We start from the raw sequence: 455,431 nt of genomic DNA, 5'->3' as shown, positions 1-455,431 counted from the left end.
CGATCCCCAGCGCGCCAGATATCGAGCCCACTCGAACCCGTCAGGATTACAAAACCGTTTAAAGATCCAGCGTCCCCGCCCCGTTTTGTTGACGTAATAACTTACAGCACGCCTTGCCAGCCCTATCATCCTGTCAGCCTCACAAATCCTGCGATTTTCATCCGTGCCAGAGCCAGATACACCCCGGTTTTTTTGATTGTAGTATCAGGAATACTTGTCCGCCGGGCCCGCTTGATGATTAAGGTGATCTGCCAGCCTCAGGGCAAGCTGCAAAAGTGGCATGGTCGGATTACACGCACCGGCTGTAGCAAAAACACTGCTGCCCGCTATGTAAAGATTGTCGACGCCAAACACTTTGCAGTTCTCGTCGACCACGCCGGACTCAGGCGCCGAGGCCATCCGCGTAGTCCCCATATGATGAGCATGGGGCGCCACTTTCAATGGCACGGAGACGTCATACACGCACTCTTCCAGCTTGACGAAGCCCAGCCCCGTCTCGGCAAAACACTTCGCCACCTCCATCCCAATGCACTTGATGGTACGTCTGTCTTCGGGTACCACTTCCCAATTGATGCTGACCTTGCGCATCCCCAATGCATCCCGTTCATTGAGCAACGTGAGGCGACTATTTCGATTGGGAAATTGTTCGATAAGGGTGGTGATCACCCCATCCCCGGGGCAATTGAAGTGGGAAATGAAATCGAACTTGTGCGCAAACCCTGCATCGCAGGCGAGGGTCTCCAAAAAGTCCTTGATGGCTGCCGTTCGTCCGTAAGCTTTCACTTCCGCCAGCAGCGCAGCAGAGACATTCCCTTTACCTGACTGAAACTGCGCGACAAACGCATCGGTGGTGAAGTACTGCCGAGGCTCGGTACTTTGCCCTTCCCCCAGAATGAATGTACCCAGGTCGAGGTTCAGGTGTTCCATGAAACATCTGCCGGTGAAACCGTCCTTGCTGACAATGCCGGCGGATGCCAGGGACTCACTGTTCATCAGTTGCCGGGCATTCTCAATAGCGCCCGTCGCCAGAATAAATTGCTTTGCCTTCACTCGCTCCCGGTGCTTCTCGTAATCGGAAACAACGATGCAAGCTATCCGACCGGTCTTGTCATCGAACTCCAGATCGACACAGTTGCAATTGATGAAGACATCAAGCCCTTCGGTCTCTTGAAGATCCTTGGCGTACTTTTGTGCAAATCTCGTCGGTGGGCTCAGCAGGAAACGATCCGCGTCAAAGTCGTCGCCTTCCATGGACGCATTGATGGCCTTGAACCCCGAGTCCGCCGGAAGATCCACAATGGCCATGGCCGCTGGCAGATAACGCTCCATCTCGGAAAACGCTATGGGCCAACCGGGCAGATTGATGGGAGGGGGCACGTCAAAGTCTGACTTCTCGAAGGGTCGGCAACGCCCCGCCCAATGGTTGGATGTGCCGCCAAGAAAGCGCAGGCGGGTTTCTTCGGCGTAGACATTCATGCCTGTCGAAGTGCAGCTGTAGAGGGTTTGCGAGGGCTGCGAATACTCGCGCCCCCCACCCTCCAGAAGCAGCACGCGCCGACCATTCCCGGCCAGACGCAACGCCAGCGTGATGCCCGCCGGCCCGGCGCCGATGATGCAGAAGTCGTAGCCGTCACGCAGTTCTTTCTGCGATTGGTAATCTTTGATCATGTTCGCGTTTGCCGAAAATACTGGGCAGGCAACACCCAGCCGTTGATTACGACAAACCCGTTTTTCTCAGAGGAAGGCGGAGCAAGGAGCGAGGACAATCCAAATGTCACCCCTCCAAGACTCAATACCGCAAACGCCTGGAGGAATTCTCTGCGCCCCATCACAGAGGTATTCAAATCAAGTTCACTCACGATTCAAAGCCCCACGACATTAAGATTGCGTTTGTATTCTCAGCTACACATCAAACCCCATCACTCCCCCGAAGAGTGACGTCGCGCCAAGGCGTTGAACGCAACAAGTGACCACGTTCAAATCAAAACCATTCGGCAATGCCCAGCACCAACTCCCCGCACAACACCCCGACCAGCAACATTGGCAGCACAACAAGCTCACGCTTGAGATCGAACAGCCCCACACGACAGTTCACATAAACAATTAGCACAAGTGTAGGAAACGTATGCAGCGCGACCCCCCAAATTGCATATTTCACTCCGCCAATAGCCAACAGCACAGGCAGCAACACCCATAACGAGACGGCGCGGATGATGTTATCCATGGCCTGGTACTTCGTGAGCCCCAAGGCCAGCCAGGCTTGATGCGCCACGCCGTAGCGCAAGGTGAAGAAAGACAGTGAAAGCACGGCCATCATGCTGCCGGCCTCGGCATAACGCTCGTCGTATAGCCAGTGGATGATCAGTGGGCTGATGGTCCACAACAGTCCGGTGATAAACAGCAAGGCGATGTCGACAATCAGTCTGAAGCGGTCATACAAAGCGCGGAGCCGCACGGTGTCATTGCTTCTTGCCGCTTCGCCGAAGGCTGGCAACGCCACGGCGCCAACCAGCCTCTGCACACCGAGCGTAATCGCCCCCAGAATCAGCACGGCAATGGAGTAGACACCCAGTTCGGCGGCCGACATGCTGCCGCCGAACCAGATCCGATCGCCATTCATGGCCAGAACGCCCACTGCCGAAGACAGCAATATCCATCGGCCGAAGACGACCAGCTCCTGGAGCGCACTACGATCCCACAGCAGACGGTTAGGCGGGCCCGGAAACCAGAAATGCCCCAGAAGCAGGCTGACCAGAGCGGAGACCAGGCCCGCCCCTACCAGCGACCAGATAGACCGGGTGAAGTAACCGATCACCAGCATCACCAGCAGGCCGGCAATCTGGGACGCAAACTCGGCGAGCACGACTTTCTTTTGCTGGAATGAGCGAACGGCCACGTCGACTTTTGTCGACTGAAAACCGTAGATGATCGCGGACAAACCGGTAATGGCCAACACCAGCGGCAACTCGGGTGCACCATAGGTGGATTCGGGCGACCACAGTTGGATGGCCTGCGCAAACCAGGCGAAGCCTGCGATCAGAAGTGTCGTGGCAAACAGGATAAAACCGCGCACGATCTGCACGGTCCACACGGTGTTGAGAAATACCGGGTCGTCACCACGCGGGCTCTGGATGATGTTTTGGCGCAAGCCTACATCGGAAAGCAAATGGATGATCACCGAAACGGTGGTGGCGATGATCATGATGCCGAACATCTCCGGCATCAGCAGGCGAGCCATGATCAGGTTGCCACCCAGGCGCATGGCCTGAGACGTGACAAGTGCCCCGAGATTCCAGGCTCCGGCGAATATCGCTCGCTTGCGCAGGCTCAACGATGGCGATATATCAACTGAAGGCATAACATCAATCCCGGACGCTGTTGCACGAACGTTACTATAGCCGCAATCAGGCAATCCACTATGCTTCGCTCACCAATCAATAAGTGCATTCATTCATGCCTGAGCACATACGCGCGCTAATCGTCATTCTGGTCCTCGCCGGCACCGTTTTTACCCTTGCCCGTCGACCCGCAAAGGACCTGATTCCGTACAACGACTTCACACGGCGCCGCAATCTGTGGTTCGTTTTGACCCTGCTGGTTTTTTTCGCGCACAGTTTCTGGGTGTATGCCGCCGTTGCCGCTGTGGTGCTGACGATCGCACGAAAACGCGAGCGCAATCCCGTGGCGCTGTTCTTCATGCTGCTGTTTCTCGCCCCGCCGGCGTCGGCGCAGATTCCCGGCATGGGCGTCATCAACTATTTCTTTGATCTCAACCATATCCGGCTGCTGTCCCTGTGCGTCTTGCTTCCCGCGTTCTTCGCGCTGCGCAGGCGAGCAGACACGTTGCCTTTCGGACGCACCTGGCCTGACAAACTGCTGGCCGGCGGCCTGGTACTGACGAGCCTGCTGTTGCTGCGCGAAACCACGCCCACCGACACGTTGCGCCAAACGGCCTACATGTTCATCGAAGTTTTCCTGCCCTACTACGTTGCCAGCCGGGCCCTGAAAGACCTCAGCGACTTCAAGGACGCCCTGTTGGCCTTCGTCCTCGCCGCCATGGTGCTGTCCATTATCGGGCTCTTCGAATTTGCCCGCAGCTGGCTGCTCTACAGCGCGCTGACGGACGCCCTGGGCATGCAATGGGAAATGTCCGGCTACTTGAGCCGTGGTGGTTCATTGCGCGCCAGCGCCACCACTGGCCAGGCCATTGCGCTGGGGTTTGTCATCAGCGTAGCCCTCGGCCTCTACCTGTTTTTGCAAGAAGGCGTGCGCAGCAAATTTCAGCGCCGGCTTGGCGCTCTCCTGCTGGCTGGCGGACTGTTCGCGCCGCTGTCGCGCGGCCCCTGGATCGGCGCCGTCGTGATGATCACAGCGTTCATCGCCACGGGTCGCGGCGCTGCCAAAAAATTGATGTTGCTGGCGCTCGCCGCTGTACTCGCTCTTCCGTTGCTGGCCATCGTGCCGGGCGGGCAAAAAATCCTGGACCTGCTACCGTTCATCGGCACCCTCGAAGTTGAGAACATCACGTACCGGCAACGTTTGTTCGATAACGCAATGATCGTTATTCAGCGCAATCCCTTGTTTGGCGCTTTCGATTTCCGCAACACCCCGGAAATGCAATCCATGATTCAGGGCCAGGGCATCATCGATATCGTGAACACCTACATCAACGTGGCGCTGCAGGTCGGGTTGGTCGGGCTGACGCTGTTCGTGGCTTTTTTTGTCACTGTTCTGCTGGGTATCCGCAAGGCGATGCGTTCGTTCCCCGATAAGGATGATGAAAGGCGCCGGCTCGGACGCGCGCTCCTGGCGACACTGGCCGGGATCATGGTGACCATTGTGACGGTCAGCAGTATCACGTTCATCCCCATTGTGTATTGGTCGGTGGCCGGGCTGGGTGTTGCCTATGTCCAGATGGCTCGCAAGCTCAAACACACGTCGACCGCAGTCACTGCGAGTGCCCACCTCCAACTCCGGTAATGCCAATGACCACTTCATTTCGCCGCACTCCGATGCTGGTTCTGGCGCTCCTGTGCGTTGCCATTTGGCCGTTCAGGACCTGGGCCTCGGAGTGGGTCGCCAGCGTCGATGAACTCAGCGGTCTGCCAGTGCTGACGCGCGGCGGCAGCCCTGTCGCGGCCTCAAAATTCACCTTCTGGGGGAGTAATTGGGACTGGACGTCTTTCGGCACCCGGTTCAAGGTCGACGGCCCCTACAAATACACCCTGGAAGGCCAGAACAAGGACCTGGACTTCGACCTGGCGACGCAGATCCAGAAAGAAAACGAGCAGACGCTGACCTGGGACTTTGACCTGGAAGCACACAGCGTGAAGTCGGGCGTGATGGGTGGGGGTATCGTCTTCAATTTCGACCCGGCCCTTTTCGCCGGTGAAATGGGCAAGCCGGATTTGCTGCCCGGCAACCGCGGCTGGTCGTGGGGCAATGCACAAGGTCGACGCATCGAGATGCGTTTCGAGCCGGCACTGGCAAGTGTTTACTTTGAACCCGGCAATCCATCCGAGGTGCGTGCATTCTTCTACAAAAACACGATCAAGCCCGGCCGCCAACACGTCAAAGCTACCCTGAGCATTTCTGGCGACGTCGTTCTCGGCCCTACCACGACAGAGCGTTTTGGCCTGGCTGACCCGAAGACCTGGCCAGATGACAAGGTCGACATCAAAACCTCTCCCGTCGATCTGTCCTTCCTCAACGCGGATGAAAAACCTGCGGGCAAACGCGGCTTCGTCAAAGCGTCCGGCGAACAACTGCTGTTCGCGGACAACACTCCGGCGCGTTTCTGGGGCACCAACATCACCTCCTATGCGCTGTTTCGCACCTCTGACGAAGGGATAAAGCAGCAAGCCAAACGCCTGTCGGCACTGGGTTTCAACCTCGTGCGACTGCACCACCATGACTCGCCTTGGGTCAGCCCCAATATCTTTGGTGACCGCGACCTCACGCACGACACTCAGCAACTCAGCGCAGAATCGCTGAAAAAAATCGACTGGTGGATCAAGTGCCTGAAGGATGAAGGCATTTATGTCTGGCTCGATATGCACGTCGAGCGAGCCCTTATGGCCAGGGACAACATTTTCGGCTTCGATGAGCTGCCAAAAGACCAGCAGAACAACGCCAGCCTCAAGGGCTTCGCGTATGTAAACATCACCATTCAGCAGGCAATGAAACGCTTCGCCGAAGCCTACGTGACCCATGTAAATCCCTTTACCGGCCTCGCCTATAAAGATGATCCGGCAATCGCCGCCGTGCTGATCACCAACGAAAATGACGTCACTCAACACTTCGGCAACGCCCTGTTGCGAGACAAGGGAGTCCCCAGGCACTGGGAGCTCTACAAGCGTCGGGCCGATGCCTTTGCCAGCCAGCACAATCTCTCGGCAGGGCTCACCTGGCGTTCGTGGGAGCACGGCCCCGCCAAGCTGTTCCTTAACGACCTGGAACAGAGTTTCAACGTAGAGATGATTCAGCATCTGCGCGAATCAGGCGTGAAGGTGCCCATTGTCACCACCAGCAGTTGGGGAGGCGATGGCCTGAGTTCCTTGCCGGCCCTGACTGCGGGCGACGTCATCGACGTTCACAGCTATGGCGGCGCGGGCCAACTGGAGAAAAACCCGCTCACCAGTGCCGGCATTGTCGACTGGATCGCCGCCGGCCAAGTGACAGGCAAACCCCTGACCGTCACCGAGTGGAACAACGAACCGTTCCCGACACCCGACCGCCACTCGTTGCCCCTCTATGTCGCCGGCACCGCGAGCCACCAGGGCTGGGACGCGCTGATGCAATATGCCTACAGCCAGCAGCCGCTCGACGGTGGCTGGGTAACGGCTGACAACTGGCACGCCTATAACGATCCCGCCATGCTGGCCACCCTGCCCGCCGCCGCCCTGCTCTATCGTCGCGCCGACGTCAGCGAAGCCAACACGACGTACGTCTTTGCGCCGACGCCCGACACCCTGTTCAACAAGCCCGTCTCACCGGCCAACTCGGTTCTGCTGCGTACCGCCATGGAGAAAGGCAAGCTGCAAATCGCCATGCCAAAAACGCCGGAACTACCCTGGTTGCAACCGGGCGTTATCCCGAGCAATGCGCAGGTGTTTCATGACCCTGACCAGTCGTTGCTGGACGCCAATGCCAGCGAGTCCACGACCGACACGGGTGAACTCAAGCGCAACTGGAAACAAGGCATCTACACCATTAATACGCCGCGCACCCAGGCCATTACGGGCTGGATCGGTGGCGACTCGATCAGCCTCGGCAACATCCAGGTCCACGTGAAGACCGCCAATGCCAGCGTGGTGGTGCAAAGCCTGGACGCCGCGCCTGTCGGTCGATCGCAGAATCTGCTGATTTCTCTGGGCACTCGCGCCATCCCCAAAGACGATGACAAAACACCTTTTTATGTCGAGCCGCTTGAAGGCACGCTCAGCATTCAGGGACCGCCAGGCCTGACGCTGTACACACAAGGCACGTCGGCACAAATGAAGAAATTGCCCGCGACTTACCTTGATGGGCGCTACACGATCACGTTCGACGGCGTGCAGGCTTTCAATTGGTTGTTTTTGAAAAAAAGCGCGGCGCACTGACGGTACAATCTGCGTATGCACAGCAACAGTTTCCAGGAGGACAGGATGAATTTTTTGGTGGTCGGCGGCGCAGGTTACATCGGCTCGCACATGGTCAAGCATCTATTGCGCGCAGGCCACGAGCTGGTGGTGGCCGACAATTTTTCCACGGGGTATCGCGACGCCTTGACGGGCGGAACGCTGGTTGAGCTGGACATCGCCGATGCGCAGGCCCTGGACGCCTTGTTTGCCGCACACCACTTCGATGCCGTGTTCCACTTCGCCTCGTTCATACAGGTCGGCGAATCCGTCACTGAACCGGCCAAGTACTACCAGAACAACCTCGCCGCCACGCTGACGCTGCTACAAGCCATGGTTCGCGCGAACGTCAAGCAGTTCATCTTCTCCTCGACTGCCGCCGTCTATGGCGACCCGGTGTACGTGCCCATCGACGAAGAACACCCCAAGGCGGCGATCAACCCGTATGGTCGCAGCAAGTGGATGGTGGAACAGATGCTTGAGGATTTCGACCGCGCCTACGGTCTCAAATCGGTCTGCCTGCGCTACTTCAACGCCGCCGGCGCCGACCCTGAAGGACAGCTGGGTGAACGCCATGAACCGGAAACCCACCTGCTGCCACTGATCCTGCAAGCGGCCTCCGGTCGACGCGCGTCCATCACCGTTTATGGTCGCGATTACGACACGCCGGATGGCACGTGCATTCGCGACTATGTCCACGTTGCCGATCTGACGGCCGCTCACGCACTGGCCGTGGATTACCTGTTGGCCGGCGGTGCAAGCACGGCGTTCAACCTCGGTAACGGCCAAGGGTTCTCGGTACAGGAAGTCATAGACACCGCGCGCCGCGTGACCGGTCAGGACATCTCCGTCAGCGATGCGCCGCGCCGTGCGGGTGATCCACCACGACTCGTGGCAGACCCCCAACGTGCCTGTACGCTACTTGGCTGGCAGCCACAATTTGCTTCACTGGAACAGATCGTGACGCACGCCTGGAGCTGGGAAAAGAAGCATCCCTGGCACTGAAGTCGGCGCTCGCCAATAGCGCCGACCGTGTGAGGGTAATGGACTAGTAGTACGAGCGGTTTTGCGGCTCGGCTTTGTTCAGCACGGTGCCAATCAGATTGGCGGTCCCCAGATGGTGAAGGCTTTCCTCGATTTCTTTCCTGCTGTTCATGCCATTGGCAACCACGAGCAGGACGCAGTCGAACTTGGGCAGGACGGTAATGACATCGTCCGAACTCAAGATGGGCGGCAAATCGAAAATCACGACTCGTGAGTTGTAGCGTTCGCGTAAATCACCGATCAAGTGGCTCACCTTGGGCGATGACAGCACCTCGGTGGAGAGAGGAATCGGCTTACGGGTCGGCAGGACTACAAAGCGCGGCAAGGTCGGGTTAACCAGAACCTCTTGCAGTTCCGCTTCATCGGCCAGGTATTCATTAAGCGATTTCTCCATCGACAGCCCCAGGCAGGTACCCACCGTCGGACGGCGCAAGTCGAAATCCACCAGCAATGCCGTCTTGGTGGTGTGATGAGCGATGCTCATTGCCAGGTTGATCGCCAATACCGTCTTGCCGGCCTCCGGTGTCGGCGAGGTGATAGCGAGCGTGCGCCAGCCATTTTCTTCCATGACTTTCAGCACTTGCGTACGCAGCAGATCGAACGCCCCGCCCATATGTGAATTCTTGTTGTACGCCACAATGCGATTGCGCTCGAGGTGATCCGGCCGCAAAGGGACAACTTTGGTTTGCACATAACTGAGCGCATTCAGACCTGTAGATTGCGCAGTGGGTGTCATGGCTTTTGACGAGTTCTTGGGCTCGGTGTTTTCGGTATCGGGCTTGATAATTTCCATATCTATATTCCTTATGCAAACCGGCCCAGCGTTTTATACGCCAGCTGATCCAGAGGCATGTAGAGCAAGTGCACGAGCACCAGAAGGATCGCGAACAACACGACTCCACACAGGATCAGGCGCGTTCGCCATTTTTTGCGGCGCTCCAGTTCGGCCATGGTGTGAATGTAGGGAATGGAAACCAGTACGCGTCTGCCGAGCACACTGGCCAGGGCTTCAGCACCGCGTACGCGCGAACTCATCATCTCGAGCAGCATCACCAGCGCGCCAGCGCCCACCGGGGCAAGCACAAAGCCCATCGCGACCACTTTCTTGCGGTTCGGCCGAACCGGCTTTTCAGGCATCAGCGGCGACTCCAGGAGAACAAAGCGTTCCGCCTTGTTTTCCTGTTCCAGGCTTTCGGAAATTCTCGCGTTCATCTCTTTGGCGCGCATCTCCTCATATTTCTTTTTCGCGTTGTCATGGTCGCGCATCAGTGTGATCAGGCCGCGCTCGACTTGAGGCATTTCAATAATCCGCGCCTGGTATTCGGATATTTTCTGGACCGTCTGCTGCTTCTGATCGGCCAGTGACTTGATACGTACCTCGGTGGCGGCGATCCGCGCCTGAGCCTTGGCTACATCCATATTGACGGGCACTGCCGCACTACCGGCCACCGCCTTGTTCGCCTCAAGTGCCGCAATCTTGCGTTTCACGGCACGCACATCGGGGTGGGCGTCGGTATACAGCGTCTGCAAACGGGCATACTCCACCTTGAGACTGCCCAGGTCCTGCGGCTTGTCAGCCGCTGCACCCGTTGCTCCTGGCTTGGTCGCTACGCCGGTGTTGGCGGCAACAAGCTCCAACTCGTTGAAGCGCAATTCCTCACGGGCAGCCTTGTAGTCACGGTCGACTTCTTTGAGGTCGCTTTCGGCGCGCGTCAACATGTTCGTGAGCAACTCCCGATTCTCGGGCAGCGCGTCGCTGAACTTCTCCTTGAATTCAGCCACGCGACTGTCCTGGGCATTCAGGGCAACCTCGAGCTTGTCTGCCTCCTGCTTTGCGAACTCTGTGTTCTCATTGGCGCGCTCGGTGCGCTGCCTGATGTTTTCATTCAGGAACAGCGTCACCAGTTCGTTGGCCACCTGGGTGGCAATCTCTGGCCGGCGGTGCTCAAAGGAAAGGCGAAACGCAATCGTCACTTCCCCGCGCCCCTTGATCGCGGCGCTGACCAGAGTGACGCCAATCGCATTGCGCATTTCATCGATTTTCTCGGAAACGCTCAAGTTCCGGCCTTGAGAAGAGAACAAATTGTATTTATCGATGATCGCTGTCAGATTTTCCCGGGTCATCACGCGCTGGCGAATGACTTCGATGCGCTCATCGGCAAAGGTGCTGTTGTTCGCCGCGACCAGCTCAGGCGAGATCTGTTGCGACTCGATCAGAATCGTGCCGGAGGACTCAAAGGTGGGCGGGAGTGACATCGCGACCGCGATGCTCACGCCGAATATCACCACGCAACTGACGATCAACAGCACAGCGTGGTGCTTGATGATTGCAATGTAGTCGTTGACCGACATTTCATATTCAGTAGTCATAGATCATCACAAAGCTGAATTTCAGAGACCGGGGTAACTATAAGTCAAGGTCAACCCGACGACATTTGCGCTGGCATCCGGCAAGCTGTCCTGCTTGCGTTCTTTGTATGTGAAGAATAGGCGGGCATTCCAAAAAGGCGAGAGTTCTTGACTGACCCATGCGCTGTAATTGATCAGGGTATTCGGCGTCTGCCCCTTGGTGTCTTGCCAGGAGGCGTCAAAACCGGTGCGTCGGACCTCATCGATGGCGTAACTGAATGTTCCCCTCAGAGTGTCCGCCTCGACGAATCCGCCGTCCCCGCTAGCGACCGTACTTCGACCGGCGTCGACGAGCGCATCAAACCGCTCGCCGGCGTATTGCAAGGAAAAACCGCCTTGCCCCTTGGGGCCGTCCCCCGAACCGGAGACTTGATTGACGCCCGCGTACACCGTGCCCTTTAACTGCTCGGAGACCTGGAAATTCACGCCAACCGTGGGTGTGTAGCTGTTTGAGGAGGAGGCCGTTGCCGAGCCCTTCTCAGGCTCATAGCGTCTGACGCCTAAACGGGTGAACACCTCGGTCCTCTCGCTCCACGCGTAGTTCCACGTCAAGCGGGTGGCCAGTTCGTCGTAGTTGATCAGGGTGGGAATGTCGTAAGTGACATGAGTGTAGTCAGTCTCGTTGAGCAAGGTACTTCGCTCGCTGAGAGCCCTGCGCCAGTTGCCGCCCAGGGTATAAAGTTTCTGCGTGCCGTCGGCCGCTACCACGCCGGTTTCCTGAACGGCAGTTGAGAGCGTCGAGCTCTCTTCATACCTGGCAGTGAATCCGAAACCGCCCGTTTCCGTCTCACGCTGCCACCCCAATTTCAATCGGGGGTCTTCACGGTCCGTCACGATGTCGGTATCCGAAGAACGCACGACGTATACGCCGAGACCGAACTGAAACTCATCCGGGCCGGAAGTGCCGACGAGGCTGAGATCGGGGGCGATAATGGTGCGGGTCACGCCCTTCTCACCACTTGTGAGCAACAGTGGATTGCTGTCGTACTCAACAGTCGAAGGCACCGTTATTGCCGGCTGCCAGGTCGCCGCAGAGGCCACACCGGAACACGAAAGGATCAGGGTTGCCGTGGCAACCCCGGCAGATCGAAGAGCAAGCAAGGTAATCCCTAGTGCATCGCGCAAGGCTAAGGCACGACCAGCGTATCGCCGGCCTTAAGAATAAAATTGGTGGTCATGTCATCGCCGGACATCAACTCGTTGTAATCGACACGCAGGATCTGTTGTTTTGATCCATCGAGTCGCACGACCTTGATGTCATTCTTGGCGGCGAATTTGTCGAGTCCACCCGCCATGCTCAAAACCTGCAGCACTGACGTTTGACCTGATAAGTGGACACTGCCGGGCTTCAACACTTTGCCCTGCACGTACACGAGATTGCCGGCGGTGCCCGTGACAACCACGCTCACCTGCGGATCGGGTATGAATTTTACAAGCTTGGCCGCTATTTTCTCTTCGACTGCGGTGGTATCGAGACCCGCCACCTCAACCTGCCCTGCCAGCGGGAAAGTGATGCTTCCATTGGGAAGAACGATCACATCCTGCTTGAGCTTTTCTTCGCCCCAAACTGAGACATTGAGCGTATCGCCCGGACTCAATGTGTAAGCCGTTTCTTTTTCTACAGCATTGGAAATGCTGGGCAAAATTGCCAGCGCACAGACCACGGGTAACCAGAAACGCGACATCGGGATCCCTCCGCCTAAGTAGCCTTGCCAAGAGTTTCACACAAAAGCCGGGGTAAATCACTCTTGCTCATTTATAGGTCAAGGAAACGATCAAGGGGCAGATTTTCGTGATCGGTGCCGGCCCATTTTCCTCGGCCCGACGCTTCTATTGCCTGCCGAAAAACGGCTGGCGAAGGATGTTTTTTATTTAACAGTAAGTTGCCGTTAAACATGTCGCCCTCGATGTCTGCCTGCCAAATTAATAGCACTCTGCTTAATAGAATCCGTCATTCAACGGATACATCGCCATCCCTCTAGCACATCAAACTGATATCAATTACTAGTATCAATGCGCCATATAATCGCCAGCAAAAACAAGAAGCTAGCTATACCTTCCGCCGGTTGGCGACCATAACAAAACCGAATAACGCTGATGAAAACAGCCAGGCGGCAGCAGATAACGAAACTGCATTCGGTTGATGGGTGAGGACATCATTCTCGCCACTCAAAACTTTACTTTGCGCACCTGAATTTGCCATTAACTTGTCAATTGCAACTTGCGCCATTAATCCGTCGCAGGAAGAACTATTGACGGTAGCGCCCACCTTGGCGGCAGACTCAATCAGATGGTTGAGTTGACTTTTTGCTGTATCAGCGAAGCTGATATCACCGGCCCCAGCTGTATCGCCCGGAGCATTCGCAACGGTGGAAGGGGCGCTACCCTGATCGGCGGCAGTCATGCCCACTTTTGGACCATGCGCTTCGCAAGTATTACCTATGCGGTTAATTTCACGAGCCAAATGTGCCGCCTGGGCGGTGGCAATGGCCGCACCATTAAAGAGCACGCAGAACAAAACGGATTTGAGAATCAGTGATGAACGCATAAAGACCGCCTCCCTGCACACAGGGTTTTCCTGATACCGAATGAAGGATTCGTTACCCAGCTGATTTGAGCCTATAAGCACATCGCCATTACGTCAATGGTCCGTCACAACAATAAATAAAAATAAAAATCAAGGGAGTATGGCGTCAAAAAAACGGCAAAAAGCCCTCGTCGCTCCAAGGATCTCTATGCCCTTGAAACGCCTCAAATGTGGGCCTCCGCCCCTCTGAAACCGGCTTTGAAACTGAGTTCTTCCGCTGCCGAAAGACCGGCGACAAAAAACTATCGACGCTTGCTGCTGTGCAACCACTCTCGCGGACTGACGCCTGTCTTGCGCCGAAACGCACGAGCGAGCGCCGAAGGGCTTTCATACCCCACTTCATCGGCAATCAGGGCAATGGACTTGCCTTCACGCAAGCGTTTCTGGGCGAGGCTGATGCGCCAACTCACCAGATAATCAACCGGGGTTTGCCCCACCACCTGCCGAAAGTGTTCGGCAAAACTGGCTCGGGACATGTTGGCTGCCGCCGACAACTCAGCCACGGTCCAGGACTGGCCGGGCGTGTCGTGCATCAGACTTAACGAGCGTGCCAGGCGTGGGTCGGCCAGACCGGCCATCATGCCGGGGCTTTGTTCGCGGTTAGTCAGAATGTGCCGCAGCAACTGGATCACCAGCACCTCGAACAGACGGTCCATCATCGCTTCGCGACCGCAAATGCCGCCGAAGGCTTCGTTGAACAGCCAGTCCAGCGTACCGGCCATGCTCGGCACCTCTTCGAGATCAAGCACCAGGTAATCGGGCAAGGCCGCCGCCAGGGCATTCCCCCCACCGCCATCGAACGTCAGCGAGGCGCACACCAGTTGCGTGTCGGACGCGTCAGAGGCAATCAATCGATGGCGGTAAGGTCGAGGGAAGAAAATCAAGGTGGGTGTGTTGAGCTGAATCGCGCGCTCATCGGCCAGTTTCAGGGTCAACTCGCCCGATTGCAGCAGATGAAGATGCCCACAGGCCTGATCACCGTCAAAACCGGTGGTGCCGCAGAACGTGCCGCTGTGGAAGGTGCCGGCGCTGACGCCGAAATGGCTGAGCAAAGTGGACAGGCGATCCATGGACAGGCTCCTGATGGCATATCTGGACGATCTGTCGCATATCCTCGACGATTTGCAGCCAATAGGCCAGCGCTCGTCACTAACATGGACCCCGTACCCAGCGCACACCGCGCAGTCCTCTACGGAGATTCACCATGAGCCGCATCAACACCCTGAGCCTCGAACACGCCACCGACACCACCCGCCCGCTGCTGGAAGGCGTGCAGAAAAAAATCGGTTTTTTGCCCAATGTCTTCAAGACGCTGGCGCAGGCACCCGCCGTGCTGTCCTCTTATCTGCAACAGTCTGCGGCCCTCGGTAAAACGTCGCTGAGCGCCACCGAGAAAGAAGCGATCTTTCTCGCCACGTCCCAGGTAAATGGATGCGACTACTGCCTCGCAGCCCACACAGTGTTTGCCGGCAAGGCCGGGTTGTCTGCGCAGGATATCCTCAGCGCCCGCAACGGCCAGCTCAATGCCTTTGCCACCCTCGCCCGACAGATCACCGAAAGCCGCGGCCACCTGAGCAACGAGCAGATCGCAGCGGCACGGGCAGCCGGCATCAACGACAGCAAGATCATCGAAGTGATCGCCCACGTGGCCTCGCAGACCCTGACCAATTACCTCAACAACGTCGCCCTGACCGAGATCGATTTCCCGGCCATCGATGCTTGAACGACTTTCAATTTGGGAGCACCACTTATGAACACCGTGACGCTCTACACCACTGACACCTGCCCTTACTGCCGTAACGCGAAAATGCTGCTGGCCAGCCGAGGCATTGCGGCACAGGAAATAAACGTTCAATCGGAACCGGGGAAATTCCAGGAGATGCTCAGCCGTAGCGGTCGGCGCAGCGTGCCGCAGATTTTTATCGGTGACACGCATGTCGGAGGGTTTGACGATCTGGCCAAACTCGATCGTCAGGGTGCTTTGCTGTCGATGCTGGCCTGAGGTTGACGAGTTTACGGGGTGCTCAAATCGGGTCAGACGTTTGACCCGAATCTTGCACTTGCTCGGTGAGGGGTAAGACGGTATCTACAGGGGATCGGTGTAATCCGAGAGGCCGAGTGCAGGTTCTGCACAGTGGGCAAACACGCGCAGAGCGCTCTATGATTGAGTCCTATGACCACTTCGCTGCCGATCCGCCAACCCTGCCCGCCCGGTGCCTGCAACTGCGAGCGTGAACCGCTGCTGGAACAAGCGGGGGCGGACTTGCGCATCCTGTTTCTGACCCGCACCGAGGAAAAACGCTTGATCGAGCGCCTGGAAAACCTCCAGAGCCTGGGCGACCTCGAACGGCTGCAGCAGCGGATGTTCGAGCAACTGGGCATCCGGGTGGAAATCGCCCCCGGTTTCAACGAAGTCCGCACCATGCGCGGCATCGCCATCTCCATCGGCGAGTTACCGGGGCTGTGCCGCAAAACCCGCCAGGCGATCCCGGCCGCGATCCGTCGCGGGTTGGAGAAACGCCCCGAAATCGCCTACGAACTGCTCAACGCCAACGACCTGTTGCGTGACGCTTGACGGTTGAATGCCCCGCCGCCCCCGAATGCCACGAAAGAGGATCAGCGGTCGTACGTGAATCCCGGCGCGCTGCTATGCCTTCTCAAGGGAGAAAAGCTTTCAAACCCGTCAGGATGAAGCGGGAAACAGGCGCGACCGTGGCCCCGGCGCCAGCCAGGTGCGCGAAGAGCAACAGGTGCCAATCCATAGCAGGAGGTGGCAGATGTTATTCATGGTCAGTTGGTCGATCAGTCCGCAAAACCGTAACAGCGTGATCAAGCGCTTTCTCGAGACCCAAGGTGCCCCGCCACCCGGCGTCAAAATGCTTGGGCGCTGGCATGCCGTCGGTGGCTCGCGCGGTGTTGGCATCGCCGAAACCGACGATGTCGTACAGATTCAAACGTGGGTGCTGCAATGGAATGACCTGATGGACATGGAAGTCCATGCAGCGTTGACCGATGTACAGGCCGCGCCGCTGCTGGCAGCGGCAGTCGGCAAGCAATAGTCGTCGCGGCGGCGAGTTCTGCTCGCCGCCCGATGTCGGTTCCAGCGCCCGGAAGAATGCGCGCGCAGTTGTATCGCGCAGGCTACTTCTTCATCCCTACGCGCCGCCGCATCTCGGCGGTAATGGTCTGTTTCGTTTTCTTCAGATCAGCCCACGGTTCGTTCCCGACGTCGGCCAGTCGTTCATGCACAGTGCGCACGTTCCACTGATTGCCGCCCCTGAGCCCGGCCACCTCCTCGCGGAAAATCGGCACCGACACCGGCAGCCCTTCGCGGGTGCGCGCCGCGTAGGCGCAAATGGTGGTGGCGCCGAGGCCGTTGCGCAGGTAATCGATGAAGATCCGCCCGACCCGGTTCTTCGGCCCCGACACGGCGGAAAACCGCTCCGGCAACAGCTTGGCCATGTGACTGACGATGGCGTGGCTGAATTCCTTGACCTCATCCCAGCCGAGCTTGCGGGTCAGCGGCACCACAAGGTGAATGCCCTTGCCGCCGCTGGTCTTGAGAAAGGCCTTGAGCCCCAGCTCATCGAGCACCGACAGCGTCAGTTGGGTGGCCTCGACCATGCTTTTCCACGGCAGCGCCGGGTCCGGGTCGAGGTCGAGGACAAAGCGGTCGGGCTTGTCCAGTTTGTCGCGAGTCGCGTTCCAGGTGTGCAGCTCCACGGTGCTCATCTGCACCGCGCCGATCAGCGCTTCAGCACTGTTGATGATCATGATCGGCTGGCCGGTGAGAGCCTTGTCCAATGTGGTGATCCCCGGAATCGCCAAGTGTTCGGCGTTCTTCTGGAAGAACAGTTCACCGGCAATCCCGTCGGGCGCACGGACCAGCGCCACCGGCCGGTCTTTAAGTTCGGGCAGAATCCATTCGGCGACGCTGGCGTAATACTCCGCCAGTTGCACTTTGGTGGTGCCGCTGCTGGCGTCGATCACCCGGTCCGGATGAGTGATGCGCACCTTGCCCTCACCCAGGCCAAGCTGAGAAGGCGCGGGGGCGGCTTTTTCCGAGGCTTTGTTTTTGCGGGCGGCGGCAGGTTTTTCGGCTGTGCTTTTCTTCACCACGGCAGGACGCTCCTCGGTGATGTCTTGGGCCGGTTTGTCATCACGCAGGCCATGGAACACCGCGTGGCGCACCGAACCCTCCTTGGTCATTTCGGCGAAGGCGATTTCCGCCAGCAACGTGGGTTTGAGCCAATGCACACCCTTGGCATCAAAACCGGTCGGTGGATTGACCACCGACGGCTTCTTCGTCTGCAACGGTTTCAGTTGTTCGTGGATGCGCTTCAGCGTGGTCTCGTTGAATCCGGTGCCGACCTTGCCCGCGTAATGCAACTGACCGCTGTCACGGTCATGCAACCCCAGCAGCAACGCCCCAAACGCATTGCGCGAACCTTTCGGATCGGTGAAACCGACCACCACAAATTCCTGCCGATGCGTGCACTTTAGCTTGATCCAGTCACTGCTGCGCCGGGACACGTAAGGCGAACCCAGGCGTTTGCCGATCAGCCCTTCCATCTGCATAGCGCAAGCGCTTTTCAACAAGGCATCGGGCTGCTCTTCGAAATCGTTCGAAAATCTGAGAATCGGATCGGCGTTGTGTATGAGCAGTTGCTTCAGCGCATCACGTCGCGCCTCAACTGGAACCTCTGTGAGATCGAAACCATTTAGGTATGGGAGATCAAACAGGTAGAAGACGATGCCGGCGCTTTGTCCTGAATCGAAGGCATTTTGCAGCCTCTGAAAATTGGGCACGCCTTCCTTATCCAGGACAACTATCTCTCCATCCAGCCAAGCGGTATCCAATGACAGCTTCGCGAGCGCCTTTGCCTGATGGGGAAGCTTTGCAGTCCAGTCGTTGCCGTTCCGAGTAAAGAGTTTGACCTCTCCATTTTTTATCCGAACAAGCATCCGAAAACCATCAAGCTTTAGTTCGTACCGCCAATCATTGCCTTCAGGGGGATTCTTCACCAGCGTCGCCAACTCCGGGGCCAGTTTCTCTGGAAGCTCGGCCCGACGTGCCTGGGGAGCGTCTGCGTGTGCACTCTTCGCCCGTTTTGAAGCCTTTTGAGGCACGCGCTGAGACGTAGAGCGCCGCAGCCGTGGGATGATGGTTCGGTCGCTCAGGACACTATCAGGCCTATCTTCGACGATGCTGTAATCCGACTCTGACTGTGCAGCGGAGTCTTGATGCTTGATCAAAAACCATTGTTCTTGTTTGCCCGCAATACGCGTCCGAACGAGATTCCAGATACCGGCCAGCTTTTCACCCTGGAGCACAAATTTAAGTCGCCCCTTGCGATAGTTTTCCAGCGGATCGCCAATGGGCACCCAGACGCCTCGATCCCATACGATGACATGCCCTGCCCCGTAGTGCCCTTCAGGAATAACGCCTTCAAACGTCGCATACTCCAGAGGATGGTCCTCGACGTGAATGCACAGCCTTTTGACTTTTGGATCGAGGCAAGGCCCTTTTGGAATCGCCCAGCTTTTGAGTGTACCTTCGAGCTCTAATCTGAAGTCGTAATGAAGCCTGGTAGCATCGTGCTTCTGAATGCAGAACTGTAGGGCGCGCGCTTTACCCTTGCGCTTTTCTTTTGCAGATTCAGCGACGCCTGCGGGTTCGGGGCTCTCTTCAAAGTGCCGCATGTTGTTGTACTTTTCGAGTGGTTTTTCCATGGTGCCCTCCACGGGAGTGAAGACAAGATCGACCTTCCGTTGTCTTGAGACTCCTGCCATGCATGGGAAGGTTCAACCGGTAAGCCGCCGCGCCCACAGAAAAGCCTTCGCCCTTGACCGGTCCTGCGTCAGCACGGGAATGCGAAATCATGTGCAACTCATAAACTTGCACAGCCGAGTGGAAAACAGAGTGTGGCGCTGACATTGTCGAGTCGTGGTGCACTCAGTAAAGTCGGTTTGATAACAAGAGCCCTGCATCGGCCTTTTTTTGTTGGAAAATGCAGAGCTTTGGTTTGAAGGTCATTGCGGGGAGTTCCGCTGCCAAACAGACGGTCTGGGTATGCCTGCGGCAGGTTTCCAAGGCTTGCAGGCCTACCTTGGTAATACTGCGTCATCTCTTGTCGCCAGTCCTCAATGTAGAAACTTTACCCAGCCAGCAACTGCAAGCGTCGCAAAACAGGTCCAGCCTGAGAAAAGCCAACGCCACACGAGCATCCGCGGGACAAAACCCACACCTCTCACAAAAGCCACACTCATGGCTGCGAACAATGCAGTAGCCAGGACATGGTCAGGCTTCCCGTCAGGAGCGGCCATCATGGGAGGATAGAGTGTACAAGCAAGCATGATCGCTATAGCGATAACCAGACTCAGCACATGAATGTGTGAGATCGGTTGAGGGTTAGCAACACGCGGCGTCATGACAGTGTCTCGTCGTTGTCGCTCAAGGCTCGGCCAACTTCGTTCTCGCCCCACATCGCATTTAAAATAGCCAGTAGCAATGCAAAACCGACCCCCAGCATCCAGGCGAAATACCACATGTTCGTTACTCCTTTGCCGGTATTAATAGGCGGAATGTTCGTTGGCTTTGATGTGTGCGACGGTGACCTTGCCCCGCATAACGCGATAGGCCCACGAGGTGTAAATCACGATAAGTGGCATGAAGATCAACGTGGCCCAGAACATGATGGCCAGGCTTAAATGACTGGAGACGCTGTCCCATACGGTAAGGCTTGCCGCAGGCACTGTTGATGACGGCATGATGAATGGAAACATCGACACACCCGCCGTGCTGATGACTGCGATCACCGCAAGCGATGAGGCAACAAACGCCGAAAGTGTGCGACGCATCATCAGCAACATGGCGGCACCTGCTGCGCCAACCAGTCCCAGTACGGGCAACAGCCACAACACCGGATAATGACCATAGTTAGCCATCCAGGCGCCCGCTTCGCGCACCACGGACTTGTTAAGAATATCGGGCAGTCCGGCGGTATCAACCAACGATGTAATGCGATAACCGTCGATCCATTGCAGCCAGATGCCGGCCGCTATAAACGAGCACGCCAATACGATTGCCGCCCCCACCGCACCTTTGATTGCCCTGGCCTGGATAACACCTTCAGTGCGATGTGCCAGATAAGCGCCGCCCTGCAAGGTGATCATTGCACTACTCACAACGCCGGTCAGAAGCGCAAAGGGATTTAGCAGTTGCCAGAAACTGCCGGTATAAGTCGACACCAGAAGATCGTTGAAGTGGAACGGTACACCTTGCAACAGGTTGCCGAACGCAATCCCGAACACCAGAGGTGGCACTGCCCCACCCACAAAGAGTCCCCAATCCCAGGTGCTACGCCAGGTGGAGTTGTGGATCTTGCTGCGATAGTCAAAACCCACGGGGCGGAAGAACAATGCCCAGAGGACCAGGATCATCGCCCAATAGAAACCGCTAAACGCTGTGGCATACACCACTGGCCATGCCGCGAACAATGCGCCGCCCGCAGTGATGAACCAAACCTGATTGCCATCCCAATGCGGACCGACGGTATTGATCACGACGCGCCGCTCCATGTCATTGCGGCCAACAAAAGGCAGCAGCGTGCCAACCCCCATATCGTGGCCGTCCATGATGGCGAAGCCGATCAGCAGCACGCCGACCAGCGCCCACCAGATAATTTTCAGGGTGAAGTAATCAAGCATGATGGAGTTCCTTCAAATGGGCGTCGTGAACATAACGGCCGGTACCGAGGCTGCCAGGACCTTGACGGGCAAACTTGACCATCAGGAACATTTCAACCACCAGCAGCACGGTGTAGAAAACGATGAATCCCGCCAGCGAGCCATAGAGGTTGTTGACGCTGAGGGTGGAAACACTCATGTGGGTCGGCAGGACGCCGTAGATGGTCCATGGCTGACGGCCATATTCAGCGACGAACCAGCCCAGCTCGCAGGCAATCCATGGCGCAGGCAGCATGCAAAGTGCCCAACGCAGTAACCAGCGGCTTCGCGTGCAGGTCGACTTCAAGGTGCTCCAGAAGGCAAGCCCGAATAGCATAAGCATGGCAAAACCAAGGCCTATCATTATCCGGAACGCCCAGAACATAGGAGTCACGCGCGGTACGGTATCGTTTACGGCCTTTTCGATAATGTCCGGCGTAGCCTGGTTAACGTCTTCGACATACTTTTTAAGCAGCAGGCCAAAGCCCAGATCGGCTTTGTAGTCTTCGAATGTCTGGAAAGCCACCGAATCGCTGCGATTGGCCCTGAGGGCCTCAAGCGCATTGACGGCAGTAATGCCGCGGAGAATTCGAGCACGGTTTTTTTCTTTAATGTCATGTATGCCTGGAATTTGCTTGCTGACTGACCGGGTGCCAATCAAGCCCATCACCCAGGGCACTTCAACTTCCCAGTTATTTTTGGACTCGGCTTCGTTGATGCTGGCCACCAATGTCAGGCCCGCTGGTGCGGGTTTTGTTTCCCACATGGCCTCCATGGCTGCCATTTTGGTTTGCTGTGCTTCACCCACCGTGTAACCCGACTCATCACCCAATACGATCACACTCAGCACTGATGCCAGGCCAAAGGCTGCCGCCACCCGGAAGCTGCGTTTGGCAAACTCGACATCACGATTCTTGAGCAAATACCAACTGGAAATCGACAACACAAACATCGAGCCGGTGACGTAACCGGCTGAGACGGTGTGCACAAACTTGGCCTGCGCAACCGGGTTGAAAACCACCGCCCAAAAATCAACCATCTCCATGCGCATGGTGATGTAACTGAACTCTGAACCCACCGGATTCTGCATCCAGCCATTGGCGATCAAAATCCACAATGCTGAAAGGTTTGTACCAATCGCCATCAGCAGCGTGACCAGCAAGTGGTGCTCTTTCTTCAGACGATCCCAACCAAAGAAAAACAGGCCGATCATGGTTGATTCAAGAAAGAACGCCATCAAGCCTTCAATGGCCAGCGGGGCACCGAAGATGTCGCCGACGTAGTGTGAGTAATACGCCCAGTTGGTACCGAACTGAAATTCCAGGGTGATGCCCGTAGTCACCCCGAGGGCGAAGTTGATGCCGAACAGCTTGCCCCAGAAGCGCGTCATGTCTTTCCAGATGACATTACCGGTCATCACATAGACGCTTTCCATGATGACCAGCAGCCACACCATGCCAACCGTGAGCGGTACAAAAAGAAAGTGGTAAAGCGCAGTGGCTGCAAACTGCAGCCGAGACAAATCCACCAGTTGTTCTGAAATCACTTGCTTGCCCCTTGAGTCGAGGTGGGTACGCCGAACCTGTCGCCGATGGTGTTCGAGTCGACGCTGACGCGCGAATCCCGGATGAACAGCCACCAAAACACTGTCAGCACCAGTAGTTTGATCACTACTGCCGTGAGCAGATGGCGTCGAAGTCGTTTGTCGGAAATGGTCATGGCTATGCAGTTAGCACAGGGCATGCCAAGGGCGAGCAATTTGATTTTATCGTATTAAAACAGTCACTTAGTCAGAAGCTCGGTGATCCGCGGGAGGCGTCGACAGGCCAGTTCGCTGCCAATCTGCCAGGGCTGGCAGTCATTGGCAGTCTTGCGAATTGAGCACTTACTACTAGGCCAGACCTTGTTCTTTCAATCGTCGGTACAAAGTCCGTTCGCTAACCCCCAGGTGCTTGGCCAGCTCACTGCGGGTACCTTTGAAAGTCGCCAGTTCCTGTGCCAGCGAGCTGCCGTCGAATGCAGTTGAAGCAGCGGCCTGAGCAGACGCCACCACGGATACCTGGGGCAAATGTATGGAGCGGATCACCCCATCGTCAGCGAACAGACTGGCTCTTTCCAGAACATTGCGTAATTCACGGATATTGCCGGGCCAGGAAAATCGCTGCAATTGCATCAGAGCATCTGCATCTATCGTCAGTCGGCGTTTGCCTGTACCGGCACGTTGCAGAAATGAATTCACCAGCAAACCAATGTCTTCAATCCGGTTGCGCAAGGGCGGCAACTGAATGGGAAAGGCGCTGATGCGGTAGTACAGGTCCTGCCTGAACTCACCTTTCTCCATCATTTTTTCCAATGGTTTGTGGGTCGCAGCAATTAACCGGAAGTTAGCGTGAAGGGTCTCGACACTGCCGACACGGCGATAGGTGCCCGATTCGATCAGGCGCAGCAGTTTCACCTGCATGGCCAGCGGAACATCGCCAATCTCATCAAGGAACAACGTGCCGCCCTGGGCCGTTTCGACCAAACCGGGCTTGCGCGTGGTAGCACCGGTGAATGCTCCTTTTTCATGGCCGAACAGTTCGCTCTCAAATAACGTTTCGGTCAATCCAGAGCAATCAACGACGACAAAGGGTCCAGTGGCCCGCTCGCTGGTTTCATGTACGGCGCGGGCGAACAGCTCTTTGCCCGTACCGGACTCGCCTAGCAGCAGCACCGGCAGCATTGAGGGTGCCACCCGCTGCAGCTCCGACAGGGCACGGTTAAAGGCAGGTGAGCAGCCGACCAACCCTTCGTTGCTGGGTCGCGCAGATGCACTGCGGACCAGGGTGAGACGCTCCACGTAGGCAGTAATAACACCGTGCTCGTCTAGAATCGGGCGCAATTCGACGTCGACATGCTCTGGACCACGAGGCGTGTGGTGAATGTGCAAAACACGATCCGGTCCGCGCATTTCCTGCGCCTTTTTCATCGGGCAGTTCTCACCCGCCTGATCACAAGGAACGTCGTAATGGTGTGAGATTTGATAACACTTATGGCCGATAAAGGGTTTGTCAGCGCTACCAAACTGCCGTTGATAGGCAGTGTTGGCAGCCAGGATGTTGTAGTCCGGATCGAGCACGATCATCGGCTGGGGTTCGTGCTCAAGAAACGAAACAAGTGACTGCACTTGATCCGAGTGCGGAAGCGAAGGGGTTGGGGTGGGCAGGATAGTTTTCATCGTGACTCCTGAGAATCCATCCATCCTGTAATGGCACTGCCACCTCTGTCAACATGGACTGCCAATGGCAGTAAATCCAGGTGAATGTAGAGAAGGTCAAACGACTTCAATAAAGATAAAACACAATAAAATCAAATAGATAACATCATATTTTTGTGCGATCCCGGCCTGGCAGACTTATTGCTATGTCAGTCCTTAGTGTGAGCGGCTTGGTAAAAGGCCCCCTAAGGAGACACTTCATGAGCGTAAAACTTCACGTCGAAGGATTCTTCGATTCTGCCACCAATACCGTCAGCTATCTTGTGCTGGATGAAGCCACCCACCACTGCGCTTTAATCGACAGCGTACTTGATTACGACCCTAAATCCGGCCACACCGCCACAACGTCTGCCGACAAGTTGATTGCGAGAGTGAACGAACTCAATGCGAAGGTCGACTGGATTCTCGAGACTCACGTCCACGCAGACCACCTGACGGCAGCGCCCTACCTGAAGGAAAAGCTTGGTGGAAAAATAGGGATCGGTAGCCAGATTTCGACGGTGCAAGAGGTGTTCGGCACGCTGTTCAATACAGGTCGCGATATGGCCCGCGATGGAAGCCAGTTCGATCACCTGTTCGTTAATGACGAGCCGTTTGCCATTGGCACGCTGCAATGCCACGCGCTCCATACACCCGGTCATACGCCAGCCTGTATGACTTATGTGATCAGCGATGGGACCGAAACGGCTGCATTCGTCGGCGATACCTTGTTTATGCCGGACTACGGTACTGCACGCTGTGACTTTCCCGGCGGCAATGCGCGTACGCTGTTCCAGTCAATCAACAAGGTGTTGAGTCTGCCGGCCAATACCTTGCTGTACATGTGCCACGACTACCAGCCTGGTGGCCGCGAGGTGCAGTTCGTCAGCACCGTTGCGGACCAACGCGCGCACAACGTTCATGTGCGTAATGGCATCAGTGAGGAGGAGTTCGTGGCGATGCGCACCAAGCGTGATGCGTCGATGGACATGCCGACACTGATCCTGCCATCCGTTCAGGTCAACATGCGCGCCGGGCACTTGCCTGAACCTGAAGCCAACGGGACGCGCTACCTGAAAATCCCGCTCAACGTCGCCTGACGTTGCCCTCCCCCCAAAAAAACTCAGAAGAAAAATACCCATAACGGAGACCCTTATGGACATTCGTTGCCTTGCGCCTGGACTGTCGGTATCAGAACAGATTTTCCCCAATCAATTGGCAGAACTGAAAGACGCCGGTTTTCGCGCCATTGTGTGTAACCGTCCCGATGGTGAAGGCGGCGATCAACCCTTGTTTGCCGAAATCAAACGAGCCGCCCAAGCGCTCGGCATCGAGGCGCACTACCTTCCCGCGGAATCAGGCAAAGTCACCGACGAGCAAGGTATTGCCTTCGGCAAGCTCCTTGAAACACTGCCAAAACCGGTGTTGGCCTATTGCCGTTCCGGTATGCGCTCGACAACGATGTGGGCGCTGTCACAAGCGGGCCAACAATCCCTGCCACACATCGTCGAGACCGCCAAAAAAGCCGGGTTCGATATGAAAGGCGTCATTCGCCGGATTGTGAATCAGGGGCGCACGCCGGTCGAAGTTGCTGAGGCGCAACATACAGTGGTCATCATCGGGGGCGGTGCGGCAGGTATCGCGACTGCATCCAGTTTGCTGGCACGAGACCCAGGACTCGACGTTGCCATCATCGACCCGGCAGATGTGCACTACTATCAGCCAGGCTGGACACTTGTCGGCTGTGGAGTCTTCGATGCGCCCCAAACTGCCCGCACGATGGGTACGACCATCCCCCGCGGTGTGCATTGGATCAAGTCGGCGGTCGCTGCTTTCGAACCCGAGAGAAATGCCGTCATTCTTGATGGATGCAGAGTCGTCAAATACGAGCAACTGATCGTGTGCCCTGGCCTGAAGCTCAATTGGCATGCCATCGAGGGTTTGTCGGACACCCTGGGCCGCAACGGCGTGACTTCAAACTACCTGTATCACCTTGCGCCTTATACGTGGGAACTGGTGCAGCAACTGCGTGGTGGCCGAGCCATTTTCACGCAACCGCCCATGCCCATCAAATGTGCCGGGGCGCCGCAAAAAGCAATGTACCTATCTGCCGATCATTGGAAACGTACCTGCGTATTGGACAACGTCGAGATCGAGTTTTGCAGCGCCGGCGCGGTGCTGTTCGGAGTTCCCGATTATGTGCCAGCACTGATGAAATACGTCACGGCCTATGGTATCGATCTGAATTTCGGCAACACGCTCACCAGTGTGAATGGACCCGCACGGACTGCAACGTTCAACTGCGTTAATCCGGATGGCAGCGCCCATCTTGTTACACGCGACTTTGATCTCCTTCATGTGGTTCCACCGCAGATTGCGCCGGATTTCATTCGGGTCAGCCCTCTCGCTGACGCGGCTGGCTGGATTGATGTCGACCCAGTCACTCTGCGTCATAAAACCTGGGCAAATATTCACGCACTGGGAGACGCCGCCAACTCCAGCAACGCCAAAACCGCGGCAGCAGCGCGCAAGCAGGCGCCAGTCGTTGCCCACAATGTGTTGGCTGCCATGGGTAAAGCGAAAGGCAGCGCCCATTACGACGGTTACGGCTCCTGCCCGCTGACGGTTGAACGCGGCAAGATCGTACTGGCTGAATTCACCTATGGCGGCAAGGTTGCCCCCAGTTTTCCATCCTGGCTGATTGACGGTACCCGGCCATCGAGGCTGGCATGGCTGCTCAAAGAGCGGATTCTTCCACCGCTGTATTGGAAGGGAATGCTCAAGGGCCATGAGTGGATGGCGAAACCTGAGATGGCCGACCTATGAAATCAGACTTGAAGGCAAGGAGACTGGGATGATCGTGGTCTTGCTGCTCGGGCTTACTGTAGGAGTCATTCTGGCGCTGACCGGCGCCGGCGGAGGAATACTGGCTGTTCCCTTGCTGGTGTTTGGAGTGGGCTTGAGCATGGCTGAAGCAGGGCCAATTGGTTTATTGGCTGTCGGTTTAGCCGCGACCCTGGGTGCCGTAATGGGACTCAAAAACGGCACCGTCCGCTATAAAGCGGCGCTTTTAGTTGCAGGCGCAGGGATCGTCTGTTCTCCACTCGGCCTTTGGCTGGCGCAGCGCACACCTAACCGCCCGTTGACGATCCTGTTTGCCTTCGTGCTGATGTACGTTGCGTTTCGGGTCTATCAACGATCACTCGCGCCCTCCACGGAGTCGAAGCCCCCCGTCACATCCAAACCACCACCTTGCCTATTGGACGTCAACCGAGGAAAGCTTAACTGGACGGGTCCGTGTGCATGGGCACTCACCGTCTCTGGCATTGTCGCGGGAGGGCTTTCTGGTTTGCTCGGCGTGGGCGGTGGCTTTGTGATGGTGCCAGCGCTCCAGCGATACACCAATTTGACAGCGCAGTCGGTGCTCGCGACGTCTCTGGCCGTTATTGCGCTGGTATCAATTTCCGGCGTTGCCGCAAGCTCGGCAGCCGGGCACTTGCAGTGGGCAGTTGCCATTCCGTTTTCCATCGGAGCATTGGTCGGAATGGTCGGCGGGCGTCTGATCGCGGCACGGCTGGCGGGTCCACACTTACAAAAAGGCTTCGCCGCAGTTTCCATGGTGGTTGCGGTGGCCTTGCTGGTGAAAGCGATTTAGTCATGTGCATGAGCCGCCATCACGGAAAGCAGGTGTTCTATCGCATCAGCAGCCCCGCAGCATTGGCAGTCATCCACCCCCTCTATCAACAATTTCGCGCCGGAGAATCCACATGAATGTCGACTGGCTCAACTTCACGCCCTGGTCATCCCTTGCCGGAGGCGCATTGATTGGCCTGGCGGCCAGTCTATTTGTCGTTGCCAACGGACGTATCGCAGGCATCAGCGGTCTGATCGGCAGTCTTTTACAGCGCGGGAGCGAGGGGGTGAGTGAGAAAGTACTTTTTCTCCTGGGCCTGCTCATCGCGCCGCTGCTATGGGGCTTGTTCGCCACGCTGCCACAGATTGAGTTCAAAAGTGGCTGGTTCGGACTGATCGTCGCCGGTGTATTGGTGGGCATCGGCACACGATACGGCTCAGGTTGCACCAGTGGCCATGGAGTGTGCGGCCTATCGCGCCTTTCGCCGCGATCGATGGTCGCCACTGTGTGTTTCATGCTCAGCGGTTTCTCCACAGTGTTTGTCCTGCGTCATCTTCTGGGGGGTTGGACATGATCAAACTGACCGCATTCATTGCTGGCCTGCTGTTCGGCTTGGGTCTGCTTCTGGCAGGCATGGCCAACCCGAGCAAAGTACTCGCTTTCCTGGACTTAACCGGTGCCTGGGACCCTTCCTTGGCGTTGGTCATGGTCGGGGCCATTGGCATAGCCGTTGGCCCGCTGACCTGGGCACGCCGACAATCCAGTTCGCTGCTGGGAAGGCCAATGCAGCTACCGATCAAACGTGAGTTGGACCCGCGCTTGATTGGCGGGAGCCTGTTGTTCGGCATCGGCTGGGGAATAGCCGGCATCTGTCCTGGCCCCGCCGTGGCAATTCTGCTGACAGGACACTGGCAAGTGATCGTATTCATGTTGGCCATGCTGGCCGGCATGTTGTTGTTTACTGCGCTGGAGACCCGGCGCAACCATTGATCGGGAGATCGCCATGAAAACGAACATTGGAACCATTGACCGAGGCTTGCGCGTCGTCGCCGGTCTGCTTCTCATTGGCCTCAGTTTGTCCGGTGTGATCGGCATGTGGGGTTGGATAGGTTTAGTGCCACTGGCCACTGGCATTTTCCGTTTCTGCCCCGTCTATACATTGCTAGGCATCAAAACCTGTAACCGTTGCTGAGCGACAACCGTTGCACGCTTGCGGGTGCTTGAAGATGCCCGTGGTGGTTTAGGTACGCAGCGCTGATCACGGTTCCTTACCAAAACCCTTTGGTAGATCAGCACTCCACTTCGTATATCGAAAAGAAAGCGAGTTCCATCATGAACCCCATGTGGAAGCTTTTTTTGACTCCGCTACGCACCAGGAAAAGAGGATGTCTTCCAGCAATCCTTGGTTGTAGGTTGGGCAAACACGATAACCCTCGCGGTGTTGCCGTTGAGCGAAGATTAGTACCTCCAAAAAACCGGTGTAATAAGTACCAGCACAGTGAGTATCTCCAATCGCCCCAGTAGCATGCCAATGGTGAGCAACCATTTTGCGGCATCAGGTAATGATGAGAAGTTACCGGCAGGCCCGATGATCGTACCCAGACCTGGTCCAACGTTGCATACCGCAGTAGCCGCGCCACTCAAAGCTGTCGTCCAATCCAGTCCGATTAATGCGAGTCCCAGGGCGATTACCGCAATGGTGATGGTAAAGAAAAATGAGAAGGTCAAAAGCGAGCGCAAGATTTCCTCATCAATGGGGTGACCATTGTACTTTTTCTGAATCACTGCTCGCGGATGGATCAATTGCTTCAAACTACTTACCAGTAAAGCGGCAGCAACCTGGAATCGGAAAATTTTAAGGCCGCCAGCCGTCGAGCCTGAGCATCCGCCGACAAAGGTCAGGTAGAAAAAAAGCAAAACTGCGAAGCTACCCCATAGGGTGTAATCGCCAACCGCAATTCCGGTGGTGGTGACGACCGAGGTCACATTGACCGCCACGATACGAAACGCGTCCCACCATCCGTAATCGCTGTGAAAACACAGCCAAGTCCCCACAACCAGCCAGGTGACGATCAAGAATCCTAGAAACCCGCGTACCTGATGATCCTTGATGAGCGCACGCCGATGGCCGCGCAATGTCGCGACGTATAAGGTAAAGGGCAGGCTACCCATAATCATGATGACCACCGCTACCCAGTGAATCGATGGTTGCGCCCAATGCCCAAGTGAGGCATCCGAAGTTGAGAATCCACCGGTCGAAATCAACGACATTGCGTGGTTGACCGCTTCAAACGGCGTCATCCCAGCGATCCAGAGCGCCAGTGCTCCGACACCAGTAAGCCCCAGATAGAGCGAAAGGATGTACTTGGCTGCCACATGGGAGCGCGGCGTCACTTTTTCCGACCAGTCAGAGGACTCTGTCTGAAAAAGACGCATGCCACCTACTCGCAACAGTGGAAGGATCGCCACAGCCATGCCGATGAAGCCGATACCACCCAACCAGTGAAGCATCGAGCGCCATATCAACAAGCCAGGAGATGAGGTATCCAGACCGGTGAGGACAGTCGAGCCCGTGGTCGTGATGCCAGACATTGTTTCGAAGAACGCGTCGGTGTAGCTGATATCGCTGATAAACACCATTGGCAACGCTGCGAAGGAGCACACCACCACCCAACTAGCCGTAGTCAGCAGGTACATGTCCCTCGGGCGAAGCTGGGCAATGTCTGGGCGCCCCCGCACGATCAATAGGAGGCCACAGATGATCGTAATCAAACTCGACCAAAGAAAGGCCGACAGATCGTCGTTACGATCGAAAGCCAGCAGCGTGATCATTGGAATAGCCATGCTTATGGCTAGAGTGATCAGAAAAATGCCTAAGATGAAGCCGATAAGCCGCATTGCTGCGAGGGACATAAAATAACCTGCCAAATTAGCGCCGCGCAGTATCGAATGCCCAACTTATAGGCCCCGTAAATTTTTCGTAAAATTTTTTACAGGCAATCAGTCAACCAGCGGGAGTACCCGCACAGATCATAGTCCTGCTTTCAGGCGCTCAGGAAGGGTTCGGGGGATTGGCCTTTTGAAAACCTTTCATTTCCATCTCCTTAGCGCATGCCAATCATCTGACAGGACACAAGCCCGACAGTGGTCATCGCCAGATTCTTCACGGCTCACCCCCCGCGGCAGATTCAACGCTTGCGTCGATCCCCGGACTGAGCCGCGTCACGATCAGCGCAACCACCGCAATCCGCTCCACGCGCTGGTAGCCGGGGTTCAACAACTCTTCGCCGAACACGTCAGGATCGATTTCGCGATAGGTCCAGCCGCAGCGCGCCGTCTCCAGATACGGGGTGACCGCGTCCAGAAAAGGATCGCGGCCCTCGACCATCGCGACGCCGGTGTACAGCACCAGCGAGCCGCCGGGGGCCAGGCGATTCAACGCTTGCTCGACAATGCGCAACGACAATTGCGCGCCGAACGCACCGCCGCCATGGCGATAGGCGCGCTCGGCCGGGTCAGCCATATAGGGTGGATTGGCAACGATCAGGTCGAAGGTGCCGTCGACATCCTGCAGTACATCGCTGGTCTCGATGCGGACGTTGGTCACTTCCGCGAGTGCGGCGTTGATGGTTGTCAGACGTAACGCCGCCGGATTGATATCGACCGCCAGCACCTCGGCTTCGCGGCGCGCGCGGGCGATCACAATGGCGCCGACGCCGGCCCCGCAGCCGATGTCCACGGCGCGCCTGATCGGTGCGAAGCTCTGCTGCAGATGGGCGTGGATCAGTTGAGCAAACCGGTAAGTGTCGGGGCCGAAGAACACCGAGTCTGCCGCGTCGGTGGGGAAACTCGAATGCACGAACAACAGCTCATCCAGGCTTGACCAGCGCACCCGGCTTGCCAGCCGACCGCTGCGCTCTTCGAGGATGCCGGCCTGTAGCAACTGACGCTGTTCATCCGCCGACAACAGCCCTGGCGCAAACGCCCTGGACCAGCCGTAGACATCGCGAAGGTTCGCGGCGAGCTGTCCGGCGCGGGCATTGACCCGTTCATGCGTCAGCGGCGTCGGCGTGATAAAGCGGTAACCGTCAGCCTGCAAACGGCGCCCCAGTTGCAGCAAAGCCAGATCGTCGGCGCTCAGGTGCGCTTCCTGATTCATAAAACGCTCCCTATCGCAGGCTGGATTTGAGTTCGATGAATCGTCGCGTGGCCATCAGACCGGCGGGATGAGCGTGGCGGTGGGCAGACAGCCACGGGATCAACACGTGCATCTGCTGGTGCGCAGACAACCCTTGCAGCGCCGCTTGCAGGCTTTGGATGTCCGGGTCATTGGCTGGCACGGGAGGTTCTGCCGGGACGCCACTGTTGCGTCGAACGGCGGCCGCTGAGCGCTCAGGCGTCCAGTCACCGGCGATCCAATCGTGCAGCAGCTGTTTTTCATACGGACTGAACACCCCGAACATGGCGGCGCCGTCGCCCTCGATCAACTGCCAGAAGCGGCTGTCCTGCGGAGCCTGGTGGCGTTTGATCCAACCCTTGTTTTCCATGGCGGCGAGAAAACCCGGCAACTGCTCCGGCGCGCTCAGCCACTGATTGACGGTCTTGCCGTCAAACCGGCAGTAATCGGAATGCATGTGCTGGCCGAACGGGCGTTTGCGTTCCAGCATGTTCAGCACTTCGCCGTAAAGGTCGAATGATTCGATGATCGCGCGACTGCCCTGCCCCAAATCATTGAGTCGGTAACCGCGGGCGACGCGGCGTAGAAAGTCCTCGCGATCACCCTCGACCGGCAACAACTGCAACACCGACTGCACGGCTTTTTGCGCGTGCCCGGTGCTGGCGTTGTCGATGGTCACGTGCAGGGTGAAGTAATACGGATCGATGCCCAATTCGCTGAGCTCGTAGGCGCTGATCAGCAAGTGCAGGGGCAGTTGTTCATAGCCGAGGTTGTAGCCGATCACCTCGGGCAAAAACCCGTCGCTGCACTCACCCAATGCCAGTTGTATTGCACCTTGCAGATAATGCTCGTCAGCGATCACGCCGCTGTCGTGCAAGCCATGGTCGGCGAGGAGTTTTCGGTAGATGACCACGTGATTCTGCGCCGGATTGCCCTCACCCAACTCTTCCAGATAGGTGCACACCAGTCCTTCGAAACGCGGGTCGCGCCAGTGCTGCAGCAAGCCATACAACCAGGCGCCGTCGACAAGTTTGGTCGGGGCAACGGCTTGCAGAAAAAACAGCGCGTGCGCCTTGTTGCTGAAGAACTGCCGCGGCCCGCCGTCCTTGCGGGCTTTCAGGTAGTCGGCGTATTGGCGAGCCACGTCCGCACTGTGCTGTTCGACGAAGGATTGCAGGGCCGATACGTCGTGCGGCAGGTCGTCGGGCAGGTCGGCGGTCTGTTGCAGCTGCGCTTCAAGCAAGGCCTGGCCCAGCGCCCGGCGTTGCTCGCTATCGCTGTTCATCAGCAGTTGCTCATAGCATTGCTTCAGGCTGCCGGCGGTCGGGATTGCGTGCTCATGGGCAGGCTGGGATTCCAGTCGTGTCAGGGCAGTCATGGTGCTCATCTCTCGGTCTGAGGCCAGTGGCAGGACGCTGAATCAGCACGTCTCTACATCAGCAGAGCAATTCGCCTGGAAAAAAATTCAATCGGGGTTGAAATTGCCCTGACAGACGGACAGATGGCCGGGCACCGGGCACATCTGCAAGTGAATATACTCAGCGGGGTGTGGACGCATCCTTCGGAGAGCAATCATGCGAACGGTTCACGTCATCGTGCCCGAAAAAACCCCGGGGCCGGTCAATGTGGTGGGCGAGGCAATCACGGTTCTCGCCGGCGGCGATCTGAGCAAACCCTTTGAAATGCACATTCAGGAAGGCGTGCAAGGAGGCGGGCCGCCGCCGCATTTCCATCCGTGGGACGAGGCTTTTTACGTCACTGACGGGCAGGTCGAAGTGACCGTCGAGGGCAAGTCCAGCACCGTTTCTGCCGGCGGCTATGTGCATATCCCCGGGGGGTCGATCCATGCCTACAAGAACATCAGCGCGACCGCGAGGATGATTGGTGTGGTGTCCGATCCGCGCGGCGGGCAGTTTTTTACAGCCGTTGATCGGCTCAGGGTGCCGGAGGATTTGCCGCGAATTCTGGAGATTGCCGAAGCGCACGGGGTTACGTTTCTGATTCCGAAGGCGCCTGTCTGAAGTTCGGTGCAAGATTCCAGGGCGCTTCGCCAGCAAGCCGGCTCCTACAGGTCACGGGTGTACCCATTGCAGGAGCTGGCTTGCCAGCGATGGCGATTCAAGCCGCGCCACCCTTGGCCTGCTGCTCCAGATGCACCTGCAACTGCGGATCAATCTTCAGCGCCGCCGCCAATTCATCCAGATAGCTGCGCTCGGCGTCTTGTTGATCGTCCACCAGCATCACGCTGGCCAGGTACATTTCCGCGGCCATCGCCGGGTCCGTCGCCGATTGCGCCACATCCGCGGCATCCAGCGGCCGGGCGACTTCATCATCCAGCCATTGCTGCAGTTGCGGGTCATCGGTGTGGCGGCCGATTTCAGTGCTGATCATGTGTTTCTCGGCGTCGTCGATCCGGCCATCGGCCTTCGCCGCCGCTATCAACGCGCGAAGGACCGCGTGGCTGTGGTCCTCGACTTCCGGGCCGGAGAGCAGATCCACGGTGCGTGGTGCCTGTTGCGGCGCGGTCGCCTGGCTGCGTTGCCAGGCCTGATACGCCTGAAAAGCCATCATCCCCAGGGACGCCAACGCCGCGTAGTTGGTGCCTCCGCCCGAGCGATGCTGGGTCGAGCCGCCCACGGCAGATCCGCCGCCGAGCAAGCCACCGAGCAAGCCGCCCAAACCGGCGTTTGCACCGGCACCGCCGCCCAGCAGACCACCGAGCAACCCACCGAGTCCGCCGCCCATACCGCCTTGAGGTGTGCCGCCACTTTGCCGAGTCATCGAGCCCTGGCCGGCACGCAAGAGTTGTTCGAGCAAATCGCTGGTGTTCATGACGGCGTCCTCATCGGTGGGAGTTATCCAGTCAGGCAACAATAGTCCTCGTAGGCCATTGCGCCATTACCGTTTGGCTGACTTCGTTGCCCATTCTGTCTCACACTCGTTCCCCCTGTAGACGCTGGTTGCAGGCTCCTACGGGGGGATGTGGCTATCAGATACATTGGTCGCCTGAACAAGAATTTCCTCAAGCGAACAGGACCCGCATTAATCCAGAGTATTTTTCGGTGGCCCAGCTAAGATTCACGAGTGGTGAACCTTATTCCCGGATTTCCGGTCGATACCTGCAACCCGACCCGGTTCGCCGCCGCTCTCGATCAACGAGGGTGATGACTGGCTTGCTTCACTTTCTGGAGAACGCCCCCGTGATATCCACCCTACACATCGCCAGGCTCAAAGCATGGGGCGCCCATGGTTTTACCGCCACTGGCGTGGTCACAGCCTTCCTCGCCACCCTCGCGCTGCTGGAAAACCAGCCCACCAATTGCCTGCTGTGGCTGGGCGTCGCACTGATCGTCGACGGGCTCGACGGCGCACTGGCGCGCAAGGTCAATGTGCAATCGGTGCTGCCGAGCTTCGACGGTTCGATCCTTGACCTGGTCATTGATTACCTGACGTATGTGTTCATCCCGGCACTGTTTATCTATCGTTACATCCCGTTGCCGGACTACACGCTACTGCTGACCGTGTCGCTGATCCTGGTCTCGTCGCTGTTTTGCTTCTGCAACGTCAACATGAAAAGCAAAGACAACTACTTCCAGGGCTTCCCCGCCGCGTGGAACGTGGTTGCGCTGTGCCTGTACATCATCGCCCCGTCGCCGTGGATCACCCTGCTCACCGTCATCGGCCTGGCGGTGCTGACCGTGACCCGGATGAAATTCCTGCACCCGTTTCGCGTACGCAAGTTCATGCCGATCAACATCGCCGTGACGGCTATCTGGCTGCTGTGCAGCTTGTCGCTGGTGATCAACCATCCGGTGATCAACCCGATGGTGATGGGGCTCTGGTTGCTGATGTCGGCCTATTTCCTGGGGATTTGCATCTGGCGCACGGCAATGGAGTGGTTTGACGGCTCGCGACACCCGTAAGTCGCCATGCCCATTCATATCGTGCGACTCGGCTCACCGCGCCTGCCCGATGAAGGCCTTCGGATAGGCACGGTACGCCGCCCGCCCAGGGGCGTGCCAAAGGCTGACTTTGCCCGTCGGGATTTTTATGATGTGTGGCAGCCGCTGTTGTCGCCCAGTGCCGAATTAGTGACCGAGGCCAAGGCAGCGGCAGACGAAAAAGCCTGGGAAGGTTTCAAGCGCAAGTTCAAGGCTGAAATGAATCAGCCGGCGCCCAGCCATTTGCTGGATCTGCTGGCGGCTCTCTCCCATCAAACCTCACTGTCCGTCGGCTGCTATTGCGAGGATGAAGCGCACTGCCATCGCTCCGTGCTGCGTGAGCTGCTGGAAGCACGCGGTGCCAAGGTTGTTTAAACAAGACAAACACAACAAATCCCCTAGTAGAAGCTGGCTTGCCGGGCGCCTACAAGGGGGCCGCGTTGTGATCGGGATTTCGTTTCAGAGCGTGCTCGCCACGTTCATCACGCCATCTCGCCCCGCCTGGCCGGACGGCAGGTTGATCATGGTCAATACTTAAAGGATTGAATGCCTGTCGAATGAGCCTAAGCTCGTTTACCCACGGGAGGTTTGTCATGTCTGAGCAATCACGTTTCATGCTGGTCGCCTCACCCCTGATGGAACACAGCCCCGCCTTCGACAGGGCCGCAGCGCTGGCCAAGGCTGAAGACGCGGCGCTGCACATCGTTGCGTTTGATTACCTGGAAGGCCTGGCGACCGCCAGTCTGGTCAACGAAAAGGCGCTGGAGCAGATGCGCCTGGGCTATGTCGATCGACACCGCCAATGGCTTGAGGATCAGGCGCGGCCCTTGCGCAAGATCGGGGTGCACGTCACCACCGAAGTGGCGTGGGTCGATCGGCCGCTGGAGGAAATCCTGATTCATCTGAAAGAGCAGCCGATGGACGTGCTGATCAAAGCGCTGGAGCCGCATTCGATGCTCTCGCGGCTGATGTTCACGCCACTCGACGTGCATTTGCTGCGTGAATGCCCGGTGCCGTTGCATTTCGTCAGCCATGCCGTGCATGCGTTGCCGCGCAAGATCGTCGCGGCGGTCGACCCGTTCCATCGTGATGATCACTACAAAAGCTTCAACGACCGCATTCTTCACGAAGCGGCGAAACTGGCGAGCGCCTGTAATGCCGAGCTGGATGTGGTCTACGCCTATGACCTGTCATCCATCAGCGCCGATGAATTCGGCTTCGACAACGGTTCGGCGTTTTTCTCGTCGAGCACCGCCAGGACCCTGTTCGACTACCAGGAAGCCGCCTTCAACGAACTGGCCGAACGCAACGGCATCGCGCCGGAGCAACGGCACATGATCATGGGCAACCCGGCGAAGGTCCTGACCCGCTACGCCGACGCCTACGACGTCGACGTGATCGTCATGGGCCGGATCGGCCATCGCGGCCTGGGCAGGTTGATCGGCAGCACGGTGGAGCACTTGCTGTACAAAATGCCCTGCAGTGTCTGGGTGGTGTACACCGAGCGGCTGGATGAGTAACGAGGCCAGTTGAAAACGCACGAAAACTGTGGGAGCGAGACCGGCTTGCCGGCGATGACTGAGTCATAGCCAACATTGATGTCGATTGACTCACCGCCATCGCGAGCAAGCCGGTCTCGCTCCCACAGGGTTTTGTGTGGGAAAGTCAGCGCCTTGTGATCACCACTTCCAGGTATTCACTCGGCACCACCAGCGACTTTTCACCCGCCCGGTTCAAGCGGTTGATCAGCTCGGTCAAATCACTTTCAAGGGCCTGGGCGCCTTCGGGAGGCAGCGCCGCGAACGCCTTGTGGACCGGGCCGTACCAGGTGCGGAACGTGTCGATGAAATGTGCGGCCGAGCGGTAGCGGAAGTTAAAAAGCCGCCGTGTCACCTGAAGCAGAAAGTCGCGCTCATCAAAGTGCGTATGCAGCCACGCTTCGGAACCCCAGTTCGACGGGGGTTGTGCCCCCGGCGGAGGCGGCAAGTGCCGGCCCAGGGTCTTGAACATCTGGCCGACAAAGCCTTCGGGCGTCCAGTTGGCGAGACCGATCCGGCCCCCAGGACGGCAGACCCGCGCCAGCTCGGCGGCGGCTTTGGACTGGTCCGGTGCGAACATCACGCCGAAGGTCGACAGCACGGCATCGAAACTGCCGTCCTCGAACGGCAGCGCCTCGGCGTCCGCCACTTGGAAGGTCACCTCCAGGCGTTCCGCCCTGGCCCGGTCTTCACCGCGCTCAAGCAGCGCGGCGACATAGTCGGTGGACGTGACGTGGCTACCGCGGCGCGCGGCCGCCAGTGTCGCGTTGCCGTTGCCGGCGGCGACGTCCAGCACACGCTCATCGCATAGCAGGTCGCAGGCTTCGGCAAGCTGCTCGCCGACAATCTGCAACGTGGTGCCGATCACGGCATAGTCGCCACTGGCCCAGGCGGCCATCTGACGGTTTTTCAAGGCAGTGAGATCAATGGGAGTACTCATTCGATCGCTCCGTTACGAGTTCAAACGCCCCCGGCTTATTCTGCCGTAGTGGGGTCGATGACGGTCATGACCTGGGAAATGCGGTTGGCCGGAAAACCGCTCTGCCTGGCGTGTTCCCTGATCAACTCTTCGTTGGGCGAGATGTACACGCAGTAGAGCTTGTCACCGGTGACATAACTCTGCTGCCACTGCACCTCCGGCAAGTCGCGCAACGCCCTGCAGGACTTTTGCGAAGCCGCTTTCAAATCCCTTTCTGACAGTGTTCCAGCACCCGGAATCTCGCGTTCAATGACGAACTTCGGCATGGCAACCTCTCATTCTTGTTATTGATGACAGGGTCGGCAGACCCTGTGTGACCACTATCGCGCTGCTGGCCGGGGGCGTCCTGCCCGATCGTCGGCCAACACTGTCCGATCGTCCGGAGGTTTTGCGTTGCGCCGCGACAGGCTCACAATCAAAAGCTGCCCGCCCACAGGGGAAAACCACCATGGACGCCCTGTCCCAGACCCTGCGCGTCGTCCGCCTGGTCGGCGCGATTTTCATCAACGCCAGGTTCTCCGCGCCCTGGTGCTACCAGTCGCCGAGCGCCGATACGGCAGCACCGTTCCTGGAGCCCGGCGCCGAACGCGTGGTGATCTTTCATTTGATCACCGAAGGCGAGTGTTACGTCGAACTCGGCGATGATCCGCCCCTTCTTCTAACGGCCGGTGATGTAGTGGTGTTCCCTCAGGGAGACGCGCACCGCATGGCCTCGGCACCCGGCCTCAAACCGGCAACAGGTGCGCGGCTGGACGTGGTGCTGTCACGGCGTCCGCGACAGTTGAGCTACGGCGGTGGCGGCACAGTCACGCGGCTGGTGTGCGGCTATCTGGCGTGCGACACGCGATTGGCGGGCATGTTGCTGACCGGGTTGCCGGCCGTGGTGCGGGTCAATGTGCGCGGCTCGAATGCCGGCATGTGGCTGGAATCGTCGGTTCGTTACGCACTGACTGAAGCACGCTCGCCGAGGCCCGGCGGCGAAGGGGTTCTGGCCAAACTGGCCGAGGTGCTGTTCATCGAGGTGCTGCGCCTGTACATGCATGAACAGGGCGAAGGACGAACGGGATGGCTGGCGGGCGTGGGTGACCGGATCGTTGGCGCCGCCCTCAACGCGTTGCACAAAAAACCCTGTCATGCCTGGACACTGGATGAACTGGCGCGCACCGCCGGCACGTCAAGATCGGTGTTGGCCGAACGCTTTCAACAATTGGTGGGCATTTCGCCGATGCAGTACCTGACGCAATGGCGGATGCTGCTGGCGGCGAACCTGTTACGCAGCAGTAACAGCTCACTGTTGCGCATCGCCGAAGAGGTCGGCTACCAGACCGACACGGCCTTCAGCCGAGCATTTCGTCGTGAGTTCGGCGCGCCGCCCGCGGCATGGCGACGAGGTCAGACGGCTTCGCGGAGCCACCTCGGGATTGCCGGGACGTCGTGAATCGGCTCTTATGGGCCACCGACTTTTGAAAGGATTCAACCATGACACCCCAACTGGACTGGCTCGCCGCCCACCCGCAGCACAGCGACACTTTCGCCGCCTGGCTCCATCGGCAATTTCACTACGAATACGTCGACCAACCCCTGCCCGACTGGCAACAGGAGTTTGCAGAGGGCCAACTGAACGGCCACTGGAAATGCCTGATTGCGCTGGAGGGGGATCAATTGAAAGGTGGCGCAGCGTTGGCCAAAGCGGATCTGGCCCATCGCCCGGATCTGGGTCCGTGGCTGGCCTGCGTCTTCATCACACCTGAAGCGCGCGGGAAGGGTCTGGCGGAGCGATTGATCGAGGGTATCTGCGAGGAAGCGAGGGCCAGCGGTGTGAAGAGGATTTATCTGCACACCCAGGATAAACGCGACTACTACGCCAAGCGTGGCTGGACGGTGCTGGACTCATTTCGGGCCTGGGACAAAGAACAATGGCTCATGGTGCGAGACCTGTGAGCCATTGATGTTCAGGTTTACACCGCGGGTGCGGTGGCGGCCTTGGCGTCTGCCTTGGCCTCTTCCAGCAGTTGCTGAATCACCTTCTCCTGCGTGTCATAGCTGCCTTCACCGAAGTGGGTGTAACGCACCTGACCCTTGGCGTCGATCAGGTAGTGAGCGGGCCAGTACTGGTTTTCAAAGTTGCGCCAGATCGTGTAGTTGTTGTCGATGGCCACCGGGTAGGTGATGCCGAGCTTCTTCACCTGATCCTTGACGTTGCCAATGATGCGTTCGAAGCCGTACTCAGGGGTGTGGACGCCGATCACCACCAAGCCATCCTTCTCGTATTTCTTCGCCCAGTCCTTCACGTAAGGCAGGGTGTGCTGGCAGTTGATGCAGTCGTAGGTCCAGAAGTCCACCAGCACCACTTTGCCTTTGAGCGAGTCATTGGTCAGTGCTGGCGAGTTGATCCATTCGACGGCGCCGGACAGCGATGGCATCGGACCTTGAGCATTGTCCAGGCTCGAATCGGCCTTGACTTTGCTGACCAGGAAATCGACCACTTTCGGGACGCTTTCCAACACGCCTTTCTCGAGGCTGCTGACACCTTCCGAAGAAGTACCGGCCAGCAGGGTCTTGTCGGCGCCGGTGGAAATCACCGCAGCAGCCGCCAGCACCGCAACACCGGCCCCACGACGCAACCAGCCCGTGACAGGGATCGACGCTTTCAAGCGATTGACCAGGCCGCGACCAGCGAAGATCAAGGTGCCCAGGGACAATGCGCTGCCCAGGCCGTAGGCCACCAGCAACAGACTGGTTTGGGCGTTGGCACCTTGCAGCATGGCGCCAGTGAGGATCACCCCGAGGATCGGCCCGGCGCACGGCGCCCAGAGCAGACCGGTAGCGACGCCGATCATCACTGAACCCAGCGGGCCGGACATTTTGCGGGTGTCGGGGTCGAGGCGATTGCCCAACAGAACGAACGGGCGTGCCAGCCAGCCGCCGACCCGCGCGGAAATCAGCGACAGGGCGAACAGCGCCATGACGATCAGGGCCACGTGACGACCGGTGTTGTTGGCTTGCACCACCCATTCACTGCTGACCACGGCCAGACTGGAAACCAGGGCGAAGGTCAGGACCATGCCGCCGAGGGTGAGCAGGATCGACGAGCGAGTACGGTCAACGCCGGCGAACAGAAATGGCACGACCGGGAGGATGCAAGGGCTGAGGACGGTCAATATGCCGCCCAGGAAAGCGATGAGAAACATGGGGATCACCTTGGAAATAATAGAGGGCGGCGCACCACACATAACCTGTGGGAGCGGGCTTGCCCGCGATGAGGCCGGTACATTCAACGTTGATGTCGACTGACAGTCCGTCATCGCGGGCAAGTCCGCTCCCACATTGGATCAGGGGGTGACTACTGAAATACTGTCCGGCTTCAGGCCGTCTGCTCATCCAGCAACTGACCCTGTGGTGTGCGGCTGCTACCGTTCTCGGCAACCATCTGACCTTGCGGCGTGCGACTGGAACCGTCCTGTACCAGCAAGTCATTGACGCCCTGCTCGTTCACCGGGGTCAGCTGGAAACAGGTGCTGCTGCCGCAGGTGCTTTGTTCAACGGCGGCGTTGGCGTGGGCGGCAGCGCCGGCAAGGGCGAAGGCAGTGGCGGTCAAAAAGCGGGTTACGTTGTTCATGGTGTTTTTCCTGTTGCGAAGGGGATTGGCAATCGGTCAGCGAAGGACTCAGTTGTCTGAGTCGCAGTCAGCAAATTTGCGGTAGTCCAGGACCTGGGTTTTGTTCTGGGAATCCAGGTAAGTCAGCTGGGCATCGACAATCCCGCAGGAATTCGAGGCGTCCTGTTTCAGCGACACCACTTTCTTGATGTCCAGGTGCGTGCCGTAGGAGTAGGTTTTAGCGGTGACGTCTGCTTCGGCACGAGCCGACAAGGTGCAGATATTCAGTGCGGCAAACAGACAAGCGGCGTAGATGGCTTTAGTGTTCATGGCGGTTTCCTCAAGGCTTCAATGGGTAGATCGTTCAATGGAGCCGAGGCGGTTGGGTGTGCCTCGATGGAACCTATTAGAAGGCCCTGAGGTATCTCGTCTGTGTCGAGAAGCGGCGCGTGTAAATCGGTACGTATCAAAGGGGCCTGCCGATACACAGCGATACAAAACCCCTGAAATCCCGGGTTTTTAAGTCCATGTGTATCCCTCGACACAGCAGATACACTGCAATACAAAGGGTGGCGGGCGAGCGGGCAAAGGCTCGATAGACTGTGTGTCATTCCCTATTTGAAGAGGCTTGGCCCCATGGAACACGTCGATCACATCCTCATCGTGGACGATGACCGCGAGATTCGAGAGCTGGTAGGCAACTACCTGAAGAAGAACGGCCTGCGCACCACCGTCGTGGCGGATGGCCGACAGATGCGCGCGTTCCTGGAAACCACGCCGGTGGACCTGATTGTGCTCGACATCATGATGCCGGGCGACGATGGCCTGATGCTGTGCCGCGAGATCCGCGCCGGCAAACACAAGACCACGCCGGTGCTGATGCTCACCGCCCGCAACGATGAAACCGACCGCATCATCGGTCTGGAAATGGGCGCCGACGATTACCTCGTCAAGCCGTTCGCCGCCCGTGAACTGCTCGCGCGAATCAACGCGGTGCTGCGGCGCACGCGGATGCTGCCGCCCAACCTGGTGGTCACCGAAAGCGGACGTCTGCTGGCCTTCGGTCGCTGGCGCCTGGACACTTCGGCCCGCCATCTGCTCGATGACGACGGCACCATGGTCGCGCTCAGCGGCGCGGAATATCGCCTGCTGCGGGTGTTCCTCGATCATCCGCAACGGGTGCTCAACCGCGACCAGTTGCTGAACCTGACCCAGGGCCGCGACGCCGATCTGTTCGACCGCTCCATCGATTTGCTGGTCAGCCGCCTGCGTCAGCGCTTGCTCGACGACGCGCGGGAACCGGCCTACATCAAAACCGTGCGCAGCGAAGGCTATGTGTTTTCGCTACCGGTGGAAGTCCTCGGGGCGCCCTCATGAACCTTTCTCTGCGATGGCCCCGCACCCTCGCCTCGCGGCTGTCGCTGATCTTCCTGATCGGCTTGATTCTGGCGCAGGCGCTGTCGTTCGGCGCGCAGTACTACGAGCGTTACGAAAGCGCAAAAAACACCATGCTGGGCAATCTGGAAACCGACGTTTCGACGTCCATCGCCATCCTCGACCGCTTGCCGGCCGGAGAGCGCATGAGCTGGCTGAAACAGCTGGATCGCCGCAACTACCGCTACTTGCTGGATGAAGGCTCGCCGGGCACGGCGATGAGCGATACGCCTATCGCGGTGACCTCGATCAAGGACGCCATCGGCAAGGATTACCCCATGACCGTGACCGACATTCCCGGTCCGATCAAACATTTCCAGGTCCATCTGAAACTGGCCGATGGCAGCCCCGTCACCATCGACGTGCGTCCGGCGATGGTTCCGTTGTCTCCCTGGTTGCCGATTGTTTTGCTCGGCCAACTGTTGCTGATGATTCTCTGCACCTGGCTGGCCGTGAGAATCGCCATTCGCCCCCTCACCCGTCTCGCACAGGCGGTCGAAACACTGGACCCCAACACCCACCCGGTGCACCTGGATGAAAAAGGCCCGACCGAAGTCGCCCATGCGGCCATGGCCTTCAATGCCATGCAGGCGCGCATTGCTGCCTATCTGAAAGAGCGCATGCAATTGCTGGCGGCGATTTCCCACGACCTGCAAACCCCGATCACCCGGATGAAACTGCGCGCCGAGCTCATGGACGACTGCAGCGAAAAAGACAAACTGTGGAACGACCTTGGCGAGATGGAACACCTGGTGCGCGAAGGCGTGGCCTATGCCCGCAGCGTCCATGGCGCCACCGAAGAGAGCCGGCGCACCGATCTGGATTCATTCCTCGACAGCCTGGTGTTCGACTATCAGGACGTGGGCAAGGACGTCCAGCTCAGCGGAAAAAGTGAGACCGTCATCGACACCCGGCCGCACGCCTTGCGTCGCGTGCTGGTGAACCTGACGGACAATGCGCTCAAATTTGCCGGCGCTGCGGAACTGCGGGTGGAATCGAAGCCTGGCGGCAGCTTGTCGGTGAAGGTCATGGACCGCGGCCCCGGGATTGCCGAAGAGGAACTGGCCCATGTCATGGAGCCGTTCTACCGCGTGGAGAACTCACGCAACCGCAGCACCGGCGGGACCGGCCTCGGCCTGGCGATTGCCCAGCAACTGGCGCTGGCGCTAGGCGGCTCGTTGACCCTGAGCAATCGCGAGGGCGGCGGTTTATGCGCGGAGTTGAAATTACCGACTCGCCCTGCGTAGGAGCCGGCTTGCCGGCGATGGACGTTAACGATAACGCGTGTTTTCTGGATAAACGCGTTATCGTTAACACCCTTCGCGAGCAAGCTCGCTCCTACAAAAGTGATATGGACATTGCCAATGGATGAAAACAGAAGACCCATCAAGACGCGCTCTGCGGGCTGGGCCAAATACGTCACCGACAGGTTGGTGAAAAGGGACATCTCCCCCAATCAGATCTCCGTCGCCAGCATCGCCTTCGCGCTCGCGGGCATCATCGCGCTCAATATCGACACTGGCGTCATCGGCTCGATCCTCTGTGCGCTCGGCATTCAGTTGCGCCTGTTGTGCAACCTCTTCGACGGGATGGTCGCGATTGAGGGCGGCAAGAAATCCGACATCGGCAGCCTCTACAACGAATTCCCCGACCGGATTGCCGACAGCCTGCTGATTGTCGGCCTGGGCTACGCCATCGGCTACTCTGACCTTGGCTGGTTCGCCGCTCTGGCCGCAGCATTGACGGCTTACGTCAGGGTATTTGGCGGTTCGATCGGTCTCAAGCAGAGCTTCATCGGCCCGATGGCCAAGCAACACCGGATGGCGGTGATGACGGCGGGCCTTGTGTTGAACGCTGTCGAAGCGAGCGTTTATGCCAGTCACTATGTGCTGTTGATTGCGCTGGTCATCATCGCTGTCGGCGCCGTCGCGACGTGCGTCACGCGAACGCTGGACATTTCCAAACAGCTAAAAGGTGCCGTCCATGTGGATCAGTAATGCGCTGATTTCAGTCCTGCGATTCCTCATCGGCGTCACGGCGAGATGGGAGAGCCCCCCGGACCTCACGCGCCAGCGCATCTATTTCGCTAACCACACCAGCCACATGGACACCCTGGCAATCATCGCCGCCCTGCCCCCCGAGGCCCGGGTCAATGTGAAACCGGTGGCCGCCGCCGATTACTGGGGCAAGAACCGGTTCCTGTCGTACATCTCCCAGAAAGGCCTGAATGCAGTCCTGATCGAACGTAACCCGGCGCCCGGCGTGAACGTGCTGGAGCCGATTTTCGATGTGGTGCGCGCTGGCCATTCGATCATCATTTTTCCGGAAGGTACGCGGTCCAGCCAGGCATTGCCCGGTGAATTCAAATCGGGGCTTTACCGCTTGAGCGAAACCTTCCCCGATGTCGACCTGGTGCCCATCTACCTGGAAAACCTGCATCGTTCCATGCCCAAAGGCAAACACGTGCCGCTGCCGATTATCTGCACGATCCGCATCGGCAACCCGATGCAACGGGTTGCCGGTGAGGAAAAACAAGTGTTCCTGGAGCGGGCGCGTGACGCCATTGTGAGGCTGTCCAAATGAGTCTTGAATCAAAGTTCCTGTGGTTCTTTTTTGGCATAGCCTGCTTGCTGGCGGTGGCGTCGCTCACCGGTCGACTGCTGGCCAAACGGGCAAAATCGGAAAGCTCGGCCGCGACCATCGACAACCTCAACCAGCGCGTGAATGCCTGGTGGGGAATGGTGGTCATCTTCTTCGTGTCCTACCAGTTGGGCGGCAATGCCACCGTCGTGCTCTTTGGCTTCATTTCGCTGTTCGCACTCAGGGAGTTCATCACCCTGACACCGACCACCCGGGGCGACCATAACGCGTTGTTTTCGGCGTTTTTCATCCTGATTCCACTGCAGTATGTGCTGATCGGAACCCATTGGTATTCGATGTTCACATTGCTCATTCCGGTGTATGCGTTCCTGCTGCTACCGGCGATTGCGGTGCTGAGCCAGGACACCGAAGGCTTTTTGGAGAGAACGGCGAAGATCCAGTGGGGCGTGATGATTTGCATCTATTGCATCAGCCACGCACCGGCGCTGTTATTGCTGGATCTGGAAGGCTTCCAGGGCCAGAACGCGCTGCTGCTGTTCTACCTGGTGTTCGTCGTGCAGTTGAGTGACGTGTTGCAGTACGTGTTCGGCAAGCTCTTCGGCAAGCACAAGGTTGCGCCGCTGGTGAGCCCGTCGAAAACCGTGGAAGGCCTGGTCGGCGGCGGTTTGTCGGCCACGCTGATTGGCGGCTGCATGTTCTGGATGACGCCGTTCAGTTTCTGGCAATCGCTGATGATGTCGTTTGTGATTGTGGTGATGGGTTTCCTGGGCGGCCTGGTGATGTCGGCGATCAAGCGCAGCCTCAGCGCCAAGGACTGGGGCACCATGATCAAGGGCCACGGCGGCATGCTCGACCGGATGGACTCGATCTGCTTCGCGGCACCGATCTTCTTTCACCTGACGCGGTATTTCTTTTCGGCCCAGTAATTTCAGACACCACCCGTCCCCTGTGGAAGCGAGCATGCTCGCGATGACTGAGTGTCAGCCAACATCGATGCAGGATGTGTTGGCCTCATCGCGAGCAAGCTCGCTTCCACAGGGTTATTGGGTGTTTGGAGGATGGTGTTTGGTCAGGCAATTACGCCAACCACCCCTTCCCCCTGCATCTGCCGCAACAACGTCGTCCCGCTATCGATGAAGTCCTGCGATCCGGTTGTTCCTGCCTCGACAGCCAAACCCTCCAACTGCTCGCGCCCGTTCAGCTCGGGAAACTCGCCAATTCGCTGCAACAAGCGCCACGCCAACGGGCTCAACGCGGAAAACTTCACACTCCAGTCCTCAACCCGGCGCACCAGCAGCAACGTCGGCTCGGCCGGTACAGCGTCCGGTTGATAATCCGGTCCGACCAGATGCACCGGCCAGGCATACGCCAACGGCCAGGCCAGCGACGAAAGCTGCAGCGGTCGATCCAGCAACAGCCCGGCATCGCCGGGTGGCAAAGGCTCGGCCTCGGCTTGTTGCAACACCATCTCGACCCACTCGTAATGCGCCAGCTCCACCATGAACGGCGGCCACGGCCCCTCGCGCAACGCTGACGGCTCTGACGCGAGAAAGTCGACAAACTCCCTGGCGATCTCCCCGAATTTGGGTGTGTACGCTCGGTAGTCCCGCAGGAAAATTCGCAACAGCGAACGCCAGTGCTCATCGCCAAGAATCTTGATCAGCACCGGAAAGGTGCCGCTGAGCAATATCGAGAGGTTGTTGAAAATCAGGTCGCGGTAAACCTGCGCCCGCGCCACGTCCATTCCGGCCGGCGGCGCGCAATGATCGGGGTCACGCAGGTAAAGCCCCAAGGTGTTTTGCTGCTCAAACAGGCCTGAGTTAGCCACGGGTCACCCCCTCGGTTTGCAAGCGGCGGATGGTCTGCAATTCGGCGACCAATTCAGAGAACGCAGGGAAATTGAAATCACGCTCAAGCAACGTCGGTTGCGCGCCGAACCGGGCATAGGCCTGGGCCAGCAACGACCACACCACCGGTTTCACCGATGCACCGTGGGTGTCGATTTTCAACGTGTCGGATTCATCGAAATGCCCGGCCACGTGCATCGCCACCACCCGGCCCGAATCGATGCCGGCCAGAAACGCCTGCGGATCGAAACCGTGGTTGATCGAGTTGACGTACACATTGTTGACGTCCAGCAACAGGTCGCAATCGGCTTCACGCAGCACCGCGTTGGTGAACGTCAGCTCATCCATGTCCTGCTGCGGCGCGGCGTAATAGGAGACGTTTTCCACCGCCAGGCGCCGACCGAGAATGTCCTGGGACTGACGAATGCGCGCGGCGACGTGGTGCACCGCTTCTTCGGTAAAGGGCAGCGGCAACAGGTCGTAAAGGTGACCGTCATCGCTGCAGTAGCTCAGGTGCTCGCTGTACAGCGGCACGTTGTACTGATCGAGAAAACCCCGCACTTCCTGCAAAAACCCGACGTCCAGCGGCGCCGGCCCGCCCAGTGACAGCGACAGACCATGACAGGACAACGGATAACGTTCGGCCAGGGCCAGCAACGCCGCGCCATGGGCGCCGCCGATGCCGATCCAGTTCTCCGGCGCGACTTCCAGAAAGTCGAAATCGCCCACACGGGCGGCTTGAAGGTCTTTCATTAAACCGCGACGCAGGCCCAGTCCGACGGTGGCCTTCGTTGATGGAATGGAAGTCTGCATGATGGCGATCTCAGAGGTTGTCAGAACGTAATCACAGTTAACCGAAACGGTGTATCGGGCCTGTGTTGCGTTCCGGCAGAAATTCGCAACGGTTGTATCGCCGGCGGCTCTGTACACACTTCGGTACAGAGCCGCCGGTGGGCGTTACGCCAGGTCGTATTTTTCGCGCACCAGATGGCCGATGCCGATGCGATCGAGTACGTCCATCGGGCACAGGAAGGTCACGCGCACGGTGCCGGGCAAGCGGCTGATGTCAATCGAGCCGGTGATGGTCGCGCGGTTGAGCACTTCGTCATACGGCAGGCCAGTGACCGAAGCGGCACGTTGCAAGCCGTTCTCCACGGCCACGTTAAGGTTCTCGCCGCTGCCGATAAAGGTGATCGGGCCGCTCTGCTCGATCTCGGTCTGGCCCCAGCGCTCGCCCAGTTCGCGGACTTTCTGCCGTTGCAGGGCATTCATCGGCCGTGCCATCGGCGGCAGATCGTCGAGGTTTTGCAGGAGGATTGGCCCTTCCAGTGTCAGGTTCTTGATCACTTCGACCTGCACTTCGGTTTCCCCGGAGCAGTCGGTGGCATGCCCGGCGATCTCGCCGTTGCCCTGCTGGGCATGCATGTCGCCCATGTACACACCGGCGCCCGGGACTTTCACCGGGCAGATCAATACGCAGCCTTCGCGGATCGAGTTGGTGTCCATGTGACCGTCGGTTTTGGCCGCATGCAATTCCTCACGCGTCATGCCGAAACGGTGCGGTGCGCCGATCAGGTATTGGCCGAAGTCGGCGCAATTGTGCGAGTCCGGCAAGTCCCGCGATGGCGTGGTGCCGATGTTGCCGAGGAACGGCCGCATGTGCGCGGCGACGCCGGGGATGTCGGCGCGGGCCAGGGACAGGATCGAATGCTGGGCGGCGAATTCCGGCAGCGCCGACATTTCGGAGGCATTCCCGGCCAGTTGGTTGGCCGCGTCCTGATTGACGGTCAGGCTGACCTGATTCTGCGCATCGAACACGATCACGTACCCGTGGCTGAAGCGGAAGGCGCTGACCTCGGCGCCGCAGTTGCTGCAACGAATCGAATCTTCACCGATGCCTTCGACGTAGCTGGCCGGGTGTTCGGTGCCGCATTTGCTACAGAATTTCGCGACGAACGGATCACCGTTGTAGCGGCCTTCAACGAAGCTCATCACGCCGGACGACGTGGCCAGCGAGGTGACGCGCATGCTTTTGATCTTGATCGCCACGGCGTCGCCGATTTCGGCACCGGCGATGGCCACCGGCTGGGTCACTTCATGGCCGCCCTCGAAGGCCGGCGTAATCATCGGCCCCCAGCAGCCCGGCGGTGTGCCGGTGATCAGGGTGCCGCCATCGGCCAACGGGCCGAGCATTGGCTGGCTTGGGCCGATGAGGCCGTTGGTGTACTGGTCGACGCGCAGGCGCTCGACGGGGGCAGATGTCAGGTCGGTTTCAGGCAGGAGTGTGGTCATTGTTGTCCCCTTCACGGTGTATAGGGTGCCAAACGGCCTATGCAGTTCATCGCAGGTTTGTATCTGGGCTGTGTTCGGCAGTGGCCCGGTATTAAGGGGAAATGTATCGATCAGGAGTCGGGATACATTGGGATACATGCAATCTCAGATCACTAATGGACTCTGTGGGAGCGGGCTTGCCCGCGATGGCAGTGTGTCAGGCGACAGGTAGGTTGGATGTACCGACCTCATCGCGGGCAAGCCCGCTCCCACAGGGTTCAGCGCGAACCAAAACGTGCAGCCTCAGGCGCTTTCGTCGCTCCAGCCAGCAGCCCACAGCCCCCGAACTAAACTTAGTGCACTCAGGACGCGGTTATTGTCCTGTTCATTCCCACGACCACCGCCCAGAGCTGGATGCCTCGAAAAACAACGCCTCTGGACCGTGATCCTGCAAAAGGAGCACACGTGATGGACGAGGCCAGACTCAACGATTTCATGGGCAAACTGGTGAACGACATGGGTGGGGCGGCGATGCTCGCCAACGTCATCCTCGGCGAAGAGCTCGGGCTGTACCGGGCGATGGCTGACAGTCAGTTGATCAGCCCCGAAACCCTCGCCGACAAAACCGGCTGCAACCCCCGCCTGCTGCGCGAATGGCTCAGCGCCCACGCCGCGTCCGGTTACATGGAACACCGCGACGGCCAGTTCCGTCTGCCCGAAGAGCAAGCCCTGGCACTGGCGATCGAAGACTCACCGGTCTACGTCGCGGGCGGTATCGGCGTGGTCGCGTCGTTTTTCCACGACAAGGACAAGCTGGTCAAAGCCATGCGCGGCAATGGCGCCCTGCCCTGGGGCGACCACCATCCGTGCATGTTCAGCGGCACGGAACGGTTCTTCCGGCCCGGCTACAAAGCGCACCTGGTCGCCGAATGGCTACCGGCCCTCGACGGCGTCGTCGCCAAACTGGAGGCTGGCGCCAAGGTCGCGGACATCGGCTGCGGGCATGGCGCATCGACGGTGATCATGGCCCAGGCGTTCCCGGACTCGCGGTTCGTCGGCTTCGACTACCACGCGCCGTCCGTCACCGTCGCCACCCAACGTGCCGAGGAAGGCGGTGTGTCCGGGCGGGCGCGGTTCTTCCAGGGCACGGCAAAAAGCTATCCCGGTGACGACTACGACCTGATCTGCTATTTCGACTGCCTGCATGACATGGGCGACCCGGTGGGCGCGGCACGGCACGCCTATGAATCGCTGAAACCGGACGGCACGGTGCTGCTGGTGGAACCGTTCGCCAACGACAAGCTCGATGACAACGTTACCCCGGTTGGACGGTTGTTCTACGCCGCCTCGACGTTCATTTGCACCCCGAACTCGCTGTCTCAGGAAGTCGGCCTCGGGCTCGGCGCCCAGGCAGGCGAGGCGCGGCTGCGCAAGGTGTTTACGGAGGCGGGATTCAGCACATTCCGGCGGGCGACGGAAACACCGTTCAACCTGATACTCGAAGCTCGCAAGTAAACACCACACCTGTAGGAGCCGGCTTGCCGGCGATGGCGTCCGAATGATCGCCATCGCCGGCAAGCCGGCTTCTACAGGGTTCAGTGCTACCCTGCACACACTCAAGGTTTACCGGAGTGTTAAACATGCTCGACAGCCGTACCCGCGAAGAACTCGACCGGCTCCAGCAACTCATGGCCGACCAGCCGTTCGTGGTCCTGACCGGTGCCGGCATCAGCACCCCGTCGGGCATTCCGGACTACCGCGACCACCAGGGCGTGCGCCGTGGCCGGCAACCGATGATGTATCAGGAGTTTCTCGGCGCCCCCGAATCCCGGCGCCGCTATTGGGCGCGGGCGATGCTGGGCTGGCCACGGGTGCGTCAGGCTCAGCCGAATGTGGCGCACGAGGCGCTGGCCAGTCTGCAAAGTACGCAGCAAATCAGTGGATTGATCACCCAGAACGTCGACACCTTGCACGACCAGGCCGGCAGCCACGACGTGATCGAACTGCATGGCAGCCTGCATCGGGTGCTGTGCCTGGATTGCGGGCAGCGCAGTGAGAGGGATTCCATCCAGCAGTTGATGGAAGCGCAGAATCCGTACCTGGCCGGCGTGGATGCGGTGCAGGCGCCGGACGGCGACACGCTGCTCGACCCGGGGTTCGAAGCGCGGTTTCAGGTACCGCATTGCCCGCATTGCGCGGGCGAGCGAATGAAACCGGACGTGGTGTTTTTTGGCGAGAACGTGGCGCAGCAGACAGCGGCGAAAGCGATGGCTGCGGTGGAAAAAGCGGCGGGATTACTGGTGGTGGGCTCTTCGTTGATGGCGTATTCGGCGTTTCGCTTGTGCCGGGTGGTGGCGGATCAAGGCAAGCCGCTGATTGCAATCAATCTGGGCAAGACGCGAGCGGATGACCTCCTCGACCTGAAAATAGAGGCCTCCTGCGAGCAACTATTACCGTTACTCGCCCAGCGCCTGACACCGTAACAACTGACACTGCAGGCGGGAGGTCTTCACTGCACATCAGGCGATACCACGCTTTACCTGCCGCGCCGTTGCTGGATAATGGCAACCTGCCACAACGGGCGACCGCTCCTCGGCCTCCCGCGGTATTTTTTTGCAACAGCCCGACATTTGCCATCAAGCACGGACGGCTACAAAACAAGGAGTTGGCAGCGTTGATACCACAGCAAGATTCACTCACAGCACCTACCCGCACTCAGAAAGTTGCCTCGATGATCACCCGAGGCATGGCAGGCCTCGGGGTCTTGCTCGGCGCCATGTGGGCATTGATCACCTATGCCGTGCCGGATCCCAGCGTGTTCGGCTTCAGTTTCATCAGCTGGAAAAACGTGGTGTTGCTGGTCAGCACCTTCCTGTTCCTGGGCGTGGTTTCCATCGGTTGGCAGATCCGCAACCTCACGCCGATGCTCAGGGGTGTGTTGCAGTTCTTCATGGTCGCAGGCCTGTCTTTCGGCTTTTTCATTTTGGGCACGGAGTACGCCAAGCCCTCGTTCGAATTCGCCAAACTGCAGTCCAAGGTCGTAGAAAACGAAGGCAGCAACCTGCTCGGCAAACGCATGGAAGTGCTGGATAACGTACGTATTGAATTGGAAGGTTGCGAAAACATCGGTCGTTTGCCGACCTGCACCTTTGAACTGACCAACCTGAACGTCGACCGCAGCTTCCGCTTCAACGATGACACCGTGCTGTTCGACGAATCTGGCGGTCCACTCAAAGGCCAATCAGCCCGGGTGGGCCAGGTCGAGGACAACATCTGGCTGCAGTTTCAGCTGATCCGCAACGTACCGACCCGGGTCACGCTGACGTTCCAGCAGAGCAACAGCAAGTTGAGTAAAACGCCAGCGATCAAGCTCGCGTTTCGTGACGGGAACAATGACCCGCTGCTGCTCAAGTTCAGTGAGGTTGCACTGCACTAAACGTCTGACTCAGTCGTTCATTTCCGCAGCGAGCAGATTCACCAGCGCAGCGGCCGGCATCTCACGAACCAGGGGCGCACCCTGCCCCGCCCATTGCACGGCAAACTCCGTGTTGGCCTTGGCGCTGGCCACGGCGTTGAGCGCTTTGTTGGCGTCATAGGCGCGCGGATAATCTGGCAGGGCCGTTCCAGCCGCCTCGAGGTCGGTGAAGTTGCGATTGACCATGCCCCGGGCAGGACGCCCGGAAATGACGCTGGTGACCTGGGTCTGGTGGGCTCGCGGCCCTTTCAAGGCCTCGCGATAGGCGTTGTTGGCGGAGGATTCCGGGCAGAGGATAAACGCCGTTCCCAACTGTGCGGCACTGGCGCCCAGCTGCATGGCCGCCTTGATCCCCGCGCCGTCCATGATGCCGCCCGCCGCGATCACCGGCAGTCGGCAAGTCGCCGCCAGTACACGCACCAACGCCAACGTCCCCATCTGCGAATCCTGCTGCGGATCGAATACCCCGCGATGCCCCCCGGCTTCGTAACCTTGAGCGACCAGCGCATGCACGCCGGCGTGTTCCGCGCTTTGCGCCTCGGCGAGGTTGGTCACGGAGCACAACAGGATGATGCCGGCGGCCTTGAGCGCATCGATTGCCGGTTGCGGCGGCAGCCCGAAATGAAAGCTGACCACCGCCGGACGTTCTTCCAGCAGCATCTGCAGCATGTCCGGGTCTTCGACGAACGAGGTATAAATCTCACGCAGCGCTGTTGGTGCAGCCGCCCCGAACTCCGCAAAAAACGGCGCCAGAAATGTCAGCCACTGCGTCTCGCGAGCGCTGTCGTGGACAGCAGGCTGGTGGCAAAAAACATTCACATTGAACGGTTTGTCCGTCAACGCGGCCGTCTCGCGAATCATGTTCCGCGCCTGCTCGACGTTGCTCGCCCCGATGCCAATCGCGCCGAGGCCGCCGGCGTTGGACACCGCTGCCGCCAGTCGGGGCGTGGAAATACCTGCCATCGGCGATTGAAGGACGGGCAGTCGAATGTTCAATAGGGACAGCAGCGGAGTGGACATGGCAGCACCTGAAAGAGAATTGCACGGAGGTAAAAACGGACCCCTAGGCCCACACGGCGAAGCCTAAAGTTCACCGGTCATAAATTGCGCCTTTCCACGGCCGAAGGACCAGTCCGCATCGGCGTTCTCCACCAGCGAAACAATCAGGTCATCGGGCGACAGGCCACACGCGGCTTGCAGCTTCTCGGCCAGCAAGCGGTAGAACACGGTTTTCTGCACCTCTGAACGCGGTCGCGAAATCACCGTCAGCAACACCACGTTGGTCGTGCGTGTGTAACCCAATCCCGTGTCGTGCAGCACCAACTCCCCCGGACGATGTTGCGTAACGCATTGGTAGCGGTCACTGTCGGGCACTTCAAAGGCCTCGACCATCGCTTGATGGGTCACGTCCAGAAGGGTCCTGAGCTGTTCGTCATTGCGCCCCTGGATGATGTCGAACTTGAGCAACGGCATAGTGGTTCACCTGTGCGGAAAAAACCGGGAGCGAGGTGTTCGCTCCCCCTGGGAAAAAGGATGCCGTGCCAGCCCGTGCCAACACGTCATCTACCCCCAAACCTGTGGAGCAGAAAGCCGTGTTTACTTGGAGGTCGGCATGGCAAATTCCGCGCCCTTGGCGATGCTGTTCGGCCAGCGCTGCATGATCGACTTCTGCTTGGTGTAGAAACGCACGCCCTCTTCGCCATAGGCGTGTGTGTCACCGAACAGCGAGCGCTTCCAGCCACCAAAACCGTGCCATGCCATCGGCACCGGAATCGGCACGTTGATGCCCACCATCCCCACCTGAATGCGGCTGGCGAATTCACGGGCGATGTGACCGTCGCGGGTATAGCAAGCGGTGCCGTTGCCGAACTCATGCGAGTTGACCAGATCGACCGCCTCGGCAAAGTCCTTGACGCGCATGCACGCCAATACCGGACCGAAAATTTCCTCTTGGTAGATTTTCATCTCGGGGGTGACATGGTCGAACACCGTGCCGCCGAGCCAGAACCCGTCGGCGCAATTTGCGCCCGCCTGAACGCCGTCAAAACCACGACCGTCGACCAGCAGCTCGGCGCCTTCCTCAATACCTTGTTCGATGTAGCCAGTGATGCGTTGCAACGCAACTTGCGACACGATCGGGCCCATCTCGGCGGCCAGGTTCATGCCTTCGAGGACTTTGAGCGTGCGGGTGCGTTCCACCAGTTTCGGCATCACCTTGTCGGCGACGTCACCGACAAACACCGCCACCGAGATCGCCATGCAGCGCTCGCCAGCAGAACCGAACGCCGCGCCGATCAGCGCGTCGACCACCTGGTCGATGTCGGCGTCGGGCATCACCACCATATGATTCTTTGCGCCGCCCAGGGCTTGGACACGCTTGCCGTGGCGGGCACCGGTCTCGTAGATGTAATTGGCAATCGGCGTCGATCCGACAAAGCTCACGGCTTTGACGTCCGGATGATCGATCAGCGCGTCCACCGCTTCTTTATCACCCTGCACCACGTTAAACACGCCATCCGGCAACCCCGCTTCCTTGAACAATTCGGCGATCAGCAACGACGGCGACGGGTCGATGGGGCTCGGCTTGAGCACGAAGGTGTTGCCGCAGGCGATGGCCACCGGGAACATCCACATCGGCACCATCACCGGGAAGTTGAACGGCGTAATGCCCGCCACTACGCCCAGCGGCTGGCGCATGGTCCAGTTGTCGATGTTGGTGGAAACCTGCTCGGTGTAGTCACCCTTGAGCAGTTGCGGGATGCCGCAGGCGAACTCGACGACCTCGATGCCGCGCGTCACTTCGCCTTGGGCATCGGTGAAAACTTTGCCGTGCTCGGCGGTGATCATTCGCGCCAGTGTGTCGCGGTGTTCATTGAGCAACGCCAGGAACTTGAACAGGATGCGGGCGCGACGCAGCGGCGGCAGCGCCGACCAGGCGGGAAACGCGGCCGCCGCCGATTTCACTGCCGCGTCGACTTCAGCGGCATTGGCGAGCGCCACTTTGCCGATGACGGAACCGATGGCAGGGTTGGTGACGTTCTGCGCGCGACCTGAAGTACCGTGCGTCACGCGGCCGTGAATGTAGTGTGCGATGTCTACTGGCTGGTTGCTCATGGCGGGTGTCCCCTGGTGGTGGATAAGAGCCATCTCTTGTTGTTGTCGGGAGAGCGTCAGGCGGCCGATGGCGCGCCTGCCAGAGTCAAAGTAGGCCAGGCAAAGGATCATGTAAAATGATGATTAATGATCTTATGGATCATAAATGGTGAAGGTGTTTGAGGTATTAAACAGCGCGGGTGAATGCTTGTTTAAGCGCGCTCGTGGTTACGTGATGAAAGCTACAAAACCTTGCGTCGTTGCCTACGGGTACGCCAGAATCCGCCGGCTTGTGCGCTTTGGGGGTGCCCGGTAACTTGATTCGTGCCACTGCTCATCAGTGGTCGGGTTTAGTCGCCCGGGGGTGATTCAAAGCGTATTTGCATCCAGACAATCAGGTCATTTCATGCCTGAACTTCATGGTAGCTGTACGCAGGGCGCCTTCGGGTGCGCCGGTTTTGAGTCTCCCCCGGTCGACTAACCTGCGTACAGCTGCCACCCCTTGTTTAGTCGCAAGTCGGTGACGGCTCCACGTTTTTGGAGACAGAACCATGATCAAACCCTCACCCAATCCGCCAGACACCGATCCAGCCTCCCCGTACGAACCCGACTCAAACAAACTCAACGAGGCCGCCGAGCGTGCCCTCGACTACCACTTCCCGTCGACTGCCGACATCAAAGCCACGCCGCGCACACCCAGCACCCTGTTTACCGTGGACCCAGCGCTCACGACCGAAACCCTGATGGTTTATCTGGTCGAGACGCTGGCCTCGGTGGATGTGATGGTCCATCACTTGGTGGACCTTCTCGACGGCGGGTCGCGTAACGCGCTGCTGGGCATTTCCAACAGCATCATGCTGGCGGAAATAACAGCGAACCGGGTGCTGGATCAGATTGATCCGCGTGAGTAAACACCGCTAAGCAGAGCTTGTGTGGCGAGGGGGCTTGCTCCCTCTCCACACGTGCACATGCGTGTACAGCTATTGGCCCTGAACCGCTTTTTGCAGCCACTTCGCCCGTTCCGACAGGCGCCGCTTCCAGTCTTCGGCCAATCCACGGCTTGCCGCCAACGCCAGCAGATCGTCGATCACCGGGCGGTGAGAAAGCTGCACCTGCCAGAATTCATCGATGGAAAAGCGCTCTGTCTGCCTGTCCAGCAGCTCGATCCTGTCGCCCGCTTCGATGCAGCCCGGTTGAAGCACCCGGTAATACCAACCGGTGATTCGCTCTTTGGCGACATGCATCGACATGTGTTCGGCGTCGAAACGATGATTGATTTTCCAGCACGGGCTGCGCGGCTGAGACACCTGCAACACTGCACTGCCCATCAGGAATACATCGCCGATGTGCACGTTGCGCTCCGAGAGTTCGAGCGCGGAAATGTTCTCCCCCAGGCTGCCCGGAAGCAGCTCATGGGCGCAGTGCGCAAAGGCCTGCGCCAGACGCAGATAGTTTTCTGCCGCATAGTGATGAACCGCCTTTTCCGGACCGCCGTGAACCCTGGTGTCGCCGTGCTGGTCACCGACAATCCCGTGCAGCTCGACGCGAACGGGGCTCGAACGTCGCTGTTTGAAGATGCCCGTACGCTGCCCTTCGGGTTTCAATATCCCCAGGCCGCCGGCGAAGACGTGATCAATTTTCGAAGTCAATGTCATGGGTCCGATCGCACGTGTTAGCGGGTTTCGGCCACTTTACTAACCGGCGACAAAGGCCGTAAAGTGATCGTTAAATATGTCCATAATCACTTTTTATGATGGATGGTGACGATCATGGAAATGCGCCAACTGAAAATTTTCTGCGCGGTTGCCGAGCTTGGCAGTTTTACCGCAGCCGCCGTCAACGTGAATACGGTGCAGTCCAACGTCACCATGCGGGTGAAGGAGCTTGAAGCCGAACTGAATCGGGAGCTGTTCATCCGCAAGAAATCCGGGGTGGTGCTGACGTCGGCGGGCGAGACCTTCCTCGGTTATGCGCGGCGCATCCTGCAACTGACAGAAGAGAGTCGCAGCGCCTTGACGGACACCGGTGTTCCGACCGGACTGCTGCGGCTGGGCTCAATGGAAACCACCGCCGCCATTCGCTTGCCACAGGTGCTGACGAAGTACCGCGAGCAATACCCCGAGGTGCAACTGTCGCTGCTGACCGGGACGACCGTCGAGCTGATCAAGGCGATTGAAGCCCATCGACTCGACGGCGCGTTCGTCGGCGGATTTCACCAGAACTCGACCTTGGCGCAGGAAGAGGTTTTTCAAGAGGAACTGGTGCTGGTCAGTAGCAGCCAGTTCGAGACACTGGCTGCGCTCATCGAGAAGATCCCCCAGCAAACCGTGCTGGTCTTCCGCACCGGATGTTTCTATCGCTCTACCCTGGAAAACTGGTTCTACCAGGTCGGGCTGGTGCCCAACCAGATCATGGAACTGGGCACCCTCGACGGCATCCTGTCATGCGTCGCAGCGGGCATGGGCGTGACCTTGTTGCCCAAGGCCATCGCAGAGAATTGCAGCGTGCGGCATGCGATTCGCTGCCACACGCTACCGGCCGAATTCGCCAACGTTTCGACCGTGTTCATCCGCCGAAACGATTCGATGATCACCTCGGCCATGAGCGCGTTCATCCGCCTGGCGCAGAATCAGATTGCCCGGCCGGCAGCCTTGTAAACCATTGCGGCCGGCGCCGCGCACCCACGCAAAACGGCTCGGTCAATCACCCCGAGCCGTTGCTTTCTTCACGCGATCAATCAACGTTCACTGCCAGCCAAGCGGCCTTCTCTGCTCCAGCAAAAAGCTGCCAGCGGCGGCATAAGCGTCGCCGCGTTCAAACAGGCTTGTGGTCATCGGCAGTCCTGTCACCAGTTCCGCCACACGCTCTGCCGCAGGGACGACACTGTGGATTTTGCCAACCCCCTGCCCCGCGTACAGCGACAGCTTCTTGGCCATGCGTGGTTTGTCGATTGCGCGGGCGCCACCGCCGATAAAGCGCAGCAGGTTCCACTTGTCGCGATTGGGAATCACCCGGTGCGGCGTGCCATAAGTCCAACCGAACGAATACCCGGTCCGGTACTCGGTGTCATCCGTCGTCGCCTCGACAATCTTTTGCTTGTAGAGCGGGTGCGCATTCGACTCGTCGGTGGCAATAAACGCCGTGCCCACCACCACCCCTGACGCGCCCAGCGACATCAGCGCGCGGACATCGTCGCCGTTGGTGATGCCACCGGCCGCCAGAACCGGTCGTCCCTCGGCAATGGACAGGATCGACGTCAGCAACGGCATGATGCCGATGGTGCCTCGATTCAAATGACCGCCACTTTCGCTGCCTTGCGCCACGATGATGTCAGCGCCTTGCGCGATGGCGATTTTCGCCAGTTCCACCGAGCCTGTTTGCACCATGACCACCAGCCCCGCGTCCTTCGCCCGGGGAATCATGTCGGCGGAATAGGCCTCGGCGTAAAACAAGGAAAGCAGCCGCGGCTTTTCTTTGAGGACCACCTGGAATTGCGCTTCAAACACGTCAGGGCCGCCGAACTGCGGAACAAGGTTTACACCAAAGGGTTGGTCGGTCAGCGCTCGGGTTTCCTGGATCCATCGGCGTAAGGTCAATGGCGGCAAGCGCAACCCACCCACCACGCCCAGCCCCCCGGCGTTGGCGACTGCCGCCACGAGTGGCGGGCCGGAAATCGCCGCCATCCCGCCGAGGAAAATCGGGTATTTCACGCCGCACAGTTGAGTGATGGCGTTACCCGCAAAATCGAATCTGGCTTCGTTCATGACTCACAGCTCCACATGTTTTCCAAGCATCCGCTTGAGCGTGTTGTTCTTCAGGAGAAAGTGATTCTTGAGCGCACCGAAGACATGCAAGGCCAGGCCGGCCAGGAACGCCCACGCTCCGATATCGAAGAGCACATCGACGACCTGCTTCAGTGCGGCATTGGTGGGCAAGAGCGCCGGAATCGAAAAACCTCCGGGCAGCCCCACTCCCTCGCCGGCTGCCGAGCGTGAGGCCCACACCGCGACCGGCAGCAGCACCATCGCCAGGGCGAGCGCTGCCGCCACGGAACGGCTGATGATCACTTCAATGGGGTTGGGCGTGCCCACCGGCAGCGGGTGGTAAGAGGTGATCCGGGCCCAGAACCGATAGATCGATACGAGAAACAGGATCAGCCCCATCAGGTTTTGCAGGTGTTCCAACGACGTCCGCCCGGCCTCACTGGACGCCTGGCCGATCACTACTTGCAAGCAGAGGATTGCGAGCAGCGACAACGCCACGACCCAGTGCAGCACGATCGTAATGGGTGAAAACCTTAAGCCATTGTCTCGAAGTTGCATGGCTGACTCCTTTTGCAAAAAGCGCACATCAGGGTGGGGAAGTGACGGGCACACCTTCATCGCGATGACGGTGTGCCGCGTCTTAGTGGCTGACCGCTTGCGATGCGCCAAGGCCCGTTCGGGCGCGAATGAGCTGATCATCGAAACGCTCGCGTTCAAGCTCTGCGCTGCGACTGCGGTCGGTGACCGAGCCAAGCCAGGTAAACAGGAACGCCACGTTCATCGAGATGATTGCCGGATAGTCGAAGGGGAAGATCGCGTCGGTATTGCCCAGCACTTTGACCCACACCGCCGGCGAGAGAATCACCAGGCTGACCGAGCTCACCAGCCCCGCGATGCCACCGATCAACGCCCCCCGCGTGGTCAGCCCTTTCCAGTACATCGAAAGCACGAGGATCGGAAAGTTGACCGAGGCTGCCACGCCAAAGGTCAGCGCGACCAAGAAGGCGATGTTCTGATCCTTGAACAAAATGCCCAGCACCACCGCAACGATGCCGATGCCGACCGAGGCGATCTTCGACACACGCCGTTCGTCTTTCGCATCTGCGCGGTTTTTGCGGAAGACCCGAACATAGAGGTCATGTGAAATCGCCGAGGTCCCCGCCATGGTGAGCCCGGAAACCACGGCCAGGATCGTGGCAAACGCGACGGCCGAAATGAAGCCCAACAGCAGGTCGCCGCCGACGGCTTTTGCCAGATGCATCACCGGCATGTTCCCGCCGCCGATGAGCTTTCCACCGACAATGCCGGACTCATAGAAGGCCGGGTCTTGCCCGACGATCACGATGGCTGCCAAGCCCAACACCGCAACGATCAGGTAGAAGAAGCCGATGAAGCCCGTCGCGACGAATACCGATTTACGCGCTTGCTTGGCGTCCGGCACGGTAAAAAAGCGCATGAGGATATGGGGCAATCCTGCGGTACCGAAGACCAGGCCCAGTGACAGCGAGATCAGCGCCAAGGGGTCGGCCACCAGTTTGCTGGGCAGCAGGATCCGCTCGCCATCGTGATGTGCGGCAACCGCTTTCTCGAACAGCAGCTCGAAAGAAAAACCGAACTTGCTCAACGCCAACACAGCCAGCAATGTTCCGCCCACCAGCAGCAATCCTGCCTTGATGATCTGCACCCACGTGGTGGCGACCATCCCGCCAAACGTGACGTAGATCGCCATCAACAGACCGACAGCGATCACCGCGTAGTTGTAGGGAAGACCGAACAGCAGCTGAATCAACTGCCCTGCCCCGACCATCTGCACCACCAGATAAAAGCAGACCACGGTCAACGAACCGAACGCGGTCATGGTGCGAATCCGGTTTTGATCGAGCCGGAACGACGCGATGTCCGAGATGGTGATGCGCCCCAGATTGCGAATGCGCTCGGCAAACAGGAACAACAGCAACGGCCAGGCGACAAAGAAGCTGATCGAGTAGAGCACCCCATCGAAGCCGTTGAAGAAAATCATGCTGGTGACGCCCAGTAAGGCCGCCGCCGACATGTAGTCCCCCGCCAGCGCCAAACCGTTCTGGAAACCGGTGATGCCGCCGCCGGCGTTGTAGAAATCGTCCATCGATTTGGTCTTGGAAGCGGCCCAATAAGTGATGCCCAGGGTCGTCAGCACGAAGACCAGAAACATCGCGATAGCCGTGATGTTCAGCGGCTGTTTTTCTACCGCCTGCAAGACGTCGGCAGCCGAGGCGCACGTGGTGACCGCGCCCAGCAGAGCAGGAGCAATGAGGTAGCGAAGAATGGGTTTCATACGATGGCCCCCTCGCGAATTTCTGCGGTGAGGTCATCGAACTCGCCATTGGCGCGCACGATGTACAGGCCGGTAAACAACCAGGCCCCGACGATGAAGGCGACGCCCAGCGGCCAACCGATATTGATGATGCTGGTCGCGGAGAGTTTCTGGGCTAGAACGTGGGGCGCGAACGCCGCGACGAGGATGAACGTGAAGTACGGGACAAGGGTGGCGGCAGTAAGACAAGCGACGAATCTTCGCTGCCGTGATACCAAATCCTGGTACCGGGGATGGTTGCGAATTCTGGCTGACTCGGATGCATGATTCACGTTGACTCCGTGTTGCAGTGGACAGTTATTGTTGTTCCACAGCCTCAAATTCGAAGACTCGATTTGCCACTGGCTGCGGTGTATTTGCACCTTCAACCTATGCCCGGCTTAAGATCATGTAAAACGATCATTAATGATGCGTATGATCTTTTTTGATGAATTCATTCGTCCCCAATGTCGACCGTTGCTTGCCTTTGCCGCGCGTGAAACCTAATCTCTTGAACGCAGATGACTTGCGGTTAGTTATTGGTTTTCGAGATAGGTGAATTCGATGGATGTCACGGATCTGAAGGTGGTCGATGCGGTCGCGCGCCACGGCAGCATGAACAAGGCTGCGAGTGAGCTGAATACCGTGCAGTCCAATGTTTCCGCGAGGATTCGATCGCTGGAAGACGAGCTTGGGGTGGCGCTGTTTCAACGCAGCGCCAGAGGCGTTCAGGTCACGCCGGCAGGGCGGCGGATTTTGCCCTTCGCCGCCCGACTGTCCAGGCTATTGTCCGATGCGTCCTGCGCTGCGCGCGACGATGGGCATCCAAAAGGTGTGTTTGAGATCGGTACGCTCGAGACGACACTGGCACTGCGTCTTCCACGGCTGATCGCCAAGTTTGCCAAGGCTTACCCTGAGGTTCGCCCGGTGATTCGCACCGGCACCACGTGCAGCCTGATTCAGGGCGTCATCGACTGTAAGCTCGAAGGGGCGTTTGTCGTGGGCCCGGTCAATCATCCGGAATTGCTCAGTGAACAAGCCTTCCGCGAAGAGCTCGTGCTGGTCACGTCCTGCGCCATTGACACGCTGGACGCGCTCGCCACCGTCGATAATCTGAAGACGGTGGTCTTTCGCATCGGCTGCTCCTACCGCCAGCGCCTCGATTCCCTGCTGGCCAACCTGGGCATCCTGGCGCCTGAGCCCCTTGAGTTTGGCTCGATCGAGGCGATCATTGCCTGTGTGTCCGCCGGCGTCGGGGTCACGCTGTTGCCCAAGGGCGTTGTGGCGAGCGCGTTGCGCGAAGGGTTGGTCAACGCGCATGAGCTCGCGCCAGAAATCGCCGACGTAGAGACGGTGTTTGTCAGGCGCCTTGATGGCTATTTTTCCAGCGCGTTATCCACCTTTCTGGACAGCGTTCGTCTGGATGGCGTCACCCAGGTAGCGATGCTTCACCCAGCTGTTCATTCCAGCGCATAACACCAGCAACGCCGCCGTCACCAGGAACACATGATGTAAACCGAGATGGGCACCAATCTGGCCGCCAATCAATGGACCGATCACCTGCCCGGAGAACTGCGCCGATTGCAGGTAACCGAGGATTTTGCCGGTGTTGTGCTCTTCGACCGAATGCCGGATCAGCTTGGCAATCGCCGGCAGGAGCCCGGCAATGGTCATGCCCATGACGCCGCGCAATACCGCCAGTTGCCACCATTGCGTGACGAACGCTTGGGGCACCATGACCACGGCGGTCAACAACAGACAACCGACAATCACGCGCCAGCCTCCAACCCGGTCGGCCAATGCCCCCAGTCTGGCGGCCGTCAGGATGCTGCCCAACGCGGAACAGGCCATGACCACGCCGGCAATCCGCGCCTGATGATCAACCGGCACACCGAGGTCGCCGATGTAAACGGTGATGATCGGCTCGATCGACATATTGGCGAGCAGCACCATCATCGCGGTCATGAGCAGTGCAGCGATGACCGGCCATTTCGAACCGGCACCCTCAGGCCGGTTTTTCCGGTCGCGTTGTCTGGCGTCCGATGCCCGGTCGAAATCCTCACGAACGAACAGGAGGGTGGTCAGGGCGGCGACCGCAATCATTCCTCCCCCGACGAAAAAGGTGCCGCGAATACCGACAAACTCCGGTAAAAACCCACCGACCAGCGGCCCGATCAGGTTGCCGGACAAGGCCCCCGTGGACAAAACGCCGAGTGCCCACCCCGCTCTTTCACGCGGGACCTGCGACCCGATCATGACGATGGACGCCGAGGCGTAACCCCCGATGAGGCCGGCGAGCAGGCGCAGTGCAACCAGGTCGGTAACGTTCCGCGCCAGCCCGATCAACGACATGACAATGGCCATCCCGATGGCCGCTCTGACCAGCATGGGTTTTCGGCCATAACGGTCGGCCAGGCGTCCCCACAACGGCGCGGTAATCGCCGTGCCGAAAAAAGTCGCGCCGAATGCCACGGCCGACCATTGCACCACGTCCGCCTGCGACGTCACGCCCAGTTGTTGAACGTACAGCGGTAAAAAGGGCAACAACATGCTCAGGCTGACCAGTGTGGTGAACGAGCCGAACACACAAACGGTCAGGTTCCGCCGCCAATACATCACGTTTCGATCGGAGTAATTCACGTTGTCAAAGGCTCCGGGAATCGCTGGAATTTTTTGCACCCGCCGCCACGTCAATCACGAACGCAAGCAGCATGGCCGCAGTCCCCATCATGAATAGCAAGCTGTAGTTGCCGTCGCTGTAGGAGAACAGGAACGACAAGCCATAGGCGGCGACCGCTTGAAACAAGGCAAATCCCACTGTGGCTGTTTGCCAGGCCGGACGCTGTTGGGCGGGATGGTGGGCGAGAATTTCATGGAGTCGACCCAATACCAGCGGCACGGTCCCGGTCACAAACGCCCCGACGATGACGCTGGATGCCATCAACCAGCCGGCGTCGAGCCCAAGGACGGGGACAATCACCGCGAATGCCTCGACGATGAACGACAGCCGTAACGCGCGCCCGAAACCGATCCGGTCCGCCAGTGCACCGGCCAACAGTGGTCCGACAGTCGCGCCGATGCCGAAAAGAACCCAGTACTGCGCCCCCACCTGAAGACCTTCGCCCCTGCCCCGGGCAACGAAATCAACCAGGAAAATCATGTGCGGTACCCAACCGGCAGCGTTGAGGGCGTATTCAACGTACAACGCCTTGAGCGTTCCGCTGCGTGCCGGGCGCGGGTGGTGGGTGGTTTCGGTGGCTGGCGCCTGCTCCTTCGGCCAGCCCCGCCAGGCAAGGGCGGTGAGCAGCAGGGAGATCACACCAAGGCCGAGCCACGTTTCGCCAAGACCCTGTTGCAGCAACAGCGGCACCAGCGTTCCGGACAGGGCAATGCCAACACCCACACCCATGAAAATCACCCCGGCAACCAAACCGCGCCGGGACGGCGGCACATGGGCCAAAACCGTTGGAGCGGCCAACACCATCAGCGCGCCACCGGCGGTTCCGGAGAGGAATCGCCACGCGAAGAACCACGCGAACGACACGGGATAGGCGCACGCGAAAAACGCCACACTGGCCAGCAGCATCATGGCTCTGAGCATGAATGTCGTTGAGGTTTTAGCCGCCAGGGAACGGCCGAAAATAGCGCCGCCCAGATACCCGGCAAGGTTGGCGGCGCCCAGGTAAGCGGCCTTGGACGGATCAAACCAGTGGGCGCCAATAATCGCCGGAAGCAGCGGCGTATAAGCGAACCGCGCAAGGCCGATGCCCACCAGGCTCGCAGCAAAGCCTGCCACCGTTGCCCAGCCTGCGCTGGCCGGGTGCATCGCGGGCTGCGCATTGGCGATCGTTGTGTTCAACCTGTTCATCATCCGCCCTTCTCTATTTCAGATAGGGCAAACACTACGCGCGCGGGAAGTATCTCAAGAAGCGAATTAATCTGATCAGGGTTATCTCTAATTGAGATACCAGGCACCACGGCCAATCGGGATATCAACCGGGGCCTTGATCCTCGACGAACAACTTCGCGTCGCAGATAATGCACGACCGATGCCCCTGGCAGCTTGCCCACCGGGTAACTTATCTCGTGTGCAGCAAATCGAGTCTGACGACGCCCCTGTCATTTGACCTTGCATCAAGGAGATGCGATTACATGATCACGTGCTATCTGAAATACGTGCTGGACCCGTACCAGATCCCCGCATTCGAACACTATGCAAAGTTGTGGATTCCATTGGTGGAAAAATTCGGCGGCCAGCACCACGGCTATTTCCTGCCATCCGAGGGTGCCAATAACATTGCGTTGGCGATGTTCACCTTTGCGAGCTTTGCCGAGTACGAGCGCTATCGGCAGGACTCCATGAACGATCCGGACTGCCTCGCGGCGTTCAAGTACGCCGAAGAGAAAAAATTCATCCTCAGCTACGAGCGAAGTTTCTTCCGCCCGGTGTTCGGGGATCAGGTATAGACCCGTCAGGAAAGTCTTTGCAGACGTTCCCTCATGCCGTCATGACGGGAACAGGTCCAGGGTGCGCTCCACCTCTTGAACGTCGATCTTGAAGCCGTCGCCCTCTGGCGTTCCGACCACAAAGCCGAAATTCTGCCCGTCGCGATCCGTCAGGTACTTGTAGTAACTGACGAAACGGTTCGGTGGCTGCAGTGTCAGCAACGAACCACCCGGCTGGAGCACATTGACACCGTGCACCAGCTGACTGCCTTCGACCCCCACCACCGTCCGCGCCCCGGCGCACATCGCCACGATGGTCGGGACATCGGTTTTCAAAGGATCGAGAATGCGAAACCCCCTGCTCTTGCGCAGATGTTCAGCGATCTCGAGTTCATTGCGCAAAAAGCGCAAGTCGCCGTCGCCACCGCGCAGAATGAACACGCCGGGGTGAGCGTCATACTTGACGTGCGACAGCAGTTTTTCTCCCATGGCCCGGTACCGCAGATGCCTGTTTCGATTGTTGCTCATGTCGTCGAACAGCACGACCTCACGCAAAAACGCACTGCGCAAGCGCACCGGTTTCATGCCAAACCAGTCTTCGTAAGCGGGAGCCTGGGTGAATAACGGAAACTTCGCGGAGGGCGCGGTAGTTACCGGCACGCCCTCATCGCAGGCCAGGGAATAGGTCGGGCAGTCTTCCATCAACCAGGTGCCAAACCAGGTATTGCCATTTTGCGTGCAATAGACGGCTGCGCGATCGATCTCGGTGTCCACGACAATGCGCGGAAACATCCCCGGCTTGAGCGACAGCCACAGACTGGCGTTGTCCTTGTAGAGCGCGCCATCGATCAGCCAGACATCCTTGAGCAAGTAGCCACGGGTCGGGCCCTGTTCTACGTTGCCTAACCCTTGCATCGTGCGGGAAGGATGTTCGAAAGGATAAAAGCGCTTCGCCTCCCACCCTGTCACACGGTCCATTTGACCGGGCAGGAAGAAGGCCGGCGGAGAATACGAGGTCTCACCGGGAGCAATGTCCCAACTTTTCAGCGCGACGCTTTTCAAGTTGATGTCCGCTTGGCGCGCGAGTCTTTTTCTCGCCATATTTTTGTAGGCGGCCAGGGTCCATTTTTTCCGGTTGCCAGCGGTCGACGTGCTGATTGGTGAAACATCGCTTTCCATCATGAGTCCTCCCTGCTGGGCAGGGTCAATAGTCAGGTGCGAGCACTGTGAGTATTCAGTCCCGGAAATGGCTCAGTTGGATGAAATCCGTTCCATGACGGGTGGGGTTTGCAAATTGGCATAGCGACTGCGCAAGGTGTCTAGAAACTGTTCGCCCGAGCTCTTGGCGCAATAGAGATAAATCTTGTGCAGCCCGCCAAAGACCATTTCGTGATAACGACTGGCGACCTCCTCATCGCTGGGCCCGTCCGGCAGGCCAAGGTGCAGGGTTATTTCCTTGCCTTCGACAGCAAACAGCGGTGTGTCCCAGAGGAATTTGGCTTTCCCGGTCTTGGGCAGACGGACGAACATGTACGCGTGGTTTCCCAGGGAATCGATATCGCCACCGCGCCGTCTTTTCCATTTCAAGAGTCCATCATCCGGGCGGGCCACGCAAAGACCGATGTCGTAATAATCGAAGCCATTTTCGATGGCCCATTCAAGTGCCATGAAGGTGGTAATCGAGTTCACCTCGCGCAGTTTTTTCGCATCCGAAAAAATCGCCTCGATGTATCCGAAACGTAGCGTGCTCCAATAGCGTTTTCCGCCCCGAGTGATGACGCAACCCAGGTGGCAGGCAACCACCTCGTCTTCCAGCATGATCAGGTCGAGCCGGCCGACAGTCTTGGCGATCCTCAAGACCTCCTGAGCGGGGAATTGCGCAGCATGGATGCCTTGCCTTGCTTCGGCATAAGGTCGAAGCATTTCCCTGTCGGCCTTTTCTATGTCCTCATCCAGCAGCGTCTGGACCATCCGGTAGCGCGGGCGGTTCTTGCGGATGTTTCGACGCAACTCGCTATCGTACTTTGCAGTGATATCGTCGATGGAGCGCCCCAGCGGTACGACGGCACTCAGGTAGAGGGGCACATTCAAAGCCCCCGGGGACGGGGCTTCACTGACCACCACCACGTGATTCGACGCGGCCGGCCCGGGTTCGCCGTCGGTCGCATCGGACGGCCCCTGGGACTTCCCGCCGATGAGCAGCCTGGCCATTTCCCGCTGCTTTTTCCTGCCGATGTAGAGGAATTCGTATGGACTGTCCTTCTGCAGCCTGAACCGGGCAATCTCCCAACGCCAGAAACACGCACGCCCCAGGATGTCCTGCAACCAGGTTGCCGCGTTCCTGATCTCATAGCGTAATGAAGGAGAAATCAGTTTTCGGATAACGGCCGACAGCTTCTCTTTCATTTCTTTGTCATCCTTTGAGTTATCTGTCATGAGATCAGGACAAGATCCAGGCGGGGCTTGAAAAATATTCTTAACCTTTGAAATTAAAGAAATTTCTTATCAAGTTACACTTCCCCGTCAGTACTATTAAAGTTCAAGGCAGGGACTTTGCAAGCGACGTTCGGGTAGCGTCAACCGTATATTTCATGACGCCAGAATTTCTGCTCTTTTGGACAAAAGAGCAGACCCGGCAAATACCCCAAAAATACGCCAAACCGAGCCAAGAGCAGGCGTCATGCCGTCTAGACTGCAGGATACAAACACGCCTCTGGCCAATTGATTCTGGGGACGAGTGCAGAAATGAATGCGGGCGTCACTGACAGTGTCCGCTCAACGCGCACTTGCCCTATTCTTCTCTCCAACCCACAACTCCGGACATCGACATGCCCGCCCCCGAATCGACCCTCCTCGAAAGCTGGCACCACAACGCCCAATCCTGGGTCGACGCAGTCCGCACCGGGTCCATCGAAAGCCGCCTCAAGGTCACCGACCAGGCCATCCTGTTGGCGGTGGCAGGCCGTCAGCCCGAGCGCGTCCTCGATCTGGGCTGCGGCGAGGGCTGGCTGTTGCGCGCGCTCGCTGAACGGGCGATCAACGTGGTCGGTGTGGATGGCGATGCGACGCTGGTCGAGGCGGCGCGGGCGGCGGGCTCTTCGCCGGTGCATCTGGCGACTTATGAAGAGTTGGCGGAAGCGAAAGTGGAGATCGGCAGCGACTACGACCTGATCTGCGCCAACTTCGCCTTGCTGCACCAGGACATCATCCCTCTACTCGCCGCCATGAACGCCCTGCTCGCCCCCGGCGGCGCACTGGTGATCCAGACGCTGCATCCGTGGAGTGTAGCGGCGGGCGACTATCAGGATGGTTGGCGGCAAGAGACTTTCACCGGGTTCAAGGGGCAGTGGCAGCCCATGCCGTGGTACTTCCGCACCTTGTCCAGTTGGCTCAACGCGTTGGACATGGCTGGCTTTCAGCTGACCAGCCTGCAAGAGCCACAGCACCCGCAAAGTCCTGTGCCGCAGTCGTTGTTGTTGGTGGCTGAAGTGCGGCGGTGAGTCTGTTTGATGGATGTCGGCGGGGTGTTGTTTGGTTGAAGACTCACTAGCGGATCTCGGGCGATTGCTGCGCTTCACTAAAGGCGGCAATCGGCCCAGAGTGTGTAAAAACGCGTCGCCAAAATTGAAGTGTGCGCATCTACGTTGAATCTGAAATTTATCGGCACATCAGCAGATGTGGATTTTGCGTAGAAGCGCGATTTCCAGTCTGGTTTTGAGTACCTGTCGCGCTGAAAAACGTTTTTACACAGCCTCGGCCAAAAGCGGACGGTCGGATCAGGTCCAGTTTGGCAGTAAAAAAGGCGGTCGATCGACAAACCTCACCTGGAGTCTTAGGCTCAACTACAACACAAATCTTAAAACAAGCAGCGACTGTCGCCGGTAAAAGAAAAGTCGCTTGCCCCAAGGTATTCCAAGGAGTGGTATGGGCATTTTGGATCGGTTGTTTGGTGGGCGCTTTACCATGCCTCCACCCGAGGAAACTAACCTCAGCGCTTCAGCGATCATGAAAGAATTACGGCCCGGCCCACCCGATCCCGCACAGAAAAAGGCACTCGAGACTTTTGCCCTGGCGCTGTTGGCGGTGGTTCCAGAAAAAGAAGGCGCCAGACTTGTCAGGCGCGTCATGCGTAGATACGCGATGGGAGATGACGCATGCAGTGCTTTCACAGATGGATTGTTGGATGGTTCAAAGGCGCAAAAACTTGAACACCTCGTTTTAATGAGCCTGGATTGGAAAGGTTTTGATGTGTTTGAATATCAGGTTCCTTATCTGGTTAGCGCCAACCAATTGAAAGAGCCCTACGTCTACGTGCGAAACGGTGCCTCATCAATGCCAGAGGTGCTTGATGAATTCGACCGATGGTTGGTTCGGTTTGGTAAACGTTATCTTCACTTGGACTCCGGTGGTGAAAATTACGATGGTTTTATTGTTGACGCTGACCGAGTGGAAGAGACCATTGAGTTGGCCAGCCGTGCGGGCATTAAAGTCAGTCTCGAGAACTTCTGACGTTGAGCAGTGCATAAGCGAAAATGGGCGGTGTGACGACCGTGGTGTCAGTGTTTACGAAAGGCCGCTGTGGGTCGAATAGCGACGGTCTAGTATCGACCGTCACTAGGGGGTGGTTAGACTTCTGTCTGCTCCGCCATTTCCAGGGCATCATCGACCTCGATTCCCAGGTATCTGACGGTGCTTTCAAGCTTCGTATGACCTAGCAGGAGTTGGACAGCTCTTAGGTTCTTCGTCCTGCGATAGATCAGCGAGGCCTTGGTTCGCCGGAGCGTGTGAGTGCCGTACATGCTTGGATCAAGGCCAATGGCGGTCACCCATGCTTTTACTATTCGAGCATATTGTCTGGTGGAGAGATGATCTGAGCTGTGCAGCCGGGTCGGAAACAAAAAATCCTCGCTGCGGAGGTAGGCCTGTCGCATCCAAGCTTCCAGAACCGTTCGGGTTTGCTCAGTGATTTCAAATTGCACTGGGTGCTGGGTTTTCTGCTGCATCACGATGGCCCGTGACGACACATGTTCTCCATGGGCTATATCCCTTACTCGCAGCTTGGTTAAATCACAGGCACGCAGTTTGCTGTCAATAGCCAAGTTGAAGAGCGCCAGATCCCGTGTCTTCTCCGCGAGCTGGAGTCTGACCCGAATGGCCCAGATATCTCTGACTCGAAGCGGGGCTTTCTGCCCGACAAGCTTTCCCTTGTTCCAAGGCTGATGTCTGTTTTTAGCAATAATGTTCATGGCTCGTCCTCCACGTTGAGGGAGGACAAGGGTGGATCAATCACAATGAGTGGAGGTCGCTAACCGACCCAATGCTGACGATGGCGAAGGGCTGCAATGCGTGAATGATCAGTTAGCTTGGCTGCTTTGTGGAGGAAAATCGAAATCAGTATTAGTCTAATATTTGTATCTGGCTCTGTTCGAATCTGTATCTATGCAGAAACACAACTGCAACGCGTAAACCAAATGATACAGATCTAAGCCTTTATTGGTTAAAAATATTGATGGCGCAGGTCAATATAAAGCAATCTACTTTATGTCAGGTGTCTGCCTTTTAATTAATAATAATGATTTTTCAGCACTGTGTTTTTGTAGGCGTCCCCTTGGATCTCCTTCATCAACCCAATAAGGAGTCACTACAGCTTTAATTTGAGCCTTTTCAATTCTGGTAGGAAAAATTTTCACTACGTTTTTTTGCGTTCCTAATAGAGTTTTTTCATTTATAGTGAATGTAAAATTCATCACCTCAAGAAGCTGCCATATTGCGTACGTTTTTCCGCCATGAAAAACCTGCGTAACCTTTTCCGCGTTTTGGATTCTCCAGACTTCCTTACTGCTATTCGTAATTTTTAGTTGATCTTCGTAGTTTGAGGCTAGCTTAATCAAGTCGATATATCCAACACCTGCTCCATATGTGCTTTTAATTGTTTTTTCCATCACCTCCATGTCCTCTTTCTCATATCCTTGGGATAATGAAAGCTCGATAGTTGTGTCTTGGGGGAAGTGATCTTCTCGTTTTCTTCGCCATTGGAAACGACGCTCTACAAAAACATCTATATCAGTCCGCTTCCACTCATAAAAACCTGTGCTGGTTCTGACTTCCTTTCTTTCAAACCAAGAGGCTGTTCCGACAGTTTTTCCAAGTTGCTTTTCGCTTAATTCCAGCGTGTTATGTTCATCAATGAAAAGAGGTGGATTTTGATAAGTAAAAATGTAGCTAGAGCCATCAGATGATGCTGCTCGTTTATTAATACGTTCCTGGGCGTCGCTGTAGTTTGTTTTACATTCTGACTCGCAAAATTTATTTTGAGTCGTGCATTTCCCAATGCATGCGAGATCACCATCACACTTAACATTACAAGAAGTTGGCCCGTCGGCACAATTACCGAGACAAGCTTCGCCCGAACCTGCTGCCAGTACTAACTGTGGTTGAATTAAAATAAAAGCTAGCACCATCCTCAATTTCATAATAATCCACCCTCAGTTTGATTTTCATTTTTTTTGCACGTGTACGATGAAAGCTTAGGAGGCCGTTCAGAAAAAGCTAGCCTAATTTAAAAGGCACACAAATTTTGGCTAGTGCTATTAAATTCAGCCATACCGCGTCATCAGCCGGATTATTACGATTAAAGTTGGTGCTTATATCATAGCCATTACGCTGGTCCGAGTGTGGATTGTGCGATTTGAAGAGAGTTTTTTGGGAACGCTCTTTTCAGGTTTGAGATAATTTTTGGCCCGCTTTTAACCGTCTATCATTAAATTACGGATTGAAGAATAATTAGAGTGCGCACTCTGATTGGTTTTTTTTTACTTTTCGCCCTCTTGTTACATCTTGGTAATAGTGAAGTCTTATTGTCGCATTGGTCTGTGTAATATTCTCAATGCTTTATCAATTTGAAATCGTCACCACTAATACTCAAGGGGAGGTTATGCAAGTGGCTTCATAAACTGTATATCCGCATTTGTTTCCTCCTGAGGTGGAAATTACTTCGATTCGATGGTCTAAAATTTTCTCGCCAGTGGCTGTATTAATCGTGCAGATTGATTTGGCTACAGCTTTATCGCCTGGCCCGCCATCCTGTGGACAGGGGTAAACCGGTTTTGCGGGACACTTGTTCGCATCTTCGCCTACGCACCACTGTTTTTTATAATCAGCAGTAGCAGCACTTGAAAATATAATTGCAAGCGCTGAGAGCATAATGAATTTGTTCATAATGTATCTCCAGTTTTTATCGCTGTGATAAGTGTTATTGGTTGCAGGTGCTATCTTTAACATTGGTGACCTCCAAGCTAAAGACACCAGGGCCATCTACCATGTAACGGCCAGTTCTTTTTTCTCCATCAGGTACCTGCTCCCAAGTCATACCTAAATCTGTGTAAGATCCATTTTTCTTAGGTGCAGTAGTCAGATCTATACATTTCCCACAGTTATTTATGAAGTCAATCAAATGTGAATTAGGAGGGAGTGGGCGTGTAGAATCCATTAACCTAGGGTTTTCTCGTTTTACACACGAAATTGGCAAATCGCCTGAGCAGGCGAAGTTTGTAAATATTAATAGTAATACAAGTGTAATTGCCTCTCCAATTTGCGGCTCGGAAAATTTATGATTACCCAATATAATATGTCTGTCTTTCATGCCTGAGCCCATTGAAATGGAGTCCCTACAAAAAATACTTCAGTTTGTAGTACCAGATACAGTGCTTAAACATTAATTGTACCACTTGAGTTGATAGGTTTAGCTTGTACCTATGTTCTTTGCAAGTATGCTTAGAAATTTTTTGGCGCTTGGCTTGAGTTTTTAATTCCATTTGATAATAGACGGTTTCAGTTTTTATAGGGGCTCTTGTGACTCGCTTCGATGCGCTCACTATCAGTCTATAGAGCTCGTAGGACGTTTTTTAACTAGCTCATAAACGTTACACTTTTGTTCAATATCTGATGTTATAAAAATACAGGTGGTGATTAAGGGGGGTTGATGCGTTAGCAGAGTTTCGCCTCGGATTGCTTAGCAGCACATAGGCCCGAATGATCATTTTATGACCTTATGCTCGCCCGGGGTCAACCGACAGCGCTCTACTAAGGTGCATTTTACAATCAACCAAGTGAAGCTACGGGCGTTGTGCTATAGCTAAAGTGAATTTTTATGGAGTATTACTTATCTTCCGCCTGCTGGAAAAATTCCCAGCAGGCGGTTTTGTGAGCCTATAGAGGCTTATTTACATTCGCACGTCGGGGCTCCGGCCCCCGCCGCATTTGTACATTGTTCCGCCTTCCCAACTGGACAGGTTATGGAGCACTGTCCGCCGGCATCATTTGTTGCAGTACAAGCTAGGGCGCTCATTGGTACGCTTAGGCCGATTAGTAATAACAAAAACGCTGATCTAACCATTTTTATGATTTTCAATTTGATAGCTCCAACTTCAATGATCCGCCGCGAGTGTGACGAACGATTAAAATATAGTAGACATTGGCGATATTTGCGTTACTAGAGATAAATTTTTGTCGCGCAATTATTCAGCGATCTGAAGGCGTTCATCGTTATGAGTTGTTTAAATCAATAGTTATGAGTTCCGGCGGGCGACAATCTTAACTACCTCGAAATATTTAATTTAGCTTCATGCGGCCATCGTTTGGAGAGTTCCGGTTTTGGCCTAAAAGCAGGACTCGTGTCTAACAGTGACGTCCTTTCTCCGCGCTATTAGATCGCAATTTAAGAATTTTATGAACGACTGCTCTTGGCCGATTGTTGCCTGTCGGAAGGGCAGTAGTCGACCGGTTGTTGCCTGTCACGAAGGCTGATATCGACCCAAAACTGTGTTTCGCGAGAGACAGCGTATGGTTGAATCCATAGACAAATGCAGACACTCCATACCGAAGCCGTCATGTGTGGACACTTAAACAACCACAACTCAGACGGTAGGTCTTTGTTGGCGCCGCATCATTTTTATCAGAACGGCAGTGGATGCATCAACTGCGTCTTCATTGCCAAGCGTTGACAAAAGCAACGGATAAGCATGTTTTGGGCGCTGAACCATCAAACGCCCCAAAAAAGCTGCGGCTCTGAGATTATCTTTAAACCCCTTCCGTAAACACCTTCGCAAACCTGCGCTCAGCAGATCCGCCAGCTGGATCCCGAAACTGTCTTTGGAGTTGACGAACTGAATATCCTCCCTAAAGATCTTTCCAATATTCAACGCACCCGTAAGATCCAGCTCGATCCCATAGCTTTCTTTTAGATAGCTAGGGGCTTCTCCTTGGGCATACACGTATGCGCCCATGTAGCTGTAATCAAATTCAGTCACCGTGATAATGGGGTCGGCCAAAGACATCGTTTGAAGGTACACGGGAGATAACTGCTCAAAGGCCTCTTCGTATTCGGTTTTTTTTTCGAGAGCCTTACGATCGACTCGCCAAACAAACGCAGACAGAGTCTTCGGCTCGTGCTTACCGTAGTAAAGGACAGACTGCCAGACCACCAGTTGCATGAGTTTCATCTGACAAATGAGCTGTATGTGAAGCTGGGCAGGCATATTACGAATCTGATCTGCCGCATATTGGACAGATTCACGCCCCTCCTGATGAACCATTTTGTCTTTGTTCACCAGCATGCCCCTAGCGGTAGCCTCCTTGTGAGCCGTTACCGCTTCGGTGGTGTTCAAATGAGCGTCGGTGACTACGCCATACAAAGCGCAATTAGTCCGGGCGAGACGTATGAGAAGTCGGAAGTAGCTCATCTCGTTGTCTAGCGCGCCGAGTTTCAGCTCGTCCGATAGCGCGAAACCACTTTCTATTTTGAAATCTGCAAGCGCACTCTCTGCTTCGTCTAAAAAGCGTTCCGGAATAACGAGCGCGCAAATAGAACTCCATGCAGCCTTCTCCGGCGTGTATACAAAACTCCCTGACTCGTCGATAAAAATATGCATATCCTTCCCACTTCTGGATCCATGATGGACTGGTTATTTTTGCGTTACCCCGTTCTCCAACTCCAGCGTCCTCAAACCGGTAATAAGCTGACTCATAGGCTTGCACATAACAGAAGCCAGCTTCATCGCGCTCCTACTTGTGCTTAACGCTCAATGAATCACTAGCTGTGGGAGGTTACGCAATGCGTTGCAATCAAACTCACATGACTTTGCGCGATCGCCCATGCGGTCCATATGTACGGGACGTCGAGTTGAAACGATGGAGTATAGAGACCGTTCGGCTAGGTCGGTCAGACGATGACATGGCCATCAGGAATTCGCTTGTAGCGCTGCCCGATGTGCTTTTTGAACGGGCTAATTGCTCTCTCGGAATCACCGATTATGTGCACCATGGCTTGGGCCGCCACTTTGGTATTGAGTTCTGCGACGGTGGCCTCATTAACCTCATTCTTACCCGGCGTGAATCGGTCTGAGTCGCAGATAATGTATGCGACTCGCGGCGAGATCGGATAGTAGAAATCGGCATGCTTTGGTGCGGCGAACTCTGTCTCTGAGATGCACGAGTGCACATTAACGACGGGCTGGTCGGACGTGATAAAAGGCACCTGCGTGTCATTTATCAGCAACGCGTGCTTATCATTGTGGCGCGTCATGTACAGACTGAGGCCGATACTCATTCCGAACATGTAGCTTAGGAACCACCAGGCATGCGTAATCGCGTCAGCCATTTCAATCTCAAGGGCGTTACGCCTGGGTTGAACCCGGAAAACACCGTCTCGAAAAGTCTTTGTGCGGGCGATCTGGTGGCCGAAGAACATCATGAACTCAATCATGTACCGTTCATCCTGCAGTACATCGAGTTGCTCCTCTGCGAGTGCCGCCAACACCGGCAGTGCCTTTTTTTCGTGGGATGCGTGGAGATTTTCCATTAGGTTGCACTTCATCGAATGTAGAAGTAGCTCGGCTTCATGATTCTGAACGCCAGACTTTCGGTAGGCAGTTTCAACCTGCTGCATCTTCAGAAAGTCATTAAGGTATGACATGTGTTGTTGGTGAAGATGGTCGGGGCTGTGTCGGGAGAAGCTTTTAATTACCTCGACATGCTTGCTAGTAAGTGCGGTGGTTTTGTAGAAATAGTCATCAGCAACTAAGGCTCGCACGCTGTCATGGGCAATTTTCCCCGTCTTCGTGGTGTAGAAAACATTCTTCGTACCACTGCCCCAGCGGGTCAGGTAATGCGCCCAGACGTAATGGTGACGCTTTTTGGCTTCAAGATCTTTGCGCGACATCGGCTTCCGTTCCGTTGGGTGTTGCCTCGCAAGCTCTCAGCCTACGAGTCTCTCGTCAAGCTATCGTTCTACCTGCTTGGGGAGCTGCTCGCCTGAGAACCGTCTCACTGAACGTCCGCTGATGGCCGAATCCTGCCCTCCACGACCGGCTGAAACCGACCCGAAGCGGACGTTTTGAGTACGGAAAATGCGTCGGTCGCCTTTTCTCAGGGCGTCAGTTCTCAAGCAGATCATCAACAATGGAGAAGGCTTCGGCTAACTGCTGGGGTGTCTTGCCGACACGGGTTGCCGATGAGATCCGGAACTGCAGGCTGCGATGGGTCTTGTTTATGTCTGCTGGATTCTTGCCCAGCCAGTGCGAGCGATCTGGACGCATCCGCAGGGCTTTATGGCAAGCATCGATAAAGGCCTTTTGGTTAGCGTAGGTTTTTGTGCGTACGCCCTTGCTGATCGTCCAGTCGCTACAATGTTTTTTGCGAGAAGTCGGCTGAACGGAAATGGCCTTATTGCGATTAACTGGCTTGTTGGCTAAGCCGATGGCGATTAGCAAGTCATTGTTGTAGGGGTTGGCGCCGAGTTCGAGCAACCTAGCCTTGATATTTGAAAAGCTGTGGCCCGGTCGGGCATAGAGGTTGGCCAAGGCATTCACACCGTGGCTAATGCGTTGGCCATTGGGCAGATCCACCGTTATTGGTTTGCTACGGTCCTGAGGCTTACGCAAGTGGTCATGGATTTCCCGTGGGGTCATGAAGTCCAGTCGCGCCGCGATCTGTGCTAAACGAAAACGCCCGGTCGAGGCGCTAATGCCGAGGGTCTCAAACAACGCTTTCTGTGATACCAACTGGCTAGGGTCGTCAAGGGAAGGTAGCTTTCCGGTGTTCACGCCGTCCGCTAGTCGCTTGTCCCGCAGTTTTTGCCGCTGATAGCGTGACCGCTCTGTATCCACCGACCGCCCAGAGGCTTTCGCCGCTCGACTCAAATCCGTCCTGCGCCCATCTTCGCGGGGTTCTATGCCCAAGGCTTCAGCCAAGCTGTACTTGGACTCTGGCTTGCCCTTGCTTCCGCGCATTTTCATACTGGCACGGGCTATGAAACGCCTTATTTCATTCGGGTCGACAATCCCTTCGGAGCTGGCGACAGCCTTGGCGGCGGCGGTAAAACTGCTGAAGGTTTGCAATCGGTCGCCAAGGAATATCTCGCAAGGCTTGGCGTTTGATGGTCCTCCGACGCTGCTGCCACCGCGCATGAGATTGAACCCGTCTGGTGCCATGGTCTTCAAGGTATCGATCCAGAAACCTTCGCCATCACGCATCTCGTCCAAGGAGGCATAGTCTTTAAGCAACTCGATCACGAACGCCTCCGTAGGGGGCACATCCGGGAACTTTTGCAGGTGATCGCGTATGGCGTAGCCCAGATGGAAGGGCGAAATCCCTCTGGGCTTTTCACGGGTGCTCTCGTTGAAGTGAGCGTTAAGTCGATCCTTCAAGGTGCGTTGAGTCAAACCGACATAACGTTTGCCGGTTCCGAATGGCAGCCGATAGGTGATCTGGTAAATCGAGAAACTCACTGAGCGTCCTTGGTGTCAGTTACATGGGTGCTTAGTCTAGAGCACCCGAGGCCGCATCAATAGCGTCGCAGCCGTGTGCGGGGATCAGGTATCGAGAAAGCAAGGGAGTGGATGTCTGCTTTTGGCCGACTGCTGCCCTTTCTTACAGGCAGAAATTGGCCGATTCTTGCCTGTCATGAGGGGCAAAAAACGACCCTAAGCTGACGGTGAAGCAGAGCCAACTACTGGTACGTACTTGGACGCAAGCGTATTGTTCGATGCGCTTTCCCTCCCTTGGAAATCTTCAAAAAAGGACGACTTACATGGATGTTGAACTGGCACATCAGATTGAGGCCGCAGAAAGCGAGTATTTGCGTTCGCGTGTTCAGAACTTGGCAGGGATAAGTGGAAATCCTTATGGCGCACGTGTTTTTTCCAACGGAGACTTTTCGTGCTTTCAGGTGAACGCATCACCTAGCCCAATGTTCAACCGCATCTACGGCGACAGCGCCCGTGATCCCCAGGCACTGTTGAAGTTGCTCAAAGATTCAGCGGAACATTCGGTCGTAACTCCCCTTATCGGGAAACTTTCCGCGTTGGGGCGGTACTCACTTGTGGGCGAAGCGCAGCTTGAGCGTTTGAGGGGCTGGACTCACTTGCAATTCGCGTGTGCCATCGAGAAGGTGGTCTTGAGTCGCCACTCATTCGAAATCGAGGAAGTCACGTCAAAAACTCTTGCTCAGTTCGCAGATGTGCATGCGGGTGGTTTTCATACCAAACCAGAGTACCAATTGCTGAATCAAGCATCCTTCGCAGAGCAGACGTCGAGCGGACGTCTGAAAATCTGCGTCCTGAAGGCTGATGGGAAAGTCGTGGCAGGAGCCTCAATGTATTTGGCCAGTAATGGCATTGCCTACCTTGGAACGGCTGCCACCCGAAAGGATGCCCGGGGCCTTGGCTACCATGGAGCACTGATATCTCATCGAATTGAGCAAGCGAAGAAGCATGGCTGCCACTTGATCGCCGCGACCGCGCTGGCCAGCTCCCAAAGTCGCCGAAATCTGCAACGTGCCGGGTTGACGACATCTCATGCCCAAGCACTGTACCGCCTCGCAGATAACTAAGATAAACGGCTGAACACGACCGTCCGCTCTTGGCCCAGAGTGTGTAAAAACGCTTCGCAAAAATTGAAGTGTGCGCGTCTACGTTAAATCTGAAATTTATTGGCCCGTCAGCAGATGTGGATTTCGCATAGAAGCGCGATTTCCAGTCCGATTATGAGTACCTGTCACGCTGAAAAACGTTTTTACACAGCCTCGGCCGATTTCTGCCGGCTGCTACCCTCCGTAACTGGTCGTTATCGACCGAACGTAAAGAGGCACGAACTTTTAACCCCCCTCTCCCACAACTCAGCAGCCACCTGCGAGCATTGCTACGTCCAGTAATCGACCTGATGATGCCAACCGCTCGACAGAAGTCGCAATCAATCCCGAGCAATCTTGTCATTTGCCAAAGCTTAGGGCAGGGTCGATACCACTGACATCTCTGCCAAAGGAGTCACCCATGTCAAAGCTATATCCCAGCATCGATCCTGAGGGGTTGGTCGAGTACTCAGTGGTCTACACCGACCGCTCGCTCAACCACATGTCGCAGTCATTTCAAGGGGTGATGAAGAACATTTCCAGGACCCTGAAACAGGTCTACAACGCCCAGGGTGTTGCGGTGGTCCCGGGCAGCGGCACCTTCGGCATGGAAGCGGTGGCGCGACAGTTTGCCACCGAACAGCAATGCCTGGTGATACGCAACGGCTGGTTCAGTTATCGCTGGAGCCAGATCCTTGAGATGGGCAACATCCCGGCGGCCACCACGGTGCTGAAAGCCCGACCGGTCGACACCGGTCGCCAGGCTGCCTACGCCCCACCCCCTCTGGACGAAGTGCTGGCAGCCATTGCGGCGCAGAAGCCGCAGATTGTCTTCGCCCCCCACGTTGAAACCTCATCAGGGATTATCCTGCCCGACGACTACCTGCGAGCCGTCGGTGACGCCGTGCATGCGGTAGGTGGCCTGTTCGTGCTGGACTGCATCGCCTCAGGCACGCTTTGGGTGGATATGCACAAATGCGCAGTCGACCTGCTGATCAGCGCACCGCAGAAAGGCTGGAGCGCCTCCCCTTGCTGCGCCCTGGTGATGCTCAGTGCTTTGGCCCTGGAGCGCATCGAGCAGACGCAGAGCAGCAGCTTCGCCTGCGACCTGAAAAAGTGGCTTCAGATCATGCAGGCCTACGAACAGGGCGGACATGCCTACCATGCGACCATGCCCAGCGATTCCCTCGCGCGCTTCAACGAAGTGATGAAAGAGACGCAAGCCTACGGTTTCGACAAGGTCCGCGGCGACCAACAGGCTCTGGGTGATCGGGTGCGCGCAATGTTGACCGGCAAAGGCATCAAAAGCGTGGCCGCAGCCGGCTTTCAGGCCCCTGGCGTCGTGGTGAGCTACACCGATGATGCCGACATCAAGAGCGGCAAGAAATTTGCCAGCCACGGCCTGCAGATCGCCGCCGGAGTGCCGTTGCAATGCGACGAACCGGCCGACTTCCAGACCTTCCGCATCGGCCTGTTCGGACTCGAAAAGCTGCAAAATATCGAGCGCACGGTGAGCACCCTCGAACAGGCACTGGACGAGGTGATGGGAAACTAAGCCCTCATCTTGCCTGCCGCACATACCGAACGTGTGAATTCCAGGAAGTCATCCTGCCCTGGGCACTGCCGGCCCAGGGCGCTGATCTTCGACGAATATGACGCTGGTTGTCCGGACGTCATGTTAGAACCACAAGGGAAAGCCCGTGCACGCGTCTTGCTGACACGTGCGCCCTTCAGCGCTATGAAAAAAGGGTTCCAACGAAGCCTTTCACGGAGCGGATGATTGGCGGCTGTATGACTTGGATCGACCCATTCGGTGTAGGAATTGAGTGCTGCCGAGAATTTAGCGACGCGCGAACTCTATTTATTCAGTTATCCAATTTAGCTCAGGACTTAGGCCCGCCACGGTGGAAGAGCCCCTTCGAAAAGTGAAAAGGCTCGACTCAGGAAACTGTTGAAGCGAGCGGCATCACGCCGCAGCCCTGCCTGTTGACCACCAATCAGGCACAGATGGGCCACCCGACCAATCACTTCAGCTTCGCCTGGCATAGGGACCAAGCGGCGGCACGTCCGTATCGCGAAGTCCAGTCGTCTTGTGTCAACACGCTGCTGAAACTCGCCTACCAACGGATCGTGCAGCGACCAGGCTCGGATGGAAACTTCCCGCCCAGGCTGTTTTTCAGCAGCAATACTCAAGTAGCGTTTCAAGATTTCGCCCGCGCTACGACCCTGCGCGGCATAGGCGAGCATGCGCCCCGTGTAATCTTCTTCCCAAGCGGCCAGCAAGGTGCGGACAAAGTCTTCGCGATTGCGGAAATGGTGATAGAACGATCCGCGGGTCACATTCAATCGGCGCGATAAACTCTCGGCCGAAACGCCAATATGCCCTATTTGGTCGAGGGCCTCAAAGCCAGCCGCGACCCAATGGTTACGAGTTAGTTTTCTCACGAGTTACTCGCTCCATATTTAGCGCCATACAGACTGTGTATGGTGCGCAACCGATTGATACGCTGCGAACACCAGCAAAGACGGCCGTTGCGTTTTGCACGCCAGCACTTTTCATGGAGCTCGCCTTGAAGAAAATCGTTCTGGTTGCTTTCGACCAATTCACTGATATTGACCTATTCCTGATGTGGGACATTTTAGGCCGCAACACCGAGGACTGGCACGTCCGAATATTGGGCTCTGGCTCTATCGTGCGATCGGCCCACGGCCTGCCTGTTTCAGTGCACGGTCCGCTTTCCGAGGCCAATAGCGCCGACGCGGTACTGTTCGTCAGCGGCAAGGAAGGGATACCCGCTGCACTTGCCGCGGCAGACTTCCTGCCGTCGTTTGAACTTGACTCCAGACGCCAGCGAATCGGCTCCATATGCGCCGGAGCTTTCATTCTCGAACGGCTCGGGCTGCTCGGCGGCCAAGCAACTACACACCCGGATGCACGATCGAGCTTGCAAGCGCTGGGACTTGAGACCGTGGACCAGCCTCTTGTATGCCAAGGGAACGTTGCAACCGCTGGCGGATGTCTTTCGGCGCTCTATCTGGTGGGATGGTTGGTTGAATCCTGGTTCGATGTCGACAAGCGTCGTGCGACGTTGCTCCCTGTTCTGCCAGCTGGGCAGCAAGAGGTCTATGATGCCTTGATCGGGCTCAGTATCCGACAAGGAGCGTTATACGACAAACCATCGCAACAAGAAACGCGACATGGCATGTCGTCTAATTGGTAGTTAGAACTCAGGAGAGATCCCCGATGCCCCGAGAATTTGAGCTCATTATGTCCGTGCCAGTACCCTCGAGGTCCGGCATCACTCACCTTTACAAGTCGATGAACCTGGCGGACGCTTTTGCGATTCGGCTCCCGGCGGGCACCTCCAGCAATCCAGATTTGCTAGCTCGATTCATCCTTTCCCACCAGCCATCCTGGATCGGATGGCTCATGAAAGTCCGAGACACTATCGTTGCCTGCTTTGGTCTCAAGACAGCCAAACATTTGGCATCACTTGCTCATCGGATTCAAATCTTCAAGGTCTACAGCTCGAACCAGACTGAAATCGTGTTGGGAGAGGACGACAAGCACCTCGACTTCCGGATATCGATCCTGTGTTCGGGAGAGGCAGAGCCAGAAGGCAGTCGCCAACTGGTTTTTTCAACCGTGGTCCAGTGCCACAACCGTCTAGGCCGGGCCTACATATTCGTTATTGCCCCATTTCACCGCTGGGTTGTTAAGGCCAGCCTCCGACGCGCAGCGCGCATCGGTTGGCCTCTGGCTACCTGCCCCTAAGGCTGGGAGCGCTGGTGATCAAGTTGCTGGACCGGATGGACCGATGTCGTGGAAGGGGTTTGCCTTGAAATAGCCCGGGGAGAGACTTTTGGTCTCGTCGGGGAATCGGGTTGCGGAAAATCCACGGTGGCCTACCGGCTGCTCGGTTACGGCGCCGCCAACAGCCGCGTGCAGACCGGTGAAGTGTTATTCGAAGGGGTCGACCTGCTCAAGCTCGACGCCCGTTCACTGGCAAAGCTTCGCGGCAACCGCATTGCGCTGGTCCCGCAGAATCCGACAACCGCGTTAAGCCCCGGCATGCGGGTCGGCCAGCAAATACGCGAGATGATCCTGACTCACCAGGCACTGCCGGACGGGCTCTCCATGGAACAGCGCATCACGGACCTGTTTGCCTTGGTCGGGTTGCCCGATGTCAGCCGGCGTTATCCCCATGAGCTGTCGGGCGGGCAACAGCAACGGGTGACGATTGCCATGGCGGTTTCATGCAATCCGGACCTGCTGGTCCTTGACGAGCCGACCACAGGACTGGACGTCACCACGCAACGGCAGATTATCCAGCTGCTGTCGGACCTGCGAAGTCGCATTGGCATGGCCATGCTCTATGTCACCCATGACCTCGCCCTGCTGGCGCAAATCGCCGACCGCATTGGCGTCATGTATGCCGGCAAGCTCGTCGAGGTCGCGCCTTGCGAGCGGTTGTTATCGCACCCTGCTCATCCGTATTCACGCGGGTTGATCGGATCGATCCCGACGGTACAACACGGCCATCGTGCGGGTCGCGGTCTTCGCGGGATGCTACGGCGGGATCAGATGGCCGAGGGCTGCAAATTCGAGCCGCGGTGCGACTTTGCGACAGCCACCTGTCGCTCGACGCCGCAAGAGCTGATACCTGTGGCGGACGCGCAATCCGTCGCCTGCATGCGCTGGCCCGACGTCGCCGACACTCCAGATCCAACACCGTCGGCGACGGGTAACCTGCGGCCCGATCGGGAGCCGGCACGATTATTATCAGTGGAGAATCTCTCGCTTTCCTACGCACGGTCCGGATGGTACGCAGAGCTGTTGGGGAAAGTGCCGATCTCCATCGCACGGGATATCGATCTTGAACTGCGCGCCGGTGAGATCGTGGCGTTGGTGGGTGAATCGGGCAGCGGAAAATCAACGATCGCTCGCGCCATCAGCGGGCGACTCGCGCCCAAATCAGGCACCATCAGCGTTGACGGGAAGGCGTTGGAGCCTACGCTCGCGGGCAGGTCGGTCGAGCAATTGCGGGAGATTCAATACATCTTCCAGAACCCGGATGCGTCACTCAATCCGCGCCGAAGTGTGCGGGCCATTCTTGAACGACCGCTGCACCATTTCGCGATCGAATCGACCCCTGAAAAACTTGAGACGGCACTGGGAAATGTCGGGCTGCATGCCGGGTATCTGAATCGTTTTCCCGAACAACTGTCCGGCGGCGAGCGCCAACGGGTCGCGATTGCACGTGCCCTGCTGGTCAACCCCAAACTGTTGATCTGCGATGAAATCCTCTCGGCGCTCGATGTTTCCGTGCAAACGAAAATTGTCGAGTTGCTCATGGCGCTCAAGGAGCAGCATTGCGTTGCCATGCTGTTTATCTCACATGACCTCGCGGTCGTGCGGCAGTTGGCCGACCGAGTCGCCGTCCTCTATCGCGGCGAACTGATGCAGATGGTCGATACCGATGCACTCTTCAATTCGCCATTGCATCCGTATACGCAAATGCTCCTCGGTGCGGCACCGGGCCTGAGTAAAGATGACTACGTGCCAGAACCGCCGGCAATGCCAGACTCGCCATCGATTGGCGGCCGTGGCTGCCCGCTCGCCGGACGCTGCCCTCGACAGGTGGGTGCCCTGTGCGCCGAAAGTCGTCCGCCCACGCAGATGACGCAGAGTGGGTTCGTTCGCTGCCATATCCCGCTCGCCGAGCTGGCGCATCGAACCGACGACTCAGCCACGCCTCGACCGGTGCAAGTAGCGGGGCCGACATCTCCTGTTTTGCAGTTTCAGTCGAGAGGTTGAACGACGTGGAAGAACTCCGGGCCATGACCGGGGGCGGCACAGGATCTGGACGATTCCCCAATCAACTGTAGGAGCCGGCTTGCTGGCGATAGCGGTGGGTCAGCCAGCCTGTTTATTGACTGTTCGGACGCCATCGCCAGCAAGCCGGCTCCTACAGGGGAAATGCGTACATGTCCGGAATGAGTTGACCGCAGCTCCCGCCGTAAGGGCGGCCTCCTGGGCCGCCGATACCGCATGGACAAAGTTCGCCATCAAGCAACGCGCTCAACCGTATCCGCCCCCCCCTTCTTGCTGGCGCCATTCCAGCGCACCAAAACGATTCGAACAACGTTATTCCACACATACCCAACCCCAATTCCACCGACGATGGCAACGACCACCGCGAGCGCGGGCAGGTCAACAATATGCCGGGCCAAGGACTGAAACTGAAAATGCGTCAGATAAATAAACAGCGTTGACGCCGCAATTAACGCAAGCCCCCGGGCAATAAGCCCTGGCACCGGAATTGACCTGACCCAAACCAGTAAAAGTACGGCAGGGATGGCGATATCAACATAGTTATTGGCGATTTCTTGCGCGCCAGGCCCGAAGAGCAGCAGAAGATCCTGCCCGCCAATCACCACCACGGCAACCGCACTGACAATCCACTTCTGGGCCCGGGAATGAGCATAGTGAACGGCCATTCCAAGCACCATGACCGCAAGGTAGTGCTGCGGCACGCGGTTATAGAGCGGTGCCGCATCAAACACATACGCACTGATCATGATGTCGGCCACGGCCAACGCACATGACGCCATAACAAGGCAGCGAAACGGGTTGGCAGTAATGACGTTCCTGACGCGCTCGAACGACAGAACAAACCCGATGATGAGTATCATCTGCAGGAGCACTTCAACATACCAGTAGGCAAAAACACCGATGAGACTCGGTGGAAACCAGTTGGAAATCAGCAACATTGTTTGCCAATGAACCCGGTCGAACAGCATCTGGTTCAAGAGTGTGTAAAGGATGGTCGGCACCGCGATACTGACCACTGACCTGATCAGCGTATGCACATTGCCGCGCTCATTGATGGCTTGAAACTGGAACCTCGCCAGACTGATGCCAGAGATCAAAAACAATACCGTCGTTTCGCCTGCCACTAACCATGTCGAGAACAGTTGAAGATGCCCAACGACAATCAGCATGATCGAGATGACACGTAACAGGACAGGAACTTCCATTGCCCTGATGGACAACTTTGAGGCCCTGGTTTTACCGGCCAACCCGGCAAGTTCACGCACCGGTGTCATTTCCCATTGATCAGGCAGCTGACCGATCAGCTCTTCAAGCACCATTGAAGCCTGAACAAACGACAGCGAATCTCCACCCAGTTCGACAAATGTCAGGTTGGCGTCGATGCGCGGGACCTGAAGTATTTCAGCCCAGGCCTGCGCCAGTTTTAGCGCGAGCGGCGATAGGTCCTGATGGGAACTGACGGACGCCGCCTCTGTGTTCGCGGCTATCGCAGGCAACGCCCGCTTATCGATCTTTCCATTGGGCGTCAGTGGAATAGCGTCCAGGAAGACAAACAACGCCGGCACCATGTATTCCGGGAGGCGAGTGTTGAGGTACTCGCGCAGCTCAACCGTTGAAACAGCGGTTATTGAAACGCAATAGGCGACCAACCTGACCAGCGCGTTGTCATTGACTGCCAGTACAACGCACTGCTTGATCAGTGGATGCTGTGACAGTGCGCCCTCGATTTCAGCCAGCTCGATGCGATGACCGCGAATTTTGACCTGACTATCGCCCCGCCCCAAAAAACTGACACTGCCATCTGAAAGATAAGTTCCAAGATCGCCGGTTTTATAACAAATGTCGTTCTCGACATTCGTAAACGGATTCACCACAAACTTTTCCCGGGTTTGCGCGATGTCACCCCAGTAACCCTGAGACAAATAAGGACTGCGTATCAGGATTTCTCCGACCTCTCCTTCATGCACCAACTGATGGGTGTCATTCACGACCAGCAACTGCGCGCTTTCAATGCCTTTGCCCAGTGGAATCCTGGCGTTGTCGGCTTCAGGGTCGACGCGGTGGTACGCCATGGCCTGGGGCGTTTCCGTCGTGCCGTAAAAATTAACACTGACGGCATTGGGTGCAATGACGCGCATTTGCTCGTACAGCGAAAGGCTGAGGGCATCGCCGCCCCAGAACAGGTATCGAAGCGCGCTGAATCTTGCCCCCTGAAGTTTTGCGCCGGTTTCTATCAACTTCCCCAACGGCGGTGTCAGATGAACAATTGAAATTCCATTCTTGTGTATCCACCTCGCCAATGCCGCAGGGTCTATGACCGTCGATTGAGCGGGGATGAAAACTTTTGCGCCAATCGACAATGGGGTAAATACATCCCGGTACACAGGGTCGTGTCCCAGTCCGGACAACAGGGAAAAGCAATCGTCTTTTGACAAGGAATGATGCTGGGTATGCCACTCGATGAAATGTACCAAAGGTGCATGAGTGGCCACGATGCCCTTCGGTTCGCCGGTGCTGCCGGAGGTGAAGGTGATGTAGGCCGGATGCGCAGGGTCGACTTCCGGCAAGGCACTTTGATGAAAGGCGAACTCACGCAGTGATTCGCCGGGATCTTCCGCAATGCTGACGACTCGCGGCGCCGAACGCCCTGCCTCGAGGTGTTCGGGATTGAGATCGACGCTGGCCCCACCGCAAAGCAGGACAAAGGAAGGTTGCAACGCCCGGATGATTTGCCCGATGCGCGCCGGTGGATACGCGACGTCGGCAACCGTGAACGTCAACCCGGCACGCAAGGCGCCGAGCATTGCATAGACCAACCCCGCACAGCGATTGGAAACAATAACCACCCGGTCGGATTCGTTAGCACCATTGACCTTCAGAAAGGACGCAATGCCATGGCTTATCTGTTCGAGCTGACGATAGCTGCACGTCGCGTCGTGAGAGACGACCGCTACGGCGTCGGGCGAGCGCTGAGCCTGTTGCAAGAAGTCCATGAATATCGGGCGATCGGCACAGTACTCCAGATGAAGCGCTGGATTTGGGCGGTGGTCCTGCATCTTGGATTTGTGCTCCGCATGATCTGTACAAGGTTAATACCGTGACCCGCAAATGCTGAGTGAGATTAGCCCCCCTGACCTCAGTCTGCTACCTTTCCCACGTTCATTTGGTACCCGGCCTCCTGGAGGCATCGCATGCGCCCTCTTCGCACCCTCGCCCGTCGCTGGCTGCAATCACTGCTGTTGCTGAGCAGCGTCATACCGGCGATGGTCAATGCCGAGCCACGACCCGGGCACATGGTCTATCTGCGCGCGATTGATCCGGGCATTGAGCAGGACATTCGCTACGCCAGCCCTCACAACTTCACCGGCCACCCACTCGACGGTTATGCCGCTGCCGAATGCCTGTTGACGCTGGACGCCGCCAAGGCCCTCGCCCGGGTGCAAGCGTCGTTGCGCGCGCAAGGCTACGGTTTGAAGGTGTTTGATTGTTATCGACCGAATCGGGCGGTGGCCGATATGGGCCGCTTTGCCAATGAGCCGGGCGACCCACGCAAGACTGAGTTCTACCCGCGCGTGGACAAGCAGGACTTCTGGCGCCTGGGGTATGTGGCGCGAGTGTCGAATCACTCCAGAGGCTCGACCGTGGACCTGACACTCACAGGTCCGAAGGCCTTGCCCGCCAGCACCTGGACGCCCTCGGCCACGCAGGTCGATTGCACCGCACCCTACGATCAGCGCTGGCGTGACGGCGCACTCGACATGGGCACCGGCTTCGATTGCTTCGATGAGCGGGCGCATACCGCCAACCCGACGATCAACGCGAACGCGCTGGACAATCGCCAACGGCTCGCTAGCGCCATGGCAAAAGAGGGCTTCTCCGGGTACTCGAAAGAATGGTGGCATTTCACTTATGGCGGCGCACAGGCACCGAACAACGTCATGGATTTCCCCATTGCCCCGCTGGACGCCAATGCAGCGCTCGACAGCAGCCATCAACTGATTGTGGTCACCACAAAAAGCTGGGATGACCTGCAAGGCAGCGCCCAGCGCTATGAACGAGACGGCAACACCTTCCGCAAGTATGGCGAGGCGTTTACGGTGGTGGTCGGCAAAAACGGCATGGCCTGGGGCAAGGGGTTGAACAGCGTTGAGCCAGGTGCAGAACCCGTCAAACACGAAGGCGATGGAAAAGCGCCGGCCGGGGTATTCAAACTGGGAACGGCGTTCGGTTACGCGACCAGGGACAACACGAAACTGCCCTACCTCGCACTGACGGCGACCACCGAATGCGTAGACGACAGTCGTTCCGAACACTACAACACGCTGGTCGACGGCGCGGCGACGCCCAAGGACTGGAACAGCTCCGAGCGCATGCGAAGCGAAGACGGCTACCGCAAAGGCATTTTCATCGAACACAACACGCCGGCGTCTCCCACCTCGGGCTCATGCATTTTTTTCCATATCTGGCGCAGCCCGACATCGCCGACAGCAGGTTGCACGGCCATGGATCAAGCGGACATCAGCCGATTGTTCGACTGGCTCGATCCGCGGCAGTCTCCCCTGTTGGTGCAAATGCCCGAAGCGCAATACGCGCACTTGCGCGAGCGCTGGAACCTGCCGGAACGGTGATCAGTCAGCCTTGCTTTAAATCGAGGCAATAGGTGTAGTAACCCGTTTCGCGCACGTAGCCCAAAGATTCATACAAACGCTGTGCGCCGTGATTGTCCGTGGCGGTTTCCAGCACCAGGCCTTTGGCGCCGCTCAACACCGCGAAGTCGCGCGCGGTGTTCATCAGCAGCGTTGCGACCCCACGCCCCCGTGCGACGGGTGCGGTGAAGAGGTCACCGAGCAGCCAGGTGCGGTGTGCGTCGATGGAGGAAAAAGTCGGGAACAACTGGACGAACCCCAGCGCTTCGCCAGCAGCGTCGAGGACGACGAAGATCGCCGACTCATCCCGGGCAATGCGCTCGGCGATGAAATCGCGAGACTGTGTCAGGTTCGAAGGTTGGCCGTAGAAACCTCGATAGGCGTCGAACAGGCGGGCAACGTGGTCGAGGTGGGTGGCGTCGGCGCGATGTACCTGGACATCCATGAGCGGGGTCTCCGTGAGGCAGCAGTGATGTGTCGGGCGATGTCGACAAAGGGTGTGACGATCAGACTATAGATCGTCAGGTACCGATCGTGGTCGTGCTCGCCAGTGCCAAACCGGATCTGCTCGGGCTTCGAGGTGGTGACGTACAGCGTACCGAACATCCAGTCCCGCTAGAAGGTGATGTCCGCGGCGGGTTTCACATCGATCCGTGCCACCGAACCGGTCAGGTGCGCCAGGTCCTTGTTGTGCTCGGCAATGATGTCTTCGGCGGCGAGGTTGCCGTTGTCGACGGTGGAATGAGCGTCAGCGGCCAGCACCACGTCATACCCCAGTTTCAGCGCCTGACGCACAGTGGCGTTAACGCAATAGTCGGATTGCAAACCACAGATGACCAGGCGTTCGAAATCCTGCACCGGCAACAGCTTTTGCAGGTGGGTCTGGTAGAACGAATCCGGTGTGGTTTTGCGTACGCGCCAATCCGTGGTCGAGACGTCCAATCCTTCGGCCAACTGCCAACCGTCGGCACCATGGGCCAACGGGCTGCCGGCTTCTTCGTGTTGGATCAACACGATCGGAATCCCGGCCCTTCGGGCACGAGCACTGAGCGTGTTGATGGTGTCGATGACACGCGCAATCTGGAAGCACTCGTACTCACCGGAGCATAGAGCCTGCTGGACGTCAATGATTAACAGTGCGGTGGTCATGGTTCCTTCCTTGAAATATCGGTGAGTCAGGGGACAGAAAACCTGTCCCCTATGTAAAAACGATCCCCTTCCAAATACAACCCTCAATAACCGAGCGATAACCCGGTGTTACGACGCGGATCGTTCGCTCCGTAGAAGCGGTTCTTGCCCACCGGTTTACCGTCCAGCGACGGCGCGCCGACCAGGATCGCGGCGATATGGTTGGCATCCTGCGGCCCGGCAAACTTGTGACCCCAGCTTTCGAGCAGCTTCACCGTGTCCGGGCTGGTGGTGAAGGTTTCCAGGTTGGTCTCCTCCGGTAGCCATTGCTGATGGAAACGCGGCGCATCGACCGCTTCCTGGATGTTCATGCCGTAGTCGATCACGTTGAGAATGGTCAGCAGGGTCGCGGTGATGATACGACTGCCACCCGGTGTGCCGACCACCATCACGACTTTGCCGTCCTTGGTGACGATGGTCGGGCTCATGGACGACAGCGGCGCCTTGCCCGGCGCGATGGCGTTGGCCTCCCCTTGCACCAGGCCGTACATGTTCGGCACGCCGATTTTCGAGGTGAAGTCGTCCATTTCGTCATTGAGGATGACCCCGGTTTTGCTGGCCATGACGCCAGCGCCGAACCAGTCGTTCAAGGTGTAAGTCACCGAGACCGCGTTGCCCCATTTATCGACGATGGAGTAATGGGTGGTGTTACTGCCTTCGTGCGGCGCAACGCCTGGTTTGAGCTCCCGGGACACGCCGGCTTTTTGCGGATTGATGGCGGCGCGGATTTTGCTCGCGTAGTTTTTATCCAGCAAATGGGCGATCGGGTTCTTCACGAAGTCCGGGTCGCCAAGGTAGCTGTTGCGGTCCACATACGCGTGGCGCATGGCTTCGATCTGGTAGTGCATGCCCTGCGCCGAGTGGTAACCCAGATCCTTCATCGGGTAACCGTCGAGGATGTTCATGATCTCGCAGATCACTACGCCGCCGGAGCTTGGTGGCGGTGCCGAGACCACGTGGTAACCACGGTAATCGCACTCGATGGGCGCCAGTTCGCGGGTCTTGTATTTGTCGAGATCGGCCTGGGTGATGATGCCCTTGTTTGCCTGACTGGAAGTGACGATCGCGTCAGCAACCCAGCCCTTATAGAAGCCGTCGGCCCCCTTCTCGGAGATTTCCCGCAGGGTTTTGCCCAGGTCTTTCTGCACCAGTTTCTGACCGACCTGCATCGGCTCGCCATTGCTAAGAAAAATCGAGCCGGAATCTTTTATGTCCTTTTTGAAGACGTCGGTGGCGTACTCCAGCAAATCGACATCGCCCTGTTCCAGCGTGAAACCGTCTTCAGCGAGCTTGATGGCCGGGGCGATCACTTCCTTGCGCGGTTTGGTGCCGTACTTGCTCAGCGCCAGTTCCATACCGGACACGGTGCCCGGCACACCGACGGCCAGGTGACCACGGGTGCTGAGGTCCGGCACGACGTTGCCCTCTTTGTCGAGGTACATATCGGCAGTGGCGGCCAGCGGGGCTTTTTCGCGGAAGTCGAGGAAGGTCTTGCGCCCGTCCGCCAGTTGAATGGTCATGAAACCACCGCCGCCCAGGTTACCGGCCGCGGGATACACTACCGCCAGCGCATACCCGACCGCGACCGCGGCATCGACGGCGTTACCACCGTTCTTGAGCACATCGACGCCCACATGACTGGCCAGATGCTGGGCCGTGACCACCATGCCGTTTTCGGCTGCGACGGGAGCAACGGAAGCGGCGTGAGCGACCAGGCAGCTCAGCGCCAATGAAGTCGCGATGAGCGATTTGGCAAAAGGTTCGAACTTCATGAGTCGGTCTCTTTTTGTTTTTAGGGTCGGTAAAAAACAGAGAAAACGTTTCAAGAGCAGTACGCAGTATGGCTGGGATTGCGTATTGCGCCTCCCCGTCGAGGCAGTATGCTTGCCGCCTGCTCACCTGTTTTCGGAGTTGGCCCGCATGAGTTACACCTTCACCACCCTGGCGTCTCCGGTCGGCGAATTGAAGCTGGTTGCGAACGGTTCAAGACTGGCAGCCATCCTCTGGGAAAACGACAAACCGAACCGCGTACGGCTCGGGCCGATGAGTGAGTCGGCGGACAACCCGATCCTGGTGCGCACGGTTCAACAGTTGCAGGAATACTTCGCCGGCACGCGAAACCGCTTCGACCTGGAACTGGATTTTTCCGGAACAGACTTTCAGAAGAAGGTGTGGCAGGCACTGTTGACCATTCCGTTCGGCGAAACGCGCAGCTATCGCCAGATTGCCGAGCAGATCGGCAACCCGAGCGCGGTGCGTGCGGTGGGTGCGGCGAATGGCAAGAACCCGATCTCGATTATTGCGCCGTGTCATCGGGTGATTGGCGCATCGGGAAAGTTGACCGGGTTTGCGGGCGGGCTTGAGGCCAAGGAATTGTTGCTGACGCTGGAAGGCGGCCAATGGGGTGGGACACGGCGACTGGAAGGTTTTTGATTTTTGTAGGAGCGGACTTGCCAGCAATGGCGACCTCAACGGCAATGCAAGTTTCAAGGTCGCATCGCCGGCAAGCCCGCTCCTACGGCTCAGACTGCGGTGAAAATAGTGTTCATCGCCGCATACTGCAACAGCATGATGGTCTTCGCATCGCAGATCTCCCCGCGATAAAACGCCTCCAGTGCGTCGTCGAACGGCCATTCCAGCACTTCCAGTTCTTCGGTCTCTTCTTCCAGCCCCCCGCCCTCGCTGACTTTCGACGAAGCGTCGTATTCGGCGATGAAAAAATGCAGTTTTTCAGTCACTGAACCGGGGCTCATGTAGGCCTCGAAGACCTTTTGCACATGGTGCACGCGATACCCGGTTTCTTCCTCCGCTTCATCGCGGATGCGTTCTTCGGGTGCGGCACCTTCGAGCAACCCTGCGGCCACTTCGATCAACAAGCCGTCGTGGCCATTGACGAACACCGGCAAGCGGAACTGACGCGTCAGCACGACGGTTCTCTTTTCGCGGTTGAACAGCAGAATCGCCGCGCCATTGCCACGGTCGTAGACCTCGCGGGTCTGGCGTTGCCATTCGCCGTTATTGCGCTGGTAGTCGAAAGTGATTTTCTTCAGCAGATACCAGTCGTGGGACAACACCTGGGACTCGATGATGTTGACCCTCTCGGCTGTGTTCGGCATGACTACGCATCCTCATTTCGTCAGAAAACGCCCATCTTAGACGAAAAGCCCCTCACGACAGTTGAGCCTTGTATTCCTTCTCGTATTGCCCGGCGAGCGTTTCTTTCTGCTTGTCATCGAGCAGCTTGCCGGCCATCTGGAAGAACTTCTGCTCTTCCTCCTTCAGATGGTGATGAACCTTCTCGGCGAGCTTCTTCGCGGTCGCCAGCCAAGCCGGGCTGGACATCTCGGTCTCGTCGAGTTCTTCCATCATTTCGTCCATCTCGTGATGTTCGGAAATCGCGTGGCGACTGAGGTCGACGCCGTTGTCGAACTCCATCAACGGAATGTAGAAATGCCGCTCTTCAGCGGTTTCGTGTGCCTGGAGTTCGGACTTGAGCTGCTTGTAGGCTTCCGCGCGTTCCGGGGTGTCGCCGCTGGTCTGAATCAATGCATCGGCGTAGGTGCGTTGGCGGTCATGGCTTTCGCGCAAGGCTTCAAAAATGTTCACTGGCAATCCTCATCGGCCGCGTTCTGGAATGACGCTGTAAAGCCTAGACAGTTGCGCGCTGGCGACGGTTCCTCTGTTCAACAGGGGATAGAACAATCTTCGCGACCCGGATACGCTCGTACCTCACCGCCATAAGGATGTAGCCGATGACACTCAGCATCGAACTGTCGCAAAACCCGACACCGGAAGATCGCGAGGCGATCCTTGCACCGTTGCGGGCCTACAACGTCGCCCAAGCGGGTGATGGCAAGGCACAACCGCTGGCATTGCTGGTGCGCAATGACCAAGGCGAAATCCTCGGCGGGCTGTACGGCCGGTTTTTCTACCAATGGTTGTTTATCGAATTGTTGTCGGTACCGGAACAGGGCCGAGGACAAGGCATCGGTTCCAGACTGATGCAGATGGCCGAAGATATGGCGCGGGAGAAGGAATGCATCGGCATCTGGCTGGACACCTTCGACTTTCAGGCGCCGCAGTTCTACAAGAAGCTGGGTTACAGCGAATTGGGGCAGATCGTTGACTACCCGCCGGGGCACAAGCGCTTCTTTTTTCAGAAGCGCCTGATCAACAACGCATGACCCTGTGGGAGCGAGCCTGCTCGCGATAGCGGCGTATCAGTCGACATTGATGTTAATGACACCGCTATCGCGAGCAGGCTCGCTTCCACAAGGGTATTGCGGGGTTCAGAAGATCAGAGGCAAGTAGCCAACGCCGCCAAACGGCGCTTGGCGACAAAGTCGTCATGCTGCGCGTAGTAACTCAACGCCGTACCGGACGCGTCGGTGGTCACGTCCACAAAGGACTCCGCCGAACGCGTGTAAACGGTCGACCCGCCCTTCTTGCCCGGCTGCAAGTAAGCGCCTGCATCGACGCCGAACACCGCCTCGTCCTGCCAGGCAAACTGCACGCACTGGGCGACGACTTTTTCCGGCTTGTCCGACGTCAGGGTTTTGTAAGGGGTGCCCGTGCGGGCATCGTCCATCACCGAGCCGGCGCATCCCGCCAGCAACGTTGCGGCCAGCGCCACCATCAGAATTCGCATTGCTTGTGCTCATCAAGAAAAAGCGGACTGTATCACCGTGGGCCGGCGTATCGTTCTGCTTTACTGCATTTATACCGCGACACCGCGCAACGATTCGCGCACCCTGTCGCGCCAAACGCTGCATCGCCCCTATTTCCGGGCCCATTTTTTCTGGAACGTCCATGACACCCAACGCCGAGTTTTACAAACCGACCGCTGAATATGCCGACAAGCTGATCAGCCAGATCGGTCAGACACCTTCCTGGATCGCCAAGCGAATCGGCGTCACCGACAAGCGGATCCGTTACATTCTCGACGGCGAACGCACCGTCAAGGGCGAAACCACGCCGATCCAGATGACCTACCCCGAGCAGTGGGCCCTCGAATGCCTGGCCGCTGCGGCCAAGGCCAGCAAGAAGCAGTCCGTGTAACCCATTCTCAAGGAGCGACCATGGCGGCAACCGAACAGCAATACGAGCAGGCGCTGCAGAAATTTCTCGACGAGCGCCCCGAGCTGCGCCACGAACTCGACAACCTCAACCCGCTGTTGGCCCAGGCCAAGGGTGAAACGGCGGCTCAGTATCGCGACGAACGCTTGCATGAGGCGTTCGAAGCCGAGGCCGAGCGCCTGGGGGTGTTTGCCTGGGAGCTGACCCTGCAACTGACCGCCGCGACCGCGGAGGACTATCAAGCCCAGCGCCTTGAAGTGCACAGGGAAGTGGCCGAAATGGCGGGGATGGACTGGCGGGAATATTGTGAGTTATATGGATTGACCCCATAACCGTCGCCGCACAAGGATCCCGTCACCGATGCTGCCTTCGTCCTCCACGACCCGCGCCAGTCCGGGGCATCTGCACACTCAGAAATGGCGAGGGCGCATCGGCCTGTCGCTGGTGGCTGCACTCTCGGTACTCGCCGGCATGACCGACGCCATCGGCTTCATGGCCAGCGGCGACTTCGTGTCGTTCATGAGCGGCAACACCACCCGCCTCGCCGTGGCGATCAGCGCCGGTGACATGGGCCTGACCCTGCGCCTGCTGCTGCTTGTCGCCACGTTCGTCCTCGGCAACGCCTTGGGCATTGTCATCAGCCGTATCGGCGGGCGCCGGGCGCTGCCCTTGTTGCTGTGCACCGCCATGCTGCTGTGTGCGGCGGCGGCCTGGCCCTATGACGAACAACTGCCGGCGCTGCTGGCAGCGATCATCGCCATGGGCATGCTCAATGCCGCTGTCGAAGAGGTAAACGGACTGCCGGTGGGGCTGACCTATGTCACGGGCGCCCTGTCGCGTTTCGGCCGCGGCCTGGGACGCTGGATGCTCGGCGAACGGCGCAACGGTTGGCGGGTGCAGTTGATCCCTTGGACCGGAATGTTTGCCGGCGCAGTGCTGGGTGCCGTGCTGGAACAGCATCTTGGGCTCCAGGCGCTGCTTGTCAGCGGATTGCTCGCAGGTGCGCTGGGGGTGCTGTCGCTGACGATTCCGCGGCGTTGGCAGCTGGGGTATATGCCGCGCTGAATCTGCGTTGTCTGTTCGGGCCTCATAGCGGGCAAGCCCGCTCCCACAGGGTTTTGGGGTGGATGCCGACTTCATGTACGACAAAAGAACCTGTGGGAGCGGGCTTGCCCGCTATGGGGCCCGCATAGACAACATCGATTTAGCCGCCCCGCCGATAAAGCTTTATCATGGCCGCAGTTTCGCTGATCGAGTCCGTCATGAAGTTCGCCATCGCGCTGTTTTCCGCCGCCCATGCGCCCTCCTCGCGCCGCGCCTTGCTGTTCGCCCAGGCTGCACTGGCCGGCGGGCATGAGATTGTCCGGCTGTTTTTTTATCAGGATGGCGTCTACAACGCGTCCGCCAGTGTGGTCACGCCGCAGGATGAACAGGACCTGCCCAAGCAATGGCGCGCCTTTGTCACCGAGCACCAACTGGATGGCGTGGTCTGCATCGCCGCCGCCCTGCGCCGGGGTGTGTTGAACGACGAAGAAGCCCAGCGCTATCAGCGCGAAGCGGTCTCCGTTGGCGCACCCTGGGAATTGTCCGGTCTCGGCCAGTTGCATGACGCGGTGCAGGACGCCGACCGACTGATCTGTTTCGGAGGTGCGTGACGTGCCTAAATCCTTGCTGATAATCAGTCGTCAAGCCCCGTGGTCCGGGCCGAACGCGCGCGAAGCGCTGGACATCGTGCTGGCCGGCGGAGCCTTCGACCTGCCGATCGGCCTGCTGTTTCTCGATGACGGAGTGTTCCAGCTCGCGCCGAAACAGGACGCCAAGGCCCTGCAACAGAAAGACCTGAGCGCCAACCTGCAAGCGTTGCCGATGTTCGGCGTCGAAGACCTGTTCGTCTGTGGCGACAGCGTCGCTGAACGCGGTCTGGACCCGAGCGGGTTGTCGCTGGAAGAAGCACACGTGCTGGCCGCCCACGAAATCACCGCCCTCATTGACCGTTACGACCAGGTGATCACCCTCTGATGTCGACTTTGCATGTGTTGTCTCATTCCCCGTTCGGCGATGACCGCCTGAGCAGTTGCCTGCGCGTGATCGGTGCAAACGATGCGCTGCTGCTGACCGGCGACGCGGTGTATGCGTTGCAGGCGGGCACTGCGCCCTGCAACGCGCTGAACGCTCGCCACCCGACGCTGTTCGTGCTGGCCGAAGACGCCCAGGCACGTGCGCTGGAGATTCCTGACACCGCCAAGGCCATCGATTATCCCGCTTTCGTCGAACTGTCGATTCACTACGACAAGGTCAACAGTTGGCTATGAATTCACTGACCGTCGGCACCCGCGCCATTGAGCTGGACAAGGATGGATTCCTGGTTGAATTGAGCGACTGGTCCGCTGAAGTAGCCAGTGCCCTCGCCGCTGCCGAAGACATCGAGTTGAGCCCCGAGCACTGGGAAATCCTCGAACTGTTGCGCAACTTCTACGCCGAATTCCAGCTGTCCCCGGCAACGCGTCCGCTGATCAAGTACACCGCGTTGAAGCTCGGCCCGGAAAAAGGCAACAGCCTGCACCTGAACCGACTGTTCAAAGGCACCCCTGCCAAACTCGCCGCGAAACTGGCGGGCCTGCCCAAACCGACGAATTGCTTATGACCGATTATCCAGCGCTGACTCTCGAAACACCCGCCGAGCATCCATTCGCCCAATTCGTGCGGATCCTCGGCAAAGGCAAGCGCGGCGCCCGCGACCTGACCCGAGAGGAAGCACGCGAAGCCATGGGCATGGTGCTCGACGACAAGGTCGAAGACACCCAGCTCGGCGCCTTTCTGATGCTGTTGCGGCACAAGGAAGAAAGTGCCGAGGAAATGGCCGGCTTCACCGAAGCCTTGCGTGAGCGCCTGCAACCCCCGGCCTTGAATGTCGATCTGGACTGGCCAACCTACGCCGGCAAGAAACGCCACCTGCCGTGGTACCTGCTGGCAGCCAAGTGCCTGGCCCAGAACGGCGTGCGGATTTTCATGCACGGCGGCGGCGCGCACACGGCCGGGCGACTCTACAGCGAACAACTGCTGGACGAGCTGAAGATCCCGTTGTGCCGCAACTGGCAACAGGTCGGCTCGGCGCTCGATAACGGCGGTCTGGCGTTCATGCCGCTGGTGGATTGGGCACCGCAACTGCAACGGATGATCGACCTGCGCAACACTCTGGGCCTGCGCTCGCCAATCCACTCTCTGACACGCATTCTCAATCCATTGAGTGCTCGCTGCGGCCTGCAAAGTATTTTCCACCCTGGCTACCAGGCAGTGCATCGTGATGCCAGCGGCTTGCTCGGCGACACTGCCATCGTGGTCAAGGGCGATGGCGGCGAGATCGAGATCAACCCGGACGCCGACAGCCACCTGTACGGCACCACCGGCGGGGAGAGCTGGGATGAAGAATGGCCGCAGCTATCGGCACAACGCCATGTCAAACCGGCCTCTCTCGATCCCGAACATTTGAAAGCCGTATGGCGCGGCGACGTGGTCGACAGTTATCCGCAAATGGCGCTGATCTCAACCATGGCCCTCGCCTTGCGCGGCCTCGGCCAGCCTCGCGAGCAAGCCTTCGAAACGGCCCAGCAGTATTGGGACGCGCGGGACAAATCGATTTAACCGATCATAAGCGCCCAACCTTTGCGCTTTTTTATCGAACCTATCGGAATAGACTCCTCTCCAACGCTTATCGGTTGAGGAGTCTTGAACATGGGTTTGTTAGTTGAAGGTCGATGGCATGACCAGTGGTACGAAAGCAGCAAGGACGGCGCATTCCAGCGTGAACAGGCCCAGCGGCGCAACTGGCTGACCGCCGACGGCCAACCCGGCCCGACCGGTGTCGGTGGCTTTGCGGCCGAGGCGGGACGCTATCACCTCTACGTATCGCTCGCCTGCCCATGGGCGCATCGCACGCTGATCCTGCGCAAACTCAAAGGCCTTGAAAGCCTGATCGACGTGTCGGTGGTCAGTTGGCTGATGCTGGAAAACGGCTGGACCTTCGACAAGCATTTTGGCTCCACCGGCGACAAGCTCGATCACTTCAACTTCATGCACCAGCGCTATACCGCCGACACCGCTGACTACACCGGCCGCGTCACCGTGCCGGTGCTCTGGGACAAGCAGCAGAATCGCATCGTCAACAATGAGTCGGCGGAGATCATCCGCATGTTCAATGGCGCGTTCGATGACTTGACAGGCAATGACCTGGATTTCTATCCGGCGCCGTTGCGCGGTGAGATCGATGCGTTGAATGAGCGGATTTATCCGGCGGTGAACAACGGCGTGTATCGCGCCGGGTTTGCCACCTCGCAAAAGGCATATGAAGAAGCATTCGATGAAGTGTTTGCCGAGCTGGATCGACTGGAAGCGTTGTTAGACGCCAATCGTTATCTGGTGGGCGAATACCTGACTGAAGCGGACATTCGGCTGTTCACCACGCTGATTCGCTTTGATGCGGTGTACCACGGGCACTTCAAGTGCAACCTGCGGCGGATTGCCGATTATCCGAACCTGTCGAACTGGCTGCGCGAGATTTATCAGTGGCCGGGGATTGCCGAGACGGTGGATTTTACCCACATCAAGAACCACTACTACGGCAGCCACAAGACCATCAACCCGACGGGTATCGTGCCGAAAGGGCCGGAGCAGGATTTCAGCGCGGCCCATGATCGGGCACGTTTGAGCGGGAAAGGGGTTTGGCGCAAGGCCTGAGGTTTTGCCGTTTTTGAGGGCCCCAATCGCTAGCAGGCTAGCTCCCACACTGAATTTGTGTCGTTCACAAATCCCCTGTGGGAGCTAGCCTGCTAGCGATTGGACCGACTCGGTTTTCAGACCTGCGCCTGAGCCCCTTCAAACCACGCCAGTTTCTCGCGCAGCTGCACCACTTCCCCAACAATCACCAGCGTCGGCGCATGCACTTCATGCTCCGCCACCAGCCGTGGAAGATCGGCCAGGGTGCCGGTAAACACCCGCTGATTGACCGTGGTGCCCTGCTGGATCAACGCCGCCGGGGTATCCGCCCCGCGACCATGCTTGATCAACTGCTCGCAGATGATCGGCAAGCCCACCAGCCCCATGTAAAACACCAGGGTTTGCGCCGGTGCGACCAGATCGGCCCATGGCAAATCGGTGGAGCCGTCCTTCAAGTGGCCGGTGACGAATCGCACCGACTGCGCGTAATCGCGGTGGGTCAGCGGAATCCCGGCATACGCCGCGCAACCGCTGGCCGCGGTAATCCCCGGCACGACCTGGAACGGGATGCCATGGGCCGCCAGCTCTTCGATCTCTTCACCGCCGCGTCCGAAAATAAACGGATCCCCGCCCTTCAACCGCACGACGCGCTTGCCCTGTTTGGCCAGGTCCACCAATTGCTGGTTGATCTGATCCTGAGGCACCGCGTGATCGGCGCGACGCTTGCCGACATAGACCCGCTCGGCATCGCGACGGCACAAATCGAGAATCGCCGGCGCCACCAATCGGTCATACAGCACCACATCGGCTTGCTGCATCAGGCGCAAGGCGCGGAAGGTCAGCAGGTCGGGATCCCCCGGCCCGGCACCGACCAGATACACCTCACCGGTTTTTGTCGGCGGCTCGCCAGCGATTTTCGCCAGCAGCAAACGCTCGGCTTCAGCGCCCTGCCCGGCCAGTTGCCGATCGGCGATCGGACCCTGAAATACATCTTCCCAGAACGCCCGACGCTGCTGCACATCCGGAAGCAGGCCTTTGACCTGGTTGCGGAAACGCGCGGCCAGACCGGCCAATTGACCGTAGGTGGAAGGAATCCAGGTTTCGATTTTCGCCCGGATCAGCCGCGCCAGTACCGGCGCATCGCCGCCGCTGGAGATGGCAACGATCAGCGGCGACCGGTCGACAATCGCCGGAAAAATCACGCTGCACAAGGCCGGCGCATCCACCACGTTGACCGGCACGCAACGCCGATGAGCATCGGCAGAGACTTGCGCGTTCAACGGTTCGTCATCGGTGGCGGCGATGATCAGCCCGCAACCGTCCAGATCAGCCTCGACGTAACCGCGCAGCAGGCACTCGCCACCGCTACCGGCAACGAGTTCGCGCAGTTGCGGTTCGATTTCAGGCGCAACCACCCGCAGCAGCGCACCGGCTTCGGCCAGCAGGCGGGATTTGCGCAAGGCAATTTCCCCCCCACCGACGACCAACACACGACTGCCGCGAAGGTTGTGAAACAGCGGCAGATAGTCCATTTAGCCGATGACCTCAAGGCCACCCATGTACGGTTTCAGTACTTCAGGCACACGAATCGAACCGTCGGCCTGCTGGTAGTTTTCCAGCACGGCGACGAGGGTGCGACCGACCGCCAGACCGGAACCGTTGAGGGTATGAACCAGTTCAGGCTTGCCGGTTTCCGGGTTGCGGAAACGCGCTTGCATGCGACGGGCCTGGAAATCACCGCAGTTGGAGCACGACGAAATCTCGCGGTACTTGTCCTGGCTCGGAATCCACACTTCCAGGTCGTAGGTCTTGACCGCGCTGAAGCCCATGTCTCCGGTACACAGCGCCAGGGTGCGGTAAGGCAGCTCCAGCAGTTGCAAGACTTTCTCGGCGTTGGCGGTCAGGCCTTCAAGCGCTTCCATCGAGGTCGACGGCTCAACGATCTGCACCATTTCGACCTTGTCGAACTGGTGTTGACGGATCATGCCGCGGGTGTCGCGACCCGACGCACCGGCTTCGCTACGGAAGCACGGGGTGTGGGCAACAAACTTGATCGGGAGCAGTTTCGAGTCGACGATTTCGCCGGCGACGATGTTGGTCAGCGACACTTCAGCGGTCGGGATCAGGTACAGATCGGCTTCGCCTTCGCGGGCGATCTTGAACAGGTCTTCTTCGAATTTCGGCAGCTGACCGGTACCTTGCAGCGCCGGAGCCTGGACCAGATAAGGCGTGTAGGCCTCTTCGTAACCATGTTCGGTAACATGCAGGTTGATCATGAACTGCGCCAGGGCGCGGTGCAGACGGGCGATCGGGCCGCGCAACAGGGCGAAACGCGCGCCGGAGAGCTTGGCGGCGGTTTCGAAGTCGAGCCAGCCGAACTTCTCGCCCAGGGCCACGTGGTCCTGAACCGGGAAATCGAACGCGGTCGGCGTACCCCAGCGGCGTACTTCGACGTTGCCGTCTTCGTCTTCACCAATCGGCACGGATTCGTGCGGCAGGTTCGGGATGCCGAGCAGGATCGAGTCCAGATCGGTCTGGATCGCGTCCAGTTCGACTTTGCCGGCACTCAATTCATTGGCCATGCGCTCGACGTCCGCCATCAACGGCGCGATGTCTTCGCCGCGCTGCTTGGCCTGACCGATGGATTTGGAGCGCGCATTACGTTCAGCCTGCAGTGCTTCGGTGCGGGTCTGGACGGTCTTGCGCTGTTCTTCCAGCGCTTCGATGCGCGCAACATCCAGCTTATAGCCACGGGATGCCAGGCGGTCCGCTACGTCCTGAAGGTTGCTACGTAACAGTTTGGAATCGAGCATGTCGGTCTCTCGTTATCAAAGTTTGGTCAAGGACAGGCCAGCCCAGGTGGCGAGCAGCCCGCCGAATACGCTGATGGCCGCATAGCCCAGGGCCAGCGGCACTTGCCCGCTTTCCAGCAGGCGCACCGTATCCAGTGAAAAGGATGAAAAAGTCGTCAGCCCCCCGAGGAAGCCGACCATCAACCCGGCACGCACCTCGATCGGTACCTCCGGGCGTATCAAAAACAGACCGTATAGAACGCCGATCAGCAAACAGCCCACGATATTAACGGCCAGCGTCGCGGTATAGAAGTGCCGCGGCCAATTCGCGTTGACCCAGTTACCCGTGGCGAAGCGTAACAGCGTGCCGGCGATCCCGCCGACGGAAACCGCAACGATCAATGGAAGCACTATTTTCTCCGCTGCCGGGGGCTGAGACGGTCAAGTTGCGCAAGGTGATTGAGCTTTTCGCCGATCTTCAGCTCCAGGCCACGCGGCACCGGCTGATAGAACGGTTGTGGCTCAAGCTCTTGCGGGAAGTAATCTTCGCCAGCGGCGTAGGCGTCTGGCTCATCGTGGGCATAACGGTATTCGTCGCCATAACCGAGTTGCTTCATCAGCTTGGTCGGCGCATTGCGCAGGTGCAACGGCACTTCCAGCGAGCCATGTTCGGTGGCGCTGCGCATGGCCGCTTTGAAGCCCATGTACACCGCGTTGCTTTTCGGCGCGCACGCCAGATACGTAATCGCCTGGGCCACCGCCAATTCGCCTTCGGGACTGCCGAGGCGCTCCTGCACTTCCCACGCCGCCAGGCACAGGCTCAGGGCGCGGGGATCGGCGTTACCGATGTCTTCGCTGGCCATGCGCACCACGCGCCGGGCGAGGTACAGCGGATCGCAACCGCCGTCGATCATCCGCGCGAACCAGTACAACGCGCCGTCCGGATTGGAGCCACGCACCGATTTATGCAGCGCGGAAATCTGGTCGTAGAAGGCTTCGCCACCCTTGTCGAACCGCCGACGGGTGTCGCCGAGCAGGCTTTGCAGGAGATCGACGCCGATTTCGCTGTTGTCTTCGGCGAGGTCCGAGGCGTTTTCCAGCAGGTTGAGCAGGCGCCGGCCATCGCCATCGGCGGCGGACAGCAGCATCTGGAAACCTTCATCGCTGAGGGTCAGTTGCCGTTTGCCGAGACCGCGTTCTTCGGTGAGCGCGCGGTGCACCAGCTTGCGCAGGGCCGCTTCGTCGAGACTTTTGAGCACGTAGACACGCGCCCGGGAGAGCAATGCGTTATTGAGTTCGAACGAGGGGTTTTCGGTGGTCGCGCCGATGAAAATCAGCGTGCCGTCTTCAACGTACGGCAGAAATGCATCCTGCTGCGACTTGTTGAAGCGATGCACTTCATCGACGAACAGGATGGTGCGCTTGCCGTACTGCCCGGCCTGCTGCTTGGCAATCTCCACCGCCTGGCGGATTTCCTTTACGCCGGCCAATACTGCCGAGACCGTTTCGAAGTGCGCATCCGAGACCTCTGCCAGCAACCGCGCCAAGGTGGTTTTGCCCACGCCCGGCGGGCCCCAGAAAATCATCGAATGCAGGGCGCCCTGCTCCAGCGCTTCGCGCAATGGCTTGCCGCGAGCGAGCACGTGTTCCTGACCGACGTACTCGTCCAGATTGGCTGCCCGTAAACGGGCGGCCAAGGGCTGAGCTATCGGGGCGCTGCGAAACAGGTCCATCACGTACTTTTAAAACCTCGCTGGGTCCTGGTGTCAGTTAATCAAGGATCAGACACCACAATCCCTGTGGGAGCGGGCTTGCCCGCTCCCACAGGTTCTGCGTTTTACTCTTGAATGACGTCCGCACCTTTAGGAATATCGAACTTGAACTTGGACGCAGGGATCGGCTCATTGGCCTTCACACCGGTAAACAGGATATTGGTGCGCTGACCGACGCTGTCGATCAACTGCATGTCATTGACCAGGCCATTGCGAAACGACAGGCGCAGGCTGTCGAACAGCGTGTCCTTGGTTTTCGGCTTCAGGGTGAAGTCAATCACGCCGCCGGCCTCCTTGGCGCTGATGTCGAAGCTCTGGCTGATCTTGGACACGTCACCGGACAGCAGCAACGCCGGCGTCTGGCTCAGACGCAGATCGAGCGTCTTGATGGTGGCCTGTTCCAGGTCCGGGTCCCACAGCGTGACCTTCTTGCCGTCGGAAACCACAACTTGCTCGGCGGGCGCATCGGTATGCCAGTAAAACAGGCCCGGGCGCTGCAGAGACATTTCACCGGCCGTTTCCTGCAACTGAGTGCCGCTGCCATCAAGGGTCAGCTGCGAGAAACGGGCGGTCAGGGTCTGGGATTTTTCCAGCAGTTGGGTCAGACGCGCCACGTCCTTGCCATCGGCGTGGGCCGAGAGCGTGGTCAAAGCCAGAACCGGCAGCAACAGCATGCGGATAAGACGCATGGGAGTCCTCATAACATTCGTGGGAGTTCGGACGGCGCGTCACTGCGCCATCCTTGCAAATAAAATCAGTCGCGCACCGGGCCTGGGGCCAGGACTTCACGGGAACCGTTGGTATTCATGGACGTCACGACCCCGGCCATTTCCATGGCTTCGATCATGCGTGCGGCGCGGTTGTAGCCGATTTTCAGCTTGCGCTGAACCGCGGAAATGGACGCACGACGGCTTTCCAGCACGAACTGCACCGCTTCGTCGTACAGCGCATCGGTTTCAGCATCGTCATCACCACCACCGCCGCCATTCTCAAAGCCGCTGCCGGCCTCTTCCACACCGGCGAGGATGTCATCGTTATATTCCGGTGCACCGCGCAGTTTCCAGGCTTCAACCACCCGGTGAACCTCGTCATCGGAGACAAACGCGCCGTGAACACGTATCGGCAGACTGGTGCCCGGTGGCATGTAGAGCATGTCACCGTGGCCCAGCAGTTGCTCGGCGCCGCCCTGGTCGATGATGGTCCGCGAGTCGATCTTGCTCGACACCTGGAACGCCATGCGCGTCGGGATGTTCGCCTTGATCAGACCGGTGATCACGTCAACCGACGGGCGCTGGGTCGCGAGGATCAAGTGGATACCCGCGGCACGAGCCTTCTGGGCGATACGCGCGATCAGCTCTTCAACCTTCTTGCCGACGATCATCATCATGTCGGCAAATTCGTCGACCACCACGACAATAGTTGGCAGCTTGGTCAGCAGCGGCGCTTCGTCGTGAATGCTTTCGCGTTTGTACAACGGATCGGTCAGCGGCGTACCGGCATCCTGGGCTTCCTTGACCTTGGCGTTGAAGCCGGACAGGTTGCGCACGCCCATCTTCGCCATCAACTTGTAGCGACGCTCCATCTCCGCCACGCTCCAGCGCAGGGCGTTGGCCGCGTCCTTCATGTCGGTCACCACCGGGCACAGCAGGTGCGGAATGCCTTCGTAGATCGACAGCTCAAGCATTTTCGGGTCGATCATGATCAGCTTGGCGTCTTCCGGGCCGGACTTGAACAGGATCGACAGGATCATCGCGTTCACCCCCACCGACTTACCGGAACCGGTCGTACCGGCCACCAGCAAGTGCGGCATTTTCGCCAGGTCGGTGATGACCGGCTTTCCGCCGATGTCATGACCGAGGGCCAGGGTGACCGGGGATTTGAAGTTGTCGTACTCAGGAGTCGACAGCACTTCGGAGAAGCGCACGATCTGCCGGTCTTCGTTGGGAATCTCGATACCAACGGTGGTCTTGCCCGGAATCACTTCCACCACCCGCACACTGGTCACGGCCAGGGAACGCGCGAGGTCTTTTGCCAGGTTGGAAATACGGCTGACCTTGACCCCGGCGGCAGGCTGGATTTCGTAACGGGTAATCACCGGGCCTGGGTGAATCGAGTCCACCGAAACTTCGACGCCGAATTCCTTGAGCTTGATTTCCAGCAAGTGGCCGACGGCTGCCAGCGACTCCGGGGAATAGTTGAGTTGTTTCTTTTCGGCCGGATCGAGAATCGAGATCGGCGGCAAGGTGCCTTCGACGGCGCTGTCGACGAACAGTGGCGCCTGTTTCTCTTTTTCCACGCGCTGGCTTGGCGCGGCGGGTTTCGGCGGCGCGGGGGCAATCACCGGCGGCACCTGCTTCTCGCGTTCAGACATGTGCTTGCTCAGGGCCTGCTCACGCTCGATCAGGCGTTCCTTGACCTTGGCTTGCTCGCGCTTGTCGGTAACGGTCGGCGCGACCACGTCATGCACGCGATCGTCGACTTCACGCAACTGCGCAACCAGTTGCTTGCGCTCGACACGGGCGGCCCACCAGCGGTTGGCCGCGCCCTGGAACAGTTCGAACAGGTCGAGGGTGATCTTGCCGGTGAGGTCCATCACCTTGAACCACGACAGGTCGGTGAACACCGTCAGGCCGAACAGGAATAACGCGATGAACAGCAAGGTGCTGCCCTGAATGTTCAGTGCATTGCGGGCCAGGTCGCCAAGACTCTCACCCAACGCGCCGCCCGCGCCGGCCGGCAGACCGGTCGCAGCATGGAAATGGATGTGGGCCAGGGCCGCGCCCGACAGCACCAGGAACACCAGACCGATCAGGCGCCAGGAGAACAGCCAGCCGCTCCACTGCCACGGCTCGTGGCGTTGACGGAAGATCTGCCAGGTCTTGACCGCCAGCAACAGCGGGAAGATGTAAGCGAAGTAACCCAGCACCATGAACAGGATGTCGGCGCTGTAGGAGCCGACCGGCCCGCCGAAGTTCTGAACATCGTCGATCTTGCTGTTATGGCTCCAGCCCGGATCGTCCTTGCCGTAAGTCAACAAGGCCATCATCAGGAACAGGCACAAGCCGCCGATGGCAATCAATGCACCTTCCTTGAGTCGGTAGTGCAAATGCTGGCGCCAGAGTGGAACGACGGCTGGTTTAGGTGCTGCGGTGGATTTCTTCAAAACGCTACTTTTCCTGCGCCTATGGCGCGTCCATCTGTTGAATGACTATAAAAAACTGCCCAATCCAGGCAGGTAAAAAAGTTAACAGGCGCAACTGGGACTACTTTTAACACTGCACTCCGGTTTTTATAAACACGGCATGCACTGAATATTCAAGTGACCGGCACGCATTGTACGGGTTTGTTCGTACGATGCCATGCTGGCAAGCCATGGATCAGCCTAGCTAACGGCATACAACCTGCGATTCAATTTGAGCACGCATTCTCTTTTGTGACAAAGGCTTATGAGGTGTTTTATGAGCGAATCCAAGCATTGCCGCCTGATCATTCTGGGTTCCGGCCCCGCCGGTTACAGCGCAGCCGTTTATGCCGCCCGCGCCAACCTCAAACCCGTGGTCATTACCGGCATACAGGCAGGTGGCCAGCTCACCACCACCGTCGAAGTCGACAACTGGCCCGGTGACGTCGAAGGCCTGACCGGCCCGGCACTGATGGAACGCATGCAAAAACACGCCGAGCGCTTTGATACAGAGATCGTTTACGACCACATCCATACGGCCAAGTTGCAACAGCGCCCGTTCGAACTTATCGGCGATGGCGGCACTTACACGTGCGACGCACTGATAATTGCCACCGGCGCTTCGGCGCAGTATCTGGGCCTGCCCTCGGAAGAGGCCTTTGCCGGCAGAGGGGTTTCGGCCTGCGCAACGTGCGACGGCTTCTTTTATCGCAATCAGGTGGTCGCCGTAGTGGGGGGTGGTAATACGGCTGTTGAAGAGGCGTTGTATTTGTCCAACATTGCCAAAGAAGTCCACTTGATTCACCGACGTGACAAGTTGCGTTCGGAGAAAATACTTCAGGACAAACTCTTCGAAAAGGCCGCCAACGGCAATATCCGTTTGCACTGGAACCAGAACCTCGATGAAGTGTTGGGCGATGCCAGCGGCGTGACCGGCGCCCGCCTGCGCGAAAGCCACAGCGGCGAAACCAGCGAGCTGCCGGTAGCTGGCGTGTTCATCGCCATTGGCCACAAGCCCAACACCGAGCTGTTCGAAGGTCAGCTGAAAATGCGTGACGGTTACCTGCTGATCAGAGGCGGCAACGAAGGCGATGCCACCGCCACCGAGATCCCCGGCGTGTTCGCCGCCGGTGACGTGGCCGACCACGTCTATCGCCAGGCCGTCACTTCCGCCGGGGCCGGTTGCATGGCCGCGCTGGACGCCGAAAAATACCTCGACGACATTCCGACCATTTGACGGCAAACTTCACGGTGGGCGCCCCCGCCCACCATTGCCCTCCCCTTCTGTAAGCCCGGATGCCATGCTGACTTGGTTACAACGCAACACCCTGACGTTCCCGCCACTGGAAAAAGCCATGCGCGATCCCAACGGATTGCTGGCTGCGGGCGGCGATCTGTCCGCCGATCGTCTGATTCAGGCTTATCGCCACGGCTGTTTTCCCTGGTTCTCGGAAGGCCAGCCGATTCTCTGGTGGTCGCCGGATCCGCGTACGGTGCTGTTTCCCGACGAACTGCATGTCTCGCGCAGCCTGGCCAAGCTGCTGCGCCAGCAACGCTATCAAGTGACCTTTGATCAGGATTTTCCCGCGGTCATCCGCGCGTGCGCCGCGCCCCGGGATTACGCCGACGGAACCTGGATCACCGAGGCCATGCAGAACGCCTACCTCGCCCTGCACCAGCGTGGCTACGCGCATTCGGTTGAGGTCTGGGACCAGGGTGAACTGGTTGGCGGGCTTTATGGATTAGCGATGGGCCAGCTGTTTTTCGGCGAGTCCATGTTCAGCCGCGCCGACAATGCCTCCAAATTTGGCTTTGCCACCCTGGTCAAACATCTGAAAGACTCGGGTTTCGTGCTGATCGATTGCCAGATGCCCACCGACCATTTGCACAGCCTGGGCGCCCGCGCGATTCCTCGTCGCGAGTTTGCCCGCTACCTGGCGCAGCATCTGGATCAGCCCAGCCGTGCTACTTGGGTTTGCTGAGCGACTTTTCCACGCGTGGCTTACACTTAATCAAAAGCTTATCCCGAGGGTTGATCATGACCGAGTTGGCGCGTTTGAAGTTTTATGCCACTCAGCCCCACTCTTGCAGTTATCTGCCCGAAGAGCAGGCCACGACGCTGTTCCTCGACCCTAGTCAGCCCATGGATGTGCATGTCTATGCAGACCTGTCTGAAATGGGTTTTCGTCGCAGCGGCGATCATCTTTACCGGCCTCATTGCCAGAACTGCAATGCGTGTGTGCCGGCTCGCATTCCGGTGGCGCAATTTTCGCCCAACCGTCAGCAGAAACGCATTTTCAAGCGCAACGCCGACTTGCAGGTACGCCCCGCCAAACCCAAGTTCAGCGAAGAATACTTCGACCTGTATCAGCGTTACATCGAACAGCGCCATGCCGACGGCGACATGTACCCGCCAAGTCGTGACCAGTTTTCGACCTTCCTGGTGCGCGACCTGCCATTTTCGCGCTTCTATGAATTTCGCCTGGAGGGACAGCTGCTGGCGGTGGCCGTCACCGACTTGCTGCCGAACGGTCTGTCGGCGGTCTACACCTTCTACGAACCCTCTGAAGAGCGCCGCAGCCTGGGGCGTTACGCGATCCTCTGGCAAATCGCCGAGGCCCGGCGCCTGGGGCTTGAAGCGGTCTACCTCGGCTACTGGATCAAGAACTGCAAAAAAATGAGCTACAAGACCCAATATCGCCCCATCGAACTGCTGATTAATCAGCGCTGGGTCATCCTGAACTAGAACCCCTTGGCTTAAACCCCATTTTTCGGGCACAATGCACGCCGCTTTTGCCTGGCGCAGTTGCACCGGGCCATTCATTGGACACCGAGGGCTTTACTGCATGTCGAAAGAAGACAGCTTCGAAATGGAAGGCACTGTCGTCGACACCCTGCCCAACACCATGTTTCGCGTGGAGTTGGAAAATGGGCACGTCGTAACCGCGCATATCTCCGGCAAGATGCGCAAGAACTACATTCGTATTCTTACCGGTGACAAAGTGCGCGTCGAGCTGACGCCCTATGACTTGAGCAAAGGGCGCATCACTTACCGCGCTCGCTAATCAAGTCAATACAAGACGCCCGGCTTATGCCGGGCGTTTTTGTTTGTCTGCGATTTGACGGCCCACCTATTGCCAATGTGGGAGCGAGCCTGCTCGCGATAGCGGTGGATCAGCTTGCATTGATGTTGAATGTACTGGCCCATCGCGAGCAGGCTCGCTCCCACAGGGGGGCGGTGTACAAACCCCAGACAGCAAAAAGGCGCCTTTCGGCGCCTTCTGCTTTATTGCGATTTAACGTCAGGCCATTTCCGCCGTGGTTTCGAACTCGAAGGTCAACTCGCCGTCCTTCAGGTCGATGTGTACCACGCCGCCATGGTCGGCCAGTTCGCCAAAGAGAATCTCCTCCGCCAGCGGACGCTTGATCTTGTCCTGGATCAAACGCGCCATTGGTCGAGCGCCCATTGCCGAATCGTAGCCACCCGCCGCCAGCCAGCTGCGCGCCGCGTCGGTCACTTCCAGCTGCACGCGCTTGTCTTCCAGCTGCGCCTGAAGCTCGGTAAGGAACTTGTCCACCACGCTTTTGATGACCTCATGGCTGAGGCGACCAAACTGGATAATGGTGTCCAGACGGTTGCGGAACTCGGGCGTGAAGCTCTTCTTGATCACTTCCATCGCATCGGACGAGTGGTCCTGATGGGTGAAACCGATCGAAGCACGGGCTGCGGTCTCGGCACCTGCGTTGGTCGTCATGATGACGATCACGTTACGGAAGTCCGCCTTGCGCCCGTTGTTATCGGTTAGCGTACCGTGGTCCATCACCTGCAGCAGCAGGTTGAAGACTTCCGGATGCGCCTTCTCGATCTCATCGAGCAACAGTACGCAGTGAGGCTGCTTGGTGATGGCTTCGGTCAGCAGACCGCCCTGATCAAACCCGACATAGCCAGGAGGTGCACCGATCAGACGCGATACGGTGTGGCGCTCCATGTATTCGGACATGTCGAAGCGAACCAGTTCGATACCCAACGCCTTGGCCAACTGACGCGCCGCTTCGGTTTTACCGACACCGGTCGGGCCTGCGAACAGGAACGAGCCGACAGGCTTGTCAGGCGACTTGAGGCCGGCACGGGACAGTTTGATCGCAGTCGACAGCGAGTCGATTGCGGCATCCTGACCAAAAACCGTCAGCTTCAGGTCACGCTCAAGGTTACGCAGCAGCTCTTTGTCGGAACTGGTGACGTGTTTTGGCGGAATCCGCGCGATTTTCGCGACGATGTCCTCGACTTGAGGCACTTCGATGCGTTTCACGCGCTTCTCGATCGGCTGCAGACGCTGGTAGGCGCCCGCCTCGTCGATCACGTCGATGGCTTTGTCCGGCATGTGCCGGTCGTTGATGTAACGCGAAGCCAGTTCGGCAGCCGCACGCAACGCTTCATCGCTGTATTCGATGCCGTGGTGCGCTTCGAAACGCCCTTTCAGGCCACGCAGGATACCGATGGTGTCTTCCACCGACGGCTCCGACACATCGACCTTCTGGAAGCGTCGTGCCAAGGCACGGTCCTTCTCGAAGATCCCGCGGAATTCCTGGAAGGTGGTCGAACCGATGCAACGGATATCACCGGACGACAGCAGCGGTTTCAGCAGGTTCGAGGCATCCATGACGCCACCGGACGCGGCACCCGCACCGATGATGGTGTGGATCTCGTCGATGAACAGGATCGCCTGCGGACGTTTTTTCAGCTCATTGAGCAACGCCTTGAAGCGCTTCTCGAAATCGCCACGGTATTTGGTCCCGGCCAGCAAGGCCCCCAGATCAAGGGAATACACCACGCTGTTGGCCAGCAGGTCCGGCACCTGGTTGTCGACAATACGTTTGGCAAGGCCTTCGGCAATCGCGGTTTTACCCACGCCCGCCTCGCCCACCAGCAGCGGATTGTTTTTGCGACGACGCGCCAGGATCTGCGCGACACGCTCGACTTCGAGCTCACGGCCTACTAACGGATCGATACGACCCTGACGCGCAAGTTCGTTGAGGTTGCTGGCATAAGCATCCAGAGGATTGCCTGAAGAAGAAGACTCACCGCCCTCGTCGTCCTGCATATCTTGCTCACCTTCAGAGTGATCGCCATGCCCCGGCACTTTGGAAATGCCGTGGGCGATGTAGTTGACGACATCGATGCGCGCAACGCTCTGCTGTTTCAGCAGGAACACTGCCTGACTCTCTTGCTCACTGAAGATCGCAACCAGCACGTTGGCGCCAGTCACTTCGCGTTTGCCCGAGCTCTGTACGTGGAAAACAGCACGCTGCAGGACACGTTGAAAGCCCAGAGTTGGCTGGGTCTCGCGATCCTCGTCATGGACGGGAATCAACGGCGTAGTGGAGTCGATGAACTCCTGCAGATCATGCTTGAGTTTGTCGAGGTTTGCGCCGCAGGCACGCAAAACAGTGGCGGCAGCCTCATTATCCAATAGGGCCAGCAGGAGATGTTCGACGGTCATGAACTCATGACGCTTCGAACGGGCCTCCTTGAAGGCAAGATTGAGGGTGACTTCGAGCTCGCGGTTTAACATAGCTTCACCTCATACCCAAGTGGTCGGCGATTAACCGTCCTTCTCGATTTCACAGAGTAGCGGATGCTGGCTTTCCCTGGCGTACTGGTTGACCTGCATGGCCTTGGTCTCGGCAATGTCGCGGGTAAACACTCCACATACTGCCCGTCCTTCTGTGTGGACGGCCAGCATGACCTTGGTCGCCAGCTCGCGATTCAGGTTAAAAAACACCTCGAGCACTTCGACGACGAAATCCATCGGTGTGTAGTCATCATTGAACAAAACCACCTTGTACATCGGCGGTGCCTGTAAAGCAGGCTTCGCCTCCTGAACAGCAATGCCTGCGGAATCGTCGTCGTGTTCCTCCGGATGGTCTTTCTGGAGAGTCGGGCGATCCTGATTGAATGTTAGTCGAATCTGGCTGATTGCATGCATGGAAAGAAAGGTTCGTCAGTTGTGCGAATACAGTAGTGGGGACGGTTATGAACGATTTCAACACCGACTGCCTGGTCACCTTGACTATCGGCAAAACGGTGTTACAACCAATAGAGCCCACAGTGGGTAAAAAAGGTCCGCGGAGTCAATCTTATTTACAGGATCTGACTGCGGATGTACGGGATGATACTCCAGTGATGGAGTCTGTTGCAGAGGGATATGAGCATGGCTGTCGGTAAGGTGAAATGGTTCAACAACGCCAAAGGGTTCGGTTTCATTAACACCGACACCAGAGAAGGCCGTGACGAGGATGGCAAGGAAATCGATTTTTTTGCCCACTATTCGGCCATTGACATGGATGGCTACAAAACCCTCAAGGCTGGACAAGCCGTCAACTTTGAAATCGTTCAGGGCCCCAAAGGCCTGCACGCAGTGAAAATTACGTCTGCGACCGTTGCGAACGAACACACCTCGCCCGCCACCCGGCAAGACACCGTGTCGAACTGACGCGACCGATCATCTCGTCATAAAAAAACCGCCCTAAGGCGGTTTTTTTTGTGCCGACTCGCTTACATATGCGAAATCAGTGCATCACCAAAGCCGGAAGAAGACACCAGTTTCGCGCCCTCCATCAGACGTTCGAAGTCATAGGTCACGGTCTTCGCGGAGATCGCGCCGTTGGTGCCCTTGATGATCAGGTCCGCGGCTTCGGTCCAGCCCATGTGACGCAGCATCATTTCTGCGGACAGAATCAGCGAACCCGGGTTGACCTGGTCCTTGCCGGCGTATTTCGGCGCAGTACCGTGGGTCGCTTCGAACATGGCGATGGTGTCGGACAGGTTGGCACCCGGCGCGATACCGATACCGCCCACTTCCGCCGCCAGGGCGTCGGAGAGGTAGTCGCCGTTCAGGTTCAGGGTCGCAATCACATCGTATTCGGCCGGGCGCAGCAGGATCTGCTGGAGCATGGCGTCGGCGATGGCGTCCTTGACGATGACGTTCTTGCCGGTTTTCGGGTTCTTGAACTGCATCCAAGGCCCGCCGTCGAGCAGGGTCGCGCCAAACTCTTCAGCCGCCACTTCGTAGGCCCATTCCTTGAAGGCACCTTCGGTGAACTTCATGATGTTGCCTTTGTGCACGATGGTCAGCGAGTCGCGGTCGTTGTCGACCACATACTGCAGGGCCTTGCGCGCCAGACGCTTGGTGCCTTGCAGCGAAACCGGCTTGATGCCGATACCGCAGTTTTCGTCGAAACGGATCTTGGTGACGCCCATTTCATCTTTAAGGAACTTGATGACTTTGGTCGCTTCCGGCGAACCGGCCTTCCACTCGATACCGGCGTAGATGTCTTCCGAGTTCTCACGGAAGATCGTCATGTCGACGTCGCCAGGCTTCTTGACCGGGCTAGGCACGCCTTCGAACCAACGCACCGGGCGCAGGCAGACATAAAGGTCGAGTTGCTGACGCAGGGCCACGTTCAGGGAACGGATGCCGCCGCCGACCGGAGTGGTCAGAGGGCCCTTGATGGAAACCACGTAATCCTTGACTGCGTCCAGGGTTTCCTGAGGCAGCCAGGTGTCCTGATCGTAAACCTGAGTCGCTTTTTCCCCGGCGTAGACTTCCATCCAGGAAATTTTGCGCTCGCCGCCGTAAGCCTTCTTAACAGCAGCATCGACAACCTTGATCATGACCGGGCTGATATCAACCCCAATACCATCGCCTTCGATGAAGGGGATGATCGGGTTGTTAGGAACATTGAGAGAATGGTCCGCGTTGACGGTGATTTTGTCGCCGACTGCTGGAACCTGAATCTTCTTGTATCCCATGCTGAACTCCATTGTTTGGATTGAACATCTGGCTTCGTTCGAGCGTACCCCAGTTAAATCGGCACGCAAACCCTATGTTCCATCCATCTGCCGCAAAGCTGCACAGTTCGCGACGTACAAGCCTGAAAGCAAAGGGAAAAGCGCCAAACTCAAGCACGGTGCAAGACTCTACGCCCCACGCGCCCCTGCGACCTTTAGACCAATGGACGAGAATCGTTGTGTGTGAACCATCGGCAGATTGCCAGCTACCTATGTATAATGCCGCCCGCTGACCACAGAGTCACGATGGCCGACCTCTCTAGCACGAGACTTTGGACCTGAAAAAGCAGGACTGTTACCGCAGTCCACCCGCTTGACGCTCGACTGATGCACCCAACATCACCGCGCACAAACCTCGACATTCGGCTCATGGATGACTTTGAACGAACGCGCTTACCCGGCGCCCCTCGAGTTTCTGCGCACGCTTTAGCAAAGAAGAGAGAGTTAATCCGAATATGCCCACCCGCTCGAAGATCATCTATACCTTCACCGACGAAGCCCCAGCCCTCGCCACCTATTCACTGTTGCCTATCGTAGAAGCGTTCACCGCTTCGGCTGATATCGCCGTTGAAACCCGCGATATCTCTCTTGCAGGGCGCATCCTGGCCAGCTTCCCCGAGCAATTGGGTGACAAAGCCGTAGCCGACCACCTCGCCGAACTGGGCGACCTGGCCGTTACGCCTGAAGCCAACATCATCAAGCTGCCGAACATCAGTGCTTCGGTTCCGCAACTGCAGGCCGCGATCAAAGAGCTGCAAGCCCAGGGCTTCGCACTGCCGGACTACCCGGAAACCGTGACCAGCGACGCCGACAAAGAAACCAAGTCGCGTTACGACAAGATCAAGGGCAGCGCCGTGAACCCGGTTCTGCGCGAAGGCAACTCCGATCGTCGCGCACCACTGTCGGTCAAGAACTACGCACGCAAGCACCCGCACAAAATGGGCGCCTGGGCTGCGGACTCCAAGTCCCACGTCGCGCACATGAGCACCGGTGATTTCTACGGCAGCGAAAAAGCTGCCCTGATCGACGCCGCTGACGCTGTCAAAATCGAATTGATCGCTCAAGACGGCACCACCACCGTCCTGAAAGAAAAGACCACCGTGCAAGCCGGTGAGATCCTCGATTGCGCGGTCTTGAGCAAAAACGCTCTGCGCAGCTTCATTGCTGCCGAAATCGAAGACGCCAAAGCCAAGGGCGTACTGCTGTCGGTTCACCTGAAAGCCACCATGATGAAGGTCTCCGACCCGATCATGTTCGGCCAGATCGTTGCCGAGTTCTATAAAGATGCACTGGCCAAGCACGCTGACGTGCTGGCGCAGATCGGCTTCAACCTGAACAACGGCATCGGCGATCTGTACGCTCGCATCAAGGCTTTGCCTGCCGAGCAACAAGCGCAGATCGAAGCGGACATCCAGGCGGTCTACGCCGTTCGTCCGTCGTTGGCCATGGTCAACTCCGACAAAGGCATCACCAACCTGCACGTGCCAAGCGACGTGATCGTCGACGCCTCGATGCCGGCGATGATCCGCGACTCCGGCAAGATGTGGGGCACTGACGGTCAGCTGCACGACACCAAGGCTGTGATCCCGGATCGCTGCTACGCCACCATCTACCAGGCGGTGATCGAAGACTGCAAGCTGCACGGCGCTTTCGATCCAACCACCATGGGCAGCGTGCCAAACGTTGGCCTGATGGCGAAAAAAGCCGAAGAGTACGGCTCGCACGACAAGACCTTCCAGATCAAGACCAACGGCGTAGTCCGCGTGATCGACAGCAAAGGCAGCCTGCTGCTGGAGCAATCGGTTGAAGCCGGCGACATCTTCCGCATGTGCCAGACCAAAGACGCGCCGATCCAGGACTGGGTCAAACTGGCCGTCAACCGTGCTCGTGCCAGCAGCACTCCGGCGATCTTCTGGCTGGACCCTATGCGCGCTCACGACGGCGTAGTGATCGAGAAAGTTCAGGCTTACCTGAAGGATCACGACACTGCCGGCCTGGACATCCAGATCATGGCGCCAGTCGACGCGATGAAGTTCACTCTGGACCGTACTCGCGCAGGCAAGGACACCATCTCGGTGACCGGCAACGTACTGCGTGACTACCTGACCGACCTGTTCCCGATCATGGAACTGGGCACCAGCGCCAAGATGCTGTCGATCGTTCCGCTGATGAATGGCGGCGGTCTGTTCGAAACCGGCGCTGGCGGCTCGGCACCGAAGCACGTTCAACAGCTGCTGGAAGAGAACTTCCTGCGCTGGGATTCCCTGGGCGAGTTCCTGGCCCTGGCCGCTTCCCTTGAACACCTGGGTGTTACCTATAACAACCCTAAAGCGCTGGTTCTGGCCAAGACCCTGGACCAGGCCACTGGCCAGTTCCTGGACAACAACAAGTCGCCATCGCGCAAAGTCGGTAACATCGACAACCGCGGCAGCCACTTCTACCTGGCACTGTACTGGGCACAAGCCCTGGCTGCCCAGACTGAAGATGCTGCACTGCAAGCGCAGTTCGGCGAACTGGCAAAAAACCTGACCGAGAACGAAGCAACCATCGTTGCCGAGCTCAACGCCGTTCAGGGCAAGCCAGTGGACATCGGCGGTTACTACCACGCCAATGCCGAGCTGATCAGCAAGGCCATGCGCCCGAGCAACACTTTCAACGCCGCGATCGCTGCGCTGGTTTAAGGTTGTAAGGATGCAAAGAAGCCCCGGCCCCGTGCCGGGGTTTCTGTTTTTGAAGACAACGCAAAACCCTGTGGGAGCTGGCCTGCCAGCGATAGCGGCTTATCATTCAACATTGATGGTGACTGACTCATCGCAATCGCTGGCAGGCCAGCTCCCACAGGGATAGTGTTTCAACCTTTGAATTTGAGGAAGCTTCATGGACTGGAAACCCCACATCACCGTCGCCACCATTGTCGAAGACAACGGTCGTTTCCTGATGGTCGAAGAAACCAAGCACGGACGAACGGTACTCAATCAGCCTGCCGGCCACCTCGACCCGAACGAAACCCTGATCGAAGCCGCCGTCCGCGAAACCCTCGAGGAAACCGGTTGGGACGTCGAGGCGACCGGCGTGGTGGGTATTTACCTCTACACCGCCCCCAGCAACGGCGTGACCTACCAGCGGGTCTGCTTCAGTGCAAAACCGCTCAAGCATCACCCCGACTACCCGCTGGACGACGGCATTGTCGGCGCAAAATGGCTGACACGTGACGAACTGCTGGAACAGCGCGCAAACTGGCGCAGTGAGCTGATCATCCGCTGTATCGATGATTATCTGGCAGGCTTTCACTTCAGTCTCGAACTGATCCGCCCTTCTCTTTAGCCTTGCGGGCTTCGGCCTGTTAGAATCGCGTCCTTTTTCAAGACACTCATTGAATCCCTATGCGTGATCCAGCCCCTTCTGACACACAAAAGAAGCGCGTCATTGTCGGTATGTCCGGCGGCGTGGACTCTTCCGTTTCCGCTCTCCTGCTGATCGAGCAGGGTTATGAGGTGGAAGGCCTGTTCATGAAGAACTGGGAAGAAGACGATGGAACGGAATACTGCACCGCCATGGATGACCTGGCGGACGCCCAGGCCGTGTGCGACAAGATTGGCATCAAGCTGCACACCGCCAACTTCGCCGCCGAGTACTGGGACAACGTGTTCGAGCACTTCCTGGCCGAATACAAGGCCGGTCGCACGCCAAACCCGGACATCCTCTGCAACCGCGAAATCAAGTTCAAGGCGTTCCTCGACTACGCCATGGTGCTTGGCGCCGACCTGATCGCCACCGGTCACTACGTGCGCCGCCGCGACATCGATGGCCGCACCGAACTGCTCAAGGGTCTGGACCCGAACAAGGACCAGAGTTACTTCCTGCATGCCGTCGGCGGTGAACAGATCGCCAAGACCCTGTTCCCGGTCGGCGAGCTGGAGAAGCCCGAAGTGCGCGCGATTGCCGAGAAACACGACCTGGCCACCGCGAAGAAAAAGGACTCCACCGGGATCTGCTTTATCGGCGAGCGCCGTTTCAGTGACTTCCTCAAACAGTACCTGCCGGCGCAACCGGGCGAAATCAAGACCACCGAAGGTGAAGTCATCGGCCGTCACCACGGCTTGATGTACCACACCATCGGCCAGCGTCAGGGTTTGGGTATCGGCGGCTTGAAAGACGCTGGTGACGAGCCGTGGTACGTGCTGATCAAGGACCTGGAACACAACGAGTTGATCGTTGGCCAGGGCAATGACCACCCTTACCTGTTCTCCCGCGCCCTGCTCGCCTCGGACATCTATTGGGTCAACCCGATCGACCTGAGCGAGCCGCGCAAGCTGACCGCCAAAGTGCGTTATCGCCAAAGCGACCAGCCGTGCACGCTGGAGAAAACCGCCACCGGCTACCGCGCGACCTTCGATGACCCGCAACGCGCGGTCACCCCGGGCCAGTCCGTGGTCTTCTATGACGGTGAAATCTGCCTCGGCGGCGGCGTGATCGAAGTGGCAGAGCCGTGGACCAGCAAAAGCACGTCCACAGGCCAGCCACAATGAGCCCGACTCAGGAGCAACTGACGGCGCTGGGCGGCGTATTTCTCGCCGCCGTCCTTGTCGACAAGATCGCCAAGACCGGCCAGACCAGCGAAGCCGGCCTGACGTGCATGCTCGGCAGCCTGCTGATTCGCGACCCCAAGGACACGCTGGAAGTCTACGGCGGCGACGACATCAATCTGCGCGAAGGTTATCGCGCGCTGATCGGCGCCCTTGAACGCGACCCGAGCACCCTGCAGCGCGAACCGCTGCGCTACGCCCTGGCGATGCTCGGGCTGGAGCGCCAACTGGCCAAGCGTGGCGACATGCTCGACGTGATCGGCAAGCGCCTGCCGCAGATTCAATCTCAGGTCGAGCACTTCGGCCCTGCCCACGAAAACGTGATCGCAGCCTGCGGCGCGTTGTACCAGGACACCCTGAGCACCTTGCGCCAACGGATTCAGGTCCACGGCGACATGCGCAACCTGCAGCAACCCAGCAACGCCTCGAAGATCCGCGCGCTGTTGCTGGCGGGGATTCGTTCGGCGCGCCTGTGGCGGCAGCTGGGCGGTCATCGCTGGCAGTTGGTGGTCAGTCGTCGCAAGTTGCTCAAAGAGCTTTACCCGCTGATGCGCAGCAGCTGAACCGCGCCCGCAACACCGTTTTGTAGTCAGTAACGCGTAATACGCTGGTCAGTTGGCAACGGACCGGCGGATTTTTTCATGTATGATACGCGCCCCATTTCGTTGCCCGACTGTCCGAGAACACCCCATGCAGCTTTCTTCGCTCACTGCGGTTTCCCCTGTTGACGGCCGCTACGCCGGCAAAACCCAGGCCCTGCGCCCAATTTTCAGCGAATACGGTCTGATCCGTGCTCGCGTTCTGGTTGAAGTGCGCTGGCTCCAGCGTCTGGCCGCTCACCCTGCCATCAGCGAAGTGCCGGCGTTCTCCGCCGAAGCCAACGCTGTGCTGAACACCCTGGCGGAAAACTTCTCTCTGGAGCACGCCGAGCGCGTCAAAGAGATCGAGCGCACCACCAACCACGACGTCAAAGCCATCGAATACCTGCTCAAAGAGCAAGCGGCCAAGCTGCCGGAACTGGCTGCTGTCAGCGAATTCATCCACTTTGCCTGCACCAGCGAGGACATCAACAACCTGTCCCACGCCCTGATGCTGCGTGAAGGCCGTGATGACGTGATGCTGCCACTGATGCGCCAGACCGCCGAAGCCATCCGCGAACTGGCGATCCGTTTCGCTGACGTGCCGATGCTGTCGCGCACCCACGGCCAACCGGCCTCGCCGACCACCCTGGGCAAAGAGCTGGCGAACGTGGTTTACCGCCTGGAGCGTCAAATCGCTCAGGTCGCTGCCGTTCCGCTGCTGGGCAAGATCAACGGCGCCGTGGGCAACTACAACGCTCACCTCTCGGCCTACCCTGAGATCGACTGGGAAGAAAACGCCCGCGCCTTCATCGAAGACGAGCTGGGCCTTGGCTTCAACCCGTACACCACGCAGATCGAACCGCACGACTACATTGCCGAGCTGTTCGACGCGATTGCCCGCTTCAACACCATCCTGATCGACTTCGACCGCGACATCTGGGGCTACATTTCCCTGGGTTATTTCAAACAGCGCACCATCGCTGGCGAAATCGGTTCGTCGACCATGCCGCACAAGGTCAACCCGATCGACTTCGAAAACTCCGAAGGCAACCTGGGTATCGCCAACGCACTGTTCCAGCATCTGGCGAGCAAGCTGCCGATCTCCCGCTGGCAGCGCGACCTGACCGACTCCACCGTCCTGCGCAACCTCGGTGTCGGCTTCGCCCACAGCGTGATCGCGTACGAAGCCAGCCTCAAAGGCATCAGCAAACTCGAGCTCAACGCGCAGAAAATTGCTGCCGACCTCGATGCTTGCTGGGAAGTCCTGGCAGAGCCGATCCAGACCGTGATGCGTCGCTACAACATCGAAAACCCGTACGAGAAGCTGAAAGAGTTGACCCGTGGCAAGGGCATCAGCCCTGAAGCGCTGCAAACTTTCATCGACGGGCTGGACATGCCCGCCGCCGCCAAGGCCGAGCTGAAACTGCTCACCCCGGCGAACTACATCGGCAACGCTGTAGAGCAAGCCAAGCGCATCTGATCGACCGCTGCACCCGTTTGAGACGCCCGGCAGCGCCGGGCGTTTTTATTCCCGTCTGAAAAGTGCTTTTTTTCAATAGGTTACACATGAATCCTGATATTCCTCTTCAACTTCTGGGCGGCATCACGGCGCGCGAATTCCTGCGTGACTACTGGCAGAAAAAACCCCTGCTGATCCGTCAGGCGATTCCTGATTTCGAAAGCCCGATCGACGCCGACGAACTGGCCGGCCTGGCGCTGGAAGAAGAAGTTGAATCGCGCCTGATCATCGAGCACGGCGAGCGTCCTTGGGAATTGCGCCGCGGCCCGTTTGCCGAAGACGAATTCAGCAAGCTGCCGGAAACCGAATGGACCCTGCTGGTACAAGCGGTTGACCAATTCGTGCCGGAAGTCAGCGAACTGCTGGAACAGTTCCGCTTCCTGCCGAGCTGGCGCATCGACGACGTGATGATCAGCTTCGCCGCTCCAGGCGGCAGCGTGGGTCCGCATTTCGATAACTACGATGTGTTCCTGTTGCAAGGTCACGGCAAGCGCAACTGGAAAATCGGCCAGATGTGCACCTCCGAAAGCCCGCTGCTGCAACACGCAGACCTGCGCATCCTCGCTGATTTCGAAGCTACCGATGAGTGGGTTCTGGAACCGGGCGACATGCTCTACCTGCCGCCGCGCCTGGCTCACTGCGGCGTGGCCGTCGATGACTGCCTGACCTATTCGGTAGGTTTCCGGGCGCCGAGCGCTGCTGAAGTGCTGACCCACTTCACCGATTTCCTCAGCCAGTTCCTGACAGATGAAGAGCGTTATACCGACGCCGATGTCCTGCCTGCGGCCGACCCGCATCAGATCCAGCACGACGCCCTTGATCGCCTGAAAAGCCTGCTGGCCGAGCACATGAGCGACGAGCGCCTGCTACTGACCTGGTTCGGCCAGTTCATGACCGAACCGCGCTACCCGGAACTGGTCGTCGGCCCGGAAGAGATCGAAGAAGAAGACCTGCTCGCCAGCCTGGAGCAAGGCGCCATACTGATCCGCAATCCGAGCGCACGCCTGGCCTGGTCCGAAGTCGATGACGACCTGCTGTTGTTCGCCAGCGGCCAGAGCCGTTATCTGCCCGGCAAACTGCGCGATCTTCTGAAGATGATCTGCGCCGCCGATGCGCTGCACATCGACAACCTCGGCGCATGGTTGAGCGACGAAGACGGTCGCGGCTTGCTGTGCGAACTGATCAAGCAAGGAAGCCTGGGGTTTGCTGATGAGTAAAATTCACGTACGTGTCGCAGACTGGCAAAAGGACAACGCCGAGATCCGGCGCATTCGTGAGACGGTGTTCATCGGCGAGCAATCCGTTCCGCCCGAGCTGGAATGGGATGCAGATGACGCAACGGCGGTGCATTTTCTGGCCTTCGAAGGCGACTTTCCAATTGGCACCGCCCGCCTGCTGCCCGACGGGCACGTTGGCCGGGTGTCGGTGCTGAAAGACTGGCGCGGCTTGAAAGTGGGCGATGCGCTGATGCAAGCGGTGATCGGTGAAGCCGAGAAGCGCGGTTTGAAGCAGCAGATGCTGAGCGCGCAGGTTCAGGCGACGGCGTTCTATGAGCGCCTGGGCTTCAGCCTGGTCAGTGAGGAATTCCTGGAAGCAGGGATTCCGCATGTGGACATGGTGCGCCATTCGGCTTGAGACCGCGGCGCGGCCATCGCGAGCAGACTCGCTCCCACAATTGGAATGCATTTCTCTGTGGGAGCGAGCCTGCTCGCGATAGCGGCCTCAAGAACACCACAAAACGCCCCGCCATCTCAGGATGCCGGGGCGTTTTGCTGTCTACGATTCAACTTGCCCCACGGCGGGCCGACAAACTGGCAAACTCAAGACATCAAGAAGTCGGAGATAACGGATATGTCCCTACGCACCCTGCTCACCACGCTGCTACTGACCTGCAGTTTTACGGTCATGGCGGCCACCGAGATCGTGCCCCTGAACTACCACACCAGCGCCGACATGCTGCCGATGGCCCAGGATTTTATCGGCAAGGACGGCCAGGTCAGCGCCTATGGCAACCAACTGATTGTCAACGCCGATCAGCGCAAGATCGACGAACTTAAAGCGCTTGTTGCGAAACTTGATACTCAACCCAAGCGCTTGCTGATCACCGTCGACACCAACGAAAACAACTTCCAGGGAGATCAGGGTTATTCGGTCAATGGCGCCAAACCCAGCCAGACCCGAATCATCAATCGCAGCACCGAAAGCCGTGACGGTGGCATTCAGCAAGTCCAGGCCAGCGAAGGCGCACCGGCGCTGATCCAGGTGGGCCAAAGCGTACCGCTGACCAGCACGCAGACCGATTCCTACGGCGACCCGCGCAGCCAGACCGAGTACCGCAACGTCACCCAGGGTTTCTATGTCACCGCCAGCGTCACCGGTGACATCGTTCATTTGTCGATCAGCACAAACCGTGACCGCATGAGCCAGGAACGTCCCGATGTAGTGAACGTGCAAAGCACCGACACAACCGTCACCGGCCGCCTCGGCGAATGGATCACCCTGGCCGGCGTGAATCGCCAGACCCAGGCCGACAAACAGGGCCTGACCCGCAGCTACTCGACTCAGGGTCGGGATGACATGACCCTGCGGGTGAAAGTCGATACTTTGGACTAAACCACCGAAAACTGACTGATTAGTCGTATTAGACCAAAGATGTAGTGCTTGAAAAAAAGCACTACAAAACGTTTGACGAGCCAAAAAAGCAAAGGCATGATGGCCTCGCTCCCGCTAATCAGGGGCCCTGGCAAGGGCCTTCGAAGCGATGCTCGCATCTACCCCGCGAGCCGTTTCGTGTCTGTACCGCCCACAAGGTGTGTTTGACGAGGTTGCCGACTGGAACGAAGTTGTCCCGAGGGACGGAAGCGTATTTAGGTAACCCGGCATCACACTGAAGTTTGTATAAAGGCCCACGACGCCCGAATGCGCTCGACAGTCCGCCCTTACCTGCTCACTTCCCCTCGAGCCCATCGTTCATCCCGTCGCCAATCCCGCCGAATTCGACTTGACCGCCTAAGCTTCTGGTCTGCGAGCGCATGAATTTTCCACCGCAGAACAACTTTCCGTAAAAGACGCGACGAGGTTTATCTCCATGGCACTGACACGCGAACAGCAAATTGCAGCCCTCGAAAAAGACTGGGCTGAAAACCCACGCTGGAAAGGCGTGACACGCGCTTACTCCGCTGCTGACGTCGTCCGCCTGCGTGGCTCGGTTCAACCTGAGCACACCTTTGCAAAACTCGGCGCCGAGAAGCTCTGGAACCTGGTGACCCAGGGCGCCAAGCCGTCCTTCCGTCCTGAGAAAGATTTCGTCAACTGCATGGGCGCCCTGACTGGCGGCCAGGCTGTACAGCAAGTAAAGGCCGGCATCCAGGCGATCTACCTGTCGGGCTGGCAAGTGGCTGCGGACAACAACTCCGCCGAATCGATGTACCCGGATCAGTCGCTGTACCCGGTGGACTCGGTTCCAACCGTGGTCAAGCGCATCAATAACTCGTTCCGTCGTGCTGACCAGATTCAGTGGAAAGCCGGCAAAGGCCCGGGCGACGAAGGCTACATCGACTACTTCGCGCCAATCGTGGCTGACGCCGAAGCCGGTTTCGGCGGCGTACTGAACGCTTACGAGCTGATGAAGAGCATGATCGAAGCAGGCGCCGCCGGCGTTCACTTCGAAGACCAACTGGCTTCCGTGAAAAAATGCGGCCACATGGGCGGCAAGGTACTGGTTCCTACCCAGGAAGCTGTGCAGAAGCTGACTGCGGCTCGTCTGGCCGCTGACGTTGCCGGCACGCCGACCATCATCCTGGCCCGTACCGACGCCAACGCGGCTGACCTGCTGACTTCGGATTGCGACCCGTACGACCAGCCATTCGTGACTGGCGAACGTACCCAGGAAGGCTTCTACAAAGTGCGCGCCGGTCTCGACCAGGCCATCGCTCGCGGCCTGGCTTACGCGCCGTACGCCGACCTGATCTGGTGTGAAACCGCCAAGCCGGATCTGGACGAAGCCCGTCGCTTCGCTGAAGCGATCAAAAAGGAATACCCGGACCAACTGCTGTCGTACAACTGCTCGCCTTCCTTCAACTGGAAGAAAAACCTGGACGACGCGACCATCGCCAAGTTCCAGCGCGAATTGTCCGCCATGGGTTACAAGCACCAGTTCATCACCCTGGCCGGCATTCACAACATGTGGCACAGCATGTTCAACCTGGCGCACGACTACGCCCGCAACGACATGACTGCCTACGTGAAGCTGCAAGAGCAAGAGTTCGCTGACGCTGCCAAGGGTTACACCTTCGTGGCTCACCAGCAGGAAGTGGGCACCGGCTACTTCGACGACATGACTACCGTGATCCAGGGTGGTACGTCTTCGGTAACCGCACTGACCGGCTCGACTGAAGAAGAACAGTTCCACTGATCTGCTTCGCCTGAACGAACGGCCGTTGCGGACCGAATAAAAAGCTAACCGCAACGCCGCACATCTGACGCCCCGACTGGTTCGGGGCGTTTTTTTACCTGCGATTTCATAAACACCGCGAACCTGTGGGAGCCGGGCTTGCCCGCGATGGCGGTGCATCAGTTGACATCTGCGGTGCCTGACACATCGCCATCGCGGGCAAGCCCGGCTCCCACAGGTAATGTTTCAACCCGAAAACCGCGCGACAAACCTTGATCCAGAGCAGTTTCAAGATCAGGAAAACAGGGTAAAACGACCTCGCCCGCTACTTGCAGTAACGCGCATATAAGACAACTTCCCACTCACCCATCCGTTAAACAGTTTAAAAATCACCGCAAACAATATTGATTATCATTTAGCTCAAACTATGTTCGTTACATTTCCTACAAAACAATATTGATGAAAACCCGGCTAATGCCCGCAACGCATGGGCCGCGTGCCTTTGGAGGTACCCTATGTCCTTATTCCGCTAAATAATTTCGCTATCTGAATTTTACTTGCACGGTGTTGTGCCATAAAATCAGCGGGATTGATTGCTGCGACATATCGTCACTGCTTTGTTTCTTTTTCAAGCTCAGAGACCTTTGCTCTCTGTTAAGGATTACCAGCATGCCCGAAGCGACAGGACTCATGGCCCACAACTGGGGCTTTGCCATTTTCCTTCTGGGCGTTGTCGGCCTTTGCGCCTTCATGCTCGGCGTCTCCAGCCTCCTCGGGTCAAAAGCCTGGGGCCGCAGCAAAAACGAACCGTTCGAGTCCGGCATGCTACCTACAGGTGGCGCCCGCTTGCGGCTCTCAGCCAAATTCTATCTGGTCGCGATGCTCTTCGTGATCTTCGATATCGAAGCCCTCTTTCTCTTTGCCTGGTCTGTGTCCGTCCGCGAAAGCGGCTGGACCGGATTCGTCGAAGCTCTCGTTTTCATAGCAATTCTGTTGGCAGGTCTTGTCTACCTGTTCCGAGTGGGCGCCCTTGACTGGGCTCCGGAAGCTCGTCGCAAGCGGCAGGCGAAGCTGAAACAATGAGGCTTTGGCAATGCAATACAATCTCACCAGGATCGACCCCGATGCTCCTAACGAGCAGTATCCGATTGGCGAACGGGAAACCGTTTCCGATCCGTTAGAAGATCAAGTCCACAAAAACATCTTCATGGGCAAGCTCGAAGACGTGCTTAACGGCACGATCAACTGGGGGCGCAAGAACTCCCTGTGGCCGTATAACTTCGGTCTTTCGTGCTGCTACGTGGAAATGACCACCGCCTTCACGGCGCCCCACGACATCGCGCGCTTTGGCGCCGAGGTTATTCGGGCATCGCCGCGTCAGGCGGATTTCATGGTTATCGCCGGCACCTGCTTCATCAAGATGGCGCCGATCATTCAGCGTCTCTACGAGCAAATGCTCGAGCCTAAATGGGTTATCTCCATGGGTTCGTGCGCCAACTCCGGTGGCATGTACGACATCTACTCCGTCGTTCAAGGGGTGGACAAGTTCCTGCCCGTGGACGTCTACGTGCCTGGCTGCCCGCCCCGTCCCGAAGCTTTTCTGCAAGGCTTGATGCTCCTGCAGGAGTCGATTGGACAGGAGCGTCGTCCGCTTTCCTGGGTCGTAGGTGATCAAGGCGTGTATCGCGCCGAGATGCCTTCCGAAAAGGAAAAGCGCCGCGAACAGCGAATCGCAGTCACCAACCTGCGCAGCCCCGACGAAGTCTGATCCAGATCTGCTTCTTTAATAGAACGAGACACTGGCTTCATTCTTTACGTTGACCGAAAGCGATAAATAACCATGACTACAGGCAGTGCTCTGTACATCCCGCCTTATAAGGCAGACGACCAGGATGTGGTCGTCGAACTGAACAACCGTTTTGGCCCCGAGGCGTTCACCGCCCAGCCTACCCGCACCGGCATGCCGGTGCTTTGGGTTGCCCGTGCCAAACTCGTCGAAGTCCTGACCTTCCTGCGCAACCTGCCCAAGCCGTACGTCATGCTCTATGACCTGCACGGCGTGGACGAGCGTCTGCGCACCAAGCGTCAAGGGCTGCCAGGCGGCGCCGACTTCACTGTGTTCTATCACTTGATGTCGATCGAACGTAATAGTGACGTGATGATCAAGGTCGCCTTGTCCGAGAGCGACCTCAGCGTGCCGACCGTGACCGGCATCTGGCCGAACGCCAACTGGTACGAGCGTGAAGTGTGGGACATGTACGGCATCAACTTTGCCGGCCACCCGCACCTGACCCGCATCATGATGCCGCCGACCTGGGAAGGTCACCCGCTGCGCAAGGACTTCCCGGCCCGTGCCACCGAGTTCGACCCGTTCACCCTGAACCTGGCCAAGCAACAGCTTGAGGAAGAAGCCGCGCGCTTCAAGCCTGAAGACTGGGGCATGAAGCGTTCCGGGGCGAACGAGGACTACATGTTCCTCAACCTCGGTCCCAACCACCCTTCCGCGCACGGTGCGTTCCGCATCATCCTGCAGCTGGACGGTGAAGAGATCGTCGATTGCGTGCCCGACGTCGGTTACCACCACCGTGGTGCCGAGAAGATGGCCGAACGTCAGTCCTGGCACAGCTTCATCCCGTACACCGACCGTATCGACTACCTCGGCGGCGTGATGAACAACCTGCCGTACGTGCTCTCGGTCGAGAAGCTGGCCGGCATCAAGGTGCCCGAGAAGGTCGACGTCATCCGCATCATGATGGCCGAGTTCTTCCGGATCACCAGCCACCTGCTGTTCCTCGGGACCTACATCCAGGACGTCGGCGCCATGACCCCGGTGTTCTTCACCTTCACCGACCGTCAGAAGGCGTACACGGTGATCGAAGCCATCACCGGTTTCCGTCTGCACCCGGCCTGGTACCGCATCGGTGGCGTCGCCCACGACCTGCCGCGCGGCTGGGAAAAACTGGTGAAAGACTTCGTCGAGTGGATGCCAAAGCGTCTGGACGAATACCAGAAAGCCGCACTGGACAACAGCATCCTCAAGGGCCGGACCATCGGCGTCGCTGCCTACAACACCAAAGAGGCCTTCGAATGGGGCGTCACCGGTGCAGGCCTGCGTTCGACCGGTTGCGACTTCGACCTGCGTAAAGCCCGCCCGTACTCCGGGTACGAAAACTTCGAATTCGAAGTGCCGCTGGCCGCCAATGGCGATGCCTACGATCGTTGCATCGTACGTGTCGAAGAAATGCGCCAGAGCATCAAGATCATCGAGCAGTGCATGCGCAACATGCCGGAAGGCCCGTACAAGGCGGATCACCCGCTGACCACGCCGCCGCCGAAAGAGCGCACCCTGCAGCACATCGAGACCCTGATCACGCACTTCCTGCAAGTTTCGTGGGGCCCGGTCATGCCGGCCAACGAATCCTTCCAGATGATCGAAGCGACCAAGGGCATCAACAGTTATTACCTGACGAGCGATGGCGGCACCATGAGCTACCGCACCCGGATTCGCACCCCAAGCTTCCCGCACCTGCAGCAGATCCCTTCGGTGATCAAAGGCAGCATGGTCGCGGACTTGATCGCGTACCTGGGTAGTATCGATTTCGTTATGGCCGACGTGGACCGCTAAGCATGAACAGCACGCTTATCCAGACAGACCGTTTCACTTTGAGTGAAACCGAGCGCTCGGCCATCGAGCACGAGCTGCATCACTACGAAGACCCGCGCGCGGCGTCGATCGAAGCCCTGAAGATCGTCCAGAAGGAACGTGGCTGGGTGCCTGACGGCGCGCTCTACGCCATCGGCGAGATCCTCGGCATCCCGGCCAGCGACGTTGAAGGTGTGGCTACGTTCTATAGCCAGATCTTCCGTCAGCCCGTCGGCCGCCACATCATTCGCGTCTGCGACAGCATGGTCTGCTACATCGGCGGCCACGAGTCCGTGGTCAGCGAAATCCAGAGCAATCTGGGCATTGGCCTGGGTCAGACCACCGCCGACGGTCGTTTCACCCTGCTGCCGGTCTGCTGCCTCGGCAACTGCGACAAGGCGCCGGCGTTGATGATCGACGACGACACTTTCGGTGATGTGCAGCCTGCCGGCGTTGCCAAATTGCTCGAGGGCTACGTATGACCCTGACTTCCTTCGGTCCTGCCAACCGCATCAAGCGTTCGGCCGAGACTCACCCGCTGACCTGGCGTCTGCGTGACGACGGCGAAGCTGTCTGGCTCGACGAGTACCAGGCCAAGAACGGTTACGCCGCTGCGCGCAAGGCCTTCGCCGACATGGCTCAGGACGACATCGTCCAGACTGTGAAAGACGCCGGCCTCAAGGGTCGCGGCGGTGCAGGCTTCCCCACGGGCGTGAAGTGGGGCCTGATGCCCAAAGACGAATCCATCAACATCCGCTACCTGCTGTGCAACGCGGATGAAATGGAGCCGAACACCTGGAAAGACCGCATGCTGATGGAGCAACTGCCCCATCTGCTGATCGAAGGCATGCTGATCAGTGCCCGCGCGCTGAAAACCTACCGTGGCTACATCTTCCTGCGTGGCGAATACACCACCGCCGCCAAGCACCTCAACCGTGCCGTGGAAGAAGCCAAAGCCGCCGGCCTGCTGGGCAAGAACATCCTGGGCAGCGGCTTCGATTTCGAGCTGTTCGTCCACACTGGCGCCGGGCGTTACATCTGCGGTGAAGAAACCGCGCTGATCAACTCCCTCGAAGGCCGCCGCGCCAACCCGCGCTCCAAGCCGCCCTTCCCTGCCGCCGTTGGCGTGTGGGGCAAGCCGACTTGCGTGAACAACGTAGAAACCCTGTGCAACGTCCCGGCGATCATTGCCGACGGCGTGGACTGGTACAAATCGTTGGCGCGTGAAGGCAGTGAAGACATGGGCACCAAGCTCATGGGCTTCTCCGGCAAGGTCAAGAACCCGGGCCTGTGGGAATTGCCGTTCGGCGTCACCGGTCGCGAGCTGTTCGAAGACTACGCTGGCGGCATGCGCGACGGCTTCAAGCTCAAAGCCTGGCAGCCAGGCGGCGCCGGTACCGGTTTCCTGTTGCCGGAACACCTGGACGCACAAATGTACGCCGGCGGCATCGCCAAAGTGGGCACCCGTATGGGTACCGGCCTGGCGATGGCGGTGGACGACAGCGTCAACATGGTGTCCCTGCTGCGCAACATGGAAGAATTCTTCTCCCGCGAGTCGTGCGGTTTCTGCACCCCGTGCCGTGACGGTTTGCCGTGGAGCGTCAAGCTGCTGCGCGCAATCGAGAACGGTGAAGGGCAAGCCGGCGACATCGAGACCCTGCTGGGTCTGGTCGGTTTCCTCGGCCCTGGCAAGACCTTCTGTGCTCACGCACCGGGCGCCGTGGAGCCGTTGGGCAGCGCAATCAAATACTTCCGCCATGAGTTCGAAGCCGGCATCGCGCCTACCAGCGCCGTCGTCCCGCCTCTGGCCAGGCCGATCGTAGTCGGCGCTTAACGCTTAAAAGGCGAAGGGTCCGTGCCCTTCGCCTTTCGTTCGATGACGCCTTTCATGGGCTGTTTTGATTCGCACGAAAACAAGATTCCATTAGCCACGCCCGCTGACACCGGGCCAACGAAGAACTTTGAACCATGGCCACTATCCACGTAGACGGCAAAGAGCTCGAAGTCGATGGGGCAGACAACCTGTTACAGGCATGTCTGTCGCTAGGCCTCGATATCCCTTATTTCTGCTGGCACCCCGCCCTTGGCAGCGTTGGCGCTTGCCGCCAGTGCGCGGTCAAGCAGTACACCGACGAGAACGACAAACGTGGTCGGATCGTCATGTCCTGCATGACGCCCGCCACCGATGGCAGCTGGATCTCCATCGACGACGAAGAAGCGAAAGTCTTCCGCGCCAGCGTCGTTGAATGGCTGATGACCAACCACCCTCACGACTGCCCGGTCTGTGAGGAAGGCGGTCACTGCCACCTGCAAGACATGACCGTGATGACCGGCCACAACGAGCGCCGTTATCGCTTCACCAAGCGTACTCACCAGAACCAGCAACTGGGCCCGTTCATTTCCCACGAAATGAACCGCTGCATCGCTTGCTACCGCTGCGTGCGCTTCTATAAGGACTACGCCGGCGGCACTGACCTCGGTGTGTTTGGCGCCCACGACAACGTGTACTTCGGTCGCGTTGAAGACGGCGTGCTGGAAAGCGAGTTCTCCGGCAACCTCACCGAGGTCTGCCCGACCGGTGTGTTCACCGACAAGACTCACTCCGAGCGCTACAACCGCAAGTGGGACATGCAATTCTCGCCGAGCATCTGCCATGGCTGCTCCAGCGGTTGCAACATCTCCCCGGGTGAGCGCTACGGCGAACTGCGTCGGATCGAAAACCGCTTCAACGGTTCGGTCAACCAGTACTTCCTGTGCGACCGTGGCCGTTTCGGCTATGGCTACGTCAACCGCGAAGACCGCCCGCGTCAGCCATTGCTGGCCAACGGCGCCAAGCTGAGCCTCGACGAAGCGCTGGATAAAGCCGCTGACCTGCTGCGCGGTCGCAACATCGTCGGTATCGGTTCGCCGCGTGCCAGCCTCGAAAGCAACTACGCGTTGCGCGAACTGGTCGGCGCCGAGCACTTCTACTCCGGTATCGAAGCTGAGGAGCTTGCGCGCATTCGCCTGGTCATGCAGGTGCTCAAAGACAGCCCGCTGCCAATCCCGAACATGCGCGACATCGAAGACCACGATGCGATCTTCGTCCTCGGCGAAGACTTGACCCAGACGGCTGCGCGCATGGCCCTGTCCCTGCGTCAATCGGTCAAAGGCAAGGCCGAAGACATGGCCGACGCCATGCGCGTTCAGCCTTGGCTCGACGCCGCGGTGAAGAACATCGGTCAGCACGAACTGAACCCGCTGTTCATCGCCAGCCTGGCTGAAACCAAGCTCGACGACATCGCCGAAGAATGCGTTCACGCCGCACCAGACGACCTGGCCCGTATCGGTTTCGCCGTAGCTCACGCCCTCGACGCCAGCGCCCCGGCCGTTGAAGGCCTCGACGCCGAAGCCGTTGAACTGGCTCAGCGCATCGCCAATGCCCTGCTGGCCGCCAAGCGTCCACTGATCATTGCTGGCACCTCGCTGGGTTCCAAGGCGCTGATCGAAGCCGCGGCGAACATCGCCAAGGCCCTGAAGCTGCGCGAGAAGAACGGTTCCATCAGCCTGATCGTGCCTGAGGCCAACAGCCTCGGCCTGGCCATGCTCGGTGGCGAATCGGTCGATGCAGCCCTGCAAGCGGTGATCGATGGCAAGGCCGACGCCATCGTCGTGCTGGAAAACGATCTGTACACCCGTACCGACAAAGCCAAGGTCGATGCCGCACTGACAGCCGCGAAAGTGGTTATCGTCGCGGACCATCAAAAGACTGCCACCAGCGATCGCGCGCACCTGGTTCTGCCAGCCGCCAGCTTCGCTGAAGGCGACGGTACACTGGTCAGCCAGGAAGGCCGCGCCCAGCGCTTCTTCCAGGTCTTCGACCCGAAATACATGGACGCGAGCATCCTGGTTCACGAAGGCTGGCGCTGGCTGCATGCCCTGCGTTCCACCCTGCTGGGCCAGCCGATCGACTGGACCCAACTGGACCACGTCACCGCTGCCGTTGCTTCGAGCACGCCGCAACTGGCGCGTATCGTTGACGCCGCACCGTCCGCCGCGTTCCGCATCAAGGGCATGAAACTGGCCCGCGAACCGCTGCGTTATTCCGGTCGTACTGCCATGCGCGCTGACATCAGCGTGCACGAACCGCGTACCCCGCAAGACAACGACACCGCGTTCAACTTCTCGATGGAAGGTTACTCGGGCTCGGTCGAACCGCGTCAGCAAGTGCCATTCGCCTGGTCTCCGGGCTGGAACTCGCCGCAAGCCTGGAACAAGTTCCAGGACGAAGTCGGTGGTCACATCCGCGCTGGCGACCCGGGCACCCGCCTGATCGAAAGCAGCGGTGACTCGCTGAACTGGTTCGCTGCTGTTCCACGTGCGTTCAACCCTGCACCGGGAACCTGGCAGGTCGTGCCGTTCTTCCACCTGCTCGGCAGCGAAGAGAACTCTTCGAAAGCCGCTCCGGTTCAGGAACGCATTCCGGCCGCCTATGTGGCGCTGGCCAAGTCCGAAGCCGATCGCCTGGGTGTCAATGACGGCGCCCTGCTGAGCTTGAACGTTGCCGGCCAGAACTTGCGTCTGCCGCTGCGCATCAACGAAGAGCTGAGTGCCGGTCTGGTCGCATTGCCGGCCGGTATCGCGGGCATTCCACCGGCAATCTTTGGCAAATCCGTTGACGGTCTGCAGGAGGCAGCTCAATGACCTGGTTCACGCCTGAAGTGATTGACGTGATCATCGCGATCCTCAAGGCCATCGTGATTCTGCTCGCCGTAGTGGTGTGCGGCGCGCTGCTGAGCTGGGTCGAGCGTCGTCTGCTCGCCCTCTGGCAGGACCGTTACGGTCCGAACCGCGTCGGCCCGTTCGGCGCGTTCCAGATCGCGGCCGACATGATCAAGATGTTCTTCAAGGAAGACTGGACCCCGCCGTTCGCCGACAAGATGATCTTCACCCTGGCACCGGTAGTCGCCATGAGCGCCCTGCTGATTGCCTTCGCGATCATCCCGATCACCCCGACCTGGGGTGTGGCGGACATCAACATCGGCATCCTGTTCTTCTTCGCCATGGCCGGTCTGTCGGTCTACGCGGTGTTGTTCGCCGGCTGGTCGAGTAACAACAAGTTCGCCCTGCTGGGCAGCTTGCGGGCCTCGGCACAGACCGTGTCGTACGAAGTGTTCATGGGTCTGTCGCTGATGGGCATCGTGATCCAGGTCGGCTCGTTCAACATGCGCGACATCGTTGAATACCAAGCGCAGAACCTGTGGTTCATCATTCCGCAGATCTTCGGTTTCCTGACCTTCTTCATCGCTGGCGTCGCCGTGACTCACCGTCACCCGTTCGACCAGCCGGAAGCGGAGCAGGAACTGGCCGACGGTTACCACATTGAATACGCCGGCATGAAATGGGGCATGTTCTTCGTCGGCGAGTACATCGGCATCGTGTTGATTTCGGCGCTGCTGGTGACCTTGTTCTTCGGTGGCTGGCACGGTCCGTTCAACATTCTGCCGCAGATCCCGTTCATCTGGTTCGCGCTGAAAACCGCGTTCTTCATCATGATCTTCATCCTGCTGCGCGCCTCGATTCCGCGCCCACGGTATGACCAAGTGATGGATTTCAGCTGGAAGTTCTGCCTGCCGCTGACCCTCGTCAACATGCTGGTGACCGCTGCGATCGTGTTGCTCAACACGCCCGCCGTCGCGGCTCAGTGAGGATAGAGAATCATGAAGTACATTTTTGACATCGTGCATGGCTTCTTCACCCAGCTTCGCAGCCTGGTGATGATCTTCGGCCATGCCTTCCGCAAGCGCGACACGCTGCAGTACCCGGAAGAGCAGGTGTACCTGCCGCCGCGTTACCGTGGCCGTATCGTCCTGACCCGCGACCCTGATGGCGAAGAGCGTTGTGTAGCCTGCAACCTGTGCGCCGTGGCGTGCCCGGTTGGCTGCATCTCGCTGCAGAAAGCTGAAACCGAAGACGGTCGCTGGTACCCGGACTTCTTCCGCATCAACTTCTCGCGCTGCATTTTCTGCGGCCTCTGCGAGGAAGCCTGCCCGACCACCGCGATCCAGCTGACACCGGATTTCGAGATGGCCGAGTTCAAACGTCAGGACCTGGTTTACGAGAAAGAAGATCTGCTGATCTCCGGCCCCGGCAAAAACCCTGATTACAACTTCTATCGTGTTGCAGGTATGGCGATTGCCGGGAAGCCGAAAGGCTCCGCGCAGAATGAAGCCGAACCGATCAACGTGAAGAGCTTGCTGCCTTAAGGAAGAAAGATGGAATTCGCTTTCTATTTCGCATCGGGTATCGCTGTGGTGTCCACGCTTCGCGTGATCACCCACACCAACCCTGTGCACGCCCTGCTCTACCTGATCATTTCGCTGATCGCCGTGGCCATGACGTTCTTCGCCCTCGGCGCACCGTTTGCCGGTGTTCTGGAAGTGATCGCCTACGCTGGCGCCATCATGGTGCTGTTCGTGTTCGTGGTGATGATGCTGAACCTGGGCCCGGCCTCGGTTCAGCAAGAGCGCGTCTGGCTCAAGCCCGGAATCTGGCTCGGTCCGGTGATTCTCGGTTCCTTGCTGCTGGCCGAGTTGCTGTACGTGCTGTTCAGCCACCAGAGCGGCCAGGCCATCGGCCACACCACCGTAGACGCCAAGGCCGTGGGCATCAGCCTGTTCGGCCCGTACCTGCTGGTGGTCGAACTCGCCTCGATGCTGCTGCTTGCCGCAGCCGTGACGGCGTTCCACTTGGGCCGTAACGAAGCCAAGGAGCAATGACGATGCCTGCTATCCCTTTGGAGCATGGTCTGGCGGTCGCCGGCATCCTGTTCTGCCTCGGTCTGGTCGGCCTGATGGTCCGCCGCAACATTCTCTTCGTGCTGATGAGCCTGGAGGTCATGATGAATGCCTCCGCGTTGGCGTTCATCGTTGCCGGTAGCCGCTGGGCGCAGCCGGATGGACAGATCATGTTCATCCTGGTGATCAGCCTGGCAGCCGCCGAGGCCAGTATTGGCCTGGCGATTCTGTTGCAGCTGTATCGCCGCTTCCACACTCTCGATATCGACGCTGCCAGCGAGATGCGCGGATGAATCTTCTCTATCTGACTTTCGTATTCCCTCTCATCGGTTTCCTGTTGCTGTCGTTCTCCCGGGGACGCTTTTCGGAAAACCTTTCGGCGCTGATTGGCGTCGGTTCCATCGGCCTGTCTGCCATCGTCACGGCTTATGTGATCTGGCAATTCAACGTCGCGCCACCTGAAGGCGGTCACTACACCCAGGTGTTGTGGCAGTGGATGGCGGTGGAAGGCTTCACGCCGAACTTCGCGCTGTACCTGGATGGCCTGTCGGTCACCATGCTCGGTGTGGTGGTCGGCGTCGGCTTCCTGATCCACCTGTTCGCGTCGTGGTACATGCGCGGTGAAGACGGTTACTCGCGCTTCTTCGCTTACACCAACCTGTTTATCGCCAGCATGCTGTTCCTGATCCTGGGCGATAACCTGTTGTTCCTGTACTTCGGCTGGGAAGGCGTTGGCCTGTGCTCGTACCTGTTGATCGGTTTCTACTACAGCAACCGCAACAACGGTAACGCGGCACTCAAAGCCTTTATCGTGACCCGCATCGGCGACGTGTTCATGGCCATCGGCCTGTTCATCCTGTTCGCCCAACTGGGCACACTGAACGTCCAGGAACTGCTGGTGCTGGCACCGCAGAAATTCCAGGCCGGCGACTTCTGGATGGTCATGGCCACCCTGATGCTGCTGGGCGGCGCTGTCGGTAAATCCGCGCAACTGCCACTGCAAACCTGGCTGGCGGATGCGATGGCCGGTCCTACTCCGGTTTCGGCACTGATCCACGCCGCGACCATGGTGACCGCCGGTGTCTACCTGATCGCCCGTACCCATGGCCTGTTCACCCTGGCGCCGGAAATCCTGCACCTGGTCGGCATCGTCGGCGGCGTGACCCTGGTACTCGCCGGTTTTGCCGCACTGGTGCAGACCGACATCAAACGTATCCTCGCCTACTCGACCATGAGCCAGATCGGCTACATGTTCCTGGCGCTGGGCGTTGGCGCATGGGATGGCGCGATCTTCCACCTGATGACCCACGCCTTCTTCAAGGCGCTGCTGTTCCTTGCCTCCGGTGCGGTGATCGTTGCCTGCCACCACGAGCAGAACATCTTCAAGATGGGTGGCCTGTGGAAGAAACTGCCACTGGCCTACACCAGCTTCATCGTCGGCGGCGCGGCCCTGGCGGCCCTGCCACTGGTGACCGCAGGCTTCTACTCCAAGGACGAAATCCTTTGGGAAGCGTTCGCCAGCGGCAACAACGGCCTGCTGTACGCCGGTCTGGTCGGCGCGTTCATGACGTCGCTGTACACCTTCCGCCTGATCTTCATCGCGTTCCACGGTGAAGCGAAGACCGAAGCGCACGCCGGTCACGGCATCGCTCACTGGCTGCCACTGTCGGTGCTGATCGTATTGTCCACCGCCATTGGCGCGATGATCGTTCCGCCGCTGCACGGTGTGCTGCCGGAAAGCGTCGGCCACGCCGGCGGCGAAGCCAAGCACAGTCTGGAAATCGCTTCGGGCGCCATCGCCCTGGCCGGTATCCTGCTGGCCGCGCTGCTGTTCCTCGGCAAGCGTCGTTTCGTCACTGCAATCGCCAACAGCGGCATCGGCCGCTTCCTTTCGGCCTGGTGGTTCGCTGCCTGGGGCTTCGACTGGATCTACGACAAACTGTTCGTCAAGCCATACCTGGCGATCAGCCACGTACTGCGCAAAGACCCGCTCGACCAGACCATCGGTCTGATCCCGCGTATGGCCAAAGGCGGCCACACCGCCCTGAGCCGTACCGAAACCGGTCAACTGCGTTGGTACGCGGCATCGATGGCTGCCGGCTCCGTGCTGGTCATCGGCGCCATCGTGCTGGTAGCGGTCTGAATATGAACCTTGCGAACTTGCGAAAGGAATTGAGCCCGTCATGATTCTGCCTTGGCTAATCCTGATCCCCTTCATCGGCGGCCTGCTGTGCTGGATGGGTGAGCGCTTCGGCGCCACCCTCCCCCGCTGGATTGCGCTGTTGACCATGACCCTGGAACTCGCACTCGGCCTCTGGCTGTGGGCCCACGGTGATTATTCATTTGCTCCGGCACCTGGCGCCGACCCGACCTGGGCGCTTGAGTTCAAGCACATCTGGATCCAGCGCTTCGGCATCAGCGTGCACCTGGCCCTCGACGGCCTGTCGCTGCTGATGATCCTGCTGACCGGTCTGCTGGGTATCCTCTCGGTACTCTGCTCGTGGAAAGAGATTCAACGTCACGTTGGTTTCTTCCACTTGAACCTGATGTGGATCCTGGGCGGTGTCGTCGGCGTGTTCCTCGCCCTCGACCTGTTCATGTTCTTCTTCTTCTGGGAAATGATGCTGGTGCCGATGTACTTCCTCATCGCGCTCTGGGGTCACAGTTCTTCGGACGGCAAGAAAACCCGGATCTACGCGGCGACCAAGTTCTTCATCTTCACTCAGGCTTCCGGCCTGATCATGTTGGTGGCGATCCTCGGGCTGGTTCTGGTCAACTTCAACAGCACCGGCGTGATCACGTTCAACTACGCCGACCTGCTGAAAACCAAGATGTCGCTCACCACCGAGTACATCCTGATGCTCGGCTTCTTCATCGCTTTCGCGGTGAAGCTGCCGGTCGTGCCGTTCCACTCGTGGTTGCCCGATGCTCACGCCCAGGCGCCAACGGCAGGTTCGGTTGACCTCGCCGGTATCTTGTTGAAAACCGCTGCTTACGGTTTGCTGCGCTTCGCCCTGCCGCTGTTCCCGAATGCTTCGGCCGAGTTCGCGCCGATTGCCATGACCCTGGGTCTGGTCGGAATTTTCTACGGCGCGTTCCTGGCGTTCGCACAAACCGACATCAAGCGTCTGATCGCCTTCTCGTCCGTTTCCCACATGGGCTTCGTACTGATCGGCATCTACTCCGGCAGCCAACTGGCGCTGCAGGGCGCGGTGATGCAGATGTTGGCACACGGCGTTTCGGCCGCTGCACTGTTTATCCTCAGTGGTCAGCTGTACGAACGCACCCACACCCGCGACATGCGTGAAATGGGTGGACTGTGGTCGAAGATCGCGTACCTGCCGGCCATCAGCCTGTTCTTCGCTGCCGCGTCGCTGGGCTTGCCGGGCACCGGTAACTTCGTCGGTGAGTTCCTGATCCTGATCGGCACCTTCCCCGCTGCGCCTGTGGTCACGATCATCGCGACGTCGGGCCTGGTGTTCGGTTCGGTCTACTCGCTGATCATGATCCACCGTGCCTACTTCGGCCCGTCCAAATCGGACGCGGTGTTGCACGGCATGGATGCTCGCGAACTGATCATGGTGGTCGGCCTGGCGGCACTGCTGATTTACATCGGCGTGTACCCGCAACCGTTCCTCGATACCTCTGCTGCGACGATGCATGGCGTGCAGCAATGGCTCGGCACCGCCTTCACTCAACTCGCTTCGGCCCGGTAAGAGCGCTATGGAATTCACGACTCAACACTTTATCGCGCTAGCGCCGTTGTTGATCACCAGCGCCACGATCATCGTGGTGATGCTGGCGATTGCCTGGCGCCGCAACCACTCGCAGACCTTCCTGATTTCCGTGGCGGGCCTGAACCTGGCGTTGCTGTCGATCCTGCCAGCCCTGAAAGTCGCGCCATTGGCCGTGACCCCACTGCTGCAGATCGATAGCTTCGCCTGCTTGTACATGGCGCTGATCCTGGTCGCCACCCTCGCCTGTGTCACCCTCGCCCACGCCTACCTTGGCGATGGCGGTTCGGGTTACCCGGGCAACCGCGAAGAACTGTACCTGCTGATCCTGATGGCCGCCGCCGGTGGCCTGGTTCTGGTCAGCGCGCAGCACCTGGCCGGATTGTTCATCGGTCTGGAACTGCTCTCGGTGCCAGTCTACGGTCTGGTGGCCTACGCCTTCTTCAACAAGCGTTCGCTGGAAGCCGGTATCAAGTACATGGTGCTGTCGGCCGCCGGTTCCGCGTTCCTGTTGTTCGGTATGGCTCTGCTCTACGCCGACTCCGGCAGCCTGAGCTTCGTCGGCATCGGCCAGGCCCTCGCGGCCACCGGCCTGCCAAGTTCCCTGGCGCAAATGGGCCTGGGCATGATGCTGATCGGTCTGGCGTTCAAGTTGTCGCTGGTACCGTTCCACCTCTGGACGCCGGACGTTTACGAAGGTGCTCCGGCACCGGTGGCGGCGTTCCTCGCTACCGCTTCGAAAGTCGCTGTGTTTGCGGTGATGGTGCGTCTGTTCCAGATCTCCCCTGCTGCAAGCAGCGGTGTTCTGAGCGACGTGCTGACCATCATCGCCATTGCGTCGATCCTGTTCGGTAACCTGCTGGCCCTGACCCAGAGCAACCTCAAGCGTCTGCTGGGTTACTCGTCCATCGCGCACTTCGGTTACTTGCTGATCGCCCTGGTGGCGAGCAAGGGTCTGGCCGTGGAAGCCATCGGCGTGTACCTGGTCACCTACGTGATCACCAGCCTCGGCGCATTCGGCGTGATCACCCTGATGTCCTCGCCGTACAACGGCCGTGATGCCGACGCCCTGTACGAATACCGCGGCCTGTTCTGGCGCCGTCCGTACCTGACCGCCGTGCTGACCGTGATGATGCTGTCCCTGGCCGGTATCCCGCTGACCGCGGGCTTCATCGGCAAGTTCTACATCATCGCCACCGGTGTCGAGTCGCACCAATGGTGGCTGGTCGGTTCCCTGGTACTGGGCAGCGCCATCGGGGTCTTCTACTACCTGCGTGTGATGGTCACCCTGTACCTGATCGAACCGAACCTGCGTCGCCACGATGCGCAGCTGCACTGGGAACAACGTGCAGGCGGCGTGATGCTGCTGGCCATCGCCGCACTGGCGTTCTTCCTTGGCCTGTATCCGCAGCCGTTGCTGGTGCTGGTTCAGCAGGCAGTGTTGGCGGGTTGATCGCTTAGCGGTACTCGGTAGAAAACAGAAACGGCACCTTCGGGTGCCGTTTTTGCGTTTGCAGGATTTGTTACCGCCACCGCCCTCTCCCACCCGCGATGCCCGAAAGCGCTCGCCGTATTGCCCACCTCGTCCTGCAACCGGAATGGGGTACGTGGGTCTATCTTGAAGGTCTGCCGGATGGAGCCATCGAAACGAAAGGGAATTATGAAACGTGACATTTTTTCTGAAGGGGTAGACGGCATCGACACAGCTGCCTGAAGAAACTTCAAACACGGTAGGAGATTTCTCTGCGCACAACCTGCAAAGGAACGAGAACAAACTAATCATTGCGATTTGGCCACCCCACGGGCTGAAATTTCGCACATCCTCGTACACCCGATCGGTGCAGCGAATGGGTCATTTACTCGACGCCTGCCCCTGTTTACGAACCACAATCGTCAATCGCTGATTAATGTGTACGTGTTTCCTTACAGCGGAAATAACGGCGCTGTAACTTCCCGTCATTTTTGACCGAGCAACGTCCAACTTATAGAGTCGCTCCGTGCTTGATTAAGCACACCACCATCCAACAAAAAGAGAGTTTACCCATGGGATATGTTGTCAGCTGGAACGCCAACAAAGTTATCGACCTGGAACAACAGGACAGCCCCACAGAAGAGCAAGTTGAACAACTGCAACTGACCGAGGCTGAACAGGCCGAACTGGAAGTTGTTTAAGAAAACGGGGGGTATGTGCCCCCCGTTTTTCAAGGGAGCGTACAATGGATAACTTCACACCTGTGGAACGAGAACTCACCCTTGCCCAGGCCGAACAGCGGATTTACGCGGAACTGGAGAACCTGGGACTTCATGCAGAACCCCGTGTGCTCGGCCAACGGATCGTCGCGGTGCATGTCTCGGCAAGTGTTGGCAATCAACACGGCATCGCCCGGGGAGCAGGGAAAGGTTACCTCCATCATGCGCAGGTGGGGGCACTTTACGAAACACTGGAACATTATCTAAGTGATCACTTCAGCACTTGCGGCATTCAGTGCATCTCCCCGCGCTATTTTTCCGACTCGCAACTCTTTATCGATGACACTGTTCTCTCGCCTCTTATCAAACAACCCGATGCCTTGACGGCCTGCAGAACTTATACGGATATTTTCAAACACATTACATTCTCTTACCCCGTCGCGTTATGCACGCCCGACTATTCACACCAGCCACTGGAACAAGACACTACGAACTACGGCGTATTACGGCGCTATGCCTCTAACAGTGGAACGGCCATTGGCGCCAGCTACAATGAAGCGGTCTTGCATGCGGCCAATGAATGCATCGAGCGTGATGCGGTCTCGTTGTTTCTGCTGGAGCATTTTTATTACGAAAACCGTCCTGTGCTACGCCGGGTCGCTCGCGTGGCAGATCACGAAGCACTGGGGCAACTGTGGCTGGACGCCGAAGCGGAGATCGGAGCGGAAATCATCCTGATCGACATCAGCACCGAATTCCTGCCATACACCTTTCTGGCTTTCTCAACCGAACCTGGCGCCCGCCCTCGCGTGTTCGGCAGCGGTTGCTCGATCAGCGCCCGACACGGCGCCTGGCGGGCGCTGACCGAACTCGTCCAGCTACATCACGCGGCCCTGGAGCCAGAGCTGCAACACTACCTGAGTAACGCGCAACGGCACTTGAGCAAGTTTCCTCGCCTGCTTCGCTGCCTGCAGTTCGATCTGTATCCACTACTCACTTTGTGCGAGCAATTCACGGTCGAATTATCCGACGCAGTCAATGAGCAACCGTTGGCCGAGCAGATCCACCTGCTGGCTGAAGATCTCCACCGGCATGGGCGCGCGCTGGGGGTTACCCAACTGCATCAGACCCTGTTGGGTACAACGCTGGTCAACGTCGTCATTCCGGGGCTGGAGCGGTTTTTCGTGGTGTCCAGTGGCAATGTGGTGATACCGCAGGTTCGAGGACGGCGGCTACAAAGCAATCAGGGAGTGGCAGCATGACCCCTGCCCTTCGTCGAGAACACCACCTCGCTCAATCCTTCGCTCAGCACCAGGCATCGCCGGGCGAGCTCGATGGCTTCACCGAACCCTTCGGCATGGGCCTGCATCATGTGTTTGTCTTGCGTGTGAACGGCAATGACTGGGTCGGCCGCAAAGTCCTGCAGCACAGCGAGTCGGTCGGCTGGCACATCAGCAGCGTGCTCAAACCCTGGATGCTGCTTGGACCGCTTGCGCAATGGCATTGGGGCAATCAAGGCCTCGTGATCTATTTTCGCGCGGTGTCTGCGCAGGAAAAGGAAATCGTGTTCCATAACGCACTGGCGCAATCGGACAGCGAAGTGAGTTTTCCGTTTCCTGCCATGGAGGACAGCGGCCGAGAGTGTGTCTGCTCGCCCGAGTACTGGCGATGCAATGAGTCGCTCGCCACACAGCTGAATGCTGACGAACGGCATTTTCGCCAGCATTGCGCAAGCCTGCTCAAATCCCTGTCACCTCCCGGAGCGGTGATCCATGACCCGGCGTGTTCAACGGGCGAGTTCATCGCTCACCTCGCTCGCGAACTTCCGGACCGCCAGTGCGTGGGGTCTGATCGCTCAGCGTCGATGATCGAACACGCCAAAAAGCATCATGGCACTTCATCCGCACGGTTCTACCTGGCCGATGCCCGCCACATCGCAACAACGGGTAGTCAATGTGACGTGATGATCCTGCGTTTCCTCAATGCCGAAGTGATGACGCGCAAGGAGGCGCAGCGAGCGTTCCACGCGATGGTGGCCTGCGTTAAACCAGGAGGCACGATTCTCCTTTTCGGCCATACGCCGGTGCTGATCGCCGTGCCCTATATGGCGCAGGCGCTGAAGCTTGAGCCGGTTTCAAGCGTAGCGGCCCGTCCCGGCCACACGGAACTGTTTCAGTTCTACAGGCTGAGGACACCCGCCTAATGGTGAACAGTGGCTACTTCCCGACCGGCGACGGTCACCAACTCTATTGGGAGCGGCACGGCATACCGGGCGCAGAACCGATATTGTTCCTGCATGGCGGACCGGGTGGCCGCAGTGACAGCCATCATCTCGAGTTCTTCGATGAGCGCTGTTTCGACATCATTCTGTTCGACCAGCGGGGCAGCGGCCGCTCCATTCCCCATGGCGAACTCCAGCACAACAACACCAGGCGTTGCGTCGAAGACATCGAAGCGCTGCGGCAGCATCTGGGCTTCGAAAAAATCAGCCTGCTCGGCGTTTCATGGGGCAGTTGGCTGGCCATTCAATACCAGCAACGCTATCCAGAGGCCGTTCTGAAAACCACGCTGGTTTCGGTGTTCGTGCCGTTTGCGGCCAATGTAAGTGCCTACGATCAAACCTTGAGTGACGGACTGTCGGCCATTACCCATGGGACAGGCGCCGTCAGTGCCAGGGCGATCTACCAGGCCCTGAACAACGGCTGCGCAATCAAGCAGCGTCAGGCGGCCCTCCACTGGTTAAGGGCGACCTTGCAATTGAACGGACAATCGATGCAGCCGAGCGCACTCGAAGACTTCGTTGACGACGAAGCCGTGCGCGCCATCCGCCTGGAAGTGCATTACCACGTAAACCGGTACTTCTTTACACGCGCGGACGAAGCACCTTCCCTTGATGCCCAAACTGAAGTCATCCAAGGCATCAGCGATACCTTCGGCATGGCCAGTGTTCGCTGGCTTCGCCGGCGCCAGTCACTGCGGTGCCGGCTGCTCCATGCCGGGCACAGCGCCTTCGAGCCGGCGATTCTGAAAACCGTGCGCCAGTCATTGAAACGTGAGCGTGTCCGCCAATAGAAACGGCACCCGAAGGTGCCGTTAAATATTGCGGGTCAGCCGTTTACTTACGCGCGTCCGCCCACGATTTCAGCAGCTCGTTGTAGCTCACGGTCTCGCCCTTCGGCTTCTCGTTCGCCAGTTTCGGTTTCGGTGCACCCGGTTGATCGAACCAGTATTGCGCATCGCGCTCGGGGTTCATTTTCGGAGCGCAGGTGGCTTGGGCCTTCGAGCGTTCCAGACGGGACATGATTGCGTCCTGGTCCTTGGCCAGGCCGTCGAGTGCCTGTTGCGGGGTTTTGTCGCCGCTGGCGGCTTCGGCGATGTGGCTCCACCACAATTGCGCCAAACGCGGATAGTCCGGCACGTTGGTCCCGGTCGGGGTCCATTGCACGCGGGCCGGGCTGCGGTAGAACTCGACCAGGCCACCGAGTTTCGGCGCCAGATCGGTCATCGCTTGCGAGTTGATGTCCGATTCGCGAATCGGTGTCAGGCCGACGATGGTTTTCTTCAGCGACACGGTTTTCGACGTCACGAACTGCGCATAGAGCCAGGCTGCCAGTTTCTGCTTCTCAGGCGTGGACTTCATGAACGTCCAGGAACCCACGTCCTGATACCCCAGCTTCATGCCCTCTTCCCAATACGGACCGCGTGGCGAAGGTGCCATGCGCCATTTCGGGGTGCCATCGGCGTTCACCACCGGCAGACCCGGTTTGGTCATGTCAGCCGTGAATGCGGTGTACCAGAAGATTTGCTGGGCGATGTTGCCCTGTGACGGTACCGGGCCGGACTCGGAGAAGGTCATGCCCGCCGCTTCCGGTGGCGCGTAGGCCTTGAGCCAGTCGACGTATTTGGTGGTGGCAAATACCGCCGCCGGGCCGTTGGTGTCGCCGCCGCGAGTCACGCTGGAACCGACCGGGTGGCAATCCTCGACGCGGATACCCCATTCGTCCACCGGCAAACCGTTAGGCAATCCCTTGTCGCCGCCACCCGCCATGGAGAACCAGGCATCGGTGAAGCGCCAGCCCAGGGACGGGTCTTTCTTGCCGTAGTCCATGTGCCCGTAGACCCGCTTGCCGTCGATTTCCTTGACGTCTTCGCTGAAGAACTTGGCGATGTCTTCATAGGCTGACCAGTTCACCGGCACGCCCAACTCGTAACCGTACTTTTCCTTGAACTTGGCTTTAAGGTCCGCACGCTCGAACCAGTCGGCGCGGAACCAATAGAGGTTGGCGAACTGTTGGTCGGGCAGTTGATAGAGCTTGCCGTCGGGTGCGGTGGTGAAGGAAAGGCCGATGAAATCCTTGAGGTCCAGGGTCGGCGAAGTGAAGTTTTTGCCTTCATTGGCCATCAGGTCGGTGATCGATTCCGTCTTGCCGTAGCGGAAGTGCGTACCGATCAGATCCGAATCGTTGACCCAGCCGTCATAGATGCTCTTGTCCGACTGCATCACGGTCTGCAGCTTTTCCACCACGTCGCCTTCTTGCAGCAGGTCGTGGGTCACCTTGATCCCGGTGATCTCGGTAAAGGCCTTGGCCAGCACCTTGGACTCATATTCGTGAGTGGTCAGGGTTTCCGAGACAACCTTGATGTCCATCCCGCGAAACGGCTCGGCGGCCTTGATGAACCACTTCAGCTCCGCGAGCTGCTGATCCGCCGTCAGGGTGGACGGCTTGAACTCGCTGCCGATCCATTTTTTCGCGGCTTCTTCATAGGCATCGGCCCAGGCAGACGCGCTCAAACCGCTGAGTGCCAGCATGGCTGCCAATGAAATGCTATGTCGCAGCTTATTGTTTTTGTCGAACATAGAGACCTCCTTATTGAGTTTCGGAGCAACATTGCCGAGCGATTCGACTAGCCCCAACGCATCACAGCCAACAGCCACACCAGGGACAACGCGGACGCGACCCAGATGCTCCAGTCGGTGACGCCGATTACCAGCAAATGCAGGTAGGCGCTGCCGAGAAGACCGATAAACAGCCGATCACCACGGGTGGTGGCAATCGGCAACAAACCACGCCGAAGAACGCTCGGCGAGCGCAATTCCCACGTCGTCATGCCCACCAGAATCAGGCCAATGACGGTGAAGAACGCTGCAGTGGGGACCGTCCAACTCATCCATTCCATCATTCAGTTCCTCATACCCGGCCGAGGGCAAAGCCCTTGGCCACGTGGTTACGGACAAACCAGATCACCAACATGCCCGGCAGGATGGTCAACACCCCCGCCGCCGCCAGTACGCCCCAGTCGATGCCGGACGCCGAGACCGTCCGCGTCATCACCGCTGCGATCGGCTTGGCGTTGACCGAGGTCAGCGTCCGCGCCAGCAACAGCTCGACCCAGGAAAACATGAAGCAGAAGAACGCCGTCACGCCGATCCCCGAGCCAATCAGCGGGACGAAAATCTTCACGAAGAACTTGGGGAAACTGTAGCCGTCAATGTAGGCGGTTTCGTCGATTTCCTTCGGAACGCCGGACATGAAGCCTTCAAGAATCCACACCGCCAACGGCACGTTAAACAAGCAATGCGCCAACGCTACAGCGATGTGGGTGTCGAACAGGCCGATCGACGAATACAGCTGGAAGAACGGCAACAGAAACACCGCCGGCGGTGCCATGCGGTTGGTCAGCAGCCAGAAGAACAAGTGCTTGTCGCCGAGAAAGCGATACCGCGAGAACGCGTACGCCGCTGGCAACGCCACACTCAGCGAAATCACCGTGTTCAGACTCACGTAATACAGCGAGTTGAGGTAACCGGTGTACCAGGCCGGATCGGTGAAGATCACCTTGTAGTTGGCGAAGGTGAAATCCTGCGGAAACAGCGTCAGGCCGCTGAGGATTTCGGTGTTGCTCTTGAAGGACATGTTCAGCAGCCAGTAGATCGGCACCAGCAGGAACAGGATGTAGATCAGCAGTGGAATCAGCTTTCTCTTGCTCATGATGTGCCTCAGCGGTTGGCGTCAGAGTGAGTCATGGCGGTGTAGAACAGCCAGGACACCAACAGGATGATCAGGAAGTACACCAGCGAGAACGCCGCCGCCGGGCCGAGGTCGAACTGCCCGATGGCCATTTGCGTCAGGGTCTGGCTGAGGAATGTCGTGGCATTCCCCGGTCCGCCGCCCGTGAGCACGAAGGGCTCGGTGTAAATCATGAAACTGTCCATGAACCGCAGCATCACCGCAATCAACAGCACGCTTTTGAGCTTGGGCAACTGGATGTGTCGGAACACCGCCCAGGCCGATGCCCGATCAATCCGTGCGGCCTGGTAGTACACGTCCGGAATCGCCCGCAACCCGGAGAAACACAACAGCGCCACCAGCGACGTCCAGTGCCACACGTCCATCACCAGCACCGTGACCCAGGCGTCCATGGTGTTGGCTGCATAGTTATAGTTGATGCCCATCGCATTAAGGCTCGAACCGAGCAAGCCAATGTCGGCCCGACCGAAAATCTGCCAGATGGTGCCGACCACGTTCCAAGGAATCAGCAGCGGAATCGCCAGAATGATCAACACCAGTGAAGACCAGCGGCCCTTGGTCGGCATGGTCAGGGCGATGGCGATGCCCAGCGGGATTTCGATCAGCAGCACGCAGCCGGAATAGATGAACTGGCGCAACAGCGAGTCGTGCAGCCGTGGGTCGAGCAGCACCTGTTTGTACCAGTCGGCGCCGACGAAGTAGCGACTGGACTGATCGAAAATGTCCTGCACCGAATAGTTGACCACGGTCATCATCGGGATCACCGCACTGAACGCCACCAGCAAAAACACCGGCAACACCAGCCACCAGGCCTTGTTGTTCTGCACCTTGTTCATGGCTGCACCTCCAAGAGGTAATCGTCGGCATAGACCATCAGCCACTGTGCCGGAAAGCTGATGTACGCCGTGCCTTCCGGCACCGGTTTGTCTTCGGCGAGGCGTACTTTCAACGGCACGCCGTCGAGGTTCAGGGTCATGATCTTGTAGGTGCCGAGGTCTTCGACGTGTACGACCTTTGCCTGCATCGCGTCGTCAAACGGTTCGTCCCACACATGCACGAACTCCGGACGGATGCCGACCTTCAGGGTTTTCCATTCGGACTCGGCGATGCGTTGCAGTTGCGCGTCAGACAAGGGTAAGTGCGTCGATGCGAAACCGACGCCACCCGGTTGTGGCTGCACCTCGATCAGGTTCATCCCCGGGCTGCCAATGAAGTAACCGACAAAGGTGTGGCTCGGCCGCTCGAACAATTCCCGTGGTGTGCCGAATTGCACAATCTGCCCGCCGTACATCACCGCAATCTTGTCGGCGAAGGTCGAGGCTTCGAGCTGATCGTGGGTGACGTAGACCATGGTGATGTTGAACTGCTCGTGGATCTGCTTGAGCTTGCGCCGCAGTTTCCACTTCAAGTGCGGGTCGATCACCGTCAGCGGCTCATCGAACAGGATGGCCGAGACGTCATCGCGCACCAGTCCGCGGCCCATCGAGACTTTCTGTTTTTCGTCGGCGGTGAGGTTGCGCGCCTTCTTGCTCAGCAGCGCCTGGAGGTCGAGGACCTCGGCAATTTCCTGCACCTTGCTGTGAATTTTCGCTTCCGCCATGCCCTGATTGCGCAGCGGAAACGCCAGGTTGTCGAACACTGTCATGGTGTCGTAGACCACCGGAAACTGGAAAACCTGGGCGATGTTGCGCTTCTCCGGGGTCAGGTCGTTGACCGCTTTGCCATCGAACAGGACATGGCCCTGGGACGGACTGAGCAACCCGGAAATAATGTTGAGCAAGGTCGACTTGCCGCAACCCGAAGGCCCAAGCAACGCATAGGCACCGCCCTGCTCCCAGATATGGTCCATTTCGCGGATGGCGTAATCCTCGGGACCGGTTGGCGTACGGGTGTAACTGTGGGCGAGGTTCTGCAAACGGATTTCGGCCATCAGGCAACCCTCGCGATACGGCGACCGGGCGCCTGGACCAGCCGCCCCTGCGCATCGAACACAAACAGTTTATGGGTCGGAATGTAGATGCGGATTGGCGCATCGACGTCGTATTCGTGAACCCCGGGCAAGTGCAGCACCAACAGGAAATGCTCGTTGCGCACGTGCAGGAAGGTTTCCGAACCGCTGATTTCGGCGACTTCGACGGTCACCGCCAGTTCCAGGTCATCGTCGTTGCTGGGCACCAGCGAGATATGGCTGGGACGCACGCCGAAGCGAAACTCGCCCTCGCCCACCGGGCGCAAATCGACGTTCAACGGGAAGTGCACGAAATTGGCAAAGCTGACTTCGTTACCGGCAATCCGTCCGGGCATCAGGTTGATCGGCGGCTCGGAGAACAGCTCTGCCGCCAGCACGGTTTGCGGCTGGTGATAGACCTCTGGAGCCTTGCCGCTCTGAATCACCCGGCCTTCGTGAAGAATGGTCGTGGTGCCACCGAGCGCCAGCGCTTCGTTGGGCTCTGTGGTGGCGTAGATAGCGATGGTGTGTCGCGCCTTGAACAGCTCGCGCATTTCCTGACGCAGTTCTTCGCGCAGTTTGTAGTCGAGGTTGACCAGCGGCTCATCAAAGAGGATCAGCTCGGCGTCCTTGACCAATGCGCGGGCCATGGCCGTGCGCTGTTGCTGGCCACCGGAGAGTTCCAGCGGATAGCGCTGCAGAAACTTCTCGATGCGCAGCATCTTCGCGGTTTCCAGCACTTTGCTCTGGATCAGTTCGTTGGAAACACCGCCCTGGCGCAACGGCGAGGCGATGTTCTCGAACACCGTCATGGTCGGGTAATTGATGAACTGCTGATAGACCATCGACACGTTGCGCAAGCGCACCGGGCGTTGAGTGACATCGACGCCGTTCATCAGGATGCGGCCACTGTCGGGCTTGTCCAGGCCCGCCATCAGGCGCATGAGACTGGTTTTGCCGGACAGCGTGCGCCCGAGTAAAACGTTGAAAGATCCGGGTTCAAAACTAAGGCACGCATCATCGATCCAGGTCTGGCCTTCGACGGTGCGGCTGACGTGCTCCAGAGTGAGTGACATGGCTCGGCCTTTTTATTATTGGAGTCAAGCGACTGGAGCAGCAGAGCGAGTTTCATGCCAGAAATTGCAAGCTGTTGATCTGCTTTGAAAATGTTCGGCAAGGAGGGAAAAGCGCTTTCGTTGCTGAACAGAAATGAACAACCGCGACTGAACAATTGAACAGTTCAACGGTTGACAATGAACAATAGTGAACAACACTCTACGGATGCTTTTTGCCTTCCCGGAAGCAAGACCAGCATTGCAAAACCTGTGGGAGCGAGCTTGCTCGCGATAGCGGTGGGTCCGTCGACATCAAAATTGACTGACATAGCGCTATCGCGAGCAAGCTCGCTCCCACAGGGGGAATACCTATAACAACAATAAAAGCGTTATTCAGAGGCTGACAGTAATGGCCGCACCTGCCCCCGTCTTGTCCCACGACGCCATCATCCAGGACTCCTGGTCCCGGTGCCGCGCGTTCGGTCTCGATCATCAGAGCGCCCCGGCGTTCGACCAGCTACCGGCGGCGGACATCGCGCAGTTGCTGGAAAGCCAGCATTCACTGGTGCAGACCACGCATCAGGAAGTCCTGCCCTACTACGAAAACATCCTCAGCAACTCCAATTGCCTGATCATGCTCGCCGACAATCAGGGCCAGGTCCTGACCTCATGGGGCACCCAGCGCTTCATCGAGCCGAACCTGACCCGAGGCTTCAGCGCCGGCGCGAGCTGGGTCGAGCGCTGCAGCGGCACCAATGCGATCGGCACCGCGCTGGCCTGCGAGCAGGCGGTGCACATCGAGCACGATGAACATTTCCTCAAGGCCAACCGCTTCATGACCGGTTCCGCCGCGCCGATTTTCGATGCCGAACGCAAGGTCATCGCGGTGCTGGATGTGTCCAGCGACAGTTACCTGCCGCCGTCCCACACCCTCGGCATGGTCAAGATGATGAGTCAGACCGTGGAAAACCGGCTGATCCTCAACCTCTTCCACGGCCAGCATTTTCAACTGACGTTCAACACCGGGTTGAACAACCTCGACAGCCAATGGGCCGGATTGCTGATTTTCGATGAAACCGGCCAGGTGCTCTCGGCCAACCGCCGCGCCGACAATCTGCTCGGTATCAGCCTGTCCCGGGTGAGCGTCGAGAGCCTGTTCAAGGTCTCGTTGCTCGAACTGCTGAATCAGCCGGATGGCTTGCCCTTCTCCCTCCAGACCTCCGGGCGCAACCGCTTCCAGTGCCTGTTGAAGCGGCCGAAACAGGCACCGATTCAGGCCCGGTTGTTTTCAGAACCCAAGAGCGCCGAAACCGCCGTGACCGCGACCGCCGCGATCAGCCTCAATACGCTGCACTTTGGCGACAGTCGCGTGGAAAAAGCCGTGCGCCAGGCCGAGCGCTTGCTGGAGAAAGACATTCCGCTGTTGATCCATGGCGAAACCGGGGTGGGCAAGGAAGTGTTCGTCAAAGCGTTGCATCAGGCCAGTTCTCGCAGCAAACAACCGTTTATTGCCGTCAACTGTGCCGCGATCCCCGCCGAACTGGTGGAATCCGAGCTGTTTGGCTACGAAAAAGGCGCGTTTACCGGAGCCAATCAAAAAGGCAGCATCGGACTGATTCGCAAAGCGGACAAAGGCACTCTCTTTCTGGATGAAATCGGCGACATGCCACTTCCGACTCAAGCTCGGCTACTGCGGGTTTTGCAGGAACGCTGCGTGCAACCGGTCGGCAGCAGCGAGCTGTTCCCGGTGGACATTCGCATCATCTCGGCGACCAACCGTTCGTTGCGCGAGCAGGTGCAGTTGGGGCGGTTTCGCGAAGACCTTTATTACCGGATCGGCGGCCTGACCCTGGAATTACCGCCGTTGCGCGAACGCAGTGATAAACAGGCGCTGTTCAAACGGTTGTGGGAGCAGCATCGCGAACCGTCGCAGTGGGCAGGCTTGAGTCGGGAGGTGATGGAGTTGTTCGGCCGACATCCCTGGCCTGGGAATTTGCGCCAGGTCAGCAGCGTGATGCAGGTGGCGCTGGCCATGGCCGAGGAACAACCGGTGCGGCCGGAGCATTTGCCAGATGATTTTTTTGTGGATCTGGAGATGGAACCGCTGGACTCACCGGAAAGCCTGGCGGTGGATTTGAATGATGCCGAGGATTTGAATCGGCAGTTGCAGGCGGCTGGGGGGAATATTTCGCATTTGGCGCGACGTCTCGGAGTCAGCCGCAACACCTTATACAAGCGGTTGCGCCAGGCTGAATGACCAGTGAGCCACAGTCTAGGTGTTCGGCGTGAGACCATCGCGGGCAAGCCCGCTCCCACAGGGTTTTGTGTCGTTCACAGCATCGAAATACTCCTCAATAACTGTGGGAGCGGGCTTGCCCGCGATGGCGTCAGCCGAGGCGCCGCTGCACTCGAGATCTCCCCAAAAACAAAAACCCGCACAAGGCGGGTTTTGTTTTGCAGCAATCACAGCAATCAGTCAGCCAGACGCCAGGTCGTGCCGCCCTTGCCATCTTCCAGCACCACGCCCATGGCGGTGAGCTGGTCGCGGATACGATCGGATTCGGCCCAGTCTTTAGCCGCACGAGCCGCCAGACGCGCCGCAATCAGCGCATCGACCTCCGCCGCATCAACTCGCCCTTCAGCACCGGCCTGCAGGAAGTCATCCGCCTCAAGCTGCAACACACCCAGCACACTGGCCAGTTCCTTCAAGCGTGCCGCCAGACCCGCCGCCGCATCAAGATCGCTCTCGCGCAGACGGTTGATCTCGCGCACCATCTCGAACAGCACCGCGCAGGCTTCCGGCGTGCCGAAGTCGTCGTTCATCACCTGGGTGAAGCGCTCGACAAAGGCTTCGCCGCCAGCCGGCGCCACGCTCGGCAGGCCTTTCAACGCGTGGTAGAAACGCTCGAGTGCGCCTTTGGCGTCCTTGAGGTTGTCTTCCGAGTAGTTGATCGCGCTGCGGTAGTGGCTCGACACCAGCAGGTAACGCACGACTTCCGGGTGGTACTTTTCCAGCACGTCGCGAATGGTGAAGAAGTTGTTCAAGGACTTGGACATCTTCTCGCCATTGATGCGAATCATGCCGCAATGCATCCACGCGTTGGCGTAGGTCTTGCCGGTCGCCGCTTCGCTCTGGGCAATTTCGTTTTCGTGGTGCGGAAACTCGAGGTCGCTACCGCCGCCATGAATGTCGAAGGTCTCGCCGAGGCAGCAGGTCGACATCACCGAGCATTCGATGTGCCAGCCCGGACGACCGTCGCCCCACGGCGATGGCCAGCTCGGCTCGCCTGGTTTGGCGCCTTTCCACAGCACGAAGTCCAGCGGGTCCTGCTTGGACTCGTCGACTTCGATGCGCGCGCCGATGCGCAGGTCTTCGATTTTCTTGCGCGAGAGCTTGCCGTAGCCCATGAACTTCGCGACGCGGTAGTACACGTCGCCATTGCCCGGGGCGTAGGCGTAACCCTTGTCAATCAGGGTTTGGATCATGGTCTGCATGCCAGCGATGTGATCGGTGGCCCGCGGTTCCATGTCCGGTTTGAGGATGTTGAGGCGCGCTTCGTCCTCGTGCATCGCGGTGATCATGCGCTCGGTCAGCACGTCGAACGGCTCGCCGTTCTCCTTGGCCCGATTGATGATCTTGTCTTCAATGTCGGTGATGTTGCGCACATACGTCAGGTTATAACCGCTGAAGCGCAACCAACGGGTCACCAGGTCGAACGCGACCATGCTACGGCCGTGGCCAATGTGGCAGTAGTCGTACACGGTCATCCCGCAGACGTACATACGCACATTGTTGCCATCCAGCGGTTTGAAGACTTCTTTGCTCTTGGTGAGCGTGTTGTAGATCGAAAGCACGTTAGAGGTTCCTTGAATCACTGGCCCCACGAATCACGCAAGGTCACGGTACGGTTGAACACCGGATGACCGGGTTTCGAGTCCTTGATATCCGCGCAGAAGTAACCTTCGCGCTCGAACTGGAAACGGTCTTCCGGCTGTGCATTGCCAAGCGAAGGCTCAGCACGACAACCGGTCAGCACTTGCAGCGAGTCAGGGTTGATGTTGTCCAGGAAACTGGCGCTGTCTTCGGCCTTCTCAGGGTTCGGCGAGCGGAACAGACGATCGTACAGACGCACTTCGCACTCGACGCTGGCCGCAGCCGGAACCCAGTGCACTACGCCTTTGACCTTGCGGCCTTCAGGGTTCTTGCCCAGGGTTTCCGGGTCGTACGAGCAACGCAGTTCGACGATGTTGCCATCGGCGTCCTTGATCGCTTCGTCGGCGCGGATCACGTAGCTGCCGCGCAGACGCACTTCGCCGTTCGGCTCCAGGCGCTTGTAGCCCTTCGGTGGCTCTTCCATGAAGTCATCACGGTCGATGTAGATTTCACGGGCAAACGGAAGCTTGCGCACGCCCAGTTCTTCTTTCTGCGGATGACGCGGCAGTTCGAGGTTCTCGACCTGGTCTTCCGGGTAGTTGGTGATCACGACCTTCAACGGACGCAGCACGCACATGGCGCGCGGAGCGTTCGCGTCGAGGTCCTGACGGATGCTGAATTCAAGCATGCCGAAGTCGACCACGCCGTCGGAACGGTTGGTGCCGACCATGTCGCAGAAATTGCGGATCGACGCCGGCGTGTAGCCGCGACGGCGGAAGCCCGACAGCGTGGACATGCGCGGATCGTCCCAGCCGAACACATGCTTTTCATCGACCAGTTGCTTGAGCTTGCGCTTGCTGGTGATGGTGTAGTTCAGGTTCAGACGGCTGAATTCGTACTGGCGTGGGTGCGCCGGCACTGGCAAGGCGTCGAGGAACCATTCGTACAGCGGACGGTGGCTTTCGAATTCCAGGGTGCAGATCGAGTGGGTGATGCCTTCGATGGCGTCCGACTGACCGTGGGTGAAGTCGTAGTTCGGGTAGATGCACCACTTGTCGCCGGTCTGGTGGTGATGCGCGTGACGGATGCGGTACATGATCGGGTCGCGCAGGTTCATGTTCGGCGAGGCCATGTCGATCTTGGCCCGCAGCACGCGTGCGCCGTCCGGGAATTCGCCGGCGCGCATGCGGGCGAACCAGTCGAGGTTTTCTTCCACGGAGCGATCACGGAACGGGCTGTTCTTGCCCGGCTCGGTCAGGCTGCCACGGTATTCCTTGGCCTGCTCCGGGCTCAGGTCATCGACATAGGCCTTGCCAGCCTTGATCAGCTCGACGGCCCAGTCGTGCAACTGGTCGAAATACTGCGAGGCATAGCGCACTTCACCGGACCATTCAAAGCCCAGCCATTTGACGTCGCTTTCGATCGCGTCGATGTATTCCTGGTCTTCCTTGGCCGGGTTGGTGTCGTCGAAACGCAAGTGGGTGACGCCGCCAAATTCCTGGGCCAGACCAAAGTTCACACAGATCGACTTGGCGTGACCGATGTGCAGGTAACCATTGGGCTCAGGCGGGAAACGGGTGACGATCTGCGTGTGCTTACCCGAGTCCAGGTCCGCCTGGATGATCGGGCGCAGGAAATTGACCGGCACGGCAGGGCCGGTCTTGGAATTCGAGGTAGGGTCGACAGTGGGCTTGCTCATAGGATCCTTGAACGTACAAGTGCGCGGCCAGTTGGCCAAATCAAAGCGGCGGTTAAAACAAAGGGGCTTATCATAGCCGATGCCGTCAAGTCGCTGACAGTACAGGCCCGAAAACGGCTGCATTTAATCGGATGCAAATGAAAAACAGCCTCGAAATTCGCGCCCGGCACGCTAAACTGCGCACCTTGGCCGAATCTGGCCGGACCGGTTGAGGGCTGCAGAGCCCCGAAACCCATGAATTCCTTGAAAGAGTACCGATCATGACCCAAGTCAAATTGACCACCAACCACGGCGACATCGTCCTGGAACTGAACGCTGAAAAGGCACCGCTGACCGTTGCCAACTTCATCGAGTACGTCAAAGCCGGTCACTACGAAAACACCGTTTTCCACCGCGTCATCGGTAACTTCATGATCCAGGGCGGCGGTTTCGAGCCAGGCATGAAAGAAAAGAAAGACAAGCGCCCAAGCATCCAGAACGAAGCCGACAACGGCCTGCCGAACGAGAAGTACAGCGTGGCCATGGCTCGTACCATGGAGCCGCATTCGGCGTCCGCCCAGTTCTTCATCAACGTCGCTGACAACAGCTTCCTGAACCACAGCGCCAAGACCACCCAGGGCTGGGGCTACGCGGTATTCGCCAAAGTCGTTGCCGGCACCGACGTTGTCGACAAGATCAAAGGTGTTTCCACCACCTCCAAGTCCGGCCACCAGGACGTGCCAGCAGACGACGTGATCATCGAGAAAGCCGAGATCATTGAGTGATACTGCTGATTTCAGACTTGCATCTGGAAGAGGAGCGCCCGGACATCACCCGGGCGTTTCTGGATTTGCTCGCCGGACGCGCCCGTTCGGCGAGTGCGTTGTACATCCTGGGCGACTTTTTCGAGGCGTGGATTGGCGACGATGCCATGACGCCCTTTCAGCGTTCCATCTGCCAGGCACTGCGCGACCTCAGCGACAGCGGCACGGCGATTTTTCTGATGCACGGCAATCGCGACTTCATGCTCGGCCAGGCCTTTTGCAAGCAGGCCGGCTGTACATTGCTGAAGGACCCGAGTGTCGTGCAGTTCAACGGCGAGCCGGTGCTCTTGATGCACGGCGACAGCCTCTGTACCCGCGACGAGGCTTACATGAAGCTGCGTCGCTACCTGCGCAACCCGATCACCCTGTTCATCCTGCGCCACCTGCCCCTGGGCACTCGCCATAAACTGGCGCGCAAACTGCGCAGTGAAAGCCGTGCGCAAACGCGGATGAAGGCCAATGACATCGTCGATGTCACGCCGGACGAAGTGCCACGGGTCATGCAGGCCTATGGTGTGAAAACCCTGATCCACGGGCACACCCATCGCCCTGCCATCCACAAGTTGCAGATTGGCGAACAAGCGGCCAAACGCATTGTGCTGGGGGACTGGGATCGTCAGGGGTGGGCGTTGCAGGTAGATGAGAGCGGGTTTGCGTTGGCGCCGTTCGACTTCGCCCCGCCGCCACAATTGGCAGCCCCCACTCACTAACCGCCAAACACAAAACCCATTGTGGGAGCGAGCCTGCTCGCGATGGTGTGTCAGTCGACATCAATGTGGCTGACACACCATCGCGAGCAGGCTCGCTCCCACAGGAACTGTGTTTGAGTTAGTGACCGCTGGCCGCTGGCCCCGCCTTCGCCGCGAACGGCGGTTTCGCCAGCCACACCAGCACGATCAACCCCATGAACGCCCACCCCAGCAGCGTGAAGTAATCCACGGTGGAGAGCATGTACGCCTGACTGGTCAGCACATGATCGAGCTGCGCATACGCCGGGTTGCTCGCACCGCCCAGTGCATTCAGGGCCTCGCGGGTCGCCGGTTCGTAGGTGCTGATGCTTTCGCTCATGTAGGCATGATGCTGGTCCGCCCGGCGAATCCAGATCCACGTGGTCAACGACGCCGCAAAACTGCCGCCCAGGGTCCGCAGGAAGGTCGCGAGGCCCGCGCCGTCGGCGATCTGGCTCGGTGGCAAGTCCGACATCAAAATGCTCAAGGTCGGCATGAAGAACAGCGCCACGCCAATGCCCATGAACAATTGCACCAGAGCGATGTGCTGGAAGTCCACCTCGTTGGTAAACCCGGCGCGCATGAAGCAGCTGAGGCCAATCGCCAGGAACGCCAGGCCCGCCAATAGCCGCAGGTCGAACTTGTGCGCGTACTTGCCGACAAATGGCGACATCAGTACCGGCAAAATCCCGATCGGCGCCACCGCCAGCCCGGCCCACGTTGCCGTGTAGCCCATCTGGGTTTGCAGCCATTGCGGCAGGATCAGGTTGATGCCAAAGAACCCGGCGTAACCCAACACCAGCACAATCGTGCCGATGCGGAAGTTGCGATACGCAAACAAGCGCAAGTTGACCACCGGGTGTTTGTCGGTCATTTCCCAGATCACGAAGACCGCCAGCGCAATCGCGGAAATGGCCGCGCCGATGAGGATGAAGTTCGACTCGAACCAGTCGAGGTCGTTGCCCTTGTCGAGGATCACCTGCAACGCGCCGACACCGATGATCAGCGTGATCAGACCGACGTAATCCATCGGCTGATAACTGGTCACCACCGGCCGCGCCTTGAGCTGCGAACGCACGACCATGACCGCGAAAACCCCGATCGGCACGTTGATGAAAAAGATCCACGGCCAGCTGTAGCTGTCGGTGATCCAGCCACCCAGAATCGGCCCGGCAATCGGCGCCACCACCGTGACCATCGCCAGCAACGCCAGGGCCATGCCGCGCTTCGCCGGCGGATAGACCGCGATCAGCAGCGTCTGGGTCATCGGGTACAACGGCCCGGCCACCAGGCCTTGCAACACCCGAAAGCCGATCAGCTCCGGCATCGAGGTGGAAATACCGCAGAGAAACGAGGCCAGCACGAACAGAATCGTCGCCCAGAGAAACAGCTTCACTTCACCAAACCGTCGGCTCAGCCAACCGGTCAGCGGCAGCGCGATGGCGTTGCTCACCGCAAACGAGGTGATCACCCAGGTGCCCTGCTCCGAACTCACGCCCAGGTTGCCGGAAATCGTCGGCAATGCCACGTTGGCGATGGTGGTGTCGAGCACTTGCATGAAGGTCGCCAGCGACAGGCCGATGGTGCTGAGCAGCAGGCTGGGCGGGGTGAAAGACGCGTTATTGCTCATCGCGAATCCTTTGAAACCTGATGGGTGCTGCGCCCCTTAAAGACGCAGCCGGACCCTGTGGGAGCGGGCTTGCCCGCGATAGCGGATTCACATTCGACATGTGCGTTGAATGTTGCGCCGTCATCGCGGGCAAGCCCGCTCCCACAGGGTCGGTGTCATGGCGAATCAACGCTGCACGGTTTTGCTGACCGCTGCGCTGTTGTCGTGGATCAACTGCGTGATCATGGCGTCGGCCTCGGCCAACTGACGGTCGTAGACGTTGGTGCTGAACGACGCCTTCTGCGGCGGCTGTTGCGCCAGCACCGGGCCGCTCTGGTCGCGCAGGTTCACATCGACCTGAGTCGACAGGCCGACACGCAACGGGTGCTTGGCCAGTTCTTCGGCGTTGATGTGAATCCGCACCGGTACCCGCTGCACGATCTTGATCCAGTTACCGGTGGCGTTCTGCGCCGGCAGCAGGGCAAACGCACTGCCGGTGCCCGCACCGAGGCTGTCGATGGTGCCGCTGAATTTCACGTCACTGCCGTACAGGTCGGCCTGAATGTCCACCGGTTGGCCGATGCGCATGTCACGCAACTGGGTTTCCTTGAAGTTGGCGTCGATCCATAGCTGATCCAACGGAATCACCGCCATCAGCGCGGTGCCCGGCTGGACCCGTTGACCGAGTTGTACCGAGCGCTTGGCGACGTAACCGGTCACCGGTGCAATCAAGGTGCTGCGCGAGTTATTCAGGTACGCCTGGCGCAATTGCGCGGCGGCCGACATCACGTCAGGGTGCGACGACACCACGGTGTCATCCACCAGGGCGCTGGTGGTTTTCAGTTGCTGTTTCGCATTGGCCAGAGCGTTTTGCGCCGAGGTCAGGTCATCGCGAGCGTGGGACAGTTCTTCCTGGGAAATCGCCCCGCCAGCGGCGAGATTTTTCCGCCGGTTGAAGTTGTCCTGAGCTTTCTGCACTTCGGCCTGCTGGGCGTTGACCTGGGCTTTCATGCCGTCGACGTTGCTGTACAAACCACGTACCTGGCGCACGGTGCGGGCCAGATTGGCCTGGGCACTTTGCAGACCGACCTGTGCGTCGTTCGGGTCGAAGTTGATCAGCACCTGGCCTTCATGGACCAGGTCGCCATCGTCGGCGCCGATGCTGACCACGGTGCCGGTGACCAGCGGGGTGATTTCCACCACGTTGCCGTTCACATAGGCGTCGTCGGTGCTCTCATTCCAACGCCCGTAGAATTCGTGATAACCCCAGACGCCGATGCCGGCAAGAATCACCACGATGGCCAGAACAACCAACATGACCTTGCGTTTGCGCGGGTTGCTGGTATCGGGAGTGTTGTCCGGGGTTAGTGTGTTTTCTGCAGTGGCCATGACCATTACCTTGAATTAGTTGTGCTGCGTGGCTGGGGTTGCGTTGGCCGCGGTCAGGGTTTCGCCCTGAAAACCGCCGCCCAGCGCTTGCATCAGTTGGATCGACAGGTCGATCTGCTCGGCATTCAGGTTGGCCAGCTGACGCTGGGCCTGGAGCAATTGCTGCTCGATGCTGAGCACGTCCAGGTAGTTACCGATGCCGGAACCGTACCGCTGGACCACAGTGTTGTAAGAATCCTGGGCAATGTCGGTGGCGTGTTGCTGAGCGCCGATCTGCCGGCCGATATCGCGCAGCTGGTTAATGGTGTCGCTGACATCGCCGAGGGCTTTCACCAGGCTTTTGTTGTACTGCGCCACGGCGAGGTCGTAATCGGCGTCGCGGGCATCGAGGTCGGCGCGCAGGCGGCCGCCGTCGAAAATCGGCACAGAGATCGTCGGTGCGATGTTGAAGAAACGACTGGCCGAACCAAACATCGCGTCGCCCAACAATGATTCGGCACCGGCTGCGGCGCTGAGGTTGAGGTTGGGATAGAACCGGGTCTTGCCGGCGTCGATGTTCTTGCTCGCCGCCTCGACCCGCCAGCGCGCGGCCACCAGATCGGGGCGACGACCGAGCAATTCGGCGGGCAGGACCGACGGTAACGCGACAGCGCTAGCCTGAAGGATCTTCGGCCGGGCGATGTCGTTGCCGCGATCCGGGCCTTTGCCGAGCAACACCGCCAGAGCGATTTTCGCGCTTTGCAGGCGTTTTTCGGCGTCGATCAGGCTGGCTTCGGACGTGGCTTCGAGACTTTCGGTGTGCTGGTACTGGTATTGGCTGTCGATGCCGGAGCTCAGGCGACGCTGGCTCAAGTCGAGCATTTGCTTTGTACGCTTGAGGTCTTCCTGGGCCAGGTCGTGAACGATATGCGCCTGTCCCAGATCGCTGTAAGCGCGGGCAACGTCGGCGGACAAGGTCAATTGCGCCGCTTGCTGGTCGACTTCGGCTGCCCGGGCCTGACCCAACGCGGCCTCCCAGGCGTCACGCTGACCGCCCCAAAGGTCGAAGTTGTAATTGAAACTGGCGCCGATGTTGCGCACGGTGGAGTAGGCATCGCCCTCACCCCTCGGGTCTTGATCCCGGGCCAGACGCGAACGGCTGACGCCGGCGCTGGCATCCAGGGTCGGCATCCGCGCAGCATCGGCGGCATAGGCGGCGGCGCTGGCCTGATGGGCGCGGGCGTCGGCGATCTGCATGTCGGGGCTGTCGTGCAACGCTTCGCGAATCAGACCGTCGAGCTGTGGGTCGCCGAGGCTTTTCCACCAGTCGCTTTTCGGCCAGGCCGCGGGCGACAGGGTCACGCCGCTGAGGGATTGCCCGGCCTTGAGGGTTTTCGCATCCAGGCTTTTGCCTTCGGTGGTCAGGCCGCTGTAGCTGGCACAACCGGCCAGGGTCATAGCCGCGAGCACCAGGCTCAGACCGGCACGCAGAGTTTTGCTGCTCATTTGTCACCTACCCGCAGCAGCGTGATCGAGTCACCGGCTGCCAGCAAAATTTTCTTCAGGATCTGTTCCAGGGATTTCAGCTCTTCGGGAGTGATGGCGCCGGCCAGTTCGTTCATGGCGTCGGCGCCGATTTCCGGCAGGCGGTCGGTCAACTGCTGGCCTTGCTCAGTTAGCACAAGCTGCACCTGACGGCGATCCGCTTCCGAGCGTTGGCGGGCGAGGAAACCTTTCTGTTCCAGACGATCAAGCATGCGGGTCATCGAACCACTGTCGAGCGACAGGTGGCGGCACAGCTCGGCCGGGGTATCAACACCGAACTGAGCCATGATGATCAGCACTTTGAACTGCGCGGCGGTGATGCCGTGGGGTTCCATGTGCGTGTCGATGATCCGGTCCTTGAGCAGCGCAGCGCGCCCGAGCAGGAGGCCGAGATGGCAGTTCTTGAATTCGTCCGGGGTGAAATGTTTCATCTGACCACCAATTAGCTGCCTAGGCAGAGAATGTATGTCGAGATGTTACTGCCTAGGCAGCGAATGTCAACGTAATAGTTAGGTTGCTTTGTATTTAGCGGATAAATGGCAGGAGTTTTGTGGTGAGCACCCCGACGCCATCGCGGGCAAGTCGAATCGTCGCACCGCCGCTCCCACAGGTTCAGTGTGATCCCTGTGGGAGCGGCGGTGCGACTTGCCCGCGATGGAAGCGACTCGGTCTTTTGGAGGAACGGGAACTAAAAATCCCGCTTGTAGAAGATATCCAGCGAACTGGCCACGCCACCCGCCGCTTCGAGGTAGACCTTCTTGCTCAGCTTGTAGCGCAAGGCAATGGTGTTGGCCGGTTCAAACACACCCACGCCATAACGCAGACTGAGCTTCTCGGAGATATTGCCGCTGGCAACCACGCTGGTCGTATTGCCGCTGCCTTCGGTATCGAGCTGGAAATCCTGAATCCCCAGATCGCTGGCCAGTTTGCCGGTCACCCCGGAACTGCCCATCAAACCCAGACCGAGCGCGGCCTGCGCCAGCATGTTGTTGTCTTCACCGGTGGTACTCAGCGGACGCCCCAGCACCAGATAGGACAAGGCCTGTTCCTGACTCATCGCCGGCTCGGAGAAAATCTGCGTGGTCGGCTGCTCGGCGCTGCCGCTCAGGCGAATACCGGCGATGACGTCGTCAGTCTGGCGAATCGCCTCGATGTCCAGATACGGCTGATCGATCGGGCCGGCAAACAGCAAGCGCGCCCGACGCACCGTCAACCGCTGGCCATAGGCCCGGTAACGCCCGTCGTTGAGCCACAGCTCGCCACGGGTGTCCATGTTGTCGCCGATGTGCACGTGCCCTTGCAGGTTGGCGGTCAGGCCAAACCCGGCGAAGCTGAGTTTGTCCTCGCCGACCGCCACATCGATGTCCATTTTCATCGCCAGCGGCGGTTTGCCCTCTTCGGTTTGCTGGCCGATGATCACCGTGTCATCGGACACTTTGACCGTCGACGGCGGCAACTCGCGTACGGTGATTTCGCCCCGTGGTACCAACACTTTGCCGGCGATGGCCAGCTCGTCGCCCTTCATCGAAATCTTCAAGTCCGGTGCGACTTCGAGCTTGGCGTACGGTTCGACGGTGACCGGCAACTGCGTACCTTTGAGCGCCAGGTCCACCACCAGCGCCTGGCCCCAGGCGATATTGCCGTTCAGGCTGCCCTGCCCGTTCTTGCCGCTTTTCCAGCCGCCGTTCAACTGCACCGTTTCACCGGCGATCAGCGCTTGAAGCTGCAACGCCTCAAGGTCCATCGGCAGCTCAGGCCCGGAAATCTCGCCGTCGCTGAGCAGCAGGTTGCCATTTACCAGAGGCGCCATCAGCGTGCCTGCAATCGTGCCGCTGCCATTCAGGCGTCCGGTGAGTTTCTCGACCATCGGCACAAACGGTCGCGCCACGGACAAGTCGAGTCCATTGAGACGGAACGCGCCGCTCAGTGGTTTGTTCTTCGGCAACGGGTTGATTTGCGCCTGCACACTCAACTCACCCAGTTTGCCGCCGACGAAGTTGAGGTCGGTGTCGATGCGCTTGGGCGTGAGTTTGCTGGTGAGTTTCAGGGTCTGGTACGGGAAGTCCAGCCACTGATCCTTGTCCTTTATGCGCAAGGTGCCACCGCTGGCATCGAGGCTGATCTGGCCGTTCGGACCGCTGGCGGGCAGGTCCAGTTGCAGGTCGGCGTTGAGGCGGCCCTTCCAGGCGAAGTCCTTTGGCAACCACTGCGCCAGGCTGTCGATCGGGAATTGCTTGAGGTGGTATCGCAGCTTCGGCTCTGGCATCAGGCGCTGGTCTTCGCCGCACAGACTGGCCGGGCCGGACATCCAGCAATGGGCGCCGAAGTTGATTTGGCCATCCGCCAGCCGTTCGAGTTTCGCCGGGCTTTGCAGTTTCCAGTCCTGGCCGCCGGCCTGGATATCGCCACTGGCCAGACGCCCCCGCCAGTTGCCTTTATCCAGATTGCCATCGAGGCCGAGGGCCAGCTTCAGTTGCGGGCCCTGCAGATCGAGCGCCAGTTTCTGGTTTTTGATATCGCCCTGACCGCTGGCCGTTAGTGTCCCCAGCGAGGTGTCGCCGGCCTGAATGCCGCTGCCCTTGAAGTCGATTTTCGCCCGTTGCGCGCTGTCGAGGGTGGCGTCGAGGTTGAGGCTTTGCAGGCGATTGTCCTGGAACGCCAGTTGCGTGCCTTGCAGCCCGAGCTTGCCTTGCGGCGCCTTGAGCGTGCCGGCGACATCGACGCGGCCGTTGAGTTGACCACGCAGTTGCGGCCAGAGCTGGGCCAGGCGCGACAGCTTGATGTCGATCTGGCCGGCGAGTTTCTGTTGCTGGCTGCCCTTGCCGGTGATGCTGTTGTCACCGAGGCGGATTTGCAGCGCGCTGAGGTTCCATTGCTCGCCGCTGCCATCGGCCTTGGCTTGCAGAACCGCCGGTTGCCCACGCAGCTTGCCCTTCAAATCGAGGTCCGCATTCAGGCTGAGCCGTTCATTCTTCATCTCGCCTTTGCTGCGCAACGGTCCGGCCAGGGTGCCCGGCAACTCCGCGACCCAATACGCCGGGTTGATCGCCGAGAGGTCGAGCGCGGTGTCCCAGGCAATGCCATCGGCAAATTGCAGGTTCAGGTGCCCTTGGGCCTTGCCCTGCCCGGCTTCGAGCTGGATTTGTTGCAGGTAGATTTTTGTCAGGTCGCCGGCGAACGGGCTGCTCAGGCTGAACGCCCCGGCCGGGCCATCCAGCGCGGCTTTGAAGTTGCCGAGGTATTGGCCGTCGGTGTAGGAGACTTCGCCGTTGAAGCTGCGCAACGCCACTTCAGGTTCGTCGATCAGCGGATAGAGCCGGTGCCAGGGGAAGTCCAGCCAGTCGATTTTCGCTGTGGCGTTCAGGCCTTTGCTCCAGTCCAGAACGCCAGAGAGCTTGAGGCTTTGTTTGTCGTTGGCGGTCAGGTCCAGTGCGGCGATCTGCGCGCCGTTGGCGTCGACCTTGCCTTGCAGCATCAGTGCAACCGGGCCTTGCTCGGCGGGCAGCGTGGCGTTGCCACGCAACTGGTAGCCGTTTTTCAGATCGCCGTCGCCGCTGAGTTCTAGCTGATTGAGTTGCAGGGTGTCCGGCAGGTCAGCGCTGGGTTTGAAGCCGTCGGCGGTGATCCGCACCTTGGCCGGCAGGTTGTCCACCAGCGGCTGCAACTCGCCGGTCAGTTGGCCGTTCAGGTAACCGCTGCTGTCGGCGGTGAGCTTCAAGGTTTTCAGCAGGTCGCCGTCGATTTTCAGCGCCAGCGCCCAAGGCTCGGGGGCCGGTAACGTCAGTTTGCCCTCGGCTTTAAGCGGCCAGTTGCCGCTGGGTTGCAGCAGGCCGGACAGGTTCAGGCTCAGTTCGTCACGTTGCAGTTGCACGGAATCGATCTGCAAACCTTGCGCGGTCCAATGTGCCGCCAGTTGCAGGCCTTTGAGTTCTTCGCTGCCGTTGAACAGCAGGCTACCGACCTGCACATCGCCCAGCTCGATGGCCAGTGGCAACTTCAGGTCCGGCAATGTAATCGGTCCGCTGCTTTCTTCTTCGGGGCCCGGCGGGAATTGCAGGCTGACCTGATCGGCCTTCAACTGTTCGATGCATAGGGTCATGCGCGTCAGGCACAACGGAGACCAGGCGAAAATCGCTTTGCTCAGCTCAACCCGGCTGGTGCCTTGCTGCCAGACCAAATGGTCGGCGCTCCACTGCCCGCCCAGTCGTCCCTGGAAATTCTCGACGGTCAAACCCGGCACAAAGCCGAGCGCCCAACGGCTGCCCGTCGCCGTGCCCAGCACCGTGGTCACGGTCAGCAGCACCAGCATCAGCAGCGCGAGAATCGCCAGCAGCGTTACTTTCAAACCACGCTTCACAGCTCAGGCCCCATGGAAAAGTGCAGTCGAATGCCGCCGTCATCGTCCAGCGCGTGGGCCAGGTCGAGGCGAATCGGCCCCACCGGTGACACCCAGCGCACGCCGATACCCACGCCGGTCTTGAGGTCGGGCAGTTCGAGTTTGTTGAAGGAGTTGCCCTGGTCGACAAACGTCGCAACCCGCCATTTTTCGGCGATGGAATACTGATACTCGACGCTGCCGGCAATCATGTAGCGGCCACCGATGCGGTCGCCGTCGGAGTTTTCCGGGGACAGGCTCTGGTAGTCGTAACCGCGCACGCTCTGATCGCCGCCGGCGAAGAAACGAAGCGACGGTGGCACCGATTTGTAGCCATTGGTGGCGCTTCCGCCCACCTGCACCCGGCCGAGGAAGCGGTGTTTATCAAAGACCGTAGTCAGGCCTTTGACCAGCGCCGTGCCGTAAAGCAGGTTGGTGTCGGAGCCCAAGCCTTCCTTGGCGACTTTGCTTTCGAATTGCAAGCGATAACCGTTGTGCGGGTCGATGCGGTTGTCGCTTTTCAGGTAGGAATAGCTGACGCCGGGCATCAGCAGATTGCTAAGCCCCGAATCATCGCCGAGTCGATATTCTTCGCGCTGCCATTTCAGCGACACCACCCGCTGCCAGCCGCTGGGCAACTTGCTGTGCCATTCGGGGCCGAGGGTCAGCAGCTTGCTCAGGCTGTCCTTATCGGCAATTTCTTCGCTCTGATAACCACCGGCGAAGCGCAGTTTGTCGGTCAGCGGCGGGTCTAGTGGAATGTCGTAGAACAGCCCGACGTTTTGGCGTGGTGCCGAGACTTCGGTTTCCCAGCCATAGCTGTGGCCTTGAGGGTTAACCCAGTGCCGGGTCCAGTTGGCCTTGACCCGTGGGCCGACGTCGGTGGAAAAACCCAGACCGAGGCCCATGGTCCGTGGCTTGCGGGTTTGGAGTTTGACGTCCACCGGGATCACATCGTTCCTGGACGCCGTCGGCGCGGCGTCGACGCGCACGCCTTCGAAATAGCCGCTCGATTGCAGGTTCTGATTGAGTTCGGCGATCAGTTCGGAGTCATACGGCGCGCCGGCCTTGAACGGCACCATGCGTTGCAGCAGTTCTTCGTCGAACGGCGTATCGCCCTCGAAACTGACCTTGCCGAGGGCATAACGCGGGCCGCTTTCATAGATCAGTTCGATGTCGGCAACGCCCGCTCGCGGGTCGACCGACAGCTTCTGCCGAGTGAAGTAGCCACTGAAAAAACCGAAACGCGAAGCCTGGTTCTGGATCAGCCGCTTGGCGTCTTCGTAGCGGCCATGATTGAGCACCGCACCGGTTTTCAGCGCGGCGCTTTTCGGCACACGAAAGGCTTTGAGGGAGGCCGCAGGACCGTCGATACGGATAGTGACATTGCGCAAATGCACAGGCTCGCCCGGATCGATGTTCATGACCAGGCGCGGAGTCTTGCCGCCCTTCACGTCCGTGTCGATCTGTGGCTGGTAATAACCCAAGGCCTGGGCGGCCTTGCGCGCCTGTTCTTCGGCGCCACGACTGAAGCGCAACAAGGCTTCTTCGTCACGATCGCCGAGGCTGCCGATATAGCCCTCTATATTGGCCTTCAGTTCATCGTTGGACGGTTTGATCCGCACATCCAATTCACTTTGCGCCAGCGCCGCGCAGCTGGTGATCAGCATCAGCACGCCGCTGGTAATTCTTCCTGGAAACTTCATAGGCGCGGATGCTATCACGAGCTTGGGAGCGTGATAGAGCCTCGCGCACCGCGAAAGTTCTACCGTTTATGCCGAGGCGGTTTGCAGCACCTGCGGGTTGGCGTGAAAAAACACGTGCTCGCGGATCGGTCCTACCGCCACTTCACCGATTTCCTCATAGCCCTGACGTTTATAGAACTCCAGATAACGCGGATTCCCGGTGTCGAGAACTACCCCCTGGGAATGCTCATCTACCGCGCACCAGTTATGGACTGCCTGCAGCAGTTGTTCGCCGAAGTGCTTGCCCTGGAATTGTGGATGAATCCCCAACAACGGCAGCAAGTGCACCGAGTCGGACGGCACGCAGGCCATGACCGCATCGTGGTATTCGAGGTAGCGGCGCGTGCAGCGAAACCCCGTGCTGAGCACCATCCGCAGGCGCCAGGCCCAGCTTTCGGTGATGCCGAGGCGACGTTGTGGCGGTGCGATCAGGGCAATGCCGATCAAACGGTCGTTGACCAGCAGGCCAATGGCCGGCAAATCCTGAAGAAAGTGCTGTTTGACCAGTTCGCGCACGGTGGCGCGGACCCGCTGTTCATAACCGGGGCGCTCGGCTTCGAAGAGGTAGCCGAAGGTCGGTTCGTGGCGGTAGGCCTGGTACAACAGGGAACGGGCTTCGCGGGAATAGCCGCTGTCGAGCATGTGGATATCGGCGATGGCGGTCGAGGTTTCGGGCATAACGGTTGATCTCCCCGGGACAGCTCAAATGGCTGTGCTCTTGTTGTTACGAGTTTGTCTGCGCCCATACAGTTCCTTGTTGATCCGGAATGAGTATTGGGGCCTAAGCCGTCTTCGCGAGCAGGCTCGCTCCCACAAAGGTATAGACCAGTCGCGATAACTTCGGCGTGACACCGATCAATGTGGGAGCGAGCCTGCTCGCGAAGAGGCCTTCAACGTCGACACAAGGCTTGCTGACACACGCGAATCGTCTCACCCCAGACTGGCCCGATTCCCACAGGTCAGCTAGCATCGCCCTTTTGCCAGGACTGCCGACCATGAAGATCGTCTCCTTCAACATCAACGGGCTGCGCGCTCGCCCCCATCAGCTGGCGGCGCTGATCGAAAAGCATCAACCCGACGTGATCGGCTTGCAGGAAACCAAAGTCCATGACGACCAGTTCCCGCTGGCCGAAGTCCAGGCCTTGGGCTATCACGTGTATTTCCATGGGCAAAAGGGTCACTACGGCGTTGCCCTGCTCTCGCGCAAGGAACCGCTGGAACTGCACAAAGGTTTCGTCACCGATGAAGAAGATGCGCAGCGTCGCTTTATCTGGGGCACCTTCGCCGACGCCAATGGCGTGCCGGTGACCATCATGAACGGCTATTTCCCACAGGGTGAAAGCCGCGACCATCCGACCAAGTTCCCGGCCAAAGAGCGTTTCTACAACGATCTGCAGCACTTGCTGGAAAGCCAGTTCCAAAACGAACAGCCGCTGGTGGTAATGGGCGACGTGAATATTTCCCCGGAAGACTGCGACATCGGTATCGGCCCGGACAACATGAAACGCTGGCTGAAAACCGGCAAATGCAGCTTCCTGCCGGAAGAACGCGAGTGGATGGCGCGCTTGAAGAACTGGGGTCTGGTGGACAGTTTTCGCCACCTGAACCCGGACGTGGCCGACCGCTTCAGTTGGTTCGACTATCGCAGCCGTGGCTTTGAGGATGAACCCAAGCGCGGACTGCGGATTGACGTGATCATGGCGTCCCACGGCTTGTTGCCGCGGGTGAAGGATGCGGGCGTGGATTACGAACTCCGCGGAATGGAAAAGCCTTCGGATCACGCGCCGATCTGGCTTGAGTTGAGCTGATCCCCTCAACATCGACACAAATCAACTGTGGGAGCGAGCTTGCTCGCGATAGCGCACCGTCAGTCAATATCAATGTTGAATGCCAGTCCCTCATCGCGAGCAAGCTCGCTCCTACAATGTTGATAACTGTCATCTTTCGGAAATCTTACTGACTTATTCTCCCGGCACTTACTTTGTTCTTTAAAGGTGCCAGCATGACGCTGCGCGTTTTCTTCCTGTTAATGCTGTGCGCCGGGCTGCCCATCAGCGCGTCGGCCGGTGATTTGCCGACGCCCAAACAGGGGCCGGTGCTGCGCATTCAGGGCTCCAACACCATTGGCGCGGCATTGGGCCCGGCGCTGGTCGAGGGTTTGATGCGCGAGCAAGGCTTGCTCAAGGTCCGCAGCGAAGCGCCAGACACGGCCAACGAACTGCGCGTAGTCGGCGAAACCGCGCAGGGTCGCCGGGTCGAAGTGGACATCGCGGCCCACGGCTCCAGCACCGGCTTCACGGCCCTGAAAAATGCCACCGCGGACCTTGCCGCCTCTTCGCGCCCGATCAAAGACAGCGAACTGCTGGCCCTGCAATCCCTCGGCGATCTGAAAAGCCCCGGCGCCGAGCAGGTCATCGCCATTGATGGCCTGGCAATCATCCTTCATCCGCAAAACCCGCTGAATCAACTCAACACCGAGCAACTGGCGCGCATCTTCAGCGGCGAAGCCCGCACCTGGGAAGCGCTCGGCGGCCACGGCGGAGCGATTCATCTGTACGCGCGGGATGACCAATCGGGCACCTACGACACCTTCAAGGAAGTCGTCCTCAGTCGTCGTGGGAAAACGCTGAACAGTGCGGCGAAACGCTTCGAATCCAGCGAGCAATTGTCCGACGCGGTCAGCCTCGACCCGCAAGGCATTGGTTTTATCGGCCTGCCCTACGTGCGCCAGGCCAAAGCCGTGGCGATTGTCGATGGTCAATCCCAGGCCATGCCGCCGCTTAACAGCCTGATCGCCACGGAAGACTATCCGCTGTCACGACGGCTGTTCTTTTACCTGCCGCCCAACGGCAAAAATCCCTGGGCCGAAGCGTTGGTGGCGTTCGCGCAAAGCAGCAACGGCCAGGCCATTGTCGCGGCTAACGGGTTTATTGCTCAGACCGTCCAGGCCATGGCGGTCACACCGAATGCGTTGATGCCCGAGGGTTATCAGGCGCTCAGCCGCCACGCCCAGCGCCTCACCGTGAATTTCCGCTTCGAAGAAGGCAGCGCGACCCTGGACAACAAGGCCCGACAGGACCTGACGCGGGTGCTCGATTACCTCCAGCAGAACCAGAAAACCAACCGGCAGGTAACGCTGGTGGGGTTTGGCGATGCCAAGAGCGATCCGGCACGGGCCGACCTGCTGTCGAAACTGCGGGCCATGGCGGTGCGGCGGGAGCTGGTGAAACGCGGCGTGGTATTTCGCGAGATTCGTGGTTTTGGCGCCGAGATGCCGGTGGCGGCCAATAGTGCGGATGAGGGGCGGATCAAGAATCGGCGGGTTGAGGTTTGGGTTTATTGAAGTAAAGCGAGGGACCTTGGCGGCCGGGTTTATGTACATATCCGTTACCGCAGGAACGGATATGTACGCCATCAAAACCAGGCGTCTGTCACAAAGCCATCGCGAGCAGGCTTGCTCCTTCAGGGGTTCCGGGGTCAGACGTCCAGTCAGCCGAGCAGTTTCTCCAATTGTGCAGTGGTATCCACCGCACCCAACGTTTTCGCGGCATCCAGCGCAGACACCCCGTTGGCATCCTTGGCCTTCGGATCGGCCCCTTTGCTGATCAGGTAATCAACGATTTCCACGCGGTTGAACATCGCCGCCATCATCAACGCGGTGCGGCCGTCGAACGACGCCCCTTCCACCAGCGCACCACCGTCAACCAACGCCTTGACCACCGCCAGGTCGCCCTTGAACGCCGCGCCGGCAATCGGGCTCTGGCCGTTGTCGTTGCGGATTTCCGGATCGGCCTTGTGCTCGAGCAAGACTTTTACCGTCTCGACGTGGCCGTGATAAGCCGCCAGCATCAACAAGGTGTCGCCCTTGTGGTTGCGCAGGTTAGGCGGCAGACCTTTGGTCAACAGCGCAGCCATCATGGCCGCATCGCCCTCGCGCGCCTTGTTGAAAACCTGTTCGGCAAATTCGGCGGCTTCTTCGGGGGTCATCTGGCGGCTTTGATCGGACATTGGGGACTCCACTTACAGTTATTCGCAAAGCCGACAGTTTCCCGAGCGGCCCCGACACTGTCACTTGTTTTTTCTCAAGGCACGCCATAGCCACATTCAATAACGGTACTTGCCAGCGTGAATTTCCGTCAGCAACTGCTCGGTGACCTGCACGTAAGTCTCGGTCCCCGGCAGCCACGCGTAGATCGGATCATCGCCGGTTTTGCCAGGGTCGAAGGCTTCATCCTTGAGCCGGGTCTTCTGGTATTTGAAGGTGCCAGTGGTCTCCATCTTCACTTTCACCCGCAGGAACAGCGGCACCGCATACGCCGGCATTTGCTCGCGGGCGAAGGCCAGCAGCTCGCTGAAATCCAGGGTCGCCAGGGACTCGGCCGGTGTGATCGCCGCCATCCCGGCACGCCCGTTGGTGTTGCGGACCTCCACGCCATAAGCCACGGCTTCGGAAATGTTCGGGTGTTGCAGCAGGATGTTTTCGACCTCGGTGGTCGAGACGTTTTCGCCCTTCCAGCGGTAGGTGTCACCCAGGCGATCGACGAATTGCGCATGACCAAAACCGATGTTGCGCAGCAAGTCACCGGTGTTGAAGTAACGGTCACCCTTCTCGAACACGTCGTGCAGCACGACTTTTTCAGTCTTCTGCGGATCGGTGTAGCCATCCAGCGGCGCCTTGTCGTCGATCTTCGCCAGCAACAGCCCTTGCTCGCCCTTGGCAACCTTGCGCATGAAGCCATTGGCCTCACGCGTCGGCGCACCACTGTCGTGGTCATAGGCTGCCAGCTCCCAGGACATCAGGGAAAAACCGACAGTGTTGTTGAAGTTGAGGATGTTGGTGAAACCGATGTTGCCGTCGCTGGCCGCGTACAACTCGCAGATGTGATTCACGCCAAAGCGCGTCTTGAATTCGTGCCATGCGCCAGGGCGCAGGCCGTTGCCGATCATCTTCGTCACGCCGTGCTTGTTATCGTCGGCGCTGATCGGTTGATCCACCAGGTAGCGGCACAATTCGCCGACGTAACCGAGGGTGGTCGCGCGGTATTGGCGCACGTCGCTCCAGAACTGGCTCGCGCTGAACTTGCGGCGGATGGCAAACCCCGAGGCACCGCTGATGGCCGAGCCCCAGCACACGCAGAGTCCGGTGGCGTGATACAGCGGCAAGGTGCAATAGACGATGTCTTCGGGGCGCATGTCCAGCGCAATCAAACCGAAGCTCGCGGAACTGCGCATCCAGCGTCCATGCTTGAACACCCCGGCCTTGGGCAGCCCGGTGGTGCCCGAGGTGTAGATGTAGAAACACGGGTCGTCGAGAAAAACCTGCTGACTGCTGACCGGGTTGTCGCTGGGGCTGTCGGCAATCGCGCTCATCAGGTTGATGAAACCGTGGGGTGCAACGCCCGGTTGGCGATAGGTGTCCTGGTCGGCGACGAACCAGATGCGCGCGGCGTCGATCGAAACCCGCTCGCGCACCGCCGCAAATGCCGGCACCAATTCTTCACCGACAATGATCGCTGCCGGCGCCACCAGGTTCAGGCTGTGGGCCAGCGTATCGCGGGTTTGAGAGGTGTTGAGCAAGGCACTGATCGCGCCGACCTTGGCCACCGCCAGGATCGTCACCAACAGTTCCGGGCGATTCTCTATGAACACCGCGACCACGTCGCCCTTGCCGATGCCTTGGGCGATCAGGTGATGGGCGATGCGATTGGCCCATTGATTGACTTCGGAGTACGTGAGCACCACCGCGCCCTGCAGCAACGCCGGGCCCGCTGGATTGCGCAACGTCGCTTGTTCGAAAGTCCAGCCCAGGCCACACGGTTGGGTCGGGTCCTTGACGTTGGCGGCTTTCATGCCTTTCACCACCCGGGGGATGGCTCTGGCAATGGATGGCAGCTTGCGGAGCATCATGCCCCAAGTAATCGTGTCGTTCGTCGTGTGGCTCATGGGTGCTCCCGTTCGATCTTTTTATTGTCGGGCGACGGTGATTGAGCCCGAAAATACGTCAACGGTTCTTGAGCTGTACACGCGGTTTTTGAAATGTTTTGTATCCGCGTCGAAACACGATCCCCGAGGGGGTCAATGGTTCCATCGAATCGTCTTTAATCTCGCAAAATGCAGGATGCACGATGGCCATTCATGCAGATTGCACGAAAGCAAAAAATCGGTAGAAAATTAACTTATTGATTTATAACGATTTTTAAAAAAACAGGTGCTGGCACAATCACTGCAACTACCTCTGCATGCTTGCCATTCAAGAGCTTACGGAGCTGATAGACATGAACCTGATCCAAGAAAAATTTTCTTCCCTGTTCTCCAACTTCGAAGTCACCACCCAGGCACGTCCCGACGGTGGCATTCTGCTCACCTTGCGCAGCAGTGAAGGCAGAGTGTTCAAGCGCTCGGTTTCCTACCAGCAGTTGCATGCGGGCGATCAGCTGTCTTGGGTGATCAGTGCGATCCGCCGCGACCTGGCTGAACAGGCCAGCGAATTGCCGCAGATCTCCATGCTGCAAAGCCAACAGCGCTTTGCACTGCCGACGTATCACTCGGCATAAACATTCCAGCACTGTAAACAAACAGGCCGTGAGCGCTTTCGCTTCACGGCCTGAGTTGTTTTTGAAGCGGCACCCCATCCCCTGTAGGAGCGAGCCTGGTCGCTCCCACAGGGGATGTGTTTAGGCAGTTAGAACGTGGAAGGATCGATCCGGGCGAAGCTGTCGACGGTCACGTGTCCTGCCAACTCCCCGCCTTCTCGAGCCAACCCACAGGTCACCATGCCGGCCATGCGCGCCGCGTCCAGTTCCTCGACGATGTCCGACAGGAACAGAATCTGCGCCGCCTCAAGGCCGATGGCCTGGGTGATGCGCTGGTACGACTGCGCTTCACGCTTGGGCCCTGACGTGGTGTCGAAATAGCCGCTGAACAACGGCGACAAATCCCCCGCCTCGGAGCAGCCGAAGATCAGCTTCTGCGCCTGAATCGAACCCGAGGAATAAACAAACAGTTTGAAACCTTGCTGATGCCAGCGTTTGAGCGCTTCAACGGCGTCCGGGTACACGTGACCTTTCAACTGCCCGGCCTGATAGCCCTGCTCCCAGACCATGCCTTGTAACGCCTTGAGCGGCGTGGCTTTGCGGTCTTCGGCGATCCAGCCCAGGAGAATCTCGATAACGCGCTCGACGTTCGCGTCCGGCTCCTGATTGTCCCGGCGCACGGCGTCCAGCTGCTCCGCCACATCAGCGCGCGCGGCGTGCTGGCGAACGAAGTCCGGCAGGTGTTTGGCGGCGTAAGGAAACAGCACGTCGAACACAAAACTCACCGCGCTGGTGGTGCCTTCGATGTCGGTGAGAATCGCTTTGATCGGCATCGACTCAGTCCTCAAGACGCGGGAAGCGGCTGGCGATGTCTTCCCCGGTGAAATTGGCCACCCAGCCTTCCGGGTTGTTGAACAGCCGGATCGCGACGAAGTGCGGATGCTCACCCATGTCGAACCAGTGCGGCGTGCCGGCCGGCACCGAGATCAGGTCGTTCTTCTCGCACAGCACGGCGTACACGTAATCGTCGATGTGCAGGGTAAACAAGCCACGACCGGCGACGAAAAATCGTACTTCGTCTTCGCCATGACGGTGCTCGTCGAGGAACTTGGCGCGCAACTCGGCTTTTTGCGGGTGATCGCTGTTCAGGCTGATCACATCGACGGTGATGTAACCGCGTTCGGTCATCAGCCTGTCGATTTGTTCCTGATACGCGGCGATCACTTCTTCCTGACTGGCGCCAGGCTGGATTTTCGCCGCCGCTTGCCAGCGGTCGAAGCGCACACCTTGCTCGGCCAGGGTCGAGGCGATGTCTTCGAAATGGGTCAGCACCTTGTTCGGAATGTCAGGGCTTGAGACGTGGTAGACGGACAGGCTGCTCATCAGGGCAACTCCTTAACGGTTCAGGATCGAGCGCGTCTTCAACTCGCACTCGAACAAAAATTCAAAGGCCTCGATCTGCCGCAACGCATCACTCATGCGGGCACCCCAGGTGTAGAGGCCGTGGCCGCGAATCAGATAACCGACACAATCGGGATGGGCGTCCAGCCAAGGCTGCACCTTGGCGGCGAGACGCGCAATGTCCTGATCGTTGTCGAAAATCGGCACGCGCACCCGGGATTCGTGGGTCGAAACGCCGCTGAACGCCTTTTGCAATTCGTAGTCTTCGAACTCGATGAAGCCTTCCGGCGTGAGGCGCGACAGCACCGTGGCGTTCACCGAGTGGGTGTGCAGCACCGCGCCGATCTCCGCCCGCCAAGTATAGAGCTGGGTGTGCAGCAAGGTTTCGGCGGACGGTTTTTTACCCGGTTCCAGACTGTTGCCCGACAGATCAGTGGCCAGCACATCGTCGACGCCCAACTGGCCTTTGTGCTTGCCAGACACGGTCAGCAAGGCTTCGCTCGGCGACAGTCGGGTTGAATAGTTGCTGCTGGTGGCCGGCGACCAGCCGCGACCATACAGAAAACGCCCGGCGTCGATGATTTCCTGGGCGAGGTGTTCACGGGTAAGGCTCATGGCCGGTCCTCTTGCATTCGTGTGGCAATGATAACGGCAGCGGCGAAGGCTGCCAGACTGGCAATACTAAAGGTGAACGAGGCCCCGAGGGCATTCCAACTGTAACCGGAGTACAACGCGCCCAGTGCGCCGCCGGTGCCGGCCAGTGCGGCGTACAACGCCTGGCCCTGCCCTTGCTGACGCGCGCCGAAGCTACGTTGCACGAACTGGATGGCAGCCGCGTGAAAGCTGCCGAATGTCGCCGCATGCAACACCTGGGCAAACAGCAGCACCGACAAGAATTCAGCGAACGAACCCAACAGCAACCAACGCAGCGCCGCCAGCAGAAAACTCGCCAGCAGCACCCTGCGTACGGAGAAGCGCGCAAGAATCTTGCTCATGGCCAGAAACATCAACACTTCGGCCACTACGCCGACCGCCCAGAGCAGGCCGATCAAGCCACGGCTATAACCCAATCGCTCAAGGTGCAAGGTCAGAAAGGTGTAATACGGGCCGTGACTCATCTGCATCAGCGCCACGCACGCGTAAAACGCCAACACGCCGGGGCTGCGCAATTGCTTGAGAAACCCGTCTGCCGCCGGTCTTTCGCTCTGGACCGGTTGCGCGTTCGGCACCCACAGGCTGCTGACCACGATGCCGGCCATGATCAGCACCAGCGCCACCGGGTAAATGTCGAGGCTGAGCCATTCGAACAACCGCCCCAACGCAACCACGGTGATGATGAAACCGATGGAGCCCCACAAGCGGATCTGGCTGTAACGGGATGTCTGCCCCTTCAGATGCGCGAGGGTGATGACTTCAAATTGTGGCAACACCGCGTGCCAGAAAAACGCATGCAACGCCATGACCATCGCCAGCCAGGCGTAGGTTTTGCTGACGAAAATCAGCGAGAACGTCAGCAACGTGCAGACCGAACCGAAACGCACGATGGCCAGGCGCCGACCGGTGTAATCGCCCAGCCAGCCCCAGATGTTCGGCGCGACGCAACGCATCAGCATCGGGATGGCCACCAGCTCGCCGATGCGCGCGGCGGAAAACCCCAGGTGATCGAAGTACAGCGCCAGGAACGGCGCCGTCGAACCGAGCAAGGCGAAATAGAACAGATAGAAACTGGAGAGCCGCCAGTACGGAAGCGCCGCCACTGTGATCAGACTGCAGCGGCTATCAGGTCAGCCATTAAAGCTGACCCAGCACCGGCGTGCTCACGTGCACATTGGCGTTCTGCCCGCGATGACGCAGCAGGTGATCCATCAGCACGATGGCCATCATCGCCTCGGCAATCGGCGTGGCGCGAATGCCGACGCACGGGTCATGGCGGCCCTTGGTGATGACATCCACCGGGTTGCCATGGATGTCGATGGAGCGGCCCGGCGTGGTGATGCTCGAGGTCGGCTTCAACGCCAGGTGCGCGACGATCGGCTGACCCGACGAAATGCCGCCAAGAATGCCGCCGGCGTTGTTGCTGAGGAACCCTTGCGGGGTCATTTCATCGCGGTGCTCGGTGCCACGCTGGGCGACGCTGGCGAAACCGGCGCCGATTTCCACGCCTTTGACCGCGTTGATGCTCATCAGCGCATGGGCCAGCTCGGCGTCGAGACGGTCGAAGATGGGCTCGCCGAGCCCTGGCATCACGCCTTCAGCGACCACGGTGATCTTCGCGCCGACCGAATCCTGGTCGCGGCGCAACTGATCCATATAGGCTTCCAGTTCTGGCACCTTGTCTGGATCAGGGCAGAAAAACGCGTTCTCCTCCACCGAATCCCAGGTCTTGAACGGGATTTCGATAGGGCCGAGCTGGCTCATGTAACCGCGAATGACGATGCCCTGGGTGGCCAGGTATTTCTTGGCAATCGCACCCGCCGCCACGCGCATGGCGGTTTCCCGCGCCGAGCTGCGACCGCCGCCGCGGTAATCGCGTTCGCCGTATTTGTGGTGATAGGTGTAGTCGGCGTGGGCCGGGCGGAACAGGTCCTTGATCGCCGAGTAGTCCTTGGACTTCTGGTCGGTGTTGCGGATCAACAGGCCGATCGAGCAACCGGTGGTGCGGCCTTCGAAAATGCCGGAGAGGATTTCGACTTCGTCGGCTTCCTGGCGCTGGGTGGTGTGGCGGCTGGTGCCGGGTTTGCGGCGATCGAGGTCGCGCTGCAAATCCTCCAGGGAAATCTCCAGCCCCGGCGGGCAGCCGTCGACAATGGCGACCAACGCCGGACCATGGCTTTCGCCCGCGGTGGTGACAGTGAACAGCTTGCCGTAGGTATTGCCGGACATGCAGGACGCTCCGTGAAATGAACCTGAATACGTAATGCGCGCCAGTATACGCAGGCTACCCAACTAGTTCATCCTCGAACCTTATGGGTGCCCGCGAGTCCAACCGGCATCTTGTTCATGATGGCGTGATGATGCTGCGAGTTTTAGCCTTGAGCCTTACCTTGTTTACCGGCTTTGTACAGGCCACCGTCCTGCAACGTCCGATCACACTGGATACCGGCACCGGGGAGCTTTTCGGCTCGTTGTTGCTGCCGAAATCCGACAAACCCGTGCCGGTTGTCCTGATCATTTCCGGCTCCGGTCCTACGGACCGTGACGGCAATAACCCCGACGGTGGACGCAACGACAGTCTCAAGCGCCTCGCCTGGGTGCTGGCCAAACACAACATCGCCAGCGTGCGTTACGACAAACGCGGCGTGGCGGCGAGCCTCGCGGCGACCCCGGACGAACGCAATCTGTCGGTAGAGGCCTATGTGGCCGACGCCGAAGCGTGGGGCCGCAAGCTCAAAAGCGATCCGCGTTTCGGGCAACTGATTCTGCTGGGCCACAGCGAAGGCGCGTTGATCGCCAGCCTCGCGGCGCCGAGCGTCGATGCCACGGCAGTGATTTCCATGTCTGGCAGCGCCCGGCCGATCGATCAGGTCCTGCGCCAACAGTTGAGCAATCGCCTGCCACCGCCGTTGATGCTGCGCAGCAATGAACTGCTCGACAGCCTCAAGGCCGGGAAAACCGATGACAACGTGCCGCCGCAACTTCAGGTGATATTCCGCCCGAGCGTGCAGCCGTACCTGATTTCGCTGTTCCGCCAGGACCCGGCGGCCGCGTTCGGCAAATTGAAGATGCCGGCGCTGATCATTCAGGGCAGCAACGACATCCAGGTCGGTGTAGGCGACGCCAGGTTGCTGCAAGCCGCCAAACCCGACGCCGAACTGGCGCTGATCGAAGGCATGAACCACGTCATGCGCATCGTGCCCAACGACGTCAAGCGGCAATTGGCCTCTTATAAAGATCCGCAATTGCCGCTGGCAGCCGAGCTGGGCACGCGAATACTCGGATTTATTGACGGACTTCGCCCCAGTTAAGCTCTTTTGCCCTCCAGTCCTGAAAAAAACGGCCGATAAGCCTTTGTCGCCAGCGTTATGACTGGCGGCAAGCTGAGCTTGGACAGGATCTCGCCGTTATGACTGATACCCCGACTTCACCCGACACCACCGCTGAAAAAGACGCACCGCCAGTGGTCGAGCTGCCGTGGGCGGACGTCCACGTCGAGCACCATAAGATGCTCCGCCTGGCGCCGTTGCAGACTGACCGCAACACTGGCGGACGGCCACTGCGCTTTGTCGAATTCGGTTACGCCGAACGCAACGACAAGAAACACAGCCTGTTGCGCATGACGATCTCCTTGCCCGGCCAGCGCGTGCGCAAGGAACAGAATCATCTTGATGTGTGGGTCGATCACGCCACCAAACGTGTGCGTTTCGGGCCTGACAGCGGTTTGCAGATCGAACCGATGAACCGTGGCATCGGGCGCTACATGGCAGCCCAAGGCATTACCTGGGCGAAAAAGCGCTGGCCCGGCTACACCGTCGACGGCACCGACCTGAACAACAAGGACGCGCTGAACGAAGACACACGCCTGCGCCGCGATCACTTTCTGAAGGCGCATGGGTTTGAAGTGGTGTATGCCGATGCCCAGCATTTGAAGGGCAGCGTCAAAGAGGTTCAAGTCGGCGATTTGTTGGCGGACTGGAACACCGAGAAGCTGCAGCAGGTGGAAATTCTCGAGGCTGCGCAGATGCTGCAACAGGCCGAGCAGAACCTGGCCGAGCAGGAAGTGAAACTGAAGAAGCACGAAGAAAAGGTCAGCAAGTACAAGCGTGAAGACGCAGGGCTGCGTTTTACCATCACGTGTCTTGTGGCGTTTGCGGTGTTTCAGGCGGGGTTGTTGATCTGGATTGCGACGCACCGGTAAAGATCTGAGACCGCGGCGCGACCATCGCGGGCAAGCCCGCTCCCACAGGTTTTGCGCCGTACCTCAATGATGCGGCACACATAAAACCTGTGGGAGCGTGGCTTGCCCGCGAAGGCTTTTTAAAGTCAGACGCGGGAAGCGAACAACGCCTGATGCTCGCGGCACTGCTCCGCCGTCAACATGAATACCCCATGCCCGCCGCGCTCGAAATCGAGCCAGGCGAAGTCAACTTCCGGGTACAACGCGTCAACGTGAACCTGGCTGTTGCCCACTTCGACAATCAGCAAACCCTTCTCGGTCAAATGATCCGCCGCTTCGGCGAGCATCCGTCGTACCAGGTTCAAGCCATCGTCGCCACAGGCCAGGCCCAGCTCGGGTTCATGCTGATATTCCTGTGGCATGTCGGCGAAATCTTCCGCATCGACGTAAGGCGGGTTCGACACGATCAGGTCGAAACGCTGACCCGGCAAGCCATCGAAACCATCGCCCTGCACGGTGTAAACCCGCTCATCGACGCCATGACGCTCGATATTCTGGTTGGCCACCTCCAGCGCTTCGAACGACAGATCCGCCAGCACCACTTCGGCGTTCTGGAACTCATAGGCGCAGGCGATGCCGATGCAACCGGAACCGGTGCACAGGTCGAGAATCCGCGCAGGTTCGGCGCCCAGCCAGGGCTCGAAGTGCTTTTCGATCAGCTCGCCGATCGGTGAACGCGGGATCAATACACGTTCATCGACAATGAACGACATGCCGCAGAACCACGCTTCACCCAACAGGTAAGCGGTCGGAATGCGCTCTTCGATGCGCCGCTTGAGCAAACGCTGCAACTTGACCAGCTCATCGTCTTCCAGATTGCAGTCGAGGTAGCTGTCCGCAATTTCCCACGGCAAGTGCAAGGCACCCAACACCAATTGACGGGCTTCGTCCCAGGCGTTGTCGGTCCCATGGCCGAAAAACAGATCCTCCCCATGGAAGCGGCTGACGGCCCAACGGATATGGTCACGCAGGGTACGAAGTCGGGAAGTGATCACGGGGTAAACTCCAAAAAAAACGACTGGCGATTCTAACAGCCAAAACGCGCCACGACGACGCAGGAAAAACACCGCCCCCGATGTAGGACAGATCCATTTTTATCGCTGGCTATTGAACAAAACGAAGATCTTGACAAGGCTGCGAGCCAGTAACGACGGCGCTTACGATGGTAGCGATTCACAGAAGCGCTCAGCCAGAGGACAATGTCGCAAAAGCCCCACCCGAAGGAGCCCCAGAATGTCCGTTCCAAAAACGATGTTTCAACTCAGCGGCCGCGGTTATGCCGCCGCCAATCTGAGCCATGCGACCCTTGTCATCATCGATGCCCAGAAGGAATACCTCAGCGGCCCCCTGGCCCTGGTCGGCATGGAGGCTGCCGTCGCGAACATCAAGCAACTGGTGAGCGCTGCCCGCGCAGCCGGTCGGCCCATCGTCCATGTGCGTCACCTCGGCACCGTCGGCGGGCTGTTCGACCCGCAAGGCGAACGCGGTGAATTCATCCCGGGTCTGGAACCACAGAGCGACGAAACCATCATCGGTAAATTGCTGCCGAGTGCGTTTCACGGTACCGAACTGCTTGAGCGCCTGCAGAATCTCGGCTCTTTGGACCTGATCGTCTGCGGTTTCATGAGTCATTCCAGCGTCAGCACCACCGTGCGCGCCGCGAAAAACCTGGGCTTTCGGTGCACCCTCGTTGAAGACGCCTGTGCAACGCGCGATTTGCCCTACAAGGGTGGTGTGTTGAGCGCCGACCACGTTCAACAGACCGAAATGGCGATCATGGCGGACAACTTCGCCACGCTCGCCCTGACCCATGATCTGATCTGATCGACGCTTGATGAGCGGTTCATGGCGCCGCTCATCCGCAAAAGCCTCTCATTAGCTGTAAATGTCATAGCCTCAGGAACATCCCGGTCAACTCCCGGTCGAAGGGCCGATACCCATTGAGGAAGGTCGGAATGAAGTTATCCGATGGTTTTGACGCACGCCGCTTGCGGCCCAAAGGCCAAAGCAACTGGCGTTTTCGATTCGGCGCAGCCTTCGCTGCCTTGCTGGCAACGTGCGGTGTGTTGCTGGCGATGGCCGGCGCCGCCAGTCTGCTGGGCCGCCCTCCGGCGCTCGGCGAACTGAATGCCAGCCCGCTGGGCTCGGCAATCATTCTGGCGGTCGGCCTGTTTCTGCTCTACCTGGGCGTATGGCTGTGGCGTCGTTGCCGTCGCCGTGCACGCCAGTCGCGCGAACTGAACATGTCCCCGCATCTGATGAAAAAACACGACTGAATTGAAGGCCTGACGTTTTGCCGGGCCCCAATTGTTATCGATCGTGTCTCGACTTGGGTAAACTGGCCGCCCTTCGCGGAGGCTGATATGCAAGACGACGATTTTTCCCTGTTCAAAAGCGCGATCCAAGGCGTCAAGCCGATCAAGCACGACCGCGCCGAAACCGGCAAACCCAAGGCTGACCGCGCGCAAATCGCCAAACTGCGTCAGGCCGCCACCGTGCGCACCGATGCCACCACCGTTGATGGCCTGTCCGATCAGTTCGTGATCGATGTCGGCCCGGAAGACGAGTTGATGTGGGCGCGTGACGGCGTGCAGGAAAGCCAGATGCGCAAGCTCAAGATCGGCCAGATCCCCTTCGAAGGCAGCCTCGACCTGCACGGCATGAGCGTGGAAAAGGCCCGGGAAACCCTCTGGGCGTTCCTGGCGGAAGCGACCAAATTCGAAATTCGCTGCGTGCGCGTCACCCACGGCAAAGCCGTACGGCTGGACGGCAAGCGGCCAATGATCAAAAGCCACGTCAACACCTGGCTGCGCCAGCATTCACAGGTACTTGGTTTCACCTCGTGCCAGGCGAAACATGGCGGCGCGGGAGCGGTTTATGTGATGCTCAAACGCACCATGATGGAGGGTCGCGACGAGTAAAATATCAAGCTTGTCGCCCCCTAACAGCAAGTAGCCTCAGGCGTCGCTTTTAGTGGCCGTTGCTGCTTTAAGCCCCACCAAAGCATTGAACGCTTCAGTATCAAGCGGCCGGCTCAGGAAATAACCCTGACCTTCATCGCACGACACCGCTTTCAGCATTTTGAGGTGTTCCACCGATTCAATGCCTTCTGCCGTGACGGTGAGTGCAAGGGCGTGGCCCAAGCCGACGATAGCCTGGATGATGGCCTTGTCATCTTCGCTATCCGCCAGCCGGTTCAAAAAACTGCGGTCAATTTTCAGGCCATCGAAAGGGAATGTGCGCAGGTAGCTCAGCGAAGAGTATCCCGTACCGAAGTCGTCCATGGAGATACGCACGCCGAGGCGTTTCAGCGAGTGCATGACCTCAAGAGCGCCTGCAGCATCTTCGAGCATGACACCCTCTGTTACCTCCAGCTCTACTCGAGCCGGATCGATGCCACAGTCGTGAAGTGTTTTCTGAACGCGCGCTGCCAAATTTCCTTGCTTGAATTCGGTAGGTGAAAGGTTAACTGAAACGAACAGACTTTCCGGCCACCGAGCGGCGTACCTGCAGGCGGTCTCTAGCACCCAGTTGCTCAACGAAAGAATCAGCCCGCTTTCTTCAGCGATGGAGATAAACGTGTCGGGCGGTATCAATCCACGCTCCGGATGTTGCCACCGTACCAATGCTTCGGCCCCCACCATATGACCATCAGCGATGCGATAGCGTGGTTGGAAATGCAGTCGCAGCTCTCCGTGCTTGATCGCGAAACGCAGGTCGCTTTCCAAACGACGGCGCTCAATTATTTTGGCGTTCATGTCGCCCGCATAAAAACGCCAGGTATTACGCCCCCCTGCCTTGGCCTCGTACAAGGCAATATCCGCATAGCGAAGCAGCTCGGTAGCTTCGCAAGCATCATTGGGCGCCATTGCGATACCAATACTGGCGCTGACGAATACCTCCTGCTCATCGATCTCAATAGGCCGCTCAACGGAATCGATCAGACGTCGGCACAGCACCTCGACTTCCTCTTGGGAGCTCAGATCGGTGAGGATCAGTACAAACTCATCACCGCCGATTCGGGCGACAAGATCCCCATGGCGAACGCAGTCAGCCAGACGGCTGGACACTTCATTGAGTACCAGGTCTCCTGCCGCATGCCCCAACAGATCATTCACCGGTTTAAAGCGATCAAGGTCCAGGCTGAGCATGACCAGAGGTTGTTCTACGGTAGGTAAAGCCTTGAGCTTTCCGTCGAGAAACTCTTGGAGTCGGCTTCTGTTCGGCAGCCCCGTGAGGGCATCATGCTGTGAGAGAAATTCAATTTTGCGACGAGCTTCGACTTCTTCGGTGACATCGGTTGCAGTGCCTCGAAACCCGCCCCCGGTCATTCCTCGCGCAGATAGACGGGTGATTCGCTCCTGCCCCTTCGTATCGATGTAGCGGCACTGGACGCTGATGTCCGGGCGACGATTTGGAATGCTCAGCCATTGAGATAACGTGCCTAATTCGGTGTGCAGCAAATCATCCATCCGTGCACCAATCCAAGTGTCCCTAAAGAGCCCTGTAACACCCTCGAAGCGTTCGGACAAATAGATGAAGCGCCAGTCAGCGCCTATTTCCCATACCCAGTCCGAGCTGGCTTCAACGACATCGCGAAAGCGCGCTTCACTGGTGGCGAGCGCGGCCTGACTGCTTTGCAACGACGCATAACTGCAGTCAAGTAGCCGCGCGCCAGCAGTGGTGCGACGCAAGATGACCCAGGTCATCAGGCAAACCAAAAGTGCAGCAACGCCGATCAATGGCAACCCGAGCCCCAATAACCGCAGACCGGGCGTGGACGGACTCCAATGCAAACGGCCGGCATTACCGTTCTCGCCCAATGGAAGGATGGAGGTTCCACCCTCGTCGGAAGTGGCGACGTGCAGACCGGCTACCCCGTAGTCCTTGCCAATCATTTCGAGTTTGGCGCGGTCAAGAACGTCAACGAAAACCAATACCGAGGGCGCTCTGTCATCAGCCACTACGGTCGGGTCGGTTCCCGGCGTGATTGCGGCTGCCGCGACCAACGCAGGGACGCCTCCAAAATCGACGAAGGTTGTTGTTGGCGCTTCTGTTTCCGCTCCTGCGCGGGCTTTATCAAGAATCGCGGTAATGGACTGTTTGAGCCATTCAGTAACTTCAACGGATTTCAGCTCACCGTTGATCACAGCGTAAACCGTGCGATTGACGTCGTTGACGACAAACACACCCGCAATCCCGAAGTCCGTGTAAAGCGTTGTTCCCATGTTTTGCCTTACATAGGCCCAGTCGGGGTCTACCTCAACATGCAGATGCTTGTAAGTGTCCCCCCAAAACGCGTAGTCCTTGACGGTCGATCGAAGAGACTTCTCCAGCGACTCCATGGCCTTCTTCGCATAAAAGGCACTTTCGACTTCCTCTGCCCGGTCTAAATCATGCGCAAGATAAACAAGTGAATAGCCGGCCAGTAAAAAAACACCTGCCAGGAGGCCCACAAACTTGAACAGAGAGGCGCGCGCCAGTGCCACGCTTGAGCGATCGATCGGGGAGCGGGGGCTTGAGAGAAAATCGTTCTGCATACATTCCCGCTGGTCATTGAGACATTTCGATTGAATGACAGGCTATCGGCTGCAACAAATAAATTGTTAATACCTCTTGCCCCTCCAGACTGGCGCTCTTCTCCTAATACAGGCTGATGTTCTGAGGATTTCGCGATAGGTGCTATCGAGGATTGTCGGCAAGCACTTTCAGGTCGTACTGACCGATTTGGGGATTCGTGCCCACCGGCAATACAACTGCCGGCACACATACGCTACCATGTGCCTCATGTCGGGTATGAACCCCGCGTTTATTGCCACTCAGCTCGGTCATGGCGTTCAGACATTGCTATCGACCTACGCCCGAAGGATAAATTCCGGCACCGACAGGTGTGAGTTCGGGACGCTTGAAATAAGCTTGATTGGCGCACAATTGGTACGGAAATAAACAGTACCGCTCTGAAACCCTTATGGAATCAGCCCCTGTGACACTGGAACAGAATTACACCGCGATTCTCGGCCAATTGGGCGAGGACGTGTCCCGCGAGGGCCTGCTCGACACGCCAAAGCGTGCCGCCAAAGCCATGCAGTACCTCTGCCGCGGTTACGAACAGACACTCGAAGAAGTCACCAACGGTGCCTTGTTCAGCTCCGACAACAGCGAAATGGTGCTGGTGAAAGACATCGAGCTGTACTCGTTGTGCGAACACCACTTGTTGCCGTTTATCGGCAAGGCCCATGTCGCCTACATTCCGAGCGGCAAAGTGCTGGGCTTGTCGAAAGTCGCGCGGATCGTCGATATGTACGCCCGCCGCCTGCAGATCCAGGAAAACCTCAGCCGCCAGATCGCTGATGCGGTCCAGCAGGTCACCGGCGCCCTGGGCGTTGCGGTGGTGATCGAGGCCAAGCACATGTGCATGATGATGCGCGGTGTCGAGAAGCAGAATTCGTCGATGATCACCTCGGTGATGCTGGGTGAGTTCCGCGAAAACGCGGCTACCCGCAGCGAGTTTCTCAGCCTGATCAAGTAATTCGTAGCACAAAGAAAACCGGCATTCATCGCCGGTTTTTTTTCGCCTGTGAAAATCAGGTAAGCTGCGCGCCTTCCGTTCGCCCTGTGAGACTTATTCCGTGTTCGTAAAAGCGCTTCGTGTCGGCCTCGGCCAACTGATCATTTTCATCGACTTCATCACCCGTCCCGGCAAAAAGCAGCGCCCCGCTGCTGCTCAGGCCCAGATAGAAACGGCCGCCAAAAGCCTGACCCTGTATCAGTTCCACGCCTGCCCGTTCTGCGTGAAAACCCGCCGCACCTTGCGCCGCCTGAATGTGCCGGTGGCGTTGCGTGATGCAAAGAACAATGAGCAGGATCGTCAGGTGCTGCTGGAGCAAGGCGGTAAGATCAAGGTGCCGTGCCTGCGAATTGAAGAGAATGGCCAGACCACCTGGATGTATGAATCCAAGGTGATCATTGATTATCTGGATAAGCGATTTGCTGCGGCCTGAGGTTTTGGCGGCGTCCTTTCGGACACCACAAAACCCAGACCAAATAAACCGGCCCTCGAGCCGGTTTATTTGTTTCTACCCTCCCCTCAAGCCGCTTTCGCCGCCTGCGCCTGACGCACCACCGCCGCCAACCGCTTGAGCCCTTCATCCAACCGCGCCGGATCGATGTGGCTGAAGTTCAGCCGCAAATGCCCATGATGATTGTCCGGCTCCGGAAAAAACGGCTCACCCGGCATGAACGCCACATCCGCCGCGAGCGCAGCCTTGAGCAACGTGCGCGTATCCAGCGGTTGCTTCAATGTCAGCCAGAAAAACAACCCGCCCTGCGGCACGTTCCAATCGGCCAGATCAGAGAAATGGGTTTCCAGCGCCGACTGAAACGCATCCCGCCGCACCCGGTAAAAATCCCGCAACTCACTCAGGTGTTGCTGGAATTTCTCGGTGCCGATCCATTGCAGCGCCTGCCACTGGCCAACGCGATTGGTGTGCAAGTCGGCGGATTGCTTGAGCTTCAGCAAGTGCGGAAACAGGTCCGGACTGGCAATCAGGTAACCGACTCGCAAACCCGGCAACAGGGTTTTCGACACGGTGCCGGTGTAGATCCAACTGGCTTTTTTCAAGCGACTGACAATCGGCGTCGCGCTGCCGCCGTCGAATGTCAGTTCACGGTAGGGTTCGTCTTCGATCAGGGTGACGCCGAACTCATCCAGCAACGCGGCGACCGCATCGCGCTTGGCCTCGCTGTAGCGCACGGCCGATGGGTTCTGGAACGTCGGGATGAGGTAGATGAACGCAGGTTTGTGTTTTTCCAGACGCGTGCGTAGCTCATGCAGATCCGGGCCATCAGCCTCCAGCGGCACGGTGATGCAATCTGCACCGAATAGCTGAAAGATCTGCAACGCCGCCAGGTACGTCGGCGCTTCGAGCAGGATTTCGGTGCCTTTGTCGAGGTAGAGCTTCGCTGCCAGATCGAGGGTTTGCTGGGAACCGCTGACCACCAGCACCTGGCTCGCCTCACACGGCACACCCAATGCCCGCGCCTGCGCCGCCAACGCTTCACGCAGCGCTGGCTCGCCTTCGCTCATGCCGTATTGCCCCATGGACAGCGGCATGCCGGCCCATTCGACTTTTGGCAACATGGCTTCGGCCGGCAGGCCGCCGGCGAACGACATCACTTCCGGCCGTTGGGCCGCAGCAAGGATTTCACGGATCAGAGAACTTTTAAGGCGCGAGACACGTTCGGAAAAAGCCATGGGGTCACCGGTAGCGAGGCCTGAGGAAAATGAGTCAAACTGGTTGACCGAAATTACGACAACCCGAACGGATACGTCAACATGCTTGACCTTAAAAATCCCGCCTCCCAACAGCAGGCCATGGAAGCGTTCTTCTTCGGCTACCAAGCGTTTACCGCCAAGGCCGACGAAATGCTCGAGCGTCGCGGCTTGAGCCGGGTGCATCAACGCATCGTGTTTTTCATCGCCCGTTACCCGAACCTGAGCGTCAAGGAGTTGCTGACATTGCTCGGTGTGAGCAAGCAGGCACTGAACATTCCGCTGCGCCAGTTGGTGGAAATGCATTTGGTGAACAGCGTTGCGTCCGAGACTGACAAGCGTAAACGGCTGCTGGAACTGACCGTGGACGGTGCGCGGTTTGAACAGTCATTGCGGCGTGAACAGGTGAAATTGCTGGAGCGGGTGTTTGCCGAGGCTGGGGAGGTGGCGGTGAATGGGTGGTTGGCGGTGAATCTGGCTCTTGGGAAAAGCCGGACTGTTGTTGATTGACTGTTCTGGCCCCCATCGCCAGCAGGCTGGCTCCCACAGTGACCGGTGCCGTGCACAAAACCTGTGGGAGCCAGCCTGCTGGCGATGGGGGCCTCGAAGGCCATATATCCCTATCGCCAAACTTTTCGTCTACAAAATCAAAAACATTATTTGCATTATTTGTATACAAAAGCATAATCCACTGCGTGCGAGTTCCTGACCAAGAGGTCAATAAATTCGCGAATGCCTCAAAGGGCCGCTGCCACCCTCATGGGTCCGGCCCTGGAAATAACAATAAAACTCTTGAGGAGTACTCGCTGTGGAAAGCCGCAAATCCGAAGCCCCGACGCTCGAACTCTCGCCGCCGTTACGCAATGGCTGGCTGGAGCGCATCTTCAAACTCAGCTTGCATGGCACCACGGTGAAGACCGAGCTGATTGCCGGTCTGACAACCTTCATCACCATGGCTTACATCATCTTCGTCAACCCCAACATCATGGCCGACGCCGGGATCGATCACGGCGCGGCATTCGTTGCGACCTGCATCGCCGCTGCGCTGGGTTGCCTGTTGATGGGCTTGTACGCCAACTGGCCGGTCGGCCTCGCGCCGGGCATGGGTCTCAACGCCTTCTTCACCTACACCGTGGTCGGCACCATGGGCTACAACTGGGAAACCGCCCTCGGTGCGGTGTTTGTCTCCGGCGTATTGTTCATGATCCTGACCTTTTCCAAGATCCGCGAATGGCTGCTCAATAGCATTCCGGTGAGCCTGCGCTTTGCGATGGGCGCGGGGGTCGGTCTGTTCCTCGGCTTGATCGGCTTGAAAACCGCCGGCATTGTCGTCGATAGCCCGGCGACGCTGATCAAGCTCGGCTCCCTGCGCGAGCCCGGCCCGCTGCTCGCCGCCATCTGCTTCCTGATGATTGCCGTGCTCAGCTACCACAAGGTGTTCGGTGCGATTCTCATCAGCATCATTACCGTAACGCTGGCGGGTTGGGGCCTGGGACTGGTGCACTACGAGGGCATCATGTCGGCCCCGCCAAGCCTGGCACCGACCTGGATGGCGATGAACGTCGCCGGCGTGTTCAACGTCAGTATGATCAGCGTAGTGCTGGCCTTCCTCTTCGTGCACATGTTCGACACCGCCGGCACGTTGATGGGCGTCGCCCAGCGCGCCAACCTGGTGAACGCGGACGGTCGTATCGAAAACCTTTCCCGCGCAATGAAAGCCGACAGCGCGTCCAGCGTATTCGGGGCCGTGGTCGGTGTTCCTCCCGTAACAAGCTATGTGGAAAGTGCCGCTGGCGTAGCGGCTGGTGGTCGGACTGGTCTTACCGCAGTGACCGTAGGTGTGCTATTTATTGCAGCCATGTTTTTCGCACCGCTGGCCGGCATGATTCCCGCTTACGCCACCGCCGGTGCACTGATTTACGTGGCGATGCTGATGATGGGCGGCATGGCGCACATCGAATGGGACGAAGCGACCGACAGCATTCCGGCGATCGTCACCGCGATCATGATGCCGCTGACCTTCTCGGTCGCCGACGGTATTGCGCTGGGCTTCATCACCTATGTGGCGTTGAAAGCCGGCACCGGTAAATACAAGGAAATTTCCGTGAGCCTGTGGGTGCTCTGCGCGATTTTCATCGCCAAGTTCATCTTCTTGTAAACACAGGTACTCGCTTGAAAACAGCCTCACCCCGTCGGGTGAGGCTTTTGTGCAAATGGAGGAAAGTGATGAGTCTGGAAACCTGGCTGCTGTTCAGCGGCGCTGCGCTGGTGGTGATCCTGATCCCGGGGCCCCTGTCTTTGCTGATGATCAGCAACAGTCTGAATTATGGTTTGCGTCGTTCTTACCCGGCGTTTCTGGGGGGCGTGATTGCATCTATCTGCTTGCTCAGCGCTTCTGCGCTGGGTCTGGGTGCCTTGTTGCTGGCTTCGGAACAGCTGTTCAGTGCATTGAAAATCGTCGGTGCGCTGTACCTGTTCTACCTCGCCTGGCAGAGCTGGCAGCAATCGCGTCAGCCATCGGTCGGCGCCGAAGTGCCACAGGCTGCGCCGGTGCCGCGCTTTCGCGCCCTGTTCGGACGCGCATTTGTGCTGGGTGCGAGCAATCCGAAAGACATCTTGTTCTTCGCCGCTTTCCTGCCGCAGTTCTTGAGCGCCGGGCAACCGTTCCTGCCGCAGTTGCTGGTGATGATCGCCACGTGGACCGTGCTGGATCTGCTGTGCAAACTGGCTTATGGGCTGGGCGCGCATGGTGCAGCGCGGTACTTGCGCAGTGGCAAGGGGCAGAGCTGGTTTAACCGGGTGAGTGCGGGGTTGTTCAGTGGGGCGGGTGCAGCGTCGCTGTTGAGCCGCTAAAAGCATCGCTAGCAGGCTAGCTCCCACAGGAGATTTGTGAACGCCGCAAATCCAATGTGGGAGCTGGCCTGCTAGCGATTACGTGTGCACGGACGCCACATTTCTCCAGACGAAAAAAAGCCCGCAGTGTGAGCGGGCGTAAGACCAAAGAAGCTATATGCGCAGTCGCTTCTCGGAGGAGGCAGCTGCTTGGGGGATCAGCTGCCGCGGTATGTGGAATAGCTATAAGGCGAAATCAGCAACGGCACGTGGTAGTGATCCTGTTCCGCAGAGATGCCAAACCGCAGCACCACCACATCCAGGAACGCAGGTTCCGGCAGCTGTACGCCACGGGCGCGGTAGTAGTCGCCCGCATGAAACTGCACCTGGTAGACCCCGGAGCGATAGTCATCGCCTTGCAGCAGCGGTGCATCGACACGCCCGTCGCTGTTGGTGATTGCACTGGCGACCAATTCCAGATGCGAGCCTTCAACGCGGTACAACTCGACCTTGATCGAGCTGCCCGGGCAACCGTGTGCAGCGTCCAAAACGTGTGTAGTCAAACGTCCCATTGATTCTGCGCGCCTGCTGCGTGGAGCAGTCAGACCTCGCGCCTCCCGAAGTCAGTTGAAAGGAGACCGCACCGATTCGGAGCACGAAAAGCTGCGGCGAGCGACTGATTAAGACACTTTTCAAAAAAATTGTACACAATAAAAACGACATTTTTGCAGCCAGCACCGCCATTCAAGGATTCGCCGTCAATCTGAAGCTAAACCATACAAGCAGCGGACCTTCCATCCCTTAGCTGACCAACTGGGCAGGTTTCTTGCAGTATCACGCAAAGATGACACCTGATGAAAAATGCGAAAATTCAGGCTTACAAAGTGGATATAAAGTTGTATACAATCAGCCCATCGCTGTGACGCCAGCCTGTCATCTGATCGCCAGGCCGCCACACAACCTGTCAACACGAATAAGAAGGAAGACTGCAGTGAGCGCTGACTACCCACGCGACCTGATCGGTTACGGCAGTAACCCTCCTCACCCACACTGGCCCGGCAATGCCCGCATCGCGCTGTCCTTCGTGCTCAATTACGAAGAAGGCGGCGAGCGCAACATCCTGCACGGCGATAAAGAATCCGAAGCCTTCCTTTCGGAAATGGTTTCGGCGCAGCCACTGCAAGGCGCGCGCAACATGAGCATGGAATCCCTTTACGAGTATGGCAGCCGTGCCGGCGTCTGGCGGGTTCTGAAGCTGTTCAAGGAATTCGACATTCCGCTGACCATCTTCGCCGTGGCCATGGCCGCCCAGCGCCACCCGGATGTGATCCGCGCGATGGTCGATGCCGGTCACGAAATCTGCAGCCACGGTTATCGCTGGATCGACTATCAGTACATGGACGAAGCGCAGGAACGCGAGCACATGCTCGAAGCGATCCGCATCCTCACCGAAATCACCGGCGAGCGTCCGCTGGGCTGGTACACCGGCCGCACCGGCCCGAACACTCGTCGATTAGTGATGGAAGAAGGCGGTTTCCTCTACGACTGCGACACCTACGACGACGACCTGCCCTACTGGGAACCGAACAACCCGACCGGCAAGCCGCACTTGGTGATCCCGTATACCCTGGACACCAACGACATGCGCTTCACCCAGGTCCAGGGGTTCAACAAGGGCGACGACTTCTTCGAATACCTGAAAGACGCGTTCGACGTGCTGTACGCCGAGGGCGCCGAAGCACCGAAAATGCTCTCGATCGGTCTGCACTGCCGCCTGATCGGCCGTCCAGCCCGACTGGCCTCGCTCAAGCGCTTTATCGAATACGCTAAAAGTCATGAACAGGTGTGGTTCAGCCGCCGCGTCGACATCGCTCGCCACTGGCACGAAACCCACCCGTACCAAGGGGCTGCCCAATGAGCACCTTTCAAACCCTGAAGCCCTCGACCCTGAGCCGCGACGCGTTCGTCGCCGCTTTCGCTGACATTTACGAACATTCGCCATGGGTGGCCCAGAAGGCCTTCGATCTGGGCCAGGACGCTTCGATCGACCAGATCGAAACCCTGCACCAACGCATGAGCGATATCCTGTTGAGCGCCGATCACGCCAGTCAATTGGCACTGATCAACGCTCACCCGGACCTGGCCGGCAAAGCCGCCGTCCAGGGCCAGCTTACCGAAGCCAGCACCAATGAACAGGCTGGCGCCGGTATTCACCAATGCACGGCCGAAGAGTTTTCTCGCTTCACCGAGCTGAACGACGCCTACAAAGCCAAGTTCAAGTTTCCCTTCATCATGGCGGTAAAAGGCAGCAACCGGCATCAGATCCTCGCGGCGTTCGAAACGCGCATTCACAACTCGGCGGATACCGAGTTCAAGTGCGCGCTGGCAGAGATCAACAAGATCGCCCTGTTCCGTTTACTGACCCTATAGCGAGCCTGGCCCGAGTGCTTTAAAACGCGAAGAGTACCCAGGGCCCTGCGAGCATCCCAAGCCAACTTATTAAAGGCAGACAAGAAGAATGAAAGCTTACGCCGTACCTTTCGAGAAGTTCGTCAACCTGGCCGACGCCCGCCTGGGCACCAAAATCATCTCGGTCACCGATGACTGGTTCGCTGATGCCAACCGTCTGTTCCAACCGACCCCGGCTGTGTGGAAGGAGGGCGTGTTCGATGACAACGGCAAGTGGATGGACGGCTGGGAGTCGCGCCGCAAGCGCTTCGAAGGCTACGACAGCGCCGTGATCCGCCTGGGCGTACCGGGTTCGATCAAAGGCGTGGACATCGACACTTCATTCTTCACCGGCAACTTCCCGCCGTCGGCTTCGCTGGAAGCCTGCTTCCTCGCTTCGGGCGAGCCGGACGACAACACTCAGTGGACTGAAGTGCTGTCGGCCGTCGAGCTGCAAGGCAACAGCCACCACTACCACGAAATCAACAACGAGCAGTCGTTCAGCCACTTGCGCTTCAACATCTACCCGGATGGCGGCGTGGCCCGTCTGCGTGTGTACGGTATTCCGTTCCGCGACTGGTCCGCTGTCGGTGACAACGAACAGGTCGACCTGGCCGCAGCCCTCAACGGTGGCCGCGCCCTCGCCTGCTCCGACGAACACTTCGGCCGCATGAGCAACATCCTCAACCCGGGTCGTGGCATCAACATGGGCGACGGTTGGGAAACCGCACGTCGTCGTACCCCGGGCAATGACTGGGTGATCGTCGCGCTGGGTCATGCCGGCGAGATCGAGAAAGTCATCGTCGACACCCTGCACTTCAAGGGCAACTACCCGGACACTTGCTCGATCCAGGGCGCGTTCGTGAAGGGCGGCACCGACAGCCAGATCGAAACCCAATCGCTGTTCTGGCGCGAACTGCTGCCGGCGCAGAAACTGGAAATGCACGCCGAACACACCTTCGCCGAGCAGATCAAGGCACTGGGCCCGATCACCCACATCCGCCTGAACGTGTTCCCGGATGGTGGTGTGAGTCGCCTGCGCGTATTGGGCAAGGTTGCTAAATAAGCGCAAACCCATCGCCAGCAGGCTGGCTCCCACATTTGGAATGCGTTCCCCTGTGGGAGCCAGCCTGCTGGCGATAGCAACAGAACCAACAACACAGAATTCGGATAAAAACAGCATGCGCACACTGACGATTGAACCGCTGACCAAAGAAGCCTTCGCCCCTTTCGGTGACGTGATCGAAACCGACGGCAGCGATCACTTCATGATCAACAACGGTTCGACCATGCGCTTTCACAAACTGGCGACGGTGGAAACCGCCACGTCAGAGGACAAGGCGATCATCAGCATCTTCCGCGCGGACGCGCAGGACATGCCGCTGACCGTCAGCATGCTGGAGCGTCACCCGCTGGGCAGCCAGGCTTTTATTCCGCTGCTCGGCAACCCCTTTCTGATCGTGGTCGCGCCACTTGGCGATGAACCTGTATCAGGCTTGGTCCGCGCCTTCGTCACCAACGGCAGGCAGGGCATTAATTACCATCGCGGCGTTTGGCACCATCCGGTGCTGACGATCGAAAAGCGGGATGACTTCCTGGTGGTTGATCGCAGTGGCACAGGCAACAACTGCGATGAGCATTTTTTCAAAGAGGATGAGCGTTTGATCCTCGCCCCCCACCAATAAGAGAAGGTCCGATCACTTGACAACAAAGTGACGGGCGAGAGGTAAAGACTGTGGAAGCACATCTGTTGGAATGGCTGAACCTGAGCGTGCGCTGGGTTCACATGATTACTGGCGTGGCCTGGATCGGTGCGTCGTTCTACTTCGTCTGGCTGGAAAACAACCTCAATCGGGTCAACCCGAAAAGCGGTCTGGCCGGTGATTTGTGGGCGATCCACGGCGGCGGTATCTACCACCTGGAAAAATACAAACTGGCCCCACCAACCATGCCGGACAACCTGCACTGGTTCAAATGGGAAGCCTACTTCACCTGGATGTCGGGGATCGCGCTGCTGTGCGTGGTGTTCTACTCCAACCCGACGCTGTACCTGCTGGCACCGGGCAGCAGCCTGACCGGCCCTGAAGGGGTTGCCCTGGGCATTGCCTCGTTGTTCGTCGGCTGGTTCGTCTACTCCTTCCTTTGCGACTCGGCGCTGGGCAAACGCCCTGCCCTGCTCGGCTTCATCCTGTTCGTGCTGATCATCGGCGCCGCCTATGGCTTCAGCAAAGTGTTCAGCGGTCGTGGTGCGTACCTGCACGTCGGCGCGATCATCGGCACCATCATGGTCGGTAACGTGTTTCGCATCATCATGCCGGCGCAACGTGCACTGGTGGCGGCGATTGCCGAGAACCGCACGCCCGATCCGGCGCTGCCGGCCAAAGGCTTGCTGCGTTCGCGTCACAACAACTACTTCACCTTGCCGGTGCTGTTCATCATGATCAGCAACCACTTCCCGAGCACCTACGGCAGCCAATACAACTGGCTGATCCTGGCCGGGATCGCGGTGCTGGCGGTGTTGGTGCGTCACTACTTCAACACCCGTCATGACAGCCACAAGTTTGCCTGGACCCTGCCTGTCGCGGCTGTTGGCATGATCTGCCTGGCTTACGTGACCGGCCCGGCGCAAATGCCGAGCGCACCAGAAGTGGCCAAGACACCGGGCACCATCGAGTACCAGCCGCTGCCGGAAACCGCCGTCGGTGGCGGCGCCAAACCTGCTGCTGCCAAGCCTGCTGAAGCACCGGTCCAGGCGGCAAACGCCGGCCCGAGTTTCGACAAGGTGCACAGCGTGATCCAGGAACGTTGCTCGGTCTGCCACTCGGCCAAACCGACCAGCCCGCTGTTCAGTGCCGCACCGGCCGGCGTGATGTTCGACACCCCCGAGCAGATCCGCCAGAACGCCGCGCGCATCCAGGCTCAAGCCGTCACCAGCCAGATCATGCCACTGGGCAACATCACTCAGATGACCCAGCAGGAACGTGACCTGATCGGTGCGTGGATCGTGCAGGGAGCCCCCACCAATTAATCGTTAAAAGCATCGCTGGCAAGCCAGCTCCCACAGGGTTTCGCATGACCTGTAGGAGCCGGCTTGCTGTCGATTGGCCGCAACGCGGTCTCCCCTGATGCACAAAATCACAAGAATAAAAAAGATCCGAGGTGTTGCATGTCCGAGCTATCCCAAGCGCGCATCCCCGACGCACCCGCCATTCAGCGTTTGCCCCTTTTGCAACTGATCCTGGTTGGCCTGCAACACGTTCTGCTGATGTACGGCGGAGCCATCGCGGTGCCGCTGATCATCGGACAGGCCGCAGGCCTGAGTCGTGAAGAAATCGCCTTCCTGATCAACGCCGACCTGCTGGTGGCTGGCATCGCCACCATCGTCCAGTCGCTGGGCATCGGCCCGATGGGCATCCGCATGCCGGTGATGATGGGCGCCAGTTTTGCCGCCGTCGGCAGCATGGTCGCCATGGCGGGCATGCCCGGCATCGGTCTGCAGGGCATCTTCGGCGCGACCATCGCCGCCGGGTTCTTCGGCATGCTCATCGCGCCATTCATGTCCAAAGTCGTCCGGTTCTTCCCGCCGCTGGTGACCGGCACGGTCATCACCTCAATCGGTTTGTCGCTGTTCCCCGTGGCCGTCAACTGGGCGGGCGGCGGTGCGGGCGCCGCGCAATTCGGTTCACCGATTTACCTGGCCATCGCCGCGCTGGTGCTGGCCACCATCCTGTTGGTCCATCGCTTCATGCGCGGTTTCTGGGTCAACATCTCCGTGCTGATCGGCATGTGCCTGGGCTACTTGATCTGCGGGCTGATCGGCATGGTCGACCTCAGCGGCATGGCTCAGGCGCCCTGGGTGCAGATCGTCACCCCGCTGCACTTCGGCATGCCGAAGTTTGAACTCGCACCGATTCTGTCGATGTGCCTGGTGGTGGTGATCATCTTCGTCGAGTCCACGGGCATGTTCCTCGCGCTGGGCAAAATCTCCGGCCACGACGTCTGCCCGCGGATGCTGCGTCGCGGCTTGCTGTGCGATGCCGGCGCGTCGTTCTTCGCCGGTTTCTTCAACACCTTCACCCACTCCTCGTTCGCGCAGAACATCGGCCTGGTGCAGATGACCGGCGTGCGTTGCCGTTCGGTGACCATCGTCGCCGGCGGGTTGCTGATCGTATTGAGCCTGCTGCCCAAAGCCGCATTCCTGGTGGCCTCGATTCCGCCCGCCGTGCTCGGCGGCGCAGCGATTGCGATGTTCGGCATGGTCGCCGCCACCGGAATCAAGATTCTTCAGGAAGCCGACATCGGTGACCGTCGCAACCAATTGCTGGTGGCGGTCAGCATCGGCATGGGATTGATTCCGGTGGTGCGTCCGGAGTTTTTCGCCCACCTGCCGTTGTGGATGAGCCCGATTACCCACAGTGGAATCGCGATGGCGACCTTGAGTGCGCTGTCGTTGAACCTGCTGTTCAACATCCTCGGCGGCAAAGAACGCGCCGCGATCAACGACTGCCACGCCCACTAAGACAGAAACGCACAACCCCCTGTGGGAGCGAGCCTGCTCGCGATGAACCCGAGAACACCGCGTTTATCCAGATAACACGCGTATTCGTTAACGACCATCGCCAGCAAGCCGGCTCCTACAGGGGTGGGACACCTGCGCCTTGAAAATAAAAACAAGAGGGAGCAACAGATGATTCGGACTCAAACAAACCTGCTGTTGGGCAGCAGTCTCCTGGCTGCAAGCCAGGCCATGGCCGGCGATTTATTGCTGTGGCAGACCAACAGCCTCAGCTATTTGTACGGCAAGGATTTCGCGATCAATCCGTCGATTCAGCAGACGATCACCTTCGAACACGCCGACCGCTGGAAGTACGGCGACAACTTCCTGTTCGTCGACAGCACTTACTACAACGGCGAGAAAGACCGGAACAAAGGCGTTCACGCCTATTACGGCGAATTCAGCCCGCGCCTCTCCTTCGGTAAAATCCTTGACCGCCGTTTCGAATTCGGCCCGATCAAGGACGTGTTGCTGGCCATGACCTATGAGAATGGCGAAGACGACAGCGAGGCCTATCTGATCGGACCCGGCTTCGACCTTGCCGTACCGGGCTTCAACTTTTTCACCTTGAACTTCTACTATCGCCAGACTGAAGGCTCGCGTCCCGGCGATGATGTCTGGCAGATCACACCGGCCTGGTCCTACACCCTGCCATTGGGCAATTCGAGCCTGTTGATCGACGGCTACATCGACTGGGTCGTGGATAACGACCAAAACTCGCGCGGCACCTATCACGCCAACCTGCATGTCAACCCGCAGATCAAATATGACTTGGGCAAAACCCTCGGCTGGCGGGAGAAACAGGTGTATGTCGGCGTCGAGTACAGCTACTGGAAAGACAAGTACGGCGTCGAAAACAACGCCAACCTCGACACCCATGAAAGCACCACCAGCCTGCTGGTGAAGGTGCACTTTTAAGATGACCCGCAACCGCGCCCCAAACCTGCCATCGGTGCGCTGTTGCGGGGCACTTGAGAACGGGCCTTGGAGTCAGTATTCTCCGCGCCCGCCTGAATCCGCTTTAAAAAAAAGCCCGGATTTAATTCCTGACCAGAAAGCCAACTTATCCCGGCTCTGGACGGTACCAAGGCACTCCACCCCCCCTCTCAATCGACTGTTTTCGAGCAGCCGAGCGGGAGTTTTTTTGCTTTTTGAACGCCTTGGCGCAGCTCTTGCTTACAGCACTAAAGCTGACCGATTGGATGATTTTTTACAGCGACAGAAAAAGGCGCCACACCAGAGCGCCGACCTTAAAAAAATAACGTGGAACACCTACTTTTTGGGAGCAACCGAATGAAACGTATGTGCACTAGCCTGATGCTGGCGGGATCATTGCTGGCCGGGGGCCAGGCCATGGCCGGCGACTTGCTGCAATGGCAGAACAACAGCCTTACCTACCTGTATGGCAAGGACTTCCAGGTCAACCCGCGCATTCAGCAGACCGTGACTTTCGAACACGCCGACGGCTGGAAATATGGGGATAACTTCTTCTTCGTCGACAAGATCTTCTACAACGGCGAAAAGGATTTCAACGTCGGCCCGAACACCTATTACGGTGAGTTCAGCCCACGTATTTCCTTGGGCAAGGTTCTCGACCAGAAAATCGAATTCGGCCCGGTCAAAGACGTGTTGCTGGCCATGACGTACGAGTTTGGTGAAGGCGATACCGAGTCCTACCTGATCGGTCCGGGTTTCGACCTGGCGATCCCGGGCTTCGATTACTTCCAGCTGAACTTCTACAACCGTCAGACCGAAGGCCCACGCGCCGGGGACAATGTCTGGCAGATCACCCCGGTCTGGTCCTACACCATTCCAGTGGGGGACTCGAACATCCTGATCGACGGTTTCATGGACTGGGTGGTCGATAACGACGTCAACAAAAAAGGCGAATACCACGCCAACCTGCACTTCAATCCGCAAGTTAAATATGACTTGGGTAAAGCGCTGAATTTTGGCGAGAAGCAGTTGTATGTGGGTGTGGAGTATGACTACTGGAAAAACAAGTACGGGATTGAAGACAGCGGTGCATTCAAGACTAATCAGAGCACTACGAGCTTCCTGGTGAAGTTCCACTTCTGATCCGGCTGCAAGTGGCGTCTGCAAGGGCGCCATCGCTAGCAGGCTAGCTCCCACAGTTGATCTGAGTGGCACTGAAGATCCACTGTGGGAGCTAGCCTGCTAGCGATAGCCGCACCGCCGACCTCAAGCCGAAACCACCGGCTGCACCAACCCAAGAAACCGGCAAAGCTCCTCACGCTTGGCCAACGCATCGCGTCGCCCCAGGTCAATCAACTCGCTGCAATACCCCGCCTCGAACAACAGATAACTCAACACCCCCGCCCCGCTCGTCTTCGTTGCCCCCGGACCGCGCAAAAACAGACGCAGCGCCGCCGGCAACTCCTGCCGATGCCGCGCAGCAATTTCATCGATCGGCTGGCTCGGCGAAATAACCAGCACCTCCACCGGCGCTACGCCGAGCGCACGGGTCGGGGTGCCGTCGGGCATCAGATGGCTGAACTGATTCAAACGCTGCAGCAACTCGATGTCGCTTTCCAGGCTGTCAATGAACGTGCTGTTGAGCATGTGACCGCCGATTTGCGCGAGCGTCGGCTGCTGACCGGTGTACGCGCGTTGCAGCGGTTGTTCCGGGTCGACCCCTCGCGGGTTGCCACTGACGCCGACCACCAGCACGCGGCTGGCGCCCAGGTGCAGTGCCGGGCTGATCGGTGCCGATTGGCGAACCGCGCCGTCGCCGAAGTATTCCTCGCCGATTTTTACCGGTGCAAACAGCAATGGGATGGCTGAGCTGGCGAGCAAATGGTCGACGGTCAACTGTGTGGGAACGCCAATTCGCCGATGGCGCAACCAGGCATTAATGGTGCCGCCGCCCTGATAGAAGGTGACCGCCTGACCCGATTCGTAACCGAACGCGGTGACCGCCACGGCCTGCAACTGCTTCTGCGCAATGGCTTCGGCGATGCCGGTCATGTGCAATTTGTCGTTGAGCAACCCGCGCAACGGCGAGCTGTTGAGCAAGGCTACCGGCACTTGAGCGCCAATGCCCAGCAAACTGTGGCTGACAAATCGGCTGGCTTGATGGATCACCCCTGGCCAATCGCTGCGCAACACCAGATGACTGCGGAACCCCTGCCAAAAGGCTGTCAGACGTTCGATCGCACCACGGAAATCCATCGCCCCGCTGGCGAGGCTGACGGCATTGATCGCCCCGGCCGAAGTGCCGACGATCACTGGAAACGGATTGTCTGCCCCCAGCGGCAGCAGTTCGGCAATCGCCGCCAGCACGCCAACCTGATAGGCCGCCCGGGCCCCGCCGCCGGAAAGAATCAACCCTGTAACCGGTTCAGCAGGACTCATCGCAACGCTCCGTGGTGCTTAAAGGGATCAGTGGTTCAACCGCGTTTGGCGTACAGCTTGGGTTCGCCCGGTGGACGGCTCTTGAAGCGGCGATGGGCCCAAAGGTACTGCTCCGGGCAATCGCGCAGCACGCCTTCGATCCATTGGTTGATCCGCAGGCAATCGGCCTCTTCACTTTCGCCGGGAAAACCCTCGAGCGGCGCGTGAATCACCAGTCGATAACCGCTGCCGTCCGCCAGACGTTCTTGCGTGAACGGCACCACCAGCGCTTTGCCCAGCCGCGCAAACTTGCTGGTGGCCGTGACGGTCGCGGCCTGAATCCCGAACAGCGGCACGAAGATGCTTTGCTTGGCGCCGTAGTCCTGATCCGGTGCGTACCAGATCGCCCGGCCGGCTCGCAGCAGTTTGAGCATGCCGCGCACGTCTTCACGCTCCACCGCCAGCGAGTCGAGGTTGTGTCGTTCGCGGCCATTGCGCTGGATGTAATCGAACAGCGGGTTCTTGTGCTCGCGGTACATGCCGTCGATGGTGTGCTGCTGACCGAGCAATGCCGCGCCGATTTCCAGTGTGGTGAAATGCACGGCCATCAAAATCACGCCTTTGCCTTCGCGCTGCGCTTTCTTCAGATGCTCCAGCCCTTCGACGTGAGCCAGTTTCGCCAGGCGCTCCCGGGACCACCACCAGCTCATGGCCATTTCAAAGAACGCGATGCCGGTGGAGGCAAAGTTTTCCTTGAGCAGGCGTTTGCGCTCGGCGGGGGATTTTTCGGGGAAACACAGCTCCAGATTGCGCCGGGCAATGCGCCGTCGGTCGCCGGCCGCTCGATACATCAATGCACCAAGGCCGCGTCCGATAAACAGCAACGCCGGGTATGGCAATTGAACAATCAGCCACAACAGCCCCAAGCCGCACCACAGCGGCCAGAAACGCGGCATCAGAAATGCTTTTTGAAAACGCGGGCGATCCATTAAAGGTTCCGGAAAGACAATGGCCGCGCATTCTACATCGTTCGACCCGGCTTGCGGCTCGCGAGCGTTCTCGTTATAAGTCTCGGCACTTTTAGTGACAAGCCGTTGTATGCCGACCATGAGCCAAATCGAACCGCAAGACCAGGATCCCGTGTTCCAGTTGAAGGGCAGCATGCTCGCCATTACCGTGCTGGAGCTGGCCCGCAATGACCTCGAAAGCCTTGATCGGCAACTGGCCGCCAAGGTCGCCCAGGCGCCTGGCTTCTTCAGCAACGCGCCGCTGGTACTGGCTCTGGACAAGCTCCCGGCCAGCGAAGGCGCGGTCGATCTGCCAGGCCTGATGCGCGTCTGTCGCCAGCATGGCCTGCGCACCCTGGCGATCCGTGCCAGCCGTATCGAAGACATCGCCGCGGCCATCGCGGTCGACCTGCCGGTGCTGCCGCCGTCCGGCGCACGCGAGCGACCGCTGGACCCGCTTGAAGGCATCGTTGCGAAGAAACCGGAAAAACCGCCGGAACCCACGATCAAACCGACGAAAATCATCACCTCGCCCGTACGCGGCGGCCAGCAGATTTATGCCCAGGGTTGCGACCTCATCGTGATCTCCTCGGTCAGCCCGGGCGCGGAACTTCTCGCCGACGGCAACATCCATGTATACGGACCGATGCGCGGTCGAGTGTTGGCCGGGGTCAAAGGCGACACGAAAGCCAGGATTTTCTGTCAGCAAATGAGCGCTGAACTGGTTTCCATCGCAGGCCACTACAAGGTTTCGGAAGATCTGCGTCGCGACCCTCTGTGGGGCGCGGGCGTACAGGTCAGTCTGTCGGGCGATGTGTTGAACATCATTCGGCTTTAACGGATACTGCCGCATTTTCCAAGCATCTCTAAAACGTAGCGAAAACGGCTCAAACGAAGTAGGAAAAAGGCCAAAAGCAGTGTTTACCCGAGGTAAGCGCGGTTCTGGACCGGATTCCAGCCACGGCTGTCCGACTGCAGTAGTTTTTCTAGAGATGTTTTTCAGGGGCTAAATGTCCTTTTTCCTTAGGGGTGAAACACCTTGGCCAAGATTCTCGTGGTTACATCCGGCAAGGGTGGTGTGGGTAAGACCACCACCAGTGCCGCTATTGGTACCGGCCTCGCACTGCGCGGTCACAAAACAGTTATCGTCGACTTCGACGTCGGTTTGCGTAACCTCGACCTGATCATGGGCTGCGAACGTCGCGTCGTGTATGACTTCGTCAACGTAGTGAACGGCGAAGCCAACCTGCAACAGGCCCTGATCAAAGACAAGCGCCTGGAAAACCTCTACGTACTGGCCGCCAGTCAGACCCGCGACAAAGACGCGCTGACCGTCGAAGGCGTGGAAAAAGTCCTGATGGCGTTGAAGGAAGACTTCGAATTCGTGGTCTGCGACTCCCCGGCCGGCATCGAGAAAGGTGCGCACCTGGCCATGTACTTCGCCGATGAAGCGATCGTCGTGACCAACCCGGAAGTCTCCTCGGTACGTGACTCGGACCGCATGCTGGGCCTGCTGGCCAGCAAGTCGCGTCGCGCCGAAAACGGCGAAGAGCCGATCAAGGAACACTTGCTGCTGACCCGCTACAACCCGCAACGCGTCAGCGATGGCGAGATGCTCGGCGTCGAAGACGTCAAGGAAATTCTCGCTGTGACCCTGCTGGGTGTGATTCCGGAGTCCCAAGCGGTACTCAAGGCGTCCAACTCCGGCGTGCCGGTGATTCTCGACGATCAGAGCGACGCCGGTCAGGCGTACAGCGATGCCGTCGATCGCCTTCTGGGCAAAACCGTGGAGCATCGGTTTCTCGATGTGACGAAGAAAGGATTCTTTGAGCGTCTGTTTGGAGGCCGGTAATGAACATTTTTGACTTCTTTCGTGCTAACAAGAAGCCAAGTACCGCCTCGGTAGCGAAAGAGCGTCTACAGATTATCGTGGCGCATGAACGCGGCCAACGCAGTACGCCGGATTACTTGCCAGCCTTGCAGAAAGAGCTGGTAGAGGTGATCCGCAAGTACGTCAATATCGGGTCCGATGACGTGCATGTCGCCCTGGAAAACCAGGGTAGCTGCTCGATTCTGGAACTCAATATCACCCTGCCAGATCGCTGAGTCGATCCGGCTGGAGCCACGGCGGCTCGATCACTCGAACCCTTGTGTGGGAGCCGGCTTGCTGGCGATAGCATCAACGCGGTGTATCAGTTACACCGCGCTACCTGCATCGCCAGCAAGCCGGTTCCTGCAAAAAGGAGTATTCAAGTGATCGAGTCGCCGTTGGCGTTTGTTACGAGGCTGTTTTAATGCCGCTGTCCAACATCCACATCATCCATCAGGACGCCGCCGTACTGGTGGTGAACAAGCCTACCTTGCTGCTTTCCGTCCCTGGACGGGCCGATGACAACAAGGATTGCCTGATTACCCGCTTGCAGGAAAACGGCTACCCGGAAGCCCGCATCGTCCATCGTCTGGACTGGGAAACCTCCGGCATCATTTTGTTGGCCCGAGACCCGGACACGCATCGCGAGTTGTCCCGGCAATTTCACGATCGTGAAACGGAAAAGGCTTACACCGCACTGTGCTGGGGCCAACCGGAACTGGACAGCGGCAGCATCGACCTGCCCCTGCGCTATGACCCGCCGACCAAGCCGCGCCATGTGGTAGACCACGAGTTCGGCAAAAATGCCCTGACCTTCTGGCGTGTGCTGGAACGGTGCGGCGACTGGTGCCGCGTTGAACTGACGCCAATCACCGGCCGCTCCCATCAGTTGCGCGTGCACATGCTCTCCATCGGCCACCCGCTGCTGGGTGACGGGCTCTACGCCCACGAGCAAGCGCTGGCCGCCTGGCCACGCCTGTGCCTGCACGCGAGCATGCTGAGTTTCACCCACCCACAAACCGGTGAACGCTTGCGTTTCGAGTGCCCGGCACCGTTCTAGACGAAACACTCCAACCTGTGGGAGCGGGCTTGCCCGCGAAGGCGGCGGCACAGGCAACATCTTTGTTGAACTTGAGTCAGCTTTCGCGGGCAAGCCTGCTCCCACAGGGATCACACGCAGACGCAACACCATCAGCTCGCCGCCAATTCTGCGACCAATACGGTAAACTTGCGCCATTGCTGTCTGGAGCTACTTATGCGCGAAGAGTTGAACCAAGGCCTGATCGACTTCCTCAAGGCCTCCCCTACCCCGTTCCATGCCACTGCCAGCCTTGTTCAGCGCCTGGAAGCGGCGGGCTATCAGCGTCTCGACGAACGCGAGCCCTGGACCACCGAAGCTAACGGCCGCTACTACGTGACCCGCAACGACTCTTCGATCGTCGCGATCAAGATGGGCCGTCATTCACCGCTGCACGGCGGCATTCGCCTGGTCGGCGCCCACACCGACAGCCCGTGCCTGCGGGTCAAACCCCAGCCGGAACTGCAACGCCAGGGTTTCTGGCAGCTGGGCGTCGAAGTCTATGGCGGCGCGCTGCTGGCGCCCTGGTTCGACCGTGACCTGTCCCTGGCCGGTCGCGTGACCTTCCGCCGTGACGGCAAGGTCGAGAGCCAACTGATCGACTTCAAGACGCCGATCGCAATCATTCCGAACCTGGCCATTCACCTCAATCGTGAAGCCAATATGGGTTGGGCGATCAACGCCCAGACCGAACTGCCGCCGATCCTCGCGCAATTCGCCGGTGACGAGCGCGTGGACTTCCGCGCCGTGCTCACCAATCAACTGGCTCTCGAGCACGGCCTGAACGCCGACGTGGTACTCGATTACGAGCTGAGCTTCTACGACACCCAAAGCGCAGCGGTCATCGGCCTGCATGGCGACTTCATTGCCGGCGCGCGCCTCGACAACCTGCTGTCCTGCTATGCCGGCCTGCAAGCCTTGCTCACGACTGAAACCGACGAAACCTGCGTCCTGGTCGCCAATGACCACGAGGAAGTTGGCTCCTGCTCGGCGTGCGGCGCTGACGGCCCGATGCTGGAGCAGACGCTGCGTCGCTTGTTGCCCGAAGGTGACGAATTCGTACGGACCATTCAGAAATCCCTGCTGGTCTCGGCCGACAATGCCCACGGCGTACACCCTAACTACGCCGACAAACACGACGCCAACCACGGCCCGAAACTCAACGCCGGACCGGTCATCAAGGTCAACAGCAACCAGCGATACGCCACCAACAGCGAAACCGCCGGGTTCTTCCGCCACCTGTGCATGGCCGAAGAAGTGCCGGTGCAAAGCTTCGTGGTCCGCAGCGACATGGGCTGCGGCTCGACCATCGGCCCGATCACCGCCAGCCACTTGGGCGTGCGCACGGTGGACATCGGCCTGCCGACGTTCGCCATGCACTCGATCCGCGAGCTGTGCGGCAGCCATGACCTGGCACACCTGGTCAAAGTGCTGAGCGCGTTCTACGCCTGCCAGGAATTGCCGTAAACCTTGCAGGAGCCCGGCTTGCCGGCGATGGCATCCTTGAGATCGCCATCGCCGGAACGCCGCCCGCAGCAAGCCGGCTCCTACAAATGCTAAAGCCACCTAAACTTGAATTATCCCTTTCGACAAGGCAGTCGCTCATGATCTCAATGTCTTCATTTCACGCCATGCTGATCCCGATTCTTGCCGGGATGATCCTGCTGGCCATCGGCTTCAATTTCCGTGACAAGAATGCCGGCGTGTTCGCGATGTGGATCGGCATGCTGACCATCCTCGCCACCGTCGTCTTCAAGATCCTCGCCAAACTCAACGAATAAATCCTCACCCCTGGCTCGCTTTGATTTTGGCGGGCTCGTACACTCGGTCGATCTGCTCCTTTCAAGGTTGACCGCCTAGTGTTCGCTCGTCTTTATGCCCTGCCTTGCCTTTTCCTCGTCTGCCTCATGACGCTGCTGCCGATCACGCCTGCCCAGGCCGCCGGTCTTCCGAGCCTGCTCAACAGCTCGGCGAAAGCCCAGCCTGAAGCGCAAGAACCCCTCGGGCAATCCCTCGACGAAGTCATCAAATCGCTGGAGAACGATCAGCAACGCAGCAAATTGCTGGCCGACCTGAAGAAGCTGCGCGACGCCACCAAAAAAGCCCAACCGGCCAAAGAAGAAGGCGTGCTAGGCCTGATTGGCGGCACGCTGGCCAATTTCGAAAAGCAGTTTTCCGGCGCTGACAGCCCGCTCACGCACTGGTCGGAAGAATTCAACCAGGCCAAGGATGAACTGACAGCCCTGGCGTTGCCGGCCAATGAATGGCTGCCGATCATTTTTGCCTTCGCCATGATCCTGATGGTCTGGAGCCTGCTGGCCGCCGCGCTGATCTGGCTCGGCCATCGGGTGCGGATGCGCTTCGGCCTGACCGAGGAATTGCCGCAACACCCCAAGGCCCTCGACATGCTGCGTTTTGCCTTGCGCAAACTCGGCCCCTGGCTGATTGCCTTGCTCATCACGGTCTACATGAGTTATGCCCTGCCCTCGTCACTGGGCAAAAGCCTGGCGATGGTTCTGGCCTATGCACTGGTGGTCGGCACGTGTTTTTCGGCGATCTGCGTAATCGCCTTTTCCTTGCTCGATGGGCCGCACCGCCACCGCGCTTTATACATCCTGCGGCATCAGGCCTTTCGACCGTTGTGGCTGATCGGCAGTTTTGCCGCGTTCGGCGAAGCCTTGAGCGACCCGCGACTGGTTGCCAGCCTCGGCAGCCATTTGGCGCACACTGCCGCCACCATCGCCAACGTGCTGGCCGCACTGTCCACTGGACTGTTCATCCTGCGGTTCCGCCGCCCCATCGCTCACTTGATCCGCAACCAACCACTGTCACGGCGCCTGACCCGCCGCGCACTCAGCGACACGATCGAAATTCTCGGGACCTTCTGGTTCGTGCCGGCGTTGGTGCTGGTGGCCATTTCGCTGTTCGCCACCTTTGTCTCGGCCGGCGACACCAGCACCGCGCTGCGCCAGTCGCTGATCTGCACCGTGCTGCTGGTGTTGTGCATGGTCATCCACGGGTTGGTGCGCCGGCATGCGCTGAAACCGCAACGCGGGGTGAAGCGCCATGCGCTGTATTCCGAACGCCTGAAAAGCTTCTTTTACACCCTCGCCCACTTGCTGGTGTGGCTGGCGTTTATCGAACTCGGCCTGCGCGTCTGGGGCATGTCGCTGATTGCGTTCACCGAAGGCGAAGGCCATGAAGTCAGCGTCAAACTGTTCAGCCTCGGGGGCACACTGATTTTTGCCTGGCTGATCTGGATTCTCAGCGACACCGCGGTGCACCACGCGCTCACCCGCTCGCGCAAAGGCCTGGCCAATGCCCGCGCGCAAACGATGATGCCGCTGATCCGCAACGTGCTGTTCGTGGCGATTTTCATCATCGCGCTGATCGTCGCCCTGGCGAACATGGGCATGAACGTCACGCCGCTGCTGGCCGGTGCCGGCGTGATCGGTCTGGCCATCGGTTTCGGCGCACAGTCGCTGGTCGCCGACCTGATCACCGGGCTGTTCATCATCATCGAAGACTCCCTGGCCATCGACGACTACGTGGATGTCGGCGGCCACCTCGGCACCGTCGAAGGCCTGACCATTCGCACCGTGCGCCTGCGGGATATCGACGGCATTGTCCACACCATCCCGTTCAGCGAAATCAAAAGCATCAAGAACTACTCCCGGGAATTCGGCTACGCGATCTTCCGCGTGGCGATCCCCTCCAATATGGACATCGACAACGCGATCAAACTGATGCGCGACGTCGGCCAGAAGATGCGCAACGATCCGCTGCAACGGCGCAATATCTGGTCGCCGCTGGAGATTCAAGGGGTCGAGAGTTTCGAGTCAGGCAATGCAATTCTGCGGGCCCGCTTCAAGACGGCGCCGATCAAACAATGGGAAGTGTCCCGCGCGTTCAACCTGTCCCTGAAACGACACCTGGACGAAGCCGGGCTCGACCTGGCGATGCCGCGTATGAGCGTGCAAGTGGTGACGGCAGGCGGCGGCCCGACCACGGAATAATCCCGCTCCTACAATACAAATCGCAGGCAAAAAAAAATCCCCGAACCAGTCGGGGATTTTTTATGTTCGATCAATCAGCCCGGGAGCGGATCAATCTTCGCGATAGCGACGCAGCTTCAACTGCTTACCGGCAACGCGAGTGTCCTTCAGCTTGGTCAGCAGACGCTCCAGACCATCTTCCGGCAGCTCGACGAGGCTGAAGCTGTCACGCACCTGGATGCGACCGATTGCTTCGCGAGCCAAGCCACCTTCGTTGAGGATGGCGCCCAGCAGGTTTTTCGCAGCGATACCATCACGCGCACCCAGCGCGGTACGGCAACGAGCACGACCTTCAGCCAATGGAACCGGAGCGCGACGCTCACGATCACCACGGTCCGGACGATCACCGGTACGCTCTGGACGATCGCCACGCGGTGCGTTGTTCGGCACCAGTGGACGTTCTTTCTCGATCGCAGCCAGGGTCAACGCCTGAGCGTTGGTGGCTTTGCGCAACAGAGCAGCGGCCAGTGCACGTGGAGTGCAACCGATGTCGGCAGTCAGGCGATCCAGCAGATCACCGTGAGTCGATTCGGCATCCGCCACCAGTGGCGACAGGCTGTTGGTCAGTTTCTTGATGCGGGCATCGAGAACAGCCTGAGCGTCCGGCAGGCGGACTTCGGCAACTTTCTGACCGGTTACACGCTCGATCACTTGCAGCATGCGGCGCTCACGCGGAGTCACCAGCAGCAGTGCACGACCTTCGCGACCGGCACGGCCGGTACGGCCGATACGGTGAACGTAGGATTCCGGATCGTACGGCATGTCAACGTTGAACACGTGAGTGATGCGCGGAACGTCCAGGCCACGAGCAGCAACGTCGGTCGCCACAACGATGTCCAGACGGCCATCCTTGAGGGAGTCGATCACGCGCTCACGCTGGTTCTGGGCAATGTCACCGTTCAGCGCAGCGGCTTTGTAGCCTTTGGCTTCCAGGGCGCTGGCCAGGTCCAGGGTCGCTTGCTTGGTGCGCACGAACATGATCAGGGCGTCGAAGTCTTCGACTTCCAGCAGGCTCAATACAGCCGAGGTCTTCTGGTCAGCGTGAACCAACAGGTGAGCCTGTTCGATCGCGGTAACGGTCTGAGTCTTGGTCTGGATCTTCACGTGTTGCGGATCGCGCAGATGGCGTTCGGCAATGGCACGGATCGACTGTGGCAGGGTGGCCGAGAACAGTACGGTCTGACGGGTCGCTGGCAGAGCCTTGAAGATGACTTCCAGGTCGTCCATGAAGCCCAGCTTGAGCATTTCGTCAGCTTCGTCGAGAACCAGGTGGTTCACGGTCGACAGGACTTTTTCGTCGCGACGCAGGTGGTCGCACAGACGGCCCGGGGTGGCGACAACGATCTGTGCGCCGTTACGGATTGCTTTCAGTTGTGGGCCCATAGGCGCGCCGCCGTAAACGGCCACAACGGTAACGCCCGGCATTTGCTTGGCGTAGGTTTCGAAAGCGGTTGCTACTTGCAGCGCCAACTCACGGGTTGGCGCCAGGATCAGGGCTTGCGGCTCGCGCTTGGCAGGATCGATGCAATGCAGGATAGGCAGGGCGAACGCAGCGGTTTTACCCGTACCGGTTTGCGCCTGACCAATCATGTCCTGGCCGGCCATGATGATCGGGATCGATTGCTGCTGAATAGCCGAAGGCTCTTCGTAGCCAGTCGCGATGACGGCTGCAAGAATATTCGGATTAAGATTAAAAGCGGCGAAGCCGCCGGTTTCCTGGGTCATGGGTCTGCCTCTAAGTGCATCCGCAAAGACCCATGCTCCAAAGCTGCGCATGCCGTGTAAGACTCAAGAGTCGCCCTGGCTGCTTTGTCGGCGGGGATTTGCGAAAACGAATGAATGAAAAAGATTCGTCAAGGGAGAGTCCGCTGTGCGGACGTGCAGCCGAAGCTGACTTCGGGGAATTGCGCTACCTAAACGCGGCCCGGTTAAAGGCCGGCGCGCACTATACCGGAATTCGCCCAAAAAGGGAGCATTATTTGTCGGAAAACCGACGCATACACCGTTATGTCACAGGCTTTGCGGATAATCGCGCAAGCGTCTATTTTTCAAAGGCCCGGCCCTGCTGGCGATGGCGCTAAAACGGTTCACCGTTGTGAAGCATACCTACGGCCTCACAATCCCTTCCCACCCGAGGAATTGTTCGATGAATCAACCCGTTACCAGCCGTGTGACCTGCGAACGGCACGGCCATGTCCTGTTGATCGGCCTCGATCGGGTGGCCAAGCGCAACGCCTTCGATCTCGACCTGCTCAACGCCCTCAGCCTGGCCTATGGCGAGTTCGAGGCCGACAGCGAAGCGCGGGTGGCGGTGGTGTTCGGTCATGGCGAGCATTTTACCGCCGGGCTTGATCTGGTCAGCGCCAGCTCAGCCCTGGCCGAGGGCTGGCAGGCGCCGCCCGGCGGTTGCGATCCGTGGGGCGTGTTTGCGGGGCCGCGAGTCAGCAAACCGGTGATCGTCGCCGCGCAAGGTTATTGCCTGACCATCGGCATCGAGCTGATGCTGGCCGCCGACATCAACCTTTGCGCCAGCAACACCCGGTTTGCCCAGAAAGAAGTGCAGCGCGGGATCTTCCCGTTCGGCGGCGCCACCTTGCGCTTGCATCAGGTCGCCGGTTGGGGCAATGCGATGCGCTGGTTGCTGACCGGGGATGAATTCGATGCGCATGACGCGTTGCATCTGGGCCTGGTGCAGGAAGTCATGGCCAGCGAAGACTTGCTGCCGCGGGCGATTGAATTGGCGGAGCGGATTGCCCGGCAGGCGCCGCTGGGGGTGCAGGCGACGCTGATGTCGGCGCGGCAGGCGCGTTATGAAGGAGAAACAGCGGCGGCGCTGGCGTTGCCGCCATTGGTGAAGAAGTTGCTGGCGAGTGAGGATGCGCAGGAAGGCGTGCGGTCGATGTTGGAGAAGCGGCCCGGCGTGTTCAAAGGGTTTTGAAGGATGTTTTGGTTGCGAGGGCCTCATCGCGGGCAAGCCCGCTCCCACAGGTTTTGTGAATATCCACAATCACTGTGGGAGCGGGCTTGCCCGCGATTAGGCCCATATAGACGACAAATCAAGTCGCCGGGCGGATCGCCTTGATCAACGACTGCAACGAGTACCCCAACCGCGGCGCCAACCCTTCGGCCCGCGCCACCAACCCGTGCATGTCCAGCTCCTGATCCAGCTCCGACGGCACGAGCAGAATCACATTGCCCTCCTTCACCGGCAGCTCCCAGTAATGCCGGTGATAGAGCCCGCGCAACAACGCCGCACCCAACGGCTTGCCATCATCGGTAGCCCATTGATTGATCACCAGCCAACCACCCGGATTCAGGCGTTTCTGACAGTTTTCCAGAAAATTCCAGGCCAGATGCCCGACACCTGGCCCGACATCGGTGTAAAGGTCGACGAAAATCAGGTCGGCCGGCTCGGCGGTATCGAGCAGTTCCAGCGCATCGCCGACGCGGATGTACAGTCGCGGATCGTCATCCAGCCCCAGGAATTCGATGGCCAGGCGCGGCACGTCGGGCCGCAGCTCAATGGCTTCGACATCTTCCAGCGGCAAGAACTTCAGGCACGCCTGAGTCAGCGTGCCAGCGCCGAGGCCGAGGAACAGTGCGCTTTCCGGTTGCTCATGGCACAACGCACCGATCAGCATGGCACGGGTGTAATCGTATTCGAGCCAGCTAGGGTCGGCGGTGAACACGCAACTCTGTTCGATGGCATCACCGAACTCGAGAAAACGGTAATCGGCCACTTCCAGCACGCGAATCACGCCGAACTCGTCCTGTACCTCGGCGAGCAGATGCTCGACGCGCTCCTCAGTCATTTCGTCTCCAGATCGTCACCGGGCCCGGCAACGCAGTACACCGCAACATCGGGCGGCAAAAGCGCGATTGTCCGCGAAGCGACGGGAACAGGTCACGCACTAATTGCTGATAACATGAACGCCCGAGCGTAAAACAACCGAGACCGTGATGAGCCAACCCTGGAGCCCTGACAGCTGGCGCGCCTTGCCGATCCAGCAACAACCTGTTTATCCCGACGCGGCGCATTTGCTGCACGTCGAGCAAACCCTGGCGAGCTATCCGCCGCTGGTGTTTGCCGGTGAAGCCCGGGAGTTGCGCCGTCAGTTCGCCGAAGTGACCCAGGGCCGCGCGTTTCTGTTGCAGGGCGGCGACTGCGCCGAAAGCTTCGCCGAGTTCTCCGCCGCGAAAATCCGCGACACCTTCAAAGTGCTGCTGCAGATGGCGATCGTCATGACCTTCGCTGCCGGTTGCCCGGTGGTCAAGGTCGGGCGCATGGCCGGGCAGTTCGCCAAACCGCGTTCGGCCAACGACGAAACCATCGACGGCGTGACCCTGCCCGCCTACCGTGGCGACATCGTCAACGGTATCGGTTTCGACGAAAAAAGCCGTGTACCTGACCCGGAACGCCTGCTGCAGTCCTATCACCAATCCACCGCGACCCTGAACCTGCTGCGCGCCTTCGCCCAGGGCGGTTTTGCCGACCTGCATCAGGTGCACAAGTGGAACCTGGACTTCATCGCCAACTCGGCCCTGGCGGAAAAATACAGCCACCTCGCCGACCGCATCGATGAAACACTGGCATTCATGCGCGCCTGCGGCATGGACACTTCGCCGCAATTGCGCGAAACCAGTTTCTTCACCGCCCACGAAGCGCTGCTGCTGAACTACGAAGAAGCCTTCGTGCGTCGCGACAGCCTGACCAACGATTACTACGATTGCTCGGCGCACATGCTGTGGATCGGCGACCGCACCCGACAGCTCGACGGCGCTCACGTCGAATTCCTGCGCGGGGTGAACAACCCGATCGGGGTCAAAGTGGGGCCGAGCATGAACCCGGACGACCTGATCCGCCTGATCGACGTGCTCAACCCGGACAACGATCCAGGCCGTTTGAACCTGATCGCACGGATGGGCGCGAACAAGGTCGGCGATCACTTGCCGGCGCTGATCCGCGCGGTGCAGCGTGAAGGCAAGCAAGTGCTCTGGAGTTCCGACCCGATGCACGGCAACACCATCAAGGCCAGCAGCGGCTACAAGACCCGCGACTTTGCGCAGATTCTTGGCGAAGTGAAGCAGTTTTTCCAGGTGCACGAAGCGGAAGGCACCTATGCCGGCGGCATCCATATCGAGATGACCGGGCAGAATGTCACCGAGTGCATTGGTGGTGCGCGGCCGATTACCGAGGATGGGTTGTCGGACCGGTATCACACCCATTGTGATCCGCGGATGAATGCGGATCAGTCGCTGGAGTTGGCGTTTTTGATTGCTGAAACTTTGAAGCAGGTTCGACGGTAGTTTTTGATCGCCTGATGTACCGCTATCGCTAGCAGGCTAGCTCCCACATGATTTTGTGTACGACACAGATCCATTGTGGGAGCCAGCCTGCTGGCGATTAGCCCAGATTAGTCACCCATCTATCTGTGCCAATGCCACCCGCAACCGCACCGCACTCGCCCGCGGGCAATTCAACTGAACCTGCTCCAACCCCAACCAATCCGCCATCCGCCGCAAATTGACCGCTAACGCCAGCATCCCCTCCTCGTCCAGCCCCGGCTCTTCCTCATGCACGGCATGTATTGCGAGCCGCCCCAACACCCGTTCCGCGCGCAAATCCACCCGTGCGGCAATCCGCTCGTTGTGTAAAAACGGCAACACGTAATAGCCGTAGACCCGCTTGTCCGGCGGCGTATAAATCTCCAACCGATAGCGAAAATCAAACAAACGCTCGGTGCGACTGCGCTCCCAGACCAGCGAATCAAACGGCGAAAGCAAAGCACTGGCCTCGACTCTGCGCGGCACTTTCGGCGCTGGCAGGCAAAAGGCCGATTGCCGCCAACCCTCCACTTCACAGGTCAGCAGTTCCCCTGCCTCCACCAACTCCGCCAGACGCGGACGTGCATCACCAGGACTGAGACGAAAGTAATCGCGCAAGTCCTTTTCCGTCGCCACCCCCAAAGCATTCGCGGCATGCAGCAGCAGCCCGCGCTGGGCCTCGTCCTCCGAGAGCAACGGCTGCTGCAGAATTGCCGCAGGAATCACCCGCTCCGGCAAATCATAGAGCCGCTCGAAACCACGCCGCCCGGCCACGGTCACTTCTCCGGCGGCGAACAACCATTCCAGCGCATGCTTTTCCGCGCTCCAGTCCCACCACGGCCCGGCCCGCTCCTGACGGGTCGACAGACTCCCGGCACCCAGCGCACCGAGCGCCTCGACCGAGGCCAGCACCCGCCGAACAGTGTCCTGTTGCTCTCGCCCGAAACGCGCCAGTTGCTGATAGATATCTTCGCCACGACTCGCGCGTTGCATGCGCCAGCGCATCAACGGGTACATCGACAGGGGCAGCAACGAGGCTTCATGGCCCCAATATTCGAACAGCGTACGTCGACGGCCCGAACTCCAGGCAGCCTGGTCGAGCAAATTGGATGAGTAATTGCCGAGGCGGGAAAACAAGGGAAGGTAGTGCGAACGCACCAACGCATTGACCGAATCGATCTGCAGAATGCCCAGCCGCTCGATCAACCGATTGAGCTGGGCCGCTTTGATCGTCGCCGGCGGCTGGCGCCCGTTGAACCCTTGGGCGGCCAGCGCCAGGCGTCGAGCCTGTTTGATGGAAAAGGACAGCGTTGCGGGCATGAGCATCTCCTTGTCTGCTCGCAACCTACCTCACCGGGAGACGGTTTGTGTAGTTGTGGGTTACTCATTTGTGCATCGGGTCATCCCAGAATGGGCGGATGGCTTCGTGCTCGACATCCGCACGACTGAGCCCGATGTCCTTCAATGCTTCATCGCTCATGCCCGCCAACAACTCACGTTCACGGTGCAATTCGTACCAGCGCGTGATCTTGTGCAGCAAATCCGAGACGACGTGGATGGAATGTTTCTCTACCTCGACATAACCTTTTTGACCTTTCATCTTGTTGCCCTCCGTTTGGGATGGCTCAAGTGTCGCGCCGGAGCTAAGATCAATCCAACGAATGTTTCTGATGCAACACATCTCGGAGATTGATGAATGTCCGCCTTCCCAAGTATCGACACCGAAGTGCTGCGCACTTTTGTTGCCATCGCCGATCAGGGCGGTTTTACCCGCGCAGGGGAATTGGTCAACCGCACGCAGTCCGCCGTCAGCATGCAAATGAAGCGGCTGGAAGAGGACGTGTTGCAACGCCAACTGTTCCAGCGCGACGGCCGCCAGGTGCGGCTGACCGCTGAAGGCCAGGTGCTGCTGGGTTATGCCCGACGCATCCTGAAATTGCACAGCGAGGTGTTCAACACCCTGCGTGAACCGCACATGGTGGGCATGGTGCGGATCGGCACGCCGGACGATTACGTGATGCGTTTTCTGCCGGGGATTCTGCGGCGATTCGCGCAGTCTTACCCGCTGATCCAGATCGAGGTGCACTGCGAATCATCAAAACAATTGCTGCTGCGCCAGGATCTCGACTTGTCCATCGTCACCCGCGAGCCGGGCAACGAGATCGGCCAGTTGCTGCGCAAGGAGCGTTTTGTCTGGGCCGAGGCACAATGCTTCAGCGCCCACGAGCAGACGCCGTTACCGCTGGCGATGTTCAACAGTGATTGTTTCTGCAGGCTGTGGGCCTGCAATGCGCTGGATGCGATGGGCCGCGATTATCGCGTGGCCTACAACAGCTCGAGCCTGTCGGCGATCATGGCGGTGGTCAGCGCCGGACTCGCCGTCACCGCACAACTGGAAAGCCTGATCACCCCGGACATGCGCATTCTCGGTGAGGCCGAAGACCTGCCCGTGCTGCCCGAGGCCAGCATCATGCTGGTGCGCAACCTGCACAATCCGTCACCGATTACCGAATGCCTGGCCGAACACATCGTCGAAGGCTTCAAACTTTAAACGCGAGCATCACCGCACACAGCACCAGGAAGCCGCAGAACAACCCGCGCAGGAGGCGCTCCGGCATGGCATGAGCGATCTTCACGCCCCAGCTGATGCTCAGCAGTCCACCCACGGCCAACGGCAGGCCGATCATCCAGTTCACTTGATGATGCACGGCATAGGTAACCAGCGTGACGCCTGTGCTGGGCAATGCCAGTGCCAGCGACAACCCTTGGGCCACCACCTGGCTGGTGCCGAACAGACTGGTCAGCACCGGTGTTGCCACCACCGCCCCACCCACGCCGAACAATCCGCCCATGGTCCCGGACGCCGCGCCGAGTACGCCCAGCCATGGCCATGAGTAATTCATCTGAGAACTGGCCGGCGCACTGGCGTAGAACATTCGCATCAGGTTGTAGGCCGACAGCGCGATCAGGAACGCGACAAATCCGACGCGCATGGTTTGCGCATCAATACCCACCGCCCAGATCGAACCGATCCAGGCAAAGCAAAAACCCATCGAGGCCAGTGGCAGCGCGTGACGCATTTCGATTTTATTGCGCTGGTGATAACGCCATAGCGCCAGCATCACGTTCGGCACAACCATCACCAGTGCGGTGCCCTGGGCAATTTGCTGATCAAGACCGAACAACACGCCGAGCAATGGAATGGCGATCAGGCCCCCACCAATACCAAACAGGCCGCCGAGGGTTCCCAGGGCTGCGCCAAATACCAAGTACATCAAAAACTCGATCACGGCCGATTTCCTTTTATCTCAGGCCATTCATCCTACGCAGTCGGCGCTGGCAGGGAAACGCACAGCAACGCACAATGGCTGTGCCAACTTCGCATAAGCGCTGACGAATTCATGAACCCCAATCAATTGACCGAACAACTCGGCCTGTTCCTCGACGTATTGGAAACCGGCAGTTTTTCAGCCGCCTCGCGCCGTCATCCACTGACCCCTTCGGCTGTGGCGCGGCGCATCGACAGCCTGGAAAGCGCCGTCGGCAGCCAGTTGTTTATTCGCAGTACCCACGCCGTCCGCGCGACCCCGGCCGGCGTGGCGTTTGCCGAGCGAGCGCGGCGGATCGTGGCTGAACTGCAATTGGCCCGGGCCGAGGCAGTGTCCCTGAGCAGCGCACCGGAAGGGCTGATCCGGATCGACGCGCCCGCTGCGTTCGGCCGGCGGCATCTGGCGCCAGTGATCGCCGATTTTCTGATGCTCTACCCCGGCCTCGACGTGCAACTGCACTTGATCGACAGTTTTGTCGACATGCAGGGTTTGAACCTGGGCAAAGTCGATCTGGTGCTGCGCGCCGGGCAAATGGCCGACACCCGCTTGGTGGCCACGCCACTGGCAAGCATGGTGCGCATCGCCTGCGCCAGCCCCGCGTATCTGCAACGCCGTGGCGTACCGACCGATCCCGCGCAATTGAGCGGCCACGATGGCCTCGACTGGGACGGCCTGGCGCCACCGTTTGCGTGGCGATTCGAGCGCAATGCAGAAATGCATTTGCATCGTCCCGGACGCATCCGCCTGAGCGCCAACAATGCCGAGGCGCTGCTGTGCGGCACGCTGGCCGGACTCGGTATCGCGCACTTGCCGACCTGGCTGACCAGCGAATACCTGTTGCGCGGCGAACTGTTGCCGCTGTTCTGTGAACACGGCCTGCCACCGCCGGAAACCACCGGCATCTATGCGTTGCGTCTGGAGCAGCAACCCAACCCGAGGAGTCGTTTATTGCTGGAATACCTGAAAGTCCGCTTCAGCCCTGTCCCGCCATGGGATCTGGCGCTGCAAACCAACCTGGACCGGCACTAGTCCAGAATTGTCTGGCGCATTAAAGATTCGCCCGCTAGATTTATGACGATCACTGATCAAGGCTTCGAAATGAACACCGAGCGCAACACATCCGATAACTGCGACGCCCTGCTGCTGGACAATCAGGCCTGCTTCGCCCTGCATTCCACCTCGCTGCTGATGACCAAGGTCTACAAGCCGCTGCTGCAGGCGTTGGGCCTGACCTATCCGCAGTACCTGGCGATGATGGTGTTGTGGGAACGGGACGGTTTGACCGTAGGCGAAATCAGCGCGCGATTGCTGACCGATCCCGGCTCACTAACCCCGCTGCTCAAGCGTCTGGAAGTCGAAGGCTTGCTCAGCCGCACTCGCAGCCGCGAGGACGAGCGAGTGGTGATTGTCGAGCTGACTGAACAGGGCCGCGCATTGCGGGACAAGGCGCGGGGCGTGCCCCAGTGCATCCTCGGCGCCAGCGGGATGACGCTTGAGCGGTTGCAAAAACTGCAAGCGGAGCTGCAAGTGCTGCGCAGCAATCTGCAAGACAGCCTGTAATCCTCAATCCATCATAAATCCCCTGTGGGAGCGAGATCGGCTTGCCGATCTCGCTCCCACATTTGCTTTGTGGTGCCCCTGCCGACCTCGTTTCTTCCTTCATAATATTTTTCCAACGGAAAAACCTGCCGCGACCGCTCTAACGCAACACATCCAACCAGTGACCACTTCGGAACCAAAACTTTTTTCAAAATTTATCTTGCGCGCTAAATATTTGCGCGATACATTCATTTCGCACTTACTTAGCGCGCAAACATTTAGCGCAGAACAACCAAACCAGAACGAGGCCTCCATCATGCAAACTCTCTACACCGCAATCGCAACCTCCACTGGCGGCCGTGACGGTCGTGCGGTTTCCAGCGACAACATCCTCGACGTCAAACTCGCTACCCCGAAAGAACTCGGTGGTGCTGGCGGTGCTGCCACCAACCCTGAACAGCTGTTCGCTGCCGGTTACTCGGCCTGCTTCATCGGCGCGCTGAAATTCGTCGCCAGCCAGACCAAACGCAGCATCCCGAATGACGCATCGATCACCGCCCATGTCGGCATCGGCCAGATTCCTGGCGGCTTCGGTCTGGACATCGACCTGCACATCAGCCTGCCGGGCCTTGAACAAGCCGATGCGCAAACGCTGGTCGACGCTGCCCACCAGGTGTGCCCGTACTCCAACGCCACCCGTGGCAACGTCGAAGTGCGCCTGCACGTGACTGTCTAACCACCGACCCCAAGTCCGAACAGGTAACGAACATGAACACTTTCAGCAAAGTCTTGACCGGCACCCTTCTCGCCCTGTCGATCCACAGTGCATTTGCGGGCGACGGCGTTGAGCACAACACCCAGGCGTTCCTCGATGTTCTGAATGCCGGCACCGGCAAACCGATGGAACAGCTTTCACCGAAAGATGCCCGGGCCATTTTGGTCGGCGCGCAAGCCGGGGTGAAATTGACGCTGCCAAAAGCGGACGTCAGCCAGAAGACCATTCAAGTCAATGGCCAACCGCTCAGCCTGACCATCGTTCGCCCGGCCGGGGTCGAAGGCGAGCTGCCGGTGTTCATGTTCTTCCACGGCGGTGGCTGGGTGCTGGGGGATTTCCCGACCCACGAACGCCTGGTTCGGGACCTGGTCACGGGTTCGGGTGCGGCGGCGGTGTTCGTCAATTACACCCCTTCGCCGGAAGCGCATTACCCGGTGGCGATCAACCAGGCTTATGCCGCGACCCAGTGGGTGGCTGAGCACGGTAAAGAAATCAACGTCGACGGCAAGCGTCTGGCCGTGGCCGGCAACAGTGTCGGCGGCAATATGGCGGCCGTGGTTGCGCTGATGGCCAAAGACAAGGGCACGCCGGCGATCAAATTCCAGTTGCTGCTGTGGCCGGTGACGGATGCAAACTTTGAAACGGCGTCTTACAACCAGTTTGCCGAGGGGCACTTCCTCACCAGGAACATGATGAAGTGGTTCTGGGACAACTACACCACTGACGCCAAGCAGCGTAACGAGATCTACGCTTCGCCACTGCGGGCGACCACGGCCCAACTCAAAGGCTTGCCCCCTGCGTTGGTGCAGACGGCCGGCGCTGACGTGCTGCGTGATGAGGGTGAAGCCTATGCGCGCAAACTGGATGAGGCCGGTGTGCCGGTGACGGCGGTTCGCTACAACGGCATGATCCACGATTACGGTTTGCTCAACGTGGTGAGCCAGGTGCCTGCGGTGCGCTCGGCGATGCTGCAAGCGTCTGAAGAACTCAAGCAACACCTGAAGAAATAACGCAGTAAAAAATGTGGGAGCGAGCCTGCTCGCGATAGGGGTAGATCAGTCAACATCTCTGTTGGATGTGAAACCGCCATCGCGAGCAGGCTCACTCCCACAAAGGTTCCCGCTGTTCTTGAAATTGCATTTCAGCAGACACAAAAAAGCCCGACTCAATGGTCGGGCTTTTTCATTCCTGAAGCGGTGCTTATTTAGCACGGCCTTTGTAGGAACCGCCTTCGCGGGTATCGATCTCGATCATGTCGCCGATTTCGATGAAGTCAGCAACCGACAGTTCGGTACCGTTCTTCAGTTTGGCAGGCTTCATTACCTTGCCGGAAGTGTCGCCGCGAGCGGAACCTTCGGTGTAGTCAACCTGACGCACGATGGTGGTCGGCAGTTCTACCGAAACCAGACGCTCTTCGAAGAAGATCGCTTCGCAAACATCGGTCATGCCTTCTTCAACGAAAGGCAGAACGGCTTCGATGTCTTCAGCGTTCAGCTCGTACATGGTGTAGTCGGTGGTGTCCATGAACGTGTAGGTGTCGCCGCTGATGAAGGACAGGGTCGCTTCTTTGCGGTCGAGGATTACGTCGTCCAGTTTGTCGTCGGCGCTGTAAACGATCTCGGTCTTGTAGCCGGTCAGCAGGTTTTTCAGCTTGGTCTTCATGATCGCGCTGTTACGACCAGACTTGGTGAATTCAGCTTTCTGAACCAGCCAAGGATCGTTTTCGAGACGGATCACGGTACCGGGTTTCAGTTCTTTACCAGTTTTCATTGCGAATATCCGAATTTGGATGGGATTTACAAAAATCTAGGCCGCGTATCATATCCAATTTACATAAAACTGTACCAGCGCTGCGGCAAGATCAGCCTGCAAAGCCTGTTCCAGACACCACGCTTCGGCGTGTTTTTGCAGTTCTGGCCAGTGTTTACGGGTCGCCGGCCAATGGTCGGACATATCATGCCCGGCATTCCACGCCCGCCAAAGACCGCTGATCGCCTCGCCGGCAGGCGCGGACAGGCCTTTTGTGTAGAGCGTGAGAAAGGCTTCGAGCTTGTCCAGGTGAATGTCTTCGTCCTGGCGATAGATGTGCCAGAGCAGCGGCCGCCCTGCCCATTGCGCACGGACAAACGAATCTTCGCCGCGCACGGCATTGAAATCGCAGCACCAAAGCAGGTGATCGTACTGATCCTGTCGGACGAACGGCAGTCCCTGCACGGTCAAGGACTCGCGCACATGCAACGCGCCGGCCGCCAACCCCTCGACACCAAGCCAACGTTCGACATCCCCAAGAATCCGCCCCTCCGGCACCAGCAAATGCGTGGTCGCGGAATCGGCGGCCATCACGTCCAGCCAACTGGCCAGACCCGCATTTTCGTAGGCAAACAGCGAAATCAGCTGCGCACCTTGCGCACGATCAATCCCTAAACCTTGCAGGAATGCGCGCTGAGCCTCGGGATCCTGCTGAAATTGCCGACGCCGTTCCAGCAATCCGCTTTCACGCAGCAAACCACCCGTGCCCTTTTGGAACCCCGGAAAGAAAAAGAATTTCTGCACGTTTTTGTATTTCACCGACGGCAAGCCGTGGCAACCAACGACCCAGTCTTCAGCGCTCAGGTAGTCGAGGTTTATCCACAGCGGCGGCTTCTCCCGCGTCGCCATGGCCTCCATGTACGCACTCGGCAACTGGCAGGCGAACGCGGCGATTACCACATCAGCCGCATCAGTCGGCTGCCAGTCGGCCGTCCACTGACGCACCTCGACACCCTCCTGCCACTGCTGTGAAAGGCTGATATCGATGGCCGGGCACATCCGCTCGAAGGCCCGCAAATCATCGACCCACAAACGCACCTCCAGCGCATGCTCGGCGACCAATTGGCGGGCAAGGCGCCAGGTCACACCGATGTCGCCAAAGTTATCGACCACGGTGCAAAAAATATCCCAGCGCCAGCGGCTTTTCATTTGAGACAGTTCAGGCATCCCAGGCTCCCGTTGGCAAAGGCGCCGATTGTCCGCATAAATTACCCCGTGCAGAAGAGCCGACGGCGATTAATCTTCATGCGACAATCGCCACTCGCCCGCGACCACCCGCCAGGAGGCAGTCATGCCCTACCGTCCCAACCCGCGCCGCCGCTTGCCGATCCAGTTCAATGCCCTGCAACTGACCGGCAGCATTGCCCTTGGATTGTGGCTGGGATTCCTCGCCATAGCACTGACTTGCTGGCTCGCCTCGCGCCTGTTGTTCAGCGAGCAACTGGCGCCGGTTGCGCAAGCGGTAGAACAACTGGCCAAACCACCGGTGGTGGCACAACCGGTGCCGGATACTCCACCGCAGAGCCCGCTGTTCGACCAGTATGAAGAGAACCTGCGCAAGAACGAGCAGCAGCAACGACTGGATCAGGCTCGCAGCACCCGCCGCAATCTGGCCAATCCGAAATGCCAGTTCTGGCTGCAACAGGACCAGACCGCGCCAAGCGAAAAAAGCCGCGCCAACGTCCTGCAGTTCTGCAGTTCTGCGATTGATCATGAATAAGCAAACCGTTCACCAACTGATTCTCGACAAACTGCGGATCGATCTCGACATCGCCGAGCGTGCCGCGCAAACCGCTTACGAAACCGCAACCCACGAAGAAAACATCGCCGAAAACAAGTACGACACCTTGGGCCTGGAGGCGTCTTACCTGGCGGCCGGACAAGCGAAACGGGTGGAGGAAATCAGGCAGTCGCTGACGCTGTGCCAAAACCTGACCTTGCGCCCTTATGACGACCAGCGTGGTATCGAGGTCGGCGCACTGCTCGGTCTCGAAGACGAAAAGGGTCGTGAGCAATGGCTGTTCCTGGCGCCCGACGCGGCAGGTTTGAAGGTCGATCTGGTGGGGCAGTGGATTACCGTCATCACCCCTCGCTCACCGCTGGGCAAAAGCCTGCTGGGCAAGTTCGAAGGGGACGAGGTGGAGATTCTGGTGGCGGGCGCTCGGCAACAGTTTTCTGTTACCGAGGTGGTGTAAACCGCAGATTAATGAACGGGCAGTTCGACGCCGTCGAACAGCTCTTCCAGTTCCTGCTTGTTGTGGCACTGAATGGCTTTGGCCATGACTTCGCGGGTCAGGTGCGGGGCGAACTTCTCGATGAAGTCGCACATGAAGCCACGCAGGAACGTACCCCGACGGAAACCGATTTTAGTGATGCTGGATTCGAACAGATCGCCGGCATCGAGCATGACCAGGTCACTGTCGAGTTTGGCGTCGACCGCCATTTTCGCCACGATCCCCACACCCAGACCCAAGCGAACGTAAGTCTTGATCACGTCGGCGTCGGCGGCGGTGAACACCACTTTCGGCGTCAGGCCGCGATGGCTGAAGGCTTCGTCGAGTTTCGAACGCCCGGTGAAACCGAAGACGTAGGTCACGATCGGGTATTCGGCCAGCGCTTCGAGGGTCAGCTTCGACAACTTGGTCAGCGGGTGGCCCTGAGGCACGACCACGCAGCGGTTCCAGCGGTAGCACGGCATCATCACCAGATCACCAAACAGCTCCAGCGCTTCAGTCGCGATGGCGAAATCGACGGTGCCGTCAGCGGCCATTTCGGCGATCTGCATCGGCGACCCCTGGTGCATGTGCAGCGCAACGTCGGGGTATTGCTTGATGAAATTGCTGATCACCGGCGGCAACGCATAACGCGCCTGGGTGTGCGTGGTAGCGATCGACAGGGTGCCTTTCTTCTCGTTGGAGAATTCCTGGGCGATCTGCTTGATGCTTTCAACCTTGCGCAGGATCTCGCCGGCGGTGGTGATGATGCGCTCGCCGGCCGGAGTGACGCGGGTCAGGTGCTTGCCGCTGCGAGCGAAAACCTCGACGCCCAATTCGTCTTCCAGCAGACGGATCTGCTTGCTGATACCCGGTTGCGAGGTGTAAAGGCTTTGGGCTGTTGCGGAAACGTTGAGGTCGTGGTGCGCCACTTCCCAGATGTAGCGCAGTTGTTGAAGCTTCATATGAATCCCTCAAAGCAGGTAGACGCCACGGGCATCAGCGACGGTATATAACTATATTAATGGTTTGAAGAATAAATCTAGAACTTTTTATCAAAACGCCACTATTCATGTTCTAGTCGTGTTCTAGCGATCCCCCTGGCGACGGCGTTCCACCAGCGGCACCAGATAGACCGGGACCCGAGCCAACTGCAACACCCGCGCTGCGGTCCGGCCCAAAGGCGTTTCCGCGCCAGTACCATGGCTATGACTACCTACGATCAACAAATCCACGGAGAGTTTCTGTGCCTGGTCGAGAATCACCTGCGACGGATCGCCCTGAAGCACCCGCACCGCTTTGATCCGCTCCAGGTCCTGCTCTCCCTCCCCCCCCAACTCCTCACGAAAGCTGTCGAGCACCCGCTGCTCGATATTGGCAATGACCGTGTTGAGGCCCTGACTGTGAAACTCGTTCAACGCCTGCTCATCGAGGTAACTTTGAAGCACCGACTCGGCAAACAGCCCCATCGGTTCAACCGCATGCACCACATACAAGTCGGCATTGAATGTGCGCGCCAGCGCCAAGGCATGCTGCATCACCAAAGGGGCGTACAGGCCGAGGTCAGTGGCATACAGCATCGAATGAATCATATGACCTCCTTGAATGCCGACATGGCGGAGATTGATTCAGCTTAGCAGTGCCTTGGCGAGTACGACGTCCCGCGTAACGCGTTGAACGGCGGGCTTAAACTTTTTGCTCGTTGCTTATGCCATGGGGCACGTGGCCGGTAGCGACCACCTCGCGGGCCAACTCGCAATGGCCGGCCTGATCGTCGAAAAACACATCAGCGGCAAAGGCTTCGAGGAAAGCCGATTTGGTCAGGCCACCCAGAAACAGCGACTCGTCCAGACGAATATCCCACTCACGCAAGGTGCGGATCACCCGTTCATGAGCCGGCGCCGAACGCGCGGTAACCAGCGCAGTACGGATCGGGCAGGCGTCCTCCGGGAACTCGCGCTGCAACAGATTGAGTGCCGCGAGGAAGCCTTTGAACGGCCCACCGCGCAAGGGCTCACGGGCACTTTCGCGCTCGCTGGCCTGGAACGCTTCGAGGCCGCCCGCCTGATAAACGCGCTCTGACTCGTCGGAAAACAGCACAGCGTCACCGTCGAAGGCGATCCGCAATTCATCGCTGGCCGCACGGCTGGCACCGCCTGACAGAATGGTCGCCGCCGCAAACCCGGCCTCCAGCGCACTGCGCACGTCTTCGGCGTGGGTCGACAGAAACAGGTCGCAACCAAATGCCTTGAGGTACGGATACGGACTGCGTCCGCCGACAAACGCCGCGCGCGAAATCGCGAGACCGTAATGGTGAATCGAGTTGAACACCCGCAGCCCGGTGTCGGCGCTGTTGCGCGACACCAAAATCACCTCGACCCTGGCGCGGCCAAGGCTGGCGTTCAGGTTCAGGAGTTTTTCCACCAACGGGAAGGCATCACCGGGCTCGAGGATTTCGTCTTCGTGTTCGATCTGATATTGCCGGTAAGCTTCGACGCCACTCGACAGATAAACCTTGTGGCTTTCGCTCAGGTCGAACAGCGCACGCGAAGAAATCGCCAGTACCAGTTTGTCGTCAATCGTCTTTGCCATGCCCTTCCCCCTCGGGTTGATCGACTCAAGTGTTACGTCGATCGATAAAACTCAAACTGCGATACAACGCTTCAATTCGCGGCAATTCGCACCCGGCGGCCTTGGCCACCGCCAGCGGTCGGGCGTAAATCGCCGCCAGTTCCAGCGGTCGCTTATGCAAAAAGTCGTGGTACATGCTCGGCCAGTAGTCCGGCATTTTCTCGGTCATCATGAACAGAAAATCGGCATAACCGGCCGGTATGTCGTGACCGCAGGCTTTCGCCCCCTGAACCACTTCAGCCATCAGGGCCTTGATCAGTTCGCGGCTGTCGGCATCGGCCATCAACGGTGTGGTGCCTGCACCGAGCAGCACCGAGAGGCCGTTGTAAGGGATATTCCAGACCAGTTTTTGCCAGCGTGCCTGGTGCAGGTTCGGCATGGCCTGAGAATCGATGCCAGCGCTGCGGAACAGCCCGGCGCCCTCCTCGACGATCGCCATGCGCGCCTGCTCATCGGCAGCGGGGCCACTGTGATAGCCGACGTTCACCGCGCCGAGAGCCTGATGGGTGATCGCGCCCGGGCCGGTGCGATGCACGCAGATCAGACAAAGACCGCCGAGCAGGTGCAATGTATCAGGCAGCAATGCCCGCAGGCTGTCTTCGACGTCAAGACCGTTTTGCAGCAGCAGGACCTTGGCATTCGGCGCTGCGGATTGAATGATCGCAGGTGCCAGGTCGGCATTGCTGGTGGTCTTGGCGCCGACCAGCAGCCAGTCGCAGGGTGGCATGTCTTCAGCGCACGAATAAGCTTGAACCGGATGCAACCTCAACGCGCCGTGCGGTGCACTGTCGACGTGAAGACCGCGCTCGGCCACCGCCGAAAACTCGCTGCGCAGCAGAAAGTGCACATCGAAACCGGCACGCGCCAGCATCACCCCGTAAAACCCACCGATCGCACCGGTGCCGATAATACCGATGGTCGGTTTGGCAACTGCAGCCGTCATGGCAATTCCTCTGCTGTTCTCGTCAACGCCTGACCTACGGCTTCATTCAGCTCGGTAGAGGTCAGGCGAGATTTTAGTGCTCCGAAGAACTCACCGTCGCGCACCACAAACAGCGCCGGCAAATGAAAGACCTGATAACGCTCGACCACCCCACCATTGTCCCCCGCATCGATCCAGCACAAGCGATCGACGGCCAGATCGAGCCTGGGTAATTGCTCTCGGGCAAAACGGCAACTGGCGCAGCCGACGCTGGTGAAAATAACCAGTGACACCCCGCTCATGGCCAGCAACCGTTGGTCGGCGTCGAAATCGGTCAGTTCCAATTCGACCACTATACTGGGGGAAACAATGTCAGATGGCCGACACATGGAGTCCGTGCTCATGGGACGTTTTATTCCTCATCCTGACGATGTGCCCGTCGAATTAACATTACTCAAGCCTGAGTGTATTTCACGGCAACAGCTGCACACTATCAGCCTCGGGGGCATGGCTTGCAATTACCACCGCGCCTGGCGCCACGGTACGGCGCTGGAAGTGCGCATCCCCACCCTGAACCCCGATTTGCGTTTTCTGGGTTACGTGGCCTGGTGCCTGCGACGCAAGCGCGGCTACCTGGTGGGCATTGCATTTGTCGACGAGCAGATGATGTTCAGTGCCCGAATGGGCGAACAGGTGTGCCAGATCGAACGTTACTGTCGCCTGCATGACGCCCATGACGACTTGCAGGAAACCCAGGCCCTCGCCCTCGAATGGGTCCAGCAACACGCCGACGAGTTCTCCCACGACACGGTTCGCAAGGCATTCGCGCAGGCTGTGCTGGATTAAGGGACCTTATCAATTAGTTGAGAATGGCCCTTAAACCGCTGTCTGCCCATTGTCGAGCCACGGTGTAACGCGCTAAGGTTCCGCTCCCCGACGCGCTTAATTTGCTGTGCTCCGCCGCGCGGGTTCGCTGGCGGCCGGCACCCGTGACCTGACGAGTAAACGATGGCTGATTTACCGATCAACGACCTAAACGTCGCTTCCAACGAGACGCTGATCACTCCTGACCAGCTCAAGCGTGATATCCCTCTGAGCGACGCTGCCCTGCGCACCGTCACCAAGGGTCGCGAAGTCATTCGCAACATTCTTGATGGCACCGACCACCGCCTGTTCGTCGTCATCGGGCCTTGCTCGATCCACGACATCAAGGCAGCCCACGAATACGCCGAGCGTCTGAAAGTACTCGCTGCGGAAGTGTCCGATACGTTGTATCTGGTCATGCGCGTGTATTTCGAGAAGCCACGCACCACCGTCGGCTGGAAAGGCTTGATCAACGACCCGTACCTGGACGACTCCTTCAAGATTCAAGACGGCCTGCACATTGGTCGTCAGTTGCTGCTGGACCTGGCCGAAATGGGCCTGCCGACCGCGACCGAAGCCCTCGACCCGATCTCTCCGCAATACTTGCAGGACCTGATCAGCTGGTCGGCCATCGGCGCACGCACCACCGAATCCCAGACACACCGTGAAATGGCCTCCGGCCTGTCCTCGGCAGTCGGTTTCAAGAATGGCACCGACGGCGGCCTGACAGTGGCGATCAACGCCCTGCAATCGGTTTCCAGCCCGCATCGCTTCCTGGGCATCAACCAGGAAGGTGGCGTGTCCATCGTTACCACCAAGGGCAATGCCTACGGTCACGTGGTGCTGCGCGGCGGCAACGGCAAGCCGAACTACGATTCGGTCAGCGTCGCATTGTGCGAACAAGCGCTGAACAAAGCGAAGATCAAGCCGAACATCATGGTCGACTGCAGCCACGCCAACTCCAACAAGGACCCGGCCCTGCAACCGCTGGTGATGGAGAACGTCGCCAACCAGATCCTCGAAGGCAATCAGTCGATCATCGGCCTGATGGTCGAGAGTCACCTGAACTGGGGCTGCCAGGCGATTCCGAAAGACCTCGCCGACCTGCAATACGGCGTGTCGATCACCGATGCCTGCATCGATTGGTCCGCCACCGAAAACACCCTGCGCAGCATGCACGCCAAGCTCAAGGATGTGCTGCCGAAACGTGATCGCACCTGATCACTCTTCAGCGCACACAAAAACGCCGGGCTTAAACCCGGCGTTTTTTTATGCGTTTGTTTTACTGGCTCAGCTTGGCCGCATGCCGCTGGTGACGCTCCATGTAGCGCTCCACGTAGGAACACGATGGGATAACGGTGTAGCCCATTTCCTCGGCGTACTCCAGCGCCTTCTCGGTCAAGGCTGCCGCAATGCCGCGACCACGCAATGCGTTGGGCACGAAGGTGCGATAAATATCCAGAGTCTGTTTCCCCAGATCCATATAGGTCAGGTAGGCACGATGACCGTCCACATTGGTCTCGAACTGATGACCTGCCTGGTCATGGTTGATGGACAACGCCTCGCTCATCACAACTCCTCTGCGGGTCTTGAATTCCGACCCCTACCTTACCGATGTTTTTCCGGCGAAGGAACATCTACGCCACCCCGTGCCTGAATGGACACCGAGAAGAGCTGCACCGATCTCGCGCAACCGAGCACGTATCAAATAGTAGGCACCATTGGCAGAAATGCTCAAGGTACGCTCGTCATCACGCTGGGTTTGGGGCGGTGCTGCTCCGGGTTACGCAGGGACGGCTCGACCGAAGAGCTCCGCGGGTCGATAGCCTGAACATTGCCGGATGTTGAGACTTAAGACGAGCGCCCTTCTTTTAAGTCACCTCTACTAGAAGAAAGAGTTTGAGAGGTGCTGCGCAAATCCCGAACAAAAGTGTAGACGAACCATGTAGACAGACTTTAGCCAAGACTGGGAAAACAATCCTGGCACCGCGGACTTTTTCGTGCCAACTCGCTCATCTCGGGCCTTGCAGCTGGATATTTTTTAATCAATCGCAAGTAAAAGTTGCTCGAAAAAGAATCAACGCCTACAATTTTTTTTGCTTCTTGCTTTACGTCAGTTTACTTACGACAAGTAATGGGTAGTATGTACGCCGGCTATTTCCTCACTCTGAGGAGACAGCTACTTAATAGAAAGTCCTTGAAGGGGAACACGATGAACAACGTTCTGAAATTCTCTGCTCTGGCTCTGGCCGCAGTTCTGGCTACCGGTTGCAGCAGCGTATCGAAAGAAACCGAAGCACGTCTGACCGCTACTGAAGACGCAGCTGCTCGCTCCCAGGCTCGTGCAGACGAAGCTTACCGTAAAGCTGATGAAGCTCTGGCTGCTGCTCAAAAAGCACAACAGACTGCTGACGAAGCTAACGAGCGTGCTCTGCGCATGCTGGAAAAAGCTAGCCGCAAGTAATAATCCTTCGGGATTGTTATCAAGCCGACCCATTTTTTGGGTCGGCTTTTTTATTGCCCGGTGTTTATCCAGGCAATAAAAAACCCGCCGACGCTCTGCGCGTCGACGGGTTTTGTTCAAGCATTACTGCATCGGATCGATCGGTGCACTCGTCACCATCGGCGCAGAAGTGTTCGGCACGGCGATTTCCACCGGCAGGCCATCTTCAGCGGCGACCACATCGCGCACCACGTCCCAGTTCATGCGCAGGTTGTTGGTGATGTCTTCACGCTTGAGCATCGCGTTGATCACCGCCGTGTGCTTGTCGACGACCGACGGGTTGCCCTTGTCGTCCAGCGGCGTGTGCGCTTCCAGATAAACCTTGCCGCCACTGACGCCGAACTTGTACGGGTCGTTGAGAATGCGCACCGACGTGCCGACCGGCACCATGCCTGCCATTTCCAGTACGTTATTGTTGAACATGCGGAAGCAGCCGTGGCTGGTGCGCATGCCGATACCGAACTTCTTGTTCGAACCGTGGATCAGGTAGCCCGGCGTGCCCAGGGTGAACTTGAACGGGCCCAGCGGGTTGTCCGGGCCGGCCGGCACGACGTTCGGCAGCGGATCGCCGTCAGCCGCGTGCTCGGCCTTGATCGACGCAGGAGGCGTCCAGGTCGGGTTTGGCGTCTTCGCAACGATGCTGGTGTGGGCAATCGGCGAACCCCAGCCTTCACGACCGATACCCAGCGGGAAGGTGTAGACCACGTTCCGGCCTTTCGGGAAGTAGTAGAGGCGGTATTCAGCCAGGTTGATGACGATGCCTTCACGCGGGCCCGGCGGCAGGATGAAGCGCGTCGGCAGTACGACCTCGGTACCGGCACCCGGCAACCATGGATCGACGCCCGGGTTGGCCGCGACCATTTCCAAGTAGCCCAGATCGTAGGTGGTGCCAAGGTCAGCGAAGGTGTCTTCGTACTTGGCCTTGATCACTTGCACCTGGCCGATGATGTCTTCACCGGGCGGTGGCAGGGGTAGCTCCAATGCTGCTACGGGGCCTGCCGCACAAAGGGCGGCAAGAGTCAGGCAGCGGGTGACGGCAGGAAAGCGCGGCAACATCCGGAAAATCCTTCGCATAATCGACTGGGGTTTAAGAACGCAATTGTACACTGGCGCTCCGGCATTCGGGGAGACACACCGATAGAGCGCGAATTGGCTACGATGGATGCGGTTTTTCAGGCGTACATATCCGTTTCTTAGGCAACGGCCGCTGCCGGCTTCACACCATCAAAGCTCGAACCGCAACTCAGGCCAGATCGGCGAAGTACCACGCTTTTGCGACTCGAGGATGGCCCGGCACAACGAACACAGACGCTGATCCTGGAACACCCGGCGATCAACGCTCGACCAGCGCGGTTGCGCGGGGAGCAGGCTGCCGCACAAAGTACGATCGGCCGAGCCGCCCAGCTCCAGCTGACGGGTCACCAGGTGTACCCGCACTTCCTGGCAGGCGAACAGATCCAGCTGTTCGTCAGGCTCGATCAGTTGGTAGGCAAAAAGTGACCAGGCGGGACGCGGCATCGGGGGCTCCAAATCGGGGGCGCCACCTTAGCCGAAACACCGCCGCTAGAAAAGCGTCAAAGCAGCGGTTTCAGCGTCGGCCAGACATTTTCCAGCAACTTGTCCTGAGCCCCCGCAGCAGGGTGCAACCCATCGGCCTGCATCAGGTCTGGATGCCCGCCCACGCCGTCGAGGAAAAACGGCACCAGCGGGATTTTTTTCTCGGTGGCGACGTTGCCGTGCACTACGGAATTAGCGGGCTATGGTACGTCTGTCGGATTTAAGAGATGGATGGCTCTTCACCGCTAATTCCACATTGACATCATGGCATCCTGCCAGCCAGACTCGCTTATATCCCCACTAACGATAAGGAAATCCGATGATGAAAAAGCGTTCCTTTTTGGTACCAATCGCTACTCTGGCAGCAGCTGTAGGCACTGAGCAGGCTTCGGCCTTAACCACCCACGAAATTGTCGAACCCGACACTGACACTACAATCTCATTCCAATCTACTACTCAAAGCGAAAATATTTCGGCTCGCGGTGGTAATGACCTGTTTGCATTTGTCCTGAAACGTGGAGATCAAGGTCAGTTCATGGCTTACCACAGCTCTCACAGCTCTCACGCTTCGCACAGCTCACACAGCTCCCATCACTCGGGCTCCTGAAATGGAACTTGAGTCTACGCTCGCCTTTGATGAGCGGCTTTATGATGTGGAAGCTCTACAAAAAGCCGCTTATCGCTCGATGAATTCGCTGACAGCCGATATCAAATGCGCTGATGGGAAATTTGTTTGCACCTTGTCCTCGAACATTGGCATCGACGAACCTTCGTTTCTGACAGCCATTCAAGAATTCAAGAAGGATGTGCTCGACTACCAGCTACGCCACAGGTTGAACGCTGAAACCCTGCCGATCAGGAACCTGATCCTTGGATTGGCGTTCTCAAAAACCGGACTGATCAGTGAGTAAATTCCAAAAACTGGAATTTTATGTACAGCAACGCACCTATGAGTTGCTGCCATTCAAATTTGATCGTCTGAATGACGACGAGTACGTCATCACCAACATGGCAGGCGAGTTCCACGTCGTACCGGTACCGATGCTCGAACCGCTGATATCCAAGACACTCCCGATCTCATCGGAACTGATACCTACTCTGCGGTCGAAACAGTTCATCCGATTCACCAATGAGCAGGCACCGCTGCAGCTTCTGGCCCTCAAGATTCGTACACGCCTGTCTAGACTCTCCCAGTTCACCAACCTGCATATCTTTGTCGTAACCCTCCGCTGCGACCACAGCTGCCCGTACTGCCAGGTATCAAGGCAATCAGAAAGCAAAGGCGAATTCGACATGACGAAGCAGATGGCTGAAAAGTCGTTGGATTTCGTTTTCAGGTCTCCGAATCCAGCCATCAAAATAGAGTTTCAGGGGGGAGAGCCTCTACTGAATTTCGAGATGGTGGAGTACATCGTTCTTGAGGCAAAAAAACGCAACCTAAAGGAAGGTCGTGACCTTCAATTCGTCATTGCTACCACACTATCGCTACTGACCGATCGAGTGCTGGTTTTCTGCAAGCAGCACAACATCGTCCTTTCATCTTCTCTTGACGGTCCAATGGATCTCCACAATGCGAACCGCCCTCGCCCCGGAAGAGACAGTCATCAACGCTTCGAAGAAGGCCTGAAAAAGGCACGTGCCGCCCTTGGTTACGATCAAGTGTCAGCTCTGATGACAACGACAGACAAGAGCCTGCCCCGAGCGAGAGATATCATTGATGAGTACTTGCGCCTGGGCTTTGATGGAATCTTTCTCCGTACGCTCTCCCCATACGGCTTTGCAATCAAGACCAAGAAATTCATGTCGTATGACGCTGAGCGCTGGCTGGAATTTTACAAGGAAGGTCTTGAGTACATCATTGAGCTGAACAAGTCCGGCGTACGATTTGTCGAGCAGTACTCCTCGCTTGTACTGACAAAAATGCTGACCTCGAATGATCCTGGATTTGTTGACTTGATGAACCCTGCTGGCGCGGGAATTGCCGCCATCGTGTTCAATTACGACGGGGCCGTCTATGCCTCGGATGAAAGCCGGATGCTTGCCGAGATGGGCGACCATACGTTCAGATTGGGCAACGTTCTTGAGCATTCCTATGAAGACATCATTCTTTCCGACCAGCTTCTGGATGCTCTGGAAAACTCCTTCACCTTAAGCGCGCCCATGTGCTCTGACTGTGCGTTTGAACCTTATTGTGGTGCCGAGCCTGTCTACCATCATGCTATGCACAACGACCTGGTAGCGAGAAAAACAGAATCCTCGTTCTGCAAGCGCAACATGTCTATTTTCAAGCACCTCATTGAGCTGATGGGACGCGACGAACATACGAAGCGGATTTTTATGGGGTGGGCTAATCGATGCTGAAGCTCAGCGGAAAGGTAATCCGCATTCAGGCGGTAAATGTTTACAACGATCGCACCTTGATCAAGGTTTCGACCAACCGGAGCCTGCCTGAAGTCTTGCGCCGGGAACTGGCCTATCTGATTTCTGATCATCAGATCCCCTGTGGATTCGCACATTACCTGCTGACCGAGCAACATCAGAAACTGGCCGAAGAACTGCCTGCTGGTTCTGACTATTCGATCCTGCCGAATGACTACAGCTACATCGGTGATAATGACGTTGTTCGGCTTTCCGCTGATCGTCAGAGCATCCGAGTACTGTTTCGGGCTTCATCACCGAACAACAGCATCCTGTTAACCGAGCAGTGCAATAACTACTGCCTGATGTGTTCTCAGCCACCTAAAACAGCTGATGATTCATGGATACTCGATGAAGTTGAGAGCTTGATTCCGTTGATCCCAAAGGAAACCCGAGAGCTGGGGTTTACCGGTGGTGAGCCAACGACGAATAAAGAGCGTTTTCTAAAGATTATCCGTCTGACCAAAAGCTACCTGCCAAGAACCGCGATCCATATCCTCTCGAACGGACGAAGCTTCAAAGACCTAACGTTTGCAAAAAAATATGCAGCCATCGAAATGTCCGACGCGATGATCGGAATCCCGGTCTACTCAGACGACCCGACACTGCATGACTACATCGTTCAGGCACAAGGCGCATTCGATGAAACCATTCAGGGCATTCTTAATCTGAAGCGCTTGGGCCAGAGGGTTGAGATCAGAGTGGTCATACACAAGCTTTCGGTGCAGCGGCTTCCGGAATTGTGTGAGTACATCGCTCGCAATCTTCTTTTTGTTGATCAAGTGGCACTGATGGGCCTTGAAATGATGGGCTTTACGCGAGCCAATCTTGATGAGCTCTGGATTGACCCCATCGATTACAAAGACACGCTCAGTAAGTCGGTTGCCATCCTTGCCAAGTACGGCATGAACATCTCGGTCTACAACCATCAGCTGTGCTTGGTGAACCCGGATATTCTTCCCTACTACCGAAAGTCGATCAGTGATTGGAAGAACGAGTTCGCCCCCGAATGCCAGAGCTGCAAAAAACAGCGCGAGTGCGGGGGCTTTTTCGCGTCAGGAATCAAGTTTGGGTATAGCAAACAGCTTTCTCCGTTCTGATCCCTCCGAGAAAATATCTCAAAGCAGCGGTTTCAGCGTCGGCCAGACATTTTCCAGCAACTTGTCCTGAGCCCCCGCAGCAGGGTGCAAGCCGTCGGCCTGCATCAGGTCTGGATGCCCGCCCACGCCGTCGAGGAAAAACGGCACCAGCGGGATTTTTTTCTCGGTGGCGACGTTGCTGAAAACCTCAGCGAAGGCCTTGGTGTAGCGCGCACCGTAGTTGGGCGGCAGTTGCATGCCGAGTAGAAGCACTTTGGCACCACTGGCCTTGGAGCTGTCGATCATCGCTGCAAGGTTTTGTTGCAATTGTGTTGGCAGCATTCCGCGCAGCCCGTCATTGCCGCCCAACTCGAGGATCACCAACTCCGGTTTATGCTCTGCAAGCAGCGCAGGCAGGCGCGCGTGGCCACCGGCACTGGTGTCGCCGCTGATGGACGCGTTGACCACCTTATCGTCGAAACCTTCGCGCTTGAGCCGTTGCTCAAGCAAAGACACCCACCCCAGGCGGGTATCCAGTCCGAAACCGGCGCTGATACTATCGCCAACGATCAGGACTGTACCCGCCGCTGCGTTCTGGGCCATGCACATCAAGGCCAGGCCAGCACTCAAAAACCACACTCGCATCGGATTCTCCATGGGCGCAAGCATTCTCACCGCGAAGAACCTCAGCAAAGTGGTTCCCAGCGCGGAAGGTGAACTGACTATCCTGCACGAACTCAGCCTGGAACTGAACAAGGGCGACAGCCTGGCCATCGTCGGCGCGTCCGGCTCCGGGAAATCCACCCTCCTCGGCCTGCTCGCCGGCCTCGACTTGCCGAGCAGCGGCGAAGTCACCCTCGCAGGCCAGGCCCTGAGCAATCTCGATGAAGACCAACGCGCCCGCATCCGCGCTGAACACGTCGGTTTTGTCTTTCAGTCATTTCAGTTGCTCGACAGTCTCAACGCCCTGGAAAACGTCATGTTGCCGCTGGAACTCGATGGGCGCAAAGACGCCCGTGAGCGCGCCACCGAATTGCTGCAAAGAGTCGGACTAGGCCAACGCCTGACTCACTCGCCGCGCCAGCTCTCCGGTGGCGAGCAGCAACGCGTGGCGATTGCCCGTGCGTTTGCCGCTGAACCCGACGTGCTGTTCGCCGACGAACCCACCGGCAACCTCGACAGCCACACCGGCGAGCGCATCAGCGACTTGTTGTTCGAATTGAACAAGGAGCGCGGCACGACGCTGGTGCTGGTGACCCACGATGAACGCCTGGCACATCGTTGCCGGCGCCTGATCCGCCTTGAAGCCGGCCTGCTGGTCGCCCCTCTGGAGCCTTGATGGCACGCCTGCCGCTGTTGCGCCTGTTCAGTCTCGCCCTCCGCCAACTGCTGCGCGACGCCCGCGCCGGTGAGTTGCGGGTGTTGTTCTTCGCTTTGCTGGTGGCGGTGGCCGCGAGTACTGCCATCGGTTACTTCGGCGCCCGCCTGAATGGCGCCATGATGCTGCGCGCCACCGAGTTTCTCGGCGCCGACCTGCTGCTCGAAGGCAGTTCACCGGCGCGACCCGAACAGATCAGAAGTGGCACGGATCTGGGCCTCGAACACGCGCAGGTGGTGGAGTTCTCCAGCGTAATCGCCACCGACAACGGCATTCAGCTGTCCAGTATCAAAGCCGCCGATGACGTCTATCCACTGCGCGGCGAGCTGAAAAGCGCCCCCGCGCCCTTCGCTGCGGAAGAATCCGGAGGCGGACCGAAACCCGGCGAAGCCTGGGTTGAAGCGCGGCTGCTGACCGCGCTGGATCTGAAGATCGGCGACAGCATCGACGTCGGCATGCGGACCCTGAAACTGGCGCGAGTACTGACCTATGAACCGGACCGCGCCGGCAATTTCTACAGCCTGACGCCGCGGGTGCTGATCAACCTCAGCGACCTTGCGGCGACCGGCGTGGTGCAGCCCGGTAGTCGGGTCAGCTACCGCGAACTCTGGCGTGGCAAGGCCGAAGCGCTGGAAACCTACCGTCAACTGATCAAACCCGGCCTTGCCGCCAACCAGCGTATTCAGGATGCGCGCGACGGCAACCGGCAGATCGGCGGTGCGCTGGGCAAAGCCGAGCGCTATTTGAACATGGCCAGTCTGGTGGCGGTGCTGTTATCCGGCGTCGCAGTGGCGCTGTCGGCGACGCGCTTCGCCACCCGCCGCTTCGACGCCAGTGCGCTGTTGCGTTGCCTGGGGTTGTCCCGTCGGGAAACCATGGTGCTGTTCAGTTTGCAGCTGACGGTGCTCGGACTGTTGGCCAGCATCAGCGGTGCGTTGATTGGCTGGCTGGCGCAGCTTGGCCTGTTCGCGCTGCTGCATGATTTGTTGCCGACCGATGTTCCACCGGGCGGTCTGTTTCCAGCCATCGCCGGGATCGGTACCGGACTGGTGGCGCTGGCCGGTTTTGCCTTGCCGCCACTGGCTGCGTTGGGTCGGGTCCCGCCACTGCGCGTGTTGCGTCGCGACATGCTGCCGATACCTTCCAGCACGTGGATGGTCTACGGCGCGGCATTGGGCGCACTCGGCTTGATCATGTGGCGCCTGAGCCTGGATTTGGTGCTGACCTTCGCCCTGCTCGGTGGCGGCGTGATCGCGGCGCTGGTGTTGGGTGGTTTGCTGTTACTGCTGCTCAAAAGCCTGCGCCGGATGCTCGCGCGCGCTTCGTTGCCGTGGCGCCTCGGCCTGGGTCAATTGCTGCGCCATCCACTGGCTGCCGCCGGACAATCCCTGGCCTTCGGTTTGATTCTGCTGTCCATGGCGTTGATCGCTTTGCTGCGCGGCGAATTACTGGACACCTGGCAAAACCAGTTGCCGAAAAACGCGCCGAATTATTTCGCGCTGAACATCCTGCCGGCAGACAAACAGGCCTTCACCGATCGCCTGATCGAACTGTCGGCGCAATCGGCGCCGCTGTACCCGGTGGTGCCGGGACGGTTGATCAGCATCAATGGCGAAGCGGTGCAGGACATCGTCAGCAAGGACTCGGCCGGTGATCGGGCGATTCAGCGCGACCTGAGCCTGACCTGGGCCGCAGACCTGCCGACCGGCAACAAACTCACCGCCGGCAACTGGTGGGGCGATCAGGCACCGGACGACGTTCCCGGCGTGTCGGTGGAAGGCAAAGTCGCCGAGAGCCTGAAGCTCAAGCTCGGCGATCACATGGTCTTCACCGTCGGCGGAGTCAATCGCGAAGCGAAGGTCACCAGCCTGCGAGAGATCAACTGGGATAACTTCCAGCCAAACTTCTTCATGATTTTCCAGCCCGGCACATTGAAGGATCTGCCGGCGACCTACCTGACCAGCTTCTATCTGGCGGCGGGTCATGATCAGCAGATCGTCGACCTGTCCCGCGCCTTCCCGGCGGTGACCATTCTGCAAGTCGAAGCCTTGCTGGCGCAGCTACGCAGCATCCTCGCCCAGGTCACCCTGGCGGTGGAGTACGTGCTGTTGTTTGTGTTGGCGGCGGGGATGGCGGTGTTGTTCTCCGGCCTGCAAGCAACGCTCGATGAACGTATTCGCCAAGGCGCATTGTTGCGGGCACTGGGGGCCGAGCGACAATTGCTGGTCAAGGCCCGACGGATCGAGTTCGGCCTGCTTGGCGCGGTCAGCGGATTGCTCGCGGCACTGGGCTCGGAGCTGGTGAGCCTGGTGCTGTACCGATACGCCTTCGACCTGCCGTGGCACCCGCATCCATGGCTGTTGGTGTTGCCCCTGATTGGCGCTCTGCTGATCGGCGGTGCCGGCGTGTTCGGCACCCGGCGTGCGTTGAACGCCAGCCCCCTGACAGTCTTGCGCGAGGGTTGATAGACTCGAACTTTCTCAACCACAAGAAGTTGCCATGAGCCGTTATCGCCCTCCCCGCACCGCTGGCACCGCGCTGATCACTCCAGAAGGTGAAGCGCGGATGCGGGCCGAGTTCCATGAGCTCTGGCATGTGCGCCGACCGCAGGTAACCCAATCGGTCAGCGAGGCCGCGGCGCAGGGTGATCGTTCCGAGAACGCCGAATACACCTACGGCAAAAAGATGCTGCGTGAAATCGACAGTCGCGTGCGCTTTCTCACCAAACGGCTGGAAGCGCTCAAGGTGGTCAGCGAAAAGCCCAGCGATCCGAACAAGGTCTACTTCGGTGCCTGGGTCACCATTGAAGACGAGGACGGCAAAGAATCGCGCTATCGCATCGTCGGGCCAGATGAGCTGGACTTGAAACTGGGCCTGATCAGCATCGATTCACCGTTGGCACGCGCCCTGATCGGCAAGGCGCTGGACGCCGAAGTTCGGGTGCAGACGCCTACCGGCGAACAGTGCGTGTATATCGTGGCGATTGATTACCCATAAGCCTTAACGGCGGGTGATCAGCCCTTGTCGGGCGACGCGGGTCAGTTGCTTGATCATCTCGGGCGCGTCTTCCAGGGCGGGCGACTGAATCACCGCCAGATCGAAACTGTCGCTGGCAAAGCGCGCCAGCGATTCACCGTCTTCGACAAACTGGATCAGGAACGCTGCGGGCCCACCGGTGCGACGTGGCCAACCATCGAGGTAACGCAGGAGCGTCGGCTGATGTTTGCCGCCAAGCAGGATTTTTGGATTGCGCTGGGTCAGATGTGCCGTGATCGGCGCGGGGCGTACAACGGGGCTTAGTGCATTCATCGTGTCGTGTCTCTGCCTCAAAAGTCTGCATGGCAGGTGAGAGGCAACACCGAACCAGCGCTTTAGCGGTATTTCGAAGCCTGTTTCAAGCTTCTATCGGTAACTGGATGAGTCACCTGGCGCCCCGCAAGTAGCTGTTTAAATCGGCGCATGAGCAGCATCCTAGAGAAGCCGACACGGCAGTGTCAAGAATCCCGAGCAACAAAAAAGGCCCGCGCGATGCGGGCCTTTTCGTTGAGCCAGAGCGGTCAGCCAGCGATGGCGCGGTCGACCGACAGCTTGCCGGCGCCTTCGATCAGCACTGCGATGCTGCCACCCAGCAGGGCCAAGGCGAATTCATAACCGTTGTTGGCCATGAACAGACCGTGACTGATATGCACGCTGAAGATGGCGACCAGCGACAGGAACGTCAGACCGAGTGCCGCCGGGCGGACCAGCAAACCGATGATCAAGGCCAGACCAGCGAAGAACTCGGTACCACCGGCCAATGTAGCCATCAGGTAACCCGGTGCCAGACCGATGCTTTCCATGTACTGCGCGGTGCCCGCCAGACCGTATCCACCGAAGGCGCCGAAAAGTTTCTGTGAGCCGTGGGCAGCAAAGATGATGCCGACGAAGATCCGCAGGACAGTCAGGCCGTAGCCAGCGCGGGTAAACAGTACCTTGTTGATCAGTGAGCTCATGCTGTGTCATCCATTGTGTGTTTGTGTGTTGGTTGGCCGCTATATTAATCACTAAATCAAATGATAAAAGCGCAATTATTCCGCCATAACAATCAGTTTATTCGATCATTTCCGTGAGGCAATTTTCTGCCCCTGGGGCTCCAACGACTCCCGCTCCCGATCGAACGCCAAGTAATACTTGTTCACGCTATTAACATAGCTGACGGGCCCCATTCCCACCTGTTCCATGGCAATGCGCTCGACCTGGAAGAACCATTGATTAGGGTTCAAGCCACGCCGACGCGCCTCGGCGCGCATGCCCTGAACCCGCTCCGGCCCAATGTTGTAGGCCGCCAACACAAACGCCATGCGCTCACGCTCGTTGAGTTTGGGGCTGGCAAAAAACTTGCGGCGGATCATCGCCAGGTATTTGGCTCCGGCCTGAACATTGGCATCGAGGTCCTGAATGTTGTTGACCCCGACCCGTTGCGCTGCGGACGGAGTGATCTGCATCAGGCCTGTGGGACCACCGCCGCTTCGCGCGCGGGGTTGCAGCGCGGACTCCTTGAACGCCAATGCCGCCAGATTCAGCCAGTCCATGCCTTGGGCATCGGCGTGTTTCTGCAACACCGGCCGAAGTTTTTCCAGTCGCTGGCGATCAGCCTTGGCCAATGGATAGTGCACTTGATACAGGCGACGGTAGATCCGCAGGAACGCGGCATCCTGATCCGAAGGCTTTTTATACCCGATCAGGAAGCGATCGATGCTCGCCCGCAGCATCGACGCGTCGCGGCGCACGAACCAGAACTCTTCCCCCGGCTCGCTGATCAGCACCTGCCGATCGAAGCGCAACTTAGGCAGAATCTTGCCCCAGCGCTCGGCAATCGGCTGCTCGACGATGGTCAGGTGAAAGATCCCGCCCTGAACCATTTCCAGCACATCTTCGACCGCCAGACTCGGATCGACCCACTCGACCTTCACCGGTGCCAGTTTGTGCAGGGCAAGCTTTTGATTGATCTGACTGATCGCGTCCCCGGCGGCACTGCCGGTGGGTAACGCCAGGGTTTTACCGGAAAGCTGTTCGAGGCGCGTGTAGCGTTTCTCGCCCTTGATTCCGACCAGAACCAAAGGAATATTGCTGGCAATCGGCTCGCTGGTGCTGACGGCATAGCCCGGTTGCAGATCAAGCAACTCGCCCGGCGCAACCAGATCACCCTCCCCGCGCTGCAACGCGCCGAGCAGTTGATCCTTGGCTTTTGGAATGATCTTGAGCGTCACTTCCTGACCGTCACGGGCGTGACCGTTGAGGTATTGCTCGAAGGCGCGCAGGCGATGATATTCGACGCCGATGGCCTGGCCCTGGACTTCGCCGGAGCTGTTGCGGCTCTGGTTGACCAACACCTTCAGGACACGGCTGCTGCGGATTTCCTGCAGATCGCGCACCTTGGCCGCCGGTACGGCTTGCAGCGGGCCGGCCAGCCGCGCAACCGCCGGCATCGGCAGCAGCAACGAACCACACAGCAGTAACAAAATCGAGGGACGTGTCATCCACTCTCCGGAAAGAATACTGGGCCGATTTCAACAAAACGGCTGAAATCGAACGACAGAAACAGAGCGCTTGAGCGCTGGCAAAGTGCGAAAGACTGGCACAGTGATGGCACGACGACCACCCCCAGCTTGTCTCGCGGCATCAAAAGACAGCTTTAACTCGTTGTAGTTCTTGGCTTTTCTTATAAATCTACAGCTCTGATATGCTTTCCGGCCTTTGGTCCGAGGTAGCACCATGCAACTCATCGATATCGGCGTCAACCTGACCAACCCCAGTTTTGCCGACAAACACCAGGCTGTACTTGACCGCGCCTATGCCGCCGGCGTCTGCCAATTGGTGCTCACCGGCACCAGTGTCGAAGGCAGCGAACAGGCGCTGGAGCTGTGCCAGCAACTGGATGAGACGGCGCAACGGCTGTTCGCCACCGCTGGCATCCACCCTCACGCAGCCAGCGACTGGAACGCCGACAGCGCCCAGCGTCTGCGCAGCTTGCTCAGAGAGCCGAACGTCGTGGCGGTGGGTGAATGCGGGCTGGATTTCAATCGTGATTTCTCGCCGCGTCCGCAACAGGAAAAAGTTCTCGAACAACACCTGGAGATGGCGATCGAGCTGCAACTGCCGGTTTTCCTCCACGAGCGCGACGCCAGTCAGCGTCTTCTGGAAATTCTTCGGGATTATCGAGATCAATTGCCCGCCGCCGTGGTGCATTGCTTCACCGGCGAAAAGAAGGCGCTGTTCAGTTACCTCGACCTGGACTTGCACATCGGGATCACCGGCTGGATTTGTGATGAGCGACGGGGCACGCATTTGCATCCGTTGGTGAAAGAAATCAAACGCGGGCGGTTGATGCTGGAGAGTGATGCGCCGTATCTGCTGCCGCGCAGTTTGCGGCCCAAGCCGAAAAATGGTCGCAACGAACCGGCGTATCTGACTGAAGTGTTGCGGGAAGTGGCGTTGCATCGGGGGGAAAGCGAGGAAGACCTGGCGGCTCACAGCACCGAGTGTGCAAGAGCCTTTTTCGGGCTGCCCTCCATAGAAGGATGATGCTATCGCGGGCCTGCCACAGGCCCGCGATAAAGCGGCCTTAATGACTGCTGCGCATCATTTCTTTAGGCACATACTTGCCGATCTCGAACTTGCCGATGGCCGCGCGGTGCACTTCGTCCGGGCCGTCGGCCAGACGTAGCGTGCGCTGCATCGCATACATGTAGGCCAGCGGGAAATCGTTGGAAACCCCTGCCCCGCCATGGATCTGGATCGCCCGGTCGATGACCCGCAGGGCCACGTTCGGTGCCACCACCTTGATCTGCGCGATTTCGCTCTTCGCCACTTTATTGCCGACGGTGTCCATCATGTACGCCGCTTTCAAGGTCAGCAGGCGCGCCATGTCGATTTCCATCCGCGAGTCGGCGATCTTGTCGATGTTGCCGCCCAGACGTGCCAACGGTTTGCCGAACGCGGTGCGGTTTACCGCACGTTTGCACATCAGCTCCAGTGCACGCTCGGCCATGCCGATCGAACGCATGCAGTGGTGAATCCGGCCCGGGCCAAGGCGACCCTGAGCGATTTCAAAGCCGCGTCCTTCGCCCAACAGAACGTTTTCGTACGGCACCCGGACGTTTTCGAACAACACTTCAGCGTGACCGTGTGGTGCGTCGTCATAACCGAACACCGGCAGCGGACGGACGATCTTCACGCCTGGGGCATCCACCGGCACCAGAATCATCGAGTGCTGGGCGTGGCGCGGCGCATCGGGATTGCTCAGGCCCATGAAAATCAGGATTTTGCAGCGTGGATCACAAGCACCCGAGGTCCACCACTTTTTGCCGTTGATCACCCACTCATCACCGTCACGCACGGCGCGGGCGGCCATGTTGGTCGCGTCGGAGGAAGCCACGTCCGGCTCAGTCATGGCGAACGCCGAGCGGATCTCGCCGCGCAGCAGCGGTTCGAGCCAGCGTTGTTTCTGTTCTTCGTTGGCGTAGCGCACCAGCACTTCCATGTTGCCGGTGTCGGGCGCCGAGCAGTTGAACGGCTCAGGCCCCAGCAGCGAGCGCCCCATGATCTCTGCCAATGGCGCGTATTCGAGGTTGGTCAGGCCAGCGCCGAGTTCGGACTCAGGCAGAAACAAATTCCACAAGCCTTCAGCCTTGGCCTTGAGTTTCAGTTCTTCCATGATCGCAGTCGGCTGCCAGCGGTCACCCTCGGCAACCTGGCGCTCGAACACGGCTTCGGCGGGATAAACGTAGGTGTCCATGAACGCGGTCACGCGCTCACGCAGTTCTTGCACCTTGGGCGAATAAGCGAAATCCATGAGCAGCTACCTTCTGGGGGGAGGTTGTTTAGGTCATGCAATCGATGCTAGAACAGCTACGAAAATTTACCTAGCCTATTCTCGGCGTGTATTAACATTCATCACCGATATATGATCGGCTGATTGAGAACCAACAATAAGAGTGCAGCGCAATGAATCTGAGCAAGGTCGACCTCAACCTTTTCATCGTCTTCGACGCGATCTACACCGAAGCCAACCTGACCCGCGCCGGACAAATTGTCGGCATTACTCAACCGGCTGTTTCGAACGCTCTGGCCCGCCTGCGCGAGACGTTCAACGATCCGCTCTTCGTTCGTACAGCCCAGGGCATGGTGCCGACGCCGATGGCGCAAAACATCATCGGCCCGGTGCGCAACGCCCTCTCGCTGCTGCGGGTGTCGGTGCAGGAAAGCCGCATCTTCAACCCGTTGCAGGCGGTCAAGACGTATCGCATCAGCATGACCGACCTCACCGAAGCGGTGATCCTGCCGCCCTTGTTCCAGCGCCTGCGCCGCCTGGCACCGACAGTGATCATCGAAAGCTTTCTGTCCAAGCGCCGCGAGACCACCAAGGAATTGGCGGCCGGGCGACTCGATTTTGCGGTGGACGCGCCGCTCAATACCGACCCGCAAGTGCGTCACGTCAAGTTGATGGAAGACCGTTACGTGTGCGCCATGCGCAAGGGCCATCCGCTGGCGACCAAGGAAAAGTTCACCCTCGATGACTACCTGTCGCTTACGCACATCCATATTTCCAGCCGCCGCAGCGGTCTGGGCCATGTCGACCTGGCCCTGGGCAAGATGGGCATCCAGCGCAAGATTGCCCTGCGCTCCCAGCATTACCTGATGGCGTCGCAGGTGTTGCAGCAGACCGACATGGTCATGACCGTGCCTGAGCGCTTCGCCCGTCGTCATGATTTGTATTCGGTGAACCTGCCGGTCAACGATGTACCGCCGGTGGAAACCCACCTTTACTGGCACGAAAGCACCGACCAGGACCCGGCCAACCGCTGGATGCGCGAGCAGATGATCGAGTTGTGCCAGCAGGTGACGGCGCATGAGAAGAAGCTCGATAAGGTGTAGGACGTTGGACCGAGGTGGTCCCTTCACCGGCAAGCCGGTCTCGCTCCCACATTCAAACGAGTTCCTTCAGAAAGAATGCGATTAAATGTGGGAGCGAGCCTGCTCGCGATGAGGCCCGCCAGAACACCTCAGAACCAAGCCCCTTGACGTAAACGTCAACCTGCCATTAGCTTAGCGCCATGATCTTTTTCGAGCGCTTCCATGAGCAGCCAGACCTATAGCATTTCCGACCTCGCCCGCGAGCTCGACATCACCACGCGGGCCATTCGCTTCTATGAGGAGCAAGGCCTGCTCAGCCCCGAGCGACGCGGCCAGGAACGCATTTATTCGCCCCGTGACAAGGTCAGCCTGAAACTGATCCTGCGGGGCAAGCGCATTGGTTTCTCACTTGCCGAATGTCGCGAGCTGATCGAACTCTACGACCCCACCGGCGGCAATCAGAAACAGCTGCAAACCATGCTGAACAAAATCGCCGAGCGCCGCGAACAGCTGGAGCAGCAGATGCTCGACATCGAGCAGATGAAACTGGAACTGGACACCGCACAAGAGCGCTGCACCCAGGCGCTGGAACAGACGATGAAAAGCCAGCCGGTCCTGTAGGAGCAGGCTTGCTCGCGATGGCGTGAGGTCAGTCGACATTTGTGTTGAAGGTGCTACCGCAATCGCGAGCAAGCTCGCTCCCACAGGGTTATCACCACATTCAGACAATCAGCACAGGTCGATTCCCATGTCCCTTCCTTCCCACGTACGCCTGGTCGAAGTCGGCCCCCGCGACGGTCTGCAAAACGAAGCCCAACCCATCAGCGTTGCCGACAAGGTGCAACTGGTCGATGCACTCACGGCCGCGGGTCTCGGCTATATAGAAGTCGGCAGTTTCGTTTCGCCCAAATGGGTGCCGCAAATGGCCGGATCCGCCGAGGTCTTCGCGCAAATCCAGCGCAAACCGGGCGTGACCTATGGCGCGCTCGCCCCCAACCTGCGCGGGTTTGAAGATGCGATCGCTGCCGGGGTAACGGAAGTCGCGGTGTTCGCGGCAGCGTCCGAAGCGTTTTCCCAGCGCAACATCAATTGCTCGATCAGCGAAAGCCTGGCGCGTTTTGTCCCAATCATGGAAGCCGCCAAACAGCACGGCGTCAGCGTGCGCGGTTACGTGTCCTGTGTGCTGGGCTGCCCTTATGAAGGTCACGTCAAACCCGAGCAAGTTGCCCGGGTCGCCCGCGAGCTCTATGCCATGGGCTGCTACGAAGTCTCGCTGGGTGACACCATCGGCACCGGCACCGCGGGCGCCACGCGCAAGATGTTCGAAGTGGTCGCGGCCGACGTGCCGCGGGAAAAACTGGCCGGGCACTTCCACGACACCTACGGCCAGGCTATGGCCAACATCTACGCCAGCCTGCTCGAAGGGATTTCGGTGTTTGACAGTTCCATCGCCGGCCTCGGCGGCTGCCCCTACGCCAAAGGCGCCAGCGGTAACGTCGCCACCGAAGACGTGGTTTACCTGCTCAATGGCCTCGGAATCGAAACGGGTATCGACCTGGACGCCTTGATTTTGGCTGGTCAGCAGATTTGCACGGTGCTGGGGCGCCCAACCGGTTCGCGCGTGGCCAAGGCTCGCAGCGCGCAGTGAGCGCACTGATGTGTCCAGGTGTTACCGCCCCGTCCGAAACGTGGGGGACAAACGAGTAACACGGAAACAAATTGTAGGGGTTTAGCTGAGCGAAAAATCTTACATAAAACTCAAGTCATTGATTTTAAAGGTTTTTTAAAAGTTGGCACGGCTTCTGCTATCTCTATGGCATAACAAGAATAAAAAGCAGCAAACCAATAAAAATAAGACGTAACGACTCTGACATAACAAGAACAACACGGCAGAGACGCAGCTAACAGATTTTTTTGGAGAAGGTGTGCTTTTCAGGGTGCTTTTCGGAGTAACCCGCAACCGGGCAGAGAACAATAAAACTACCTTCAGGTAGCTCCCGAACTGGTTGGATCGCTTAGCGAAAAAGTAGATCAGCGCTCAAAAAAATACGTTTGCTCTTGATCCCGGATGGGGATCGACAAAAACAGCGGTAAAGGGTCACGGTTACTAAAAACAAAAACAGACCGCCCCTCAATAATAAAAAAAGAGCACGCGCAACGACAAAATTAAAGGGGAGCTTCGGCTCCCCTTTGTGCTTTCTGCGATTCAGGTTTTCACCACCGCCCCTGTGGGAGCCAGCCTGCTGGCGATTGCGGTGGTCCAGACAAATGAATGTTGACAGACACTCCGCTATCGCCAGCAGGCTGGCTCCCACAAGGGAAAATTGTCAGACCTGTTTTCCGCTCAACTCCTCGATGCTGATCTCGCGCATCCGGAATTTCTGGATCTTGCCGGTGACCGTCATCGGAAACTCCTCGACGAACTTGAAGTAACGCGGCGTCTTGAAGTGCGCGATGCGCTCCTTGCACCAGGTTTGCAGCTCTTGTTCGGTGGCACTGTGCCCGGGGTGGAATTTGATCCAGGCAACGATCTCTTCGCCATAACGCGAACAAGGGATGCCGATCACTTGCACGTCCGCCACCGCCGGGTGGGTAAAGAAGAACTCTTCCAGCTCCCGCGGGTAAATATTCTCACCACCACGGATGATCATGTCCTTGTTGCGTCCGGCAATGCACACGTAGCCTTCATCGTTCATGCTCGCCAAATCACCGGTGTGCATCCAACCGGCCTGATCGATAGCTTCGGCAGTGCCTTGCGGGTTGTTCCAGTAGCCGAGCATCACGCTGTAGCCGCGAGTGCAGAGCTCGCCGATGGTGCCACGCGGCACCAGATTGCCCGCTTCGTCGATGATTTTGCTTTCAAGTTGCGGCTGGGTGCGGCCGACCGTGGTGACGCGCAATTCCAGCTCGTCTGAAGGACCGGTCTGCAACGACACCGGACTTGTTTCCGTCATGCCGTAGGCAATCTGCACTTCGTTCATGTGCATTTCGCTGATCACCCGGCGCATCACTTCGATCGGACAGGTCGCGCCGGCCATGATCCCGGTACGCAGGCTCGACAGATCGAATTCCGCACGTTGTGGTTGATCGAGCATGGCAATGAACATGGTCGGCACACCATAGAGCGCGGTGGCCTTTTCTTCGGCGACGGTGGTCAGGGTCAACAACGGATCGAAAGCGTCATTGGGGTAAATCATGGTGCTGCCGTGGGTGATGCAGCCGAGGTTGCCCATGACCATGCCGAAACAGTGATACAGCGGCACCGGGATCACCAGCCGATCATCGGCGGTCAGGCCGAGACTTTCGCCCACCATGTAACCGTTGTTGAGAATGTTGTAGTGGCTGAGGGTCGCGCCCTTCGGAAAACCGGTGGTGCCAGAGGTGTACTGGATGTTCACGGCCTGGTCGAAGTGCAGGCTGTCCTGACGCTCGCGCAACTGCTCGACAGACACGCTGCCAGCCAGATCAGTCAACTGCGACCACGGCAGGAAACCCGAGGGCGGCTGCGCATCCAGACTGATCACGCCGCGCAAGTCAGACAGACGTTCGCTCTGCAACTGACCGATGGATTGCTCCGCCAATTCAGGCACCAGCCCTTGTAACATGCCGTGATAGTTAGAGGTCTTGAAAGAGCCCGCGCAGACCAGCCATTGGCAGCCCGACTGCTTCAACACGTACTCGAGTTCAGAGCTGCGATACGCCGGGTTGATGTTGACCAGGATCACGCCGATCTTCGCGCTGGCGAACTGGCTGATGCACCACTGCGCGCAATTCGGCGCCCAGATGCCGAGCCGGTCACCGGCCTGCAACCCCAACGCGAGCAGCGCCCGGGCATGCAGGTCCACGGCGTCGGAGAGTTGCTGCCAGGTGTAGCGCAACTGTTGATGGCGCACGACCAGCGCCTCGCCCGTCGGATAACGCGCGACGGTGTTATCAAATGCCTGACCGATGGTCATCGCCAACAAGGCTTTGTCCTGAGAACCACGGGTATAGCTGCGCTGCGGGCTTGCACTGGGTTGATCCATGACGACCCCTATTGTCTTTATTAATGGGTTGCCGACGCTAACTTGTGGGAGCGAGCCTGCTTGCGAAGAGGTCGGTAGATTCAACAATGATGTCGACTGATCTGACGCTTTCGCGAGCAGGCTCGCTGCCACAGGGTGACCGTCGCGAGTCTGTAAGAACGGCTCTACTCTCGCTCAAGTTGACGTTAACGTAAAGGGTGATTGACAGCCATTCGTCACAGGCTTACGTTAACGTAAAGGTGAGAGTCAAATCACAACCCTCCCCGCCCTATAAAAAAGCCAAAAGGTGCCCCATGAGCTACCCATCCCTGAACTTTGCCCTCGGTGAAACCATCGACATGCTGCGCGATCAGGTTCAGTCCTTCGTCGCCAAAGAGATCGCCCCGCGCGCCGCTCAGATCGACATCGACAACCTGTTCCCCGCCGACCTGTGGCGCAAGTTCGGCGACATGGGCCTGCTCGGCGTGACCGTGCCGGAAGAATACGGTGGTGCCGGCCTGGGTTACCTGGCGCACGTGGTGATCATGGAAGAAATCAGCCGTGGCTCGGCGTCGGTCGCCTTGTCTTACGGCGCGCACTCCAACCTCTGCGTGAACCAGATCAACCGCAACGGCAATCACGAACAGAAAAGCAAATACCTGCCAAAGCTGATCAGCGGCGAGCACATCGGCGCCCTGGCCATGAGCGAACCGAACGCCGGTTCCGACGTGGTGTCCATGAAACTGCGTGCCGATAAACGCGGCGATCACTACGTGCTCAACGGCAGCAAAACCTGGATCACCAACGGCCCCGACGCCAACACCTACGTGATCTACGCCAAGACCGACCTGGAAAAAGGCCCGCACGGCATCACCGCATTTATCGTCGAACGCGACTGGAAAGGCTTCAGCCGCAGCAACAAGTTCGACAAGCTCGGCATGCGCGGCTCGAACACCTGCGAGCTGTTCTTCGATGACGTCGAAGTGCCGGAAGAAAACATCCTCGGCGTACTCAACGGTGGCGTGAAAGTGCTGATGAGCGGCCTCGACTACGAGCGCGTTGTCCTGTCCGGCGGCCCGACCGGGATCATGCAAGCCTGCATGGACCTGATCGTTCCGTACATTCACGATCGCAAGCAGTTCGGCCAGAGCATCGGCGAGTTCCAACTGATCCAGGGCAAAGTCGCCGACATGTACACCCAACTCAACGCCAGCCGCGCCTACCTTTATGCCGTTGCTCAGGCCTGCGAGCGCGGCGAAACCACGCGCAAGGACGCCGCCGGCGTGATCCTCTACAGCGCCGAGCGCGCCACGCAAATGGCCCTCGACGCGATCCAGATTCTCGGCGGCAACGGGTACATCAATGAATTCCCGGCCGGTCGTCTGCTGCGTGACGCCAAGTTGTACGAAATCGGCGCCGGCACCAGTGAGATCCGTCGCATGCTGATCGGTCGCGAACTGTTCAACGAAACCCGCTAAACGGAGCTGTCCATGGCTATCCTGCATACCCAGCTCAACCCCCGTTCGGCGGAGTTCGCCGCCAACAGCGCGGCGATGCTCACTCAGGTCGACGCGCTGCACACCCTGCTCGCGCAAGTGCAGCAAGGTGGCGGCCCGAAGGCGCAAGAACGCCACACCTCGCGGGGCAAACTGCTACCGCGCGAGCGGATCAATCGCCTGCTCGATCCAGGCTCGCCGTTCCTTGAGATCAGCCAACTGGCGGCCTACGGGGTGTACGGTGAAGACGTGCCCGCCGCTGGCGTGATTGCCGGGATCGGCCGAGTCGAAGGCGTCGAGTGCATGATCGTGGCCAACGATGCCACGGTGAAAGGCGGCTCGTATTACCCGCTGACCGTGAAAAAACACCTGCGCGCCCAGACCATCGCTCAGCAAAATCGCTTGCCGTGCATTTATCTGGTGGATTCCGGCGGCGCCAACCTGCCGCGTCAGGATGAAGTGTTCCCGGACCGCGAGCATTTCGGGCGGATCTTCTTCAACCAGGCCAACATGAGCGCCATGGGCATTCCGCAGATTGCGGTGGTCATGGGCTCGTGCACCGCCGGTGGCGCTTACGTGCCGGCGATGGCCGACGAAGCGATCATGGTGCGAGAGCAGGCGACGATTTTCCTTGCCGGTCCGCCGTTGGTTAAAGCCGCGACCGGTGAAGTGGTCAGCGCCGAAGATCTGGGCGGCGCCGACGTGCACTGCAAGATTTCCGGAGTCGCCGACCATTATGCCGAGAGCGATGAACACGCCTTGGCCATTGCCCGACGCAGCATCGCCAACCTCAACTGGCGCAAACTCGGCGAACTGCAACAACGCACGCCCATCGCCCCGCTCTACAGCAGTGACGAGTTGTATGGCGTGGTGTCGGCCGACGCCAAGCAGCCGTTCGACGTACGCGAAGTGATTGCGCGGCTGGTGGACGGTTCGGTGTTCGACGAATTCAAGGCGCTGTTCGGGACTACGCTGGTGTGCGGATTTGCCCACCTGCACGGTTACCCGATCGCGATCCTTGCCAACAACGGCATCCTCTTCGCCGAGGCTGCACAGAAAGGCGCGCACTTCATCGAACTGGCCTGTCAGCGCGGCATTCCGCTGTTGTTCCTGCAAAACATCACCGGCTTCATGGTCGGCCAGAAATACGAGGCCGGCGGCATCGCCAAGCACGGTGCAAAGCTGGTGACTGCCGTGGCGTGCGCCAAGGTGCCGAAATTCACCGTGATCATCGGCGGCAGCTTCGGCGCCGGTAACTACGGGATGTGCGGTCGCGCTTACGATCCACGCTTCCTGTGGATGTGGCCGAATGCGCGGATTGGCGTGATGGGCGCCGAGCAAGCCGCGGGGGTTCTGGTGCAGGTCAAGCGCGAGCAAGCCGAGCGCAGTGGCCAGGGTTTCAGCGCCGAACAGGAAGCCGAAATCAAGCAACCGATCCTCGATCAATACGAAGAACAGGGCCACCCTTACTACTCCAGTGCAAGGCTGTGGGACGACGGCGTCATTGACCCCGCGCAGACCCGCGATGTATTGGCCCTGGCCTTGTCCGCGTCGCTGAACGCGCCAATCGAACCGAGCCGCTTCGGCGTGTTCCGGATGTGATCGGGAGAACCTCATGAGCGACTTCAACACCCTCGAACTGCAGACCGACCCGCGCGGTTTCGCCACCCTGTGGCTGAGCCGGGAAGAAAAGAACAACGCGTTCAACGCCGAAATGATCCGCGAACTGATCCTCGCGCTGGACAAGGTCTCGGGCGATGCCAGCTTGCGTTTCTTGCTGGTGCGTGGACGCGGCAAGCATTTCAGCGCCGGCGCCGACCTGGCCTGGATGCAGCAATCAGCCGAACTCGATTACCACACCAATCTGGACGACGCCCGGGAACTGGCGGAGTTGATGTACAACCTGGCCAAGCTGAAAATCCCGACGCTGGCCGTGGTGCAAGGCGCGGCGTTCGGCGGCGCGCTGGGTCTGATCAGTTGCTGCGACATGGCGATTGGCGCCGACGACGCCCAATTCTGCCTGTCGGAAGTGCGCATCGGCTTGGCACCGGCGGTGATCAGCCCGTTCGTGGTGCAAGCCATAGGCGAACGCGCGGCACGTCGTTATGCCCTGACCGCCGAGCGCTTCGGTGGACAGCGCGCTCGGGAAATCGGTTTGTTGTCGGAGAGCTTCCCGATCAATGAGCTGGAACAGAACGTTGAGCAATGGATCGACAACCTGCTGCTCAACAGCCCGGCAGCCATGCGCGTCAGCAAGGACTTGCTGCGTGAAGTGGGTAACGGTGCGTTGACCCCGGCCCTGCGTCGCTACACCGAAAATGCCATCGCACGAATCCGCGTCAGCCCCGAAGGCCAGGAAGGCCTGCGCGCCTTTCTGCAAAAACGTCCGCCGAGCTGGCAGGCCGAAACCACCCCCAAGGAGCCGCGTTGATGAGCGCACCTGTCATTACCTCTCTGCTGGTGGCCAACCGTGGCGAAATCGCTTGCCGGGTCATGCGCACCGCCAAGGCCCTGGGCCTGACCACCGTCGCCGTGCACAGTGCCACTGACCGCGAAGCCCGGCACAGCCGCGAAGCGGACATCCGCGTTGACCTCGGCGGCAGCAAAGCCGCCGACAGTTACCTGCAAATCGACAAACTGATCGCCGCCGCCAAGGCCAGCGGCGCACAGGCGATTCATCCGGGTTATGGGTTTTTGTCGGAGAACGCCGGATTCGCCCGTGCGATCGAAGCGGCGGGCCTGATCTTCCTCGGCCCCCCTGCCTCGGCCATCGATGCCATGGGCAGCAAATCCGCCGCCAAAGCCTTGATGGAAACCGCTGGCGTGCCACTGGTGCCCGGTTATCACGGCGAAGCTCAGGACCTCGATACCTTCCGCGACGCGTGCGAACGCATCGGTTATCCGGTGTTGCTCAAGGCAACGGCGGGCGGTGGCGGCAAAGGCATGAAAGTGGTCGAGGACGTCAGCCAACTGGCCGAAGCCCTGGCCTCGGCTCAGCGTGAGGCGCAGTCCTCGTTCGGCGATTCGCGGATGCTGGTCGAAAAGTATTTGCTGAAGCCGCGCCACGTGGAAATCCAGATCTTCGCTGACCAGCATGGCAACTGCCTGTACCTCAACGAGCGGGACTGCTCGATTCAGCGTCGGCACCAGAAGGTCGTCGAAGAAGCCCCCGCACCGGGCTTGAGCCCGGAACTGCGCCGCGCCATGGGCGAAGCCGCCGTGCGTTCGGCGCAGGCCATCGGCTATGTCGGCGCCGGCACCGTGGAATTCTTGCTGGATGCGCGCGGTGAGTTCTTCTTCATGGAGATGAACACGCGCCTGCAGGTCGAACACCCGGTCACCGAAGCCATCACCGGTCTCGATCTGGTTGCCTGGCAGATTCGCGTGGCACGTGGCGAAGCGCTACCAATGACTCAGGATCAGGTGCCGTTGATCGGGCATGCAATTGAAGTGCGGCTGTATGCCGAAGACCCGGGCAATGATTTCCTGCCGGCCACCGGGCGTCTGGAGTTGTACCGTGAATCGGCTGACGGTCCGGGTCGTCGGGTCGACAGCGGTGTTGAAGAAGGTGATGAGGTTTCGCCGTTCTACGACCCCATGCTCGGCAAGTTGATTGCCTGGGGCGAAGACCGCGAGCAGGCGCGCCTGCGTTTGTTGAGCATGCTCGATGAGTTCGCGATTGGCGGGCTCAAGACCAATATCAACTTCCTGCGTCGAATCGTCGGTCATCCGGCGTTTGCGGCGGCCGAACTGGATACCGGGTTCATTCTGCGTTATCAGGAGCAACTGCTGCCAGAGCCCTCGCCGCTCAGCGATGAGTTCTGGCAAGCCGCGGCGCAGGCGTTTACCCAAAGCCAACCGGTCAGAACCCGCGCTGATGACACGAGTTCGCCTTGGGGCATCGGCAATGGGTTCCGTGCCGGATTGCCAAAAGAAATCACCCTGCACCTGAGCTGCGAAGGCCAGGACCGCGCACTGACGTTGGGCGCTACCCGGTCGGCGCAGCTCTCGGCCGAGCAACTGCTGACCGAACACAACGGTGTGCGCCGCCAGCATCGGGCAATCCGTCGCGGCGACGTGGTGTATCTGCAATGGGAAGGTGAGTTGCGCCGCATCGAGGCCTACGACCCGATCAGTGCGGTCGAAGCCAGTCACAGCCATCAGGGCGGACTCACTGCGCCCATGAACGGCAGCATCGTGCGGGTGCTGGTGGAGGCCGGACAAACGGTCGAAGCCGGGGCGCAACTGGTGGTGCTGGAAGCAATGAAGATGGAGCACAGCATTCGTGCGCCACACGCCGGGGTGATCAAGGCGCTGTATTGCCAGGAAGGCGAGATGGTCAGCGAAGGCAGTGCGTTGGTCGAACTGGAAGAAGCATGAAATCAGGATCGGTCCTACGCCTTGCGAGGACCGATCTGATCAGAACCTGGCCGTTGCCTGAACCACTACGCCGATGATTCGGCAGGCGTTGGTGTAAAGGGCTTTCGGGTACGTCGGATTGAGCGGGACCAGGTAACGCTGCCCGCCCTCTTCGATCAGTTTGCGGAACGTCGCTTCAGTGCTGTCCGGCCATTGGGCGATCACCAGTTTTCCGGGCTCCGGCACAATGGCCGGGTCCACCAGGATCATCATGCCCTCGGCGATACTGACGCCGCTCGGTGCTGTCATCGCATCACCCACCACGGTCAACCAGAATGCCGCGCCCTGAGCGTGGTAGTCGGTCAGTTCGAATCGCGCCTTGTCATAGACCGTCGGCTCGCCGTCGCGCACCTCGCAGGATTCGCGCCAGTCGCTGACCGGGTAACGAAAGTACGGGTTGTACTTTCGCACCAGATCCTGGCTCTCCTCCTTCTGGGTGTCCGGCTCCCGGATCACCAGCGCCACCTCGAGAAACTCCATGCCCAGTGCGTGCAACACGCGGTTCATGTCATCGATGCCGGGTTGGCGACGTTTGTTCAGCCAATGACCGACGCCGCCCTGGGACATCCCCAGGCGGTCGGCGAGTATTTCTTGAGTGACTTTGAGTTCACTCATCTTGGCCTTGACCAATTCAATCCATTTATCCATGTGCGGCACGATACGTGGGCGCCTCCGGCCAGCAAAACACAACTTGTAGTATTTAAATTTTCGTCACAAATACAGTTCGTACTACGATTGGGTCACGGATTTGAATCTAACACGGAGCTTTGCCATCGCCATGACCATCCCCAGCAATGACTTGCCAGACATGCAGATCGACACCTCCCTCACCTCGCCAAAAGGCTCGGCCGCCGCGCAGCGCGCCCTGGACTATTACTTGAAACCAGCTGTGTCCGAAGTGGTAGAAGAAGAACGTTTTTTTGATGTGAACCGCAATGTCAGCAGTGAAGAAGCGCTGGTGCGTGCTTCAGACCTGTTGCGTTGCGCTGCCGCCACCGCGTACGAGTCGGCGAACAATCTGCAGGGTGCCCACCGGGATCTGGCCTTTTCGACGGTGCATATGATCGATATGGCCAAGGCGTTGCTGGATCGATCCCTGGACGAGGATCATCACGGATAACACAGGCAGGGAAATTTCGCGGGGCGCGGGAAAGAATTTTCCAATCGCGCAGATAAAATCATTTGACTTGCAAACGAGAATGATTATTATTGCATGCAGCTGGTCGCGAGATCAGTCGATTGTCCAAGTGACCTTAGGTCGGTCTCCTGGACTATCTCCTCATCAGGCTAATCACGGTTTTTGACCCGGCTTTTTGCCGGGTCTTTTTTTTGCCAGTTATTCTGGCTTTACCTTCAGGCTAATGAAGTCTTTGGGTGCTGCAAATTCGATGGCGCGAATGATATCAAAAGAATATCTATTGGCAAGAGAAGCCCGCCAACATTGGGCCAAACGAATGAAAATAGCACTTGAGAATCAATTGCACAGTCTCTAAGCTGCGTCTGCGTCAAGGAAGACGCCCCCCCCCTTTTACCCCGCAATTTCCCCCGGTTTTTCCCTTCCCAGCGTGTAAAGTATCAGCCATAAAAATCATATTCAGGAATCGACTATGACCGTGGCCAAATCTTCATTCGACATCAGCGCCAATTTCGACAGCGGCAACATTGAAGTGCTGGACATCAGCAATCCGTTGCAAGCATTGCTGGCCATCAAGCCAGACACCCGCAGCCCGCATTTTCAGTGGTTTCACTTCAAGGCCAGCGGTTTGCACGTCGGGCAGGAACACTGGTTTCGTCTGAACAATGCCAGCAGGTCCTCGTACAACAAAGCCTGGGACGGCTATCAGGCAGTGGCGTCCTACGACCACGTCAACTGGTTCCGGGTGCCGACCATTTTCGAAGGCGACTGCCTGCGTTTCAGCCTCGAAGCCACCGCGACTCACGCCTGGTTTGCCTATTTCGAACCCTACAGCCGTGGCCGCCATGACTGGTTGATCGAGCAGGCGCTGACCAAGGCCGGCACCGAGCTGCTGGCCACCGGCAAGAGTGTCGAAGGTCGTGACATTCAACTGCTTCGCAAAGGCACCGGTGCCGAAGGCCAACGCAAGGTCTGGATGATTGCGCAGCAACACCCCGGCGAGCACATGGCTGAGTGGTTCATGGAAGGCGTGATCGAACGGCTGGAAAGGCACGACGATCCCGTCCTGAACAAACTGCTGGCCAGCGCCGACCTGTACCTGGTGCCGAACATGAACCCGGACGGTGCCTTTCACGGTCACCTGCGCACCAACGCCATGGGTCAGGACCTCAACCGCGCCTGGCAGAGCGCCAGCCAGGAAATCAGCCCGGAAGTCTTTTTCGTACAACAGCAAATGGAAAAGTACGGCGTGGACCTGTTCCTCGACATCCATGGCGATGAAGAAATCCCCTACGTGTTCACCGCCGGTTGCGAGGGCAACCCAGGCTACACGCCGCGAATCGAAAAACTCGAAGAGCATTTCCGCAGTCATCTGAAGCACCTGACCAAGGACTTCCAGACCAAGCACGGTTACACCCGCGACGAGCCGGGCAAAGCCAACATGACCCTGGCGTGCAACAGCGTCGGCGAGAAATTCGACTGCCTGTCGTTGACCCTGGAGATGCCGTTCAAGGACAACAACGACAAACCGGATCCGTTGACTGGCTGGTCCGGCAAGCGTTCGAAGCAATTGGGCAAGGATGTGCTGACGACCGCGGCGGACATGGTCGATACCTTGCGCTGATCCTCCACAATGGCTGCATGCCAGGCATGCAGCCACGCTTCATTCGGCCGCCACTCGCACACAATCCTCCGGCCCCAGCAATCGCCCGTCCTCGGCGCGCAATTCCAATGGCCGCACCGGTCGACCGTGGTCTCGGTCAACCACCCGCGAGTGCGCCTCCCCATCCTCATAGAAAAACGCCTCGCCCCACTGCCGCAATCCGATGATCAGCGGGAACAGCCCTTTACCCTTCTCCGTCAGCACGTACTCCTGATACGCGCTGCCATCCGACGCCGGCACCAGATCGAAAATCCCGTGGCTCACCAGCGTGCGCAATCGTGCCGAGAGAATGTTCTTCGCCATGCCCAGGTTGCGCTGAAACTCGCCGAACCGGCGAATGCCGTCGAACGCATCGCGCACGATCAGCAACGACCACCAATCGCCGATGGCATCCAGTGAACGGGCCACCGGGCATTCGGCGCTTTCCATGCTTGTACGCTTGGCCATGACCGCGCTCTCGAAAACAAATGTGGTTGCAATATAAAACCGGCTTGCTTACCGTACAACTGGTTTTATTTAGAAACCACTTTAGGAGCCCGGCATGAAGCCCACTCAAACAAATCTCAGCAGCGGCGTCGTGTTGCTGTTCGCCATCGCCTGCGGACTGGCCGTCGGCAATGTGTATTACGCGCAACCCTTACTTGATGCGATGGCCGAGGCGTTTGCCATGGACCCCGCCACCATCGGCATCGTCGTCACGCTCACTCAGATCGGTTACGGCATTGGATTGTTGTTGCTGGTGCCGCTCGGTGATCTGTTGAACCGCCGACGCCTGATCGTCACGCAAACCCTGCTGTCAGCGCTGGCGTTGTTGATGATCGCGTTAGCCTCGAACAGCACCTGGCTGTTGCTCGGGATGACGTTGACCGGATTACTGGCGGTGGTCACACAAGTGTTGGTGGCCTACGCCGCGACGTTGGCCATCCCGGCGCAGCGTGGACGCGTGGTCGGTGTGGTCACCAGCGGCATCGTCGTCGGCATTTTGCTGGCGCGGACAGTGGCGGGAGGCATGGCTGATCTGGCGGGCTGGCGCTCGATCTATCTGTTGTCGGCGGGGTTGACTCTGTTGATGGCGTTGCTGCTGTTGCGTGTGCTGCCCAAACACGAGGAAACGCAACCTGTCAGTTCCTACGCGGCATTGCTCGGTTCGGTGTTCACGTTGTTCAAGGAAGAACCGGTGCTGCGTCAACGGGCGATGCTCGCGTTGATGACCTTCGCCAGCGCCATGGTGCTGTGGACGCCCATGGTGTTGCCGCTGAGCGCCCCGCCGCTGTCGCTGTCCCACACGCAAATCGGCTTGTTCGGACTGGCCGGCGCCGCCGGAGCACTGGCCGCCGCACGTGCCGGGCATCTGGCCGATCGCGGCTGGGGCCAGTGGACCAGCGGGTTGTCACTGTTGTTGATGCTGGTTTCCTGGCTACCGATCGCCCTGACCCAATCTTCCTTGTGGGCCTTGTTGCTGGGCGTGATTACCCTCGATCTTGGCTTGCAAGCCGTGCACGTGACCAGCCAAAGCATGATCTACAGCGTGCGACCCGAAGCGCAAAGCCGCCTCACCGCCGGTTACATGCTGTTCTATTCGATTGGCAGCGCGTTGGGTTCGATCGGTTCGACGGCGATGTATGCGTGGGCCGGGTGGCTCGGGGTATGCCTGTTGGGTGCAGGGATCAATGCCATGGCGTTGGGTTACTGGTGGCTGACACTGAAAAGTGGCGCATCGGCACGATGCGCCACGCAAACCGGTTAACCGCGATCCTTGCCCCGCAGCATGCTGTCGAGCACGTCATCGCGGCGCACCCACGCGTGAAACAACGCCGCCGCCAGATGCAGCAGCACCGTCAGAAACAGCAGATACGCCAGATACCCGTGCGCCTTGCGCAGGAACGCAAACACCTGTGCATTGGCCGGGAGGATCGACGGCAACTGCAACGAACTGCTGAGCATCACCGGGTCGCCCGCCGCAGAAATCATCGCCCAGCCGAGCAGCGGCAGGATAAACATCAAGGCGTACAGCAACACATGCGAAGCCTTGGCCGCCAGCACTTGCCAGCCCGGCAAATCTGCCGGCAGCGGTGGTTGCCGGGTCGAAAAGCGCACACCAAGGCGCACGATCACCAGCAACAGAATGGCGATGCCCAACGGTTTGTGCAGATGGATCAGCCACTCATGGCGCTCCGAGACGGAAGCGACCATGCCCGCGCCGATAAACAGCATGGCAATGATCATCAACGCCATCAGCCAGTGCAGCAGTCGCGCCAGCGGCGCGAAGTGGTTCGGTTGGGCGCTCATTGTTGAGCCTCCTGTTTGGCGGCGGGCAACTGGCTGACTTCACTGGTGCGGCGCAAGTAGGAACTGGCGTAACCGGCTGAACGAGCGGCGAGCAACGGGTCGTCGGACCCTTCGATACCGGCGGGCAACACCAGCGGGTCGTAGTTGATGTCCCGGCATTCGCCATTCAGTTGCGGCTGGGTGCTTTCGAGCACCAGCGTGCCAGCGTTCACCACTTTGCGACCGTCGGGCCAGGCCTTGCTGGCGTCGTTGACCGGATCACCGGGGTTGGCCAGCGTGAGGTTCAACTGCCAACGCAACGGCCCTGTGGCAATCCGTTGAACCAGGTCTTTCTCGAGGAAATCGCCGCCCTCCGGCGCCGTGGCACCTGCCGCGTCCTGCACCAACGGCACCATGCTCCAGCGCACGGCCTGTTTTTGCCCGGCGGCGTTGACCAGGTAAAACGCGTTGACGCTGTTATAGGTTTCCGTGACGTAACTGGCGGATGGCTTGGCGGTTTTGATCCAGGCCAGGAACGGCGCTGCTTCCGGGTGCGCACCGAAAAACGCCGGCACCGCTGCCGGGTTCGGTTTGCCGGTGGCCGGGTCAGGCGACTGGGCCTGCTGCAATTGGTAAAACGCTTCGGGCGTACCCACCGGGAACACCGGCATGCTGTTCATCCCGGTACGCCACTGTTGGCCGTTGGCCTGGGTGAAACGCAGTGCGAGGCTGCGGATCGGCACGCTGTTGTCCGGTGCGTAAGGATTGCCGGCCGGCAACGCGAAACGTCCGACCACCGGGGTCCGCGCCTCATTGAACACCTGAGCGCTGGAATAGCTGCGCGCCTCGCCGCTGCTTTCGAAATGCCCGATCACGCACACCCCTTTGGAGTGATTACGCCGGAATCCCGGGTGCACGCCGTTGTTGGTTTCCAGCACATTGATCAGTTTTTTCGGCGTCAGGCGCTGTGGGTCAAGGGTGGCGTTGACGTAGGCAAAAGCCCCGGCCACGACAGCGACCACCACGGCAATACCGGCCAGGCGCAACGTCAGGCTCGCGGCACTCAAGGGGGGCCGGGGGGGCGGTGATGAGCGATCTACCATGAAAGACTCCAGGGCCATCGGCCACAAGTTAGAAGGATCAAGCAGACGAATCCCACGAAGGTTTATTCCATCGCGCGGTATTTATTTTTTCGGGCGTGGAATAACCTCAAGTGCCGGGCGTCTTCCTAGTCCACAGCGTAGTGACTAGTCAGAAACTGATGAACGAAATTGACGAACAACTGAGTGAAATCATTCCCAGGTTGCGCCGCTTTGCCGTGTCGTTGACGCGCAACCCCAGCAGCGCCGACGATCTGGTGCAGTCGAGCCTTGAGCGGGCGCTGTCGAGCTGGAGCGACAAACGCCCCGAAGGCGACTTGCGGGCCTGGCTGTTTTCGATTCTTTATCGGCAATTTCTCGACGCTCACCGACGCTCGCGGCGTTATGCACGGATGCTCGAATTCTTTACCGGACGTGACGATTCCCAGCCGTCGGTAGAACGCACCGTGATCGCCCAATCGACCTTGCAAGCCTTCGATCAGCTCAACACCGAACAGCGTGCGCTGCTGCTCTGGGTGTCGGTTGAAGGCCTGAGTTACAAGGAGGTCGCCGAGATCCTCGACGTTCCCGTCGGCACCGTCATGTCGCGCCTGTCCCGCGCCCGCCAGGCCTTGCGCCAACTCAGCGACGGCGAAATCACCCGCCCTTCTCTGCGGAGACTCAAATGATCAGCATGCCCCCGAGCGAGCGTGACCTGCACGCGTATGTGGACCACCAACTCAATGATGACGACCGACGCATGGTGGAGACTTTTCTGGCCGGTAACGTGGAAATGTCTGCACAGGTCCGCGCCTGGCAGCAGGACGCCCAGCAACTGCGCGCGGCCCTCAGCGGCGCGTTGCAGCAACCGGCCAACCCGGACCTCGACCCGGCGCTGATTCGTCGGCGCCTCAAACGCCAATCGCGCCGCCATCTGGCCAGCGCTGCCGTGCTGCTGATTGCCGTCGGCATCGGTGGGGTCAGCGGTTGGCAGGCGCGGGAGATGACCCTCCTCAGCGCTGCCGCGCCGATGGCCGATGCGATGCAGGCCTATCGGTTGTTTGCTCAGCAAGGCATGTTGCCGGCGGATTACAAGGTCAGTGATGACGGCGATATGCAGGGTTGGCTCGACCGTTATTTCACCCAGGCCCATCGCTTGCCGGACCTTTCCGGCGCAGGGTTCAAACCGGTCAGCGGGCGCCTGCTCAGTACCGAGCAGGGGCCGGCGGCGATGGTGGTTTATGAGGACCGCAGCGGGCACAAAGTCAGCTTCTACGTGCGCCCGCCGGGGCCGCGAAACTTCCTGCTGCCGAGGGGCAGTCGCAGTGACGGTGAATTGCAGGCCGAGTACTGGTCGGGGGGCGGTTACAACTACGCGATGGTCAGCCCGACAGACACGCCTGCGGCGAAAATGCTAAAGCAAACCGTGCAGTTCTGAATACACCACTGATCAAATGTGGGAGCGAGCCTGCTCGCGATAGCGGTGTGTCAGACAATATCGATATCGACTGTCAGTCCGCTATCGCGAGCAGGCTCGCTCCCACAGGGGATTTGTGGTGGTTTCAACCCTGCCCGAAAACTTGAGATGGCCGGCGCAATAGTGGATCAAAGGGATTGATCCGCGGCCCGATCAGCGCCGCTTCGCGCTTGAGCATGTCTACCACCGTCGGCAAACGGTCCGGCCCCAAGCGGTCACTCACAGTGGCCACACTCAACGCCGCCACCGCTCGCCCCTCACGATCCAGAATAGGCACCGCTACGCCGGCCATGCCTTGCAGCACGCCGGTATTGCGCCCGGCGTAACCGAGGGCGCGCACGTTCTCGACTTCCGAACGCAGGAACACCTCGTCATACAGATGGAAATCCTTCAGTCGCGGCAGGTTGTAATGGATCACCGTGTCGCGCTCCTCTTCCGGCAGGAACGCCAGAATCGCCAGACTGCCCTGGCCCACGCCCAACGCCACCCGCCCGCCGATGTCGCCGGTAAAGGTGCGAATTGGAAACGGCCCTTCACTGCGGTCCAGGCAGATCGCATCAAACCCGCTGCGCGCCAGCAAAAACAACGAATCCCCCAGCGAGGCCGACAATCGCAGCAACGATGGCCGCACCAGTTCGCGCAGGTTTCCGGTGTTGCCGGCGCGCGCCGCCAACGCAAAAAAATCCAGGCTCAGGCGATAGCGTTTGCTGCGCACGTCCTGCTCGACCATGCCCTCGTCCATCAGGCTGCGCAGCAAACGGTGCGTGGTCGGTTGTGACAAACCGATGCGCTGGGCCAGTTGCGTCACGCGCTCCCCACCCTCGACGGTGTCACCCAAACTGCGCAGCACCGCAAACAGTCGCGAGACAGCGCCCACGCCGACTTCATTTTTGTTTTCATTCCGCTCAATGGAATCAGTCATGACATTTCTCGATGATTTATTTACTCACTGAATGAAACTGAAAATAACCATCGATTCAGTGAAATAGGCCATTGAGCCCATCCTAGTCTTCGTCCTAATCTGCGTCCACAGGGGCGATTCGAACAACAGCGGCAGCCGACTCAAGTCGAGCGCCAACGCACCCCGCAAGACCCTTTCGTATCTGCCCATACAAAAAAGCGCGACCTCAGGCCGCGCATAACAATCTCAGGTGGAGCGCAGTTATGGCTTTTGTGCAACTTGAAGGACTCGGCAAGCGTTACGGCGAAATCGACGCCGTCGTCGCCACCAACCTCTCGGTCGAGAAAGGCGAGTTCGTGTCCCTGCTCGGCCCTTCCGGCTGTGGCAAAACCACCACCCTGCAAATGATCGCCGGCTTCGTCGAAGTCACCAGCGGGCGCATTCTGCTCGACGGTCGCGACATCACCCACGCCAAACCCGCCAGCCGTGGTTTGGGCGTGGTGTTCCAGAGTTATGCGTTGTTCCCGCACATGACCGTCAAGGACAACGTCGCCTTCGGCCTGCGCATGCGCAAAGTGGCCAACGGCGAATTGCAGCAGCGCGTGGATCGGGTGTTGAAACTGGTGCGCCTGGATCAGCATGCCGAGCGTTACCCACGAGAACTCTCCGGCGGTCAGCGCCAACGTGTGGCGCTGGCCCGGGCGCTGGTGATCGAACCGCCGGTGCTGCTGCTCGACGAGCCGCTGTCCAACCTCGACGCCAACCTGCGCGAAGAGATGCAATTCGAGATCCGCCGCATCCAGCGCGAAGTCGGGATCACCACGTTGATGGTCACTCACGACCAGTCCGAAGCGCTGTCCATCAGTGACCGCGTGGTGGTGATGCAGGCCGGGCGCATCACCCAGATCGACGCGCCTTACACCCTCTACGAACACCCGCGCACCGAGTTCATTTCCGGGTTTGTCGGCAAGGCCAATCTGCTGCCCGGCGAACGTGACAGTGCGGGTGTGGTTCAGGTCCGCAGCGGCGGTGAACTGACCCTCAGCCTGCGGCCGGAAAAAATCGATCTGCGGGAACACGATCACGGCCGTCTGCAAGGCAAAATCGTCAGCCGCTTCTTTCTCGGCAGCCAATGGTTGTACGGCGTTTCGACCAGCCTCGGCGAACTCAGCGTGGTGCGCCGCAACGACGGCTCGGCACCCATGAACGAAGGCACGCCGGTCGGCCTCGACTGGGACGCGGCGCTGCTGCGGGTGCTGAGTGTCGACGAGGTGTCGGCATGAGTACGCTCGTGGCCCTTCGCCAGGGACGTCAGGGTTACCTGCTGTCGGCACCGGCGCTGGCGTTGTACGTCTGCCTGCTGGTGATCCCGCTGCTGCTGACGCTGGTGTTGTCGTTCAACGTCTTCGACTACAGCTCGGGCATCAACGGTGACGCCTACACCGTCGACCATTACAGCAGCCTGTTGGGAGACCCGTACTTCTACGAAATCTTCCTGCGCACGTTCTGGATCAGCGCCCTGACCACCCTGTTGTGCGTGGTGATCGGTGTGCCCGAGGCTTACATCCTCAGCCGCATGGGCGCGCCATGGCGTTCGATTTTTTTGATTCTGATCCTCACGCCGTTGCTGATTTCGGTGGTGGTGCGCGCCTTCGGCTGGAGCCTGTTGCTCGGCGCCGACGGCCTGGTCAATCAAACCCTGCAAGCCTTCGGCGGCTCACCGGTGAAGCTGTTGTACACGCCGTTCGCGGTGGTGATTGCACTGGTTCACGTGATGCTGCCGTTCATGATCATTCCGGTCTGGACCTCGCTGCAAAAACTCGACCCGGCCGCCGAACAAGCGGCGATGTCGCTAGGGGCCAGTCACTTCACGGTGATGCGCCAGGTGGTGTTGCCGCAAATCATGCCCGGCGTGCTCTCCGGCACATTGATCGTGTTCGGCCTCGCCGCCAGCTCCTTCGCCATTCCCGGCCTGCTCGGCGGACGCCGCATCAAGATGGTCGCCACGCTGATCTACGACCAGTACCTGTCGGAGCTCAACTGGCCGATGGGCGCGGCCATCGCCGTTGCGCTGTTGTTGCTCAACCTGCTGATCATGCTGTCGTGGAACCGGATGATCGAAGGCCGCTACAAGAAGTCATTGGGATAACTCGTCATGTCCAAGAACGGTCCTTTCGCCCTGCTGTTCCATACCCTGGTGGTGGTGTTCATGCTGGCGCCGCTGGTGGTGGTCTGCCTCGTGGCGTTCACCCCGGAAAACACTTTGAGCCTGCCGACCACGGAATTTTCCCTGCGCTGGTTCCGTGCGGTATTCGAGCGCGCCGACTTCGTCGATGCGTTCTACAACAGTCTGATTCTGGCGTTCTGCGCGGCCAGCCTGGCGACGCTGATTGCAGTGCCGGCGGCATTGGCGATCACCCGTTTCGAGTTTCCGGGACGGGACTTTTTCAATGGCCTGTTTCTGTCGCCGATCATCATTCCGCATCTGGTGTTGGGCGTGGCACTGCTGCGGTTGTTTGCGCTGATGGGCGTCAACGGCAGTTTTGCCTGGCTGATTTTTGCTCACGTGCTGGTGATCACGCCATATGTGCTGCGCCTGGTGCTGGCCTCGGCCATCGGCCTGGATCGCAGCGCCGAACACGCGGCGCAATCGTTGGGTGCCGGGCGCTTCACGCTGTTCCGCCAGATCACCTTGCCGATGATTCTGCCGGGGGTCGCCGGTGGCTGGCTGCTGGCGTTCATCAACAGTTTCGACGAGGTCACGCTGTCGATCTTCGTTACCTCGCCGGCCACGCAAACCTTGCCGGTGCGGATGTACGTGTACGCCACTGAATCCATCGATCCGATGATGGCGGCGGTGTCGGCACTGGTGATCGCACTGACCGCGCTGACGATGATTCTGCTTGATCGGGTCTACGGCCTGGATCGGGTTCTGGTGGGTAAACAATGAGGGCGCCATGGCTCTGCTGAAACGACTGGCCGAAGGCGACCGCCCGGCCGTGAACTTTACCCTGGACGGTGCACCGGCCAGCGGGCTGCTCGGCGATACCGTGCTGACCGCCGTACTGACCTGCAGCGAACACTTGCGCGGCAGCGATTTCAGCGCGGAGCTCCGTGCCGGGTTTTGCTTGATGGGCGCGTGTCAGGACTGCTGGGTCCGCCTGGGTGATGGCCGGCGCGTGCGCGCGTGTTCGACGCTGCTTGAAGCCGGCGAGCACATCAGCCGTGAACCGGGGCGATCGCTATGACCACCTTTTCTGTCTGCCGAAACGAGATCCCCTGTGGGAGCGAGCTTGCTCGCGATGGCGGTGGATCAGTCGATATCTATGTTGCATGTGATGGCCTCATCGCTGGCAAGCCAGCTCCCACAGGGGGGCGGCGTCGATCACAAAATGTTCAGCCAACTTCAATCAACTGTGGGAGCGAGCTTGCTCGCGATGGCGGAGTGTCAGTCGCCCTCATTGTTGACTGTGGCACCGTCATCGCCAGCAGGCTGGCTCCCACAGGGGGGCGGCGTCGATCAAACAATGTTCAGCCAACTTCAATCAACTGTGGGAGCGAGCTTGCTCGCGATGGCGGAGTGTCAGTCGCCCTCATTTTTGACTGTGCCACCGTCATCGCGAGCAGGCTGGCTCCCACAGGGGTCCGGCGTCGATCACACAATGTTCAGCCAACTTCAATCAACTGTGGGAGCGAGCCTGCTCGCGATGGCGGAGTGTCAGTCGCCCTCATTGTTGACTGTGGCACCGTCATCGCCAGCAGGCTGGCTCCCACAGGGGGGCGGTGTCGATCACACAATGTTCAGCCAACTTCAATCAACTGTGGGAGCGAGCCTGCTCGCGATGGCGGAGTGTCAGTCCCCCTCATTGTTGACTCTGCCACCGTCATCGCCAGCAGGCTGGCTCCCACAGGGGGGCGGCGTCGATCACACAATGTTCAGCCAACTTCAATCAGCTGTGGGAGCGAGCCTGCTCGCGATGGCGGAGTGTCAGTCGCCCTCATTGTTGACTGTGCCACCGTCATCGCCAGCAGGCTGGCTCCCACAGGGGGGCGGCGTCGATCACACAATGTTCAGCCAACTTCAATCAACTGTGGGAGCGAGCTTGCTCGCGATGGCGGAGTGTCAGTCGCCCTCATTTTTGACTGTGCCACCGTCATCGCCAGCAGGCTGGCTCCCACAGGGGTGCGGCGTCGATCACATAATGTTCAGCCAACTTCAATCAACTGTGGGAGCGAGCCTGCTCGCGATGGCGGAGTGTCAGTCGCCCTCATTGTTGACTGTGCCACCGTCATCGCCAGCAGGCTGGCTCCCACAGGGGGGCGGCGTCGATCACACAATGTTCAGTCAACTTCAATCAACTGTGGGAGCGAGCTTGCTCGCGATGGCGGAGTGTCAGTCCCCTTCATTGTTGACTGTGCCACCGTCATCGCCAGCAGGCTGGCTCCCACAGGGGTGCGGCGTCGATCACACAATGTTCAGCCAACTTCAATCAACTGTGGGAGCGAGCCTGCTCGCGATGGCGGAGTGTCAGTCCCCCTCATTGTTGACTGTGCCACCGTCATCGCCAGCAGGCTGGCTCCCACAGGGGTGCGGCGTCGATCACACAATGTTCAGCCAACTTCAATCAACTGTGGGAGCGAGCTTGCTCGCGATGGCGGAGTGTCAGTCCCCTTCATTGTTGACTGTGCCACCGTCATCGCCAGCAGGCTGGTTCCCACAGGGATTCAGCGGCGATCGGCTACAGGGAGGTGGGTATGAAGTCGGTGGTGATTGTCGGTGCCGGGCCGGCCGGGATTCGTGCGGCGCAGACGCTGGTGGCGCATGGTGTGCGCCCGGTGCTACTGGACGAAGCCGCACGCGGTGGTGGGCAGATTTATCGGCGGCAACCGGCGAACTTCAAACGCTCGGCGGTCAAGTTGTATGGCTTCGAAGCACGCAAGGCGAAGGCGCTGCATCAGACGATCGATGAGTTACGCGAACAGCTCGACTATCGTCCTGAAACCCTGGCATGGAACGCCGAGGCCGGCACGCTCGACACTTTGCACGGGCGGCTCGCTGCACGGCTGGAGTTCTCTCGGGTGATCGTCGCCACCGGCGCCACCGACCGGGTGTTGCCGGTGCCTGGCTGGACACTGCCGGGCGTCTACAGCCTCGGCGCGGCGCAGATTGCCCTGAAATTCCAGGGCTGCGCCATCGGTGAACGGGTGGTGTTCGCCGGCAGCGGACCGTTGCTGTATCTGGTGGCGTATCAATACGCCAAGGCCGGCGCGAAGGTGGTCGCGGTACTCGACAGCTCGCCGTTCAGCGCCCAGGCCCGCGCCCTGCCCGGCCTGTTGTCGCAACCGGCCACATTGGCCAAAGGCATCTACTACCGCAGCTGGCTGACCGCTCACGGCATCCCGGTGCATCAGGGTGCAACCTTGCAACGCGTCGAAGGTGAACAGCGTGTGCAGTCGCTGAGTTGGTCCAACTCAAACGGTGAACATCAGCTGGACTGCGACGCCGTGGCTTTCGCCCACGGTCTGCGCAGCGAAACCCAACTCGCTGATCTGCTCGGTTGCGCATTCACCTGGAACCCGCTCAACCGCGCCTGGCTGCCGCAGCGTGACAGCGCCGGTCGCAGCAGTGTCGCCGAGGTATATCTGGCCGGTGACGGCGCCGGCATCATGGGCGCCGACGCGGCGGAAATGGCCGGCGAACGGGCCGCCCTCGCCGTGCTCGAAGACATGGGCTACGTGATTGCGCCCAAGCGTGGCGTGCAACTGGAGCAGGCACTTGAACGAATCAATCGTTTTCGCCAAGGCCTGGAATGCGCCTTCGTGTTTCCACAAAGCTGGGCGGCCGATACGCCTGACGCCGCGATGATCTGCCGCTGCGAAGAAGTGCGCGCCGGCGACATCCGCGACGTCGTGCGCGAAGGCCATTGGGAGATCAACCGGGTCAAGGCCCATTGCCGGGTCGGCATGGGCCGCTGTCAGGGGCGCATGTGTGGCGCTGCCGCCGCCGAAATCATTGCCTGCGCCAGTCAGCGAAGCATCTCTGACATCGGCCGCCTGCGGGCGCAGGCACCGATCAAACCGCTGCCGTTTGGTCTGGAGGTCGAGCCATGATCGAGGTCGATGCAGTGATCATCGGCGGCGGCATTGTCGGCGCCTCCGCCGCGCTTTTCCTGAGCAAGGCCGGTCGGCGTGTGGCGCTGCTGGAGCGGGACTTTTGCGGTTCGCACTCGAGCGGCGTGAACTACGGCGGCGTGCGGCGTCAGGGCCGACCGCTGTCACAACTGCCGCTGTCGCAACAAGCTCACGAGATCTGGGGGCAGTTGCCGCAGTTGATCGGCATCGACGGTGAGTACCAGCGCAGCGGCCACCTGAAACTGGCGCGCAGCTTCGACGACCTGCGCGCGCTGCAGGACTATGCCGCCAGCAGTCAGGGTTTTGGCCTCGATTTGCAGGTGCTCGACCGCACTGAATTACGCGCGCGTTTTCCGTGGGTCGGCGACGTCGCAGTCGGCGCTTCGTTTTGCCCGGATGACGGTCACGCCAACCCGCGACTGGTTTCACCCGCATTTGCCCGGGCAGCACAGCGCCACGGTGCGCACGTCCACGAACAATGCGCAGTGAGCGCAGTGGAGCATGACGGTCAGCGCTTTCGGGTCAGCACGCAAAACGGTCTGCAACTGCACGCGCCCTGGTTGTTGAACTGCGCCGGTGCGTGGGCCGGCAGCCTTGCCGCGCAGTTCGACGAAGCGGTGCCGATGCACGCCGGGCACCCGGCGATGTTGGTCACCGAGCCCTTGCCATGGGTGATGGATGCCAGCACCGGCGTCGAGGGTGGCGGCATCTACGCGCGTCAGGTCGCGCGCGGCAACTGCGTACTCGGCGGCGGCCAGGGATTTGCCCTCGACGATGCCCGCGCGCGCCCTGGTCAACACGCGGTGATCGAGATCCTTCGACAAGCCGTCGAGCTCTATCCGTTTCTTGAAGGCGCCCAGGCGATTCGTACCTGGAGCGGCACCGAAGGTTACCTGCCCGATCGCCAGCCAGTGATCGGCCACAGTGGCACTCAACCCGGTCTGTTGCACGCGTTCGGCTTTGCCGGCGCAGGTTTTCAGATCGGCCCTGCGGTGGGCCAGGCGCTCACCGAGATCATCTGCAGCGGCGCTTCAACCACGTCGCTGGATGCGTTTTCCATCACCCGGTTTCACTCCATCTCCGTTGCTTGATAGAGGAAGGTCGCGCCAATGAATAACGTCAAACGCACTGCACTGCTCGGACTTTCATGCCTGAGTGTCCTGCTCACGGCCACCCAGGCCCAGGCCGAACCGACGCTTTACCTCGGCATGAACGGCGGGACCATGGAACGGCTCTACGCCGACAAGGTGCTGCCGGTTTTCGAAAAGGCCAATAACGTCAAAGTGGTGATCGTGCCGGGCACTTCCGCCGACATTCTGGCCAAGGTTCAGGCCAGCAAAGGCAACCCGCAGATGCACGTGATGTTCCTCGACGACGGCATCATGTACCGCGCCATCGCCATGGGCCTGTGCGACAAACTCGAAGACAGCCCGACCCTGGCGCAGATCCCGGCCAAGGGCCGCATCAAGGACCAGGCCGTGGCGGTCAGCCTCGGCGTCACCGGACTGGCGTACAACACACGACTGTTCAAGGAAAAAGGCTGGGCTGCGCCAACCTCGTGGATGGACATGGCCGACCCGCGCTTCAAGGACAAACTGGTGTTCCAGTCGATGGCCTCGTCAACCTTTGGCCTGCACGGTTTCCTGATGTTCAACCGGATTCAGGGCGGCAGCGAAACCGACGTCGAACCAGGTTTCAAGGCGTGGCCGAACACTGTCGGACGCAACGTGCTGGAATACATTCCGAGTTCGGCGAAGATTTCCGAAATGCTCCAGACCGACGAAGCGGCGCTGTTCCCGTTGACGCCAACCCAGGTCACGGCGCTGAAACTCAAAGGCATGCCGGTCGAATACGCGCAACCGAAGGAAGGCGCGGTGGTCCTCAACGTGGCCGAATGCGCCATCGCCAACAACACCCAACCGGAACTGGCGCAGAAACTCGCCGCGTTTCTGCTGACGCCCGAGGCGCAAGCCGCTGCGCTTGAAGATGGTGATCAGATCCCGTCCAACCCGAATACCCCGACCACTGACAAAACCCGTGGCCAGGTCGAGGCGATGAAGCAGTATCTGACCACGGCGATTGCCATCGATTGGGACCAGGTCAACGAACAGCGCCCGGCGTGGAATGCGCGGTGGAATCGTAGTATCGAGCGGTAGTTCGCTGATCGATCAAACGACATAAAAACCTGTGGGGGCAAGCCGGTCTGGCTCCCACAGGTTCCGCGCCAGGATAACTGACAGAGTCCAAACCTCACCTCCAGTGCCGCCCGTTTTGCGTCCCGTACCTGTCTACACAACTGGAAGCCAATTTACCGTATTGGTTACACTACGCCGCCGCAGCTCGGGGAGCCTGCCTGACGATTACGGGGTGACACAGTGGCCGTTCGACCGCCCAACCGTTCGCGATTCACACCACGCTGGCCCGTGCTTCGTCGTCTCTTCGGCAAGGTATCGACCGCCTCCGCCCCTCATTCAGCGACGGGGCGAGTGGTCCACGACTACTTCCGGCACAAGGCGCACGCGCAGGGTTACACCCTTAGCCATAGCCAGCAGCGCGTGATCGACTGCATGGCGAATCACGCCGCAGCACTGCTCGGCACGTCGGCAAAAACGCTGCCGGGCCTATACCTGTATGGCGCCGTGGGGCGCGGCAAGAGCTGGTTGCTCGACGGCTTTTTCCAGGCACTGCCGATCGCGGAAAAACAGCGCCTGCACTTCCATGAGTTTTTCGCTCGACTACACCAGGGCATGTTCAGTCATCGCGATCACACGGATGCGCTGGCGACGACCCTCGATGACTTGCTGAGCGATTGCCGGGTGCTGTGTTTCGACGAGTTTCACGTCCACGACATCGGCGACGCGATGCTGATCACGCGGCTGTTCAAGGCCCTGTTCCGCCGAGGCATTCTGCTGCTGGTGACCTCCAATTACCCGCCTGAAGGCTTGCTGCCGAACCCGCTCTACCACGCACGCTTCAAACCGGTGATCGACTTGATCAACGCACGCATGCAGGTCATGGAAGTCGGCGGTCCACATGACTATCGCAGTCAGGCGAGAACCCACGCCCAGCAGCTGTTTACCCAGGGGCACTACGTCTGGCCGGCCACATTGGCGCAACGTCAGGCACTGAACCTGCCCGAGCCCGACGCGCCGGCCATTCCTTTGCCCGTCGGCAGCCGGCATCTGCCAGCCCGATATTGCGCAGGACGAACCATCGGGTTCACTTTCGCCGATCTGTGCGACCACCCCACGGCAGTCATGGATTACCTGGAGTTGTGCCGGCGTTTCGACCACTGGATCATCGACAAACTGCCCAACCTCGCCGACTGCTCAATCGCAGCGCAGCAGCGTTTCATCAATCTGGTGGACGTTCTGTACGATCAGGACAAGCACCTGATCCTGCTCGGCCACCGCTCGTTGCGCGAAAGCCTGGGCGGCGATGCCATTGACCTGGCGCGCACGCGCAGCCGGCTGGGGCAATTGGTGGAGGTCAGGGAGACGGTCTGAACACAGGATAGGGCGCTCAGCACCCACCCCCTTCGCCGGCAAGCCGGCGAAGGCGGTATCACTGAAGAAACAAATTACCCCGCCAACCCGACAAACATGTCCTGCACGTCATCGTGGTTGTCGAGGCCTTCGAGGAACGCTTCGACTTCAGCCATCTGCTCGTCGCTCAGGCCGCTGACCGGGTTCTTCGGCTTGTAACCCAGCTTCGCCGACAACACGGTGAACCCCTGCTCAGGCAAGGCTTTCTGCACCGAATCCAGATCGGTCGCTTCGGTGATGAACAGGGTCGCGCCCTCTTCGCCAGGTTCGAAATCCTGTGCGCCCGCTTCGATAGCGGCCATTTCCGGATCGGCATCCGGGCTGTCCGGGGACGCCTCGATCATGCCGACATGGTCAAAGTCCCAGGCGACGGAACCGGAGGCGCCGAGCTGGCCCTTGCGGAACGCGACGCGGATTTCAGCGACGGTGCGGTTGATATTGTCAGTCACGCATTCAACGATCAGCGGCACCTGGTGCGGCGCGAACCCTTCGTAGGTCACGCGGTGGTATTGCACGGTTTCGCCGAGCTGGCCGGAGCCTTTCTTGATCGCACGTTCCAGGGTTTCGCGGGGCATCGAGGCCTTTTTCGCCTGTTCGACCACCAGACGCAAGTGTGCGTTGGTCGCAACATCGGCACCGTTGCGCGCAGCAATGGTGATTTCCTTCACCAGTTTGCCGAAGATCTTGCCCTTGGCGTTAGACGCCGCTTCTTTGTGTTTAACCTTCCACTGTGCGCCCATTACTCACTCTCTATCTGTGGCGCCGAGACATCTATTGGCCGACGCTTTGCGCAAGTTTATACGGCCTAAAGTTGGCAATCGACCAAAAAATCCATCCTGTCGAATCGACATCTTCACCGCTGGTTGTAGGGCGATTCTGAAACATCGATTTGCGGTGACCCTAAAGGCCCATGGTTTCGTACCCTCTGTACCCGTACTCCATGGCAGAAGCGCGATCGATGCACAACGACAAGGAAAGTCCCTTCACCCTCACACTGCTGGACGCCGATCTGAGTTGGCAGGTGGTGCAGTTCAGTGGTCATGAAGCGCTCAACCAGCCCTATCGATTCGACGTCGAGGTGATAGGCCTGTCGCCGACGATGAGCCCGGATCACTTGTTGCAGCAACCTGTGTTCCTCGGCCTGGCGCAAGGTCTTGGTATTCATGGCATCGTCCACAGCGCCAGCCACGAACATCGCGGCCCACACTGGATCGGGTACAGACTGGTGGTGGTGCCCTGGTTGCAAAACCTCGACCGGCAGCGTTGCCGTCGGGTGTTCCATCAACTCAATGTGCCAGCGATCCTGCGCCAGTTACTCGCAGAAAACTCAGTCCCGGAAGACAGCTACCGTTTTGAGCTGCCGAACGGACGTTATCCCGTCAGGCCGTTTTGCATTCAGTTTGAGGAGAGCGACCTGACGTTCCTGCAACGCCTCTGCGAAGAAGAAGGCATCCACTTTCACTTCGAACATCAATGCGACGGCCATGTGCTGGTGCTGGCGGATGACAGCCTGAGTTTCCCCCAGGAACCGCTGCTGATGCCATTTCATGGCGACACACCCGAACACGCGAACGAGCCGGTGATCAACGAATTGTTCCAGCGGCACACCTCGCCTCCACTCGCCACGCGCCCCGCCCCGCCACCGCTCGATCGGGAACGGCTCAGCCGCCGGATACTCGAGCGACTGCGCTGTCGGCATCGGCAGATTCAGGGGCAAAGCGACCAGAGCGAATTGCGCAGTGGACGCATCGTGCAAGTCTCGGAACATCCGCTGCCGAACTTCAACGATCAATGGCTGCTGACCGAGCTGCGTCATCAGGGCCAGCAGCCGTCGATTCTCACCCGGACCACTACCATCACGGCCCGACGCTACAGCAATCAGTTCACCGCCATTCCGTGGTCAACGGTGTTCCGCCCCGCGCTGATTCACGCCAGGCCCGGGATTCCGGGTTTTCAGACGGCCCGGGTGCTCGGCCCTGTCGGACAGCCGGCGGTGCTGGATGACCAAGGCCAGATACAGGTCAGATTGTGGCCCTTCCCGGAGTCCGATGACGATCAATCCCCAGGCATTTGGCTGCCCCTGGCCCTCGCCACAGCGGACGGACGGATCGATCCGTCGAGGCTGCCGATCGCCGGCACCGAAGTGCTCATCAGTTTCCTCGACAGCGATCCGGACCGCCCGGTGTTGTGCGCGACGGCGAGCCATCCGTCAGCGCCTCGAACCACCCGGCAACCACCCGGCGATGACCGGCTGCTGCTCGATTGGCTGATCAACCGTCAGGCCTGATCAGCCCTTGTCCGCCTTGCCTGCTGCCGCCGCAAACTTCGCCAGGCGCACATCCAGATGCCGTGGCCGACGCCCGTGATCTTCGGCGCGCTCCTTGCGGCGGATGGCGTTGCGCACCATCAGCGAGCCGAGGTAGCGAATCGGTTCCGGCGGAAAAAAGCCCAATGGACCGTTGACCAGCGGCGAACGGGTCCAGACATTGTCGAGGCCCTGGACCATCGAAGCGAGAATCTGCCCGCCCATGTGACACGGCCCGACCCCGCTGCCGGAATAACCGAAACCGTAGAACACATTGCCGTGGGCGCTCATCTGGCCGAAGAACGGCAACCCGGTGACCGAGCGATCTGACGGACCGTTCCACGTCGCCTCGACCCTGACCTCGGCAAACGCCGGAAAAAACGCCCTGAGGCTGTGCTGCAACAGGCCCCCATAGGGCGACGGCTGATCGAACACCGGCAGCATTCGCCCACCGTAGGCGAAGGTGTTGCCGCCCTTGCCGAGCATGATCCGGCCGTCCGGGGTGTTGTGGTAATAGTGCACGAAAATCCGCGAATCCAGCACCGTGACACCGCTGGTCAAACCGATTTGGTTGAGCAGCTCCGGCCGTGGTTCGGTGATCAGCATGTCGCTGGAAACAATCGCCACGCTGCGTTCGAACTGCGGGAACGCGCGGGCCATCCACGCGTTCATCGCCAGTACGACCCGGTCCGCACGGACGGTGCCGTGCGCAGTCTCGATCCCTGCCGGTTTGCCCTCCTTCAGCCCGGTCATCGCGGTGTTCTCATGAATTCTCACGCCCAACTGCAACGCCACCCGGCGCAAACCGCGCACCAGTTTGCCCGGTTGCACGCTGGCGGCGGCCGGTGAAAACCAGCCTTCCAGGTGCTTGCGGGAACCGGCCATGCGCTGCACATCCTCAACCGGCCGCTGGGTGAACGAGTTGATGCCATGGCGTTCGAGCGCTGCGATCACCGCGTCGGTCGAGCCGCATTGGGCGCGATTGGTCGCGGTGTAGAGCGTGCCGTCGAGGCGGTAATCGGCGTCCACGCCGTACTGTTCGCAGAAGGTGCCAATCGCGTAAATACTGCGCTCGGATTCCTTGACCAGCCGCACCGCCTCTTCGACGCCGAACAACCTTTCCAGGGTGAAATACTTGGCCGACCACGACAGCGCACAACCGCCGTTGCGGCCACTGGCGCCGGCACCGCAGATGTCCGCCTCGATCAGCAACACATCCAGTTGCGGGTTCTGTTCCTTGAGCATGATCGCGGTCCACAACCCGGTGTAGCCACCGCCGACGATGCACACATCGGCGCGGGTATCGCCTACCAAGGGTTCGCACGGCGCGCAGGACTCGGCCGCCAGCGCCTGTTCCAGCCAGAAAGGTCTCATCGGTATTTCCTCAGGTACGCAGGGGTTTGACACTCATCGGCCGGTCAGGCACGAACGCACTTTTGGCCTGCAGGCCCGCCGGGCGGCTGTTCCAGTAAGGGATCAGCACCAGCGCAGAGAACAACGCGCAACCGGCGAAGATAATGAACACGGTGACCGAGTCGAAGTAACCCGGCAGCAAGCCGCCGAGAATCGCCCCGACGGAGCCGCAACCGTTGACGAAGCCTGCTGACGTTGCGCCAGCCTTGGCCGTGCCGAAATCGATGGCCGCCGCGCCGCTGATCATCGAGTCCGGCCCGTACAGGGTCAGGCCCATCACGAACAGCAGCGCCACCACCGCCGTCACACTGCCGGTGTGCAAGGCGCCCATGAACAGGGCCAGCGAAACGGTCAGCGCCAGCAAACTGATCACGCAGGCCGGCATGCGTCGGGCGCCAAACAGTTTGTCCGAGGCCAGCCCGAGCAGGATCGGCCCGAGCAATCCGGCCAGTTCGAACGCCGTCGGAATGATCGCCGCACCGACCTTGCCCACCGTCGGCATCTGTTCAAAAACGATCACCGGCCCCCACAGCAGAATCGCGTAGCGCGCCGGTTTCAGCAGGAAGTACGCGAGGCCGAGGATCAGCACCGTGCGGTTGCGCAGGATTTCCTTCAACGGTTCCAGCACGCTGATCTTGCTTTGCGCATACGCCTCTTCGGCGGTTATCTCAGGTTCCGGTTCAACCGCTGGCAAGCCAACGTCTTGCGGTTTGTTGCGTTGAAAAATAAAAAACAGCACGGCGACCAGCCCAACCACCGCCGCACTGGAAATGAACGCCGCGTGCCAGCTGCCGATGAGCGTGTACGCCCACCAACCGGCAAACGGCGATGCCACGAGCCCGCCAAAGGCATAGCACGAACTCCATAAACCGAGCACCCGCCCGCGCTGTTGGGCGGGGAAGAAACTGCCAATGTTCTTGCACAGCCCCGACCATCCGGTGGACTGGGCCAGGCCTTGAATCAACATGCAGGTGGCGAAAATCGGTAACGTGGCAAAGCTGCCCATCACCAGCGCTGCGGCGGCGGAAATCAGCAAACCGCCGAGCACCACGACCCGCGGGCCGAAGCGGTCAGCGAGGATGCCCCAGGTGAATTGGCCGATGGCGTAGGCAGTCAGATAGATGGCGTCGAGGTTGGCCATGGCCATTTTGTCGAGCATGAAGGTGGGGTCTTCGGCGATCCCCAGTTTGGCCACGGAAAACGCTTTGCGGGTGAAGTAGAAAGCGGCGTAGGCGAGCCAGGTGATCGCGAAGATCTGCACGCGCCAACGCTTGATGGTGCCGATGTGCTTGTTCATTGTGGTTCTGACCTCAGGGTGTGAGTGTGCCGGCAGAAATTGAGAAATAACGCCTGTGTTTTTATTGTTGAGCACTGCGATATCACTGCGTCCCTGATGCGATATCGGTCAGATGAGTCCTGCAATTGCACGCGCAGGCTCATGGTCACGGAGGTGTTCGACTGACCAGTCACCGCGACTGAGGCCGATAAAAACAATTACTGATTAATAAGTGAAATCGATTTATCGTATTTCCAATATAAGCTCAGCTTGTTACTGGAGATTGCGATGTCGGTTTCCCACGCCCAGCTCAAAGCCTTCCACGCCGTCGCCGTCCACGGAAGCTTTACCAAGGCCGCCGAGCGGCTTTTCCTCACGCAACCGGCGATTTCCGACCAAGTGCGCAAACTCGAAGAACGCTTCGGGGTGCTGCTGTTTCACCGCAACAAACGCTCGGTGCGCCTGACCGATCTGGGTGAACGCTTGCTCGGCATTACGCAACGATTGTTCGTTATCGAAGCCGAAGCGCAGGAGTTGCTTCAGGACTCGCAGGCGTTGCAGACCGGCAGCCTGATCCTGGCGGTGGACGCACCGGTGCACGTGCTGCCGCAGATCGCGCGGTTCTGCGAGCGCTACCCCGGCATCAGCGTGAAGATCGAAACCGGCAACACCGATGAATCGCTGTTTCGGCTGTTCAACTATCAGGCTGACCTGGCGTTGCTCGGGCGCGATGTCAGCGATGAACGATTGATCTCGTTGCCGCTGCGCAATGACCCGATGGTGGCGTTTGTTTCGCGCAATCATCCGTGGGCCGACCGCGAGTCGATCTGCCTCGCGGACCTCGACGACACGCCGCTGGTGCTGCGGGAAATCGGTTCGGTGACGCGTCAGACGCTGGAAGAGGAAATGGCCGGCGCCGGGTTTCGGATTCGTCCGGCCATTCAGGTCGAAGGCCGGGAAGCGGCGCGTGAGGCAGTGGTCGTCGGGATTGGCGTTGGCGTGGTTTCGGCGGCGGAGTTTGGCGCGGATTCGCGGGTGTGTGCGTTGCCGATTACCGACTGCAAGCGGCGGATGACGGAAACGCTGGTGTGCTTGCGCGAGCAGAGTTCGCGGCGGGTGGTGGCGACGTTCCTGGAGATGGTTCGCGAGAGTCTGGTGTAGGCCCTTCTGGCCTCATCGCGGGCGAGCCCGCTCCCACAGGATCTATGGCGACCACCTATTTTGTGTACGACGCAAATCCCTGTGGGAGCTGGCTTGCCAGCGATTGCCGCACCTCGGTCTATCGACCTGGCGCCAACCCGAAAAACGCCTGTATCAAACGCAAATCCCGCCGCCGCTCCATGCACCCGATCATGTGCCGGTTCAGCAACCCCTCGCCAATTATCGGCACCGCCGCCACCCGTGGGTCATGGCTGACCTCCACCGATGACACCACGCCAACGCCCAACTGCGCCGCGACGGCCTCGGTCACCGCCTCGCGACTGTCCAGTTCCAGCAACACCCGCGGGTTCACCTTCGCTTGGACGCAAGCCTCATCGAACGTGCGCCGGGTGATCGAACTCGGTTCGCGCAACACCATGATGACCTGATCCAGGTCCTTCAGCGGCACCCCCTTCGAACGTTGCGCCCAAGGATGCCCCTGCGGCACCAGCGCGCAAATCCGCGACTCGCTCAGCGCCTGCAAATGCAAGCCCTTGCGTGGCTCGACTTCGGTCAACACCGCCACATCGGCATGCTCCGATAACAGCGCCGCCAGGGTTTCCTGCGCATTGCCCAGGCGCAGGTTCACGGTGATCCCCGGATACCGCGCGCGCAGGCTCGCGAGCATCGGCATGACCATGTGCGGCCCGTCCGCCGCCACTTCCAGACGCCCGGTGAGCAATTGCCGATTGGCCTCCAGCATCACTTGAGCTTCTTCGGCCAGGCCAAACATCGCCCGGGTGATGGCCGCGAGTTTGGTGCCCTCTTCCGTCAGTTCCACCCGTCGCGCGGTTCGCCGCAGCAAGGTGATCTGGTAGTGCTCCTCCAACGCCTTGATGTGCCCGGTGACCGCCGGTTGACTGATGAACAGCCGCGCGGCGGCCCGGGTGAAGCTGCCCTCGCGGGCCACCGCATCGAAGGCGCGGAGCTGGAACAGGTTCATGAATAACCCTCACTGATGGCTGGCATAACAACAAACAATTTGATTGATAGCACGGCAAATTGCAATTTAAGCCCCGTAGCTTCATCCCATCGATTGCGAGGACACGAGAATGAGTACTGCCGAACCCATCCTGCTCACCCCCGGCCCGTTGACTACATCGGCCCGCACCCGTCAGGCGATGATGGTCGATTGGGGTTCATGGGATGACCGCTTCAATCAACTGACCGCCAGCCTCTGCGAGCAACTGCTGGCGATCATCAACGGCGGCGCCAGCCACCACTGCGTGCCCTTGCAAGGCAGCGGCACCTTCGCGGTCGAAGCGGCAATCGGCACCCTGGTGCCTCGCGACGGCAAAGTCCTGGTGCTGATCAACGGCGCCTACGGCAAACGCCTGGCGAAAATCTGCGAAGTGCTCGGCCGCGCCTTCAGCACCTTTGAAACCGCCGAAGACGAACCAACCACCGCCGCCGACGTTGACCGTCTGCTGCGGGCCGACGCCCACATTACCCACGTCGCGCTGATTCACTGCGAAACCAGCACCGGCATCCTCAACCCGCTGCCGGAGATTGCCCAGGTCATCGCGCAACACGGCAAACGCCTGATCATCGACGCCATGAGTTCTTTCGGCGCGCTGCCGGTGGATGCGCAACAGGTGCCGTTCGATGCGCTGATTGCCGCCTCGGGCAAATGCCTGGAAGGTGTGCCGGGGATGGGGTTTGTCTTCGCTCGCAAAGACGCGCTGGCGAATGCCGCCGGTAACTCGCACTCGCTGGCGATGGACTTGTTCGACCAGCACACCTACATGGCCAAGACCGGCCAATGGCGCTTTACCCCGCCGACCCACGTGGTCGCGGCGCTGCACGAAGCCCTGCTGCAATACAACGAAGAAGGCGGTTTGCCGGCGCGGCATCAGCGCTACGCCGACAACTGCAAAGTGTTGCTCGATGACATGGCCAAACTCGGCTTGCGCAGCTTCCTGCCCGCCGCGATCCAGGCGCCGATCATCGTCACCTTCCACGCGCCGAAAGACCCACGCTACCAGTTCAAGGAGTTCTACGAACGCGTCAAGGCCAAGGGTTTCATTCTCTACCCCGGCAAGTTGACCCAGGTCGAAACCTTCCGCGTCGGCTGCATCGGCCACGTCAACCAGGCCGAGATGCACGCGGCGGTGGCGGCGATTGCCGAAGTGCTGCGCGAGATGGAAGTGTTAGAGATCTAAACCACACCGCCTTCCCCTGTGGGAGCGGGCTTGCCCGCGATAGCGGTCTGACATTCGCCATAGATGCCGACTGACACGGCCTCATCGCGGGCAAGCCTGCTCCCACAGTAAAAGCTGTCCTCCAATAGCCAGTTTTCTACAGGAATTTGATCACCATGAACTACACCAACCCAACCAAACTCCAGGCCGCCATCCTCGACTGGGCCGGCACCGTAGTCGACTTCGGCTCCTTCGCGCCGACGCAGATTTTTGTCGAAGCCTTCGCTGAATTCGACGTCCAGGTCTCCATCGAAGAAGCCCGTGGCCCGATGGGCATGGGCAAGTGGGATCACATCCGCACCCTGTGCGATCAGCCGGCTGTCGCCGAACGTTATCGCAAGGCATTCGGCCGCACGCCGACCGACGATGACGTCACCGCGATCTACCAGCGCTTCATGCCGCTGCAGATCGAGAAAATCGCCGAACACTCGGCGCTGATTCCGGGCGCGCTGGACACCATTGCCAACCTGCGCCAGCAAGGGATCAAGATCGGCTCCTGCTCCGGCTACCCGAAACAGGTCATGGACAAAGTGGTCGAGCTGGCCGCCACCAACGGCTACATCGCTGATCACGTGGTCGCCACCGACGAAGTGCCTAACGGTCGTCCGTGGCCGGCGCAGGCCTTGGCCAACGTCATCGCCCTGGGCATCGACGATGTCGCGGCTTGCGTGAAGATCGACGACACCGTGCCCGGCATTCTCGAAGGCCGTCGCGCCGGCATGTGGACCGTGGCGCTGATCTGCTCGGGCAACGCGCTGGGCCTGGACTATGAAGGTTATCGCGCCCTCGACAGCGAGCAATTGGCCAGCGAACGTAAGCGCATCCACGCACTGTTCGACGGCTCGCGCCCGCACTACATGATCGACACCATCACTGACTTGCCGGCAGTGATCGCCGACATCAACCAGCGCCTGGCCAACGGCGAGATGCCGCAAACCAACTGATTCCCCCCCCCCTGCAGGAGCAAGCTTGCTCGCGATAAGGCCCTGTCATTCGATGCAGATGTTGAATGGAAGACCGCCATCGCGAGCAAGCTTGCGCCTACAGCGTACGCGGCGCTTTGGGAAGGCAAATAGCCGCAGGCAAACCTTGCGAAACAGGCTTACAGTTAAAGCACACCGTCGATCAAGAACGGTGGCCTGACCCGACCTGTGAGGAACGCCGTATGCCCTGGAAGAATTCCGACTCTCGCTACAGCACCGTGTCGATCACGCTGCATTGGCTGATGCTGGTGTTGCTGGCGCTGGTTTACGCCAGCATCGAGTTTCGCGGAATCTTTCCAAAAGGCAGTGGTGGCCGAACGCTGATCACCGAAACGCATTTCATGCTCGGTCTGACGGTGTTTGTGCTGGTGTGGTTGCGGCTGTTCGCCCGCAGCCTCGGCCCGGCACCGCAAATCTTCCCCGCTTCGCCGCACTGGCAAACCGTGCTGGCCAGATTGATGCACTGGGCGCTGTACATTTTCATGATCGCCATGCCGATTCTGGGTTGGCTGGTCACCAGCGCCAAGGGCCATCAGGTGATGTTCTACGGCTTTGATTTACCGCTGCTGATATCAGAGGACAAGGTGTTGGCCAAACAAATAGAAGGCTGGCATGAACTCGGCGGCACCCTCGGTTATTGGCTGATCGGGCTGCACGCCGTGGCGGGGATTTATCACCACTATGTGGTGGGCGACAACACGTTGCTGCGGATGATGCCCAAACGCGGCTGAACGCCTTTTATTGAAACCCGCGGCGGCCCTGCAAGCCGCCGGTGTGGACGAAGATCAGGCGCGTGCCTTTTTCGAATCGTCCGGCTTCGACCTGCTGCTTGAGCGCCAGCAGCGCTTTGCCCGTATACAGCGGTTCGAGGGGAATGCCGCTGGCCTGTTCGGTTTGCGCGATGAAATCCAGTAACAGCGGATCGACTTTGGCGAAGCCGCCGCGGCTGGCATCGATCAATTCATAGACCGGATGATGCACGCCGGCCTCCTGCACAATCGATTCGACTTGCTGCGCCACGCCATGGTCGTCGGGCACTGCCAGCGCACCATAAACCGGGTGATCCCCCGCTTCGGCCAGCACCAGGCCGGCCAGCGTGGTGCCGGTTCCGCAGGCGAGCCACCAGCCGTTGTAGTCGCTCCAGCCCAGCCCCTTCAGTTGCTCACTGACCATCACCTTCAACCGCATGCAGCCCTTTGCGCCCGGCAATCCGCCGCCACCTTCGGGCACCGCAAGCAGATCAGGATATTGCGCCCGCCAGGGTTCCCAGAAACCCGCGTCGTGCCGCGCGCGATATCCGCCGTAACCCAGCCAGTGCAACTGCATGCCGAAGGCCTGCAAGTCCTTCACTGTGGGGGTTTCCTGCGCATGACCGCGCAGTAACCCAACGGTCGTGAAACCGAAACGTTTCCCGGCGGCAGCCAGCGCATGCAGATGGTTGGAGTGAGCACCGCCGAGGCTAATGATGCCTTTGGCAGCGGCAAGGTCAGCCGCTTTGAAGTGTTCGATGAGTTTGAACCACTTGTTGCCGCTGATCAGAGGGTCGATCTGGTCGAGGCGCAGGATGGCGACTTCGATGCCTGATCGGGTTAACCAATCAAGATGCAAGAGGTCGAGCGGGGCTTGGGGTAGCCAGTCACTGGGAGGGAGAAGCATCGATGCCGGCTCTGGGTAAAGAGCCGGCATCTTAGCAGCCTTGAGGACGCCTTCGCGGGCAAGTCGAACCGTCGCACCGCCGCTCCTACAGGGTTAGCGCCGATCCGCAATTGCGTGAACGACGCCGATCATGTGGGAGCGGCGGTGCGACGGTTCGACTTGCTCGCGATAGCCATTGGCACGCTTGGCCTGCTGTTACAACTGCGCAGCCAAGCGCGAACCCTGGTTGATCGCCCGCTTCGCATCCAGCTCTGCCGCCACGTCCGCGCCGCCAATCAGATGCACGTTCTGCCCTGCCGCGACCAGGCCGTCCTGCAACTCGCGCAACGGATCCTGCCCGGCGCAGATCACGATGTTGTCCACCGGCAGCACTTGCGGCTCACCGGTTTCGCCGATGCGGATGTGCAAACCTTCGTCGTCGATCTTCAGGTATTCAACGCTGTTGAGCATCTGCACCTGCTTGTTCTTCAGACCGGTGCGGTGGATCCAGCCGGTGGTCTTGCCCAGGCCGTCGCCGACCTTGGATTTCTTGCGTTGCAGCAGGAACACTTCACGGGCCGGTGCATGGGGTTCAGCCTTGATGCCGGCGACACCACCGCGCGCTTCAAGGTGCGTGTCGATGCCCCACTCTTTCCAGAACGCGTCACGGTCAAGGCTGGTGGCTACGCCCTGATGCACCAGGAATTCGGACACGTCGAAACCAATCCCGCCCGCACCGATCACGGCGACCCGTTTGCCCACCGGTTTACGCTCGAGGATCACGTCCAGGTAGCTCAACACCTTGGCATTCTCGACGCCCGGGATCGCCGGTACACGCGGCGCGATGCCCGTGGCGAGGATGATCTCGTCGTAACCGCCCTCAACCAGTTTTGCCACATCGACGCGAGTGTTCAGGCAGACCTCGACGTTAGTGGTTTGCAACTTGCGGTTGAAGTAGCGCAGGGTTTCAAAGAACTCTTCCTTGCCCGGCACGCGCTTGGCGATGTTGAACTGACCGCCGATTTCACTGGCCGAATCGAACAGCGTCACTTGATGGCCGCGCTCGGCAGCCACGGTCGCGGCCGACAGACCCGCAGGGCCGGCACCGACCACGGCGATTTTTTTGATCTGCTGCACGGGCAGGTAGTTGAGTTCGGTCTCATGACAGGCACGCGGGTTGACCAGGCAACTGGTCAACTTGCCGCCGAAGGTGTGATCGAGACACGCTTGGTTGCAACCGATGCAGGTGTTGATTTCATCGGCACGGCCCGCGGCAGCCTTGTTGACGAAGTCGGCGTCGGCCAGGAACGGTCGCGCCATGGAGACCATGTCGGCATCGCCTTCGGCGAGAATCTGCTCGGCCACTTCCGGGGTGTTGATGCGGTTGGTGGTGATCAGCGGAATGCTCACCGAGCCGCGCAGCTTGGCGGTGACTTTGCTGAACGCGCCACGCGGCACTTTGGTGGCGATGGTCGGAATCCGCGCTTCGTGCCAGCCGATGCCGGTGTTGATGAGGGTTGCACCGGCCTGCTCGATGGCCTTGGCCAGGGTCACGATTTCTTCCCAGGTGCTGCCGCCTTCCACCAGGTCGAGCATCGACAGGCGGAAAATAATGATGAAGTTCGGACCGACCGCTTCACGTACGCGGCGGACGATTTCCACCGGCAGGCGCATGCGATTTTCGTAGCTGCCGCCCCAGCGGTCGGTGCGGTGATTGGTGTGAGCCGCGAGGAACTGGTTAATGAAATAACCCTCGGAGCCCATGATCTCGACGCCGTCGTACTCGGCTGTTTGCGCGAGGGTCGAGCAGGTGACGAAATCGCTGATCTGCTTCTCGATGCCTTCCTCGTCCAGCTCCTTGGGTTTGAACGGGTTGATCGGCGCCTGAATGGCGCTCGGCGCAACTTGCTTCGGGCTGTAGGCATAACGCCCGGCATGCAGAATCTGCATGCAGATCTTGCCGCCCGCTTCGTGCACCGCGCGGGTCACGATCTGATGTTTGAGCGCTTCTTCTTCAGTGGTCAGCTTGGCCGCGCCGGAATACACACCGCCTTCGTCGTTCGGGCCGATACCGCCTGTGACCATCAGGCCAACGCCGCCTCGGGCACGCTCGGCGAAGTAGGCGGCCATGCGTTCGAAGCCGCCGGGCTTTTCCTCAAGACCGGTGTGCATCGACCCCATCAGGGTACGGTTGCGCAACGTGGTAAAACCCAGGTCCAACGGAGCCAACAGGTGCGGGTAATGAGCGGCGGTCATCGGTAACTCCACAACGAGCGATCACGGAAAAAGTGTGGGCACTCTTTGGCGCCCCTCTGTCATGTGTAACAGACTATGAGCAGTCACCCAGCCACTCAATGACCGTAACTGACAACTTAATGATCGAAATGCGCAACACCTCCGGTGTCGGGATTTTACGGCCACGCCTTTGCAATTAACGACAAAGCGTCAGGTGGCGGCTGTCGGAAGGCAGCGCAAGAGCACTGAGCCCAACGAAAATTCGTATACCATATCTCCAACTCCATCCGAACGACTGCCGCCGTGACCCTACCCAAATTCAACGCTCCAGACTTGGGCAATGCGCCTTCGACCTCTGAAATCATCACCCGCCATCTGCGCGACGCAATCGTCGCCGGGCATTTCGCCGAGGACGAGCCGATTCGTCAGGACGACATCGCCCGGCAGTTCAACGTCAGCAAGATCCCGGTGCGTGAGGCCCTCAAGCGCCTGGAAGCCGAAGGTCTGGTGATGTTCCAGCGCAACCGCGGGGCAATGGTCACACGGGTGTCCGACGCCGAACTGGCGCAGATGTTCGAAGTGCGCATGTTGCTCGAAGACAAGGTGCTGCGCCTGGCCATCCCCAACATGACCGAAGACACCTTCGCCCGCGCCGAACGTATCTGCCAGGAGTTCGTCGGCGAAGATGACGTGGGCCGCTGGGCCGAGCTCAATTGGGAACTCCACGCCTGCCTCTACGAACCGGCACAACGTCCGTTTCTGGTGAGTCTGATTCGTTCGGTCAACGACAAACTGGAACGTTACCTGCGCATGCAGATGAGCCTCTCGGCGGGCAAGGAGCGCGCCGATCACGAACACCGGGAGATCCTCGAAGCCTGTCGCGCCGGTGACGTCGACCGGGCGGTAAAGCTGCTGGACGAGCACATCGCCGGGGTCTGCAAAACCCTGTTCGAGCACCTGCCCCACCACCACTGACCGCTCGCAGCACTGTGCCGATTTCGTCATCGGCACCGGATAAAACCATCAAGCCTGCAAGCCCCCGCACGGGCCACTCTTGCGTTCACTCATCTGAACGGACGTGGCCCATTCATGAAACGTATCACCGTGATTGACTCCCACACCGGCGGCGAACCCACCCGCCTGGTGACCGCCGGCTTTCCCGACCTGGGCACCGGCAGCATGGCCGAACGTCTTCAACGGCTGGCGGAACACCACGACCAATGGCGCACCGCCTGCGTGCTCGAACCGCGGGGCAGCGATGTGCTGGTCGGCGCGCTGTTGTGTGAGCCGGTCGACCCTGCGGCCTGCGCCGGGGTGATTTTCTTCAACAACAGCGGTTACCTCGGCATGTGCGGCCACGGCACCATCGGCCTGGTGGCGTCGCTTGCACACCTGGGCAAGATCGGCCCGGGTGTGCACAGCATCGAAACGCCGGTCGGCACGGTGCAGGCAACCTTGCACGACGACCGCTCCGTCAGTGTGCGCAACGTGCCGGCCTACCGTTATCGCAAAGCCGTGGCGTTGCAGGTGCCGGGGATCGGCGAGGTGGTCGGTGATATTGCCTGGGGTGGCAACTGGTTTTTCCTGATCGCCGAGCATGGCCTGCGCGTCGCCAGCGACAACCTGGATGCGTTGACCGCTTACACATTCGCCGTGCAGCAAGCATTGGACGTTCAGGGGATACGCGGCGAAGACGGCGGGGTGATCGACCACGTCGAACTGTTCGCCGAGGATGAACAGGCCGACAGTCGCAACTTTGTGCTCTGCCCCGGCAAGGCCTACGACCGCTCGCCCTGCGGCACCGGCACCAGTGCAAAACTGGCGTGCCTGGCCGCCGATGACAAATTGCAGCCGGGCCAGATCTGGCGGCAGGCCAGCGTCATCGGCAGCGAGTTCGAAGGCTCCTACGAACCCCACGGCGAGCGCATCGTACCGACGATTCGCGGCCGTGCCTTTATCAGCGCCGAGTCCAGCCTGATCATCGAACAGGACGACCCGTTCGCCTGGGGCATTCGTCCATGAGCCAAGGCCTGGTGGCCGATGTGATCGTGATCGGTGCCGGCATCATCGGCGCCGCTTGCGCTCAGGCGCTGGCGCGGCGCGGCTTGCGCGTGCTGGTGCTGGACGCCGGCTTGCACGGCGCGACGGCCGCCGGAATGGGCCACTTGCTGGTGCTCGACGACAACCCGGCCGAGCTGGCCCTGAGCCAATACTCGCTGCAACGCTGGCGCGAACAGGCACCGGACATGCCGGATGGCTGCGCCTACCGCTGCAACGGCACTTTGTGGCTGGCAGCCAATGCCGAAGAAATGGCCGTGGCCCACAGCAAATACCTGAACCTTAAGACCCAGGGCGTTGCCTGCGAGTTAGTCGCTCGTCACGCCTTGCGCGCCCGTGAACCTGAATTGTGCGAAGGCCTCGAAGGGGGTTTGTTGATCAACGGCGATGGCATTCTCTATGCCCCGGCAACCGCCAACTGGATGCTCGACACCGCCGACATCGAACAACGCAGGGCGCGAGTCAGCGAGGTCGATGGCAATCGCGTGCGACTCGATGACGGCCAGTGGTTGAGCGCTGATGCCGTCATATTGGCCAACGGCATCCAGGCCAACGACCTGTGCCCCGAGTTGCCGATCGAGCCGAAAAAAGGCCACTTGCTGATCACCGACCGCTATCCCGGCAAAGTCACCCACACGCTGGTGGAACTGGGTTATGTCACCAGCGCCCACAACGCCACAGGCCCCTCGACCGCCTGCAACATTCAGCCCCGGCCGACCGGGCAATTGTTCATCGGTGCCTCACGACAATTCGGCACCACCGACCCGCAGGTCGAGGGCTGGATGCTCGCGAAAATGCTCAAGCGCGCGACCGAATACATGCCGGGTCTGGCTCAGCTCAACGGCATCCGCGCCTGGACCGGTTTTCGCGCCGCCAGCCCGGACGGTCTGCCATTGATTGGCCAACACCCACAACGCAAAGGCCTGTGGCTGGCGGTCGGACACGAGGGCCTGGGGGTCACCACGGCCCCAGGCACCGCCGATTTGCTGGTCGCACAACTGTTCAACGAGACGCCGCCCTTAGCGGCGCAAGCCTATCTGCCGCAACGCTTTCTCGGGGAGGCCGTGTATGCCTGATTTGGTCCTGGACGGCCGCGCCCTGCGGGTCGCCGAAGGTACGACGGTGGCTGCGGCACTGGCCCTGGCCGGCGACGGTTGCAGTCGCACTTCGATCAGCGGGCAGCGACGCGCACCGCTGTGCGGAATGGGCATTTGCCAGGAATGCCGGGTGACCATCGACGGACGCCTCCGACTGGCCTGCCAGACGCTGTGCCATGACGGTATGCAGGTGCGGAGCCGACCATGAACGAATTCGCCGACTTACTGATCATTGGTGCCGGCCCCGCTGGAATGAGCGCCGCCCTCGCTGCCGCGTCCAGTGGCGCACGCATCATCGTGCTCGACGACAACCCATTGCCGGGAGGCCAGATCTGGCGCGACGGGCCTCAGGCCAAAGTACCGAATCAAGCGCGGCAGATGCGCGAGCGCCTGCACGCCAACCATCACATCCGCCACCACGGCGGCACCCGTGTGATCGCCTGTTCCGGCCCCAAACAATTGTTGGTGGAAGACGCCGATCACGGATGGCTGATCGGCTACGACAAGCTGATTTTGTGCACCGGTGCCCGTGAGTTGCTGCTGCCCTTCCCCGGCTGGACATTGCCAGGGGTGACGGGGGCAGGAGGACTTCAGGCGCTGATCAAAGGCGGCCTGCCGGTGCAGGATCAGCGTGTGGTGATCGCCGGCAGCGGGCCGTTGTTACTGGCCAGCGCGGCCACCGCGAAACACAGTGGTGCCGACGTGTTGCGCATTGCCGAGCAGGCCTCGTCATCCGCAGTCGCCGCGTTCGCCCTGCAACTGCCGCGCTGGCCGGGCAAGCTTGTGCAATCTTTTAGCCTGTTTGATCGCCATTACCGCACCGGCTCCTACGTCGTGGCAGCCTTGGGTAATGAACGGCTGGAAGGTGTGCGGCTGCGCCAGCAGGGCAACATCGTCGAACTGGCCTGTGACCGCCTGGCCTGTGGTTTCGGCCTGATTCCCAATACCCAACTTGGTCAGGCGCTGGGCTGCGCGCTCGACGGCACGGCGCTCGCGGTTGATGCCTGGCAAACCACGAGCCAGGCCGACCACTACGCGGCAGGTGAATGTACCGGTTTCGGCGGCAGTGAACTGGCGTTGGTCGAAGGTGCAATTGCCGGGCATGCCGCCGTCGGCAACATCGCAGCGGCGCGTCAATTGCGGCCACGTCGGGCGCGCTGGCAAGGTTTCGCCAAGGCGTTGAACCGCGCCTTCAGCCTCGACCCGCAACTCAAGTCGCTGGCGCAGGCCGACACGCTGCTCTGTCGTTGCGAAGACGTGCCCTACGCTGCACTGGCCGGCCACGTTGACTGGCGCACGGCAAAACTGGCCAGTCGTTGTGGCATGGGCGCCTGTCAGGGACGCGTGTGTGGCGGCGCCGTGCAGTATCTGTTCGACTGGCAACCCTCGGCCCCGCGCCCGCCGTTCAGCCCGGCACGTATCGAAACCCTGATGTGCCTGGACGACACCCCGCCCGCGTAAACGCTCGCCCTGGGCTTTCGGGGGCGCTGCCGAGTCTTTATGATCCCGGTAGTTGCCACCAGGCCCCCAGCGCTATGTTCCCCTCACTCAATCAGTTCAAACCCTGCGATTTGCCGACGCTGCTGAGCAGTCTGCAACCCATCGCGACGCTGCTCGACACCCTCGCGGACGTGGTGTTCTTCATCAAGGACAGCGAGGCGCGCTATGTCTTCGTCAACCAGACTCTGGCCCGGCGCTGTGGCTTCAAGCACCGTGAACAACTGCTCGGCTTGACCGCCGACCAAGTCTTTCCAGAGCGTTTCGGCCCGCTGTACACCGCGCAGGATCAACGCGTGTTGTCCACCGGCCGTGAACTGGCCGATCAACTGGAAATGCACCTGTACTTCGGCAACCAGCCGGTCTGGTGCCTGACCCATAAGCTCGCGCTGCGTGACGAACAAGGGCGGATCGTCGGCCTCGCCGGCATTTCCCGCGACCTGCAACTGCCCCAGTCCAACCATCCGGCGTTCCAGAAACTGGCGGCCGTCGACGCGCACATCCGCCGCCATTTCGCCCGACCGGTCAGTCTTGCTGAGCTGACGGCCATCGCCGGGTTCTCTGTGGCGCAACTGGAACGCCATTGCAAACGGGTGTTCCAGCTCACGCCACGGCAGATGATCCATAAGTCCCGTCTGGAAGAAGGCTCGCGCCTGTTGCTTGACACCGACTTGCCGATCACCGAAATCGCTCTGCGCTGCGGATACACCGACCACAGTGCCTTCAGCCGCCAATTCCGCGCCCTCACCAGTCTGTCGCCCAGCGAGTACCGCGATAGCCGTCGTTAAAATGTTCCTTTAAGGGGCGCTGAGCCCCCGCTGTGCTCCCTTCCGTAACACCTCCTTGATCGACACCCTCGCGCCATTGCCCATTCGCTTGCGCTGAGCCGCCCTGCTTCAAGGATTGGCAAAAATTCGGCGGTAAAAGCAAAACCGGCACGGCCATTGCTATTGTTAATATCGTATACGAAATCCCCAATACGATATCTAACAGCACTTTCCCAGAACGAGGCCTCTATGAAAAACCCCGCATTTGCCGTAGCCCTCAGCGCTGTTCTCAGTACCGCCTTCATTGCCACCGCGCACGCTGACAAGCTCGACGACATTATCGGTTCCGGCAAGCTGCGCTGCGCCGTGACCCTGGACTTCCCGCCCATGGGTTTCCGCGATGCCAGCAACGCGCCGGCCGGTTTCGACGTGGACTATTGCAACGACCTGGCGAAGATCCTCGGGGTTGAGGCCGAAGTGGTGGAAACGCCGTTCCCCGACCGCATTCCGGCACTGATCTCCGGGCGGGCTGATGTGATCGTCGCCTCAACCTCCGACACCCTCGAACGGGCCAAGACTGTCGGCCTGACCGTGCCGTACTTCGCCTTCCAGATGGTCGTGCTGACCCGCGACAACACCGGCATCAACAGCTTCGACGACATCAAGGGCAAAGCGCTGGGCAACACCAGCGGCACATTTGAAGCCATCGCCCTGGAAGGCGATGTGAAGAAATGGGGCAGCGGCACCTTCCGCGCCTACCAGTCACAAAACGACACGCTGCTGGCCGTGGCGCAGGGTCATATCGACGCCACGGTGGTGACCAATACCGTGGCCGCCGCGACGATCAAGTCGGGCAAATACAAAAACCTGAAAATCGCCGGCAACGCGCCTTACACCATCGACTATGTGTCTCTGGGCGCCAAACGCAGCGAGTACGGCCTGCTCAACTACCTCAACCTTTTCGTCAATCAGCAGGTACGCAGCGGTCGTTATAAAGAACTGTTCGTCAAATGGGTCGGCACCGAGATCCCGCCGACCGACCTCACCGTGCCGAACGTTTATTACTGAGGTGTCCGACATGCCTGGGTCCACTGCGCTCATCGGTCGTAACCTGATCTCGGGCTCCGCCCAAGGCGCGCTGCTGTTTGCCGATGTCGGGCTGAGCTTCTGGGGCGGCGTCGACCCTTGCACAGGTGAAGTCATCGACCGTCACCATCCGCTCAGTGGCGAACATCTGAGCGGTCGTGTGCTGGCCATTCCCAGTGGTCGCGGTTCGTGTACCGGCAGCAGCGTGCTGATGGAGCTCATCAGCAACGGTCATGCACCGGCCGCTTTGGTTATGGCCGAAGCCGATGAGATCCTAACCCTGGGCGTGCTCGTGGCACAGACCATTTTCGAGCGTTCACTGCCGGTGCTGTGCATCGGCCAGGAGGCCTTCGCGACCTTGCGCGGCAAAGCCTTCGCCCGAGTCGAAGGCCCCTCGCTGGCGACGTTCGATCACGTGCCCATCGATGGCTGGCAGCCCACCGAAACACTGACGCACACAGGTAAAACCAACGAGTCGATTGAGCTCACCGGGTTCGATCGTTCGCTGCTCGACGGCGAGCATGGCAAAGCGGCGCAGGTGGCCATGCAGATTGTTCTGCGCATGGCCGAACTGCAAGGTGCCCACCAACTGGTGGATATCACTCAAGCCCACATCGACGGTTGCATTTACACAGGACCTGCGAGCCTGCGCTTTGCCGAACAACTGGTGCACTGGAGCGCGAAGGTTCGCGTGCCCACCACCCTCAATTCAATTTCCGTGGACCAGCGCCGCTGGCGAGAGTTGGGCATCGACCCATTGCTCGGCGAACCGGCCAGTGCCTTGGGCGATGCCTACATGGCGATGGGCGCGCAGCTCAGTTTCACCTGTGCCCCCTACTTGCTCGACACCGCACCGAAGGCCGGCGAGCAGATCGTCTGGGCCGAATCCAACGCGGTGGTCTACGCCAACAGCGTGCTCGGCGCACGCACGCTGAAGTACCCGGATTACCTGGACATCTGCATCGCCCTGACCGGCCGCGCGCCCCTGATCGGTTGTCATCTGGACGCGCCACGCAAGGCCCGTCTGCGCGTCGAATTGCCGGAACTGGGCGAGCTGGACGATGCGTTTTACCCCTTGCTCGGCTACCACATCGGTGCCCTCGCGGGCAGCCGGATTCCACTGGTGATCGGGCTGGAACAACGCCAGCCAGACCTCGACAATCTGAAAGCTTTCGGGGCCGCGTTCGCCACCACGTCGGCCGCGCCGTTGTTTCATATCGCCGGGGTCACACCCGAAGCACTCGACCCTGCACACGTGCTGGAAGCTGACGTCCCGGTACCTGTGGAAACAATCCGCCTGGAGGACTTGCTGCGCAGTTGGCGCGAGCTCAACAGTGCCCGTGACAACCACGTGGAGGTGGTCTCGCTGGGCAACCCGCATTTTTCGCTCAGCGAGTTCGCCCACCTCGCACGGCTGTGTCGCGGCCGGCACAAACACCCCGCTGTGGTGCTCGCCATCACGTGCGGTCGTGCGGTGCTGGAACAGGCGCGTGACGCCGGACACATCAGTGTGATTGAAGCCTTCGGCGCCACCCTGGTGACCGACACCTGCTGGTGCATGCTCGGCGAACCGGTGATTCCGCCGGCCGCCACAACGTTAATGACCAACTCGGGCAAATACGCCCATTACGCACCCGGTCTGGTGGGACGCAGAGTGCACTTCGCCAGCCTCGCCGAGTGCGTTGACGCCGCGTGCACTGCCAGTGCCAGCGGGCGACTGCCGAGCTGGTTGCAACCCGCCTTGCTGATGGAGAGCCTCGCGCATGTTTGATTACACCTTCCAATGGCGCGCCACCCTGCGCGCCTTGCCGGACATGCTCGCCGGCGCCTGGGTCACCTTCGAGACCGCCGCGCTGTCGATGATTTTCGGCGTACTGATCGCCCTGGCCCTGACAGTCATGCGCGAAGCCAGACACCCGCTGCTGCGCGGCATCGGCAACGGCTGGGTGTCGATTGCGCGCAACACCCCGTCGCTGTTCCAGATCTACGTGCTGTATTTCGGCCTCGGTTCACTGGGTCTGCACGTCAGTTCCTGGTTCGCTCTGCTCGCCGGGATCACCTTCAACAATGCCGGCTATCTCGCGGAAAACTTCCGCGGCGGGCTCAAGGCGGTGCCTGGCACGCAAGTGCGTGCCGCGCGCTCGCTGGGCATGAGTGCCTTCCAGACCTACCGCATGATCGTCGTCCCGCAGCTGTTGCGGATCGTGTTCTACCCGTTGAGCAACCAGATGGTTTGGGCGGTATTGATGACCTCGCTGGGAGTGATTGTCGGGCTCAACAACGACCTCACCGGCGTGACCCAGGACTACAACGTCAAGACGTTCCGCACCTTCGAATATTTCACCATCGCCGCGGTGCTGTATTACCTGATTGCCAAGGCGATCGTCGCGACGGCTCGGCTGATGGCCTGGCGGTTGTTCCGTTACTGAGGACGTGACTATGTTTTCCACCAGTTTTTCCTGGAACGACCTGCAGTTCCTGCTTAACGGCGCCTGGGTCACCCTGCAACTGACTTGCTGGGCCATCCTGCTCGGCACGTTCGCGGGTCTGATTTTCGGGTTGCTGCGCGCCCTGTTGCCACGGGCCAGCCTGCCACTGGCGTGGGTGCTGGATGTGTTTCGCAGCGTACCGCTGCTGATCCAGTTCGTGCTGTTCAACTCGCTCAAGAGCATCGTCGGCCTGAACATCAGTGCGTTTAGCGTCGGCTGCATCGTGCTCGGGGTTTACGCCGCCGCGTACTTCACCGAGATCGTGCGCGGCGGCGTGCTGTCGGTACCGCTGACCGTGCGCCGGGCCAGCCGTTCGCTGGGCCTGAGTTTCTTCCAGGATCTGCGCTGGATCGTCCTGCCGATGGCCTCGCGGGTGGCCTTCCCCGGCTGGCTGAACCTGGTGCTCGGCGTGATGAAAGACACCGCGCTAGTGATGTGGATCGGCATCGTCGAACTGCTCCGCGCTTCGCAAACCATCGTGACCCGAATTCAGGAACCGCTGCTGGTGCTGTGCATCGCAGGCCTTATCTACTACGTCATGAGCCTGGTGGTCGCACGCCTCGGCGCTCGTCTGGAAAGAAGGTGGCAAGAAAATGATTGAGATCGACAACGTACACAAATCCTTCGGCGACCTTGATGTGGTCAAGGGTGTCAGCCTGACGGTGAACAAGGGCGAAGTGGTGTCCATCATCGGCGGCTCCGGTTCGGGCAAATCGACCCTGCTGATGTGCATCAATGGCCTGGAGCCGATCCAGAAAGGCAGCATCCGCGTGGATGGCGTCGAGGTGCATCACCGCGCAACCGACCTCAATCACCTGCGGCAGAAAATCGGCATCGTGTTCCAGCAATGGAACGCCTTCCCACACCTGACCGTCCTGGAAAACGTGATGCTCGCGCCGCGCAAGGTCCTGGGCAAAAGCAAGGCCGAAGCCGAGGCGCTGGCCGTGCAGCAACTGACTCACGTCGGCCTCGGTGACAAGCTCAAGGTGTTCCCCGGCAAGCTCTCGGGCGGGCAGCAACAACGCATGGCCATTGCCCGCGCCCTGGCGATGTCGCCGGACTACATGCTGTTCGACGAAGCCACCTCGGCCCTCGATCCACAGTTGGTCGGCGAAGTGCTGGACACCATGCGCATGCTCGCCGAAGACGGCATGACCATGGTGCTGGTGACGCACGAGATCCGTTTCGCCCGGGACGTGTCGGACCGCGTGGCGTTCTTTCGCAACGGCCTGGTGCACGAGATCGGCTCGCCGGATCAAGTCATTGGTCATCCGGTGCATGCTGAAACCGCGGCGTTCCTCAAATCGGTGAAGTAGCTAATGGCCCCATCGCGGGCAAGCCCGCTCCCACAGGATTCGGCGGTGTACAGACAATTGCAGGCCAATACAGAAACCTGTGGGAGCGGGCTTGCCCGCGATGGGGCCCTGACAGACCAAACAAGGAGCAAAGCATGCGCTCATCAAAAGTGATTCACATCGTCAGCTGCCACGCCGAAGGTGAAGTCGGCGACGTGATTGTCGGCGGGGTCGCACCACCGCCCGGCACCACGGTGTGGGAACAATCGCGCTGGATCGCCAGGGATGAAACCCTGCGCAACTTCGTGCTCAACGAACCGCGTGGCGGGGTATTCCGCCACGTCAACCTGCTGGTGCCGGCCAAGGATCCGCGGGCGCACATGGCCTGGATCATCATGGAACCGGCGGATACCCCGCCGATGTCCGGCTCCAATTCATTGTGCGTGGCCACCGTGCTGCTCGACACCGGGATTGTGCCGATGACCGAACCGCAAACCCGCTTGGTGCTCGAAGCCCCCGGCGGCCTGATCGAGGCCGTCGCCGATTGCCGTGACGGCAAGGTCGAACGGGTGGAAATCAAAAACGTGCCGTCCTTCGCCGATCGCCTCGACGCGTGGATCGAAGTGGAAGGCGTCGGCACACTCAAGGTCGATACCGCCTATGGCGGCGACAGCTTTGTGATCGCCGATGCCAACAGCTTGGGCTTTGCAATCAGTCCCGATGAAGCCGCCGATTTAGTGGCGGTCGGACTGAAAATCACCCGTGCCGCCAATGAGCAATTGGGTTTCGTGCATCCGCTGAACCCTGAGTGGTCGCACATTTCCTTTTGCCAGATCGCCGCGCCCATCGATTATGAGAACGGCATCGCCACCGGCGCCAATGCAGTGGTGATTCAACCGGGCAAGATCGACCGCTCGCCGACCGGTACGGGTTGCTCGGCACGCATGGCGGTGATGCACGCCAAAGGTTTGATGCGCGTCGGCGAGCGCTTTATCGGGCGCTCGATTATCGGCTCCGAATTCCACTGTCGGATTGACTCACTGACCGAAGTGGCCGGGCGTCCCGCAATCTACCCGTGCATTTCCGGACGGGCCTGGATTACCGGCACCCATCAACTGCTGCTCGATCCAAGTGATCCGTGGCCACAAGGCTATCGACTGTCAGACACCTGGCCCGGCGCCTGATCGCTAAAGCACCGAAGACCCCGACCGACGGCTGGCAGAAATCCCGCAAACCTGAAAAAAGCACTAGCCGATTCTTTTCATTTTAAATATCGTATACGAAATACAATAAATAACCCGGAGGCAACAATGAGCAAGCGTATTAACTGGAGTGGCGTCTTCCCCGCGGTGACCACTCAATTCAACGATGACTTCTCGATCAACCTGGAGAAAACCCATCAGGTCATTTCCAACGTGATCCGCGATGGCGTGTCGGGCCTGGTGGTGTGTGGCTCGGTAGGCGAGAACACCTCACTGACCGCTGAAGAAAAAATCGCTGTGACCGAAGTCGCGGTTGATGCCTCGCGCGGCCGTGTGCCAGTGATTTGCGGTGTGGCCGAATTCACCAGTGTGCAAGCGGCCAAGGTCGCCAACGCCGTGCGCAAGGTCGGTGTCGATGGCGTGATGCTGATGCCGGCGCTGGTCTACGGTTCCAAGCCGTTCGAAACCGCCGAGCATTACCGCTACGTGGCAAAAAACGCCGACGTGCCGCTGATGGTCTACAACAACCCGCCGATCTACAAAAACGACGTGACCCCGGACATCCTGATTGCCCTGGCCGACTGCGACAACGTGGTGTGCTTCAAGGATTCCTCTGGCGACACCCGCCGCTTCATCGACATTCGCAACGAAGTCGGTGACCGTTTTGTGCTGTTCGCCGGCCTCGACGATGTGGTGCTGGAAAGCCTCGCCGTGGGCGCTGAAGGCTGGGTGTCGGGCATGTCCAACGTGTTCCCGAAAGAAGGCGAAACCATCTTCCGACTGGCCAAGGCCGGACGCTATGCCGAAGCCATGCCGATCTACGAATGGCTGATGCCGATCCTGCACCTCGACGCCCGTGCAGACCTGGTGCAGTGCATCAAGCTGTGCGAAGCCATCGCCGGCCGCGGCAGCGCGCTGACCCGTCCGCCACGCCTGGCCCTGCCAGAAGAAGATCGGGTCTTCGTCGAGCAGATCATGGCCAAGGCCTTGGCCAACCGTCCGCACTTGCCGGACGTCGGTCTCTGAGTGATTGCCGGGCGGGTCTTTGCGGACCCGGCCCGGCTACCTGTTTTTTGCGCCCCTACAGGAACCGCCAGCATGCCCAACGCTCAACACACTCACAGCGCAACCACACCCTCGGGACTCAAGCGTGTCGTGGCCGCCGCCATGGCCGGCACCGTCGCCGAATGGTATGAATTCTTCCTTTATGGCACCGCGTCGGCACTGGTCTTCGGCCAGTTGTTCTTCCGTCAGACCGACAGCCCCATCGACGGCATCATCGCCGCCTTCGCCCTGTACGCCGTGGGTTTTCTCGCCCGCCCGCTGGGTGGCCTGGTGTTCGGTCACTACGGCGACAAATACGGCCGCAAGCGCCTGCTGCAACTGAGCCTTGTGGTGGTCGGTATCACCACCTTCCTGATGGGTTGCCTGCCCGGCTTCAACCAGATCGGCTATGCCGCGCCGGTGTTGCTGGTGCTGCTGCGGTTGATCCAGGGTTTTGCCTTTGGCGGCGAATGGGGCGGTGCGATTCTGCTGGTGTCCGAGCACTGCCCGGACAATCGTCGAGGTTTCTGGGCCAGTTGGCCGCAGGCCGGTGTCCCGGCCGGTAACCTGGTGGCGACGGTTGCGCTGCTGCTGTTGTCGTCGAATCTGTCGGAGGAGCAATTTCTTGCCTGGGGCTGGCGCGTGGCGTTCTGGTTCTCGGCCATCGTGGTGCTGATCGGCTACTGGATTCGCACGAGCGTCGATGACGCGCCGATTTTCAAGGAAGCCCAGGCCCGTCAGGCGCAGACCAGGCAACAGCAACTGGGCGTGGTTGAAGTGCTGCGTCACCACTGGCGCTCGGTGCTGGTCGGTATCGGGGCGCGGTTTGCCGAGAACATCCTCTACTACACCGTCGTAACCTTCTCGATTACCTACCTGAAACTGGTGGTGCACAAAGACACTTCCGAAATTCTGTTGCTGATGTTCGGCGCCCACCTGCTGCACTTCTTCATGATTCCGCTGATGGGTTATCTGTCCGATCTGGTCGGGCGCAAACCGGTTTACCTGACAGGCGCGGTGCTCACGGCGTTCTGGGGTTTCATCGGTTTCCCGATGATGGACACCGGCAACAACTGGCTGATCATGGCCGCCATCACCCTGGGCCTGGCGATCGAGTCGATGACCTACGCGCCCTACTCGGCGCTGATGGCCGAAATGTTCCCGACCCACGTGCGCTACACCGCGTTGTCCCTGTGCTACCAGGTGGCGCCGATCTTCGCCGGCTCCCTCGCCCCGCTGATTGCGATCACCTTGCTCAACAAGTATCACAGCTCGACACCGATCGCGTTTTACCTGGTCGGTGCATCGCTGATCTCGATTGTCGCTGTCGGCCTTACTCGGGAAACACGGGGCAAGTCGTTGCATCTGGTGGACAGCGAATCCGCCGCGCGCATCGCCGCCCTGACCGACGCCGAACCTGCGCCTGTGCGCCGCAGCGATTCACTGGCCTGACACGATGCCCTGTAGGCGCCGGCTTGCTGGCGCCTACAGGGTCTCTACATTCCGACAGGAGCTTTTCATGCCCGAGATCATCGGACACAACTACATCGGTGGTGCGCGCAGCGCCGCCGGCAAGGTCATCGTGCGTAGCCATGACGCCAGCACCGGTGAGGCGCTGCCCTACACGTTCATGCAGGCCACCGTGGATGAAGTCGACGCTGCCGCCCAGGCCGCAGCAGCCGCCTACCCGACTTTTCGTACGCTGTCGGCCGTACGTCGCGCAGAGTTTCTCGACGCCATCGCCACACAATTGGAGGCACTGGACGATGATTTCGTCGCGCTGGTGACCCGCGAGACGGCGCTGCCGAACGGACGCATTCTGGGTGAGCGTACTCGCACCAGCAGCCAGATGCGCCTGTTTGCCCACGTCCTGCGGCGTGGCGATTTTTATGCTGCACGCATCGACCGGGCCCTGCCTGATCGCAAACCGCTGCCACGGGTTGATCTGCGCCAATACCGGATCGGCGTCGGCCCGGTCGCGGTGTTCGGTGCGAGCAATTTCCCGTTGGCCTTCTCCACCGCTGGTGGCGATACCGCTGCGGCGTTGGCCGCAGGCTGTCCGGTGGTGTTCAAAGCCCACAGCGGGCATATGGCAACCGCTGAACGAGTGGCCAACGCGATCCTGCGGGCGGCCGAGCAAACCGGTATGCCCAAGGGTGTGTTCAACATGATCTACGGCGCGGGCGTCGGCGAAGCGCTGGTCAAGCATCCGGCCATCCAGGCGGTGGGCTTTACCGGCTCACTCAAGGGTGGCCGCGCGCTGTGCGACATGGCTGCGGCACGACCCCAGCCGATTCCCGTGTTCGCCGAAATGAGCAGCATCAATCCGGTGGTGCTATTGCCCGAAGCCCTGCAACGGCGAGGCGAAAAAATTGCCAGCGAACTCGCCGCCTCCGTGGTGCTCGGCTGTGGCCAGTTCTGCACTAACCCGGGACTGGTGATCGGTATTCGCTCGCCCGCGTTCAGTGCCTTTACCCAATTGCTCGGCGCATTGATGGCCGAACAACCAGACCAGACCATGCTCAACCACGGTACGCTCAACAGCTACGTCAACGGTGTGCAGGCCTTGTGCGCACATCCGAAAATCACTCACCTGGCCGGCCGCGATCATCAAGGCCCGCAAGCGCAGCCGCAACTGTTCAAGGCTGACGTCAGTCTGTTGCTCGATGGCGACCCGCTGTTGCAGGAAGAAGTGTTCGGCCCCGCGACGATCCTGGTGGAAGTGGCCGACAAAGCCGAACTGCAACGGGCACTTCAGCATTTGCACGGGCAACTGACGGCCACACTGATGGCTGACGCCGACGACCTGCACAATCACAGCGAGCTGTTACCGCTGCTGGAGCAAAAGGTCGGCCGAGTCTTGTTCAACGGCTACCCGACCGGCGTCGAAGTCTGCGATGCGATGGTGCACGGAGGCCCCTACCCGGCCACCTCCGATGCGCGTGGCACCTCGGTCGGCAGCCTGGCCATCGAACGATTCCTGCGCCCGGTGTGTTACCAGAACTGCCCGGACGCGCTCTTGCCGGACCCGCTGAAAAACGCCAACCCGCTGGGTATCGCCCGGCTGGTGGATGGCATTAGCCAGCGGGACCCGCTGTAAAAAAAACGCCACCGGGTTTTCCGGTGGCGTATTCGTTCAGTCATTCCAGCAGTGCTTTGAGGTCGTTGTACAAGCCCTCGGGAATCTCCACGCCCTCCACCAGGCTACGCGCTCGCGCCTCGTAGCGCCGTTGCGAGGGCAACCGTGCGCCCTGCCCTTCAATGCTCTCGAACAAGACCTCGGCGCGGGCCAGATGCTGCTCGGTGGAGTCGCCGAGAAAACGTCGCGGATCAAGAGCGATGATCAACTCGCCATGGTACGGCGACGACTTGCTCCCGGCGTCGTAAGCCAGTGACTCGGCACTGGTCAGGTCACCGATCAGCGGTCCGGCGATCAGCTCCACCATGGCCGCCAGCGCCGAACCTTTGTGCCCGCCGAACGTCAGCATCGCGCCCGCATCCAACACCACGCTGGCGTCGGTGCTGGGCTGTCCCCGAGCGTCTACGCCCCAGCCCTCGGGAATCGCTTTGCCGGCGCGCCGGTGCAACTCGATATCGCCACGAGCGATCGCGCTGGTGGCGAAGTCAAACACAAACGGGTCCTTGCCCGCGCGTGGCCAGCCGAACGCGATGGGATTGGTGCCGAACACCGGCTGACTGCCGCCCGCAGGCGCCACCCAGGCATGACTGGGATTGCAGGCCAACGCCACGAGACCGGCCGCCGTCAGTTGTTCGATCTCCACCCACAGCGCAGAGAAATGCACACAGTGATTAATGGCCAACGCGGCAATACCGTTTGCCCGGGCTTTGTGCGCCAGTACCGGCAGCCCGGCCTGGAATGCCAATTGCGAAAAACCACCCGCCGCATCCACACGCACAATCGATGGCGCTTGATCGATGACTTGCGGCTGTGCATCAGCCGCTACTTTGCCGGCCCTCAGCGAGTTGACGCAGCCAAGAATCCGATACAAACCATGGGAGGCGCAGCCATCGCGTTCACCGGCAATCACCGTGGCAGTCACCGCTTGAGCGTGGGCCCGGTTGAAACCGTTATGCAGCAAGATCGATTCGGCCAGCTCACGAGCTTCGGCCAGAGACAGTCGGATCATAATGACCTCCTTGAACAGACCGTCCAGACTGGCTCACTCCAACTCCCACGGCTTGATCGCTTTAGGCCGGGGCGATGACGAATTCAGCACATATCGATCATGGCAACACGACTTTGCGTTGATTCGACGTCGTCGGCCATCATTCCGGTCAAAACCGCAAAAAAATCAAAAAAACAGCCCCTCGACTCGCTGTTTTACCGTAGCCTCGTTCCCCATCTGCACGCCAATCATGAAACCTGCAAACGGCCGTCGACTGTTTTCCCATGCGCAAACTTCTGTACCTGTCTTTCTCCCTGGCATTGATTGCCGTCCTGACAACCTACGCCATGTGGGCCGCGGATCGCCCGGTGGGTCACTATCTGTCGGACCTGCGTATCGATCTCGCCATCGATCAGGGCCTGCCTGCCGATCGTGGCAATCTTCTGGGCATCCAGCCCGAACTGTTCCCCACCGACTACCAAAGCCCTGAACGCTTGCACCGCAAACTCGCGGCCTATTTGCAAAAAGCCCAGGAACAGGGCCTGTTGAATGAAAAAACCATCGTCGTGCTGCCTGAACATGTCGGCACCTGGCTGATGGTCAGCGGCGAGAAAGACGAGTTGTATCAGGCGACCACGCTCAAGGAAGCCATGAACTGGCTGGCGGTGAGCAACCCGCTGAAGTTCATCCGCGCGTTGATCAGTGCCAAGGGTGACAACCGCCTCGACGATGCGCACCTGCGCATGAAAGCCAAGAGCATGGCCAAGGATTACCAGGCGCTGTTTGGTGGTCTGGCGAAGGAGTTTCACGTGACGCTGGTAGCGGGCTCCATCGTGCTGCCCGAGCCGAGCATCATCGATGGCACCCTGAAAATCGGGCGCGGTGCGCTGTACAACAGCAGCGTGGTGTTCGGCCGCGATGGCCTGCCGATTGGCCAGCCACAGCGGCAGATGCACCCGATCTTCGATGACAACGACGTGATCGAAGCCAATGGCGAACACACGCTCAACGTCGTCGACACCCCGGCCGGACGCCTGGGCGTGCTGATCGGCAGCGACAGCTGGTACCCGGATAACTACCGCAAACTCGACAATCAGGGCACGCAACTGGTCGCGGTCCCGGCATTCGTCAGCGGTCGCGGCACTTGGGACAAACCATGGCGCGGCTACAAGGGTTTATCGACGCCCGGTTCCGTCAGCCTCAAGGCCGGCGAACTCAGCGAAGGCCAGGCCTGGCATCGCCTGACGCTGACCGCTCAACCGCCCAGCAGCCAGGCCATCGCTGGCATGAGCGTGTTCCTGCGCGGGCAATTCTGGGATCAGGGCAGCGCCGGGCAGAGCTTTCTCAGCAGCAACGGGCAGCATTTCGCCGGTGGAAACGTCCGTGGTGCGCGCTTGCTGAATCTTTGGTTGTGAGCCATGAAACCGTTGCCGATGCGACTGGGCGATTTGTCGGTGGGCTTTGTTCATAGCCTGGCCGACGCGGTGCGCAGTCACGGCATCGATCCTCAGCCTCTGCTCGACCAGTATGGCCTCGACCCCGCCCGACTTGGCGAAGCCTGCGCCCGGCTGTCTATCCCGCGCTACATGCGCCTGGGCCACGGTGCCATCCAACTGACCGCCGACCCGGCACTGGGTTTACGCATGGGCCGGCTCAGCCGTCTGAGTCAGGCCGGCCTGGCCGGCGTTACTGCCGCGCAGGCGCCGACAGTGCGCGAAGCGGCACGTTGCCTGATTCGCTTCGAGGCCTTGTACGGCTCCAACTATCGCGGTCAATCGAGCTTCCACGAAGATGCCCAAGGCGCGTGGCTGCGGTTCTATTCCATCAGCCCTTACAACGCCTATAACCGCTTCGTGGTGGATTCGATCATCGCCGGCTGGTTGCATCAATTGTCCAGCGTCAGCCCTGCGCCCTTGAGCGCTGAGCGCATCGAGATCGAATTCGACGAACCGGATTACCGAGAAGCGTACGCGGTGCTGGGGGATTGTCCGATCCAGTTCGGCGCCGAACAGAATCAACTGCGTCTGAGTCTGTCCAGCCTCGCTCAGCGCAACCCGCTGCACTGCCCGAGTACGTGGCGACATTTGCTGCAACTGTGTGAACGGGAACTGGAACAGCTGACACGCACCCGCAGCCTGCGTGAACGCATCACTCAGTTGCTGGGGCCGTTGCTCAATGGTGGCCGGGAACCCGACCTGGAAGAAGTGGCGGCACGCCTGAAGCTGCCTACCTGGACCCTGCGCCGCAAACTCGCCGAGGAAGGCACGCAGTTTCGTGCAATTCTCAACGACACGCGTCGCGACCTGGCCATGACCTACATTCGTGACACCGAACTGGCGTTCGGTGAAATCGCCTACCTGCTGGGCTTTGCCTCAGCCGAAGCGTTTCAACGTGCTTTCAAACGCTGGAGCGGTCAGACACCCGGCGAATTTCGCCGCAGTCACCGCCAATCGACCTGACGCTTACAACTCGGTAGCGTCTTCGGCCGGTTCCAGCGGGTCGAGTTCAAATGCCTGAAACTCGAGCAGCTCTTCTTGATAATCGTCCATTGTGAATCTCCCGCAGCTCATTGAAAAAACGCTTGAATAAATGACCAGCGCCTTGAGCATAAAGTGCCCGCGTGAAAGAAAAATGACGCAGGCATGACGCTTCGTCGCTACTGAATAAAACGTAGCAGGTGGTCAGGAATTTATCACAGGATTTTTTCGATACAGGCCATAGGAATATGGCCGGAGTTGACGCGGATCAAACTTGAACACTGTTCCGGGATCGATGGGCTGCCAGCCGATCCCGGAACGCCAGTCACCGACTACTGGCTAGTGACGGGCATGACCGGAATCGGTTCGCTCGGCGGAGGCAAATCCGACTGCGGCGGTGGTGTGACGTTTTCAGTCAACGGCGTCGATTCGGTGTTTTCGGCCGGGGCAACCGGTGCAGGCTCAGGTGGCGGTGCAACCGGTTCCGCAGCAGGTGCCGATGCAGGCTCAGCTGCCGGGGCTGGAGCTGGTTCCGCAGGCGGTGCCGGAGTCGGCACTAACGGAGCAGGTGCAGCCTTGGTTTCAGGCACGCCCAGGTCGGTTTTCGGCTTCTCGACGATGTGCGCGGCTTTTTTCGCTTCCGGCGGCAGGAACAACTCCACCAGGGTGAAGAAGCGCTCGTAGAACTTCGCCGACGAGACCGTTTCGCTGGCAACCTTGACCATTGAGTCGTCGGACGAGCCGATCGGCATCGATACCGAACCCAATACGCCGACACCGAGGCTGGCGGAGTTGTTGGTCTTCTTCAGCGCATAGCGATCCTGCAATGCGTTGGCGAACATGGTCGCGTGATGCCCTTCGCTGCCATCATCGGCACAGACAACACTGAAGCTGATCTCCATGTGGGTCTCGCCAGTCTGCTGAAAGCTCTTGTGACCACTGATCAGCTTCGGATCGCTGCTGGTGATGATGTAGCCCTGGCTGAGCAACGCACGACGAGCGGCTTCGCAGCTCTGCGCATCGGTCACCGGGTAATTGCGCGAAAACGTTCCGGAGTCGTCGAAGTTCTCGTGCTCATAGATCGGGGCTTTTTTCGACGAGCAACCGGCCGCGATGGCCAGCATCAACGCCAGCCCGGCAACCCGCACGGGAAATGATTTAAACATTGAACATCCTGAGGAAAACAGTCCGGGGCGTATTGTGCAACAGATCGATGCTTAGCGTCGCACCGATTAGTGTCTTGAAACAGTTACACGTGTGTTGACTACCATTGACCAGAAAAAGTCGTTCGAAAAAAAACCAGGCGACGGACAGTGCCTGTCGACTTTTCCCACGCCCACAAAAAACCCCGGCCTTTCAGCCGGGGTCTTTATGTCGCGGGAAACTCATTCAGGCATCAGAAACGCTTGATGTCCGCTTCCGCTTCGAGTTGCTTGCGGTAGGCCGCAAAGTCTTGCTGGCCAATACGCGAGGCGAGGAAGCGACGGTATTGAGCCTTCTCTTCTTCGGTCGGTGCAGCGGCTTCATTGACGCCGTTCAGACGCACGATCACCAGGCTACCATCGGCCAAGGTCACGCTGCTGAAGGTCGGCTTGTCTTTGGCAACCGGTTTCGGCATGCGGAACAGGGCTTGCAGCACAGTCGGGTCGATCCCTTCCTGAGCACGAGTCGCTGCAGCGGTGACTTTCCAGCTCTGGCCGTCGATCGCCTTGTCCAACGGCGTCTTGCCCTCACGCAGGCTGGCAATCAGCTCATCAGCCTTGGTTTTGGCGGCAGCACTGGCGTGCTCTTTGGCCAATTGCCCACGGATGGCGGCAGACACGCTTTCCAGCGGCAGTTGCGCGGGCTTCAGGTGTTCCTTGGCGCGCAACACGATCACGGTTTCCGGATCGAGTTCGATGGCGGTGCTGTTGGCACCCTCATCCAGCACTTCAGGACTGAACGCGGCAGTGATCACAGCACGGTTGGCCGTGACGCCGTCGCCACCTTCCCGGCCGAACGGCTTGGAGGTGTGAACGGTCAGTTTCAGGTCCTGCGCCGGCTGAGCCAGATCGGAGGATTCGAACGACGAGTCTTCCAATTGCTTGGTCGCCTCGACGAAACGCTGCTCGACCTGCTGGGTTTTCAGCTCTTTGGTCAGCTTGTCTTTCAGGCTGGCGAGGGTCGGAACTTCTGGAGCCTCGACACCCAACAGCTTGATCAAGTGGAAACCGAAATCAGTGCGGACCGGGGCCGAAACCTGATCCTTGGCCAACGCATACAGCGCGGTTTCGAACGCTGGGTCGTAGACGCCCGGACCTGCGTAACCGAGGTCACCGCCGTTGTTCGCCGAACCCGGGTCCTGAGAGAATTCCTTGGCCAGGGCCTCGAACTTCTCGCCTTTGGCCAGACGGGCCTGAACCTCTTCGATTTTGGCCTTGGCTTGCGCCTCGGTCACCTTGTCGTTCACTTCGATCAGAATGTGCGCCGCCCGACGTTGCTCGGACAAGTTGGCGATTTCTTTCTGATACGCCGCTTGCAGGTCTTCGTCTTTCACTGCGACCTGATCAAAGAAGGAAGATTTCTTCAGTTCGAGGTAATCAATGATCACCTGATCCGGGGTCATGAATTCCTTGGCGTGCTCGTCGTAGTAGGCCTTGACCTCATCATCGGTCAGCTTCACAGCCGCCGGGTCAGCCTTGACGTTCAGGGTAGCGAAATCGCGGGTCTGTTTTTCCAGACGGGCGAAGGCCAGAACCTGTGCGTCGGTGACGAAACCGCTGCCTGCCAGACCTGCGCGCAACTGGCCGATCAGCATTTCCTGAGCCAGCATCTGGCGGAATTGCATGCGGCTGTAGCCGAGTTGACGAATGACCTGATCGAAACGCTCGGAGCTGAACTTGCCGTCCACCTGGAACTCAGGAGTTTGCAGGATCACTTGGTCCAAAGCCGCTTCGGAAAAAGCGAATTTCGAGTTTTCTGCCCCTTGCAGCAGCAGTTTGCGGTCGATCAAGCCTTTCAGGGCCGATTCGCGCAGCATTTTTTCGTCGAGCAAGGAAGCATCGAAATCCTTGCCCAGCTGTTGCATGAGCTGACGGCGTTGCATATCGACCGCCTGGCTCAGCTCGTTCTGGCTGATTTCTTCGCCGTTGACCTTGGCCGCGTTCTGGCTGTTGGTCGTCGCCTGGAAAATGGCCTCGACACCGGTGAACGCCATCAGTACAACGATGATCCCGATAATGGTCTTGGCAATCCAGCCTTGTGAATTGTCCCTGATATTCTGCAGCATGCGTCCCCCAGAAACGGTTGAACTTCAAAATTAGGCAACCGTGGAGCGTGGGTAGAATCCGGATAGAAGAAAGGCGCATCCGAGGATGCGCCTTCTCGTAACTGGCGGAACGGACCAAGGGTTCGAACTTGCGACCCTCGGCGTCTCGGACCGGCTACTCGCCGACTGGACTACCGCTCCGCTGCCAGGTCAGGCATGACCCCGACCCGGATAGGCAAAAACCTGAATCGAACTTAGTTGACAGCTTCTTTCAGTGCTTTACCGGCTTTGAAACCTGGTTTTTTGGCTGCTGCGATTTCCAGCGTCTTACCGGTCTGTGGGTTACGACCAATGCGAGCTGGACGATCAGTCACGGAGAAAGTACCGAAACCAACCAGAACAACAGAGTCGCCAGCCTTGAGAGCGCCAGTGACGGATTCGATTACAGCGTCCAGCGCACGGCCAGCAGCAGCTTTCGGGATATCAGCGGATGCAGCGATAGCATCAATCAGTTCCGACTTGTTCACTCTAAGTCCCCTTATATCTATTTGAGTATGATTCTAAGTTTTTTGGTGAAAGCAAAAACGAGTGCTGAATGGCCTACAGACACTTAAGAGCCGCTTTATAACAAGGGCTCTAAAAAGCTGTCAACAAGCCCCCCAGGCAAATGCGTACTAATGCGTGCTAATTCTTTCCTTAGAGTCAGACTCGCGTTTTTCATCCTTTGCAACTATCTCCGGAGCTACATCGGGTAAGGGCTCCGGCGCGTATTGCAGCGCAATTTGCAGGACCTCGTCAATCCATTTAACCGGTTTAATCTGCAGATCTTGCTTGATATTGTCAGGAATTTCCTTCAGATCGCGTACGTTCTCTTCAGGAATGATCACCGTCTTGATTCCGCCACGGTGAGCCGCGAGCAGTTTTTCTTTCAGACCGCCGATCGCCAGCACTTGACCGCGCAGGGTGATTTCACCGGTCATGGCCACGTCAGCGCGCACCGGAATGCCGGTCAATGCCGACACGAGGGCCGTGCACATGCCTACACCGGCGCTAGGGCCGTCCTTCGGGGTGGCCCCTTCCGGCATGTGGATGTGCGTGTCGCGCTTCTCGTGGAAGTCCAGGGGAATCCCCAGGCTCTTCGCGCGGCTGCGGACAACGGTCAACGCGGCGGTGATCGATTCGACCATCACGTCACCCAGCGAACCGGTCTTGATCAACTGCCCTTTGCCCGGAACGACAGCGGCTTCGATGGTCAGCAATTCGCCGCCCACTTGAGTCCATGCCAGCCCAGTCACCTGACCGATCTGATCCTGCGATTCAGCCAGGCCGTAGCGGAATTTACGCACGCCGAGGAAGTGTTCCAGCATGTCGGCAGTGACCTTCACCGAGAAGCGTTTTTCCAGTGCATGCTCTTTGACCGCCTTGCGGCAAACCTTCGCAATCTGGCGCTCCAGCCCACGTACACCGGCTTCGCGGGTGTAGTAGCGGATGATGTCGCGGATCGCTTCAGCGTCGAATTCCAGCTCGCCTTTCTTCAGGCCGTTGGCCGTGATCTGCTTCGGCGAAAGGTATTTGACGGCAATGTTGATCTTCTCGTCTTCGGTGTAACCCGGCAGTCGAATCACTTCCATCCGGTCAAGCAACGCCGGTGGAATATTCATCGAGTTCGAGGTGCACAGGAACATCACATCGGACAGGTCGTAATCGACTTCCAGATAGTGATCGTTGAAGTTGTGGTTCTGCTCAGGGTCGAGCACTTCCAGCAACGCCGACGCTGGATCGCCACGCATGTCGCTGCCCATTTTGTCGATTTCATCGAGCAGGAACAGCGGGTTGCGGACGCCCACTTTTGTCATCTTTTGAATCAATCTTCCTGGCATCGAACCGATATAAGTCCGGCGATGACCACGAATTTCCGCTTCATCGCGCACACCGCCGAGGGCCATGCGTACGAATTTGCGGTTGGTCGCGTGAGCAATCGACTCCGCCAGCGAGGTTTTACCCACACCAGGAGGACCGACCAGGCACAACACCGGCCCCCGAATCTTCTTCACACGCTTTTGCACGGCGAGGTATTCGAGGATCCGCTCTTTGACTTCTTCCAGACCGTAGTGATCTGCGTCGAGGATGTCTTCTGCACGCGCCAGGTCCAGGCGCACTTTGCTCTGGGCCTTCCACGGCACCTGAACCAGCCAGTCGATGTACGAACGCACCACGGTTGCTTCCGCGGACATTGGCGACATCTGTTTCAGCTTGTTCAGTTCGCCCTGGGCCTTGGCCAGGGCATCTTTCGGCAGGCCAGCTGCATCGATGCGCTTTTTCAGCTCTTCGATTTCGTTGTGGCCTTCGTCGCTGTCGCCGAGCTCTTTCTGAATGGCCTTCATCTGCTCATTCAGGTAGTACTCGCGCTGGCTGCGCTCCATTTGTTTTTTAACGCGGCCGCGAATGCGTTTTTCGACTTGCAGCAGATCAATCTCGGCATCCAGCAACGCCAGGACGTGCTCGACCCGGGCCGACAAATCGATGATTTCGAGGATTTCCTGCTTCTGCTCGATTTTCAGGGCCATGTGCGCGGCCATGGTGTCGACCAGGCGGCCTGGCTCGTCGATGCTGTTGAGCGACGACAGAACCTCAGCGGGGACTTTCTTGCCCAGCTGCACATATTGTTCGAACTGAGCCAGCAGGCTGCGGACAAACACTTCCGACTCGCGCTCAGGCGCGTCGACTTCGTCGATCAATGAGACTTCGGCACGGCAGTGGCCGTCCACTTCGCTGAAGCGCTCCACGGCGCCCCGCTGCTCACCTTCGACCAAAACCTTGACCGTGCCGTCAGGCAGCTTGAGCAACTGCAGAACGGTAGCGATCGTACCTACGCGATAAAGTGCATCTTCACCGGGATCGTCGTCAGCAGGGTTTCTCTGAGCCAACAGGAGAATCTGCTTGTCGCCCGTCATCGCTGCCTCGAGGGCTTCGATGGATTTCTCGCGCCCCACGAACAGCGGGATAACCATGTGCGGATAGACCACAACATCACGCAATGGCAGGAGAGGCAATTCGATGGTTGTCTTCATGATTTCGCCTCTACGGCGGCCATAAGGCCGTAAACAGATGGAAGTAAGCTTGAAACCAAGATGGGGGCTCGTTTGGAAAAAAACAAGCGGATAAAAGAACCACTTAGAAGATTGCAGGTACCGTAGCTTCTGCAACGGTATGAATACATCCCGAAAATCGGGTCGACGGTCAGGCCGCCTTCGCTGGCAAGCCAGCTCCCACAATAGCAAAGGGGCCCGAAGGCCCCTTCTTTATTCCAGCTGCGTGACGCTTAAGCGTCTGGTGCAGCCTTGGCAGCCGGTTCACTGTTTTCGTAGATATACAGTGGCTTGGACTTGCCTTCTATAACGCTTTCATCGATCACTACTTTACTCACCTCGGACTGCGAGGGGATCTCGTACATAGTGTCGAGCAATACGCCTTCGAGAATCGAGCGCAGTCCACGGGCACCGGTCTTGCGTTCCAGGGCACGTTTGGCGACCGATTTCAGTGCGTCGGCCCGGAATTCCAGGTCCACGCCTTCCATCTCGAACAGCTTGGCATACTGTTTGGTCAGAGCATTTTTCGGCTCGGTGAGGATCTGCATCAATGCAGCTTCATCAAGCTCGTCCAGCGTGGCGAGGACCGGCAGACGACCGACGAACTCCGGGATCAGACCGAACTTGACCAAATCGTCAGGCTCGACTTCACGCAGGGATTCACCGACCTTCTTGCCTTCTTCCTTGCTGCGCACTTCTGCGTTGAAACCAATGCCGCCCTTGGTGGAACGGTTTTGAATAACCTTTTCCAGACCGGAGAATGCACCGCCGCAGATGAACAGGATGTTACGGGTGTCGACCTGAAGGAATTCCTGCTGCGGATGCTTGCGACCACCTTGAGGCGGAACGGAAGCGACCGTGCCTTCGATCAACTTGAGCAGGGCCTGCTGTACGCCTTCACCGGAAACGTCTCGGGTAATCGACGGGTTGTCAGACTTGCGCGAGATCTTGTCGATCTCATCGATGTAGACAATGCCCATCTGGGCTTTTTCTACGTCGTAATCGCACTTCTGCAGCAGCTTCTGAATGATGTTCTCGACATCTTCACCCACGTAACCCGCCTCGGTGAGGGTGGTTGCGTCGGCGATGGTGAACGGAACGTTCAGCAAGCGAGCCAAGGTTTCGGCAAGCAGGGTTTTACCCGAGCCTGTCGGGCCGATCAGCAAGATGTTGCTCTTGCCGAGTTCGACATCGTCATTCTTTTTGTCGCGCTGGTTCAGGCGTTTGTAGTGGTTATACACCGCTACGGCCAGAACCTTTTTCGCACGTTCCTGACCAATCACGTACTGATCAAGGATGCCGCTGATTTCTTTAGGCGAAGGCAATTTATGCGCGCTGCTTTCGGCCTGGGCTTCCTGCACCTCCTCACGGATGATGTCATTGCACAGGTCGACGCACTCGTCGCAGATAAAGACCGAGGGGCCGGCAATCAATTTGCGCACTTCATGCTGGCTTTTGCCACAGAAGGAGCAATAGAGCAGCTTGCCGTTGTCCTCGCCGTTGCGGGTGTCAGTCATTCGTTCGATCCAAATCCGATAGGCTTGCAACACAAGATGAAGGCTATTGCGGGCTTTTTCAAGCCCGCAAGTGATCGGACCAGCCGACCCACCTTATTTTGAGCTGCTTATTTTAAGCGGGGCGCTGGGAGATCACTTCATCGATCAACCCGTACTCACGCGCGGCTTCTGCACTCATGAAGTTATCGCGGTTGGTATCACGCTCGATCTCTTCAAGCGTGTGCCCGCTATGCTTGGCCATCAGCGTGTTGAGACGCTCACGAATGAAGAGGATTTCCTTGGCATGGATTTCGATATCCGACGCCTGCCCCTGGAAACCGCCCAGTGGCTGGTGAATCATCACGCGTGAGTTCGGCAGGCAGTAACGCTTGCCAGGAGCACCGGCGGTCAGCAGGAATGCGCCCATGCTGCACGCCTGACCGATACACGTGGTCGACACGTTTGGCTTGATGAACTGCATGGTGTCGTAGATCGACATGCCCGCCGTCACCGAACCGCCCGGGGAGTTGATATAGAGATGGATGTCCTTGTCCGGGTTTTCCGCTTCAAGGAACAGCAGTTGCGCACAAATCAGGTTGGCCATGTAGTCCTCTACCGGACCAACCAGAAAGATCACTCGCTCCTTGAGAAGACGCGAGTAGATGTCATAGGCGCGCTCGCCACGAGCAGATTGCTCGACAACCATCGGGACCAGGCCGCCTGCGGCCTGGATATCAGAGTTCTGCTGAATATACGAATTACGGAACATGCTCTGCAGTCACTCCCAAATAGTTATGTCTTGAATACGCATAAGCCAGCACGAAGGCTGGCTTATGGTGTGTGCTTCTTACCGCAAGAAAGATCAGTCGGCTTGTGGAGCTTCTACCGGCTTGACCGCTTCTTCGTAAGAGACCGATTTGTCGGTCACGCTAGCTTTCTGCAGAACAGTATCCACAACTTGCTCTTCCAGCACAACCGAACGGACTTCGTTCAGTTGCTGGTCGTTCTTGTAGTACCAGGACACAACCTGCTCAGGCTCTTGGTAAGCCGAAGCCATTTCCTGGATCATTTCGCGAACGCGGGCTTCGTCAGGCTTGAGGTCGAATTGCTTGACCACTTCAGCCACGATCAGACCCAGAACAACACGACGCTTGGCTTGTTCTTCGAACAGCTCGGCCGGCAGTTGGTCAGGCTTGATGTTGCCGCCGAACTGCTGAACAGCCTGCACACGCAGACGGTCAACTTCGTTGGACAGCAGAGCCTTTGGCACTTCAATCGGGTTGGTGGCCAGCAGACCGTCCATTACCTGATTCTTGACCTTGGATTTGATCGCCTGACGCAGTTCGCGCTCCATGTTCTTGCGAACTTCGGTGCGGAAGCCTTCCAGACCGGTTTCCTTGATGCCGAATTGAGCGAAGAATTCTTCGTTCAGCTCTGGCAGTTTAGGCTCGGACACAGTGTTCACAGTCACGGTGAACTCAGCGGTTTTGCCCGCCAGGTCGAGGTTCTGATAGTCCTCTGGGAAGGTCAGGTTCAGAACGCGCTCTTCACCCGCCTTGGCGCCAACCAGACCGTCTTCGAAACCAGGGATCATGCGGCCGGAACCCAGAACCAGCTGAGTGCCTTTGGCGGAACCGCCAGCGAACACTTCACCGTCAACCTTGCCGACGAAATCGATGTTCAGTTGGTCGTCGTTCTGAGCAGCGCGATCGGCCACTTCGAAACGGGTGTTCTGCTTGCGCAGCACGTCCAGCATCTTGTCCAGATCAGCGTCAGCCACGTCAGCGCTCAGGCGCTCAACGGTGATGCCTTCGAAACCGGCAACGGTGAACTCAGGGAACACTTCGAAAATCGCGACGTATTCCAGGTCTTTGCCAGCTTCCAGGGATTTCGGCTCGATCGAAGGAGCGCCAGCCGGGTTCAGCTTTTGCTCAACGACCGCTTCGTAGAAAGAGGACTGGATGACGTCGCCGACAGCTTCCTGACGTGCATCAGCACCAAAACGGCGCTTGATTTCGCTCATCGGCACTTTGCCTGGACGGAAACCAGCGATCTTGGCCTTTTGGGCGGTCTGCTGCAGACGCTTGTTGACCTGAGTCTCGATGCGCTCAGCAGGCACGGTGATGCTCATGCGGCGCTCGAGAGCAGAAGTATTTTCAACAGAAACTTGCATGGATATTCCTCGTTGCACAGACGTTGGCCGGCCGTTTCCGACCCCAGAATCAAGGGCATGCATTCTAGTAGGTCAAACTCAAGAAGTCACCCTACTGAAAACGGGCAACAACGCAGCAGGCAATTTATAGGTGCGAATGCACGAATGCATCTCGCCCCGGTGGCAAATACAGCCAATCATGCCAAGGCTCTGCGCCAACCCTTCTATATATAGAAGCAGTTACCAGGCATCGCCCTGACAGCCGATCTCGCGAGCAAGACCAGCGGGCAGCAAGGCATCATCGAGAAACAAAAATACGACGAAACGCCCTGCGCCTGCGACCCAGAACCTGCAGTCGCGGAACACTCAAACCGCTAAAACAAAAAAGGCGCCAGACTGTTAAATCTGGCGCCTTTCGAAATATGGGGTGGACGATGGGGATCGAACCCACGACAACGGGAGTCACAATCCCGTGCTCTACCAACTGAGCTACGCCCACCATATTGCGTAACAAAGAAGCCAAACAACTTCCTCGTCGAGCCCCAGCCAAGCCAGAGGCCTGAATGAAGCTTTATTTGGTGCGGATGAAGAGACTCGAACTCTTACGCCTCGCGGCGCTGGAACCTAAATCCAGTGTGTCTACCAATTCCACCACATCCGCGTGTAGCCTTTAAAGCAAAGGCGCCAGACTGTTAATCTGGCGCCTTTCGAAATATGGGGTGGACGATGGGGATCGAACCCACGACAACGGGAGTCACAATCCCGTGCTCTACCAACTGAGCTACGCCCACCATATCGCGCTACTTGTGCCAAAGCTGCCTAATGGCGCACCCGGCAGGACTCGAACCTGCGACCATCCGCTTAGAAGGCGGATGCTCTATCCAGCTGAGCTACGGGCGCCTTTTTAATCTGTACCCTTGAAGGACTACAAACTAAGTGCTTTCCAGCCTTGCAGAATCGTAATTCCACTCGACCTTCTTAACCAGTGCTAGGCTGTGCCCGACAAGTGCGACGAATAGTATAGAGCCCCCCGTAGGGCGTCAAATCCTTTTTAAAAAAAATTCATTTAATTAAAGGGGTTAGAGGAATTTGCAGACCAAGCGCCTTTGCCCTCACCTCATGACATGCGAGAATGCGTTCTCTTTTTTTCCCCTCTCGATGGTTAATCACGCGCAATGACTGCACAACTAATCGACGGCAAATCGATCGCCGCCAGCCTGCGCCAGCAGATCGCCAAACGCGTCACCGAGCGTCGCCAGCAAGGCCTGCGCACTCCCGGCCTCGCGGTGATCCTGGTCGGCAGCGATCCCGCCTCTCAGGTTTATGTCTCGCACAAGCGTAAAGACTGTGAAGAGGTCGGCTTTATTTCCCAAGCCTACGACCTGCCTTCCGAAACCACTCAAGAAGCACTGACCGACCTGATCGATCGCCTTAACGACGACCCGGCAATCGACGGCGTTCTGCTTCAGCTTCCGTTGCCTGAACACCTGGACGCTTCCAAATTGCTGGAACGCATTCGTCCGGACAAAGACGTCGACGGTTTCCACCCTTATAACGTCGGTCGTCTTGCCCAGCGCATTCCGCTGCTGCGCCCATGCACGCCCAAAGGGATCATGACCCTGCTGGAAAGCACCGGGGCAGATCTCTACGGGATGGACGCCGTGGTCGTCGGCGCCTCCAACATTGTCGGGCGCCCGATGGCGATGGAGTTGCTGCTGGCCGGTTGCACCGTGACCGTCGCCCACCGTTTCACCAAGGATCTGGCGGGCCACGTCGGTCGTGCCGATCTGGTGGTGGTTGCCGCAGGCAAGCCGGGCCTGGTCAAGGGTGAGTGGATCAAGGAAGGCGCGATCGTGATCGACGTCGGCATCAACCGCCAGGAAGACGGCAAACTGGTTGGCGACGTGATCTACGAAACCGCCCTGCCCCGCGCTGGCTGGATCACTCCAGTGCCGGGCGGCGTCGGCCCGATGACCCGCGCCTGCCTGCTGGAAAACACGCTGTACGCGGCAGAAACGCTGCACAGCTGAGTTCACGCTTGAGCATCAGCGATGAACAAAAGAACCCCGCCAATGGCGGGGTTCTTTTTGCCCGGAGAATGAACACTACCATTCGCCGGAAACCCGCTGTTTTGTAGGGGGTTTCAAGGACTTTTACCGGTTGATTGAACAACCATCGACAGTTCTTCAGCCATACTCCTAAAATGCGTCGGTTTTTCAAGAAACAGCCCGTTACAGAACGGCAAATCCAAACCTTATGAGTCTGCCAGCGTGAAAATCCGTCTTTCCATCCTGAGCCTATTTTTTGCAATCACAGGGACGTTCATCACGCCAACGGTCAATGCTGCCGATACCACCGCGGCACCTCGAGATACGAAACAACTCAAGCTGGCTTCCGGCAGCTCTTTGCTGCTGGATATGCAGACCAACAAAGTCATCTATGCCAGCAACCCCGATGTCGTTGTCCCTATCGCCTCCGTCAGCAAATTGATGACCGGTCTTGTTGTGGTCGAAGCCAGGCAGAACATGGACGAGTACATCAATATCAACATCAGCGATACGCCAGAAATGAAAGGCGTCTTTTCCAGGGTGAAACTCAAAAGCGAATTGCCGCGCCGGGAAATGTTGCTGATCGCCCTGATGTCCTCGGAAAACCGCGCCGCCGCAAGCCTGGCCCACCACTATCCGGGCGGCTATGTCGCATTCATTGCCGCGATGAACGCCAAGGCCAAGGCGCTGGGCATGACCAGCACCCACTTCGTCGAACCGACCGGCCTCTCCCCTCGTAACGTCTCAACCGCCCGCGACCTGAGCAAATTGCTGGTCGCTGCGCACAAATATCCGATCTTGACCGAGCTGAGCACCACCAAGGAAAAAACCGTCTCGTTCCGCAAGCCCAACTACAGCCTCGGCTTCCGTAACACCGACCATCTGGTCGGCAAGCCGAACTGGGACATCAAGCTGACCAAAACCGGCTTCACCAACGAGGCCGGTCATTGCCTGGTGCTGGTGACCAGCATGGGTAATCGTCCGGTGGCGCTGGTGATCCTCGACGCGTTCGGCAAGTACACGCACTTCGCCGATGCCAGCCGGATTCGCAATTGGGTCGAAACCGGCAAGGGCACCAACGTTCCGTCTGTTGCCTTGCAGTACAAATCGGAAAAGAACCTCAAGCACCGTCAGAGCGGTGTGGTTGAAGCCTCGAAGTAACGACGCAGGTAGCAAAAGCCCCGATCAGTCGGGGCTTTTTTTCGTCCAGCGTTAATCATTCGGCAGCGGCATCTGGTCGTCATCCGGAATGCCATCGCCGGCACTCGGATCCCTCCTGCCCTGCGGATGTTCGGTCGGTGCCACCGCAGGTCTGGCCAACGGGTCACGCATCGGACTGTCCGGATCCATCACCGGATCAACGTCATCTTCGGGGGTGGTGGGAACACTGTCAGGACGTTTGTCGTCGAAACTCGAATCGGTAGACATATACACCTCGCACTGAACGTCAGGGTTTCAGATTGGCCAGCGGGTCGTAAGGCTTCGCAGGGGCCTTGTTATTCTCGCCCGGCTTTACGTCCTTGGGTGCCCTGGCAGGTCCGACGGGGTCGACCTGTGGGTCGGCGAGGTCCGGAGAGTCGGGGTCGAACCCCAAGTCGTTGCCCGATGAATGCTCAGATGAGTGCGGGCCGGTGGGTGCTTTGGGATTTGTCATGAATGCCTCCTTGGAACTGACCCGGAAAAATCCGGGCCCTTATTCCTCAGAGGCCAAGCGCGCGCGGCAGTGCAATGCAGATGACGAACGGAAACTATTGAGCGCCCAGCGCCCTCTTCGCACGGGCAGCTGCCTGTTCCTGGCCGGCCTGCGCCAGGTCGTTCGCTGCTTTCAACCAACGCGACTGATCAACATTCGCCGGAATCTGCTCCGGCTTCTGGATCAGCACCGCCCAACCACCGGCATCCTTGAGCGACGATTCAAACGAGCTGAAGCTCATCAACTCCCGACGATTCATTCCCGCACGCAGCAGCACGGTCTGCTTCTTACGGTTGTACCCGGCAAGAATCGCGTAGCGTGGCTCTGCCCAGAACGCCGAGCCTTCAGTGAAGCGCACCATCACCGGGTAACCGGCGGCAACCTGGGTCAGCAGCGCAGGCAAATGCCTTTCGAGCGGGTAAACGACCATGCCGTACTCGCGGGCGAGGTTCTGCATGTTCTGCTGCAATTGCGCTTCGGCGCCCGGCAAATGCAGGGGTTTTTCAAGCAACCCCGGGGTAATCACGATGCCCTGCTGGGCCAACAGACTGGCCAGCACCTGAGGCCCGCTTTGAAAGCTTTGCCCGCGGTAGAACGTACCGCTGAGCTCCACGCGTTCCGGCAGACGCTTGACCTCCGGCGCCACACTGCCCGCGCAACCTGCCATACCCGCAACACAGCCAACAATCAGTGCTGCCGTTCGAATTCGCGAAAATACCCGCACCATCATCAACTCTCTTGTTCAGACGCCAGGTGTCCGTGCTCCCGGCTTGGCCGTTGATCATAGGACGCCGCACGACAGCGGTATAGCCTTTAGCGGCAGTTGTTTGCTTTCGATAGAGCGAACGGGTTGGTCATCAACGACCTTTGGTCAATAGCCTGCAACATGGCAGCGACTAGACTGTCACTTGCAACGCGTGTGTATGCCCGCAGCAGGGCGAAGAGGAGGCACTGATGAGCCTGACAATGACCATAGTGATGTTGATTTGCGGCTGGCTGGCTGTTGCCACCGCCATGTTGTGGGGAGTCCTGCGAATTGCCCGCCGACACCATCACCACCCCGTCCAGCCGGCTCGGGTGGTGAAAATCGATAAATCGAGTGCACGTCACGCCACTGTGCACTGACGGACACTTTTTAATGCCCCGAACAAAAACGGCCGCCTGAACTCTCGCGAGTGCAGGCGGCCGTTTTCATTTCAGCTCAGGTTACGCTTCAGCGGCGATGCGCTTCTGCCTGGCCCGTCGCGACATCATGTTCAAGCCTTCAATCGTTGCCGAGAACGCCATGGCTGCGTAGACGTAGCCTTTCGGTACGTGGGCGCCGAAGCCTTCGGCGATCAGCGTCATACCGATCATGATCAGGAAGCCCAGCGCCAGCATCACCACCGTCGGGTTGTCGTTGATGAACTTGGCCAGCGGGTCAGCCGCGAGCAACATCACCAGCACCGACACCACCACCGCGATGATCATGATCGGCAAATGCTCGGTCATGCCGACCGCAGTAATGATGCTGTCGATGGAGAACACCATGTCCAGCATCAGGATCTGACCGATCGCGGCAGCGAAGCCCAGGGTCACGGTCGAGGTCGCCGACTTCGGATCTTCCGGCGCCGGGTCCATGCTGTGGTGGATCTCGGTGGTGGCCTTCCACAACAGGAACAGGCCGCCGGCGATCAGGATCATGTCCTTCCAGGAGAACGCGTGGCCGAGGAGCTCGATCACCGGCGCCGTCAACTGGACGATAAACGCGATGGTACTCAGCAGTGCCAGTCGCAGGATCAGCGCCATGCCGATACCGATGCGCCGAGCCTTCTGCCGATGCTGCTCCGGCAGTTTGTTGGTCAGGATCGAGATGAAGATCAGGTTATCGATGCCGAGCACGATTTCCATCACCACCAGCGTGGCCAGGGCGACCCAGGCGGTGGGGCTTGCAGCAAGTTCTAAAAGGTATTCCATGGGTCAGTCCTGACTCGTTTTAAGACGGTTTAGATTTCCTGGGACGACGATTCGGCTTTCTCTTTATCGTCACCCGATGATTCTTTCTTGCTGATCAGCCCGCCGGTGGCATCGCTGATCGCTTGCTCGGCGGCTTTGTGAGTGTCGTCAATCGCCTGCTTGGCGGTTTCGGCAGCCTTGCCCATCAGTTGCTGAGCGCTTTTTTCGGCCTGGTCGCAACCGGCCAATACCAGTAAAGACGCAATCAGCAATGCCGTGGTTTTAAGCTTCATGATGCATTCCTCGATAGAACAGAACGGGCCGAAACGATGGCCCGTTGATAGCGAGGCATTCTAGGGAGGCAAATACTTCAGGAAAATTCGTATTTTTAGCGGTTATACTTCGGCTTTTACGAACTGTAGGTCGCCATGCTCAACTATCGACAATTGCATTACTTCTGGGTCGTGGCCAAGACCGGCAGCATCGTGCGCGCCTGCGAGCAACTGAACCTGACACCGCAAACCATCAGCGGGCAGATTTCCCTGCTTGAACAAACCTACGGTATCGAGTTGTTTCGCCGGGTCGGCCGACAGCTGGAGCTCACCGAAGCCGGGCGCCAGGCCCTGCCCTACGCCGAGCAAATGTTTCAGCTTGGCGGCGAACTGGAATTGATGCTGCGGGCGCAACCCAATGAACAGCAGATTCTGTTTCGGGTTGGCGTGGCTGATGTGGTGCCCAAATCCATCGTCTACCGCCTGATCGCGCCGACCATGGAGTTGAGCGAACCGCTGCGCATTACCTGTCGCGAAGACAAACTCGAACGTTTGCTCGCCGACCTGGCGATTCAACGCCTGGACCTGGTGATCTCCGACAGCCCGATGCCGTCGCACCTGGACATCAAGGGCTACAGCCAGAAACTCGGGGAATGCGGGATCAGTTTCTTCGCCACCGCTGAACTGGCGGCGCAGTACGGCCAGGACTTTCCGCGCAGCCTGCACGGCGCACCGTTGCTGATTCCGGGGCCGGAAACCGTGGTGCGCAGTCGCTTGCAGCGCTGGTTTGCCGAGCAGCAGATTCAGCCGCGCATCGTCGGCGAGTTCGACGACAGCGCGTTGATGCAGGCGTTTGGTCAATCCGGCAGCGGGATTTTCATCGGCCCGAGCGTGATTGCCGATGAAGTGAAACGTCAGTACGGCGTGGAATTGATTGGCCAGACCGACGCTGTGACCGAATCGTTCTACGCCATTTCGGTGGAACGCAAGGTCAAGCACCCCGGCATTGTTGCGATTACCGAAGGTGCCCGACGCGAGCTGTTCACCGAGATGTGAGGGTCAGGCGCAGACTTCGCGGGGTTTGAACGTCATCAGTGCCATGGCCAACAGGATCGAGATCAGAATAAAACCGGCCGCCGCAAAGCCAAGCCCACCCAGGCCAACGCTGTCGATCACCCGGCCGCCGACCATCGCACCCAAACCGATCCCGAGGTTGGCACCGGCAATATTCAGCGATGCGGCAAAGGCTGGCGCTTCAGGCGCAGCCTTCATCAAACGCACATGGCTGACCAGGAACAGCGCCGCTTGCGTCACGCCCCAGATCCCCATCGCCGCCGCCAGGCCCAGCGGCGAATGGATGTTCGGCACCAGCGCCACCATGCCGGCGATCATGAAGGCGCAGAACGTCACCGAAGCGATCAGCGGATGACGATCCACCGCGCGACCGCCCAGCGAATTGCCGATCAAACCGACCGCACCGAAGCCCATCAGGCACCAACCCACCACCGTGCCGTTGAAACCGGCCAGCCGCTCGAGGATGTCGGCCAGATAGGTGTAAGCGGTGAACATGCCGCTGAACACCAGGATCGACAGCAACACGTGCCCAATCATCAGCGGGCTGCGCAGGATCTTGAACTGCGAGCGGAAGCTCACTTGGTGCTGATGCAAATTGGTTTTCGGCAAGTAGATAAACAGCAGCAACGCCTTGGCGAACGCGATCACCGCGAGAATGCCGAAGGCACTGCGCCAACCGAATGCATCGGAAATCAACGTGCCGACCGGAATGCCGAACACCGTGGCGCAGACGATGCCGAAACCGATCTTGGCGATGGCGCGTCCGGCGTAGTCCGGCCCGACGATGTCCACCGCCGTCTCACTGGCCAGGGCCCAGAACACCGGCAGCCCGAGCGCGGGAATCAATCGCGCAACGGCCATCACCCAGATGTTCGGCGCAAACGCCGCGAGGGTGTTGGCCAGACCGAACATGATCAACACCGAGATGAACAACTTGCGCCGCTCGAACCGGGCGAAGTACGCGGTCAGGAACGGCCCGAACGCCGCGACGGTGAAGGCGAACAAGGTCACCAGCAAACCCGCCTGCGGGATGGTGACTTCGAGATCGCGGGCAATTGCCGGCAACAGGCCGACGATGACGAATTCCGTGGTCAGCACCGTGAAGCCGGCGGCGGACAACAGAAGAATGGGCAACAACATGCAGAACTCCAGAAAACGACAACACCAGCGATAGCCCGAAGGCCCACTGGCAGAGATGAAAATGAGGATGGGCAATCTTAACAGAGTGTTTCCAAACACGGTTGCACGAACCTGCACATCGCGTTTAACCGGCAGGTGGCAGATCGTCACAGGTCTGAAGGATCAAGCCGACGCTGTGATAAAGTCCGCGCCCTGCGATTCGTACACCTGTTCATCCGCCCGTTAATGGCCGTGATGTCGCGACACCTCCGCACCTAATAAAATCAGAGATGCCGTTTTATGACTGCTTCATCCCCTTCGCTATTGCAACGTTTGAAACGCTTGAGCCTGGTTACGCAAATCGTTATCGGCCTGCTCGCCGGGATAGCCTTGGCGCTGGTTGCGCCTGAGGTGGCGAAGTCCACCGCGTTTATCGGCAAAGTGTTCGTCTCGGCGCTGAAAGCCGTCGCGCCGATTCTGGTGTTCGTGCTGGTCATGGCGTCGATCGCCAACCACAAGCACGGCCAGGAAACCCACATCCGGCCGATTCTGTTTCTGTACCTGCTGGGCACATTTGCCGCGGCCGTGGTCGCGGTCGTGGCCAGCATGATGTTCCCGTCGAACCTGGTGCTGTCCACCCACGACGTCGCGGTGACAGCGCCGGGCGGCATCAGTGAAGTGTTGCAAAGTCTGATGCTGAGCGTGGTCGACAACCCGGTCAGCGCCCTGATGAATGCCAATTTCATCGGCATTCTGGCGTGGGCCATCGGTATGGGCATCGCCATTCGCCATGCCGGCGACACTACGCGCGAAGTCCTCGGCGACTTGTCCAACGGCGTGACCCTGATTGTGCGCCTGGTGATCCGTTTTGCGCCGCTGGGGATTTTCGGCCTGGTGGCATCGACCCTCGCCACCTCCGGTTTCGGTGCCTTGATCGGCTACGCGCATCTGCTGGCGGTATTGCTGGGTTGCATGCTGTTTGTGGCGCTGGTGATGAACCCGGTGATCGTGTTCTGGAAGCTGCGTCGCAACCCGTATCCGCTGGTGATCACGTGCTTGCGTGAAAGCGGCATTACGGCGTTTTTCACCCGCAGCTCGGCAGCGAACATTCCGGTCAATCTGGAACTGAGCAAGCGTCTGGGGCTGCACGAGGACACTTATTCGGTTTCCATTCCGCTGGGCGCGACCATCAACATGGCGGGCGCGGCAATCACCATCACCGTGCTGACCCTGGCAGCCGTGCACACGCTAGGCATCGCCGTGGACATTCCGACCGCCATCCTGCTGAGCGTCGTCGCCGCGGTCTGTGCCTGTGGCGCTTCGGGTGTGGCAGGCGGTTCGTTGTTGCTGATTCCACTGGCGTGCAGCCTGTTCGGCATTCCGAGCGAAATCGCCATGCAGGTGGTGGCAGTCGGGTTCATTATCGGCGTGCTGCAGGACTCGGCGGAGACTGCGCTGAATTCTTCGACTGATGTGCTGTTTACGGCGGCGGCTTGCTTGGGTGAGGACGAGAAGGCTCAGCGTTTGGCATGATAACCGGCCGGCCTATCTCTTCAAGCGTACGCATTCCCCCTGTGGGAGCTAGCCCGCTAGCGATGGGCGTTAACGATAACGCGTGCGGTCTGAATGAACGCGGTGTCTGGACGTCCATCGCTAGCAGGCTAGCTCCCACAGGGGGATTGTTGTCCGGCATTACATCGGGTTAGCCCCCCCCCGGCCACGGATGGCCGATGGCGGCGGGCCCATGGAGCAGGAACGGAGCGAGGCACCGTACGTCAGGGACGCGGGCGCTGGGTTACTTGGGGTCGGGCGGCGTTCCGTTTTTCCAAGTATCCCGCGGTAAGAGCAGAACCAATAGCCGCCATTACCGCAGGAATGGATATGTACACCATCAAAACCTAAGCCACCTGACACACCGCCTTCGCGAGCAAGCTCGCCCCCACAAGACCAATAAAAAGCCCGCCAAGGCGTCAACCTTGGCGGGCTTTTTTGTACGTGGGCGGGTTAGAACGCGCCCATGTAATCGCGCTTGCCCACTTCCACACCGTTGTGACGCAGCAGTGCGTAAGCGGTGGTGACGTGGAAGAAGAACTGCGGAAGGCCGTAGCTCAGCAAGTAAGCCTGGCCACTGAAGCGCTTCTCTTTCGGCGTGCCCTGACGGGTGATGATCTCGATACCTTCCTTGCCGTTGATCTGCTCGGGCTTGATCTCGCCGATGTAGGCCAGAACCTTGGCGATCAGCGCTTGCAGCTCGGCGAAGGTGGTTTCGGTGTCGTCATATTTCGGCACTTCGATCTCGGCCAGACGCGAGGAAACACCTTTGGCGAAATCAACCGCGATCTGCACCTGACGCACCAGCGGGAACATGTCTGGGTACAGACGGGCTTGCAGGAAAGCGTTCGGATCGATGTTCTTGGCTGTAGCGTGGGCTTCGGCCTTGTTCAGAACGTCGCTCAGGGCATTGAGCATTTGTTTGAAAACCGGGACGGAAGCGTCATACAGGGAAATGGTCATGGCAGTCTCGTGTTGTGACAGGAGGGAAACGTGGGCCGATTATAGCCATGCGCGACGCTCCTGCGGCTTGTCTTTTATCCAGCAAGGATTAGGCTAGGCGGCTTCGACTGCATGCTTCGACAGCAAAGGGAAAAGCGTGATGAGCACTGAGCAAGAGACCACCTTCGACGAGCCGCGGCTCAACAGCACGGAAATCCGCATTCTGGGTTCGTTGATCGAAAAACAGGCCACCAGCCCGGAAACCTACCCGCTGACCCTCAATGCCCTGGTGATTGCCTGCAACCAGAAAACCAGTCGCGAACCGGTAATGAACCTCACCCAGGGCCAGGTCGGACAGAGCCTGCGCGCCCTTGAAGGTCGCGGCTTTACCAAACTGGTGATGGGCAGTCGCGCCGACCGCTGGGAACACAAGGTCGACAAGGCACTGGAACTGGTGCCGGCACAGGTCATTCTGACGGGGCTGCTGTTTCTGCGCGGCCCGCAGACGGTCAACGAGCTGCTGACCCGCAGCGGCCGCATGCATGAGTTCGAAGATGCCGAACAAGTTGTACATCAACTTGAACGGCTGATTGCTCGCGGTCTGGCGTTGCTGATTCCGCGTCAGGCCGGGCAACGTGAAGATCGCTACATGCACGCATTGGGTGATCCGGCGGACATCGAAGCGATTCTGGCGGCACGGCAAAATCCGTCGGAGCGCGGTGCCGGCAGCGGTGTGTCCGTGGAGCGCATCGAAGAACTTGAGGCCCGGATTGCCGCGCTGGAGGAGCGCCTGGCACGCCTCGAATAACCGCACCACACATCAACATGTGGAAGCGAGCAAGCCCCACATTGGATTTGTGGTGCCAGTTGTTACTCGCCGTCCCAGTAATCCACGCCATCGGCCTGTCTGGCGATGGCAACGAAGCCTGAAGCATTGCCTTGGGCATCGACCTTGAAGTCGTCCATCACGGCGTATTTGCCAGAGTCCGGGTACTCGCAAATTTCCGGCGATTGCTGGGTGCTGACCGCCAAATAGCGCAGTTCGGCGTCGCTGGTGTTGATGATCTGGTGCGCCGCTTCCGGACCGCCTGGCGGGCAGGCAATCACGTCACCGGCGCAGATAGGAAAACGCTCGGCGCCGAGACGAATCTCCCCTTCCCCCGCGACGACGTAAAACATCTCCTCGTTGACCCGATGACTGTGAAACGGGCTACCGCGCATGCCCGGTTCCAGCACGTACAAGCGATAGCCGAGTTTCTGCGCACCCAGCCGCTGACCGACGCGTGCCATCCGCTGCTGATAGCGGCCGGCAGTTTCACCGGAAGGCGCCAGTGCTTCTGGCAGCGGTTCGAGATCGACCTGATGCAGATTGAGGATGGCGGGATGCATGAAAAACCTCGGGCATGGTTTTATGGGGGGCAAGTCTTTGCTTGCTCGCGAGCAGTATAGTTATTCGTTGGCTGGACCGGCCCCTTGGCGGGCAAGCCCTCCCAAAGGGTTACACATTGATCTCAAAATCGGGCAACACCACCTATCACTGTGGGAGCGGGCTTGCCCGCGATGAGGCTCTGACTGAAGACGCACATTTCACTGCAGGAATTCGGCAACCTTGCCCGCCGCCGAAGCCAAATGCTGCTCATGGGTAAACCCTGAAGCCTTCAGCGGCTTCAAATCATGATCCCCCGCCACCAACCAGAACACCTCGATACTCGGCGACAACGCATAACCCTCAACCGCCTCACGATTACCCAACGCATCGCGCTCACCCTGCACAATCAACGTCCGGGTCTTCAGCGCCGCCAAATGCTCGACCCTCGGCTTCTGCGGTTTACCCACCGCATAAAACGGATACCCCAGGCACACCAACGCATCCACCCCCAGCTCATCGGCTAACAGGCTCGCCATCCGCCCGCCCATGGACTTGCCGCCAATAGCCACACGCCCAGTGACATGGCGTCGCACCACCGCATACACCTCGCGCCAGCATTCCAGCAGTTTCGGCGCCGGGTTCGGCGGACGTTTGCCGCCATCGACACGCCGTTGCGCCATGTACGCAAACTCAAAGCGCAACACGTTGACGCCAAGCGCAGCAAGGCGCGCAGCCATGTCGTTCATCCAGGCGCTGTCCATCGGCGCCCCGGCGCCATGCGCAAGAATCAGCGTGACAGGCTCGACCGAAACCGTCGAAGCGGCCTCGTTCCACAGCCATCCATATTCCCGCACACACTGCGCCCATTGATCCCCGTCAATACTGGCCTTGTGCTCTTTGTCCATGCTTGCCTCGCTTTTAGTCTGCCTATAACTCCAGGCGAAGGGAGCGTCTGCCTTGCGCGGCTTACTCGCAAAGACGGGCCTTCACTTCGGCTGAACCGTGGATGGGGAACCATGAACACTTCTATCAGTACCGCCTACAACTACAAGGTGGTCCGCCAATTCGCCATTATGACGGTGGTGTGGGGCATCGTCGGCATGGGGCTCGGGGTTTTTCTCGCGGCCCAATTGGTCTGGCCTGAACTCAACTTCAATTTGCCGTGGACCAGTTTCGGCCGGTTGCGCCCGTTGCACACCAACGCGGTGATCTTCGCTTTCGGCGGTTGCGCCCTGTTCGCCAGTTCGTTCTATTCGGTGCAGCGCACCTGCCAGACCCAACTGTTTGCACCAAAAATCGCCGCGTTCTGCTTCTGGGGCTGGCAAGTAGTGATTCTGCTGGCTGCTATCAGCCTGCCGCTGGGTTACACCAGCTCCAAGGAATACGCCGAACTGGAATGGCCGATCGATATCCTGATCACCATCGTCTGGGTCGCCTACGCCATCGTGTTCTTCGGCACATTGGCCAAGCGCAAGACCAAGCACATCTACGTCGGCAACTGGTTCTTCGGTGCATTCATCATCACCGTGGCCATCCTGCACATCGTCAACAACCTTGAACTGCCGGTGAGTTTCACCAAGTCCTACTCGGTGTACGCCGGTGCGACCGATGCCATGGTTCAGTGGTGGTACGGGCACAACGCCGTAGGCTTTTTCCTCACCGCCGGTTTCCTCGGGATGATGTACTACTTCGTGCCGAAACAGGCCGAGCGTCCGGTGTATTCCTATCGCCTGTCGATCGTGCACTTCTGGGCATTGATCACCCTGTACATCTGGGCCGGTCCGCACCACTTGCACTACACCGCGCTGCCGGACTGGGCGCAGTCGTTGGGCATGGTGATGTCGCTGATCCTGCTGGCGCCAAGCTGGGGCGGCATGATCAACGGGATGATGACGCTCTCGGGCGCCTGGCATAAGTTGCGCAGCGACCCGATCCTGCGCTTCCTTGTGGTCTCCCTGGCGTTCTACGGCATGTCGACCTTCGAAGGTCCGATGATGGCGATCAAGACCGTCAACGCACTCTCCCACTACACCGACTGGACCATCGGCCACGTTCACGCCGGTGCACTCGGCTGGGTGGCAATGATTTCCATCGGCGCGCTGTACCACATGATCCCGAAAATCTTCGGTCGCCCGCAGATGCACAGCATCGGCCTGATCAACGCGCACTTCTGGCTCGCCACCATCGGCACCGTGTTGTACATCGCGTCGATGTGGGTCAACGGCATCGCCCAGGGCCTCATGTGGCGCGCAGTCAACGAAGACGGCACGCTGACCTACTCCTTCGTCGAAACCCTGGTGGCCAGCCACCCAGGCTTCGTCGTGCGACTGGTGGGCGGTGCGATCTTCCTCAGCGGCATGTTCCTGATGGCTTACAACACCTGGCGCACCGTGCGGGCCTCGCAGCCTGCCGAAGTCGCCGCTGCCGCGCAGATGGCCTGAGGAGTCCGCCATGAAACACGAAACAATCGAGAAAAACGTCGGCCTGCTGATGCTGCTGATGGTCCTGGCCGTGAGCATCGGCGGTCTGACGCAGATCGTCCCGCTGTTCTTCCAGGACGTGACCAATAAACCGGTGGAAGGCATGAAGCCCTACACCGCGCTGCAACTGGAAGGTCGCGACATTTACATCCGCGAAGGCTGCGTCGGCTGCCACTCGCAGATGATCCGGCCGTTCCGCGCCGAGACCGAACGTTATGGGCACTACTCGGTGGCCGGTGAGAGCGTCTGGGATCACCCGTTCCTCTGGGGTTCGAAACGTACCGGGCCGGACCTGGCACGGGTCGGCGGCCGTTACTCTGAAGACTGGCACCGCGCGCACTTGTACAACCCGCGCAACGTGGTGCCGGAATCGAAGATGCCGGCCTATCCATGGCTGGTGGCCAATCAGCTCGACAGCAGCCACACCGAAACCAAGATCAAGGCAATGCGCACGCTTGGCGTGCCGTACACCGATGCCGACATCGCAGGCTCGGTCGAATCGCTCAAGGGCAAGACCGAAATGGACGCATTGGTCGCCTACCTGCAAGTGCTCGGCACTGCCATCAAGAGCAAGAGGTGAGCCATGGTCATTGAGATGAGCAGTGGAATGATCCGCGGCCTGGGCACGGTCGTGGTGTTCGTGGCCTTCGTCGGCCTGACGTTGTGGGTGTTCAACAACAAGCGCAATCCGGAGTTCGCCGAAGCGCGTTTGCTGCCGTTCGCCGATGAACCCCTGGCCGACGACGCCACCCAAGAACCTGAAACAAGGAGTACCCGGTCATGACCACTTTCTGGAGTACGTGGATCTGCGTACTGACCATCGGCAGCCTGATCGGCCTGACCTGGCTGCTGATCGGCACTCGCAAGGGCGAAACCAAGGGCAGCGTCGACCAGACCATGGGCCACAGCTTCGACGGCATCGAGGAGTATGACAATCCGCTGCCGCAGTGGTGGTTCATGCTGTTCGCCGGCACGCTGGTGTTCGCCGTGGGTTATCTGATTCTTTACCCGGGCCTGGGCAACTGGAAAGGCGTCCTGCCGGGTTACGAGGACGGCTGGACCGGCGTCCACGAATGGGAAAAGGAGATAAACAAGGCCGATGCGAAGTTCGGGCCTATCTTCGCCAAATTCGCCGCCATGCCCGTGGAAGAAGTAGCCAAGGACCCGCAAGCGCTGAAAATGGGCGGCCGCCTGTTCGCGTCGAACTGCTCGGTGTGCCACGGCTCGGATGCCAAGGGCGCTTTCGGCTTCCCGAACCTGGCCGACAGCAACTGGCGCTGGGGCGGTGACGCCGAGATGATCAAGACCACGATCATGGGTGGGCGCATGGCGGCGATGCCGGCCTGGGGTGAAATCCTGGGTGATGCCGGCGTGAAAAACGTCGCCGCGTATGTGCGTCATGAACTGGCCGGCCTGCCATTGCCGGAGGGCGACACCGCCGACCTGCACGCCGGACAGCAAGCGTTCAGCACCACCTGCGTAGCCTGTCATGGGGCAAACGGCCAGGGCACTGAAGCCATGGGAGCGCCGAATCTGACGCAACCGGCCGGATTTATCTACGGTACAAGCCTGGCGCAACTGCAACAAACCATTCGTCATGGCCGCCAGGGCCATATGCCGGCGCAGAACGAACTGCTCGGCAACGACAAGGTGCAACTGCTGGCCGCTTATGTGTACAGCCTGTCCCACGGTCTGAATACAGAGCGTTTGCAGGCTAAAGGCAAAAGCGAATAATTCTTGACCGCTCTGCTGCCGCATTCTTCCCGGATGCGGCAGTTCCCTGCCCCTTTGCGACCCATTGTCGCACCCTCCTATAGTCCGCCTTTCGGTCCACCCGATTCGGGTCTAAGCTTGCCCCGATGCGGACTGGCTTGAGCCGGTTCCAGGTCGACCCGACCCGATGTGTTCGACGAATCTGCTCGATGACAAGCCGCAAAGGCTGGTAGATACCGGCTGTCGTGCCAATTGCCATCGGTCACCCGATCGTTGCGTTTGAACACACCCCGTTACATCTGACCTGACCCTCTCATCATTTTCGTTCGCTGCGACATTTTGTCCGAGGGCGATTTTGTCCTTACGCGGCGCATGGAAAGGCCGCAGAATCAGCTTTTGAAAGCATTGACCCAGGTCATGGCGCGTTGCAATGACCCCCTGCTTTCTCCATACTTGCGGCCGATTTTTACTCCTAATAAAACACCCAAACCGTGGAACCTTAGAATGAGCACAGCAATCAGTCCGACTGCTTATAACTATAAGGTAGTCCGCCAGTTCGCCATCATGACGGTGGTCTGGGGGATCCTTGGCATGGGGCTCGGTGTCTTCATCGCCTCGCAACTGGTCTGGCCGGAGTTGAACTTCGGTCTGCCATGGACGAGCTTTGGACGCCTGCGCCCGTTGCACACAAACCTGGTGATTTTCGCCTTCGGTGGTTGTGCACTGTTTGCCACTTCTTATTACGTCGTGCAGCGAACCTGCCAAACGCGACTGATTTCCGACAGCCTCGCAGCCTTCACCTTCTGGGGTTGGCAAGCGGTGATCGTCGGCGCCATCGTTACCTTGCCGCTGGGTTACACCACCACCAAGGAATACGCTGAGCTGGAATGGCCGCTGGCTATTCTGCTGGCCATCGTCTGGGTCACCTACGGTCTGGTGTTCTTCGGCACCATCACCAAGCGCAAGACCAAGCACATCTATGTGGGCAACTGGTTCTACGGTGCCTTCATCGTCGTGACGGCGATGCTGCACATCGTCAACCACGCCTCGCTGCCGGTCAGTTTCTTCAAGTCCTACTCGGCCTACGCCGGTGCAACGGATGCGATGATCCAGTGGTGGTACGGCCACAATGCCGTAGGTTTCTTCCTGACCACCGGCTTCCTCGGGATGATGTACTACTTCGTTCCGAAGCAGGCCGAGCGTCCGATCTACTCCTATCGCCTGTCCATCGTGCACTTCTGGGCGCTGATCACCCTGTACATCTGGGCCGGTCCGCACCACCTGCACTACACCGCGCTGCCGGACTGGGCGCAGTCGCTGGGCATGGCCATGTCGATCATCCTGCTGGCGCCGAGCTGGGGCGGCATGATCAACGGCATGATGACCCTGTCGGGCGCCTGGCATAAGCTGCGCACCGACCCGATCCTGCGCTTCCTCGTGGTATCGCTGGCGTTCTACGGCATGTCGACCTTCGAAGGCCCGATGATGGCCATCAAGACCGTCAACTCGCTGTCGCACTACACCGACTGGACCATCGGCCACGTACACGCCGGCGCTCTTGGCTGGGTAGCGATGATCTCGATCGGCGCGATCTACCACATGATCCCGAAACTGTTCGGTCGTGCGCAGATGCACAGCATCGGCCTGATCAACGCGCACTTCTGGCTCGCGACCATCGGTACCGTGCTGTACATCGCTTCGATGTGGGTCAACGGCATCACCCAGGGCCTGATGTGGCGTGCAATCAACGACGACGGCACCCTCACCTACTCGTTCGTCGAAGCGCTGCAAGCCAGCCACCCTGGTTTCATCGTTCGCGCCCTGGGCGGTGCGTTCTTTGCCAGCGGCATGCTGTTCATGGCCTACAACGTATGGCGTACCGTCCGTGCCTCGAACCCGGCCGAAGCTGAAGCCGCCGAACAGATTGCTGTAGTTGGAGCTCACTGATGAAGCATGAAGCAGTCGAGAAGAACATTGGCCTGCTGGCCTTCTTCATGGTTATCGCCGTCAGCATCGGCGGCCTGACCCAGATCGTTCCGCTGTTTTTCCAGGACGTTACCAACAAGCCGGTCGAAGGCATGAAGCCGCGTACCGCCCTTGAACTGGAAGGACGCGACATCTACATCGCCAACGGTTGTGTCAGCTGCCACTCGCAGATGATCCGCCCGTTCCGTGCTGAAACCGAACGTTACGGCCACTACTCGGTTGCCGGTGAAAGCGTCTGGGACCACCCGTTCCTGTGGGGTTCCAAGCGTACCGGTCCGGACCTGGCCCGTGTCGGCGGTCGTTACTCCGATGACTGGCAGCGTGCGCATTTGTACAACCCGCGCAACGTAGTGCCGGAGTCGAAAATGCCGGCCTACCCGTTCCTCGTGGAAAACAAGCTCGACGGCAAAGACACCGCCAAGAAAATGGAAGTCTTGCGCACGCTCGGCGTCCCTTACACCGACGAAGACATCGCCGGCGCCAAGGATGCTGTGAAGGGCAAAACCGAAATGGACGCGCTGGTGGCCTATCTGCAAGGCCTGGGCACCATCATCAAAAGCAAACGGTGATTTAGATGGATATCGGGATGATTCGTGGCCTGGGCACCGTCGTTGTGATGGTGGCCTTCATCGGTCTGGCGTTGTGGGTATTCAGCCCCAAGCGCAAGTCGGAGTTTGAAGACGCGACCTTGCTGCCTTTCGCGGATGATCCCGAAGCCATCAAGCACGTCGAGCAAGCTTCTAGGAGTAACAAAGAATGACTACGTTCTGGAGTCTGTACGTCACAGTCCTCAGTCTCGGCACCATCTTCGCCCTGACCTGGCTGCTGCTGTCCACCCGCAAGGGCCAGCGCGCCGAGCAAACAGAAGAAACGGTTGGCCACTCCTTCGACGGGATCGAGGAGTACGACAACCCACTGCCGAAATGGTGGTTCATGCTGTTCGTGGGCACCATCATCTTCGCCCTGGGCTATCTGGTGCTGTACCCGGGCCTGGGTAACTGGAAAGGCCTGCTGCCGGGCTACAACTACCTCGATAACGAGAAGCAGACCGCGTTCGCCAACGGCCAGAGTGGCTGGACCGGCGTTCACGAATGGGAAAAGGAAATGGCCAAGTCGGACGCCAAGTTCGGTCCGATCTTCGCCAAATTCGCTTCCATGCCGATCGAAGAAGTCGCCAAGGACCCGCAAGCCCTGAAGATGGGTGGCCGTTTGTTCGCCTCCAACTGCTCGGTCTGCCACGGCTCCGACGCCAAGGGCGCCTATGGCTTCCCGAACCTGACCGACGCCGATTGGCGCTGGGGCGGCGAAGCGGAAACCATCAAGACCACCATCATGGGCGGTCGTCACGCAGTGATGCCGGCATGGGCTGAAGTGATCGGCGAGCAAGGCGTTGCGGACGTTGCCGCGTTCGTGCTGACCAACCTCGATGGCCGCAAGCTGCCGGAAGGCACCAAGGCTGACCCGGTTGCCGGGCAGAAACTGTTCGCCGCCAACTGCGTAGCGTGCCACGGTCCGGCCGGCAAAGGGACGCCAGCAATGGGCGCACCTGACCTGACCCACCCTGGCGCGTTCATCTACGGTTCGAGCTTCGCTCAACTGCAGCAGACCATCCGTTACGGCCGTCAGGGCCAGATGCCTGCGCAGGAACAGCTGCAAGGCAACGACAAGGTTCACCTGCTGGCCGCTTACGTCTATAGCTTGTCTCACGGTGAGAAGGCTCCGGCGCAAGACGCTCAGTAAGGCAAACGCCTGATGCAAAAAAAGGCCCCGTCAGTGAGAACTGGCGGGGCCTTTTTTATGGGCGACTGGTCCGCTTTGATATCGCCGGCACTGTCGCTATCAGTTCACGTTTTTGCCACTGGTTGTTGTCGACCGCGTAGACGTGCAGGTTTTTACGATCCTCGGAAAAACTGGCGATCAGGTAAGTCTGCTGGGATGCGCTGCCACTGATGAAACCGGGCACACTGCTCGTGTACCACATGGAGCCACCATTCCTATGAAGATGACCGGCGAACATTGCAGTCACTTCATATTTATCGATCATATCCCTGAAGCGTTTTTCCTGACTCCAGTCGCCCATAAAATCGTTGGGTTTATGCATGTTCAGGAGAATGATTTTCCCCTGCGCGCGTGCCTGTTCAAGGTCACGCTCAAGCCAATCGAGTGCCGGAGTAATTTCAAAAACCGTCGGACTGAAAAGGGTGCCCGAAGAGAAGCTCACCGAGTAAGTCGGCTCGTTATGTAACTGCACCAGATGCACATCACCATATTCCCTTGAGTATGCAAGGCTGCCGTAATAAATGGTGCTCGGCCATGAAGCCCGTGCCGCCAAATCCATACTATCGACCTTTCCCCAATAACGTTTCTTCAGATCTTCAATGCTTCCAGCGGCGCAATTATTCAGAAAACAATCATTCACGTTATTTTGATAATCATGATTACCCAACCCGTAGTCATAAACCCCTTGAAGTTTTGCATCCAGCGTCTGCTGGACGTAGGAACGCTCCCCCGCATGACCGAAGGCGGTCATATCGCCATTGATCATCACGGGCACCGCCGCGCTTCCCCCCTGATATCGCCTGAAGTCCGCAATGCTGTCGTACTGGGTTTCAATCAGCCACCTGGAGCGTTCCAACCGCTGCGAATCGGACTCCGGCAACCGGGCATCGGTGTTGTCGGTCCAGGGAAACTGCGGGTCAGAAGCGAACACTATATGCCGTGGCGTTTGCGCCGACGAAGCCCCATACGCAACAGGAACTGCCCAGACACTGACCAGCAACACCAACAATCGCCATCCTTTGCTTATTTGCATAATGCCTTTTTCCTTAATACTTAATAGTGAGCAGAACCAAAAAAATCCATTTAAAAACTTACCTGCAAAAAGCAAACTACAACAGCACTTACTCAACACCAACAAATAACATATTTAGAATCACGAAACATAAGCTTCAAAAAAAACAAAACTTACTGATTGAACCAATCAAACCAACCCGCTTAAATCCCCTCCTGACTTTCAATACAACTACCACTTTAATGGAAATGGATTTCTATGAAATTTTATACACCACCCACCGTGTTGATCCTGGCGCTCGCTGTAACGGCCACTTCTTTAATGGCTACTGACTTCGCCCCGCGACATATCGTATTTGCTTCGGACCCCAAGTTCCCCTCAAGTGAAAAGTCCGAACAAGGCGAAGTTGAATCCGCCTCAAACAAGGAAGAACGTTCACGGTGGCTGATCGACGCGCAGTACACCAGCATCGCTGACTTTCGCAAGCAATCGGGAGGCGCCGCTGCCGTTCCCGTCATGATCAACGGCAACATGACGGCATCAGGACAACCCAGTGAACGCACCTACCTCAACGCGGTATTGCAGAACAAACTGAGCAATCTCTATGACTATGGCCTGGGCAGTCACGACTACGACTTCAACGTCGCCAGTTGCACGCGTTGCGCCGCCGCAAGCGTGGACGACCTCAAGGATCGGTACTGGGGAAAAGTCGCCAACATGGACCTCGCGGCGCGGGCTTCCGGCCTGACGAAAACCTGGTATGGCAGCCTCGCATACTCCCGGGATTACGGTGACGTTCACCTTGTTCAGTTGCACAACGAACCCACTTACAACGTCAACTTTTCCACCGGCTCGTTCTTCCAGACAACCGCCTATGAGATCACGGCATCCCTCGACTGGCTGGAACGCGATCTGCAGCGGGCACGGGCGCAAGGCAAAATCATTTTGCTGAACTTGCATCAACCGTTTCACTGGCCGGTCAGGGAGAGCGAGATTTTCCGGTTCACAAAGATGATCGAGGACTACGGCGTGACCGCCGTGTTTTCCGCGAATGCGAACAAACAAAGCGGGAAATATGAGTCGAGCAACTACATCTACGCAGATATTCCGCTGTTCATGAGCGGTTCGGCGGTCCAGCAAAGCTGGTTGTATGCCACGTTCTCTGCCGATAGAACGCAAATGACAGTGAACGTCATCGCGGGCAACGACTGGCTTAACCCGGTCGCGACTCACACTGTCCCGGTCAAATAACGCGCAGATCGACGCCAACGTCAAAACCGTTGGCGTCGATGACGAACACCGGCCAGCTATACTCGACAAGTCAATTGATCTGAATCATGTTTTGTTACATCTGCTACACCATTCATGATTTTTCCCCAACGCGACCAAAGGTCGCACCCTTGAGTTAGAGCTAGAGGCGTATCATTGCGCCACTGCAACAGCCCTTTTTGACCGCGGTCGGCATGCACTGACCGAGGCATTTTTCCACTGCCGTGGGATGCAACCGATGAGCAACCAGATTCCGGTACACGACGTTACCCCGCCTGCCAAGAACGCGAACAACAGCGTCGACCTTTACGCCTCTCGAGAAAAGATCTACACCCGCGCCTTCACCGGCCTGTTCCGCAACCTGCGGATGATGGGCGGGGCCTTTTTGTTTCTGTTGTATTTCGGCACGGTGTGGCTGAACTGGGGCGGTCATCAAGCCGTCTGGTGGAACTTGCCGGAGCGTAAATTTTTCATTTTTGGCGCAACGTTCTGGCCTCAGGACTTCATCCTGCTCTCGGGCATTCTGATTGTCAGCGCGTTCGGCCTGTTCTTCATTACCGTGTACGCCGGTCGCGTCTGGTGCGGCTACACCTGCCCGCAAAGCGTCTGGACGTGGATTTTCATGTGGTGCGAGAAAGTCACCGAAGGCGACCGCAACCAGCGCATCAAGCTCGACAAGGCGCCGATGAGCGGCAACAAGTTCCTGCGCAAACTCAGCAAACACTCGATGTGGCTGTTGATCGGCTTCGCAACCGGCATGACCTTCGTCGGTTATTTCTCGCCGATCCGCGAGCTGACCATCGACTTCTTCACCGGCGAGGCCGATGGCTGGTCGTATTTCTGGGTCGGTTTCTTCACCCTCGCCACTTACGGCAACGCCGGCTGGTTGCGCGAGCAGGTGTGCATCTACATGTGCCCGTATGCGCGCTTCCAGAGTGTGATGTTCGACAAGGACACGCTGATCGTCTCCTACGATCCCCGTCGCGGTGAAGCCCGTGGCCCGCGCAAGAAAGGTGTCGACTACAAGGCGCAGGGCCTGGGTGATTGCATCGATTGCACCATGTGCGTCCAGGTCTGCCCGACCGGCATCGACATCCGCGACGGCCTGCAAATCGAATGCATCGGTTGCGCCGCCTGCATCGATGCCTGCGACAGCATCATGGACAAGATGGATTACCCGCGCGGCCTGATCAGCTACACCACCGAGCACAACCTGTCCGGGCAAAAAACCCATAAACTGCGCCCGCGGCTGATCGGCTACGCCGCCGTGTTGCTGGCGATGATGGGCTTGCTGGCGGGTGCGTTCTTCATGCGTTCGCTGGTCGGTTTCGACGTCAGCAAGGACCGCGTGCTGTATCGCGAGAATGCCGAAGGCCGAATCGAAAACGTCTACAGCCTGAAGATCATGAACAAGGATCAGCGCGACCACACCTATGTGCTGGAAGCCGCTGGCCTGCCTGACCTGAAGCTGCAAGGCAAACGTGAGATCAAGGTCGCCGCCGGCGAGATTTTCAGCCAGCCGGTGGAACTGTCCATCGCCCCGGAAAAACTGCCATCGAGCACCAACGAGGTGAAATTCATCCTCAAGGATGCCGATGACGAGAGCATCCACGTTGAAGCCAAGAGCCGATTCATCGGCCCACAAATTCGTTGAGAGAAGTGATCATGCCCGCAGCAAACGCCGCAAGTCCTTGGTACAAGCACCTTTGGCCGTGGATCATCATCGCCATCCTCGCCTGTTCGGTGACCCTGACCTTGTCCATGGTGACCATCGCGGTGAACAACCCGGACAACCTGGTCAACGACAACTACTACGAGGCCGGCAAAGGCATCAACCGCTCCCTCGACCGTGAACTGCTGGCACAGACCCTGCTGTTGCGCGCCAGCGTGCACCTGGATGACGTGACCGGCGAAGTCGACCTGCGCCTGAGCGGCAACAGCCAACCAAAAACCCTCGAACTGAACCTGATCTCGCCGACCCAGCCCGAGAAGGATCGCAAGATCACCCTCACCCAAAGCGAAACCGAACAGGGCCGCTACATCGGCCAGTTGAGCGACAAGGTTGAAGGTCGTCGCTTTGTCGAACTGCTGGGCACTCAGGACGACCACATCTGGCGCATGTTCGAAGAAGAGCTGGTCAGCCATGACAAGGATCTGCTGCTGGGTGACGAACCGCTGCAAGGCGCGGAAGACCTGAAAAAGTAAAAAGCCTGCGCTGCGCACATCGCGAGCAAGCTCGCCCCCACAGTTGATCACTGTCGTACACAGAATTTGAGTTCACCAATGATCCATGTGGGAGCGAGCTTGCTCGCGATGAGGCCCGACCCGACGACACAGATTCAGCGGTACCAGTGAATACCTGATGACCACGCCACTCCCCTGCTACCACTGCGCCCTGCCCGTCCCGGCCGGCAGCCGCTTTACCGCTGCCGTCCTCGGTGAAACCCGCGAGTTCTGCTGCCCGGGTTGCCAGGCCGTGGCTGAAGCGATTGTCGCCGGCGGGCTGGAAAGCTATTACCAGCATCGCAGCGAAGCCTCGGCCAACCCCGAAGCGTTGCCGGTGCAGTTGGTGGACGAACTGGCGCTGTACGATCGCGCCGACGTGCAAAAACCCTTCGTCCGCCACGATGGCGAACTCGCCGAAACCACGCTGCTGATGGAAGGCATCAGTTGCGCGGCCTGTGGCTGGCTGATCGAGAAACACTTGCGCGGTTTGCCAGCAGTGGCCGAAGCGCGCCTGAACCTGTCCAACCATCGCCTGCACGTACGCTGGGCCGATGCGCAACTGCCGCTGAGCCAGGTGCTCAGCGAGTTACGCCACATCGGTTATGCCGCTCATCCCTATCAAGCCGACCGCGCCAGCGAACAGCTGGCCAGCGAAAACCGCCTGGCCCTGCGCCAACTCGGGGTCGCCGGGCTGCTGTGGTTCCAGGCGATGATGGCGACCATGGCCACCTGGCCGGAATTCAACATCGACCTCAGCCCGGAGCTGCACACCATCCTGCGCTGGGTCGCGCTGTTCCTCACCACGCCCATCGTGTTCTACAGCTGCGCGCCGTTCTTCAAAGGGGCGATGCGCGATTTACGCACCCGCCACCTGACCATGGACGTTTCGGTGTCGCTGGCGATTGGCAGTGCCTACATCGCCGGGATCTGGACCTCGATCACCGGCGTCGGCGAGTTGTATTTCGATGCCGTCGGCATGTTTGCGTTGTTCCTGCTGGCCGGGCGTTATCTGGAGCGTCGCGCCCGCGAACGCACCGCCGCCGCCACCGCACAGCTGGTCAATCTGTTGCCCGCCTCGTGTTTGCGCCTGAGCGCCGACGGTCAGAGTGAGCGGATCCTGCTCAGCGAACTGCGCGTCGGCGATCGAGTGCTGGTGCATCCCGGCGCGATCCTGCCGGCCGACGGCAAGATCCTCGACGGCCAGTCGAGCATCGACGAATCCCTGCTCACCGGCGAGTACCTGCCACAACCGCGAACGTTGGGCGATGCTGTCACCGCCGGCACCCTGAACGTCGAAGGCGCATTGACCGTGGAAGTCCTGGCGCTGGGCCAGGACACGCGCCTCTCCGCCATCGTCCGCCTGCTCGACCGCGCCCAGGCCGAAAAGCCACGACTGGCGGAAATCGCCGACCGCGCCGCGCAATGGTTCCTGCTGCTGACACTGATCGCCTCCGCCTGCATTGGCCTGCTTTGGTGGGAGCTGGATTCATCACGTGCATTCTGGATCGTGTTGGCGATGCTGGTCGCGACCTGCCCATGCGCCCTGTCGCTCGCGACGCCAACCGCACTCACCGCCGCCACCGGCACCCTGCACAAGCTGGGTTTGCTACTGACCCGCGGCCATGTGCTGGAGGGCCTGAATCAGATCGACACGGTGATCTTCGACAAGACCGGCACCCTTACCGAAGGGCGCCTGGCGCTGCGCTCGATCCGCCCCCTCGGCGCGCTCGACAGCGATCAATGCCTGAGCCTCGCCGCCGCCCTCGAAAACCGTTCCGAACACCCCATCGCCCGTGCGTTTGGCCGCGCGCCGCTGGCCGCCGAAGAAGTCCACAGCACGCCGGGACTGGGCCTGGAAGGTGTGGTCGGCGAGCAACGCCTGCGAATCGGCCAACCGGGTTTTGTCTGCGAACTCAGTGGCGCCGCCGTACCGCGGATGCCGGAGGAAGCCGGCCAATGGCTACTGCTCGGCGACACCGTCGGAGCGCTGGCGTGGTTCGTCCTCGACGACCGTTTGCGCGCCGATGCACCTGCATTGTTGAAAGCGTGCAAGGCGCGTGGCTGGCGCACGTTACTGCTGTCGGGCGACAGCTCGCCGATGGTCGCCAGCGTCGCCGCTGAACTGGGCATCGACGAGGCCCGTGGCGGTTTGCGCCCGGACGACAAATTGCAGGTCCTGCAACAGCTGCACAAGGAAGGTCGCAAGGTGTTGATGCTCGGTGACGGCGTGAATGACGTGCCGGTGCTGGCCGCCGCCGACATCAGCGTTGCCATGGGTTCGGCCACCGATCTGGCAAAAACCAGTGCTGACGCCGTACTGTTGTCCAACCGCCTCGACGCGCTGGTGCAAGCGTTCAGCCTCGCTCGGCGCACCCGTCGGGTCATCATCGAGAACCTATTGTGGGCCGGGCTGTACAATGGCCTTATGTTGCCGTTTGCCGCCCTCGGCTGGATCACGCCAGTGTGGGCCGCAGTCGGCATGTCGATCAGTTCGTTGACCGTGGTGCTGAACGCCTTGCGCCTGACTCGCCTGCCGAGTACGCCAGCGGTCAACGCCACGCCAGAAACCCGCCCGCTGCCGGCCTGAGCCGCGCGGGCATGGAGTCTCACCATGCCAGCTCTCTACGTGATGATCCCGGCCGCGCTGCTGATCGTGGCCATCGCGGTCTACATCTTTTTCTGGGCGGTCGACAGCGGTCAGTACGACGACCTCGACGGCCCGGCCCATAGCATCCTGTTCGACGACCAGGACCCGAATCACACCGCCGCGGTCGATGAGGCCAGCGGCCATCCGGCCAAACCGGACGACAAGGCACCTCCGCATGTTTGAGCTGGCACCACTGCTGGTGTCTGCGGTGATCCTCGGCCTGCTCGGCGGCGGTCATTGCCTGGGCATGTGCGGCGGCTTGATGGGCGCGTTGACCCTGGCGATCCCCAAAGAGCAACGCAGCCGTCGGTTTCGATTGCTGCTGGCCTACAACCTGGGGCGAATTCTCAGCTACGCCGCGGCGGGCTTGCTGATCGGCCTGGCGGGCTGGGCGGTGGCGAACAGCCCGGCGGCCATGTTCATGCGCATCCTCGCCGGACTGCTGCTGATTGCCATGGGCCTTTATCTCGCCGGTTGGTGGAGCGGCCTGACCCGCATCGAAAGCCTCGGTCGCGGTCTGTGGCGGCATATCCAGCCAGTCGCGAACAAATTGCTGCCGGTGTCGAGCCTGCCGCGCGCGTTGTTGCTGGGCGCGCTCTGGGGCTGGCTGCCGTGCGGGCTGGTTTACAGCACGCTGCTGTGGTCGGCGAGCCAGGGCAATGCGCTGGACAGTGCATTGCTGATGCTCGCGTTCGGACTGGGCACCTGGCCGGTGTTGCTCGCCACGGGGCTGGCGGCCGAGCGCGTCACGGCGCTGTTGCGCAAACGGTATGTACGGATGACGGGGGGCTTGCTGGTGATGTTGTTTGGCATCTGGACCCTCCCGGGCCCGCATCAGCATTGGCTCATGGGGCACTAGATCGGCGCAGGCCCCATCGCGGGCAAGCCCGCCCCCACAGGAATTGGGGCTTTCCACACATTCGGGGCTCGACACAAAACCTGTAGAAGCGAGGCGTGCCCGCAAAGAGGCCCGCACCGACCACCCGAATCCTGACCGTTGATGCAAATCAAGATGCCCCCACGCCGCACGCCATAGACTTGCCGACACTGCCAGCCTATCCGGGGGAATGCCCGCATGATGCTCGACGCCATTCGTTGGGATACCGATCTGATCCGCCGTTACGACCTGGCGGGACCGCGTTACACCTCATACCCGACCGCCGCGCAGTTCGATGGTCATATCGGCTCCTTCGACCTGCTCCATGCGCTGCGCGAAAGCCGCAAGGCCCTGCGTCCGTTGTCGCTGTACGTGCACGTGCCGTTCTGCGCGAACATTTGCTACTACTGCGCCTGCAACAAAGTCATCACCAAGGATCGCGGCCGCGCACTGCCCTACCTGCAACGCCTGGAGCAGGAAATCCAATTGATCGCCTGCCATCTCGACCCGGCGCAGAAGGTCGAGCAATTGCACTTCGGTGGCGGCACACCGACCTTTCTCAGCCACGACGAACTGCGTCAGCTGATGGCCCAATTGCGCAAAAGCTTCAACTTGCTGGATGACGATTCCGGCGACTACGGCATCGAGATCGACCCGCGTGAAGCCGATTGGTCGACCATGGGCCTGCTGCGTGAGCTGGGTTTCAATCGGGTCAGTATCGGCCTGCAAGATCTCGACCCGGCCGTGCAACGAGCGGTGAATCGCCTGCAAAGCCTGGAGGAAACCCGAGCGGTGATCGACGCCGCACGGACGTTGCAATTTCGCTCGATCAACATTGACCTGATCTACGGTTTGCCAAGACAGACGCCGGAGAACTTCGCCCGCACGGTCGACGAAGTGATCAACCTGCAACCGGACCGACTGTCGGTGTTCAACTACGCGCACTTGCCGGAGCGCTTCTTGCCGCAACGGCGAATCAACGGCGACGAATTGCCGACGCCTGCACAGAAGCTGGAAATGCTCCAGCGCACCATCGAACAGCTGACCGCCGCCGGCTACCGTTACATCGGCATGGATCACTTCGCCCTGCCCGACGATGAGCTGGCGATTGCTCAGGAAGAATCAACCCTGCAACGCAACTTCCAGGGCTACACCACTCACGGCCATTGCGATTTGATCGGCCTCGGCGTCTCGGCCATCAGCCAGATTGGCGACCTGTACTGCCAGAACAGCAGCGACCTGAATCAGTATCAGAACGCCTTGGCCAGCGCACAACTGGCCACCAACCGCGGCCTGCTGTGCAACGCCGACGACCGCCTGCGACGAGCAGTGATTCAACAATTGATTTGCAGTTTCAACCTCGAGTTCACCGAGATCGAGAAGGTTTTCAATATTGATTTTCGTGGTTACTTCGGCAGTTTGTGGCCGCAACTGCAACGCATGGCCGAGGACGGACTGATTGAACTGAGCAATGAACGAATCACCGTTCTGCCCGCCGGACGCTTGTTGGTGCGATCGGTGTGCATGGTGTTCGACGCACACCTCGAACAACAGAACCGTCAGCGATTCTCGCGGGTGATCTAAGGCTTCATCGCCAGAGACGCGGTCTTCAACACCTGCTCGGGGGTCAGGTTTGACTGAGTCATGGCTTTGGACAGGGACATATTGGCGGTAATCAATCCGCCATTGAGCGAGCCGATGGCCGCTTGCAGCGCGCCCAGTTTGGCCCTGCGCTCTTCGGCTGAGAGTCGTTTGTCTGACATCACCGCTTGCATGCGCGCGACGTTCTCGGCGATTTGCTGCTGCAATCGGCGAATCATTTTCAGTATCTGTTGAATGTTTTCCGGCAACCCGCTTTCTTCAATGTCCTTGTTGTCACCGTGGGAACTGGCAGCCTTGGTCAAACCGGCGCCTGACAACGAGACTTTGATGCCTTCAGCCACGGGCGAAGTGGCCGGGCCCAGGGCAATTGCCGAGTTTTCGCCGGTCGAGCCGCTTGCAGGCTCAAGCAGTGATTGCACCCCATTGTTGCCTGAGTTGAGCACACCGATGGTGGCCATGAATCGAATACCTTTGGGCAGAGACAGATACCCGGTTATCGGCCGCCGATCACGGCGCTTTACCGCGGCGCGACAAATCGGCACAGCGCTGGCCGGATAGTCTCTCCGTGAGTTACCCTTACGTCTTATGTGTGTTCTCCCACAAGGATTTAAGAAATGTCCGAGCCAGTAAAGATGCGCGCTCCTAACCAGGCCCATTGCAAGGATTGCAGCCTGGCTCCCCTCTGCTTGCCGCTTTCTCTGAATCTGGAAGACATGGATGCGCTGGACGATATCGTTAAACGTGGCCGTCCGCTGAAAAAGGGCGAGTTCCTGTTCCGTCAGGGCGACGTTTTCGACTCCGTTTATGCAGTACGCTCGGGCGCCCTGAAAACCTTCAGCCTCAGCGATGGCGGTGAAGAACAACTCACCGGCTTTCATTTGCCGAGCGAGTTGGTCGGCCTGTCGGGCATGGACACCGAAAAGCATCCGGTGTCGGCGCAAGCGCTGGAAACCACCTCGGTCTGCGAAATTCCGTTCGAGCGCCTCGACGAACTGGCGCTGCAACTGCCGCAATTGCGCCGTCAGTTGATGCGCGTGATGAGCCGCGAAATCCGCGACGATCAACAGATGATGTTGCTGCTGTCGAAAAAAACCGCCGACGAGCGCATCGCCACCTTTCTGGTCAACCTGTCGGCGCGCTTCCGTGCTCGTGGCTTCTCGGCCAATCAGTTCCGCCTGAGCATGTCGCGCAATGAAATCGGCAATTACCTGGGCCTGGCAGTGGAGACCGTGTCGCGGGTGTTCACGCGTTTCCAGCAAAACGAACTGATCGCCGCCGAAGGCAAGGAAATCCATATCCTTGATCCGATCCAGCTCTGCGCCCTGGCCGGTGGCTCGATCGACGGTTGATTGCGACGACGGCGGCTGAGCGAAACGGTTCAGCCACCGTTATACTGCGACGTTTGCAGCCTGCCAGGACAACTCGACGATGGTCTTCGACTCCTTCGACATCAAATCCCTGATCCGCCCGGTGATCGACTTCCCGAAACCGGGCGTCATCTTTCGCGACATCACCCCGCTGTTCCAGTCGCCCACAGCCCTGCGCCTGGTGATGGACAGCTTTGCCCACCGTTATGTCGAGGCCGATTTCACCCACATCGGCGCCATGGATGCCCGTGGTTTCCTGATCGGTTCGGTGCTGGCCTATCAGTTGAACAAGCCGCTGGTGCTGTTCCGCAAGCAAGGCAAACTGCCGGCGGACGTGCTGGCCGAAGGTTATGCGACCGAGTACGGCGAAGCCTTCCTCGAAGTCCACGCCGACAGCTTGTGCGAAGGCGATTCGGTGGTGATGTTCGATGACCTGATCGCCACCGGCGGCACGCTGATTGCGGCCGCGAACCTGATTCGGCGCATGGGCGCGCGGGTTCATGAGGCGGCGGCGATTATCGATCTGCCGGAGCTGGGTGGGTCGCAGCGCCTGGAAGACATGGGAATTCCTACTTTCTGCCTGACACAGTTTGCGTTGACCGATAAGTAAGCGGCGCCTTCACTGACGCCATCGCTGGCAAGCTCCCACAGGATTGTCGTTAGATGCAAATCTTGCATTCGACAAAGATCACTGTGTGCGGGCTTACCCGCGATGAGGCCAGCCGCCACACCGCCAACTACAACCCCATCTGCTTGCTGATGATCTCGTTCATCACTTCCCGCGTCCCGCCACCAATCGACAAGATGCGATTGTCGCGATAAAGCCGCTCCACCAGGCTTTCACGCATATACCCCAAGCCCCCCAAAATCTGCACCGCATCAGTGGTAATCCGATCCGCCGTGTCCGTTGCGAAATTCTTGGCCATGGAAATTTCCTTGATCACGCTCTGCCCCGCCGCCATTTTCGCCGCCTGACGGTAAGTGAACTCCCGTGACACCTCCAGCGCCGTGGCCATTTCCGCGAGGCGGTGTTTGAGCACCTGAAACTTGCCAATCGGCTTGCCGAACGCTTCGCGCTGACGGGCCCATTTCAGGCTTTCTTCCAGCGCCAGTTGCGCGGTCATGTTGGCCATCAGCGCCAGTGCCAGGCGTTCGCTCTGGAAGTTGCCCATGATGCAGGCGAAGCCCATGTTTTCGGCGCCGATCAGATTGCCCGCAGGCACGCGGCAATCATCGAAGAACAACTCGGCCGTGTCCGACGCCCACCAGCCCATTTTCTTCAATTGGCGGCCTACGGTGAATCCTGGCGTGCCCTTCTCGATCAGCAACAGGCTGATGCCTCCAAAACCGGGCTCGCCCGTACGCACCGCGACGGTGTAATAATCCGCGCGAACACCGCTGGTGATAAAGGTTTTGCTGCCGCTGACACGGTAGACGTCGCCGTCACGCACGGCTCGGGTTTGCAGGTTGGCCACGTCGGAGCCACCACTGGGCTCGGTGACGGCCAGGGCGCTGATCTTTTCGCCGGCCAGCACAGCCGGCACGACACGATCGCGAACCTGCGGCCGGGCCCATTTCAGGACAGGCGGCAGGCCGATGTCGAGCGAACCCAACCCGGCGACCAGACCGCCAGAGCCGCAGCGCATCAACTCTTCGCTGGCGGCGATTTTGGCGAACAGATCACCTTCGTGGCTGCCGCCCAGGGCTTCGGGGTAACCGATCCCCAGAATCCCCGCCGCACCCGCCTTGAGGTAAAGCTCGCGGGGAAAGCTTTCGGCTTCTTCCCATTGGTTGATGTCCGGAAGAATCTCGCGCTCGACGAAACGTCTGACGCTGTCGCGGACCAATTGGTGGCTGGGGTCGAAGTATTCCTGAAAGGCAGGCATCGGCGAGCTCCACTGAAGGTTCAGTGAAGTTAACCGAGCGCTTGCTTGGTTTTCAAGCGAGTTGTGTGAATCAGGCAAACCGAGGCGCCTGCATCACGGGCAAGCCCGCTCCCACAGGGATTTTCGCCATACACAAAAACTGTGTGCAGGCTTGCCCGCGATGAACGATGACGCGGACAGCGGCCATGCACAAAAAACCCGGCACACCGGCCGGGTTCTGTTTATCGCCTGTCATCGGACAGCGGCGTGGGCTCATCCGCCGGAGGTACATCCTCTTGCGACGCAGGATCCATCCAGTCTTCAGGTCGATCCGGCTCTGCGCCAGCCGGGTCCCGCGAAGGGTCCATGCCAGGTGGAACATCGTGATCCATTGAGTTAGCCATCACGCACCTCATTGATTGAGGTCCAGCAAATCTGGGCCGTACTCGTTGGAAGCAGTCACCCGAAGGGCGTGCTATCGACTGGACCAACGGTTACCCGCGATCCGCCAGAAACCGGTCACGGCTGTTGGTCAGGTGCAGCCACATCGCCGCTCGCGCCGCATCCGCGTCCTGACGCTTGATGGCGTTGAGAATCGCCTCGTGTTCAAGATTGGCCAACTGCCCGAGCTTGCTCAGATCCGCCGCACCGCGTTCAGCCGCATTGACTCGGGTTCGGGGAATCATGGCGCTGCCCAGGTGCAGCATGATTTCCGTGAAGCAGACATTGCCGGTGGCCTCGGCGATCAATAGATGGAAACGCTTGTCGGCTTCGACGCAGCTGTCGTTGTTGGCGAGCAGGCTTTGATAATCGTCCAGCGCTTCGCGCATCTGCGCCAATTGCTGCTCCGTGCGCCGAATCGCCGCCAGCGCGGCGGCCTGGGTTTCAAGGCCCAGACGCAACTCCAGAATGCTGCGCACGCCCAGCGCGGTATCGACATTCAGTCGCAGCCCCTGCTCCGGTGCGCGCTCGATAACAAACGTGCCGATGCCGTGCCGAGTTTCCACCAGCCCCGACGCCTGCAACTTCGAGATCGCCTCGCGCACCACGGTGCGACTGACTCCGTGCTCCTGAACAATGCTGTTCTCCGACGGCAGCTTGTCCCCCGGCAGCATCTGGCCGAGCAAGATGCTCTGGGTCAGTTTCGCGACCAAGTCATGGGCCAGGTTGTGAGTGCGCTTGCGGGCAGGCGCGTCGAGATCTTCTTGCATGGCGGTCATCCGAAAGCAGGGCTGAGCGGATCGTAGCACTGCGGTCGAAAGGATTCTCAATAAAACCGCACTTATCTTGTATGACAACACTCAACAAATCAGGCATTCAAGACAACAACCAAGCGCACAAACGATCCTGAATAAAGCAATAAACATCCTGAATGACGCGATTTTGTTGACCACCACCCCTTGCAGGATAAAAAAACGTAGTTGTATGATGTCTATCAACAACGCTGCACCTGCAACGCCCCGCATAAAAATAATCAGTGGGAGAAAACCAAGTGAATACATCCGTACCCGGGATGCACGACGGCGCCGATTCGGCCCTGAAGTCCGCCATCTCGAAAGTGAAACGCCACGTTCTGCCGCTGTTCGTCATCATGTTCATCGTCAACTACATCGACCGCGTGAACATCGGCTTCGTCCGCGCCCACATGGAACATGACCTGGGCATTGGCGCTGCCGCCTACGGCCTCGGTGCCGGTCTGTTCTTCATCGGTTACGCGCTGTTCGAAGTCCCCTCCAATATCCTCCTGCAAAAAGTCGGCGCCCGAATCTGGCTGACCCGCATCATGCTGACCTGGGGTCTGGTGGCCGCCGGCATGGCGTTCATCCAGAACGAAACCCATTTCTACATCCTGCGATTCCTGTTGGGCGTGGCTGAAGCCGGGTTCTTCCCCGGGGTGATTTATTACTTCACGCGCTGGTTGCCTGGGGTAGAACGCGGCAAGGCCATCGCGATTTTTCTCAGCGGCTCGGCCATTGCCTCGTTGATCTCCGGCCCGTTGTCCGGGCTGCTCCTGCAAATCAGCGGTTTCGGCCTGCACGGCTGGCAATGGATGTATTTCATTGAAGGCATGTTCTCGGTCGGACTGTGCGTGTTCGTCTGGTTCTGGCTTGACTCCAAACCCCACGACGCCAAGTGGCTGAGCCGCGAAGAGCAGGACGCGCTGGTCAAAGCCATCGACGACGAACAACTGGCCCGCGAAGCCGCGACGCCAATCAAACCGTCGCTGGGCACGTTGCTCAAGGATCGCCAGATCATCCTGTTCTGCCTGATCTACTTCTTCATTCAGCTGACCATTTATGCCGCGACCTTCTGGTTGCCGAGCATCATCAAGAAGATGGGTGACCTCAGCGACATTCAGGTCGGGCTGTTCAACTCAATCCCGTGGTTGTTGTCGATTGTCGGCATGTACGCTTTCGCGTCGCTCTCGGCGAAATGGAAACATCAGCAAGCGTGGGTCGCTGCGGCTCTGCTGATCGCTGCAGCGGGGATGTTCATGTCCACCACCGGCGGGCCGATCTTCGCGTTCGTCGCGATCTGCTTCGCGGCGCTGGGTTTCAAATCGGCTTCGTCGCTGTTCTGGCCGATCCCTCAGGCGTACCTGGATGCACGAATCGCCGCTGGCGTGATCGCGCTGATCAACTCGGTGGGCAACCTCGGCGGCTTCGTCGCGCCGACCACCTTCGGTCTGCTCGAAGAGCGCACCGGCTCGATTCAGGGCGGGCTGTACGGTTTGGCCGCGACCTCGATCATCGCCGCAATCATTGTCTTCGCCGCCCGCAACACAGCGAAAACCGCACCGGCCGTTGCGCTGGACAAACCAACGCCCAAGCACGCCTGATCGCTGCTATTTAAGGACCAGAAAATGAACCAGCAAGACACTGCAAAAGCCCCGATCATCACCAGCATGCAAGTGGTTCCGGTGGCCGGTCACGATGGCATGCTGCTCAACTTGAGCGGCGCCCATGGCCCGTTTTTCACCCGCAACATCGTGATCCTCAAGGACAACGCCGGGCACACCGGCGTCGGTGAAGTGCCGGGCGGCGAGCGCATTCGCCAGACTCTCGAAGATGCACGCTCCCTGGTGGTTGGCAGCCCGATCGGCACCTACCAGAGGATTCTCAACCAGGTGCGCCAGACCTTCGCCGACCGCGATGCCGGTGGCCGCGGTTTGCAGACGTTCGACCTGCGCATCACCATTCACGCGGTGACCGGCCTGGAAGCGGCGCTGCTCGATTTGCTCGGCCAGCATCTGGACGTGCCTGTCGCCGCGCTGCTCGGCGAAGGCCAGCAACGCGATGAAGTGAAAATGCTCGGTTATCTGTTTTATGTCGGTGATCGTAACGCCACCGATCTGGCTTACCGCAGCGAAGCGGACGCCGACAACGACTGGTTCCGTGTGCGTCACGAGAAAGCCCTGACCGCCGACGCCGTGGTGCGCCTGGCGGAAGCCGCACACGCCCGCTACGGCTTCAAGGACTTCAAACTCAAGGGCGGCGTGCTCAGTGGCGACGAAGAAATCGAAGCGGTTACCGCACTGGCCGAACGCTTTCCCGATGCGCGCATCACCCTCGATCCGAATGGCGCGTGGTCGCTGAAAGAAGCGATCCGTTTGTGCCGCGATCAGCATCACGTCCTCGCTTACGCGGAAGACCCGTGCGGCGCGGAAAACGGTTATTCGGGCCGGGAAGTCATGGCCGAATTCCGCCGCGCCACCGGCCTGAAAACCGCGACCAACATGATCGCCACCGACTGGCGGGAAATGGGCCACGCCATTCAGTTGCAATCGGTGGACATCCCGCTGGCCGACCCGCACTTCTGGACGATGCAGGGTTCGGTCCGCGTGGCGCAGATGTGTCACGAATGGGGCCTGACCTGGGGCTCGCATTCCAACAACCACTTCGATATCTCCCTGGCGATGTTCACCCACGTCGCGGCCGCCGCACCGGGCGAAATCACCGCCATCGACACCCACTGGATCTGGCAGGACGGCCAGCGCCTGACCAAAGCGCCGCTGCAAATCGTCGACGGTTGCGTGCAAGTGCCGAAGAAACCGGGACTCGGGGTTGAGCTGGACATGGATCAACTCGCCCAGGCCCATGAGCTGTACAAAGGCATGGGGCTGGGCGCGCGGGATGACAGCGTGGCAATGCAGTTTCTGATTGCGGGCTGGAAATTCGATAACAAGCGGCCGAGCCTGGTGCGCTAACCATCGGCACACCGCAATCCCCCTGTGGGAGCGGGCTTGCCCGCGATGGCGGCCTATCAGTCAACTTCAGCGTTGAATGTCAGTCCCTCATCGCGGGCAAGCCCGCTCCCACAGGGTTTCGTATCAACCCGAAGCGTGCAACAACCACCCCTTGAACGCCGCCATCGCCGACGTTTCGGGCCGCGACTGCAAGCGGGTCAGCCAGTAGCTGCCGGTGGTGATACCGATGGCGAACGGCTGCTCGATGACCCCCGCCGCCAGTTGCCGGGCAAACATCAACGGCGGCGCCAGGGCCACGCCCGCACCTTGCAGTGCGGCCTCCATCATCGCCAGCGAGGAATCGAAGACGATGCTCCTGGGCGGTGCAGCATGGGCCGGCAGGCCGGTGGCCTGAAACCATTCGGGCCACTCATCCGTGCGATAGGAACGCAGCAGCGTTTGCTGCAATAGATCGTCCGGCGTGCGCAGTTGTCGGGCAATGTCGGGCACGCACAACACCGACAATGGCGCCTCGATCAAGCGCACCGCTTCAATCCCGTGCCACGCTCCGGCGCCAAACCGAATCGCGTAATCCAGCCCTTCAGCCGCCACGTCCACTCGATTGTTGTGGGTCGACAGGCGCAAATCTATGAACGGATGTTTCGCCTGAAAGTCCGCCATTCGCGGCAACAGCCAACCCACCGCAAACGTCCCCACCGCGCCCACCGTCAACACTTCGCGTAAATGCCCGCCTTCGAAACGCTCCAGGGTTTCGGCGATTCGATCGAAGGACTCGCGCAGCACCGGCAACAAGGTCTCGCCTTCACTGGTCAGCATCAATCCGCGTGGCAGGCGTTTGAACAGGGTGACGTTGAGCTGGGCCTCCAGGCCTTTGACCTGATGACTGACCGCGGCCTGCGTAACGCACAACTCCACCGCCGCCCGTGTAAAACTCAGATGACGCGCCGAGGCCTCGAAGGCGCGCAGTGCGTTAAGCGGTAATTGCGGGCGGATCATGCCAACTCCCTAGTTTTTCTAATGGCTCAGCCGAAATATTGTCGTTTGTCGAAGATCGGCAGACTGAATAGATTTGGCACGCTCAGCGGCGGTCCGATGTATAAACCGCTCGGAGTGTAGCGGGTTTAATCATCAAATCTCATGGACAGCGGCTTAATCATGCATAACTTAAAACTCGGCAAGGTCTTATCCTACAGCGCTTTCGGACTGCTCCTGGGTGCAGGTTACAGCGTCGCAGGGAATCAGGCTGACGCGCAGATCGAAGCAGCGGTGAATGCTGCAGTGGCCCCGATCATGCAGCAACAAAACATTCCCGGCATGGCCGTCGCGATCACACTGAATGGTAAACAGCATTACTTTAACTACGGCGTGGCCTCGAAGGAAACCGGCACGCCTGTCACCGAACACACCCTGTTCGAGATCGGCTCGGTGAGCAAAACCTTCACCGCTACCCTCGCCGCCTACGCTCAGGCCAAAGGCAAACTGTCCCTCTCGGACAAGGCCAGCCACGTCCTGCCAGCATTGCGCGGCAGCGCGTTCGATCACGTCAGCGTGCTGCAACTGGGCACGTACACCGCCGGCGGCCTGCCGTTGCAATTCCCGAGCGATGCCGATGCGCCGGACAAGATGTTTGGTTATTTCAATCAGTGGAAACCGGCTTACACCGCCGGCAGCCATCGGCTGTATTCGAACCCGAGCCTGGGGTTGTTCGGGTATCTCGCGGCCAAGAGCATGGGCCAGCCGTTTGACGAACTGATGGAAAAAACGCTGCTGCCCAAGCTCGGGTTGCAACACACCTTCCTAAAGGTGCCGCAGGATCAGATGGCGCTTTACGCTCAGGGCTACAACAAGGAGGACAAACCGGTGCGGGTCGGGCCGGGAGCGCTGGACTCAGAAGCGTACGGCGTAAAAACCAGCGCCTCGGACCTGATGCGTTACGTCGAGGCGAACATCAAACCATCAGGCCTTGAAGCGCCGATGCAGCAAGCCATCGCCACGACGCATGCCGGTTACTACACGGTCGGCGACATGACCCAGGGGCTGGGTTGGGAGTTTTACCACTACCCGATCACCCTCGATAAATTGCTCGCAGGCAACTCGTCGTCGATGGCGATGCAGGCGCACAAGGTCCAGTGGATGAACCCGCCGCAACCGCAACCGGAAAACGTGCTGATCAACAAAACAGGTTCAACGGGTGGCTTCGGTGCGTACGTGGCGTACGTGCCCTCGAAAGACATCGGCATCGTGATCCTGGCCAACAAAAACTACCCGAACCCGGAGCGGGTCAAAATCGCCCATGCGGTGTTGAACGCACTGACCCGGTAACCGAACTCCCTGCAGGAGCTGGCGGTGACAACAAAATGGGCGACCCGTTGAGGTCGCCCATTTTCGTTTATGTGTCGCCATTGACGAAAACATACTAATATGTCCATTATGGACAAATATATCCACACCGCCACTGACATCCCTTGTGAAGCAGGAGATCAACAATGAAAAAAACAATGTGCCTGGGCGTTGCATTGGCATTGTGTGTCACGAGTGCTCTGGCGGAGAACGCACCGTTGCGCATTGGCATCGAAGCCGCCTATCCACCGTTCGCCTTCAAGACAGCTGACGGCAACATCGGTGGGTTCGACTACGACATCGGCAACGCCTTGTGCGCGCAGATGCAAACCAAGTGTGTCTGGGTCGAGCAGGAATTCGACGGCCTGATCCCGTCGCTGAAAGTACGCAAGATCGACGCGGTGATTTCTTCGATGCTGATCACCGATGAGCGCAAGCGCTCGGTCACCTTCACCGACAAATACTATTCGAGCCCGGCGCGGCTGGTGATGAAGGCCGGCTCGCAGGTCGATGACGATTTCAGCCAGCTCAAGGGCAAGCGCATCGGCGTGCAGCGCGGCACCTCTCAGGATCGCTACGCCACCGACAAGCTGCAACCGTTGGGCACCGAGATTGTTCGCTACGGCTCCCAGTCGGAAATCTACCTGGACATGCAATCCGCCCGGCTCGACGGCACCATCGCCAATGCCGCACCGCTGCAAGAGGGTTTCCTGAAGACCCCGCAAGGCGAGGGTTTTGCCTTCGTCGGACCTGAGCTGCGCAACAAGGAATACTTTGGCGAAGGCACCGGCATTGCGGTGAGCAAGGGCAACACCGAGCTGGCCCAGCGTTTCAATAGTGCGATCAAAGCCCTGCGCGCCGACGGGGTTTACCAGCAGGTCGAGAAGAAATACTTCGACTACAACATCTATGGCGAATGAACCCTGGCTTGCCGGAGCAACGAGCATGACCATCATCGACACCCTGATCCGCAACGCCACGCTTATCGATGGAACCGGCGAAGCACCCTTCGTCGGTGACGTCGCGGTTCTGGGCGGCAGGATTCACGCGATCGGTCATCTCCCTGACCTCGATGCCCACCACGTGATCGACGCACGGGGCAAAGTCCTCAGTCCAGGTTTCATCGATGTGCACACCCATGATGATCTGGCGCTGCTCAAGCAGCCGGCGATGCTCCCGAAAATCTGTCAGGGGGTGACCACGGTGATCGTCGGCAACTGCGGCATCAGCGCCGCCGGGGTGCGCCTTCGCGGCGAGCCGCCGGACCCGATGAACCTCCTCGGCGAAGCCGCAGACTTCAAGTACCCAAGCTTCACCGACTATGCGTTGGCGATCGAAGCCGCTCGCCCGGCGGTAAACGTCGCAGCACTGGTGGGGCATACCGCGTTGCGCGCCAATCATATGGAACGGTTCGACCGTGCGGCGACGCCCCATGAACTGGCGGCCATGCGTGAAGATCTCAAGGCTGCGCTGGCGCAAGGCGCATTAGGGTTGAGCACTGGCCTGGCCTACCGCAACGCGCTGCAAGCCCCCACGGCGGAAGTCGATTTCCTCGCCGCCACCTTGCAGGACGCCGGCGCGATCTACGTGAGTCATATTCGCTCCGAAGATGACGAAATCATTGAAGCCATCGACGAAGCCATCGACATTGGTCGCGATGCACACGTGCCGGTGATCATCTCGCACCTCAAATGCGCCGGGCGCGCAAACTGGGGTCGCAGTGAGGTGATTATCGGCAAGATTGAACACGCCCGACAGCAGCATCCGGTGGGCTGCGATTGCTACCCCTACGCCGCCAGCTCGACCACCATCGACCCGCGCATCGTCGACGAGGGCTTCAAGATCCAGATCACCTGGTCGACACCGCACCCCGAGATGGCCGGCAAAACCCTCAAGGACATCGCCGGGTTGTGGGGGCTTTCACAGGTCGAGGCCGCACAACGGCTGGAGCCCGGTGGCGCGATTTACCATGAAATGAACGAGGCCGATGTGTCGCGCATCCTCGCGTATCCGCACACCATGATCGGCTCCGACGGTTTGCCCAACGACCCGCGCCCGCATCCCAGACTGTGGGGCACGTTTCCTCGGGTATTGGGTCATTACAGCCGCGACCAGGGATTGTTCCCGCTGCAAGAAGCCGTGCGCAAAATGACCGGATTGCCGGCCGAACGGTTTGGCCTGCGTGATCGTGGTCGCCTCAGAGTGGGTGCCTGTGCCGACCTGGTAATGTTTGACGCCGGGGATATTCGCGACTGCGCGACGTTCGATCAACCAACGCTGCAACCGCAGGGCATCGAAGCGGTGTGGGTCAACGGTGTGTTGGCTTACAGCCAGGGCCAGAGCACCGGGGCGCGTAACGGGCACTTCATTCGTCGTTGATTCGCGCGCGCACCTGTAGATGCAAGCTTGCGCCTACAGAGGCTGGCGCTGACAACAAAATGGGCGACCCGTTGAGGTCGCCCATTTTCGTTATCACGTGGTCAGTGATGTGTTCAATCGTCAGGCATTTCCGGTGGTTTGGCAGGCTTGGCGGGCTTGGCGGGTTTCGTTGCCTTCGTGCCGTTAGCCGGTGCGGCTTCAGTGACAGGCGGCGGGGTTGGCACCGTGGCTTCTTTCTCGGTCGGCGGCAATTGGTCGACAGCACTGAAAATCGCCTTCAGATCAACCGCGTCCGATTGCTCGAGTTTCTTTTCGCCGTCCTTGCCGACCAGTATCACCTTGGTCTTGGCCCCAGCCCCCAATTTGAGCGAACGGATCAAAGCTGCGGTGTCTTGTGGCCCGAGGTCTTTGCCTTCACGCTGGCCCATCAGGTTGAGCACGGTGTACAGGACCATGTTTCGGTCGGTGAATTCTTTGCGATTGGCTGGCTCATCCAGCGACTTTTTCAGGCTGACCCACGCCGGGTCGACCGTGCTTGGCGCGATGACAATCAGCGGCCGGGACCTGCCCTTGTCCATGTCCAGCGGTGAATCGCCATCGGCGGCGAGCAAGGGGCCGGCGAAAGCCAGCAGGGTTGTCAGGGTCAATGACCTGATGAGCATGCGCATCTCCTTTTGATATCCACGCTCTAATGATTGCGCATCGCGGCGTTCGTTCCGGGGGTCGCACCGCAATTGTGTTTCGCCTTGACCCAAGCTTAGGTCAGGGCGGTCATTGCGCAATAGGCTGAGCTAATCTCATGACTCGATACACACTGAACCGCCGTGAGGATTACGCCATGAGCGCTCAGCTGAATCACACCATCGTCTGGTGCCAGGACAAACAGATATCCGCGACGTTTCTCGTGGAGATTCTCGGCTTGCCCGCCCCCGAACCCTTCGGGCCGATGCTGATCGTGAAACTCGATAACGGCGTGTCGCTGGACTATTACGACAATGACCCGCCGATAGCCTCCCAGCATTATGCGTTCCTGGTCGGCGACGACGATTTCGATGCCGCGTTCGCGCGCCTGCAAGCCAGGCAGCAAGCATGGTGGGCTGATCCCGGCAAACAGCGTCCGAAACAGATCAACGATTATGGGGGAGGCAGACGCGTGTACTTCGATGACCCGGATGGACATCTGCTGGAGATATTCACCCGGGAGTGACGCAGGCCTGCGGCAGAAATCAGAACGCCAGTTTGTAGCCGATCAGCACCAGCATCGTCGCCAGGCACGGGCGTAACACTTCATCCGAGATGCGACCGGTCAGGTGACTGCCCAGATATATCCCCGGCAGCGAACCGATCAGCAAGTAGCCCAGCACATGCCAGTCCATATTGCCCATGCTCGCGTGGCCAAGACCGGCGACCAGGGTCAGCGGCACGGCGTGGGCGATTTCCGTGCCGACGAGGCGGCGGGTAGGCAACAGCGGGTACAGGATGAACAGCGCCACCGTGCCCAGGGCGCCCGCACCGATGGAGGTCAGGGCGACCATGGTGCCGAGGACCAGGCCGGTGATCACGGTCAGCCCATTCAAGCGTTTGCCGCTTGGGTTGTAGGTGCCGCCGGCGCGTTTGTGGGCGAAGTCGAGCAGGCGTTTCTTGAAGAAAATCGCCAGTGCCGTGGCAAACAGCACAAAACCCAGCGCCTGTTTGATGATGGCGTTCATCGCGTCGGGGGACGTTTGCAAATTGCTCAGGAACCACAGTGTCAGCGCCACGGCCGGCACACTGCCGAGGGTCAGCCAACCGGTAATCGCCCAGTCGATGTTCTTGTTCTTGCGATGCACCAGCACACCGCTGGATTTGGTAATCGCGGCGTACAGCAAGTCCGTTCCGACCGCTGTCGCGGGATTGATGCCAAACCAAAGCAGGATCGGCGTCATCAGCGAGCCGCCACCCACACCGGTCATGCCGACAATGAAACCCACCACCAAACCTGCCACAACCAAACCGAAGTTAACGAAATCCATTAACACGCCCACTGAAAACGCATAAAAATCTGGCCCGCAGCATAGCGATTTTTCTTATAACCACTTATATCGATGCGGTCTATCGTTATGCCTTGCAGGAGCCAGCTTGCTGACGCCTACAAGTCGAGGCTCACTGCACGGGCAGGAAATTGAGGAATAACAGGCTCTGTGCGTAGTTGAGGCCAATCCTCCGGTAGCGTTCGTCCAGCATCTGGGTCAGCAGGTCCAGGCGCGCAACGATCTTGCCGAACTCCACGGCGAAACTCAGGTTGCTGCCCTCCTCCGAGATTTCGTTGGAGAACAGCAAGGGTTCGCCGTTTTTGTTTTGCCGCTGGCTGAGGATCCAGGTGGCTTTCTCGATGTTGCGCGCGGCGTTGCTGACAAAGACCGGGTTGATCGCATCGGTCATATAAAACTCCAGCCGATTGCCGTGAGCGGTGACCAGCATGCTGCCGATGGCGTAGATAAAGGCGCCGACGCGGTCGCCGAGAAACTCCGGACTCATAGCGTAACTCAGCGCCGCAAGATCCTTCTTGCCCCCCAGCGTCGGCAGCGGTTGTTGCTGTTCGATGGCCTGGCGCACTTGTTTGCCGGCGGCGCGGGCGTCGAGGAATCCAGACTTTTTCAGTTCCTGCGGGTTGCGCAGGTAGAGCTTGCCCATCAGCAGGTAAAGGCTGTCGAGGTTGTCGCGCATCGCCAGGGTGGCCATACGGTCGACGCTGGTCTGGAGGAATTCCTGGGGCCGGCCTTCGCGAAACTGACTGACGATGTCCCGTCCCTGCTGCTGGCTGCAACCGGTCGTGACGAGCATCGACAACACGGCGAGCAGCAGACAATGGCGGCGAATGTGCTCAGTGGTGATGGGTAAAACTGGGGCCATGGGCGCTTGAACTTGGCATGGGCCGGCGGGGGGATCGCCGCGGGCTGACCAAGGATAGAGCCGTGGATGTCGAAAAAGTGCAGTGCCTGCCGTCCACAAACATGAGCGTCCGCTTAATTAGTCATACTTTATTATGGCTGTATTGCAAATATAGGCTATAAATCCTTCCTTATCGATTTACCAATCGATAACTAGTATGACTACTTCACAAAAAACAAAAACAGGAAGGTCAACCATGCTTCTATCCCGATACCCACTTTGCGGGCTCGCAGTGTCCCTGATGATCGCCACGCTCACCTCCCAGGCCGCCGGCCTGTCCAGCGAACACAAAGCGTTCGGCAAAACCAATGACGGTACGCCCGTCGAGCAATATGTGCTGCGCAACAGCCACGGCATGCAAGCCACTGTCATCACCTACGGCGCGACGCTGCAGGCGCTCAAAGTGGCGGATAAAAACGGCAAGTTCGAGGACGTGGTGCTCGGCTTCGACGACGTACAGGGTTATCAGAGCGGAACGGCCTACTTTGGCGCAACCATCGGCCGCTTCGGCAATCGCCTGGCCAAGGGCGCGTTCGAACTCGACGGCAAGCGCTTTCAGGTGCCGCTCAATGACGGCTCGAATTCACTGCACGGCGGCCCGTTGGGTTTTGACAAAAAGGTGTGGAAAGCCGAACCGGCCAAAGGCAAGGACTCGGTTGGCGTGACCCTGACGTACCTGTCGGCGGACGGCGAGATGGGTTTCCCCGGCAACCTGAAAACCGAGGTCACTTACAGCCTCAATGACAAAAACGAGCTGCGCATCGAGTACAAGGCGTCCACCGATAAACCGACGGTGTTGAACCTGACCAACCACAGCTACTTCAACCTCGCCGGCGCGGGCAATGGCGACGTGTTGCAACAGGTCGCGACGCTGCATGCGAGCCATTACACGCCGGTCAACGGCACGTTGATTCCTACCGGCGAAATGGCGCCAGTGGCCGGCACGCCGATGGACTTCACCCAGCCCACTGCCATCGGCAAAAACATCAAGGCCGATCATCCACAGTTGAAATTCGCTGAACCGAAACACGGTGGCTTCGATTTCAATTGGGTGCTGGACGCCAAGGGTGACCAGGGCAAGCTTGCCGCCGACGTCAGCGATCCGCAGTCCGGGCGCCGTTTGCAGCTCTACACCACTGAGCCTGGTGTGCAGTTCTATACCAGCAACTTTCTCGACGGATCGGTCAAGGGCAAGGCTGGCAAGACGTATGCGCACTGGAGTGCGTTTACCCTGGAGACCCAGCATTATCCGGATGCGCCGAATCAGCCGAACTTCCCCTCTACGCGGCTGGATCCGGGCAAGACGTATACCCAGAGCACCGTGTTGAAATTTTCTGCTGATTGACGCCGATCAACTGCAGGAGCTGGCTTGCCGGCGATGGCGCCCGTTCAGTCAATAAACAGGTCGACTGACCCTCCGCCATCGCCGGCAAGCCGACTCCTGGAGGGGAAATGCGTACGTGTCCGAAATGAGTGGGCTGCAGCAGAAGAGCCCGGCGGGCAGGCCGCCTCACGATGCTTTAGCGGTGCCCGCCCCCTCGAACGTCTCGGCAATAAACGGAACCCATGGGCTATTCTGCTGCCAACCTAAGTATCCATCGAATACACAGGAGGTTTGCATGCGGACCCTCGAACTGGCCGGCATCCACGTACCCGTCATCGGCCAAGGCACCTGGCGCATGGGTGAAGATCCCGCTCGATACCGCGAAGAAGTCGCCGCGCTGCGCCTGGGCATCGAGTTGGGCATGACCCTGATCGACACCGCGGAAATGTATGGCGAAGGGGGAGCCGAGAACGTGGTGGGTGAAGCCATTGCCGGCCTGCGCGACAAGGTCTTTCTCGTCAGCAAGGTGTATCCGCACAACGCTAGCCGCAAGGGCATCCCCGAGGCCTGCGAGCGCAGTCTGCGGAGGCTGAACACCGATCACATCGATTTGTACCTGCTGCACTGGCGCGGCCAGTATCCCCTTGAAGAAACCGTTGAGGCTTTCGAACGCCTGCGCGCGGAAGGCAAGATCGGTCGTTGGGGCGTGTCCAATTTCGACGTGGATGACCTGCAAGAACTGGCTTCCCCGGCCTGCGCCACCAATCAAGTGCTCTACAACCTGGAGGAGCGCGGCATAGAATTTGATTTACTGCCGTGGAGCCAACAGCATCGTCTGCCATTGATGGCGTACTGCCCGATCGGCCAGGGCGGACAATTGCTGGAACATCCGTCGCTCAGACAGGTGGCCACCCGTCACGCGGTGACCCCGGCCCAGGTAGCCTTGGCCTGGATTCTGCGGCAGGATGGCGTCATTGCCATCCCCAAGGCGGTCCGACCTGAGCATGTGCAACTCAATGCGCAAGCCGAGCAATTGAAGCTTGAAGCCGGGGATCTGGAGGCGCTGGACCGAGCGTTTCGCGCGCCACAACGCAAACAGCGACTGGCCATGGTCTGAGCCATCGCGGTTCTGTCAGAGGGCTTCTCATGAGAAGCACCGATCAGCTCGACGCCTTTAATCTGCAACGCTTTTTACAGGCGCAGGACCCCGTGTTCGAACGCGTGAAAACCGAACTCGGCGCGGGCCGTAAACGCAGCCACTGGATGTGGTTTATCTTTCCGCAATTCATCGGCCTGGGCGGCAGCCCAATGTCGCAACGCTATGCCATTCACTCGGGTGAGGAGGCCTCGGCCTACCTGAAACATGCGCGACTCGGCCCACGGCTGCACACCTGCACGCAATGGGTGCTGGATATTCAGGATCGCTCCATCACCGAAATTTTCGGCCACCCGGACGACCTGAAATTTCATTCGTCGATGACCCTGTTCGCGCAGGTTTCACCGAAGGACAGTCTGTTCCATAAGGCGCTGGAGCTTCACTTCCACGGCATCTCGGACGCGTGGACATTAACGCTGCTCGACTCAAAACAGGCCCAACTGCCCCCCAATCAGGGTTGAGAAATCGTCGTCCACGAACGGCAGAATCGCATCCGCCACCGGTTGCAGTTGCCGGGTGACGTAATGGTCGTAATCGATCGGCGCGCTGCGGATCTCCAGCGGCTCCGGCCCGGCGACGCTGATCACGTAGCTGATCCAGCCGCCGTTCTGGTATTGCCGCGGACGACCCTGTTGATCGTTGTAGTCATCGGCGATCCGCGCCGCACGCACATGCGGCGGCACGTTGCGTTCATAGTCATCCAGGGTACGGCGCAAGCGCTTGCGATAGATCAGGCGATCATCGAACTCGCCTGCCAGGGTCTTGCGCACGTACTCGCGGACATAATCCTGATAAGGCTGGCGATGGAAGATCCGCGAATACAATTCCTGCTGGAATTGCCGGGCCAGCGGCGACCAGTCGGTGCGCACGGTTTCCAGCCCCTTGTAGACCATCTCGTCGCTGCCGTCGGCGCGCGTCACCAACCCGGCATAACGCTTTTTGCTGCCCTCTTCGGCGCCTCGAATGGTCGGCATCAGAAAGCGTTTGTAGTGGGTTTCGAACTGTAATTCCAATGCACTTTGCAGCCCGTATTCCTCTTGCACATGCGCGCGCCACCACTGGTTGACGTGATCCACCAGCGCGTGGCCGATCTGCGCCGCTTCCTGCTGACCATGGGCGCGGCGCAGCCAGACAAACGTCGAGTCGGTATCGCCGTAGATCACCGTATGCCCCTGGGCTTCGATCAGTTGCCGGGTGCGCAGCATGATTTCGTGGCCGCGCAAGGTGATCGACGAGGCCAGGCGCGTATCGAAGAAGCGGCAGCCACTGGAACCGAGCACGCCGTAGAAGGCGTTCATGATGATCTTCAGCGCCTGGGACAGTGGCGCATTGTGTTCGCGCTTGGCGGTTTCGCGACCTTCGGCGACCCGGGCGACGATGGCCGGCAGGCAATGCCGGGTCCTGGAAAAACGCGCCCCGCGGAAACCGGGCACGGACTCGCTGTCATCGGGATGCTTGAGCCCTTCGATCAGGCCCACCGGGTCGATGAGGAAGGTGCGGATGATCGACGGATAAAGGCTTTTGTAGTCGAGCACCAGCACCGATTCGTACAGGCCCGGCTGCGAGTCCATGACAAATCCGCCGGGGCTGGCCTGGGCAGGCTTGGTGCCGAGGTTGGGCGCAACGAAACCCTGGCGGTGCATCAGCGGCATGTACAGGTGCGTGAAGGCCGCTACCGAGCCACCACTGCGATCCGCCGGTAATCCGGTAACGCTGGCCCGCTCCAGCAGGAAAGTGAGCAATTGGGTCTTGGCGAAAATCCGTGTGACCAGCTCGCAGTCCTTGAGGTTGTAGGTGGCGAGGGCCGGTTTGTCCTCGGCGAACATGCGGTTGATTTCATCCATGCGCTGGTACGGCGTACTGATCGCCTTGCCTTCGCCGAGCAGGGTTTGCGCGACGTTTTCGAGGCTGAACGAAGGAAAACTCCAGGTCGCCGAACGCAAAGATTCGATGCCATCGATGATCAATCGCCCGGCGGCCGAGGCGAAGTAATGGTTGCGGCTACCGTGTTCGCGCCACTGCATTTCTTCGCCGCCGCGCCCCAGTTTCAGCGGCACCGCCAGACGTCGGGCATGTTCGTGAAGTACGCGCAGATCGAACTGCACGACGTTCCAGCCGATGATCGCGTCAGGGTCGTGCCGGGCAAACCATTCGTTGAGTTTTTTCAGCAGCAGGGTGCGCGACTCGCAATACTCAAGCTCGAAGTCGACGTTGCTGTCGTCGCCGTTGGGCGGGCCGAGCATGTACACCTGGCGCTCGCCGCAGCCCTCCAGCGCGATGGAATACAAATCGCCCTGAGCGGTGGTTTCGATGTCCAGGGACACCAGCCTGAGCGTCGGTCGATAGTCGGGATCGGGCTTCATCTGCGCGTCGTGCAGCTGGCCTTCGGCATCGGGTGTGCCACCAAAGATCACCGGCGCGGTGATGAAGCGCTCCATCATGTAGCGTTCCGGTGGGCGCACGTCAGCCTCGAACATCTCGACGCCGGCCTTGCGCAGCGCGGTTTCCAGGCGCATCAGTTGACCGTGCTGCTGGCAATACAGGCCGAGCACCGGGCGATGTTCGAAATCCAGCAGGGCCAAGGGTTTCAGCTCGACGTTCTTTTCACCGTGCAGCACCTTTTCAGCCTGCTCGCGCTGCTCGGCCGGGATGAACGCCACCGACGGTTGATGCGGCAAGCGAATACGCCGGGGACCGGTGTCGGTCGCCAGCCAGAACTCGACTTCCGTACCGGCCGGGGTATCGCGCCAATGCCGCGTCAGGACGAAGCCCCGCTGTAAATCCACCACTGCAACCTCACATCCGATTCAGAGCGCAATTCTACGCGTCATTCCCGCCGATAGCAGTGAAGCCTGGATTGGAATGATCCCTTGCAGGAGCTGGCTTGCCAGCTCCTACAAGGTCGGTGGTGTATTCGAAATGTGAGGTTTATCGAAGAAAAACCGCTGAATGACGTTTTTTGAGCGTTATCTGCCGCTTTCTGCCTTGCCCTCAGCGCTTGCGTCTACGATTCTTCAAGAACAACGACAACACCCGAGAAGCCAACATGAAAACCGTCGCCCAACTGCTCAAGTTGAAAGATCAGAAAAATCAGGAAGTGCACCAGATCAAACCCGATCACATGGTGCTCGAAGCACTGATGAAGATGGCCGAGAAGAACGTCGGTGCCTTGTTGGTGGTAGAGAATGACCAAGTGCTGGGCATCATCAGTGAACGTGATTACGCGCGCAAACTGGTGCTGCATGGCCGCTCTTCCGTGGGCACGCCGGTGCGCGACATCATGGTGTCGCCGGTGATCACCGTAGACACCCATCAAACCGTCGATACTTGCCTGGGCATCATGTCCGACCGGCGCCTGCGCCACTTGCCAGTGGTGGAGAACGGCAAGCTGATCGGCTTGCTGTCGATCGGCGACTTGGTCAAGGAAGCCATCGCCGAGCAGGCGGAACTGATTCGCCAGCTGGAGCAGTACATTCGCGGCGAGTAATGCCAGACACCGAAAATCCCTTGTGGGAGCAAGCTTGCTCGCGATGGCGGTGGGTCAGTCAACACAAATGTTGAATGACCTGGCCTCATCGCGAGCGAGCTTGCTCCTACAGGGGATTGCGGTGTTCAGGAAGGCCAATGCCGCGCAAAAACCGGCGCCAGCGTCGGGTGCCGGTCGATTCGCTCAAGCCAGGCGAAAAACCCTGGCCGGGCGCTACGCAAATGTTCTCGGCTGCCCGCCCAACGCGTGATCACCGCCGCCAGCACATCCAGCGCGCCGGGCGTCTCGTTGCCCAGGTACAACTCGCCCGAGAACTGATCGGCAAACACCTCCCAGCTCCAGTGCAACCGTTCGCGAGCGCCGGCCATGAGGTTGTCCCGCGAGGGTTTGTCGGCCACAAGCAACCAGCGCTCGGGGTAATCGATGATGCCGATCGCCGCATAACAATTGCTGACGATGTACACCAGCCCCCGGATCGCCTGATCGCGCTCGGCGGCGTCATTCGGCAGCAGTTTCGACTTGGGAAACGTCAGTCCGAGATGAATCAAGATCGCCGCACTTTCGGTGAGAATGCTCCCGTCGGGCAGTTGCAGGGTCGGAATCTGCTTCAGCGGGTTGAGCTTCTCCAGGGCGTCGGCCGCCTCGGTGGATGACTCGACGTCGATGAAACGATAAGGAATCTCGCACAGCTCCAACGCCGCTTCGATGGCGGCAGCGCCGGAGTTCTGGTGTCCGTATAGCTGATACATATCGCGCTCCTGGCGAGACGAACAGATAGTCAGTAGACGAGCGGGCACAGGTCACGTTCCCTGCCATTTGGCGGATCGATGCAGGTAAGATGCGCGATCCCGGGACACTCTTTTAATACCCCCGCAGCCCACTTCAAGGAACGAACATGCGCCAACAGGATGGCCAACGCGCCGCACTTTATCGGACCTTCGGGTTTATTCTGGCCTGCCTGGCGCTCAGTGCCTGCTCGCCAAGCGACCACTCGTCATCGGCCAGTCTAGCCGGTGAACAAGGGCGTGGCGGGGCCATGCTCGCCTATGAACACGAATTGCAGCTGTTGCTGCCCCAGGCACAGATTGCCCAGCGTTTGCAGGCCACACGTGAGGCGTGCGAAACCGCACGCTTCGGCGCCTGCAACGTCCTGCGCATCGAGCAAGGCGCTGGCCGTGCCGACATCACCTTGCGCATTGCCCCTGCCGGCGTCGAGCCATTGGTGGCGATGGCTGCCGAGGGTGGCGAACTGGGTCAGCGGATCACCAGCGCCGAAGACCTCGCCGATGCCGTGGACGACACCCGCCGGCGCCAGGAACGACTCAAGGCTCAGCAGCAGCGTCTGGATGAACTGGCGACCCGCAAAGACATCAGCGTCACCGATCTGATCACCCTGAGCAAAGAGCAGGCCGGGATCGAAAACGATCTGCAAGCCCTGGCGCAGATTGCCGCCGGGCATCAGCGGCGTCTGGACACCAATCGGGTCACGCTGTCGTTCCTGCCGACCGGCGCCAGCAGTCGCTCGTCGCACCTGAGCCAGGCGTTCAGCAACTTGCTCGACAATCTCGCCGACGGCGCCGCCGATGCGCTGGAAAAAACCAGTTACGCGCTGCCCTTCCTGATCCTCGCGTTCCCGCTGTTCATGCTGTGGGTCTGGTTGTGGCGCAAGTTTGTTCGACGTCGGAGCTGAATCGGGCGTGCGCCACAGGTATTCAATTATTTTTCTTGGCCACTGCATCCAAATCGCTTTCCGCCGGGTAGTCCCTGTAGCAGCCCTTGTTGCTGCACAGCGGATGACTCATTAACGGAGAGAATGCCATGAACGCCAGACACCTGATTTGCCTTGCTGCTTTGTTCGCCGCCGTGCCTGCGGCCTTTGCCCAGACCGGTCTGCCCGATAACATCAAGGTTCCGGACGGGCACAAGGTCGCCATGGAAACCACCGGCGTCGGCGAGATCACCTACGAATGCCGTGACAAGGCCAACATGGCCGGCCAGACCGAATGGGTGTTTGTCGGGCCCAAGGCGGTACTCAATGATCGCGCCGGCAAGCAAGTCGGCACTTACTTCGGCCCCCCGGCGACCTGGCAAGCGAAGGATGGCTCGAAAGTCACCGGCACCCAACTGGCCGTCGCACCGTCGAGCCCGGGCAATCTGCCCTATCAACTGGTCAAGGCCAATCCGGCCGAGGGTAAAGGTGCGATGAGCGGCGTCAGTTACATCCAGCGCGTGGCCCTCAAAGGGGGCGTCGCCCCGAGCGCCGAGTGCACGGCGGCCAACAAGGGTAAACAGGAAGTGGTGAAGTATCAGGCGGATTACATTTTCTGGGCCGCCAGCTAACCCCAAGCGCCTGACGCGATCCTGTGCAGGAGCCGTCTTGCTGAGGGCGGTTCCTACAGGAAGGGGGATTGTTTGCTAGATTGCATTCGGACTGCCCCACATAACGGCTGAGATCTGTGTCCTTGCCCGAAACCATTTTCGACTATGAAGCTCACCTCGCCGCCTGTGGCCGGGGCGAGCGTCAGGCCCTGCGGGATTTGTATGTGCAGGAGAGTCCGCGACTGCTCGGCGTTGCCAGGCGCCTGGTGCGCGACACCGCGCTGGCCGAAGACATCGTCCACGATGCGTTCCTCAAGATCTGGGCCGGCGCTGCAGGTTTCGACCCGACGCGGGGGTCGGCACGAGGCTGGATTTTCAGCGTGACCCGGCATCTGGCGCTCAACTACATCCGTGACAACAGCCGCGAAATCCAGGGCGATATCGACGTGCAAAACGACGCTGAAACTTTCGATGCCCAGGTGCACTCTTCACGCATCCATCTGTGCCTGGAGCAGTTGGACCCTGCGCGGCGCAGCTGCATCCTGCACGCCTACGTCGACGGTTATTCTCACGCACAAATTTCACGCAAACTCGGCACCCCGCTGGGCACCGTCAAAGCGTGGATCAAACGGAGCCTGACGGCATTGCGGGAGTGCATGGGATGACGATCAGACCTGCGGATGAGACCCCGGAGCAACTCGACGAACTGGCCAGCGAGTATGTGTTGGGTACGCTCTCGGACGAACGACGCCGCTCGGTACAGCAACGCCTGCCCGACGATGCCGAACTACGCACGGCGGTCGACACCTGGGAGCGTCGCTTGTTGGGCCTGACTGACTTTGCCCAACCCGAGACGCCCTCGCCGGCTCTGTGGCAACGCATCGAGCGCAGCGTCAACGCCCTGACCCGACGGCCAACGGTCGAACCGACATCCTGGTGGAATCGCTTAGCGCTGTGGCGCGGGCTCGCCGGTGCGGGGCTGGCGGCCACCTTGCTGCTCGGAGCGTTGCTGCTGACGCAAACCACGGTCAAGCCGACCTATCTGGTGGTGCTGGTCGCGCCACAAGACAAATCGCCGGGCTGGGTGATTTCGGCCAGCAATCCCAGGGAAATCCAGTTGATTCCGCTGGGGGTCGCGCAGGTTCCGGAAGACAAGGCACTGGAGTTCTGGACCAAGGCCGAAGGCTGGCAAGGACCGGTGTCGCTGGGCTTGGTCAAACCGGGGCAAACGCTGTCGGTGCCTGTGGATAAACTGCCGCCGCTGCAACCCGACCAATTGTTCGAACTGACCCTTGAAAACCGCACCGGCTCGCCGATCGGCAAACCTACAGGGCCGATTCAGTTCATCGGGCGGGCGGTGAAGGTAATTTAAGCGCGATCAGCCGAGCGCTGCGATTCATCATTGCCGTCGATGTTCACCATCACGTCAATGAAGTTCTCTTAAAAACTCCGGGGCGTAACATCGCCTCCATACCAAACAACTACACCCCGGAGCACACCATCATGAAACGCCAACTCTTCCTCAGCATCGCTTTCTCGGTTTTTGCAGTTAACGCTTTTGCCGCTTCTTCTGCCCACCCGGTTGTCGCTGAAGGCGGCTCGGATCGTCTGATTGAAAGTCGTGTGGCTGAGGGTGGTTCAGATCGTCTGATCGAAAACCGCGTTGCCGAAGGTGGCTCCGACCGTCTGATCGAAAACCGCGTTGCCGAAGGTGGCTCCGACCGTCTGATCGAAAACCGCGTTGCCGAAGGTGGCTCCGACCGTCTGATCGAAAACCGCGTCGCTGAAGGCGGCTCGGATCGTCTGATCGAAAACCGCGTCGCTGAAGGTGGCTCCGATCGTCTGATCGAAAACCGCGTCGCCGAAGGTGGTTCCGACCGTCTGATCGAAAATCGCGTCGCTGAAGGCGGCTCGGATCGTCTGATCGAAAACCGCGTTGCCGAAGGTGGTTCCGACCGTCTGATCGAAAGCCGCGCGGTATGAATGAATGGCTTTGCAGTAACACTCGACAAAAAACCCGGCCTCACCCGCCGGGTTTTTTATGCATTTTTTGAGACCGGTTACTTCCCTGCCCGCGCCATGCAACGCTGATAACGCTCGTCGACCCGTTTGGCAAACCACGCCGTGGTGAGTTTTCGGGTGATTTTCGGGCTCTGCAACACGATCCCCGGCAATACCGCTCGCGGCAATGAACGGCCTTCGGCCTGCTCGGCCAATTCGAAAACCCGCTGATACAACACGCTGTCCTCGAAATCGAGGCTTTTGCCCTTTTCCAGTTGATCCCGAATGGTCGGATTACGCATGCCCAGTTGCTTGCCGAGCGTGCGCACGGCCAATTCCGTGGTGCCGGGCATTATCGAGTCGTAGCGCACCAGATCACCATCCAGTGCCAAAGGAACCCCCGAAGCACGGCTCACCGCGTTCTGAAACGCGGCGTTTCGGCTGGCGTACCAACCGGCATTGAAATCGGCGAAGCGGTACAGCGGCTGCTTGTAACTCACCGGATAACCGAGCAAGTGGGCGATGCCGAAATACAGGCCGCCGCGACGGCTGAAGACTTCATGCCGAATCGTGCCGTCCACCGGGTACGGATAATTCCGCGCCTGCTGCTCGGCGAAGTCGATGCTGACCTGCATCGGCCCACCCGTGTGCACCGGATTGAAACCACCGAACAGCGTACGGCCCATGGGCACCATGCCGATGAAGTCATCGAAAATCGCGCTCAATTCCTTTTCACTGCGCGCGGCATTCAGCCGGTCGCTGTAGCTTTTGCCGGTGCTGGAACGCACTTGCAGCGCACCGCTTACCAGCAGACCGGGGATGTGGACCTTGGCGGCGCGGCGGTCGATTTCCTCACGGGCGATCTTGCCCAGGCCCGGCACCGGCGGGTCCACCTGAAAGGTCGACTCCTGTTCCGTGACCGCCAGTACCGAGCACAGGTTTTGCGTGGACGGATAAATATTTTGTGCAGCAAACGCCACGTAGATGTCCGTGGCCCAGCCTTGGCGGTCGACGGTTTTTGCCGGCAACAGGCGCACGATCTCGGTCTTGACCTCGTCGGGTTTGCGGGCCGGGGCCTCCTGCGGGCGCTGGGTCCCGCAACCGGCCAGCACCAACAGCGCTGCGGCGCTCGTGATCAATCGGTTGGCTTGCATGGCACTCCATCAGATCCGTTGAACCGGGTTAACCATACGATCAATCGCATGGCGCAGGCTATGACTGTGCCGACGCGGTACTGTTCCCTGGGGAACGAGCTTGCTCCCAGTGGCTGACTCGATGTTAACGGACGGACCGGCTGGCGCAGGCGCCATCGATGGCCTTCAATTAAAGCTCACCGCCTGATCCCACGGCGCCTGCCAATGCGTTGGGAGCCCCCATGAACCGTAGCGACGTTCTGATCATCGGCGCCGGCCCCACCGGGTTGGTCCTGGCGTTATGGCTTAGCAAACTGGGGATCCGCGTGCGGATTCTCGATAAGACCTCGGCCCCCGGCACCACGTCCCGGGCGTTGGCCGTGCAAGCCCGCACACTGGAACTGTATCGCCAGCTCGACCTTGGCGACGCCGTGATAAAGGGCGGTCATCGCGTGGCGGCGGCCAATTTCTGGGTCAAGGGTGAACCTGTGGCGCGCTTGCCGTTGAACCGGGTTGGCGAAGGACTGACGCCGTACGCGTTCCTCGAAATCTTCCCTCAGGACGAGCATGAGCGGCTGCTGATCGAGCGTCTGGAGACCTTTGGCATCCAGGTCGAGCGCAACACCGAGCTGGAGAGCTTCGAGGAAACCGGCGACGGCATCACCGCAAGGTTGCGCTTGCCCGATGGTCAACAGGAAACCTGTCAGGCCTGTTACCTGGCCGGTTGCGATGGCGCCCGCTCGTTAGTGCGCAAAACCCTCGACACCGGATTTCCCGGCGGCACCTACCAGCAGATTTTCTACGTGGCCGACGTGCAGGCCAGCGGTCCGGCGCTCAATGGCGAGCTGCACCTGGACCTTGATGAGGCGGACTTTCTCGCGGTGTTTCCCCTCGCGGGCGAAGGTCGCGCGCGGCTGATCGGAACGGTTCGCGATGAACGCGCCGAGCACGCCGAAACCCTGAAGTTTGAAGACGTCAGCCAGCGCGCCATCGCACACCTGAAGGTGCAGATCGAACAGGTGAACTGGTTCTCGACCTATCGCGTGCATCATCGGGTGGCCGATCACTTTCGCAGCGGTCGCGTGTTTCTCTTGGGCGACGCGGCTCATGTCCACAGCCCGGCTGGCGGTCAGGGCATGAACACCGGGATTGGCGATGCCATCAACCTCGCCTGGAAACTCGCGGCCGTGTTGAGCGGCGGTGCTGCCCCGCATCTGCTCGACACGTATGAAACCGAGCGCATCGCCTTTGCCCGCAAACTGGTCGCCACCACCGACCGGGTGTTCAGTTTCGTCACGGCCGAAGGACGCATGGCAGATTTGCTGCGCACCCGCCTGGCGCCGTTCCTGTTGCCGAAAATGGCCTCGTTCGAGACCTCCCGGGAATTCCTGTTTCGCACGGTGTCGCAACTCACCCTCAACTATCGTGGAATGCCGTTAAGCACCGGCGTTGCCGGGCACGTTCACGGTGGCGACCGCTTGCCCTGGGCGCACGATGGTGAAGGGGATAATTTCGGGCCCCTGAAGTGCCCGAACTGGCAGGTGCATGTGTACGGCGACACCAGCGACGAAATGATTGCCTGGTGCAATGAACATCATCTGCCGTTGCATGTGTTTGACTGGCGGCCGGCCTTTGAAGCGGCCGGCCTGGGGCGTAACGGTTTTTACCTGTTGCGGCCGGATACCTATGTGGCGATTGCCGAGACCTGCTCGGACCCGAAAGTGATTGCGCGGTACTTCCGGGATCGCGGGATACGGCCGTTTTTTGGTTCTAACTGATTCACACCGTCCCACAGGGTCTTGTGTGTGGATTCAGATCCCGGCCAGGGCCAGGTCCATCGCGAAGTAGGTGAAGATCAAATCCGCCCCCGCCCGCTTGATCGCCCCAAGGCTCTCGCGCACAACGCGATCCTCATCGATTGCCCCGGCCTGCGCGCCGAACTTGATCATCGCGTACTCGCCGCTGACCTGATACGCCGACAGCGGCAGGCGGGAAACCTCGCGAATGTCGCGAATGATGTCGAGGTACGCGCCAGCCGGTTTGACCATCAGTGCGTCGGCACCTTCCTGCTCGTCCATCAGCGATTCACGCACCGCTTCGCGGCGGTTCATCGGGTTCATTTGATAGCTTTTTCGGTCACCCTTGAGCGCGCTGCCGCCAGCCTCGCGGAACGGGCCGTAGAGCGCCGAGGCAAATTTTGTCGAATAGGCCATGATCGCGGTCTGGGTGAAACCGGCGTCATCCAGCGCCCGGCGAATCGCCTGCACCTGGCCGTCCATTGCTGCCGACGGCGCGATCACATCAGCACCGGCACGGGCTGCAGCGACGGCTTGTTTGCCAAGGTTGATCAGGGTCTGGTCGTTGTCGACTTCGTGGTTGTGCAGCACGCCGCAGTGACCGTGACTGGTGTACTCACAAAAACAGGTGTCGGACATCACGATCATGTCCGGCACTGCGTCCTTGGCGATGCGCGACATGCGCGAGACCAGGCCATTCTCGCTCCAGGTGTCGCTGCCGCTGCTGTCCAGATGATGAGACACGCCGAAGGTCATCACCGACTTGATCCCCGCACGGGCATAACGCTCGATCTCGCCGGCCAGTTTCGATTCCGGAATCCGCATCACGCCGGGCATGCTCTTGATCGGCACGAAGTCGTCGATTTCTTCCTCGACGAAAATCGGCAGCACCAGGTCGTTCAGGCTGAATTCGGTTTCCTGGAACAGGCTGCGCAGGCTCGCATTGCGGCGCAGACGGCGTGGACGTGCTTCGGGGAACTGACTGGACATGGGAGGTTCCTGAAATCGGAAGACGAGACGAAAGTCGTAAGGGGGCGAAAGCTTATGCCCTGTGGGTGCCAGTGACAAACCTCGATGTAGGAAAATCCATTACCTGTTTGGCAACAATTCCCGCATCCACACAAAACACTGTGGGAGCGGCGGTGCGACGATTCGACTTGCTCGCGATAGCGGTGGGTCAGTCAACATAGATGCTGGATGATCCGGCCTCATCGCGGGCAAGCCCGCTCCCACAGGTCATAGCGTCAGGGTTCCGGAGATACAGGTCACGACGGAGCCACCAATCCAGATTTCATCGCCCACCTGATCGACCTGAATACGTCCCGCGCGGCCCATCGTCAGGCCCTGGCTGACCACGTAGGACGCCGGCGCCAGCCCCTCGCCGAGCAACCACTGGGCGATCCCGGCATTCAAGCTGCCCGTGGCGGGGTCTTCCGGCATGCCGTCGCCAGAGATGAACGCGCGCACTTCGAACTGTGCGTCATCGCCGTCACGCTCGGGATGCCACGGCGCGATCACGCCGACCGCGAGGCCAAGCATCTGCGTATGGTCCGGTTGCAGGTCCAGCACCTGCTGGCGATCCTCGACCATCACCGCCAGCCAGCCCGCGCCGTTATCAACCCACTGCCCCCGCACGATGGCGTCCGGTTCCAGCCTGAGCCCGCGCCGCACGCGCGCCATGACATCGGCCTCCACCGGTCCGGTCTTGAGCAGTGGCGGTGCGAGAAAAGCCAGCTCCGCGCCTTGTCGACGCACCCGCACCAGGCCGACGCCGCATTCCTGAATGATCTCCTCGCCCTTGGGCACGCCACCGGCTTCGAGCCAGGCATGACAAGTGCCCAGGGTCGGGTGACCGGCGAACGGCAATTCGCTCAGCGTGGTGAAAATCCGCACCCGGTAATCGGCCCGAGGGTCCTGCGGTGCGAGGATGAACGTGGTTTCACTGAGGTTGGTCCACGTGGCGAACGCCGCCATGCGCTCATCGCTGAGCTCGTCGGCGCCGAACACAACGGCCAACGGATTGCCCTTGAGCGCGACGCGGCTGAAGACATCTACTTGCTTGAAATCGAATGAATGCATGGCCTGCCTTGGTCCTGATGAAATCGAAACGTCCTATTTGGGAATTTCCAGCCCGCGCATCACTGCTGGACGTGCGAGGAAGCGCTCCAGCACCCGAGTTACGTTCGGGAAATCCTTGATGCCCACCAGATCGCCCGCTTCATAGAAACCGATCAGGTTGCGCACCCACGGGAATGTCGCGATGTCGGCGATGGTGTAGCGCTCGCCCATGATCCAGTCGCGCCCCTGCAGACGTCCATCAAGAACTTTTAACAAACGTTTACTTTCCTCGACATAGCGATCCCGAGGACGTTTGTCTTCGTATTCCTTGCCGGCGAATTTGTTGAAAAAGCCGAGCTGGCCAAACATCGGTCCGATACCCCCCATCTGAAACATCAGCCACTGGATCGTCTCGTAACGCGCTGCCGATTCCTGGGCCAGCAATTGCCCGCTCTTGTCCGCGAGGTAGATCAGAATCGCCCCGGATTCGAACAGCGGCAGCGGCTTGTCGTCCGGGCCGTGGGGGTCGAGGATCGCCGGGATCTTGTTGTTGGGGTTCAGCGACAGAAACTCGGGCGACAACTGGTCATTGGTGTCGAAGCCCACGCGATGCGGCTCGTAGGGCAGGCCGATCTCTTCGAGCATGATCGACACTTTGACGCCGTTGGGGGTCGGCAGTGAATAAAGCTGAATCCACTCAGGGTATTGGGCTGGCCATTTCTGGGTGATGGGGAAAGCAGAAAGATCGGTCATCGCAAGGATCCACGAAGAGATTGAGAGACACGATCATAGTGTGAGTGGCCGCAGGCTGCGATGTCCGGCGTATCGATATTGATGATTATCAAGATCAATGCATTGCAGCGTTCTGCGGAGCCGACCCGTGTACCGTGTCCACAAATCCGCAACATCCTGTCGATAACCTCTGCTCCAACCCGTTCATGGTTATCGGTAGATTGCTGCGCACGCCGCCGGAATCGAACCAAACGGGCTTCAGTGGACTCTGAGTGTTGCCCTTTCGGAAACGGACCGGCTCAACGACATGGAAAACACCCGACGCTGGGAGCGCGGGGTGTAAAGGTTTGTCAGCCTTAACCGAATGCGCTGAAGAAACCCTTATTCCATGATGAACCCTATGAAACTGGTCCAACGCTTCAAGCATCGCGCTTATGTCGTGCTGCCCACCTTGCTGGCAATCAGTGCGCTATTCCTGTCGCTTGAAGTCCGTGAAAGCCGCGCCCAGCCGGCTGACGGCACCCAGACGCTGGTCTTCCTGCGCCACGCGGAAAAACCCGCCGGCGGCCTCGGTCAGCTCAATTGCCAGGGCCTGAACCGCGCCATCGATCTGGCCACCCTGCTCCCGGAAAAATTCGGCAAGGCCAACTACGTTTTTGCGGCCAACCCGACGCGCAATGTCGAGGAAGGCGAACTGGATAACTCCTACAGCTACATTCGTCCTCTGATGACCATCAGCCCCAGCGCCATCAAGCTCGGTTTGCCGGTGAACATCAATTTCTCGGCCAACGACACCAGCGACCTGGCCGACGAACTGCTCCATGACAAATATCACAACTCGGTGATCTACACCGCGTGGTCCCACGGCTACCTGCCCGAGCTGATCAACAAGGTCGCGGGCGAAGCGGTCGGCAAGAAACAGAACATCACCGATGACTGGGAATCCAGCGACTACGACTCGCTGTATGTACTCACCCTGACCTGGCACAACGGCAAGGCCAGCCTGCAGAGCCACAACTACAAGCAAGGCCTGGATAACGGTCAGGAAACCTGCCCGACTTGAGGGTGATGGTTCAAATCTTGTAGCGGCTGTCAGGGCCCTATCGCGAGCAGGCTCGCTCCCACATTGGATCTTCAGTGGACATGAATTAAGTGTCCGACAGAAACCAAATGTGGGAGCGAGCCTGCTCGCGATGAGGCCGGAAAAATCAACACATCACCCCGGGCGATGGCCACGCGCTTGCAGGTATTCGATAACCGCTCCCCGCTCCCCGGCAAACTCGATCCGCGCCCCCTTCTTCTCCCGCTGAAACGCATACATCGGGTCGTAATACTCACCCAGCAACCCATCAATCCAGCCCCGGTGCAAATCCACCGCCCCGCTGCGCGCCTGCTCCGCCAGCGCATCCTCCATCAGGATCAACATCCGCCGATGACGCTCGCCACCCAGTCGCTTCTGAACGTTGTTCAGGCTCGCCAGCAAACGCTCGGAAAACAGCGCGAAACCTTCTTCGCCATGCACGTCGTTGAACTCGGCAGACAAGTCCACCACGTAATCACGCAGGATGCGTTCAACCCGCCCTGCACGGCTGTCTTCGAGCCAGACCATCGGAAATTGCTGCATGCCCTGATACAGCGCCAACGGCAACGCGCAACTGCCGATCGCACGGCTTTCATCTTCCAGCACAAACTGCTCGATACCGCGGCTGCGCTTCTTCAGCACGTCCACGGCCAGGCGGTTTTCAAAATCGATGTTGGACGGCTGGCCCGTGGCGCGCTTGCCGAAACTGGAGCCGCGATGGTTGGCGTGGCCTTCAAGGTCCAGGCCGTTACGCAGCTGCGTGAGCACTTCGGTCTTGCCGGTGCCGGTCATGCCGCCCAGCAGGACGAAATCACATTGAGCCATCGTCTGATCGATCGTCTCCAACAGGAAACTACGCATGGCCTTGTAGCCACCGCCGACCCGCGGATAATCGATACCCGCCTCACTCTTCAGCCATTGCTGAACGATCTGCGAGCGCAAGCCACCGCGAAAACAATACAAAAGCCCCTCGGGATGAGCCCGGGCAAAATCGGCCCAGGCCTGAATTCGCGCGGCCTGGATCTCGCCAGACACCAACTGATGCCCCAACGTAATGGCCGCCTGCTGACCCTGCTGCTTGTAGCAAGTGCCGACCCGCTGCCGCTCGCTGTCGTTCATCAGCGGCAGATTGATCACTCCGGGGAAGGAACCCTTGATGAATTCGACCGGCGCGCGGGTATCCATCATCGGCCGGTCATTGAGGAAAATGTCGCGGTAATCGGTGAAATCGCTGGACATCAAAACACCTCGACCGCGTTCGTCTGTCGCTCGACCAGTTCACCGATCGGCGCAAGGGTCAGGCCCAGTTCGGCAGCGACGCTGAGGAATTGATCGTTGCCCTCGGGCGTGACCGCCACCAGCAGGCCACCGCTGGTTTGCGGATCGCAGAGCACGAGTTTGTGCATTTCCTGCAGTCGCCCGAGTTTGCTGGCGTAGCTGTCGAAATTGCGCAGCGTCCCGCCCGGCACGCAACCCTGGTCGAGGTAGTACTCGACACCCGGCAGGCGCGGCACGCGGTCGTATTCGATGCGCGCCGTGAGGTTGCTGCCGTCGGCCATTTCCACCAGGTGCCCGAGCAGGCCGAAACCGGTGACATCGGTCATCGCGGTCACGCCGTCGAGCTTGCCGAAACGGCTGCCGGGCTTGTTGAGGGTGCACATCCAGTCGCGGGCCAGGCCGATGTCGGCGTGGCGCAACTTGCCCTTTTTCTCGGCGGTAGTGAGGATGCCAATGCCCAGGGGCTTGGTGAGGTAGAGCAGGCAACCGGCGGTGGCCGTGTCGTTGCGCTTCATGTGGCGCTTTTCCACCAGCCCGGTGACAGCCAGGCCGAAGATCGGCTCCGGCGCATCGATGGAGTGCCCGCCCGCCAACGGGATGCCGGCTTCATCGCACACCGAGCGCCCGCCGCGAATCACTTCCCGGGCAATCTCCGGCGCCAGCACATTCACCGGCCAGCCAAGGATCGCGATGGCCATCAACGGATCGCCGCCCATGGCGTAGATGTCGCTGATGGCATTGGTGGCGGCGATGCGGCCGAAATCGAACGGATCGTCGACGATGGGCATAAAGAAATCGGTGGTCGAGACCACGCCGCGCTCTTCATCGATGGCATACACCGCCGCGTCATCGCGCGAGGCATTGCCGACCCAGAGCCGGGGGTCAAGGTTCTGCGCCCCGCTGCCGGCCAGAATCACTTCCAGCACCTGGGGGGAAATCTTGCAGCCACAGCCTGCGCCGTGGCTGTATTGGGTCAAACGGATCGGCTCGCTCATCGGGTGCACCTTGTGAAGTCAGTGCGGACGAGTCTACAGCAAGGTCATTTTGAGGGGCTTTAACGAACGACAAAACCCTGTGGAAGCTGGCTTGCCAGCGATGAGGCGCTTGAGGCGCTTGAGGCTTGCATCGCTGCCGAAGCCGCCATCGCTGGCAAGCCAGCTCGCACAGTGGTTGGGTTATGGCAACAAAATCACCTTGTCGCCACTGCCCTGATTCACTTCGGCATAACGTTCCAGCCCTTCGGCCAGCGGCGATTCAAACAACCCTTGGGGCAACGGCAACAGGTCCTGATCGAAGAACCGGCCGAACTGATCGAGCATCGCCGCGCACGCCTGCACGCCGTACAGAAGCGAGTTGATCCCCACCACCGAACCGCCCTTGCGGTACAGCGCCAGGGCCGGCAACTGCACCAGGCCATCCACCGGCGCGGCAATGATCGCGATACGGCCGAACGCTGCCAACGCAGGGACGGAGGCCGGTAGCCAGAACCCGGTGGTGTCAAAAATCACGTCGGCGCCGCCGGTGTAGACCGCGTTGACCTGTGCTCCCAAGTCCTCGGGTTTATCCAGTTGCAACGTTTGATACCCCTGAGCCTGCAAGTCCTTGACCTGCTCCGGCCGACGCGCCGCCGCCAGCACCTGGGCGCCACGCACCTTGGCCAGCGCCAACGCGGCACTGCCGACCGCCCCGCCACCAATCACCAATAGCCGCGTTTGTGCGTTCACCAGACTGCGTTCCAGCGCATCCCACGCCGTGGTGTAAGGCACGCCGAGGCTGGCGGCCTGGGCAAAACTCAGGTGCGTCGGTTTGCGCGCCACGCCGTTGGCCGGCAACTTGACGAATTGCGCATGGGAGCCGTCGGCGAAAAAGCCCAATTCACGGCCGGTGCCCCACACTTCCTGACCGATCAGCGCCTGCGGGCCTTTGACGACTACACCCGCAAAATCACGCCCGGGAATCCGTGGCAACGTGGTGTAGGGAAAACGCCCCAGCACATTCTTCACATCGCTGGGGTTGAGGCCGGCGGCCTTGATTTGCACCAGCACTTCATCGGCGCCGGGCACGGGGGTTGGAACCTCGACATAGCGCAGGGCCGAGAGGTCGCCGGTTTTGTCGAACTGCAATGCTTTCATGGGAATGTTCCATCGAACCAGGAAGGTGATTTCAGGAGATCCAGCCAGTGACCAGCTGCCGGCCCATAGGCCATAACTTTTCACCGGCGAGCATGCCCAGCAGGCCCACCAGCGCAATGGCCGGTGGTGCGGGGGAACGAAAATCCAGCGCGCCGTAAAGCAAACCGACGCCCAGACCGATGACCAGTGAGATGAGGTAGCTCATGGCAGACTCCGTGGGCAATTGAGGTATGCCCAAAGTCTAAAGGCCGGTATCAGCGAGCATCGGCCAAGTGCTTCTGAATATCGGCCAAAACACCTACAGAGTCGTGCAGAACTGCGAAGGCGCAACCCCCAGTTCCCGACGGAACATGTCACTGAAGCTGCTCGGCGAATAGCCCAGGTCCCGGGCAATCGCACTGACCGGCACACCCTGGATCAACTCCCCGACCGCGGTCGCCAGTTGCACCTGCCGCCGCCACTCGGCGAAGCCCATGCCCAGACCGTCCTTGAACAGCCGCGCCAGGGTACGCACGCTGGCCCCGGCGCTTTGCGCGTGATGTTCGAAGGGAATGTCCAGCGATGGCGCGGCCATGACCGCCTGACACAGGTTCATCAGGCGTCGGTCAGAATCATCCGGTAACGGGATTTTCAGCAGAGAACGCTTGGCGCGCCTGAGCTCCAGCAGTGCCAGGCCGACCAGCGCCTCGTAATACTCCGCCGCACCGTCGTCGCCTTGCTCCACCAGCCCGACGATGAGTTCACGCAGCAACCCGCCCACTTCGATCACCTGAACCGTAGCGTCCAGCGTCGCTGCCAATGACGGCCGCAAGTAGATGTTGCGCATCTGCAGATCCGAGACCACGCGAATGCCGTGGGGCACGCCCGGTGGCAGCCATACCGCCCGTTGCGGCGGCACCACCAACGCCTCATGCGGCGTTTCGACCCACATCACCCCGCTCATCGCATACAACAACTGGCCCCAGACATGCTCGTGGGGCTCAATGAACAACCCGCGCGGATAGGTGCGCGCCAGCGGTTGCACGGGCACATCGGTGTCACTCAGATCGGGGGGCGCGGCAAGGGCCATGGTCAGCATTCATTGGGGTTTTCAGAAAATGCATGGTAACCAGCCGCAAGCCTTGTCGCCACTGGCCGCAGCCGCCTGACAATCCGACTGAATTTTCCGCCCCCCAAATGATCCTTTTAATACCACAGGGAGGAATACGGGCTTTATGAACAACGCAAAACTTTTCGTCATTGAATACACCCTTCATGGCGACCCCAAGTCTTTCATCATTCGCCTGGACAAAATGGACAATGCGGAGGCATGGCATTGGGCGAGTTGCGACGCCGGCGTAGGCCGGATCCCGCGCTTTGGACGGGAGAAGGTGCAAAAGACCAGCAAGCCGATGGCGGAAAAATTCGGCGTGGAAAACGTAACGTGGCGGCCAGCGAGTTAACGCCCCTTATTTTTCAGGAGCGAGCTTGCTCGCGATGGCCTTGAGAGCGGCGCGTACATTCAGAAAATACGCGTTGTCGTTGAGGCCATCGCGAGCAAGCACGCGCCTACAGTCAGCGCTTGGCGCACTTGCAGCCTTTGCTCGCGCATTCTTCACCGTGTTCATGGTGCTTGGCGCAGGCTTCACAGCAGTAGTGTTTGCCGTGACGCGCGATCGGATGCTGGCCGAGTTTGCAGTTACATTTCGGGCAGTCGCAGATGCTTTCACTGTCAATCATGAGTCTGACTCCTGAGGTGGTGGTCGTCGGGGCTTGAAGCTACAACCCGTCTCACCAGTGTAGGAGTTGCCACAAACGACGCATGACAACTGTAGGAGCAACAGCCGTCAGGCCTGGCGGGTATTGCTGCGATACATCAACACCAACGCCAACCCGAGCAACACCATCGCCAGAATCCGGCTGCCGGACAGCTCGATCTGCGGGTTGCCCAGCCAGCCGAAGTTATCGATCAGCATCCCCATGCCCAACTGCCCGACGATCACCGCGACCGTCGCCACCGCCGTACCCACCCGCGGTACCGCTCCCACCATCACCATCATGTACACCACGCCGAACAGCGCGCCGCTGAGCTGCCATTTCGGCACGTCCAGCAGGCTCATGGCATGGGCCGGCTCGAAAAACAGGATTAGCAACCCGGTGCTCACCGCCCCCACCACGAACGTCAGCAAACTGCTGCGCAGCACACCGACCGTTTCGCCCAGACGTCCATTGATGGCGGCCTGAACACTCAACACCGCACCGGCGGCCACGACCACCGCCAACAAAATAATCAGATTCATCATCAACCCCGCGCAATCAGAACAAGTGCCGCGACAATCAGCAGCAAGGCCAGCCAACGTTCACCGTTGACCTTTTTACGGGTGGCGCCGAACCAGCCGAAGTGGTCGATCAACACGCTTTTACCGACCTGCCCGGACAGGATCGCAATCATCGTCATCGCAATGCCGATGTGCGGCGTGGCCAGGGTCAGCACCACCACGTACATCGGCCCGAGGAAACCACCGAGCAACTGCCAGCGCGGCAAGTCGCTGAAGGCCGGCCCTTTTTTCGGACCACTAAACAACAGCAGTAAAAACAGGATCGCCGAGCCGACGCCGAAGATGCTCAACGTCGCCCACAAGTGACCGACCTGAACCCCCAGCGGCCCGAGCAGACCGGCCTCCACGGAAAGCCCCATACCGGCCAGGATCACCAGAGGCAGCAGTAAAAGCCGCAACCCCGGTTTGGTCGCTGGTGTTGTGGCAACGCCCACGTCGATTGAGGAAGATTGCATGAATGAACACCTGCCAATTATCAGAAAAAACACCGTCCCTTGTGGGGGCGAGCCTGCTCGCGATAGCGATTTGTCAGTCACATTGATGTTGGATGTCTGGCCGCTATCGCGAGCAGGCTCGCTCCCCCATGGGGTTTTGTGGAGTCAGTGGAATAGGCGCGCATTATCGGCTGGCACTGCTTTGCGATAAATGGGAGCATCCTGACAACACTTTTGCGTAACTCGCACAGCAGGACACTTCATGCACGGGCTCCACGAATTGGGATTCAAGGCACTTCGGCTGTTTGTCGCCGTACTCGACCACGGCAGTTTCTCTGAAGTCGCCCGTCGCGAAGGCCTGGCGCCGTCGTCGATTTCCCGGCAGATCCAGTTGATGGAACAGCTGCTGAACCAACAATTGCTCTACCGCCACACCCGCGCGGTCACGCCCACCGAAGCCGGGCGCATGCTCGGCCACCATGCCCGATTGGTGCTGGTGCAACTGGAAGAAGCCGAGCAAGCCTTGCAGGAACAGCAAAGCGAACCCAGCGGGCTGGTGCGTATCAACGCCCCCGTGGTGTTCGGGCAACGGCACCTGACGCCATGGCTGGGGCGTTTATGCGAGCGTTATCCAAAGCTGCAACTGGATATCCAGCAGACCGACAGCTACATCGACCCGCTACAGGAAGGCACCGACCTGCTGTTTCGTATCGGTCCGCTGCACGACTCAAGCATGCAGGCGCGCATTCTGGCGCCGCATCGTTTTCAAGTCGCAGCAAGCCCGGCTTATCTGGAGCGTCATGGCGTCCCGCAACACCCCGAAGACCTCGCGGCCCATCAATGCCTGGCCTACAAAGGCGTGACAGGCCAGCAGCGTTGGTTTTTCCGCCAGAATCAGCAGGACTGGACGCCCTACTCGGTGAAAGGCCCGATCACCGGCAACCATGCCGACACGCTCACCCAGGCCGCCGAACAAGGTCTGGGGCTGGTGATGTTTCCGTCATGGCTGATTGGTGAAGCGGTGCGCAACGGCACGCTGGTGCCGGTGCTGGGGGCGTATCAGGTGTCCAACAGCCTCGAACCGCAACAGATCGCCGTGCTCTGGCCCGGGAGCCGGCGGTTGTCGGTCAAGGTGCGCACGGTGATAGATTTTTTTGTCGAATGCTTCGGGACCGTGCCGTACTGGGACAGGCCGTAGAACCTGCAACAACGCAATACCCTGTGGGAGCGGGCTTGCCCGGGTAGAAACCGGAGACATCCTTTACGTTTTAAACCGGAGACATCCTTTACAGGTGTCAGATACGGAACTGTCCGACCAGACTGCCAAGGCGCTGACCCAGATCAGCCAGGCTGCGGGACGTCTGGGCGCCGAGCTGGGTTTCGTCCGCCACGTTGTCCACGGCCACCGCGATCTGATGCACGCTACGGTTGATCTCTTCAGCCACGGCGGTCTGCTCTTCGGCCGCGCTGGCGATCTGCGCGTTCATCGAGTTGATGGTGCCAATCAGCTGAGCCATGGTGTCGAGCGACGCGCCGGCTTGATTGGCCTGTGCGGACGTGCCGTCGCCGGCCTCGCTGGAACGGCGCATCGCTTCCACCGCCGACTGAGTGCCGGCCTGCAAGCGGTCGATCATGCCTTGGATTTCCTGGGTGCTGATTTGCGTGCGGCTGGCCAGCGCCCGCACTTCGTCGGCCACCACCGCGAAGCCACGACCGGCCTCACCGGCGCGAGCAGCTTCGATTGCGGCGTTGAGCGCCAACAGGTTGGTTTGCTCGGCAATTGAACGGATCACCCCGAGCACGCTGACAATCGAAGACACGTCTTTTTGCAGGCTGTCGAGGGACACGCCGCTGCTGCGAATATCGTCGACCAATGCATGAATCTTCACGATGCTGCCGGCCACCACACGCTTGGCGGCCTGGCCTTCTTCGTCGGTCTGCTGCGCCGCCACTGCCGCGTTTTGTGCACTTTTCGCCACTTCCTGCGCGGCGGCCGACATTTCGTTGATTGCCGTGGCCACCTGATCGGTTTCGTGACGCTGACGCTCCATCGCCTGATCCGAACGCTGGGCCTGATCGGACACCTGATTCACCAGCCCGGTCAGTTGCGAAGTCATTTCGGTGATCTGGCGCACCAGGCCGTGGATCTTGTCGACAAAACGGTTGAACGAACCGGCAAGCTCGCCCAGCTCATCCTGGCTGGTAATGGTCAGGCGCCGGGTCAGGTCGCCCTCGCCCGCCGCGATGTCGTCGAGGTTGGCTTTCATCAAATTCAGCGGCCGCAGAATGGTGTTGGCCAGCAGCATGCCGGCGGCGGCAATCAGCAACAGCACGACGACAGCGATGCCGATGATGCTCAACAACACGCCTTCCATACGCTCCTGAACCTTGGCTTCGACCACGGCCACTTGCGCCTCGATGCCATCAAGATTGACCGATGTGCCGACGGCCATGTCCCACTTCGGCAGGTATTCGGTGTAGCCGAGTTTCGGCACCAGCACCTGAGTGTTGCCAGGCAATGGCGAGCTGTATTGCAGGTAATGCGTGCCGTCCTTGGCGACTTTCACCAGGTCGCGGTTGACGTAAACACCGTTCGGATCGCGGTTGTCCTTGAAGCTCTGGCCCACGCCTTCGGGGCTGTTGGCCTTGAACAGGCGCACAGTATTGGAGTCATAGCCGAAGAAGTAACCTTCCTTGCCGTAGCTGATGCTCGACAGCAATTTGATCACCTGGGCCCGCGCCGCGTCATCGCCAGGGGCGGCGGCGTCGTAGAGCGGTTTGATCGCGGTCATGGCCACGGCGACGTAACTTTGCAGGGTAGCCTTGGCGTCGCTGAGCAGGCGCTGGCGCGTCTCCTCGACTTCCTTGCGGGCCTGTTCCTGGAGAACGAACAACGTGGTCAGGCTGATGACCAACGCAAAGAGCAACACCGGGAGAACGGCAAGGGACAGGACTTTAGCCTTCAGGCTCATGCGCATGACGGTTCACTCTTTTGATTTTATTGGCGTGGTTAAAGGCTTTAACGGCACGCCGGATCAAAAGTTGAGTAAAGGTCACATTGATCCCTGTGGGAGCGGGCTTGCCCGCGATAGCGTCGGAACGTTCAGCATCAATGTGACTGAAAGACCGTCATCGCGGGCAAGCCCGCTCCCACAGAATTTGAGGTGGTTATAGGACCATTGCGGCCACCCAGCCGAACGCCAGCAGCGGCAGGTTGTAATGCAGGAAGGTCGGGACCACGGTGTCCCAGATATGGTGATGCTGACCGTCGATGTTCAGGCCGGAGGTGGGGCCGAGCGTAGAGTCGGAAGCCGGCGAACCGGCGTCGCCCAGCGCACCGGCGGTGCCGACGATGCACACGATCGCGATCGGGCTGAACCCCAGTTGCACGCACAGCGGCACGAAAATCGCCGCCAGAATCGGCACGGTGGAAAACGACGAACCGATGCCCATGGTCACCAGCAGACCCACCAGCAACATCAGCAGCGCACCGACGCCTTTGCTGTGGCCGATCCACGACGCCGACGCCTCCACCAGCGTCTGCACCTGGCCGGTGGCTTTCATCACTTCGGCAAACCCCGAGGCGGCGATCATGATGAAACCGATCATCGCCATCATCTTCATGCCTTCGGTGAACAGGTCATCGGTGTCGCGCCACTTCACGATGCCCGACACCGAGAAAATCAAAAAGCCCGCCAGGGCACCGATAATCATCGAGTCCAGCAGCAGCTGAATAATGAACGCTGCCGCGATGGCCACACCCGCAACCATCAGGCTCAGCGGGTTGTACTGCACCGCGACCTGTTCGACCTGCTCAATCTTTTCCAGGTTATAGACGCGTTTCTTGCGGTAGCTGATAAACGCTGCCCCCAGACCCACCACCATGCCCAGCGCCGGAATGCCCATGGCATGGGTGACGTTGATGCCGCTGATATCAACACCGCTGCGGGCCACATTGGCCAGCAGGATTTCATTGAGGAAGATGTTGCCGAAGCCCACTGGCAAGAACATGTACGGGGTGATCAGGCCGAAGGTCATGACGCAGGCGATCAACCGCCGATCCAGTTGCAGCTTGGTCAGCACATACAACAGCGGCGGCACCAGCAACGGAATAAAGGCGATATGTATCGGCAGAATGTTTTGCGAGGCAATGGCCACCACCCACAGCAGGCCGATCAGCAACCACTTCACCGAACCGCCACCGTTGGCGTGCTGGCGGTCAACCATCGCCAAGGCTTTGTCTGCCAGCGCATGGGCCAGGCCGGACTTGGCAATCGCCACCGCAAACGCGCCGAGCAAGGCATACGACAAGGCCACCGTGGCCCCGCCGCCAAGGCCGCTATTGAAGGCTTTCAGTGTGGCGTCGATGCCCAGGCCACCGGTCAAACCACCCACCAGAGCGCCGATAATCAGCGCGATCACCACGTGCACGCGGGACAGGCTGAGAATCAGCATGATGCCAACCGCGGCAATTACAGCATTAATCATCGTTACCTCAAGGCAAGCGAAATGAGTCCGGCCGGGAGTCTGCACAAAGCCGCCAGCGGGATAAGGAATGGGTTTTATTAGAGGGCGCGCACTGTGCCGGACGGTCAGCGCCTTGTCAAAGCCAACGGCCAGAACGCTACGCGCACGCCCCCTGTAGGAGCTGGCTTGCCAGCTCCTAGAGAGGTTTGCGTAAGGCTGGGATTTCGAACGTGCCTGTTATTCGTTTAACGACATAAAGAAAGCGGATTTGCCGCCGTTACAGTGCAAAGTCTCAGATATTTATCGAATAAGGACGTCTCCATGTCGCTCAGACAACTTTCCATTCAATGGAAAATCACCCTGCTGGCCGGGCTTTGCCTGGCCGGTATCGTGACCTTGCTGGTAGGTCTTTCCCTCTATCGTATGGAGCACAGCTCCGAGCTGGTGAAAGCCTCGAGCATGGAGATGCTCAATGACGCCGCCCAGGCCCGGATCGAATCCCAGGGCGAAAACCAGGCGTTGATTATTCGCCAGCAGTTCATGGACGCCTATCAATATGGCCACGGCTTTTCGCGTCAGGTGTTGTTCCTGCGCGACCAGGCCGAGAAGCGCTTCCTCGATGCCTTCGACCTGCGTGAAGACCTGACCCGCCAGGTCAAGTCTGCGCTGCAAGCCAACCCGGAACTGCTCGGCCTGTCCCTGGTGTTCGAACCCAATGCGCTGGACGGCAAGGACGACCTGTTCGCCGGCCAGGCTGAGCTGGGCAGTAACGACAAGGGCCGTTTCGCGCTCTACTGGTCGCAACCGACGCCCGGCAAGGTGACGTCGATGGCGCTGCCCGAAACCGACATGGCCGACACCAGCACCGGCCCCAGCGGCGAGCCCGCCAACGCCTGGTTCACCTGCCCGCGCACTTCGCTCAAGCCCTGTGTGATCGAACCCTACTTCTATGTGATCGACGGCCAGAACGTGTTGATGACCAGCATCGTGTTCCCGCTGATGGTCAATGGCAAAGTCATCGCATCGCTGTCGGTGGACATCAACCTCAACAGCCTGCAAGCGGTCAGTCAGGGCGCCAGCAAAAAACTTTATGACGGCCAGACCAACGTCAGCATCATCAGCCCGGCCGGTTTGCTCGCCGGCTACAGCCCGGACGCCAGCAAACTCAGCCAGCGCCTGGACGCGGTGGATAAAACCAGCGGCGCCGAACTGATCCGCCTGCTCGCCGCCAGCAGCAAAACCGCAAGCCTGCACAGCCAACAGCAGTTGAAAGTGCTGTCGCCGTTCCAGCCCATCCCCGACGGCAAGTCGTGGGGCGTGTTGCTCGACGTGCCGGAAAAAGTCCTGATCGGCCCCGCCGAAGCCCTGAAAAAACAACTCGATGAAAGCAACACCGCCGGCACCTTGGTCGAACTCGGCCTCGGTGTGCTGGCCGCATTGATCGGCCTGTTGCTGGTGTGGCTGATGGCGCGCAGCGTGACCCGACCGATCCTCGGCGTGGCGCACATGCTCGAAGACATCGCCAGTGGTGAGGGCGACCTGACCCGGCGCCTGGCGTATGACAAGAAGGATGAACTGGGCCAGTTAGCCGGCTGGTTCAACCGTTTCCTCGACAAGTTGCAACCGATCATCGCCGAGGTGAAACGCTCGGTGCAGGACGCGCGCAGTACGGCGGACCAGTCTTCTGCCATCGCCACGCAGACCAGCGCCGGCATGGAACAGCAATACCGTCAGGTCGATCAAGTGGCGACCGCCTCCCACGAAATGAGCGCCACCGCCCAGGACGTTGCCCGCAGCGCGGCACAAGCGGCACAAGCGGCGCGCGATGCCGATCACGCCACCCGCCGTGGCTTGACCGTGATCGACCAGACCACCACCAGCATCGATAACCTCGCCGCCGACATGAGCGCAGCGATGGTGCAGGTCGAAGGTTTGGCGGCCAACAGCGAGAAAATCGGCTCGGTGCTGGAAGTGATCCGCGCCATCGCCGAACAGACCAACCTGCTGGCCCTGAACGCCGCAATCGAAGCAGCCCGTGCCGGTGAGGCCGGGCGCGGTTTTGCCGTGGTCGCCGACGAAGTGCGCAACCTCGCGCGGCGCACACAGGAGTCTGTGGAGGAAACCCGTCTGGTGATCGAGCAGTTGCAGAGCGGCACGCAGGATGTGGTGGGGTCGATGAACAACAGTCACCGTCAGGCCCAGGGCAGCGTCGAGCAGGTGGGCCAGGCTGTCACAGCGTTGCGCCAGATCGGCGACGCAGTGACAGTGATCAGCGACATGAACCTGCAGATTGCCTCCGCGGCGGAAGAGCAAAGCGCGGTGGCGGAAGAGATCAACAACAACGTGGCGACGATCCGGGACGTGACCGAATCGTTGTCGGGACAGGCGAATGAGTCGGCGCGGGTGAGCCAGTCATTGAATAGTCTGGCGAATCAGCAGCAGAGTCTGATGGATCAGTTCCGCGTTTAACGCAGATTTGTATCCACAGAAACTACCTGTGGGAGCGGGCAAGCCCGCTCCCACAGATTACTCGGTGGTTTTCAGAACAGTGTCAACGCTTGGGCAGTTCGATGACAACGCTCAACCCGCCCCACTCGCTCTCCTCCAGCCGCAACACCCCGCCCCATGTGTCGACAATGTCGCGCACAATCCCCAGTCCCAACCCATGCCCATCCGTCTGCTCATCCAGCCGCGTGCCCCGGCTGAACACCTGATCACGCTGGTCCTCGGGAATGCCCGGTCCATCATCTTCCACGTTTAACTCAAACCCTGCGGCCGTCTCCACCACGCTCAACCGCACCTCGGCATCCGCCCATTTGCAGGCGTTGTCCAGCAGATTGCCCAGCAGTTCCAGCAAGTCTTCGCGATCCCACGGCAACTGCAAACCGGCCGGCGCGCGATAGCTCAGTTCAAGGTGTTCGCCGTGGATCATGTTCAACGTGGCGAGCAATCCCGGCAGTTGCGCATCGCAATCAAACAAGGCCCCCGGCAGCGCATCGCCGGACAGCCGCGCGCGGTTGAGTTCGCGATTGAGGCGTTGTTGAACCTGTTCCAATTGGTCTTTGAGGAGCTTGCGCAGCTCGGGATGGGCGTCGAGTTTCTCGCTGGACGCCACGCTCAACAACACCGCCAGTGGGGTTTTCAAGGCGTGCCCGAGGTTGCCCAGCGCATTGCGCGAACGCTTGAGGCTGTCTTCGGTGTGGGCGAGCAAATGGTTGATCTGCGCCACCAGCGGCTCAAGTTCCACCGGCACCTGATCATCCAGTTGCGAACGCTGGCCTCGCTGCAACTGAGCAATCTGCTCTCGGGCCTTTTCCAGCGGACGCAAGGCGCGGCGCACGGTGATCCGCTGCAACAGCAGAATCAACAGCAGTCCCGCCAACCCCAGTCCCAACCCCACTTGCTGCATGCGCTTGAAACTATCGCGCACCGGCGTGTAATCCTGGGCGACGCTGATGGAGATCGACTGGCCGAGTCGGCGATAGTCCGAACGCAAGACCAATAACTGCTGGCCTTCCGGCCCCAGTTGCAGGTTGCTGTGCAGGCCTGGATGTTCGAGTCGCGGCAATTCCTGATCCCACAATGAACGGGAGCGCCAATGGCTGTCGGCAAAATCAATGCGGAAGTAGTGCCCGGAAAACGGCCGCAGGTAGGCCGGTGACAGATGTCGCTCATCCAGCTGCAAGCCCTGCGGCCCGCGCACCAGCGCCACCAGCAGGTTTTCACTGTCGTTGCGCAGCCCCGCTTCGAGGTAGCGCTGCAAGCCCATTTCGAACAACCACAGGCTGGTTTGCGCCAGCACCAGGCCGACGATCACCATCACGCTGATCAACCCCAGACTCAAGCGGCGCTGGATCGACCTCACTGCGCTTGCCCGCCGAACAGGTAACCCTGGCCGCGACGGGTTTCGATCACGCTGCGCCCGAGCTTGCGCCGCAGGTGATTGACGTGGACTTCCAGCACGTTGGAGTCGCGTTCGGTTTCACCGTCGTAGAGGTGTTCGGCGAGGTGGCTTTTGGAGAGGATCTGCTCGGGGTGCAGCATGAAATAGCGCAGCAGACGAAATTCCGCAGCGGTGAGCTGAATGTCGGCGCCGTCGCGGGTCACGCATTGGCGGCCTTCGTCCAGGTGCAATCCGGCCGACTGCAGCGTCGGTTGATTGACCTGGCCATGGGAACGGCGCAACAACGCTTGAATGCGCAAATGCAGCTCTTCAGGGTGGAAAGGCTTGGTCAGGTAGTCGTCGGCGCCAGCCTTGAGGCCTTCGATCCGTTCGGCCCAGGAGCCGCGCGCGGTGAGGATCAGCACGGGCGTGGCCAGCCCCCCCGCCCGCCATTGCGCCAACACGTCGAGCCCCGGCAAACCGGGCAGACCGAGATCGAGAACGATCAGGTCATAAGGTTCACTGCTGCCCTGATACACCGCGTCGCGACCGTCGGCCAGCCAGTCCACGGCATAGCCCTGGCGGTTGAGGCCGGCCATCAGTTCGTCGGCCAGGGGCACATGGTCTTCCACCAGCAGCAATCGCATCGGTCAATCTTCCTTGTCTTTCAGTAACTGGCCAGTGGTGGCATCGAGGTCCAGTTCACGGACCACACCTTCAGTGGTCAGCAGCTCGACTTCATAAATGTAGACGTCGTGTTTCTCTTCGAGCTCGGCTTCCAGCAGTTTGGAGCCGGGATAACGGTCCAGCGCCTGCTTCACCACGTGTTCGAGCGGCAGGATAACGCCCTGCTGGCGCAGGCGCAGGGCTTCGTCCTGATCGAGGTCGCGGGCCATGACGACCGAGCAAAACGCCAGAAGCACCAGCGCCATGCGTGAAAATGAACACACCTTCATTACGTATCCTGATGATCCTTGAGTACTTGCCCGCTTACGGCGTCCAATTCCAGGTCCCACTCAATGCCTTGTGGGTCACGCAGCTCCACCTGATAAATGTACTTGCCGTACTCTTCTTCCAGCTCGGTTTCGGTGACCGTCGAGCCTGGGTGTTTGGCCAGCGCCGTGGCGTTGAGCTTCTCGAAAGACACAATGGTACCAGCGTCGCGCAACCGCAGGGCTTCGTCGGGGCCCAGGTCGCGGGCATGGGCGAGGCTGGCGGTCATGGCAATGATGGAGGCGGTGAACAGGGCAGTCAGGGTTTTCATGGGGTGTCTCCGTATTTTTTATGTGTTGCGTACGGCGGCCACCTTAGCGATTCGAACTTAATTGAAACTGAATTGCCATCATCATGGATGGCAACTCGACATCGCAGGTCCTGTGTTTGCAGCACGCACAGCTGTTTATAATCCGCCCGCTTGCCAGACATCGAGACCGGTATGACTGCTATCCACATCAAGTTCCCCTCCCTGACCCTCAAGGCCGGCCCGCGTGCCTTCGCGCGCATCCGTGAAAACGGTTTGAACGCCGCCGATGTCGGCACGCTGCCGGGCGCCGCCGGTGGGCCAAAGGCGTTGGGGATTCAAGGTCTGGACCTGGCGCTGTTCGGCGAATGGCTGCCCGCCGCGCCGCGTGAACGGTCGCTGATCGGCGCCTCGGTGGGTTCCTGGCGCTTTGCCAGTGCGTGCCTGCCGGACGCAGCCGAAGGCATTCGCCGTCTCGGCCACCTGTACACCGAGCAGAATTTCGCCAAGGGCGTGACCATGGCGCAGATCAGCCAGAGCTCGCAGCGCATGCTCGATGACCTGCTCGACGGCCGCGATGCGGCGATTTTGAACAACGCCCATCACCGACTCAACATCATGGTGGTCAAAAGCCACGGCCTGCTCGCGGACGATCATCGCGGTCGTCTCGGGTTGGGCCTGTCGTCGGTGATCGCCGACAACCTGCGCGGTCGCGCGCGGCTGTCGCGGCATTTCGAGCGGCTGATCATCCACGACCCGCGCCTCGCGCCGCCGGTCAATGCGCTGAACGATTTCCCCTCGCGCTTCGTCGCGTTGAATGCCGGCAACCTGCGCCAGGCCCTGCTCGCCTCGGGCTCGATCCCGATGGTCATGGAAGGCGTGCGCGACCTGCCCGGCGCCGGCGCCGGAACCTTCCGCGACGGCGGTCTGCTGGACTATCACCTCGACCTGCCCTACAGCGGCAACGACATCGTGCTGTATCCGCACTTCACCGACCGGGTGATTCCCGGCTGGTTCGACAAGACCCTGCCATGGCGCCGCGCCTGCCCTGCACGGTTGCAGGACGTCTTGTTACTGGCGCCGTCGAAGGAATACCTGGCACGCCTGCCCTACGGCAAACTGCCAGACCGCAACGACTTCAAGCGTTTCATGGGCGATGCGCCGAGCCGGCAGAAATACTGGCGTGCGACGATGGAGGAAAGTCGCAGGCTGGGCGATGAGTTTCTCGAACTGGCCGCCAACGGTCGACTCGGCGAACGCTTGCTGACCCTTTAGTCAGGACAAACTGTTAAACTCGCCGCCTGCCCACATCGCTGCGGCGATCGCCACCTGACAGAGCTGAAACCACTGTGGAAATCTTCAAAGAATTTACCTTCGAGTCCGCCCACCGCCTGCCCCACGTCCCGGAAGGCCACAAGTGCGGCCGCCTGCACGGTCACTCGTTCAAAGTGGCGATTCACCTGAGTGGCGACCTTGATCCGCATACCGGCTGGATTCGTGACTTCTCGGAGATCAAAGCGATCTTCAAGCCGCTGTATGAGCGACTGGATCACAACTATTTGAATGACATTCCCGGGTTGGAGAATCCGACCAGTGAAGTGCTGGCCAAGTGGATCTGGGTTGAGTTGAAGCCCTTGTTGCCTGAGCTGAGTGCGATCCGTATTCACGAGACGTGCACCAGCGGTTGCATCTATCACGGCGAATAAATCCCTGCAGGAGCGAGCAAGCTCGCTCCTGCAGAGAAGTGTTTTTCGTCAGTGATGTAAAAAAACAGCCTTCATAGGCTGTTTTTTTATGCCTATGCTTTTGGGTTCGTACCTGCCAAGAGGACGTCCCCATGACTGACTGGCCGCTGGCTCAAACCTATCGCTTCAACGGGCACTCCGTCCGTTACGCCGTGCGTGGCGACGGCCCGCCGTTGGTGTTCGTGCATGGCACACCGTTCTCTTCCTATGTGTGGCACCGGATTGCGCCGCACTTCATCACGTCGCACCGGGTGCATTACTTCGACCTGCTGGGTTATGGGCTGTCCGAAAAGGTCGAGGGTGATGTGTCGCTGGGGGTGCAGAACGAACTGTTGACGCAACTGCTGGAGCACTGGGGCCTGGACTGCCCGGATGTGGTGGCCCACGATTTCGGCGGCGCGACGGTGCTGCGTGCGCATCTGCTGAACGGCAAAGACTACCGCAGCCTGACGCTGATCGACCCGGTGGCGTTGACGCCGTGGGGTTCGCCGTTTGTGCAGCATGTGCGCCAGCACGAAGCGGCGTTCAGCGGCGTACCCGATTACATTCAGCGGGCGATTGTGCCGGCCTATGTTCGCGGGGCGATCAAGCGCGACATCCCCGATGATGAACTCGCGCCGTATGTGCAACCGTGGCTGGGCGATCCGGGGCAAGCGGCGTTTTACCGGCAGATCGCGCAGATGGATCAGCGCTATACCCGTGAGATCGAAGGGTTGTACCCGACGATTCGTTGCCCGGTGCAGATTCTCTGGGGTGAAGATGATCAGTGGATTCCCATCGAACGTGGCCGCGCGCTGCAGCAGATGATTCCGGGGGCACAGTTTCACCCAATCCCCAATGCCGGGCATCTGGTGCAGGAAGATGCGCCTGAAGCCATCGTCGCGGCGTTGTTGCGGTTCCTACCCTCCTCCTGAAGAAACCAACCTGCCCCTGTGGGAGAGAGCCGGCTCGCTCCCACATGGCACTTGTGTTCCTGCACTTGCACCGGTTTCGTGCCCTTCCCCGCTCCAGTCATCTCCGCTCGTCTATACATAACGACATCCACCCGCTTGGCACGACCACTGCAGCCCCCCTCCGCGTTACCCATTCAGCAAGGAGCGCCACATGACGCAGAACGATCCTGGCAACGACTACCCCCTCAGCGAAGTGCCAATGCAGGCCCGCAAAGGCCTCGCCTCCACGGCCATGGTGCTGCTGGGTTTCACCTTCTTCACCGCCACCATGTTTGCCGGCGGCAAGCTCGGGGTGGCGTTCAGTTTCAGCGAGATGATGGCGGTAATCGTCGTCGGCAATCTGCTGCTGGGCATCTACGCCGCAGCGCTGGGCTACATCGCCTTCAAGAGCGGCCTCAATTCGGTGCTGATGGGGCGTTTCTGCTTCGGTGAAATAGGCAGCAAGCTCAGCGACCTGATCCTCGGTTTCACCCAGATCGGCTGGTACGCCTGGGGCACGGCCACGGCGGCCGTGGTGCTGGGCAAATACTTCGAGTTGAGCGATGGCACGGTTCTGGGCCTGATGGTGGTGTTCGGCCTGGTGTTTTGCGCCACGGCGTACGTCGGTTATCGCGGACTCGAGATTCTGTCGTACATCGCGGTGCCCGCCATGATGTTGCTGCTCATGCTGTCGATGTGGGTTGCGACGGTGAAAGTCGGCGGGCTCGATGGTTTGCTGGCCGTCGTCCCGACCGGCACCCTGGATTGGTCGACCGCGATCACCCTGGTGTTTGGCACTTTCGTCAGCGGTGCCACGCAAGCCACGAACTGGACGCGCTTTTCCCGCTCGGCGCGGGTCGCGGTGCTGGCGAGCCTGATCGGTTTCTTCATCGGCAACGGACTGATGGTGCTGATCGGCGCTTACGGGGCGATCGTCTACCAGCAACCGGACGTGGTTGAAGTACTGCTGATACAAGGTTTCGCCATGGCCGCGATGGCGATGTTGCTGCTCAACATCTGGAGCACCCAGGACAACACCATCTACAACTTCGCCGTGGCCGGCTGCAATCTGTTGCGCACCGGCCGACGCAAGACCGTGACCCTGGCCGGCGCAGTTATCGGCACGTTGCTGGCGCTGCTAGGCATGTACGACCTGCTGGTGCCGTACCTGATTCTGCTGGGCACGGTGATTCCGCCGATCGGCGGTGTGATCATGGCGGACTTTTTCTTTCGCTACCGTGGTCAATATCCTCGACTGGCCGATGCGCAATTACCGGCGTTCAATGGGTCCGGTTTGGGCGCTTATGCGGTTGGCACAGTCGCCGCTTTCGGTTCGCCATGGGTCGCGCCGCTGGTAGGGATTGCCGCTGCCGCGCTAACGTATGTGCTACTGACCAGCCTGCTCGGTGTCCGCAGCGCCAACGCACCATTACAAGATCTCTAAAAGGATTCACCTGATGCATATCATCAACGCCCGTCTGCGCAACCAAGAAGGCCTGCATGAGTTGCACCTGGAAAACGGCCTGATCAGCAACATTGCCCGTCAGACCGAAGCGCCGACCCTGGGTCCCGATGATCTGGACGCTGGCGGCAATCTGGTGGTGCCGCCCTTCGTCGAACCGCACATTCACCTCGACGCCACGCTGACCGCCGGCGAACCGCGCTGGAACATGAGCGGCACGCTGTTCGAAGGCATCGAATGCTGGGGCGAGCGCAAGGTGACGATCACCGAGGAAGACACCAAAACCCGCGCCAGGAAAACCATCCAGACCCTCGCCGCCCACGGCATCCAGCATGTACGCACCCACGTCGACGTGACCGACCCGCAGTTGACGGCGCTGAAGGCGATGCTCGAAGTGCGCGAGGAATCCCGACACCTGATCGACATGCAAATCGTCGCATTCCCCCAGGAAGGCATTGAGTCGTATCGCAACGGTCGTGAGCTGATGGAAGAAGCGATCCGCATGGGCGCGGACGTGGTCGGCGGGATTCCGCATTTCGAATACACCCGCGATCAGGGCGTAAGTTCAGTGAAATTCCTGATGGACCTGGCCGAACGCACCGGTTGCCTGGTGGACGTGCATTGCGATGAAACCGACGACCCGCACTCGCGGTTTCTCGAAGTGCTCGCCGAAGAAGCCCGCAGCCGCGACATGGGTTCGCGGGTCACGGCCAGCCACACCACGGCCATGGGTTCTTACGACAACGCGTACTGCGCCAAACTGTTTCGCCTGCTCGGGCATTCGGGGATCAGTTTTGTTTCGTGCCCCACCGAAAGCATCCACCTGCAAGGGCGCTTCGACAACTTCCCGAAACGTCGCGGCGTCACCCGAGTGAATGAATTGCTCGAAGCGGGGATGAACGTGTGCTTCGGCCAGGATTCGATCGTCGACCCGTGGTATCCGCTGGGTAACGGCAACATCCTGCGGGTGCTCGAAGCGGGTCTGCACATCTGTCACATGCTCGGGTATCGCAACCTGCAAAGTGCGCTGGACCTGGTCACCGACAACAGTGCCAAGGCCATGGCGTTGGGTGAGCGTTATGGATTGGAACGCGGACGGCCGGCGAATTTGCTGATTCTTTCGGCGGACAGCGATTACGAAGTCATTCGCAGTCAGGGCTTGCCGCTGTATTCGGTGCGCGGTGGGAAAGTGTTGATGAAGCGCCAGATGCCGGTGGTGGAGTTTTTTGGCGAGCAGGGCTGAGCTTTGCGTTGACAGGACTGACGCCATCGCGGGCAAGCCCGCTCCCACAGGGTTTCATGTCGTACACAAATCTTTTGCACGCCACACAAACCTGTGGGAGCGGGCTTGCCCGCGATAGCAATTGTGCTATCAACCCATCAACCGCGCCGTACCAAACAGGCTGACCCGACTCAATTCACCCTGCTCCTCTTCCAACAAAATCGGTGCCGTACCACCGGGCATCACCACCCTCACCTCGCCCGCCGCCACCCAACCCACCCGCCACGCCGCACACGCCACCGCACTCGCACTGGTGCCGGACGACGCCGTCGGGCCTTCGCCCCGCTCGAACACCCGAGCGGCAATCCGCCCTTGTGACTCGCGCATCGCCCATTGCAAATTGACCCCCGCCGGACACGGCCGCCCTGCCCCGGTCGGCATGGCGTAGGCAATTGCCGTCAGCCCTTCGGACAATCGCGCTTCGCGCATCTGCTCATTCGCCGGCAGTGCCTGCGCATCCTCCACAAGGGTCACGCAGTGCGGATTACCGACCCGCACGAACTGGCTGCGGGACCAGGCCGGATCCAGTGCCGACAGGGGTTGCACGTGGCTGAGTTCGCGACCGTTCATTGTCACCCCTTCAACCCCTTGAGCACTGACCGCCTCCGGGCCGAACGCCGGTTTGCCCAGGTCCAGCCAGAAACCTTGCACGTCCTCGACCTGCGCGGCGCTCACCGACGTTTCACCCGGTGTAGGTGCGTCAGCCTTGTCGTGATGAACCCTTAGCACACACGCCGCGTTTTCCGGAAAAAGCCCTTGGTCGCTGAGCGCCTGGGAGAAAATCGTCAGCCCGTTACCACTGCGCTCAGCCAATGTGCCGTCGGTGTTGACGATCAACAGATCAAACGGCGGCGACGTCTGAAAGGGACCGACCAGCAAGCCATCGCAGCGATGGTCCTTGCTGCCGGGCGGTTGCGTGCCCGGCGCCCAGGCGCAGAACGCCTCGATGGCCGACATCGCCCATGCCGCGCGGGTTTGTGCCGCCAGACCGGCCTGTTCCGGTAAATCGATACCTTCGCGACGCACCGCGTCAGGCGCCACTACCGCATAGATATTGCCTCGAGCATCGTAGAACAGCGTCATGGCGCCTCCCGTATAACCATCGCAGGCGTGCAACATATCGCGAAACCGTGACGGGCTGTGCAAGGATGTCACCCTGCCTGACCGCGACACCGTCCGGACGCTGATCGAACCTCATGGGTGAGTCACTGTCCCTTGGGGACGCGACGTTTTTTGCCAAGGATCGATATGACCAACCTCAACACCCAGACCACTTTCGTGCCCGGACGCCTGGAACAAATGTCCACGCGCGTGGCTTTTTTCATCGCCGGGTTCGGGATTGCCGCGTGGGCGCCGCTGGTGCCTTACGCCAAGGCGCGGGCCGGGCTGGATGAAGGGACCCTCGGCCTGCTGTTGTTGTGCCTGGGGGTGGGCTCGATTCTGGCGATGCCGATGGCCGGGATTCTGGCCACGCGTTTCGGCTGCCGGCGGGTGGCGGTGGGTGGGACGCTGTTGATCTGTGCGGCGCTGCCGATGTTGGCAACGGTGTCGTCGATTCCGGCGCTGATCGCCGCGTTGTTCATGTTCGGCGCGGGCCTGGGCACCGTAGATTCGACGGTGAACCTGCAAGCGGTGATCGTCGAACGGGCCAGCGGCAAGACCATGATGTCGGGTTTCCACGGGCTGTTCAGCCTTGGCGGGATTGTCGGCGCGGCGGGTGTCAGTGCCCTGCTCGGCTTCGGGGTTTCGCCATTGGGGGCGATGCTGGTGGTGGTCGTGCTGCTGCTGATCGCACTGTGCAAAGCCGCGCCGCACCTGTTGCCTTACGGCAGCGAAAGTTCCGGGCCGGCGTTTGCCATGCCACACGGCATCGTGCTGTTCATCGGTGGGATGTGTTTCATCGTGTTCCTCGCCGAGGGCGCGGCGCTGGACTGGAGCGCGGTGTTCCTCGCGCAGGAGCGCGGGATCGACACAGCGTATGCAGGGTTGGGTTATGCGGCGTTTGCGCTGACCATGACGGTCGGCCGGTTGACTGGTGACAAGATCGTCCGGCGCCTCGGCGCGACACGGGTGATCGTGTTCGGTGGCCTGACGGCCGCAGCGGGCCTGTTTCTGGCGACGTTTGCCCCGAACTGGGAGATGGCGCTGGTGGGTTATGCACTGCTGGGCGCGGGTTGTTCGAACATCGTGCCGGTACTGTATACCGCGGTGGGCAAGCAGACGGTCATGCCTGAAAGCGTTGCCGTGCCAGCGATTACCACGCTGGGTTACGCGGGGATTCTGGCGGGGCCGGCGGTGATCGGGTTCATCGCCCACGGCAGCAGTTTGAGTTTTGCCTTTGGGTTGATGGCGGTGTTGCTGGTGGCGGTGGCCATTGGCGGGAAAGTGTTGAAAGTCTGAAAAGCATCGCGGGCAAGCCCGCGATGAAGGCGCCGCGCTCTATCAGAACCCGACGCTGGCCTGCACAAAGAACGTGCGCGGTGCGCCGACGTACATGCCCGAGTTGTTGTCACTGGAGCGGGTGAAGTACTGCTTGTCGAAGATGTTTTTCACCCCGGCGCCGACTTTCAGGTTGGACAGCTGCGCGCCAAAATCATAACCCCCACGCACGTTCCAGGTGACATAACCGGGAATGTCGCCGTACTGACCGTCGGCAGTGCCTTCGGTGATGTAGTTGTTGGTGAAGCTGCCCTTGGCATTCACGGCAACGCCTGGCGAACGTTGTTTGGACTGGGCAAACGCATCGATGTTGTAGGTCCAGCGGTCGATGTCATAACGCAAGCCGGCAGTCGCAACCTGGCGCGAATAGAACGGCAGGTCACGGCCCTTGAAGCCTGGAATTTCACCTTCATAAACCGCACGCGTGTATGTAAAACCGGCGTTGGCGGTCAGGCCGTCAAGACGTGAGTCCAGTGCCGCCATGTCGTAGTGCACCGACGCCTCGACGCCCTGGTGCGTGGTCGCGCCGAGGTTGGTCCAGCCCGCATCGTTGCTGATGTACTGCAACTCTTTATCGAAGTCGATATAGAACAGCGTCACTTCGCCGCCCCACACATCATCGTTGTAGCGCGTGCCGACCTCATAGGTCTTGGCTTTTTCCGGCTCCAGACCGTTGGCGGTGCTGTCACCCGTACCGCCCTGGCCGAGTTGGAAATACTGCAGGCTGCCGAACGAAGTCTCGTAGTTGGCGAACAGTTTCCAGGCATCGGAGAGGTGATACATCACGCTCAAGGCCGGCAGCGGCTCGTTGCTTTCGATGCTGCGATTCTTCTCTGGCACACGCTTGCCTTCGGCATCGAGTACGGGGCGATCGTGCCAGTCGGTGCTGATGTGTTCAAAGCGAATACCGGGCGTAACGGTCCAGTTACCGACGTCGATTTTGTTATCGACATACACCGAGTTGGCCTCAGTGCCGCCGGTGCGGTCCTGATAGACATGGCCGTCCGAGTCTGCGGTCACGACCGGCTCATTACTCTTGTTCAGCTCCAGACGGGTCGCCTCCTCGTGCATGCCTTCCTTGAGGTAGCGATAACCGACGCTGACTTCCTGAGTGGTCGGACCCACGTCGAACACATGGGACACTCGTGGTTCGATACCGAAGGTGTAATAGGTGCGCGGGAACGAGCCGATAGTCTTCTGATCGCGAGCGGCGATGTTGCTGCCACGGAAGCTGTCGGAATAGTAGGTCAGCACTTCCGCCTGCGTGCGGTCATCAATCTGCCGCGCCCACTTGAACGAGATGTCCTTGCGGCGTCCCCTGAAGTTGTCGTTGTCACGGTCGGACTGAAACGGATCGGCGTCGTACTGCTTCTGGGTCAGGCCGCCAGGCATGTCAGCGCTGGCGTCGTAGTAATGCAGGTTGAGGCTGAAATCATCGACATCGGTCGGTGCCCAATGGGTCTTGAGAATTACGTCATCAATGTCGTTGCCGTTGTTGCGCTCGCGGTAACCGTTGCCGTTCACGCCCGAGTACAACAGCGCCACACCCATGCCGTTGTCCGCGGTGCCGCCGACGAACGCCGTATCGATGTGTTTCCAGCCACCGTGCTGGGAGGTTTCCAGGGTGGTGCCGATTTCGGCGGAGGCTTTTTCCGGGATGGCGCGGGTCACGAAGTTGATCACACCGCCGACGTTCTGCGGCCCGTAGCGCACGGAACCGGCACCGCGCACGACGTCGATGCTGTCGAGGTTGCCGGAGGAAATCGGTGCCATCGACAGCTGCGGCTGGCCGTACGGTGCGAATGCGGCCGGCACGCCGTCGATCAGCACCGTGGAACGCGGCGACAGGCGCGACGTCAGGCCACGCACGCCAACGTTCAGGGAGATATCGCTGCCGCCAGTGCCGTTGGCTTCTTGCACCTGCACACCGGGTACGCGCTTCAACACATCGCCGACGTTCATCGCGCCTTGCTCGACCATGGCTTCGCGGCGAATCACCGTGCGGGCGCCGGGGTGGTTTTGCACCACGGCGGCATCGGCGTCACCCAGCCAGTCGCCGACGACCTTGATGTCGGTCACACCCAGTTCCAGAGGGCCATTGGTGGCGGAAGTCGGCGCTGGCGTCAGAGTCACCGAACCCTCGTCGATCTGATACTCAAGGCCGCTGCCTTGCAGCAAAAGGCGCAGAGCCTGTTCCGGCGAGAGGTTGCCATCCACCGCCGGGGCCTGTTTACCGGCGACCAGGTCAGGACTGAAAAAAACCTGCAACGACGTTTGTTGGCCCAGTTCACTCAGCGCCTGACCCAAGGGTTGCGCCGGGATGTGAATGGCATCGGCGGCAAAGGCCTGGGGCAGCGCAACGTTGACCGCCAGCGCAAGGCCCAGCGGCAACCAAAGGAATTTGTTGTTTTTAGCGGTGGTTTTTTTCACGTCGAATCTAGCCCTGTGGATCGCAAGCGTATGCGTTTGTTAATGCAAACCAGTTGCAGTTAGGCTAGAAGACGATGAACTCGAAAAAAACCTGAATTTATTGTGAAATTATTTCCTGACTGCCGTCATCGAGGGTGCGCACGGCCACCGGCAGGATGTTCGGCAAGGCCTTGAGCAGTGCGTCGGTGTTGTCGGATTTGAACACGCTGGTCAGGCGCAGATTGCCCACTTTGTAGTTGCTCACGGTCAGCGGTTTCTCCCGATAGCGCGACACTTCCTCGGCCACTTCGGCCAGGCTGGCGTTGTTGAACACCAGTTTTCCGCTGCGCCAGGCGGTCAGTTCTGCGGGGTTGGCGGCATACGCTGCCGCGACTGTGCCTTGGGCATCGACGCGGGTACCGAGCCCCGCAGTGAGACTGATGAATTCGTTGTCCGCCGCCTCGCGCCCCTGAACCTTGACCGTGCCCTGCTCCACCACGACCCGGGTTTCGCTGACGCCGCGACGCACATCGAAACGCGTGCCGGTGACCGTGACTTTGCCGCTGCCCGCCTCGACCACGAACGGCCGATCGCTGTCGTGCGCAACGCTGAACATCGCCTCGCCTTCCGTCAGCTCAATGCTTCGATGGCCATTGTCATAGCGCACCTGCAGGCGACTGCGGCTGTTCAGATCGATCACCGAACCGTCCGGCAACGCCACCTGGCGACGTTCGCCCAAGGCCGTCGAAAACTCGGCGGTGTAAGGCGTGGGTTGATTCAAACCGCTGAACAGCCCCAGGCCGAGTGCCACCGCCAACACACTGGCCGCCACGGCATAACGCACCAGCGGGCGACGTTTGCTGCGCGCCGGCGGGGTTTCGCACAAGGCTTGCAGGCGCGCACGCGGCACCAGCTCTGCGGCGGTCCACAGACCCTGAAGCAATTGAAATTCGTCGCGATGCTGAGGATGCTCGTTCAGCCACACCTCGAAGCGACGATGCTCTTCGACGTCAACGGCCGGTTCCTGCAAACGCACAAACCACTGCGCCGCCTCATCGCGAACCGTTGTTTGCCCGCACGCACAATCACGAGTATCCATCATGGAAGTTCCTGTTTGGCTGGGGGTGGGAGCGCGCGGCCGATCATGATTGCAAACCGTCGAGGCGGTCGCGCAGATGCCGCAGGGTGCGGATCATATACTTTTCCACCATGTTCTTGGACAGACCCAGGCGTTCGGCGATTTCAGCCTGGGTCAGGCCTTCGATCTTTTGCCACACAAATACCTTGCGGCAATTGACCGGCAACTCGGTGAGCGCCCGTTCAATGGAGTCAGCCAACTGGATCGCCTGCATGAAATGCTCCGGGTCGCCGGACGACGACACACTGTGATCGATCGCCTCCGACTCCATGGCGCCCCGCCGATCCTCACGCCGGTAACCATCTACCGCGATGTTGCGCGCGGTCTGGTGCAAATACGCCCGGGGCTGTTCGATCGCCGCCGAATCGGACTCAAGCACCCGCACGAAGGTGTCGTGGGCCAGATCCTCGGCCTGCTGACGATTTCTCAGGCGACGGGTCCAGGTGCCAACCAACTCTTCGTAATGCTCGAAAAAGCCGTGTCTGCGGGGCAACTTGGGGGTCATTGCGGTGTGCTGTGAAGACGGGGCGTGAATAGTAATGCTTCCTATTAACCGGAAGCAATGGGGCGCTGACAGGCGCCCGTTTTCTAGGCTGAAACCTGCCCCTGCAATCGTCGCCCGACAACGTCCAGCAAATCACAGCCATCGCGCAACGAAGTCACCAACACCCGCGCCAATTCACTGTGGATACCCTCGCCACACGCAAAACTCTCCAGCAATTGCGTTGCGGTACGAATGCGATAAGCCGCCGTTTCATGCAACACGTCCAAGGGTGCTTCAGTGTCGATCAGCAATGACGGGACGCTGCAGTCGATGCCGGTGACAGGCATGTATCGATCCATGACGAAAAACCTCCATTGGGAAAAAAGGAACGTAAATATTCAGCGCGGGCAGTTGGACGCGCCTTCAGACAAGCCACGGGGCGGTTCCAGGTTGTCCAGTGCTCGATTGACCAGTAACTCACCCAGCGCGGACAGTTGCTGAATGGCCAAAATTACATGGCGACGCGGGCCTTCCAGTTCACGAGCGAGATCGGTGGCCATCACACTGAGGGAAGCAAGGGTTTCAGAGGCGTGACAGAGCATGGATTCCGTGTCGACATCCGGGACGACGGCGAAGAATTGGCTGGGTGGTTCGAGGCGAGTGTGAGTGCGCAGGGGCACGCTGACGAGTTGTTCGGTGGGTTTGGAACGTTTGGGTGAAGGGACGGTGGTGCTGGCCGAAAGGCCTGATGATTCGGTTGCGGTTGGGCTGGACTTTTTCACGCCGGAGCTCCTTGCAAAGTTTAGAAAGTGCCTGTCTCTTGCCTTCAACCATATTTGATTGATGGTCATACATGAGGGAACGGTAGATTTATTACCAGAAAATTCAATTTTATTAATCAAATTAATGAACATCTGTGTAATTAAATGATTCATATCCCGAGCACTTCCTAGTTACTGTAAGAGAATTCTTTAGCAGAGTAGGCAACGTCTTACACATAGTGACGACACCTACTCGCACAATGAAAATTCGTTCAACCACTGTTGGATTATTTTCAAAATTATCATTTTTGTCCGAGCTTCAGATGTGTAGGATGCTGCGCTCAATGAGAGCCACCTACGCACACGCAATATATTGCAACAACAGGCAAATGGTAGATATTTTAATGCACAAAAAAGACAGAACAGAAAAACTAAAAAACAACATAAAGTACCTGATAAAGAGCCGTGGTGAAACGCGGCTCTCCTTGTGTAACTCCAGCGGCCTGACTCGAACCACCATCTATAACATTTTGGAAGGACGGGTTGTCCATGTACAACAATCTACCATTCGGAAAATATCGGATTTCTTTGGCGTCTCATACAAGGAAATAGAGACGGTAGATTTTGAAGAAAAAGAAATTATAGAGAGCAGCGCCTCTCCGGATGGAAATATGAATCCTGCAGCCGTCCCAATTATTAGAGAGAGCTTGCTGATGCAGAGTCTTGACAAAAGAATTGGCGAACTGACTATCACGCATCCACTGACATATTACTTCGGACCGGACTGTAATTTAATAGGCGTGTTTCTCGAGAATGAAATCAGTGAAATGAACGAGGCGGGGGATCTTTTGATAGTCAAAAGGGGCTTATCAAATGGCAGCGCAGACAAATTAGGATACAACAAGGTAACAAACAGGCTGACCATAGCCATCGACAACCACTTCGACTCTGACACCACTTATATTATTGGAGATATTTTAGAGGAAAGGTTTAATGGAAAACAGGATTGAACTCGAAAACAGCAAATACAAATTATTAGGATTTGAAAAAAACAAAAACCTTGTCATCATAATGATTATCTCCACAGGAAAAATCATAAAAGTCAGGTTAGGCGAAATATTAAAAAGCGAAATAATAGACAATCTGAACAAGGTAGAAATAAAGGACATTTATCGAAAATATTATTCTGGCGGCACTGCCCTAACCACCTACGAAATGAATGATCGCCACGAAAGGTCGTGGATGACATATGTTGCCCTTAACCTGCTGCTTTTCGCACTTTACATCTTCACAAATGTTGCAGCGACAAAACTTGTATATATAGAACTATTTGACATAACCGTTACTCCTGGCGTTTTTCTGTACCCACTGACGTTTTTAGTAGTTGACATACTAAATGAGTCTTACGGCCTCAAACTCGCAAGACGAGCCATACTGTTTGCTTTCGCAAGCAACGCATTTATCATCATATTACTAAGTGGAACCAGCTATCTTCCCGGTTTAGCCGGATGGAGTCTCGACAAACCCTACAGCGAGGTGATTGCACATGTGTCATCTGTATTGATAGCCTCCTGCATATCCTTCCTTTTCTCTGAATACATCAACTCTTATTTATTGTGCAGGATAAAAAAACTAACAAACTCCAGATTTTTATTTATACGAGTGTTCTTCAGTACTTTTTTTGCAGTAATAATAGATAGCTTTCTGTTTTGCTTTATAGCATTTTATGGAACCATGAAAAATAGCGACATACTTCATATCATCTATATTCAAATAACTATAAAAATGTGCTTCGCATTTTTCAATATTTTACCTGCTTACGGAGCAAGATCACTATTTAAAAGATATATAGCTGCAGGTCAACCCGCATAAGATCTGGAGGGAGTTGGCACTATCGGCCAACTCCCTCAGCCGTTGATTTTTTAGAGCCCTAGTTTTATTTTTAAACTGCTCCTGACCTGTGCTTCGTTTTCCAGAAACTCACTCAACCCTTTCCCACGAAGAGCACATGCATCACAGTCGGCACACCCACTTCCCGTTATACCGTTATAGCAAGTCAATGTGTGATAGCGAACCAAATCCAGCCGATTATGGTAATCAGCCAAAGCCCAAGTCTCAGCTTTATTCAACCTCATAAGCGGAGTTTCTATCCGCAATCTATAGTCCATACCCAAGTGGATGGCGCTGTTCAACACTTTGACAAACTCATCACCACAATCAGGATAACCAGAGCTCTCTGTTTCACAGACACCTGTAATAACAGCCTCGGCGCCCACTTGATAGGCATAAATTGAAGCCAGAGTTAAAAACAGAATATTCCTGCCCGGTACGAATGTATCCGGCACCCCGGCTCCGGTACTCCGCGCAATAGGAATGTTGTCACGCGTCAAGCTGCTAACGGCCAATTCATTCAGCAATGAAGTGTCCAATACTTTGTGCACCTTCACGCCAAGTTGTTTCGAAAGCTGTTGCGCCACTTCGATTTCCGCACGATGCCGCTGGCCGTAATCAAACGTAAGGCAATGAATTTCATCGTACATCGGCAGTGCATGGATCAAGCAGGTGGTTGAGTCTTGTCCACCGCTGAAAACGATAACGGCCTTTCTGGTCATGGTTCGTTCTTCCTTGGGGTAACCCGGCAAAGTGCCGGGGGCCGTTGACCCTACCGGGAAGCTCAAAACCTGGCTGTGGGAAGCTTCCGAAAAGACTGTCTCCTGTTTCCGTTCGTGTCGTTTCTTTGCTGGATTACCCGCAGGGCAGCTGGGTGGACCAGTGAGGAAAAGTAGATTCAGGCACACAGCCAGCGGTCCGGCGATGGCTTTCTGACAGGCATAAAAAAACGGCGACCCTTGGGTCGCCGTTTTTCATGACATCAAGCTACCGGATTGATCGGCTTTTCCGGGTACCAGACGTCCAGCAACGGGCTGACGGTGACTTCAGTCAGTTCGCTGCGGCCTTTGAGCCAGGCTTCAACAGCAGCACGCTGCTCTTCGGACACCGAGCCACGTTTCTGCAGGCAAACCAGACCGAAGTCGTCGCCGCCAACATAGCCCAGACCGTTGGCTTCCATGGCTTCTTTCAGGAACGCGTCGAGGAAAGCATCAATGGCTTCATCAGCCAAATCTTCTTTGAAATCCAGGTTCAGCTCGAAACCCAGCTCTTGAAATTCATCGACGCACAGTTTTTTGCGCAGACGCTGGGAACGGTTAGTCGCCATTGGAACAATCCTCATAAGTAATAACGGGCGGCACTTTAGCAGTTTAAGCCGCCAATTGCCCGATTCTCTGGGTGCAACGAGTTACCGTCGGTAAAAAAATAGCGGATTAGGTGACTCGGGCACGGCACAAGCCGCTACACCTTGGGGCATAATGCCGACACGTTCATGACCACTGAGGGAAATTATCTTCATGCCCTCGTCTTTTCCCCCCTCGGCTGTAGGGTTTTATTTCAGATGATCAAATCTTTGCGTCCATTGTTGCTGGCCAGTCTTCTTCTCCCCCTGGCCCTCCCCGTTTCCGCTGCCACCATCAATACCGGGCTGTCGCCCAACGTCGAAAAAGCCCTCAAGGCCAGCAAGCTGCAGGACAATGCCCTGTCCCTGGTGATGATTCCGCTCAACGGCCCTGGCACCCCGACCATTTTCAACGCTGACGTCTCGGTCAACCCGGCCTCGACCATGAAACTGGTGACCACCTATGCGGCCCTGGAAATGCTCGGCCCGAACCATCAATGGAAAACCGAGTTCTACACCGACGGCACCCTCAACGGCGGCATTCTCAACGGCAACCTCTACCTCAAGGGCGGCGGCGATCCGAAGCTGAACATGGAAAAACTCTGGTTGCTGATGCGCGACCTGCGGGCCAACGGCGTGACGCAAGTCACCGGAGACCTGGTGCTGGACCGCAATTTCTTCGTGCAACCGCAACTGCCGGAGTTCAACGATGACGGTAATGACGAAAACAAACCGTTCCTGGTCAAACCCGATTCGCTGCTGGTCAACCTCAAGGCCCTGCGCTTCGTCGCGCGCAACGACAGTGGCCGGGTGCTGATCTCGGTGGAGCCGCCAATTGCCAGCATCCGCATCGAAAACCAGGTCAAAGCCGTCAACTCCAAGCAGTGCGCCGGTGGCGTGCGTTACAACCCGGTGACCCAGGCCGATGGCAGCGTCACCGTGACCGTCGGCGGACAGTTGGGTGAAGGCTGCAGCTCGCAGACTTACCTGTCGCTGCTCGACCACGCGACCTATACCGCAGGCGCAGTCCGGGCGATCTGGAAGGAACTGGGCGGCAGCATTCAGGGCAAGGATGTTCTGGCACCTACGCCGAAAGACGCCAAGGTCCTGGCTCGCGCCTTCTCGCCAGACCTGGCGGAAATCATCCGCGACATCAACAAGTACAGTAACAACACCATGGCGCAGCAGCTGTTCCTGAGCCTTGGCCAGAAATTCCGCACCGACGCCGACGCCGACGATGCCAAAGCAGCCCAGCGCGTGGTGCGTCAGTGGCTGGCGAAGAAAGGCATTACCGCGCCACACCTTGTGATGGAAAACGGCTCCGGCCTGTCCCGCGCAGAACGTGTCAGCGCCCGTGAAATGGCGGCGATGCTGCAAGCCGCATGGCGCAGTCCGTACTCTGCCGAGTTCATCAGTTCGATGCCGATTGCCGGCACCGACGGCACCATGCGCAAACGCTTGAAGACCACCGCGATGCGCGGTGAAGCCCACGTCAAGACCGGCACCCTGAACACCGTGCGCGCTATTTCCGGCTTCAGTCGCGACGTCAACGGCAACACCTGGGCGGTGGTGGCGATCCTCAACGACAAGGCCCCGTTCGGCGCGTCGTCGGTGCTGGATCAGGTGCTGCTGGATTTGTATCGCCAGCCGAAACTGCCTGACACGGCTTCGGTGTTGTAAACACCGCAAATCAAATGTGGGAGCTAGCCTGCTAGCGATAGCGGTGTGTCAGTCGACACATATATTGACTTACACACCGCTATCGCTAGCAGGCTAGCTCCCACAGGGGGTTGTGTGCAGCCGACAGCTAATTCATCTCGCCCTGAACCCGATCCCGGCCCGCCTGCTTCGCCGCATAGACCCCCGAGTCCGCCCGCAGCAACAGCGCATCCGCGCCCTCGTCGACCCGCCAACTGGCAATGCCGAAACTCGCGGTAACGATCCCGACGTCGTCGATCGGTGAACTGCGCAAGCCCTGCCAAAGCTCCAGCGCCAGCACATAGGCCTGTTCGCCGTCGATGTCCGGGCAGAGCACCATGAACTCTTCACCGCCCAAGCGACAGAACACGTCGGAGCGGCGCAGGCGATGGCCGATGCGCTCGCACACCGCCTGCAACACCCGATCGCCAACGGCGTGGCCATGCTGGTCATTGATGCGTTTGAAATGATCGATGTCGAGCATGATCACCGACAACTCGCCGCCACCGCGCTCGACCCGGGCCATCTCGGTGGTCAGGCGCTCCTGGAAGTAGCGGCGGTTGTGGATTCCGGTCAGCGAATCGGTGATCGACAGCGCTCGCAGTTCTTCTTCGACGCGCTTGAGATCGGAGATATCCGAGATGTAGCCATGCCAGAGTACGCCGCCGCCAGGCTGCTCCTCCGGGGTTGCTTCGCCACGGACCCAGCGCAGCCCTCGCGTCGGCAGCTGCACGCGATACTCCTCGCGCCACGGGCTGAGCGTGTCCGCCGATGCCCGGATCGAGGCGCGGACCCTCGTGGTGTCCTGAGGGTGAATCCGGGTGAAAATCGCTTCGGCGTTGAGCAGCAAGACATCGGGTTCGAGTTCGTAGATCTCGCGGATGCCATCGCTGGCGTAGATCACACTGAAGCGCCCGTCGAACTCCATCTTGAACTGGTAAATCCCGCCGGGCACATGGGCGCTGAGTTTCTTCAAGAGCAAATCCCGTGCGGCGAGCGCCTCGTGCACGCGCTTGCGCTCGGTGACGTCGATGCAGATCGCCAAGTGCCCGACCCACAAACCTTGATCGTCGAGCACCGGGGTCGCCAGCATGTTCACCGTTAATTGGCTGCCGTCCCCACGGATCAGTGTCCACTCCCGCGCCTCGTGACCGCCCTCCTCACCGCCCTCGACCAACATCGCCTGGCAGGTCGGAATCGGTTTGCCATAACGTGCACTCAACTCCGCCGAACGCGCGGCAAGTTCCCGGGGCAGGTGCAGGTTTTCCAGGGTCATGTGCCCGACCACTTCCACGCTTGAATAGCCGAGCATCTGCTCCGCCCCGGCGTTGAACGTGCTGATGACACCGCGCAGGTCTGTAGCGATGATTGCCACCTGGGTCGCGGCATTCAACACGCCACGCAACTGACCGTGGGTGCCACGCAGTTCCTGCTCACGGGCACGCAGTTCCTGAGTCCGCTGCTCGACCATTTTCAGCGCGCGTTGCCGCTGACTGACCAGTACATAAAGCAGCGAGCTGAGCAGCAGACTGAGCAAACCACCCAGTACCACCAGGCTGCCTACCGAGGAATGGTTGGCTTGCAGGAAGGCCTCGCTAGGCTGGATGTCGACCTGATAGTCATGGTCGGCCAGCCGCAGCAGCCGGGTCGCCGCCAACTCACTGGCGGCAGGACCGTTGGAGGATTCGTAAAGCACTTCGTGCTGGTCCTCGGTGGACAAGTCGAGGATACGCACCGACAGATAATCACGGCCCGCTTCCGGCAAGCCATCGGCCAGCAACTGACGCATGCTGATCACCGCCATCACATAACCGTAAGGTTTCGTGTCTGGATTGCCGCGTAGCATGACCGGCGCCACCAGCAGCACGCCCCGCGCATAGGCCGGCTCGATGCTAACCAGATGCATCGGCTGCGACACCGCCATCTGACCATGCTGGTCCGCCCTGTCCAGGGTGGCACGGCGCAGAGGCTGCGCCGCCAGGTCGTAACCCAGCGGTGAGCCGAGCTTGCTTTGGGTCTGGCTGTACAGCACCACAACATACTCATCGCGCTCCGCCGCCAATTGCAGCTGACCGTCGGCATTGAGCTCACGAATGCTGAAATCGGATAAACCCTCTTCACGCACCCGACGCTCAAACGCTGCCCGCTCGGCACGGCTGACCCGCAGAGCAAACGAATAGGCCTGAGTCCGGTGCAGCAAAGGTTGGGTGTAGCCGTCGAATTCCTCGCGGGCAACCGCATCGGAATTGGCAAAGAACCGGCGCAGCCCATCGAGGCGCTGCTCCTGATCTTCGAAACGTTCTTCGATACGGCTGTAACGTTCACTGGCCAGCAGTTGGAAACGTTGCCGCAATTGTTGGTGAAACAGATTCAGGGTCGACCAGGCGAGCAATCCGGTGAGAATCCCGCCGACGACCAATACCAGCAGCGCGACCAGCCAGGCCGAGACGTCTTCACTGATAAAACCCAGGATCTTTGGGCGCACGGCGTGCAACGACATAGAGGCAACTCAAAACGCCAGGTGCCGGAAAAGCCCATTGGCCATGCGTTGAGTTATAGCTATTAGCCATCAATTTGACCAGCACTGAAAGAAGCCAAGAGCCTTTAAAAATCAAGGCTCTGTGGATCCAATGCGAAAATCTGTCAACGCGCAGTGATTTTCCAGGCTCGGTGGATCTTGCCGTTGCGGGCGAAATCCGGATCGATGGTCTGGGTGGTGATCTCCTCGACCGCGTAACGCTCAGTGAGATTTTCCTCGAGCGCGAACTTGCGGAAGTTGTTGGAGAAGTACAACACGCCACCCGGCGCCAGTCGCGCCATGGCCAAGTCGATCAGTTGCACCTGATCTCGCTGCACGTCGAAGATCCCTTCCATGCGCTTGGAGTTGGAGAAGGTCGGCGGGTCGATAAAGATCAGGTCGAACTCGTCACGGCAGGCATCCAGCCAGACCATCACGTCGCCCTGCTCCAGACGGTTCTTGTCGGAGAAACCGTTCAGCGACAGGTTGCGACGCGCCCAGTCGAGGTAGGTTTTCGACAGGTCGACGCTGGTGGTGCTGCGCGCGCCGCCCTTGGCTGCGTGAACACTGGCCGTCGCGGTGTAGCAATACAGGTTGAGGAAGCGCTTGCCGGCTGCCTCTTTCTGGATGCGCATGCGCATCGGCCGGTGGTCGAGGAACAGCCCGGTGTCGAGGTAGTCGGTGAGGTTCACCAACAGCTTCACGCCACCTTCGTTGACTTCGACGAACTTGCCTTGGGCCGCCTGACGTTCGTACTGCTTGGTACCGCTCTGACGCTCGCGACGCTTGACCACTACGCGGCTTTTGTCGATGTTCAATGCCTGTGGAATCGCCGCCAGCGCATCGAACATGCGCGCCGAGGCTTTTTCCGGGTCGATGGATTTCGGCGCGGCGTATTCCTGGACGTGGACCCAATCGTGATACAGGTCGATGGCCATCGAATATTCCGGCATGTCGGCATCGTAAATACGATAGCAATCGATGCCTTCACGCTTGACCCACTTGCCCAGTGCCTTGAGGTTTTTTTGCAGACGGTTGGCAAACATCTGCCCGCCTTCGCTCAAGCGCGGTTGCTCGATTACCGGAGCGGGTGCCGCCGCCGGTTTGATCGGGTTACCGTTTTTGTTGTACTGGCGTTCCTGCGGCTCGTTCGGCGCCTGATCGTATTCCGCCTGTTCGCGCTCGACCTGGCGCTGTTCCGGGGTGCGACGCTCGCCGGTGACGAACTGATCCGGCGTGACCTTGATCAGCAGCAGTTTGCACGGCAACGCGCCGTTCCAGAACGAATACTGTTTGTGGCTGCGGATGCCCATGCGCTTGCCCAGGTCCGGCGCGCCGGTGAACACCGCCGCTTCCCAGTTCAGGCAAGCCTGACGCAGACGTTCGCCGAGGTTCTGGTAGAGATAGAGCAGGCTCGCCTCGTCGCCCAGTCGCTCGCCGTACGGTGGGTTGCAGATCACCAGGCCTTTCTGGTTCTGGTCCGGGCGCGGTTCGAAGGTAGCGACTTCGCCCTGGTAGATCTTGATCCACTCGCTCAGGCCGGCACGCTCGACGTTGTTGCGGCCCGGTTGAATCAGGCGCGGGTCGGCTTCGTAACCACGAATCCACAGCGGTGGCTTGGCCAGACCGGCCGCAGCGCGTTCGGTGGCTTCTTCGTGCAGCTTTTTCCACAGTGCGGGTACGTGACCAAGCCACGCGGTGAAGCCCCACTGCTCGCGACGCAGGTTGGGCGCCATATCGGCGGCGATCATCGCTGCTTCGACGAGGAACGTACCGACACCGCACATCGGGTCAGCCAGGGCGCCGCCGTCGGCCGCAATGCGCGGCCAGCCGGAACGGATCAGGATGGCAGCCGCGAGGTTTTCCTTCAGCGGTGCCGCGCCTTGCTGCAGGCGGTAGCCGCGCTGGTGCAGGCTGTGACCGGAGAGGTCGAGGGACAGAATGGCTTCGCCACGGTCCAGACGCAGGTGAATGCGCAGGTCCGGGTTGAGTTTGTCGATCGACGGACGGTCGCCTTGCGGGGTGCGCAGTTTGTCGACGATGGCGTCTTTGACTTTCAGGGCGCCAAAGTGCGTGTTGTCGATGCCCGAGCCGTGACCGCTGAACTCGACGGCCAGGGTGCCGTCGTTGAGCATGTGGTCTTGCCACTCGATATCGAGTACGCCGTGATACAGGTCTTCGGCGTCCTTCATCGGGAAACGCTTGAGCACCAGCAAAACCCGGTTCGCCAGACGCGACCACAGGCACAGGCGATAAGCGGTTTCCATGGTCGCCATGCCGCGCACGGCAGAGGTGTGCTCACGCGCCTCTTCAAGGCCAAGCCCGACGGCTTCCTCGATGAGCAGGCCTTCGAGGCCTTTTGGGCAAGTGAGGAAGATTTCGAATTGATCGGACATTGGAATTTCAGAGCCTTTGGCTAAGTGAACCGACAACGCATTGCCGGCCCGGTTTTCAATCAGGCGCTTTTCTAAAAGAGCGCCCGCGTGGCACGAAGGTGTGCCGTCCCACCCGTGCTGCTCAGGTTAGAAGAGCTTAGATGCACGGGCAGATAAAAAAGTTGATGCAATAAAATGTCATAACTCGACCCTTCGTCGAATAATGCCCGGGACCAACGCGAGGCATTCTCACTAAAGGATTAACCCCATCATCCTGCGGGGGGCCGATCATACAGGGCTTTGGCCAATAAACACGGGACAAACATCGTGTTACTTATGGCCATACCATCTTTATCGTTACGTCCTTATGACAAAACGATCATTCCCTCGATGTGACGCATTGGTTAGAACTCAACACAGGTTGGCGCCACAACGGACGTCAACACCTTGGCTCGCCACGCCGGCAGCGAGCCCCCAACGGCAGACATTTCTGCCAGACCTCGATTGAGGTCAACGCGATACATACAGTCAACAAGTGAGGGCAACACCCTATGAGAAGACTTAAGCGTGATCCGTTGGAAAGAGCATTTTTGCGCGGATATCAATATGGCGTTGGTGGCAAATCCCGTGAGCTTTGCCCATTTACTCTACCGTCGGTACGCCAAGCCTGGATTAACGGCTGGCGAGAAGGACGCGGCGACAACTGGGACGGTATGACCGGCACTGCGGGAATCCACAGACTCAACGAACTTCACGCCGTCGGCTAACACAGGGCACACATCCGACACGACAACCTGATTACGTAACGACTTACCACGCACGCCCCATCCGGGCGGCGGGCTCCGGCCCAAGGGCTCCTTCGAGGAGCCCTTTTTTATGCCTGCCAAAAACGCGACTTTAAGCGGCAAACACTTCAATGTGGGAGCAAGCTCGCTCCACAGGGGTTTAGCGCAGGGCAGCGATGGCGTCGACGGATTCGCGAATCAGCGCCGGGCCTTTGTAGATGAAGCCGGAATAGAGCTGCACCAGGCTCGCCCCCGCAGCGATTTTCTCAGCCGCATGCTTGCCTTCGGTAATGCCCCCCACGGCGATGATCGGCAAGCGACCGCCCAACTCGGCCGCCAGCACCTTCACGGTGTGGGTGCTCTTGTCACGAACCGGTGCGCCGGACAGACCGCCCGCCTCGTCACCGTATTCCATGCCTTCAACGCCGACGCGGCTCAGGGTGGTGTTGGTGGCGATCACCGCGTCCATCCCGGTTTCGATCAGCGCTTGCGCGACTTGGGCGGTTTCTTCGTCGGTCATGTCCGGCGCGATCTTGATCGCCAGCGGAACATGTTTGCCATGTCGCAACGCCAGTTCGGCACGGCGAGTCGCCAGGTCGGCCAGCAATTGCTTGAGCGAGTCACCGAATTGCAGGCTGCGCAGGCCCGGAGTGTTCGGCGAGCTGACGTTGACCGTCACATAGCTGGCATGGGCGTAGACCTTGTCCAGGCAAATCAGGTAGTCGTCGACCGCGCGCTCGACCGGAGTATCGAAGTTCTTGCCGATGTTGATGCCCAGCACGCCCTTGTACTTGGCCGCCGCCACACGCGCCAGCAAGTGATCGACACCCAGGTTGTTGAAGCCCATGCGGTTGATGATCGCCTCGGCTTCCGGCAGACGGAAGATCCGTGGCTTCGGGTTGCCCGGCTGCGGACGCGGGGTGATGGTGCCGATTTCGACGAATCCAAAACCCAACTGGGCAAATCCGTCGATGGCCGCACCGTTCTTGTCCAGACCGGCCGCCAGACCCACCGGGTTCGGGAAGTCCAGGCCCATGACGCTCACCGGCATTTTTGCCGGAGCCTTGCACAGCAAGCCGTTGAGGCCCAAACGCCCGCCCGCGCCGATCAGGTCCAGGGACAGATCGTGGGAGGTTTCCGGGGAAAGTTTGAACAACAGCTGACGGGCCAGGGTGTACATGGGCGGCTTTGACTCGAATGGCGGCGAAATGAGGCAGCGATTATAGCCGGGCATCGGGGTCGCAAGCGAGGCGCGCGACAAAATCAGCGGGCGATGGCATATGCCTTGCACCAGCACAGGCATCAGCACTCATGCCAACGGCGGGATGAGTGGAAGGACAATGGCGTCGTCACCCGGCTTTGCTTGCGCGAGGGCCTGGGACGACGCTTTTTTTTGGAAGGTGTTTAGTCATGAATGAACCCACAGCGGGCCCACTGGCCTGGGTCAACGGCAGCGATGCCCCGGAAAAGACCGACATCAACCTGGGCTTCATGGCCCTGAGCGATTGCGCCTCGGTGGTGGTCGCCGCCACTCAGGGCTTCGCCCAGCCCTACGGCCTGACCTTGAACCTCAAGCGCCAGTCTTCCTGGGCCAACCTGCGGGACAAACTGGTCAGCGGTGAACTCGATGCCGCCCACAGCCTGTACGGTTTGATCTACGCCGTACATTTGGGCATCGGCGGCGTGGCGCCGACCGACATGGCAGTGCTCATGGGCCTGAACCAGAACGGTCAGAGCATCAACCTCTCCCACGGTTTGCAGGCGTTGGGCGTGACCGGTCCTGAAGCACTGGATCGCCACGTGCACCAAACTCGCCCAAAACTCACCTTCGCCCAGACATTTCCGACCGGTACCCACGCCATGTGGCTGTATTACTGGCTGGCGAGCCAAGGCATTCATCCGTTGCACGACGTCAACAGTGTGGTAGTGCCGCCACCGCAAATGGTCGCGCACCTGCAAGCCGGGCGGATCGACGGTTTCTGCGTCGGTGAACCCTGGTCCGCCAGCGCCGTGAAACACAATCTCGGCTTTACCATGGCAACGACCCAGACCATCTGGCCCGACCATCCGGAAAAAGTCCTCGGCTGCACCCGCACGTTCGTCGAGCAATACCCCAACACCGCCAGGGCGCTGGTGATGGCCATTCTGGAGGCCAGCCGTTTCATCGAAGAAAGCACCGAGAATCGCCGCAGTACCGCCCAGTTGCTGAGCGCCCCGCAATACCTGGACGCGCCACTCGACTGCATCGAACCGCGACTGCTCGGCGACTACGCCGACGGCCTCGGCAACCGCTGGCAGGACCCGCACGCGTTGCGCTTCCATGGCGCTGGCGAGGTCAACCGGCCTTACCTGTCCGATGGCATGTGGTTCATGACCCAGTTCCGCCGCTGGGGATTGCTGCGCGACGACCCGGACTACCTCGCGGTGGCCCGTCAGGTTCAGCAACTAGACTTGTATCGAGAGGCCGCCAGCGCGGTGGATGTCGCCTCTTCGGGCCAGGATATGCGCAGCAGCCAGTTGATCGACGGCAAAATCTGGGACGGCTCGGACCCGGCCGGATATGCCCGCAGTTTCAAACTGCACGCCATGAGCGACAGCTCGTCCCGATTCGCCAGCCGCTGACAGGAGACTGCGAACATGTTGCGTATCCTGCTGATCAACGACACCGCGAAGAAAGTCGGCCGCTTGAAAGCCGCCCTGACCGAAGCCGGATTCGAGGTCATCGACGAATCCGGCCTGACCATCGACCTGCCCGCACGCGTCGAAACGGTGCGTCCGGACGTGATTCTGATCGATACCGAGTCACCGAGCCGCGATGTGATGGAGCAAGTGGTGTTGGTGAGTCGAGACCAGCCACGTCCGATTGTGATGTTTACCGACGAACATGACCCCGACGTGATGCGCCAGGCGATCAAGTCCGGGGTCAGCGCCTACATCGTCGAAGGCATCCACGCACAACGCTTGCAGCCGATTCTCGATGTGGCCATGGCACGCTTCGAAAGCGACCAGGCCCTGCGCGCGCAACTGCATGCCCGCGATCAGCAACTGGCCGAGCGCAAGCGCATCGAGCTGGCCAAGGGGCTGCTGATGAAGATGAAGGACTGCAATGAAGAAGAGGCCTACACGCTGATGCGGCGCCAGGCCATGAGCCGGCAGCAGAAGCTGATTCAGGTGGCGGAGCAGATCATCGCGATGAGTGAGTTGCTCGGCTGAGTATTGCAGCGTCTATCAGGGCCTCATCGCGGGCAAGCCCGCTCCCACACGTTTTGTGAACACCACCAATCCTGTGGGAGCGGGCTTGCCCGCGATTGGCAGCGACTCGGTCTAGAATTGTTGGCACAAATCTCGCTACGTAATCCACACAGGTAACCAACGGCGGTTGCCCCACCTACGACAAAGACGTCGCTCACCTCATTTGCCCATGGCGAATCGGGTGGCGGCGTTTTTTTGTTTTGGCCCCACAGAACGGGGCTGGTGGTGCGGCCGTTGCGGCGCCCCACCTGCAAGCTCATGACTCCTTCTCGAGACGACTCACAGCTGAGGTGCGCGATGAATTCAAGCTTCTGGAAATCCGGCCATACCCCGACCCTGTTCGCGGCCTTCCTCTACTTTGACCTGAGTTTCATGGTCTGGTACCTACTCGGCCCACTGGCGGTGCAAATCGCCGCCGACCTGCACCTGACCACCCAACAACGCGGGCTGGTGGTGGCCACGCCGATTCTGGCCGGGGCCGTACTGCGCTTTATCATGGGCATGCTGGCGGATCGTCTGTCGCCTAAAACCGCCGGCATCATCGGCCAGGTGATCGTCATCTGCGCGCTGTTCATCGCCTGGAAACACGGCATCCAGAGTTACGAACAAGCGCTGCTGCTGGGCCTGTTCCTCGGCATGGCGGGCGCGTCGTTCGCCGTGGCCCTGCCGCTGGCGTCGCAGTGGTATCCGCCACAACATCAGGGCAAGGCCATGGGTATCGCCGGGGCCGGTAACTCGGGCACCGTGCTCGCCGCGCTGATTGCTCCGGTGCTGGCCGCCGCGTTCGGCTGGAGCAACGTGTTCGGCTTCGCCCTGATCCCGCTGATCCTGACCATCATCGTCTTCGCCTGGCTGGCCAAAAACGCACCTGAGCGGCCGAAAGCCAAGTCGGTGTCCGACTACTTCAAGGCCCTGGGCGACCGCGACAGCTGGTGGTTCATGTTTTTCTACAGCGTGACCTTCGGCGGCTTCATCGGCCTGGCCAGCGCCCTGCCCGGCTACTTCAACGACCAATACGGCCTGAGCCCGGTGACCGCCGGTTACTACACCGCAGCCTGTGTGTTTGGCGGCAGTTTGATGCGTCCTTTGGGCGGCGCACTGGCGGACCGTTTCGGCGGCATTCGCACACTGCTGGCGATGTACACGGTGGCGGCGATCTGCATTGCAGCAGTGGGTTTCAACCTGCCAAGTTCCTACGCGGCGCTGGCACTTTTCGTCTGCACCATGCTGGGTTTGGGTGCCGGTAACGGCGCGGTTTTCCAATTGGTCCCGCAACGTTTTCGGCGTGAGATCGGTGTGATGACCGGTTTGATCGGCATGGCCGGCGGCATCGGCGGCTTCGCCCTCGCGGCAGGCATGGGGGCGATCAAGCAAAGCACCGGCAGTTATCAACTGGCCCTGTGGTTGTTCGCCAGCCTCGGCGTCCTCGCCTGGTTCGGTCTGCACGGCGTGAAGCGTCGCTGGAGAACCACTTGGGGTTCGGCTGCCGTCACCGCTGCGCGGGTGTGAGGGCTGAATGAGCCTGCAACTGAGTTTTGCCGAAGCCAGTGCCGTCGGTCCGCGCGAGGAGAATCAGGACGCCTTGCGCCTGGTGACGCCGGCCCCGGCGCTGGCGGCGAGCAAGGGTTACCTGTTCGCCATCGCCGACGGCGTCAGCCAGTGCGCCGATGGCGGCCTCGCGGCGCGTTCAACCTTGCAGGCGCTGGCGCTGGACTACTACGCCACCCCGGAAACCTGGGGTGTCGCCCAGGCGCTTGATCGCTTGCTGCTGGCACAAAATCGCTGGTTGCAGGCCAATGGCGGCGGGCAACCGCTGCTGACCACTGTCAGTGCCCTGGTCATGCGCGGCAGGCGTTTTACCCTGGCGCATGTCGGTGACTGCAGGGTTTATCGCTGGCACGCCGATCAACTGCAGCGAGTCACTGAGGATCACGTATGGGATCAGCCGGGCATGCAGCATGTGCTCAAACGGGCGCTCGGCCTCGATCAGCATCTGGTGCTGGATTTTCTCGATGGCGAACTGCGGCTGAATGAGCATTTCGTCCTGCTCAGCGATGGTATCTGGGCCGTGCTGGGCGACACCGCCATTGCGGCAATTCTGCGCGATCAACCGGATCTGCACAGCGCCGCGCACACCCTGGTGAATGCGGCGCATCTGGCGGGCAGTCAGGACAATGCCAGCGCGCTGCTGGTGCGGGTCGACGCCCTCGGTGAAACGAGCATCGGTGATGCACTGATTCATGTGCAGCAATGGCCACTGCCGCCAGCGCTGAAACCGGGCCAGACGTTCGAGGGCTGGCACGTCGAAGGGATACTCGGGCAAAGTCAGCAGTCGTTGCTCTATCGGGTGCGCGACGCTCAGCAACAACCCTGGCTGTTGAAAACCCTGCCTGGTGCGTTGCGCGACGATCACCTGGCCGGACAAGCATTGCTGTCGGAGGAATGGTTTCTCAAGCGTGTGGCCGGACGGCATTTTCCTGAAGTCCATGCCGCCAGTCAGCGTCAGCATTTGTACTACGTGATGCGTGAATATTCCGGTTCGACCCTGGCGCAACTGGCTGAACGAAGCGCCACCCTGGCGCTGGCCCAATGGCAGGATCTGGCTGAACGCCTGCTGCGGGCGGTCGGTATGCTGCATCGACGGCAGATTTTCCATCGCGACATCAAACCGGAGAATCTGCTGCTGGGAGACGATGGCGAACTTCGGCTGCTGGATTTCGGCCTCGCCTACTGCCCAGGCCTGTCTGAAGATCAGGCATCGACCCTGCCCGGAACCCCCAGTTACATTGCACCGGAAGCCTTTCGTGGTGATAAACCCAGCCCGCAACAGGATCTGTATGCGGCCGGCGTGACCTTGTATTTCCTGCTGACCGGGCACTATCCCTACGGCGAAATCGAAGCGTTCCAGCGTCCAAGGTTTGGCCTGCCGGTCAGTGCCAGTCGCTACCGCCCGGACCTGCCCGAGTGGATCGCACAAAGCCTGGCGCGCGCGGTGGCGGCAGATCCGGCTGAGCGATTTGAAACCGCGGAAGAATGGTTACTGGTGCTGGAACAGGGTGAACGGCGCAGTTTGAGCGTGCGCCCCAGACCCTTGCTTGAGCGCGAGCCATTGAAAGTCTGGCGGACGTTGGCGTTGGTGTCGCTGCTGGTGAATCTGGTGTTGCTGTTTCTGGCGCTCCATTAGTGGGCAAGGCGCTTTGATTCGGTGCAATAGCCACGCTTGGTCACTCAACCAACGCCAGTAAAACCGGGCATTAGCTAACTTGGCACAACCACTGCATTACCTCTCTCAACAGACATAAAGCCCAGCCTTCAACGACGAAGGATGCGCTTCCCGAGAGAACGGGACCAGGACAAAGGCGTCCTCGCTAGGCAACTAGCGGGACGCCTTTTTTTGTTTGCGCAAAATTTGTCGAGCACGACCTGAACGCCCTGACGAGGCGGGCCCGAACTCCCCGGAGAACCTGATGAAAAAACTAAAACTGGTGATGATCGGCAACGGCATGGCCGGGGTTCGCACCTTGGAAGAGCTGCTCAAGCTGAGCAACGAGCTGTACGACATCACGGTCTTCGGTGCCGAACCCCATACCAACTACAACCGCATCCTGCTGTCGCCCGTATTGGCCGGCGAGCAAACCTTCGAAGATATCGCGCTCAACGACCTGGACTGGTACCTGGACAACAACATCAAGTTGCTGCTCAACCGCCGAGTCGTAGAGATCGACCGAGTCAAACGTCGAGTGATCGCCGACGACGGCACCGAGGCCGAGTATGACCGCCTGCTGATTGCCACCGGCTCGACCCCGTTCATCCTGCCGATCCCGGGCAACACACTGCACGGCGTGATCGGCTACCGCGACATCGCCGACACCCAAGCCATGATCAGCACCGCCAAGACCCACAAGCACGCGGTGGTCATCGGCGGCGGCCTGCTCGGCCTGGAAGCGGCCAACGGCCTGATGCTGCGCGGCATGCACGTCACCGTGGTGCACAACGGTGAATGGTTGCTGGAACGGCAACTGGACAACATCAGCGGCCGGTTGCTGCAAACCGCGCTTGAGGACCGTGGCCTGCACTTTCGTCTGCGTGAGCAAACCCAGGCCCTGCACGATGCCGGCAATGGCCGGGTCGGCTCGGTCGAATTCAAGAACGGCGACCTCATCCCCGCCGACCTGGTGGTCATGGCCGCCGGCATCCGCCCCGCGACCGAACTCGCGGAACGCTCGGGACTCCCGTGCAACCGAGGGATTCTGGTCAACGACACCCTGCAAACCTACGACCCGCGGGTATACGCCATCGGCGAATGCGCCAGCCATCGCGGCATTGCCTATGGCCTGGTGGCGCCGCTGTTCGAACAGGCCAAGGTCTGCGCCAACCATCTCGCCCAGCTTGGCTTCGCCAGCTACAAAGGCTCGGTGACCTCGACCAAATTGAAAGTCACCGGCATCGACCTGTTCTCCGCCGGCGACTTCATGGGCGGCGAAGGCACTGAAACCATCACCCTCCGCGACCCGATCGGGGGTATCTACAAAAAACTGGTGATCAAGGACGACGTACTGGTCGGGGCCTGCCTGTACGGTGACACGGCGGATGGCGGCTGGTATTTCCGGCAGATTCGTGAGAGCCAGAATATTGATGAAATCCGCGATCACCTGATGTTCGGTGAAGCCCTGCGGGAAGCCAGCTGATGAACCGCCAGATCACCGCCTCCACCTGTTGCTACTGCGGGGTCGGCTGCGGCGTGCTGATCGAGCATGACGGCGAGCGCATCCTCGGCGTCAGCGGCGATCCGGCCCACCCGGCCAACTTCGGCAAGCTGTGCAGCAAGGGTTCAACCCTGCACCTGACCGGCGACCTCGCGGCCCGAGCGCTGTATCCCGAACTGCGCCTGGGCAAAGGGCTGGCCCGCAGCCGCACCGACTGGGACACCGCCCTTGATCACGCCGCCAGCGTGTTCGCCGACACCCTCGCCGAACATGGCCCGGACAGCGTGGCGTTTTACATTTCCGGGCAGTTGCTGACCGAGGACTACTACAGTTTCAACAAACTGGCGCGAGCGTTGGTGGGCACCAACAACATCGACAGCAATTCGCGCCTGTGCATGTCATCGGCAGTGGTCGGCTACAAGCGCAGCCTCGGCGCCGATGCGCCGCCCTGCAGTTACGAAGACCTTGAGTCGAGCGACTGCGTGATGATCGTCGGCAGCAACATGGCCTACGCCCACCCGGTCCTGTTTCGTCGCCTGGAAGAGGCCAAATCCCGCCGACCACAGATGAAAGTCATCGTCATCGACCCACGTCGTACGGATACCTGCGACTTGGCTGACCTGCATCTGGCGATTCTTCCGGGCTCCGATGTCGCCTTGTTTCATGGGATTTTGTACCTGTTGCTGTGGGAAGACTGGATCGACCGCGACTTCATCAAGGCCCACACCGAAGGCCTCGCCGAATTGAAAAACCTGGTGCGCGATTACACGCCACCCATGGTTGCGCAGCTGTGCGGGATCAGCGTTGAGCAACTGCAACAATGCGCCGAATGGGTGGGCACCTCGCCGAGCTTTCTGTCGCTGTGGTGCATGGGACTGAACCAGTCCACTGCCGGCAGTGCGAAAAACAGTGCACTGATCAATCTGCACCTGGCCACCGGGCAAATCGGCCGTCCCGGTGCAGGACCTTTTTCCCTGACCGGTCAGCCGAATGCCATGGGTGGTCGCGAAACCGGCAGCCTGTCGAACCTGCTGCCAGGCCATCGCGAAGCGGCCAATGCCGAGCATCGTGCAGAAGTCGCCGCCTACTGGGGCGTTGACCAGTTGCCTGAAAGTACCGGGCTCACCGCTATCGAGCTGTTTGAGCAGGTTCGCAGCGGAACCATCAAAGCCCTGTGGATTGCCTGCACCAACCCCGCGCAATCGATGCCGGACCAGAGCGCCGTGCGCGCGGCGCTGCAAGCCTGCCCGTTCGTGGTCTTGCAGGAAGCCTTTCGCACCACCGAAACCGCCGCGTTCGCCGACCTGCTGTTGCCCGCCGCCAGTTGGGGTGAGAAAGACGGCACGGTGACCAACTCCGAACGGCGGATTTCCCACGTCCGCCAGGCGATTGTCGCCCCCGGCGAAACGCGATCCGACTGGGCAATTACGGTGGATTTCGCACAGCGCCTGGAAAAATATCTGCGTCCGGGGCAGCCCAGTCTGTTTGCGTTCGACACCCCGGCGCAGGTCTTCGATGAGTACAAACTACTGACACGCGACCGAGATCTGGACCTGTCCGGCATCAGCCATGAGCTGATTGATCGTCTCGGTCCACAGCAATGGCCGTTTCCTGCAGGCGCCCGTGAAGGTACGGCCCGACTGTATCGGGACGGGATTTTCCCGACCGCCAGCGGACGTGCCCGGTTTGTGGCCGATCCATACCTTGCCGCCAAGGAACAACGCGACGAGCAATTCCCGCTGACGCTGATCACTGGCCGCCTGCGCGATCAGTGGCACGGCATGAGCCGCACCGGCACTGCCGCGCAGTTGTTCGGTCATGTCAGCGAAGCCGTGCTTAGCCTGCACCCGGATGAACTGCATCGCCATGGACTGCAAGCAGGTGAGCTGGTCAGTTTGAAAAGCCGTCGCGGCGCGGTGATTGTCGCCGTCGGCAGCGACGACAGCGTGCGCCCGGGCCAGGCTTTTCTGCCCATGCACTGGGGCGACCGGTTCCTGAAGGGCGGGGTCAATGCGCTCACCCAACCGGCGTTCGATCCGTTATCGAAACAACCGGAACTCAAACACAGCGGTGTACGAATCGACCCCGTGCATTTGCCCTGGAACCTTTTCGTCCTGATTGAGGGCGATGTTCAACAGCATTTTGAGACGCTACGACCGCTCTGTGAGGAGTTTTCCTACGTAAGCCTCAGCCTGACTGGCCGTGAACGCCCAGCGCTGCTTGTACGCGCGGCCAGCGCCACGGCGCCAGATCCGCAACTGTTGTGCAATATCGACCGTTGCCTGGGGCTCAATGAAGGTCCGGTCCTGGCTTACGACGACCCACGGCGCTCCATTGGCAAACGGGTACGCATCGAGCATGGCCGGATTACCGCGATTCGCCTGGCGGGTGAAACGCTCGCGCAGCACTGGCTGCAGGACCTTTGGCTGCAAGGTCGTGCAGACGAACAACTGCGGCGGTGGATGCTTGCACCGCTGAGCGCGCCACCGGGCAATGCCATCACGCCGGTTGCCGGCACTAAAACCCTGTGCAACTGCAAAAACGTCAGCCAAGGCGCGGTCTGTGCCGGGATCCGTCGAGGCCTGGACTTGCAGGGGTTGAAACAGGAATTGGGCTGCGGCACGCAATGCGGTTCGTGCGTCCCGGAAATCAAGCGTTTGCTCGCCGCCACGGCGCAGCCGATCGCCGTCATCTCGTGAGGAAAACACTATGAACGCAAAAGTCTGGCTGGTGGGTGCGGGTCCTGGTGACCCGGAATTGCTGACCCTCAAAGCCGTCAGGGCGCTGAGCGAAGCGGATGTGGTGCTGATCGACGATCTGGTGAACGGCGCAGTGCTGGAGCATTGCCCCCAGGCCCGGATCATTCCGGTGGGCAAGCGCGGCGGCTGTCGCTCGACACCGCAGGCCTTCATTCATCGATTGATGTTGCGGTATGCCCGCCACGGTAAATGCGTGGTGCGGCTCAAGGGTGGCGATCCGTGCATCTTTGGGCGCGGCGGTGAAGAGGCACAGTGGCTGCGCGACCGTGGGGTCGACGTGGAGCTGGTCAATGGCATCACCGCCGGGCTGGCCGGTGCAACACAATGCGATATTCCCTTGACCCTGAGGGGCGTTGCGCGCGGCGTGACGCTGGTCACCGCCCACACTCAGGATGGCAGCAGCCTGAATTGGCGAGCCCTGGCGCAAAGTGGCACGACGCTGGTGGTGTACATGGGCGTGGCGAAGCTCAGTGAAATTCGCGAGCAACTGCTGGCCGGAGGGATGGCAGCGCAAACACCGGTGGCGATGATTGAAAACGCTTCTCTGCCGCACCAACGGGAATGTCGGAGCGATCTGACGGCGATGGAGGAAGATGCCCGAAGCTTCGAGCTCAAGAGCCCGGCCATTTTGGTCATCGGTGCAGTTGCGGCCGGTGATGCGACGAATTATGGGCGCGAGCTTGCTCTTGATGAGCCTGAGAGCGCCACGGCGTGTCAGGCATGACGCATTTCCGTTGACGACCATCGCCGGCAAGCCGGCTCCTGCAGGTCCGGTGATCTGAAAACCCAAATCGCAGACAAAGAAAAGCCCGGCCTAAGCCGGGCTTTTCTCAGAGCTGCGGGCTAATTACTTAGCTTGAGCTTCAACCTGCGCTTCTACGCGACGGTTTACAGCGCGACCAGCTTCAGTTTTGTTGTCAGCAACTGGGCGGGATTCGCCGTAGCCAACAGACTGAACGCGAGTCGATTCAACACCGTACTGGTTGGTCAGAACTTGCTTAACGGCGTTTGCACGACGCTCGGACAGTTTCTGGTTGTAAGCGTCAGGACCGACGGAGTCAGTGTGACCTTCAACAGTAGTGGTGGTGGATGGGTACTGCTTCATGAAGTCAGCCAGGTTCTTGATGTCGCCGTAGCTGTTGGTTTTAACAACAGATTTGTCGAAATCGAACTTAACGTCCAGCTCTACACGAACAACTTCAGCAACTGCTGGGCAGCCATCAGCGTCAACAGTTACGTTGGCTGGGGTGTCCGGGCACTTGTCAACGTTGTCGCAAACGCCATCGTTGTCGCTGTCGGAGCAGACTTCAGCCGGTGCTGGAACTGGAGCGGCTGCAGGCTTGGAGCCGCCACCGAAGTTCACACCGATACCGACGCTTGGAGCCCACTCGGTGTCACCTTGGTCGATGTTGTACTGAGCTTCAACGCCGGCACGGGCGTAGAAGTTGTCAGTGAAGTACAGCTTGGCACCGCCGCCAACGTTGGCGAAGGTGGAGCCGTTACGACCACCGCGATCGTTCTGGCCGATGCTCTGATCGGAGAAACCAGCAGATACGTACGGACGCAGCATGTCGCCTGGGTTGTTGAAGTGGTACAGAGCGTCCAGGGCGGTGTTGGAGCCCTTGATGTTCTTGCCCGACTCGCTACGAACGTTGTGCACTTCGTCGTAGCCCAGACGCAGTTCAACGTCGTCGGTCAGGAAGTAACCAACCGAGCCACCGAACAGGTTGCCGTCGTTTTTGAAATCGCGCTGGCTGTCGTAGTACTCTTTCTTTGCGAAGCCTTCGATTTCAACTGCGCCTTGGCCTTGTGCCAGTGCGCCGAACGAAGTGGCCGCAATAAGAGAACCAATGGCCAAGCCCAAGGTGTTTTTCAGTTTCATCCGTTAAATCCCCATCTGGTGATTGTGAAGCAGTCCCGCAAACCGGGGGACAACTCGGCGGCAAGTCTATCAGAACTTGCCTACACGTAAGAGATATTTGCGCCGAACTAAGTTTCAGCAATGCCTGCAAATTTCTCACGCAATTTGTCTAGAGCGCGTTTGTAACGCATTTTTGTTGCACTCAAACCCATGTGCATGATGTCTGCGATCTCCTGAAACTCCAGCTCTGCGACAAATCGTAGCACCAGAATTTCACGGTCAATCGGGTTCACATACACCAGCCAGCGATCAAGCCCGCCCTTCTCCTCGGGTTTCGGCGCCTTTTCTTCAGACGCTTCCTCGAGGGGGTCCAGACTCAAAGCGTCCATCAAGCGACGCTTTCGCCGTTCTTTCCGATACTGCGTGATGCATTCGTTGTACGTGATGCTGTATAGCCATGTCTTGAACTTCGATTTACCTTCGAAGTTCTTCAGTCCATACAGCACCTTCAACATCACTTCCTGACAGACATCGTCTGCATCGCGATCGTTCCCAAGATATCGTGCACAGACGTTAAATAATGTTCGTTGGTAACGCCGCATCAATTCTTCATAGGCGCGCGTTACGTGAAACAGCTCGGTATGCGAGCGCGCGACCAACTCCTCATCAGAGAGCTCGCGGGGGTCGTAGCGCGTGGAGAGCGATTGAGCTTTATTCAAAACAAGTCGGGCCGACAGTCAGGTCAATGTCCGCCGCAGCCCCTCAGGGCATTTTGCGGCGGCATACATTAGCAGGGTTTGCCGGGTTAGCGGCTACTCACATGCTGCTCCAGGAGGATCCGATTGGAGAGAGAGACTAGCTCACCCTCATCGGTCAGCAATGTGGTTTTAACCGTGCCGATCTCTTCGATCTGACCTTCGACCTCGCCAACACGCACTTGTTGCCCAACCTGATACAACTCACGCACATAGATTCCCGCAAGAATCTGGCCGGCAATTTCCCGGCTTCCCAACCCCATGGCCAGCGCAACCGCCAGACCAACGGTAATCAATACGATCACGATCACATGGTTCAGCAGGTCAGTCTTGACCTCCAACTGGCTGATCGCGACCGAAATACTGATGATAATTACCAGACCCTGGGCAATTCGCCCCAGCCCTGCGGCGTAATCCAGCCCTACGCCTTCTGCTGCTCCACGCACCAGCCCGTTGGCCAGTTGTGCCAATAAAACACCTACCAGCAGCACCAGCGCGGCGCCAAATACTTTCGGCAAATACAGCGCAAGCATGTCCAGCGTAGCTGAAACTCGTTCAAGTCCAAGGGATTCCGCGGCCGAAACCAGAAAAATCAGCAGGACGAACCAATAGACAATTTTGCCAATGAGCGTCGAAATCGGTACTTGAAGGCCGGCCCGGGACAGCAATTTTGTCAAACCGGTACCGCCCATCAGGCGGTCGAGGCCGAGCTTGGCGAGCAACTTGGACAGCAAAGTATCCAAAAGTTTCGCCACGACGAAACCCAACAGCAGCACGACCAGTGCGCCGAACAGGTTCGGAATGAAATTCGCAACCTTGGTCCATAACGCAGTCATTGCAGTGACGAGGCTCTGAGTCCAGAGATCAAGTTCCATATTCAATCAGCCTTATCAGCAGTGCGAACGGTAGGTTTACGGTGACGGGAAACCGGCGAGACGTGCGCCGATCCGTTGTTCAAGGCAATCATCAGCGCGGGCAGCCAGCGGCCCAGCAGACTGAACAGATCGCCGGCGCCGACCTGGCGGTTGGCGGTTTTCAGGACACGCCCAAGGCACGCATCGTCGTCGCGGGTAGACGGCGAAGCGTTCAGCATGTCACGCAAAGACTGTTCAAACGGATCGTGCATACGCACCTCTCGTGATGTCTGTGAAAGACGCGGTCAAATTTCCCCGGGTCACATGGCGCATCGTCATACCCAGCGCAAACGTCGGAATAACCACCACTGCCCCAGCGCCACCGAGATCATCATCAGGCAGGCAATCAGGAAGCCGTACGGGCTGGCAGAGAACGGAATTCCCCCAACATTGATACCCAAAAGACCGGTCAGAAAACTCATCGGCAAAAAGATCCCGGTGATGATCCCGAAGCGGTACATCGTGCGATTCATGCGCACGCTCAAACGTCTGTCCTCGGCCTCGAGGACCAGCCCCACCCGCTCCCGGGTCAACTCCAGTTCCTCGAGATAACGGGTCAGGCTGTTGTTCAATTCGTTCCAGTAGTCGCCGTCATCTTCGACAAACCAGGGCAGTTTTATCCGGGTCAGTTGTCCGAAAATTTCTCGCTGCGGTGCCAGGAAACGTTTCAGCGCAGCAGCCCTGCGACGGATCTGCAAAATGGAATCATGTTCGGGCGAATACCGTTCGTCGGCATCCAGTTTTTCTTCTTCCTCATCGACCACTTCCGAGAGGCAACTGACCAGATCCTGCACCTTGTTGGTGAGGTACTGAGCCATATAAAGGATGAGTTCGGAGGCGGTTTTCGGTCCCTTGCCTTCGGCGAGCTGCACCAGCAACTCGTCAGTGGCGCGCAATGGACGCAGGCGCAACGAGATAACCCGCTGTGCCGAGGCGAAGATCCGCACCGAGACCATGTCTTCCGGCTCGGCCCCGGGGTTGAGATTGACCCCACGCAAAAATAGCAGCAGTTCGCTGTCGGAAAGCTGTAAAAGACGCGGACGGGTGTTTTCTTCAAGCAGCAAATCACAACTGAATTCACTCAGACCGCTGGATTTACGTAGCCAGGTCTGGGTTTGCGGGTGACTGCGATCCCAATGCAGCCACAGGCTTTCATGGGCCTGCAGTTGCAAGTCATCGAGTTCAGTCCGGGCTATCGAACGCGCACCGCCTTTACCATCCAGCACCAGGGCATGCACCAGCCCCCACTGCGCGTTTTCTTCCTCGAACATCCTCATCCCTTCAGTTGGTGCAACGCTTATTCAGGCATTTTCAGCGGGCTTGGCGAGATGATCACGCCATTATTGTCCGCATAGATGTACTCGCCCGGACGGAACGTCACACCGGCAAACGTCACCACCACATTGAGATCGCCGAGCCCGCGCCGGTCGGATTTCCTCGGATGGCTGGCGAGGGCCTGAACGCCCAGATCGGTCTGCGCGATGATATCGACGTCGCGGATGCAACCGTAGATCACCAGCCCTTCCCACCCGTTTTTCGAGGCTTTCTCGGCCAGCATGTCACCCAGCAACGCATGACGCAGGGAACCGCCCCCATCGACCACCAGCACCTTGCCATTGCCTTGGAGCTCGACCTGCTCCTTGACCCGCGAGTTGTCTTCGAAGCACTTGATGGTCACGATTTCGCCGCCGAAGGAATCGCGGCCGCCGAAATTGCTGAACATCGGTTCCAGCACCTGCACCAGTTCCGGATAGGCGTCGCACAGGTCGGGCGTGATGTAATGGTTCATCGAGAAACTCCTGTAAAGAGGAAGACAATCGAGGATGTCGCAAAGTGACCGGAAAAGCTTAATGCGTCATATCTTAGCCGCAAGCCAATCAGAGCGGAATGCCCTTGATAGAGCATCAGGCTCAGATTGCCGCAGCCAAATCCGCTTTTTCACCGAGCAATGGCGTGTGCTGATCCGACAGCCAACGCGCCACCAGCGGCCAGACTTCGGCTTGAGCGGCTTTGCTGACCAACATTTCCACGTGACCGAAATTATCGCCGAAGCCCTGCTCTCGGCCAAGATTGATGAATTGCTTGTGCTCGGAACCCATCTGATCAAACAGCTTGCGGCACGCCCACGCTGGATCCTGATGGTCACCGACGGCGCTCACGGCCAGCACCGGGAGCTGAACGCCAGCCAATCCGGCCCACCAATCCTTGTCGGCATCGCCAAAGCGCCCAAACAAGCCATACCAGCGCATGCTTTCCAGGGCCAGGCCAATCGGCTCGTCCTCCGGGCCGCGTTTGAGCCTTGATCCCGAGAGTTGCGCAAAACGCTTGAGAATGAAGCGTCCGCTCCACTCCACCGGCGGAATTTTCAACGGCCAGTAAGTGCGGCTGACTTGCGTACCGAAGAACGCCGCAGACGCGACGACCGGCTCGCCGATGTACTCGCCACCCAGCGCTGCCGCCAGGGTAATGCCCCCCAGCGAGTGACCGATCCAGTGCGGAATCTGGCCGCTTTGCTCGCGCACGAACGCGCCAATGGCCGGCAGATCATAACGAGCGTAGTCGGCGACGCGGTTCTTGCGATAGTTCTGGTTGCGCTGCGACAGGCCATGGCCGCGCATTTCCGCGATCCACACATCGAACCCCAGACGCGCCAGATAAGCACCCAGCCCCAGACCTTTTGGGGAAAACCAGAAGCGCCGATTGGAAAAGCTGCCGTGCAACAGGATCACCGGCACACCACCGTGTGCGGGCTCGTCCGCCATGCCCAAACGAGTGACGGCCAGCTCCACCGTGCCGTCAGGGCTGTTGCCGGGTTTCAAACGATAGACGTCTTCGCTCAGATCGCCGCGCCGCTCGGCGCTGATCAGGGCGACAGGAAATAGGTTGCTGCTGCTTTGCATAATGCTCTTGCACAAAAAAGGGCGGCATCCAGATGGAGCCCGCCCTACTTGAATCTTAAAGCCCCGGCCACTTGACCGAGGCTTCATTCACATCAAGCCGAAGCCTGACCTTCCGCCAGGAAGAACCAGGTTTCCAGTACGGAGTCGGGGTTCAACGAAACGCTTTCGATACCCTGCTCCATCAGCCATTTGGCCAGGTCCGGGTGGTCCGAAGGACCCTGACCGCAGATACCGATGTACTTGCCCGCCTTGTTGCACGCGGCAATGGCGTTCGCCAGCAGCTTCTTGACCGCAGGGTTACGCTCGTCGAACAGGTGCGCGATGATCCCGGAGTCACGGTCCAGGCCCAGCGTCAGCTGAGTCAGGTCGTTGGAGCCGATGGAGAAACCGTCGAAAAACTCGAGGAATTCTTCAGCCAGGATTGCGTTGGACGGCAGTTCGCACATCATGATGATGCGCAGACCGTTTTCGCCGCGTTTCAGCCCGTTCTCCGCCAGCAGGTCGATGACCTGGCTCGCTTCGCCCAGAGTACGGACGAACGGCACCATGATTTCAACGTTGGTCAGGCCCATCTCGTTGCGCACGCGCTTGAGGGCGCGGCATTCGAGCTCGAAGCAGTCGCGGAACGATTCGCTGATGTAACGCGAGGCACCACGGAAGCCCAGCATCGGGTTTTCTTCTTCCGGCTCGTAGAGCTTGCCACCGATCAGGTTCGCGTATTCGTTGGACTTGAAGTCCGACAGACGCACGATGACCTTTTTCGGCGTGAACGCAGCGGCCAGGGTGCTGATGCCTTCGACCAGTTTATCGACATAGAAGCCAACCGGATCGTCGTAACCGGCGATGCGCTTGTCGACGCTGTCCTTGATGTCCTGTGGCAGACCGTCGTAGTTCAACAGCGCTTTAGGGTGCACACCGATCATGCGGTTGATGATGAACTCCAGGCGGGCCAGGCCCACACCGGCGTTCGGCAGTTGCGCGAAGTCGAAGGCGCGGTCCGGGTTGCCGACGTTCATCATGATCTTGAACGGCAGATCAGGCATGGCTTCAACGGAGTTTTTCTTGATGTCGAAGCCCAGCTCACCTTCGAAGATGTAACCGGTGTCGCCTTCGGCGCAGGAAACAGTCACGCCCTGGCCGTCTTTCAACAACTGAGTGGCGTTGCCGCAACCGACCACGGCCGGAATGCCCAGCTCACGAGCGATGATCGCCGCGTGGCAGGTACGACCGCCACGGTTGGTGACGATGGCGCTGGCGCGCTTCATGACCGGTTCCCAGTCCGGATCGGTCATGTCGGAGACCAGCACATCGCCTGGCTGGACTTTGTCCATCTCGGACACGTCCTTGATGATCCGTACCTTGCCGGCGCCAATGCGCTGGCCGATGGCGCGACCTTCAACCAGCACGGTGCCGGTTTCTTTCAACAGGTAACGTTCCATGACGTTGGCCTGGGTGCGGCTCTTCACGGTTTCAGGACGGGCCTGAACGATGTAGAGCTTGCCGTCGTCGCCGTCCTTGGCCCACTCGATGTCCATCGGGCACTGGTAGTGCTTCTCGATGATCATCGCTTGTTTGGCCAGTTCGCTGACTTCGGCGTCGCTCAGGCAGAAACGTGCGCGATCGGCCTTGTCGACGTCGATGGTCTTGACCGATTTACCGGCCGTGGCCACTTCGCCGTAGATCATCTTGATGGCTTTGCTGCCCAGGTTGCGACGCAGGATGGCCGGACGACCGGCTTCCAGCGTGCCTTTGTGGACGTAGAACTCATCCGGGTTCACCGCGCCTTGTACGACGGTTTCACCCAGGCCGTAGGCGCCGGTGATGAACACCACGTCACGGAAGCCCGATTCGGTATCGAGGGTGAACATCACGCCGGCGGTGCCGGTTTCGGAGCGGACCATGCGCTGTACGCCGGCCGACAGGGCCACCAGCTTGTGATCGAAGCCCTGGTGGACGCGGTAGGAAATCGCGCGATCGTTGAACAGCGAAGCGAACACCTCTTTGGCGGCGCGAATGACGTTTTCGACACCACGGATGTTCAGGAAGGTTTCCTGCTGACCGGCAAAGGAAGCGTCCGGCAGGTCTTCGGCGGTAGCGGAAGAGCGCACGGCCACGGCCATGTCAGGGTTGCCGGCCGACAGCGTGGCGAACGCGGTGCGGATCTCGGCGTTGAGCTTCTCGGGGAACTCGGCTTCCATGATCCATTGACGGATCTGGGCGCCAGTCTTGGCCAGGGCGTTGACATCATCGACGTCCAGGGCGTCGAGGGCGGCGTGGATCTGATCGTTCAGGCCGCTCAGTTCCAGAAAATCACGATAAGCCTGAGCTGTCGTGGCGAAGCCACCGGGCACCGATACACCGGCACCTGCAAGGTTACTGATCATCTCGCCCAGGGATGCGTTCTTGCCCCCCACATGCTCAACATCGTGTTTGCCGAGCTTATCGAGGGAAACTACGTACTCTACCAAGGTGATCTCTCCACTAACTGTGTTGGAAAAGCTCAGAAGCCGGCGCTCCGAAGGAGCATTTGCCAGCTGTATGGCCTGGACCTGGAAAATAAGTGAGAATGCGGGCCAATGGCGGCCGGCAAATCGCGCCTATCATATCCAAGAATGAACATTAGCTTAAGGCCCAAGGTGCAAATGAAACGATCTGCTTTCTTCATCTCCGATGGCACCGGCATCACAGCCGAAACCCTGGGTCAAAGCCTCCTGGCGCAGTTCGAAAACATTACCTTCAGCAAATTCACGCGGCCGTACATCGACAACGTGGATAAAGCGCGGGCCATGGTACAACAAATCAACAAGGCCGCCGAAACCGACGGCTTCCGGCCAATCATCTTCGACACCATCGTCAATCAGGACATTCGTGAGATCCTCGCAACGTCCAATGGTTTCATGATCGACATTTTCTCGACTTTCCTGGCACCCCTTGAACAGGAACTGACCGAGCATTCTTCCTATACCGTCGGCAAGTCTCACTCGATCGGCGGCAACTCCAACTACATGGAGCGCATCGAGGCGGTGAACTTCGCCCTCGACAACGACGACGGTGCGCGCACGCATTATTACGACAAGGCCGACCTCATCCTAGTGGGGGTGTCGCGTTGTGGTAAGACACCGACGTGCCTGTACATGGCCATGCAATTCGGCATCCGCGCGGCCAACTACCCGCTGACCGAAGACGACATGGAACGTCTGACCCTGCCAAACGCCCTGCGCGCGCACCAGCACAAACTGTTCGGCCTGACCATCGACCCGGACCGCCTCACCGCGATCCGCAACGAGCGCAAACCCAACAGCCGCTATTCGAGCTACGCACAGTGCGAGTTTGAAGTGCGCGAGGTGGAGAATCTGTTCCGCCGCGAGAACATTGCGCACATCAACTCCACGCATTTTTCGGTGGAAGAGATTTCGGCGAAGATCCTCGTGGAGAAAGGGGTGGAGCGGCGGTTCAAGTAAATCTTTAGCGCCTGTCCGGCCGCCTTCGCGGGCAAGCCCGCTCCCACAGTGATCTTCAGTGGACACAAGATTTGTGCACGACAGAAGTCCCTGTGGAGCAGGCTTGCCCGCGAAGAACGATTACGCGGTCTCGGCTAATGCCTCAACCAGTGCCTCAAACCCTCGAATCAATAACCGATCATTCCCCGCCGAATTACACACACTCGCCCGAATGAACTGCGGCACCGTCCCATGCCCAACCGCAAACGCCTCGGCGGTGGCGACCAGGTAATTGTTCTCTTTGAGCTCCGCCGCAATCTGCGAAGCCCGCCACGGCTCGGGCACTTCGATCCAGAAGTGCGGGCTATCGGGATGGGTTTTGTACGCCAATCCCTCCAACGCTCCGCAGACCAGGGCCTTGCGCCGGCCGATCTCGGTTATCTGCCGAGCCAGCAACTGCGCCGCATTACCGTTTTCGATCCAAAGGCTCGCCACCTCCAGCGCCAACGGGCTGGCCATCCAGCACGTTCCGCGTACTGCGGCGCTCAAGCGCCCGATCAACGGTTGCGGCGCATGCAGGTAACCGACGCGCAAACCCGCCGAAACCGCTTTGCTCAGACTGCCGATCAACACCGAGCGCTCCGCAGCGAAATAACTCAAGGGTAACGGCCGCTGCTGAGCCAACACCGCGTGGGCTTCATCCTCGAAGATCAGCAGGTTGTGCTGCCGACAGACCTCAGCAATCGCCTGACGCCGTGAGACGGACATCACCGCTGCCGTAGGATTCTGGATCGTCGGTGTGCAGTACAGCGCCGACACACGATGATTGCGGCAAACGTCCTCCAGCGCATCCGGCATCAGCCCTTCGTCATCCATCGCGACGCCGATCAGTTTGATCCCAAGCATGCGCGCGACGCTGATCAACCCCGGGTAAGTCAGGTGCTCTGTGACCACGGTATCGCCCGCCTTGAGCAGCCCCATCAAGGCACACAACAGACCGTGCTGACCACCGTTCACGCACACGATCTGCTCGGCGTCCGGCACAAATTGCTGGTGCCGTAACCAGTGGGCACCCGCCGCACGATAGCGTTGCAAGCCCACATCGGCGGTGTAGCCGCTGATGTGCTGCAAGGCTTCGGGATCGAGGGCGAGCGCCTGCAGGCTCTGACTCAAAAACAGCGCTTCCTGCCCCGGAATCGGCTGATTGCGGCTCATGTCGAAAAAAACCTGCGACTCATCGCTGACATTGCGAAAGCCACCATCTCGCGGACGTTCCATCCCGCGCTGACGCACATAAGTGCCATCTCCTACACGAGCGACCACCCTTCCCACACGTTCGAGCTCGCCGTAAGCACGGCTGACGGTGCCGATGGTCACGCCGAGGCTGTCGGCCAGGAGCCGATGAGGCGGCAGTTTGCAGCCAGGTTCGATCACGCCTTCCTCGAGCGCTTTTTCTACGGCGTCCGCCAGGCGCTTGTACTTCACACCCAGTCCATTGACGAGCCCGTCGCGCAGGATTGACACCATGGCAATACTTACTTTGACAGTCATTTGCGTCCCGAATAGCGTGCTTTAAACAGATTCAATCAGGGATAGACCTTTTGCAGTTACAGGTCAATTGCGACGACAACAGGAACTCGACCATGCCCATCGCCCTCACTGCTCCATCAAGCCGCGAAAAAACCTGGCTGACCCCGCTGGTCACCAGCGTGTTGTTTCTGATCGTTTGCCTGAGTTGGGGCACAACGTGGCTCGGGATCAAAATTGCCGTTGAAACCGTGCCGCCGCTGACCGCCGCCGGCCTGCGTTTCCTGATCGCCTTTCCGCTGTTCCTGAGCTTCGCCTTGATACGTCGCGAGCCGCTGCTGTTCCCACGGGAAAGCCGCTGGTTTTTCCTGTTCGTCACGCTGTCGTATTTCAGCCTGCCGTATTACCTGCTCAACTACGGCGAGATGCACGTTTCATCCGGTCTCACCGCCCTGCTGTTCAGTTGCATGCCCGTGTTCATCCTGCTGTTTTCCGCGCTGTTTCTGCGGGAAAAAATCTACCCGTCACAAGTGCTCGGCATCGCCATCGGCTTCGGCAGTCTGTTCATGATTATCCGTAGCCAGGGCTTGCATCTGGACCATGCCGAACTGTTTGGGGTGCTGGCGATTCTCTGCGCGGCGGTGATGCATGCCTTGTGTTACGTGGTGACTAAAAAGCATGGCAGTGCTATCAGCGTGATCACCTACAACACGCTACCGATCGGCATCGCCGGTGTGATGCTGTTTGTCGCGGGGCTGAATGTCGAAGCGCCAGCGTTCAGTGCGATCAGCCTGCGCTCCTGGGGCGCCCTGCTTTACCTGGGGCTGGTGGCGTCAGTGGGCGGGTTTATCGTTTATTTTTTGCTGCTCAAACGCTTGAGCCCGATCATTTTGTCGTTTGTGTTCATCATTTTTCCGGTGTTCGCGGTGGTAATCGGCGCGTGGTACGAAGGACAAAGTCTTTCGCGCGAGCTGATGATCTATTCGGCGATCCTGTTGACCGGGTTTGCGATCACCAAATTGCCGGTCGAAAAATGGTTGAGGGGCTAACACCTCACCAGCAGGAGCCGGCTTGCTGGCAAAACAAGCGCTGCGGTGTTTCAGATACACCGCGTAACGGCTATCGCCAGCAAGCCGGCTCCTACGGGTGTGCTGGGTTCGTCAGATCACGAACAGGTCCATGAAGCGGTTGACCGGCGTTGCCTCAAGCGCTGCCTGATCCTTGCACAAGGCAAAGATCTCGGCAGTGCGCTGGGCGGTGAAGCGTGTCGCCAGATTGGCTTTGAACTTGTCTTCCAACAGCGGGATGCCGTCGGTACGGCGACGACGATGACCGATCGGGTATTCCACCACCACGTTCTCGGTGCTGGAGCCGTCCTTGAAAAACACCTGAATCGCATTGGCAATGGAACGCTTGTCAGCCTCCAGGTATTCGCGGGTGAAGCGCGGATCTTCGACGATGACCATTTTCTCGCGCAGCACATCGATGACCGGATGCGCGGCGTGGAACGCGTCTTCGTATTGCTCGGCCACCAGATTGCCGAACGCCAGCGGCACGGCGGTCATGTATTGGAGGCAATGATCGCGGTCCGCCGCATTGGCCAGAGGGCCGACCTTGGAGATGATGCGGATCGCCGACTCGTGGGTGGTGATGATGATTTTGTCGATGTCATGCAAGCGGTTTCTGACTTGCGGGTGCAAGGTGACGGCAGCTTCGCAGGCGGTTTGTGCGTGGAATTCGGCCGGAAAACTGATCTTGAACAGCACATTCTCCATCACGTAGCTGCCGTACGGACGGGAGAAACTGAAGACACGTTTGCCTTCTGGCTTGAGCGCCAGATCACTGTTGCTGTGGCTGAACAATACGTCGTAGAACCCCCACTGCCTGGCGGTCAGCACGCCGGGGATGCCCATCTCGCCACGCATCGCCATGTCGGCCAGACGCACACCTCGACTGGAGGCATCGCCCGCCGCCCAGGACTTGCGTGAACCGGCATTCGGCGCATGCCGATAGGTGCGCAATGCTTGCCCGTCGGCGAAAGCATGGGACAACGCCGACAGCAACTGCTCGCGATTGGCGCCCATGAGTTTGGCGGTGACAGCAGTCGAAGCGACTTTCACCAGAATGACGTGATCAAGACCTACGCGGTTGAAGGAGTTTTCCAGTGCGATCACGCCTTGAATCTCGTGAGCCATGATCATCGCTTCGAGTACGGCGCGCACGGTCAGCGGCGCGTCGCCATTGGCCAGGCGCTTCTGCGACAGATGATCGGCCACCGAGAGAATGCCGCCGAGGTTATCCGATGGATGCCCCCATTCGGCGGCGAGCCAGGTGTCGTTGTAGTCGAGCCAACGCACGATGCAACCGATGTCCCAGGCCGCTTTCACCGGATCCAGCCGGTAGCTGGTACCCGGCACGCGGGCGCCAAACGGGACGACGGTGCCTTCGACGATCGGGCCCAGGTGCTTGGTGCATTCGGGGAAGCGCAGGGCCAGGAGGCCGCAACCCAAAGTGTCCATCAGACAGTTGCGGGCGGTATCAAATGCTTCTCTGGATTCGATTTTGAAGTTCAGGACGTAATCGGCAATGTCCTGCAGGACCGTGTCGTAGTCGGGGCGGTTGTTCTGGTCGACGTTGGTGCTCATGTTCGATTCACTCGGTTAGTGCTTCGTTGATGGGACCTCGGTTCAGGGCTCAATCTCAGTGGGTGGCGCCGTTCTTATTATTGAAATGCAATCAACTGTGGGAGCGGGCTTGCCCGCGATGGCGGTGTATCAGCAACATAGATGTTGAATGTTATGGCCTCATCGCGGGCAAGCCCGCTCCCACAAGGTTTTGTGTTTATCTCTGGATCGGGGTTAGAAGGAATCCCCCGGCACACGGACGAAACCTTCCATCAACACCCGCGCACTGCGGCTCATGATGGCTTTCTTCACGGTCCACTCGCCGTTCACCTGGCTGGCTTGCGCCCCCACGCGCAAGGTGCCGGACGGGTGGCCGAAGCGCACGGCGTTGCGTTCGATACCGCCCGCCGCGAGGTTGACCAGAGTGCCCGAAATCGCCGCCGCCGTACCGATGGCCACCGCAGCGGTGCCCATCATGGCGTGGTGCAATTTGCCCATCGACAATGCACGCACCAACAGGTCGACATCACCCGCCGCAATTGCTTTACCACTGGAAGAAACGTACGCCGCAGGCTTGGCCACGAAGGCCACTTTCGGCGTGTGCTGACGCTTGGCGGCTTCATCCAGAGTCGAAATCAGCCCCATGCGCAACGCGCCATAGGCCCGAATGTTTTCGAACATCGCCAGTGCTTTCGGATCGCCGTTGATAGCGCCCTGCAACTCGGTGCCGGTGTAACCGATGTCTTCGGCATTGACAAAAATAGTCGGAATGCCCGCATTGATCATGGTCGCCTTGAACGTCCCGACGCCGGGCACTTCGAGGTCGTCCACCAGGTTGCCGGTAGGGAACATCGAACCGCCACCGCCCTCCTCTTCCGCCGCCGGGTCCATGAATTCAACCTGTACTTCGGCTGCCGGAAAGGTCACGCCGTCGAGTTCGAAATCACCGGTTTCCTGCACTTCACCGTTGGTGATCGGCACGTGGGCGATGATGGTCTTGCCGATGTTGGCCTGCCACACGCGCACCACCGCCACACCGTTGTGCGGAATGCGGCTGGCGTCCACCAGGCCGTTGCTGATGGCGAACGAACCGACCGCCGCCGACAGGTTGCCGCAGTTGCCGCTCCAGTCCACGAATGGCTTGTCGATGGAGACCTGACCGAACAGGTAATCGACGTCGTGATCAGCCTTGATGCTTTTCGACAGGATCACGGTTTTGCTGGTGCTGGACGTCGCGCCGCCCATGCCGTCGATTTGCTTGTCGTACGGGTCGGGGCTGCCGATCACCCGCAGCAACAACGCGTCGCGCGCCGGGCCGGGAATCTGTGCCGTTTCGGGCAGATCTTTGAGGCTGAAAAACACGCCTTTGCTGGTGCCGCCGCGCATGTAGGTGGCGGGGATTTTGATTTGAGGTGCGTGAGCCATGGGTGCTCCTTCAAGACAGACGCGGGACTTGAAGTCCCGCGTCCGCACAACTTGATTTAGACGGCGACCGCCGATTCTTCGAGGAAGTCCTGCGCGAAGCGTTGCAGCACGCCGCCGGCCTCGTAGATCGACACTTCTTCGGCGGTATCGAGGCGGCAGGTCACCGGCACTTCGACGCGCTCACCGTTTTTGCGATTGATCACCAGCGTCAGCTCGGCGCGCGGCGTGCGCTCGCCAATCACGTCGTAGGTTTCACTGCCGTCGATGGCGAGCGTGTGGCGATTGGTGCCCGGCTTGAACTCCAGCGGCAACACGCCCATGCCCACCAGGTTGGTGCGGTGGATGCGCTCGAACCCTTCGGCGGCAATCGCTTCCACGCCCGCCAGACGCACGCCCTTCGCCGCCCAGTCCCGGGATGAACCCTGACCGTAGTCGGCGCCGGCGATGATGATCAACGGCTGCTTGCGTTCCATGTAGGTTTCGATGGCTTCCCACATGCGCATCACTTTGCCTTCAGGCTCGACACGGGCCAGCGAGCCCTGCTTGACCTTGCCGTTTTCCAGGACCATTTCGTTGAACAGTTTCGGGTTGGCGAAGGTGGCGCGTTGCGCGGTCAGGTGGTCACCACGGTGCGTGGCGTAGGAGTTGAAGTCCTCCTCCGGCAGGCCCATTTTCGCCAGGTATTCGCCGGCGGCGCTGTCGAGCATGATCGCGTTCGACGGCGACAGGTGATCGGTGGTGATGTTGTCCGGCAGCACCGCCAGCGGACGCATGCCTTTGAGCGGACGCGCACCGGCCAACGCGCCTTCCCAGTACGGCGGACGGCGGATGTAGGTGCTCATCTCGCGCCAGTCGTACAGCGGCGTAACCTTCGGGCCGGTGTCTTCGTGGATGGCGAACATCGGGATGTAGACCTGACGGAACTGCTCCGGTTTGACCGAAGTTTTCACCACGGCGTCGATCTCTTCGTCGCTCGGCCAGATGTCCTTCAGACGGATTTCCTTGCCGTTTGCGTCCAGCCCCAGCACATCTTTTTCGATGTCGAAACGGATGGTGCCGGCGATGGCGTAAGCCACCACCAATGGCGGCGAAGCGAGGAATGCATTCTTGGCGTACGGGTGAATCCGCCCGTCGAAGTTGCGGTTGCCCGAGAGCACCGCGGTGGCGTACAGGTCGCGGTCGATGATTTCTTGCTGGATCACCGGGTCCAGCGCACCGGACATGCCGTTGCAGGTGGTGCACGCGAAAGCCACGACGCCGAAACCGAGTTGTTCCAGTTCGGTGGTCAGGCCGGCTTCGTCCAGGTACAGCGCCACGGTTTTCGAACCCGGTGCCAGGGACGATTTGACCCACGGCTTGCGGGTCAACCCGAGCTTGTTGGCGTTGCGCGCCAGCAGGCCCGCCGCGATGACGTTGCGCGGGTTGCTGGTGTTGGTGCAACTGGTGATGGCGGCGATGATGACCGCGCCGTCCGGCATCTGGCCGGGCACGTCGTCCCATTGGCCGGAGATGCCTTGCGCGGCCAGGTCAGAGGTTGCCACGCGAGCGTGCGGGTTGCTCGGGCCAGCCATGTTGCGCACCACCGAGGACAGGTTGAAGGTCAAGCCGCGCTCGTATTGCGCGCCCTTCAGGCTGTCGGCCCACAGGCCTGTGGTCTTGGCGTAGTGCTCGACCAGTTGCACCTGCTCGTCTTCACGGCCGGTGAGTTTGAGGTAGTCGATGGTCTGCTGGTCGATGTAGAACATCGCCGCGGTGGCGCCGTATTCCGGGGCCATGTTGGAAATGGTTGCGCGGTCGCCGAGGGTCAGCGCGGAAGCGCCTTCGCCGAAGAACTCCAGCCACGCGCCAACGACTTTTTGCTTGCGCAGGAACTCGGTCAGCGCCAGCACCATGTCGGTGGCGGTGATGCCCGGTTGCAGCTTGCCGGTCAGTTCGACGCCGACGCTTTCCGGCAGACGCATCCACGAGGCGCGGCCGAGCATCACGCTTTCCGCTTCCAGGCCACCGACGCCGATGGCGATCACGCCCAGCGCATCGACGTGCGGGGTGTGGCTGTCGGTGCCGACGCAGGTATCGGGGAACGCCACGCCGTCGCGCACTTGGATCACCGGAGACATTTTCTCCAGGTTGATCTGGTGCATGATCCCGTTGCCCGGTGGAATCACGTCAACATTCTTGAAGGCTTTTTTGGTCCAGTTGATGAAGTGGAAACGGTCTTCGTTGCGACGGTCTTCGATGGCGCGGTTCTTCTCGAACGCATCCGGATCGAAGCCACCGCGCTCGACGGCCAACGAGTGATCGACGATCAGTTGCGTCGGCACCACCGGGTTCACTTGCGCCGGGTCGCCACCTTGCAGGGCGATGGCGTCACGCAGGCCGGCGAGGTCGACCAGCGCGGTCTGGCCGAGAATGTCGTGGCAGACCACACGGGCCGGGAACCATGGGAAGTCGAGGTCGCGTTTGCGCTCGATGAATTGCTTCAGGGATTCGGTGAGCGTGGCCGGGTCGCAGCGACGCACCAGGTTTTCCGCCAGCACGCGAGAGGTGTACGGCAGGGTGTCGTAGGCGCCGGGCTGGATGGCTTCGACCGCCGCACGGACGTCGAAATAATCCAGATGGCTGCCGGGCAGCGGTTTACGGAATTCAGTGTTCATCGGTCAGGACTCGGTCACGGTGATTTCAAAGGGTGGGGCCTGGTATCGGATCGGAAATCAACACAACCCCTGTGGGAGCGGGCTTGCCCGCGATTGCGGTGGGTCAGGCGACGTTTATGTCGAATGTGACTCCATCATCGCGGGCAAGCCCGCTCCCACAGGGATTTGCGTAATGTTCAAATCCCTGCGCAAGCCTCCACCATTCAGCGTTGTTCGATTGGCACGAACTTGCGCTGTTCGACGCCGACATACTCGGCGCTCGGGCGGATGATGCGGTTGTTGGCACGTTGTTCGAACACATGCGCTGCCCAGCCGGTCAGGCGCGAGCAGACAAAGATCGGCGTGAACAACTTGGTCGGAATCCCCATGAAGTGGTACGTCGACGCATGGTAGAAGTCAGCGTTCGGGAACAGTTTCTTCTGTTCCCACATGGTGGCGTCGATGGCTTCGGACACCGGGAACAACACCGTGTCGCCCACTTCGTCAGCGAGTTTTTTCGACCAGCCCTTGATCACCTCGTTACGCGGATCGTTGTCCTTATAGATCGCGTGGCCGAAGCCCATGATCTTGTCCTTGCGCGCCAGCATGCCGAGGGTGCCCTCGACCGCCTCTTGCGGCGAGCTAAAGCGCTCGATCATTTCCATCGCCGCTTCGTTGGCGCCGCCGTGCAGCGGACCGCGCAAAGAACCGATAGCCGCCGTGATACAGGAGAACAGGTCGGACAAGGTCGATGCACACACCCGGGCGGTGAAGGTCGAAGCGTTGAACTCGTGTTCCGCGTAGAGGATCAGCGAAACGTTCATCACCTTGACGTGCAATTCGCTCGGCTTCTTGTCGTGCAGCAGGTGCAGGAAGTGGCCGCCAATGGATTGCTCGTCGCTCACACAGCTGATGCGTTTGCCATCGTGGCTGAAGCGATACCAGTAAGTCATGATCGCCGGGAACGCAGCCAGCAGGCGGTCGGTTTTGTCGTGTTGCTCGGAGAAGTCGTTCTCCGGTTCGAGATTGCCCAGGAACGAGCAACCGGTGCGCATCACGTCCATCGGGTGGGCGTCGGCGGGGATGCGTTCCAGCACCTCTTTCAGCGCTTGCGGCAGGTCGCGCAGCTTGCCCAGTTTGCTGATGTAGGCGTCGAGTTGCGCCTGGGTCGGCAGTTCGCCGTACAGCAGCAGGTAGGCCACTTCTTCGAACTGGGCGTCAGCCGCCAGTTCGCGAACGTCGTAGCCGCGATAGGTCAGGCCTGCGCCCGACTGACCCACGGTGGACAGTGCGGTTTGCCCGGCAACCTGGCCACGGAGCCCGGCGCCACTGAGTACTTTTGCTTCGGCCATTGCTGCCTCCAATTTTGAATTTATTAGGGAGTTGCGCGACTTATTTCTTCGCAGCGAACAACGCATCGAGCTTCTGCTCGAACGTGTGGTAATCGATACGATCGTAAAGCTCCATGCGCGTCTGCATGGTGTCGATCACGTTCTGTTGCGTGCCGTCGCGACGGATTGCGGTGTAGACGTTTTCTGCGGCCTTGTTCATCGCGCGGAAGGCGGACAATGGGTACAGCACCAGCGACACATCGGCACCGGCGAGTTGTTCGGTGGTGTACAGCGGCGTCGCGCCGAACTCGGTGATGTTGGCCAGGATCGGCGCTTTCACGCGGCTGGCGAACAGCTTGTACATCTCCAGTTCGGTGATGGCTTCCGGGAAGATCATGTCGGCACCGGCCTCGATGCACGCCGCCGCGCGCTCCAGTGCGGACTCCAGACCTTCAACCGCCAGGGCGTCGGTACGGGCCATGATCACGAAGCTGTCATCGGTGCGCGCATCAACTGCCGCCTTGATGCGGTCGACCATTTCCTGCAACGACACGATTTCTTTATTAGGACGATGACCGCAGCGTTTGGCGCCAACCTGGTCTTCGATGTGAATCGCCGCCGCGCCGAACTTGATCATCGACTTCACGGTGCGGGCGACATTGAACGCCGAGGAACCGAAACCGGTGTCCACGTCCACCAGCAGCGGCAGATCGCAGACGTCGGTGATGCGACGCACGTCAGTCAGCACATCGTCCAGGCCGGTGATGCCCAGATCCGGCACGCCGAGGGAGCCGGCAGCGACGCCGCCGCCCGACAGATAAATAGCCTTGAAACCGGCGCGCTTGGCCAGCAGCGCGTGGTTGGCGTTGATCGCGCCGACCACTTGCAGCGGATGTTCACTGGCGACCGCATCGCGGAAACGCTGGCCTGGAGTGCTCTTGTTGGAACTCATGACTCACCTCGTTCTGTGGCTGTCGGTTTAGCGCCGTCCTGGTAGTGACGGGCGATATTGCGTTTGGAGGCGCCGATGTGGCGGCGCATCAACAACTCGGCCAGTTCGCCGTCACGGTCGGCGATGGCATCGAGAATCCGGTGGTGCTCGGCAAAGGCCTGGCGCGGACGATTGGGCGTAGTGGAAAACTGGATGCGGTACATGCGCACCAGTTGATAAAGCTCGCCGCAAAGCATCTGCGTGAGGGTGCGATTGCCGCTGCCCTGAATGATTCGGTAATGGAAGTCGAAATCGCCTTCCTGCTGGTAGTAGCCGACACCGGCCTGAAACGCGGCGTCGCGCTCGTGGGTTTCAAGGACGTGGCGCAGTTCGTCGATTTCTTCGACGGTCATGCGTTCCGCCGCGAGACGGCAGGCCATGCCTTCGAGGGATTCGCGGATCTCGTAGAGTTCCAGCAGCTCGGCATGGCTCAGGGAAACCACCCGCGCCCCGACGTGCGGCACGCGAACCAGCAGGCGCTGGCCTTCCAGACGGTGGATCGCTTCGCGCAGCGGGCCGCGGCTGATGCCATAGGTGCGCGCCAGTTCCGGCTCGGAGATCTTGCTGCCCGGGGCGATCTCGCCCTTGACG

Annotated in this window: 431 protein-coding genes, 4 tRNA genes and 7 pseudogenes (2 of these 442 cut by a window edge); 239 read left to right on the top strand and 203 right to left on the bottom strand. The window is 59.3% G+C overall.

Annotated elements, in window-relative coordinates; translation table 11 throughout:
- The 3 genes from F8N43_RS02525 to F8N43_RS02510 all read right to left on the bottom strand — a co-directional run.
- Positions 1-129, bottom strand: partial view of an acyltransferase gene (locus F8N43_RS02525; RefSeq protein ID WP_150632033.1) — the start only. 483 nt of this gene lie to the left of the window's left edge; only the first 129 of its 612 coding nucleotides appear in the window; its start codon is at positions 127-129; its stop codon lies off the left edge, out of view.
- A gap of 75 nt (positions 130-204) precedes the next feature.
- Positions 205-1,668, bottom strand: coding sequence for an FAD-dependent oxidoreductase (locus tag F8N43_RS02520; protein WP_150653141.1), 1,464 nt, complete (start codon positions 1,666-1,668; stop codon positions 205-207).
- Between the two features lie 313 nt (positions 1,669-1,981).
- Entirely contained in the window at positions 1,982-3,358 is a 1,377-nt protein-coding gene (locus F8N43_RS02510) for an oligosaccharide flippase family protein (RefSeq protein WP_150632030.1), read from the bottom strand.
- A gap of 95 nt (positions 3,359-3,453) precedes the next feature.
- Here F8N43_RS02510 and F8N43_RS02505 point away from each other — a divergent pair, with 95 nt between their 5' ends.
- Genes F8N43_RS02505 through galE form a run of 3 tightly spaced genes read left to right on the top strand, consistent with a single transcriptional unit; the run spans position 3,454 to position 8,624 of the window.
- Positions 3,454-4,980, top strand: a complete 1,527-nt coding sequence (locus tag F8N43_RS02505) for an O-antigen ligase family protein (RefSeq protein WP_150632029.1) — start codon at positions 3,454-3,456, stop codon at positions 4,978-4,980.
- Positions 4,981-4,985: 5 nt separating this feature from the next.
- Positions 4,986-7,601, top strand: a complete 2,616-nt coding sequence (locus F8N43_RS02500) for a cellulase family glycosylhydrolase (protein WP_191630099.1) — start codon at positions 4,986-4,988, stop codon at positions 7,599-7,601.
- 45 nt (positions 7,602-7,646) lie between these two features.
- Positions 7,647-8,624: a UDP-glucose 4-epimerase GalE gene (gene galE / locus F8N43_RS02495; RefSeq protein WP_150632027.1), complete on the top strand. Its 978-nt coding sequence runs from the start codon at positions 7,647-7,649 to the stop codon at positions 8,622-8,624.
- A gap of 43 nt (positions 8,625-8,667) precedes the next feature.
- On the opposite strand, the gene F8N43_RS02490 is transcribed toward galE, so the two are convergent.
- From F8N43_RS02490 to F8N43_RS02465, 6 genes are all read right to left on the bottom strand, one after another.
- The gene (locus F8N43_RS02490; protein WP_224787809.1) at positions 8,668-9,399 is read right to left on the bottom strand and encodes a CpsD/CapB family tyrosine-protein kinase; all 732 of its coding nucleotides are present in this window, start codon (positions 9,397-9,399) and stop codon (positions 8,668-8,670) included.
- A 68-nt stretch (positions 9,400-9,467) separates the two neighbouring features.
- Complete coding sequence (locus F8N43_RS02485; protein ID WP_150632025.1) at positions 9,468-11,033, bottom strand: GumC family protein; 1,566 nt, start codon at positions 11,031-11,033, stop codon at positions 9,468-9,470.
- A 21-nt stretch (positions 11,034-11,054) separates the two neighbouring features.
- Positions 11,055-12,173, bottom strand: a complete 1,119-nt coding sequence (locus F8N43_RS02480) for a hypothetical protein (RefSeq protein ID WP_150632067.1) — start codon at positions 12,171-12,173, stop codon at positions 11,055-11,057.
- A 26-nt stretch (positions 12,174-12,199) separates the two neighbouring features.
- Positions 12,200-12,757, bottom strand: a complete 558-nt coding sequence (locus tag F8N43_RS02475) for a polysaccharide biosynthesis/export family protein (protein ID WP_150638580.1) — start codon at positions 12,755-12,757, stop codon at positions 12,200-12,202.
- A 365-nt stretch (positions 12,758-13,122) separates the two neighbouring features.
- Positions 13,123-13,620 (bottom strand): hypothetical protein, encoded by a 498-nt coding sequence (locus F8N43_RS02470; RefSeq protein ID WP_150653138.1) that lies wholly within the window; start codon positions 13,618-13,620, stop codon positions 13,123-13,125.
- 281 nt (positions 13,621-13,901) lie between these two features.
- Entirely contained in the window at positions 13,902-14,729 is an 828-nt protein-coding gene (locus F8N43_RS02465; protein ID WP_150632022.1) for an AraC family transcriptional regulator, read from the bottom strand.
- Positions 14,730-14,863: 134 nt separating this feature from the next.
- On the opposite strand from F8N43_RS02465, the gene F8N43_RS02460 reads away from it, so the two are divergent.
- From F8N43_RS02460 to F8N43_RS02445, 4 genes are all read left to right on the top strand, one after another.
- On the top strand, positions 14,864-15,382 hold the full coding sequence (locus F8N43_RS02460) for a carboxymuconolactone decarboxylase family protein (RefSeq protein ID WP_150638586.1): 519 nt from the start codon (positions 14,864-14,866) through the stop codon (positions 15,380-15,382).
- A 27-nt stretch (positions 15,383-15,409) separates the two neighbouring features.
- Positions 15,410-15,661 (top strand): glutaredoxin 3, encoded by a 252-nt coding sequence (gene grxC, locus F8N43_RS02455; RefSeq protein ID WP_150638588.1) that lies wholly within the window; start codon positions 15,410-15,412, stop codon positions 15,659-15,661.
- A gap of 171 nt (positions 15,662-15,832) precedes the next feature.
- Positions 15,833-16,234, top strand: a complete 402-nt coding sequence (locus tag F8N43_RS02450; protein ID WP_150632019.1) for a hypothetical protein — start codon at positions 15,833-15,835, stop codon at positions 16,232-16,234.
- A gap of 202 nt (positions 16,235-16,436) precedes the next feature.
- Positions 16,437-16,718, top strand: a complete 282-nt coding sequence (locus tag F8N43_RS02445; protein WP_150632018.1) for a DUF3303 domain-containing protein — start codon at positions 16,437-16,439, stop codon at positions 16,716-16,718.
- Between the two features lie 82 nt (positions 16,719-16,800).
- On the opposite strand, the gene ligD is transcribed toward F8N43_RS02445, so the two are convergent.
- From ligD to F8N43_RS02415, 7 genes are all read right to left on the bottom strand, one after another.
- Positions 16,801-19,392, bottom strand: coding sequence for a DNA ligase D (ligD, locus tag F8N43_RS02440; protein WP_150653137.1), 2,592 nt, complete (start codon positions 19,390-19,392; stop codon positions 16,801-16,803).
- A gap of 411 nt (positions 19,393-19,803) precedes the next feature.
- On the bottom strand, positions 19,804-20,091 hold the full coding sequence (locus tag F8N43_RS02435) for a cyd operon YbgE family protein (RefSeq protein ID WP_150638593.1): 288 nt from the start codon (positions 20,089-20,091) through the stop codon (positions 19,804-19,806).
- Entirely contained in the window at positions 20,088-20,210 is a 123-nt protein-coding gene (cydX, locus tag F8N43_RS02430) for a cytochrome bd-I oxidase subunit CydX (RefSeq protein ID WP_010459227.1), read from the bottom strand. The genes F8N43_RS02435 and cydX overlap by 4 nt, the downstream gene beginning before the upstream one ends.
- A 22-nt stretch (positions 20,211-20,232) precedes the next feature.
- On the bottom strand, positions 20,233-21,369 hold the full coding sequence (cydB, locus tag F8N43_RS02425; protein WP_150638595.1) for a cytochrome d ubiquinol oxidase subunit II: 1,137 nt from the start codon (positions 21,367-21,369) through the stop codon (positions 20,233-20,235).
- A complete protein-coding gene (locus F8N43_RS02420; RefSeq protein WP_150632012.1) occupies positions 21,362-22,933 on the bottom strand; it encodes a cytochrome ubiquinol oxidase subunit I in 1,572 nt (523 codons plus the stop codon). Before F8N43_RS02420 ends, cydB begins: the two co-directional genes overlap by 8 nt.
- A complete protein-coding gene (gene cydP / locus F8N43_RS29270) occupies positions 22,930-23,106 on the bottom strand; it encodes a cytochrome oxidase putative small subunit CydP (RefSeq protein ID WP_191623692.1) in 177 nt (58 codons plus the stop codon). Before cydP ends, F8N43_RS02420 begins: the two co-directional genes overlap by 4 nt.
- A 172-nt stretch (positions 23,107-23,278) precedes the next feature.
- Complete coding sequence (locus F8N43_RS02415) at positions 23,279-24,604, bottom strand: sigma-54 interaction domain-containing protein (RefSeq protein WP_150638597.1); 1,326 nt, start codon at positions 24,602-24,604, stop codon at positions 23,279-23,281.
- A 239-nt stretch (positions 24,605-24,843) separates the two neighbouring features.
- Between F8N43_RS02415 and F8N43_RS02410 the strand changes: the two genes are divergently transcribed.
- From F8N43_RS02410 to F8N43_RS02380, 7 genes and pseudogenes are all read left to right on the top strand, one after another.
- A complete protein-coding gene (locus F8N43_RS02410) occupies positions 24,844-25,722 on the top strand; it encodes an MBL fold metallo-hydrolase (RefSeq protein ID WP_150638599.1) in 879 nt (292 codons plus the stop codon).
- A gap of 55 nt (positions 25,723-25,777) precedes the next feature.
- Entirely contained in the window at positions 25,778-27,448 is a 1,671-nt protein-coding gene (locus F8N43_RS02405) for a bifunctional protein tyrosine phosphatase family protein/NAD(P)/FAD-dependent oxidoreductase (RefSeq protein WP_150653136.1), read from the top strand.
- Positions 27,449-27,476: 28 nt separating this feature from the next.
- The gene (locus tag F8N43_RS02400; RefSeq protein WP_150632008.1) at positions 27,477-28,277 is read left to right on the top strand and encodes a sulfite exporter TauE/SafE family protein; all 801 of its coding nucleotides are present in this window, start codon (positions 27,477-27,479) and stop codon (positions 28,275-28,277) included.
- An 11-nt stretch (positions 28,278-28,288) separates the two neighbouring features.
- Positions 28,289-28,393, top strand: a pseudogene (locus F8N43_RS29420) (transcriptional regulator); the annotation flags it as partial.
- Positions 28,390-28,830, top strand: a complete 441-nt coding sequence (locus tag F8N43_RS02390; RefSeq protein ID WP_150632007.1) for a YeeE/YedE family protein — start codon at positions 28,390-28,392, stop codon at positions 28,828-28,830. The pseudogene F8N43_RS29420 and the gene F8N43_RS02390, both read left to right, overlap by 4 nt.
- Entirely contained in the window at positions 28,827-29,246 is a 420-nt protein-coding gene (locus tag F8N43_RS02385; RefSeq protein WP_150632006.1) for a DUF6691 family protein, read from the top strand. Before F8N43_RS02390 ends, F8N43_RS02385 begins: the two co-directional genes overlap by 4 nt.
- 13 nt (positions 29,247-29,259) lie before the next feature.
- Positions 29,260-29,448 (top strand): DUF2892 domain-containing protein, encoded by a 189-nt coding sequence (locus tag F8N43_RS02380; protein WP_150632005.1) that lies wholly within the window; start codon positions 29,260-29,262, stop codon positions 29,446-29,448.
- Positions 29,449-29,714: 266 nt separating this feature from the next.
- On the opposite strand, the gene F8N43_RS02375 is transcribed toward F8N43_RS02380, so the two are convergent.
- The 3 genes from F8N43_RS02375 to F8N43_RS02365 all read right to left on the bottom strand — a co-directional run bounded on the left by F8N43_RS02375 (position 29,715) and on the right by F8N43_RS02365 (position 33,811).
- The gene (locus F8N43_RS02375; RefSeq protein WP_150638606.1) at positions 29,715-31,169 is read right to left on the bottom strand and encodes a TrkH family potassium uptake protein; all 1,455 of its coding nucleotides are present in this window, start codon (positions 31,167-31,169) and stop codon (positions 29,715-29,717) included.
- Positions 31,170-31,419: 250 nt separating this feature from the next.
- Positions 31,420-32,415, bottom strand: coding sequence for a methyltransferase (locus F8N43_RS02370; protein ID WP_150653135.1), 996 nt, complete (start codon positions 32,413-32,415; stop codon positions 31,420-31,422).
- Positions 32,416-32,425: 10 nt separating this feature from the next.
- On the bottom strand, positions 32,426-33,811 hold the full coding sequence (locus F8N43_RS02365) for an iron-containing redox enzyme family protein (protein ID WP_150653134.1): 1,386 nt from the start codon (positions 33,809-33,811) through the stop codon (positions 32,426-32,428).
- A 196-nt stretch (positions 33,812-34,007) separates the two neighbouring features.
- Here F8N43_RS02365 and F8N43_RS02360 point away from each other — a divergent pair, with 196 nt between their 5' ends.
- Positions 34,008-34,454 carry a cupin domain-containing protein gene (locus F8N43_RS02360; RefSeq protein WP_150632001.1) on the top strand — a complete coding sequence of 149 codons (447 nt, stop codon included), beginning with the start codon at positions 34,008-34,010 and terminating at the stop codon, positions 34,452-34,454.
- 97 nt (positions 34,455-34,551) lie between these two features.
- Here F8N43_RS02360 and F8N43_RS02355 read toward each other — a convergent pair whose 3' ends face one another.
- A complete protein-coding gene (locus tag F8N43_RS02355) occupies positions 34,552-35,265 on the bottom strand; it encodes a tellurite resistance TerB family protein (protein WP_150653133.1) in 714 nt (237 codons plus the stop codon).
- Positions 35,266-35,633: 368 nt separating this feature from the next.
- Between F8N43_RS02355 and pcsA the strand changes: the two genes are divergently transcribed.
- The 3 genes from pcsA (at position 35,634) to F8N43_RS02340 (ending at position 37,894) form a co-directional block, all read left to right on the top strand.
- Complete coding sequence (gene pcsA / locus F8N43_RS02350; RefSeq protein WP_150638614.1) at positions 35,634-36,356, top strand: phosphatidylcholine synthase; 723 nt, start codon at positions 35,634-35,636, stop codon at positions 36,354-36,356.
- Positions 36,357-36,362: 6 nt separating this feature from the next.
- The gene (locus F8N43_RS02345) at positions 36,363-36,749 is read left to right on the top strand and encodes a DUF488 domain-containing protein (RefSeq protein ID WP_150653132.1); all 387 of its coding nucleotides are present in this window, start codon (positions 36,363-36,365) and stop codon (positions 36,747-36,749) included.
- Between the two features lie 218 nt (positions 36,750-36,967).
- The gene (locus tag F8N43_RS02340) at positions 36,968-37,894 is read left to right on the top strand and encodes a universal stress protein (protein WP_150653131.1); all 927 of its coding nucleotides are present in this window, start codon (positions 36,968-36,970) and stop codon (positions 37,892-37,894) included.
- A 145-nt stretch (positions 37,895-38,039) separates the two neighbouring features.
- Here F8N43_RS02340 and F8N43_RS02335 read toward each other — a convergent pair whose 3' ends face one another.
- Together F8N43_RS02335 and F8N43_RS02330 are read right to left on the bottom strand one after the other, a co-directional pair.
- A complete protein-coding gene (locus F8N43_RS02335) occupies positions 38,040-38,852 on the bottom strand; it encodes a class I SAM-dependent methyltransferase (RefSeq protein WP_150631997.1) in 813 nt (270 codons plus the stop codon).
- 35 nt (positions 38,853-38,887) lie between these two features.
- On the bottom strand, positions 38,888-39,157 hold the full coding sequence (locus F8N43_RS02330; protein ID WP_150631996.1) for a DUF4242 domain-containing protein: 270 nt from the start codon (positions 39,155-39,157) through the stop codon (positions 38,888-38,890).
- Positions 39,158-39,339: 182 nt separating this feature from the next.
- Between F8N43_RS02330 and F8N43_RS02325 the strand changes: the two genes are divergently transcribed.
- Together F8N43_RS02325 and F8N43_RS02320 are read left to right on the top strand one after the other, a co-directional pair.
- Positions 39,340-40,329, top strand: a complete 990-nt coding sequence (locus F8N43_RS02325) for an AraC family transcriptional regulator (protein WP_150653130.1) — start codon at positions 39,340-39,342, stop codon at positions 40,327-40,329.
- 41 nt (positions 40,330-40,370) lie between these two features.
- Positions 40,371-40,832, top strand: a complete 462-nt coding sequence (locus F8N43_RS02320) for a GNAT family N-acetyltransferase (protein WP_150653129.1) — start codon at positions 40,371-40,373, stop codon at positions 40,830-40,832.
- Between the two features lie 17 nt (positions 40,833-40,849).
- Here the strand turns inward: F8N43_RS02320 and F8N43_RS02315 are convergent, their stop codons facing one another.
- The 3 genes from F8N43_RS02315 to F8N43_RS02305 all read right to left on the bottom strand — a co-directional run bounded on the left by F8N43_RS02315 (position 40,850) and on the right by F8N43_RS02305 (position 42,819).
- Positions 40,850-42,082, bottom strand: coding sequence for a cytochrome c biogenesis protein DipZ (locus F8N43_RS02315; protein ID WP_150638621.1), 1,233 nt, complete (start codon positions 42,080-42,082; stop codon positions 40,850-40,852).
- Between the two features lie 173 nt (positions 42,083-42,255).
- Positions 42,256-42,510: a hypothetical protein gene (locus F8N43_RS02310; protein ID WP_150653128.1), complete on the bottom strand. Its 255-nt coding sequence runs from the start codon at positions 42,508-42,510 to the stop codon at positions 42,256-42,258.
- Positions 42,511-42,558: 48 nt separating this feature from the next.
- On the bottom strand, positions 42,559-42,819 hold the full coding sequence (locus F8N43_RS02305) for a DUF2790 domain-containing protein (RefSeq protein WP_017338029.1): 261 nt from the start codon (positions 42,817-42,819) through the stop codon (positions 42,559-42,561).
- 306 nt (positions 42,820-43,125) lie between these two features.
- On the opposite strand from F8N43_RS02305, the gene F8N43_RS02300 reads away from it, so the two are divergent.
- The 5 genes from F8N43_RS02300 to F8N43_RS02280 all read left to right on the top strand — a co-directional run bounded on the left by F8N43_RS02300 (position 43,126) and on the right by F8N43_RS02280 (position 47,450).
- Positions 43,126-43,866 (top strand): response regulator, encoded by a 741-nt coding sequence (locus F8N43_RS02300; protein WP_150631991.1) that lies wholly within the window; start codon positions 43,126-43,128, stop codon positions 43,864-43,866.
- The gene (locus F8N43_RS02295; protein ID WP_150653127.1) at positions 43,863-45,170 is read left to right on the top strand and encodes an ATP-binding protein; all 1,308 of its coding nucleotides are present in this window, start codon (positions 43,863-43,865) and stop codon (positions 45,168-45,170) included. Before F8N43_RS02300 ends, F8N43_RS02295 begins: the two co-directional genes overlap by 4 nt.
- A 117-nt stretch (positions 45,171-45,287) precedes the next feature.
- On the top strand, positions 45,288-45,920 hold the full coding sequence (locus F8N43_RS02290; protein ID WP_150638627.1) for a CDP-alcohol phosphatidyltransferase family protein: 633 nt from the start codon (positions 45,288-45,290) through the stop codon (positions 45,918-45,920).
- Positions 45,907-46,506 carry a lysophospholipid acyltransferase family protein gene (locus F8N43_RS02285; protein WP_150631988.1) on the top strand — a complete coding sequence of 200 codons (600 nt, stop codon included), beginning with the start codon at positions 45,907-45,909 and terminating at the stop codon, positions 46,504-46,506. Before F8N43_RS02290 ends, F8N43_RS02285 begins: the two co-directional genes overlap by 14 nt.
- Positions 46,503-47,450, top strand: a complete 948-nt coding sequence (locus tag F8N43_RS02280) for a phosphatidate cytidylyltransferase (RefSeq protein WP_150631987.1) — start codon at positions 46,503-46,505, stop codon at positions 47,448-47,450. The genes F8N43_RS02285 and F8N43_RS02280 overlap by 4 nt, the downstream gene beginning before the upstream one ends.
- Before the next feature lie 143 nt (positions 47,451-47,593).
- On the opposite strand, the gene F8N43_RS02275 is transcribed toward F8N43_RS02280, so the two are convergent.
- The 3 genes from F8N43_RS02275 to F8N43_RS02265 form a co-directional block, all read right to left on the bottom strand.
- Positions 47,594-48,352 carry a DUF2063 domain-containing protein gene (locus tag F8N43_RS02275; protein WP_150653126.1) on the bottom strand — a complete coding sequence of 253 codons (759 nt, stop codon included), beginning with the start codon at positions 48,350-48,352 and terminating at the stop codon, positions 47,594-47,596.
- Positions 48,345-49,184 (bottom strand): DUF692 domain-containing protein, encoded by an 840-nt coding sequence (locus F8N43_RS02270; protein ID WP_150653125.1) that lies wholly within the window; start codon positions 49,182-49,184, stop codon positions 48,345-48,347. The genes F8N43_RS02275 and F8N43_RS02270 overlap by 8 nt, the downstream gene beginning before the upstream one ends.
- Positions 49,185-49,328: 144 nt before the next feature.
- Complete coding sequence (locus tag F8N43_RS02265; RefSeq protein ID WP_150631983.1) at positions 49,329-50,663, bottom strand: acetamidase/formamidase family protein; 1,335 nt, start codon at positions 50,661-50,663, stop codon at positions 49,329-49,331.
- Positions 50,664-51,110: 447 nt separating this feature from the next.
- Between F8N43_RS02265 and F8N43_RS02255 the strand changes: the two genes are divergently transcribed.
- The 3 genes from F8N43_RS02255 to F8N43_RS02245 all read left to right on the top strand — a co-directional run bounded on the left by F8N43_RS02255 (position 51,111) and on the right by F8N43_RS02245 (position 54,078).
- Positions 51,111-52,157 (top strand): class I SAM-dependent methyltransferase, encoded by a 1,047-nt coding sequence (locus F8N43_RS02255; protein ID WP_150631982.1) that lies wholly within the window; start codon positions 51,111-51,113, stop codon positions 52,155-52,157.
- A 125-nt stretch (positions 52,158-52,282) separates the two neighbouring features.
- The gene (locus F8N43_RS02250) at positions 52,283-53,125 is read left to right on the top strand and encodes an NAD-dependent protein deacetylase (protein ID WP_150631981.1); all 843 of its coding nucleotides are present in this window, start codon (positions 52,283-52,285) and stop codon (positions 53,123-53,125) included.
- A 248-nt stretch (positions 53,126-53,373) separates the two neighbouring features.
- Positions 53,374-54,078, top strand: coding sequence for a hypothetical protein (locus F8N43_RS02245; RefSeq protein WP_150638633.1), 705 nt, complete (start codon positions 53,374-53,376; stop codon positions 54,076-54,078).
- 9 nt (positions 54,079-54,087) lie between these two features.
- Here the strand turns inward: F8N43_RS02245 and F8N43_RS02240 are convergent, their stop codons facing one another.
- The 3 genes from F8N43_RS02240 to F8N43_RS02230 all read right to left on the bottom strand — a co-directional run bounded on the left by F8N43_RS02240 (position 54,088) and on the right by F8N43_RS02230 (position 57,231).
- Positions 54,088-55,137, bottom strand: a complete 1,050-nt coding sequence (locus F8N43_RS02240; protein ID WP_150653124.1) for an NAD(P)H-dependent flavin oxidoreductase — start codon at positions 55,135-55,137, stop codon at positions 54,088-54,090.
- Between the two features lie 63 nt (positions 55,138-55,200).
- Positions 55,201-55,590 (bottom strand): tautomerase family protein, encoded by a 390-nt coding sequence (locus F8N43_RS02235; RefSeq protein ID WP_150631978.1) that lies wholly within the window; start codon positions 55,588-55,590, stop codon positions 55,201-55,203.
- A 123-nt stretch (positions 55,591-55,713) separates the two neighbouring features.
- Positions 55,714-57,231, bottom strand: coding sequence for a CoA-acylating methylmalonate-semialdehyde dehydrogenase (locus F8N43_RS02230; RefSeq protein WP_150631977.1), 1,518 nt, complete (start codon positions 57,229-57,231; stop codon positions 55,714-55,716).
- Between the two features lie 530 nt (positions 57,232-57,761).
- On the opposite strand from F8N43_RS02230, the gene F8N43_RS02225 reads away from it, so the two are divergent.
- The gene (locus F8N43_RS02225) at positions 57,762-58,121 is read left to right on the top strand and encodes a DUF6124 family protein (protein ID WP_150631976.1); all 360 of its coding nucleotides are present in this window, start codon (positions 57,762-57,764) and stop codon (positions 58,119-58,121) included.
- 69 nt (positions 58,122-58,190) lie between these two features.
- Here F8N43_RS02225 and F8N43_RS02220 read toward each other — a convergent pair whose 3' ends face one another.
- Complete coding sequence (locus F8N43_RS02220) at positions 58,191-58,865, bottom strand: MOSC domain-containing protein (protein WP_150653123.1); 675 nt, start codon at positions 58,863-58,865, stop codon at positions 58,191-58,193.
- 114 nt (positions 58,866-58,979) lie between these two features.
- On the opposite strand from F8N43_RS02220, the gene F8N43_RS02215 reads away from it, so the two are divergent.
- On the top strand, positions 58,980-59,867 hold the full coding sequence (locus tag F8N43_RS02215; RefSeq protein WP_150638641.1) for a LysR family transcriptional regulator: 888 nt from the start codon (positions 58,980-58,982) through the stop codon (positions 59,865-59,867).
- Positions 59,868-59,954: 87 nt separating this feature from the next.
- On the opposite strand, the gene F8N43_RS02210 is transcribed toward F8N43_RS02215, so the two are convergent.
- From F8N43_RS02210 to F8N43_RS02195, 4 genes are all read right to left on the bottom strand, one after another.
- A complete protein-coding gene (locus tag F8N43_RS02210; protein ID WP_150638643.1) occupies positions 59,955-60,974 on the bottom strand; it encodes an NAD(P)H-dependent flavin oxidoreductase in 1,020 nt (339 codons plus the stop codon).
- Positions 60,975-60,977: 3 nt separating this feature from the next.
- Positions 60,978-61,532, bottom strand: coding sequence for a cytochrome b (locus tag F8N43_RS02205; protein ID WP_150653122.1), 555 nt, complete (start codon positions 61,530-61,532; stop codon positions 60,978-60,980).
- Between the two features lie 82 nt (positions 61,533-61,614).
- Positions 61,615-63,288 carry a cation acetate symporter gene (locus F8N43_RS02200; protein ID WP_150631971.1) on the bottom strand — a complete coding sequence of 558 codons (1,674 nt, stop codon included), beginning with the start codon at positions 63,286-63,288 and terminating at the stop codon, positions 61,615-61,617.
- Positions 63,285-63,599 carry a DUF485 domain-containing protein gene (locus tag F8N43_RS02195; RefSeq protein ID WP_150631970.1) on the bottom strand — a complete coding sequence of 105 codons (315 nt, stop codon included), beginning with the start codon at positions 63,597-63,599 and terminating at the stop codon, positions 63,285-63,287. Before F8N43_RS02195 ends, F8N43_RS02200 begins: the two co-directional genes overlap by 4 nt.
- A gap of 271 nt (positions 63,600-63,870) precedes the next feature.
- Between F8N43_RS02195 and F8N43_RS02190 the strand changes: the two genes are divergently transcribed.
- Complete coding sequence (locus F8N43_RS02190) at positions 63,871-64,782, top strand: LysR family transcriptional regulator (RefSeq protein ID WP_150653121.1); 912 nt, start codon at positions 63,871-63,873, stop codon at positions 64,780-64,782.
- On the opposite strand, the gene F8N43_RS02185 is transcribed toward F8N43_RS02190, so the two are convergent.
- Positions 64,699-65,946 (bottom strand): MFS transporter, encoded by a 1,248-nt coding sequence (locus F8N43_RS02185; protein ID WP_150653120.1) that lies wholly within the window; start codon positions 65,944-65,946, stop codon positions 64,699-64,701. The two genes, F8N43_RS02190 and F8N43_RS02185, sit on opposite strands and share 84 nt — an antisense overlap.
- Positions 65,947-65,950: 4 nt before the next feature.
- The gene (locus tag F8N43_RS02180; protein WP_224787778.1) at positions 65,951-67,177 is read right to left on the bottom strand and encodes a YbfB/YjiJ family MFS transporter; all 1,227 of its coding nucleotides are present in this window, start codon (positions 67,175-67,177) and stop codon (positions 65,951-65,953) included.
- 281 nt (positions 67,178-67,458) lie between these two features.
- Between F8N43_RS02180 and F8N43_RS02175 the strand changes: the two genes are divergently transcribed.
- Positions 67,459-67,773, top strand: coding sequence for an NIPSNAP family protein (locus F8N43_RS02175; RefSeq protein WP_150631967.1), 315 nt, complete (start codon positions 67,459-67,461; stop codon positions 67,771-67,773).
- Positions 67,774-67,812: 39 nt separating this feature from the next.
- Here the strand turns inward: F8N43_RS02175 and F8N43_RS02170 are convergent, their stop codons facing one another.
- Positions 67,813-68,931, bottom strand: a complete 1,119-nt coding sequence (locus tag F8N43_RS02170) for a glycosyltransferase 61 family protein (protein WP_150653651.1) — start codon at positions 68,929-68,931, stop codon at positions 67,813-67,815.
- A 72-nt stretch (positions 68,932-69,003) separates the two neighbouring features.
- On the bottom strand, positions 69,004-70,158 hold the full coding sequence (locus tag F8N43_RS02165) for a hypothetical protein (protein WP_150631966.1): 1,155 nt from the start codon (positions 70,156-70,158) through the stop codon (positions 69,004-69,006).
- Between the two features lie 422 nt (positions 70,159-70,580).
- Here F8N43_RS02165 and F8N43_RS02160 point away from each other — a divergent pair, with 422 nt between their 5' ends.
- Positions 70,581-71,252 carry a class I SAM-dependent methyltransferase gene (locus F8N43_RS02160; RefSeq protein ID WP_150653119.1) on the top strand — a complete coding sequence of 224 codons (672 nt, stop codon included), beginning with the start codon at positions 70,581-70,583 and terminating at the stop codon, positions 71,250-71,252.
- A gap of 424 nt (positions 71,253-71,676) precedes the next feature.
- Positions 71,677-72,261: a hypothetical protein gene (locus F8N43_RS02155; protein ID WP_150631964.1), complete on the top strand. Its 585-nt coding sequence runs from the start codon at positions 71,677-71,679 to the stop codon at positions 72,259-72,261.
- 116 nt (positions 72,262-72,377) lie between these two features.
- On the opposite strand, the gene F8N43_RS02150 is transcribed toward F8N43_RS02155, so the two are convergent.
- The 7 genes from F8N43_RS02150 to F8N43_RS02120 all read right to left on the bottom strand — a co-directional run bounded on the left by F8N43_RS02150 (position 72,378) and on the right by F8N43_RS02120 (position 80,537).
- Positions 72,378-72,998, bottom strand: coding sequence for a tyrosine-type recombinase/integrase (locus F8N43_RS02150; RefSeq protein ID WP_150631963.1), 621 nt, complete (start codon positions 72,996-72,998; stop codon positions 72,378-72,380).
- 288 nt (positions 72,999-73,286) lie between these two features.
- Positions 73,287-74,225 (bottom strand): hypothetical protein, encoded by a 939-nt coding sequence (locus F8N43_RS02145; RefSeq protein WP_150653118.1) that lies wholly within the window; start codon positions 74,223-74,225, stop codon positions 73,287-73,289.
- A gap of 448 nt (positions 74,226-74,673) precedes the next feature.
- Entirely contained in the window at positions 74,674-74,970 is a 297-nt protein-coding gene (locus F8N43_RS02140) for a hypothetical protein (RefSeq protein WP_150653117.1), read from the bottom strand.
- Between the two features lie 34 nt (positions 74,971-75,004).
- Positions 75,005-75,394 (bottom strand): hypothetical protein, encoded by a 390-nt coding sequence (locus tag F8N43_RS02135; RefSeq protein WP_150653116.1) that lies wholly within the window; start codon positions 75,392-75,394, stop codon positions 75,005-75,007.
- Between the two features lie 1,273 nt (positions 75,395-76,667).
- Entirely contained in the window at positions 76,668-77,681 is a 1,014-nt protein-coding gene (locus F8N43_RS02130; RefSeq protein WP_150653115.1) for a DUF3800 domain-containing protein, read from the bottom strand.
- Positions 77,682-77,971: 290 nt separating this feature from the next.
- Positions 77,972-78,970, bottom strand: a complete 999-nt coding sequence (locus tag F8N43_RS02125) for a DUF4238 domain-containing protein (RefSeq protein ID WP_150653114.1) — start codon at positions 78,968-78,970, stop codon at positions 77,972-77,974.
- A gap of 214 nt (positions 78,971-79,184) precedes the next feature.
- Entirely contained in the window at positions 79,185-80,537 is a 1,353-nt protein-coding gene (locus tag F8N43_RS02120) for a GIY-YIG nuclease family protein (RefSeq protein WP_150653113.1), read from the bottom strand.
- Positions 80,538-80,839: 302 nt separating this feature from the next.
- Between F8N43_RS02120 and F8N43_RS02115 the strand changes: the two genes are divergently transcribed.
- Entirely contained in the window at positions 80,840-81,640 is an 801-nt protein-coding gene (locus tag F8N43_RS02115) for a GNAT family N-acetyltransferase (RefSeq protein ID WP_150653112.1), read from the top strand.
- Between the two features lie 439 nt (positions 81,641-82,079).
- Positions 82,080-83,213, top strand: a complete 1,134-nt coding sequence (locus tag F8N43_RS02110; RefSeq protein WP_150653111.1) for an aminotransferase class V-fold PLP-dependent enzyme — start codon at positions 82,080-82,082, stop codon at positions 83,211-83,213.
- A 335-nt stretch (positions 83,214-83,548) separates the two neighbouring features.
- Here F8N43_RS02110 and F8N43_RS02105 read toward each other — a convergent pair whose 3' ends face one another.
- Positions 83,549-84,103, bottom strand: a complete 555-nt coding sequence (locus F8N43_RS02105; RefSeq protein WP_150653110.1) for a TetR/AcrR family transcriptional regulator — start codon at positions 84,101-84,103, stop codon at positions 83,549-83,551.
- 125 nt (positions 84,104-84,228) lie between these two features.
- Here F8N43_RS02105 and F8N43_RS02100 point away from each other — a divergent pair, with 125 nt between their 5' ends.
- Genes F8N43_RS02100 through F8N43_RS02090 form a run of 3 tightly spaced genes read left to right on the top strand, consistent with a single transcriptional unit; the run spans position 84,229 to position 87,476 of the window.
- Positions 84,229-84,879 carry a DJ-1/PfpI family protein gene (locus F8N43_RS02100; RefSeq protein WP_191623765.1) on the top strand — a complete coding sequence of 217 codons (651 nt, stop codon included), beginning with the start codon at positions 84,229-84,231 and terminating at the stop codon, positions 84,877-84,879.
- A 23-nt stretch (positions 84,880-84,902) separates the two neighbouring features.
- A complete protein-coding gene (locus F8N43_RS02095; RefSeq protein ID WP_150634385.1) occupies positions 84,903-85,433 on the top strand; it encodes a DUF2867 domain-containing protein in 531 nt (176 codons plus the stop codon).
- A 48-nt stretch (positions 85,434-85,481) separates the two neighbouring features.
- Complete coding sequence (locus tag F8N43_RS02090) at positions 85,482-87,476, top strand: ABC transporter ATP-binding protein (protein WP_150653109.1); 1,995 nt, start codon at positions 85,482-85,484, stop codon at positions 87,474-87,476.
- A 251-nt stretch (positions 87,477-87,727) separates the two neighbouring features.
- Here F8N43_RS02090 and F8N43_RS02085 read toward each other — a convergent pair whose 3' ends face one another.
- Positions 87,728-90,550, bottom strand: a complete 2,823-nt coding sequence (locus tag F8N43_RS02085; protein WP_150653108.1) for an amino acid adenylation domain-containing protein — start codon at positions 90,548-90,550, stop codon at positions 87,728-87,730.
- A gap of 135 nt (positions 90,551-90,685) precedes the next feature.
- Here F8N43_RS02085 and F8N43_RS02080 point away from each other — a divergent pair, with 135 nt between their 5' ends.
- Positions 90,686-92,122: a M15 family metallopeptidase gene (locus F8N43_RS02080; protein WP_150653107.1), complete on the top strand. Its 1,437-nt coding sequence runs from the start codon at positions 90,686-90,688 to the stop codon at positions 92,120-92,122.
- 4 nt (positions 92,123-92,126) lie between these two features.
- On the opposite strand, the gene F8N43_RS02075 is transcribed toward F8N43_RS02080, so the two are convergent.
- The 4 genes and pseudogenes from F8N43_RS02075 to ggt all read right to left on the bottom strand — a co-directional run bounded on the left by F8N43_RS02075 (position 92,127) and on the right by ggt (position 95,100).
- Positions 92,127-92,585, bottom strand: coding sequence for a GNAT family N-acetyltransferase (locus tag F8N43_RS02075; RefSeq protein ID WP_150634389.1), 459 nt, complete (start codon positions 92,583-92,585; stop codon positions 92,127-92,129).
- Positions 92,486-92,752, bottom strand: a pseudogene (locus tag F8N43_RS29820) (hypothetical protein); the annotation flags it as partial. The pseudogene F8N43_RS29820 and the gene F8N43_RS02075, both read right to left, overlap by 100 nt.
- A gap of 3 nt (positions 92,753-92,755) precedes the next feature.
- A complete protein-coding gene (locus tag F8N43_RS02065) occupies positions 92,756-93,289 on the bottom strand; it encodes a cysteine hydrolase family protein (protein WP_150653106.1) in 534 nt (177 codons plus the stop codon).
- An 83-nt stretch (positions 93,290-93,372) separates the two neighbouring features.
- Positions 93,373-95,100, bottom strand: a complete 1,728-nt coding sequence (gene ggt / locus F8N43_RS02060; RefSeq protein ID WP_150634391.1) for a gamma-glutamyltransferase — start codon at positions 95,098-95,100, stop codon at positions 93,373-93,375.
- A 148-nt stretch (positions 95,101-95,248) separates the two neighbouring features.
- Here ggt and F8N43_RS02055 point away from each other — a divergent pair, with 148 nt between their 5' ends.
- Entirely contained in the window at positions 95,249-95,761 is a 513-nt protein-coding gene (locus tag F8N43_RS02055; protein WP_150634392.1) for a methylated-DNA--[protein]-cysteine S-methyltransferase, read from the top strand.
- Positions 95,762-95,850: 89 nt separating this feature from the next.
- Here the strand turns inward: F8N43_RS02055 and F8N43_RS02050 are convergent, their stop codons facing one another.
- Both F8N43_RS02050 and F8N43_RS02045 read right to left on the bottom strand, forming a co-directional pair.
- Complete coding sequence (locus F8N43_RS02050; RefSeq protein ID WP_150638663.1) at positions 95,851-96,444, bottom strand: NUDIX domain-containing protein; 594 nt, start codon at positions 96,442-96,444, stop codon at positions 95,851-95,853.
- A gap of 52 nt (positions 96,445-96,496) precedes the next feature.
- Positions 96,497-96,934 carry a hemerythrin domain-containing protein gene (locus F8N43_RS02045; protein WP_150638665.1) on the bottom strand — a complete coding sequence of 146 codons (438 nt, stop codon included), beginning with the start codon at positions 96,932-96,934 and terminating at the stop codon, positions 96,497-96,499.
- 146 nt (positions 96,935-97,080) lie between these two features.
- Between F8N43_RS02045 and F8N43_RS02040 the strand changes: the two genes are divergently transcribed.
- Positions 97,081-97,512 carry a GNAT family N-acetyltransferase gene (locus F8N43_RS02040; RefSeq protein ID WP_150634395.1) on the top strand — a complete coding sequence of 144 codons (432 nt, stop codon included), beginning with the start codon at positions 97,081-97,083 and terminating at the stop codon, positions 97,510-97,512.
- Positions 97,513-97,625: 113 nt separating this feature from the next.
- On the opposite strand, the gene F8N43_RS02035 is transcribed toward F8N43_RS02040, so the two are convergent.
- Positions 97,626-97,976 (bottom strand): hypothetical protein, encoded by a 351-nt coding sequence (locus F8N43_RS02035; RefSeq protein ID WP_150634396.1) that lies wholly within the window; start codon positions 97,974-97,976, stop codon positions 97,626-97,628.
- Between the two features lie 161 nt (positions 97,977-98,137).
- On the opposite strand from F8N43_RS02035, the gene F8N43_RS02025 reads away from it, so the two are divergent.
- The 9 genes from F8N43_RS02025 to F8N43_RS01985 all read left to right on the top strand — a co-directional run bounded on the left by F8N43_RS02025 (position 98,138) and on the right by F8N43_RS01985 (position 103,138).
- Positions 98,138-98,386: a hypothetical protein gene (locus tag F8N43_RS02025; protein ID WP_150634397.1), complete on the top strand. Its 249-nt coding sequence runs from the start codon at positions 98,138-98,140 to the stop codon at positions 98,384-98,386.
- Between the two features lie 20 nt (positions 98,387-98,406).
- Complete coding sequence (locus F8N43_RS02020; protein ID WP_150634398.1) at positions 98,407-98,736, top strand: DUF6388 family protein; 330 nt, start codon at positions 98,407-98,409, stop codon at positions 98,734-98,736.
- Positions 98,737-98,764: 28 nt separating this feature from the next.
- Positions 98,765-99,469: a YoaK family protein gene (locus tag F8N43_RS02015; RefSeq protein WP_150653105.1), complete on the top strand. Its 705-nt coding sequence runs from the start codon at positions 98,765-98,767 to the stop codon at positions 99,467-99,469.
- Between the two features lie 197 nt (positions 99,470-99,666).
- Positions 99,667-100,059 carry a sulfurtransferase complex subunit TusD gene (gene tusD / locus F8N43_RS02010; protein ID WP_150653104.1) on the top strand — a complete coding sequence of 131 codons (393 nt, stop codon included), beginning with the start codon at positions 99,667-99,669 and terminating at the stop codon, positions 100,057-100,059.
- 1 nt (position 100,060) lies between these two features.
- On the top strand, positions 100,061-100,423 hold the full coding sequence (gene tusC, locus F8N43_RS02005; RefSeq protein WP_150638672.1) for a sulfurtransferase complex subunit TusC: 363 nt from the start codon (positions 100,061-100,063) through the stop codon (positions 100,421-100,423).
- Complete coding sequence (gene tusB, locus F8N43_RS02000; RefSeq protein ID WP_150653103.1) at positions 100,423-100,716, top strand: sulfurtransferase complex subunit TusB; 294 nt, start codon at positions 100,423-100,425, stop codon at positions 100,714-100,716. Before tusC ends, tusB begins: the two co-directional genes overlap by 1 nt.
- Positions 100,713-101,048, top strand: a complete 336-nt coding sequence (locus F8N43_RS01995; RefSeq protein WP_150634403.1) for a TusE/DsrC/DsvC family sulfur relay protein — start codon at positions 100,713-100,715, stop codon at positions 101,046-101,048. The genes tusB and F8N43_RS01995 overlap by 4 nt, the downstream gene beginning before the upstream one ends.
- A complete protein-coding gene (locus F8N43_RS01990) occupies positions 101,045-102,046 on the top strand; it encodes a glycosyl transferase family protein (RefSeq protein ID WP_150653102.1) in 1,002 nt (333 codons plus the stop codon). The genes F8N43_RS01995 and F8N43_RS01990 overlap by 4 nt, the downstream gene beginning before the upstream one ends.
- A gap of 90 nt (positions 102,047-102,136) precedes the next feature.
- On the top strand, positions 102,137-103,138 hold the full coding sequence (locus F8N43_RS01985) for a glutathione S-transferase family protein (RefSeq protein WP_150634405.1): 1,002 nt from the start codon (positions 102,137-102,139) through the stop codon (positions 103,136-103,138).
- Positions 103,139-103,254: 116 nt separating this feature from the next.
- Here F8N43_RS01985 and cysG read toward each other — a convergent pair whose 3' ends face one another.
- The 6 genes from cysG to F8N43_RS01955 form a co-directional block, all read right to left on the bottom strand.
- On the bottom strand, positions 103,255-104,649 hold the full coding sequence (gene cysG / locus F8N43_RS01980; protein ID WP_150634406.1) for a siroheme synthase CysG: 1,395 nt from the start codon (positions 104,647-104,649) through the stop codon (positions 103,255-103,257).
- Positions 104,650-105,930: a serine--tRNA ligase gene (gene serS, locus F8N43_RS01975; protein WP_150634407.1), complete on the bottom strand. Its 1,281-nt coding sequence runs from the start codon at positions 105,928-105,930 to the stop codon at positions 104,650-104,652. It abuts the gene before it with no gap.
- A 15-nt stretch (positions 105,931-105,945) separates the two neighbouring features.
- Entirely contained in the window at positions 105,946-106,320 is a 375-nt protein-coding gene (gene crcB / locus F8N43_RS01970; protein WP_027614675.1) for a fluoride efflux transporter CrcB, read from the bottom strand.
- Positions 106,320-107,642, bottom strand: coding sequence for a replication-associated recombination protein A (locus F8N43_RS01965; protein ID WP_084321281.1), 1,323 nt, complete (start codon positions 107,640-107,642; stop codon positions 106,320-106,322). The genes crcB and F8N43_RS01965 overlap by 1 nt, the downstream gene beginning before the upstream one ends.
- 104 nt (positions 107,643-107,746) lie before the next feature.
- Positions 107,747-108,370: an outer membrane lipoprotein chaperone LolA gene (gene lolA, locus F8N43_RS01960; RefSeq protein WP_150634408.1), complete on the bottom strand. Its 624-nt coding sequence runs from the start codon at positions 108,368-108,370 to the stop codon at positions 107,747-107,749.
- A gap of 65 nt (positions 108,371-108,435) precedes the next feature.
- Complete coding sequence (locus tag F8N43_RS01955; protein ID WP_150634409.1) at positions 108,436-110,844, bottom strand: DNA translocase FtsK; 2,409 nt, start codon at positions 110,842-110,844, stop codon at positions 108,436-108,438.
- 295 nt (positions 110,845-111,139) lie between these two features.
- Here F8N43_RS01955 and trxB point away from each other — a divergent pair, with 295 nt between their 5' ends.
- From trxB to infA, 4 genes are all read left to right on the top strand, one after another.
- Positions 111,140-112,099 carry a thioredoxin-disulfide reductase gene (gene trxB, locus F8N43_RS01950; RefSeq protein ID WP_150638676.1) on the top strand — a complete coding sequence of 320 codons (960 nt, stop codon included), beginning with the start codon at positions 111,140-111,142 and terminating at the stop codon, positions 112,097-112,099.
- Positions 112,100-112,163: 64 nt separating this feature from the next.
- Positions 112,164-112,844, top strand: a complete 681-nt coding sequence (aat, locus tag F8N43_RS01945) for a leucyl/phenylalanyl-tRNA--protein transferase (RefSeq protein ID WP_150634411.1) — start codon at positions 112,164-112,166, stop codon at positions 112,842-112,844.
- Between the two features lie 56 nt (positions 112,845-112,900).
- Positions 112,901-113,608: an arginyltransferase gene (locus tag F8N43_RS01940; RefSeq protein ID WP_150638678.1), complete on the top strand. Its 708-nt coding sequence runs from the start codon at positions 112,901-112,903 to the stop codon at positions 113,606-113,608.
- A gap of 100 nt (positions 113,609-113,708) precedes the next feature.
- Complete coding sequence (gene infA / locus F8N43_RS01935; RefSeq protein ID WP_002553999.1) at positions 113,709-113,927, top strand: translation initiation factor IF-1; 219 nt, start codon at positions 113,709-113,711, stop codon at positions 113,925-113,927.
- A 237-nt stretch (positions 113,928-114,164) separates the two neighbouring features.
- Here the strand turns inward: infA and clpA are convergent, their stop codons facing one another.
- Positions 114,165-116,435: an ATP-dependent Clp protease ATP-binding subunit ClpA gene (gene clpA / locus F8N43_RS01930; RefSeq protein WP_150631143.1), complete on the bottom strand. Its 2,271-nt coding sequence runs from the start codon at positions 116,433-116,435 to the stop codon at positions 114,165-114,167.
- Between the two features lie 30 nt (positions 116,436-116,465).
- Positions 116,466-116,849, bottom strand: a complete 384-nt coding sequence (clpS, locus tag F8N43_RS01925; RefSeq protein WP_034146919.1) for an ATP-dependent Clp protease adapter ClpS — start codon at positions 116,847-116,849, stop codon at positions 116,466-116,468.
- Between the two features lie 225 nt (positions 116,850-117,074).
- On the opposite strand from clpS, the gene F8N43_RS01920 reads away from it, so the two are divergent.
- Complete coding sequence (locus tag F8N43_RS01920) at positions 117,075-117,356, top strand: cold shock domain-containing protein (RefSeq protein ID WP_150631148.1); 282 nt, start codon at positions 117,075-117,077, stop codon at positions 117,354-117,356.
- Between the two features lie 62 nt (positions 117,357-117,418).
- Here the strand turns inward: F8N43_RS01920 and icd are convergent, their stop codons facing one another.
- Positions 117,419-118,675 (bottom strand): NADP-dependent isocitrate dehydrogenase, encoded by a 1,257-nt coding sequence (icd, locus tag F8N43_RS01915; RefSeq protein ID WP_017339594.1) that lies wholly within the window; start codon positions 118,673-118,675, stop codon positions 117,419-117,421.
- Positions 118,676-119,169: 494 nt separating this feature from the next.
- On the opposite strand from icd, the gene F8N43_RS01905 reads away from it, so the two are divergent.
- The 26 genes from F8N43_RS01905 to F8N43_RS01785 all read left to right on the top strand — a co-directional run bounded on the left by F8N43_RS01905 (position 119,170) and on the right by F8N43_RS01785 (position 149,208).
- Positions 119,170-121,395 carry an NADP-dependent isocitrate dehydrogenase gene (locus F8N43_RS01905; protein ID WP_150631141.1) on the top strand — a complete coding sequence of 742 codons (2,226 nt, stop codon included), beginning with the start codon at positions 119,170-119,172 and terminating at the stop codon, positions 121,393-121,395.
- 196 nt (positions 121,396-121,591) lie between these two features.
- Entirely contained in the window at positions 121,592-122,038 is a 447-nt protein-coding gene (locus F8N43_RS01900; protein ID WP_150631140.1) for an NUDIX hydrolase, read from the top strand.
- A gap of 59 nt (positions 122,039-122,097) precedes the next feature.
- A complete protein-coding gene (gene mnmA / locus F8N43_RS01895; protein ID WP_150631139.1) occupies positions 122,098-123,243 on the top strand; it encodes a tRNA 2-thiouridine(34) synthase MnmA in 1,146 nt (381 codons plus the stop codon).
- Positions 123,240-123,863, top strand: coding sequence for a high frequency lysogenization protein HflD (gene hflD / locus F8N43_RS01890; protein WP_150631138.1), 624 nt, complete (start codon positions 123,240-123,242; stop codon positions 123,861-123,863). Before mnmA ends, hflD begins: the two co-directional genes overlap by 4 nt.
- A gap of 127 nt (positions 123,864-123,990) precedes the next feature.
- Positions 123,991-125,361, top strand: a complete 1,371-nt coding sequence (gene purB, locus F8N43_RS01885; protein WP_017339599.1) for an adenylosuccinate lyase — start codon at positions 123,991-123,993, stop codon at positions 125,359-125,361.
- A gap of 86 nt (positions 125,362-125,447) precedes the next feature.
- On the top strand, positions 125,448-126,617 hold the full coding sequence (locus F8N43_RS01880; RefSeq protein ID WP_150631137.1) for a cupin domain-containing protein: 1,170 nt from the start codon (positions 125,448-125,450) through the stop codon (positions 126,615-126,617).
- A complete protein-coding gene (locus F8N43_RS01875) occupies positions 126,610-127,035 on the top strand; it encodes a GNAT family N-acetyltransferase (RefSeq protein WP_150631136.1) in 426 nt (141 codons plus the stop codon). The genes F8N43_RS01880 and F8N43_RS01875 overlap by 8 nt, the downstream gene beginning before the upstream one ends.
- 216 nt (positions 127,036-127,251) lie before the next feature.
- Positions 127,252-128,013 carry a secretin N-terminal domain-containing protein gene (locus tag F8N43_RS01870; protein WP_150653101.1) on the top strand — a complete coding sequence of 254 codons (762 nt, stop codon included), beginning with the start codon at positions 127,252-127,254 and terminating at the stop codon, positions 128,011-128,013.
- A 475-nt stretch (positions 128,014-128,488) separates the two neighbouring features.
- Positions 128,489-129,814 carry an isocitrate lyase gene (aceA, locus tag F8N43_RS01865; RefSeq protein WP_053121621.1) on the top strand — a complete coding sequence of 442 codons (1,326 nt, stop codon included), beginning with the start codon at positions 128,489-128,491 and terminating at the stop codon, positions 129,812-129,814.
- Positions 129,815-130,462: 648 nt separating this feature from the next.
- Positions 130,463-130,876, top strand: a complete 414-nt coding sequence (locus F8N43_RS01860) for an NADH-quinone oxidoreductase subunit A (RefSeq protein WP_003223812.1) — start codon at positions 130,463-130,465, stop codon at positions 130,874-130,876.
- 10 nt (positions 130,877-130,886) lie between these two features.
- The gene (locus tag F8N43_RS01855) at positions 130,887-131,561 is read left to right on the top strand and encodes a NuoB/complex I 20 kDa subunit family protein (RefSeq protein ID WP_007946424.1); all 675 of its coding nucleotides are present in this window, start codon (positions 130,887-130,889) and stop codon (positions 131,559-131,561) included.
- Positions 131,562-131,633: 72 nt separating this feature from the next.
- Positions 131,634-133,418 carry an NADH-quinone oxidoreductase subunit C/D gene (gene nuoC / locus F8N43_RS01850; protein ID WP_150638684.1) on the top strand — a complete coding sequence of 595 codons (1,785 nt, stop codon included), beginning with the start codon at positions 131,634-131,636 and terminating at the stop codon, positions 133,416-133,418.
- 2 nt (positions 133,419-133,420) lie between these two features.
- Positions 133,421-133,918, top strand: a complete 498-nt coding sequence (gene nuoE / locus F8N43_RS01845) for an NADH-quinone oxidoreductase subunit NuoE (RefSeq protein ID WP_007946422.1) — start codon at positions 133,421-133,423, stop codon at positions 133,916-133,918.
- The gene (gene nuoF, locus F8N43_RS01840) at positions 133,915-135,270 is read left to right on the top strand and encodes an NADH-quinone oxidoreductase subunit NuoF (protein ID WP_150631132.1); all 1,356 of its coding nucleotides are present in this window, start codon (positions 133,915-133,917) and stop codon (positions 135,268-135,270) included. The genes nuoE and nuoF overlap by 4 nt, the downstream gene beginning before the upstream one ends.
- Positions 135,271-135,404: 134 nt before the next feature.
- Positions 135,405-138,119, top strand: a complete 2,715-nt coding sequence (gene nuoG, locus F8N43_RS01835; protein ID WP_150653100.1) for an NADH-quinone oxidoreductase subunit NuoG — start codon at positions 135,405-135,407, stop codon at positions 138,117-138,119.
- Entirely contained in the window at positions 138,116-139,123 is a 1,008-nt protein-coding gene (nuoH, locus tag F8N43_RS01830) for an NADH-quinone oxidoreductase subunit NuoH (protein WP_150653099.1), read from the top strand. Before nuoG ends, nuoH begins: the two co-directional genes overlap by 4 nt.
- 12 nt (positions 139,124-139,135) lie before the next feature.
- Positions 139,136-139,681 (top strand): NADH-quinone oxidoreductase subunit NuoI, encoded by a 546-nt coding sequence (nuoI, locus tag F8N43_RS01825; RefSeq protein ID WP_191623666.1) that lies wholly within the window; start codon positions 139,136-139,138, stop codon positions 139,679-139,681.
- A gap of 9 nt (positions 139,682-139,690) precedes the next feature.
- The gene (gene nuoJ, locus F8N43_RS01820; RefSeq protein WP_150631129.1) at positions 139,691-140,194 is read left to right on the top strand and encodes an NADH-quinone oxidoreductase subunit J; all 504 of its coding nucleotides are present in this window, start codon (positions 139,691-139,693) and stop codon (positions 140,192-140,194) included.
- A 2-nt stretch (positions 140,195-140,196) separates the two neighbouring features.
- Positions 140,197-140,505, top strand: coding sequence for an NADH-quinone oxidoreductase subunit NuoK (gene nuoK, locus F8N43_RS01815; protein WP_007940879.1), 309 nt, complete (start codon positions 140,197-140,199; stop codon positions 140,503-140,505).
- The gene (gene nuoL / locus F8N43_RS01810; protein WP_150631128.1) at positions 140,502-142,355 is read left to right on the top strand and encodes an NADH-quinone oxidoreductase subunit L; all 1,854 of its coding nucleotides are present in this window, start codon (positions 140,502-140,504) and stop codon (positions 142,353-142,355) included. Before nuoK ends, nuoL begins: the two co-directional genes overlap by 4 nt.
- A gap of 40 nt (positions 142,356-142,395) precedes the next feature.
- A complete protein-coding gene (gene nuoM, locus F8N43_RS01805; RefSeq protein WP_150653098.1) occupies positions 142,396-143,928 on the top strand; it encodes an NADH-quinone oxidoreductase subunit M in 1,533 nt (510 codons plus the stop codon).
- Between the two features lie 7 nt (positions 143,929-143,935).
- Entirely contained in the window at positions 143,936-145,399 is a 1,464-nt protein-coding gene (gene nuoN / locus F8N43_RS01800; protein WP_150631126.1) for an NADH-quinone oxidoreductase subunit NuoN, read from the top strand.
- A gap of 590 nt (positions 145,400-145,989) precedes the next feature.
- Positions 145,990-146,118, top strand: a complete 129-nt coding sequence (locus F8N43_RS29675) for a hypothetical protein (protein ID WP_263596731.1) — start codon at positions 145,990-145,992, stop codon at positions 146,116-146,118.
- 44 nt (positions 146,119-146,162) lie between these two features.
- Complete coding sequence (locus tag F8N43_RS01795; RefSeq protein WP_150653097.1) at positions 146,163-147,398, top strand: YcaO-like family protein; 1,236 nt, start codon at positions 146,163-146,165, stop codon at positions 147,396-147,398.
- 95 nt (positions 147,399-147,493) lie between these two features.
- Positions 147,494-148,339 (top strand): class I SAM-dependent methyltransferase, encoded by an 846-nt coding sequence (locus tag F8N43_RS01790; RefSeq protein WP_224787777.1) that lies wholly within the window; start codon positions 147,494-147,496, stop codon positions 148,337-148,339.
- Positions 148,339-149,208, top strand: a complete 870-nt coding sequence (locus tag F8N43_RS01785) for an alpha/beta fold hydrolase (protein ID WP_150653095.1) — start codon at positions 148,339-148,341, stop codon at positions 149,206-149,208. The genes F8N43_RS01790 and F8N43_RS01785 overlap by 1 nt, the downstream gene beginning before the upstream one ends.
- A 43-nt stretch (positions 149,209-149,251) precedes the next feature.
- Here F8N43_RS01785 and F8N43_RS01780 read toward each other — a convergent pair whose 3' ends face one another.
- Genes F8N43_RS01780 through F8N43_RS01755 form a run of 6 tightly spaced genes read right to left on the bottom strand, consistent with a single transcriptional unit; the run spans position 149,252 to position 155,189 of the window.
- Entirely contained in the window at positions 149,252-150,994 is a 1,743-nt protein-coding gene (locus F8N43_RS01780; RefSeq protein WP_150631122.1) for an extracellular solute-binding protein, read from the bottom strand.
- A 47-nt stretch (positions 150,995-151,041) separates the two neighbouring features.
- Complete coding sequence (locus tag F8N43_RS01775) at positions 151,042-151,314, bottom strand: DUF2160 domain-containing protein (RefSeq protein WP_150631121.1); 273 nt, start codon at positions 151,312-151,314, stop codon at positions 151,042-151,044.
- 11 nt (positions 151,315-151,325) lie between these two features.
- Positions 151,326-152,126 (bottom strand): carbohydrate ABC transporter permease, encoded by an 801-nt coding sequence (locus tag F8N43_RS01770; RefSeq protein ID WP_017339615.1) that lies wholly within the window; start codon positions 152,124-152,126, stop codon positions 151,326-151,328.
- An 8-nt stretch (positions 152,127-152,134) separates the two neighbouring features.
- Positions 152,135-153,001 carry a carbohydrate ABC transporter permease gene (locus F8N43_RS01765; RefSeq protein ID WP_008032762.1) on the bottom strand — a complete coding sequence of 289 codons (867 nt, stop codon included), beginning with the start codon at positions 152,999-153,001 and terminating at the stop codon, positions 152,135-152,137.
- On the bottom strand, positions 152,998-154,095 hold the full coding sequence (locus F8N43_RS01760; protein WP_150631120.1) for an ABC transporter ATP-binding protein: 1,098 nt from the start codon (positions 154,093-154,095) through the stop codon (positions 152,998-153,000). The genes F8N43_RS01765 and F8N43_RS01760 overlap by 4 nt, the downstream gene beginning before the upstream one ends.
- Positions 154,095-155,189 carry an ABC transporter ATP-binding protein gene (locus F8N43_RS01755; RefSeq protein ID WP_150653094.1) on the bottom strand — a complete coding sequence of 365 codons (1,095 nt, stop codon included), beginning with the start codon at positions 155,187-155,189 and terminating at the stop codon, positions 154,095-154,097. Before F8N43_RS01755 ends, F8N43_RS01760 begins: the two co-directional genes overlap by 1 nt.
- Positions 155,190-155,577: 388 nt before the next feature.
- Here F8N43_RS01755 and F8N43_RS01750 point away from each other — a divergent pair, with 388 nt between their 5' ends.
- The gene (locus F8N43_RS01750) at positions 155,578-157,425 is read left to right on the top strand and encodes a sigma-54-dependent Fis family transcriptional regulator (protein WP_150638697.1); all 1,848 of its coding nucleotides are present in this window, start codon (positions 155,578-155,580) and stop codon (positions 157,423-157,425) included.
- A gap of 215 nt (positions 157,426-157,640) precedes the next feature.
- On the opposite strand, the gene cysS is transcribed toward F8N43_RS01750, so the two are convergent.
- Together cysS and F8N43_RS01740 are read right to left on the bottom strand one after the other, a co-directional pair.
- On the bottom strand, positions 157,641-159,023 hold the full coding sequence (gene cysS, locus F8N43_RS01745) for a cysteine--tRNA ligase (RefSeq protein ID WP_084321348.1): 1,383 nt from the start codon (positions 159,021-159,023) through the stop codon (positions 157,641-157,643).
- Positions 159,024-159,040: 17 nt separating this feature from the next.
- The gene (locus tag F8N43_RS01740; protein WP_150631116.1) at positions 159,041-160,741 is read right to left on the bottom strand and encodes a glutamine--tRNA ligase/YqeY domain fusion protein; all 1,701 of its coding nucleotides are present in this window, start codon (positions 160,739-160,741) and stop codon (positions 159,041-159,043) included.
- A 260-nt stretch (positions 160,742-161,001) separates the two neighbouring features.
- On the opposite strand from F8N43_RS01740, the gene F8N43_RS01735 reads away from it, so the two are divergent.
- Together F8N43_RS01735 and lpxH are read left to right on the top strand one after the other, a co-directional pair.
- Positions 161,002-161,505: a peptidylprolyl isomerase gene (locus tag F8N43_RS01735; protein ID WP_150631115.1), complete on the top strand. Its 504-nt coding sequence runs from the start codon at positions 161,002-161,004 to the stop codon at positions 161,503-161,505.
- Positions 161,502-162,254 carry a UDP-2,3-diacylglucosamine diphosphatase gene (gene lpxH, locus F8N43_RS01730; protein ID WP_150638699.1) on the top strand — a complete coding sequence of 251 codons (753 nt, stop codon included), beginning with the start codon at positions 161,502-161,504 and terminating at the stop codon, positions 162,252-162,254. Before F8N43_RS01735 ends, lpxH begins: the two co-directional genes overlap by 4 nt.
- Before the next feature lie 118 nt (positions 162,255-162,372).
- On the opposite strand, the gene F8N43_RS01725 is transcribed toward lpxH, so the two are convergent.
- The 7 genes from F8N43_RS01725 to F8N43_RS01690 all read right to left on the bottom strand — a co-directional run bounded on the left by F8N43_RS01725 (position 162,373) and on the right by F8N43_RS01690 (position 173,592).
- Complete coding sequence (locus tag F8N43_RS01725; RefSeq protein WP_150638702.1) at positions 162,373-163,902, bottom strand: DHA2 family efflux MFS transporter permease subunit; 1,530 nt, start codon at positions 163,900-163,902, stop codon at positions 162,373-162,375.
- Positions 163,903-164,067: 165 nt separating this feature from the next.
- Entirely contained in the window at positions 164,068-165,270 is a 1,203-nt protein-coding gene (locus tag F8N43_RS01715; RefSeq protein WP_150638704.1) for an efflux RND transporter periplasmic adaptor subunit, read from the bottom strand.
- Positions 165,271-165,285: 15 nt separating this feature from the next.
- Complete coding sequence (locus F8N43_RS01710) at positions 165,286-166,755, bottom strand: efflux transporter outer membrane subunit (RefSeq protein ID WP_150653093.1); 1,470 nt, start codon at positions 166,753-166,755, stop codon at positions 165,286-165,288.
- The gene (locus F8N43_RS01705) at positions 166,752-167,225 is read right to left on the bottom strand and encodes a MarR family winged helix-turn-helix transcriptional regulator (RefSeq protein ID WP_150631110.1); all 474 of its coding nucleotides are present in this window, start codon (positions 167,223-167,225) and stop codon (positions 166,752-166,754) included. Before F8N43_RS01705 ends, F8N43_RS01710 begins: the two co-directional genes overlap by 4 nt.
- A gap of 257 nt (positions 167,226-167,482) precedes the next feature.
- Positions 167,483-171,151, bottom strand: a complete 3,669-nt coding sequence (locus tag F8N43_RS01700; protein WP_150653092.1) for a translocation/assembly module TamB domain-containing protein — start codon at positions 171,149-171,151, stop codon at positions 167,483-167,485.
- A complete protein-coding gene (locus F8N43_RS01695) occupies positions 171,148-172,875 on the bottom strand; it encodes an autotransporter assembly complex protein TamA (protein ID WP_150653091.1) in 1,728 nt (575 codons plus the stop codon). The genes F8N43_RS01700 and F8N43_RS01695 overlap by 4 nt, the downstream gene beginning before the upstream one ends.
- Before the next feature lie 66 nt (positions 172,876-172,941).
- A complete protein-coding gene (locus F8N43_RS01690; protein ID WP_150631107.1) occupies positions 172,942-173,592 on the bottom strand; it encodes a GNAT family N-acetyltransferase in 651 nt (216 codons plus the stop codon).
- Between the two features lie 317 nt (positions 173,593-173,909).
- On the opposite strand from F8N43_RS01690, the gene xthA reads away from it, so the two are divergent.
- Both xthA and F8N43_RS01680 read left to right on the top strand, forming a co-directional pair.
- On the top strand, positions 173,910-174,722 hold the full coding sequence (xthA, locus tag F8N43_RS01685; protein ID WP_150631106.1) for an exodeoxyribonuclease III: 813 nt from the start codon (positions 173,910-173,912) through the stop codon (positions 174,720-174,722).
- A 194-nt stretch (positions 174,723-174,916) separates the two neighbouring features.
- Positions 174,917-176,257 (top strand): substrate-binding domain-containing protein, encoded by a 1,341-nt coding sequence (locus tag F8N43_RS01680; protein WP_150638714.1) that lies wholly within the window; start codon positions 174,917-174,919, stop codon positions 176,255-176,257.
- A 146-nt stretch (positions 176,258-176,403) separates the two neighbouring features.
- On the opposite strand, the gene F8N43_RS01675 is transcribed toward F8N43_RS01680, so the two are convergent.
- Positions 176,404-176,922 carry an ankyrin repeat domain-containing protein gene (locus tag F8N43_RS01675; protein WP_150631104.1) on the bottom strand — a complete coding sequence of 173 codons (519 nt, stop codon included), beginning with the start codon at positions 176,920-176,922 and terminating at the stop codon, positions 176,404-176,406.
- Positions 176,923-177,018: 96 nt separating this feature from the next.
- Positions 177,019-178,857 (bottom strand): long-chain-acyl-CoA synthetase, encoded by a 1,839-nt coding sequence (locus F8N43_RS01670; protein ID WP_150631103.1) that lies wholly within the window; start codon positions 178,855-178,857, stop codon positions 177,019-177,021.
- Between the two features lie 332 nt (positions 178,858-179,189).
- Between F8N43_RS01670 and F8N43_RS01665 the strand changes: the two genes are divergently transcribed.
- Positions 179,190-179,468 (top strand): DUF3509 domain-containing protein, encoded by a 279-nt coding sequence (locus F8N43_RS01665; protein ID WP_150631102.1) that lies wholly within the window; start codon positions 179,190-179,192, stop codon positions 179,466-179,468.
- 128 nt (positions 179,469-179,596) lie between these two features.
- Here F8N43_RS01665 and mtnC read toward each other — a convergent pair whose 3' ends face one another.
- Genes mtnC through aroC form a run of 5 tightly spaced genes read right to left on the bottom strand, consistent with a single transcriptional unit; the run spans position 179,597 to position 183,731 of the window.
- Positions 179,597-180,280 carry an acireductone synthase gene (mtnC, locus tag F8N43_RS01660; RefSeq protein WP_150653090.1) on the bottom strand — a complete coding sequence of 228 codons (684 nt, stop codon included), beginning with the start codon at positions 180,278-180,280 and terminating at the stop codon, positions 179,597-179,599.
- Between the two features lie 4 nt (positions 180,281-180,284).
- Positions 180,285-180,830, bottom strand: a complete 546-nt coding sequence (locus F8N43_RS01655; RefSeq protein ID WP_150631100.1) for a 1,2-dihydroxy-3-keto-5-methylthiopentene dioxygenase — start codon at positions 180,828-180,830, stop codon at positions 180,285-180,287.
- 12 nt (positions 180,831-180,842) lie between these two features.
- Positions 180,843-181,463 (bottom strand): methylthioribulose 1-phosphate dehydratase, encoded by a 621-nt coding sequence (locus tag F8N43_RS01650; protein WP_150653089.1) that lies wholly within the window; start codon positions 181,461-181,463, stop codon positions 180,843-180,845.
- Entirely contained in the window at positions 181,460-182,605 is a 1,146-nt protein-coding gene (locus tag F8N43_RS01645; protein ID WP_150653088.1) for an MFS transporter, read from the bottom strand. The genes F8N43_RS01650 and F8N43_RS01645 overlap by 4 nt, the downstream gene beginning before the upstream one ends.
- Positions 182,606-182,639: 34 nt before the next feature.
- Positions 182,640-183,731, bottom strand: coding sequence for a chorismate synthase (gene aroC / locus F8N43_RS01640; RefSeq protein WP_150631097.1), 1,092 nt, complete (start codon positions 183,729-183,731; stop codon positions 182,640-182,642).
- An 83-nt stretch (positions 183,732-183,814) separates the two neighbouring features.
- On the opposite strand from aroC, the gene F8N43_RS01635 reads away from it, so the two are divergent.
- Together F8N43_RS01635 and F8N43_RS01630 are read left to right on the top strand one after the other, a co-directional pair.
- The gene (locus F8N43_RS01635; RefSeq protein WP_150631096.1) at positions 183,815-184,813 is read left to right on the top strand and encodes an alpha/beta hydrolase; all 999 of its coding nucleotides are present in this window, start codon (positions 183,815-183,817) and stop codon (positions 184,811-184,813) included.
- A gap of 98 nt (positions 184,814-184,911) precedes the next feature.
- Positions 184,912-185,703: a hypothetical protein gene (locus F8N43_RS01630; RefSeq protein ID WP_150638720.1), complete on the top strand. Its 792-nt coding sequence runs from the start codon at positions 184,912-184,914 to the stop codon at positions 185,701-185,703.
- Between the two features lie 125 nt (positions 185,704-185,828).
- On the opposite strand, the gene prmB is transcribed toward F8N43_RS01630, so the two are convergent.
- On the bottom strand, positions 185,829-186,737 hold the full coding sequence (gene prmB, locus F8N43_RS01625) for a 50S ribosomal protein L3 N(5)-glutamine methyltransferase (RefSeq protein ID WP_150631094.1): 909 nt from the start codon (positions 186,735-186,737) through the stop codon (positions 185,829-185,831).
- A 238-nt stretch (positions 186,738-186,975) separates the two neighbouring features.
- Here prmB and F8N43_RS01620 point away from each other — a divergent pair, with 238 nt between their 5' ends.
- The 3 genes from F8N43_RS01620 to F8N43_RS01610 all read left to right on the top strand — a co-directional run bounded on the left by F8N43_RS01620 (position 186,976) and on the right by F8N43_RS01610 (position 188,663).
- Entirely contained in the window at positions 186,976-187,566 is a 591-nt protein-coding gene (locus F8N43_RS01620; RefSeq protein WP_150631093.1) for a cysteine hydrolase family protein, read from the top strand.
- 131 nt (positions 187,567-187,697) lie between these two features.
- Positions 187,698-188,018 (top strand): hypothetical protein, encoded by a 321-nt coding sequence (locus F8N43_RS01615; protein ID WP_017339763.1) that lies wholly within the window; start codon positions 187,698-187,700, stop codon positions 188,016-188,018.
- Positions 188,019-188,105: 87 nt separating this feature from the next.
- Positions 188,106-188,663, top strand: a complete 558-nt coding sequence (locus F8N43_RS01610) for a Smr/MutS family protein (RefSeq protein WP_008146127.1) — start codon at positions 188,106-188,108, stop codon at positions 188,661-188,663.
- Positions 188,664-188,699: 36 nt separating this feature from the next.
- Here the strand turns inward: F8N43_RS01610 and F8N43_RS01605 are convergent, their stop codons facing one another.
- Entirely contained in the window at positions 188,700-191,282 is a 2,583-nt protein-coding gene (locus F8N43_RS01605) for an EAL domain-containing protein (protein WP_150638734.1), read from the bottom strand.
- A 443-nt stretch (positions 191,283-191,725) separates the two neighbouring features.
- Between F8N43_RS01605 and folE the strand changes: the two genes are divergently transcribed.
- Both folE and F8N43_RS01590 read left to right on the top strand, forming a co-directional pair.
- The gene (gene folE, locus F8N43_RS01595; RefSeq protein ID WP_010456659.1) at positions 191,726-192,271 is read left to right on the top strand and encodes a GTP cyclohydrolase I FolE; all 546 of its coding nucleotides are present in this window, start codon (positions 191,726-191,728) and stop codon (positions 192,269-192,271) included.
- A 100-nt stretch (positions 192,272-192,371) separates the two neighbouring features.
- Positions 192,372-192,743, top strand: coding sequence for a glutathione S-transferase N-terminal domain-containing protein (locus tag F8N43_RS01590; protein ID WP_150631091.1), 372 nt, complete (start codon positions 192,372-192,374; stop codon positions 192,741-192,743).
- Between the two features lie 86 nt (positions 192,744-192,829).
- Here F8N43_RS01590 and F8N43_RS01585 read toward each other — a convergent pair whose 3' ends face one another.
- A complete protein-coding gene (locus tag F8N43_RS01585) occupies positions 192,830-193,996 on the bottom strand; it encodes a PLP-dependent aminotransferase family protein (protein WP_150631090.1) in 1,167 nt (388 codons plus the stop codon).
- A gap of 81 nt (positions 193,997-194,077) precedes the next feature.
- Between F8N43_RS01585 and F8N43_RS01580 the strand changes: the two genes are divergently transcribed.
- From F8N43_RS01580 to F8N43_RS01570, 3 genes are all read left to right on the top strand, one after another.
- Positions 194,078-194,524: a MarR family winged helix-turn-helix transcriptional regulator gene (locus tag F8N43_RS01580; protein ID WP_150631089.1), complete on the top strand. Its 447-nt coding sequence runs from the start codon at positions 194,078-194,080 to the stop codon at positions 194,522-194,524.
- 298 nt (positions 194,525-194,822) lie between these two features.
- The gene (locus tag F8N43_RS01575) at positions 194,823-196,172 is read left to right on the top strand and encodes an NCS2 family permease (protein ID WP_017339770.1); all 1,350 of its coding nucleotides are present in this window, start codon (positions 194,823-194,825) and stop codon (positions 196,170-196,172) included.
- Between the two features lie 68 nt (positions 196,173-196,240).
- The gene (locus F8N43_RS01570; RefSeq protein ID WP_008031463.1) at positions 196,241-196,867 is read left to right on the top strand and encodes a LysE family translocator; all 627 of its coding nucleotides are present in this window, start codon (positions 196,241-196,243) and stop codon (positions 196,865-196,867) included.
- Between the two features lie 197 nt (positions 196,868-197,064).
- Here the strand turns inward: F8N43_RS01570 and uraH are convergent, their stop codons facing one another.
- Positions 197,065-197,418 carry a hydroxyisourate hydrolase gene (uraH, locus tag F8N43_RS01565; protein WP_150638740.1) on the bottom strand — a complete coding sequence of 118 codons (354 nt, stop codon included), beginning with the start codon at positions 197,416-197,418 and terminating at the stop codon, positions 197,065-197,067.
- Positions 197,419-197,837: 419 nt separating this feature from the next.
- On the opposite strand from uraH, the gene puuE reads away from it, so the two are divergent.
- The 9 genes from puuE (at position 197,838) to F8N43_RS01515 (ending at position 205,928) form a co-directional block, all read left to right on the top strand.
- A complete protein-coding gene (gene puuE / locus F8N43_RS01555) occupies positions 197,838-198,764 on the top strand; it encodes an allantoinase PuuE (protein WP_150631087.1) in 927 nt (308 codons plus the stop codon).
- Positions 198,761-199,276, top strand: a complete 516-nt coding sequence (gene uraD / locus F8N43_RS01550) for a 2-oxo-4-hydroxy-4-carboxy-5-ureidoimidazoline decarboxylase (protein ID WP_150631086.1) — start codon at positions 198,761-198,763, stop codon at positions 199,274-199,276. The genes puuE and uraD overlap by 4 nt, the downstream gene beginning before the upstream one ends.
- Before the next feature lie 88 nt (positions 199,277-199,364).
- Entirely contained in the window at positions 199,365-200,360 is a 996-nt protein-coding gene (gene alc, locus F8N43_RS01545) for an allantoicase (RefSeq protein WP_150638742.1), read from the top strand.
- Positions 200,361-200,475: 115 nt separating this feature from the next.
- On the top strand, positions 200,476-200,979 hold the full coding sequence (locus F8N43_RS01540; protein WP_150631146.1) for an ureidoglycolate lyase: 504 nt from the start codon (positions 200,476-200,478) through the stop codon (positions 200,977-200,979).
- Between the two features lie 50 nt (positions 200,980-201,029).
- A complete protein-coding gene (locus tag F8N43_RS01535) occupies positions 201,030-202,322 on the top strand; it encodes a urate hydroxylase PuuD (protein WP_150638744.1) in 1,293 nt (430 codons plus the stop codon).
- Between the two features lie 138 nt (positions 202,323-202,460).
- Positions 202,461-203,813: a nucleobase:cation symporter-2 family protein gene (locus F8N43_RS01530; protein WP_150653087.1), complete on the top strand. Its 1,353-nt coding sequence runs from the start codon at positions 202,461-202,463 to the stop codon at positions 203,811-203,813.
- A 168-nt stretch (positions 203,814-203,981) separates the two neighbouring features.
- Positions 203,982-204,767, top strand: a complete 786-nt coding sequence (locus tag F8N43_RS01525; protein WP_150638748.1) for an outer membrane protein OmpK — start codon at positions 203,982-203,984, stop codon at positions 204,765-204,767.
- Between the two features lies 1 nt (position 204,768).
- The gene (locus tag F8N43_RS01520; RefSeq protein WP_150638750.1) at positions 204,769-205,146 is read left to right on the top strand and encodes a hypothetical protein; all 378 of its coding nucleotides are present in this window, start codon (positions 204,769-204,771) and stop codon (positions 205,144-205,146) included.
- Positions 205,143-205,928, top strand: coding sequence for an outer membrane protein OmpK (locus tag F8N43_RS01515; RefSeq protein ID WP_150631081.1), 786 nt, complete (start codon positions 205,143-205,145; stop codon positions 205,926-205,928). The genes F8N43_RS01520 and F8N43_RS01515 overlap by 4 nt, the downstream gene beginning before the upstream one ends.
- A 123-nt stretch (positions 205,929-206,051) precedes the next feature.
- Here F8N43_RS01515 and F8N43_RS01510 read toward each other — a convergent pair whose 3' ends face one another.
- Entirely contained in the window at positions 206,052-207,224 is a 1,173-nt protein-coding gene (locus F8N43_RS01510; protein ID WP_150631080.1) for a patatin-like phospholipase family protein, read from the bottom strand.
- Positions 207,225-207,259: 35 nt separating this feature from the next.
- A complete protein-coding gene (locus F8N43_RS01505) occupies positions 207,260-208,192 on the bottom strand; it encodes a lipid A biosynthesis lauroyl acyltransferase (RefSeq protein WP_150638752.1) in 933 nt (310 codons plus the stop codon).
- A gap of 118 nt (positions 208,193-208,310) precedes the next feature.
- Between F8N43_RS01505 and minC the strand changes: the two genes are divergently transcribed.
- The 7 genes from minC to F8N43_RS01475 all read left to right on the top strand — a co-directional run bounded on the left by minC (position 208,311) and on the right by F8N43_RS01475 (position 215,174).
- A complete protein-coding gene (gene minC / locus F8N43_RS01500; protein ID WP_150638753.1) occupies positions 208,311-209,048 on the top strand; it encodes a septum site-determining protein MinC in 738 nt (245 codons plus the stop codon).
- 201 nt (positions 209,049-209,249) lie between these two features.
- Entirely contained in the window at positions 209,250-210,062 is an 813-nt protein-coding gene (gene minD, locus F8N43_RS01495; protein WP_150631077.1) for a septum site-determining protein MinD, read from the top strand.
- Complete coding sequence (gene minE / locus F8N43_RS01490; protein WP_007944431.1) at positions 210,062-210,316, top strand: cell division topological specificity factor MinE; 255 nt, start codon at positions 210,062-210,064, stop codon at positions 210,314-210,316. The genes minD and minE overlap by 1 nt, the downstream gene beginning before the upstream one ends.
- Positions 210,317-210,504: 188 nt before the next feature.
- A complete protein-coding gene (locus F8N43_RS01485; protein WP_150631076.1) occupies positions 210,505-211,140 on the top strand; it encodes an RluA family pseudouridine synthase in 636 nt (211 codons plus the stop codon).
- A gap of 195 nt (positions 211,141-211,335) precedes the next feature.
- The gene (locus F8N43_RS01480; protein ID WP_150631075.1) at positions 211,336-212,625 is read left to right on the top strand and encodes a M18 family aminopeptidase; all 1,290 of its coding nucleotides are present in this window, start codon (positions 211,336-211,338) and stop codon (positions 212,623-212,625) included.
- A 146-nt stretch (positions 212,626-212,771) separates the two neighbouring features.
- The gene (locus F8N43_RS29265; RefSeq protein WP_162130712.1) at positions 212,772-212,939 is read left to right on the top strand and encodes a hypothetical protein; all 168 of its coding nucleotides are present in this window, start codon (positions 212,772-212,774) and stop codon (positions 212,937-212,939) included.
- A 78-nt stretch (positions 212,940-213,017) separates the two neighbouring features.
- A complete protein-coding gene (locus tag F8N43_RS01475; RefSeq protein WP_150653086.1) occupies positions 213,018-215,174 on the top strand; it encodes a mechanosensitive ion channel family protein in 2,157 nt (718 codons plus the stop codon).
- A 90-nt stretch (positions 215,175-215,264) separates the two neighbouring features.
- Here F8N43_RS01475 and F8N43_RS01470 read toward each other — a convergent pair whose 3' ends face one another.
- The gene (locus F8N43_RS01470; RefSeq protein ID WP_150631073.1) at positions 215,265-216,938 is read right to left on the bottom strand and encodes a DEAD/DEAH box helicase; all 1,674 of its coding nucleotides are present in this window, start codon (positions 216,936-216,938) and stop codon (positions 215,265-215,267) included.
- Positions 216,939-217,359: 421 nt separating this feature from the next.
- Here F8N43_RS01470 and F8N43_RS01460 point away from each other — a divergent pair, with 421 nt between their 5' ends.
- Complete coding sequence (locus F8N43_RS01460) at positions 217,360-218,151, top strand: crotonase/enoyl-CoA hydratase family protein (protein WP_150631072.1); 792 nt, start codon at positions 217,360-217,362, stop codon at positions 218,149-218,151.
- A gap of 118 nt (positions 218,152-218,269) precedes the next feature.
- Here F8N43_RS01460 and F8N43_RS01455 read toward each other — a convergent pair whose 3' ends face one another.
- The gene (locus F8N43_RS01455) at positions 218,270-219,025 is read right to left on the bottom strand and encodes a spermidine synthase (RefSeq protein WP_150631071.1); all 756 of its coding nucleotides are present in this window, start codon (positions 219,023-219,025) and stop codon (positions 218,270-218,272) included.
- Positions 219,026-219,173: 148 nt separating this feature from the next.
- Here F8N43_RS01455 and F8N43_RS01450 point away from each other — a divergent pair, with 148 nt between their 5' ends.
- Positions 219,174-220,520, top strand: a complete 1,347-nt coding sequence (locus F8N43_RS01450; RefSeq protein ID WP_150631070.1) for a class II 3-deoxy-7-phosphoheptulonate synthase — start codon at positions 219,174-219,176, stop codon at positions 220,518-220,520.
- Positions 220,521-220,631: 111 nt separating this feature from the next.
- Here the strand turns inward: F8N43_RS01450 and F8N43_RS01445 are convergent, their stop codons facing one another.
- Both F8N43_RS01445 and F8N43_RS01440 read right to left on the bottom strand, forming a co-directional pair.
- Complete coding sequence (locus tag F8N43_RS01445) at positions 220,632-221,858, bottom strand: winged helix-turn-helix domain-containing protein (RefSeq protein ID WP_150653085.1); 1,227 nt, start codon at positions 221,856-221,858, stop codon at positions 220,632-220,634.
- Positions 221,859-221,922: 64 nt separating this feature from the next.
- A complete protein-coding gene (locus F8N43_RS01440; RefSeq protein ID WP_150631068.1) occupies positions 221,923-222,138 on the bottom strand; it encodes a DUF1127 domain-containing protein in 216 nt (71 codons plus the stop codon).
- 96 nt (positions 222,139-222,234) lie between these two features.
- On the opposite strand from F8N43_RS01440, the gene F8N43_RS01435 reads away from it, so the two are divergent.
- The gene (locus F8N43_RS01435) at positions 222,235-223,089 is read left to right on the top strand and encodes a LysR substrate-binding domain-containing protein (protein ID WP_150631067.1); all 855 of its coding nucleotides are present in this window, start codon (positions 222,235-222,237) and stop codon (positions 223,087-223,089) included.
- On the opposite strand, the gene F8N43_RS01430 is transcribed toward F8N43_RS01435, so the two are convergent.
- The gene (locus F8N43_RS01430) at positions 223,079-223,828 is read right to left on the bottom strand and encodes a sulfite exporter TauE/SafE family protein (protein ID WP_150631066.1); all 750 of its coding nucleotides are present in this window, start codon (positions 223,826-223,828) and stop codon (positions 223,079-223,081) included. The two genes, F8N43_RS01435 and F8N43_RS01430, sit on opposite strands and share 11 nt — an antisense overlap.
- 111 nt (positions 223,829-223,939) lie before the next feature.
- On the opposite strand from F8N43_RS01430, the gene F8N43_RS01425 reads away from it, so the two are divergent.
- From F8N43_RS01425 to F8N43_RS01410, 4 genes are all read left to right on the top strand, one after another.
- The gene (locus F8N43_RS01425; protein WP_150631065.1) at positions 223,940-224,896 is read left to right on the top strand and encodes a LysR family transcriptional regulator; all 957 of its coding nucleotides are present in this window, start codon (positions 223,940-223,942) and stop codon (positions 224,894-224,896) included.
- 69 nt (positions 224,897-224,965) lie between these two features.
- Positions 224,966-225,427 carry a MarR family winged helix-turn-helix transcriptional regulator gene (locus F8N43_RS01420; protein WP_150631145.1) on the top strand — a complete coding sequence of 154 codons (462 nt, stop codon included), beginning with the start codon at positions 224,966-224,968 and terminating at the stop codon, positions 225,425-225,427.
- A 295-nt stretch (positions 225,428-225,722) separates the two neighbouring features.
- On the top strand, positions 225,723-226,142 hold the full coding sequence (locus F8N43_RS01415; RefSeq protein WP_150631064.1) for an organic hydroperoxide resistance protein: 420 nt from the start codon (positions 225,723-225,725) through the stop codon (positions 226,140-226,142).
- A 32-nt stretch (positions 226,143-226,174) separates the two neighbouring features.
- Positions 226,175-227,191 (top strand): alpha/beta hydrolase, encoded by a 1,017-nt coding sequence (locus tag F8N43_RS01410; RefSeq protein ID WP_150653084.1) that lies wholly within the window; start codon positions 226,175-226,177, stop codon positions 227,189-227,191.
- Between the two features lie 190 nt (positions 227,192-227,381).
- On the opposite strand, the gene F8N43_RS01405 is transcribed toward F8N43_RS01410, so the two are convergent.
- Positions 227,382-227,951, bottom strand: coding sequence for an elongation factor P (locus F8N43_RS01405; protein WP_007943632.1), 570 nt, complete (start codon positions 227,949-227,951; stop codon positions 227,382-227,384).
- A 48-nt stretch (positions 227,952-227,999) separates the two neighbouring features.
- Positions 228,000-229,157 carry an elongation factor P maturation arginine rhamnosyltransferase EarP gene (gene earP, locus F8N43_RS01400; RefSeq protein WP_150653083.1) on the bottom strand — a complete coding sequence of 386 codons (1,158 nt, stop codon included), beginning with the start codon at positions 229,155-229,157 and terminating at the stop codon, positions 228,000-228,002.
- A 124-nt stretch (positions 229,158-229,281) separates the two neighbouring features.
- Between earP and F8N43_RS01395 the strand changes: the two genes are divergently transcribed.
- The gene (locus F8N43_RS01395; RefSeq protein WP_150653082.1) at positions 229,282-229,710 is read left to right on the top strand and encodes a hypothetical protein; all 429 of its coding nucleotides are present in this window, start codon (positions 229,282-229,284) and stop codon (positions 229,708-229,710) included.
- Positions 229,703-230,185: a GreA/GreB family elongation factor gene (locus tag F8N43_RS01390; RefSeq protein ID WP_150631060.1), complete on the top strand. Its 483-nt coding sequence runs from the start codon at positions 229,703-229,705 to the stop codon at positions 230,183-230,185. The genes F8N43_RS01395 and F8N43_RS01390 overlap by 8 nt, the downstream gene beginning before the upstream one ends.
- Before the next feature lie 8 nt (positions 230,186-230,193).
- Here the strand turns inward: F8N43_RS01390 and cysB are convergent, their stop codons facing one another.
- The 5 genes from cysB to F8N43_RS01365 all read right to left on the bottom strand — a co-directional run bounded on the left by cysB (position 230,194) and on the right by F8N43_RS01365 (position 234,160).
- Entirely contained in the window at positions 230,194-231,168 is a 975-nt protein-coding gene (cysB, locus tag F8N43_RS01385; RefSeq protein ID WP_150631059.1) for an HTH-type transcriptional regulator CysB, read from the bottom strand.
- Between the two features lie 123 nt (positions 231,169-231,291).
- Positions 231,292-231,795 (bottom strand): universal stress protein, encoded by a 504-nt coding sequence (locus F8N43_RS01380; protein WP_150631058.1) that lies wholly within the window; start codon positions 231,793-231,795, stop codon positions 231,292-231,294.
- Between the two features lie 94 nt (positions 231,796-231,889).
- On the bottom strand, positions 231,890-232,795 hold the full coding sequence (locus F8N43_RS01375; RefSeq protein ID WP_150631057.1) for a 5'-nucleotidase: 906 nt from the start codon (positions 232,793-232,795) through the stop codon (positions 231,890-231,892).
- 25 nt (positions 232,796-232,820) lie between these two features.
- A complete protein-coding gene (locus tag F8N43_RS01370; protein ID WP_150653081.1) occupies positions 232,821-233,777 on the bottom strand; it encodes a putative 2-dehydropantoate 2-reductase in 957 nt (318 codons plus the stop codon).
- The gene (locus F8N43_RS01365) at positions 233,774-234,160 is read right to left on the bottom strand and encodes a thioredoxin family protein (RefSeq protein WP_150631055.1); all 387 of its coding nucleotides are present in this window, start codon (positions 234,158-234,160) and stop codon (positions 233,774-233,776) included. The genes F8N43_RS01370 and F8N43_RS01365 overlap by 4 nt, the downstream gene beginning before the upstream one ends.
- Here F8N43_RS01365 and F8N43_RS01360 point away from each other — a divergent pair.
- Both F8N43_RS01360 and F8N43_RS01355 read left to right on the top strand, forming a co-directional pair.
- Positions 234,159-234,602 carry a PilZ domain-containing protein gene (locus tag F8N43_RS01360; protein WP_150631054.1) on the top strand — a complete coding sequence of 148 codons (444 nt, stop codon included), beginning with the start codon at positions 234,159-234,161 and terminating at the stop codon, positions 234,600-234,602. The two genes, F8N43_RS01365 and F8N43_RS01360, sit on opposite strands and share 2 nt — an antisense overlap.
- Before the next feature lie 162 nt (positions 234,603-234,764).
- Positions 234,765-235,841 carry a 3-deoxy-7-phosphoheptulonate synthase gene (locus tag F8N43_RS01355; RefSeq protein ID WP_150631053.1) on the top strand — a complete coding sequence of 359 codons (1,077 nt, stop codon included), beginning with the start codon at positions 234,765-234,767 and terminating at the stop codon, positions 235,839-235,841.
- Between the two features lie 61 nt (positions 235,842-235,902).
- Here the strand turns inward: F8N43_RS01355 and F8N43_RS01350 are convergent, their stop codons facing one another.
- The gene (locus F8N43_RS01350; protein ID WP_008031384.1) at positions 235,903-236,190 is read right to left on the bottom strand and encodes a GNAT family N-acetyltransferase; all 288 of its coding nucleotides are present in this window, start codon (positions 236,188-236,190) and stop codon (positions 235,903-235,905) included.
- Positions 236,191-236,832: 642 nt separating this feature from the next.
- Here F8N43_RS01350 and oprI point away from each other — a divergent pair.
- Positions 236,833-237,084, top strand: coding sequence for an outer membrane lipoprotei OprI (oprI, locus tag F8N43_RS01345; protein ID WP_003172710.1), 252 nt, complete (start codon positions 236,833-236,835; stop codon positions 237,082-237,084).
- A 123-nt stretch (positions 237,085-237,207) separates the two neighbouring features.
- Here the strand turns inward: oprI and F8N43_RS01340 are convergent, their stop codons facing one another.
- From F8N43_RS01340 to F8N43_RS01330, 3 genes and pseudogenes are all read right to left on the bottom strand, one after another.
- Entirely contained in the window at positions 237,208-238,179 is a 972-nt protein-coding gene (locus F8N43_RS01340) for a L,D-transpeptidase family protein (RefSeq protein ID WP_150631052.1), read from the bottom strand.
- Between the two features lie 168 nt (positions 238,180-238,347).
- Positions 238,348-238,641: a hypothetical protein gene (locus F8N43_RS01335; protein ID WP_003226812.1), complete on the bottom strand. Its 294-nt coding sequence runs from the start codon at positions 238,639-238,641 to the stop codon at positions 238,348-238,350.
- 56 nt (positions 238,642-238,697) lie between these two features.
- Positions 238,698-238,856, bottom strand: a pseudogene (locus F8N43_RS01330) (arylesterase); the annotation flags it as partial.
- 143 nt (positions 238,857-238,999) lie between these two features.
- Between F8N43_RS01330 and hxsA2 the strand changes: the two are divergent.
- The 4 genes from hxsA2 to hxsC are packed head-to-tail and all read left to right on the top strand — an operon-like array spanning position 239,000 to position 242,198.
- Entirely contained in the window at positions 239,000-239,287 is a 288-nt protein-coding gene (hxsA2, locus tag F8N43_RS29815) for a His-Xaa-Ser repeat protein HxsA2 (protein ID WP_412070991.1), read from the top strand.
- 1 nt (position 239,288) lies between these two features.
- Positions 239,289-239,591, top strand: coding sequence for a His-Xaa-Ser system protein HxsD (gene hxsD / locus F8N43_RS01320; protein WP_150631050.1), 303 nt, complete (start codon positions 239,289-239,291; stop codon positions 239,589-239,591).
- Positions 239,584-241,041, top strand: a complete 1,458-nt coding sequence (hxsB, locus tag F8N43_RS01315; protein WP_150631049.1) for a His-Xaa-Ser system radical SAM maturase HxsB — start codon at positions 239,584-239,586, stop codon at positions 241,039-241,041. Before hxsD ends, hxsB begins: the two co-directional genes overlap by 8 nt.
- The gene (gene hxsC / locus F8N43_RS01310; RefSeq protein ID WP_150631048.1) at positions 241,035-242,198 is read left to right on the top strand and encodes a His-Xaa-Ser system radical SAM maturase HxsC; all 1,164 of its coding nucleotides are present in this window, start codon (positions 241,035-241,037) and stop codon (positions 242,196-242,198) included. Before hxsB ends, hxsC begins: the two co-directional genes overlap by 7 nt.
- An 18-nt stretch (positions 242,199-242,216) precedes the next feature.
- Here hxsC and F8N43_RS01305 read toward each other — a convergent pair whose 3' ends face one another.
- Positions 242,217-242,822 carry an arylesterase gene (locus F8N43_RS01305; RefSeq protein ID WP_150638767.1) on the bottom strand — a complete coding sequence of 202 codons (606 nt, stop codon included), beginning with the start codon at positions 242,820-242,822 and terminating at the stop codon, positions 242,217-242,219.
- 10 nt (positions 242,823-242,832) lie between these two features.
- Between F8N43_RS01305 and F8N43_RS01300 the strand changes: the two genes are divergently transcribed.
- From F8N43_RS01300 to greB, 3 genes are read left to right on the top strand one after another with little or no spacing between them, the layout of a single operon-like run.
- On the top strand, positions 242,833-243,516 hold the full coding sequence (locus F8N43_RS01300; protein ID WP_123510220.1) for an ABC transporter ATP-binding protein: 684 nt from the start codon (positions 242,833-242,835) through the stop codon (positions 243,514-243,516).
- The gene (locus F8N43_RS01295; RefSeq protein ID WP_150631046.1) at positions 243,516-246,020 is read left to right on the top strand and encodes an ABC transporter permease; all 2,505 of its coding nucleotides are present in this window, start codon (positions 243,516-243,518) and stop codon (positions 246,018-246,020) included. The genes F8N43_RS01300 and F8N43_RS01295 overlap by 1 nt, the downstream gene beginning before the upstream one ends.
- A gap of 34 nt (positions 246,021-246,054) precedes the next feature.
- Complete coding sequence (greB, locus tag F8N43_RS01290) at positions 246,055-246,552, top strand: transcription elongation factor GreB (protein WP_008031876.1); 498 nt, start codon at positions 246,055-246,057, stop codon at positions 246,550-246,552.
- 3 nt (positions 246,553-246,555) lie between these two features.
- Here the strand turns inward: greB and F8N43_RS01285 are convergent, their stop codons facing one another.
- The 3 genes from F8N43_RS01285 to F8N43_RS01275 form a co-directional block, all read right to left on the bottom strand.
- Entirely contained in the window at positions 246,556-246,864 is a 309-nt protein-coding gene (locus F8N43_RS01285) for a class I SAM-dependent methyltransferase (RefSeq protein WP_150631045.1), read from the bottom strand.
- Between the two features lie 248 nt (positions 246,865-247,112).
- Complete coding sequence (locus tag F8N43_RS01280) at positions 247,113-247,547, bottom strand: DoxX family protein (RefSeq protein WP_150631044.1); 435 nt, start codon at positions 247,545-247,547, stop codon at positions 247,113-247,115.
- A gap of 105 nt (positions 247,548-247,652) precedes the next feature.
- The gene (locus F8N43_RS01275) at positions 247,653-249,074 is read right to left on the bottom strand and encodes a transglycosylase SLT domain-containing protein (protein WP_150631043.1); all 1,422 of its coding nucleotides are present in this window, start codon (positions 249,072-249,074) and stop codon (positions 247,653-247,655) included.
- A 235-nt stretch (positions 249,075-249,309) separates the two neighbouring features.
- Here F8N43_RS01275 and F8N43_RS01270 point away from each other — a divergent pair, with 235 nt between their 5' ends.
- Positions 249,310-250,119 (top strand): TatD family hydrolase, encoded by an 810-nt coding sequence (locus F8N43_RS01270; RefSeq protein WP_150631042.1) that lies wholly within the window; start codon positions 249,310-249,312, stop codon positions 250,117-250,119.
- Between the two features lie 40 nt (positions 250,120-250,159).
- Here the strand turns inward: F8N43_RS01270 and F8N43_RS01265 are convergent, their stop codons facing one another.
- Positions 250,160-251,389 carry an acyl-CoA dehydrogenase gene (locus F8N43_RS01265; RefSeq protein ID WP_017339821.1) on the bottom strand — a complete coding sequence of 410 codons (1,230 nt, stop codon included), beginning with the start codon at positions 251,387-251,389 and terminating at the stop codon, positions 250,160-250,162.
- Between the two features lie 152 nt (positions 251,390-251,541).
- Between F8N43_RS01265 and F8N43_RS01260 the strand changes: the two genes are divergently transcribed.
- The 3 genes from F8N43_RS01260 to F8N43_RS01245 all read left to right on the top strand — a co-directional run bounded on the left by F8N43_RS01260 (position 251,542) and on the right by F8N43_RS01245 (position 254,098).
- On the top strand, positions 251,542-252,471 hold the full coding sequence (locus F8N43_RS01260; protein ID WP_008031887.1) for a LysR family transcriptional regulator: 930 nt from the start codon (positions 251,542-251,544) through the stop codon (positions 252,469-252,471).
- Positions 252,472-252,672: 201 nt separating this feature from the next.
- Positions 252,673-253,071 (top strand): MerR family transcriptional regulator, encoded by a 399-nt coding sequence (locus F8N43_RS01255; protein WP_150631041.1) that lies wholly within the window; start codon positions 252,673-252,675, stop codon positions 253,069-253,071.
- A 127-nt stretch (positions 253,072-253,198) separates the two neighbouring features.
- Positions 253,199-254,098 (top strand): hydroxymethylglutaryl-CoA lyase, encoded by a 900-nt coding sequence (locus F8N43_RS01245; RefSeq protein ID WP_150631040.1) that lies wholly within the window; start codon positions 253,199-253,201, stop codon positions 254,096-254,098.
- A gap of 679 nt (positions 254,099-254,777) precedes the next feature.
- On the opposite strand, the gene F8N43_RS01240 is transcribed toward F8N43_RS01245, so the two are convergent.
- Positions 254,778-256,475 carry an AMP-binding protein gene (locus tag F8N43_RS01240; protein WP_150653080.1) on the bottom strand — a complete coding sequence of 566 codons (1,698 nt, stop codon included), beginning with the start codon at positions 256,473-256,475 and terminating at the stop codon, positions 254,778-254,780.
- 293 nt (positions 256,476-256,768) lie between these two features.
- On the opposite strand from F8N43_RS01240, the gene F8N43_RS01235 reads away from it, so the two are divergent.
- The 4 genes from F8N43_RS01235 to F8N43_RS01220 are packed head-to-tail and all read left to right on the top strand — an operon-like array spanning position 256,769 to position 262,330.
- Positions 256,769-257,932 carry an isovaleryl-CoA dehydrogenase gene (locus F8N43_RS01235; RefSeq protein ID WP_017339825.1) on the top strand — a complete coding sequence of 388 codons (1,164 nt, stop codon included), beginning with the start codon at positions 256,769-256,771 and terminating at the stop codon, positions 257,930-257,932.
- A 12-nt stretch (positions 257,933-257,944) separates the two neighbouring features.
- Complete coding sequence (locus F8N43_RS01230; RefSeq protein ID WP_150631038.1) at positions 257,945-259,552, top strand: carboxyl transferase domain-containing protein; 1,608 nt, start codon at positions 257,945-257,947, stop codon at positions 259,550-259,552.
- 13 nt (positions 259,553-259,565) lie between these two features.
- Positions 259,566-260,381 (top strand): gamma-carboxygeranoyl-CoA hydratase, encoded by an 816-nt coding sequence (locus F8N43_RS01225; RefSeq protein ID WP_150631037.1) that lies wholly within the window; start codon positions 259,566-259,568, stop codon positions 260,379-260,381.
- On the top strand, positions 260,381-262,330 hold the full coding sequence (locus F8N43_RS01220) for an acetyl/propionyl/methylcrotonyl-CoA carboxylase subunit alpha (protein ID WP_150653079.1): 1,950 nt from the start codon (positions 260,381-260,383) through the stop codon (positions 262,328-262,330). The genes F8N43_RS01225 and F8N43_RS01220 overlap by 1 nt, the downstream gene beginning before the upstream one ends.
- 39 nt (positions 262,331-262,369) lie before the next feature.
- On the opposite strand, the gene F8N43_RS01215 is transcribed toward F8N43_RS01220, so the two are convergent.
- Positions 262,370-263,017, bottom strand: coding sequence for a LexA family protein (locus F8N43_RS01215; protein ID WP_150631035.1), 648 nt, complete (start codon positions 263,015-263,017; stop codon positions 262,370-262,372).
- A gap of 130 nt (positions 263,018-263,147) precedes the next feature.
- Between F8N43_RS01215 and F8N43_RS01210 the strand changes: the two genes are divergently transcribed.
- The gene (locus tag F8N43_RS01210) at positions 263,148-263,489 is read left to right on the top strand and encodes a DUF6124 family protein (protein ID WP_150631034.1); all 342 of its coding nucleotides are present in this window, start codon (positions 263,148-263,150) and stop codon (positions 263,487-263,489) included.
- A 487-nt stretch (positions 263,490-263,976) separates the two neighbouring features.
- Positions 263,977-265,128 carry a M14-type cytosolic carboxypeptidase gene (locus F8N43_RS01205; RefSeq protein ID WP_150631033.1) on the top strand — a complete coding sequence of 384 codons (1,152 nt, stop codon included), beginning with the start codon at positions 263,977-263,979 and terminating at the stop codon, positions 265,126-265,128.
- A gap of 39 nt (positions 265,129-265,167) precedes the next feature.
- Here F8N43_RS01205 and F8N43_RS01200 read toward each other — a convergent pair whose 3' ends face one another.
- Entirely contained in the window at positions 265,168-265,614 is a 447-nt protein-coding gene (locus F8N43_RS01200) for a winged helix-turn-helix transcriptional regulator (protein ID WP_150638779.1), read from the bottom strand.
- A gap of 94 nt (positions 265,615-265,708) precedes the next feature.
- Between F8N43_RS01200 and F8N43_RS01195 the strand changes: the two genes are divergently transcribed.
- Positions 265,709-266,914 (top strand): MFS transporter, encoded by a 1,206-nt coding sequence (locus tag F8N43_RS01195; RefSeq protein WP_150653078.1) that lies wholly within the window; start codon positions 265,709-265,711, stop codon positions 266,912-266,914.
- Here the strand turns inward: F8N43_RS01195 and F8N43_RS01190 are convergent.
- Both F8N43_RS01190 and F8N43_RS01185 read right to left on the bottom strand, forming a co-directional pair.
- Positions 266,911-267,456, bottom strand: coding sequence for a cytochrome b (locus F8N43_RS01190; protein WP_150631031.1), 546 nt, complete (start codon positions 267,454-267,456; stop codon positions 266,911-266,913). The genes F8N43_RS01195 and F8N43_RS01190 overlap by 4 nt on opposite strands.
- A complete protein-coding gene (locus tag F8N43_RS01185; RefSeq protein WP_150653077.1) occupies positions 267,453-268,538 on the bottom strand; it encodes a catalase family peroxidase in 1,086 nt (361 codons plus the stop codon). The genes F8N43_RS01190 and F8N43_RS01185 overlap by 4 nt, the downstream gene beginning before the upstream one ends.
- 158 nt (positions 268,539-268,696) lie before the next feature.
- On the opposite strand from F8N43_RS01185, the gene F8N43_RS01180 reads away from it, so the two are divergent.
- Entirely contained in the window at positions 268,697-269,203 is a 507-nt protein-coding gene (locus F8N43_RS01180) for an RNA polymerase sigma factor (protein ID WP_150631029.1), read from the top strand.
- On the top strand, positions 269,200-269,952 hold the full coding sequence (locus tag F8N43_RS01175; RefSeq protein ID WP_150631028.1) for an anti-sigma factor family protein: 753 nt from the start codon (positions 269,200-269,202) through the stop codon (positions 269,950-269,952). Before F8N43_RS01180 ends, F8N43_RS01175 begins: the two co-directional genes overlap by 4 nt.
- A gap of 124 nt (positions 269,953-270,076) precedes the next feature.
- On the opposite strand, the gene F8N43_RS01170 is transcribed toward F8N43_RS01175, so the two are convergent.
- On the bottom strand, positions 270,077-270,913 hold the full coding sequence (locus tag F8N43_RS01170; RefSeq protein WP_150631027.1) for an IclR family transcriptional regulator: 837 nt from the start codon (positions 270,911-270,913) through the stop codon (positions 270,077-270,079).
- A 242-nt stretch (positions 270,914-271,155) separates the two neighbouring features.
- Here F8N43_RS01170 and F8N43_RS01165 point away from each other — a divergent pair, with 242 nt between their 5' ends.
- The 8 genes from F8N43_RS01165 to zapE all read left to right on the top strand — a co-directional run bounded on the left by F8N43_RS01165 (position 271,156) and on the right by zapE (position 280,530).
- Positions 271,156-272,175 (top strand): ABC transporter ATP-binding protein, encoded by a 1,020-nt coding sequence (locus F8N43_RS01165; RefSeq protein WP_150631026.1) that lies wholly within the window; start codon positions 271,156-271,158, stop codon positions 272,173-272,175.
- Positions 272,172-273,041 (top strand): ABC transporter permease, encoded by an 870-nt coding sequence (locus F8N43_RS01160; RefSeq protein WP_150631025.1) that lies wholly within the window; start codon positions 272,172-272,174, stop codon positions 273,039-273,041. The genes F8N43_RS01165 and F8N43_RS01160 overlap by 4 nt, the downstream gene beginning before the upstream one ends.
- 6 nt (positions 273,042-273,047) lie before the next feature.
- Positions 273,048-273,842 (top strand): ABC transporter permease, encoded by a 795-nt coding sequence (locus F8N43_RS01155; RefSeq protein ID WP_008031926.1) that lies wholly within the window; start codon positions 273,048-273,050, stop codon positions 273,840-273,842.
- 7 nt (positions 273,843-273,849) lie between these two features.
- Positions 273,850-274,140, top strand: coding sequence for a (2Fe-2S)-binding protein (locus F8N43_RS01150; protein ID WP_150631024.1), 291 nt, complete (start codon positions 273,850-273,852; stop codon positions 274,138-274,140).
- 1,507 nt (positions 274,141-275,647) lie between these two features.
- The gene (locus F8N43_RS01135; protein ID WP_150653076.1) at positions 275,648-277,003 is read left to right on the top strand and encodes an NAD(P)/FAD-dependent oxidoreductase; all 1,356 of its coding nucleotides are present in this window, start codon (positions 275,648-275,650) and stop codon (positions 277,001-277,003) included.
- Positions 277,000-278,115: an NAD(P)/FAD-dependent oxidoreductase gene (locus F8N43_RS01130; protein WP_150653075.1), complete on the top strand. Its 1,116-nt coding sequence runs from the start codon at positions 277,000-277,002 to the stop codon at positions 278,113-278,115. The genes F8N43_RS01135 and F8N43_RS01130 overlap by 4 nt, the downstream gene beginning before the upstream one ends.
- 18 nt (positions 278,116-278,133) lie before the next feature.
- On the top strand, positions 278,134-279,180 hold the full coding sequence (locus F8N43_RS01125) for an ABC transporter substrate-binding protein (protein ID WP_150632584.1): 1,047 nt from the start codon (positions 278,134-278,136) through the stop codon (positions 279,178-279,180).
- A gap of 219 nt (positions 279,181-279,399) precedes the next feature.
- A complete protein-coding gene (gene zapE / locus F8N43_RS01120) occupies positions 279,400-280,530 on the top strand; it encodes a cell division protein ZapE (protein WP_150638793.1) in 1,131 nt (376 codons plus the stop codon).
- 74 nt (positions 280,531-280,604) lie between these two features.
- Here the strand turns inward: zapE and F8N43_RS01115 are convergent, their stop codons facing one another.
- Entirely contained in the window at positions 280,605-281,309 is a 705-nt protein-coding gene (locus F8N43_RS01115) for a YebC/PmpR family DNA-binding transcriptional regulator (protein ID WP_150632582.1), read from the bottom strand.
- A gap of 218 nt (positions 281,310-281,527) precedes the next feature.
- Between F8N43_RS01115 and F8N43_RS01110 the strand changes: the two genes are divergently transcribed.
- Entirely contained in the window at positions 281,528-282,856 is a 1,329-nt protein-coding gene (locus tag F8N43_RS01110) for a type VI secretion system Vgr family protein (protein ID WP_150638795.1), read from the top strand.
- Here the strand turns inward: F8N43_RS01110 and F8N43_RS01105 are convergent, their stop codons facing one another.
- Positions 282,857-284,254 (bottom strand): FAD-dependent oxidoreductase, encoded by a 1,398-nt coding sequence (locus F8N43_RS01105; protein ID WP_191630113.1) that lies wholly within the window; start codon positions 284,252-284,254, stop codon positions 282,857-282,859. It abuts the gene before it with no gap.
- 4 nt (positions 284,255-284,258) lie between these two features.
- Positions 284,259-285,584, bottom strand: coding sequence for an MFS transporter (locus F8N43_RS01100; RefSeq protein ID WP_150632579.1), 1,326 nt, complete (start codon positions 285,582-285,584; stop codon positions 284,259-284,261).
- Between the two features lie 267 nt (positions 285,585-285,851).
- Here F8N43_RS01100 and F8N43_RS01095 point away from each other — a divergent pair, with 267 nt between their 5' ends.
- Positions 285,852-286,724 (top strand): LysR family transcriptional regulator, encoded by an 873-nt coding sequence (locus F8N43_RS01095; protein ID WP_150632578.1) that lies wholly within the window; start codon positions 285,852-285,854, stop codon positions 286,722-286,724.
- 118 nt (positions 286,725-286,842) lie between these two features.
- Here F8N43_RS01095 and F8N43_RS01090 read toward each other — a convergent pair whose 3' ends face one another.
- Complete coding sequence (locus tag F8N43_RS01090) at positions 286,843-287,706, bottom strand: LysR substrate-binding domain-containing protein (RefSeq protein ID WP_150632577.1); 864 nt, start codon at positions 287,704-287,706, stop codon at positions 286,843-286,845.
- Positions 287,707-287,815: 109 nt separating this feature from the next.
- Between F8N43_RS01090 and F8N43_RS01085 the strand changes: the two genes are divergently transcribed.
- The 3 genes from F8N43_RS01085 to F8N43_RS01070 all read left to right on the top strand — a co-directional run bounded on the left by F8N43_RS01085 (position 287,816) and on the right by F8N43_RS01070 (position 290,678).
- The gene (locus F8N43_RS01085) at positions 287,816-288,925 is read left to right on the top strand and encodes a 2-aminoethylphosphonate--pyruvate transaminase (RefSeq protein WP_150638799.1); all 1,110 of its coding nucleotides are present in this window, start codon (positions 287,816-287,818) and stop codon (positions 288,923-288,925) included.
- Positions 288,926-289,080: 155 nt separating this feature from the next.
- Entirely contained in the window at positions 289,081-289,908 is an 828-nt protein-coding gene (gene phnX / locus F8N43_RS01075; RefSeq protein ID WP_150632575.1) for a phosphonoacetaldehyde hydrolase, read from the top strand.
- A gap of 221 nt (positions 289,909-290,129) precedes the next feature.
- Positions 290,130-290,678, top strand: coding sequence for a cytochrome b (locus F8N43_RS01070; RefSeq protein ID WP_150632574.1), 549 nt, complete (start codon positions 290,130-290,132; stop codon positions 290,676-290,678).
- Positions 290,679-290,685: 7 nt separating this feature from the next.
- Here the strand turns inward: F8N43_RS01070 and F8N43_RS01065 are convergent, their stop codons facing one another.
- The gene (locus tag F8N43_RS01065) at positions 290,686-291,603 is read right to left on the bottom strand and encodes a 1-aminocyclopropane-1-carboxylate deaminase/D-cysteine desulfhydrase (RefSeq protein WP_150653074.1); all 918 of its coding nucleotides are present in this window, start codon (positions 291,601-291,603) and stop codon (positions 290,686-290,688) included.
- Between the two features lie 195 nt (positions 291,604-291,798).
- Complete coding sequence (locus tag F8N43_RS01060) at positions 291,799-293,838, bottom strand: FAD-dependent oxidoreductase (RefSeq protein ID WP_150638803.1); 2,040 nt, start codon at positions 293,836-293,838, stop codon at positions 291,799-291,801.
- Positions 293,839-294,120: 282 nt separating this feature from the next.
- On the opposite strand from F8N43_RS01060, the gene F8N43_RS01055 reads away from it, so the two are divergent.
- The 15 genes from F8N43_RS01055 to F8N43_RS00985 all read left to right on the top strand — a co-directional run bounded on the left by F8N43_RS01055 (position 294,121) and on the right by F8N43_RS00985 (position 309,452).
- Positions 294,121-294,792 (top strand): GntR family transcriptional regulator, encoded by a 672-nt coding sequence (locus tag F8N43_RS01055; RefSeq protein WP_008029632.1) that lies wholly within the window; start codon positions 294,121-294,123, stop codon positions 294,790-294,792.
- Between the two features lie 114 nt (positions 294,793-294,906).
- Positions 294,907-295,839: a 4-hydroxyproline epimerase gene (locus F8N43_RS01050; RefSeq protein ID WP_150632570.1), complete on the top strand. Its 933-nt coding sequence runs from the start codon at positions 294,907-294,909 to the stop codon at positions 295,837-295,839.
- Positions 295,836-296,951: an NAD(P)/FAD-dependent oxidoreductase gene (locus F8N43_RS01045; protein WP_150653073.1), complete on the top strand. Its 1,116-nt coding sequence runs from the start codon at positions 295,836-295,838 to the stop codon at positions 296,949-296,951. The genes F8N43_RS01050 and F8N43_RS01045 overlap by 4 nt, the downstream gene beginning before the upstream one ends.
- Entirely contained in the window at positions 296,944-297,180 is a 237-nt protein-coding gene (locus F8N43_RS01040) for a 2Fe-2S iron-sulfur cluster-binding protein (RefSeq protein ID WP_150632568.1), read from the top strand. Before F8N43_RS01045 ends, F8N43_RS01040 begins: the two co-directional genes overlap by 8 nt.
- Positions 297,177-298,433 (top strand): FAD/NAD(P)-binding oxidoreductase, encoded by a 1,257-nt coding sequence (locus F8N43_RS01035; protein WP_150653072.1) that lies wholly within the window; start codon positions 297,177-297,179, stop codon positions 298,431-298,433. The genes F8N43_RS01040 and F8N43_RS01035 overlap by 4 nt, the downstream gene beginning before the upstream one ends.
- A 74-nt stretch (positions 298,434-298,507) precedes the next feature.
- Positions 298,508-299,257 (top strand): AraC family transcriptional regulator, encoded by a 750-nt coding sequence (locus F8N43_RS01030; protein WP_150632566.1) that lies wholly within the window; start codon positions 298,508-298,510, stop codon positions 299,255-299,257.
- Between the two features lie 228 nt (positions 299,258-299,485).
- Positions 299,486-300,304 carry a transporter substrate-binding domain-containing protein gene (locus tag F8N43_RS01025; protein ID WP_150638807.1) on the top strand — a complete coding sequence of 273 codons (819 nt, stop codon included), beginning with the start codon at positions 299,486-299,488 and terminating at the stop codon, positions 300,302-300,304.
- A 10-nt stretch (positions 300,305-300,314) separates the two neighbouring features.
- Complete coding sequence (locus F8N43_RS01020) at positions 300,315-302,093, top strand: aconitase X (protein WP_150653071.1); 1,779 nt, start codon at positions 300,315-300,317, stop codon at positions 302,091-302,093.
- Positions 302,086-302,751, top strand: coding sequence for an amino acid ABC transporter permease (locus F8N43_RS01015; RefSeq protein WP_150632563.1), 666 nt, complete (start codon positions 302,086-302,088; stop codon positions 302,749-302,751). Before F8N43_RS01020 ends, F8N43_RS01015 begins: the two co-directional genes overlap by 8 nt.
- 10 nt (positions 302,752-302,761) lie before the next feature.
- Positions 302,762-303,412: an amino acid ABC transporter permease gene (locus F8N43_RS01010; RefSeq protein WP_150632562.1), complete on the top strand. Its 651-nt coding sequence runs from the start codon at positions 302,762-302,764 to the stop codon at positions 303,410-303,412.
- Positions 303,405-304,127: an amino acid ABC transporter ATP-binding protein gene (locus tag F8N43_RS01005; RefSeq protein ID WP_150632561.1), complete on the top strand. Its 723-nt coding sequence runs from the start codon at positions 303,405-303,407 to the stop codon at positions 304,125-304,127. Before F8N43_RS01010 ends, F8N43_RS01005 begins: the two co-directional genes overlap by 8 nt.
- Before the next feature lie 134 nt (positions 304,128-304,261).
- Positions 304,262-305,290, top strand: a complete 1,029-nt coding sequence (locus F8N43_RS01000) for a trans-3-hydroxy-L-proline dehydratase (RefSeq protein WP_150653070.1) — start codon at positions 304,262-304,264, stop codon at positions 305,288-305,290.
- 126 nt (positions 305,291-305,416) lie between these two features.
- Positions 305,417-306,334 (top strand): dihydrodipicolinate synthase family protein, encoded by a 918-nt coding sequence (locus tag F8N43_RS00995; protein ID WP_150632559.1) that lies wholly within the window; start codon positions 305,417-305,419, stop codon positions 306,332-306,334.
- A 72-nt stretch (positions 306,335-306,406) separates the two neighbouring features.
- A complete protein-coding gene (gene abaF / locus F8N43_RS00990) occupies positions 306,407-307,804 on the top strand; it encodes a fosfomycin efflux MFS transporter AbaF (RefSeq protein ID WP_150638813.1) in 1,398 nt (465 codons plus the stop codon).
- A gap of 67 nt (positions 307,805-307,871) precedes the next feature.
- A complete protein-coding gene (locus F8N43_RS00985) occupies positions 307,872-309,452 on the top strand; it encodes an aldehyde dehydrogenase (NADP(+)) (protein WP_150653069.1) in 1,581 nt (526 codons plus the stop codon).
- A 40-nt stretch (positions 309,453-309,492) separates the two neighbouring features.
- Here the strand turns inward: F8N43_RS00985 and F8N43_RS00980 are convergent, their stop codons facing one another.
- Positions 309,493-310,500, bottom strand: a complete 1,008-nt coding sequence (locus tag F8N43_RS00980) for an Ldh family oxidoreductase (RefSeq protein ID WP_150653068.1) — start codon at positions 310,498-310,500, stop codon at positions 309,493-309,495.
- A 263-nt stretch (positions 310,501-310,763) separates the two neighbouring features.
- Here F8N43_RS00980 and F8N43_RS00975 point away from each other — a divergent pair, with 263 nt between their 5' ends.
- Together F8N43_RS00975 and F8N43_RS00970 are read left to right on the top strand one after the other, a co-directional pair.
- Positions 310,764-311,894, top strand: coding sequence for a nitrilase-related carbon-nitrogen hydrolase (locus F8N43_RS00975; protein ID WP_150638819.1), 1,131 nt, complete (start codon positions 310,764-310,766; stop codon positions 311,892-311,894).
- 3 nt (positions 311,895-311,897) lie between these two features.
- The gene (locus tag F8N43_RS00970; RefSeq protein ID WP_150638821.1) at positions 311,898-312,938 is read left to right on the top strand and encodes an AraC family transcriptional regulator; all 1,041 of its coding nucleotides are present in this window, start codon (positions 311,898-311,900) and stop codon (positions 312,936-312,938) included.
- Positions 312,939-312,941: 3 nt separating this feature from the next.
- Here the strand turns inward: F8N43_RS00970 and F8N43_RS29260 are convergent, their stop codons facing one another.
- The 12 genes from F8N43_RS29260 to F8N43_RS00910 all read right to left on the bottom strand — a co-directional run bounded on the left by F8N43_RS29260 (position 312,942) and on the right by F8N43_RS00910 (position 323,840).
- Positions 312,942-313,088, bottom strand: coding sequence for a hypothetical protein (locus F8N43_RS29260; protein ID WP_191623712.1), 147 nt, complete (start codon positions 313,086-313,088; stop codon positions 312,942-312,944).
- Positions 313,089-313,288: 200 nt separating this feature from the next.
- Positions 313,289-314,122: a DUF2242 domain-containing protein gene (locus tag F8N43_RS00965; RefSeq protein ID WP_150632553.1), complete on the bottom strand. Its 834-nt coding sequence runs from the start codon at positions 314,120-314,122 to the stop codon at positions 313,289-313,291.
- 230 nt (positions 314,123-314,352) lie between these two features.
- Positions 314,353-316,224, bottom strand: coding sequence for a SurA N-terminal domain-containing protein (locus F8N43_RS00960; RefSeq protein WP_150653067.1), 1,872 nt, complete (start codon positions 316,222-316,224; stop codon positions 314,353-314,355).
- A gap of 233 nt (positions 316,225-316,457) precedes the next feature.
- Positions 316,458-316,730 carry an HU family DNA-binding protein gene (locus F8N43_RS00955; protein ID WP_002552737.1) on the bottom strand — a complete coding sequence of 91 codons (273 nt, stop codon included), beginning with the start codon at positions 316,728-316,730 and terminating at the stop codon, positions 316,458-316,460.
- Positions 316,731-316,877: 147 nt separating this feature from the next.
- Entirely contained in the window at positions 316,878-319,274 is a 2,397-nt protein-coding gene (lon, locus tag F8N43_RS00950; RefSeq protein WP_052909694.1) for an endopeptidase La, read from the bottom strand.
- A gap of 251 nt (positions 319,275-319,525) precedes the next feature.
- The gene (gene clpX, locus F8N43_RS00945) at positions 319,526-320,809 is read right to left on the bottom strand and encodes an ATP-dependent Clp protease ATP-binding subunit ClpX (RefSeq protein WP_007946893.1); all 1,284 of its coding nucleotides are present in this window, start codon (positions 320,807-320,809) and stop codon (positions 319,526-319,528) included.
- Between the two features lie 112 nt (positions 320,810-320,921).
- Positions 320,922-321,557 carry an ATP-dependent Clp endopeptidase proteolytic subunit ClpP gene (gene clpP, locus F8N43_RS00940; protein ID WP_046047575.1) on the bottom strand — a complete coding sequence of 212 codons (636 nt, stop codon included), beginning with the start codon at positions 321,555-321,557 and terminating at the stop codon, positions 320,922-320,924.
- A gap of 93 nt (positions 321,558-321,650) precedes the next feature.
- On the bottom strand, positions 321,651-322,961 hold the full coding sequence (gene tig, locus F8N43_RS00935) for a trigger factor (RefSeq protein ID WP_150653066.1): 1,311 nt from the start codon (positions 322,959-322,961) through the stop codon (positions 321,651-321,653).
- A 402-nt stretch (positions 322,962-323,363) separates the two neighbouring features.
- Positions 323,364-323,439: transfer RNA gene (locus tag F8N43_RS00925), tRNA-His, on the bottom strand.
- 77 nt (positions 323,440-323,516) lie between these two features.
- Positions 323,517-323,601: transfer RNA gene (locus tag F8N43_RS00920), tRNA-Leu, on the bottom strand.
- Positions 323,602-323,655: 54 nt separating this feature from the next.
- Positions 323,656-323,731: transfer RNA gene (locus tag F8N43_RS00915), tRNA-His, on the bottom strand.
- 32 nt (positions 323,732-323,763) lie between these two features.
- Positions 323,764-323,840, bottom strand: a tRNA-Arg gene (locus F8N43_RS00910).
- Between the two features lie 275 nt (positions 323,841-324,115).
- Here F8N43_RS00910 and folD point away from each other — a divergent pair.
- Together folD and pbpG are read left to right on the top strand one after the other, a co-directional pair.
- The gene (gene folD, locus F8N43_RS00905) at positions 324,116-324,970 is read left to right on the top strand and encodes a bifunctional methylenetetrahydrofolate dehydrogenase/methenyltetrahydrofolate cyclohydrolase FolD (RefSeq protein WP_150632549.1); all 855 of its coding nucleotides are present in this window, start codon (positions 324,116-324,118) and stop codon (positions 324,968-324,970) included.
- A 240-nt stretch (positions 324,971-325,210) separates the two neighbouring features.
- On the top strand, positions 325,211-326,149 hold the full coding sequence (pbpG, locus tag F8N43_RS00900; RefSeq protein WP_150632548.1) for a D-alanyl-D-alanine endopeptidase: 939 nt from the start codon (positions 325,211-325,213) through the stop codon (positions 326,147-326,149).
- A gap of 51 nt (positions 326,150-326,200) precedes the next feature.
- On the opposite strand, the gene F8N43_RS00895 is transcribed toward pbpG, so the two are convergent.
- From F8N43_RS00895 to F8N43_RS00885, 3 genes and pseudogenes are all read right to left on the bottom strand, one after another.
- Positions 326,201-326,416: a hypothetical protein gene (locus F8N43_RS00895; protein ID WP_150632547.1), complete on the bottom strand. Its 216-nt coding sequence runs from the start codon at positions 326,414-326,416 to the stop codon at positions 326,201-326,203.
- Between the two features lie 19 nt (positions 326,417-326,435).
- Complete coding sequence (locus F8N43_RS00890; RefSeq protein WP_150632546.1) at positions 326,436-326,642, bottom strand: DUF6021 family protein; 207 nt, start codon at positions 326,640-326,642, stop codon at positions 326,436-326,438.
- Between the two features lie 94 nt (positions 326,643-326,736).
- Positions 326,737-327,466, bottom strand: a pseudogene (locus F8N43_RS00885) (peptidase C39 family protein).
- Positions 327,467-327,635: 169 nt separating this feature from the next.
- On the opposite strand from F8N43_RS00885, the gene F8N43_RS29255 reads away from it, so the two are divergent.
- Positions 327,636-327,806, top strand: coding sequence for a hypothetical protein (locus F8N43_RS29255; protein WP_191623711.1), 171 nt, complete (start codon positions 327,636-327,638; stop codon positions 327,804-327,806).
- Between the two features lie 81 nt (positions 327,807-327,887).
- Here F8N43_RS29255 and F8N43_RS00880 read toward each other — a convergent pair whose 3' ends face one another.
- Positions 327,888-328,637, bottom strand: coding sequence for a TerC family protein (locus tag F8N43_RS00880; protein ID WP_150632545.1), 750 nt, complete (start codon positions 328,635-328,637; stop codon positions 327,888-327,890).
- 29 nt (positions 328,638-328,666) lie between these two features.
- Positions 328,667-328,909, bottom strand: a complete 243-nt coding sequence (locus F8N43_RS00875; protein WP_150632544.1) for a hypothetical protein — start codon at positions 328,907-328,909, stop codon at positions 328,667-328,669.
- Positions 328,910-329,044: 135 nt separating this feature from the next.
- On the opposite strand from F8N43_RS00875, the gene nhaR reads away from it, so the two are divergent.
- Complete coding sequence (nhaR, locus tag F8N43_RS00870; protein ID WP_150632543.1) at positions 329,045-329,944, top strand: transcriptional activator NhaR; 900 nt, start codon at positions 329,045-329,047, stop codon at positions 329,942-329,944.
- A gap of 3 nt (positions 329,945-329,947) precedes the next feature.
- Here the strand turns inward: nhaR and F8N43_RS00865 are convergent, their stop codons facing one another.
- Positions 329,948-331,102: an MFS transporter gene (locus tag F8N43_RS00865; protein WP_150640088.1), complete on the bottom strand. Its 1,155-nt coding sequence runs from the start codon at positions 331,100-331,102 to the stop codon at positions 329,948-329,950.
- A 279-nt stretch (positions 331,103-331,381) separates the two neighbouring features.
- On the opposite strand from F8N43_RS00865, the gene sstT reads away from it, so the two are divergent.
- Complete coding sequence (sstT, locus tag F8N43_RS00860) at positions 331,382-332,614, top strand: serine/threonine transporter SstT (RefSeq protein ID WP_150632541.1); 1,233 nt, start codon at positions 331,382-331,384, stop codon at positions 332,612-332,614.
- 471 nt (positions 332,615-333,085) lie between these two features.
- Here the strand turns inward: sstT and F8N43_RS00855 are convergent, their stop codons facing one another.
- Positions 333,086-333,595: a DUF1993 family protein gene (locus F8N43_RS00855; RefSeq protein WP_150632540.1), complete on the bottom strand. Its 510-nt coding sequence runs from the start codon at positions 333,593-333,595 to the stop codon at positions 333,086-333,088.
- A gap of 139 nt (positions 333,596-333,734) precedes the next feature.
- Here F8N43_RS00855 and F8N43_RS00850 point away from each other — a divergent pair, with 139 nt between their 5' ends.
- Positions 333,735-334,382: a YceH family protein gene (locus tag F8N43_RS00850; protein ID WP_150632539.1), complete on the top strand. Its 648-nt coding sequence runs from the start codon at positions 333,735-333,737 to the stop codon at positions 334,380-334,382.
- 62 nt (positions 334,383-334,444) lie between these two features.
- On the opposite strand, the gene F8N43_RS00845 is transcribed toward F8N43_RS00850, so the two are convergent.
- Together F8N43_RS00845 and F8N43_RS00840 are read right to left on the bottom strand one after the other, a co-directional pair.
- Positions 334,445-334,963 carry a cupin domain-containing protein gene (locus F8N43_RS00845; RefSeq protein WP_150632538.1) on the bottom strand — a complete coding sequence of 173 codons (519 nt, stop codon included), beginning with the start codon at positions 334,961-334,963 and terminating at the stop codon, positions 334,445-334,447.
- A gap of 198 nt (positions 334,964-335,161) precedes the next feature.
- Positions 335,162-335,848 (bottom strand): alpha/beta family hydrolase, encoded by a 687-nt coding sequence (locus F8N43_RS00840; RefSeq protein WP_150637935.1) that lies wholly within the window; start codon positions 335,846-335,848, stop codon positions 335,162-335,164.
- Between the two features lie 111 nt (positions 335,849-335,959).
- On the opposite strand from F8N43_RS00840, the gene ccoN (F8N43_RS00835) reads away from it, so the two are divergent.
- The 8 genes from ccoN (F8N43_RS00835) (at position 335,960) to ccoP (F8N43_RS00800) (ending at position 342,862) form a co-directional block, all read left to right on the top strand.
- Positions 335,960-337,384 carry a cytochrome-c oxidase, cbb3-type subunit I gene (gene ccoN, locus F8N43_RS00835; RefSeq protein WP_150632536.1) on the top strand — a complete coding sequence of 475 codons (1,425 nt, stop codon included), beginning with the start codon at positions 335,960-335,962 and terminating at the stop codon, positions 337,382-337,384.
- Between the two features lie 10 nt (positions 337,385-337,394).
- Complete coding sequence (gene ccoO / locus F8N43_RS00830) at positions 337,395-338,003, top strand: cytochrome-c oxidase, cbb3-type subunit II (protein WP_008028522.1); 609 nt, start codon at positions 337,395-337,397, stop codon at positions 338,001-338,003.
- Between the two features lie 3 nt (positions 338,004-338,006).
- Positions 338,007-338,207, top strand: coding sequence for a cbb3-type cytochrome oxidase subunit 3 (locus F8N43_RS00825; RefSeq protein ID WP_150632535.1), 201 nt, complete (start codon positions 338,007-338,009; stop codon positions 338,205-338,207).
- Positions 338,204-339,157 carry a cytochrome-c oxidase, cbb3-type subunit III gene (gene ccoP, locus F8N43_RS00820; RefSeq protein ID WP_150632534.1) on the top strand — a complete coding sequence of 318 codons (954 nt, stop codon included), beginning with the start codon at positions 338,204-338,206 and terminating at the stop codon, positions 339,155-339,157. Before F8N43_RS00825 ends, ccoP (F8N43_RS00820) begins: the two co-directional genes overlap by 4 nt.
- Before the next feature lie 483 nt (positions 339,158-339,640).
- Complete coding sequence (gene ccoN / locus F8N43_RS00815; protein ID WP_150632533.1) at positions 339,641-341,083, top strand: cytochrome-c oxidase, cbb3-type subunit I; 1,443 nt, start codon at positions 339,641-339,643, stop codon at positions 341,081-341,083.
- A complete protein-coding gene (gene ccoO, locus F8N43_RS00810) occupies positions 341,083-341,691 on the top strand; it encodes a cytochrome-c oxidase, cbb3-type subunit II (RefSeq protein WP_008028530.1) in 609 nt (202 codons plus the stop codon). The genes ccoN (F8N43_RS00815) and ccoO (F8N43_RS00810) overlap by 1 nt, the downstream gene beginning before the upstream one ends.
- Before the next feature lie 5 nt (positions 341,692-341,696).
- The gene (locus F8N43_RS00805; RefSeq protein WP_003175465.1) at positions 341,697-341,882 is read left to right on the top strand and encodes a CcoQ/FixQ family Cbb3-type cytochrome c oxidase assembly chaperone; all 186 of its coding nucleotides are present in this window, start codon (positions 341,697-341,699) and stop codon (positions 341,880-341,882) included.
- Positions 341,879-342,862, top strand: a complete 984-nt coding sequence (ccoP, locus tag F8N43_RS00800; RefSeq protein WP_150632532.1) for a cytochrome-c oxidase, cbb3-type subunit III — start codon at positions 341,879-341,881, stop codon at positions 342,860-342,862. Before F8N43_RS00805 ends, ccoP (F8N43_RS00800) begins: the two co-directional genes overlap by 4 nt.
- Before the next feature lie 55 nt (positions 342,863-342,917).
- On the opposite strand, the gene F8N43_RS00795 is transcribed toward ccoP (F8N43_RS00800), so the two are convergent.
- On the bottom strand, positions 342,918-343,934 hold the full coding sequence (locus F8N43_RS00795; RefSeq protein WP_150637949.1) for a metallophosphoesterase family protein: 1,017 nt from the start codon (positions 343,932-343,934) through the stop codon (positions 342,918-342,920).
- 237 nt (positions 343,935-344,171) lie between these two features.
- On the opposite strand from F8N43_RS00795, the gene F8N43_RS00790 reads away from it, so the two are divergent.
- The 7 genes from F8N43_RS00790 to hemN all read left to right on the top strand — a co-directional run bounded on the left by F8N43_RS00790 (position 344,172) and on the right by hemN (position 352,516).
- Positions 344,172-345,164 (top strand): metallophosphoesterase family protein, encoded by a 993-nt coding sequence (locus F8N43_RS00790; protein WP_150653064.1) that lies wholly within the window; start codon positions 344,172-344,174, stop codon positions 345,162-345,164.
- A gap of 256 nt (positions 345,165-345,420) precedes the next feature.
- Positions 345,421-346,836 carry a cytochrome c oxidase accessory protein CcoG gene (gene ccoG, locus F8N43_RS00785; protein WP_150632529.1) on the top strand — a complete coding sequence of 472 codons (1,416 nt, stop codon included), beginning with the start codon at positions 345,421-345,423 and terminating at the stop codon, positions 346,834-346,836.
- Between the two features lie 11 nt (positions 346,837-346,847).
- A complete protein-coding gene (locus F8N43_RS00780; RefSeq protein WP_150653063.1) occupies positions 346,848-347,387 on the top strand; it encodes a FixH family protein in 540 nt (179 codons plus the stop codon).
- 157 nt (positions 347,388-347,544) lie between these two features.
- A complete protein-coding gene (locus F8N43_RS00775; protein WP_150632528.1) occupies positions 347,545-349,995 on the top strand; it encodes a heavy metal translocating P-type ATPase in 2,451 nt (816 codons plus the stop codon).
- 24 nt (positions 349,996-350,019) lie between these two features.
- Positions 350,020-350,238 (top strand): cbb3-type cytochrome oxidase assembly protein CcoS, encoded by a 219-nt coding sequence (gene ccoS, locus F8N43_RS00770; RefSeq protein ID WP_008028543.1) that lies wholly within the window; start codon positions 350,020-350,022, stop codon positions 350,236-350,238.
- A complete protein-coding gene (locus F8N43_RS00765; RefSeq protein WP_008028545.1) occupies positions 350,231-350,914 on the top strand; it encodes a sulfite exporter TauE/SafE family protein in 684 nt (227 codons plus the stop codon). Before ccoS ends, F8N43_RS00765 begins: the two co-directional genes overlap by 8 nt.
- A gap of 219 nt (positions 350,915-351,133) precedes the next feature.
- A complete protein-coding gene (gene hemN / locus F8N43_RS00760) occupies positions 351,134-352,516 on the top strand; it encodes an oxygen-independent coproporphyrinogen III oxidase (protein ID WP_150632587.1) in 1,383 nt (460 codons plus the stop codon).
- Here hemN and F8N43_RS00755 read toward each other — a convergent pair.
- Positions 352,513-352,992 carry a hypothetical protein gene (locus F8N43_RS00755; RefSeq protein WP_150653062.1) on the bottom strand — a complete coding sequence of 160 codons (480 nt, stop codon included), beginning with the start codon at positions 352,990-352,992 and terminating at the stop codon, positions 352,513-352,515. The two genes, hemN and F8N43_RS00755, sit on opposite strands and share 4 nt — an antisense overlap.
- A 156-nt stretch (positions 352,993-353,148) precedes the next feature.
- Here F8N43_RS00755 and fnr point away from each other — a divergent pair, with 156 nt between their 5' ends.
- The gene (gene fnr / locus F8N43_RS00750; protein WP_150632526.1) at positions 353,149-353,883 is read left to right on the top strand and encodes a fumarate/nitrate reduction transcriptional regulator Fnr; all 735 of its coding nucleotides are present in this window, start codon (positions 353,149-353,151) and stop codon (positions 353,881-353,883) included.
- A 79-nt stretch (positions 353,884-353,962) separates the two neighbouring features.
- Complete coding sequence (locus F8N43_RS00745; protein ID WP_027921719.1) at positions 353,963-354,511, top strand: adenine phosphoribosyltransferase; 549 nt, start codon at positions 353,963-353,965, stop codon at positions 354,509-354,511.
- Positions 354,512-354,638: 127 nt separating this feature from the next.
- Here the strand turns inward: F8N43_RS00745 and F8N43_RS00740 are convergent, their stop codons facing one another.
- Positions 354,639-355,787 carry an acyl-CoA dehydrogenase family protein gene (locus F8N43_RS00740; RefSeq protein WP_150632525.1) on the bottom strand — a complete coding sequence of 383 codons (1,149 nt, stop codon included), beginning with the start codon at positions 355,785-355,787 and terminating at the stop codon, positions 354,639-354,641.
- Between the two features lie 473 nt (positions 355,788-356,260).
- Positions 356,261-356,977 (bottom strand): FadR/GntR family transcriptional regulator, encoded by a 717-nt coding sequence (locus F8N43_RS00735; protein ID WP_150632524.1) that lies wholly within the window; start codon positions 356,975-356,977, stop codon positions 356,261-356,263.
- Positions 356,978-357,258: 281 nt separating this feature from the next.
- Between F8N43_RS00735 and F8N43_RS00730 the strand changes: the two genes are divergently transcribed.
- Together F8N43_RS00730 and gudD are read left to right on the top strand one after the other, a co-directional pair.
- Complete coding sequence (locus tag F8N43_RS00730) at positions 357,259-358,605, top strand: MFS transporter (protein ID WP_150632523.1); 1,347 nt, start codon at positions 357,259-357,261, stop codon at positions 358,603-358,605.
- A gap of 24 nt (positions 358,606-358,629) precedes the next feature.
- The gene (gene gudD, locus F8N43_RS00725; protein WP_150653061.1) at positions 358,630-359,973 is read left to right on the top strand and encodes a glucarate dehydratase; all 1,344 of its coding nucleotides are present in this window, start codon (positions 358,630-358,632) and stop codon (positions 359,971-359,973) included.
- A gap of 123 nt (positions 359,974-360,096) precedes the next feature.
- On the opposite strand, the gene F8N43_RS00715 is transcribed toward gudD, so the two are convergent.
- Positions 360,097-360,969 carry a LysR family transcriptional regulator gene (locus F8N43_RS00715; protein ID WP_150653060.1) on the bottom strand — a complete coding sequence of 291 codons (873 nt, stop codon included), beginning with the start codon at positions 360,967-360,969 and terminating at the stop codon, positions 360,097-360,099.
- 159 nt (positions 360,970-361,128) lie between these two features.
- Between F8N43_RS00715 and ampC the strand changes: the two genes are divergently transcribed.
- The 3 genes from ampC (at position 361,129) to F8N43_RS00700 (ending at position 364,692) form a co-directional block, all read left to right on the top strand.
- Complete coding sequence (gene ampC, locus F8N43_RS00710; RefSeq protein ID WP_150632520.1) at positions 361,129-362,295, top strand: class C beta-lactamase; 1,167 nt, start codon at positions 361,129-361,131, stop codon at positions 362,293-362,295.
- A gap of 164 nt (positions 362,296-362,459) precedes the next feature.
- Entirely contained in the window at positions 362,460-363,233 is a 774-nt protein-coding gene (locus tag F8N43_RS00705) for an ABC transporter substrate-binding protein (protein ID WP_150637923.1), read from the top strand.
- 25 nt (positions 363,234-363,258) lie between these two features.
- The gene (locus F8N43_RS00700; RefSeq protein WP_150653059.1) at positions 363,259-364,692 is read left to right on the top strand and encodes an N-acyl-D-amino-acid deacylase family protein; all 1,434 of its coding nucleotides are present in this window, start codon (positions 363,259-363,261) and stop codon (positions 364,690-364,692) included.
- A 113-nt stretch (positions 364,693-364,805) separates the two neighbouring features.
- On the opposite strand, the gene F8N43_RS00695 is transcribed toward F8N43_RS00700, so the two are convergent.
- The gene (locus tag F8N43_RS00695) at positions 364,806-365,354 is read right to left on the bottom strand and encodes a DUF4174 domain-containing protein (protein ID WP_150637919.1); all 549 of its coding nucleotides are present in this window, start codon (positions 365,352-365,354) and stop codon (positions 364,806-364,808) included.
- A 176-nt stretch (positions 365,355-365,530) separates the two neighbouring features.
- On the opposite strand from F8N43_RS00695, the gene F8N43_RS00690 reads away from it, so the two are divergent.
- Positions 365,531-365,899, top strand: coding sequence for a VOC family protein (locus tag F8N43_RS00690; RefSeq protein ID WP_150632516.1), 369 nt, complete (start codon positions 365,531-365,533; stop codon positions 365,897-365,899).
- Between the two features lie 19 nt (positions 365,900-365,918).
- Here the strand turns inward: F8N43_RS00690 and F8N43_RS00685 are convergent, their stop codons facing one another.
- Entirely contained in the window at positions 365,919-366,704 is a 786-nt protein-coding gene (locus tag F8N43_RS00685; RefSeq protein ID WP_150632515.1) for a sulfite exporter TauE/SafE family protein, read from the bottom strand.
- Positions 366,705-366,834: 130 nt separating this feature from the next.
- Positions 366,835-367,584, bottom strand: a complete 750-nt coding sequence (locus F8N43_RS00680) for a hypothetical protein (protein ID WP_150653058.1) — start codon at positions 367,582-367,584, stop codon at positions 366,835-366,837.
- Positions 367,585-367,819: 235 nt separating this feature from the next.
- On the opposite strand from F8N43_RS00680, the gene F8N43_RS00675 reads away from it, so the two are divergent.
- From F8N43_RS00675 to F8N43_RS00665, 3 genes are all read left to right on the top strand, one after another.
- A complete protein-coding gene (locus F8N43_RS00675; protein ID WP_150632513.1) occupies positions 367,820-368,968 on the top strand; it encodes an aldose epimerase family protein in 1,149 nt (382 codons plus the stop codon).
- A gap of 274 nt (positions 368,969-369,242) precedes the next feature.
- The gene (locus F8N43_RS00670) at positions 369,243-370,064 is read left to right on the top strand and encodes an aldo/keto reductase (protein ID WP_150637915.1); all 822 of its coding nucleotides are present in this window, start codon (positions 369,243-369,245) and stop codon (positions 370,062-370,064) included.
- A 29-nt stretch (positions 370,065-370,093) separates the two neighbouring features.
- A complete protein-coding gene (locus F8N43_RS00665; RefSeq protein ID WP_150632511.1) occupies positions 370,094-370,564 on the top strand; it encodes a DUF1810 domain-containing protein in 471 nt (156 codons plus the stop codon).
- Here the strand turns inward: F8N43_RS00665 and F8N43_RS00660 are convergent.
- A complete protein-coding gene (locus F8N43_RS00660; protein WP_191630098.1) occupies positions 370,529-372,889 on the bottom strand; it encodes a DNA polymerase II in 2,361 nt (786 codons plus the stop codon). The genes F8N43_RS00665 and F8N43_RS00660 overlap by 36 nt on opposite strands.
- Before the next feature lie 260 nt (positions 372,890-373,149).
- Between F8N43_RS00660 and F8N43_RS00655 the strand changes: the two genes are divergently transcribed.
- The gene (locus F8N43_RS00655) at positions 373,150-373,590 is read left to right on the top strand and encodes a CBS domain-containing protein (RefSeq protein ID WP_084323695.1); all 441 of its coding nucleotides are present in this window, start codon (positions 373,150-373,152) and stop codon (positions 373,588-373,590) included.
- A gap of 125 nt (positions 373,591-373,715) precedes the next feature.
- Here F8N43_RS00655 and F8N43_RS00650 read toward each other — a convergent pair whose 3' ends face one another.
- The gene (locus F8N43_RS00650) at positions 373,716-374,339 is read right to left on the bottom strand and encodes a glutathione S-transferase (protein WP_150632509.1); all 624 of its coding nucleotides are present in this window, start codon (positions 374,337-374,339) and stop codon (positions 373,716-373,718) included.
- Between the two features lie 146 nt (positions 374,340-374,485).
- Here F8N43_RS00650 and F8N43_RS00645 point away from each other — a divergent pair, with 146 nt between their 5' ends.
- From F8N43_RS00645 to F8N43_RS00625, 5 genes are all read left to right on the top strand, one after another.
- The gene (locus F8N43_RS00645) at positions 374,486-375,280 is read left to right on the top strand and encodes a DUF4349 domain-containing protein (RefSeq protein WP_150653057.1); all 795 of its coding nucleotides are present in this window, start codon (positions 374,486-374,488) and stop codon (positions 375,278-375,280) included.
- A 128-nt stretch (positions 375,281-375,408) separates the two neighbouring features.
- On the top strand, positions 375,409-375,930 hold the full coding sequence (locus F8N43_RS00640) for a DUF3455 domain-containing protein (protein ID WP_150632507.1): 522 nt from the start codon (positions 375,409-375,411) through the stop codon (positions 375,928-375,930).
- A gap of 116 nt (positions 375,931-376,046) precedes the next feature.
- On the top strand, positions 376,047-376,574 hold the full coding sequence (locus F8N43_RS00635) for a sigma-70 family RNA polymerase sigma factor (RefSeq protein WP_150653056.1): 528 nt from the start codon (positions 376,047-376,049) through the stop codon (positions 376,572-376,574).
- A complete protein-coding gene (locus F8N43_RS00630; RefSeq protein ID WP_150632505.1) occupies positions 376,571-377,281 on the top strand; it encodes an anti-sigma factor domain-containing protein in 711 nt (236 codons plus the stop codon). Before F8N43_RS00635 ends, F8N43_RS00630 begins: the two co-directional genes overlap by 4 nt.
- Before the next feature lie 131 nt (positions 377,282-377,412).
- Positions 377,413-377,892 (top strand): phage infection protein, encoded by a 480-nt coding sequence (locus F8N43_RS00625; protein ID WP_090473931.1) that lies wholly within the window; start codon positions 377,413-377,415, stop codon positions 377,890-377,892.
- 77 nt (positions 377,893-377,969) lie between these two features.
- On the opposite strand, the gene F8N43_RS00620 is transcribed toward F8N43_RS00625, so the two are convergent.
- On the bottom strand, positions 377,970-379,064 hold the full coding sequence (locus F8N43_RS00620) for a DUF1615 domain-containing protein (RefSeq protein ID WP_150634815.1): 1,095 nt from the start codon (positions 379,062-379,064) through the stop codon (positions 377,970-377,972).
- 221 nt (positions 379,065-379,285) lie between these two features.
- Here F8N43_RS00620 and F8N43_RS00615 point away from each other — a divergent pair, with 221 nt between their 5' ends.
- Complete coding sequence (locus F8N43_RS00615; RefSeq protein WP_150653055.1) at positions 379,286-380,821, top strand: FAD-dependent oxidoreductase; 1,536 nt, start codon at positions 379,286-379,288, stop codon at positions 380,819-380,821.
- 33 nt (positions 380,822-380,854) lie between these two features.
- Here F8N43_RS00615 and hemB read toward each other — a convergent pair whose 3' ends face one another.
- From hemB to F8N43_RS00600, 3 genes are all read right to left on the bottom strand, one after another.
- A complete protein-coding gene (gene hemB / locus F8N43_RS00610; protein ID WP_150634229.1) occupies positions 380,855-381,829 on the bottom strand; it encodes a porphobilinogen synthase in 975 nt (324 codons plus the stop codon).
- A gap of 246 nt (positions 381,830-382,075) precedes the next feature.
- Positions 382,076-382,918, bottom strand: coding sequence for a PhzF family phenazine biosynthesis protein (locus tag F8N43_RS00605; RefSeq protein ID WP_150653054.1), 843 nt, complete (start codon positions 382,916-382,918; stop codon positions 382,076-382,078).
- Between the two features lie 33 nt (positions 382,919-382,951).
- Entirely contained in the window at positions 382,952-383,650 is a 699-nt protein-coding gene (locus F8N43_RS00600; protein WP_150634231.1) for a glutathione binding-like protein, read from the bottom strand.
- A 367-nt stretch (positions 383,651-384,017) separates the two neighbouring features.
- Here F8N43_RS00600 and F8N43_RS00595 point away from each other — a divergent pair, with 367 nt between their 5' ends.
- A complete protein-coding gene (locus F8N43_RS00595) occupies positions 384,018-384,692 on the top strand; it encodes a histidine phosphatase family protein (protein WP_150634232.1) in 675 nt (224 codons plus the stop codon).
- A gap of 153 nt (positions 384,693-384,845) precedes the next feature.
- On the opposite strand, the gene mnmH is transcribed toward F8N43_RS00595, so the two are convergent.
- The 5 genes from mnmH to F8N43_RS00570 all read right to left on the bottom strand — a co-directional run bounded on the left by mnmH (position 384,846) and on the right by F8N43_RS00570 (position 389,189).
- Positions 384,846-385,949 (bottom strand): tRNA 2-selenouridine(34) synthase MnmH, encoded by a 1,104-nt coding sequence (mnmH, locus tag F8N43_RS00590; protein ID WP_150653053.1) that lies wholly within the window; start codon positions 385,947-385,949, stop codon positions 384,846-384,848.
- Positions 385,949-386,983, bottom strand: coding sequence for a selenide, water dikinase SelD (gene selD / locus F8N43_RS00585; protein WP_150653052.1), 1,035 nt, complete (start codon positions 386,981-386,983; stop codon positions 385,949-385,951). Before selD ends, mnmH begins: the two co-directional genes overlap by 1 nt.
- Positions 386,984-387,163: 180 nt before the next feature.
- Entirely contained in the window at positions 387,164-388,120 is a 957-nt protein-coding gene (locus tag F8N43_RS00580) for a quinone oxidoreductase family protein (RefSeq protein WP_150653051.1), read from the bottom strand.
- A 31-nt stretch (positions 388,121-388,151) separates the two neighbouring features.
- Positions 388,152-388,325 carry a DUF1427 family protein gene (locus F8N43_RS00575; RefSeq protein ID WP_008035179.1) on the bottom strand — a complete coding sequence of 58 codons (174 nt, stop codon included), beginning with the start codon at positions 388,323-388,325 and terminating at the stop codon, positions 388,152-388,154.
- 93 nt (positions 388,326-388,418) lie between these two features.
- Positions 388,419-389,189 (bottom strand): AraC family transcriptional regulator, encoded by a 771-nt coding sequence (locus F8N43_RS00570; protein ID WP_191630097.1) that lies wholly within the window; start codon positions 389,187-389,189, stop codon positions 388,419-388,421.
- A 145-nt stretch (positions 389,190-389,334) separates the two neighbouring features.
- Between F8N43_RS00570 and F8N43_RS00565 the strand changes: the two genes are divergently transcribed.
- The gene (locus tag F8N43_RS00565) at positions 389,335-389,562 is read left to right on the top strand and encodes a DUF6555 family protein (protein WP_150634237.1); all 228 of its coding nucleotides are present in this window, start codon (positions 389,335-389,337) and stop codon (positions 389,560-389,562) included.
- A gap of 112 nt (positions 389,563-389,674) precedes the next feature.
- On the opposite strand, the gene F8N43_RS00560 is transcribed toward F8N43_RS00565, so the two are convergent.
- The 3 genes from F8N43_RS00560 to F8N43_RS00550 all read right to left on the bottom strand — a co-directional run bounded on the left by F8N43_RS00560 (position 389,675) and on the right by F8N43_RS00550 (position 390,893).
- The gene (locus F8N43_RS00560) at positions 389,675-389,839 is read right to left on the bottom strand and encodes a metallothionein (RefSeq protein ID WP_150634238.1); all 165 of its coding nucleotides are present in this window, start codon (positions 389,837-389,839) and stop codon (positions 389,675-389,677) included.
- 107 nt (positions 389,840-389,946) lie between these two features.
- Entirely contained in the window at positions 389,947-390,399 is a 453-nt protein-coding gene (locus F8N43_RS00555) for a DMT family transporter (protein WP_150634239.1), read from the bottom strand.
- A 2-nt stretch (positions 390,400-390,401) separates the two neighbouring features.
- Positions 390,402-390,893: a DMT family transporter gene (locus tag F8N43_RS00550; RefSeq protein WP_150634240.1), complete on the bottom strand. Its 492-nt coding sequence runs from the start codon at positions 390,891-390,893 to the stop codon at positions 390,402-390,404.
- Positions 390,894-391,134: 241 nt separating this feature from the next.
- Here F8N43_RS00550 and F8N43_RS00540 point away from each other — a divergent pair, with 241 nt between their 5' ends.
- Entirely contained in the window at positions 391,135-392,070 is a 936-nt protein-coding gene (locus F8N43_RS00540) for a LysR family transcriptional regulator (RefSeq protein WP_150634241.1), read from the top strand.
- A gap of 97 nt (positions 392,071-392,167) precedes the next feature.
- Here the strand turns inward: F8N43_RS00540 and F8N43_RS29810 are convergent, their stop codons facing one another.
- From F8N43_RS29810 to F8N43_RS00530, 3 genes and pseudogenes are all read right to left on the bottom strand, one after another.
- A complete protein-coding gene (locus tag F8N43_RS29810) occupies positions 392,168-392,923 on the bottom strand; it encodes a methyl-accepting chemotaxis protein (RefSeq protein ID WP_412071768.1) in 756 nt (251 codons plus the stop codon).
- Positions 392,924-393,025: 102 nt separating this feature from the next.
- Positions 393,026-393,844 (bottom strand): annotated as a pseudogene (locus tag F8N43_RS29805) (cache domain-containing protein); the annotation flags it as partial.
- A 196-nt stretch (positions 393,845-394,040) separates the two neighbouring features.
- Positions 394,041-395,357, bottom strand: a complete 1,317-nt coding sequence (locus tag F8N43_RS00530; protein WP_191623760.1) for a Na+/H+ antiporter family protein — start codon at positions 395,355-395,357, stop codon at positions 394,041-394,043.
- Positions 395,358-395,660: 303 nt separating this feature from the next.
- Here F8N43_RS00530 and F8N43_RS29800 point away from each other — a divergent pair.
- Together F8N43_RS29800 and F8N43_RS29795 are read left to right on the top strand one after the other, a co-directional pair.
- Positions 395,661-396,950 (top strand): annotated as a pseudogene (locus tag F8N43_RS29800) (HAMP domain-containing protein); the annotation flags it as partial.
- 102 nt (positions 396,951-397,052) lie between these two features.
- A complete protein-coding gene (locus F8N43_RS29795) occupies positions 397,053-397,808 on the top strand; it encodes a methyl-accepting chemotaxis protein (RefSeq protein WP_412071767.1) in 756 nt (251 codons plus the stop codon).
- Between the two features lie 82 nt (positions 397,809-397,890).
- Here the strand turns inward: F8N43_RS29795 and F8N43_RS00520 are convergent, their stop codons facing one another.
- The 4 genes from F8N43_RS00520 to F8N43_RS00505 are packed head-to-tail and all read right to left on the bottom strand — an operon-like array spanning position 397,891 to position 400,486.
- Positions 397,891-399,204 (bottom strand): sensor histidine kinase, encoded by a 1,314-nt coding sequence (locus F8N43_RS00520; protein ID WP_150653049.1) that lies wholly within the window; start codon positions 399,202-399,204, stop codon positions 397,891-397,893.
- Complete coding sequence (locus tag F8N43_RS00515) at positions 399,201-399,869, bottom strand: response regulator transcription factor (protein ID WP_150653048.1); 669 nt, start codon at positions 399,867-399,869, stop codon at positions 399,201-399,203. Before F8N43_RS00515 ends, F8N43_RS00520 begins: the two co-directional genes overlap by 4 nt.
- Before the next feature lie 3 nt (positions 399,870-399,872).
- Positions 399,873-400,178 carry a PepSY domain-containing protein gene (locus tag F8N43_RS00510; protein WP_150634247.1) on the bottom strand — a complete coding sequence of 102 codons (306 nt, stop codon included), beginning with the start codon at positions 400,176-400,178 and terminating at the stop codon, positions 399,873-399,875.
- Positions 400,178-400,486 (bottom strand): PepSY domain-containing protein, encoded by a 309-nt coding sequence (locus F8N43_RS00505; RefSeq protein WP_150634248.1) that lies wholly within the window; start codon positions 400,484-400,486, stop codon positions 400,178-400,180. Before F8N43_RS00505 ends, F8N43_RS00510 begins: the two co-directional genes overlap by 1 nt.
- A gap of 171 nt (positions 400,487-400,657) precedes the next feature.
- On the opposite strand from F8N43_RS00505, the gene F8N43_RS00500 reads away from it, so the two are divergent.
- The 5 genes from F8N43_RS00500 to codA all read left to right on the top strand — a co-directional run bounded on the left by F8N43_RS00500 (position 400,658) and on the right by codA (position 405,844).
- A complete protein-coding gene (locus F8N43_RS00500; RefSeq protein ID WP_150653047.1) occupies positions 400,658-401,737 on the top strand; it encodes a patatin-like phospholipase family protein in 1,080 nt (359 codons plus the stop codon).
- A 74-nt stretch (positions 401,738-401,811) separates the two neighbouring features.
- Positions 401,812-402,168: a 6-carboxytetrahydropterin synthase QueD gene (gene queD / locus F8N43_RS00495; RefSeq protein ID WP_150634250.1), complete on the top strand. Its 357-nt coding sequence runs from the start codon at positions 401,812-401,814 to the stop codon at positions 402,166-402,168.
- A gap of 131 nt (positions 402,169-402,299) precedes the next feature.
- Positions 402,300-403,121, top strand: a complete 822-nt coding sequence (locus F8N43_RS00490) for an alpha/beta fold hydrolase (RefSeq protein WP_150634251.1) — start codon at positions 402,300-402,302, stop codon at positions 403,119-403,121.
- Between the two features lie 190 nt (positions 403,122-403,311).
- Positions 403,312-404,583, top strand: a complete 1,272-nt coding sequence (codB, locus tag F8N43_RS00485) for a cytosine permease (RefSeq protein WP_150653046.1) — start codon at positions 403,312-403,314, stop codon at positions 404,581-404,583.
- Between the two features lie 13 nt (positions 404,584-404,596).
- Positions 404,597-405,844 carry a cytosine deaminase gene (gene codA, locus F8N43_RS00480; protein ID WP_150634253.1) on the top strand — a complete coding sequence of 416 codons (1,248 nt, stop codon included), beginning with the start codon at positions 404,597-404,599 and terminating at the stop codon, positions 405,842-405,844.
- A 129-nt stretch (positions 405,845-405,973) separates the two neighbouring features.
- Here the strand turns inward: codA and F8N43_RS00475 are convergent, their stop codons facing one another.
- Positions 405,974-406,966 (bottom strand): diaminopimelate epimerase, encoded by a 993-nt coding sequence (locus F8N43_RS00475; protein WP_150653045.1) that lies wholly within the window; start codon positions 406,964-406,966, stop codon positions 405,974-405,976.
- Positions 406,967-407,131: 165 nt separating this feature from the next.
- Here F8N43_RS00475 and F8N43_RS00470 point away from each other — a divergent pair, with 165 nt between their 5' ends.
- Positions 407,132-408,283, top strand: a complete 1,152-nt coding sequence (locus F8N43_RS00470) for an MFS transporter (protein ID WP_150634255.1) — start codon at positions 407,132-407,134, stop codon at positions 408,281-408,283.
- 42 nt (positions 408,284-408,325) lie between these two features.
- Here F8N43_RS00470 and F8N43_RS00465 read toward each other — a convergent pair whose 3' ends face one another.
- The 5 genes from F8N43_RS00465 to F8N43_RS00445 form a co-directional block, all read right to left on the bottom strand.
- Positions 408,326-410,752, bottom strand: coding sequence for a TonB-dependent siderophore receptor (locus tag F8N43_RS00465; protein ID WP_150634256.1), 2,427 nt, complete (start codon positions 410,750-410,752; stop codon positions 408,326-408,328).
- A gap of 97 nt (positions 410,753-410,849) precedes the next feature.
- Entirely contained in the window at positions 410,850-411,833 is a 984-nt protein-coding gene (locus F8N43_RS00460) for a FecR family protein (RefSeq protein ID WP_150653044.1), read from the bottom strand.
- Between the two features lie 40 nt (positions 411,834-411,873).
- Positions 411,874-412,374, bottom strand: a complete 501-nt coding sequence (locus F8N43_RS00455; RefSeq protein ID WP_150634258.1) for a sigma-70 family RNA polymerase sigma factor — start codon at positions 412,372-412,374, stop codon at positions 411,874-411,876.
- 83 nt (positions 412,375-412,457) lie between these two features.
- A complete protein-coding gene (locus tag F8N43_RS00450; protein WP_150653043.1) occupies positions 412,458-412,712 on the bottom strand; it encodes a hypothetical protein in 255 nt (84 codons plus the stop codon).
- Between the two features lie 39 nt (positions 412,713-412,751).
- On the bottom strand, positions 412,752-413,135 hold the full coding sequence (locus F8N43_RS00445) for a DUF6124 family protein (RefSeq protein ID WP_150634261.1): 384 nt from the start codon (positions 413,133-413,135) through the stop codon (positions 412,752-412,754).
- Between the two features lie 383 nt (positions 413,136-413,518).
- Between F8N43_RS00445 and F8N43_RS00440 the strand changes: the two genes are divergently transcribed.
- Both F8N43_RS00440 and F8N43_RS00435 read left to right on the top strand, forming a co-directional pair.
- Positions 413,519-414,124, top strand: a complete 606-nt coding sequence (locus F8N43_RS00440; protein ID WP_150634262.1) for a helix-turn-helix domain-containing protein — start codon at positions 413,519-413,521, stop codon at positions 414,122-414,124.
- On the top strand, positions 414,108-414,986 hold the full coding sequence (locus F8N43_RS00435) for a queuosine precursor transporter (protein WP_150634260.1): 879 nt from the start codon (positions 414,108-414,110) through the stop codon (positions 414,984-414,986). The genes F8N43_RS00440 and F8N43_RS00435 overlap by 17 nt, the downstream gene beginning before the upstream one ends.
- 50 nt (positions 414,987-415,036) lie before the next feature.
- Here the strand turns inward: F8N43_RS00435 and queC are convergent, their stop codons facing one another.
- Entirely contained in the window at positions 415,037-415,726 is a 690-nt protein-coding gene (gene queC / locus F8N43_RS00430; protein WP_150653042.1) for a 7-cyano-7-deazaguanine synthase QueC, read from the bottom strand.
- A gap of 260 nt (positions 415,727-415,986) precedes the next feature.
- Positions 415,987-416,331, bottom strand: coding sequence for a YggL family protein (locus tag F8N43_RS00425; RefSeq protein WP_150634698.1), 345 nt, complete (start codon positions 416,329-416,331; stop codon positions 415,987-415,989).
- Positions 416,332-416,565: 234 nt separating this feature from the next.
- Between F8N43_RS00425 and dacB the strand changes: the two genes are divergently transcribed.
- Positions 416,566-418,026, top strand: coding sequence for a D-alanyl-D-alanine carboxypeptidase/D-alanyl-D-alanine-endopeptidase (gene dacB, locus F8N43_RS00420; RefSeq protein ID WP_150634697.1), 1,461 nt, complete (start codon positions 416,566-416,568; stop codon positions 418,024-418,026).
- 127 nt (positions 418,027-418,153) lie between these two features.
- On the opposite strand, the gene F8N43_RS00415 is transcribed toward dacB, so the two are convergent.
- Complete coding sequence (locus F8N43_RS00415; RefSeq protein ID WP_150653041.1) at positions 418,154-420,544, bottom strand: GGDEF domain-containing protein; 2,391 nt, start codon at positions 420,542-420,544, stop codon at positions 418,154-418,156.
- A gap of 143 nt (positions 420,545-420,687) precedes the next feature.
- The gene (gene rlmKL / locus F8N43_RS00410; RefSeq protein WP_150637877.1) at positions 420,688-422,958 is read right to left on the bottom strand and encodes a bifunctional 23S rRNA (guanine(2069)-N(7))-methyltransferase RlmK/23S rRNA (guanine(2445)-N(2))-methyltransferase RlmL; all 2,271 of its coding nucleotides are present in this window, start codon (positions 422,956-422,958) and stop codon (positions 420,688-420,690) included.
- Between the two features lie 530 nt (positions 422,959-423,488).
- On the opposite strand from rlmKL, the gene rmf reads away from it, so the two are divergent.
- Complete coding sequence (gene rmf / locus F8N43_RS00405; protein WP_003223300.1) at positions 423,489-423,704, top strand: ribosome modulation factor; 216 nt, start codon at positions 423,489-423,491, stop codon at positions 423,702-423,704.
- 178 nt (positions 423,705-423,882) lie between these two features.
- Here the strand turns inward: rmf and F8N43_RS00400 are convergent, their stop codons facing one another.
- On the bottom strand, positions 423,883-424,902 hold the full coding sequence (locus tag F8N43_RS00400) for a quinone-dependent dihydroorotate dehydrogenase (RefSeq protein WP_150634694.1): 1,020 nt from the start codon (positions 424,900-424,902) through the stop codon (positions 423,883-423,885).
- A 230-nt stretch (positions 424,903-425,132) separates the two neighbouring features.
- Here F8N43_RS00400 and F8N43_RS00395 point away from each other — a divergent pair, with 230 nt between their 5' ends.
- From F8N43_RS00395 to cobA, 7 genes and pseudogenes are all read left to right on the top strand, one after another.
- Positions 425,133-426,344, top strand: coding sequence for a CmpA/NrtA family ABC transporter substrate-binding protein (locus F8N43_RS00395; protein WP_150653040.1), 1,212 nt, complete (start codon positions 425,133-425,135; stop codon positions 426,342-426,344).
- A 15-nt stretch (positions 426,345-426,359) separates the two neighbouring features.
- Positions 426,360-426,935, top strand: coding sequence for an ANTAR domain-containing response regulator (locus tag F8N43_RS00390; protein WP_008027390.1), 576 nt, complete (start codon positions 426,360-426,362; stop codon positions 426,933-426,935).
- Between the two features lie 336 nt (positions 426,936-427,271).
- Positions 427,272-428,483: a nitrate/nitrite transporter gene (locus F8N43_RS00380; protein WP_150633998.1), complete on the top strand. Its 1,212-nt coding sequence runs from the start codon at positions 427,272-427,274 to the stop codon at positions 428,481-428,483.
- Between the two features lie 7 nt (positions 428,484-428,490).
- The gene (locus tag F8N43_RS00375; protein WP_150633997.1) at positions 428,491-430,158 is read left to right on the top strand and encodes a bifunctional protein-serine/threonine kinase/phosphatase; all 1,668 of its coding nucleotides are present in this window, start codon (positions 428,491-428,493) and stop codon (positions 430,156-430,158) included.
- A gap of 283 nt (positions 430,159-430,441) precedes the next feature.
- Positions 430,442-431,641 (top strand): annotated as a pseudogene (locus F8N43_RS00370) (NAD(P)/FAD-dependent oxidoreductase); the annotation flags it as partial.
- Positions 431,642-431,661: 20 nt separating this feature from the next.
- The gene (locus F8N43_RS00365) at positions 431,662-434,379 is read left to right on the top strand and encodes a nitrate reductase (protein WP_150653038.1); all 2,718 of its coding nucleotides are present in this window, start codon (positions 431,662-431,664) and stop codon (positions 434,377-434,379) included.
- Between the two features lie 10 nt (positions 434,380-434,389).
- Positions 434,390-435,163, top strand: coding sequence for a uroporphyrinogen-III C-methyltransferase (gene cobA, locus F8N43_RS00360; RefSeq protein WP_150653037.1), 774 nt, complete (start codon positions 434,390-434,392; stop codon positions 435,161-435,163).
- A 123-nt stretch (positions 435,164-435,286) separates the two neighbouring features.
- Here the strand turns inward: cobA and F8N43_RS00355 are convergent, their stop codons facing one another.
- From F8N43_RS00355 to ppsA, 8 genes are all read right to left on the bottom strand, one after another.
- Complete coding sequence (locus F8N43_RS00355; protein WP_150633993.1) at positions 435,287-436,321, bottom strand: OmpA family protein; 1,035 nt, start codon at positions 436,319-436,321, stop codon at positions 435,287-435,289.
- Between the two features lie 107 nt (positions 436,322-436,428).
- Complete coding sequence (gene sigX / locus F8N43_RS00350) at positions 436,429-437,019, bottom strand: RNA polymerase sigma factor SigX (RefSeq protein WP_017337463.1); 591 nt, start codon at positions 437,017-437,019, stop codon at positions 436,429-436,431.
- A gap of 86 nt (positions 437,020-437,105) precedes the next feature.
- A complete protein-coding gene (locus tag F8N43_RS00345) occupies positions 437,106-437,930 on the bottom strand; it encodes a mechanosensitive ion channel family protein (RefSeq protein ID WP_008027407.1) in 825 nt (274 codons plus the stop codon).
- A gap of 2 nt (positions 437,931-437,932) precedes the next feature.
- A complete protein-coding gene (locus F8N43_RS00340; RefSeq protein ID WP_007944521.1) occupies positions 437,933-438,181 on the bottom strand; it encodes a hypothetical protein in 249 nt (82 codons plus the stop codon).
- Positions 438,182-438,244: 63 nt separating this feature from the next.
- Positions 438,245-439,240 carry a zinc transporter ZntB gene (locus F8N43_RS00335; RefSeq protein WP_150633991.1) on the bottom strand — a complete coding sequence of 332 codons (996 nt, stop codon included), beginning with the start codon at positions 439,238-439,240 and terminating at the stop codon, positions 438,245-438,247.
- 26 nt (positions 439,241-439,266) lie between these two features.
- Entirely contained in the window at positions 439,267-439,758 is a 492-nt protein-coding gene (gene rraA, locus F8N43_RS00330) for a ribonuclease E activity regulator RraA (protein WP_150633990.1), read from the bottom strand.
- Between the two features lie 121 nt (positions 439,759-439,879).
- Positions 439,880-440,869: an alpha/beta fold hydrolase gene (locus F8N43_RS00325; RefSeq protein WP_150653036.1), complete on the bottom strand. Its 990-nt coding sequence runs from the start codon at positions 440,867-440,869 to the stop codon at positions 439,880-439,882.
- Positions 440,870-440,961: 92 nt separating this feature from the next.
- The gene (gene ppsA / locus F8N43_RS00320; RefSeq protein WP_150637863.1) at positions 440,962-443,337 is read right to left on the bottom strand and encodes a phosphoenolpyruvate synthase; all 2,376 of its coding nucleotides are present in this window, start codon (positions 443,335-443,337) and stop codon (positions 440,962-440,964) included.
- A 174-nt stretch (positions 443,338-443,511) separates the two neighbouring features.
- On the opposite strand from ppsA, the gene F8N43_RS00315 reads away from it, so the two are divergent.
- Positions 443,512-444,330, top strand: a complete 819-nt coding sequence (locus F8N43_RS00315) for a pyruvate, water dikinase regulatory protein (RefSeq protein ID WP_008027418.1) — start codon at positions 443,512-443,514, stop codon at positions 444,328-444,330.
- Between the two features lie 120 nt (positions 444,331-444,450).
- On the opposite strand, the gene F8N43_RS00310 is transcribed toward F8N43_RS00315, so the two are convergent.
- Positions 444,451-445,860 (bottom strand): PLP-dependent aminotransferase family protein, encoded by a 1,410-nt coding sequence (locus tag F8N43_RS00310; RefSeq protein WP_150653035.1) that lies wholly within the window; start codon positions 445,858-445,860, stop codon positions 444,451-444,453.
- 137 nt (positions 445,861-445,997) lie between these two features.
- Here F8N43_RS00310 and F8N43_RS00305 point away from each other — a divergent pair, with 137 nt between their 5' ends.
- A complete protein-coding gene (locus F8N43_RS00305) occupies positions 445,998-446,885 on the top strand; it encodes a DMT family transporter (RefSeq protein WP_191630112.1) in 888 nt (295 codons plus the stop codon).
- 111 nt (positions 446,886-446,996) lie between these two features.
- Here F8N43_RS00305 and prpD read toward each other — a convergent pair whose 3' ends face one another.
- From prpD to F8N43_RS00270, 6 genes are all read right to left on the bottom strand, one after another.
- Positions 446,997-448,481: a 2-methylcitrate dehydratase gene (prpD, locus tag F8N43_RS00300; RefSeq protein WP_150653033.1), complete on the bottom strand. Its 1,485-nt coding sequence runs from the start codon at positions 448,479-448,481 to the stop codon at positions 446,997-446,999.
- Between the two features lie 213 nt (positions 448,482-448,694).
- Positions 448,695-449,885: a 2-methylaconitate cis-trans isomerase PrpF gene (prpF, locus tag F8N43_RS00295; RefSeq protein WP_150633984.1), complete on the bottom strand. Its 1,191-nt coding sequence runs from the start codon at positions 449,883-449,885 to the stop codon at positions 448,695-448,697.
- A gap of 56 nt (positions 449,886-449,941) precedes the next feature.
- The gene (gene acnD, locus F8N43_RS00290) at positions 449,942-452,539 is read right to left on the bottom strand and encodes a Fe/S-dependent 2-methylisocitrate dehydratase AcnD (RefSeq protein ID WP_150637859.1); all 2,598 of its coding nucleotides are present in this window, start codon (positions 452,537-452,539) and stop codon (positions 449,942-449,944) included.
- A gap of 203 nt (positions 452,540-452,742) precedes the next feature.
- Entirely contained in the window at positions 452,743-453,870 is a 1,128-nt protein-coding gene (gene prpC / locus F8N43_RS00280; RefSeq protein ID WP_150633982.1) for a 2-methylcitrate synthase, read from the bottom strand.
- A gap of 40 nt (positions 453,871-453,910) precedes the next feature.
- A complete protein-coding gene (prpB, locus tag F8N43_RS00275) occupies positions 453,911-454,801 on the bottom strand; it encodes a methylisocitrate lyase (RefSeq protein ID WP_150633981.1) in 891 nt (296 codons plus the stop codon).
- On the bottom strand, positions 454,798-455,431 hold the 3' portion of the coding sequence (locus F8N43_RS00270) for a GntR family transcriptional regulator (RefSeq protein WP_150633980.1). It continues 89 nt past the right edge of the window; only the last 634 of its 723 coding nucleotides appear in the window; its start codon lies off the right edge, out of view; the stop codon is at positions 454,798-454,800. Before F8N43_RS00270 ends, prpB begins: the two co-directional genes overlap by 4 nt.

The sequence above is a fragment of the Pseudomonas fluorescens genome (genome assembly GCF_902498065.1).
GTDB lineage: Bacteria > Pseudomonadota > Gammaproteobacteria > Pseudomonadales > Pseudomonadaceae > Aquipseudomonas > Aquipseudomonas fluorescens_BJ.
Note: the sequence above shows the minus strand (reverse complement) of the source record. Positions and strands in the feature narration are given on the sequence as shown.

Excerpts from the sequence above, each read along its gene's own strand:
- F8N43_RS01710 (WP_150653093.1), bottom strand. The coding sequence starts at position 166,755 with ATGAGCAGCAAAACTCTGCGTGCCGGTCTGAGCCTGGTGCTCGCGGCT.
- F8N43_RS01610 (WP_008146127.1), top strand. The coding sequence starts at position 188,106 with ATGCAAGACGACGATTTTTCCCTGTTCAAAAGCGCGATCCAAGGCGTC.
- icd (WP_017339594.1), bottom strand. The coding sequence starts at position 118,675 with ATGGGATACAAGAAGATTCAGGTTCCAGCAGTCGGCGACAAAATCACC.
- F8N43_RS01940 (WP_150638678.1), top strand. The coding sequence starts at position 112,901 with ATGACCGAGTTGGCGCGTTTGAAGTTTTATGCCACTCAGCCCCACTCT.
- F8N43_RS01655 (WP_150631100.1), bottom strand. The coding sequence starts at position 180,830 with ATGAGCAGCCTGTCCGTCTACCACGTCTCAAGCCCTGACATTCCGAAC.
- gudD (WP_150653061.1), top strand. The coding sequence starts at position 358,630 with ATGAACCAGCAAGACACTGCAAAAGCCCCGATCATCACCAGCATGCAA.
- F8N43_RS01050 (WP_150632570.1), top strand. The coding sequence starts at position 294,907 with ATGAAACGTATCACCGTGATTGACTCCCACACCGGCGGCGAACCCACC.
- F8N43_RS02085 (WP_150653108.1), bottom strand. The coding sequence starts at position 90,550 with ATGCAGGACCACCGCCCAAATCCAGCGCTTCATCTGGAGTACTGTGCC.
- F8N43_RS01585 (WP_150631090.1), bottom strand. The coding sequence starts at position 193,996 with ATGGCTTTTTCCGAACGTGTCTCGCGCCTTAAAAGTTCTCTGATCCGT.
- F8N43_RS01965 (WP_084321281.1), bottom strand. The coding sequence starts at position 107,642 with ATGGACCTGTTTCGCAGCGCCCCGATAGCTCAGCCCTTGGCCGCCCGT.
- F8N43_RS01065 (WP_150653074.1), bottom strand. The coding sequence starts at position 291,603 with ATGCTTCTCCCTCCCAGTGACTGGCTACCCCAAGCCCCGCTCGACCTC.
- nuoH (WP_150653099.1), top strand. The coding sequence starts at position 138,116 with ATGACCTGGTTCACGCCTGAAGTGATTGACGTGATCATCGCGATCCTC.
- cydB (WP_150638595.1), bottom strand. The coding sequence starts at position 21,369 with ATGCTTGATTACTTCACCCTGAAAATTATCTGGTGGGCGCTGGTCGGC.
- F8N43_RS01485 (WP_150631076.1), top strand. The coding sequence starts at position 210,505 with ATGCCGCTGTCCAACATCCACATCATCCATCAGGACGCCGCCGTACTG.
- F8N43_RS00665 (WP_150632511.1), top strand. The coding sequence starts at position 370,094 with ATGAGAAGCACCGATCAGCTCGACGCCTTTAATCTGCAACGCTTTTTA.
- F8N43_RS02200 (WP_150631971.1), bottom strand. The coding sequence starts at position 63,288 with ATGAAACCCATTCTTCGCTACCTCATTGCTCCTGCTCTGCTGGGCGCG.
- F8N43_RS02065 (WP_150653106.1), bottom strand. The coding sequence starts at position 93,289 with ATGACCACCGCACTGTTAATCATTGACGTCCAGCAGGCTCTATGCTCC.
- F8N43_RS00980 (WP_150653068.1), bottom strand. The coding sequence starts at position 310,500 with ATGATCCGACTGTCTCTGGCCGAAGCTCGTGAGCTGGCCGAATCGATC.
- F8N43_RS01365 (WP_150631055.1), bottom strand. The coding sequence starts at position 234,160 with ATGAGCACGGACTCCATGTGTCGGCCATCTGACATTGTTTCCCCCAGT.
- F8N43_RS02075 (WP_150634389.1), bottom strand. The coding sequence starts at position 92,585 with ATGGATGTCCAGGTACATCGCGCCGACGCCACCCACCTCGACCACGTT.
- F8N43_RS00550 (WP_150634240.1), bottom strand. The coding sequence starts at position 390,893 with ATGCAATCTTCCTCAATCGACGTGGGCGTTGCCACAACACCAGCGACC.
- F8N43_RS01205 (WP_150631033.1), top strand. The coding sequence starts at position 263,977 with ATGACCGTGGCCAAATCTTCATTCGACATCAGCGCCAATTTCGACAGC.
- ligD (WP_150653137.1), bottom strand. The coding sequence starts at position 19,392 with ATGGAAAAACCACTCGAAAAGTACAACAACATGCGGCACTTTGAAGAG.
- F8N43_RS01750 (WP_150638697.1), top strand. The coding sequence starts at position 155,578 with ATGGCCGCACCTGCCCCCGTCTTGTCCCACGACGCCATCATCCAGGAC.
- F8N43_RS01765 (WP_008032762.1), bottom strand. The coding sequence starts at position 153,001 with ATGAACAAGGTGCAGAACAACAAGGCCTGGTGGCTGGTGTTGCCGGTG.
- uraD (WP_150631086.1), top strand. The coding sequence starts at position 198,761 with ATGAGCACCTTTCAAACCCTGAAGCCCTCGACCCTGAGCCGCGACGCG.
- F8N43_RS02290 (WP_150638627.1), top strand. The coding sequence starts at position 45,288 with ATGGATGAAAACAGAAGACCCATCAAGACGCGCTCTGCGGGCTGGGCC.
- mnmA (WP_150631139.1), top strand. The coding sequence starts at position 122,098 with ATGCGTGATCCAGCCCCTTCTGACACACAAAAGAAGCGCGTCATTGTC.
- F8N43_RS01770 (WP_017339615.1), bottom strand. The coding sequence starts at position 152,126 with ATGAGCAAGAGAAAGCTGATTCCACTGCTGATCTACATCCTGTTCCTG.
- F8N43_RS00995 (WP_150632559.1), top strand. The coding sequence starts at position 305,417 with ATGAGCAAGCGTATTAACTGGAGTGGCGTCTTCCCCGCGGTGACCACT.
- F8N43_RS00470 (WP_150634255.1), top strand. The coding sequence starts at position 407,132 with ATGACCAACCTCAACACCCAGACCACTTTCGTGCCCGGACGCCTGGAA.
- nuoG (WP_150653100.1), top strand. The coding sequence starts at position 135,405 with ATGGCCACTATCCACGTAGACGGCAAAGAGCTCGAAGTCGATGGGGCA.
- F8N43_RS00825 (WP_150632535.1), top strand. The coding sequence starts at position 338,007 with ATGGTCATTGAGATGAGCAGTGGAATGATCCGCGGCCTGGGCACGGTC.
- F8N43_RS01300 (WP_123510220.1), top strand. The coding sequence starts at position 242,833 with ATGGGCGCAAGCATTCTCACCGCGAAGAACCTCAGCAAAGTGGTTCCC.
- F8N43_RS02270 (WP_150653125.1), bottom strand. The coding sequence starts at position 49,184 with ATGCAGACTTCCATTCCATCAACGAAGGCCACCGTCGGACTGGGCCTG.
- F8N43_RS00775 (WP_150632528.1), top strand. The coding sequence starts at position 347,545 with ATGACCACGCCACTCCCCTGCTACCACTGCGCCCTGCCCGTCCCGGCC.
- F8N43_RS01860 (WP_003223812.1), top strand. The coding sequence starts at position 130,463 with ATGCCCGAAGCGACAGGACTCATGGCCCACAACTGGGGCTTTGCCATT.
- rraA (WP_150633990.1), bottom strand. The coding sequence starts at position 439,758 with ATGAACCATTACATCACGCCCGACCTGTGCGACGCCTATCCGGAACTG.
- F8N43_RS01405 (WP_007943632.1), bottom strand. The coding sequence starts at position 227,951 with ATGAAAACTGGTAAAGAACTGAAACCCGGTACCGTGATCCGTCTCGAA.
- F8N43_RS01085 (WP_150638799.1), top strand. The coding sequence starts at position 287,816 with ATGAGTACTGCCGAACCCATCCTGCTCACCCCCGGCCCGTTGACTACA.
- F8N43_RS00345 (WP_008027407.1), bottom strand. The coding sequence starts at position 437,930 with ATGGAACTTGATCTCTGGACTCAGAGCCTCGTCACTGCAATGACTGCG.
- cysG (WP_150634406.1), bottom strand. The coding sequence starts at position 104,649 with ATGGACTATCTGCCGCTGTTTCACAACCTTCGCGGCAGTCGTGTGTTG.
- F8N43_RS00340 (WP_007944521.1), bottom strand. The coding sequence starts at position 438,181 with ATGCACGATCCGTTTGAACAGTCTTTGCGTGACATGCTGAACGCTTCG.
- F8N43_RS00460 (WP_150653044.1), bottom strand. The coding sequence starts at position 411,833 with ATGATGGATACTCGTGATTGTGCGTGCGGGCAAACAACGGTTCGCGAT.
- F8N43_RS00435 (WP_150634260.1), top strand. The coding sequence starts at position 414,108 with ATGGAAAACAGGATTGAACTCGAAAACAGCAAATACAAATTATTAGGA.
- F8N43_RS00575 (WP_008035179.1), bottom strand. The coding sequence starts at position 388,325 with ATGAGCTACCTCATCTCACTGGTCATCGGTCTGGGCGTCGGTTTGCTT.
- F8N43_RS01735 (WP_150631115.1), top strand. The coding sequence starts at position 161,002 with ATGACCCAAGTCAAATTGACCACCAACCACGGCGACATCGTCCTGGAA.
- F8N43_RS02125 (WP_150653114.1), bottom strand. The coding sequence starts at position 78,970 with ATGTCGCGCAAAGATCTTGAAGCCAAAAAGCGTCACCATTACGTCTGG.
- hxsA2 (WP_412070991.1), top strand. The coding sequence starts at position 239,000 with ATGATGAAAAAGCGTTCCTTTTTGGTACCAATCGCTACTCTGGCAGCA.
- F8N43_RS01410 (WP_150653084.1), top strand. The coding sequence starts at position 226,175 with ATGAACACTTTCAGCAAAGTCTTGACCGGCACCCTTCTCGCCCTGTCG.
- F8N43_RS00655 (WP_084323695.1), top strand. The coding sequence starts at position 373,150 with ATGAAAACCGTCGCCCAACTGCTCAAGTTGAAAGATCAGAAAAATCAG.
- lon (WP_052909694.1), bottom strand. The coding sequence starts at position 319,274 with ATGAAGACAACCATCGAATTGCCTCTCCTGCCATTGCGTGATGTTGTG.
- F8N43_RS02295 (WP_150653127.1), top strand. The coding sequence starts at position 43,863 with ATGAACCTTTCTCTGCGATGGCCCCGCACCCTCGCCTCGCGGCTGTCG.
- F8N43_RS01370 (WP_150653081.1), bottom strand. The coding sequence starts at position 233,777 with ATGACGGCTGCAGTTGCCAAACCGACCATCGGTATTATCGGCACCGGT.
- F8N43_RS01125 (WP_150632584.1), top strand. The coding sequence starts at position 278,134 with ATGAATAACGTCAAACGCACTGCACTGCTCGGACTTTCATGCCTGAGT.
- F8N43_RS02315 (WP_150638621.1), bottom strand. The coding sequence starts at position 42,082 with ATGTTTCTCATCGCTTTCCTGGGCGGCATATTGACCGTCCTCAGCCCT.
- F8N43_RS01445 (WP_150653085.1), bottom strand. The coding sequence starts at position 221,858 with ATGCCCGCAACGCTGTCCTTTTCCATCAAACAGGCTCGACGCCTGGCG.
- tusD (WP_150653104.1), top strand. The coding sequence starts at position 99,667 with ATGAAGTTCGCCATCGCGCTGTTTTCCGCCGCCCATGCGCCCTCCTCG.
- F8N43_RS01265 (WP_017339821.1), bottom strand. The coding sequence starts at position 251,389 with ATGGATTTCGCTTATTCGCCCAAGGTGCAAGAACTGCGTGAGCGCGTG.
- cysB (WP_150631059.1), bottom strand. The coding sequence starts at position 231,168 with ATGAAGCTTCAACAACTGCGCTACATCTGGGAAGTGGCGCACCACGAC.
- clpX (WP_007946893.1), bottom strand. The coding sequence starts at position 320,809 with ATGACTGACACCCGCAACGGCGAGGACAACGGCAAGCTGCTCTATTGC.
- F8N43_RS00500 (WP_150653047.1), top strand. The coding sequence starts at position 400,658 with ATGACTGCTATCCACATCAAGTTCCCCTCCCTGACCCTCAAGGCCGGC.
- F8N43_RS02450 (WP_150632019.1), top strand. The coding sequence starts at position 15,833 with ATGACCACTTCGCTGCCGATCCGCCAACCCTGCCCGCCCGGTGCCTGC.
- F8N43_RS02305 (WP_017338029.1), bottom strand. The coding sequence starts at position 42,819 with ATGAACACTAAAGCCATCTACGCCGCTTGTCTGTTTGCCGCACTGAAT.
- F8N43_RS00600 (WP_150634231.1), bottom strand. The coding sequence starts at position 383,650 with ATGACCGATCTTTCTGCTTTCCCCATCACCCAGAAATGGCCAGCCCAA.
- F8N43_RS01270 (WP_150631042.1), top strand. The coding sequence starts at position 249,310 with ATGCAACTCATCGATATCGGCGTCAACCTGACCAACCCCAGTTTTGCC.
- F8N43_RS01470 (WP_150631073.1), bottom strand. The coding sequence starts at position 216,938 with ATGACCCAGGAAACCGGCGGCTTCGCCGCTTTTAATCTTAATCCGAAT.
- F8N43_RS01520 (WP_150638750.1), top strand. The coding sequence starts at position 204,769 with ATGACCCGCAACCGCGCCCCAAACCTGCCATCGGTGCGCTGTTGCGGG.
- F8N43_RS02380 (WP_150632005.1), top strand. The coding sequence starts at position 29,260 with ATGAAAACGAACATTGGAACCATTGACCGAGGCTTGCGCGTCGTCGCC.
- F8N43_RS00515 (WP_150653048.1), bottom strand. The coding sequence starts at position 399,869 with ATGCGATTGCTGCTGGTGGAAGACCATGTGCCCCTGGCCGACGAACTG.
- F8N43_RS01170 (WP_150631027.1), bottom strand. The coding sequence starts at position 270,913 with ATGACTGATTCCATTGAGCGGAATGAAAACAAAAATGAAGTCGGCGTG.
- F8N43_RS02510 (WP_150632030.1), bottom strand. The coding sequence starts at position 3,358 with ATGCCTTCAGTTGATATATCGCCATCGTTGAGCCTGCGCAAGCGAGCG.
- F8N43_RS02050 (WP_150638663.1), bottom strand. The coding sequence starts at position 96,444 with ATGCCGAACACAGCCGAGAGGGTCAACATCATCGAGTCCCAGGTGTTG.
- alc (WP_150638742.1), top strand. The coding sequence starts at position 199,365 with ATGAAAGCTTACGCCGTACCTTTCGAGAAGTTCGTCAACCTGGCCGAC.
- earP (WP_150653083.1), bottom strand. The coding sequence starts at position 229,157 with ATGCCTGAACTGTCTCAAATGAAAAGCCGCTGGCGCTGGGATATTTTT.
- F8N43_RS29810 (WP_412071768.1), bottom strand. The coding sequence starts at position 392,923 with ATGGAGCGTCAGCGTCACGAAACCGATCAGGTGGCCACGGCAATCAAC.
- F8N43_RS00670 (WP_150637915.1), top strand. The coding sequence starts at position 369,243 with ATGCGGACCCTCGAACTGGCCGGCATCCACGTACCCGTCATCGGCCAA.
- F8N43_RS01775 (WP_150631121.1), bottom strand. The coding sequence starts at position 151,314 with ATGGAATGGATGAGTTGGACGGTCCCCACTGCAGCGTTCTTCACCGTC.
- F8N43_RS02170 (WP_150653651.1), bottom strand. The coding sequence starts at position 68,931 with ATGGAAAGCGATGTTTCACCAATCAGCACGTCGACCGCTGGCAACCGG.
- F8N43_RS02330 (WP_150631996.1), bottom strand. The coding sequence starts at position 39,157 with ATGCCGAAGTTCGTCATTGAACGCGAGATTCCGGGTGCTGGAACACTG.
- F8N43_RS01790 (WP_224787777.1), top strand. The coding sequence starts at position 147,494 with ATGGGCCTGCATCATGTGTTTGTCTTGCGTGTGAACGGCAATGACTGG.
- nuoJ (WP_150631129.1), top strand. The coding sequence starts at position 139,691 with ATGGAATTCGCTTTCTATTTCGCATCGGGTATCGCTGTGGTGTCCACG.
- F8N43_RS01450 (WP_150631070.1), top strand. The coding sequence starts at position 219,174 with ATGAGCCAACCCTGGAGCCCTGACAGCTGGCGCGCCTTGCCGATCCAG.
- F8N43_RS01530 (WP_150653087.1), top strand. The coding sequence starts at position 202,461 with ATGTCCGAGCTATCCCAAGCGCGCATCCCCGACGCACCCGCCATTCAG.
- F8N43_RS01395 (WP_150653082.1), top strand. The coding sequence starts at position 229,282 with ATGCCCTACCGTCCCAACCCGCGCCGCCGCTTGCCGATCCAGTTCAAT.
- F8N43_RS02180 (WP_224787778.1), bottom strand. The coding sequence starts at position 67,177 with ATGATGAACAGGTTGAACACAACGATCGCCAATGCGCAGCCCGCGATG.
- clpP (WP_046047575.1), bottom strand. The coding sequence starts at position 321,557 with ATGTTCCGTAATTCGTATATTCAGCAGAACTCTGATATCCAGGCCGCA.
- F8N43_RS00890 (WP_150632546.1), bottom strand. The coding sequence starts at position 326,642 with ATGACAAATCCCAAAGCACCCACCGGCCCGCACTCATCTGAGCATTCA.
- F8N43_RS00960 (WP_150653067.1), bottom strand. The coding sequence starts at position 316,224 with ATGCTGCAGAATATCAGGGACAATTCACAAGGCTGGATTGCCAAGACC.
- F8N43_RS01040 (WP_150632568.1), top strand. The coding sequence starts at position 296,944 with ATGCCTGATTTGGTCCTGGACGGCCGCGCCCTGCGGGTCGCCGAAGGT.
- F8N43_RS01740 (WP_150631116.1), bottom strand. The coding sequence starts at position 160,741 with ATGAGCAAGCCCACTGTCGACCCTACCTCGAATTCCAAGACCGGCCCT.
- F8N43_RS02025 (WP_150634397.1), top strand. The coding sequence starts at position 98,138 with ATGACACCCAACGCCGAGTTTTACAAACCGACCGCTGAATATGCCGAC.
- F8N43_RS29795 (WP_412071767.1), top strand. The coding sequence starts at position 397,053 with ATGGAACAGCAATACCGTCAGGTCGATCAAGTGGCGACCGCCTCCCAC.
- F8N43_RS01675 (WP_150631104.1), bottom strand. The coding sequence starts at position 176,922 with ATGTCCGATCAAAGCCGCCAGATGACCCCCGAAGAAGCCGCCGAATTT.
- F8N43_RS01185 (WP_150653077.1), bottom strand. The coding sequence starts at position 268,538 with ATGGTAGATCGCTCATCACCGCCCCCCCGGCCCCCCTTGAGTGCCGCG.
- F8N43_RS01165 (WP_150631026.1), top strand. The coding sequence starts at position 271,156 with ATGGCTTTTGTGCAACTTGAAGGACTCGGCAAGCGTTACGGCGAAATC.
- F8N43_RS01705 (WP_150631110.1), bottom strand. The coding sequence starts at position 167,225 with ATGAAACATTTCACCCCGGACGAATTCAAGAACTGCCATCTCGGCCTC.
- F8N43_RS01435 (WP_150631067.1), top strand. The coding sequence starts at position 222,235 with ATGTCCGCCTTCCCAAGTATCGACACCGAAGTGCTGCGCACTTTTGTT.
- F8N43_RS01200 (WP_150638779.1), bottom strand. The coding sequence starts at position 265,614 with ATGGCCAAGCGTACAAGCATGGAAAGCGCCGAATGCCCGGTGGCCCGT.
- F8N43_RS02145 (WP_150653118.1), bottom strand. The coding sequence starts at position 74,225 with ATGAAATTGAGGATGGTGCTAGCTTTTATTTTAATTCAACCACAGTTA.
- F8N43_RS01905 (WP_150631141.1), top strand. The coding sequence starts at position 119,170 with ATGCCCACCCGCTCGAAGATCATCTATACCTTCACCGACGAAGCCCCA.
- F8N43_RS01420 (WP_150631145.1), top strand. The coding sequence starts at position 224,966 with ATGAACACCGAGCGCAACACATCCGATAACTGCGACGCCCTGCTGCTG.
- F8N43_RS01010 (WP_150632562.1), top strand. The coding sequence starts at position 302,762 with ATGTTTTCCACCAGTTTTTCCTGGAACGACCTGCAGTTCCTGCTTAAC.
- F8N43_RS00555 (WP_150634239.1), bottom strand. The coding sequence starts at position 390,399 with ATGAATCTGATTATTTTGTTGGCGGTGGTCGTGGCCGCCGGTGCGGTG.
- F8N43_RS02190 (WP_150653121.1), top strand. The coding sequence starts at position 63,871 with ATGGATGTCACGGATCTGAAGGTGGTCGATGCGGTCGCGCGCCACGGC.
- F8N43_RS02130 (WP_150653115.1), bottom strand. The coding sequence starts at position 77,681 with ATGCATATTTTTATCGACGAGTCAGGGAGTTTTGTATACACGCCGGAG.
- F8N43_RS01285 (WP_150631045.1), bottom strand. The coding sequence starts at position 246,864 with ATGAATGCACTAAGCCCCGTTGTACGCCCCGCGCCGATCACGGCACAT.
- F8N43_RS01760 (WP_150631120.1), bottom strand. The coding sequence starts at position 154,095 with ATGGCCGAAATCCGTTTGCAGAACCTCGCCCACAGTTACACCCGTACG.
- F8N43_RS02400 (WP_150632008.1), top strand. The coding sequence starts at position 27,477 with ATGATCGTGGTCTTGCTGCTCGGGCTTACTGTAGGAGTCATTCTGGCG.
- F8N43_RS00805 (WP_003175465.1), top strand. The coding sequence starts at position 341,697 with ATGGATATCGGGATGATTCGTGGCCTGGGCACCGTCGTTGTGATGGTG.
- F8N43_RS01525 (WP_150638748.1), top strand. The coding sequence starts at position 203,982 with ATGATTCGGACTCAAACAAACCTGCTGTTGGGCAGCAGTCTCCTGGCT.
- F8N43_RS01795 (WP_150653097.1), top strand. The coding sequence starts at position 146,163 with ATGGATAACTTCACACCTGTGGAACGAGAACTCACCCTTGCCCAGGCC.
- F8N43_RS01855 (WP_007946424.1), top strand. The coding sequence starts at position 130,887 with ATGCAATACAATCTCACCAGGATCGACCCCGATGCTCCTAACGAGCAG.
- F8N43_RS01375 (WP_150631057.1), bottom strand. The coding sequence starts at position 232,795 with ATGGCAAAGACGATTGACGACAAACTGGTACTGGCGATTTCTTCGCGT.
- F8N43_RS00735 (WP_150632524.1), bottom strand. The coding sequence starts at position 356,977 with ATGCAAGAAGATCTCGACGCGCCTGCCCGCAAGCGCACTCACAACCTG.
- F8N43_RS02340 (WP_150653131.1), top strand. The coding sequence starts at position 36,968 with ATGTCTGAGCAATCACGTTTCATGCTGGTCGCCTCACCCCTGATGGAA.
- F8N43_RS01680 (WP_150638714.1), top strand. The coding sequence starts at position 174,917 with ATGACGCTGCGCGTTTTCTTCCTGTTAATGCTGTGCGCCGGGCTGCCC.
- F8N43_RS02175 (WP_150631967.1), top strand. The coding sequence starts at position 67,459 with ATGATCACGTGCTATCTGAAATACGTGCTGGACCCGTACCAGATCCCC.
- F8N43_RS01155 (WP_008031926.1), top strand. The coding sequence starts at position 273,048 with ATGTCCAAGAACGGTCCTTTCGCCCTGCTGTTCCATACCCTGGTGGTG.
- F8N43_RS00630 (WP_150632505.1), top strand. The coding sequence starts at position 376,571 with ATGACGATCAGACCTGCGGATGAGACCCCGGAGCAACTCGACGAACTG.
- F8N43_RS00355 (WP_150633993.1), bottom strand. The coding sequence starts at position 436,321 with ATGAAACTGAAAAACACCTTGGGCTTGGCCATTGGTTCTCTTATTGCG.
- F8N43_RS00395 (WP_150653040.1), top strand. The coding sequence starts at position 425,133 with ATGAATGAACCCACAGCGGGCCCACTGGCCTGGGTCAACGGCAGCGAT.
- F8N43_RS00310 (WP_150653035.1), bottom strand. The coding sequence starts at position 445,860 with ATGACTGTCAAAGTAAGTATTGCCATGGTGTCAATCCTGCGCGACGGG.
- nuoN (WP_150631126.1), top strand. The coding sequence starts at position 143,936 with ATGGAATTCACGACTCAACACTTTATCGCGCTAGCGCCGTTGTTGATC.
- F8N43_RS02150 (WP_150631963.1), bottom strand. The coding sequence starts at position 72,998 with ATGAACATTATTGCTAAAAACAGACATCAGCCTTGGAACAAGGGAAAG.
- F8N43_RS00685 (WP_150632515.1), bottom strand. The coding sequence starts at position 366,704 with ATGGATTTCGTTAACTTCGGTTTGGTTGTGGCAGGTTTGGTGGTGGGT.
- F8N43_RS02320 (WP_150653129.1), top strand. The coding sequence starts at position 40,371 with ATGACACCCCAACTGGACTGGCTCGCCGCCCACCCGCAGCACAGCGAC.
- F8N43_RS02325 (WP_150653130.1), top strand. The coding sequence starts at position 39,340 with ATGGACGCCCTGTCCCAGACCCTGCGCGTCGTCCGCCTGGTCGGCGCG.
- fnr (WP_150632526.1), top strand. The coding sequence starts at position 353,149 with ATGTCCGAGCCAGTAAAGATGCGCGCTCCTAACCAGGCCCATTGCAAG.
- ccoP (WP_150632532.1), top strand. The coding sequence starts at position 341,879 with ATGACTACGTTCTGGAGTCTGTACGTCACAGTCCTCAGTCTCGGCACC.
- nuoI (WP_191623666.1), top strand. The coding sequence starts at position 139,136 with ATGAAGTACATTTTTGACATCGTGCATGGCTTCTTCACCCAGCTTCGC.
- F8N43_RS01035 (WP_150653072.1), top strand. The coding sequence starts at position 297,177 with ATGAACGAATTCGCCGACTTACTGATCATTGGTGCCGGCCCCGCTGGA.
- F8N43_RS02115 (WP_150653112.1), top strand. The coding sequence starts at position 80,840 with ATGGATGTTGAACTGGCACATCAGATTGAGGCCGCAGAAAGCGAGTAT.
- F8N43_RS02335 (WP_150631997.1), bottom strand. The coding sequence starts at position 38,852 with ATGAGTACTCCCATTGATCTCACTGCCTTGAAAAACCGTCAGATGGCC.
- F8N43_RS00675 (WP_150632513.1), top strand. The coding sequence starts at position 367,820 with ATGCTTCTATCCCGATACCCACTTTGCGGGCTCGCAGTGTCCCTGATG.
- F8N43_RS02465 (WP_150632022.1), bottom strand. The coding sequence starts at position 14,729 with ATGGATCGCCTGTCCACTTTGCTCAGCCATTTCGGCGTCAGCGCCGGC.
- trxB (WP_150638676.1), top strand. The coding sequence starts at position 111,140 with ATGAGCGAATCCAAGCATTGCCGCCTGATCATTCTGGGTTCCGGCCCC.
- F8N43_RS02285 (WP_150631988.1), top strand. The coding sequence starts at position 45,907 with ATGTGGATCAGTAATGCGCTGATTTCAGTCCTGCGATTCCTCATCGGC.
- F8N43_RS00415 (WP_150653041.1), bottom strand. The coding sequence starts at position 420,544 with ATGTCGTTGCACGCCGTGCGCCCAAAGATCCTGGGTTTTATCAGTGAA.
- nuoF (WP_150631132.1), top strand. The coding sequence starts at position 133,915 with ATGACCCTGACTTCCTTCGGTCCTGCCAACCGCATCAAGCGTTCGGCC.
- F8N43_RS29265 (WP_162130712.1), top strand. The coding sequence starts at position 212,772 with ATGTCTTCATTTCACGCCATGCTGATCCCGATTCTTGCCGGGATGATC.
- F8N43_RS00570 (WP_191630097.1), bottom strand. The coding sequence starts at position 389,189 with ATGGCCCTTGCCGCGCCCCCCGATCTGAGTGACACCGATGTGCCCGTG.
- F8N43_RS01390 (WP_150631060.1), top strand. The coding sequence starts at position 229,703 with ATGAATAAGCAAACCGTTCACCAACTGATTCTCGACAAACTGCGGATC.
- F8N43_RS00425 (WP_150634698.1), bottom strand. The coding sequence starts at position 416,331 with ATGGCGACTAACCGTTCCCAGCGTCTGCGCAAAAAACTGTGCGTCGAT.
- F8N43_RS01245 (WP_150631040.1), top strand. The coding sequence starts at position 253,199 with ATGTCCCTTCCTTCCCACGTACGCCTGGTCGAAGTCGGCCCCCGCGAC.
- nuoK (WP_007940879.1), top strand. The coding sequence starts at position 140,197 with ATGCCTGCTATCCCTTTGGAGCATGGTCTGGCGGTCGCCGGCATCCTG.
- F8N43_RS02220 (WP_150653123.1), bottom strand. The coding sequence starts at position 58,865 with ATGACATTGACTTCGAAAATTGATCACGTCTTCGCCGGCGGCCTGGGG.
- F8N43_RS00650 (WP_150632509.1), bottom strand. The coding sequence starts at position 374,339 with ATGTATCAGCTATACGGACACCAGAACTCCGGCGCTGCCGCCATCGAA.
- F8N43_RS01275 (WP_150631043.1), bottom strand. The coding sequence starts at position 249,074 with ATGACACGTCCCTCGATTTTGTTACTGCTGTGTGGTTCGTTGCTGCTG.
- F8N43_RS02140 (WP_150653117.1), bottom strand. The coding sequence starts at position 74,970 with ATGAACAAATTCATTATGCTCTCAGCGCTTGCAATTATATTTTCAAGT.
- F8N43_RS00880 (WP_150632545.1), bottom strand. The coding sequence starts at position 328,637 with ATGGAATACCTTTTAGAACTTGCTGCAAGCCCCACCGCCTGGGTCGCC.
- F8N43_RS01990 (WP_150653102.1), top strand. The coding sequence starts at position 101,045 with ATGACCGATTATCCAGCGCTGACTCTCGAAACACCCGCCGAGCATCCA.
- F8N43_RS02485 (WP_150632025.1), bottom strand. The coding sequence starts at position 11,033 with ATGACTACTGAATATGAAATGTCGGTCAACGACTACATTGCAATCATC.
- F8N43_RS01355 (WP_150631053.1), top strand. The coding sequence starts at position 234,765 with ATGGCTGATTTACCGATCAACGACCTAAACGTCGCTTCCAACGAGACG.
- F8N43_RS01880 (WP_150631137.1), top strand. The coding sequence starts at position 125,448 with ATGAATCCTGATATTCCTCTTCAACTTCTGGGCGGCATCACGGCGCGC.
- F8N43_RS01235 (WP_017339825.1), top strand. The coding sequence starts at position 256,769 with ATGAGCTACCCATCCCTGAACTTTGCCCTCGGTGAAACCATCGACATG.
- F8N43_RS01620 (WP_150631093.1), top strand. The coding sequence starts at position 186,976 with ATGTCCGTTCCAAAAACGATGTTTCAACTCAGCGGCCGCGGTTATGCC.
- cobA (WP_150653037.1), top strand. The coding sequence starts at position 434,390 with ATGAACGCAAAAGTCTGGCTGGTGGGTGCGGGTCCTGGTGACCCGGAA.
- F8N43_RS01715 (WP_150638704.1), bottom strand. The coding sequence starts at position 165,270 with ATGGCCACTGCAGAAAACACACTAACCCCGGACAACACTCCCGATACC.
- selD (WP_150653052.1), bottom strand. The coding sequence starts at position 386,983 with ATGAGCGAGCCGATCCGTTTGACCCAATACAGCCACGGCGCAGGCTGT.
- hemB (WP_150634229.1), bottom strand. The coding sequence starts at position 381,829 with ATGTCCAGTCAGTTCCCCGAAGCACGTCCACGCCGTCTGCGCCGCAAT.
- dacB (WP_150634697.1), top strand. The coding sequence starts at position 416,566 with ATGATCAAATCTTTGCGTCCATTGTTGCTGGCCAGTCTTCTTCTCCCC.
- F8N43_RS02520 (WP_150653141.1), bottom strand. The coding sequence starts at position 1,668 with ATGATCAAAGATTACCAATCGCAGAAAGAACTGCGTGACGGCTACGAC.
- F8N43_RS29675 (WP_263596731.1), top strand. The coding sequence starts at position 145,990 with ATGGGATATGTTGTCAGCTGGAACGCCAACAAAGTTATCGACCTGGAA.
- F8N43_RS02215 (WP_150638641.1), top strand. The coding sequence starts at position 58,980 with ATGGAAATGCGCCAACTGAAAATTTTCTGCGCGGTTGCCGAGCTTGGC.
- F8N43_RS00895 (WP_150632547.1), bottom strand. The coding sequence starts at position 326,416 with ATGTCTACCGATTCGAGTTTCGACGACAAACGTCCTGACAGTGTTCCC.
- F8N43_RS00375 (WP_150633997.1), top strand. The coding sequence starts at position 428,491 with ATGAGCCTGCAACTGAGTTTTGCCGAAGCCAGTGCCGTCGGTCCGCGC.
- F8N43_RS01360 (WP_150631054.1), top strand. The coding sequence starts at position 234,159 with ATGGGACGTTTTATTCCTCATCCTGACGATGTGCCCGTCGAATTAACA.
- F8N43_RS00970 (WP_150638821.1), top strand. The coding sequence starts at position 311,898 with ATGAAACCGTTGCCGATGCGACTGGGCGATTTGTCGGTGGGCTTTGTT.
- abaF (WP_150638813.1), top strand. The coding sequence starts at position 306,407 with ATGCCCAACGCTCAACACACTCACAGCGCAACCACACCCTCGGGACTC.
- F8N43_RS29260 (WP_191623712.1), bottom strand. The coding sequence starts at position 313,088 with ATGCTCAAGGCGCTGGTCATTTATTCAAGCGTTTTTTCAATGAGCTGC.
- F8N43_RS02225 (WP_150631976.1), top strand. The coding sequence starts at position 57,762 with ATGATCAAACCCTCACCCAATCCGCCAGACACCGATCCAGCCTCCCCG.
- F8N43_RS01210 (WP_150631034.1), top strand. The coding sequence starts at position 263,148 with ATGACCATCCCCAGCAATGACTTGCCAGACATGCAGATCGACACCTCC.
- F8N43_RS01870 (WP_150653101.1), top strand. The coding sequence starts at position 127,252 with ATGTCCCTACGCACCCTGCTCACCACGCTGCTACTGACCTGCAGTTTT.
- F8N43_RS01505 (WP_150638752.1), bottom strand. The coding sequence starts at position 208,192 with ATGGATCGCCCGCGTTTTCAAAAAGCATTTCTGATGCCGCGTTTCTGG.
- F8N43_RS00695 (WP_150637919.1), bottom strand. The coding sequence starts at position 365,354 with ATGCTCATCAGGTCATTGACCCTGACAACCCTGCTGGCTTTCGCCGGC.
- ccoP (WP_150632534.1), top strand. The coding sequence starts at position 338,204 with ATGACCACTTTCTGGAGTACGTGGATCTGCGTACTGACCATCGGCAGC.
- F8N43_RS01000 (WP_150653070.1), top strand. The coding sequence starts at position 304,262 with ATGCGCTCATCAAAAGTGATTCACATCGTCAGCTGCCACGCCGAAGGT.
- F8N43_RS01015 (WP_150632563.1), top strand. The coding sequence starts at position 302,086 with ATGTTTGATTACACCTTCCAATGGCGCGCCACCCTGCGCGCCTTGCCG.
- ccoO (WP_008028522.1), top strand. The coding sequence starts at position 337,395 with ATGAAACACGAAACAATCGAGAAAAACGTCGGCCTGCTGATGCTGCTG.
- F8N43_RS01665 (WP_150631102.1), top strand. The coding sequence starts at position 179,190 with ATGAACCTGATCCAAGAAAAATTTTCTTCCCTGTTCTCCAACTTCGAA.
- mnmH (WP_150653053.1), bottom strand. The coding sequence starts at position 385,949 with ATGTCCAGCGATTTCACCGATTACCGCGACATTTTCCTCAATGACCGG.
- F8N43_RS02490 (WP_224787809.1), bottom strand. The coding sequence starts at position 9,399 with ATGACACCCACTGCGCAATCTACAGGTCTGAATGCGCTCAGTTATGTG.
- cydP (WP_191623692.1), bottom strand. The coding sequence starts at position 23,106 with ATGACCATTTCCGACAAACGACTTCGACGCCATCTGCTCACGGCAGTA.
- F8N43_RS00595 (WP_150634232.1), top strand. The coding sequence starts at position 384,018 with ATGATGAACCCTATGAAACTGGTCCAACGCTTCAAGCATCGCGCTTAT.
- F8N43_RS02355 (WP_150653133.1), bottom strand. The coding sequence starts at position 35,265 with ATGAACACCAGCGATTTGCTCGAACAACTCTTGCGTGCCGGCCAGGGC.
- F8N43_RS01780 (WP_150631122.1), bottom strand. The coding sequence starts at position 150,994 with ATGTTCGACAAAAACAATAAGCTGCGACATAGCATTTCATTGGCAGCC.
- F8N43_RS02470 (WP_150653138.1), bottom strand. The coding sequence starts at position 13,620 with ATGCGTTCATCACTGATTCTCAAATCCGTTTTGTTCTGCGTGCTCTTT.
- F8N43_RS00620 (WP_150634815.1), bottom strand. The coding sequence starts at position 379,064 with ATGCAAGCCAACCGATTGATCACGAGCGCCGCAGCGCTGTTGGTGCTG.
- F8N43_RS01305 (WP_150638767.1), bottom strand. The coding sequence starts at position 242,822 with ATGCGAGTGTGGTTTTTGAGTGCTGGCCTGGCCTTGATGTGCATGGCC.
- F8N43_RS02415 (WP_150638597.1), bottom strand. The coding sequence starts at position 24,604 with ATGAAAACTATCCTGCCCACCCCAACCCCTTCGCTTCCGCACTCGGAT.
- F8N43_RS01785 (WP_150653095.1), top strand. The coding sequence starts at position 148,339 with ATGGTGAACAGTGGCTACTTCCCGACCGGCGACGGTCACCAACTCTAT.
- queC (WP_150653042.1), bottom strand. The coding sequence starts at position 415,726 with ATGACCAGAAAGGCCGTTATCGTTTTCAGCGGTGGACAAGACTCAACC.
- F8N43_RS01380 (WP_150631058.1), bottom strand. The coding sequence starts at position 231,795 with ATGATTCATTCGATGCTGTATGCCACTGACCTCGGCCTGTACGCCCCT.
- prpB (WP_150633981.1), bottom strand. The coding sequence starts at position 454,801 with ATGAGTTCCAACAAGAGCACTCCAGGCCAGCGTTTCCGCGATGCGGTC.
- F8N43_RS01295 (WP_150631046.1), top strand. The coding sequence starts at position 243,516 with ATGGCACGCCTGCCGCTGTTGCGCCTGTTCAGTCTCGCCCTCCGCCAA.
- tusB (WP_150653103.1), top strand. The coding sequence starts at position 100,423 with ATGTCGACTTTGCATGTGTTGTCTCATTCCCCGTTCGGCGATGACCGC.
- F8N43_RS01190 (WP_150631031.1), bottom strand. The coding sequence starts at position 267,456 with ATGAGCGCCCAACCGAACCACTTCGCGCCGCTGGCGCGACTGCTGCAC.
- F8N43_RS01230 (WP_150631038.1), top strand. The coding sequence starts at position 257,945 with ATGGCTATCCTGCATACCCAGCTCAACCCCCGTTCGGCGGAGTTCGCC.
- F8N43_RS02080 (WP_150653107.1), top strand. The coding sequence starts at position 90,686 with ATGCGCCCTCTTCGCACCCTCGCCCGTCGCTGGCTGCAATCACTGCTG.
- F8N43_RS01335 (WP_003226812.1), bottom strand. The coding sequence starts at position 238,641 with ATGCCGCGTCCCGCCTGGTCACTTTTTGCCTACCAACTGATCGAGCCT.
- F8N43_RS00705 (WP_150637923.1), top strand. The coding sequence starts at position 362,460 with ATGAAAAAAACAATGTGCCTGGGCGTTGCATTGGCATTGTGTGTCACG.
- F8N43_RS01215 (WP_150631035.1), bottom strand. The coding sequence starts at position 263,017 with ATGGATAAATGGATTGAATTGGTCAAGGCCAAGATGAGTGAACTCAAA.
- F8N43_RS01005 (WP_150632561.1), top strand. The coding sequence starts at position 303,405 with ATGATTGAGATCGACAACGTACACAAATCCTTCGGCGACCTTGATGTG.
- F8N43_RS00640 (WP_150632507.1), top strand. The coding sequence starts at position 375,409 with ATGAACGCCAGACACCTGATTTGCCTTGCTGCTTTGTTCGCCGCCGTG.
- F8N43_RS02205 (WP_150653122.1), bottom strand. The coding sequence starts at position 61,532 with ATGCAACTTCGAGACAATGGCTTAAGGTTTTCACCCATTACGATCGTG.
- F8N43_RS02160 (WP_150653119.1), top strand. The coding sequence starts at position 70,581 with ATGCCCGCCCCCGAATCGACCCTCCTCGAAAGCTGGCACCACAACGCC.
- ampC (WP_150632520.1), top strand. The coding sequence starts at position 361,129 with ATGCATAACTTAAAACTCGGCAAGGTCTTATCCTACAGCGCTTTCGGA.
- ccoN (WP_150632536.1), top strand. The coding sequence starts at position 335,960 with ATGAACACTTCTATCAGTACCGCCTACAACTACAAGGTGGTCCGCCAA.
- F8N43_RS02020 (WP_150634398.1), top strand. The coding sequence starts at position 98,407 with ATGGCGGCAACCGAACAGCAATACGAGCAGGCGCTGCAGAAATTTCTC.
- F8N43_RS01650 (WP_150653089.1), bottom strand. The coding sequence starts at position 181,463 with ATGAGCCTTACCCGTGAACACCTCGCCCAGGAAATCATCGACGCCGGG.
- hxsD (WP_150631050.1), top strand. The coding sequence starts at position 239,289 with ATGGAACTTGAGTCTACGCTCGCCTTTGATGAGCGGCTTTATGATGTG.
- F8N43_RS00985 (WP_150653069.1), top strand. The coding sequence starts at position 307,872 with ATGCCCGAGATCATCGGACACAACTACATCGGTGGTGCGCGCAGCGCC.
- mtnC (WP_150653090.1), bottom strand. The coding sequence starts at position 180,280 with ATGCCGATCAAAGCGATTCTCACCGACATCGAAGGCACCACCAGCGCG.
- F8N43_RS01060 (WP_150638803.1), bottom strand. The coding sequence starts at position 293,838 with ATGACCGCCGCTCATTACCCGCACCTGTTGGCTCCGTTGGACCTGGGT.
- rlmKL (WP_150637877.1), bottom strand. The coding sequence starts at position 422,958 with ATGTCCGATCAATTCGAAATCTTCCTCACTTGCCCAAAAGGCCTCGAA.
- F8N43_RS00790 (WP_150653064.1), top strand. The coding sequence starts at position 344,172 with ATGAAATTTTATACACCACCCACCGTGTTGATCCTGGCGCTCGCTGTA.
- clpS (WP_034146919.1), bottom strand. The coding sequence starts at position 116,849 with ATGCATGCAATCAGCCAGATTCGACTAACATTCAATCAGGATCGCCCG.
- F8N43_RS02370 (WP_150653135.1), bottom strand. The coding sequence starts at position 32,415 with ATGAATCAGGAAGCGCACCTGAGCGCCGACGATCTGGCTTTGCTGCAA.
- F8N43_RS02410 (WP_150638599.1), top strand. The coding sequence starts at position 24,844 with ATGAGCGTAAAACTTCACGTCGAAGGATTCTTCGATTCTGCCACCAAT.
- F8N43_RS00680 (WP_150653058.1), bottom strand. The coding sequence starts at position 367,584 with ATGGCCCCAGTTTTACCCATCACCACTGAGCACATTCGCCGCCATTGT.
- F8N43_RS01425 (WP_150631065.1), top strand. The coding sequence starts at position 223,940 with ATGAACCCCAATCAATTGACCGAACAACTCGGCCTGTTCCTCGACGTA.
- F8N43_RS02345 (WP_150653132.1), top strand. The coding sequence starts at position 36,363 with ATGCCCATTCATATCGTGCGACTCGGCTCACCGCGCCTGCCCGATGAA.
- F8N43_RS01690 (WP_150631107.1), bottom strand. The coding sequence starts at position 173,592 with ATGCCCGAAACCTCGACCGCCATCGCCGATATCCACATGCTCGACAGC.
- F8N43_RS02505 (WP_150632029.1), top strand. The coding sequence starts at position 3,454 with ATGCCTGAGCACATACGCGCGCTAATCGTCATTCTGGTCCTCGCCGGC.
- ccoO (WP_008028530.1), top strand. The coding sequence starts at position 341,083 with ATGAAGCATGAAGCAGTCGAGAAGAACATTGGCCTGCTGGCCTTCTTC.
- F8N43_RS01110 (WP_150638795.1), top strand. The coding sequence starts at position 281,528 with ATGCACAACGACAAGGAAAGTCCCTTCACCCTCACACTGCTGGACGCC.
- F8N43_RS01260 (WP_008031887.1), top strand. The coding sequence starts at position 251,542 with ATGAATCTGAGCAAGGTCGACCTCAACCTTTTCATCGTCTTCGACGCG.
- F8N43_RS02365 (WP_150653134.1), bottom strand. The coding sequence starts at position 33,811 with ATGACTGCCCTGACACGACTGGAATCCCAGCCTGCCCATGAGCACGCA.
- F8N43_RS01025 (WP_150638807.1), top strand. The coding sequence starts at position 299,486 with ATGAAAAACCCCGCATTTGCCGTAGCCCTCAGCGCTGTTCTCAGTACC.
- F8N43_RS02405 (WP_150653136.1), top strand. The coding sequence starts at position 25,778 with ATGGACATTCGTTGCCTTGCGCCTGGACTGTCGGTATCAGAACAGATT.
- F8N43_RS01195 (WP_150653078.1), top strand. The coding sequence starts at position 265,709 with ATGAAGCCCACTCAAACAAATCTCAGCAGCGGCGTCGTGTTGCTGTTC.
- sstT (WP_150632541.1), top strand. The coding sequence starts at position 331,382 with ATGACTGCTTCATCCCCTTCGCTATTGCAACGTTTGAAACGCTTGAGC.
- F8N43_RS02475 (WP_150638580.1), bottom strand. The coding sequence starts at position 12,757 with ATGTCGCGTTTCTGGTTACCCGTGGTCTGTGCGCTGGCAATTTTGCCC.
- F8N43_RS01070 (WP_150632574.1), top strand. The coding sequence starts at position 290,130 with ATGCCCTGGAAGAATTCCGACTCTCGCTACAGCACCGTGTCGATCACG.
- F8N43_RS01020 (WP_150653071.1), top strand. The coding sequence starts at position 300,315 with ATGCCTGGGTCCACTGCGCTCATCGGTCGTAACCTGATCTCGGGCTCC.
- F8N43_RS02110 (WP_150653111.1), top strand. The coding sequence starts at position 82,080 with ATGTCAAAGCTATATCCCAGCATCGATCCTGAGGGGTTGGTCGAGTAC.
- F8N43_RS00765 (WP_008028545.1), top strand. The coding sequence starts at position 350,231 with ATGTTTGAGCTGGCACCACTGCTGGTGTCTGCGGTGATCCTCGGCCTG.
- ccoN (WP_150632533.1), top strand. The coding sequence starts at position 339,641 with ATGAGCACAGCAATCAGTCCGACTGCTTATAACTATAAGGTAGTCCGC.
- F8N43_RS02255 (WP_150631982.1), top strand. The coding sequence starts at position 51,111 with ATGGACGAGGCCAGACTCAACGATTTCATGGGCAAACTGGTGAACGAC.
- F8N43_RS01225 (WP_150631037.1), top strand. The coding sequence starts at position 259,566 with ATGAGCGACTTCAACACCCTCGAACTGCAGACCGACCCGCGCGGTTTC.
- F8N43_RS00845 (WP_150632538.1), bottom strand. The coding sequence starts at position 334,963 with ATGCATCCCGCCATCCTCAATCTGCATCAGGTCGATCTCGAACCGCTG.
- F8N43_RS00745 (WP_027921719.1), top strand. The coding sequence starts at position 353,963 with ATGGTCTTCGACTCCTTCGACATCAAATCCCTGATCCGCCCGGTGATC.
- F8N43_RS00365 (WP_150653038.1), top strand. The coding sequence starts at position 431,662 with ATGAACCGCCAGATCACCGCCTCCACCTGTTGCTACTGCGGGGTCGGC.
- infA (WP_002553999.1), top strand. The coding sequence starts at position 113,709 with ATGTCGAAAGAAGACAGCTTCGAAATGGAAGGCACTGTCGTCGACACC.
- F8N43_RS00605 (WP_150653054.1), bottom strand. The coding sequence starts at position 382,918 with ATGCATTCATTCGATTTCAAGCAAGTAGATGTCTTCAGCCGCGTCGCG.
- F8N43_RS01615 (WP_017339763.1), top strand. The coding sequence starts at position 187,698 with ATGAAGTTATCCGATGGTTTTGACGCACGCCGCTTGCGGCCCAAAGGC.
- minC (WP_150638753.1), top strand. The coding sequence starts at position 208,311 with ATGAGCCAAATCGAACCGCAAGACCAGGATCCCGTGTTCCAGTTGAAG.
- greB (WP_008031876.1), top strand. The coding sequence starts at position 246,055 with ATGAGCCGTTATCGCCCTCCCCGCACCGCTGGCACCGCGCTGATCACT.
- F8N43_RS02240 (WP_150653124.1), bottom strand. The coding sequence starts at position 55,137 with ATGTCCACTCCGCTGCTGTCCCTATTGAACATTCGACTGCCCGTCCTT.
- F8N43_RS02360 (WP_150632001.1), top strand. The coding sequence starts at position 34,008 with ATGCGAACGGTTCACGTCATCGTGCCCGAAAAAACCCCGGGGCCGGTC.
- F8N43_RS00795 (WP_150637949.1), bottom strand. The coding sequence starts at position 343,934 with ATGCAAATAAGCAAAGGATGGCGATTGTTGGTGTTGCTGGTCAGTGTC.
- F8N43_RS00645 (WP_150653057.1), top strand. The coding sequence starts at position 374,486 with ATGCGCCAACAGGATGGCCAACGCGCCGCACTTTATCGGACCTTCGGG.
- F8N43_RS01570 (WP_008031463.1), top strand. The coding sequence starts at position 196,241 with ATGAGTCTGGAAACCTGGCTGCTGTTCAGCGGCGCTGCGCTGGTGGTG.
- F8N43_RS01985 (WP_150634405.1), top strand. The coding sequence starts at position 102,137 with ATGGGTTTGTTAGTTGAAGGTCGATGGCATGACCAGTGGTACGAAAGC.
- F8N43_RS02250 (WP_150631981.1), top strand. The coding sequence starts at position 52,283 with ATGCTCGACAGCCGTACCCGCGAAGAACTCGACCGGCTCCAGCAACTC.
- F8N43_RS02445 (WP_150632018.1), top strand. The coding sequence starts at position 16,437 with ATGTTATTCATGGTCAGTTGGTCGATCAGTCCGCAAAACCGTAACAGC.
- F8N43_RS00965 (WP_150632553.1), bottom strand. The coding sequence starts at position 314,122 with ATGTTTAAATCATTTCCCGTGCGGGTTGCCGGGCTGGCGTTGATGCTG.
- F8N43_RS01605 (WP_150638734.1), bottom strand. The coding sequence starts at position 191,282 with ATGCAGAACGATTTTCTCTCAAGCCCCCGCTCCCCGATCGATCGCTCA.
- clpA (WP_150631143.1), bottom strand. The coding sequence starts at position 116,435 with ATGTTAAACCGCGAGCTCGAAGTCACCCTCAATCTTGCCTTCAAGGAG.
- aroC (WP_150631097.1), bottom strand. The coding sequence starts at position 183,731 with ATGTCCGGCAATACCTACGGCAAGCTGTTCACTGTCACCACCGCGGGC.
- F8N43_RS01755 (WP_150653094.1), bottom strand. The coding sequence starts at position 155,189 with ATGTCACTCACTCTGGAGCACGTCAGCCGCACCGTCGAAGGCCAGACC.
- F8N43_RS01540 (WP_150631146.1), top strand. The coding sequence starts at position 200,476 with ATGCGCACACTGACGATTGAACCGCTGACCAAAGAAGCCTTCGCCCCT.
- F8N43_RS01480 (WP_150631075.1), top strand. The coding sequence starts at position 211,336 with ATGCGCGAAGAGTTGAACCAAGGCCTGATCGACTTCCTCAAGGCCTCC.
- nhaR (WP_150632543.1), top strand. The coding sequence starts at position 329,045 with ATGCTCAACTATCGACAATTGCATTACTTCTGGGTCGTGGCCAAGACC.
- F8N43_RS02155 (WP_150631964.1), top strand. The coding sequence starts at position 71,677 with ATGGGCATTTTGGATCGGTTGTTTGGTGGGCGCTTTACCATGCCTCCA.
- F8N43_RS01220 (WP_150653079.1), top strand. The coding sequence starts at position 260,381 with ATGAGCGCACCTGTCATTACCTCTCTGCTGGTGGCCAACCGTGGCGAA.
- codA (WP_150634253.1), top strand. The coding sequence starts at position 404,597 with ATGCATATCATCAACGCCCGTCTGCGCAACCAAGAAGGCCTGCATGAG.
- hemN (WP_150632587.1), top strand. The coding sequence starts at position 351,134 with ATGCTCGACGCCATTCGTTGGGATACCGATCTGATCCGCCGTTACGAC.
- F8N43_RS00780 (WP_150653063.1), top strand. The coding sequence starts at position 346,848 with ATGCCCGCAGCAAACGCCGCAAGTCCTTGGTACAAGCACCTTTGGCCG.
- F8N43_RS00475 (WP_150653045.1), bottom strand. The coding sequence starts at position 406,966 with ATGACGCTGTTCTACGATGCTCGAGGCAATATCTATGCGGTAGTGGCG.
- F8N43_RS00755 (WP_150653062.1), bottom strand. The coding sequence starts at position 352,992 with ATGGCCACCATCGGTGTGCTCAACTCAGGCAACAATGGGGTGCAATCA.
- F8N43_RS02235 (WP_150631978.1), bottom strand. The coding sequence starts at position 55,590 with ATGCCGTTGCTCAAGTTCGACATCATCCAGGGGCGCAATGACGAACAG.
- F8N43_RS02015 (WP_150653105.1), top strand. The coding sequence starts at position 98,765 with ATGCTGCCTTCGTCCTCCACGACCCGCGCCAGTCCGGGGCATCTGCAC.
- F8N43_RS00865 (WP_150640088.1), bottom strand. The coding sequence starts at position 331,102 with ATGTTGTTGCCCATTCTTCTGTTGTCCGCCGCCGGCTTCACGGTGCTG.
- F8N43_RS29255 (WP_191623711.1), top strand. The coding sequence starts at position 327,636 with ATGAGCCTGACAATGACCATAGTGATGTTGATTTGCGGCTGGCTGGCT.
- rmf (WP_003223300.1), top strand. The coding sequence starts at position 423,489 with ATGAGAAGACTTAAGCGTGATCCGTTGGAAAGAGCATTTTTGCGCGGA.
- F8N43_RS01510 (WP_150631080.1), bottom strand. The coding sequence starts at position 207,224 with ATGAGTCCTGCTGAACCGGTTACAGGGTTGATTCTTTCCGGCGGCGGG.
- F8N43_RS01135 (WP_150653076.1), top strand. The coding sequence starts at position 275,648 with ATGAAGTCGGTGGTGATTGTCGGTGCCGGGCCGGCCGGGATTCGTGCG.
- F8N43_RS00455 (WP_150634258.1), bottom strand. The coding sequence starts at position 412,374 with ATGACCCCCAAGTTGCCCCGCAGACACGGCTTTTTCGAGCATTACGAA.
- serS (WP_150634407.1), bottom strand. The coding sequence starts at position 105,930 with ATGCTCGATTCCAAACTGTTACGTAGCAACCTTCAGGACGTAGCGGAC.
- F8N43_RS00380 (WP_150633998.1), top strand. The coding sequence starts at position 427,272 with ATGAATTCAAGCTTCTGGAAATCCGGCCATACCCCGACCCTGTTCGCG.
- F8N43_RS01045 (WP_150653073.1), top strand. The coding sequence starts at position 295,836 with ATGAGCCAAGGCCTGGTGGCCGATGTGATCGTGATCGGTGCCGGCATC.
- F8N43_RS01725 (WP_150638702.1), bottom strand. The coding sequence starts at position 163,902 with ATGAGCAATAACGCGTCTTTCACCCCGCCCAGCCTGCTGCTCAGCACC.
- F8N43_RS00325 (WP_150653036.1), bottom strand. The coding sequence starts at position 440,869 with ATGCAAAGCAGCAGCAACCTATTTCCTGTCGCCCTGATCAGCGCCGAG.
- F8N43_RS00850 (WP_150632539.1), top strand. The coding sequence starts at position 333,735 with ATGAGCACTGAGCAAGAGACCACCTTCGACGAGCCGCGGCTCAACAGC.
- prpC (WP_150633982.1), bottom strand. The coding sequence starts at position 453,870 with ATGGCCGAAGCAAAAGTACTCAGTGGCGCCGGGCTCCGTGGCCAGGTT.
- F8N43_RS02265 (WP_150631983.1), bottom strand. The coding sequence starts at position 50,663 with ATGACCACACTCCTGCCTGAAACCGACCTGACATCTGCCCCCGTCGAG.
- F8N43_RS00700 (WP_150653059.1), top strand. The coding sequence starts at position 363,259 with ATGACCATCATCGACACCCTGATCCGCAACGCCACGCTTATCGATGGA.
- F8N43_RS02245 (WP_150638633.1), top strand. The coding sequence starts at position 53,374 with ATGATCACCCGAGGCATGGCAGGCCTCGGGGTCTTGCTCGGCGCCATG.
- minE (WP_007944431.1), top strand. The coding sequence starts at position 210,062 with ATGAACATTTTTGACTTCTTTCGTGCTAACAAGAAGCCAAGTACCGCC.
- ggt (WP_150634391.1), bottom strand. The coding sequence starts at position 95,100 with ATGAAGTTCGAACCTTTTGCCAAATCGCTCATCGCGACTTCATTGGCG.
- codB (WP_150653046.1), top strand. The coding sequence starts at position 403,312 with ATGACGCAGAACGATCCTGGCAACGACTACCCCCTCAGCGAAGTGCCA.
- hxsC (WP_150631048.1), top strand. The coding sequence starts at position 241,035 with ATGCTGAAGCTCAGCGGAAAGGTAATCCGCATTCAGGCGGTAAATGTT.
- F8N43_RS01095 (WP_150632578.1), top strand. The coding sequence starts at position 285,852 with ATGTCGGTTTCCCACGCCCAGCTCAAAGCCTTCCACGCCGTCGCCGTC.
- F8N43_RS01175 (WP_150631028.1), top strand. The coding sequence starts at position 269,200 with ATGATCAGCATGCCCCCGAGCGAGCGTGACCTGCACGCGTATGTGGAC.
- F8N43_RS00565 (WP_150634237.1), top strand. The coding sequence starts at position 389,335 with ATGAACAACGCAAAACTTTTCGTCATTGAATACACCCTTCATGGCGAC.
- F8N43_RS01630 (WP_150638720.1), top strand. The coding sequence starts at position 184,912 with ATGACTGATACCCCGACTTCACCCGACACCACCGCTGAAAAAGACGCA.
- F8N43_RS02165 (WP_150631966.1), bottom strand. The coding sequence starts at position 70,158 with ATGAAAGAGAAGCTGTCGGCCGTTATCCGAAAACTGATTTCTCCTTCA.
- F8N43_RS02300 (WP_150631991.1), top strand. The coding sequence starts at position 43,126 with ATGGAACACGTCGATCACATCCTCATCGTGGACGATGACCGCGAGATT.
- F8N43_RS01100 (WP_150632579.1), bottom strand. The coding sequence starts at position 285,584 with ATGAACAAGCACATCGGCACCATCAAGCGTTGGCGCGTGCAGATCTTC.
- F8N43_RS00510 (WP_150634247.1), bottom strand. The coding sequence starts at position 400,178 with ATGAAGGTGTGTTCATTTTCACGCATGGCGCTGGTGCTTCTGGCGTTT.
- F8N43_RS02310 (WP_150653128.1), bottom strand. The coding sequence starts at position 42,510 with ATGAACAACGTAACCCGCTTTTTGACCGCCACTGCCTTCGCCCTTGCC.
- F8N43_RS01030 (WP_150632566.1), top strand. The coding sequence starts at position 298,508 with ATGTTCCCCTCACTCAATCAGTTCAAACCCTGCGATTTGCCGACGCTG.
- prpF (WP_150633984.1), bottom strand. The coding sequence starts at position 449,885 with ATGGCTCACGCACCTCAAATCAAAATCCCCGCCACCTACATGCGCGGC.
- F8N43_RS01090 (WP_150632577.1), bottom strand. The coding sequence starts at position 287,706 with ATGAACCTGTTCCAGCTCCGCGCCTTCGATGCGGTGGCCCGCGAGGGC.
- nuoL (WP_150631128.1), top strand. The coding sequence starts at position 140,502 with ATGAATCTTCTCTATCTGACTTTCGTATTCCCTCTCATCGGTTTCCTG.
- F8N43_RS02035 (WP_150634396.1), bottom strand. The coding sequence starts at position 97,976 with ATGCGAATTCTGATGGTGGCGCTGGCCGCAACGTTGCTGGCGGGATGC.
- F8N43_RS02230 (WP_150631977.1), bottom strand. The coding sequence starts at position 57,231 with ATGAGCAACCAGCCAGTAGACATCGCACACTACATTCACGGCCGCGTG.
- cydX (WP_010459227.1), bottom strand. The coding sequence starts at position 20,210 with ATGTGGTATTTCGCCTGGATGCTGGGGGTCGGTTTTGCATTGCTACTG.
- aceA (WP_053121621.1), top strand. The coding sequence starts at position 128,489 with ATGGCACTGACACGCGAACAGCAAATTGCAGCCCTCGAAAAAGACTGG.
- F8N43_RS00335 (WP_150633991.1), bottom strand. The coding sequence starts at position 439,240 with ATGTTCGAGGAAGAAAACGCGCAGTGGGGGCTGGTGCATGCCCTGGTG.
- ccoG (WP_150632529.1), top strand. The coding sequence starts at position 345,421 with ATGAGCAACCAGATTCCGGTACACGACGTTACCCCGCCTGCCAAGAAC.
- ccoS (WP_008028543.1), top strand. The coding sequence starts at position 350,020 with ATGCCAGCTCTCTACGTGATGATCCCGGCCGCGCTGCTGATCGTGGCC.
- F8N43_RS01460 (WP_150631072.1), top strand. The coding sequence starts at position 217,360 with ATGAATCAACCCGTTACCAGCCGTGTGACCTGCGAACGGCACGGCCAT.
- F8N43_RS02135 (WP_150653116.1), bottom strand. The coding sequence starts at position 75,394 with ATGAAAGACAGACATATTATATTGGGTAATCATAAATTTTCCGAGCCG.
- F8N43_RS01995 (WP_150634403.1), top strand. The coding sequence starts at position 100,713 with ATGAATTCACTGACCGTCGGCACCCGCGCCATTGAGCTGGACAAGGAT.
- F8N43_RS01455 (WP_150631071.1), bottom strand. The coding sequence starts at position 219,025 with ATGACTGAGGAGCGCGTCGAGCATCTGCTCGCCGAGGTACAGGACGAG.
- folD (WP_150632549.1), top strand. The coding sequence starts at position 324,116 with ATGACTGCACAACTAATCGACGGCAAATCGATCGCCGCCAGCCTGCGC.
- F8N43_RS00315 (WP_008027418.1), top strand. The coding sequence starts at position 443,512 with ATGAAACGATCTGCTTTCTTCATCTCCGATGGCACCGGCATCACAGCC.
- F8N43_RS00690 (WP_150632516.1), top strand. The coding sequence starts at position 365,531 with ATGAGCGCTCAGCTGAATCACACCATCGTCTGGTGCCAGGACAAACAG.
- F8N43_RS01180 (WP_150631029.1), top strand. The coding sequence starts at position 268,697 with ATGAACGAAATTGACGAACAACTGAGTGAAATCATTCCCAGGTTGCGC.
- F8N43_RS00450 (WP_150653043.1), bottom strand. The coding sequence starts at position 412,712 with ATGGATCGATACATGCCTGTCACCGGCATCGACTGCAGCGTCCCGTCA.
- F8N43_RS00625 (WP_090473931.1), top strand. The coding sequence starts at position 377,413 with ATGAAACGCCAACTCTTCCTCAGCATCGCTTTCTCGGTTTTTGCAGTT.
- F8N43_RS00400 (WP_150634694.1), bottom strand. The coding sequence starts at position 424,902 with ATGTACACCCTGGCCCGTCAGCTGTTGTTCAAACTTTCCCCGGAAACC.
- F8N43_RS01280 (WP_150631044.1), bottom strand. The coding sequence starts at position 247,547 with ATGAGCTCACTGATCAACAAGGTACTGTTTACCCGCGCTGGCTACGGC.
- F8N43_RS00540 (WP_150634241.1), top strand. The coding sequence starts at position 391,135 with ATGCACGGGCTCCACGAATTGGGATTCAAGGCACTTCGGCTGTTTGTC.
- F8N43_RS01515 (WP_150631081.1), top strand. The coding sequence starts at position 205,143 with ATGAAACGTATGTGCACTAGCCTGATGCTGGCGGGATCATTGCTGGCC.
- F8N43_RS02390 (WP_150632007.1), top strand. The coding sequence starts at position 28,390 with ATGAATGTCGACTGGCTCAACTTCACGCCCTGGTCATCCCTTGCCGGA.
- F8N43_RS01350 (WP_008031384.1), bottom strand. The coding sequence starts at position 236,190 with ATGAGCGAGGCGTTGTCCATCAACCATGACCAGGCAGGTCATCAGTTC.
- oprI (WP_003172710.1), top strand. The coding sequence starts at position 236,833 with ATGAACAACGTTCTGAAATTCTCTGCTCTGGCTCTGGCCGCAGTTCTG.
- F8N43_RS01670 (WP_150631103.1), bottom strand. The coding sequence starts at position 178,857 with ATGAGCCACACGACGAACGACACGATTACTTGGGGCATGATGCTCCGC.
- phnX (WP_150632575.1), top strand. The coding sequence starts at position 289,081 with ATGAACTACACCAACCCAACCAAACTCCAGGCCGCCATCCTCGACTGG.
- F8N43_RS02460 (WP_150638586.1), top strand. The coding sequence starts at position 14,864 with ATGAGCCGCATCAACACCCTGAGCCTCGAACACGCCACCGACACCACC.
- F8N43_RS01900 (WP_150631140.1), top strand. The coding sequence starts at position 121,592 with ATGGACTGGAAACCCCACATCACCGTCGCCACCATTGTCGAAGACAAC.
- F8N43_RS01695 (WP_150653091.1), bottom strand. The coding sequence starts at position 172,875 with ATGAAGTTTCCAGGAAGAATTACCAGCGGCGTGCTGATGCTGATCACC.
- F8N43_RS01240 (WP_150653080.1), bottom strand. The coding sequence starts at position 256,475 with ATGGATCAACCCAGTGCAAGCCCGCAGCGCAGCTATACCCGTGGTTCT.
- F8N43_RS01920 (WP_150631148.1), top strand. The coding sequence starts at position 117,075 with ATGGCTGTCGGTAAGGTGAAATGGTTCAACAACGCCAAAGGGTTCGGT.
- F8N43_RS00740 (WP_150632525.1), bottom strand. The coding sequence starts at position 355,787 with ATGCCTGCCTTTCAGGAATACTTCGACCCCAGCCACCAATTGGTCCGC.
- hflD (WP_150631138.1), top strand. The coding sequence starts at position 123,240 with ATGAGCCCGACTCAGGAGCAACTGACGGCGCTGGGCGGCGTATTTCTC.
- F8N43_RS00440 (WP_150634262.1), top strand. The coding sequence starts at position 413,519 with ATGCACAAAAAAGACAGAACAGAAAAACTAAAAAACAACATAAAGTAC.
- nuoM (WP_150653098.1), top strand. The coding sequence starts at position 142,396 with ATGATTCTGCCTTGGCTAATCCTGATCCCCTTCATCGGCGGCCTGCTG.
- F8N43_RS01875 (WP_150631136.1), top strand. The coding sequence starts at position 126,610 with ATGAGTAAAATTCACGTACGTGTCGCAGACTGGCAAAAGGACAACGCC.
- nuoC (WP_150638684.1), top strand. The coding sequence starts at position 131,634 with ATGACTACAGGCAGTGCTCTGTACATCCCGCCTTATAAGGCAGACGAC.
- F8N43_RS01580 (WP_150631089.1), top strand. The coding sequence starts at position 194,078 with ATGCTTGACCTTAAAAATCCCGCCTCCCAACAGCAGGCCATGGAAGCG.
- F8N43_RS01115 (WP_150632582.1), bottom strand. The coding sequence starts at position 281,309 with ATGGGCGCACAGTGGAAGGTTAAACACAAAGAAGCGGCGTCTAACGCC.
- F8N43_RS01255 (WP_150631041.1), top strand. The coding sequence starts at position 252,673 with ATGAGCAGCCAGACCTATAGCATTTCCGACCTCGCCCGCGAGCTCGAC.
- F8N43_RS00615 (WP_150653055.1), top strand. The coding sequence starts at position 379,286 with ATGAACCGTAGCGACGTTCTGATCATCGGCGCCGGCCCCACCGGGTTG.
- galE (WP_150632027.1), top strand. The coding sequence starts at position 7,647 with ATGAATTTTTTGGTGGTCGGCGGCGCAGGTTACATCGGCTCGCACATG.
- F8N43_RS02055 (WP_150634392.1), top strand. The coding sequence starts at position 95,249 with ATGAGTTACACCTTCACCACCCTGGCGTCTCCGGTCGGCGAATTGAAG.
- grxC (WP_150638588.1), top strand. The coding sequence starts at position 15,410 with ATGAACACCGTGACGCTCTACACCACTGACACCTGCCCTTACTGCCGT.
- purB (WP_017339599.1), top strand. The coding sequence starts at position 123,991 with ATGCAGCTTTCTTCGCTCACTGCGGTTTCCCCTGTTGACGGCCGCTAC.
- F8N43_RS02375 (WP_150638606.1), bottom strand. The coding sequence starts at position 31,169 with ATGTCCCTCGCAGCAATGCGGCTTATCGGCTTCATCTTAGGCATTTTT.
- lolA (WP_150634408.1), bottom strand. The coding sequence starts at position 108,370 with ATGCGTCTTATCCGCATGCTGTTGCTGCCGGTTCTGGCTTTGACCACG.
- F8N43_RS00975 (WP_150638819.1), top strand. The coding sequence starts at position 310,764 with ATGCGCAAACTTCTGTACCTGTCTTTCTCCCTGGCATTGATTGCCGTC.
- F8N43_RS01415 (WP_150631064.1), top strand. The coding sequence starts at position 225,723 with ATGCAAACTCTCTACACCGCAATCGCAACCTCCACTGGCGGCCGTGAC.
- F8N43_RS00390 (WP_008027390.1), top strand. The coding sequence starts at position 426,360 with ATGTTGCGTATCCTGCTGATCAACGACACCGCGAAGAAAGTCGGCCGC.
- F8N43_RS01150 (WP_150631024.1), top strand. The coding sequence starts at position 273,850 with ATGGCTCTGCTGAAACGACTGGCCGAAGGCGACCGCCCGGCCGTGAAC.
- F8N43_RS02435 (WP_150638593.1), bottom strand. The coding sequence starts at position 20,091 with ATGACGCCGCGTGTTGCTAACCCTCAACCGATCTCACACATTCATGTG.
- F8N43_RS02095 (WP_150634385.1), top strand. The coding sequence starts at position 84,903 with ATGCCCCGAGAATTTGAGCTCATTATGTCCGTGCCAGTACCCTCGAGG.
- nuoE (WP_007946422.1), top strand. The coding sequence starts at position 133,421 with ATGAACAGCACGCTTATCCAGACAGACCGTTTCACTTTGAGTGAAACC.
- aat (WP_150634411.1), top strand. The coding sequence starts at position 112,164 with ATGCTGACTTGGTTACAACGCAACACCCTGACGTTCCCGCCACTGGAA.
- F8N43_RS00490 (WP_150634251.1), top strand. The coding sequence starts at position 402,300 with ATGACTGACTGGCCGCTGGCTCAAACCTATCGCTTCAACGGGCACTCC.
- xthA (WP_150631106.1), top strand. The coding sequence starts at position 173,910 with ATGAAGATCGTCTCCTTCAACATCAACGGGCTGCGCGCTCGCCCCCAT.
- F8N43_RS02040 (WP_150634395.1), top strand. The coding sequence starts at position 97,081 with ATGACACTCAGCATCGAACTGTCGCAAAACCCGACACCGGAAGATCGC.
- F8N43_RS00715 (WP_150653060.1), bottom strand. The coding sequence starts at position 360,969 with ATGATCCGCCCGCAATTACCGCTTAACGCACTGCGCGCCTTCGAGGCC.
- F8N43_RS01130 (WP_150653075.1), top strand. The coding sequence starts at position 277,000 with ATGATCGAGGTCGATGCAGTGATCATCGGCGGCGGCATTGTCGGCGCC.
- uraH (WP_150638740.1), bottom strand. The coding sequence starts at position 197,418 with ATGGGACGTTTGACTACACACGTTTTGGACGCTGCACACGGTTGCCCG.
- F8N43_RS00505 (WP_150634248.1), bottom strand. The coding sequence starts at position 400,486 with ATGAAAACCCTGACTGCCCTGTTCACCGCCTCCATCATTGCCATGACC.
- F8N43_RS02280 (WP_150631987.1), top strand. The coding sequence starts at position 46,503 with ATGAGTCTTGAATCAAAGTTCCTGTGGTTCTTTTTTGGCATAGCCTGC.
- F8N43_RS01160 (WP_150631025.1), top strand. The coding sequence starts at position 272,172 with ATGAGTACGCTCGTGGCCCTTCGCCAGGGACGTCAGGGTTACCTGCTG.
- F8N43_RS00875 (WP_150632544.1), bottom strand. The coding sequence starts at position 328,909 with ATGAAGCTTAAAACCACGGCATTGCTGATTGCGTCTTTACTGGTATTG.
- F8N43_RS02210 (WP_150638643.1), bottom strand. The coding sequence starts at position 60,974 with ATGAACGAAGCCAGATTCGATTTTGCGGGTAACGCCATCACTCAACTG.
- F8N43_RS00855 (WP_150632540.1), bottom strand. The coding sequence starts at position 333,595 with ATGACCATTTCCCTGTATGACGCTTCCGTCCCGGTTTTCAAACAAATG.
- F8N43_RS01340 (WP_150631052.1), bottom strand. The coding sequence starts at position 238,179 with ATGTTGCCGCGCTTTCCTGCCGTCACCCGCTGCCTGACTCTTGCCGCC.
- F8N43_RS01440 (WP_150631068.1), bottom strand. The coding sequence starts at position 222,138 with ATGAAAGGTCAAAAAGGTTATGTCGAGGTAGAGAAACATTCCATCCAC.
- F8N43_RS02385 (WP_150632006.1), top strand. The coding sequence starts at position 28,827 with ATGATCAAACTGACCGCATTCATTGCTGGCCTGCTGTTCGGCTTGGGT.
- tig (WP_150653066.1), bottom strand. The coding sequence starts at position 322,961 with ATGCAAGTTTCTGTTGAAAATACTTCTGCTCTCGAGCGCCGCATGAGC.
- F8N43_RS01635 (WP_150631096.1), top strand. The coding sequence starts at position 183,815 with ATGGGTGCCCGCGAGTCCAACCGGCATCTTGTTCATGATGGCGTGATG.
- prpD (WP_150653033.1), bottom strand. The coding sequence starts at position 448,481 with ATGAGCACCAACGTCGACCAGAACAACCGCCCCGACTACGACACGGTC.
- F8N43_RS00840 (WP_150637935.1), bottom strand. The coding sequence starts at position 335,848 with ATGGACAAAGAGCACAAGGCCAGTATTGACGGGGATCAATGGGCGCAG.
- F8N43_RS02500 (WP_191630099.1), top strand. The coding sequence starts at position 4,986 with ATGACCACTTCATTTCGCCGCACTCCGATGCTGGTTCTGGCGCTCCTG.
- acnD (WP_150637859.1), bottom strand. The coding sequence starts at position 452,539 with ATGAACACTGAATTCCGTAAACCGCTGCCCGGCAGCCATCTGGATTAT.
- F8N43_RS00560 (WP_150634238.1), bottom strand. The coding sequence starts at position 389,839 with ATGATTGACAGTGAAAGCATCTGCGACTGCCCGAAATGTAACTGCAAA.
- F8N43_RS00580 (WP_150653051.1), bottom strand. The coding sequence starts at position 388,120 with ATGAAAGCATTGCAGTTCGACAAAACCGGCGACCTCTCGGCCCTGCGC.